The 341,921-nt window shown below is 46.5% G+C and carries 271 protein-coding genes, 4 tRNA genes, 1 other RNA gene, 3 pseudogenes and 1 riboswitch (1 of these 280 only partly in view); of the genes and pseudogenes, 159 read left to right on the top strand and 120 right to left on the bottom strand.

Translation table 11 applies throughout. The annotated features are described in order from the left end of the window. From A596_RS12415 to A596_RS12400, 4 genes are all read left to right on the top strand, one after another. Window positions 1–890 (top strand): hypothetical protein (locus tag A596_RS12415; protein WP_235425711.1); only part of this gene is annotated, 890 nt, incomplete at its 5' end. A gap of 225 nt (window positions 891–1,115) precedes the next feature. Beyond that, window positions 1,116–2,918, top strand: coding sequence for a monovalent cation:proton antiporter-2 (CPA2) family protein (locus tag A596_RS12410; protein WP_039915134.1), 1,803 nt, complete (start codon window positions 1,116–1,118; stop codon window positions 2,916–2,918). A 55-nt stretch (window positions 2,919–2,973) separates the two neighbouring features. Then, window positions 2,974–3,441, top strand: coding sequence for a GrpB family protein (locus tag A596_RS12405; RefSeq protein WP_039915133.1), 468 nt, complete (start codon window positions 2,974–2,976; stop codon window positions 3,439–3,441). A gap of 52 nt (window positions 3,442–3,493) precedes the next feature. Continuing rightward, complete coding sequence (locus tag A596_RS12400; protein WP_039915132.1) at window positions 3,494–3,874, top strand: hypothetical protein; 381 nt, start codon at window positions 3,494–3,496, stop codon at window positions 3,872–3,874. 53 nt (window positions 3,875–3,927) lie between these two features. Here the strand turns inward: A596_RS12400 and A596_RS12395 are convergent, their stop codons facing one another. Beyond that, a complete protein-coding gene (locus A596_RS12395) occupies window positions 3,928–5,481 on the bottom strand; it encodes a hypothetical protein (RefSeq protein ID WP_152600169.1) in 1,554 nt (517 codons plus the stop codon). 333 nt (window positions 5,482–5,814) lie between these two features. On the opposite strand from A596_RS12395, the gene A596_RS12390 reads away from it, so the two are divergent. Continuing rightward, window positions 5,815–6,255, top strand: a complete 441-nt coding sequence (locus A596_RS12390; protein WP_039915129.1) for an acetyltransferase — start codon at window positions 5,815–5,817, stop codon at window positions 6,253–6,255. 248 nt (window positions 6,256–6,503) lie between these two features. Then, the gene (locus A596_RS12385) at window positions 6,504–6,851 is read left to right on the top strand and encodes a GFA family protein (protein ID WP_039915128.1); all 348 of its coding nucleotides are present in this window, start codon (window positions 6,504–6,506) and stop codon (window positions 6,849–6,851) included. Between the two features lie 128 nt (window positions 6,852–6,979). Here A596_RS12385 and A596_RS12380 read toward each other — a convergent pair whose 3' ends face one another. The 10 genes and pseudogenes from A596_RS12380 to A596_RS12345 all read right to left on the bottom strand — a co-directional run bounded on the left by A596_RS12380 (window position 6,980) and on the right by A596_RS12345 (window position 17,685). Continuing rightward, window positions 6,980–8,227 (bottom strand): RNA polymerase sigma factor, encoded by a 1,248-nt coding sequence (locus tag A596_RS12380; protein ID WP_039915127.1) that lies wholly within the window; start codon window positions 8,225–8,227, stop codon window positions 6,980–6,982. A 223-nt stretch (window positions 8,228–8,450) separates the two neighbouring features. Next, window positions 8,451–9,335, bottom strand: coding sequence for a hypothetical protein (locus A596_RS12375; RefSeq protein ID WP_152600168.1), 885 nt, complete (start codon window positions 9,333–9,335; stop codon window positions 8,451–8,453). Between the two features lie 223 nt (window positions 9,336–9,558). Then, window positions 9,559–9,819 (bottom strand): annotated as a pseudogene (locus A596_RS23545) (glutathione S-transferase family protein); the annotation flags it as partial. A 12-nt stretch (window positions 9,820–9,831) separates the two neighbouring features. Then, on the bottom strand, window positions 9,832–9,996 hold the full coding sequence (locus tag A596_RS23540) for a hypothetical protein (protein ID WP_235425710.1): 165 nt from the start codon (window positions 9,994–9,996) through the stop codon (window positions 9,832–9,834). Between the two features lie 289 nt (window positions 9,997–10,285). After that, window positions 10,286–11,242, bottom strand: coding sequence for a galactofuranose ABC transporter, permease protein YjfF (gene yjfF, locus A596_RS12370; protein WP_039915124.1), 957 nt, complete (start codon window positions 11,240–11,242; stop codon window positions 10,286–10,288). Then, window positions 11,235–12,281: an ABC transporter permease gene (locus tag A596_RS12365; protein WP_039915123.1), complete on the bottom strand. Its 1,047-nt coding sequence runs from the start codon at window positions 12,279–12,281 to the stop codon at window positions 11,235–11,237. Before A596_RS12365 ends, yjfF begins: the two co-directional genes overlap by 8 nt. A 17-nt stretch (window positions 12,282–12,298) precedes the next feature. After that, complete coding sequence (locus tag A596_RS12360) at window positions 12,299–13,795, bottom strand: sugar ABC transporter ATP-binding protein (protein WP_039915122.1); 1,497 nt, start codon at window positions 13,793–13,795, stop codon at window positions 12,299–12,301. Window positions 13,796–14,021: 226 nt separating this feature from the next. Continuing rightward, on the bottom strand, window positions 14,022–14,966 hold the full coding sequence (locus tag A596_RS12355; RefSeq protein ID WP_039915121.1) for an ABC transporter substrate-binding protein: 945 nt from the start codon (window positions 14,964–14,966) through the stop codon (window positions 14,022–14,024). Window positions 14,967–15,135: 169 nt separating this feature from the next. After that, a complete protein-coding gene (locus A596_RS12350; protein ID WP_039915120.1) occupies window positions 15,136–15,906 on the bottom strand; it encodes an SDR family NAD(P)-dependent oxidoreductase in 771 nt (256 codons plus the stop codon). Between the two features lie 12 nt (window positions 15,907–15,918). After that, the gene (locus tag A596_RS12345; protein WP_052417462.1) at window positions 15,919–17,685 is read right to left on the bottom strand and encodes an IlvD/Edd family dehydratase; all 1,767 of its coding nucleotides are present in this window, start codon (window positions 17,683–17,685) and stop codon (window positions 15,919–15,921) included. Between the two features lie 260 nt (window positions 17,686–17,945). On the opposite strand from A596_RS12345, the gene A596_RS12340 reads away from it, so the two are divergent. From A596_RS12340 to A596_RS12305, 8 genes are all read left to right on the top strand, one after another. After that, window positions 17,946–18,935 carry a glycoside hydrolase family 43 protein gene (locus A596_RS12340; protein ID WP_039915117.1) on the top strand — a complete coding sequence of 330 codons (990 nt, stop codon included), beginning with the start codon at window positions 17,946–17,948 and terminating at the stop codon, window positions 18,933–18,935. Between the two features lie 157 nt (window positions 18,936–19,092). Beyond that, window positions 19,093–20,769: a ribulokinase gene (locus A596_RS12335; protein ID WP_039915114.1), complete on the top strand. Its 1,677-nt coding sequence runs from the start codon at window positions 19,093–19,095 to the stop codon at window positions 20,767–20,769. A 4-nt stretch (window positions 20,770–20,773) separates the two neighbouring features. After that, window positions 20,774–21,481, top strand: a complete 708-nt coding sequence (locus tag A596_RS12330) for an L-ribulose-5-phosphate 4-epimerase (protein WP_039915113.1) — start codon at window positions 20,774–20,776, stop codon at window positions 21,479–21,481. A 131-nt stretch (window positions 21,482–21,612) separates the two neighbouring features. Further along, on the top strand, window positions 21,613–23,130 hold the full coding sequence (araA, locus tag A596_RS12325) for an L-arabinose isomerase (RefSeq protein ID WP_039915600.1): 1,518 nt from the start codon (window positions 21,613–21,615) through the stop codon (window positions 23,128–23,130). 167 nt (window positions 23,131–23,297) lie between these two features. Continuing rightward, window positions 23,298–24,875 (top strand): DUF6351 family protein, encoded by a 1,578-nt coding sequence (locus A596_RS12320; protein ID WP_052417461.1) that lies wholly within the window; start codon window positions 23,298–23,300, stop codon window positions 24,873–24,875. Between the two features lie 135 nt (window positions 24,876–25,010). Beyond that, complete coding sequence (locus A596_RS12315) at window positions 25,011–25,613, top strand: beta-phosphoglucomutase family hydrolase (protein ID WP_200882914.1); 603 nt, start codon at window positions 25,011–25,013, stop codon at window positions 25,611–25,613. A 195-nt stretch (window positions 25,614–25,808) separates the two neighbouring features. Next, window positions 25,809–27,176 carry an MFS transporter gene (locus A596_RS12310; protein ID WP_039915108.1) on the top strand — a complete coding sequence of 456 codons (1,368 nt, stop codon included), beginning with the start codon at window positions 25,809–25,811 and terminating at the stop codon, window positions 27,174–27,176. Window positions 27,177–27,301: 125 nt separating this feature from the next. After that, a complete protein-coding gene (locus A596_RS12305; protein WP_235425709.1) occupies window positions 27,302–28,330 on the top strand; it encodes a glycoside hydrolase family 43 protein in 1,029 nt (342 codons plus the stop codon). A 278-nt stretch (window positions 28,331–28,608) separates the two neighbouring features. Here the strand turns inward: A596_RS12305 and A596_RS23355 are convergent, their stop codons facing one another. Beyond that, complete coding sequence (locus tag A596_RS23355; protein WP_039915106.1) at window positions 28,609–28,830, bottom strand: hypothetical protein; 222 nt, start codon at window positions 28,828–28,830, stop codon at window positions 28,609–28,611. 195 nt (window positions 28,831–29,025) lie between these two features. Here A596_RS23355 and A596_RS12295 point away from each other — a divergent pair, with 195 nt between their 5' ends. From A596_RS12295 to A596_RS12265, 7 genes are all read left to right on the top strand, one after another. Further along, window positions 29,026–30,564, top strand: a complete 1,539-nt coding sequence (locus A596_RS12295; protein ID WP_039915104.1) for a methyl-accepting chemotaxis protein — start codon at window positions 29,026–29,028, stop codon at window positions 30,562–30,564. A 55-nt stretch (window positions 30,565–30,619) separates the two neighbouring features. Next, window positions 30,620–30,916 carry a hypothetical protein gene (locus A596_RS12290; protein ID WP_039915101.1) on the top strand — a complete coding sequence of 99 codons (297 nt, stop codon included), beginning with the start codon at window positions 30,620–30,622 and terminating at the stop codon, window positions 30,914–30,916. 402 nt (window positions 30,917–31,318) lie between these two features. Then, window positions 31,319–34,729, top strand: coding sequence for a LamG-like jellyroll fold domain-containing protein (locus tag A596_RS12285; RefSeq protein WP_039915098.1), 3,411 nt, complete (start codon window positions 31,319–31,321; stop codon window positions 34,727–34,729). A gap of 102 nt (window positions 34,730–34,831) precedes the next feature. After that, window positions 34,832–37,612, top strand: coding sequence for a TonB-dependent receptor (locus A596_RS12280; protein WP_039915096.1), 2,781 nt, complete (start codon window positions 34,832–34,834; stop codon window positions 37,610–37,612). Between the two features lie 785 nt (window positions 37,613–38,397). Then, the gene (locus A596_RS12275; RefSeq protein WP_039915095.1) at window positions 38,398–41,181 is read left to right on the top strand and encodes a TonB-dependent receptor; all 2,784 of its coding nucleotides are present in this window, start codon (window positions 38,398–38,400) and stop codon (window positions 41,179–41,181) included. Window positions 41,182–41,286: 105 nt separating this feature from the next. Then, window positions 41,287–43,671 (top strand): glycoside hydrolase family 127 protein, encoded by a 2,385-nt coding sequence (locus A596_RS12270; RefSeq protein ID WP_039915094.1) that lies wholly within the window; start codon window positions 41,287–41,289, stop codon window positions 43,669–43,671. Between the two features lie 279 nt (window positions 43,672–43,950). Beyond that, window positions 43,951–44,286: a DUF3325 domain-containing protein gene (locus tag A596_RS12265; RefSeq protein ID WP_039915093.1), complete on the top strand. Its 336-nt coding sequence runs from the start codon at window positions 43,951–43,953 to the stop codon at window positions 44,284–44,286. A 200-nt stretch (window positions 44,287–44,486) separates the two neighbouring features. On the opposite strand, the gene A596_RS12255 is transcribed toward A596_RS12265, so the two are convergent. Beyond that, a complete protein-coding gene (locus A596_RS12255; protein WP_039915088.1) occupies window positions 44,487–44,747 on the bottom strand; it encodes a hypothetical protein in 261 nt (86 codons plus the stop codon). Between the two features lie 198 nt (window positions 44,748–44,945). Further along, on the bottom strand, window positions 44,946–46,004 hold the full coding sequence (locus A596_RS12250) for an arabinan endo-1,5-alpha-L-arabinosidase (protein WP_052417460.1): 1,059 nt from the start codon (window positions 46,002–46,004) through the stop codon (window positions 44,946–44,948). Between the two features lie 126 nt (window positions 46,005–46,130). On the opposite strand from A596_RS12250, the gene A596_RS12245 reads away from it, so the two are divergent. The 3 genes from A596_RS12245 to A596_RS12235 all read left to right on the top strand — a co-directional run bounded on the left by A596_RS12245 (window position 46,131) and on the right by A596_RS12235 (window position 49,583). After that, window positions 46,131–47,192: a glycoside hydrolase family 43 protein gene (locus A596_RS12245; RefSeq protein ID WP_039915084.1), complete on the top strand. Its 1,062-nt coding sequence runs from the start codon at window positions 46,131–46,133 to the stop codon at window positions 47,190–47,192. Window positions 47,193–47,254: 62 nt separating this feature from the next. Then, on the top strand, window positions 47,255–48,313 hold the full coding sequence (locus tag A596_RS12240) for an aldose epimerase family protein (RefSeq protein ID WP_039915082.1): 1,059 nt from the start codon (window positions 47,255–47,257) through the stop codon (window positions 48,311–48,313). A 226-nt stretch (window positions 48,314–48,539) separates the two neighbouring features. After that, on the top strand, window positions 48,540–49,583 hold the full coding sequence (locus A596_RS12235; protein ID WP_039915080.1) for a hypothetical protein: 1,044 nt from the start codon (window positions 48,540–48,542) through the stop codon (window positions 49,581–49,583). 116 nt (window positions 49,584–49,699) lie between these two features. Here A596_RS12235 and A596_RS12230 read toward each other — a convergent pair whose 3' ends face one another. The 3 genes from A596_RS12230 to A596_RS12220 form a co-directional block, all read right to left on the bottom strand. Next, complete coding sequence (locus A596_RS12230; RefSeq protein ID WP_039915079.1) at window positions 49,700–49,891, bottom strand: Thivi_2564 family membrane protein; 192 nt, start codon at window positions 49,889–49,891, stop codon at window positions 49,700–49,702. A gap of 107 nt (window positions 49,892–49,998) precedes the next feature. After that, entirely contained in the window at window positions 49,999–50,196 is a 198-nt protein-coding gene (locus A596_RS12225) for a hypothetical protein (protein WP_039915077.1), read from the bottom strand. Between the two features lie 115 nt (window positions 50,197–50,311). Continuing rightward, window positions 50,312–50,788, bottom strand: coding sequence for a hypothetical protein (locus A596_RS12220; protein WP_152600167.1), 477 nt, complete (start codon window positions 50,786–50,788; stop codon window positions 50,312–50,314). A 302-nt stretch (window positions 50,789–51,090) separates the two neighbouring features. Between A596_RS12220 and A596_RS12215 the strand changes: the two genes are divergently transcribed. Then, window positions 51,091–51,167, top strand: a tRNA-Met gene (locus A596_RS12215). Window positions 51,168–51,434: 267 nt separating this feature from the next. Here the strand turns inward: A596_RS12215 and A596_RS12210 are convergent. Further along, window positions 51,435–52,202 carry a hypothetical protein gene (locus tag A596_RS12210; RefSeq protein WP_039915072.1) on the bottom strand — a complete coding sequence of 256 codons (768 nt, stop codon included), beginning with the start codon at window positions 52,200–52,202 and terminating at the stop codon, window positions 51,435–51,437. A 433-nt stretch (window positions 52,203–52,635) separates the two neighbouring features. Then, window positions 52,636–52,851, bottom strand: a complete 216-nt coding sequence (locus A596_RS12200) for a hypothetical protein (RefSeq protein WP_039915067.1) — start codon at window positions 52,849–52,851, stop codon at window positions 52,636–52,638. Window positions 52,852–53,552: 701 nt separating this feature from the next. Between A596_RS12200 and aroA the strand changes: the two genes are divergently transcribed. Further along, complete coding sequence (gene aroA, locus A596_RS12195; protein WP_039915065.1) at window positions 53,553–54,839, top strand: 3-phosphoshikimate 1-carboxyvinyltransferase; 1,287 nt, start codon at window positions 53,553–53,555, stop codon at window positions 54,837–54,839. A 49-nt stretch (window positions 54,840–54,888) separates the two neighbouring features. Here aroA and A596_RS12190 read toward each other — a convergent pair whose 3' ends face one another. The 4 genes from A596_RS12190 to A596_RS12175 are packed head-to-tail and all read right to left on the bottom strand — an operon-like array spanning window position 54,889 to window position 57,278. Then, window positions 54,889–55,359, bottom strand: a complete 471-nt coding sequence (locus A596_RS12190; RefSeq protein ID WP_039915062.1) for a nuclear transport factor 2 family protein — start codon at window positions 55,357–55,359, stop codon at window positions 54,889–54,891. Window positions 55,360–55,393: 34 nt separating this feature from the next. Next, window positions 55,394–56,005, bottom strand: a complete 612-nt coding sequence (locus A596_RS12185; protein WP_039915061.1) for a glutathione S-transferase family protein — start codon at window positions 56,003–56,005, stop codon at window positions 55,394–55,396. Window positions 56,006–56,058: 53 nt separating this feature from the next. Beyond that, complete coding sequence (locus A596_RS12180; protein ID WP_039915060.1) at window positions 56,059–56,682, bottom strand: pyridoxamine 5'-phosphate oxidase family protein; 624 nt, start codon at window positions 56,680–56,682, stop codon at window positions 56,059–56,061. Between the two features lie 56 nt (window positions 56,683–56,738). Then, a complete protein-coding gene (locus A596_RS12175; RefSeq protein ID WP_039915059.1) occupies window positions 56,739–57,278 on the bottom strand; it encodes a carboxymuconolactone decarboxylase family protein in 540 nt (179 codons plus the stop codon). Between the two features lie 179 nt (window positions 57,279–57,457). On the opposite strand from A596_RS12175, the gene A596_RS12170 reads away from it, so the two are divergent. The 3 genes from A596_RS12170 to yegD all read left to right on the top strand — a co-directional run bounded on the left by A596_RS12170 (window position 57,458) and on the right by yegD (window position 61,316). After that, window positions 57,458–58,357: a LysR family transcriptional regulator gene (locus A596_RS12170; protein WP_039915056.1), complete on the top strand. Its 900-nt coding sequence runs from the start codon at window positions 57,458–57,460 to the stop codon at window positions 58,355–58,357. A 37-nt stretch (window positions 58,358–58,394) separates the two neighbouring features. Further along, entirely contained in the window at window positions 58,395–59,885 is a 1,491-nt protein-coding gene (locus A596_RS12165) for a carboxypeptidase M32 (RefSeq protein WP_039915053.1), read from the top strand. A gap of 63 nt (window positions 59,886–59,948) precedes the next feature. Further along, complete coding sequence (gene yegD, locus A596_RS12160; RefSeq protein ID WP_039915051.1) at window positions 59,949–61,316, top strand: molecular chaperone; 1,368 nt, start codon at window positions 59,949–59,951, stop codon at window positions 61,314–61,316. Between the two features lie 51 nt (window positions 61,317–61,367). Here the strand turns inward: yegD and A596_RS12155 are convergent, their stop codons facing one another. The 4 genes from A596_RS12155 to A596_RS12140 all read right to left on the bottom strand — a co-directional run bounded on the left by A596_RS12155 (window position 61,368) and on the right by A596_RS12140 (window position 64,268). Further along, complete coding sequence (locus A596_RS12155; protein WP_039915050.1) at window positions 61,368–62,291, bottom strand: DUF6929 family protein; 924 nt, start codon at window positions 62,289–62,291, stop codon at window positions 61,368–61,370. 32 nt (window positions 62,292–62,323) lie between these two features. Next, complete coding sequence (locus A596_RS12150) at window positions 62,324–63,064, bottom strand: RES family NAD+ phosphorylase (protein ID WP_039915049.1); 741 nt, start codon at window positions 63,062–63,064, stop codon at window positions 62,324–62,326. Between the two features lie 45 nt (window positions 63,065–63,109). Beyond that, entirely contained in the window at window positions 63,110–63,475 is a 366-nt protein-coding gene (locus tag A596_RS12145; protein WP_039915048.1) for an antitoxin Xre/MbcA/ParS toxin-binding domain-containing protein, read from the bottom strand. A gap of 94 nt (window positions 63,476–63,569) precedes the next feature. Beyond that, a complete protein-coding gene (locus A596_RS12140) occupies window positions 63,570–64,268 on the bottom strand; it encodes a glutathione S-transferase N-terminal domain-containing protein (protein ID WP_039915046.1) in 699 nt (232 codons plus the stop codon). A 132-nt stretch (window positions 64,269–64,400) separates the two neighbouring features. Between A596_RS12140 and A596_RS23885 the strand changes: the two are divergent. From A596_RS23885 to A596_RS12110, 7 genes and pseudogenes are all read left to right on the top strand, one after another. Then, window positions 64,401–64,535, top strand: a pseudogene (locus tag A596_RS23885) (hypothetical protein); the annotation flags it as partial. 236 nt (window positions 64,536–64,771) lie between these two features. Next, complete coding sequence (locus tag A596_RS12135; protein ID WP_039915044.1) at window positions 64,772–72,562, top strand: choice-of-anchor A family protein; 7,791 nt, start codon at window positions 64,772–64,774, stop codon at window positions 72,560–72,562. Window positions 72,563–72,652: 90 nt separating this feature from the next. After that, complete coding sequence (locus A596_RS12130) at window positions 72,653–75,991, top strand: transglutaminase-like domain-containing protein (protein WP_084128277.1); 3,339 nt, start codon at window positions 72,653–72,655, stop codon at window positions 75,989–75,991. After that, complete coding sequence (locus A596_RS12125; protein WP_039915042.1) at window positions 75,942–76,445, top strand: hypothetical protein; 504 nt, start codon at window positions 75,942–75,944, stop codon at window positions 76,443–76,445. The genes A596_RS12130 and A596_RS12125 overlap by 50 nt, the downstream gene beginning before the upstream one ends. Further along, window positions 76,432–76,815, top strand: a complete 384-nt coding sequence (locus tag A596_RS12120; protein WP_160280133.1) for a hypothetical protein — start codon at window positions 76,432–76,434, stop codon at window positions 76,813–76,815. The genes A596_RS12125 and A596_RS12120 overlap by 14 nt, the downstream gene beginning before the upstream one ends. Window positions 76,816–77,100: 285 nt before the next feature. Beyond that, window positions 77,101–77,400: a transposase gene (locus A596_RS12115; protein WP_039915040.1), complete on the top strand. Its 300-nt coding sequence runs from the start codon at window positions 77,101–77,103 to the stop codon at window positions 77,398–77,400. 484 nt (window positions 77,401–77,884) lie between these two features. Further along, on the top strand, window positions 77,885–78,343 hold the full coding sequence (locus A596_RS12110; RefSeq protein ID WP_039915038.1) for a hypothetical protein: 459 nt from the start codon (window positions 77,885–77,887) through the stop codon (window positions 78,341–78,343). Window positions 78,344–78,549: 206 nt separating this feature from the next. Here the strand turns inward: A596_RS12110 and ychF are convergent, their stop codons facing one another. From ychF to A596_RS12055, 11 genes are all read right to left on the bottom strand, one after another. Then, entirely contained in the window at window positions 78,550–79,641 is a 1,092-nt protein-coding gene (ychF, locus tag A596_RS12105) for a redox-regulated ATPase YchF (RefSeq protein ID WP_039915037.1), read from the bottom strand. Window positions 79,642–79,768: 127 nt separating this feature from the next. Next, a complete protein-coding gene (locus tag A596_RS12100) occupies window positions 79,769–81,739 on the bottom strand; it encodes an NPCBM/NEW2 domain-containing protein (protein WP_039915035.1) in 1,971 nt (656 codons plus the stop codon). Further along, window positions 81,729–83,015, bottom strand: coding sequence for an acyltransferase family protein (locus A596_RS12095; RefSeq protein ID WP_039915033.1), 1,287 nt, complete (start codon window positions 83,013–83,015; stop codon window positions 81,729–81,731). Before A596_RS12095 ends, A596_RS12100 begins: the two co-directional genes overlap by 11 nt. Window positions 83,016–83,188: 173 nt before the next feature. Then, the gene (gene pth, locus A596_RS12090; protein ID WP_039915031.1) at window positions 83,189–83,779 is read right to left on the bottom strand and encodes an aminoacyl-tRNA hydrolase; all 591 of its coding nucleotides are present in this window, start codon (window positions 83,777–83,779) and stop codon (window positions 83,189–83,191) included. 96 nt (window positions 83,780–83,875) lie between these two features. Then, window positions 83,876–84,484 (bottom strand): 50S ribosomal protein L25/general stress protein Ctc, encoded by a 609-nt coding sequence (locus A596_RS12085; RefSeq protein ID WP_039915030.1) that lies wholly within the window; start codon window positions 84,482–84,484, stop codon window positions 83,876–83,878. Between the two features lie 102 nt (window positions 84,485–84,586). After that, entirely contained in the window at window positions 84,587–85,516 is a 930-nt protein-coding gene (locus tag A596_RS12080) for a ribose-phosphate pyrophosphokinase (RefSeq protein WP_039915029.1), read from the bottom strand. 160 nt (window positions 85,517–85,676) lie between these two features. Next, window positions 85,677–85,751 (bottom strand) — tRNA-Gln (locus A596_RS12075). 13 nt (window positions 85,752–85,764) lie between these two features. After that, a complete protein-coding gene (ispE, locus tag A596_RS12070) occupies window positions 85,765–86,610 on the bottom strand; it encodes a 4-(cytidine 5'-diphospho)-2-C-methyl-D-erythritol kinase (protein ID WP_039915028.1) in 846 nt (281 codons plus the stop codon). A gap of 4 nt (window positions 86,611–86,614) precedes the next feature. Beyond that, the gene (gene lolB, locus A596_RS12065; RefSeq protein ID WP_052417459.1) at window positions 86,615–87,241 is read right to left on the bottom strand and encodes a lipoprotein insertase outer membrane protein LolB; all 627 of its coding nucleotides are present in this window, start codon (window positions 87,239–87,241) and stop codon (window positions 86,615–86,617) included. Then, on the bottom strand, window positions 87,238–88,977 hold the full coding sequence (locus A596_RS12060; RefSeq protein ID WP_039915026.1) for a tetratricopeptide repeat protein: 1,740 nt from the start codon (window positions 88,975–88,977) through the stop codon (window positions 87,238–87,240). The genes lolB and A596_RS12060 overlap by 4 nt, the downstream gene beginning before the upstream one ends. 56 nt (window positions 88,978–89,033) lie before the next feature. After that, the gene (locus A596_RS12055) at window positions 89,034–89,567 is read right to left on the bottom strand and encodes a 3'-5' exonuclease family protein (protein ID WP_039915025.1); all 534 of its coding nucleotides are present in this window, start codon (window positions 89,565–89,567) and stop codon (window positions 89,034–89,036) included. A 183-nt stretch (window positions 89,568–89,750) separates the two neighbouring features. On the opposite strand from A596_RS12055, the gene hemA reads away from it, so the two are divergent. The 8 genes from hemA (at window position 89,751) to A596_RS12015 (ending at window position 98,004) form a co-directional block, all read left to right on the top strand. Continuing rightward, on the top strand, window positions 89,751–91,079 hold the full coding sequence (hemA, locus tag A596_RS12050; RefSeq protein WP_039915023.1) for a glutamyl-tRNA reductase: 1,329 nt from the start codon (window positions 89,751–89,753) through the stop codon (window positions 91,077–91,079). Further along, window positions 91,076–92,158 (top strand): peptide chain release factor 1, encoded by a 1,083-nt coding sequence (gene prfA / locus A596_RS12045; protein WP_039915021.1) that lies wholly within the window; start codon window positions 91,076–91,078, stop codon window positions 92,156–92,158. The genes hemA and prfA overlap by 4 nt, the downstream gene beginning before the upstream one ends. 101 nt (window positions 92,159–92,259) lie before the next feature. Next, the gene (gene prmC / locus A596_RS12040; RefSeq protein WP_039915020.1) at window positions 92,260–93,123 is read left to right on the top strand and encodes a peptide chain release factor N(5)-glutamine methyltransferase; all 864 of its coding nucleotides are present in this window, start codon (window positions 92,260–92,262) and stop codon (window positions 93,121–93,123) included. Beyond that, complete coding sequence (locus tag A596_RS12035; RefSeq protein WP_039915019.1) at window positions 93,120–93,863, top strand: HesA/MoeB/ThiF family protein; 744 nt, start codon at window positions 93,120–93,122, stop codon at window positions 93,861–93,863. Before prmC ends, A596_RS12035 begins: the two co-directional genes overlap by 4 nt. Window positions 93,864–93,954: 91 nt before the next feature. Next, on the top strand, window positions 93,955–94,518 hold the full coding sequence (locus tag A596_RS12030; protein WP_039915018.1) for a TIGR00645 family protein: 564 nt from the start codon (window positions 93,955–93,957) through the stop codon (window positions 94,516–94,518). Between the two features lie 54 nt (window positions 94,519–94,572). Then, complete coding sequence (locus A596_RS12025) at window positions 94,573–96,051, top strand: winged helix-turn-helix domain-containing protein (protein WP_039915017.1); 1,479 nt, start codon at window positions 94,573–94,575, stop codon at window positions 96,049–96,051. Window positions 96,052–96,160: 109 nt separating this feature from the next. Further along, window positions 96,161–97,288 carry a DUF4405 domain-containing protein gene (locus A596_RS12020; protein ID WP_039915016.1) on the top strand — a complete coding sequence of 376 codons (1,128 nt, stop codon included), beginning with the start codon at window positions 96,161–96,163 and terminating at the stop codon, window positions 97,286–97,288. A 17-nt stretch (window positions 97,289–97,305) separates the two neighbouring features. Next, entirely contained in the window at window positions 97,306–98,004 is a 699-nt protein-coding gene (locus A596_RS12015; RefSeq protein WP_039915015.1) for a DUF1294 domain-containing protein, read from the top strand. 119 nt (window positions 98,005–98,123) lie between these two features. Here A596_RS12015 and A596_RS12010 read toward each other — a convergent pair whose 3' ends face one another. The 3 genes from A596_RS12010 to A596_RS12000 form a co-directional block, all read right to left on the bottom strand. Then, the gene (locus tag A596_RS12010; protein ID WP_039915013.1) at window positions 98,124–100,292 is read right to left on the bottom strand and encodes a TonB-dependent siderophore receptor; all 2,169 of its coding nucleotides are present in this window, start codon (window positions 100,290–100,292) and stop codon (window positions 98,124–98,126) included. Between the two features lie 249 nt (window positions 100,293–100,541). Then, on the bottom strand, window positions 100,542–100,940 hold the full coding sequence (locus A596_RS12005) for a VOC family protein (protein ID WP_039915012.1): 399 nt from the start codon (window positions 100,938–100,940) through the stop codon (window positions 100,542–100,544). A gap of 59 nt (window positions 100,941–100,999) precedes the next feature. Beyond that, window positions 101,000–102,001, bottom strand: a complete 1,002-nt coding sequence (locus A596_RS12000) for an adenosine kinase (RefSeq protein ID WP_039915593.1) — start codon at window positions 101,999–102,001, stop codon at window positions 101,000–101,002. A 286-nt stretch (window positions 102,002–102,287) separates the two neighbouring features. Between A596_RS12000 and mrcB the strand changes: the two genes are divergently transcribed. The 9 genes from mrcB (at window position 102,288) to A596_RS11955 (ending at window position 112,921) form a co-directional block, all read left to right on the top strand. Next, entirely contained in the window at window positions 102,288–104,642 is a 2,355-nt protein-coding gene (mrcB, locus tag A596_RS11995; RefSeq protein WP_039915010.1) for a penicillin-binding protein 1B, read from the top strand. A 137-nt stretch (window positions 104,643–104,779) separates the two neighbouring features. After that, complete coding sequence (locus A596_RS11990; RefSeq protein ID WP_039915009.1) at window positions 104,780–105,616, top strand: DUF6249 domain-containing protein; 837 nt, start codon at window positions 104,780–104,782, stop codon at window positions 105,614–105,616. A 5-nt stretch (window positions 105,617–105,621) separates the two neighbouring features. Next, window positions 105,622–106,170 (top strand): RNA polymerase sigma factor, encoded by a 549-nt coding sequence (locus A596_RS11985; RefSeq protein WP_039915008.1) that lies wholly within the window; start codon window positions 105,622–105,624, stop codon window positions 106,168–106,170. Window positions 106,171–106,230: 60 nt separating this feature from the next. Then, the gene (locus A596_RS11980) at window positions 106,231–106,566 is read left to right on the top strand and encodes a hypothetical protein (RefSeq protein ID WP_052417458.1); all 336 of its coding nucleotides are present in this window, start codon (window positions 106,231–106,233) and stop codon (window positions 106,564–106,566) included. A 291-nt stretch (window positions 106,567–106,857) separates the two neighbouring features. Continuing rightward, window positions 106,858–108,438 carry a methyl-accepting chemotaxis protein gene (locus A596_RS11975; RefSeq protein ID WP_235425706.1) on the top strand — a complete coding sequence of 527 codons (1,581 nt, stop codon included), beginning with the start codon at window positions 106,858–106,860 and terminating at the stop codon, window positions 108,436–108,438. A gap of 115 nt (window positions 108,439–108,553) precedes the next feature. Then, a complete protein-coding gene (locus A596_RS11970; RefSeq protein ID WP_039915004.1) occupies window positions 108,554–109,777 on the top strand; it encodes a porin in 1,224 nt (407 codons plus the stop codon). Window positions 109,778–109,792: 15 nt separating this feature from the next. Continuing rightward, the gene (locus A596_RS11965; RefSeq protein ID WP_039915002.1) at window positions 109,793–110,218 is read left to right on the top strand and encodes a type 2 periplasmic-binding domain-containing protein; all 426 of its coding nucleotides are present in this window, start codon (window positions 109,793–109,795) and stop codon (window positions 110,216–110,218) included. Between the two features lie 234 nt (window positions 110,219–110,452). Continuing rightward, window positions 110,453–112,042 (top strand): ABC-F family ATPase, encoded by a 1,590-nt coding sequence (locus A596_RS11960; protein WP_039914999.1) that lies wholly within the window; start codon window positions 110,453–110,455, stop codon window positions 112,040–112,042. Window positions 112,043–112,339: 297 nt separating this feature from the next. Continuing rightward, on the top strand, window positions 112,340–112,921 hold the full coding sequence (locus tag A596_RS11955) for a porin family protein (RefSeq protein WP_039914996.1): 582 nt from the start codon (window positions 112,340–112,342) through the stop codon (window positions 112,919–112,921). Window positions 112,922–113,260: 339 nt separating this feature from the next. Here A596_RS11955 and A596_RS11950 read toward each other — a convergent pair whose 3' ends face one another. Continuing rightward, on the bottom strand, window positions 113,261–114,163 hold the full coding sequence (locus A596_RS11950) for a glucose 1-dehydrogenase (protein ID WP_039914994.1): 903 nt from the start codon (window positions 114,161–114,163) through the stop codon (window positions 113,261–113,263). Between the two features lie 233 nt (window positions 114,164–114,396). On the opposite strand from A596_RS11950, the gene A596_RS11945 reads away from it, so the two are divergent. From A596_RS11945 to A596_RS11935, 3 genes are all read left to right on the top strand, one after another. Beyond that, window positions 114,397–114,858 (top strand): hypothetical protein, encoded by a 462-nt coding sequence (locus tag A596_RS11945; protein ID WP_039914991.1) that lies wholly within the window; start codon window positions 114,397–114,399, stop codon window positions 114,856–114,858. 24 nt (window positions 114,859–114,882) lie between these two features. Beyond that, the gene (locus A596_RS11940; protein WP_039914988.1) at window positions 114,883–115,392 is read left to right on the top strand and encodes a CinA family protein; all 510 of its coding nucleotides are present in this window, start codon (window positions 114,883–114,885) and stop codon (window positions 115,390–115,392) included. Between the two features lie 226 nt (window positions 115,393–115,618). After that, a complete protein-coding gene (locus A596_RS11935) occupies window positions 115,619–116,113 on the top strand; it encodes a hemerythrin domain-containing protein (protein ID WP_039914986.1) in 495 nt (164 codons plus the stop codon). 23 nt (window positions 116,114–116,136) lie between these two features. Here the strand turns inward: A596_RS11935 and A596_RS11930 are convergent, their stop codons facing one another. The 8 genes from A596_RS11930 to rpsU all read right to left on the bottom strand — a co-directional run bounded on the left by A596_RS11930 (window position 116,137) and on the right by rpsU (window position 125,864). Then, window positions 116,137–118,173, bottom strand: coding sequence for an amylo-alpha-1,6-glucosidase (locus A596_RS11930; protein WP_039914984.1), 2,037 nt, complete (start codon window positions 118,171–118,173; stop codon window positions 116,137–116,139). Between the two features lie 68 nt (window positions 118,174–118,241). Next, window positions 118,242–120,107: a malto-oligosyltrehalose trehalohydrolase gene (treZ, locus tag A596_RS11925; RefSeq protein ID WP_200882912.1), complete on the bottom strand. Its 1,866-nt coding sequence runs from the start codon at window positions 120,105–120,107 to the stop codon at window positions 118,242–118,244. Window positions 120,108–120,306: 199 nt separating this feature from the next. Continuing rightward, entirely contained in the window at window positions 120,307–120,492 is a 186-nt protein-coding gene (locus A596_RS11920; RefSeq protein WP_039914979.1) for a hypothetical protein, read from the bottom strand. Window positions 120,493–120,703: 211 nt separating this feature from the next. Continuing rightward, window positions 120,704–120,780, bottom strand: a tRNA-Ile gene (locus A596_RS11915). A 129-nt stretch (window positions 120,781–120,909) separates the two neighbouring features. After that, complete coding sequence (gene rpoD, locus A596_RS11910) at window positions 120,910–122,772, bottom strand: RNA polymerase sigma factor RpoD (protein ID WP_039914977.1); 1,863 nt, start codon at window positions 122,770–122,772, stop codon at window positions 120,910–120,912. A 149-nt stretch (window positions 122,773–122,921) separates the two neighbouring features. Beyond that, the gene (dnaG, locus tag A596_RS11905; RefSeq protein WP_039914974.1) at window positions 122,922–124,985 is read right to left on the bottom strand and encodes a DNA primase; all 2,064 of its coding nucleotides are present in this window, start codon (window positions 124,983–124,985) and stop codon (window positions 122,922–122,924) included. Between the two features lie 59 nt (window positions 124,986–125,044). Beyond that, window positions 125,045–125,500 carry a GatB/YqeY domain-containing protein gene (locus A596_RS11900; protein WP_039914964.1) on the bottom strand — a complete coding sequence of 152 codons (456 nt, stop codon included), beginning with the start codon at window positions 125,498–125,500 and terminating at the stop codon, window positions 125,045–125,047. A 148-nt stretch (window positions 125,501–125,648) separates the two neighbouring features. Continuing rightward, window positions 125,649–125,864, bottom strand: coding sequence for a 30S ribosomal protein S21 (gene rpsU, locus A596_RS11895; RefSeq protein WP_007644759.1), 216 nt, complete (start codon window positions 125,862–125,864; stop codon window positions 125,649–125,651). A 232-nt stretch (window positions 125,865–126,096) separates the two neighbouring features. Between rpsU and tsaD the strand changes: the two genes are divergently transcribed. Genes tsaD through folK form a run of 3 tightly spaced genes read left to right on the top strand, consistent with a single transcriptional unit; the run spans window position 126,097 to window position 128,040 of the window. Further along, window positions 126,097–127,125 carry a tRNA (adenosine(37)-N6)-threonylcarbamoyltransferase complex transferase subunit TsaD gene (tsaD, locus tag A596_RS11890; protein ID WP_039914958.1) on the top strand — a complete coding sequence of 343 codons (1,029 nt, stop codon included), beginning with the start codon at window positions 126,097–126,099 and terminating at the stop codon, window positions 127,123–127,125. A gap of 31 nt (window positions 127,126–127,156) precedes the next feature. Next, window positions 127,157–127,528: a dihydroneopterin aldolase gene (folB, locus tag A596_RS11885; RefSeq protein ID WP_039914956.1), complete on the top strand. Its 372-nt coding sequence runs from the start codon at window positions 127,157–127,159 to the stop codon at window positions 127,526–127,528. After that, complete coding sequence (gene folK / locus A596_RS11880; protein WP_039914955.1) at window positions 127,525–128,040, top strand: 2-amino-4-hydroxy-6-hydroxymethyldihydropteridine diphosphokinase; 516 nt, start codon at window positions 127,525–127,527, stop codon at window positions 128,038–128,040. The genes folB and folK overlap by 4 nt, the downstream gene beginning before the upstream one ends. Here folK and A596_RS11875 read toward each other — a convergent pair. From A596_RS11875 to A596_RS11860, 4 genes are all read right to left on the bottom strand, one after another. After that, window positions 128,021–128,737 carry a hypothetical protein gene (locus A596_RS11875; protein ID WP_039914953.1) on the bottom strand — a complete coding sequence of 239 codons (717 nt, stop codon included), beginning with the start codon at window positions 128,735–128,737 and terminating at the stop codon, window positions 128,021–128,023. The genes folK and A596_RS11875 overlap by 20 nt on opposite strands. Before the next feature lie 192 nt (window positions 128,738–128,929). Next, window positions 128,930–129,895, bottom strand: a complete 966-nt coding sequence (locus tag A596_RS11870; protein ID WP_039914952.1) for a magnesium transporter CorA family protein — start codon at window positions 129,893–129,895, stop codon at window positions 128,930–128,932. A gap of 24 nt (window positions 129,896–129,919) precedes the next feature. Then, window positions 129,920–130,696, bottom strand: a complete 777-nt coding sequence (locus A596_RS11865; RefSeq protein ID WP_235425705.1) for a pteridine reductase — start codon at window positions 130,694–130,696, stop codon at window positions 129,920–129,922. Between the two features lie 25 nt (window positions 130,697–130,721). Further along, a complete protein-coding gene (locus tag A596_RS11860; protein WP_039914950.1) occupies window positions 130,722–131,957 on the bottom strand; it encodes a multifunctional CCA addition/repair protein in 1,236 nt (411 codons plus the stop codon). 373 nt (window positions 131,958–132,330) lie between these two features. On the opposite strand from A596_RS11860, the gene A596_RS11855 reads away from it, so the two are divergent. The 4 genes from A596_RS11855 to A596_RS22135 all read left to right on the top strand — a co-directional run bounded on the left by A596_RS11855 (window position 132,331) and on the right by A596_RS22135 (window position 139,222). Continuing rightward, window positions 132,331–133,326, top strand: a complete 996-nt coding sequence (locus tag A596_RS11855; protein WP_039914949.1) for a DMT family transporter — start codon at window positions 132,331–132,333, stop codon at window positions 133,324–133,326. 229 nt (window positions 133,327–133,555) lie between these two features. Further along, window positions 133,556–134,284, top strand: coding sequence for a TorF family putative porin (locus A596_RS11850; protein WP_039914947.1), 729 nt, complete (start codon window positions 133,556–133,558; stop codon window positions 134,282–134,284). Window positions 134,285–134,467: 183 nt separating this feature from the next. Continuing rightward, complete coding sequence (gene galE, locus A596_RS11845) at window positions 134,468–135,496, top strand: UDP-glucose 4-epimerase GalE (protein WP_039914946.1); 1,029 nt, start codon at window positions 134,468–134,470, stop codon at window positions 135,494–135,496. Window positions 135,497–136,015: 519 nt separating this feature from the next. After that, window positions 136,016–139,222, top strand: a complete 3,207-nt coding sequence (locus tag A596_RS22135) for a di-heme oxidoredictase family protein (RefSeq protein WP_052417457.1) — start codon at window positions 136,016–136,018, stop codon at window positions 139,220–139,222. A gap of 220 nt (window positions 139,223–139,442) precedes the next feature. Here the strand turns inward: A596_RS22135 and A596_RS11835 are convergent, their stop codons facing one another. The 5 genes from A596_RS11835 to A596_RS11815 all read right to left on the bottom strand — a co-directional run bounded on the left by A596_RS11835 (window position 139,443) and on the right by A596_RS11815 (window position 143,778). Further along, window positions 139,443–140,390 (bottom strand): DegV family protein, encoded by a 948-nt coding sequence (locus A596_RS11835; protein WP_039914944.1) that lies wholly within the window; start codon window positions 140,388–140,390, stop codon window positions 139,443–139,445. 244 nt (window positions 140,391–140,634) lie between these two features. Continuing rightward, window positions 140,635–142,017 (bottom strand): ATP-binding protein, encoded by a 1,383-nt coding sequence (locus A596_RS11830; RefSeq protein WP_039914943.1) that lies wholly within the window; start codon window positions 142,015–142,017, stop codon window positions 140,635–140,637. Between the two features lie 2 nt (window positions 142,018–142,019). Then, window positions 142,020–142,697: a response regulator transcription factor gene (locus A596_RS11825; protein ID WP_039914941.1), complete on the bottom strand. Its 678-nt coding sequence runs from the start codon at window positions 142,695–142,697 to the stop codon at window positions 142,020–142,022. Window positions 142,698–142,733: 36 nt separating this feature from the next. Next, the gene (locus tag A596_RS11820; protein WP_039914939.1) at window positions 142,734–143,099 is read right to left on the bottom strand and encodes a PepSY domain-containing protein; all 366 of its coding nucleotides are present in this window, start codon (window positions 143,097–143,099) and stop codon (window positions 142,734–142,736) included. Window positions 143,100–143,217: 118 nt separating this feature from the next. After that, entirely contained in the window at window positions 143,218–143,778 is a 561-nt protein-coding gene (locus A596_RS11815; RefSeq protein ID WP_039914938.1) for a glycine zipper 2TM domain-containing protein, read from the bottom strand. A 286-nt stretch (window positions 143,779–144,064) separates the two neighbouring features. Between A596_RS11815 and A596_RS11810 the strand changes: the two genes are divergently transcribed. The 12 genes from A596_RS11810 (at window position 144,065) to A596_RS11750 (ending at window position 163,003) form a co-directional block, all read left to right on the top strand. Further along, entirely contained in the window at window positions 144,065–145,318 is a 1,254-nt protein-coding gene (locus A596_RS11810) for a glutamate-5-semialdehyde dehydrogenase (protein ID WP_039915588.1), read from the top strand. A 111-nt stretch (window positions 145,319–145,429) separates the two neighbouring features. Then, window positions 145,430–146,065 (top strand): nicotinate-nucleotide adenylyltransferase, encoded by a 636-nt coding sequence (gene nadD / locus A596_RS11805; RefSeq protein WP_039914936.1) that lies wholly within the window; start codon window positions 145,430–145,432, stop codon window positions 146,063–146,065. A 63-nt stretch (window positions 146,066–146,128) separates the two neighbouring features. Beyond that, window positions 146,129–146,461: a ribosome silencing factor gene (gene rsfS / locus A596_RS11800; protein ID WP_039914934.1), complete on the top strand. Its 333-nt coding sequence runs from the start codon at window positions 146,129–146,131 to the stop codon at window positions 146,459–146,461. A 14-nt stretch (window positions 146,462–146,475) separates the two neighbouring features. Next, window positions 146,476–146,952, top strand: a complete 477-nt coding sequence (gene rlmH / locus A596_RS11795; protein ID WP_084128270.1) for a 23S rRNA (pseudouridine(1915)-N(3))-methyltransferase RlmH — start codon at window positions 146,476–146,478, stop codon at window positions 146,950–146,952. Between the two features lie 73 nt (window positions 146,953–147,025). Then, a complete protein-coding gene (mrdA, locus tag A596_RS11790) occupies window positions 147,026–149,068 on the top strand; it encodes a penicillin-binding protein 2 (RefSeq protein WP_084128268.1) in 2,043 nt (680 codons plus the stop codon). Further along, entirely contained in the window at window positions 149,061–150,215 is a 1,155-nt protein-coding gene (gene rodA / locus A596_RS11785; protein WP_039914931.1) for a rod shape-determining protein RodA, read from the top strand. The genes mrdA and rodA overlap by 8 nt, the downstream gene beginning before the upstream one ends. A gap of 58 nt (window positions 150,216–150,273) precedes the next feature. After that, on the top strand, window positions 150,274–151,287 hold the full coding sequence (gene mltB, locus A596_RS11780) for a lytic murein transglycosylase B (protein ID WP_052417455.1): 1,014 nt from the start codon (window positions 150,274–150,276) through the stop codon (window positions 151,285–151,287). Window positions 151,288–151,311: 24 nt separating this feature from the next. After that, the gene (locus tag A596_RS11775; RefSeq protein WP_052417454.1) at window positions 151,312–152,211 is read left to right on the top strand and encodes a septal ring lytic transglycosylase RlpA family protein; all 900 of its coding nucleotides are present in this window, start codon (window positions 151,312–151,314) and stop codon (window positions 152,209–152,211) included. 98 nt (window positions 152,212–152,309) lie between these two features. After that, the gene (locus A596_RS11770) at window positions 152,310–153,587 is read left to right on the top strand and encodes a D-alanyl-D-alanine carboxypeptidase family protein (protein ID WP_084128321.1); all 1,278 of its coding nucleotides are present in this window, start codon (window positions 152,310–152,312) and stop codon (window positions 153,585–153,587) included. A 291-nt stretch (window positions 153,588–153,878) separates the two neighbouring features. Next, on the top strand, window positions 153,879–154,619 hold the full coding sequence (locus A596_RS22130) for a DUF805 domain-containing protein (RefSeq protein WP_052417453.1): 741 nt from the start codon (window positions 153,879–153,881) through the stop codon (window positions 154,617–154,619). 455 nt (window positions 154,620–155,074) lie between these two features. After that, window positions 155,075–161,656 carry a starch-binding protein gene (locus A596_RS11755; RefSeq protein WP_052417452.1) on the top strand — a complete coding sequence of 2,194 codons (6,582 nt, stop codon included), beginning with the start codon at window positions 155,075–155,077 and terminating at the stop codon, window positions 161,654–161,656. An 18-nt stretch (window positions 161,657–161,674) separates the two neighbouring features. Beyond that, window positions 161,675–163,003, top strand: coding sequence for a DUF1552 domain-containing protein (locus tag A596_RS11750; RefSeq protein ID WP_039914928.1), 1,329 nt, complete (start codon window positions 161,675–161,677; stop codon window positions 163,001–163,003). 177 nt (window positions 163,004–163,180) lie between these two features. Here A596_RS11750 and A596_RS11745 read toward each other — a convergent pair whose 3' ends face one another. The 6 genes from A596_RS11745 to A596_RS11720 all read right to left on the bottom strand — a co-directional run bounded on the left by A596_RS11745 (window position 163,181) and on the right by A596_RS11720 (window position 170,524). Then, window positions 163,181–164,536, bottom strand: a complete 1,356-nt coding sequence (locus tag A596_RS11745; RefSeq protein ID WP_039914926.1) for a DUF58 domain-containing protein — start codon at window positions 164,534–164,536, stop codon at window positions 163,181–163,183. A 152-nt stretch (window positions 164,537–164,688) separates the two neighbouring features. Beyond that, on the bottom strand, window positions 164,689–165,711 hold the full coding sequence (locus tag A596_RS11740; protein ID WP_039914925.1) for an AAA family ATPase: 1,023 nt from the start codon (window positions 165,709–165,711) through the stop codon (window positions 164,689–164,691). Further along, window positions 165,708–167,183, bottom strand: a complete 1,476-nt coding sequence (locus tag A596_RS11735; protein ID WP_039914924.1) for a DUF4350 domain-containing protein — start codon at window positions 167,181–167,183, stop codon at window positions 165,708–165,710. Before A596_RS11735 ends, A596_RS11740 begins: the two co-directional genes overlap by 4 nt. Next, window positions 167,180–168,829, bottom strand: a complete 1,650-nt coding sequence (locus A596_RS11730) for a DUF4129 domain-containing protein (RefSeq protein WP_039914923.1) — start codon at window positions 168,827–168,829, stop codon at window positions 167,180–167,182. Before A596_RS11730 ends, A596_RS11735 begins: the two co-directional genes overlap by 4 nt. Continuing rightward, the gene (locus A596_RS11725; protein ID WP_039914922.1) at window positions 168,826–169,830 is read right to left on the bottom strand and encodes a stage II sporulation protein M; all 1,005 of its coding nucleotides are present in this window, start codon (window positions 169,828–169,830) and stop codon (window positions 168,826–168,828) included. The genes A596_RS11730 and A596_RS11725 overlap by 4 nt, the downstream gene beginning before the upstream one ends. Window positions 169,831–169,846: 16 nt before the next feature. Beyond that, window positions 169,847–170,524 (bottom strand): RDD family protein, encoded by a 678-nt coding sequence (locus tag A596_RS11720; protein ID WP_039914921.1) that lies wholly within the window; start codon window positions 170,522–170,524, stop codon window positions 169,847–169,849. Window positions 170,525–170,746: 222 nt separating this feature from the next. Here A596_RS11720 and A596_RS11715 point away from each other — a divergent pair, with 222 nt between their 5' ends. The 7 genes from A596_RS11715 (at window position 170,747) to A596_RS11685 (ending at window position 177,615) form a co-directional block, all read left to right on the top strand. Next, window positions 170,747–171,019 (top strand): YbeD family protein, encoded by a 273-nt coding sequence (locus A596_RS11715; RefSeq protein ID WP_039914920.1) that lies wholly within the window; start codon window positions 170,747–170,749, stop codon window positions 171,017–171,019. 67 nt (window positions 171,020–171,086) lie between these two features. Further along, window positions 171,087–171,668: a lipoyl(octanoyl) transferase LipB gene (lipB, locus tag A596_RS11710; RefSeq protein ID WP_412130250.1), complete on the top strand. Its 582-nt coding sequence runs from the start codon at window positions 171,087–171,089 to the stop codon at window positions 171,666–171,668. A 15-nt stretch (window positions 171,669–171,683) separates the two neighbouring features. Continuing rightward, window positions 171,684–172,718, top strand: coding sequence for a lipoyl synthase (gene lipA / locus A596_RS11705; RefSeq protein WP_052417451.1), 1,035 nt, complete (start codon window positions 171,684–171,686; stop codon window positions 172,716–172,718). 129 nt (window positions 172,719–172,847) lie between these two features. Beyond that, window positions 172,848–173,360 carry a GNAT family N-acetyltransferase gene (locus tag A596_RS11700; protein WP_039914912.1) on the top strand — a complete coding sequence of 171 codons (513 nt, stop codon included), beginning with the start codon at window positions 172,848–172,850 and terminating at the stop codon, window positions 173,358–173,360. 461 nt (window positions 173,361–173,821) lie between these two features. Beyond that, the gene (locus A596_RS11695; protein ID WP_039914911.1) at window positions 173,822–175,279 is read left to right on the top strand and encodes an amino acid permease; all 1,458 of its coding nucleotides are present in this window, start codon (window positions 173,822–173,824) and stop codon (window positions 175,277–175,279) included. A gap of 52 nt (window positions 175,280–175,331) precedes the next feature. Then, window positions 175,332–177,389 carry a carbon starvation CstA family protein gene (locus A596_RS11690; RefSeq protein ID WP_039914909.1) on the top strand — a complete coding sequence of 686 codons (2,058 nt, stop codon included), beginning with the start codon at window positions 175,332–175,334 and terminating at the stop codon, window positions 177,387–177,389. A 1-nt stretch (window position 177,390) separates the two neighbouring features. Next, the gene (locus A596_RS11685) at window positions 177,391–177,615 is read left to right on the top strand and encodes a YbdD/YjiX family protein (protein ID WP_039914908.1); all 225 of its coding nucleotides are present in this window, start codon (window positions 177,391–177,393) and stop codon (window positions 177,613–177,615) included. Between the two features lie 20 nt (window positions 177,616–177,635). Here A596_RS11685 and A596_RS11680 read toward each other — a convergent pair whose 3' ends face one another. The 7 genes from A596_RS11680 to A596_RS11645 form a co-directional block, all read right to left on the bottom strand. Further along, window positions 177,636–178,514, bottom strand: a complete 879-nt coding sequence (locus tag A596_RS11680) for a DnaJ domain-containing protein (protein ID WP_039914906.1) — start codon at window positions 178,512–178,514, stop codon at window positions 177,636–177,638. 199 nt (window positions 178,515–178,713) lie between these two features. Further along, window positions 178,714–179,472: a co-chaperone DjlA gene (gene djlA, locus A596_RS11675; RefSeq protein WP_039914903.1), complete on the bottom strand. Its 759-nt coding sequence runs from the start codon at window positions 179,470–179,472 to the stop codon at window positions 178,714–178,716. Between the two features lie 442 nt (window positions 179,473–179,914). Beyond that, window positions 179,915–180,748 carry a siderophore-interacting protein gene (locus A596_RS11665; RefSeq protein WP_039914898.1) on the bottom strand — a complete coding sequence of 278 codons (834 nt, stop codon included), beginning with the start codon at window positions 180,746–180,748 and terminating at the stop codon, window positions 179,915–179,917. A gap of 229 nt (window positions 180,749–180,977) precedes the next feature. Beyond that, a complete protein-coding gene (locus tag A596_RS11660) occupies window positions 180,978–182,384 on the bottom strand; it encodes an MFS transporter (RefSeq protein ID WP_039914896.1) in 1,407 nt (468 codons plus the stop codon). A 31-nt stretch (window positions 182,385–182,415) separates the two neighbouring features. Next, the gene (locus tag A596_RS11655; protein ID WP_039914895.1) at window positions 182,416–183,462 is read right to left on the bottom strand and encodes an acyltransferase family protein; all 1,047 of its coding nucleotides are present in this window, start codon (window positions 183,460–183,462) and stop codon (window positions 182,416–182,418) included. A gap of 493 nt (window positions 183,463–183,955) precedes the next feature. Next, window positions 183,956–184,348 carry a response regulator gene (locus A596_RS11650; RefSeq protein ID WP_052417450.1) on the bottom strand — a complete coding sequence of 131 codons (393 nt, stop codon included), beginning with the start codon at window positions 184,346–184,348 and terminating at the stop codon, window positions 183,956–183,958. After that, window positions 184,345–185,832: an ATPase domain-containing protein gene (locus A596_RS11645; protein WP_052417493.1), complete on the bottom strand. Its 1,488-nt coding sequence runs from the start codon at window positions 185,830–185,832 to the stop codon at window positions 184,345–184,347. The genes A596_RS11650 and A596_RS11645 overlap by 4 nt, the downstream gene beginning before the upstream one ends. 102 nt (window positions 185,833–185,934) lie before the next feature. On the opposite strand from A596_RS11645, the gene A596_RS22125 reads away from it, so the two are divergent. Next, window positions 185,935–187,923 carry a hybrid sensor histidine kinase/response regulator gene (locus A596_RS22125; protein WP_160280132.1) on the top strand — a complete coding sequence of 663 codons (1,989 nt, stop codon included), beginning with the start codon at window positions 185,935–185,937 and terminating at the stop codon, window positions 187,921–187,923. 86 nt (window positions 187,924–188,009) lie between these two features. Here A596_RS22125 and A596_RS23145 read toward each other — a convergent pair whose 3' ends face one another. Next, window positions 188,010–188,150 carry a hypothetical protein gene (locus tag A596_RS23145; RefSeq protein WP_160280130.1) on the bottom strand — a complete coding sequence of 47 codons (141 nt, stop codon included), beginning with the start codon at window positions 188,148–188,150 and terminating at the stop codon, window positions 188,010–188,012. A 318-nt stretch (window positions 188,151–188,468) separates the two neighbouring features. Here A596_RS23145 and A596_RS11635 point away from each other — a divergent pair, with 318 nt between their 5' ends. Together A596_RS11635 and A596_RS11630 are read left to right on the top strand one after the other, a co-directional pair. Continuing rightward, window positions 188,469–190,178 (top strand): cellulose binding domain-containing protein, encoded by a 1,710-nt coding sequence (locus A596_RS11635; RefSeq protein ID WP_084128260.1) that lies wholly within the window; start codon window positions 188,469–188,471, stop codon window positions 190,176–190,178. A gap of 255 nt (window positions 190,179–190,433) precedes the next feature. Then, a complete protein-coding gene (locus A596_RS11630; protein ID WP_039914893.1) occupies window positions 190,434–191,615 on the top strand; it encodes a helix-turn-helix domain-containing protein in 1,182 nt (393 codons plus the stop codon). Between the two features lie 85 nt (window positions 191,616–191,700). Here A596_RS11630 and A596_RS23745 read toward each other — a convergent pair whose 3' ends face one another. After that, the gene (locus A596_RS23745; RefSeq protein WP_268745687.1) at window positions 191,701–191,832 is read right to left on the bottom strand and encodes a hypothetical protein; all 132 of its coding nucleotides are present in this window, start codon (window positions 191,830–191,832) and stop codon (window positions 191,701–191,703) included. Window positions 191,833–191,924: 92 nt separating this feature from the next. On the opposite strand from A596_RS23745, the gene A596_RS11625 reads away from it, so the two are divergent. Continuing rightward, entirely contained in the window at window positions 191,925–192,191 is a 267-nt protein-coding gene (locus tag A596_RS11625) for a helix-turn-helix domain-containing protein (RefSeq protein WP_039914892.1), read from the top strand. Further along, window positions 192,188–193,495 (top strand): HipA domain-containing protein, encoded by a 1,308-nt coding sequence (locus A596_RS11620; protein WP_039914891.1) that lies wholly within the window; start codon window positions 192,188–192,190, stop codon window positions 193,493–193,495. The genes A596_RS11625 and A596_RS11620 overlap by 4 nt, the downstream gene beginning before the upstream one ends. A gap of 56 nt (window positions 193,496–193,551) precedes the next feature. Here the strand turns inward: A596_RS11620 and A596_RS11615 are convergent, their stop codons facing one another. Then, window positions 193,552–193,869, bottom strand: a complete 318-nt coding sequence (locus A596_RS11615) for a hypothetical protein (RefSeq protein ID WP_039914890.1) — start codon at window positions 193,867–193,869, stop codon at window positions 193,552–193,554. A 469-nt stretch (window positions 193,870–194,338) separates the two neighbouring features. On the opposite strand from A596_RS11615, the gene A596_RS11610 reads away from it, so the two are divergent. The 4 genes from A596_RS11610 to A596_RS11595 all read left to right on the top strand — a co-directional run bounded on the left by A596_RS11610 (window position 194,339) and on the right by A596_RS11595 (window position 197,151). After that, window positions 194,339–194,704 (top strand): hypothetical protein, encoded by a 366-nt coding sequence (locus A596_RS11610; protein ID WP_039914889.1) that lies wholly within the window; start codon window positions 194,339–194,341, stop codon window positions 194,702–194,704. Window positions 194,705–194,827: 123 nt separating this feature from the next. After that, window positions 194,828–195,412 (top strand): hypothetical protein, encoded by a 585-nt coding sequence (locus A596_RS11605; RefSeq protein ID WP_039914888.1) that lies wholly within the window; start codon window positions 194,828–194,830, stop codon window positions 195,410–195,412. Then, window positions 195,412–196,482: a DUF262 domain-containing protein gene (locus A596_RS11600; RefSeq protein WP_039914886.1), complete on the top strand. Its 1,071-nt coding sequence runs from the start codon at window positions 195,412–195,414 to the stop codon at window positions 196,480–196,482. The genes A596_RS11605 and A596_RS11600 overlap by 1 nt, the downstream gene beginning before the upstream one ends. A 300-nt stretch (window positions 196,483–196,782) precedes the next feature. Then, the gene (locus A596_RS11595) at window positions 196,783–197,151 is read left to right on the top strand and encodes an ATP-dependent Clp protease adaptor ClpS (RefSeq protein WP_039914884.1); all 369 of its coding nucleotides are present in this window, start codon (window positions 196,783–196,785) and stop codon (window positions 197,149–197,151) included. A gap of 120 nt (window positions 197,152–197,271) precedes the next feature. Here A596_RS11595 and A596_RS11590 read toward each other — a convergent pair. Next, window positions 197,272–197,357: transfer RNA gene (locus A596_RS11590), tRNA-Leu, on the bottom strand. Window positions 197,358–197,518: 161 nt separating this feature from the next. Here A596_RS11590 and rnr point away from each other — a divergent pair. From rnr to A596_RS11565, 5 genes and pseudogenes are all read left to right on the top strand, one after another. Beyond that, a pseudogene (gene rnr / locus A596_RS11585) lies at window positions 197,519–200,086 on the top strand (ribonuclease R); the annotation flags it as partial. 850 nt (window positions 200,087–200,936) lie between these two features. After that, on the top strand, window positions 200,937–201,680 hold the full coding sequence (gene rlmB, locus A596_RS11580; RefSeq protein WP_039914882.1) for a 23S rRNA (guanosine(2251)-2'-O)-methyltransferase RlmB: 744 nt from the start codon (window positions 200,937–200,939) through the stop codon (window positions 201,678–201,680). A gap of 530 nt (window positions 201,681–202,210) precedes the next feature. After that, window positions 202,211–203,830, top strand: coding sequence for a chitinase (locus A596_RS11575; protein ID WP_039915554.1), 1,620 nt, complete (start codon window positions 202,211–202,213; stop codon window positions 203,828–203,830). A 301-nt stretch (window positions 203,831–204,131) separates the two neighbouring features. Further along, complete coding sequence (locus A596_RS11570; RefSeq protein ID WP_039914881.1) at window positions 204,132–204,311, top strand: DUF3012 domain-containing protein; 180 nt, start codon at window positions 204,132–204,134, stop codon at window positions 204,309–204,311. A 116-nt stretch (window positions 204,312–204,427) separates the two neighbouring features. After that, complete coding sequence (locus A596_RS11565) at window positions 204,428–205,564, top strand: helix-turn-helix domain-containing protein (protein WP_039914879.1); 1,137 nt, start codon at window positions 204,428–204,430, stop codon at window positions 205,562–205,564. Window positions 205,565–205,665: 101 nt separating this feature from the next. On the opposite strand, the gene A596_RS22120 is transcribed toward A596_RS11565, so the two are convergent. Together A596_RS22120 and A596_RS11555 are read right to left on the bottom strand one after the other, a co-directional pair. After that, window positions 205,666–206,232, bottom strand: coding sequence for an META domain-containing protein (locus tag A596_RS22120; RefSeq protein ID WP_052417448.1), 567 nt, complete (start codon window positions 206,230–206,232; stop codon window positions 205,666–205,668). 38 nt (window positions 206,233–206,270) lie between these two features. Next, the gene (locus tag A596_RS11555; protein ID WP_052417447.1) at window positions 206,271–206,756 is read right to left on the bottom strand and encodes a GNAT family N-acetyltransferase; all 486 of its coding nucleotides are present in this window, start codon (window positions 206,754–206,756) and stop codon (window positions 206,271–206,273) included. A gap of 300 nt (window positions 206,757–207,056) precedes the next feature. Between A596_RS11555 and A596_RS11550 the strand changes: the two genes are divergently transcribed. Next, window positions 207,057–208,079: a DUF6748 domain-containing protein gene (locus tag A596_RS11550; RefSeq protein ID WP_039914878.1), complete on the top strand. Its 1,023-nt coding sequence runs from the start codon at window positions 207,057–207,059 to the stop codon at window positions 208,077–208,079. Window positions 208,080–208,135: 56 nt separating this feature from the next. Here the strand turns inward: A596_RS11550 and A596_RS11545 are convergent, their stop codons facing one another. Then, window positions 208,136–211,117 carry a DUF748 domain-containing protein gene (locus A596_RS11545; RefSeq protein WP_084128258.1) on the bottom strand — a complete coding sequence of 994 codons (2,982 nt, stop codon included), beginning with the start codon at window positions 211,115–211,117 and terminating at the stop codon, window positions 208,136–208,138. A 451-nt stretch (window positions 211,118–211,568) separates the two neighbouring features. Between A596_RS11545 and azu the strand changes: the two genes are divergently transcribed. Then, complete coding sequence (gene azu / locus A596_RS11540) at window positions 211,569–212,021, top strand: azurin (RefSeq protein WP_039914876.1); 453 nt, start codon at window positions 211,569–211,571, stop codon at window positions 212,019–212,021. Between the two features lie 204 nt (window positions 212,022–212,225). Here azu and A596_RS11535 read toward each other — a convergent pair whose 3' ends face one another. From A596_RS11535 to A596_RS11520, 4 genes are all read right to left on the bottom strand, one after another. Beyond that, entirely contained in the window at window positions 212,226–212,981 is a 756-nt protein-coding gene (locus tag A596_RS11535) for a phytanoyl-CoA dioxygenase family protein (RefSeq protein WP_039915548.1), read from the bottom strand. Window positions 212,982–213,166: 185 nt separating this feature from the next. Then, on the bottom strand, window positions 213,167–213,634 hold the full coding sequence (locus A596_RS11530) for a heme-degrading domain-containing protein (protein WP_039914874.1): 468 nt from the start codon (window positions 213,632–213,634) through the stop codon (window positions 213,167–213,169). Window positions 213,635–213,700: 66 nt separating this feature from the next. After that, the gene (locus A596_RS11525; RefSeq protein WP_052417446.1) at window positions 213,701–214,630 is read right to left on the bottom strand and encodes a DMT family transporter; all 930 of its coding nucleotides are present in this window, start codon (window positions 214,628–214,630) and stop codon (window positions 213,701–213,703) included. A gap of 759 nt (window positions 214,631–215,389) precedes the next feature. Beyond that, the gene (locus tag A596_RS11520; RefSeq protein ID WP_039914872.1) at window positions 215,390–217,828 is read right to left on the bottom strand and encodes a TonB-dependent receptor; all 2,439 of its coding nucleotides are present in this window, start codon (window positions 217,826–217,828) and stop codon (window positions 215,390–215,392) included. Window positions 217,829–218,065: 237 nt separating this feature from the next. Between A596_RS11520 and rnpB the strand changes: the two genes are divergently transcribed. From rnpB to A596_RS11420, 21 genes are all read left to right on the top strand, one after another. Next, an RNA gene (rnpB, locus tag A596_RS22155) (RNase P RNA component class A) lies at window positions 218,066–218,459 on the top strand. Between the two features lie 356 nt (window positions 218,460–218,815). Then, on the top strand, window positions 218,816–219,256 hold the full coding sequence (gene mraZ / locus A596_RS11515) for a division/cell wall cluster transcriptional repressor MraZ (protein ID WP_039914870.1): 441 nt from the start codon (window positions 218,816–218,818) through the stop codon (window positions 219,254–219,256). A gap of 8 nt (window positions 219,257–219,264) precedes the next feature. Further along, entirely contained in the window at window positions 219,265–220,194 is a 930-nt protein-coding gene (gene rsmH / locus A596_RS11510; protein WP_039914869.1) for a 16S rRNA (cytosine(1402)-N(4))-methyltransferase RsmH, read from the top strand. A gap of 71 nt (window positions 220,195–220,265) precedes the next feature. Further along, a complete protein-coding gene (gene ftsL, locus A596_RS11505) occupies window positions 220,266–220,625 on the top strand; it encodes a cell division protein FtsL (RefSeq protein WP_039914867.1) in 360 nt (119 codons plus the stop codon). Then, window positions 220,622–222,505: a peptidoglycan D,D-transpeptidase FtsI family protein gene (locus tag A596_RS11500; RefSeq protein WP_084128256.1), complete on the top strand. Its 1,884-nt coding sequence runs from the start codon at window positions 220,622–220,624 to the stop codon at window positions 222,503–222,505. Before ftsL ends, A596_RS11500 begins: the two co-directional genes overlap by 4 nt. Next, window positions 222,505–224,079, top strand: coding sequence for a UDP-N-acetylmuramoyl-L-alanyl-D-glutamate--2,6-diaminopimelate ligase (locus tag A596_RS11495; RefSeq protein ID WP_052417445.1), 1,575 nt, complete (start codon window positions 222,505–222,507; stop codon window positions 224,077–224,079). The genes A596_RS11500 and A596_RS11495 overlap by 1 nt, the downstream gene beginning before the upstream one ends. Then, window positions 224,076–225,464, top strand: a complete 1,389-nt coding sequence (locus A596_RS11490) for a UDP-N-acetylmuramoyl-tripeptide--D-alanyl-D-alanine ligase (RefSeq protein WP_039914866.1) — start codon at window positions 224,076–224,078, stop codon at window positions 225,462–225,464. Before A596_RS11495 ends, A596_RS11490 begins: the two co-directional genes overlap by 4 nt. Beyond that, the gene (mraY, locus tag A596_RS11485; protein ID WP_039914865.1) at window positions 225,464–226,546 is read left to right on the top strand and encodes a phospho-N-acetylmuramoyl-pentapeptide-transferase; all 1,083 of its coding nucleotides are present in this window, start codon (window positions 225,464–225,466) and stop codon (window positions 226,544–226,546) included. The genes A596_RS11490 and mraY overlap by 1 nt, the downstream gene beginning before the upstream one ends. A 67-nt stretch (window positions 226,547–226,613) precedes the next feature. Next, window positions 226,614–227,954 (top strand): UDP-N-acetylmuramoyl-L-alanine--D-glutamate ligase, encoded by a 1,341-nt coding sequence (murD, locus tag A596_RS11480; RefSeq protein ID WP_039914862.1) that lies wholly within the window; start codon window positions 226,614–226,616, stop codon window positions 227,952–227,954. After that, complete coding sequence (gene ftsW, locus A596_RS11475) at window positions 227,951–229,150, top strand: putative lipid II flippase FtsW (protein ID WP_039914861.1); 1,200 nt, start codon at window positions 227,951–227,953, stop codon at window positions 229,148–229,150. Before murD ends, ftsW begins: the two co-directional genes overlap by 4 nt. Continuing rightward, window positions 229,147–230,247 (top strand): undecaprenyldiphospho-muramoylpentapeptide beta-N-acetylglucosaminyltransferase, encoded by a 1,101-nt coding sequence (gene murG / locus A596_RS11470; RefSeq protein ID WP_039914859.1) that lies wholly within the window; start codon window positions 229,147–229,149, stop codon window positions 230,245–230,247. The genes ftsW and murG overlap by 4 nt, the downstream gene beginning before the upstream one ends. A 40-nt stretch (window positions 230,248–230,287) precedes the next feature. Next, a complete protein-coding gene (gene murC, locus A596_RS11465; protein WP_052417490.1) occupies window positions 230,288–231,676 on the top strand; it encodes a UDP-N-acetylmuramate--L-alanine ligase in 1,389 nt (462 codons plus the stop codon). A 29-nt stretch (window positions 231,677–231,705) separates the two neighbouring features. After that, entirely contained in the window at window positions 231,706–232,677 is a 972-nt protein-coding gene (locus A596_RS11460) for a D-alanine--D-alanine ligase (RefSeq protein ID WP_039914855.1), read from the top strand. A gap of 6 nt (window positions 232,678–232,683) precedes the next feature. Next, on the top strand, window positions 232,684–233,817 hold the full coding sequence (locus tag A596_RS11455; protein WP_039914852.1) for a cell division protein FtsQ/DivIB: 1,134 nt from the start codon (window positions 232,684–232,686) through the stop codon (window positions 233,815–233,817). A 59-nt stretch (window positions 233,818–233,876) separates the two neighbouring features. Continuing rightward, entirely contained in the window at window positions 233,877–235,124 is a 1,248-nt protein-coding gene (gene ftsA / locus A596_RS11450) for a cell division protein FtsA (protein WP_039914850.1), read from the top strand. A gap of 106 nt (window positions 235,125–235,230) precedes the next feature. Beyond that, on the top strand, window positions 235,231–236,400 hold the full coding sequence (ftsZ, locus tag A596_RS11445; protein WP_039914847.1) for a cell division protein FtsZ: 1,170 nt from the start codon (window positions 235,231–235,233) through the stop codon (window positions 236,398–236,400). Window positions 236,401–236,588: 188 nt separating this feature from the next. Then, window positions 236,589–237,500, top strand: a complete 912-nt coding sequence (lpxC, locus tag A596_RS11440) for a UDP-3-O-acyl-N-acetylglucosamine deacetylase (protein WP_039914845.1) — start codon at window positions 236,589–236,591, stop codon at window positions 237,498–237,500. Window positions 237,501–237,810: 310 nt separating this feature from the next. Beyond that, window positions 237,811–238,737: a M23 family metallopeptidase gene (locus A596_RS11435; RefSeq protein ID WP_039914843.1), complete on the top strand. Its 927-nt coding sequence runs from the start codon at window positions 237,811–237,813 to the stop codon at window positions 238,735–238,737. Between the two features lie 156 nt (window positions 238,738–238,893). Continuing rightward, window positions 238,894–241,632 carry a preprotein translocase subunit SecA gene (gene secA, locus A596_RS11430; protein ID WP_039914841.1) on the top strand — a complete coding sequence of 913 codons (2,739 nt, stop codon included), beginning with the start codon at window positions 238,894–238,896 and terminating at the stop codon, window positions 241,630–241,632. 57 nt (window positions 241,633–241,689) lie between these two features. Continuing rightward, window positions 241,690–242,910 carry a bifunctional glutamate N-acetyltransferase/amino-acid acetyltransferase ArgJ gene (gene argJ, locus A596_RS11425; protein WP_039914839.1) on the top strand — a complete coding sequence of 407 codons (1,221 nt, stop codon included), beginning with the start codon at window positions 241,690–241,692 and terminating at the stop codon, window positions 242,908–242,910. Window positions 242,911–242,923: 13 nt separating this feature from the next. Further along, entirely contained in the window at window positions 242,924–243,877 is a 954-nt protein-coding gene (locus tag A596_RS11420) for a Nudix family hydrolase (protein WP_039914836.1), read from the top strand. Between the two features lie 144 nt (window positions 243,878–244,021). On the opposite strand, the gene yacG is transcribed toward A596_RS11420, so the two are convergent. The 5 genes from yacG to pilB are packed head-to-tail and all read right to left on the bottom strand — an operon-like array spanning window position 244,022 to window position 248,787. Continuing rightward, entirely contained in the window at window positions 244,022–244,222 is a 201-nt protein-coding gene (gene yacG, locus A596_RS11415) for a DNA gyrase inhibitor YacG (RefSeq protein WP_039914834.1), read from the bottom strand. 21 nt (window positions 244,223–244,243) lie between these two features. Further along, window positions 244,244–244,867: a dephospho-CoA kinase gene (gene coaE, locus A596_RS11410; protein ID WP_039914831.1), complete on the bottom strand. Its 624-nt coding sequence runs from the start codon at window positions 244,865–244,867 to the stop codon at window positions 244,244–244,246. Between the two features lie 2 nt (window positions 244,868–244,869). Beyond that, window positions 244,870–245,766 (bottom strand): prepilin peptidase, encoded by an 897-nt coding sequence (locus tag A596_RS11405; RefSeq protein ID WP_052417444.1) that lies wholly within the window; start codon window positions 245,764–245,766, stop codon window positions 244,870–244,872. Between the two features lie 2 nt (window positions 245,767–245,768). Then, window positions 245,769–247,052, bottom strand: coding sequence for a type II secretion system F family protein (locus A596_RS11400; RefSeq protein ID WP_039914825.1), 1,284 nt, complete (start codon window positions 247,050–247,052; stop codon window positions 245,769–245,771). 4 nt (window positions 247,053–247,056) lie between these two features. Next, window positions 247,057–248,787 (bottom strand): type IV-A pilus assembly ATPase PilB, encoded by a 1,731-nt coding sequence (gene pilB / locus A596_RS11395; RefSeq protein WP_039914824.1) that lies wholly within the window; start codon window positions 248,785–248,787, stop codon window positions 247,057–247,059. Window positions 248,788–249,045: 258 nt separating this feature from the next. Here pilB and A596_RS11390 point away from each other — a divergent pair, with 258 nt between their 5' ends. The 3 genes from A596_RS11390 to tfpZ all read left to right on the top strand — a co-directional run bounded on the left by A596_RS11390 (window position 249,046) and on the right by tfpZ (window position 253,482). After that, window positions 249,046–249,543 carry a pilin gene (locus A596_RS11390; RefSeq protein WP_039914823.1) on the top strand — a complete coding sequence of 166 codons (498 nt, stop codon included), beginning with the start codon at window positions 249,046–249,048 and terminating at the stop codon, window positions 249,541–249,543. A 146-nt stretch (window positions 249,544–249,689) separates the two neighbouring features. Further along, window positions 249,690–252,719: a fused MFS/spermidine synthase gene (locus tag A596_RS11385; protein ID WP_235425704.1), complete on the top strand. Its 3,030-nt coding sequence runs from the start codon at window positions 249,690–249,692 to the stop codon at window positions 252,717–252,719. Between the two features lie 31 nt (window positions 252,720–252,750). After that, entirely contained in the window at window positions 252,751–253,482 is a 732-nt protein-coding gene (gene tfpZ / locus A596_RS11380; RefSeq protein ID WP_039914822.1) for a TfpX/TfpZ family type IV pilin accessory protein, read from the top strand. Window positions 253,483–253,494: 12 nt separating this feature from the next. Here the strand turns inward: tfpZ and nadC are convergent, their stop codons facing one another. After that, window positions 253,495–254,349 (bottom strand): carboxylating nicotinate-nucleotide diphosphorylase, encoded by an 855-nt coding sequence (nadC, locus tag A596_RS11375; RefSeq protein ID WP_052417443.1) that lies wholly within the window; start codon window positions 254,347–254,349, stop codon window positions 253,495–253,497. A 218-nt stretch (window positions 254,350–254,567) separates the two neighbouring features. Here nadC and A596_RS11370 point away from each other — a divergent pair, with 218 nt between their 5' ends. Next, window positions 254,568–257,186 carry a DUF1631 domain-containing protein gene (locus tag A596_RS11370; protein ID WP_039914821.1) on the top strand — a complete coding sequence of 873 codons (2,619 nt, stop codon included), beginning with the start codon at window positions 254,568–254,570 and terminating at the stop codon, window positions 257,184–257,186. Window positions 257,187–257,246: 60 nt separating this feature from the next. Here the strand turns inward: A596_RS11370 and uca are convergent, their stop codons facing one another. The 6 genes from uca to A596_RS11340 all read right to left on the bottom strand — a co-directional run bounded on the left by uca (window position 257,247) and on the right by A596_RS11340 (window position 265,288). Next, entirely contained in the window at window positions 257,247–260,846 is a 3,600-nt protein-coding gene (uca, locus tag A596_RS11365; protein ID WP_039914820.1) for an urea carboxylase, read from the bottom strand. Window positions 260,847–260,978: 132 nt separating this feature from the next. Continuing rightward, complete coding sequence (locus tag A596_RS11360) at window positions 260,979–261,620, bottom strand: urea amidolyase associated protein UAAP2 (RefSeq protein ID WP_039914819.1); 642 nt, start codon at window positions 261,618–261,620, stop codon at window positions 260,979–260,981. A gap of 65 nt (window positions 261,621–261,685) precedes the next feature. After that, on the bottom strand, window positions 261,686–262,438 hold the full coding sequence (locus A596_RS11355) for an urea amidolyase associated protein UAAP1 (protein ID WP_039914818.1): 753 nt from the start codon (window positions 262,436–262,438) through the stop codon (window positions 261,686–261,688). Window positions 262,439–262,474: 36 nt separating this feature from the next. Continuing rightward, window positions 262,475–263,263 (bottom strand): ABC transporter ATP-binding protein, encoded by a 789-nt coding sequence (locus A596_RS11350; RefSeq protein WP_039915529.1) that lies wholly within the window; start codon window positions 263,261–263,263, stop codon window positions 262,475–262,477. An 81-nt stretch (window positions 263,264–263,344) separates the two neighbouring features. Further along, window positions 263,345–264,163, bottom strand: coding sequence for an ABC transporter permease (locus tag A596_RS11345; RefSeq protein WP_039914817.1), 819 nt, complete (start codon window positions 264,161–264,163; stop codon window positions 263,345–263,347). 63 nt (window positions 264,164–264,226) lie between these two features. After that, entirely contained in the window at window positions 264,227–265,288 is a 1,062-nt protein-coding gene (locus tag A596_RS11340; protein ID WP_039914816.1) for a putative urea ABC transporter substrate-binding protein, read from the bottom strand. Between the two features lie 65 nt (window positions 265,289–265,353). After that, a riboswitch (guanidine-I (ykkC/yxkD leader) is annotated at window positions 265,354–265,488 on the bottom strand. Between the two features lie 492 nt (window positions 265,489–265,980). On the opposite strand from A596_RS11340, the gene A596_RS11335 reads away from it, so the two are divergent. Next, window positions 265,981–268,362 carry a DUF1631 family protein gene (locus tag A596_RS11335; protein ID WP_235425700.1) on the top strand — a complete coding sequence of 794 codons (2,382 nt, stop codon included), beginning with the start codon at window positions 265,981–265,983 and terminating at the stop codon, window positions 268,360–268,362. Continuing rightward, a complete protein-coding gene (locus tag A596_RS11330) occupies window positions 268,359–268,721 on the top strand; it encodes a PilZ domain-containing protein (protein ID WP_039914815.1) in 363 nt (120 codons plus the stop codon). The genes A596_RS11335 and A596_RS11330 overlap by 4 nt, the downstream gene beginning before the upstream one ends. A 7-nt stretch (window positions 268,722–268,728) precedes the next feature. On the opposite strand, the gene A596_RS11325 is transcribed toward A596_RS11330, so the two are convergent. Together A596_RS11325 and A596_RS11320 are read right to left on the bottom strand one after the other, a co-directional pair. Next, window positions 268,729–269,817: a phospholipase A gene (locus tag A596_RS11325; RefSeq protein ID WP_039914814.1), complete on the bottom strand. Its 1,089-nt coding sequence runs from the start codon at window positions 269,815–269,817 to the stop codon at window positions 268,729–268,731. Window positions 269,818–269,925: 108 nt separating this feature from the next. Beyond that, a complete protein-coding gene (locus tag A596_RS11320; RefSeq protein WP_039914812.1) occupies window positions 269,926–270,894 on the bottom strand; it encodes a hypothetical protein in 969 nt (322 codons plus the stop codon). A 207-nt stretch (window positions 270,895–271,101) separates the two neighbouring features. Between A596_RS11320 and A596_RS11315 the strand changes: the two genes are divergently transcribed. The 6 genes from A596_RS11315 to A596_RS11295 all read left to right on the top strand — a co-directional run bounded on the left by A596_RS11315 (window position 271,102) and on the right by A596_RS11295 (window position 283,231). After that, window positions 271,102–272,589, top strand: coding sequence for a tryptophan halogenase family protein (locus A596_RS11315; protein ID WP_039914811.1), 1,488 nt, complete (start codon window positions 271,102–271,104; stop codon window positions 272,587–272,589). 238 nt (window positions 272,590–272,827) lie between these two features. After that, window positions 272,828–275,200, top strand: a complete 2,373-nt coding sequence (locus A596_RS11310; protein WP_235425699.1) for a glycoside hydrolase family 95 protein — start codon at window positions 272,828–272,830, stop codon at window positions 275,198–275,200. Window positions 275,201–275,241: 41 nt separating this feature from the next. Then, on the top strand, window positions 275,242–278,187 hold the full coding sequence (locus A596_RS11305; protein WP_052417442.1) for a TonB-dependent receptor: 2,946 nt from the start codon (window positions 275,242–275,244) through the stop codon (window positions 278,185–278,187). Between the two features lie 62 nt (window positions 278,188–278,249). Next, window positions 278,250–278,399 carry a hypothetical protein gene (locus A596_RS23140; RefSeq protein ID WP_160280129.1) on the top strand — a complete coding sequence of 50 codons (150 nt, stop codon included), beginning with the start codon at window positions 278,250–278,252 and terminating at the stop codon, window positions 278,397–278,399. An 86-nt stretch (window positions 278,400–278,485) separates the two neighbouring features. Continuing rightward, window positions 278,486–280,129 carry a DUF5597 domain-containing protein gene (locus A596_RS11300; RefSeq protein ID WP_235425697.1) on the top strand — a complete coding sequence of 548 codons (1,644 nt, stop codon included), beginning with the start codon at window positions 278,486–278,488 and terminating at the stop codon, window positions 280,127–280,129. A gap of 117 nt (window positions 280,130–280,246) precedes the next feature. Beyond that, the gene (locus tag A596_RS11295; protein ID WP_152600165.1) at window positions 280,247–283,231 is read left to right on the top strand and encodes a TIM-barrel domain-containing protein; all 2,985 of its coding nucleotides are present in this window, start codon (window positions 280,247–280,249) and stop codon (window positions 283,229–283,231) included. Window positions 283,232–283,448: 217 nt separating this feature from the next. On the opposite strand, the gene A596_RS11290 is transcribed toward A596_RS11295, so the two are convergent. From A596_RS11290 to A596_RS11280, 3 genes are read right to left on the bottom strand one after another with little or no spacing between them, the layout of a single operon-like run. Continuing rightward, window positions 283,449–283,850 (bottom strand): SRPBCC family protein, encoded by a 402-nt coding sequence (locus tag A596_RS11290; RefSeq protein WP_039914809.1) that lies wholly within the window; start codon window positions 283,848–283,850, stop codon window positions 283,449–283,451. Between the two features lie 55 nt (window positions 283,851–283,905). Beyond that, window positions 283,906–284,157: a Rho-binding antiterminator gene (locus tag A596_RS11285; RefSeq protein ID WP_039914808.1), complete on the bottom strand. Its 252-nt coding sequence runs from the start codon at window positions 284,155–284,157 to the stop codon at window positions 283,906–283,908. 33 nt (window positions 284,158–284,190) lie between these two features. Continuing rightward, window positions 284,191–285,504 carry a lytic murein transglycosylase gene (locus tag A596_RS11280; RefSeq protein WP_039914807.1) on the bottom strand — a complete coding sequence of 438 codons (1,314 nt, stop codon included), beginning with the start codon at window positions 285,502–285,504 and terminating at the stop codon, window positions 284,191–284,193. A 382-nt stretch (window positions 285,505–285,886) separates the two neighbouring features. Between A596_RS11280 and A596_RS11275 the strand changes: the two genes are divergently transcribed. Continuing rightward, a complete protein-coding gene (locus A596_RS11275; protein ID WP_039914806.1) occupies window positions 285,887–286,783 on the top strand; it encodes an ABC transporter substrate-binding protein in 897 nt (298 codons plus the stop codon). Window positions 286,784–286,860: 77 nt separating this feature from the next. On the opposite strand, the gene A596_RS11270 is transcribed toward A596_RS11275, so the two are convergent. The 3 genes from A596_RS11270 to A596_RS22925 all read right to left on the bottom strand — a co-directional run bounded on the left by A596_RS11270 (window position 286,861) and on the right by A596_RS22925 (window position 289,873). Next, complete coding sequence (locus A596_RS11270; protein ID WP_152600164.1) at window positions 286,861–288,252, bottom strand: glycoside hydrolase family 5 protein; 1,392 nt, start codon at window positions 288,250–288,252, stop codon at window positions 286,861–286,863. A gap of 244 nt (window positions 288,253–288,496) precedes the next feature. Further along, window positions 288,497–289,666 (bottom strand): helix-turn-helix domain-containing protein, encoded by a 1,170-nt coding sequence (locus tag A596_RS11260; protein WP_039914803.1) that lies wholly within the window; start codon window positions 289,664–289,666, stop codon window positions 288,497–288,499. 27 nt (window positions 289,667–289,693) lie between these two features. After that, window positions 289,694–289,873, bottom strand: a complete 180-nt coding sequence (locus A596_RS22925) for a hypothetical protein (protein WP_152600163.1) — start codon at window positions 289,871–289,873, stop codon at window positions 289,694–289,696. Window positions 289,874–290,079: 206 nt separating this feature from the next. Between A596_RS22925 and fucP the strand changes: the two genes are divergently transcribed. The 10 genes from fucP to A596_RS11210 all read left to right on the top strand — a co-directional run bounded on the left by fucP (window position 290,080) and on the right by A596_RS11210 (window position 302,959). After that, window positions 290,080–291,336, top strand: a complete 1,257-nt coding sequence (fucP, locus tag A596_RS11255; protein WP_039914801.1) for an L-fucose:H+ symporter permease — start codon at window positions 290,080–290,082, stop codon at window positions 291,334–291,336. Window positions 291,337–291,367: 31 nt separating this feature from the next. After that, window positions 291,368–292,213: an amidohydrolase family protein gene (locus tag A596_RS11250; RefSeq protein WP_039914799.1), complete on the top strand. Its 846-nt coding sequence runs from the start codon at window positions 291,368–291,370 to the stop codon at window positions 292,211–292,213. A gap of 110 nt (window positions 292,214–292,323) precedes the next feature. Continuing rightward, entirely contained in the window at window positions 292,324–293,160 is an 837-nt protein-coding gene (locus A596_RS11245) for an IclR family transcriptional regulator (protein WP_235425696.1), read from the top strand. A 233-nt stretch (window positions 293,161–293,393) separates the two neighbouring features. Continuing rightward, a complete protein-coding gene (locus A596_RS11240; RefSeq protein WP_235425695.1) occupies window positions 293,394–294,443 on the top strand; it encodes an aldo/keto reductase in 1,050 nt (349 codons plus the stop codon). A 64-nt stretch (window positions 294,444–294,507) separates the two neighbouring features. After that, complete coding sequence (locus tag A596_RS11235) at window positions 294,508–294,828, top strand: UxaA family hydrolase (RefSeq protein ID WP_039914793.1); 321 nt, start codon at window positions 294,508–294,510, stop codon at window positions 294,826–294,828. After that, window positions 294,825–296,042, top strand: coding sequence for a UxaA family hydrolase (locus A596_RS11230; protein ID WP_039914792.1), 1,218 nt, complete (start codon window positions 294,825–294,827; stop codon window positions 296,040–296,042). The genes A596_RS11235 and A596_RS11230 overlap by 4 nt, the downstream gene beginning before the upstream one ends. 39 nt (window positions 296,043–296,081) lie before the next feature. Further along, a complete protein-coding gene (locus A596_RS11225; RefSeq protein ID WP_039914791.1) occupies window positions 296,082–296,810 on the top strand; it encodes an SDR family oxidoreductase in 729 nt (242 codons plus the stop codon). A 22-nt stretch (window positions 296,811–296,832) separates the two neighbouring features. Next, window positions 296,833–297,678, top strand: a complete 846-nt coding sequence (locus A596_RS11220) for a fumarylacetoacetate hydrolase family protein (RefSeq protein WP_039914789.1) — start codon at window positions 296,833–296,835, stop codon at window positions 297,676–297,678. Window positions 297,679–297,851: 173 nt separating this feature from the next. Beyond that, complete coding sequence (locus A596_RS11215; protein WP_084128252.1) at window positions 297,852–301,061, top strand: glycoside hydrolase family 3 N-terminal domain-containing protein; 3,210 nt, start codon at window positions 297,852–297,854, stop codon at window positions 301,059–301,061. Window positions 301,062–301,228: 167 nt separating this feature from the next. Next, complete coding sequence (locus A596_RS11210; protein ID WP_039914788.1) at window positions 301,229–302,959, top strand: phosphate ABC transporter substrate-binding/OmpA family protein; 1,731 nt, start codon at window positions 301,229–301,231, stop codon at window positions 302,957–302,959. 65 nt (window positions 302,960–303,024) lie between these two features. Here the strand turns inward: A596_RS11210 and A596_RS11205 are convergent, their stop codons facing one another. From A596_RS11205 to purE, 5 genes are all read right to left on the bottom strand, one after another. Next, the gene (locus A596_RS11205; RefSeq protein WP_039915514.1) at window positions 303,025–304,530 is read right to left on the bottom strand and encodes a methyl-accepting chemotaxis protein; all 1,506 of its coding nucleotides are present in this window, start codon (window positions 304,528–304,530) and stop codon (window positions 303,025–303,027) included. Window positions 304,531–304,738: 208 nt separating this feature from the next. Then, window positions 304,739–305,143, bottom strand: coding sequence for a hypothetical protein (locus A596_RS11200; protein WP_052417440.1), 405 nt, complete (start codon window positions 305,141–305,143; stop codon window positions 304,739–304,741). Further along, entirely contained in the window at window positions 305,143–305,832 is a 690-nt protein-coding gene (locus A596_RS11195; protein WP_039914787.1) for a glutathione S-transferase family protein, read from the bottom strand. Before A596_RS11195 ends, A596_RS11200 begins: the two co-directional genes overlap by 1 nt. Window positions 305,833–305,973: 141 nt before the next feature. Next, entirely contained in the window at window positions 305,974–307,050 is a 1,077-nt protein-coding gene (purK, locus tag A596_RS11190; protein ID WP_039914785.1) for a 5-(carboxyamino)imidazole ribonucleotide synthase, read from the bottom strand. A 47-nt stretch (window positions 307,051–307,097) separates the two neighbouring features. Continuing rightward, window positions 307,098–307,589, bottom strand: coding sequence for a 5-(carboxyamino)imidazole ribonucleotide mutase (purE, locus tag A596_RS11185; RefSeq protein ID WP_039914783.1), 492 nt, complete (start codon window positions 307,587–307,589; stop codon window positions 307,098–307,100). 140 nt (window positions 307,590–307,729) lie between these two features. Here purE and A596_RS11180 point away from each other — a divergent pair, with 140 nt between their 5' ends. Both A596_RS11180 and A596_RS11175 read left to right on the top strand, forming a co-directional pair. Continuing rightward, a complete protein-coding gene (locus A596_RS11180) occupies window positions 307,730–307,921 on the top strand; it encodes a hypothetical protein (protein ID WP_039914782.1) in 192 nt (63 codons plus the stop codon). A gap of 159 nt (window positions 307,922–308,080) precedes the next feature. Then, window positions 308,081–310,318, top strand: a complete 2,238-nt coding sequence (locus A596_RS11175) for an Ig-like domain-containing protein (RefSeq protein WP_039914781.1) — start codon at window positions 308,081–308,083, stop codon at window positions 310,316–310,318. Between the two features lie 108 nt (window positions 310,319–310,426). Here A596_RS11175 and A596_RS11170 read toward each other — a convergent pair whose 3' ends face one another. Beyond that, window positions 310,427–311,365 (bottom strand): sodium-dependent bicarbonate transport family permease, encoded by a 939-nt coding sequence (locus A596_RS11170; protein ID WP_039914780.1) that lies wholly within the window; start codon window positions 311,363–311,365, stop codon window positions 310,427–310,429. Between the two features lie 133 nt (window positions 311,366–311,498). Between A596_RS11170 and A596_RS11165 the strand changes: the two genes are divergently transcribed. Continuing rightward, window positions 311,499–312,449 carry a LysR family transcriptional regulator gene (locus A596_RS11165; protein WP_039914779.1) on the top strand — a complete coding sequence of 317 codons (951 nt, stop codon included), beginning with the start codon at window positions 311,499–311,501 and terminating at the stop codon, window positions 312,447–312,449. On the opposite strand, the gene A596_RS11160 is transcribed toward A596_RS11165, so the two are convergent. From A596_RS11160 to A596_RS11150, 3 genes are read right to left on the bottom strand one after another with little or no spacing between them, the layout of a single operon-like run. Beyond that, a complete protein-coding gene (locus A596_RS11160) occupies window positions 312,426–313,277 on the bottom strand; it encodes an endonuclease/exonuclease/phosphatase family protein (protein WP_039914778.1) in 852 nt (283 codons plus the stop codon). The genes A596_RS11165 and A596_RS11160 overlap by 24 nt on opposite strands. Continuing rightward, on the bottom strand, window positions 313,274–313,591 hold the full coding sequence (locus A596_RS11155) for a putative signal transducing protein (protein ID WP_039914777.1): 318 nt from the start codon (window positions 313,589–313,591) through the stop codon (window positions 313,274–313,276). Before A596_RS11155 ends, A596_RS11160 begins: the two co-directional genes overlap by 4 nt. Window positions 313,592–313,621: 30 nt before the next feature. Then, the gene (locus A596_RS11150) at window positions 313,622–314,671 is read right to left on the bottom strand and encodes an FAD:protein FMN transferase (protein ID WP_039914776.1); all 1,050 of its coding nucleotides are present in this window, start codon (window positions 314,669–314,671) and stop codon (window positions 313,622–313,624) included. Window positions 314,672–315,400: 729 nt separating this feature from the next. On the opposite strand from A596_RS11150, the gene A596_RS11145 reads away from it, so the two are divergent. Further along, window positions 315,401–315,886, top strand: a complete 486-nt coding sequence (locus A596_RS11145; RefSeq protein ID WP_039914775.1) for a hypothetical protein — start codon at window positions 315,401–315,403, stop codon at window positions 315,884–315,886. A gap of 58 nt (window positions 315,887–315,944) precedes the next feature. Here A596_RS11145 and rdgC read toward each other — a convergent pair whose 3' ends face one another. From rdgC to A596_RS11130, 3 genes are all read right to left on the bottom strand, one after another. Further along, window positions 315,945–316,856: a recombination-associated protein RdgC gene (gene rdgC / locus A596_RS11140; protein ID WP_039914774.1), complete on the bottom strand. Its 912-nt coding sequence runs from the start codon at window positions 316,854–316,856 to the stop codon at window positions 315,945–315,947. A gap of 188 nt (window positions 316,857–317,044) precedes the next feature. Beyond that, the gene (locus A596_RS11135; protein ID WP_039914772.1) at window positions 317,045–317,665 is read right to left on the bottom strand and encodes a BamJ family beta-barrel-assembly machinery protein; all 621 of its coding nucleotides are present in this window, start codon (window positions 317,663–317,665) and stop codon (window positions 317,045–317,047) included. 86 nt (window positions 317,666–317,751) lie between these two features. Continuing rightward, window positions 317,752–318,849, bottom strand: coding sequence for an AI-2E family transporter (locus A596_RS11130; RefSeq protein WP_039914770.1), 1,098 nt, complete (start codon window positions 318,847–318,849; stop codon window positions 317,752–317,754). 123 nt (window positions 318,850–318,972) lie between these two features. On the opposite strand from A596_RS11130, the gene A596_RS11125 reads away from it, so the two are divergent. Then, entirely contained in the window at window positions 318,973–319,959 is a 987-nt protein-coding gene (locus A596_RS11125) for a type 2 periplasmic-binding domain-containing protein (RefSeq protein WP_052417439.1), read from the top strand. A 27-nt stretch (window positions 319,960–319,986) separates the two neighbouring features. On the opposite strand, the gene A596_RS11120 is transcribed toward A596_RS11125, so the two are convergent. The 4 genes from A596_RS11120 to A596_RS11105 all read right to left on the bottom strand — a co-directional run bounded on the left by A596_RS11120 (window position 319,987) and on the right by A596_RS11105 (window position 324,916). Then, the gene (locus A596_RS11120; protein ID WP_039914768.1) at window positions 319,987–320,169 is read right to left on the bottom strand and encodes a FeoB-associated Cys-rich membrane protein; all 183 of its coding nucleotides are present in this window, start codon (window positions 320,167–320,169) and stop codon (window positions 319,987–319,989) included. Window positions 320,170–320,194: 25 nt separating this feature from the next. Then, entirely contained in the window at window positions 320,195–322,054 is a 1,860-nt protein-coding gene (gene feoB, locus A596_RS11115; protein ID WP_039914767.1) for a ferrous iron transporter B, read from the bottom strand. Between the two features lie 78 nt (window positions 322,055–322,132). Further along, window positions 322,133–322,426 carry a FeoA family protein gene (locus A596_RS11110; protein WP_052417438.1) on the bottom strand — a complete coding sequence of 98 codons (294 nt, stop codon included), beginning with the start codon at window positions 322,424–322,426 and terminating at the stop codon, window positions 322,133–322,135. Window positions 322,427–322,522: 96 nt separating this feature from the next. Beyond that, the gene (locus tag A596_RS11105; RefSeq protein WP_052417437.1) at window positions 322,523–324,916 is read right to left on the bottom strand and encodes a fatty acid cis/trans isomerase; all 2,394 of its coding nucleotides are present in this window, start codon (window positions 324,914–324,916) and stop codon (window positions 322,523–322,525) included. Window positions 324,917–325,118: 202 nt separating this feature from the next. Between A596_RS11105 and A596_RS11100 the strand changes: the two genes are divergently transcribed. The 10 genes from A596_RS11100 to nagB all read left to right on the top strand — a co-directional run bounded on the left by A596_RS11100 (window position 325,119) and on the right by nagB (window position 338,821). Then, the gene (locus tag A596_RS11100) at window positions 325,119–325,967 is read left to right on the top strand and encodes a DUF3014 domain-containing protein (RefSeq protein ID WP_039914765.1); all 849 of its coding nucleotides are present in this window, start codon (window positions 325,119–325,121) and stop codon (window positions 325,965–325,967) included. Between the two features lie 364 nt (window positions 325,968–326,331). Further along, a complete protein-coding gene (locus A596_RS11095; protein ID WP_039914764.1) occupies window positions 326,332–329,004 on the top strand; it encodes a TonB-dependent receptor in 2,673 nt (890 codons plus the stop codon). 3 nt (window positions 329,005–329,007) lie between these two features. Then, window positions 329,008–330,594, top strand: coding sequence for a tryptophan halogenase family protein (locus tag A596_RS11090; RefSeq protein WP_200882911.1), 1,587 nt, complete (start codon window positions 329,008–329,010; stop codon window positions 330,592–330,594). Window positions 330,595–330,596: 2 nt separating this feature from the next. Continuing rightward, window positions 330,597–332,087, top strand: a complete 1,491-nt coding sequence (locus A596_RS11085) for a tryptophan halogenase family protein (RefSeq protein ID WP_039914762.1) — start codon at window positions 330,597–330,599, stop codon at window positions 332,085–332,087. Window positions 332,088–332,196: 109 nt separating this feature from the next. Further along, the gene (locus tag A596_RS11080; RefSeq protein WP_152600162.1) at window positions 332,197–332,919 is read left to right on the top strand and encodes a DUF6445 family protein; all 723 of its coding nucleotides are present in this window, start codon (window positions 332,197–332,199) and stop codon (window positions 332,917–332,919) included. Window positions 332,920–333,376: 457 nt separating this feature from the next. Then, window positions 333,377–334,303, top strand: coding sequence for an N-acetylglucosamine kinase (gene nagK / locus A596_RS11075; RefSeq protein WP_039914761.1), 927 nt, complete (start codon window positions 333,377–333,379; stop codon window positions 334,301–334,303). Between the two features lie 18 nt (window positions 334,304–334,321). Beyond that, entirely contained in the window at window positions 334,322–335,626 is a 1,305-nt protein-coding gene (gene nagP, locus A596_RS11070; RefSeq protein WP_235425694.1) for an N-acetylglucosamine MFS transporter NagP, read from the top strand. A gap of 52 nt (window positions 335,627–335,678) precedes the next feature. After that, on the top strand, window positions 335,679–336,767 hold the full coding sequence (locus A596_RS11065; protein WP_039914760.1) for an acyltransferase family protein: 1,089 nt from the start codon (window positions 335,679–335,681) through the stop codon (window positions 336,765–336,767). A 54-nt stretch (window positions 336,768–336,821) separates the two neighbouring features. Further along, entirely contained in the window at window positions 336,822–337,979 is a 1,158-nt protein-coding gene (gene nagA / locus A596_RS11060; protein ID WP_039914759.1) for an N-acetylglucosamine-6-phosphate deacetylase, read from the top strand. Between the two features lie 47 nt (window positions 337,980–338,026). Beyond that, on the top strand, window positions 338,027–338,821 hold the full coding sequence (gene nagB / locus A596_RS11055) for a glucosamine-6-phosphate deaminase (protein WP_039914758.1): 795 nt from the start codon (window positions 338,027–338,029) through the stop codon (window positions 338,819–338,821). 59 nt (window positions 338,822–338,880) lie between these two features. On the opposite strand, the gene A596_RS11050 is transcribed toward nagB, so the two are convergent. After that, a complete protein-coding gene (locus tag A596_RS11050; RefSeq protein WP_039915496.1) occupies window positions 338,881–339,933 on the bottom strand; it encodes a LacI family DNA-binding transcriptional regulator in 1,053 nt (350 codons plus the stop codon). Between the two features lie 331 nt (window positions 339,934–340,264). Between A596_RS11050 and A596_RS11045 the strand changes: the two genes are divergently transcribed. Both A596_RS11045 and A596_RS11040 read left to right on the top strand, forming a co-directional pair. After that, window positions 340,265–341,098: an SMP-30/gluconolactonase/LRE family protein gene (locus A596_RS11045; RefSeq protein WP_039914757.1), complete on the top strand. Its 834-nt coding sequence runs from the start codon at window positions 340,265–340,267 to the stop codon at window positions 341,096–341,098. A 164-nt stretch (window positions 341,099–341,262) separates the two neighbouring features. Next, window positions 341,263–341,921: the beginning of a two-component regulator propeller domain-containing protein gene (locus A596_RS11040; protein WP_084128248.1), read on the top strand. Its footprint extends 4,033 nt past the window's final position; the window shows 659 of its 4,692 coding nt (coding positions 1–659); its start codon is at window positions 341,263–341,265; the stop codon falls past the right edge of the window.

Below are 341,921 nucleotides of genomic sequence, written 5' to 3'. Positions count from 1 at the left end.
TATTAAGTATGATTTTTAAAAAGATGTTTTCGTTTTTGGGCGTTGTGGCAGGGTTAACCTTCGCGGGTTATACAGTTGCACAAAATGACGGGACTTTGCCTCTGCGCATAGAACCGGCGAGCGCTGATTTGCTGGAATCACAAGCGATAGATATTGCAGTGTATCTACCGCCCGCTATCCAATTATCGCTTAATCGTCCGGAGTTTGAGCCGGTATATCCATCCCCTTATCCATCACCGGCGTTAGCGCCGCAACGTGGTCCGGCAGCATTAAAAATACATGCATCGGTTAATGGGAAGGATGCAACGGCATGGTTTCATGAATGCATACACCAATATGCACAAGTGATCGCGACTGAGCGTGTGTTGCTATGTAAAAATCTGGATTACTCTCCATTTGTGGAAGGTGTTAATGAATTAAAAATTTCTATCCAGCAATTCAATGATCAACCTTATCTTGGCGTAGCGTATTATCGTATTGCTAAAACCCAGCGCAAATTCTATGACCTGTTGGGTTTGTACGAGCCGAAACGATTTGTGGTCAGGGGAACAAGTTTTAATACCGCATCCCACGTAAATGTTGCTGCTGGCCAGCGTGTGATAATTAAAGCTGCCGGACGCGTGAACGTATGGCCGGCGAATGTGGGTTATCCGCTTTCAACACCAAAAGGAACAGAGGGTTGCGGCCAACTTTGTTTGTTGCCGGGTGCATATCTGGGGGCATTGCTGGTTAAAATTGGTCCTTATGGTCGTTGGGTGTCTGTCGGTGATAATTTCCTGTTAACAGCGGATCGCCCCGGTGAATTGTTCTTTGCTGTTAATGACAAAACAACTCCCGCCGACATTAACGATAACCTCGGTAGCTATGAAGTGAGCGTCGCTCGCTATTAATCCTGCTGTGCATTGAAGCTCCGGTGTTTGTTACCGGGGCTTTTCTATTTATTCGTTGCGCTTGCATATTTCATTCGTCTCGTTCTTACTGCGCAAATGATTCACCAGAATAATAAAAAGTTATTCATACAATTCGTATATCAAGGCTACAAGTATTCGATTGATATCGTCCGGACGTGTAAAATATTTTCGATTCCTGTATCACGCCACATCAGAGTTAAGTTTATGGAACACCACGAAACACTATTACACGCTATTTATTATTTATTGGCTGCGACTATCGCAGTACCTCTATTTCGCCGCCTTGGCCTGGGTGCAATTTTGGGATATCTGGTTGCCGGTGCGATTATTGGCCCTTATGAACTGGGTTTGATTTACCAGCCCGAAGCCACCTTTCAATTTTCCGAATTGGGCGTAGTGCTGTTGTTATTTGTTATTGGCCTTGAATTAAATCCGCAACAATTGTGGAAAATGCGGCTGGATATTGGCCTGCTCGGCGGCGCCCAGATGTTGCTCACCGCGTTTGCAATAACTGCATTAATTGCCGTGTTCCTGGATTTGAGTTGGCAGCAGGGATTTATGATCGGCCTGGCGCTCGCTCTGTCATCAACGGCGTTCGCAATTCCGTTAATGGAAGAGCATAAAATTATGGGTTTGCCTGTTGGGCGAAAAGGTTTTTCGATTTTGTTATTGCAAGATCTCGCTGTTATTCCCATCTTATTATTGCTCGCCACCTGGTCACCGGCTGCTGCGGAAGACACTCACGTACCCTGGTGGATAGGATTATGTACAGTGACATTTTTGCTATTAGCGGGAGCGAGAATTTTTAATCCACTCCTGCAAGTGGTTGCAAAATACGGCAGCCGCGAAATTCTTACTGCCGCAGGTTTATTAATTGTGTTGAGTGTTGCTTACTTGATGCAGTTAGTGGGTTTCTCCATGAGCATGGGCGCATTTCTTGCGGGCATTTTGTTGGCTCAATCCAGTTTTCGCCATCAATTGGCGGCTGATATTGAACCTTTTAAAGGACTTTTACTGGGATTATTTTTTATCGCGGTGGGCATGTCATTAAATTTACGTCTGCTCTTCGCAGAGCCCCTGTTAATTTTAGCGCTCGCGTTGACATTAATGCTGGTCAAAATTCTTGTAGTTGCGGTGGTATTGCGCATTCGCCAGTTTCCAATAAAAGATGGCTTACTGGTAGGCGTCATGCTCGCGCAAGGTGGAGAGTTTGCTTTTGTGGTGATGTCCACGGCGGAGCAATCCAGATTCCTGCCGGAAAATATTTCCAATTATGTGGTGTTGGTCGTTGGCATTTCCATGGCGCTAACCAGCCCTTTAGTCATGCTGCATGAATTCTTTACCCGCAAACGCACCATGCAGGAAAAGGCCAGCGAAGAGGCTACACACGCAGCCAATTCGCTAAAAGCACTGGAAGAACCCGATGCACACAAAGCAGAAGTTATCATTGCCGGTTTTGGCCGTTTTGGCCAAATCATCGGCCGCATCCTTACTGCCAGTAATATTCCATTCAATGCATTGGATAAAAATCCCGAACATATCGAATTTTTAAAAAATTACGGTGTGCAAAGTTATTACGGCGATGCAACACGCATTGAATTACTTGAAGCCGCCGGAATTCGCGATGCAAAAGTGCTAGTGGTTGCACTGGTAAATATAGAAGCATCATTGGAAGTGGTGCGTTTGGTAAAAACACACTTTCCACACATCACACTTATTGTCCGTGCCCGCGACCGCGCCCACGCTTATCAGTTGGCGGAGTTGGGGGTGGAAAATCCCATCCGTGAAATTTACGAATCCAGCCTCAGTGCTGCCATGCGTACCCTAACGGAAGTCGGCTATACCGAAGGGCAATCCCAACACGCAATCGATATATTCCGCGAGCACGACCATAGCTTGCTGCATCAGGCAATTGCGATTAGTAAAGATCCAAAGGAATTAGCATTATTGGTGAAGCAAAGCCGTAAAGAGTTGAAGGATTTGTTTAGTAAGGATGTGACGTTGTAAAAAATTTATGAATCGTCGCGAGTGGTGCGCACTATGAAAACATATGGTAACCGTTATGAAATTCTACAAGGAAAGCGAATATAGGGCTGCCTGTGAAGCGCTGTTTCAAAAGTACAAGGTCTCTATTTTGAATTTGATTCCACATGCGCGGGTGGAGCATGTGGGATCTTCATCCATTCCCGGTGCTATATCAAAAGGTGATCTCGATGTTTTTGTCGGCGTCAGCCCCGAAAAATTTAATGAATCGATAATGTTGCTAAAAAAACTGGGTTTCAGGGAGAAACTGGAGACGTTAAGGGCGCCAGCGCTGTGCATGCTTGAATCCGGTATAGAAGACGTTGCTCTCCAGGTCGTTGCGAATGGTTCGACGTTTGAGTTTTTTATCGAGTTCCGTGAAAAATTGAAAGCATCTGCTGCGCTTCTCGATCAATATAATCAACTTAAATTAACGTGTATTGACCTTTCGGATGAGCAATATCGTGAGTTGAAAAGTGAGTTTATTGAACGCGTGTTGCGAAAGTAAGTATTCTTTTTTACAGGACACAATTATTAGTAGGTGTGAAGGACGTTTTGATATGGCCATATTTCTTTATTTCGCCGCGTTTCTCACTGTTGCACTGGGTATTGCCCATTCTTACCTCGGTGAAAAATATATTCTGATTCGGTTATTTCGCCGTGAAAATTTACCCAAAATTTTTGGCAGCCAGGAATTTACCAAACGTACGTTGCGCTTTGCATGGCATATTACCACAGTGGCATGGATAGGTTTTGCTGCGCTGCTGGTACATGCGGGGCGGGGTGATTTAACTGTGGCGGGTACACTGCGAATTATCGGTGCTACTGCTATCGTTTCGGGGGTATTACCAATTTTATTTACCCGGGGAAGACATTTATCCTGGGTGGTTTTATTCGCTATTGGCGGTATTGCTTTTTGGTGTTCGGGAGTTGTTAGCTGAGCTGACAAAAACCTCTGAAATAATTCAGAGGTTTTTGTGTTTAGTCGTAACGATTACAGTTCAGATAGATTTACCTGGAAAACTCCACCACTTAATGGGTAGAGGCTGCTGTTATCGCCTTTAATTCCTCTCCACCCGATGACAACATTTCCGTTTGAAACTTGCAGTGGATCTATTGCCCTGAAAGGGGTAGTTTCAAAATAAGGTTTTGCCCCGTCAAGCTGGGATTGATAAATAGAATCATGTGTTGCCCATGAACCTAAATTGAAAGGTACGGTTTGAGTGGTATCGCCATAAAATATCTGCGCAATTGTATTTGGCTCGTAAGGAACGTAAGTAGAGTTAAGAACTTTGCCTACTTCAAATAGTTGTACCGCTAAAACATCACTGTTATCAATGGATAATTGGATAGGTGTGGAAGTAAACTCACCATAACCACGATATTGCCACGCGGTTTGGCCTGGCGTTGCGAGCGGGTCAATTTTGTATTGATGCACTTTGCCCTGTGGCAATGGTGAATTTGCCAAATGTGGGTATAGCGTGATGAACTCTGAAGGGTACTCAAATCCACCGCTGCTGACCAACAGGGCATTTTGATTAACTGCTACACGATATCCAAAACCCAGGTCGCTGGTGAAAACACCCGCTTGCGTTAACGATGTCGAATTGACCTTGAAAGCGTGTACCTTACCGGATCCTGCATATACAAAATCACCCGCTTCAATAACTCCGTTGTCATCAACATATGAAATAAAAGGCTGGGATGGTACTTCGCCAATTACGAGGTTCTGGCCGTCCAGTGAAACATCGGAAATATATTTACCGCTTTCTGGTAAAAAGGTATGGATAAGTTCCCACTCACCCGATGATGAATTGCGATGATACGCCACCAATCGATCAGGTGCTGCTACGACAAATGCATCACCCGAAATTTTTACTTTAACATTGCGGCCCAATTTTCCAATAAATTCTGATGGCAACGGAACAATTATAATGGTGTTATTAGGATTGGTACCGGAAACGGGTTTGCAGTTCAGGGCATTTCCCCAGTATCTTAATGTTGGTGTGTCTCCGGGAATGCCTGTTGTGTAAGCTGATGTTGGACAAGTAGCAAACTGGCCATTTGTTTTTGGAATGATTACCACGGCGGGTTGGCTTGTCGATGTCGAAGGCGAATAATGATAAGGTAACGTCGCTATGATCCAATTATCGGTAATGTCTACTTGTGCTCCAAAATTTAACGGATTTGCCAGGTAAGTTGCATGATCTAGTGTGGGTGCTATCGCAGGCTCTTTTAAAAACTGGTATTTCTTTATAGATTCAGAATTGTCATCCGTTAATAGATAGATTGCACCTCCGTCAATATTTCTATTTGCAGTCCAGTGGCCAATATATGCAAATTGGTCGCTTCTACCAAACTCGGTATGCCTATCGGACCCAACAACGATGTATTTTCCGTGTTTGGCTAATGTATGGCCAAACTCACCGGAATCTACAGGGAAGTCGGGTTTCGCCTGGTAGGTCACTGAAAATGCGTTCTGTGCAACAATGCTTGCTGTTAATGCAACAGGTATCGTAAACATACGACTTAATCTAGATGTAAACATATTTTCCCTTCATGATAAAAGTTAAAGAATCCAAAGATTTTGCCTTGGACCAAGGCAGGCACGATCTTAATTAGCGTTGTATGTTTAGAGAAATGACATTCGTCAAAAAAATTGATAATTAATGAAGGTAGAATTTTTTTTTGGCATTTATTTCATTGTGAAATTCCACGCATAAAATGTTTGCACTTTTTAACATTATTTATGAAATTCACAGCGCGTGTGTAATTAAAGTGCAATGGGGCAATTGAATAAAATCCGCTTGTTTTGTGAGCGGTTAACCAGGCTGGCAAATTCCGTAATGGATAAAAAATAAATTTATTACATGGGTTATTTATGAATATAGAGTCTGTTGAAAAAATTGATCACCATTATTTGATTAACGTGTGGGAGGCCTCTGTAAGGGCCACTCATGATTTTTTAAAAGAAGAAGATCTGCTTGCGTTAAGGCCGTTGATTTTTGAACAATATTTCAATGCAGTTCACCTAACTTGTGTGCGGAACTCCACAGGTGAAATTCTGGGATTTTGTGGTGTTCTTGATGGCAATATTGAAATGTTGTTTGTTTCTCCTGCTGCGCGGGGAAAAGGCGTTGGTGCTGCATTAACCCGGCATGCGATTGCTACGCAAGGTGTTACTAACGTAGATGTTAATGAACAAAATACGCAAGCATTGGGGTTTTACCAACGGATGGGTTTCGCCGTTACTGGCCGCTCGCCTTTGGATGGCCAGGGCAAGCCTTACCCGTTATTGCATATGCAGTTAATACATCGCTAACTGGTTACGCGTAAGAAAAATTTTATGGGCCGACAGTTTACCGGGGGCAAACGTGCTTATCACGATAAAGGGCAATTGTGCATTTATTGTTGCGATAATGTTCCTGGCTTTTCCTATCCGGATATGTGGGATTTTCCCGGTTTTAATACGTAAAAATTCTTAATAAAAAATTGGGTCGGTTGTCGAAACAAAGCAAAACTATTCGATTACTTATTTGCGGGTCATTAACTGGATATGAGGAGATACGCATGAAAAATATCGGCAGTTGCCATTGCGGCAATATTCGTTTTGAAGTGGAAGGTACTATTGATTCGGCATTGTCTTGCAATTGCTCTATCTGCCAGCGCAAGGGAAACCTGTTATGGTTTGTGCCAGCCAGTGCATTCAAGCTGCTTACCCCGGGCGACAATGTTGGAACCTATACTTTTAACAAACATGTAATTGAACACAAATTTTGCCAGGTGTGTGGTATTGGTCCTTATGCAGAGGGCACTGATCCAAAGGGTAATAAAATGGCGGCGATTAATATTCGTTGTATTGAAGGGATTGATTTGGATAAGGTCTCGATTGTTAATCATAACGGCAGGGATTCGTGATGAAACTAAATCAACACTGGTGCGCACTTGCAGGTTCCAAATTAGCTTTGCCGCTACCTGTTTATTTTTTACGGGTGCTGTGGTTCGGTTTTAGCGAAGGGTTTGCGACAGGGGAGTATTTTTAATCACTAACGCACGCCTGCCAATGATTGCAACTTGCCACGCAGGAAACGGATCTCGGGTTCTTGCGTGGTCAGTGCAATTGCTTTTTCATATGCTGTTTTTGCAGCGTCCAGCTGATTCAATTGGGATAAAAATTCGGCGCGCGCAGCGTGCAGCAAATGATAATCCTTCAGTAAATTGTGTGTAACCAGATCATCCAGCAGCGCTAATCCCTGTGTTGGTCCATCGCGATGGGCGATGGCAACGGCGCGGTTGAGTTCAATAATGGGCGACGGATTGCGCGTTAATAATAAGTCGTAGAAGCCACATATTTCTTCCCAATCAGTTTCGGCAAAACTCGGTGCTTCAGCATGGAGCGCGGCTATCGCCGCTTGTAAACAGTAGATATCAGCCTGGCCGCTGCCGAGTGCGCGTTGAATTAACTGTGAACCTTCCGCAATTTGCTGTTGGTTCCACAGACTGCGGTCCTGGTCCTCAAGGCGAATTAAATCACCATTGTTATCGACGCGCGCATGGCGGCGTGAATCCTGGATTAACATCAACGCTAATAATCCGAAGACTTCTGCCTCCGGTAATAAATGCGCGAGCAAGCGTCCCAAACGAATAGCTTCCTGCGCTAACTCCTGGCGAATCAATTCGGCGCCGGATGATGCGGAATAACCTTCATTAAATACCAGATAGATTACATGCAGCACGGCATCCAGACGTTCCGGTAATTCGTTGCGCGCGGGAATTTCGTAAGGAATTTTTGCATCACGGATTTTATTTTTTGCGCGCACAATGCGTTGTGCGAGGGTGCTGGGCGTAGTGAGAAACGCGCTGGCAATGGCTTCGGTGGTGAGGCCGCAGACTTCGCGCAGTGTCAGTGCCATTTGTGCTTCCGGTGCGAGGCCGGGGTGACAGCACGTGAAGATCAGGCGCAGCTGGTCATCTTCAATATGGGTATCGACGTGATCGTCATCACTGAATAATTCTTCGCCGAGTTTTTCTGCAATATCTTCCCATGACGTATTCATGCGTGCGCGCTTGCGAATTTGATCGATGGCTTTAAAACGCCCGGTGGATACCAGCCACGCGCGCGGATTCTGCGGTACTCCTTCTATTGGCCATTGGTGCAATGCTGCGGTAAATGCATCTTGCAAGGCTTCTTCAGCAATATCGAAATCTTTTAACAGACGAATCAAGGTCGCGAGGACACGGCGCGATTCGCTGCGATAAATGCTGTTAATTAGCGCTTCAATACTGGCCGGCATAGGGAACCCTTAATGTTGTTCGCTGTGTTTTCTAGTAAGTGGAAACAAGTATCTGCGGTATGACAATTAAAAAATTATAAATGCCGGTTGCACACATTATTTTTATCTTCAATTTCATGCCGCTTCATTTTTTATGCTTTTCCTGGGTGATTTTTTTCAAAGCATCATGGCCCTGCATCTGTTTTTGATATTGCGCAGATGGAGTTATTATTGTCGTATTGATTTAATTTTTTACGGGCGAGGGCTTTTGTTTTGCCGGTGGATTCAAGAGTTTCCAGTTCTTCACACCTTCATGAAAAAAGCCACACTCTTCGTAAGCGCGCTGGATGATATTTTTTTGTTCCAGCAGCGCAATCCCTTTTTCCAACGCAGTAAATATTTCCCGCCCTTGCGGATGTTTTTTGCTGACTGGCCAATGACGGCTGCCGGGTAATGCGACTTTTACACCGGGGATCGGCACCAGTTCCAGATCTTCTACTTGCACTTTCATGCCGGGATTACTTTGAAATGGTGCGAGTGTTATATCCGCGCGACGTGCAACCACCATACGCACTATTTGTACCCAATAAGTAGAATAGTGGATGCGATTGATACCCAGTGACCGCAACGCTTCAATATCCGGCTTCCAATGATCGTTGGATGCGGCGCTCAGTTCGCTGACTTTTTCACGGGTATTGGCATTGAGTGCGCGATTATTATCCTGGCGGGTATAAAGGCCTGCAATAAATTCGCCTTCTTTCACCAGCGCCGCAGTTTTGAATAGATGTTCGGAATAGGGCTTGATATCTTCCCGCCACATCAGCGCGCCAGAGATAGGAATTTGGCCGTCAGTTAACAATTTTAAAATGCGCAGGTAACTATTTTCCGGACGGAAAACCACTTTGCCATTGAATCCACCCAGGTGCAGTGCTTGTTGCAATAATACAATCTCAATAACATCGCGGCGCGCACCGGGGCCGCCGAAATGCTCGATAGTAACTGGATCGCGATCGCCAATAAATAATTGGTAATCCGCAATGATGTCTTCATCTACCGCAGCAGTAATGGTGTTACCAGCGTGACAAAGGTAGGTTATTAACAAGCCGCAAATAACACTAATGACTCTCACAAAAAGCCTCAACAAAATTCTCCCGGTGAGATAAGGTCCTTGCTCCATATAACTACTTCCTGTCGATATTACTATAGTGAGTGGTTATATAAATTGTTGTTTTAAGCCTATTCAGGATGAAGGATACCCTGTTGGCATAAATTATTTAACTGCTTTAAGTGACATATTGTACAGCCTTGAGTTGCGAAGGCCAGAAGTCCTAGTTTAGCTGATGGATTTGCAATCATTGGGATGTAAAAATAAGGCGGGGAATTTGGCAAAACCGACAGTGCCAAAGGAGGTTATAGGTTAATCCCTTCATTAGTTCGGGTTGCAACGAAGCGTTTAAATAAAATAACCATTGATAAAACTTCGCACGATCAAATGTTCCCATTGCAGGCATTAAATTTTTTTCAGGATGTCGCTCGCATAAAAACAAGCAGATAGCAGCACTTTCGTAAATGGGTTCACCATCAACAATAAGCGTAGGAATTCTACCAGTGGGGTTTAGCTTTAACTATTCCGGATGCTTTTGTGCTTCGGTTTTTCGGTCAACCAGAATCAAGTCTAAAAGGTTGGCAAATTTTTCCTGGGATACTCCAAGTCGATCCAGAATTGCTTTTACTTCAGGGTTGGGAAAATTAAAACTACGCGATGCATTTTTTTCCTTGAATAATTTCATCCATTTCCTGGACGCTTTCCAGAAGTTCATCAAACATTTCTTTTTTCATCATTGCCACCCTTCAATAATTGTTTTGAGTTGTGCAATTTGCTCTTTGGTCAGATTTGCCTGCACGCTTTTTGGATAGGCAAAGAGCATGCGAATATGATGGTTGGTGTTACATCATTTTTGCTGCACTTTTGCGCAGTAGCTCTGATTGTAACTGTATTTTATCTGTATAAATAGACAGCAATAAAAAAGCCCATGGCTCGCACCTTGGGCTTCTCAATTGATACGTGTTAGTTCAAATTTACCGAGGTTTTACCCTCACCAACACCTGCTGCAATGCAATAAAACAAAACAGTAACCCACCAATCACAATTTTGGTCCACCAGCTGCTGAGTGTTCCGTCAAATGAAATATAGGTTTGCACTACGCCCATGATTAATACTCCCATCAGCGTGCCGAACATATAACCGTAGCCGCCGGTTAATAATGTTCCGCCGATAACTACGGCGGCAATTGCGTCCAGTTCTACGCCGACAGCGGCGAGTGAGTACCCGGAAAAGGTGTAGAAGGAGTAGACGATGCCGGCGAGTGTGGCGAGGAATGAGCTGATAGCGTAAATACGAATGGTGGTTGCAGCGAGTGGAATGCCCATTAGCGCCGCTGAATTTGCATCGCCCCCGATTGCATAAACGCGGCCACCGAAACGGGTGTAGTGTGCAGCGATAATCGCAACGACTAAAACCATTAAACAAATAATCGTCGAGCTACCGATCCAGGCATCGCCAAAAATTTCAAAACCAAATGCTGAAACATCGTTGTAAAATTCATGTTCGATAGGAATTGATTCTTCGCTGATCACACTTGCCAAACCGCGTGCGAAAAACATACCGGCCAGGGTGACAATAAACGGCTGCATTTTATAGTAATGGATAATCGCACCCATAATTGCACCGAATGCTGTGCCGCCGATTAACACTACCGGAAATACAATGAGCGGATGCCATTGGTATTTGCTGATCAAGATACTGCATACCACGCCGGTCAGTGCGATAACGGCGCCGACGGATAAGTCGATACCACCGGATAAAATCACAAAGGTCATACCGACGGCAGCGATGATTAAAAAGGCATTATCACTAAGCAAATTAAAAAATACGCGTGGCGTACCGAAACCTTCGAACTGGATTGAGCCAACACCAAACAATAGAAAGAACAGGCAGCACGTAACAGCGAGCGGAATAAATTTACGATTAAGCATTGTTTACCTCCTTGTTGGGGGCGGAGGTGTTGTTAGTAAAAGGCTTACGGAATTTTAATTGTGCCAGCTGTTTCTGGAACAGCGGCGATTGCAGCAGCAGTACTAAAATAATCGCGCTGGCCTTAATTAATAAATTAAATTTGGGTGGAATGCCACTGAGAATAATAGTGACGGTCAGCGTCTGGATAATCAGTGCGCCGATAATCGCGAGGAAAATTGAAAAGCGTCCTCCCATTAACGAAGCACCGCCAATCACCACTGCAAGAATTGCATCCAGTTCCAACCAAAGGCCCGCATTGTTGGCGTCGGAGCCGCGAATATCGGCCGCTGCAATCATGCCTGCAAGCGCTGCACAGAGTGCGGCAACGCAATACACACTCATCTTGATTGCTTTTGCATTCAGACCCATGTAATGGCTGGCTGATGGATTTGCGCCTACCGCTTCAATATACAAACCCAATGCCGTGCGACGTGTTAATAATTGCACGATGACAAATGTGAGAATCACCAGCACCACCGGAAAAGGCAAGCCAAGGAAACTACCGGTGCCTAAAAATGCAAAACCGCTGTGATCAAAGGTAACAATTTGGCCTTCATTAATTAATTGCGCAATACCACGACCAGCGACCATTAAAATTAATGTAGCAACAATGGGTTGGATGCTCATATAGCCAACGAGAAATCCATTTACTATGCCTGCAATTAATCCGGCGATTAAACCTGCACCAATAATTAGCGCGAGGTTATCAACCCCTTTGGTAATGTAATAGGCACTTACTGCACCGGCGATGGCCATGATCGAACCCACCGATAAATCCACCCCGGCGGTGGCGATCACCAGTGACATGCCGATTGCTAACAACGCAACGGGGGCGGCGCGATTGAGCACGTCAATTAAACTGCCATAGAAGCGGCCATCTTTAAATTCAATGCTAAAAAATTCCGGTGCGATTATCGCGTTGATAACCAATAGCACCAGCAAACCGGCGCAGGGCCACAAATAGCGGCGCAGGTTTTGGTTTTTGCTCAAGGTATTCATGATGCATTACTCTTTCATTAATTGGAGGCAATCGCCTGCATAATTCGTTGCGGGTTAATCGCGTCATCTTCCAGCTCGGCAACTTTCTGGCGGTCACGCAATACAATAATTTTGCTACTGAAGGCAACGAGCTCTTCGAGTTCTGACGATGCAACAATTAATGCCAGCCCCTGGTCGCACAGTTTGCGAATCAGGCGAATAATTTCCGCGTGCGCGCCAATGTCGATTCCGCGTGTCGGTTCATCAAGAATTAACAGTGAAGGATTTGCCGCAAGCCAGCGCGCAAGGATAACTTTTTGTTGGTTGCCACCGCTTAATTGTTCAATCGGTTTTTCAATATCCGAGGTGGCGATGCTCAATTCTTTTACGTAGTGATTGGCGATTTCTTCCTGCTCTTTACGCGAAATAAATTTCCACCATCCTTGTTTGATCTGGCGCGCAAGGATCATATTTTCGCGAATGGATAGTTGGCCGAGGATGCCGTCGTGCTTGCGGTCTTCCGGGCATAAACCCATGCCTGCACTAATGGCATCGCGCGGTGAATTAAAGTTAACGGTGTTACCATTAAAAGTTACTGTACCGTTATGCTTCTTATCGACCCCGAAGATCAAACGGCACAATTCCGTGCGACCTGAACCGAGTAACCCCGCAAGGCCGACTACTTCGCCTTTGCACACTTGAATATCGGTAGGTGAGAGTGTTGCGTTGCGGCCAATGCCTTGGGCATTTAATAGCGCATCACCGCCTCCGGAATGGGTTTGCGGTTTATGTTCTCCCAGTGCGGCCAATTCTTTACCGAGCATATGGCCGATTAGCTCGGTGCGCGACAGAGTTGCAGTTTCAAATTCGCCGACTAATTGCGCACTGCGCAATACAGTAATGCGATCACACACGGCGTAAACCTGATCGAGAAAATGTGTAACAAACACAATGCCGATTCCACGTGCTTTTAAATCGCGCATGATGCGAAACAGCGACTGCACTTCGTCCGCATCCAGGCTCGCCGTGGGCTCATCGAGAATTAATACTTTCGCGGACATATCCACACCGCGCGCAATGGCAATCAGTTGTTGCACGGCGATGGAATAACTTGACAGCGGCAGTGTTACATCAATATCGAGGTCGTAACCTTTGAGCAATGCCTGCGCATCGCGATTTACTTTGCCCCAGTTAATTAAACCGAACCGGCGCGGCTCGCGGCCGAGATAAATATTTTGCGCAACAGTCAGGTTTGGTAATAAATTTACTTCCTGGTACATAGTGCTCACTCCCAGCGCCTGGGCATCGCCGGTGTTGTTGGGAAATATGGGTTGGCCATCCAATAAAATATCGCCACCATCGCGTTGGTAAACGCCGGTCATCACTTTAATGAGCGTGGATTTACCGGCGCCATTTTCGCCGAGCAGCGCATGGATTTCTCCCGCGCGCAGAGTGAAGTTCACACCTTTCAAGGCGTGAACGCTGGGGAATATTTTATGAATTCCCTTGAGTTGTAATACGGGTGTTGAGTTCATTATGAAACCGCTTTTGATTTTTTGGTGTGGCGCAAAGTCTCGGGATGCTGGCGAATAGGGTTGGGAGACCATCGCGACTTGGGTGAAGCCAGCGATTGCAAAGCATGCTTTGCGTGCAGCTGAACGCTTGTGATCGACGACGAATGTACAATAACGCCTAATAAGCTTTCAATTGAAAGCCAGCCTGTCTCCCAACCCTATTCCTCAGCTTCTACACGTCGATCAATTATTTAACACCACGCTTGGTCAATTCAGCCGCCGCGTTATCAGCGGTGTAAACTGCACCGCCCATACGAATCCATTTATCGAATTCTTTTTTGCCGCCGCGATATTCATTAATCACATCAAACGCGGGGCCGCCGAGGTGTGGGCTTAATTCAACGGATACATTAATTTCACCGGCAACAATCGCTTTCAGTGCATCATCAACCGCATCAACCGACACGATTAAAATATCTTTGCCGGGTTTCAATCCTGCTTCTTTTATCGCCTGGATTGCACCTAATGCCATTTCATCGTTGTGTGCCCAGATTGCACAAATATTTTTACCACCGCCTTCTGCTTTCAGCATGGTTTCCAATACTTCCTTCCCTTTTGCGCGTGTGAACTCAGCCGTTTGGCTGCGCACAATTTTTGTTTCAGGAAACTTTGCAATAGTTTCATTAAAACCTTTCATGCGGCCTAATGCTGCGCTCGAACCTACAGTGCCTTGCAATTCGAGGATGTTGCATTTGCCCTGGGTTTTCTCAGTGAGCCAGCTTGCGGCGCGCTGGCCTTCTACTTCAAAGTCCGGCGCAATTCGCGTGAGATAAAGGGAGTGATCGGTTACGGAAACGTTGCGATCCAGAATCACCACCGGAATACGCGCGCGTTTGGCTTCCATTAATACCGGTTGCCAACCGGTTTCAACGACGGGTGCAATTAAAATGGCATCCACGCGTTGCGCAATAAAGCTGCGCACCGCTTTAATCTGGTTTTCCTGTTTTTGCTGCGCATCGGAAAATTTCAAAGTGATGCCGCGTTTTTCCGCTTCCGCTTTGACTGATTCGGAAAAGCTGGTGCGCCAACCGGATTCGGAACCTACTTGTGCAAAGCCAACGGTAATGGCGTTTGCAGTAGCGCTGATGCCGATGGCGGCAGCGAGCGTGAGGGTTTTAAATAGACCTTTCATAGTGGATCCTCATGTAATCAGAATATATTTATATAAATTTTTTATTCGCAACGCCTAACTCCCCGCAATCCGCATAAAAGGACACGGGCTTTTTTATCTTCGTCATTTTCTATGGCCAGATAGAAAATGCATGACACAGTAAATTAAATGCCGGCAATTTCACGCCGGGTCAAATCCAGCCACCATCCACAATAAAGTGCTGGGCGGTACATAAACGGCTATCGTCCGATGCCAGGAATAATGCCATTGCGCTAATGTCTTCCGGCATCACCGATTTTTTTAAGCATTGGTTTTCCAAAATATTTTTCGCCGATTTTTCTTTCGTTAGCATCGCCACCTGGCGATCAGTCATTACCCAGCCGGGCACTAATGTATTTACGCGGATATTGTCACCGCCCATATCGCGCGCCAGGCCGCGTGTCATGCCTTCAATCGCCGCTTTGGAGCTGGTGTAGCCGGGCATTCCGCCCTGGGTTGCGTACCAGCTCATCGATCCCAAATTAATAATTGAACCACCGCCGAGTTCAAGCATATGTTCGTACACCGCTTGCGCCGCAAAAAAATGGTGGCGCAAATTCACGGCGAGGCGTTCATTCCAATAATCCACCGTGACCTGGCGAAAATCATGGCGGGTATCATTCGCGGCATTGTTGACCAATACATTGATTGGCCCCATTTCATTGTAAATCTGTTTGATTGTCGCTTGCAGTTTGGGAATGTTTAACAAGTTGCAACGGTAATAACGTGGTGGTGTAACATCGGATCGATGACTTAATTGTTCTACCAGTTTTTGGGCATCGTCATCGCGGATATCGATGAAACAAACCTGCGCACCTTGCTGGCAAAAACTTTCCACCAAACTCGCGCCGATACCGGATGCACCGCCAGTAATTAGCACAATTTTGTATTTCAAGCTTGGATATTGATTGGTGAGAGTCATCGGCTTTCACCACTAATGCGAGTGGCCGGGAACTGCCGCACCGCGACAGCCGACGAGAAAATCAAAATCGCAGCCTTCATCCGCTTGCATCACATGCTCAATATACAATTGCAAGTAGCCGCCAGTTTTTTTCTGGATTTTTTGTGCACGCAATTGATTAAGGCGTGCGGTAATTTCGTCGGCACTGACTTCCAATTCGAGTGAACCGGCATCAGTATCCAATACAATCCAGTCACCATCCTGCACGGCGGCGAGCGGGCCAAATTCCTGTGCCTCCGGAGCAACGTGTAATACAACGGTGCCGAACGCGGTACCGCTCATGCGCGCATCGGAAATGCGTACCATATCGGTAACGCCTTGTTTTAACAATTTTGGCGGTAATCCCATGTTGCCGACTTCCGGCATACCGGGATAACCCTTGGGACCGCAATTTTTTAATACCAGAACGCTGCTGGCATCCACATCCAGTGAATCGTCCATGATGCGCTCTTTATAGTGATCAAAATTTTCAAACACAATGGCGCGACCGCGATGTTTCATTAAATGGGCCGATGCGGCACTGGGTTTTAATACTGCGCCACGCGGTGCGAGGTTGCCGCGTAAAATACAAATGCCGCCACTGGCGCAAAGTGGATTATCCAGTGCACGAATAACATCATCGTTATAGCAGGGCGCTTGTGAATTGTTTTCCCACAAGGTTTTTCCGTTTGCGGTCAAGCAATCTTTATTTAATAAATTGGCATCCCCCAGGCGTTTTAATACTGCGGGCAAGCCACCGGCGTAATAAAAATCTTCCATTAAAAATTCGCCGGAAGGCTGCAGGTTGACCAGCGTGGGAATTTGTTGGCCGTAGGTTTGCCAGTCTTCAAGCGTTAACGGAATATCCAAACGCGCGGCGATTGCTTTTAAATGAATCACGGCATTGGTGGAGCCACCGATGGCGGCGGTGGTGCGAATAGCGTTGATTAAACTGTCGCGTGTGAGTAATCGGGAAATGCGCAAATCTTCATTCACCATATTCACGATGCGCATGCCGGACACATGCGCGAGGGTTTTGCGACGCGCATCGACCGCTGGAATCGCCGCGTTTTGCGGCAGTGATAAACCAAGTGATTCCACCATGCACGCCATGGTCGATGCCGTGCCCATCGTATTGCAGGTACCAGTGGAGCGGGACATATCGGCTTCCGCATCCATAAATTCCTGCAGTGAAATTTTCCCGGCTTTGTAATCCTCGCTCATGCGCCACACGAGAGTGCCCGAGCCAACATCTTTGCCTTTGTGTTTGCCATTCAGCATCGGGCCGCCGGTGACAACAATGGTGGGAAGATCGCAACTCGCCGCACCCATGACTAGTGCGGGTGTGGTTTTATCGCAGCCAACCAATAGCACTACACCATCGATAGGATTGCCGCGAATCGACTCTTCCACATCCATCGCCGCCAGATTGCGCGTGAGCATGGCGGTGGGGCGCAAGTTGGATTCGCCATTGGAAAATACCGGAAACTCCACGGGTACACCGCCGGCTTCCAAGACGCCGCGCCTGACACTGTCGGCGAGCTCACGAAAATGGCTGTTGCACGGCGTCAGTTCTGACCAGGTATTGCAGATGCCGATAATCGGTTTACCCTGGAAGTGGTGTTCGGGAATACCCTGGTTCTTCATCCAGCTGCGATACATAAAGCCGTTCTTGTCCTGGCTACCAAACCATTGGGCGCTACGCAGGGGCTTGGCTGGCAAGGTATCGGCTGGAGGCTTTGTCTTATTATCGCGGCTCATACTGGGTTACATCGGCGTGGCCGTTATTATTAAAGTCATACAATATAAGTTTGTTATTGATTGCGGGCAATGAGTAAAACCGTTTGTTTACGTATATTTGCCTGATGTGTGCCAATTATCGGTTAAACTTTTGCGCTCTTTACTTGATTTAATTGTATTATAATATCAATATAAATCAACCCCCGGCTTATCCTGAAAATGGCTGGGCAAGACATGATCTGCGGATGATCGCGGACTGATAAACAATAAGAGAGGTATAGATGCGCCCCCTGATCAACTCCCTGGCTTTAATTAAACCATTGATAATCGCATTAGCCACTACGGCGACAGCGGCTCACGCGGCGAACCCGATTTTTACCGATGTCTTCACTGCCGATCCGGCCGCGCTGGTGCATAACGGTAAAGTTTATCTCTATGCCGGCCACGATGAAGCCAAAGACAACACCCGATTTTTTGAGATGCATGACTGGCTGGTCTGGTCATCCGCTGACATGGTGAATTGGGAGGCCCACGGCCCGCGTTTGCATGTGAAGGATTTTAAATGGGCCAAAGGCGATGCCTGGGCCAGTCAGGTGATTGAGAAGGATGGCAAATTTTATTGGTATATCACCGCGCGCCACAATGACACCAAACCTGGTTTTGCCATCGGTGTAGCGGTGGGTGACAGCCCGCTCGGCCCCTTCAAGGATGCGCGCGGCAAAGCACTAATCACTAACGATATGACTACCGATACCGCGAATGATTGGGATGATATCGATCCTTCCGTATTTATCGATGATGACGGCCAGGCCTACCTGTTCTGGGGCAACACCAAGGCTTACTACGCCAGGCTCAAGCCGAATATGATCGAGTTGGATGGCCCCATCGTAAATATCAAAACCTTGCCGGAATTTACCGAAGCAATCTGGGTGCATAAATATAAGGACAATTATTACTTGTCCTATGCGATGGGCTTCCCGGAGAAGATTGGTTATGCCATGAGCAAGAGCATTAACGGTCCGTGGGAATACAAGGGAATCCTGAATGAAGTCGCGGGCAATACACCGACTAACCACCAGGCGATTATCGAGTTCAATAACAAGCATTACTTTATTTATCACACCGGCGCAGGACGCCCTGATGGCGGGCAATACCGCCGCTCGGTCAGCATTGATGAGTTGTTCTACAATCCGGATGGCACTATCAAGCGAATCATCATGACCAGCGAAGGTGTGACCGCGAACAAGGCGGCTGCCAACACGGGTAAATAAAGCGGGAACAATAAAGAAAAGCTATCCCCTGATAGCGCTAAAACCGATTGACAGGGGATAGTCTTGCTGAGAATATATTGTCATACAATATTAATATCCTCTGATGAGTCAATATTAATAACCATAAAGCGAATTCTGAAAGAAGCAGGTGAGTTTGATGACCTCTTATGCCTTGGGGCTGGATTACGGCTCCGATTCCGTTAGAGCCTTATTAGTAGATGCCCTTACCGGCCAGGAAGTGGCGAGCAATGTGGTCTATTACCCGCGTTGGAAAAAAGGCCTGTTTTGTGTGCCGGCCAAAGACCAGTTCCGCCAGCACCCGCTGGATTACCTGGAAAGCCTGGAACAGGTTGTCCAGGGATTATGGAAATTGGCTCCCGCAGGCGCGGCGCAAAAAGTTGCAGGTATCAGTTTTGATACCACCGGCTCTACGCCAATTGCTGTCGATAGCGAAGGTGTTGCACTTGCGTTGAAACCGGAATTTGCCGAAAACCCCAATGCGATGTTTGTGCTCTGGAAAGATCACACTGCCATTAAAGAAGCGCAGGAAATTACCGCAGCAGCCAATAACGCAGCAGAAAACTATTTGAAATACGAAGGTGGAATTTATTCCTCTGAATGGTTCTGGGCAAAAGCGTTGCATGTATTGCGTGAAGATCCTTCTGTCGCGAAAGCCGCTTACTTGTGGGTGGAACATTGTGACTGGATGTCGGCCGTTCTTACCGACACTACCCACCCGGGCAAATTGCGCATGGGCCGTTGCGCGACGGGTCACAAATTAATGTGGCACGAAAGCTGGGGCGGTTATCCGCCCAATGATTTTTTTGTGGGCATTGATCCATTACTCAATGGTTTGCGTGATCGCTTGCCCGCAGAAACCTTCACATCCGATCAAGTGTGCGGCGGGCTGAGTGCCAAATGGGCTGACAAGCTTGGTGTTCCCGAAAATACACCCGTCGGTTTCAGTGCATTTGATTGCCATATGGGTGCCGTTGCGGCACAAGTTAAACCGGGTGTGCTCACCAAAATTATGGGTACATCGACTTGCGATATTACCGTGGCGAGTTATGCCGATGTTGGCAACAAATCCATTCGCGGTATTTGCGGTCAAGTCGATGGTTCAGTATTGCCCGGCTTTGTCGGTTTGGAGGCGGGGCAATCAGCATTCGGCGATTTGTATGCATGGTTCCGCGATCTGGTGAATTGGCCAGTGCAAAACCTGCTTGCAAATTCATCGTTGTTGGATGACGAAACCAGACAAAAACTCGTCGAAGAAATTGAAAACAATACGCTGGTTGCATTAAGTACCGCAGCGAGTGCGCTACCAATCGCCGATGCAAATATCACTGCGCTTGATTGGGTTAACGGCCGTCGCACACCCGATGCCGACCAAACCGTATCCATGGCCATCGCCGGCTTAAAAATGGGCAGCGAAGCGCCGCATATTTTCCGTGCGCTGGTTGAAGCAACCGCATTCGGTGCGCGTGCGATTATCGAACGGTTTAAAGATGAAGGTATCGCAGTTAACTCAGTCGTAGCGATTGGCGGCATTTCCAAAAAATCCGATTTCGTCATGCAAACCTGTGCTGATGCCTGGAATTGCCCGATTGAAGTTTTGGACAGCGAACAAAGTTGCGCATTAGGTGCAGCAATTTTTGCAGCCGTGTGCGGTGGTGTTTATCCAACCGTCGCCGCTGCACAAAAAGTAATGGCATCGCGCACCTGCAAAACCTACACGCCCAATGCACACGCTGCGGCAATTTACGACCAGCGTTATCAACAATATCGCGCGCTAGGTAATTTCGTATCTTCATCAAAACGAGTGGAGGTGTAAGCGAATGAGTTACACCGAATTAAAACGCGAAGTTTTCGAAGCCAATATGGAATTGAATCGCCGCAACCTGGTGGTTTATACCTGGGGTAATGTATCGCAAATTGATCGCAGCAAAGGGGTTATCGCGATTAAACCCAGCGGCGTTGCTTATGAAGTAATGACGCCGGACGATATTGTGATTGTGGATTTGGAAAACAACATAGTGGAGGACTCTCCTAATAAAAAAAGTATGCGTCCTTCCTCTGATACCAAAACGCACACGCACTTATATCGCCATTTCGACATTATCGGTGGTGTGACTCACACACATTCAACTTACGCCACTGCCTGGGCGCAAACCCAGCAAGCCATTCCCTGTTACGGCACCACTCATGCGGATTACGCTTACGGCGAAATTCCGTGCACGGCGGTGATGACGGATGAACAAATCGAACGCGACTATGAAGAAGAAACCGGTGTGCAAATTACCGATTGCTTTAAAGATCGCAGCCCGAAAGAAGTGCCCATGGTGATCGTTGCCGGTCATGCGCCTTTTACCTGGGGTAAGAACGCTGCGGATGCGGTTTATCACGCGGTTATTCTGGAAGAAATCGCGCGCATGGCTTATTTGACCAAAACATTGCAACAAAACACAGCGCCGTTAAAACAAGGCATTGTGGATAAACACTATTTACGCAAGCACGGAAAAAATGCCTATTACGGGCAAAAGTAATTTATCGATATCGTTGATGGGCATGGCTGCTTACGCAGCCCGACCCATCCTACGAACGCACATGTAGGTTGGGTCGGGCCGCGCAGGCAGCCATGCCCAACAAAAAATTGAAAAATTCTGAGGAACACATAATGAAAATCTACGGCGATAAAGAAGTCTGGTTAGTCACCGGTTCACAACATCTGTATGGTCCAGGCGTATTAAAACAAGTCGCCGAGAACAGCCAGAAAATTGCAGCCGGTTTAACCGAATCAAGCAATATTTCGATCAAAATCGTTGCGCAGGAAACCGTTAAATCGCCAGCCGAAATCCTTGCTGTTGCGCAAGCGGCAAACAGCAATCCCAATTGCGTGGGTTTGATTCTGTGGATGCACACATTCTCTCCTGCAAAAATGTGGATCGCCGGTTTGAGCGCTTTGAGCAAGCCATATATGCATTTGCACACGCAATTTAATGCGGAGCTGCCATTTGCTGACATCAACATGCACTTTATGAACCTCAACCAATCCGCCCACGGTGACCGCGAATTTGGTCATGTAAGCACGCGTTTGCGCCAGGAGCGCAAAGTGGTTGTTGGGCACTGGGCCACTGAATCAGTGCAAAAACAAATTGATAGCTGGTGTCGCGTTGCTATGGGCTGGCATGCGAGCCAGAATTTAAAAGTGGCGCGCTTTGGTGACAACATGCGTCAGGTTGCGGTAACGGATGGCGATAAAGTATCTGCGCAAATTAAATTCGGTTACGAAGTTCACGCCTACGGTCTGGGTGATTTGCAAAAAGTAGTTGATGCTGTTACCGACGCAGAAGTGGCTGCGCAAATCGAGGTGTACAAAAAAGAATACGATGTTAATCCGGCAATCTTTGATGATGAACATCAATTCCAAATGCTGAAAAACGAAGCGCGTTTGGAACTGGGAATGTTGAAATTCCTCACCGAAGGTGAGTTCGGTGCATTCACCAACTGTTTTGAAAACCTGACCGGTTTAACCAATTTGCCAGGCCTCGCAACCCAACGTTTAATGGCGGCCGGTTTTGGTTACGGTGGCGAAGGCGATTGGAAAACCGCGGCAATGGTGCATATTTGTAAAGTGATCTCCAAAGGCCGCGCAGGCGGTTCATCCTTTATGGAAGATTACACTTACCACTTCGGTAGCGTTCATTCAGGTGGAGTGGATCAGGTATTGGGCGCGCACATGCTGGAGGTGTGTCCTTCCATCGCGGCGGCAAAACCAAAACTGGAAGTGCATTTGCACACTATTGGTTGCCGCAATGATATCGCGCGCTTGATTTTCACCGGTAAAGCAGGCCCTGCATTGTGTATTTCCCTGATCGATATCGGCACGCGCTTCCGTGTAATCATCAACGAAGTTGATACCGTAAATCCACCGCAAGAATTGCCGAAATTGCCTGTGGCAAAAGCATTGTGGGTGCCGCGTCCAAACCTGGAAGTTTCTGCGGCAGCGTGGATTCAAGCGGGTGGCGCACATCACAGCGCCTACACCCAGGGTGTAACGGCGGATGAGATTGTTGACTACGCAGAAATCGCGGGTGTTGAAGTTGTCGTCATCGGTGCGGATACCACCGTGCGTAATTTCAAAACTGAATTGCGCCACAACGCAGCTTACTATCATTTGAAGGATGGTGTATAAGCATTTGAACGATGGTGTGTAAGCGCTATAGCAAAACGATTTTTAAATAAATCATCATCACAGGGATAGTGATGAAATATTATAAAAATTTTTATTATTGTTAGCATGTAAGCTTTCAATAATGGGTTCGGCAAACTGACTACGGATCAGGCTGAAGGGGAAATTAAATGCACAGCATAAAAAATCTGGTCGGATTACTGTTTTTCATTTTGGCGTTGTCCTCCTGTTCCGTAACCGAAAAAAAATCATCAAACAACAGTGAAGATGCTTGCAGTAAGTTGTTGGCTTTTAAAACCAATGAAAACAATGTAGCGATAAAAACTGCTGTAAATATTGCAGCAGGACCGGTACCAACAGTGATGTATCAACGTCCCTATGCGGGAACTCTGGCAAGCTACTGCCGTGTTGACGGCGTGATTGACGAGCGCGTTGGCGCAAGTGGAAAAACTTATGCGATTGGTTTTGCAATCGCCTTGCCAGAAAAATGGAATGGCCGTTTTATGATGCAAGGTGGCGGTGGCCTGAATGGTTCGGTTGCAACACCCCTGGGCAGCAGCGCAGCAGGCGATATGACAGCATTACAGCGCGGATTTGCCGTTGTCACTACTGATACCGGGCATCAAGGCGCCCACGGATTTGATGCGAGTTTTTTTAGTGACCAGGAAGCAACGCTGAATTTTTTGTACCAGGCAATTGGAAAAGTTGCTGTTACCTCCAAACAAATCGTAGCGCAATATTACGGCAAGGCGATTGATCATTCCTACTACATGGGATGTTCAACAGGTGGCCGCGAAGCCATGATTATGTCGCAACGCTATCCGCGTTTATTTGATGGCATTGTTGCCGGTGCGCCAGCGATGCGCACCAGTTTTTCCAACCTGGCGGACAAGTGGGTAATGGTTTCACTCGCCAGGGTTGCACCAAAAGACAAAGAAGGTCATCCAAACGTTGCTGAAGCGTTAACTGCACAGGATAAAGCCATCGTGATGGATGGTTTGCTAAAACAATGCGATGCGCTTGATGGTGTCGCTGACAAAATGATTTCCAATACTGTCGGCTGCAATTTTGATCCAATGTCAGTCGCCTGTAGCGCAACAAAAAAAGCATCGTGTATCAGCCTCGCAAAAGCCAAAGCAATTAAATCGGGATTTGCAGGGCCAAAAAATTCGCTCGGCGTGCAGGTGTACCCCGGTTTCTGGTTTGATACCGGCATTACCGAGACCCAGGGAATTCCGGGTTTATTAAATCCGGGTAATCATCCCATCGTTGGAAAAATTACCAGCACAGAGATGAATGTGGACCAGGAATCTATGGCGGCAGCAACACCGGCGGCATTTGTGGGCGATTCTGCGTATTGGACCTTGCTTAATACCTTTTCTGACAATGGTGGCAAACTGATTTTTTATCATGGCGTAAGCGACCCATGGTTTTCGGCGCAAGAGACTACTCGCTATTACCAACAGTTGGTTAATGATAATGGCGGTGAAGAAAAAGTATCGCAATGGAGTCGCCTGTTCCTGGTCCCTGGTATGGGGCATTGTGGTGGTGGCGCGGCTGCACTTGATCATTTCGATATGATCGATCCGATTGTCGATTGGGTTGAAAAAAATAAAGCGCCTGAGCAGGTGACTGTGACCGGTAATGCTTTCCCCAATCGTAGCCGACCACTCTGTTCTTATCCTGCTCATGCACATTACAAGGGCACCGGGGATTCCGAAAAAGCAGAAAACTTTGAATGTAGATAACTTTGAATGTAGATAACTTTGAATGTAGATAACTTTGTATGCACATAACAGAGTAAACATCGGATTCGAACTTATCGCAGGTTTGTGCTCTAATTTAACCTTAACGGTAATTTTATTTGGCAAACCTGAGAGTAAATGATGTACGACCATTACGATGCACTGATTTTTGACATGGATGGCACCCTGGTTGATAGCGGCCAGTTACATGAGTTTGCATGGAGTACCATGCTAAACAAATATGGCATTCCCATTGATCGCTTGTTTATGCGTTCATTGGCTGGTGTTCCGACCAAGGGCACTATCGAAATTTTATTGGAAAAATTTAATATCAAGGTCGCTGCAACCCTTGATGAAATGAATGAATTTAAAGAGCAAGTTGTGCATGACAATATGCACAAATATGTGAAGCCAACTGCGTTGCTGGAAGTGGCACAACGTTATCACGGTACCAAGCCGATGGCGATTGGAACGGGTGCCTACACACAGGAAGCAGAAAGTATTTTAAAGATTTGTGGTTTGGATAAATACATCGATGTTGTGGTTGGTGCTGATCAAGTAAAAAATCCAAAACCGGCGCCGGATACTTTTTTACGTTGCGCGGAATTATTAGGTGTAGATCCAACTAAATGCGTAGTATTTGAAGATTCAAAACTCGGTCTGCAAGCCGCAGCGAGTGCAGGTATGGCCGGCATTGATGTTCTGCTCGTACATGCGATAGAAAATGATTACTTTTTGTAATTCGAAAATCGTTTAAACAACAAGGCAATGTGTTCGACGCCTTGTAGTTAAAAAATACAAATCGAAAATATAAACCGTACAAACGGTGAGAGATAAAGGAAGCGGCAATTACTATTAAAGTGATGCCGCTTTTTTTTTAATCCCTGATTTTAACGATAGGGTTTTCAGTCACAACCACTGAGGTCAAAATAATAAATGCAAGCGCTAGACAAGCACGCACCCGATAAATTATCGGTTACCGAAAAAATAGGGTTTGGCGCCGGTGACATGGCGTTGAACGTAGTGATCTCATCCATGATGCTGATCATTACTTTTTACTACACGGATATTTTCGGCCTGTCGCCCATTGATATGGGTATTCTGTTTTTTACCGTGAAAGTTGTTGGCGCTATTTCCGATTTGGTGATGGGGCAAATTACCGATCGTTTTACATTTTTACAGGGCCGCTACCGCCCATGGTTGTTGTGGTTAGCCATTCCTTATGCGGTCAGTGTATTTTTTGTATTCACTACGCCCGATTGGGACTACGACGCAAAATTAATCTGGGCTTATTCCACTTACATCATGATGACCTTGATTACCTCTGGTGTCGGTATTCCTTATATTTCCTTGCCCAGTGCATTGACCAGTGATCCCAAAGAAAAACTCTCGGCCAATGGTTATCGTTTATTCCTGGCAAAAATCGGTGCCTTTATGGTAGCGATTGTGGTGCCGGTTGTTGCAGGCATGTGGGAAGACAAAGCCTTGGGTTATCAAATTGCCATGGCAATTATGTCGGCGGTCGGTGCCGTGATGTTTTTATTCTGTTATTTCAAAACCACTGAACGGGTTGAACATGTTGTTGAACACCAACCGCTATTGAGCCAATTCCTGCAATTATTAAAAAATGACCAGTGGTTAATTCTGGTTGCTGTTTGCGTGACCGGTACTATCGGGTACGTCATTCGTGGTTCAGTGGCAATTTATTACGCGAAATATTATCTGGGTGGCGATGAGGCATTGGTCTCGGCGTTTTTATCCACCGGTGTTGCGGCCGCTATTCTGGCCATGGTGGCATCGACCTGGATCACCAAGGTTTACTGCAAAATTAATTTATTCCGCTACACACAATTGCTGGTTGCGGTGCTGAGTGTGGCAATTTATTTATTTGTTGGCCGCGAAGATGTGGCGCTCGCCTTTGTATTGTATTTCCTGCTGTCGTTTGTTGTTGATCTGCATGCACCGGTTTTCTGGTCAATTATTTCTGAAACGATTGATTATGGCCAGGTAAAAAATGGCAAGCGGGTATCCGGCTTTGCCTACGGTGGTATTTCCGTTGGCCAGAAAGCGGGAATGGGTATTGCCGGTTTGATGGTGGGCTGGTTGTTAACTTATTTCCAATACGTTCCCAATCAGGCGCAATCAGATTTTTCATTAATGGGAATAGCCTTGATGCTGTCAATTATTCCGGGATTCTTCCATGCGTTAATGGGCGCGTTGATGTTTTGGTATCGCATTAACGACAACTATTACGCCGGCCTTAAAAATGAAATGCGTGCGAAAGGTTATATTGCAGAGCATTGATTTGGACGTAGGTTGTGGCGGGGCGCGTAGCCTGAGGAACGAACCGCAACATGACCATCCTGAAGCTACTGCCGTAAGCTCGAATATTTATTTAATCGGGTTTTGGGTTGTACGGTTAAATGGTCATGTTGCGGTTCGCAGGCTCACCAGCAACCTACGCAGATTTAAAAAAATTGGAGAAAAAAGTGAGCAAATTATTAAAACCCTTAATCCCACAGCGTGCAGATCCATTCGTGTACAAACACACCGATGGTTATTACTACTTCACTGCATCTGTACCAAAATATGACCGCATTGAATTGCGCCGTGCAAAAACAATTGCTGAATTAGCAAATGCACCAACCGTAGATGCATGGCACAAACCGGATACTGGCCCCTACAGTGAATTGGTGTGGGCGCCGGAAATTCATTTCAACAAAGATCCGCAATCCGGTGAATATGCCTGGTACGTTTATTTTGCTGCAGCGCCAAGCCGCGACATTAAATTTAACTTGTTCCAGCATCGTATGTATGCAATTCGCAATAAAAATTCGAATCCCCTGGACGGCGAGTGGGAATTTATGGGCCAGGTAGATTCCGGGATTGATACTTTCTGTCTTGATGCCACAACCTTTACCCACAATGGCGTTCTCTACTATGTGTGGGCACAAAAAGATGTAAATATTCAGGGCAACTCCAATATTTATATCGCGCCGATGAAAACCCCATGGCAATTGGCGAGCGAACCGGTGATGCTCACCAAGCCGGAATTTGACTGGGAAATTCGCGGTTTTTGGGTTAACGAAGGGCCATCCATTGTTAAGCGCAACGGCAAAATTTTCCTTAGCTATTCTGCCAGTGCCACCGATGAAAACTATGCGATGGGATTGTTGTGGGTTGATGAAAATGCAGATTTGTTAAATCCTGCCAGCTGGACCAAATCCAGAGAACCCGTGCTCTGTTCTGATATTCCCAATAAAATTTTCGGCCCGGGCCACAACAGTTTTACCCACGCCGAAGACGGCGATACTGTGATGCTGGTTTACCATGCGCGCACCTATACCGAAATTGAAGGTGATCCGCTGTGGAACCCGGATCGCCATACCTTTGTTAAACCACTACGTTGGGACAATAAGGGAATGCCGGTATTTGGCAAGCCTTCGATGATTGATTAACTATTTCTCGATTGAACAAAAAGCCTGCTGGAAACAGCGGGCTTTTTTTATTGGATATTTCTTATAAATTTAATGCGTGCTGCTATCGCCGACCATTTCATCCGTAAGCGGGGCATTATTTATTTTATTGAGAGCTTATGTAAATTTTTGTTAGTAAAAAAAATCAGGAAAAAACTGCGGTATCTGCTAAACCTATAAATTACAACCATTAAAAATAATTGTGCGTTGATAGCATCGTTAATCCCAATCGCTTTTAACAGTCACAACAACTAGAAAAATTACCGCAGTGAGAGAGCTTCACATGAAATCAACCCGCGTTTCCTTTCATTCTGGCGATTGCCAGCCGCTTTTTCCATCGGCTCATTTGTTATTGGGTGGATGAGTTTTACCTGAGGGTAAATGTGTTTTTTAGCGGACGTTAGTTTCCTATCAAGGATGCCTGCTTTGTGTGCGGCGGAATTTTGTCGGTCTGCAAGGTTTTTCGCTTCCTGTTTTTTCATTCGTCAATAAGTCTATCTTTTTCTGGCTTTATATAACTGCAATGAAAAAAAATTAAAAAATCCGGCATTAATATTCTATGAATTGGTATAAAAAATAATGCAATAAAAAAAATGTCTGATAGCCTTACGCGCAAATTGTGATCAGTGTCACATATGCGTTTTTGTTAAATCTTTGTTCATGTATTTGAGGTGCGAGTGAAAAATTTATCGCTGAAATGGAAGATTTTGCTGAGCGTTACCCTGACCTGTATTGCGGCTGTTGTTGTAACTACCCTCGTTACTGTACGCGCGGGTATCGATAGAACTGAAACAGCAATTGTTGAAGATATTCGCACGCTTGCCCAGGTATTGGGTGAAGCCAGCGTCGGTGCAATGACCTTTGATGATTCGGCAACCGTGAGTGCATCGCTTGCCGGTTTGCGGGTTAGCCCGCGTGTGTTGGTTGCGGTTGTGTATAACGGCAATAAACCTTTTGCCTGGTACGAAAAAAATTCTGCTGCCAAAGCTGCACCTGCTGAATTTTCAGGAAACCCACGCGCGGTTGGTATTGAAGCCAAAGGGCGTTTTTTGACAATTACCGAAGAAATAAAATCTGAAGGCGCACGTATCGGCGTTATCAGTGTGCGCGTGGATATGAGTGAGATTGATGAAATTGTTGGCGCTGCAGCGATGAATGCGCTGCTGCTGATTGTGGTTATTAGTTTAGTGGCTGCGTCACTGGCTTATGCGGTGCAGTTGAGCATTGTGCGGCCGGTAAATGAAGTGGTAATTGCATTGCGCGACATTGCCCAGGGCGAAGGCGATTTGACTCGCCGTTTGCCGGAAGCTGGCAATGATGAAGTGACTGAACTGTCGCGCCGCTTCAATCAATTTGTTGAACGACTGCAATCGATTATTGCCAATGTGGCGCACACCGCGCGCGAAGTTAGCAGCAGTGCTTCCACGTTGTCGCAATTGTCGCGCGACAATGAAAATGAAATTCGCACGCAACAAACAGAAATCCAGCACATCGTTGGTGCGGTAAAAGAAATGGCGAGTGTTGTGCAGGATGTAACAGTCAGTGTTTCTGATACTGCCGATAAATCCTTGCAAGCCGATGGTGCTGCTTCTGCTGGTAAAACCCTGGTGGTGAATACCATGGGGCAAATTACCGAGCTGTCGACCGATATTAAAACCGCCGCTGATGTGATTGACCGTTTGCGCAATGAAACCGTCAGTATTGGCTCGGTGCTGGATGTCATTCGCGGCATTGCTGATCAAACCAATTTACTTGCACTTAACGCAGCGATTGAAGCAGCGCGTGCGGGTGAGCAGGGGCGGGGTTTTGCGGTAGTTGCGGATGAGGTGCGCACGCTGGCATCGAAGACGCAAAGTTCTACTACTGAAATTCGCGAAATGATTGAGCGTTTGCAATCGGGTGCGCAGCAAGCGGTAGAGATGATGACTGCGGGTACTAATCAAGCGAATACTGCAGTTGTGCAAGCGAGTGATGCGAGTAGTGCACTGGAGCATATCACTGAGATTGTCAGTGTGATTCGCGATAGGACCAACCAGATTGCAGCGGCTTCCGAACAACAAAGTGCAGCGACTCGCCAGATTGAAATTAACATCGACCGTATTTCATCGGTGGCAAGCCACACAGCGAATAGTTCAAGTCGCATTACCGGTAGCACCGATAACCTTGCTGATGTTGCTGCGCGTATGGCTGAGCTGGTAGGGCGCTTCCGCGTATAAATTATTTTTGTTTAATTCAAGTTTGTTTATTGCCGTTCATTGAAGAGGAAAATCTATGAAGCCGTTTGTTTTTGCGTTAACTGTGACTGTGTCTTCTTTGGTATCTACCATGGCTGTGGCTTGTGAAAAGCCTGCTGCCCAACCTGAGATTCCCGATGCAGCAACTGTCGTTACCGCCCAGATGGTAAAAGCAAATAATGATGTTAAGGCTTATGTAAAAGCAGTGCAGGATTATGTGGGTTGCGCTGGTTTGTCGCGCGCTGATGAAAAGAAAGAGTTGGATGCCCTGCAAAAATTTGCGGAGGATTTTAACGTGGTAGTGCGTGCATATAAGGCGCGTTCTGCGGGTTAATTAGTCGCTACCGCCTGGTGTAAAGCAATCCAAAAACCCGCTACGGCGGGTTTTTTTATGGATATTAACTGATGGGTTAAAGCCTCCCTGTCCTGATGGGATGCTACCGGCGATGCAGTGTTATAACTGAAGATATTATTTGATCAGCTTGTTATTGTCTTACTGAATAAAAAATTTACCGTATTTAAAAATAATTCTACTGGTAATGAATCATCCCCTCCTGGTGACTTTACTCCGGGTATATTATGTGACAATATCAATGATAGTAATATTGTAATACATAATGATTAAAGCAGTATTAAAACCCCGGAGTCGCGCCGGCATAGCCCGGTAATGACAGTATTCATGGACGAATGGTGCGGGGGCTAATAACTAATAACTACACGAGAGAAGGTGAACTATATGAAGCTTACAAGCCTGGCGCTTGTCATGGGCGGCCTGCTGCTATTGGGCGGCTGCGGTGGCGGTGGCAATGACAAATCCTATTCAACGACTCCTGCGTCCGAGCAGCCTGTCTACAGTAAACCAACCTTATCAAACACTGTTCCGCGCGCGGCCGACGGCTCCATTAATTGGCTGGATATCGGTGTGCACGATCCATCGGTCGTGAAAGATGGTAGCTCCTATTACATTTTCGGTTCACACCTTGCTGCAGCCAAGTCGACTGATTTAGTGAACTGGGAATATATTTCTGTGCTTTCCGCGAACGACAAAGTCGATGAAAGCAAATTATTTAACACTTACTCCACCCAGATTGCTGACGGTATTACCTGGACCGATGGCTACGAAGGCAACTGGGCTGCTGATGTTATTAAATCGGCGAGCGGCAAATACTGGTTCTATTACAACCATTGCGCACAAACTGAGGCTCAGGACGCGCAGGGCGTTGGTGGTGGTTGCTGGAACCGTTCATATCTCGGTCTGGCTGAGGCAGATTCAATTGAAGGCCCGTACGTTAATAAAGGTGTGTTCTTGCGCAGCGGCTATCGCAATGCAAGTGAGTTTATCTCTTTCCCGTTAGACAACGGCCAAACGACCTGGAATGGCGCGGTTGATCCAAATGCGATCGACCCTGCGGCGTTTAATGATAAGGATGGTAATTTGTGGCTGGTTTACGGTTCTTATTCTGGCGGTATTTTTGTTCTGGAAATGGACAAAACCACAGGCAAGCCAAAAGCCGGCCAAGGTTATGGCAAGCGTTTGCTAGGCGGCGACTTCCGCGCAATTGAAGGCGCATTTGTTATCTATAGCCCGGTCGCTGATTACTATTACTTGTTCTATTCTGTTGCCGGTTTTGCGGCGAATGACGGTTACAACATTCGTATTGCACGCTCCAAAACACCAAAAGGCCCTTACCTTGATCCGGCTGGCAACGACATTGCCAACGCTGGCGGCCTTGAGATTGGTGGCAAATTATTAGGCGGTTTTGAATTTACCAAAGCATTGGGGGATGTAGGTCCATCCTGGGGTTATCAATCACCGGGCCATAATTCTGCGTTTTACGATGAAGCGACAAAACGCCACATCCTGGTAACGCACACTCGCTTCCCTGCATCAGCAACTGCGTATCCGAATAATATTGAAGCGCACGCGGTGCGTACGCACGAAATGTTTGTGAACAAAGAAGGCTGGCTGGTGGTATCACCGCAGCGTTATGTTCCACTCACCGGTAATAACCTGGTAGATCTTGCACAAGTTCCAGGGCACTACAAATTTGTAAATCAAGGCAAGGCGGTTAACAAGGCCGCGATTAAATCCGGCTTCATTACCCTGAATGAAAATCGCACCGTGAGCGGCAGCGAGAAAGGTACCTGGTTATCACAAGGTGATGACACAATTAAATTGGTGTTGGATTCAGGCACTTATTTTGGTGTTATTAAATGGCAGTGGGATAACGACGTAAAAGATTTGGTTCCGGTTTTCTCGGCAATGGCAACTGATGGCTCCAGCGTGTTTGGTAGCCGTACTGATGCAATTGCAAATACCGCTACCGCACTTAATGCTGTTGCTGATGCGCTTAATATCAAAACTGAATTGACGCTTGCCGATGAAGGTTATTCGCTGCCGACTATTGGTAAAAGCGGCACTGCGATTAACTGGGTAAGCAGCAATGAATATTATATCGATTCAAAAGGTAACGTATTTATTCCTACGCCTGACCTCGGCGACCAAACAGTTACTTTGACTGCAAATCTGTCATTGGGTGGCCAAACCGTTACCAAAACGTTCAATGTAAAAATTAAAGCGCGCCCTGCATTTAAAAATGCGGTTGCGCATTATCGCTTTGAAAATACATTAAACGATTCATTGGGAAATTATGCTGTAGCGAGAACCACTGACAATAACCTGGCGAATGTCGATGCCACTGCACCAACATTTGCCGCCGGTTATCACAATGGCCAGGCCTACGATTTTAACGGCGCTAATGGTGTTCGGTTACCGGATAATATTATTAGATCCAGTGAGTACACCGTTTCTTTCTGGATGAAAGCGGAAACACTGGCTACTCACACACCGGCGTTTTTCGGTGCGACCGATGTTGATCACTGGTATAGCTTTATTCCCGGCAATGCCTGGTTTACTACCGGCTCATTGATCTGGAGTAATTACCTTGGCAATTGGAATCAGGTTGTTCACTCGGCAACAGCGCCAATCAACCAATGGGAACATGTAGCGATTACCTATGCCAACAGCACTATGAGTTTGTATATCAACGGTGCTCTGGTTGGTTCAATGCCGCGCGATGATATTTTCAAAAATGGTGGCTTGTATGCGCTGGGTGTTAATTTTGGTTGGGATGCGCCCTTCGTAGGTCAAATTGATGATTTGATTGTATACGACTACGCATTAAGCACTTTGGATATCAACGGTGCTGCAATTAACAACCTGACTGACCCTGCGCAATTCGCCGGTTTTGTAAAAGACGCGTTGGCGTTGGGTGATATGTCTGCCGTGCGTGAAAACTTTGATTTACTTCGCGTTGGTCCATTCGTATCAGGTATTCGCTGGACATCCAGTGATGAAAAATATTTGAAACCGACCAATGGTGTTGCAGTAGTTAACCAACCTACTGCCGATGAAGGTGATAAGACGGTTACCTTGACGGCGCACATTACCTATCAAGGTTTTACCGATACGAAAAACTTTTCGGTGACGATTAAATCACTCGCGCCAGCAGAATACAGTTTTGAAAATAACCTGGCGGCACTGAACGGTGTTGCTGCTGAAGGTAAAGTGACTGGTAACTTTATTAATAACACCGGCGGTGCAGTGAGTTATGTTGAAGGTGTAAAAGGCCAGGCAGTAAAACTGGATGGCACAACCGGTATTCGCTTGCCCGACAATCTGATCACCACTAACAGCTACACCATTTCACTGTGGTTAAAACCAGCCGCATTTACCGATTACACCACAGCATTTTTTGGTGGTGCAAATGCAAATTACTGGTTAAGCCTGGTTCCATCAATGTCAGGTACTGCTAAAACACGCGTATGGGCGAACGGTCCTTCGTTCTATGACAATGCAGAATTAAGCAACCGTATTCCTGCGGGCCAATGGACACACATCGTCATCATGGTTGATGGTGAAAACAACAACACTATCAAGCTGTTTGTGAATGGTGCACAACAACTCGAAGCAGCCGATTTCCGTCGCGTGATGACAGTCGCGGGTGAAACCAATGAATTTGCGCTGGGCGTGAATTACTGGGATACCCCGTTCAACGGTGCCATCGATGAGTTGAAGGTATATACCGGCACCATCAGTACAGAAAAAATTAACTCACTATTTAAAGAAGGTTCGCCTGCCAATTGATTCGCAGCGGCGAGGGACGCGGCCCCTCGCTAACCATTCTTTGAAATTGGGTTAATCAATACAGGATTAACTCAAATTTAATAAAAAATTTGGAGTTGAAAAATGTATAAGAAAACAGCATTAGCCACTGCGATGCTCGCTGCAATGTTGGCGCAACTGAGTAGTGCGCAAGAACAAGAGCAAGTTGAAGAAGTTATCGTACAAGGTATTCGCGGCAGCCTGAGTAAAGCATTGGATATTAAACGCGAGAATACGCAAATTGTAGATGCCATAGTCGCAGAAGATATTGGTAAATTCCCGGACAACAACGTAGTGGAAGCGCTGCAACGCGTAACGGGTGTGCAAACTACCGGCCGTGGCGGCGGTGAAGTTGACGGTATTTCTATCCGTGGTTTGACCGACGTGCACACCTCCGTTAATGGTCGCGATGTATTTACCGGCGCTGGCCGCGACGTCGCTATTTGGGATATTCCTGCCAGCTTGTTGAGCAGTGTCGATGTATACAAAACCCGTTCTGCTGATCGCACCGAGCGCGGTATCGCCGGTTCTATCGATGTAAAAACCAATCGCCCATTTATGTTTGACGGTGAAAAAGTGGTGTTGGCTGCACGCGGCATTTATACCGATCAACCCGACAAGATTGATCCCAATATCAGTGCGCTCTACAGCAATCGCTGGGAACTGGAAAGTGGTGGCGAATTCGGGGCATTGATCAACGTCGGTTACGCTGAAACCCATTATCGCGATGACACTATGACTGCCGGTGCGGTATACCCATTCTTTTCTGCATCCCCGGCATCGGCGTATTCGCCGTATCAAATGATCCCCAATAAATCCAGCGGCAGTGATGTTTGGCAGGCGGGTTTGGAGACTGGTATACCTTATACGGCAGGCTCAACGCTGAATGTTGATGGTCAAACTGTCGATTATCTGATGATGCGTGACGCGGTGTTTGGTACGTCTTTCTCCGGTTTCCGCAAACGCCCGGCTGCCAGCTTTTCCTTGCAGTGGGCACCAAATGACGATTGGGAATTCCTGGCTGAAGGTTTCTACACCGGCTATCGCAATACCCAGCAAAACGCCATGTGGTTTACCAACGTGCTGGAGCATCAAAACGGCAACATCGATATTCCTATCGTTTACGAAGGCACCAATGTGGTTAAAGAGCACCAGGGGCGCGATAACGGCGGCTTCCAAAGTGGAGATTATTCCGATGGTAAAACGGACAGCTACCTGTATGCGTTGGGTGCCAAGTGGGCACCATCAGATAAGTTGACCGTAAATTCCGAACTGGTTTTACAAGAGAGTAAATACACCACCAATTTCTTTGCCATGCGCTTTGATCGTACCGCCTATGGTTTGGACGTGGATTACAACGATCGCGACGGTATTCCGTCGGTGGTCTTCCGGGATAACCCTGCCACTGCGCTTGATGAATCCGATATGGCGGCAGTTGCCAATTGGAGGGCGGGGACTGTTTACGATAATGGCTCCAGCAATGAAGGTGATTCGGTGGCGTATACGCTGGACGCCGACTGGCAATTGGATGGCAATTTTATCGATAGCATCAAAGTGGGTGGCCGCTACCAGGTGCGTAGCGCGGAAGTGCTTACGCGGGACGATAATGCAGGTATCGCCAACACCAGTGTCAGTCAATTGATGCAATTGTTAACCGCCGCCGGTGCATCGGGTGACGGCTCCGGTTTGATCTTTACGGTTGATAACTACTTCGATGGCCGCGCCACTATTTTCGATAGCTTTATCACTGCAGATGGCTCCTATTTGTTGAGAAATCAGGATGCGGTACGCGCTGTCTACAGCGACCTTGATGCACCGATTCTGACAAAAAGTTTCAATGTTGATGAAGACGCTGCCGCGCTGTATGTCACTAGCAAATTCCATCTGAGTGATAGCCTCAATGGTGAGCTGGGGTTGCGCGCAGTGGATTACCAGCAGGATCTGGAGTTCTGGAAGGATGGCGTTATGACACTGGGCGATTCTTCTGCTACTGAGGTGTTGCCGAGCCTGGTGCTGAACTGGAATATCACCGATGAAATAGTCGGGCGCGCCGCGTACACGGAAACCCTGCGTATGCCTGAATATAACGCCTTGAACCCAAATCAGGACTTCCAGGACCCATTGACCAGTACACCATACGGTACGGGCACTGGCGGTAACCCGGGGCTTAAGCCAACCTACTCCAAAAACTATGACCTGTCGCTGGAATGGTATTTTGCCGAAGGTAGCTCGCTGTATGGTGCAGTGTTTAAGCGTGAGATCGATGGTCTTGTTATCAATGGTAAGAAAACTATTGTGCGTGAGGGCGATGATGGAAAAACCCGTCCTTATGTATTGAACGCGCCGGTTAACGCAGCTGACGGTGAGTTGAGTGGCTTGGAAATTGGCCTGGTTTACTTCCCTGATAATCTGCCAGCAGCGCTGGATGGTTTGGGGGTGCAAGCCAGCTATACCATGCTGGATTCCGAGCAGTTGAACCCCGAGTTTGCGGAAGATGGCAGTGTCAGCGGTTACAACAAATCCAAAATGAGTGGGGTGTCTGATTCGTCTTACAGTGTGGTATTAGCCTATGAAAAAGAGAGCTTTGGTGCGCGTTTATCTTATGTATGGCGTGAGAAGTTCTTCCAGGGTAACGAAGCGTCTATTTTTGCTAACCCCATCCAGTTCTGGAGTCGACCTGAGCAGGACCTGTCATTCCAGTTGAACTACGATGTGACCGACGAACTGGCCATCACTTTCGACGGTACCAACTTGTTGGATGATGTTTATCAAAATTACTACGGTGAGGGTAATCAAAACCTGTTTAACTTTGGCAACGCCATTTATTCCAAAACCTATGCCATAGGTGTGCGTTACGCCTTCTAAGGTGTTGCGAAAAAGCCCTGCCCCCTGAAGCAGGGCTTTTTTTATGGCGTTGATTTATGCGCGATCCACATGAAGCATGGCTGTATATGGAGCAACAATAAAAATGTTTAAAAAATAATTGTCAAAATACTGGACAATAAGTTTTATTAATATATTATATTACAAATTGAGTGTTAAGTTGTTTTGTCAGGTTAATCTCTTTGGCTCATTCGAGCCTATGTCTTGTCAGGACTTATCCGTTTGTCGTTGGATGGTGTGACGCTGTTTGTTTGCACCAATTTTTCAGCCGTTGCAGATTTTCTGTAACGGCTTTTTTATTTTTTCCTGTTTTTTTAAAAGACTTGTTATCAATGATCGAACGTGGAAAGTAGATTTTTGCAATAAAACTACTGTTTTTAAGCGGTTTTTTTATTTTTCATGACCCCATCAATAATCGTTAACGATAATTTTTTTTAATCATTATTTTCAATTCAGTTAATTAACGATTGGATTAATTTTTCATCAATACTGTTACCAACTTTCCCATCTATTAATAAATTCCCGCCTTTACACGAAAAAGCACTTTTTTCATTGACTGGATAAGATGCCAAAGTTAGGATTTATTTGTCTTACAATATGCACATTTGATAAGCATGTAATTGACTGCTACTGCGCATAAATATCAGCCGGCCGGGAGTTTTTCCTTTGGGGCTGGCTTTTTTATAAGACAAAACACGAGCGTTCAGATAATAACGATAGGTGCCTGTCGAATTGCCACAAGGTGCCATCGCATATGGGAGATACACATGTTCCAGAAAAAAACACTCAGCATCGCTGTTGCCATGGCGGCAGCATTAGGTACTTCCTTTACGGTTGCGCAGGAAGACCAGGTTGAGGAGATTGTTATCAGTGGTATTCGCGGCAGTTTGACAAAAGCCCTGGATGTTAAAAAAGATAAAGTGCAAATTGTTGATGCCATCGTGGCTGAAGACATCGGTAAGTTTCCAGATAACAACGTTGTTGAGGCATTGCAGCGTGTCACTGGCGTGCAGGTAACCAATCGCGGCTCCGGTGAAGTATCGGGTATTTCTATTCGCGGTTTAACGGACGTCACTACCACGGTAAATGGCCGCAATATTTTTACTGCTTCAGGTCTTTCTGTTGCATTACAAGATATTCCTGCGAGTTTATTGCGCCAGGTTGATGTTTATAAAACCCGCTCTGCGAGTCAAATCGAAAGTGGCATTGCGGGGGTGATTGATATTAAAACCCAGCGCCCATTTGATTTTGAAGGTAGCAAAATTGTTGTTGCTGGCCGTGGCATTTATCAGGAGCAACCCGACAAAACTGACCCACAAATTAGCGGTTTGGCGAGCAATCGCTGGGACACGGGGTCAGGTGAGTTTGGTGCATTGGTAAACCTGTCTTATGCAGAAACCAGTTATCGCGATCAAAGCATTACCGCTGGTGCAATGGTGCCTTTTGCTACGAATAATCCTGTTGCACCTTATACAAGTTACGAGCGTATTTTTCCGACCAGAGACAATGTTGCTGAAAATCCGATTTGGCAAGGTGGCTTATTAAACGGGTTACCTAATACTCCGGGTTCAACCCTGGATGTAAATGGTCAACCTATGGAATACATCCTCGGTCGAGATGCTATTTTTTCCAGTGACTTTACCGGCAAACGTGAACGTTCTGCAGCGAATATATCTTTACAATTTGCTCCAAATGACACGTCTGAATACATATTTGAAGCGTTCTATAACGGTTATCGCAATGATTCCTTTAACTCATTGTTATTTTCTTTTGCCGATTGGTGGGGCTCTTACGCAAATAGCCCGACTGCAGTAAATGATGCAAATATTAAATTGTTCGAAGGGACCAACATTGTTAAATCCCGTAGTGTGAAAGACAACTGGTCTTTTACCAGCGGTGATTTGACTATCGGTAAGACTGATAGTTTTGTTTATGCATTTGGTGGTAACTGGGACATTACTGATGACTTCAATGTGAAATCTGAATTGGTTTTACAAGAAAGTGAATTCTCAACCGATTTTATTGCCATGCGTTATGAAGGCGCTCGTTATGGTTTGAATGTTGATTTCAATAATAGCGGTGGCATCCCTGCCTTCGAATTTATTGATAATCCGGCAACAGCGCTAAACGAAGCAAATGTAGCGGATGTCGCCAACTGGAAAACAGCCCAGTTGTATGACAATGCCAACAAAAATAAAGGTGATGCGGTTACTTTCACCACGGATGCAGCCTATAACACTGATCTTGGAATTTTTAACAAAATTAATTTTGGTGTGCGTATAGATAAGCGCACTGCATCAGAAGCATTTAGTCGCCAGGAAGGATTTAATTCTGCACTTCCTATTACTGCACAGATGACTTACATCAATGATGGTTTCTTTGATGGTGAAGCCAATGTTCCAACTACATGGGCTGTTGCGAACGGATATTACTTGCGGTCGCATGCTGATGAAATGCGCGCTACTTACAATCTGAAAAAACTGGCATTGGATGAAAGCTTCAATATTGAAGAGCTAACGACCTCTGCATATGTAACAACGCAATATGAAACTGAAGTTGCGGGCAGAACGCTGGACGGTGAAATTGGTTTGCGTTATACCGGTTCTGAAACGGACATGGAATTTACCGATACCGTGTCACCCACTAAAGATATTTACGCCGATTCTGCGGACACCTCGAAAGTGTTGCCTAGTCTTTCATTGCGTTATGCGTTGACTGATGATTTATTCGCACGTTTTGCTTATACCGAAACATTGCGTCGCCCCAACTTTTCAGCGTTAAATTCCCAGATTATTTATAATGAAAGTGTAACGGGTAGCAAACTTGGTAGCGCATCGGGCGGTAATCCGGATCTGAAACCAACAGAATCCAAAAACTATGACATTTCGTTGGAATGGTATTTTGCTGATGCCAGTTCGTTATACGGAACATTGTTCAAGCGTGAAGTTGACGGTTTTGTCATTGATTTCCGTCGCCAGGTTGAGCGTACAAAACCTGATGGTACATTGGGTACGTACGTTCTGAGCCAGCCATACAATGCGTCGAATGGTGAATTGAGTGGTTTGGAATTGGGCGCTGTTTGGTTCCCTGAAAACCTGCCGGGAATTCTTGATGGTTTTGGTGTGCAGGCAAGCTATACCGCGTTGGAGTCTTCGCAAGTAACACCAATCACCAATTCCGATGGTGAAGTGGTAGGATCAAAGAAAACTGATCTTTTCGGCGTTTCTGATGAATCATACAGCGTGGTTCTTGCGTATGAAAAAGATAAATTGGGAATGCGTTTATCCTATGCATGGCGCAGTGAATTCCTGAATAATTACGAAGCTGCTGTATTCGCTAATCCACTTGAAGTATGGAGAAAACCTGAAAAGAGTATGGATCTGCAAATCAGTTATAAACTAACCGACGGGCTTGAGTTAACGCTGGATGGCACTAACCTGACAGAAGAAATTTATCAAAGCTATTACGGCGAAAACGGTGCAACGACCAGCAACTTTGGTTCAGCACTTTATAGCCGGACTATTGCAGTGGGTGCACGTTTAACGTTCTAGGTTGCAGAGCGTAATGCAAGGTTAAGTTATGCAAGAAAGGCAGCTCGCACGAGCTGCCTTTTTTATTATAGGGCGCTGAATGCCATTGTCGAAAAGGTAAAAATAATGAAGCAATCACTCACTCGTTTAGTTTTTATATTAGGCATAGGTTTTGGGTTTAATGTAAATGCATTTGAACTTGCACCAATACGCGATGTGCAATTGCTCGATAGTCCTTTCCTTCATGCACAAAATATCAATAAAGAATATTTGCTGTCATTGGATACAGAAAAACTACTCGCACCCTTTCGCCGTGAAGCCGGATTGCCTTTTAAGGAAACCTACGGTAACTGGGAATCCACCGGTTTGGATGGTCACATGGGCGGTCATTACGTATCGGCATTGGCCTTGATGTACACCTCGTCGCGTGATAAGCAAGTATTGCAACGCTTGAATTATGTTATTGCCGAATTAAAAAAGTGCCAGGATAAATTGGGAACCGGTTATATCGGTGGCATTCCTGATAGTAAAAAAATGTGGGATGAAATTGCCGCAGGAAATATCCGTGCGGATAACTTTTCAACCAACGAGCGCTGGGTGCCCTGGTATAACATCCATAAAATTTACGCAGGTCTGCGCGATGCTTATCGCTACGCAGATAATAAAGACGCAAAAAAAATGTTGGTGAAACTATCTGACTGGACGTTGACGCTCACTAAAAATCTTAACGCCGATCAAATGCAAACTATGCTGCGTACCGAGCACGGCGGTATGAATGAAATATTTGTAGATGTGGCAGAGATTACCGGCGACAAAAAATACCTGAGGCTCGCCGAAGCGTTTTCCCATCAAGCCATTTTGCAGCCATTGGAAAAGCAACAAGACCAGTTAAACGGTTTGCATGCGAATACGCAAATTCCCAAAGTGATCGGCTTCAAACGTTATGCAGACGTAACCCATAATGCCGAATGGAACAAAGCCGCTGAGTTCTTCTGGCAAACCGTTGTCGATAAACGTTCAGTAGCGATTGGCGGTAACAGCGTTAAAGAGCATTTCCACGGCCAGCAGGATTTTTCGTCGATGGTTAATGAAGTGGAAGGGCCGGAAACCTGTAACACTTACAATATGCTCAAATTAACAGAGCTGTTATATCTCTCGTCGGCTGCGCAAACGTCGCCAATGAAATATGTAGATTATTACGAACGCGCGCTTTACAACCACATCTTATCCTCACAAAACCCTACTACCGGTGGCTTCGTTTATTTCACGCCTATGCGCCCCAATCACTACCGTGTTTATTCGCAAGTGGACAAGGGAATGTGGTGCTGCGTTGGCTCGGGCCTGGAAAGCCAATCGAAATACGCTGAATTTATTTATGCGCGCGATGTTATCAAAGGAAAAACGCCAGCAATATATGTGAATTTATTTATTCCTTCACGCCTGGAATGGAAAGCGAAAGGTATTTTCCTTACTCAACATACACAATTTCCCGATCAGGAAATTACAACTATTCACATCGATAAAACGGCACGTTTCAGTTTAAATTTGCGCTACCCACTCTGGGCGCTGGATAAAACGGTCAAGGTTTCGATTAACGGTGAGCCAATCACTGTAACCGCGATGCCAGGTCAATACATTAATCTGGAACGTCGTTGGAAAAAAGGTGACAAAATTGAGTTAACGGTGCCAATGCAAACGACGCTGGAACAAATGCCTGGTGGCGAAAATTATTATGCAGTATTGCATGGCCCTATTGTACTTGCGGCAAAGACCCGGCCCTTTGCAAATGAGCAATTGAATTATTTTGCGGATGATTCACGGATGGGGCATATCGCACAAGGGGCCATGTGTCCATTGGAAGCGGCGCCATTTTTATTGGGCAACAGCAATGATTTTATTAAAAAATTAAAACCGGTCGCGGGTAAACCACTTACTTTTGATGTGTCAGGATTAATCAATGGTAAAGATATTGCGCATCTGGAATTAGTTCCTTTCTTTCGTGTACATGAATCGCGCTATACCATTTATTGGCCATACACTACTGCGGCGGATGTAGAAAAAGCCCGCGCCAAAACCGCAGCCGCTGAAAAGGCGCGTCTGGAATTGCAAGTAAAAACCATTGATCAGGTTGCTCCGGGCGAGCAACAGCCGGAGTCAGATCACTTTTATCAGGGTGAACAAAGTGAAACGGGTATTTATAATGGTCGTCATTGGCGTCATACCCGAGCCTGGTTCAGTTATGATTTGAATGATAAAAAACAAGAAGCCAGATTTTTACAAATCACCTACGCCGGGATTGATGCGGGCAGAAGCTTTGCGATTTACTTAAATGATCAATTGCTTGCGCATGTAAAATCCAGGGGCAATGCGGAAGAATTTTTCACTGAGTCCTACGCAATTCCGACGGAATTGGTCAAACAATCTAACGGTAAATTGCGAGTGAAATTTGTTGCGACACCCGGTTCTGTGGCGGGAGGAATTTATGGTGTCAGATTACTCAGGAAAAATTAATAATCCGGATTTGATTTTTTTGTAATGCCACGCCTGGCTGGAACAATTATCAATTAGCGCTATATTATTTTTATCACCCCGGTTTTTGATCGCACTAACCGGGGAGCGGGGAGTCGTATTTATCACCAGCAATGGGTAATCGTCAGTGCCGATTCGGCTTGTGTTGAGGGATTAGTGGCCTTTTTTCTATTTATAAGTTGCAACATGCACCCATCGCTAGTTTGAATGCCAAAAAAGTTATCAATAATAAAACTGGTTCAAATGGAGGGTAAACATAATATGTGGGTATTATTATTGTGGACACTTAATGTATTGAGCGTAAGTTGTTTGGCTGCTGCGATGGGAAAGCACCAGCGCGATTTATTTGGTCACACATTGGTAGAACAACAAACACTTGTCCTGCAATTAGTTGGTTCCGTGCTGGTTTTTATTTCCATGATTTTGGGGATTTTAGTCTGGGGCGGATCTATAGGTGTGCCAGTACTGATTGGTGTGCTCGCGTTTGCTGCACTTCTGGTGATGTTAATGATCACCTATAAGCCTAAAGGTTTTATAGCCCTGAACGTAGGAGCATTTATTCTTTCGGTGCTAACTGTTGGGGCGATAGTATTTTAATTCGTGATCGTTTCATCGTTCGCCAATGCATTTCGTGAATTTTTTGCGCCCAAAGAATTTGGCGCTTCGCTTATTGCAACCCCTGTTAAATATCTGGTTCCTGGCGTTGTGCGTCGCAAATTGCCAACACATCAACTCTACAGAGAAACCAGGATAATGATTAACAGCTTCACCGGCGAAACTAATCAGGATGTATTTCTTTACAAAATGTTTTGACGTCTTGCCATTAAATCTGTTACGGGATCAGCGGAATTTAATTTTGCATCAATCAAATCAGCTTGTGCGCGGGTTTGGTGAAGTAGTGAAATTAACATGCGCACATCATCATACATATCGCCGTGGGTTTCATTGCACAAGCGACGTCCCATTTCTTGCGCTAATCGCAATAACTCGGCCAATTCACGGGCGGTCTCGGCTTGTTCAGCTTTTAATTGTTGTCGAAGAATTTCTTCATGGGTCATAAGTTTACCTCCGTTAAAACACCTTTCCTTTCAGTGTTGGTTAATCAATATTGAAAAAGACAAGCAACGATGGAGAAAACTAGCAGTGCTGTGTACAGACTAGCCTTTTTGGTGGCGGTAAACAAAGATAAAATGCTAATAACCCGCAAAGCCTATGATTAAAAAGTTATTAGCATTTATGACTTAAATCGCGTTGGATTATTTCAGTTTAGTGGACTGCCGTTTGCTTTGATAGGAGTCCAATTCTTTTTCGTCAACCAATGGCCACCCCTCATTATCCCAGTGAATATGCAGGATTTTTAATTTCTGTAAATATTTATCGGCAGTTTCATAGGCGTGCAACACTAAATAATCTTTTCCATCCCAGGTATAAGCGCTGTTATGGCCGAGACCTACCCATTTTTTATTGCCTTTGATCAGTAAGCTGCCACCGCCATCGTTCATATCTTTTCCTGCGCGATCAAAATACGGGCCAGTAATATTTTTGGAGCGACCAACAACAAGGTGGTAAGTGGAATCAGCGCCTTTGCAACATAATCCCCAGGACGCAAACAAATAATAATAGTTACCCTTTTTTAAAATAAATGGCGCTTCAATTTCTCCCGGCCCTGCATTACTGCTGATTTCTGCCGGAACCTGGTCACGTTTGGCAATGCTGTGCCACTCCTGCGGTTCTGCGGGGCGTGTCCAGTCATCATTCAGTTTGAAAATTTTTAAACCGCTCCAGAACGAACCGAAGCTCATCCATGCCGAACCTTGTTCATCGACAATCACCGCCGGGTCAATCGCATTCCACATATCGCGGTTGGGTACGGACTGAATCACTATGCCTTTGTCTTCCCAGCGATAATCCGGCGATGCGGGATTGAGGGTTTTATTGATCGTGACGCCGATCGCGGAAGTATTTTTGCCAAAGGCAGAGACGGAGTAATACAAATAAAACTGATTATTGTGGTGGATGACATCGGGCGCCCAGAGATGGCCGTTAAAGCCAGGCGCAACGCTTTTAGCCCAGGTTGGCTCGGTGGCGAAAGCGCGATCCGAAAAAGTCCAGTTTATGCGATCTTTGGAGCTGTAAATGGTAATGCCGGGACCAGTACTAAACAGATACCAGGTATCGCCTTCATGTGCCATAACCGGGTCATGGACATCCACCTGCTTAGCCTGGCTGAACGCGGCTACACAAAGCAGGGTAGCGAAGCCCAGCACTTTTACAATATCGGCGAAAGCGGCGCGAGTGGGGTTGATTAACAGCATTTTCTTCTCTCTTGGTCTAATTCTTTGAATATGTAATATAATATGAAACTTTCAATAATAACAGTTAACTCCTGTTAAGCATTGCTTTCGAGTGAGAGATATGTAGAGCCGGGTTGAGAGGTAAATATGAAATATGTGTTAGTTTCAGGTGCAATGTTAGTCGGGATTCTATTGTCAGCTTGCGAAGACAGGGTAGAAAAGCAAGCAGTTGATGTTGATAAAGGCGCTGCAGTAACGCCAGTTTCGTCAGCTGCCAGCGACATCGCGCAACCATTTATTCCGCAGCGTGCCGATCCTTTTATCCATCGCACACCGACGGGCCATTATTATTTTATTGCGACTGCCCCGGAGTTTGATCGCATTGAATTGCGCAGTGCAAACTCATTGCAAGGATTAGCAAGCGCTCAAGCAAAAGTGGTGTGGCATAAACGTGCGAGCGGCGCTATGGGCGCCAATATCTGGGCACCGGAACTGCATTATTTTGATAACACCTGGTACATCTATTTTGCGGCGGGTGATGCAGAAAAACCCTGGTTGATCCGTATGTATGTGCTTGCAAATCGCAGCGCTGATCCACTAAATGGTGATTGGGAGGAATTGGGCAAAGTAAATACCGCGCGCGATTCTTTTGCCTTGGATGCGACCACGTTTGAACACAAAGGCCAACGCTATCTGGTTTGGGCGCAAAAAGATCCGGAAGAGAAATCAAATTCTGCGTTGTATCTCGCCACATTAATTTCTCCCACTCAAGTAGGTGATGTGGAAGTGGAAATTTCCCGCCCGGAACTGGAATGGGAAGTCCAGGGTTACAAAGTGAATGAGGGCGCAGCGGTGTTGATTCGCAATAACAAGATTTTTATTGCTTACTCCGCCAGTGCCACCGATCATCGTTACGCGATGGGGTTGTTATGGGCGGATGCCGATGCAGATTTATTAAATCCCGCGTCCTGGCACAAGGTACCGCAGCCCGCATTCAGTACCAATGAACGCCTGCATCGATACGGCCCGGGCCATAATAGTTTCACGCTGACTGATGATGGTCAAAATGACATTATGGTATATCATGCGCGCGACTATTTAGAATTGCAGGGCACTCCGCTTACCGATCCCAATCGCCATACTTATATCCGCCACTTTGAATGGAGCAATGAAGGATTTCCTGATTTCGGGCAAAACAAACCGGATTAAATTCAATCAGCTACAAGACCACCGTCAACAAAATTATTACCAACAGTGAGAGCAAACCACGAATGACTACGGCAATTACGCAACGAGTATTCGGCACCACACCTGCCGGCGAAACAGTGACTGAATTTACCTTGACCAACCAGCGCGGCAGTATTGCCAAAATTATTAACTTCGGCGGCATCATTACCGAACTCCATGTGCGCGATAAAAATGGCAATTTGGGGGATGTCGTGTTGGGCTTTGAAACGCTTGAACCCTATCTGGAAAAATCGCCATTTTTTGGTGCCCTGATTGGTCGGGTTGGTAATCGAATTGCCGATGCCAGGTTTGTGCTGGATGGTGTGACTTATAATCTCGCTGCCAATAATGGCCCAAATAGTTTGCACGGCGGTGTACAAGGGTTTGATAAAAAAATATGGAGTGCCGAACCTTTTGAAAATGCCAAAGGCCAGGGCCTGGTATTGAGTTTGTTAAGTGAAGATGGCGATCAGGGTTTTCCGGGCAATTTGCACGTGAAAGTTACATACCAATTTACTCATGACGATGAAATTGTGGTGGATTATTTTGCCACTACTGATAAAGCTACTCCGGTTAATTTAACCCAACATACTTATTTCAATCTGGCTGGCAATGGCGATATTCTTAATCACACACTGCAAATTTTTGCCGACCATATCAACGCAGTGAATGCAGTACAAATTCCGGTAGGATCACCACTGCCGGTTGCGGGCACTCCCTTTGATTTTCGTGAGCCGCAATTAATTGGCGAACGTATTAACGCCAACCACGAGCAAATTGACAATGGTTTGGGCTACGACCATAACTTTTTAATCAACCAAATCCGCTACAAATCATTAACGTTAGCGGCGCGCGCAGAAGAAGACACATCTGGACGCGTATTGGAAGTATTTACCGAAGAGCCCGGCGTGCAATTTTATTCCGGTAATTTCCTGGATGGCTCATTAACGGGTAAAGGCGTCAACTACAAACATCGCACTGGATTTTGCCTGGAGCCGCAACATGCTCCGGATTCAATCAACCAATCGCAATTTCCATCAATTGTCTTGCGTCCCGGTGAAGAATATAAAACGCGCACAATTTTTAAATTATCGGTTAAGTAGTATTTTAAAAATAAAAAGGCCCGCTATCTTTAAAGGTAGCGGGCCTTTTTATTGAATAATAAATTTAAAAAGCTGTTGTGCTAATTTGCTAAGCGCTATCCAAAAATACCCTTCCTGATAGCAAAGGTCTGAATACATTTGACACTAAACGACCCCGTGATAGTCTGCCTTCTGCAGTCCGTTTATGCAGAAATACCTCATAAAAACTATCAACAGGGATTTTAATATGACAATTCGGCAAAAAAATCTTTTCATCAATAGCGCAGCCGTGTTAGTTGTCGGCGCATTGACGGCGTGTGGCGGTGATGGTGGCAATAAAAATACTATTTCATCTAAAGCCAATCAGTTATCCAGTTCATCCTCAATTGTTGCCGTAACGTCCAGCAGCTCTTTAGCCGTTCGACGGGAAATACCGATCAGCAAAGACATCTTTTATAAAGAACCAGGTTTATGGTTGGCGTTCACTCATCTTGAGGCCACCCAACGGTTCCCGCAAAATGATGTGCAAAAGCCTTTTATGGAAGAGCGATTGCGAGAAACATCAATCAATACTTATGTATTTGCTTCTGAGTCAGAAAGTGTTGCGCCAGGTGTTTGTGTCCTCACTCCAGCAGCGTTTGATGAGACCGGTTTACTGCCGCTATTCATTAGTAGTGAGTTGTATTGTACTACCAGCAATCGTTTCTTTCATGAATCGGATAATTCATACACGATGGAATATCGTTGTGAAAATGAATTGGTGATGACAACCAGGATTGTAAAGTTGTCAGATCAAAACCGGTTTCAGGATTTGGGGTTAACATTGAACGATACACAAGTCCAGCAACCAGCTTGTGCAAGTTGGAATATTTCAACGTTTGAAACCTGGTTTTTAGATAAAGATGGAAAGGAAATTGAGCGCGCAGGGAGAGCTGCAATGCTTAATAAAATTTTTATTCGAGTGGGAGTGGATAATAATTCCAGGGTTATTGCATTTACCCGCTACGAAGATCCGTTCAGTGTCGGTATATTCAATATTACACCTGCTGGCGCTTCCCAATTATTACTTCGGAATGTAGAAGCCCAGGTTTCTTCGCCTAACTCATCGATACCTTTTATTCCGGGTGTCCATTTTGCCGCGCAGAAAGGTGAATTGCGAATCGATACTTTTACGCCTTTGTCGCTCAGCGGAAGCTTCAATATGGAAGATACCCTTGGTGGCGGATCTCTGGGAGGCAATTTTTCGTTCGACTTCCGCCACTATTTTAAAGAAGTGCCAACGCCTGAATAATTTTCTTCTATTGCTCGTTAAAATTATTCATTTCGATAAATGGATTACGATAAAAAAAGCCCGCTCTTCGTGCGAAGAGCGGGCTTTTTATTGTGGTGAAACTATATTGAACGTCGCTATAACGAAAGTCGAGGCAGGAAGCTTGCTGGAAGGACGCCAAATGCCGCCAGTATTATTACAATCAGCAATATAATAAATAAAACACGTACAATCTGTGCGACAGGTGTGGGAAGCGGAAGTAGTGATACTAACCACCAGATAAGCCCAAATACCACCAGATAAATAATAAGATTAACAATGAGATCCATGGCATTCTCCTTTTTAAAAATGGATAAACACTGAATCTCTGACATTCAATTTTAAATTAAATTTCCCTGGTATCGTAAATATTGTGCTATTGGCAACGATCACTTGTTCAGGATTTTAAAAACACATTAAAAAACAAGTTTTCCTTTTCAAACTTGCTTCTCACCGTCTCAAAGTACTCGTCTGATTCGGTGGTAATGCGGATTATTTCATCGTTTGTGGCAAGTGTTGGTGGGGGTAAAACACCAATCGGGTCAGGGATTTGTCTTCCATCTTGCTTTCGAACATCAAAAACGTACAAGGTCATTTGGCTTTCCCAAGGTAATATCAAGTTGTTAAATTTTGGCAATTCTTGCGATGCAGGTCAAATAATTGGTGTCGTTGAACCCGAACCAAATAGCTAAGATTGCTGCCTTCGGCTGTTATTGTGTGGTTACAATCCAGGTAGGTTCTTTTGAACCCTGCATACAAAGTTTCACATCCCTATCAATAACATTGTTTGGTTTAACGCATTCTTTCAATGAGCGTATTGGTTTGAATTGCTCTTCCTGTTTTCCTTCACTAGCGCGCAGTGCCATATTGTCTGCATTGCGACATGCAGTATTTTTCATGGCTTGCGTATCATCGTTAGGATTTTGGTTGTATTGCTGAATCCAGAAATTACAAGTTTTGATTACTTGTTGTAGTTGGGGATTGTCGGTTTTGACGGGGCGTAATGGCTCGCGAGCGTAACTGGTTTTTTTCTCGCGTTTACCGCTAATGGATTGCACCCATTTGTGCGTTCCATTTCTTTTGTTGCATTGTTCCAGGCTCCTGGCGTAGTAGTCTCGTTCCTGCTCCCACCGTTTAACCTGGCTTTGGTTTCCGCCTTTATTGATTTTGTTATTGGCTGAGTTCATTTTTGTCTGCCACCAACTGCAGTCATCGGCGATTGCACTTGTGGGTAATGATATTGCGATCAGTGCAGCTAAAGTAGTTATCCTCATCATAGCTTCGTCCTTAATGTGTTTTGTTTAGTCCCTTTTCAGGCGGCCAGGCCTTTCTATCGGCAAGCTGCCAGTCCGGCCAGTAATTAACCATTCTTATCACCCTGCGTCAATGCTGCAGTTTTACTGCACAGGGCTGCTGTTTTGCTGCCCAGCGCCTAATTTGGGGTTGACAGCACGCGTCGCTATCGCCAAAATGCGCGCCTCACAAATATGGCTAGATAGCTCAGCCGGTTAGAGCACAGCACTCATAATGCTGGGGTCGGCGGTTCAAGTCCGCCTCTAGCTACCATATTCTGAAAGGGTTAGCAGGTTAATACTTGCTAACCTTTTTTATTTCCCTATCCATAAAAAATCCATGCTGTATAAAGTGTAGTCAAGCCGGTAATATTTAAGATCTTAAGGGCGGGCTGGTAAACGCAGGATTTGAGTGGAGTGATTCGAGATGGGGCGGGGAATCTGAGAGTTGCGATTGAAAAGGGCTTCCTTTAGATTTTATGGGGGCTATTCCTAACCCCCGGCCACTAATCAAGATAGCGGCAGTTGCTAATTTGTTTAGCTATTCACCAAAAAAATCTTTTACTTCTTTTGGAACTTCATTATCAAAGTCACCTAGACCGAGTTTATTGCGTTCAGCTTGGTAATTGTCATAGAGCTCTTTTCCTCGATTTTCTATCCATGCTTTATCTTCATCTGTAAAAGCTTTCTCAAGCTGGTAATGCTTTTTATAAGCGTCAACCATGGTGTCATTAAATAATTTCGCAGTATATTGATCACCACGCATTGCATAGAGTTTATAGTAAGCAGAGGACTCCATTAGCTGTTTTTTAATTTCATCAGGTGATGAATCGCTATACAAATTTGGAGATGTGTAATTTGCCATTGTGGTGATACCCCTCAGGCTTCCGTAAACAATCTCTTTTTGTGCAAAAGGAACAGCTGCGCTTATTCCTTCTGATTCCAATTTTCTAATCCCTAAAACATGCATCGCATTGAAATCCCCTTGAGCTACAAGGTCAGCCAATTGTTGATCTGAGTAATGCTCGTAGGCTTCAAGGTCTGGTGTAGATTGGCCAGACTTTCTCATCCATTCACTTTTGATGGCTATTTCAGTGGCAGTAAGCTGGCGATCAGCAGGTTTGACCGCGTGTGGTGGTAAGCTGGTTTGGTTAGATGAAGTTGATTTTATTGTCTCTGTTTCAGGTAAACGAATGTTATCAATTTCAAGCGATACTGGTTGTTCAGTTGTGCTTTGGTTGAAAAAATACTGATATCCAATTACACCTGCAGCAAGAAATAAAAAAAGTAAAAAAAAGAATTTTTTCATAAAAGCATCGCGATTAGGCAATTTTCCTTAGAGAGAAATCCCCCATGGATTGCGAGAATTTCTCAAATAATAATTATCGAATTTGTGAGCAAAAATCAGTTACAATTTTGGCCTGATAATTAATGCAGGCCTGGGTGTTATATTGATAGTTTTGGTTCGCATCATCCCGACAACCATAGTTACCTTCTTGTTGAACTAATGCTCCACCTCCACCCCCTACAGCGCCTAGACCAGCAAATGCGATACCCCAGCCAATTGGGCCGCCGGCTAAAACAACTACGGTCCCACCCGCTGCGACAATCCCTCCTCCTGCCATTCCATAAGTACCGTTGGTACCCAATGTATTACAATATTCAATATGTTCCCTAAAAATCTGTTCCTTTTTGTCGTCACAAAGTTTCTTTTGCTTGCTTGAGAGATCATTTATACAGCTTTATCTAGCTTGAGCAATGGCTGCATCTTTATATCCGCCAGAAAAACCAAAATTAGAGCCGTAATCATTAGAGCTGGATCCGCTGGTTGATGGATTGTAGGTTGTAGACGATGAAGGGGGAGGTGTACCAGTAACCACAACTGTTGGTGTTGCACTTGCACTTGCACTTGCAGTAACAAAACTTAGAAGGCCAAAAATAAAAACATTTTTTATCATTATGAATAATCCTTAATAATTGAATTAACAAAATCTGCCTATATGCGAAAACTAATGCAAAAAGACAAACGGTCCATTGAAAAAAGCGATGATTGAGGTGTGTGATTGCGGCACCAAAATCCATAGCTATTATTTTCAATATGGGGGTATTAATGTGATAAGAAAGATAAATCTACAGTGAAGCCGATTTTATTGATGCCGATGTTTTTTGTTTGTATTAAAAGAATAATTCGAATGCATAATGCCCCGCGTAGAAAAAAGGCGAAAGATTATCGTGACCGGAAACATTGAGTTGCCTTGTTGACCACACTATCTGCACTTACGCGCCCTTACGTCCGATCCGGACGCCCATATCAGCAAATATGGTAGATAGGCTATAGATCGTGAACTCTTGCCATGTAATCGGGAGCGAGGTGTGCATATAACATTAAAAAGGCAGGTGGAAGCAAATCGCCAATTCAAAATCCACAAATCTGCTATTCCTAACGGTTCGCTGAGTTTTAATGAGGTTATAACCAATTGATTTTATTGAGCTTTAGGTTTTGTGAGCGCAGTTATCAACTCTAATAATGCTGGGGGCGGCGGTTCAAGTCCGCCTCTAGCTACCTTATGCTTCGGCGGGGGAAACGGGTATGATGCGTGCCTTGTTTTCGGCTGATGGCCGGCTCTTTGTATAACCTTTATCGAAAAACAGGTTCACGATGGAATTTCTTGATCTCGCTCCCGTTACCCGTGCCCAGGGCACAGTGCATTTGCCTGGTTCTAAAAGTATTTCTAACCGTACGTTGTTGCTAGCGGCGCTGGCTTCTGGTGAGACGCAAATTCGCGATTTGCTGAAGTCGGACGATACTGACCGGATGCTGGAGGCATTGGCGTCGTTGGGTGTGAGTGTGACCAGGACGGGTGAGAACGATTACCGTGTGGTGGGTACTGGCGGTAGCTTTCCTAATAAGGAAGCGGATTTGTTCCTGGGAAATGCCGGTACGGCGTTTCGCCCGCTGACGGCGGCGCTGGCGCTGAGTGGCGGTACTTACAAATTGCACGGCGTGCCGCGTATGCATGAGCGCCCGATTGGCGATTTGGTGGACGCGTTGCGTCAGATCGGCGCGGATATTACCTACCTCGGTGAAGAAGGTTTTCCGCCGTTGTTGATTAAGCCAGCGCAAATCGCGGCAAATGGCAGCATTAAAATCCGTGGCGATGTTTCCAGCCAATTCCTGACGGCACTATTGATGGCATTGCCGATGACTGGCAAAGAAACACAAATCGAATTGGTAAGCGAGCTTATTTCCAAGCCTTACATTGACATCACACTCAAGTTGATGGCGCAATTCGGCGTTGATGTTGAGCGTGATGGTTGGGAGCGTTTTACCGTTCCTGCTGCGACCGGTTATAACAGCCCGGCGACAGTGTTTGTTGAAGGTGATGCGTCTTCTGCTTCTTATTTCCTTGCCGCCGGTGCATTGGGCGGTGGTCCATTGCGCGTGCAAGGTGTGGGGGCAAACAGTATCCAGGGCGATGTGGCATTTGCCGATGCGCTCGCAGAAATTGGTGTGACTATCACCAAAGGTGAAAACTGGATTGAAGCCTCTGCGCCTTCATTACCGTTGAAAGCATTTGATCGCGATTTCAACCATATTCCTGATGCCGCAATGACTCTCGCCGTTGTTGCACTTTTCTGTGATGGCCCTTCACGTTTAACCAATATCGCCAGTTGGCGTGTGAAAGAAACAGATCGTATTTCTGCAATGGCAACCGAGTTGCGCAAGCTGGGAGCGATTGTAGAGGAGGGCGAGGATTGGTTGCGTGTTACACCGGTGAAAAATTTAATTCCCAATGCTGCTATCGATACGTACGATGATCATCGCATGGCGATGTGTTTTTCGCTGGCGACCTTCGGCGGTGTACCCGTGCGTATTAATGATCCGAAATGCACCGCAAAAACCTTTCCGACGTATTTCGATGTTTTTGGTTCTGTGGTTAAGTAAAAGAAAAAATGCCGCACGTGTTGCGGCATTTTTTTGAGTTATGGAAAACTTAAAGTCCTAAATCGCTTAGGCCAGGATGGTCATCAGGTCTACGCCCTTGCGGCCACAGAAATTTGCGTTCATTTTCCGCAATAGGCAAATCGTTAATGCTGGCATAACGTTTTTGCATCAAACCATTTTCATCGAACTCCCAATTTTCATTGCCGTACGAGCGAAACCACTGGCCCGTATCATCAAGCCACTCATAGGCAAAACGTACCGCGATGCGGTTTCCTTCATAAGCCCATAACTCCTTAATCAAACGATATTCTTTTTCTTTCGCCCATTTGCGCGTTAAAAATTCTACAACTTGTTCGCGTCCTTTAGGGAATTCGCTGCGATTACGCCATTGGCTATCCATAGTGTAAGCCAGTGATACTTTATACGGATCGCGATTATTCCAGCCATCTTCGGCAACACGTACTTTTCGAAGGGCAGTTTCCTGCGTAAACGGTGGAAATGGCGGTCTTGATTCACTCATAGCAATACTCCAAAAAAATTAAAATGCGGCGACGTTATGCGTTAAATTGCTGGATGCCTGGCATGGTGATGTAACCCGTTAAATGTTCAATGCGGCCCATCCAGTTCTGCACATGCAAATAAGGCTCAAGATTGAATTTACCTTCATTAACCAGTGCGATGTAGGGGTAAATCGCAATATCGGCAATTGTTAATGTGTTGTTGGCTAGCCAGTGCCGGGATTGCAAATGCGTATCCAATATTGATAAAACGTGAACAGTAATTTGCGTGGCTTCTTCAATATTAATTGCGCGGCCAAATTTATGGTGCAAGCGCAACGCATTGGGTCCGCGCGCTACTTCGTTAGCCGCAACGGCTAACCAGCTTACTACTTCAGCCATTTTAGCCGGATCATGGGGGAACCATTCGTCAGCGCCATACGTGCGCGCAAGGTACACCAGGATAGCTTGGCTATCGCGTACCAGCGTATCGCCATCGGTTAATACCGGAACTTGCCCAAATGGATTTAACTGTAGAAATTGTTCTGTTTTATGTTCACGTTCTGCATTGTTCAGCAATGTACTTTGATATTGCAAACCTAATAGTGATAACAATAAGCGAACTTTATGGCAGTTGCCCGATAAACCAAATTCATAGAGTGTCAGCATCAATAATATTTCCTTCGTTAATTTACTATTAAGCGATGAATGGATGTTGCGTGTTAGCGCGTCGGCTGATTTTTTAACAGCATTTGCAGTTGGGCTTTTAAATTTTCATTTTCGATCAAGATGGGTTCAATTTGCGCCCTGATTTCCGCCTCTGTAAAACGCGGTGTAATATGTTGCGGGCAGTTCCAATCAAACGCTTCAATATGAATCACGATGGCGCGTTCAATGTGGGTGCGATAATCCGGATCTTCCAGCGCTGCAATAATTTCCGGTTGCTCATGCTCGTGAACAATGCGCGCGCGGCCCCACAGCTTTAAACGGCGACGTCGTGGATAGTCCATCAAAAACATACTAATGCGATCATCGGCATTAATATTGCCCACGCTTAGGTACTGGCGGTTGCCGCGATAATCCGCGAAACCGATAGTGTGCGTATCCAAAACTTTTAAAAAACCGATGGGACCACCGCGATGTTGCACATAAGGCCAACCATTTTCACCCACGGTCGCTTGATAAAAACTATCGCGCGCCTGGATAAAATGTATTTCTGCTTCGGTTAATTCATTGCGTGGGTCTTCTGCCAATTCAAAATTACGATTCCCTTCACGGCTTCCATAGCGCTCCTGGGTTTCTTTAACACTGGGGGTGAAAGCAATATCAGAAAATGCGCGCGACATGATTAAATCCTCCGCGAAATGTGGCAAATACGGTTCTGCGTTTGATCGCTGTTAAGTTAGTTATTAATCGCCACTTTTGGAAAATCAATTTCTACTCGGCTGGCTTTGCCCAAAATATTGGTTAGTAGATTCATTCCGGCATGCGTAATTATTTCTACGATCTCGGCATCGGAATAACCCGCATTGCGCGCTTCCATTAATTCCGCAGTAGTGATATCACCATTGTGCTCAACCAGTGAACGTGCCAGCTGTACTGCGACAGCAGCTTTTGCATCCTGGCTGGTACCGTTGCGATTCGCATCTATCTCGGCCCCGTTTAATCCAGCATTTTTGCCAAGTGCTGTGTGCGCGGATAAACAATATTCGCATGCGTTTTGTTGCGCTAATGCAAGCGCGATTCGCTCGCGGGTTTGCGCACTCAGGCTGCCTTCATTGGCAATACCATAGAGACCAAGAAACGCGCGCAATGCGGCGGGCGAATTGGCAAATACACGCAGAAAATTAGGTACTATCCCGAGTTGTTGTTGAATTGCACTAAACAATGCGGCTTGTTCAGTAGATGCGCTCTGGTTAGTAACGGTATTGATCCTGCTCATGGTGTTGACCTCACAATGAATAAAAAATGGCTGGATGGTTTGTCGAACGTTTTGCCTGAAGTCATATTGCCAATTGCAACTAACGTGAAGAATACTCACAATTGCTAATTCATTATTTCCAAAACTGAAATAATCTCTGGCTGTTGCCTCAACTGACGTGCCTTCAATTGGAAGTGCTTATGGATCGCCTGACTGAAATGCAGATTTATGTAGCGGTAGCCGAATGCGAAGGTTTTGCTGCTGCCGCACGACGGCTGAATATTTCACCTCCAGTCGCAACGCGCGCAGTGGCGGATCTGGAGGCGCGGTTGGGGGTGAAATTACTGAATCGCACCACGCGTTATGTGCGTGTGACAGATGCCGGATTACGTTATCTGGATGATGCGCGCCGCGTGATTGCCGCTGCCGATGAAGCCGATGAGGCGGCGATTGGCGTTAACGGCGAGCCGCGCGGGCATCTCACCGTCACTGCGCCGGTATTATTCGGGCGCATGTATGTCATGCCGGGCATTGTGGATTATTTGCAGCGTTTCCCAGCGACGGAAGTGTCGGCAATGTTTGTTGATCGCGTAGTGAATCTATTAGAAGAGGGAATTGATGTGGCGTTGCGTATTGGCGAGTTGGGCGATTCCAGTTTTCACGCCATGCGAGTTGGCAGTGTACGCCGCGTGTTGTGCGCATCACCGGAGTATATTGCGCAGTATGGTTTGCCCGCGCATCCAGATGCATTGCTTAACCATCAACTTATTGTAGCGACCAATTTGGGGATGAATGTGGAGTGGCGATTTTTGGACCAGGAAAAGCCAGTCATTGTTCGTATCAGGTCGCGCTTGAGTGTAACCAGCAATGATTCAGCGATTGATGCGGCAGTGCGCGGTTTGGGAATTACTCGCGTGATGTCTTATCAGGTTGCGCAAGAATTGGAGCGGGGAACGTTAAAAATCCTGCTGAGTGAATTTGAACCGGGCATTGTACCTGTGCATATATTGCATCGCGAGGGGCGCTATTCTTCAGCGAAAATTCGCAGCTTTATTGATTTGTTGGCAGCGCATTTGCGAGCCAATAAATCCTTGAATTAAATCGAAATCCATTTTTATAAAAGCGAGTGTGTTTCTTATGTCTTATCAACAATTGCAACAACACTTTTTAAAAATTTCGCACCTGCAACACCTCGCGGCCATTTGTTCCTGGGACCAGGCAGCAATGATGCCGGAAGGTGGTAATGATGCGCGCAGTGCGGCTATGGCGGAATTGTCAGTGCTGGTCCACCAGCAAACTACGGCGTCGCATCTGGGGGAATGGCTGATTGCCGCCGGGCAGGAGAATTTATCAGCGGATGAGCGTGCGAGCCTCGATGCAATTAAGCGTCGCTGGAAGCAAGCCACGCAATTGCCTGGCGATCTGGTGCAAGCACAATCGCTGGCGAACTCTGCATGCGAACATGCATGGCGTGAGCAACGCAAAAATAATGATTGGGAAAGTTTTAAACCCAACCTTGCAAAAGTAATTGAACTGGTGCGTGAAGAGGCGCGTATTCGCGCAGCAGATGCCGGCTTGCGCCCCTACGACGCAATGCTGGAGTTATATGAACCGGGTATGACCAGTGCCAAATTGGATGTGTTATTTGCCGATGTAAAAACCTGGTTACCGGAATTCATTATGCGCGCCGACGAATTGCAAGCGAACAACAACGTGATTGCTCCTGTCGGGCCGTTTGTGATTGAACAACAAAAGGAACTTGGCCTTGCAGCGATGAAATTGCTCGGCTTTGATTTTACCCATGGGCGGCTTGATGTGAGTACGCATCCATTCTGCGGCGGTGTACCAACGGATGTCCGTATTACCACTCGTTACGATGAAGGCGATTTTATGAAAGCCCTATTCGGTGTTATCCACGAAACCGGGCATGCACGTTACGAGCAAAATTTACCGAAAGCCTGGAGTGGCTTGCCGGTAGGTGAGGCGCGTTCTACCGGCATTCATGAATCGCAAAGTTTATTTTTTGAAATGCAGTTGGCTCGGTCTGCGGAATTCACTCAATTATTAGCACCGCTTGCGCGCAATATTTTGCAGCGTGAACAAGATGTTGCATTTACAACCGAAAACCTGTACGCCTTCAACACCCGGATGAAGCGCGGCTATATCCGTGTCGATGCCGATGAATTAACGTATCCTGCCCACGTTATTTTGCGCTATGAAATTGAACGCGCGCTGGTAGACGGGGATATTGAGGTGGACGATATTCCAGCGTTGTGGAATGAAAAAATGCAAGCTTATCTGGGATTGTCAACAGAAGGGAATTATCGAGATGGCTGCATGCAGGATATTCACTGGCCATGCGGAGCGTTTGGTTATTTTCCATCATATACATTGGGTGCAATGTACGCTGCACAGGAATTTTCAGCGGCACAACGCAGTATTCCGCAGCTTGCACAGAAAATCGCGCAGGGCGATTTGGCTCCATTATTTAATTGGCTGCAAAAAAATATTTGGAGCCAGGGCAGTTTGTTATCGACAGATGAATTAATTATTGCCGCAACGGGTGAGCCGTTAAATGCGCATTTTTTCAAAACACATTTGCAGCGCCGTTATCTGGGTGAAGCATAATAAACCCGGTTGGATGTAAAGTTCGGTTGAATTGATTGTTGATTTGGAAGGTTGTTAGACGTTATGCGAGTAGGTTTTGATTACGGCACATCGAATTGTGCTATGTCTTATATTGATCAAGGCAAGGCCGCGCTTGTACCGTTGTATGGTGATGATGCGTTTGTACCTTCCACTCTTTATGCGATAGAGCGCGGATTTATCGCGGAGCAAATTGCGCAACAGCTACAAGATCCGGTTGAGCGACAAGCCTATGCGCAAGCGCGGTCCGGTGCACTGGCGCAATCGCGCGCAGGAAAATTGGAGCATGATATTGCGCAGGTTAGCGACGGATTATTTTACGGTGCTGATGCTATCGCCCATTACATCGCTGCACCCGGCGAAGGTTATTTTATTAAATCCCCTAAATCATTTTTGGGCGCAAGTGGTTTGCGCCCGCAAATGGTAGGTTTTTTTGAAGATCTGGTTGCGGTGATGATGCTCAATGTGAAGCAGCGCGCAGAACATTATTTGCAACGAGAAGCTTCGCAAGTTGTAATTGGTCGCCCGGTGAATTTCCAGGGTATTAACGCGCATGAATCCAATCAGCAGGCGCAAGCTATTTTATCGGCGGCGGCAAAACGAATTGGTTTTCGCGATATAGAATTTTTATTTGAACCCCTCGCTGCCGGCTTTGATTTTGAAACGCGCTTGAATGAAAACAAAATCGTGTTGGTGGTGGACGTGGGCGGCGGTACTACCGATTGCTCTATGGTGTTAATGGGCCCTGCCCACCGAAACCAGCTGCAACGTGAACAGGATTTTCTAGGCCATACCGGTGAGCGTATCGGCGGTAATGATTTTGATATATTGCTTGCACAAAAAGCGTTAATGCCATCGTTCGGGATGTTGTCACCCTTAAAGACCGGTTTACCAATGCCACTGATGCCATTCGTGAATGCAATGGCGATTAACGATATCGGTGCGCAAACCGATTTTTACGACGCAAAAACCGGCTTCCTGCTGGAAAAGCTACAACGCGAAACGCTGGAGCCGGAATTATTAAACCGTTTTATAACAATGCGTGAAGATAAGCATAACTTCGCTGTGGTGCGCGAAGCAGAACTAGGGAAGATTGCATTATCTTCTGCTAATACGTACCGCTTTCCATTGGGCTTTATCGAAGCAGATTTAACACCGGAAACCAGCGCGCAAGACTATGCAGGTATAGTGAATGTGCTCTTGCAAAAAATCGCGAATCTGATTAATGAGGCAACCACACAAGCTGGCCATAAACCTGATATTGTTTACATTACCGGCGGCAGCGCTAAATCACCGTTAATCCGCAAGCTGGTGTGCGAATTATTGGGCGAGCACATTGAGATTATCGATGGTGATCACTTTGGTAGTGTAGCTGCAGGATTGGGTGTGTGGGCGGAACGGGTTTTTGCTTAACCGTGTCACGATAGTTGCGTCAAATATCATGACACGGTTAAGTGTCTAAAATTAACCTGGATATCTCACACTCGCCGAATAAAGCTGTGCAGGATGCGCAGCGTTATCGGCGTCGGTCACTAATAAAAGCTCGATGTTATTGCTCGCTTCGTCTGCCTCAATACCTTCCAGTTTTACGGTTTTATTAACTGATTCCAGTAAAACCAAATTACCCATGCGATTAATTATTCCAATTGCGGACCCCATGCATTGTCCATCCAAATAAGAATCCGACGTATTTTCTGCACTGGCGGTAAATACAATATCGCCATTGCGGAGTGTAGCTGCATCGGTAAAGCAAAGAGGAACATCATCGATATAGCCTAAATCGTACGGTGTGATATGAATGTGTGGTTGATAATTTTTTTCCGGCGTTAACAATGTTTTATAAAGATCATCGAGAGAAAGGCGAATGCTCGCATTCAATTTATTTTTCTTGTTGCCGCGCTGGAATAAAAAGAATTGGTCTTTAACAACCGCGGCACCTTCGATATTTAATTTTCCGACTTCCTGCTTAAGAAAATCATAAAAATTGGAAAGATCAATAATTGTTGCTCCACCGGAAATGTTGCCTGTATGGTCCAGTGATACCAGTGCACCGCGTCGGCGTTTTTTCTTTGATCCGGAACCCAGTGCCAGCAATGCATTTTGTTTTGGATTATTGATGTGTGGAATTAATGTAAGTACTTCTATATCCGGTTTTTCTGCTTTGCGCTCTTCATATTCAAATGGTAATTCGCCGGCAAAAAAGCGATGCAATTTTCCATGTTCATTTCCTTCCAGTAAAAATTGCCCCAAATGTAATTCATCATCCGCCACCACATACAACCATGGTCCAACCTGTACCAGTCCGCTGGCTGCACTTAAATGTGGATGACGATCAGCGTGTGTGCCTTGTGCTAGTAGGAGGGTTTTTAGTTCAGTGAGTTGAATCATGATCTACTCCATGAATGGTGGTATTCAAAATGTCAGGCCATCAATGCCGGGTGAGGAATTTTTCCATCTACTGAAAAACTGTTTTTGTGAAATTCAAATGATTCGCTATTACCTGCGCGCACAAATACACAGTTTTCTGTTGTAAAACGCACATGCCAGAGTTGCTGTTGTGCTGGTTCTTTGTCGACAAACGCAAGCGGTGAAAATACGGCAATATTTTTTCCGCCATTAAAGCGCGAAGACGCATAAAGAACAAACTCTGTTCCGGCTTCACGCAACTGTTTACCTAGCCGCTGGGTGTAGTCCCATGATTCGCGTTGGCGAATTTTATCTTGCTGTGCTGCAAATTCTTCTGTTTGCAAATCAATCGCTTTTTGGCTGGAGAGCTTTACGGAAAATGCTGTGCGTTGGTCGCGGATATTTTCCAGGGGACCAAGTGTGGCGAGGCCTTGTTGAAATAACCAGAAATATACGGCTGTTTCTGCAAATGCCGTTTGCAGCTCGCACGATCCGTAAAAAATACCGCGTTCCCATGTGCTGCCAAAGCGCGAACCGTAACGTAGTGGCGGGTAGCGAAAGGGGGTCATTAATAAATAAGAAAGTCCAGCGCAATCGGCGGGAATTTTTGACTTGGATAAATCCAGCAGTTCCTCCAAGCGGCTTTGTTCTGCTGCGGAGCGGGTAATTGCCATGGTAGCAGCTGTTTCTTGCGTCTCCACCACGCGCCAGCAATTACCAATAATGTGAGGGCGCAACAGATCGGCAAGGTTCATCTCGTATCCTTAATGAGGGGAGTAAAAAGGAGAGGGAATAAAACGTTAAATTCGCCCGCGCATCGCATCCAAATACCACAGTACTCGCGTCAATCCATCCGCCCTGCGGATCAGCTCACCGGGAATCTCATCATTTAAATGGTGATTTGGTGTGACCATCCAGTGCCGCATCGCCTCGTTATTTCCCCCCAAAATGGAAAACAACGAGCGATAAACCCGTATTACCAGCAGCGATAGTTCAAATGCTTTCCCCTGTGACGGCGTCCCGCGTTTCATCCGGTCCACTGTAGAAATGGATACGCCTATCGCATCTGCAAGCTGTTCTCGCGCCAAACCAAGGGCATCGGCAGCATTGATCACACTATTACTCACAAGCTCCAGGTCAGAAACACTGGCGGTTTGAGGGTTCATTGGGGGCTCCTATGGCATCAGGTGACACTTTTTATTCTATAGAGTGTCATTTGAAATGCAAGGTTTAAGTTTTTAGTCGGGTTAAAAACTTGACCTACGCAGGAATCTTCATGCCCCGTTGTACAGCCGGGCGTGCCAAAAATGCGTTTAGCACCCGCGTAACCTCGGGAAATTGCTCAATGCCCACCAAGCCGCCCGCCTCATAAAACCCAAGCAAGTTGCTGACCCACGGAAAAATCGCAATATCGGCAATCGTAAACTCAGCCCCAATGACCCAGTTTTTCTCACGTAAATGCTTGTCCAATACCCCAAGCAGACGCGCTGCCTCTTTCACATAACGTTCCTTGGGGCGTGGGTCGGTAATATCCTTGCCGGCAAACTTATGGAAAAATCCCACCTGCCCAAACATTGGTCCAATGCCGCCCATCTGGAACATCAACCACTGAATCGCTTGATAGCGCTCAATCGCATTGCGCCCCGCAAACTTCCCGCTCTTCTCTGCCAGATATAACAAAATTGCCCCGGATTCAAACAGCGCCTGCAGTTCACCATTCAATCCTTGCGGATCAATCATTGCCGGAATTTTATTATTAGGGCTTACGGCCAAAAACGCCGGATGAAACTGCTCATCTTTCGTAATATCCACCTTATGTACATCGTATTCCCATCCCAGTTCCTCCAGCATAATTGATGCTTTCTGCCCATTTGGTGTTGCCATCGAATAAAGCTGGATACGCGCGGGATTTTTGGGTGGGAAATGTTGTTGGATGAGTTGCAGTGTGTCGGTATTCATTTAGTTACCCCCGTAAAATACCACATCAATTATCTTTGCCTTCGGGAAACGTCTTGCAGCTGCAACGAGTTTTCGGAGGTGATCTATGCAAATCTTACACTGTAGGCTGTATGCCAAAAACCCGTATCGCTAGCGCGCCGCGGCGCACGCTCCGGTTTTAGTTTAACGCTTCACTACGATGAAGCTCGCTTCAACCCAACTTTGATTGAAATGTTGCGCCAGGTTTTCATCTCGATCCATAAAAGTAGCGATTGGAGCTGTGCATGATACTTTTATGATTAATAATGTTTTTGAGGTTGGATGGGATATTGGATAACTTGGGCGTTGTTTTTTACATACATAAAATATTTCGATTCTAATAAAACACAGTGATTGTAAATAGGACGAATATTTGAACTGGTTATCGCTTAAACTTGTTTAATGTTTGTTCTGTCTTTGATATTTTGCCGCCACATTTTCTACGTCCAAAATTTAGACTCCAGATTATTCGAAAGGGATACAACATGGGATCGTTATTCGGCTTGCGCAAGCTCACTGGGCTTGTCGTTTTTGCTTGTGCATTTCTTTTTACTGTTCAAGTCCATGCATCGGCCTACCATGATTGGCTGGTTTCCCAGCAAGGCGAAGATGGCGCAATCCTAACTGAATCCAGCCTGTCCATCCCCATTCAAAGCACACATGAAACGTTAAAAGCGTTATCGCTTGATCAAATCAGCAAGCCAACCCAAGTTGCTTTAGCACAAAATTTTCTCGCTTCTTCCGACCTTACAAATACCGAGATATTAGCCCGTGTCATTAGCGCACAATCGTTAGCGGGAAGCGTTGACGGTGCATTACTATCTGAGTTGTCGATTCGCCAAAATAGTGATGGTGGTTTCGGTAGTTATAAAAACTACGAAAGCGATCCGTTGAGCACTGCGTATGCGCTACAAGCGCTCGCTACTCGCCCTACTACATCGGCTCAGATCGCAAAAACGGTTGGTTATTTACTCTCTAAACGCCAGTCCGATGGTGGATGGAAATTGGATGGCACCTCCAGCGTAGCATTGACTTCCGAAGTAATTCTTGCGCTTGCTAACCAAACCAAATTCTCTGGTGTGTCTGCCGCATTGGCGGGGGCACGCGCTTATCTCATTAATAAAAAGAAAAATGATAATACCTGGGGTCAAACATTTGAATCGGCACTAGCCTTATCCGCCCTTGCAACAGGAGCTAATACATCAGCGGAATTATCGACAAGTGTCGAGGCAATTTCGAATCGCGCCAGTGCTAATAATTGGCATAGTGATGTCTACACCACTGCGTTGGTATTGCAGGCGATTAAACGTGTTAATTCAATCGGCAATACAACATCAGGCAAAGGATCAATAAAAGGGCAAGTATTAGTTGTTGGATCTACTCAGCCTGTAATAGGTGCAACGGTTTCTGTTGCAAATACCAATTTACAAGTGACTACCGATGCCCAGGGCCAATTTAATTTGGTTAATGTGCCGGAAGGCAGCCAAACATTATTAATCAGCAAAACCGGTTTCTCCTCAACCAGTGCAGTAGCCGTTGTCAAAAATGCAGTGGTGACGGATGTGGGTCAGCTTGTTCTCGGCCAAACATCATCAGGTAGTATCGTTGCCGGTAAGGTTTTCAACAGTGGCTCTTTGGTTGCAATCTCCGGTGCCAGTATTGAGTTGAAAGGAGCCAAGCAAGTAACTATTACCTCAAGCTCCAGTGGCGTATTTGAAATTGCTGGGTTGCCTAACGGAAATTACAACTTTGTTATCGATGCGGTTGGCTACCACAAAATATCAGGCAGCTTTTCATTAACGTCTGGCACAAATGTGCAAATCAATCAGGGCCTGGTAAGTGTTGATACTCCGTTAGTCAGTGAACCTGCCGCGTTGTTTGGAAAAATAATTGATGGTTCAACCGGTTTGCCAGTTGCCAATGCACAACTCGTGATTAATGGTTCCAGCATCACAGCAAATAATTCCGGTGAGTTTACTTCTCAGCCTTTAAATCGCGGTGCCCATGTTATTCAGGTTAATGCTGCGGATTACATCAGTGCAAGTTACAACATTAATTTTCCGGCGGGTGCAGCAGGTAATCTGGGAAGCCTGGCAATTTATAAAGCCACTGCCACTGAGCTGCCGACAGCAGTAGAGTTGTTAGCAACAACGATTAATAGCGTCAGCGGTGTTCCAATTTCCGGTGCGACTATTACATTGCTGGGTAAAGGCGTTATCGTAACAACGGGTGTTGCTGGCAGTGCAAGCCTGACGGGCATTGATAGCTTGTCATTCACACTCGAGATTGCTGCTGCGGGTTATGTTACCCAGCAAGTGGTTGTAACAGCCTCTTCATTTGGTGCCGTTGCCGGTACATTCAAACTAGTCCCTGCTACTCCGGAAGAAAGTGACTGGTCGCTGTCAGGCGTTGTGCGCGATGAAATTTCAAAAGCACCCATCGCTGGAGCTTCTCTCAGTATGAATGCGGGAGCCTTTTCTGCAATCACTGATGCTGATGGTCGTTATCAGTTTACAAACTTGTCAAATGCAAACGTGACTCTGGATGTTTCGGCGGACAATTACTTGCCTTCAAAACAGGCAATTACTTTGGGCGCTGTGAAAGGTGCCTATGTTGTTGATCTGAATTTGTCGGCACTTGATTCCAGTTCCAGTCTCAGCGTTATCTCAGTATCGGCCCCTCCGTCTGTACAACCGGATTCAACTGTGATTTTGAATGTTGAAGTTGAAAATACTGGTTCTGTATCTGAAAGTGCACTCGTATTGGTGAAGCTGGTTAATCAAAGTGGTGAAGAGGTTGATTCTCTAATGCCGTATTTTCCAGGCACTACCACGCTAACGCCACATATTGATTTCGGACCTGGCGAACGAATTGCGTTGGAAGTTCCGTGGCAAGTCAAACAAACCGCCGCTGGTGATTACACAGTGCGCGCTGAAATTATTGAAGCTGGAACCATGACCAGGGATTTGCCGCGTGGCAAGGTGATGGCGGTTTCATTTGACGAAACGACAGTTGAGGGCATTGCAGTGTTTGGCGGTGCACTTGATATAAATCCTCCTCTCACCCAGGCCGGTGCATCTACACCCATCAAGTTGGACGCGCTGTTACGCAATAATGGCAATCAGCGTCTCGATGCTGGCCAATATGAATTGAAAATCACCCAAAAAGAAAATGGCAGCCTTTTGCATAGTGCAATAGCGAATGCAAATGCGCTTGAGCAAAATGAAGTTGCGGATCTGAGCTTTGGTAATTGGATCCCGGCAGTGACCCAGCTTGGTGAAATGAATGTCATCATCACGCGAATTGATGGTATTGCCGGGAAAATTTCCGGATCAATTTATGTTGGTGATGTAGCAAAAGCAGAATTTTCTATCGATAAATCTGTTCTTCCAGAAGGCGATTCTGCAATTAAAGGAAAAATCCGGTTAACCGGTGTTGATACCAAATTGGGCTCCAGCGTTGACCCACTATTTGTCCTCGTTAAAAATGCCGTGGAAAAAGGCGCTGGATTTACTGGCCCTGGTGCAATCACTTGGGATAAAACCAACAAATGTTTGGGATGTCACATCCAGGCGCAAAGTTTGGCGAGTTTGGGGGCTGCTCTAAACAAAGCGACGGTTGATCCAATTGCAGCAAAATATTTGCTCAATACTCTAACAACAGGTCAAAAGTCCAACGGAAGTCTTGAAACTGACCATCCTGAATACACGAAAACTTCAACACTGTTTGGTGCTTGGGCATTGTCTGAGTGGCCTGATCAGCAGCAAGTACACCGTACGCAAATTAAAGCGCTTGAGCGGTTATGGAGCACTCGTTCAACGGGATCAGGGACTATCTATTGGGCGTATGACCACAGTACAGGTTGGTTGAATAACAATTTAACGGCAACGGCAATCGCTGCGTTAACGGCGGCGCGTACAATTGATGTTGATAATTCCTTACCTTCGATACCAAATGATTTCCAGTGGGGTGGCGGGATTCCATACGCTGCGGGAGCTGTTGGTGATCATGTACTTAAATCTACAGCGGATGCTGTATACGTTGGCAAGTCTGGTGGACGAATTGAGAAAATTGATGTTGCAACAGGGACCACTCAAATTATCGTCGGATCTGTTGCTGGTGTTAGCAGTCGTCTTAACGGTTTGGATATTGATCCAGACGGCAGCTTCTGGTTATCTGAAGATAATGGGCGATTGTTGAAGGTTAGTCCGCAAGGGGCAATACTTAAAAATTGGCTTGTTTGCTCGTCAAGAACGGGCGGGGTTTTGCTGAATTCTGCTGCGGACCAAATTTATATGGTTTGTCATTCCCAGAATCAGCTTAAGCGCGTGAATATTGCTAGTGGCGCTATTGAAACTCTTGCCTCCGGAGGGGTGTTGAATAATCCCTATGGAATCTCGTGGGCAGTTGACGGCTCACTTTTGATAGCGAATTACGCAGCAGCAAATATCGTAAAGTATGATCCAACTACATCCAGCTTGTCAGTATTTGCAGATGGCCTGAAGGGTTACCCAATTCATATTGCTACCGGCGCTGACGGAGATGCATTTGTTACTACCAATGCAATGGGCGGATCAGTTATTGGTGTTCACCGTGTGAGGCCAGATGCAACGTCAGAGCGCATCCTCTGGGGTAATGCGGCTTGGGGCGCTACCAACTTCAATGGAAAGATTTATATCGGTAGCACATCGGGTAATAAATTGATTGCTGTTGATGAAGTGCCGCTCAATAGAAATGTCATTCAGGATTTCAAAACGGCGATGCCGCTCATCGCTCAGTACTTATTAAACAATTTCAATATTGCTACTACGGACAATAATCTCCAGGCAACAGCATTGATTGGATTTGCTGAAGCTAAAAGGCTTTTACCTGAAGGAGCCTTAAAGGATCAGCTTAATGCAAAAATTTTGGCAATCGCAGATGTATTAAAAGCGCGGCAAGCACCTAATGGTGGCTGGGGGCGGACAGGTGTAGCGACTGATGCTACTCGCGATCCGTTGATGACAGCGTTAGTGGGGATTGGACTTGAGTACACATCCCCATCTTCTCAAGATCCGATGGTTAGAAACTCCATTACTTATCTGCTTAATACTCAAAAAGCGAATGGATCATGGCATAGCAATACAGGGCTGTTTACAACAGATCTGGGCACAACCAGTTTGGTTATGGTGTACATGCCCAAGGCATTGGATCGCATCGGTGGCCTGGATGTGAAACTCACACTGGATCAACCAGCCAATGTACTTTTGTCCAACCCATCAATCGCACCCGATGTAACCACTGCATCAGCAACTGGCGGTACTCAGTATATCTGGGATTTAAAAGGTATAACGGGTAATGGCCGTGATTTGATTTTTGATTTAACGGTGAAAGATCTTGGATTAAAAGAAATTCGCCCGGTTGGCAGTGCAGCGCAATTTGCGTTTGCCAATTCATTTACCGATGAAACTATCACTAAGGCAATTGAGGTTCCATCGGTAACCGCTGCAACAGAACAAACTCTGGATTTGCAAACAGACAAATCGGTATACGCTGCCAATGAAGCGGTGCAGATTTCCAATCTGGTTAAAAATCTGGGGCCAGCGTTCAACGGCGGTAAAGTGAAGCTTGCTATTCATGCGGCGGATAACAATGGGCTGGTTAGCGAATTGTCACCATTAACCGTAAATGCGTTGGCGGTGCAAGAAAGTCAATCAGTAGCTACGCAATGGAATACCGGCACCACGACATCGGGTGTTTATAAAATTCATGCGCAACTGATTGATTCCCGTGACCGAGTTGTAGCAGAAGACTCTACTGTGATCACCATTACCGCTACGCCTATTGATAGTACCAGTTTGGTTGGTGCAACACTTTCTTCCGATAAACAACAATACCGCTTAACGGAAACTGTGAAGCTGGATACCACAGCGCTTAACCTTGCACAGAATGCCATTCAGTCTGCCTCACTCGGTAAACTGCGTGTTGTAAATGCTCAGGCACAGGTAGTTTTTGAACGCGATATAGCTGTCCCGCAATTGGCAATCAATGGTCAATTTGCATTGCAATCAGCTTTCGCATTACTCAATGTTGATGCCGGTAATTATCAGGCATCCTGGCAAATCTATAACGCAGCAGGAACAACCTTACTTGCCTCTGCCAATGCAGCGTTCGTTGTAGTAGAAGATCCGCTTCAAGCCTTATTGGGAACTGTCACTGTTCAACATCCCGAAGTGGATCGTGGTGCGATGCAGCAGTGTGATTTCGCAGTTACCAATCGCGGTAATAAAATGCTGGATGTAATTGCGTTGAAAAAATCTGTTGTAGCAGTAGATATTGAGTTAGTGAAGGACGAAAACCTTAGCCAGCTTTCACTCATTGCATCCGGTTCTGAATCCTATCAGCAAGTGTTTGGTACCACGGCGTTTGAAAAAGGTGATTATGCGTGCGTACTGGAAGCAACTGTAAATGGTCAGTCTGCGGTATTGGCTACAGCACTATTCAGTGTAAAAGAATCGCCGATTAAATTAAGTGGCGACTTGCGTCTGGGTGAGAAAGCTCGCTTATTGATATTAATTGATGCCTCTTCCTCTGAGCGTACATATTTGGAAAGTTTGCTCACCAATGCCGGTTGGTTCTACACCATTGTTGATAGCGCGGCAGCATTTGTCACAGAAATGAATCAGGGCGGTTATGGTGTGTATGCCTTGCTCAGTGAAAAAATTACCCTGGATCAATCCACGCAAACTTCATTAAATGCAAAAGTTGCGGCAGGTGATGGATTAATTGTCGCGGGTGCAATGGATCGCCGCCATCAAACACTTGAGCAAGCACTGGGTATCAAGGCGCGTGCTAATGAAGTTTATGCAAAAGGTGTTGTAATCAAAGACAGTGCATTGGGTTTGGGGTGGCAGCGTGCATTTACTAAATCATCACAAGTGCTTAACTTCACGGCGAATGGCGCAACCATTATTGGCGAATACAAAAATGACTTGCTAGGCGCAGATACACAAACGGTTCTCGGCGCATTAGGTGCGGCAGGTCGTTACGGTAATTTTGTGTGGGAAAACTTCACTTCATTATCATCGACAGTTGAAGGTCGTCTGGCAGTGGGTGGCAATCTGAGTCTACAAAACTTCAGCGTGGGCGATAAGCTCGATCCGAACAAACTGCATGACGTAGTGACTGTGGGTGGTAATGTGACTTTCCCATCAGGTCGTATTTACTACGGCAACTTAATTGCTGGTGGTAGTGTCGCAGGTGTTGGCGATGCAGTGCGTTTTGGAATGGCAACGGGTGCAGTGATTAAAGGTAATACACCAATGCCAATTAATTTCGCTGGCGAGCGTGAATACCTGCAAGAACTCTCCACTAACCTTGCCACTTTGCCTGCAAATGGCACGGTGAAAATGCAATGGGGTGGCTTGGAATTAAAAGGCGATTGCACCAGCAGTTCGCAAGTCTTCAATGTGAACGGTGCAGACCTCGGCGTAGCGCATACTTTTGCGGTGAGTTGTATTCCGGCGAATGCTACCGTGGTGTTTAACGTGTCTGGTCAAAGTGTTGCGATCAAGAGCATGGGTATGCAATCACTCACCACAATTCGCGATAAAGTGCTGTTCAACTTCCCGCAAGCGACTTCGCTGTCTATGACCTCAGTAGGCATTGAAGGCAGCATACTGGCTCCATTTGCCCAGGTGAATCAGCCTGCCGGTCGTGTGGATGGGCAGGTAATCGTAAAAACCTGGTACTCAACCACCAACGGCTACATGTCTATTCACAATCGCTTCTTCGGTGGTGATTTGTCGGGTGCGATGGGACCTGCAAATAAAAATGCCTTATCAATTTATCAATACCAACAAGGTAAATCGGTATTTGCTGGCTTTGATCTGCTGGCACAAGCGACCCTCCTGGGGGCTAGCAATGAAAATCCATTTGCCAGCTTGTTGCTCGCTGCATTGGAGCAAGTGAACCCTGCTCCAATTACGGCAAGGGCAGGCAAAACTCTGCCAATTCTTGTTTCTTATGAAAACACCGGCGCACAAACGGCATCCGGTCAGGTGAAGCTGGTAATACCGGCGAATTTCAGTGTCATCAGTGCAGCTAACTTTACGAAGGTCACTAACAGCAATGATTGGACTGCTCCGCTTGCGTTGGAAGCCGGTGCTACGCGCACGCAGTTACTCTATGTGAAATTACCGCAAACCGGTGGAGGGTTGCTCCAGTTGCAACTGCAAACGGGTACCAGTCCGGATTGGGAAACTCGCGCCGAAAAATCCCTGAATTTACAACCCTGATGGTTGCGACCAACCGGCTCTGTCACAGAGCCGGTTATCACTCCTTTTTCAATTTAAATTTGTATTGAGTAAGACCAAAGGTAAAACATTATGAAACAAGGACATCCCATAAACTCGGGAACCAACAGCATCACCATGGACAGCTTTCGTGGCGGTTTATTTGCACGGGCAATCGCTGCATTAACATTATTCTTTTTTACCTTTGTGTTTTACGCCAACCCGGCAGCGGCGGCAGTTGCCAACGAAATCAATAAGGAAGACCAACGCGAAGCTGCGTTGGAAGCGGCGATAGAAACCACGCCGGAGAAAAAACTCAGTAATCGCCTGGCAAAACTGCGCGATAAAATCGTACTGGAATTACCGCAAGCGATTGAACAGCGCGAAGCAGATCAAAACTGGTTCCAAAGTGCCTTCGCCAGTGTATTTGGCGATGGGCCAATCACCAGTGAAGAACTGGCTGAATTACAAACCCTGAGCACCAGTATTGATACTGCTTATCAAGAAGCGATTACTGCATTTGAAACGGAAGCAACACAATTCGAGCAAGAGGCCGCAGCAGTTGGCAATGCGCTCAGTGACGATGTAAAAAAATTAATTAAAGAACGTCATACGCAAGCGCTGGATCACATCAAAAGCCGTTATGCGCAAACCAGGCAACAACTTGCTGCATTGGTGACGGCTCAATCGGCCAGTGCGCAAGAACAAGCGCTAGAGCAATTAAACGAAACACTTGAACAGGAACAATTTAAACCCACGCATACTCCTGCCACACCGGAAAGCCTGCCATGGAAAGCGCCAGATGAAACGGTACGTGAACCCGTGGATAACCCGCAGGATTTACAAGCAACGCTGGGTTTAAATCCTTACGCTAAATACGCACAACTCGCACAAGCGGGTGATACCGATCCGACCCTGGTCGCACAGGCCATGGCAAATGCCGCTAACGCAGAACTGCAAGCCGCATTAACTGAAAATATTGAAATCCAGTTAACACCAGAAATTAAAACATTAGCGGCACAATTGCATAACAGCAGCATCGAAATTTATACCTGGGTTCACAACAATATCCGTTTTATTCCCAGCTACGGATCGATTCAAGGGGCACAACACACGCTGGAAACTAAACAAGGTAACGCCATTGATACCGCGAGTTTATTAATTGCCTTACTCCGTGCAGCTGAAATTCCAGCGCGTTACGCTTACGGTACGGTAGAGATTCCTGCCACTAAAGTCATGAACTGGGTTGGCGATGCGAAAACCCCGGAAGCGGCCCAAGCTATCCTCGGTATGGGAGGTGTTCCAACGATTGGCCGTGTGGAAGGCGGAAAGATCACCACTTTCAAACTGGAGCACGTTTGGGTTGAAGCCTATGTGGATTATTTCCCCAGTCGCGGTATGAAAGAGCTGGCGGGTGATAGCTGGATTCCAATGGATGCCAGCTTTAAACAATACGATTTCACCGACGGCATGAATCTGAAAGATCAGGTGCCGTTTGATGCAGAAGCACTGGCTAATACCATTCAAACCAAATCGATTGTGAATGATGCAGAAGGTTGGGTTCAAAATGTGCCACAGGCAGATATCGAAGCGCAGTTAACGCAATTTCAAAATCAATTAAAAACTTACATTGAAAACCAGAATCCTAATTCTACGGTGAGTGATGTTTTAGGTTTGCAGCAAATTAAAGTTTTGCCTGCGCGTCCGCTAGCAGCAGGTTTGCCCTACAACCGTATAATTACCAGTCAAACTTTTAACGAAGTACCTAATAATCTTCGCCATAAATTTAAATACACATTAGCTACGGAAAGTTATGGTTACCCTGGTGATGAATTTATTTCTATTGAAGAACCTACTGCAAAACTTGCGGGTAAAACTATCGCGCTGAGTTTTAAGCCAGCAACAAAAGCAGATGAGGATATCATTGCCAGCCGTTTACCTGCACCTGAAGCCGATGGCTCAACTGATCCTGCTAAGCTTTCTAAAACATTACCCGGTTATCTAATTAATCTAACGGCAGAATTCACTATCAACGGTGAAACCATCAAATTCGGTGCTGCCGGAAAAATGGGGGGGGAGTTATATGAAGAAATGGGTTTATGGAGTCCGAAGGAAGGTTGGGAAACAAGTATCAATCATCCGACTGCTGGTAGTTACAGAGCTATTGGCTTAAATCTACAGGGTATAAATCCTGAACAAGCTGCACGTCTAAGACAACAGCTTGAAGTTACCAAACTTAAATTAGACAGTGCTGATAGTGTGCAATTAGGTTTACTCACCAAACATAACTTGGTGGGGGATTTGCTCTATGGAACAGTACTCAATTATTTTGTGTTAAACGATTTGCAAGACCAGATTGCTGCGCAGAGTTCAAATATCATTAGTTATCGTTTACCTAGCTACGGTACATTTAGTACAAATATGCAAACTCAGTATTGGTTTGGTCTACCACGCAATGTGAGCTTCAGTGGTCTGAGTATGGATATTGATCACATGAAACAGCACCGCATTAGCAAAACAAATGATAAGAATGAGTCTATCGCGTTCAGTCAAAACGCAGGGTCTAGAATGAGTGCAATGGAGCACCATGTGCCTGAACAGATGTTTTCATCTACAACCGAAAAGGCGCAAGGCATCTCCGCCGTAAAAGCATTAACAATCGCGTCACAACAAGGCCAGAAAATCTGGACAATAAACAATGCAAACCTAAATCTTGCATTGAGTCGAATTAATTTAGGTGTTGAAGCAGAAAACGATATTCGCAATGCGGTGAATGAAGGAAAGATCGCTACCACACATGAGAATCGCATCAACTTTAATGGCTGGATTGGTGAAGGATACACGCTGATTGACCCGAATACTGGTGCAGGCGCTTATATGATTTCAGGTGGAGGAAATGGTAGCGAGACAATTGAAAGCGATATTTCAAAGAGACTTGGGTGGTCGCAATATCAAAATGTCGGATCATCTGTCGCAGTTAATATGGTCATGGTTGGTATGTCGGTAACGCTATCGCTCATATCCAATGTCATTCAGTGTTATCAAGAGGAAATCAAGGAAATTGCTTTATTTGCACTCGTTGTTATTGCAGCGGTTGCTCTGGGAGTTTTGTTGACTGGCGGTGCCGGTGCTGTAGCTATTCCTATGGTGCTTCGTTATTTAATCGCAGCGATACTCGGTTCGGCTTCAGCTAGTGCTAGTGCGGCCTCAAGAAGCAAATGGGTTTGTGATCTTAAATGCCAGGTTTATAAAACTACTGATCCGTTAAAGGGGATTATTGGGCTATCTTACGGATCTGCTTGTGGTTCAGATAAGCACCAAACATACCTGAATGCTAAGAATAAAGCAGGACAGTATGTAAATGATGTGTATGGCCCTGGCCATGGTTATCGCCACTGCACGCCGGAACCGTTTGCGTGTAAACCAAATTAAAGTTGAAGCAATCCAGGTGATTTTTAAAGGTCGACATATGAAACCCCATTTTATAAATGTAGATTTCGAATTGAGTTCTTTAAAAGATTTTTCCTCTCTAATAAATGAACTAGCTGAAAAAATCGAAGTTTTGTTCAATGAAAAGGTAGAAAATCATCATCATTTGAATTTTGAGTACTCTATTTCAGATTCGGATGCAGAACCTCATAAAATTATCAATATATTTTTTGATGACTTGGAGCGTTTATCAAATGATAGTAAAAAAATTATTGAAGAGTGCAACAAAAAAGTTATTGATATTGGTTACAACAGCGGAACTGAAGGATGGCAATATAATATGTTGCCAAGTATAGTCTTAAAAAAAATATCCGATAACGGATTCCAATTAAACATCTCAATTTATGGGATTGAACCACATGCCGGAAAAAGTGATTCTGGTTGTGAAAAAGACTGACAAATGGTTTTTGAATTACAAAATTAACTCCATTTCAGGCGTTACTTTTGATGCTGATATAACAATTAGGGAACAGAATAACTCACCGAATCCTGTGAGTGTAAAAATTGTCGAAGAATACATTAAAGCCTTTCCTGGTCACTGGAATGAGGTTTACTCAAAATTAATTGAATTTAATTCTGAGTATTCATGGGAAGAAGTAAAAAAATCAATTGGCACAAAAATTTTTATATATGCTCCTGCTTTAGTGGGAGCAACATATTATGACTTGATGCTTCTGTTGAAATTAAAGTCAGATATAATTCAACATCAAAATTGTACCTTTTTTTATTGTGATAATAAGCTAGTGTTGAGCGATCAGCACATGTAAATGGTAATAAAATATCTAATTTTACCTTGTTGCTGCCTGCAAGTTTTTGGACGCGACTTTGATATAAAAAATTTCCATAAAAAGCTGTTTTTCTAAAGAAAACCCGACATTCATAAATGTAGATTTACTTATCCGCAATCATGTTGTTTTCGCTCACGACTAGTTGTTGTTGCTCCGGCGGCGACAGCATTTATGTTTGCGCGCTACATTCGAGCTGCTGAAGTGGTCTAATTAGACCGAACATTAAGTTAAGCGGATAATACCGTAAAACTTAAAAGGTGTTCTATGACAAAGCAAACCCGAAAAAGCTATACACCGGAATACAAATTGGAAGCGATAGCCCTGGTTCGGAAACAGGGCTTCAGCATCAGCCAAGCCGCCGCGCATCTTGATCTCAATCACAATATATTACGCCGGTGGCTGAAGGAGCACGACGCCCAACCTTTCAACGATTACCAAGGTAAAGCCGGAATGACGCCCGAGCAAAAGCAGCTCCGTGATCTTGAAAAACGGATACGCGAGCTGGAAGTGGAGAATGACATTTTAAAAAAAGCCAACAGCTACTTTGCGAAACACATGAAGTAAGGTTTGCTTTTGTTCGCAAGCACTCTTCACGTTACTCGGTAAAGTTACTGTGCCGGTTATTAAAAGTGGGCCATACCCAATACTATGAATGGCTTGCCAATCCGCCAGTGACAAATACCAGGAAAGCATGTATTGAGTTGCGAATGATTGCGCTTTTTGCAGAATCCAAAAGCAGCATGGATAGCCGGAAAATGGCAATACAGTATTTTTGTGGCTATTTCTCAACCCTTAATCAGGTTTCACTGAGAAAGATGAAGATAAATTTCCCTCGATCCCTAAAAAGGTCGATGGCCATGAAATTGAACAGGTTGTGATAAGTAAGATGTTGCGCATCCTAATTTTATACCTATCGTGCTCTGAATTAGTGCGTTGGTGCTGTGAACCGGTAAGCTGTTTATTTCGCCGCTGGTTGCATTTTTCAGAGTTAAACAATGTGGTCAAATGAACGCACTATGGGAAGTGACAACTGAAAGGTGGAAATAAAATGCCTAACTTGGTTTGTTGCTATTTGCAGGTTTTCGGTAGCAACTTTGATGTAGAAAAATTTTCATCTCAAGTTGGATTGCCAGAGGGAGATGTATTTTTTCCTAAATCGAAAGATCCTAAACCACGTTCTCCCATTAAAGCAATTCAACAAGGAAATGTTGCTTATTGGCAAACAAAGAAAAAATTTTTCTCAAAAGATTCGATCATAAATTACGAAATATTTCATGAGGTAAATTATGAGAATGAATTTTTAATTCAATATGTCAGAGATAATGGTTGCCTGAACAAATTTCTTGTTGATTTCGTGAGTAATTCACTCGAAATGTGGTTGATCGTAATATACGAAGCCAGATCTGATACAAGTCCTACAGGCTCCTTTATTTGTAGCGATTTAATTAAAGAGCTTTCTATACTGGATTGCTCAATTTCAACCGATTATTTATTCGATAGAAAATAGTACAGTAGGGTGAATTTTATTAAAACTTGACTGGAAACGAGCTGTAACTAGCTACCCCAAAACTGGATATAGTTACGAGTAGCACTAGCGATTACGCCTCATCGGGAGAGTGGACACAAGTAATTAAGCCACTAAATCAGTGGCTTAATTAATTTTTTGAGCAGTTTTTGAAATCTTGGGAAATCTAGCGAAATGCTATATATGGATTAGACGTTAAACAGAAAGTGCATTACATCGCCATCTTGTACAACGTATTCCTTGCCTTCCTTACGTGATTTTCCCGCATTCTTCGCGCCTTGCTCACCTTTGTATTGGACGAAGTCGTCGTAGGCGATGGTTTCGGCGCGAATAAAACCTTTTTCGAAATCGGTGTGGATTACACCGGCAGCTTGTGGCGCTGTTGCGCCTACGGGTATAGTCCAGGCGCGAACTTCTTTTACACCGGCGGTGAAATAGGTTTGCAAACCCAGCAATTGGTAGCCAGCGCGAATTACACGATTGAGGCCTGGTTCTTCCATGCCCATTTCATCGAGGAATTCTTTTTTGTCGTCGCCTTCAAGTTCAGCAATGTCGGCTTCGAGTTTGTTGCAAATTGGCACTACGATGGATTTTTCTTCGGCTGCGATTTTGCGCACGACATCCAGGTGTGGATTATTTTCAAAACCATCTTCAGCCACGTTGGCGATGTACATGGTGGGTTTGAGGGTGAGCAAATTAATTTCTTTGAGCAGTGCAATTTCGTCTTTATCCAGTGGGAACGAGCGCAGTGGTTTTGCTTCGTTCAAGTGCGGCTGGATTTTTTCCAGTAGCGCTTTGATCGCGATGGCGTGTTTATCGCCGCCTTTGGCGGATTTGGTGTAGCGGTTGATCGCTTTGTCTACCGCTTCGAGATCGGCAAGTGCGAGTTCGGTGTTGATAACTTCAATATCGGCGGCCGGGTTAACACCGTTGGCGACGTGGATAACGTTGTCGTCATCGAAGCAGCGTACAACGTGGGCGATGGCGTCGGTCTCGCGGATGTTGGCGAGGAATTTATTGCCGAGGCCTTCACCTTTGGAGGCACCGGCGACGATTCCGGCGATGTCGATAAATTCCATGGTAGTGGCGATGACGCGCTCGGGTTTTACGATTTCGGCGAGTTTGTCCTGGCGCGGATCGGGAACGGTCACAATACCGGCGTTGGGTTCAATAGTGCAGAAAGGGAAGTTTTCCGCGCTGATACCGGCGTTGGTCAATGCATTGAACAGTGTTGATTTGCCGACGTTGGGCAGGCCGACGATGCCGCAGTTAAAACCCATGGTGGTGTCTCTTTGAGTGATTGGTGCCGAGGACAAAAACGGGGGCGGCGCGAGGCTGCCCGAAAAAGGGCGGCATTATAGCCGGTTTGGTTGCGGACGGGGCGATCCTTGCCCCGCGATTCTGCATTTAGGGGGCGCAGCGTTTAATGCTGGGCGCCAACCAGAGGCCATGATCGCAACGGTTGTTGTAGCCTGCTTCTGTGGCGAGGGTTAGTTTAGCGGCGCCGTTAAGCGGGACTTTGGTGAACTGTAGATCGCCCGGGCGCATGCGGCCCGAGTTAAATACCGGTTTGCCATCCAGCAGGATTTTGAATTTCATCCCGTCAGAACAGTTGGAGCTGGAGGAGAGCCCCATACCAATTTCAAGGATTTCATCGGCGGGGCTCATGTCCATAGTCCATTGGCTGTCGCCGTGAACGCCTAATCCAGAATAGAAGTTTTGATCCGCAATCGGCAAGCCGCCTTGGTAAGCGCCGACTTCATTGTTGATGCTGAGCACGCCGTGATCCTGCTTGCCGGTAAAGCGGAACAATTCCAGCGGACGGTAGCAAGCTTGTACGTCTTGTGGTTTGCGGGTAATAGCGGCGTAGAAACCGAACGTCTGGATATCAAAACCTAATGGCGAGAACTGATGCAGTTCGGATTTATGGGCGACCCAGTAATTGCGGTTGATGATGCGGTCTGCGTTGATCCCGAAGGTGATGCGACCAAAGCTGTCAACGTTGGCGAACGGTGATGTCGGGTCGGGAATTACTGCGGTTTTCACATATTCATGGGGGTCAGGTTGGGCGTAGAACAGCGCATTGGTGTAGACGCTGTGGCTGGTCACGATGAGCGGTTCGTTCGCTGGGGCTTTTGCAATAATCGCTTGCAAGGACTCGCCAAAGCCGGGGAAGAAATTCTCAGTGATTTTCTCGTGCCATGAAGTGAAATAGTGCAGCACAAAAAAACATCCCAACAGCAGCATTCCGGTTTGGGCGATGCGATTCCAGAGTTGATAGCTGCTGAACAACCAGAAGCCGCGCGCGGCGAGCCAGAGTGATGGAATCCAGATCAGATTGATGCGGTTGATATTGGCGGAGGTACAAATAGCGGTGAGCAGGGCGCACAGCAGCCAGGCCAGCATCAGGCGATCAGTAAGGCTTTTTTCGCGCAGGGCAAAGCCAATCCCCAACAACAGGAAAGGGGTGAGAATCCACATCTGCGGTCCCCAGGTCGGGGTTGCATTCCAGGGGAGTCCATCGTCCTGGCTGGCAAGCAGCATGCGCATCACTTCACGCGCATTTTTGGGAATCTCGCTCCAGCCGTTATCGGCCAGCGGCAGGAACATTCCGCTGTAGCGGGCCTCGCTTGGGTATTTGGGAATACTTAATGGGCCGAATTCGATATGGCCGGTACCCATGCTGTTATTAAGGATAAATACCATTATCGGCAGGGCGACGATAAATGCCGTCAGCGCACTGAGCGACAACCATTTCAGCGGAATTTTGTGCTCGCTAAAAATCAAACTCCATGCGCACAACATAAAAAGCGGTGCAAAAAAGTAAGCGGTGCCGTAGGCGTAAACCGCGCTGGCGAGCATGCCGGAGCCCAGTACCAGCCAGCGAATATCGTCTTTTGCGCGCACAAAGCAATAAACCGCAATCAGTACCATCGGTGGGGCTGCGTTGGATTCGAGCGCCCAGCGCGACGCCATAAAATGCCAGGGGCTGGTGGCTATAATCAGCAGCGCCCAGATTTCCATCTGGCGATCATGGCATTTGCCGAGGCGCCAGAAAATCCACAATCCAATGATTCCCAAAACAGCAGCTGCCATTCGCAAAGAGGTTACATTCAATCCCCCAATAGCGATAAACGGCATCGCAAGGTAAGCGTAGAGCGCGTTTTGACCGCTGCCCCAGGCGATGAAATGTACCGGCCAGCTGACACCATGGCGATCAATCCCGCCGGTCAGTAATGCCCAGGCATCGTAACCGGAGGAGGCTTCATCCTGGTTGAGGCCGCCGGGGAAATCGCTCAGCCATAAAACCCGTAAAAGTGCGGCAACGATAAAGAGAAGCCAAAGTACAGGGGCTGTGCGGAGGTGATTAATGATCATGGCGGCCTCCTGCGCGATGTTGTTGCTGTTGCGATGGTGTGTGCTCTACCGGATCCAGCAACACAGTAAGCGGGACCGGCGGTGGTGTTTGCGGCTTGCGCGGGTTGTAGATTTGGTTGAGCCAGTTCGCAATGCGCGGCGTGGCGCGAATTGCCGGCCACTCAATCCAATGCCAGGCAGCGCTGGATAGGGCGACGATGACGGGAGTGAGCGCGAACATCAACAAAACATGCTGGGGTTCGGTTAACGCAAAAGCCGTATCCTTGCCCAGTACAAAGGTGAACGTGCAGTAGAGCACCAGGCCATGCAGCAGATAAATACCATAACTGATGGCGCTGAGTGCGCGGGCAGGGCGGCAATCGAGCAAGCCAAATAAGTTGGCACCACAAGCCACGCAGGTAAAGCAAAAGCCGAGCAACATCAAGCGTGTGTAATAGTAGCCGTCATCGAAACAGCTGTAGGCAATCACAAACCCGGCGGCTACAACCCAATTGATATTCTTGCCGGAAAAATGTGCGCGTAGTGGCGAGCGAACCAGGCCGGCAGCTGCACCACCGACGACAAAACCCCACAATAATTTGGTATCCAATCCCCACCAGAAATAGGTGATCACAAAGACTGTGCCGATTGCCAGCCAGATACCGCTATGGGCTTTGCTTTTACTGCCTAACACGGCCGCGAGTAATGGCAAGCAACCATAAAAATACCATTCGTAGGGAAGCGTCCAGATGGCGCCGGCAGAAATCTGCAATGTGCCGGGCATGGCGTTGATTTCCGGATCGCCCGGGATACTGAATAAAACCCAGCTGGAAATATTGGCCAGTAATTGCCAGGTATCTTCGTACTGGGTGAAGTTGGAGCGGATTGCAATGATGACCAGCATTGCGACGATCAATAACAAGTACACCGGCGTAAGGCGCATCACCCGCCCGCAAAACAAGCGTGGCCAATCGATTTCTTTATGGCGTGCTTCCAATAATTTGTAGGTGAATAAAAAACCGCTCAGCATAAAAAACAGGGCGATGCTGGCGCGGCCAAAGCTGTCATAAAGTGTTGATGGGTTGCCGTGCCAGCCCTGGTTGTGGCTGTAATTAAACCAAAATACGCTGTGATGGATAAACACCATCAGTGCGAGGAAGCCGCGCATACCGTCCAGGCTGACAAACTCGTGCTTGTCATTCGCAGAGGTATCGCGAACCAGAAAATATGCCGATGCCAAAGCAATCACCGCAATAAGCAGCGGCGGCAAAATACCGTTAAGTGTAAGTAAAGACATGGTGGGCCGTCCTGGGCAAGGCAGCATTTCCTGCGGTCGATTTTATTATTGTAAGGGGGAGTGCCTTGCGATTCGTTATTGTTGGTTGGAATAGTGGTAAGCAGCTACGCATGCTAACAAATTGGCGGATGAAGTTTCGACTGTTGTTTGCATATTTAATGATTTATGCGCCGTTATTTTTTAGGATCTGTGTGCAGGTTTTTCATCGCTGAATTCCAATCGCCTTTAATCGCTTCGGGAACGAACTTAACGGCCCGGCTAATGGCATCATCAATTAATTCCTGTTCGGCAGCGGGTGCGCGCTTTAGCACAAAATTCGCAACCAGCGGCGCTGCGCCTGGATGCCCGATTCCCAAGCGCAAACGCGGGAAGTTCTGGTTATTGCCGAGGGCGGCGATAATATCGCGCAAACCGTTATGCCCACCGTGTCCGCCGCCCTGTTTAAAGCGGGCAACTCCGGGGGCTAAATCCAGTTCGTCGTGAGCGACCAGAATAGCGGCGGGTGGAATCTTGAAAAAATTGGCCATGGTGCCAACGGATTGGCCGCTGCGATTCATGTAAGTCGTCGGGATTAGCAAGCGCAAATCCTGCCCTTGAAAATTGGCGCGAGCGGTGAGGCCGAAGTATTTGTTATCGGGTATCAGTGATACCCCGAGTGTGCGGGCAAGTTCTTCGACAAAGTCCTGCCCGGCATTGTGGCGGGTGCGGTCATATTCACTGCCTGGGTTGCCAAGGCCAACGATCAATTGGATTGCATTGCTCATCTGTAAATTTCCGGTCTCATTTTCAACGGTGCGCAGTATAAATAAAAAAGGGCGGGGTCCGAAGACGCCGCCCTTTTTTTGGCATTCCAGCGAGAATTAAGCTTCTTCGCCTTCAGCGCCGCCTTTCGGCTTAACGATAGTGGCAACAGCCAGGTTGTGGTCTGCGCCTTTTTGCAGGTCAGCAGAAACAACGCCGGTTGGCAGTTTCAGGTCGCTGATGTGCAGGATGGTGCCAACTTCGGCGCTCGCCAGATCAACTTCGATGAACTCAGGCAATTGATGCGGGAAGCAGATGATGTCCAGTTGGGTCAGGTTGTGAACCACTTTGCCGCCCTGGATTTTCACGCCTTTTGAGGTTGCTTCGTTGATGAAGTGCAGTGGTACGTGAGTGTGTACCTTGGTTGACTTATCAATGCGCAGGAAGTCCAGGTGCAGAACAACTGGCTTGGATGGGTGGCGTTGAACATCTTTCAGGATCACGTCTTCAGCAGCGCCATCTACATTCAGGCTGATGATGTGTGAGTAAAACGCTTCGTGTTCCAGGTGCTTGATCAGCTCTTTGTGAGAAACGCTTACGCTTGCTGGCTCTTTCTTGCCGCCGTAAATAACAGCGGGAACTTGATCAGCCAAACGACGCAGGCGGCGGCTCGCACCTTTCCCCAAATCGTTACGGGCAGTTGCATCTAATTTAAAGTCTTCAGACATTTTTCCGTCCTCAATTTTCCGTTCAGATCCGCGACCAGAACCTGACGGGTTTCAGTGACCGGAGGGCGACATGCACTCCGGCGTTTATCCGAGGCAACATTCCTAGCGGAACATTGCACTCAGTGATTCTTCATTGCTCAGGCGACGCATAGCTTCGGCGAGCATTTTTGATAAGGTCAAACTGCGAATGCGCGGGCAGTTTTTCGCCGCTTCGCTGAGCGGGATGGAATCGGCTACTACCAGTTCATCCAGCTCGGAATTATTGATGTTATCGATTGCCTTTCCTGATAGCACCGGATGGGTGCAGTAGGCGACTACACGTTTGGCACCGTGTTGTTTCAGTGCTTTTGAGGCGCTGCACAAGGTACCGGCGGTATCGATAATGTCGTCAACCAGCAAACAGGTTCTGCCTTCAATTTCACCGATTATGTGCATCACTTCGGCCACATTGGCGCGCGGACGACGTTTATCGATGATTGCCAGGTCGATGCCCAGCTGCTTGGCAACCGCGCGGGCGCGTACCACACCGCCGATGTCGGGGGATACAACGATCAGATCTTCAAATTTTTGTTGCTCGATATCTTCCAGCAATACTGGTGATGCATAGACGTTATCGACAGGGACATCAAAAAAACCCTGGATTTGTTCAGCATGCAGGTCAACAGTGAGGACACGGTCAACGCCTACACCGACCATCATGTCTGCAACAACTTTGGCGGTGATGGGTACACGGGCGGAACGTACGCGGCGATCCTGGCGTGCGTAACCGAAGTAAGGAACTACGGCGGTGATGCGGCCGGCGGAGGCGCGGCGTAGTGCATCTACCATTACAATCAGTTCCATCAGGTTGTCGTTGGTGGGGGCGCATGTGGGCTGCACCACAAATACATCGCGACCACGCACGTTTTCATTCAACTCGACAGCAATTTCGCCATCGGAGAATTGTGACACTGAAACATCACCCAGCGGGCGGCCCAAATGGCCAACGATTTTCTTGGCGAGTTCGGGGTTTGCGTTGCCGGTAAAGACCATTAAGTCAGTCACGTCAGATACCTTTTGCTGATTGCCGGTAAATAAAAAGCCAGAGCTGAATGAGCTTGTTTGCCGAAGCAGGTTTTTTTACCCTTGGGATTTTAGCGGAATACGCGCTAAATACCGGGAATTTATTAACGAGGGAATCTGAAGATAAAAATGGCAGGGGCGGAAGGACTCGAACCTACGAATGGCGGGATCAAAACCCGCTGCCTTACCACTTGGCGACGCCCCTGTTGTGACTTGATTTAGAAGCCTGGAAGCAGTTTGTAGAGTGGTGATTGATTAACACCTTGTGCTACAAAACCGGGCAAATGTTTAGGCAATTGTGCCTGCACCTGTTGTGCTTTTTCTGCCGACTCAAAGCTTGCAAAAACGCAGGCTCCGGTTCCAGTCATCTTTGCGTTGCGATCAAATTTCTGTAGCCAGGTAACTGCTTCATTCACTGCTGGATAAAGCGTTTTTACCAAGGCTTCGCAGTCATTTTTACCGCCCCGCTCAAGGAAGGCCGCCACTTTAATGGCCGAAGTATCTCTTGTCAAATCTTTGTGACAAAAAATTTCTGCAGTGGACACATGGCAATCAGGTTGCACAACGAGAAACCATTTTGCTGGAGTTTTGACAGGCAAAAGTTGCTCGCCCACACCTTCGGCCCATGCGGTTTGCGCATTAATGAAGACGGGAACATCGGCGCCGAGTTTTAAGCCTATCGCTTGCAGTTGCTCTTTACCTAAATTGCAGCCCCATAAATGGTTCAGTGCAACTAGCGTGGTCGCTGCATTGCTACTGCCCCCGCCAATACCGCCGCCCATGGGTAGGCGTTTTTCCAATTGGATATCTACGCCGGCATTGGCGGGTTTGAATGGCGCAAGCGCGCGCACGGCTTTGACAATCAGGTTTTGCTCAAAGGTAACGCCGGGGATTTCCGGTTGCAGGCTGATCCGGTTATCAGTGTTGGGGGTGAAACCGAGCGTGTCACCGTAATCGAGCAATTGAAAAAGGGTCTGCAAATTGTGGTAACCATCAGCGCGACGGCCGGTGATATGCAAGAACAAATTCAGTTTTGCCGGTGATAGCAGGGTCAATGTTGTCATAGCTTTATTGCTTTGGTATGCCGAGTTGCCATTGGCGGATAACCAGAATCAGCCGCACATCCTGATATTCAGCCGTGATCTTCCCGGGCAAGGGAAGGGTTTTGCCTTCAAGCTGTTGATCGCTGTAATTGTCGTAGGTCACCAGCCAATCGCCTTGTTGTAATTGGGCAATAAGCCCAATACTGTTTTGCTCCAGGCGATTGATGCGTCCCTTGGGTGCGGGAACGCCGCGCACCCAGTACGCGAGTTGGGTAACCGGCAGCGTCCAGCCAAGTTGTTGCTTGATCAGTGCTTCGGGCGATTTTGCCTCTTGCGCCGGTTCGCCGGTTTGCTCCAGGCGCACTTTGTCGGCTGTGCCGGTAATCAGCATGCGCTTTTGCCCCAGTGGGCCGCTCAGGTTGATTTGGTAGTTTGCTGCTTCCTGGTTCCACTTCAAGCTGGCACTGCCGCTGTCGTCGGCAGTGCGGATACCCAGTTTGCCGTTGACTTGCCAGTGGCCAATCGCCTGCACCTGGCGTTGGTGTTCCAGCACATTTTCCGGCGGGGTAAGGCCGGGGCGATGGGCACAGGCGGCGGTGAGGAGTATGAGTAGCAGCAGTGTTCCCTGCCGGATAAAACGAGGACACATCATAAGTCAGCCTTGAGCCGTTGTAAGGTTTTCTGGATAACAGGGTCGTTGGGTGAAAGCTTGATGCCTTCTTGCCAGATACGGCGCGCTTCAGTTTTGTCGCCTACCATCCAGAGTATTTCGCCCAGGTGCGCAGCAATTTCTGCATTCGGGCTCAAATCAAAAGCGCTGCGCAATTGGCCTAGCGCCTCCGGGTATTTGCCCAGGCGATAGTAGAGCCAGCCCATGGAGTCCATGATTGCAGGGTCATCCGGTTTCAGTCGCAGTGCCTTTTCCAATAGCCGGGTGGCTTCTTCGTAACGCTGGGTGCGGTCAGCCAGGATGTAACCCAGGGAATTCAGAGCTGACACATTGTCGGCATCCAGCCTGAGGATCTGGCGCAAATCGCGCTCTGTGGCAGCGAAATTATTGCGCTGGTTGTTAAGCATGGCGCGCGCAAATAACAGGCGTGTGCTGTTGGGAAAGCTCGCCAGCCCCTCGCTCATCACCTTGTCAGCTTCATCCGGATAGTTGTATTTAACCAGCGTCTGGCTATGCAGCACGTAAAGCGCTTCGCTCTGGTCAGGAAAGCGTAACCGGATGCGATTCATATGTTGCTGGGCACTGAGGAAATCTTCTTGCCGGACAAAAATCCCGAGCAAGCTCAGGGTCGCCGACAGGAAGTCGTTGCCACTATCAACTTGCAGGTAATTGATGATGGCTTCCGGCCAGTCCTCCCGCGCCTCGGCAATCCGGCCCAGATAATAATGGGCGGTGGAAAGGTGCTGGTCTTTATCCAGCAGCTCTTCAAAGGCTTGCTTCGCGGTCGCGGAGTCTTTGCGCTCCAGTGCAATAATTCCCAGTGAGAGCAGCATATCGCCATCGCCGGGGCGCTGTTTCACCAGTATCTGGAATTGCTCTTGCGCCAGTTCCAGGTTGTGGCGGGTGAGGATGCGTGCATATTGCTGGCGCAGGCTGGTGTTATCCGGATACAGGTCCAGCAACGCATCCATTTTGGCGATAGCTTCCTGGTCGCGCTTGAGTTGGTGGAGCAGATTGGCTTCCAGGATTGCGGCCGGAATGCTGCTCGGATGAAGCTTGAGTGCCTGGCGATTAATATTCATCGCCTCTTCATAGTTGCCCTGTTGTTGCAGCAAGATCCCGGCACCGACCAGCAATTGTTCATCCCGGGGATGTTGCTGTAACAGGGCGGTAAAGTCATTCAGGAGGCGAGCGCGATTATCCTCGTCCAAAGTGGTTGCCGTAGCGGCGATATTTTGGAAAAGTGGGTCGCCACCTTCTTCCAGCAAGCGCCGGGAGTAGGTAAATGCATCGCGCAATTGGCCTGTTTGCATATAGGCCATGGAGGTATTCGCCAATGCATCTTTATTATGGGGTGCTGCATCAACCCAGATGCGTGCCATCTCCAGCGCGAGGGTGTTATTGCTCATATAGCGTGCAATGAGGGTGGCGCGCTCGGCAATTTGCGGATCCCGGGTTTCGCGCGCTTGCTGGGCATAATTGCTGAGCGCGAGATCATATTGGGCGCGGCTCCCTGCAATTTCAGCTGCGAGTAGCGAATAGAGCGTTTCTGTTGGAAAGGCGCGGGCAGGCTGCTCGATACGCACTTCAAGCGGTGGTTTGGGAAGTGGAGTATCGCTTTCCGGGGATGCCTGGCTGCGTGCAGATTGCAGGCTGCAGCCGCTCAGGACCCAAAAAAGTGTCATGCTGGAAAGGATAAGGGGGCGATGTTTGACCATGCTCAACCGGTGCGAGATTAGCTTCGTGCTGAACGGCAGCACGGCCAGCCATCATATTAAAGTCCGGTGCGCCTCGCCAGTGCAGGATAGGTATCTATTAGATTGCGGGTATAAAGATAGGTCTGCTGGATCAAATAAGCATCGCCGCTGGCGCGATGGCGTTTGATATCCAATTGTTTTGTCAGGCGTTTTTTAGCATCGTCCCATGCCAGAAGCTGGGCTTCGCTCGCGATCATTTCGATCGGGCTGAGGTGGAAGCTGGGATGGATTCGCGCCGCGAAAAACAGGCGGTTGAGCCAGGGGCTATCGTGGATCCAGGCATCGCTGTAAGCGGTAATTTCCCCGAGAAACTGGTTAAGTTCGGTGCAAATTTCTTTAGGGCAGCGGCCGCGCGCTTCGATGAGATGCCGCGATATGCCGTGTACGGTCTGGGCGTTATCACACCAATGCTCCCAGTCGGGTTGGGGGCGAATCAGGGCGCAATAGCGTTCGCCGCTGCTTTTAACCACGCCAATCTCAATAGGGTAACTGCGCGAGCCAAAACCTGAGGCTTCTATATCAATGATGGTTGGGCAGCCGTGTCTACGCATAATGCATCTTTGCTCCGATATTGCGTTTGAGTATAGGCGGGTAAGCAAAAAGCCGCGCCAACTTAACGCGATAATAAAAAGTGCTTTAATAAACCGGCTTTATGACAGGAATATGAGCTTGCCTCTTGTCACACCGCGCCCTTGACCGGACAATACCGGCCTTCATAACAATCAGCGCCATCCATGACCCTGTTAGCTTTCGGTATCAACCACACAACTGCTCCTCTTGCCCTGCGCGAGCGAGTCGCGTTTGCGCCGGAAAACCTGCACTCTGCCATGCAGGAAGCCTGCGCCCACGCGGGTTTGGCGGAAGTGGCGATTCTGTCCACTTGCAATCGCACTGAAATCTACGCCAATAGTGAAAATGATGCGGCAACCATCCAGGCATGGTTGGTTAGCCATACGGCGATTGAAGCCGATGACCTTGCTAAAAGTTATTACTGCTACCAGGACCAGGAAGCCGTGCGCCATATGATGAAAGTGGCTGGCGGCCTGGATTCGCTGGTACTGGGCGAGCCGCAAATTCTGGGCCAAATGAAATCCGCATTCGCCTCGGCAAAAGAGGCGGGGACATTGGGTGCAGAGTTGCACGCCACTTTCCAGCAGGTTTTCAATATCGCCAAGCGCGTACGCACTGAAACGGCGATTGGCGAAAACCCGGTCTCTGTTGCCTATGCCGCTGTCAGCCTGGCACAACAAATTTTTTCCAATCTTAAACAGGATACGGCGCTGCTTATTGGTGCAGGTGAGACGATTGAATTGGTCGCGCGCCATTTAGCCGAGCAAGGCATCAAACACATTATTGTGGCTAACCGCACACTGGACCGCGCCCAACGGTTGGCCAATGAATTTAACGGCGAAGCGATTTTGCTGGCGGATATTCCCGAGCAATTACATCGCGCTGATATCGTTATTTCCTCCACTGCAAGCCAATTACCGTTATTGGGAAAAGGCGCAGTGGAATCTGCGCTGAAAAAGCGCAAGCACAAACCCATGTTTATGCTTGATATCGCCGTTCCGCGCGATATTGAAGAGCAAGTGGGCGAGCTGGATGACGTGTACTTGTATACCGTGGATGATTTGCACGCGGTGATCGATGAAAATAAAAAATCCCGTGTTGCCGCGGCGGACCAGGCCGAAGAAATTATCAACGAAGGTGTCGAACAATTTTTGCGGCACCAGCGCGCGCTCAACGCGGTAGAAACAGTAAAAGCCTATCGCCAGAAAGCAGAACAAATGCGCGATGCCGAATTGCAAAAAGCGTTGCGTACGTTGCAATCCGGTGCAAATCCCGAACAGGTTTTGCAGCAGCTCGCGCGCAACCTGACTAACAAATTAATTCATTCGCCGACGGCGGTATTAAAAGAAGCGAGTGCCGGTTCGCGCCATCATGTGCTGCAGGTCGCGCAAGAATTATTTGATTTGTCGCTGGCTACTGACTTGCCGCCTAACCCCAAAGAATCTGTTAACTCCGTTGCTGGCAACAGCAGCGATGCAAGTGAGCCCCAATGAAAGCATCGATTTTAGAAAAGCTGGATCGCCTTAAGGAGCGCTACGAAGAAGTGAGTGCGCTTCTGTCTGAATCCGAAGTAATCAACAACCAAAACAAATTTCGCGATTTATCCAAAGAGTACGCTGAACTTGAGCCGGTAGTGCAAGGCTACAACGCCTATTTGCAATTGCTTGCTGATATCGAAGAAGCCAAACACTTGTTAGTGGATGGCGATGACGATATGAAGGAAATGGCTGCGGAAGAATTAAAAGATTGCGAAGCACGGCTCGAGCCGATGCAGCTGGATTTGCAAAAATTATTGCTGCCGAAAGATCCCAATGACGAAAAAAACTGTTACCTCGAAATCCGCGCCGGTACCGGCGGTGATGAAGCGGCGATTTTCTCGGGCGATTTATTCCGCATGTATTCCCGTTACGCGGAAACGCAAGGCTGGCGAGTGGAAGTGTTGAGCCAGAACGAAGGCGAACACGGCGGCTTTAAAGAAATTATTACGCTGGTAAGCGGGCAGGGCGTGTATTCAAAATTAAAATTTGAATCCGGCGCGCACCGTGTGCAACGCGTCCCTGAAACTGAATCGCAAGGTCGCATCCATACATCGGCGTGCACCGTGGCGGTAATGCCGGAAGCGGATGAACTGGAAGAGGTGAATATCAACAAAGCCGATTTGCGTATCGATACGTTCCGCGCATCCGGCGCTGGCGGCCAGCACGTTAACAAAACCGATTCCGCGATTCGCATTGTGCATTTGCCAACCGGTTTGGTGGTGGAATGCCAGGACGAGCGTTCGCAACACAAAAACCGCGCGCGCGCGATGAGTTTGCTGGCAACCAAATTAAAAACCATGCAGGAAGATGCCGCGCATAAATCCATGGCTGATGAGCGCCGCAACCTGGTGGGTTCCGGTGACCGTTCAGAACGTATTCGCACGTACAATTATCCGCAGGGCCGTGTGACTGATCACCGCATCAACCTCACCTTGTATTCGCTGGATGCAATTATGCAGGGCGATTTGAATCCGGTTGTTGAACCGCTTGCGCATGAATATCAAGCGGACCAATTAGCGGCCATCGCGGATTAATTTTTATTCTTATATCAATTGTAGGTTGGGCAGCAATGCCCAACATAACTCTCCGAACGAAATGGTTGTTGGGCATTGCTGCCCAACCTACGTGAATCCTTATGAGCAACATCACCGTTGCACAATGTTTGCAATTAGCGCCGGAGCTGGAAAGCATTAGCGATTCAGCCCGGCTCGATATTGAACTCATCCTCTGTCATATTTTGCAAAAAAATCGCACCTGGCTTTTTACCTGGCCGGACAAAAAGCTGGATGAAGCGCAACAGAAAATGTTTAACGATTTTTTTCGGCGCCGTAAAAATGGTGAGCCTATCGCCCATATTATTGGCCAGCGCGAATTTTGGTCGTTGCCACTCGCCGTCAATAATTCTACGTTGATTCCGCGCCCGGATACTGAACTGCTCGTTGAAGTAACCCTGGAATTATTTGCGCAGGACAAACCGGATCAAGTCCGGAATTGCCTGGATTTGGGAACTGGCACGGGTGCAATTGTATTGGCGCTCGCCAGCGAAAAACCGCACTGGCAATTATTGGGAGTGGATAAATCCATTGACGCCGTTGCGCTTGCGGAAAAAAATCGTACGCAATTGGATTTCAATCACGTAAAAATCCAGCAAAGCGATTGGTTTGCGCAAATTGAATGGTGTGAATTTGATGTGATTGTTAGCAACCCTCCTTACATTGACCCACAAGATCCACATCTCAATCAAGGCGATGTGCGCTTTGAACCGCGCTCGGCATTAATCGCAGACAACCATGGTTTGGCGGATATTGAATTCATTATTCGCGAGGGCTCGAACTATTTGCACTGCGATGGATGGTTGTTGCTGGAGCATGGTTATGATCAAGGTGAAGCGGTGCGAGGGTTATTGCGCGCAAATGGATTTGTTGCAGTAGAAACCCGTCGTGATCTGGGTGGAAATGAACGTGTTTCATTAGGAAAAAAATCACAGGAGCCAACGTGAACGACGAACAACTTCTGCGTTACTCGCGCCAGATAATGCTGCCCGATGTCGATATCGATGGACAGGAAAAATTATTAGCGGCGCGCGTATTAATTATCGGGCTCGGTGGTTTGGGATCGCCGGTGGCGATGTATCTCGCCGCTGCCGGTATCGGGCATTTGGTCCTGGCTGATTTTGATACAGTGGATTTAACCAATTTGCAACGCCAAATTGCGCATACCAGCGCGCGTATCGGCGTAAACAAAGCAGTGTCTGCTGCGCGGAGCTTGCGCGAATTAAATCCGGACATTGTTCTTGATTGTATCGAAACAATTCTTGATGCTGAAAACCTTGCGGAGCAAATTAACCATGCAGACGTAGTAGTCGATTGTACGGATAATTTTGCTACACGTTTTGCAATTAATGCGGTTTGTGTCGCGGCAAAAGTTCCGTTGGTATCGGGCGCAGCAATTCGTTTGGAAGGGCAGGTTGCCGTGTTTGATGCGCGCACTGAATCCAGCCCCTGCTATCGCTGTTTATATGAAGAAGATAGTGACGATGCAACTTGTGCAGCCAATGGTGTGCTTGCACCCCTGGTCGGAATTATCGGATCTATGCAAGCGCTGGAAGCCATCAAGCTCATTTGTGGTTTTGGTACCGGTTTGACCGGGCGCTTGTTGTTATTGGATGCGCGCCATATGCAATGGCGGGAAATGAAATTACCCAAAGATCAACAGTGCCCCGTATGCGGAACACCTTAACCAATCTTGCCAGATAAATCCCTTGTGTTTTGGTGGGGCGGCTAATTAGTATTGGCGCAATTTATTTAAGTTAACTTAAACAGGTGTAGTAATGAGCGATAAACACGTTGGTTATGCAAATAACTTTTTCCCAAAACTGATTTTTAGCTCGCGCTGGTTGCAATTGCCATTGTATTTAGGATTGATTGTTGCTCAATGCGCGTATGTTTTCCTCTTTTTAAAAGAACTTGTGCATTTGATTACCGGGGTGACATCACTCGGTGAGCAGCAAATCATGTTGATTGTGCTGGGTTTAATTGATGTGGTTATGATCTCTAACCTATTGGTAATGGTAATCGTGGGTGGGTATGAAACCTTTGTTTCCCGCTTGCGCCTGGATGGTCATCCGGATCAACCGGAGTGGCTAAGCCATGTTAATGCAACTGTATTGAAGGTAAAACTGGCAATGGCAATTATCGGTATATCTTCAATCCATTTGTTAAAAACCTTTATCGAAGCTGGAAACATCGGAACACCGGGCGCCAAATTTACGGAAGAGGGCGTAATGTGGCAAACCATTATTCATATGGCTTTTATCGCCTCTGCAATTGGTATTGCTTACACTGATTTTTTAATGCAAAAAGTCAGTGCCAGCGCGAAAGCTGCACACCACTAATCTTGCCAGGGAGCGGTACTAACCGCTCCTTTTTATTTGCGTCGGGTAAAGGATGTGACAATCGAACATAATATTGTGTATCGCCTGGAAGGTTTCACCGTTAACGTCACCCAGCGACAAATTATTACCCCGCAACAAACCCTCAATGTTCGACCCAAAACGTTTTCGCTACTGCTGCAATTCCTTGAAAACCCGTTACAGGTTTTAGCAAAAGAATTCCTGCTGGATAAAGTCTGGGATGATGTCACAGTGGAAGAGCAAGTACTGGTTCAGTCAATTCGCGAATTGCGCCAATTATTTGCGCCACTGGAGGTGATCCAAACGCATCCGCGCAAAGGTTACGCGTGGGTGGTTGCTGTTAAAAAAGAACATCAACATCCGGAATTTATTCCCAATACAAAACTTGCACAAGCGCGGTTAAAAATTCCTAAGGTATTTATAGCGTTGGGGGTTGTGGCGTTATGCGCATTAGGTGTTTTTGCGTTAAAACATTATGTGGCGAACGAACCTGCGCAAAAAAATATTATTGCTGTTCTGCCCGTGGATAATCGCACTGAAGGTTCAAACTTATCGTGGGTAAGGTTAGGGATAATGGACCAGCTGATTCAATCGTTGCAACTCACGCCCGATGTCCAGGTGTTTGATGTGCCCTATGTCCTGCATTTGTTGGAAGTGTCCGGTGTGGATATTAATAATCGAGTACAACTTGCAAACCGGATCTTTGAAATTTCAGGGTCGAGCTTGGTGGTGGATCTGGAATTATCGGGTTCAGTGAATGACTATCGCTTGCGCTATCGGTTGTTCACGCCCGCGAACCAATCGTCAGGTGTGATTATGGAAAACCGGTTAGACAAAGTGGTTGAAAACCTGGCAAATATTATCGCAACGAAAACGGATGCACGTCTGGACCTTTCCCATTTGAATGCAGAATTTAATTCCAGCCTGGTCGGCGAGGCTTGGGAAAAGCAGAAACAGAGGCAATCTGATGCTGCGATTGCGCTGCTAAATACCGCAGTCACTATCGAGCCGGATAACTTCCTGGCTCACCAATTGTTGATTGAATCTACCCAAGGCCAAAATGATTGGGCGCAGTCGATAATAAACGCCCGCAACGCAATTGGTGTTGCAGAGCAACACCAATATGCAAGAACCTACGTGTTTTATTATCTGCTAGCCAGGGCGGAGTTAATGCAAGGTGACATTGAACAGGCACGCCATTATTTATTTATTGCGCAAGAATTAACGGCGGAAGCATTCGATAGTTTGTATCAAGCGTATATCGCGACCTTGTGGGGAGATATCGCATTAAAGACTGGAGATCAGCATACGGCGGAGATTTCTTATCTGCGTGCTATGAAGCATCATCAGGCGATTGCCTGCCCTATCGGTGTCAGTTTGGTCCATTTGAAATTGATCGAGTTTTACGCTCTCCAGAAGAAAAACGATTTACTGATTGCTCATCGGAACCAGCTCAAGGAATTAATCGAACAGCATAAACTGCCGATTGAATTACCCGTGCTGACTGGAAAATAAACAATTTGCTATGAAAAGCAGTGCTTTTCATAAATTTTTATAAAATTTAACTGGTTTGCCCTCCGCTTTGCTGGCGAAGTAACCCGATATTATTTAACGGGTGAACACTATGACTTCCAATCAAATTCGCTGGCGCAGTTTTATTAGCCTTTCTATTTTTCTCGGCTTCACGATTCTTTTCATTACCTCATTGCTGATGTTCCTGAAGCCTCATCGGGAATTGGTGGCATTGCTACATACCATCTTCGGTTTTTGGTTGCTGCTGTTATTGTTATGGCATATCAAAAATAATCTTAAACCGCTAAAAAATTATCTTCGAAATACGGGTACAGCAAAAATCAATATTGCGCCTTTGGGTAGTGCCGGTGTGTTTGTGGTTTTGCTGATTCTGGTTTATTACCAGACGGTTCCTTTCATGCAGTTCTATCGTTGGGGGCAAACGCTACGTGCAGCAACGGCAAATGGTGTGGATGAGCAGCAAACTTACCAGATCCGGCGAGTTCAACCGGCTATCGCAACGGGAGAAACATTTACGATTGAATTCCGCAAAGGGCCGTTTTTTATGTGGCCACAATATGCGATATGGTTGGAAACCTTGGATGGGAAGTTTATCCAGCCGTTATATGTGACCGGAAAATTAGCCCATAATAATTTTGCTAATAAAGTCACCCGAAAAAAACCACAGCAAGTATTTATCGATAATCCTCTGGCTGCTGATATGGATGCGGGAGAAATCTTTGAGTACCAATGGGACACCGCCAGTAAAAACGAACGCAAGCGCCCTGAATCTTTACCCGTCTTTTTGCATGCGCTAGGTTTAAAATCTGCCGATGGCGCGATGGTGCCGGAAGTATCTACACCCATATTGGATGCTTATTCCGGTGCAACCATGCGTGAGAATTTCCAGTTAACAACAAAATCCCTTACGGCGCTGCCGGAAAAATTCCGGATTCGTTTTGAAATTAACCAATCATTTGATTTCAATACCTACTATTCCAGTGATCGCTTTCCGGATGATGAAGTGTATTCCGGCGATGGTTATTCGGCGCAACCATCGGTTATTTACGAAGCGGTGGTGGATCGCAACGATAAGCAACCGATTTATTTATTGAAGCTTGCAGGGCAAGGGCATCACTCGGGGAAAGATGGCGAGATCAATCCGGATACCAGCAATCTCACAACCGCCACGCAATTGGTGGATAGAATCCTTGTGGAGTTTTATGATGCGCAAAAATAGTAAACCAGAGGCAAGTAATGTCAGAACAATCCGGCGTTATCGACAGTTGGGATGATCAAAAAGGGTTTGGATTTATTTCTATTTCACCCGGTAAAAAAGTGTTTTTCCATATCTCGGCAGTACGGGGATTGCATCGACCAATACAGGGTGACTCTGTATTTTTTCAATTGGGTACTGACAAACAGGGGCGAACAATTGCCACCCATGTGCGCAGCACTAATCTTACGCTTGATAACCCGCGTATTAGAGTCAAGCCTCGTGTTGGCAATAAAGAGGAACATAATCACGCAATCAAAAAGCGGGCGTCAGGCAAAAATTATCGACTTTTTGAGCATGAGATCCCGTGGGTGAAATTGGTCATGTTATTGGTTTTGCCATTCGCGGGTGCGCTCAACGTGACCATCCAATATGGCTCCTTATGGATTTTTCCCATTTATTTGATCACCAGTTTGCTCGCGTATTATTTTTATTGGGATGACAAGCGCCGTGCTAAACGCAATGAATGGCGCATCACTGAAGCCAATTTACAATTTTGGTCATTGATTGGTGGTTGGCCGGGCGCATTTATCGCGCAACAACAGTTTCGCCATAAAACCAAAAAATTATCTTTTCAGATGGTGTTTTGGTTAATCGTTATTGCCCATCAGTTGTTGTGGTTTGATTGGTTATTTTTGGACGGTCGCTGGCTGATGGCATCGTTGTCTTTTGGTAATTGATGATACGTGTTATGAACATCTAACCCATTTTGCAATGCAATAGGTGAATAGAAATTTTGTGAAATTTTAGATTGGGCGAACACCCGCAGGCCATTTGCAATGGCCTGCGGTGTATGAGATTAGAACTTGTAGTTCAAACTGAGGGTATAGTTGCGCGGTGTGCCATAGCGGTATGAACTGAAATATCCCACTTGTGAGTAGTATTTTTCATCCGTTATGTTAGCGGCGTTGAATTGAGCGCTCAATTCATCGGTGAAGGAGTAGCGAGCCATCAGGCTAACCAATGCGTAAGCATCCTGAGTGAGTCTGCCGGGCTGGTTTGCGGGGGTAATACCTTTGGAGTAGGTCTCGTTTTGCCAGTTCACACCACCGCCCAGCAGCAACTTTTCAAGCGCGCCACCAAATTGGTAAGAGGTAAACAGCTTGAGTGATTTTGTTGCGTTATCGGTGTTAAGGTCGTTGCCTTGTGCATCTTCGATGGTGAATTGTGCGTAACCGGCACTGATGTTCCAGCCGTCGATTGGTTGACCAACCACTTCAATTTCAAAACCTTTACTCTGCGCACCTTCAGCACCAATGTAGGCATACATTTGCTCAGGTGTACCTACATAAGTGGTGTCGCGTTGTGCCAGGTTGTCTTGCTGGATGTCAAAGTAAGCAATAGTGGTTTGCAGTCGGTCATCCAGGAAGCGACTCTTTAAACCGATTTCTGCACTTTCACCTATCAGTGGATCAATGAAATCACCGTTGGCATCACGATAGTTTTGCGGCTTGAAGATTTCGGTGTAGCTGGCGTAGATGCGGTGGGCATCAGTCAGGTCATAGAGTGCGCCCGCATAAGGGATAAATTCATTATCATTCCCGTAATTTACGATACCGCTCCAATCAAAACCGGTGCGCTCCCAAGTTGCAATACGTCCACCCAGGATAAACTTGAGTTTGTCGGTGGCAGAAAGACGGGTTGCCGCGTAATAACCGCGCTGTTCAGTTTCAATATCTTGCGATTGGGTGCGCACATCTGACCATTCTGGTTCATCCAAATCGAGGTTGTCCCAGTCATAGAAGTTATCCACGGAAACACGGTCGTAATCGCCGCTCATATCGCCGCCCAATGGCAATTGGGTAAAGGTTTCGGCGGACTGATCAGCGCGCAGGGCACCTGCCACAAATTCGTGGGTTTGGTTAAACAGGTTGAAATCCCCTTTCAGCTGGATATCAAAACTGTCTTGTTTGGATTCGCCGTCACTGCGGTAACGTTGTGCATTCAGGCCGGCACCGGTTGTTTTATTCAGTGAGCCATACACGTACAGCAACCGTGCTTCTGTTTCGTAGTGCAATTTGTTGTAGTTAGCGAGCAATTCCCAACCATTGCCAAACGTGTGGTTGATGCTGGCGAAGAAATTGGTGTTGGTTGATTCCCAACGGTTCCAATCTCTGGAGGTGGTTTTGGATACATCCCAATCAGGTCGGGTGCCATCGGAGAAGAAGCCCGGTAAAACACCCCACACAGTCGCTTTCGGGTCATTATTTTGGTAGCTGGCGCCCACACGTACCAGAGTGGCATCGGTCAAGTCAGCTTCGAGTACGCCGTAGAATGTGCTTTTGTCGTCTTCGTAATAATCAACGAACGATTCGCCTTGTAAAACGCGGCCAACAACACGGCCGCGAACACTACCGCTTTCATTCAAGCCAGTACCCACATCGGCGGCCACGGCCTTTTTCTGCCAGCTGCCAACAGAGAGATCTACGAAACCGGTCAAATCCTTGCTGTTCGCGTGCTTGCGCACCAGGTTGATAGATGCAGAAGGATCACCTACAGCGGTCATTAAACCAGTTGCACCGCGCACAAATTCAATACGGTCATAGATTACGGTATCCGCAACGGTTTCACCTGAGTCCCCTCCCAGGCTCCAGGAAGTCGGTACACCATCGATTTGATAGCTGTCGATGGCAAAGCCGCGCGAATAAAAGCCGTTACGCACATTGTCTGTTTCTTCGGAAGTCACACCTACAGCGCTGTTCACAGCATCCAGAATGCTGGTGATGTTCTGATCCTGCATACGCTCAAAGGTCAGTACAGATACTGATTGCGGGGTTTCTGCAATGGTCAGCCCAAGGCCGGTTGCAGTGTCGATAGTTTTGGTCTGTTCAACGGCGTACTTGCCGGTAACCACAACTTCTTCAACTTTTGGGCTCTTCCTGGCATCAGCATCGCTCTGGGCCAACACCAGTTGTGGATTGATACTCAGCAGTATTGCAGTAGAAATGGGTAAGAGTTTGAACTTCACGGGGCACTCCAAATGGTGGGCAAGACTAAAAGATGACGCACTTTACCGCAAACAGAACTGATTATCATTAGCAAGAGGTGTGTATTCTTAAATAATATAAGTTGATATTTGTTGTTGGTTATGCTCGAAAGTAATGGAGGCTCAACACTTGCGCCGTTCTTTTAAAGTCCTATATTCCAGATCCTTTGCAGTTGTTCTGATTCATTGTTCGCATACTGATGATACGCAGTGGCCGGATAATTATTGAACTTACAATGGCCAATTCCGGCATTGCAGAACCACGCGGTATCCATCCGGATCTTCAAAGGTGTTTCCTTCGATATCCCAATACGCGTTATAAGATTTCACCGGAGTAAAACCGGCGGCAGTCATTTGTGCGCAAGATTTTTCCCACGCATTTTTATCGGTAATATAAAACACCAATAAATTATCTTGCGTAGGCGCTTTGCCAACAGTGGTTCCGCGGTGATGGGTAAATTCCAAGTGATAACTTTGTTGGGGATGGCCGATGATTACACCATCGAATCCCTGGTGATCGTTAAAAGCCGCCAACTCCTGGAAGCCAAGCCCATCAATATACATGCGTGCAATTTTTTCGAGGTTATCGGTGGGGCGAGCGATACGGATAATCGTATTGAGTGGAATCATGATTCTTTTAATCCGCAGCAGATGGGAGAATCCCATCCGCTGACTAACGTACATTGAAATTAGTTGAAAAAACCTTGTTTCAATTCTTCATGCTGTTCCGCTTTTAAACGCGGGCCAAATTGCGCAACCACTTTTGCGGCAGCTTTGTTGGCGAACTCAGCAGCAGTTTTAAAATTTTTGCCGTGATTGATGGCATGTAAAAATGCTCCGGCGAACATATCGCCCGCACCGTTGGTATCAACCGCTTTTGTTGGTGTGCCTGCAACCTGGATTAATTCTTTACCATCAAATACCAGTGCGCCGTCACCACCGCAGGTGATCGCAAATTGTTTGCAATATTTTTTCAGTGCTTCACTGGCTTCTTCGATGTTTTGGGTTTGGGTAAAACCAATGGCTTCATCTTTGTTACAGAAAATCAGATCCACTCCGTTGCCAATCATTTCTATTAAACCATCGCGAAAAAATTGCACCATGGCCGGGTCAGATAAGCTAAGGGCTGTGCGTGTGTTGTTGGCTTCAGCTTGCTTGCGCAATTCAATGGCGGCGGCGCGGCCAGTTGGTGAGGTCACCAGGTAGCCTTCAATATAAACGTAATGGGATTGTGCTATTGCGTTGATATCCAGTTCGCTGACTGAAAGTGTTTCGCTGATTCCCAAAAAAGTATTCATGGTGCGTTCAGCGTCGGGGGTGATCATGACCAGGCATTTGCCGGTGATTCCTGCGGGTGGAACTAGATGCGACGGTGTGGTTACGCCGGCTGCTTTAATATCATCCAGATAAAATTGGCCGTTTTCGTCGTTGGCTACTTTGCAAGAATAGAAATTGCGGGAACCAAAATAACTGGCGGCGATGATGCTGTTAGCCGCTGAACCACCGCTGGCTTTATGAGATGCAACTAAATGATTTTTCAAATAGTCAATGAGCTGGTGCTGGCGTGCTTCGTCCACCAGTGTCATTACCCCTTTGGCCACTGCCATGGTGGTGAGGTCGGCGTCGGTGAGGGTGATTTCAGTATCGACCAGTGCGGCGCCTATGCCGTAAATATGGTAGTGCTTGCTCATGAATGGGCTGCCTTTGATGGGAAGAAAAAAATGTGACTGTGATTTGCGCGGCATTATGCAAAATTCACCGGAGTGGTTAAAGCTTTAGTACAGATTGATGCTCGCAATCGCACATTCTCATCAGTAAACTGGCGCGCTAATTTAGCCGGATGAAATGAAGGATCCTTTGTTGCTTCAGAGCTCGCTGTGATGTTGTCGCGTATCCAGGTCCTGACAGTTTTGAAACTACACACGATGCACTACTTTCATTGCAATTATTGTTTATCGAAATGGAACTGATGTACCCATGACCAAACGCCGTTCTACTACCCGCCGCGCTAAACCTTCAAGCCCTTCTTCAGCAGTACCTCGTCGCGGTTGGGCGTTAGCGCGTATCTGGATTCTCTATGGGATGTTATTGATCATTACCTTGCTGGGAATCTGGACGCTCTACCTGAACTCGGTCGTGCGCGAAAAATTTGAGGGTAAAAAATGGGCATTGCCGGCGCGAGTATATGCGCGGCCATTAGAGTTGTACCAAGGCTTGTCGTTAACCCCGGCACTATTTGAACAAGAGTTGCGCGCGCTGGGCTATCGCTTTGAGGGGGATACCAAATCTCCCGGTCATGTCGTGAAAAAAGTAAGTGGTACATCCAGCGAAGTGACTTATCACATTCACAGTCGCGGTTTTGCCTTTTGGGATAAAACCGAACCGGCACGTACATTTATGCTGCGTGTTTCCAATGGCTCGGTGCAAGGGTTGATTGATTTGGCCGGCGCCGATTTACCGTTAGTGCGTCTTGAGCCGGAAGAAATCGGTGGGTTTTATCCCGCCGATAAAGAAGATCGCCTGCTGGTGCGCCTGGCAGATTTGCCCCCGCTGTTAGGCGAAACCTTACTGGCGGTGGAAGATAAACATTTTCTGGAGCACCACGGAGTATCACCACTCGCCATTATTCGCGCGGCCTGGGTGAACGTGACCCACGGCGATGTAGTGCAGGGCGGCAGCACGATTACCCAACAGCTGGTGAAAAATTTTTATCTCACCAATGAGCAAAGTTTGCTGCGTCGCAAAATTCCCGAAGCGATTATGGCGGTGCTGCTGGAAGTGCATTACAGCAAAGCGGAAATCCTGGAAACCTACATCAATGAAATTTTCCTCGGCCAAAGTGGGCCGCGTGCAATCCACGGTTTTGCCCTGGCATCGCAGCATTATTTCCGTCAACCGCTGCAAGAACTAAAGCCTCACGATCTCGCCTTGTTAATTGGTCTGGTGAAGGGCGCATCTTATTACAATCCCTGGAAAAATCCCGAGCGTGCAAAGGAACGCAGGAATGTAGTACTGGGGGTGATGCATCAGGAAGGTTTGATCAGCGATCAACAATTAAAAATCAGCCAGGCGGCACCGCTGGGGGTTGTTGCGCCGAGTGAGGCAAGCTCGACAACCTATCCCGCATTTATGGATTTGATAAAACGCCAGCTCAAACAGGATTACAAAGAAGACGATTTACGCAGTGAAGGTTTGCGCATTTTTACCACGCTATCGCCGATGGTGCAGCGGCAAGCCGAAAGCTCGCTGAAATTGCGCACGATGCAATTGGAGAAGCAATATAAAACCAAAGATGTGCAAGGCGGGATGGTGGTTACCTCTGTGGGCGGTGGTGAAATCCTCGCTCTGGTTGGCGACACCAATCCGCGCTTTGCCGGTTTGAATCGTGCACTGGATGCAAAGCGCCAGATCGGTTCCTTGATGAAACCGTTCGTGTATTTAACGGCGTTGGAAAGTCCGCAGAAATATAATCTCGGCACCATCATTAGCGATGCTCCGGTGAGTTATAAATCCGGAGGCAAATGGTGGGCGCCGCAAAATGCTGATAAAAAAGACCATGGCGATATTCCCTTCTACAAAGGCCTTGCCTATTCCTACAACCAATCTACCGCGCGCCTGGGCATGACTATTGGTTTGGATGCCGTTGCCAAAACGGTAAAACGTGCGGGCTTTAAAGGCGATGTGCCGCAATTGCCGGCGATGCTATTGGGTTCGGTGGAGATGTCGCCGTTGGAAGTGGCCGGAATTTACCACACGCTCGCGGCTGAAGGTGTCTATACCCCCTTGCATGGCATCCGCGAAGTACTCACTGCCGACGGCAAGCCGCTTAAGCGTTATCCATTGGAATTGGAGCAGCGTTTCGCTCCCGAAACGACATTTCAATTGCAATATGCGATGCAACGTACCTTGCGTGAAGGGACGGGGCACAGTGCCTACAACCAGATTTCGTCCACTATTGACCTCGCCGGAAAAACCGGGACTACCAATGATCAACGCGATAGCTGGTTCGCAGGTTTTAGTGGCGAACACCTGGCCGTTGTGTGGTTGGGGCGCGATGATAATAGCCAGACGCCGCTGAGCGGTGCCGGCGGTGCCTTGCAGGTCTGGGCCGATTTTATGAAACAACTGCCTACTCGCAGCCTGGAGCAAGAACCGCCGCCGGGAGTGAGTTTCGATTGGATTGATAGCGCAACGGGCAAGTTGGGTGCTGAAACCTGTGAAGGTTCTATCTGGCTGCCGCTGCGCGATGATGCCCGCCCGCAAGAAAGTGCTGACTGTAATATCTCCGGTAACAATCCCATCAAAAACTTCTGGCAAAAGCTGGTCAATTGACCGGCGTTTGCCACTGCTAAAAATAATCCTCTCATCTGAATCCGGGGCTCGCTAGACTGTGTCCTAGTTTGCGAGTTGGGGCAATTTCGATTGAAACCTTTGCAATCCTGCCCGGATTTTTCTGAGAGGCTTATCCCATGACTTTATTTTCAACCCTGTCGCACCGCGTGTGTTTGGCCGTTGGGCTAACGCTTGCCAGTGCGATCTATTTTCCCGCGACGGCGGCTGAATTGGAGGGCACTGCGGTTCAGGTTGATGTTTCTTCTCCAGTCGATGTGCAACTCAACGTAGAAGTACCGGTTGCCCCATTGCCGCCTGATGCAGTTGCCCCGGAAACAGCGCCACCTCCGCCCCATAGCGATGAACACGAACAATGGATACACAACAACGAAGCGCAAGTGCGCGAAGCGGAAGCGCGGGCACGCGACGTTGAGCGGCGGGTACAGGATCACCAGCAGAACTGGCAGCGCGACCTGGAAAAGAACCTGAACCAGGCGTTTGGTGGTAACAATAAGGAACACAACGATGATGAAGAGGAAATTACCGGCATGATCGCACTCATCTCAATTTTTGGCATGTTCACCGGGATTATGATCCTGTGTTCCCCCTTGATACTGATCGGCTTCTACCTGACCTTGCGTTACAAAGCGAGGGCGCGCCGCCAGCAGGAATTGAACAATAACATCGACAAACTCCTGGCCGCCGGACGCGATATTCCCGTGGAAATACTGCGTGGCGACGAGCCTAAAGTGGCGGATGACCATGGCAACCTTGCCAAGGGAATTCGCAATGTTTGCCTGGGGACGGGATGGCTTGTGTTCCTCACTATTGCTGTGGGCATAGAGATAGGTGCAATCGGTTTTATCTGGATTGGCCTTGGCATTTCGCAGGTGTTGATTTGGTATCTCAATAAACCCAGGGCGAATCCGATCGCTGAATCGCACACTGAACTACAGGCCGGGCAACGGGACTAATACGCATGTCAGTTCCCGATCAGGAATTGATTGCGCGGGTGGTTAACCGTAAAGACCAGCATGCCTTCGCGCAGCTGGTTTTGCGCTACCAGTCGCAACTGCGCACATGGGCGCGGCGACTGTGCAACGGCGATACCCACCTCGCGGACGATCTGGCGCAGGAGACCTTCATGAAGGCCTATGCGGCGCTGGGCGCGTTCCGCGCAGAATCCAAGTTTTCTACCTGGTTGTATCGCATTGCATTCAACATTGCCGCCAATCGCTGGCGTGCAAAAAAAATTGAATGGTGTGAGCTGGATGAGAACGAGGAGGTGGAAGCAGACCAATGTGCTTTGCAACAATTCCATGCCCGCAAAGATGTCGAGGCGGCCATGCAAACCCTGAGTGCCGGGCAGCAGCTCGCTATCCGGCTATGCTTTGAGGATGGCTTTTCTCATGAAGAAGCGGCGACTATTATGGGGATTCCGCTGGGAACCGTAAAAACCCATATCAATCGCGGTAAACAGAAACTACAAACCTTGCTTTCATCCTGGCAGGACGCGCTTCCGGAGTAATCTAATGATGCGAACCCGGATCTTGGTAACAAGTGCTGTAGAAATGTTCAGAGGTGTTCTATGAGCGGTAAATCGTTTGATGATTTCCTCGCGCAGCAATTGCAGCGCAATAGCAGCTATATCGAAGATGGTGATTTTACGGCGGGAGTGATGGCAAGCCTGCCTGCCAGGCAGCGCTTGAATCCCTGGTTAGAGCGTTTAATCATGGCGGTGCCGGTAACCCTCATTGCCTTGCTGGTCGCTAGCCAATTGCCCTGGCGCGACCTGGTTCGCCCTGCTTACGGTTGGTGGTTAACCTCTTCTGGTACCAGCGTGATGGCGGTGTTGCTAGGGCTAATGTTGCTTGCAGTCACCTTGCCCCTGTTATGGGTTTTGCGTCGTTCTTCCGCTCTCTAATTCGCTGACTTTTTGACGCGCTGGCAATAAATCGCGTAATCACATTTAGTGATTATGCGATTTTTTTTTATCACTTCTATCGTTATATAAATCGTTCATTTAGCCCACGGCTGCGTAAAACACCTATGGTGTTTGCGCATTTTATAGTCGGCTGCTATACCCAAATGAATATTAACGAGATCCCCCGATTATTTTACGACCCTGATAATTTTTATCGCCCGACTGACGTAAAAAATAATCGCGTTCATTTGAGGCCTGGTAATGCTCCGCTTGACGATTGCAAAGAAACTCATGTTGCTGGTGACAATCGCATTACTGGGTTTTGTCATCAGCCAGGGTTATTCACAGTGGATTGAACACAAAAATAGTGGCCGTCTGGCTCAGGTTGAACGCCAGCTTTACCCGACCCTTGAATTAACCACCGTAAACCTTGGTTCTTTATTATTAATGGAGCAACAAATTAATGGATCGGTTACTACGGGTGATGAGTCTGCGTTGGAACACGCGGATAAACACTACCAGGAAATTCGTGGAAATTTGCAAAAACTCTCCAGTTTAAATGCCGACCTTGCTGATGAGGTCCAAAAAATCGATGAGCTATTACAGGATTGGTACAGCACTGCATCGCGCATTGCCAAAAATTTTATTGGCGGTAATGTCGATTATGAAAAAGTGAGTGTAGAAGCAGCTGCGAATGCTGAAAAATTGAAAGCGTTGCGCAAATCGTTGTCCACGATGAAAGAAACAACCACCCGCGAATTTACCAGTTCCATTAGTGAAACTGTTGATTCTTCAAAAAGTGCCGGACGTATTGCGCTGGCAATTGCGGTGTGTGCAGTAATCGCGTTATTGATCGTCAGTTCAATCATCAGTCGTTCAATTACATCCAGTATTAATGAAGTCACGTCGTCACTTAAGGAAATGTCATCCGGTGCCGGTGATTTAACCAAACGCATTAATTATCGCGGGCACGATGAAATTCTTTACCTTGTTAAATATTTCAATGCATTCGTAGAAAAACTGCATGGCTCTTTTGCCACTGTCAGCCAGGATGTAAGTGGTTTAACGCGGGTAGCTTCGCGCCTCACCAATTCCAGTACCCAGAATCTCGGGCGAATTAACGAACAGGCGCGTGCTATTTCGGCGATGCGCGCATCAATTGAAGAATTGATGAAAACGGTAAATGAAATTGCAGAGTTTGCCGGCCATGCATCATCGCAGGCACAAGATGCCAGCTCCGCCGCTGCGCAGGGAAAAGATACTCTCGCTGCCAATGTTGCCACCATTAGTACGCTCGCGGAGGAAGTGCGTAGCGCGGCCAATGTTGTGAACCGTTTTGAAGAGTTTTCTTCCGATGTAGGGCAGTTACTTAACACGATTCAAAACGTTGCCGAGCAAACCAATTTGCTGGCATTGAATGCCGCGATTGAAGCGGCGCGCGCCGGCGAACACGGGCGAGGCTTTGCAGTAGTGGCAGATGAAGTGCGCGGACTTGCGGTGCGCACGCGTCAGGCAACCGAAGAAATTCATAAAGTGATTAGCGAATTGCGCTCTGTATCGGCCAGTGCTGTGACAGCAATGCAAGGCAGTGTGGAGCGCGCCAATCGCGGTGTGGAAGCCACGGCAGCTTCCGGCGAAGTACTCAACTCCATTTTGAATAACGTGGAAACCATCAGCAGTATTAATGAAAAAATTGCGGCAGCAACCCAGGAACAAACGGTGACATTTGCGCATGTCTCTGAACATGTAAATGGCATTTATCACAATACCCAGTTAGTCACCAGCACTACTAATGAGCTGGACGAAATCAGCCACGATATTGGCCATATCAGCGAAGCATTACGCAAAATTGCGGGGCAATTTCGCGTGTAGTTTCACATCAGCCAGCGTACAAGATTTTTATCTTGCCCACACAACGCGTGGACAAGAAGGATTTTTCAAGGAGTTCATGCACAGGCGCGTGCGCAACAAGAGGAGTGGCAACGCAATGAAAAAAATCAGCTCAAATCGTAAAAAAAACCACCTGGCCTGGACAATTGCGCTCGTAATGGCTGCGCCTTTTGCCTGTGCCAGCGATGTTAATTTCTCCGGTTTTTTATCAGTCGGTGGCGGCATGCTCGACGATGAAGATGCGGTAGCGTACGGCGGATATGACGAGGAGGATTTAACATTCGATCGCAATTTGCTGGGGTTGCAAGTGTCCGGGCAAATCAACGAAAAAGTGACCGCAACTGCACAATTGATTGCGCGCAGCAACAATGATTATGAAGTCGATGCGGAATGGGCGTACCTCAGTTGGCAAGCAAATGATTTTGTAAAAGTGCGCGCCGGCCGTTTGCGCACTCCGTTCTATATGTATTCCGATTTTCTTGATGTGGGCTATTCCTATGCGTGGATTACACCACCGCAGGAAGTGTATTACTTGCCATTCAATAACGTGGATGGTGTTGATGTTTATCTCACCGGTACACTCGGAATTTTTGATACGAGTTTGCAAGCTTATTTTGGCAGTTTCACGGATGACCTTGTTTTAAGCGGCGCCCCTGCGGATGCAGAAACGCGTAACCAGATTGGCTTGTCCGGTACGCTTGGCAAAGATTGGTGGACATTGCGCGCAGCATATCACCAGGCAGATTTAACAATTGATGTCACCGGTATTCCTATCAGCCAAACAGCGACATTGGGTAGTTTTGTAAATACGTTGCGTACTTTTGGCTTCAATAGTAATGCGGATCGTGTATTGGTTGAGGAAGATGACGTTACGTTTGCGGAAGTCGGCATCAATATCGATACCGGGCGATTTGTGGCTGCGGCTGAACACGTGGAGTTTGATCCGGGCGATGCAATCCTTTCAAAAAATATTCGCGAATATGTGATGGTGGGGGTGCGTGCCGGTGATTGGTTAATTCATCTCACGGCCGCGAAAGCGAAAGATGAAGCAACCCATCCGGAAACGGGAATTCCTGTCGGCCAACCCTTACCTGTCGTTGGCAGCACCAATTTCCTGATTGGCACCTTGCAAGCCATTGCGAACTCCCAAGCCATTGAACGGGATGTACTCACGCTCGGTACCCGTTGGGATGTCACAACGGGTACTGCGATCAAATTCCAGATTGATGATATCGATAGCCCGGATAGCGTGCTTGTCGATGGCACTGTTGTCAGCGGGCAACAAAAAGTATTTTCTGTCGCAGTTCAAACTGTGTTTTAAGAGGGAGGTGACATCATGAAAAAACTGCTCAATTCTCTCGCGATGATTTTTGTACTGGCTACGGCCAATGTAGCGTTGGCTGAAATTGCGGTGATTGTACATCCAACCCTGAGCGTATCGTCGCTCACTGAAGACGATGTATCACGGCTGTTTCTGGGCAAAGCCAAAAGCTTTCCCGGCGGTACCCAGGCTGTGCCCATCAACCAGAATGAAGGTTCTGCCGCGCGCGATAAATTCAATGAGTCCGTGTGTAAAAAAAATGCCAGCCAATATAAAGCCTATTGGTCACAACTCGTCTTTACCGGCAAGGGAACTCCCCCCAAAGACGGTGGAGATGACGCCGCAGTAAAGGCGTTAATCGCGGCAAACCCGAACATGATTGGTTATATCGATAGTAGTGCAGTCGATGCTTCGGTAAAGGTTGTGTTTAAAGTCCCTTAGGTTGTTACATCGATGCAGGGCCCGTGTTGGTGATGCCGATTCCAGCGCTGTGGACGCTGGTATTCAATCACCTTAATGTGCCCATCGTCCTGTCGGAAAAAGCCTGCACGATGCGGGCTTTTTTATAGCCAATAAAAATCCCTGCCTGGCTCCCAACTAGGCTAAAATGCGCGCCTTTCAAATCCGTTAATCGTGTTTTCCCTTTATTAGTCGTAGCTTCCAGAGAATATATCCGTGATTTCCACCGCCAATATCACCATGCAATTTGGTGCAAAGCCCCTTTTTGAAAATGTCTCCGTCAAATTCAATAACGGCAACCGCTATGGCCTGATCGGCGCCAACGGTTGCGGTAAATCCACCTTTATGAAAATTCTGGGGGGCGATCTTGACCCCTCGGCAGGCCAGGTGATGCTGGAGCCCAACACCCGTTTGGGTAAGTTGAAGCAGGATCAATTCGCCTACGAAGATTACTCGGTGGTGGATACCGTCATCATGGGGCACACCGAACTCTGGGCGGTAAAAGCCGAGCGTGACCGTATTTATGCATTGCCGGACATGAGTGAAGAGGACGGTATGCGCGTGGCGGAGCTGGAAGTCGCGTTTGCAGAAATGGACGGGTATACCGCTGAATCCCGCGCGGGTGAATTATTACTGGGCCTGGATATTCCTATCGACCAGCATTTCGGCCCAATGAGCGCTGTAGCGCCGGGCTGGAAGTTGCGTGTGCTGCTGGCGCAGGCGCTGTTTTCTGATCCGGAAGTATTGCTGTTGGACGAACCGACCAACAACCTGGATATCAACACCATCCGCTGGCTGGAAAACATCCTGGTGGAGCGCAACAGCACCATCATTATCATTTCGCATGACCGCCACTTCCTGAACTCCGTTTGCACCCATATGGCAGACCTGGATTACGGCGAACTGCGCGTTTACCCCGGTAATTACGACGACTACATGATGGCGTCCACACAAGCACGCGAAAAGCTACTTAATGAAAACGCCAAGAAAAAAGCGCAAATTGCCGAGCTGCAAACCTTCGTAAGCCGCTTCTCGGCGAACGCTTCCAAGGCCAAGCAGGCTACCTCGCGCGCGCGCCAAATTGAAAAAATCCAGTTGGACGACATCAAACCATCAAGCCGTGTCAGCCCTTACATTAAATTTGTGCAGAACAAAAAATTACATCGCCAGGCCGTTACCCTTGAACAAGTGAGCAAAGGCTATGACCGCCCGCTGTTTACCGATTTAAGTTTGCAAGTGGAAGCGGGTGAGCGCATCGCTATTATCGGTCCTAACGGCGCGGGTAAAACCACACTGCTGCGTTGTTTATATGGCGATTTGCAGCCGGATAGCGGCACTGTGAAATGGGCCGAGCAAGCCGAGATCGGTTATTTCGCACAGGATCACGCGGCGGATTTCGCCGATGACAGCAACCTGTTCGACTGGATGAAACAATGGACCAAAGGTGACGAGCAGTTGGTGCGCGGTGCATTAGGCCGCATGCTGTTTTCAAATGATGAGGTAAAGAAAAACGTTAAAGTGTTATCGGGGGGCGAGAAGGGCCGGATGCTTTTTGGCAAGCTCAGCCTGGTAAATCCTAACGTATTGTTAATGGATGAGCCGACCAACCATTTGGATATGGAATCTATTGAAGCGTTAAACCTGGCGTTGGAAAACTATCCCGGTACCTTGATTTTTGTAAGCCATGACCGCGAATTTGTATCTTCGTTGGCAACACGCATTATTGATATGCAGCCAACCGGTCTTATTGATTTCCACGGCAACTACGAAGATTACCTGCGTAGCCAGGGAATCTTTACCCTTTAAATATTGCACTTGCTGATATTAAATGCCTTGCCATGGACGGTGAGGGGTTGAGTGACAGGCAAAAACTGTAGTTAACGATCATAAGTTTATATTCCGGCCAGGCCTCTTTGATTTGTAATAATTACCGGAATTCCCTGCATATTTCTCCTTTCTGTATTTTTTCCTTGTAATAAATTGCGCTATTTGGGTGAAAAACCTGCCGTTTTAGCAGGTAAATCGTCATTTTCACTTTCTGTTTGTGATTGGTACAGCATTTGCGTTGTAGATCATGTCGTACATTAAAAATGGAGAAAAATCATGATCAAAAAAACAATGTTAGTTTTATGCGCAGGTTTATTTTCTTCTGCAGTAGCAGCCCAATCAGATGATAACTGGAGATTAAATCCGGAATTCTCAATTGGTGCCGGTTACGGAGTAACAAAACTAAAAGATGAAGACTTTGATGAAGATGAAGCCGCAAAAAAAATATTTGCTGTGGTGAAATTTAATGAGTACATCGGTCTGGAAGCGCAATACATTGATTTCGATGATGCGAATAACGGTGCATTAAATTTTGATGCAAAAGGAAAAGCGCTGGACCTGATTCTTGAGTTGCCAGTTACTGAAGGTTTTTCAGTGTATGCCAAAGGCGGTCAATTGTGGTGGGATGCTGACGCTAACATCGATACCCAGGCATTTGTGCTGAGCGATGATTATGATGGTGACGAGACCTTCTGGGGCGTTGGTGCCAAATTCCGTTTGGCAGAGCATCTGGATTTAAGACTGGAATATGAGCGTTTTAATTTTGAAATTTCACGCGATGAAATTGACGTATTACAAACCAGCTCAATTGATATGGATGTTGACTACGCTAACGTAAATATCCAGTTTACCTTTTAAACGCACATAAGGTTAAAAGTAATTGGGTTAGCAAATGGCTTGAAATGATTAATTTAAAATGAATCCAGGTTACTCATACAGCCAGGCGTTAGCGTTAAAGGATGGTAAATAAATTCAGGATGATCAGCTAATTATATTCGTGTACAGAACTATTATGCCAGCCAATCTCTTGGGAGTATTGGCTGGCATAATATTTTTGTGTTTGGTTAACATCTCACATCCCACATCGTCGTAATTTAATATTCATATTTCTGGCTGAGGTAAAGCTCCAAAAAAACATAAGAAGAAAAGCATTGAAGTAAATAACTTTAATTCAATGCTAGTTAAATCGTCATATCTTTACGGTGTATGTTGTCCGCCGGTCACTCCAATTACTTCGGCGGTGATGTAACTGGATTCCTGTGAAGCGAGGAACACAAACGCAGGTGCAACCTCGGCGGGTTGTCCGGGGCGACCCATTGGTGTTTTCTCACCGAAGCTTTTCAATTTTTCCGGTGGCTGGCCACCACTTTGTTGCAACGGTGTCCATACTGGTCCAGGGGCAACTGCATTTACGCGAATGCCTTTTTCAATCAGTGTTTTTGCAAGGCTTTTAGTGAAGGCGGTGATTGCACCTTTGGTGGATGAGTAGGCGAGAAGGCCTGCCGACGGCTGATACGATTGAATCGACGTATTGTTAATAATACTGGAGCCTGGTGGCATATGGGGGACTGCCGCTTTGGTAATCCAGAATGTAGCAAAGACATTGGTCGAATAAATTTTCGTAAATTCCGCAGTGGTAATATCTTCCACGTTTTCTACAAATTGTTGCTTGGCGGCGTTATTGACGAGGATGTCGATGGAGCCAAGTGCACCCACGGTTTTTTCTACCAGTTTTTTACAAAAATTTTCGTCGGTAATATCGCCGGGAAATGCAAATGCTTTATTGCCGGATTCGCTAATTAATCGCAATGTATCCTGTGCATCTGCTTCTTCGCTTGGAAGATAATTAATCACTACATCTGCACCTTCTCGTGCAAATGCTAATGCTACAGCACGGCCAATGCCGGAATCACCGCCGGTAATTAATGCTTTGCGCCCGGCAAGCCTTCCAGAACCGCGATATGTATTTTCACCGTGGTCAGCCTGGGGTTTTAATATTTTATCAAGGCCGGGTTCTGGCTGCATTTTGTCGTCAAATCCTTTAATCAACGGATATTGGGTGCGAGGGTCCTGCATCGTATATTGGTCAATTTTGCTCATGGTTCATTACCTCCTGAAATAAAAAATGTCATCTTTTCTTTGCAGGATTTCTTATTTTGATGAATAAGATGACTGCTGAACTTTTGGGATAAGATGACGGTCAACAAATTAGATACACATCTGGTAATGTAAAAAATGTTGTCTCTTTAGTGACAGCAGTGCACTTTGAAAAGTTGCAGCCTGGTGTTTTCACTTTTATTTACTGAATGTAGGATTATTGCGGCGGAGTAGTGATGATCGTAGATAGTTTTGAAATAGATGGTGAAGAAGTCGATATTCACATTGCTGATGATGAATCAAATAATTGTTTTTCCATTTTTTCGAAAAATAAAAATAACGAACTATTCAACGGCTTCGAATTTAGAGTGAAAAAAATAGGCTCATTACCCGTAGACTCTTTTTGCCAAAGTGCGCCAGCATTTGCGATTGTGAGTTTTATGCGCCGCCAAATTGAAGAGAAACACTGGTCAGCATATAAAGAAGATGAGGCAGGGCCTGTTTCGCCTCAAACAGTCAACGATAACTCTGCTCGCGCGGCAGGGCGTCGCGCTTTTTTAAATAAACAACATTATCGAGAAAATCCTTATTCAGGCCTGGATATATTTACTCACGATGAGTGGGATCAGGGATGGGCGGAAGAAGCGCAGAAAAATCCTGATTGGTTTGATTTTATTACAGACAGTTTTAGAAATTAAGCTCTTCAGTGTCAGGGGTATGGTATGGCGCTCGCTGAAAATGTGATTCGTTTCTTGCAAGAAAATAAGGTAACAGTATCCACCGCCGAATCCTGCACAGCGGGGTTATTAGCCTCAACATTTGCAAGTGTTTCGGGATGTGGTTCAGTGCTGGAGGGAGGGTATGTTGTTTATAGCAAGCTGGCTAAATATAATTATTTAGGAGTCAGTTTAAAAACAATGGAAATATTTGGATTAACCAGCGAAGAGGTTGCACGCGAGATGGTGAATGGCTTGGCCCGGCGTAGCCATACAAATTTCTTCATTGCAATTACCGGAACAGCGGAATCCAGTGATTCATTAAATGGTGTTGTATGTTTTGCTTATGGTATGAAATGCGGTGGGAATTTAGTAGTAACTAGTGAAACCAGAAAATTTAATGGCGATAGGAACAAAGTGATAGCTTCTGCCGTAAACCATGTTTTGTATTTCATTCCAAAAGTCTATTGGATGTTGAGTGAGCATTTTTCTCGACAAGCGAATACTTCTACTTAATAGGAAAATTTAATTTATAAAAATATTCAATCATTATTCGATATTAATATTGAACCTATCCGATTGTGATGAACCTATAAAAGATAAGGTGGGACTGTTCGCCCTGCTACTTAATATCGTTTTTTTCCTAAAGGCAATTTAATGAAATATTTTTTCAATCGCAACGGATTGATGAAAAAATGTATATCACAGTATTGATCTGTCAATAACCCGTGAGGATATGAATATGACTAGCACAGCCAAAAAAACCAGCCACCAATCTGAATCCACAAGGCCACAGGAAGCTACCAAGCTCCTGCGTGCTGACCACAAATTAGTAAATACCTTATTTTTGCAATATGAATCTTCCCGTTCCAAGGAAAAGAAAAAAGCGCTTATAGAACAAATATGCCAGGAGCTGATCGTCCATGCGCAAATTGAAGAAGAGATTTTTTACCCCAAAGTTCAAACCGCGCTCAATGACACTGAGCTAGTGCCAGAGGCAAGGGTAGAACATGAAACCTTAAAGCATCTTATTGCACAACTAGAGGACGGTGAGCCGGGTGATGAGGAATTTGAAGCAAAAGTGAAAGTGCTTTCCGAGTATGTAAAGCACCATGTTCGTGAAGAGCAAAAAGAAATTTTCCCGAAAGTACAAAATAGCAAACTCGATTTAGAAGAACTTGGCGCTGAACTGGCACAGCGCAAAGAAGAATTAAAAGATGGATCGGGAAATATTTAGTGAAAAACTGATGAATTAAAAAATTATGAATAAGTCGCCAGGCAACGCAGCACCTCCGCCACACTCCACGCTTGCGCAATACAGCCGCGTGGAGTAAAGGGCGGCTCCGCGTCAAATATTTCACTGATGCTACCAACTCCAGCATCATTCATATGCATTTCAAAGCCGCTCAATAATTTGCTCACATTAACACGCTCTTCAGGATAAGTTTTCACCCACGCATCAATATAAGGGCCGATGAGCCACGCCCACACAGTTCCCTGATGGTAGGCTGCATCGCGTGTAAAAAGATCACCATCATAATTTGGTTTGTAATCGCGATGTTGCGGCGATAAAGAGCGCAATCCTACCGGTGTTAGCAAATGTTTTTTTACTTGTTCAACGACAGCTTTCCAATGTTGCGGGTCAAGCACGGGATGATCCAGCGCGATTGAAAAAATCTGGTTTGGCCTGCATGAATCATCCAGTTTTTCCGGCCCATCAATGACATCATAAAGATAACCATTAATTGGATTCCAGAATCGCTCATTAAATGAATGTTGCGCGCGCTGTGCATGCTGGCCAATGGTATAGGCGCGGTCATCCCGCTCTTCAATCAACCAATTCTCTAATAAACGCAGAGCGTTAAACCATAACGCATTTAACTCGACTGCTTTACCGCGACGCGGCGTTACGACCCAATCATTTACCTTGGCATCCATCCAGGTTAATTGATAGCCCTCTTCACCTTGTTGCAACAAACCATCATTGGGGTCGACAGCAATATTAAAACGTGTTCCCGCAAGATGATGCTCAACGATGGAAATGAGTTTGGGCAAAATTACGCGCAATGTAGCGCGATCTTGTGTTGTTTTCACATAACGATTCAATGCGTGGAAAAACCACAAGCTGGCATCGGCAGTGTGGTACAGGCCGGTCTTATCATGTTCGGGAAACATATTGGGAATTAATCCATCGCGAACATAATTTGCAAAGGTGCGTAAAATATAGCGCGCCTCTGTATGTCGCCCGGTCGTTAATGTGAGACCTTCAAGGCTGATCATGGTGTCGCGCCCCCAGTCGGTAAACCAGTGATAACCCGCGATAATAGTTTTTACCTCCTCGCCGGCAGCGCGCGCTCGCTCGGTTTCTTCAACCCTGCCGCCCGGCGTAATAATAAATTGATCTGCGGCAAGAATTAATTCGGCAATAAGTTGTTCGTTGCCTTTTTTTGCAATAGGTGCGAGTGCCAATAATTTTTTGCGGCGATCTATTTCATGAGTGTAAGCATCTGCAAAGTTAACGGGTAAATCATCTGCGGTTTCGGTGGAGGCGATAATGGTTGTGCTTTGGCCAGCACATAAAATAGTTTTAAAAAATCCGGGGCTCCAATGCTTTCCGACTGCCGCATAGCCACGTTCGTATTCCAGGCGAAAATAAATATTATCGTTGCGGCGATTATCAATATTAAACGTTGATTCGCTATCAATGATTTTTAATAGCAGTGGGGGAAAATGCCCGCCATGAATTTGATAGATATTGTCTTTGGCAACGACGGAATACTCTGAATCCTCGACGGTAGTATTATTCACGGAAGCTTCAAGCGGGCGAAAATGTACAGCGGGACGGAGGTCTATTTCTACTGTGCCTGTTGCTTTTACCAAATGATAATTAACCAGGACCGTATTTTTATTGCGCAGCATTAAAATACGCTTTTCCAATTTGAAATTATCAGTTTGATAAGTCCATACAGGCAAACCGGTATCCAGATGAAAGGACTCAATGCATTGGCACATGGTGCCATCGGTTTGATTGTCCCCAAGATCCTGTGTATTTAATAAAATAATATTATCGTTGCCAGGTTTAATGCTCTCCTGTACCCGGCTCAGCATGACAGTCCGACCAAGCGGAGCTGGTAAAGCCGCGACCAGTAAACCATGATAGCGCCGTGTAACACCTCCGGCCAGAGTACCGGAAGAGAATCCTCCCAAACCATTAGCTTGCAACCATTCACGGCGCAATATTGAATCGTTATTGCCGGACACATCGAAAGAAATCAGGCGGGAGAGGGCATTTTTCATGGTCGGCTCCTGAAGCAATTGAAACAGGCATCGTTAATGGTTTTACAATTTTCTCAATATGGATGGAATCATTTTGTCTCTGGCACCAGTACGGCTGCGCTAAGCCCGGGAAGCTCCCAACGCTCCAGCGAAAATGGTGCAGCACTACCATGCCCACCATAATGAGGTGATTCACTCGACCAAAGAAGTTTCCATGTGTGGCGCATATGTGGCGCGAGCAAAGGTTCCGGAGCGGGTGAAAGTTCAAAATCAGAATCGAAATTAACAATCAGCAAGCGGTCATCATTTTTTTTAAGTGAAAAGAAACGTAGGACAATAATTGTGCCTGCCAGGATTGCTCCATCGATATGGCTGTAATCCTTTCCGCAAAAAACGTTGTCGGCCTGGCGTAGCTTTAATAAGTCCTTATGCAGTTGGTATGTCTCATAATTTTTTTCACGTTCGGAGAAGTTGAGTTTGCATTGTGTAAATGTCGCAGGGCTATCAGGTTTGGCTAAATAAGATTGCATTTCCGGCAGGGCAAGATTGGGAAATTGTTGTAAAAATTCGTTTCTGCCTTTTGCAACTTGCTGCGCAAGCTTTTTTGGATTATCCGCAAAATACAGAAAGGGCGAGCTTGCCGCGAACTCTTGTCCTTGAAAAAGTAGTGGGCTTTGTGGGCCTAGCAATAGAACGGCTGTGAGCGCTCGCATCAATGCCGGGTTGGTTAACTGGTGAAGCCGTTTGCCCCTGCCAGTGTTTGCAATCTGGTCATGATTTTGAAGGTAGTGGATGAATGCTTGTGCAGGAATTCCAAAGGTCGGGGTGCCACGTTGTTTTTTTTGCCATTGATAGAATTGCCCCTGGTATAAGAAACTGTATTTCAAATTGGAAATAAATTCCTGCGGCTCACCATTGTAATCGGAAAAATAAGCAGCGCATCGACCTGTGGCTGCCACAATGGCGCTGTGATGAAAATCATCGTTCCACAATGCATCGAAACCGGAGCCGGAATTGTTCAGGGGGGCAATTAATTGAATGTTCTGAGGCTCATTTTCCCCTGTGATATAAAGTTGGCGGGTTCCGGCAATTTCCCTGATGTTCCTTACAATGGCTGCAAGGATATAATCTTCCGATGAATCAAAAATTTGCTGGGTTGCATCAAAACGAAAACCATCAAAGTGAAATTCATCAATCCAGTAAAGGGCATTGCTGATAAAAAATTCGCGTACTGGGGCAGAATTTTTTCCATCAAAGTTAAATGTTTCCCCCCATTCCGACTTATAAAGTGCAGAAAAATAATCCGGGGAAAATTTTTGCAGGTAACAACCACTGCTACCCGCATGGTTATAAACAACATCCAGGATAACGCCTATTCGCAATGAATGTGCTTTATCAATAAATAATCGAAGATCATCTGGTGTGCCGTAAATGTGGTAGGGGGCATAAAGATCAACACCGTCGTAGCCCCAACCGAACTCGCCTTCAAATTCATTAACAGGCATTAATTCAATTACCGTAATTCCTAATTTGGCAAGCTCATTCAATTCTTTTGTAGCGGCGATAAAAGTTCCTTCTTTGGTGAAGGTGCCAATGTGCATTTCGTAAATTACATTTGATTGCTGTTGTATTCCTTTCCAATGTTTATCAGACCATTGGAAACGGTCTGGGTCGACAATCATTGATGGACCATGCGGGCCTTCAGGTTGGGCGCGAGATGCAGGGTCTGGATAAAAATACGCATCGTCGTCCAATTTGAATTGGTATAAATCGCCAGCTTTTAATGAGGGAATAAATATTGATTGATAGCCGTTAGTTTCCGCGGACATTTCAATATATTTATCATTATTATTAATAACAACTCCTACTCGTTTGGCAGCGGGAGCCCATACCCTGAAGTGAACTCCATTGTTTATGAGTTCGGCCCCGACAGGATAGCGTCGTTGGTTTGGCATATTGATTCCTATCGCAAAATAAAAGTGTCTCCATTACAAAGTGACAGGGGATAATGTGAATAATTCCGTCGCGGAATTTAAAGGAGAGGAAAATTTCAAGATAAAATAATTGGGCAAAAATTATGATTTGAAAATTACAAGTGACTATAGATTTTTAAAAATAAAAAATCCGCTTTAAAATAGATTTGTGCAGGCTGGGTTAATCCAGTTTTTTTGTGTTTTTCTTTGGACGTATAGAAACATTGGTTGCGATGCTATCTTTTTCAGACTTACCAACACTGTCTTTTTTGGCCGCATTATTTCTAATCAGGATAGCTGCAATACACAGTGCCAGGAAAATAAAAAATACTGCGCCACCCCACGCAGCTTCAGCTGATAATGGCATGGTTTTCTCCATATCGTTAAGTGAGATACATTGGGCTTCTTAATAGTCGACTCATCATCGTCTGGATAGTTCCCGCAGGCATTTCTAAAATAAACGCACCGGAATTCTGATAAGCAGCAGGGATATTTTTTAAAAAATGAAAAGACTTTTTGAATGGTTGTATAAGAGAATTTGTTTGTAATAGTTTTTTGATTGCAGGAAGGCTTTTAAATGGTGGGCCCAGCTGGACTTGAACCAGCGACCTGCCGATTATGAGTCGGATGCTCTAACCAACTGAGCTATAGGCCCCAAGGGAGGCTGCGGAATCGCAGTGGGGGGCATTATAGTGAGTTGTTTTGGATGTGGCTAGAGATTAACGGAAATTGCTGCCTGAAAAAATAAAACCCGCATTATGCGGGTTTTATTTCTGGTGATGAATTAATCATCAAGGAAGCTGCGCAGGTGATCTGAGCGTGATGGATGGCGCAGTTTGCGCAATGCTTTCGCTTCGATCTGACGGATACGCTCGCGCGTTACATCGAATTGTTTGCCCACTTCTTCCAGTGTATGGTCTGTGTGCATATCGATACCGAAACGCATGCGCAACACTTTGGCTTCGCGCGCAGTGAGGCCTGCAAGTACTTCGCGGGTTGCTTCCATCAAGCCTTCCATTGTTGCTGACTCCACCGGAGAAATAATTGTGGTGTCTTCGATAAAATCGCCAAGATGTGAGTCTTCATCATCACCAATCGGGGTTTCCATGGAGATGGGTTCTTTGGCGATTTTCAGCACTTTACGCACTTTATCTTCCGGCATATCCATGCGCTCGCCCAACTCTTCCGGTGTTGGTTCGCGCCCCATTTCCTGCAGCATTTGACGCGATACACGATTGAGCTTGTTGATAGTTTCAATCATGTGCACAGGAATACGGATGGTGCGCGCCTGGTCGGCGATGGAGCGGGTGATCGCCTGACGGATCCACCAGGTAGCATAGGTAGAAAATTTGTAACCGCGGCGGTATTCAAATTTATCTACTGCTTTCATCAAACCGATATTGCCTTCCTGAATCAAATCGAGGAATTGCAAACCGCGGTTGGTATATTTTTTCGCGATAGAAATTACCAGGCGCAGGTTGGCTTCCACCATTTCTTTTTTTGCACGACGCGCACGCGCTTCACCAATCGACATACGACGGTTTATGTCTTTAATCGCAGCGAGGCTTAAACCGCTTTCAGTTTCGATGTGAGCGAGTTGTTGTTGTGCGGTTTTTACATCGGGCAAAACGCGTTCAAGTTTCTCGGGGCTTTCCACTTTGCCTTTGAGTATTTCGGGTAGCCATTCCTCGTTGGTTTCATTACCCGGAAATGCTTTGATAAATGTTTTGCGTTGCATTTGGGCTTTGCGCGTACATAAATCCATAATGTGGCGCTCTTGCTTGCGAATGTGATCCAGTGTTTCGCGCGCTTTGCTGTAAATTGGATCGAATTGGCGCGCAGGCAATTTGAAGAATTTGAACAGATCGCCAAGTGTAGAGAGCTCTTTTTCGGCTGCCTTGCTGCCATAGCCACTTTTGGCAAGTGCTTTTACCGTTTTGTCGTATTGTTTTTGCAGCTCTTCAAAACGCACGCGTGCTTCTTCCGGATCTACACCGGTAACCGCTTCTTCTTCGTCATCGCTGCCGCCTTCTTCATCCTCTTCATCATCAGATGCAGCTTTGGCGCCCGGAGCCGCAGCGACAGGGATTTCTTCTACTTCGGCGAGTGCAGAAGGAATGTCTTCAATAGGGTCAAGCCAGCCGATGATGACATCTGCGAGGCGACGCTCTTCTTTGGCGACCAGCGCATATTCGTCCAGTACTTGTTGTACTGCGCCAGGCCAGTAGGCGAGGGCGTGCATCAGTTCACGTACACCTTCCTCAATACGCTTGGCGATAACGATTTCGCCTTCACGGGTCAGCAGTTCTACAGTACCCATTTCGCGCATGTACATACGCACCGGGTCAGTGGTGCGGCCGGTTTCAGTTTCTACTGCAACCAGTGCAGCGGCAGCTTCTGCGGCGGCAATTTCATCGGCAGCAGAGTCACCATCGGTCATTAACAGGGTGTCGGCATCGGGTGCGGTTTCATACACGCGAATACCCATGTCGTTGATCATCTGGATGATGTCTTCGACCTGATCCGGATCGGAAATATCTTCCGGCAGGTGATCGTTTACCTCGGCATAGGTTAAATAACCCTGTTCTTTACCGCGGGCGATCAGTTCTTTGATACGAGACTGTTGTTGTTGGACGTCTTCAGACATTCGAGACCCTATTAAAAACCTGGTGAGTGAAATGCAAAGCCCGAAATTATACTCCACTTGCTTGAGTGGATTCTAGGCAATCGGGTGGCGACGCTGAAATCTCCCCGCGAATTGTGTGGGTTTGTTCAGCTTTTGACCGGTTTGGTCGTTTAAGGTTGCAGTTTGGTTGCCAGAGCCGCGCGTACCAGCTGCTCGCGCTCTTCTTTGGATAGTTGAGTTAAGTCGGCATTTTTGAGTTTTGCCAAGGATTCGGCACTTTTTTTCTGGTTTTGCTGAATGCGCAATTTTTCCATTGCGCTCGCAAATGCAGCCTGGGTGTCGTAATCCGCTTTGGCGGGTTTGTCCGGGCGCGGTTGGGTTAGCGCATTAGCCGCTTGCAGCAAGTCATGTCCGGCAACGGCGGCCAACCTTTCCGTATCTTCTGGTCCATAAATTCCACGCCAATAACCAATGAGATGCGATAAGTTGTAGTGTGGTCGTTCGTGCAGTACTTTCAGCAGCCGGCCAAGCATCTGGCAATCCAGGTCGTCGGTTATGGCAATCCAATCATCGTGATTGGGCTCAAGGCTGGCCAATGAGGTGTGTGTCAGTAGTAATGCCAGCGCTTTTCGGGCTGGTGGCATCAAGTATTTTCCTGCTGTGCGTGGCTGTAGTTCTGGTTGGTATCGGCTCTGTGCCCGTCTTCGCGTGGCAGGTTCGTCGTAGTATTCACGATAATCCGGTGGTGGTAGCTCGGCCGGGAAGTCCCCATAATCGGCCGGATGCATCCCGGTGTCGTACGGGTTTTGGGGCGCGCTTTGCGCCTGATCCCACCAGTTATCAGCTTGCCTTGGCATTGTCACCTGCGGAATCTTTTCTTCTTCCGGCGTTTGGGGTTGCGTTGGTTGGGCTGGGGGTTCTTTGGTTTGCTGCTCTAAAACCAACTCCTGCAGGACAGTGCGATTCAGGCCGGTTCGTGTCGCCAGGCTCTCGAACATTAGCTCGCGAAATACACCTTTGGGCAGGCGGTCCAGGAGTGGTGCTGCACGTTTGCTAAAAGTGGCGCGGCCTTCCATGGTGCGGATGTTCAGGCCATCAGCAACTGCGTCAAATAGATAATCTTCAAAAGGTACAGCCAGTTCGATCATCCGTTCGAACTTCTCCGGTCCAATTTGGCGCACCAGTGTATCCGGGTCCTCATTTTCCGGCAGGAACAGGAATTTCACTGTGCGGCCATCGGTCATGCATTCAATGGAAGCTTCCAGTGCGCGATGGGCCGCGCTGCGACCAGCTTTATCTCCATCAAAACAAAAGACAACTTCGTTCGTGTATTTGAAGGCGCGATCCAGGTGATCCGGTCCGCAGGCGGTGCCTAGCGTTGCGACGCCGTAGCAAATGCCAAATTGCGCCAGGCTAACTACATCCATATAGCCTTCCACTACCAATAGGCGCGGTAGTTCGCGGTAGGCAAGGCGGGCCTCATAAAGTCCGTAGAGTTCCTGCCCTTTGTGGAAAACCGGTGTTTCCGGTGAGTTGAGGTATTTAGGCTTGTCATCCCCCAGCACGCGACCGCCAAATCCGATTACGCGCCCGCGCGTATCGCGAATGGGAAACATAATACGATGGCGGAAGCGATCATAGAGCTTCTTTTCCTGCTCCTGATGGATGAGCATGCCGCCTTCGATTAGCAGGTGTTTGTCGTCATCATTTTGTGCGAGGGATTTGAGTAAATTGTCCCAGCCGGGTGGCGCAAAGCCGACGCCGTAAGCTTTGGCGGTTTTGCCGTCGAGCCCGCGGTTTTTCAGGTAGTTCACCGCAAGGTGCTTGCTGGTGTGATGGCGCAATTGTTGTTGATAAAACTGATCTGCTTTTTCCAGCAAAGTGTAAATGCTGCGTTTTTCTTCTTCCCGTTTTTGTTGGGCTTCGGTTTGTACTTCACGCGGCACTTCCAGGCCGGCTAAACGGGCAAGTGACTCGGTGGCTTCGGGGAAGCTGAGCCGCTCATAATCCATGATAAAACCCAGTGCGTTCCCGCTCGCACCACAGCCGAAACAATAGAAAAATTGCTTCTCCGGGCTAACGGTGAAGGAGGGGGTTTTTTCGTCGTGGAAAGGGCAGCAGGCGCTGTAGTTTTTGCCGGTTTTTTTGAGTTTTACACGGCTGTCGACCACATCGACTATGTCGAGGCGGTCAAGCAGGTCGTCAATAAAACTCTGGGGGATTAATCCGGCCATGAAATAGTCGCTTGAAAGTGATTGCCAGGAGCTAGCACCAAGCTATTAATAATAGGCGACTAATTGCTCAATTTGGCTTTAAGCAGCTTACTCACATCGCTCATATCGGCGCGGCCTTGCACTTGTGGCTTGATCAAACCCATGGCTTTGCCCATATCGCGCGCTTCGGTAACGCCTGCATCGGCAATCGCTTTAACGACAATTGCATCAAGCTCGGCAGCGGTCAGGGCCGCAGGCAAATAAGCCTGGATTTCGCGGATTTCATAAGCTTCCTGCTCGGCAAGCTCAGGGCGATTGGCGTTGCGGTATTGAGTCTCCGAGTCGCGGCGCTGCTTGACCATTTTGTCGAGCACAGCAAGTACACGGGCGTCATCCAATTCGATGCGCTCATCAACTTCGATTTTCTTGAATTCAGACATCACAAGACGCAAAACCGCGACGCGCTCTTTTTCTTTAGCGCGCATCGCGGTTTTCAAGGCATCATTTATGCGGTCTTTTAGCGTTGCTTCACTCATGATCCACCGTTATGCAGTAAACAATATTCAGTAATCAGTGATCTAAAAACGCACGGCTTGTTAATGTAAAGATGCAAACACAACTAACAAGCAGAACCGGTAAGCACTGGCTGGCTGCAACTATCCCCGCAGGGTTTGCAGCTGGCAATTAGTACAGACGGGTAAATTTTTTGGATTCGCGTTGTACCTTTTTAGCATGACGCTTAACTGCAGCAGCAGCATCACGCTTACGAATGGTGGTTGGCTTCTCATAGCATTCGCGGGCGCGAACGTCAGCCAAAATACCGGCTTTTTCACAGGCGCGCTTGAAGCGACGCAAAGCTACATCAAATGGTTCGTTTTCTTTAATTTTTACTGAAGGCATGCTGTTACCTTTTAAATAGAGTGCTTGGAAATGATGTCTTGTGGATAGCCGCCGGCATAAAACGCGGTCAGGTATCCGAGGGGTGCGGATTCTATACGCTTATTCCCCCCATCGCAACCTTGGGCCTTCTTATATGAAGGGAGTTTTGCTGGGTTTTCAGTGATCATCGGATTATCATAGCCGCCTTTTTGGGCGTCTTTGTGCGCTAGTCAATGATTGCTTGGGGTTGGTTATGCGAGTGTTGGGGCTGGAAACATCCTGTGATGAAACCGGTGTGGCCGTCTATGATAGCGAGCGCGGCCTGTTGGCTCATGTGCTTTATACCCAAATCGCACTGCATGCCGAGTACGGTGGTGTGGTGCCTGAACTGGCCTCGCGTGACCACGTGCGTAAGCTGCTTCCACTTATTAATGAGGTGATGGAAAAAAGCGATACCGGCCCTGCCGATATCGATGCAATCGCATACACCTCCGGGCCCGGTTTGGTGGGGGCTCTTATGGTTGGCGCTTCATTTGGTCGCTCTCTCGCCTATGCCTGGAAAGTTCCGGCTATTGGTGTTCATCACATGGAGGGACATTTACTCGCCCCCATGCTGGAAGCAAATCCCCCTGAGTTTCCCTTTGTAGCGCTTTTGGTTTCCGGTGGGCATACCCAGCTTGTTAAGGTTAATTCATTAGGTGATTACGAGTTGCTGGGGGAGTCAATTGATGATGCTGCCGGCGAAGCTTTCGATAAGGCCGCCAAAATGCTCGACCTGGATTACCCGGGCGGCCCGCAAGTAGCCAGGCTCGCCGAACGCGGTGTAGATGGGCGGTTCAAATTTCCGCGGCCAATGGTAGATCGTCCCGGCCTGGATTTCAGTTTTAGCGGGCTAAAAACTGCAACGCTCACTGCCGTAAACGCAAATAAACAAGCGAATGGTTTGCCTGATGACCAAACCTGTGCCGACATTGCGAATGCGTTTCAGGCAGCAGTGGTTGATACTCTGGTGATTAAATGCAAGCGCGCGCTTGAGCAAACAGGCATGAAAACACTGGTCATTGCCGGTGGCGTTTCTGCCAACAAAAAATTGCGTGCAGATCTCGACAGCGAGCTCGCCAAAATCGGTGCAAAAGTATTTTACGCGCGCCATGAATTTTGTACTGACAACGGTGCAATGATTGCTTATGCCGGTTGCCAGCGGTTACTTGCCGGGCAGCACGAAACACTGGCGATTAATATCAAGGCCCGTTGGCCACTGGATTCGCTTTCATCCCTTTAATTACGATTTTATTTTTTAGCAGACGCTGATTATGGATATTGTTTACATCCGCGATTTACGCATTGATACCATCATCGGTATTTACGATTGGGAGCGCGAAGTGCGCCAGACGGTGAGCATTGATCTGGAAATGGCCAGTGATATTCGCAGGGCCGCCGAGACCGATGACATTCAGTATGCGCTGAATTACAAAGCCGTTTCCAAGCGTTTAATTGCGTATGTGGAAAATCGCAACGCACTTTTAGTGGAAACATTAGCAGAAGAGATTGCGCAGGTTATTCGTGCGGAATTTAATGTGCCCTGGTTGCGTTTGCGATTGAGTAAACCTGGTGCAATACGTGGTGCACGCGATGTCGGGTTGATTATTGAACGCGGCGCACGGCCAGAAGGCCTGCCGTTATGACAAGGATCTATTTAAGCCTTGGGAGTAATGTTGATCGCCACAAGCATATTCTTGCTGCATTGGATGCACTGCATGAATTGTTGGGTGTATTGAATATTTCCTCTGTTTATGAAAGCAAATCAGTTGGATTTGACGGCAGCAATTTTTTTAATCTGGTAGTTGGTGCGGAGACAGATTTATCCATTACAGAATTGTCGGAAAACTTGAAACGTATTGAAGATAATAATGGACGTAAGCGCAATGGACCGAAATTCAGCCCGCGCACATTGGATATTGATATTCTGACTTACGGTGATTTTGTTGGTATTGAAAATGGTATTGAACTGCCGCGCGCTGAAATCACCAAAAACGCATTTGTACTTTTACCTCTTGCTGAAATAGCCCCGTCTATTCCGCATCCGCAATTACAAAAAACCTATCGACAATTATGGGCTGATTATGATCAGGCTTCACAGAAGTTGTGGGCGATTGATTTTAAATGGCAAGAAAATATTATTTCTGTGGCGAGTTAGTTTTTTGTGTGAGCCAATACGTCTCTATCATGCTATAGCCCTTGGGGTCATATTTCGCTAAACCTTGTTTATCAAAGGGATGGTAGGTTCCTCCAACAAAAAATATAGCTGAAAGATCTGCAAAATATTCATATTCGTTAGTGGTTGCGTAGGCAGGATTAAGGTTTCTTCCTGCGTAGTCCTTTACTGACTGGTAAAGTCCGTTATTTCGTGAATTTAACCAAGTGTCTATGATGGGCTGGTACTGGTATGTCCATTCCAAAAAGTGCCAGGCATGCGCTAATTCGTGCACAATAAGGTGATTGGTTACAATTTCATTGTGATATAAAAAACTGTCTGCGCTGTAAATGACCACGGCATTATTCCAGTGATTGTCATGTAATGAGTATTGTTCTATTTTGTGATGGATATAGCGCGCTCCGCCACCTTCACCACCTAATCGATGTTTTGGGCCGCGCATAATATAGAAACTTACGGTTTTTAGTTTTGCGTGTGTTGCATAGGGAAACCTGGTGAAAACCAGGTCCAGGATTTTGGCCAGGCGCGCAACTGCTTTATCGTAAACTTTTATATCTTGCTGGTTTTCCGGGCGCTCAATAAAGATCGGCCAATGACTGCTGCTGCGGTCATAAAGTCTTTCCGGGTAGCGATAGTTAACACGGGTTTGCCTGGGGATATTTAAGGGTACTTCCGTCACTTGCTGTTTGCTGCATTTGCGTGGGTCATCGGTAAAGATGGTTTTCCCATCCGCAGCTTTGCAACTGAGAACGGCAGCGAAGATGGAATGGCAAAAAAAGAGGAAGAAACATCCTGGTAGGTAGATCGATATCCTTGGCATAGAAGTTCTTTGTGTATGTTGGTGATCAAGTCGGTAAGGAGTGGATTTTAGCTAAAGCCATTTTTTATAAGCAACAATTCCAAACCCTGCTGCAATTACGAGCATTGCACCCAACGTATAAAAATAACCGTAGGTCGCATGCAGTTCGGGCATGTTATCAAAATTCATCCCGTAAATACCGGCAATAAACGTGAGCGGGACGAAAATTGCGGTGATTACTGTCAGCACTTTCATGGTGTTGTTTAACTGGTGTGAGGTGATGGAAAGGTAACCGTTAATCAAATCGCCGCAGATTTCATAATACATTGCCGTCAAGCCGTGCAGGCGTTCGCAGCGCTCGAATAAATCCTGCAGTGCATGTTCAATATCGCCGTCTTCGTCAATCAAACGCTGGGGGATGTCTTTTAATAAATTGGTAACGAGTTTTTCGTGATAACTGAATATTCGCCGTAATTTTCGCAGGCGTGATTGATAGGCGATAAGTTCTCGCATCACTTCATCATTGGGTTTTTCTTGCATGGAATCTTCAAGTTCATTTAGTGATGGTTCAAATGCAAGAATCGCTTCGAGGTAACGGCCAATTGAAAAGCGCATGATGCGCGAAGCAAGCAGGCCGGGGCTTACCAATAAGTTTTCTTTGTAAGCATTTTCCCAGTAATAACTGATGCCCATGGAGTTGCGTGGATGGCAACTGATCAGGCAGCGATCACCGGAGAACAATGCAATCGTCATCTGCTGGATGGTGAGATCTTTATTAAACTCGGTAATACCGCGATACAAAATTAATGTGTAATCGTCAAACGTTTCTGTTTTAGGTGGATGGCGAAAACGCTGCACATCCTCAACAGCTAATGGATGGCAGCCCATTGAGAGTAAAAATTGTTTTTCTATTGCGGGTTCTTCACCCAATAAATCGATCCAGATGTAACCACTACCTTCATTACGCCAACGTTCAATTAATTCTGTGCTGCCGTGTATGTGTTCGCCATGGGCAGTGAGAAGCTGGGTTCTAATCATTGTTATTTCACAAATCCTGATTAATTAAATAGTGAGAGTGCGGCCGCCATCCACGACAATAATTTGTCCGGTAATGTACGGAGCATCTTTCGCTAAAAATAAAATAGTACGTGCTATGTCCTGTACTTGTCCACGTTGCAGTAATGGAATTTGTGCAAGCATTTTTTCTTTATTTTCGTCGGAAAGTTGTTCTTCGGTTTTTTTATAATAATCTTCCGGCCAGAGAATAGCGCCTGGCGCTATACCATTGACTCGCACGCGCGGGGCAAGTTCCTGGGCGAGGGTTTTGGTCAGCATTTCATTGCCGGCTTTTGCAATTGAATAAATGCTGTGTTTTTTTAACGGGCGTTGCGCATAAATATCGGCGATATTAATAATGCACCCATGGCTTTGTATGAGTGCTGGTGCCAGCGCCTGCGTTAAAAAGAACGGTGCTTTCAGGTTGGAATTAATCAGGTTGTCCCAGTCAGAATTTGTTGCTTCACCTATAGGTGTAGGATAAAAGCTGGATGCGTTATTAACCAGCACATCCATCCGTTGCCATTGTGTTGTGCTCTGCTGCGCAAGATTTATTATTTGAGTGTGATCATTAAGGTCTGCAGGTAATCCGACGGCAGAATTTTCGCGTTCGCCATTGAGTTCTTCAACCAGTTCTTGTGCCGCCGCCGCGGACTGGTTGTAATGAATAATTACATTGAAGCCAACAGTATGAAGTTGCCGTGCAATCTCGGCGCCTATGCGTTTAGCTGCGCCGGTAACCAATGCGACTTTGGTTTGGTTATTCATGGTGGTCTCGGGCATGGCTTACTCCTGCAAAAAGTGATTGCTATTCCTGCGCGTAAAATTCCTGCTTTAATTGCGTAACTTTGTCTAATCGTAGCCGGGCAATTGCATCGCCGAATGCTTGTCCGGTTAAACCTTGCGCGCGCAATGGGGCTAAATCAATTTGCTGGGCGGCACTCAGGGCGCGACGAAAAAAATCGGCTTGCGGGTAATCGCGATCTTCAAAGCCGGTGCGACCACGGGCATCGGCCTCACAGCAAACCAGAAATTGATGAAAGCGTTCCGGGCGACGAAATGCATCGTTAGATTGTAGAACTTTTAACACCGTTGAAGGTTTTAATTCCATGGCCCTATGGCAATGGGTATGCCATTGCGCCACCATCAGTGCCAGTTCTTTGTAATCGCGTGGTGCAGCGATGCGCTCACACAATTGTTTTACCAGGGGCAGGCTGCGTTCTTCATGGGCAATATGGCGCGGCCATTCCTCTTTCGGTGTGGTGCCTTTGCCCAAATCATGCACCAGAGTTGCAAAGCGAATACAGGTATTGATTGTTAATTTGACTGCTTGTTGCAGGCTCATCAAGGTATGGATACCGGTATCAACTTCCGGATGATGAAGCGCTGTTTGCGGTACACCGAAAAGCGCATTAATTTCCGGAAAAATTTTTTCCAGAGCATGGCAGTCGCGCAATACCTGAATGAAAATTTCGGGATTGGGCTCTGCCAAAGCGCGCTCGGTTTCTTTCCATATACGCTCTGCGACCAAGTGGTCGACTTCATCGTTACTTACCATGGTTTGCATAAGCGCAATTGTTTCACCGGCAACGCGAAAACCGTAATGATGGTAGCGCGCGGCAAAACGGGCAATACGCAATATGCGTACTGGATCTTCTGCAAATGCGGGCGATACATGGCGAAGTATTTTTTGTTGTAAGTCGGCCTGTCCTTTATACGGATCGATAATATTGCCATGTTCATCTTCGGCCATGGCATTAATCGTCAGGTCGCGGCGAATCAGGTCCTCTTCCAATGTTACTTCTGTACCGCAATAAAAACTGAACCCTGCATAGCCATGGCCCGTTTTGCGTTCAGTGCGGGCCAACGCATATTCTTCTTTGGTTTGCGGGTGTAGAAACACCGGGAAATCCTTGCCCACAGGGGTAAAACCTTGCACTTGCAATTGTTCTGGCGTCGCCCCTACGACAACCCAATCCTGTTCCGTGACCGGGCGACCTAATAATTTATCGCGGACAGCGCCGCCTACCAGATAAGTTTTCATAACGCATGCTTAATAGAAAAGTTGCCGCGGAGTATAGGTGAATCGCACTGATAAAAAAATCCACAAAATGACTTGTGGCTGAATGGAAATTAAATTACTCTCGTTCAACTTAATAAATTCATCTAACGATAGACACAAAATATTATGTATTCCATGAGTTCCCTAAAACATCGCGTAGCACTACGACCAATTTTTTGGCTTGTGGTCATTGCGCGTGTTTTGGCGGAATTTGTTGATTGATGTTTTAATCGTTTTAAACAAAGGCCGCAGCATAAAAACTGCGGCCTTTGTGTTTTCGGGTTTCAGTTTTTTCTAATCGAATAGTGCTGCGGTAATTTCCATTTCCTCCTCAGGGAATATAAGGAGTTTTGCCGTGGCTGTATTGCTTGCCTATTTTTCCGTGGTGCTGATTTGGGCCACTACCCCCCTCGCTATTCAATGGAGTAGCGATAGCTTGAGTTTTATGGCTGCTGCAGTTACACGTATGTTAATTGCATTGGCAATAGCGTTGTCTTTTTTTGCCATTGTGCGGCAATCGTTCGCGGTTTTTTGGCAGCATCGATTAATTTATTTTGCAGCGTCAATTGGTATTTTTCCGAATATGCCCGTGGTCTATTGGGCTGCGCAATTTATTCCTTCAGGCCTGGTTGCAGTAATTTTTGCATTATTGCCTTTTGTAACCGGCGTGATGACCTTGTTGCTGTTAAAGAAAAATCCATTTTCACTTAAAAAAGTGTTGGCATTGCTGCTGGCATTAACAGGATTAGTCATAATTTTTTTCCATCAATTGCATTTTGATTTTCGCTCGGTATATGGGATCTCCGGCATTTTGTTATCGTGTGTGCTGTTTAGTTTTAGCAGTGTGTGGGTTAAAAAATTGACTGAGCAGCACGCGTTGAGCGTGGATGCGTTTCACCAGGCAACCGGCTCTCTTTTGTTTGCGTTGCCGGGGTTATTACTGAGTTGGTGGGTAATGGATGGTGAAATTCCACAAGCCATATCAATAAAATCTGCTGGTTCAGTTGTGTATTTGGCGATAGTTGGATCACTGATTGGCTCCGCATTATTTTTTTATATTTTGCAGCGCCTTTCCGCCAGCGCAGTATCGTTGATTACCTTGATGACGCCGGTGCTGGCAATTTTGATAGGGAAAAACCTCGCGGATGAAGAACTGTCTTCTCACACACTTTTTGGTGTGGCATTGGTGTTGGTTGCATTGCTGTTTTACTCCTCCTGGTCTTTTGCTGGTATTGCGAGTTGGTGCTCACAAAAGTTGCTTTCTGGTTTGCAATCGCACGCCATTGATGATGATAAAAACGCTGAATCAGCGATTCAGGAAGCACGAGACGACATGATTCGTTACAAATGAATTGTTTTGGTGCGCGCCAGACTGGCGCGCATGGTTTTCATGCACCAAGCTTGTGCCTGAGCTAGTTTTGTTTAGGGTATGCAATCTTGTATTCAATGTGCAACATCATGATTTTCATCATAAAAATAAAATTGGCTTAGTCCCTGCAATAGTCCGCTCAAGCTAGTGTGAATTATCAATAGCTGCCTCAAAACAAATTAGCAAAGACCATTAATAGAGGACAAAACTCATGAAGATGAAACAAAAATTTATCGCTGGTGCTATCGCTCTTTCGGCATTTGCAGGTTTTGCAGTTCCTGCAGCACATGCTGAAGTAGCAGCATCAGTTGCTGTCGCTAACATGTACTACTGGAGAGGTTTGGATCTCGGTAATGGTGACCCTGCGTTGATTGCGGATGTTGCGGTTAAGTCCAATGGTTTCTACGGTGGCCTGTGGGCATCTTCCGGTGATGCCGGCCTTGGAACTGAATATGACTTCTACGCTGGTTACGGTTTCTCGGCGGGCCCATTGTCGGTTGACCTGAACTACACCACTTATATGTATCCATCTGCTACTTCAACTACCTACGGTGTTGGTGATGACGGCGAAGTCGTTAAAAGTGTAGAGAGAGCTCCGCTGGGTTTTGACGATGTATCTGACGTAGCCATTACTCTGGGCCTGAAGCCTTCTGACGATGTAACTTTGACCTTGATGCACCGTGTAGGTGTGGGTGATGTGTTGGCGGATGATGATTACACCTACACCACTTTCTCGGCAGCGTTTGGCAAGTTCAGCGCACTGGTGGGTACTCACAGTGATGACAGCGGTGCATACGATGGTTTGACTCACCTTGATTTGAGTTACGCCTACACCAGCAATCTGACTTTCACACTGGGTAAAGTAATTGATCAAGGCGAAGCTGACCACAATGACGAATTGAAGTTTATTGTTAAGTTGTCTTTGCCATTGGGCGAATAAGTTTTAGTAGAGAGTCCAGGGATGGTTCTGATAAGAGCGGGCAATGCCCGCTTTTATTTTACTCATAATTTTAAAAATATTAATTATATGATTTAATAAAAGATTCTTTCCAAGCCCTTATGCTCGCGCCCGAACTCTGGTTCAATGCGCGCGAAATGGCTTCACTCTTTATAAGGAATCTTCATGTCCCGCTCACCTATCCTTGTGACTGGCGGTGCCGGTTTTATCGGCAGCCATGTCTGTATCGAATTGATTAATAGCGGTTATTTGCCGGTAGTGGTGGATAACCTCATTAACAGCAAGCCTGAATCCCTCAAGCGTGTGGCCCGGATTACCGGTGTGGAACCGGTCTTTTATGAGGCGGATATCAACGATAAAGAAGCCCTGCGCCAGGTTTTTAAAGCCTACAACATCGAGGCGGTAATGCATTTTGCCGGCCTGAAAGCGGTAGGGGAGTCCAACCAGATTCCGATGAAATACTACCGTTACAACGTGGCAGGAACTTTGTCGCTCACGGAAGTGATGGAGGAATTTAAGGTGTGGAAGCTGATTTTCAGTTCATCCGCGACGGTTTATGGGGATCCGGTTGCGGTGCCTATTGACGAAACCTTTGCTACTTCTGCGACTAATCCTTATGGTCGTAGCAAGCTTATCGTGGAAGAAATCCTGCGCGATATCGCCAAAGCGCCGGGCAGCCAGTGGAATTTCTCGTTATTGCGCTACTTCAACCCGGTGGGTGCGCATGAAAGCGGGCTGATTGGTGAAGATCCTGCCGGTATCCCGAACAACTTGCTGCCCTACGTCTCACAAGTTGCGATTGGTAAATTGAAAGAGCTGGGCGTGTTTGGTGATGATTACGACACCATTGACGGCACTGGTGTGCGTGATTACATCCATGTTGTGGATCTGGCCAAGGGGCATGTGGCGGCATTGCGCGGCCTGGAAAAATCCGGCATTGGGTGCCGTGCATACAATCTGGGCACTGGCTCAGGGTTGTCGGTGTTGCAAATCATTAAGGCTTTTGAAGCGGCGAGTGGCCGTCGGGTACCTTATAAAATTTTGCCGCGCCGCCCTGGTGATATCGCCGCGTGTTATGCCGATGCGACCAAAGCGAAAAACGAGTTGGGCTGGACTGCGGAATTAGGGCTTGAACGCATGATGCAGGATGCATGGCGTTGGCAGTCGCAAAATCCCAATGGTTACGATGCCTGATAACGATTGGCCTTTTGGTATTCCCTCGGAAAACAGCCGCCGTGAGCAATCCGGCGGCTGTTTTCATTTATGGGCTGTTAAAAAAGAATCGCTGTAACGAGTTTCATCGAGCGGCAGGAAAATGATGTAACAGATTTGTTCCGCACATGATTTGTGATGCTTATGGCAAAAAAGCTTCTCACTTTTTACCGATTCAAGTGAGATGCCCCAGCTTTACGCAGTTTTTCAAAAGTGAGAAGAGAAAAATCCGCACCTGATGGAAGCTTACTCGTGTGTTAGTTCGCAAACACAAAATAACCCTAATAACTGTAAGAAAAGTAAGTAAGTCTAACGTGCCCTTTTTGTAACTGAATATTGATAACTCAGTAGAAGGCGGCGCTCAACCATCAGCCAAGAGTTCTCTTCATCGTTACACGCGATTTCATAACCATAACAAGCTGGCCATATGCATGAGTTTTCTGTGCGCAACATCGGCGGCGATTACGTGTATCCGAAGGGAAATTTAGTGGAGACAACACTATGCAATCCATCAACCCGTTGCCCAGGTTCTGGGGCCGGATTTTGTTCCTGCTCGGCAGTTTTTTGTTTAGTCACAACCTTTTTGCACAAACCAACCTTGCGTTAAATAAAACGGCCACTGTCAGCACTGCAATTACCCCGGCTGCCAATGCAGTAGATGGTAATGTTGGCACGCGCTGGGAATCTGCCCATGGCAATGGGCCCTCATGGCTCAGCGTGGATTTGGGCGCGAGCTATAGCCTCTCGTCAGTTGTTATTGATTGGGAAGCGGCCAACGCCGCGAATTACGATGTCCAGGGCTCAACGAATGGCACTACCTGGGTAAATCTCGCCGCGCGCACCGGGGGTGCTTTCGGGACGCGCACCGATACCGTCCCGGTGGCCGGAACTTATCGCTACGTACGCATCAATGCGACCCAGCGCAGCGCGGGTAACAATTGGGGTTATTCCATTTGGGAGCTGAAGGTTTACGGCGCCGTCGCTGCCAGTAGTGCTTCCAGTACGGCGACTAATACCAACCTTGCACAAGGCGCGGTGGCGGTCGCCAGTAGCCAGTTACAACCCGCTGGCCTGGCAATTGATAGCAATGCCGGTACGCGCTGGGAGTCTACCCACGCCGTGGACCCGGCGTGGATTAGCCTGGATTTCGGTTCGGCAAAAAATCTGGGCTCAGTGGTGATCGATTGGGAAGCGGCAAACGCGGCTAACTATGAGGTGCAGGGCTCCAATAACAACAGCACCTGGACAACCCTGGCGACACGTACTGGCGGTACCTTTGGCGCGCGCACGGATACCGTTGCTGTGAGCGGTTCTTATCGTTACCTGCGTGTTTATGGCACAGCGCGCAGTGCTGGCAATCAATGGGGCTATTCAATTATCGAATTGAAAGTATTTGGTTCCGGCGGCGTGGCGAGCAGCAGTGTAGTCAGCAGCTCAGCGATTAGCAGCAGTGTGGTATCCAGCAGTGCACCGGCTGTGCCTTCATCAAGCCGTTCGTCTTCGTCGGTTACCGGTACTAATAGCAGCGTCAGTATTCCGGTGAATGTGACTTACCAACCCTTGTATCCAAACCAGTCCACGCCGGAAATTTCACGCAACTGGCGTATTGAAGCCGATGGCACCATCGTGACCTTTGGTAGCGGCCGCGCCCGTGCACGCCATGAAGCGGAAGATATTTTTTACACATTCCCATCGTTCTACCACGAACATCGCACGTTCAAATTTGAAGTGCACGATCACACACCCAAAGGCGAGTCGCGCGTGGAAATATTCTATGAGCCTGAATACGCCAACTTTAACGATATCGGTTGCCGCAAAAGTTTGTTTAACCCCTACCGTTCCTACTTTGGCGATAACGGTGGCTTTACCCGTATCCGCAACGCGGATCCGGCAACCGGTAAAGGCGAATTGTGGCGCTGTATCGGTACGCGTTTTGTGCCGGGTGAGCGCGAGGGCCAAACCACTTTACGCACGGGCGAATTCTACGATTTTGAATTCCAGCAATGGCTCGGTTTTACCGATACCGATCCACGTGTGAGTGCGCAACGCGTGTATTACACCGATACCTTCCGCATCAAATTGGGAACGCCCGGTTTGTATATCGTGAACAACGATGAATTGAATGCGAAGCTCGCGTCTGGTGGTACAGCAACGGCAGCGCCCGTGCGTGCGTTTAAAGGTGTTGCACAAGCGGATGTCATTAGCACGTCGGGGGTATTGGCAGATTCCGGTGCACCCGGTTATCAATCGATCCGTTCACCGCAAGCGATTGCCAAGGGTTATCAAAAACCGTCGTACTTGTTGGCTAACTCGGGCAATAACGCCACAGTGACATATCGCGAAGGCAACCAGACATTTACCGATCCAGTGATTGAATATGCACCGACGGCAGCGAGTCCATTTATTGTTGATCGCCACACGCATTTGTGGACGGCATTTTTCCGCGAGGCATTAAATATTCGTTGGGAAACCCACAATCAATTTTTAAATGGACGCCGCATTTTCCACACCGATTTTGTAACCGGAAAACACTTTGAAGCGGGCAACCCTGACTTCACTGAATTGGCAAATTTGTCTACTGGTTTAACGATCAATAGTTCGTGCGTGGGTTGCCACGTGAATAATGGCCGCGGCCAGGCGCCGGTTGCCGGTCAATTGCCGAATAGCATGGCAGTGAAAGTCAGTTCGGGCGCAACCGATGCCAATGGCAATGCATTGCCACACAATTATTTCGGCAAAGTGTTGCATCCGCAATCGCGCAATGGCGGTGTGCCGGCAGAAGCAATTACCAATTTAACTTACACGACGGTCGCGGGAACCTTTAACGATGGCACGGCCTATCAATTACAAGCACCGAATTATTCTGTGCAAGTGCTCGATAATGCCGGTGGTGCCGTCAATAATTTCTCGCCGCGCATGGCGCAAACCATTGTTGGCCTCGGTTTACTGGAAGCGGTTCCTGAATCTGTCCTGCTGCAACGTCATGATCCAAATGATAGCAACGGCGACGGAATTTCCGGCCGTGCAAATCAGGTAACGGATTTGAAAACCGGTGAACAACGTATTGGCCGTTTCGGTTGGAAAGCGAGCATCGCAACACTCGAACAATTCACCGCCGATGCATTGCATGAAGACATTGGGGTAAGCACCAGCATTCTGCAAGGCCCGGCATGTGGTGCGAACCAAACTGCATGCCGCAATGCGGGACCAAACGGCATTGAGTTAAGTGATGCGCGCGTGAATTTGTTAACCGTTTATATGCAAGCACTCGGTGCACCGGCGCGTCGCCCTGAAACGGTTAATAATGCGGATGTCATTCGCGGTGAGCAAGTGTTTGGCAATTTGGGGTGTGCCGGTTGTCATACGCCAACACTGACTACCGATTATGGTCATCCACTTGCAGAGTTGCGTGGACAAACCATCAAGCCATACACCGATTTGTTGCTGCACGATCTGGGTGAAGGTTTGGCGGATCGCTTGACCAATAACGCAACATTGAATCGTGAATGGCGTACACCGGCATTGTGGGGCTTGGGATTGGAACCCGCAGTGAATGGTCACAGCCGTTTATTACACGATGGTCGCGCACGCAATATCAATGAAGCGATTTTGTGGCACGGCGGTGAAGCAGCGGCAAGCCAATCGGCTTATCGCGCAGCGACTGCAGCACAGCGTAATGATTTAATTAAGTTCCTTGAATCGCTGTAAGTTTTCGGCGTTGTAGTTGGTAAAAACAAAAACTCCCATCAGGTGCCTGATGGGAGTTTTTTATTGTCTTAACGCATAACTTTCAAGATGGATTCCGGTGTTTCCTCCGTGACCGTATGCAGCATGGATGCTGCATCCGAGCCTACATGGATGTATTTACGGCGTGTCACGGAGGGAACACCGGAATTCATCTGTGGCACTGAATCGCAGTGCAAAAAAATCAAACCAAATCCTTCTCCGTAGCAAACGACAACGCAAACGATTTTGGTCCCACATTAATCGCGCCGGTCATGCTCATCATCGACAGCATGGTTTTGATGTTGTGTTGTTTGCAGAATTCACGGAATTCCACCAGTACCGGTTCATCCTTGATTTCTTCCAGCAAACCGCCGTAGCTCATGGCGATCACATCGCTGCTCAAACCTTGTTTGATTTGTTTTTTAACGTGGGAAAATAATTTTTCCAACGCACCAAGGAACCCTTTCCCGGTATCAATCTTATCTGTCGCACCGCGATGTAATTGCACAATTGGGCGTAAATTTAACGCGCTGGCCAGCTTGAAATTAATCCACGAAATATTGTTGTCACCTTTACGCAAATGGCGGCGCTCGCGCATGTAAGACAGATCGTTAGGAATTAAATAACCGTAAACCTGGTCGCGCATATTATCGATTTCGCGAATGGATTTATTTAGCGGCATTTTGTCCACATTTACGCGTTTGACCAGTTCATAAACCAATAACGCGTGGCCGGTAAACATGGACATGGAATCGTACAGGCGAATACGGAACGGCGCGCGGCCTTCATTTTTTTCCATCTCGCGGAATTTGGGTTCGTTCACCAACGCCGCTTCGGACACGCGTTTGAATACATCACTTTTTTTACTGTTGATAGTAACGACTTGCACCAAATCGTATTTTGGCAATAAACGTTCTTTCAGAATGTTGGTCATGTCACTTACTGACAGCGGATCTGATTGCGCTAAACCATACACATCGCGTGAATGATTTTTGTAAAAGTTGAGCATGGTTTGCGGATCGCGGTAATCCAGCTCTTGTCCCTTGGCGTGATTGATATAAATGGGCAGCACTTCGATATTGTGTTGCTGGATAAATTTAGCGGGTAAATCACAGGTGGAATCTACGGCAATACACGTCCTGGATGACATTTTCTTTCTCCCCTGGTAAGGCATAGTTAGTTTAAAACCGCTATGCCATCCCTGGCGTATTGTCCTGGCCCTGTTGAACGGTGCTATTTGATGAAACCAGTATCCGGTTTTGTGTGGTAAAGCAGAAGTCGCATAAATCGCTGCGTTTTGTGAGGCGATGTAAGTTTCGTTGTGAGATATTGCTTACATGAATGCAGATTTTGGCGATAAATAGTTATAAGGCTTCGGGTAATTTGGTATGGGTTTAATCGGCATCCGGTGTCATTGGAAGGAAAATGCTGAAGCGCGCACCGCCAAGGTCCGAGGTAAGAATACGAATATCGCCTTCATAACTGCGCACAATTTCTGCGGCAACTGAAAGTCCGATGCCCTGGCCGGGTATGCTGGTGTCGAGTCGTTGGCCGCGTTCCAGAATGCGTTCCCGTTGATCTTCCGGCACACCGGGGCCATCGTCTTCAATATCAATACGCAAGCGATTATCTTCAACGGCGCTCGTCATCCGCACTTGTTGTTTGCCGTATTTAAACGCGTTCTCCAGCAGGTTACCGACCAGCTCCATCACATCCTGTTCATCGCCGGCAACGAGCGAATTGGGTGCAAGTTCCAGTTCCTGTTGCATGTGTTTATCGGCATACACTTTTTGCAGCGTCGCAAATAAACGTTGGGCGATTGGCTCAATACGCGTGCGGCGAAAGGTGCCTTTTTGCTGGCTGGACACTGCGCGCTGCAATTGATAAGTCACCACCTGGCTCATGCGCGCAACTTGCTCGCTAAGTTCGTTGTCCGGATTGGCGGACTGATTGATTTTACTTTGCAATACCGCCAACGGTGTTTTCAGGCTGTGGGCTAAATCTGCGAGGCTGTTGCGATAGCGCTGGCGCAGCGCTTGTTCGCGATCCAATACCTGGTTGAGGTTGTTAACAATGCGCTGCAATTCCTTGGGGTGTTCGCCTTCAATACCACTGGTATCACCGCTTTGCATCGCCTTGAGCGCGACAGCCAGTTTTCCCAATGGACGTAAACCCCAGCGCAGGATCAGGGTTTGGGCTATCAGGAGGAATATTCCGGCTGCGCCAAGCCAGCGCCACAGTTCGTTGCGATAGGCGCTGAGTTCAGCGTTATATTCATCGGCACTGTGGATGACGACAAAGTGAAACGGGGTAGGGTTGCCGTTGGTGTCCTCCCAATTTACGGTATAGCGCGCGATAAAGTGGGGTTTGTTGTCCAGCGTTTTTTCACTGAACAACATTCTGCCCGGGGTATCACTTTTTGCGAGGCTTTTGTAATTGGGCGGTGTGTTCAATGCGGCTGAATTGGAGTGCCAGACCGCCTTTGCATCGCCATTAAAAATGTAGCCGTAAAGGCCGGAATTGGGATGTTCAAAATCGGCTTCACTAAGGGTAACCGAGGTGACGCGCAAGCCGGTGATGCGATCATTTTTAGTTTCCGGTTCGGCCACGCTCATCAGCAAATTTAAGTGGCCGCGCAAGCGCGCACGTTCGGCCACTTCCAAACTGTTTTCAAACGCGCGATCAAGGAAAAAACCGGTCAATCCCAAAAACAATGGCAACAATAACGCTGATGCCAGGAGCAGCCGCGCCGCGATGGAGCCTAAACGCGATCCCACGCTTACTGCTTGTCCAGGTTAAAGCGGTAACCCAATCCGCGCTGGGTGGTAATCAGGTTAAGGGTGCCTTCCGGATCCAATTTTTTACGCAAACGTCCGACAAATACTTCAATCACGTTGCTATCGCGGTCGTAATCCTGCGCATACAGGTGTTCGGTCAATTCACTTTTGGAAATGTTTTTGCCCGCATGCATCGCGAGATAGGTGAGGGTGTTGTACTCAAAACTGGTGAGTTCAACTTCTGCTTCATCGCGGAAAACGCGCTTGGCGCTAGTGTCGATAGAAATCGGGCCGTAGCGCAACACAGATGATGCATGGCCGCTCGCTCGACGCAATAGTGCGTGGATTCGCGCGCGCAATTCTTCCGGGTGGAACGGTTTGGTCAGGTAGTCGTCGGCACCAGCTTCCAGGCCTTCCACTTTATCCTGCCAATTGCCGCGGGCGGTCAAAATCAGGATTGGATAATTGCGCGATTTTGCACGCAGTTGTTTGATCAGGCTGGAGCCATCCAATAGCGGTAAACCCAAATCGATAATGGCCAGATCATAATCGTATTCGGTGCCCAGGAATAAACCTTCGCGACCATCGGCCGCTGCGTCGCAGGCGTATTTTTCAGTAGCCATCAGGCTTTGGATTTGCTCGCGCAGCGGCTTTTCATCTTCAACAATCAGGATACGCATAGTCGGGGTCTGTCCGTGCAGGGTGAATAAAAACAACTAGTTATTGAGAATTTGACCGGTCTGGCCATCCACGCGCACAACGCGCATACGGCCTGAATTCAAAACCTTGACACCATAGATCACGCCAGTTTCAGTTTGTTGGCTATTAATGCTCATCACCTGGCCACCGGTAGCGCGGCGCACCAGGTCTGCGGCTTGTGCCGGTGTAATTTTAGGCGGTGCGGGTTCGCTGTTGATGTTGCCGCTGTCAATCATGCCATTGCCGGGGCTGCTCGACTGAAGGCCCATATCGCCATCCAGCAAATCCGGTTCGGCAATGGCGGGCAGGGTGGCCATCAATGCTAAAGCCAGCAAAGTGCTGGCTAACGGAGGAATGAATCGTGTGATAGGTGTGAACTTCATACTACTGGGTCCGGCAATACTTGTTACAACAAGATTTATGCCTTCACTATCGCCGCTGTTGTCCCAAAGGTCAATTTGACCTTCGGGTTTTTGGTTGCAGATGGGAATCTGTGGGCCACTATCTATGACGGATATGATCGCCAGGATGATGACGGGTTTCGGTGTGATAAACCCGCCCTCCGTACAAATAACTCACCTCATAGCCTACCAACTGGCGTTCATATTGGGTGCGATATTGGGTAGAGCAAACTTCTCGATCTTCGTAGCGGGTCACGGTGCGTCCGCCACCGGCAACATCGTTACCAATCGCCGCGCCGATCAAACCGCCCGCTGCGGTTGCATGGCCACTATGGCCGATCTCTTTGCCAATCGCCGCCCCAATCAAGCCGCCAACTACGGTGCCCTGGAATGAGTCGCCGCCCCGTTGACGTTCACGATAAGCCACGGTCTCTACCCGGCACGAATCGCGCGGCACATCTACGGCAACCTCACGGTAAATTGGGCGGGCTGATGTCACGGGTGCATAATAATCGCGCTCATAAACCACCACCCTTTCAGTATGGTGATGATGGTGGTGGTGACGTTTTTGGTGGCGATGATGATCGCGATCCGCGAACGCGTTGTTAGCCAGCAGCAGGCTGATGCTGGCCAAAGTGCTGATGAGTAACAGGCGTTTCATGATGGTTTCTCCCGTTTAAAACGGCATTTGCCGCATTGGTTAACGTGTCTCCAGACTAGCCCTCGCAAACTGAATTCAAACTGAAAGTGCCGGGTGTTTTATTGTGCGTCAGATCGCAATTGCGTTATTTGGCCCGAAATTGGATATACAGATGCAACCGCACTGAAATAAAGCCAGTAAATGCGCCAATTTGTAGTGCAACTCGGGTTATAATCGCGGCCATTTTTCCAAACTGCATTTTGGGCTTTCCCGCACAGGTCGTTTCATGTCTGCATCCAAATCCGAATTGAACGTTAAAGAATACATGGCTGGTCTCGGCCACAGAGCGCGCGTTGCATCCCGTATTATCGCCGCTGCGCCGACAGCACTGAAAAACAAAGCGTTGCTGGCGATTGCCGATGAGCTGGATAAATCGCGCATCACCCTCGTTGCTGAAAACCAGAAAGACCTGGCTGCCGGCAAAGCCAATGGCCTGGATGCAGCGATGCTCGATCGCCTGGCAGTCAAGCCAACCACTATCGACGGCATGATCGAAGGACTGCGCCAGGTCGCAGCATTGTCTGATCCGTGCGGCGAAATTACTGGTATGAGCTATCGTCCCAGCGGCATCCAGGTGGGCAAAATGCGTGTGCCTTTGGGGGTGGTGGGAATTATTTATGAGTCGCGCCCCAATGTGACTATCGATGCGGCCAGCTTGTGTTTGAAATCTGGCAACGCAGCAATTCTGCGCGGCGGCAGCGAAGCGATTCACTCCAACCGCGCGATCGCCAATTGTTTACAAGCGGGATTGAAAGCCGCCGGTTTGCCTGCAGATGTGGTGCAAGTGGTGGAAACGACTGATCGCGCTGCGGTAGGCGAGTTGATCACCATGCCGCAATTTGTGGATGTGATTGTTCCCCGTGGCGGCAAAGGGTTGATCGAGCGCATCAGCAACGATGCCAAAGTTCCCGTAATCAAACACCTCGATGGTATTTGCCACGTTTACATCGACGATAAAGCCGATCTGGATAAAGCGTTCACCATTTCCATGAACGCCAAAACCCATCGCTACGGTGTGTGTAATGCCATGGAAACGTTGCTGGTGCACGAACAAATTGCCGCACAAATCCTGCCGCGCCTTGCCGCTGCTTACATTGAAAAAGGTGTGGAGTTACGCGGTGATGAACAAACCCGCACAATTATTTCTGCGAATGTTGCAACAGAAGAAGATTGGTCGACTGAATACCTCGCACCGATTTTGTCGATCAAACTGGTGAGTGGTTTGGACGAGGCAATCGCTCATATCAACCAATACAGTTCACAGCATACCGATGCCATCGTAAGCGAAGACTATACGCGCGCGCGCCGCTTTATTACCGAAGTGGATTCTGCATCGGTAATGGTGAATGCATCGACGCGTTTTGCCGACGGTTTTGAATATGGTTTGGGTGCGGAAATTGGTATTTCTACCGACAAAATCCATGCGCGCGGCCCGGTTGGGCTGGAAGGTTTGACTTCGCAAAAATGGGTTGTGTTTGGCGATGGGCACGTTCGTGCGTAGTCCCCTCCCGGCCTCCCCTTTTTCAACGGGGAGGATGTGCCGCACTTTACCGGGTTGTAGCAGTGTGATCGGTTTTTACCGCTTAAGCGAAAAATCAAATGGAGGTTGCTCTTGCGCAAATGCATAGGATTTTTCGGAGGTACTTTTGATCCGATTCATCTCGGGCATTTGCGTCTTGCGCTGGAATTAAAACAGCAGCTCGCACTGGATGAAATGCGCTTGTTGCCGTGTTACATCCCGCCGCATCGCGCGTCACCCAGTGTGGATGCGCAACAGCGCTTAACCATGTTGCAACTGGCGTTAAATGATTGTGCTGAATTGCGTTGGGATGCGCGGGAATTGCAACGCGAAAAACCCTCCTACACTTATGACACCCTGTCTGAATTGCGTGCGGAATTTGGCGAGGATGCCAGCCTGAGCTGGTGTATGGGAATGGATAGTTTTGTCACTCTGGATAGCTGGCATCGCTGGCAGGAGTTAGCCGGGCTCGCGCATTTGGTTGTTGTAGCCCGTCCCGGCTGGGAAATACCGGTGGTTGGTCCGGTTGCACAATTGATTGCACAACATCGTGCAGATGTTAGTGAGATTCATGCAAAACCTGCGGGCAAACTGGTAATACTCGAGCAGCGCCTGTTACCCATTTCTGCCACGGAAATTCGCGTGCAAATCCAGGCGGGGGAATCGCCACAGTTTTTAATACCTGACGCGGTATGGAAGTACATTCGCGTTCAAGGTTTATATCGCTAGCTACATTGTTAGCGAGTTATGAAATTTACTTTTAGTTTTATTTTTTAGCCAATAGGTAACTGAATGTCTGATTTAAACAAAGCGATCATCGATGCCCTTGAAAATCTCAAAGGCAAAAATATTGTCACGCTCGATGTACGCGAACTTACCGATGTGATGGACACATTGATTATCGCCAGTGGTACCTCCAGCCGCCACTCGCGCTCACTGGCAGAAAACCTGGTAGAAGAGACCAAAAAAGCCGGTTTCCGCGCACTGGGTGTTGAAGGCATTGAAACCGGTGACTGGGTGCTGGTCGACTTCGGCGATACCGTTGTGCACGTGATGCAGCAGGAAACACGCGATTACTACGAGTTGGAAAAACTCTGGTCGATGAAGCCGGCAAACAGAACCTAATCGTTTATTGCTGAATGCGCATAAGAATTATCGCCATAGGCACAAAAATGCCCGACTGGGTTGAAGCGGGTTACGCGGAATATGCCAAGCGTATGCCGCGCGATCTCACCGTGGAAATGGTGGAACTGCCGCTCGCCCAGCGCAGCAAAAACAGTGACATCGCCAAAGCCATGGAAAAGGAAGGTGAGTCCATGCTCGCGGCGATAGAAAAAGGCGGCAAAGACGAACAAGTGATTGCATTGGATGTCAAAGGCAAACCCTGGAGCACCGAACAGCTCGCGGAAAATCTCGCGGGTTGGAAAATGAGTGGCAATAATTATTCGCTGCTAATTGGTGGACCGGATGGATTAGCACCTGCGTGCCTGCAAAAAGCTTCGGTAAAGTGGTCGCTTTCACCACTCACGCTGCCTCATCCACTTGTGCGAATTTTAGTGATCGAACAGTTATACCGGGCCAGTAGCATCTTGCAAAATCATCCATACCATAAATAATTTGCACGCGATTATTGTCAACAACTATTAATCCACATTTCCATTTAACCCAGAGTTCCATTTCGGCCCGAGCATGCAAGAAGCCCAACACTTTAAAGACCACCAGCGCGAAGCCAAACTTTTTCGTAATCGCGTGCTGGTGATGGCGACTTTTATGTTGGCGTTAGTCAGCACGCTCATCTATCGCTATTACGATTTACAAATCGTCAATTACGAAGAATACGCCACGCAATCCGAGCGTAACCGCGTCCACGTCCAGCCGGTTCCACCGACGCGCGGATTAATCTTTGACCGCAACAACGAGTTGCTCGCGGACAATAAAGCCAGCTTTACGTTATCCGTGGTCAGCGGCGATGCAGAAGAATTAAATAACACCATCGAATTACTCAAAACCCTGATTGAAATTACGCCGTCCGATCTGGGCAAATTCTATAAGGCGCAAAAGCAACGCCGCCATAAACTCGACCCGGTGCCGTTGCGCTATCGCCTCACTGAAGATGAAATCGCGCGCCTCGCCGTTAACCAGCATTTGCTCGAAGGGGTCGAGGTCAATGCTGAACTGGTTCGCAATTATCCCCACGCGGATATGTTTGCCCATGTGATTGGTTATACCGGTCGCATCAGCGAAAAAGATATGGATTCATTTACACCTGAGCAACTGCAACGTTATTCAGGCACCCATGCCATTGGTAAAAGCGGTATTGAAAGCAGCTACGAAGATATTTTGCTCGGCGAAGTTGGCAGCCAAAACGTAGAGACTAATGCCCGCGGGCGTGTAATGCGTGTTTTGGATCGTATTGATCCAAAACAAGGCAGTGACTTGCATCTCCATCTTGATACACGTTTGCAAGAAACTGCTGTAGCCGCGATGCAAGGCCGTCGCGGCGCAGTAGTGGCAATTGATGTTAAAACCGGCGGCGTTCTGGCCGCAGTGAGTAACCCGGGTTTTGATCCCAACCTCTTTGTGACCGGTATTAGTTACCGCGATTACAAAAACCTTAATGACGATATCGATACCCCTTTATTCAATCGCTTCCTGCAAGCCCAATACCCGCCGGGTTCCACCATCAAACCGGTGATTGGCCTGGCAGGCTTGCACTACGGGTTTACCGATGTTGACCGCGCTATTTCCGACCCGGGTTTTTTTACCTTGCCGGGTAGCTCGCGTATCTACCGCGATTGGAGTCTGGCGAAAACCGGTGGCGGTCATGGCCGGGTAAACCTGAAAGTGGGTATTTCCCAATCCTGCGATACCTATTTCTGGGATTTGGGAACCCGTATGGGGATCGACAAAATGAGTGAATTCGGGGCTCATTTTGGTTTGGGGCAATTGACCGGGATTGATGTACCCAGTGAGCGCAAAGGTATCTGGCCTTCGCGCGAATGGAAGCGTGCAGCAAAAGGTCAGGCCTGGTATCCGGGCGATACGGTTAACATGTCTATCGGCCAGGGCTTTGTGTTGGCGACCCCGCTGCAATTAGCCGTTGTGGCCAGCACCATTGCCAATCGCGGTGTTCGTTATAAGCCGCAATTTGTGCAACGTATTGGCGACAAAATCCATGAGCCCATCATTGAGGAAACCATGGAGATGAAGCCTGAATACTGGGATGCGATTTTTGATGGCATGGCAGAGGTGGTTCACGGCCCGCGTGGTACGGCCAGGGCTTATATGAGCCCTGGCGCGGAATACCGTATGGCCGGTAAGTCGGGGACTGCGCAGGTAGTGGCTATCGCCCAGAATGCCAAATACAACTCTGCGATGTTACAAGAGCGCCATCGCGACCATGCGTTGTTTATTGCTTTTGCACCCCTGGAAGACCCGAAAATTGCCGTCGCAGTGATGGTTGAGAACGCCGAGGGGGGGTCCAGTAAAGCGGCACCCGTTGCCCGTTGGATGATGGATGCCTACCTGTTGGGCTATTCCCTTGATGCCGATGAGTTTGTACCGCCACTCGGCTTCCACCACGCCGCTATTATCAAACGCCTTAATAACTACATTGCCGCGCGCAATGCTGCCCGCGAGGGTAAACCTGCAGTTGAGCCGGTAAAAAATACCGAGCCTGTGCCGCCAGCCAGTGCGGGTATTGATGCCGAGGAAGGAGTGACTGATGAGTAGGCAGGATTTCCTGCGCCGTATGCCGGAGGCCGCGCGCGCATTTAGTCGCCCGACCCGTTTGGCGGAGCGTTTCCATATCGATTTTTTCCTGCTGTTACTGCTGCTAGCCCTTACCACTATCGGCCTGACAGTGCTTTACAGTGCTAGTGGACATAATTTGCCCAGCGTGGAGAAGCAAGCCAGTTTCTTTATGATCGCTTACGCGACCATGTTTGTGGTGGCGCAAATCCCGGTGGATTTTATGCGGCGCATGGCGCCGTTCGCCTACGTTGGGGGTGTGTTGTTGTTGTTGGCGGTCACTATCTTTGGCGATATCTCGATGGGGGCACAGCGCTGGTTACAGATTGGCAGTTTCCGCTTCCAGCCCTCGGAAATCATGAAGCTCGCGATGCCCATCACCATTGCGGCTTTCCTGAGTGCCGGTCATCTGCCACCGCGTTTTAGCCGGGTATTGGCAGTGTTGGTGCTGATCGGTATTCCCACTGCGCTCATTATCGAGCAACCTGATTTGGGAACCTCCATTCTCGTGGCTACCTCGGGCATTATGGTGTTGTTCTTTTCCGGCTTGCTGTGGCGTTACATCGCTGCCGCTGTTGCTGTATTCGGGGCGAGCTTATGGCCGATCTGGCATTACATGCTCCATGACTACCAGCGTCAGCGCGTCCTCACCATGCTTGACCCAACCCAGGACCCGCTCGGTACCGGCTGGAATATTATCCAATCCAAAACCGCCATCGGCTCGGGCGGGTTGTCGGGTAAAGGCTGGATGGAGGGCACTCAATCCCGCCTTGATTTCCTGCCGGAAGGCCATACGGATTTTATTATTGCGGTGATGTCGGAAGAGTTTGGCTTGCTCGGCGTAATCTTCCTGTTAACGGTGTATGCACTGGTGATTATTCGCGGGCTCACTATTGCGGTTAAGTCACAAAACACTTTTGGCCGTTTGTTGGCAGCCAGTGTCAGTTCCACCTTTTTTGTGTATGTGTTTGTAAATATGGGTATGGTATCGGGCATGTTGCCCGTAGTCGGGGTACCCTTACCACTGATCAGCCAGGGCGGTACTGCTATTGTGGCGCTATTCGCCGGCTTTGGTATTTTGATGGCGATATCCACAGAGCAAAAACGAGTGATGACTCCCCAGCCTTGATAATCAGCTCCTGATTACTGGATACGCAGGGTCCAGTGTTGAATGTAAGAGAAAAGTTATGCAGTTTGCAAAGATTAAAGCCTTGTTAGCGTTAGTGGCATTGGGCGCGAGTGCCACAACCAGTGCCGATTACACCCGACATCCGCTAGCGGCAGAGTTTGTTAATGAGATGGTGCAGCAACACGGCTTCACTGCTGATGAAATCAATCAATGGTTAAGCAAGGCGGAAAAACGCCAGCCGATCCTTGACTCCATTGCGCGTCCGGCGGAAAAATCCAAAACCTGGAAAGAATATCGCCCGATTTTTATTGTGCCCATGCGCATCACCAACGGTGTTAATTTCTGGAATGAAAATCGCGAAGCATTGGCGCGTGCAGAAAAAGAATACGGCGTACCGGCAGAAATTATTGTTGCAATTATTGGTGTAGAAACCAATTACGGCAAAAATACCGGCAACTGGTATGTGATCGATGCCTTGACTACACTCGCCTTTGATTATCCTCCGCGCGCACCGTTTTTTCGCTCGGAACTGGTGAATTATTTTATTCTCACGCGCGAGCAAAAACACGATCCACTCGAATTTAAAGGATCATACGCGGGCGCGATGGGCTATGGCCAATTTATGCCATCAAGCTATCGCAATTTCGCGGTGGATTTCAGTGGCGATGGATTTACCGATATCTGGAAAAATCCAACAGATGCCATCGGCAGTATCGCCAACTATTTTAAAAAGCACGGTTGGCAACAAGGCAAGCCCGTGGTGGTTCCGGCAAAACTGGTGCGCGCGCGCGAACAGGTAGTCGTGCACGAATCGTTTAATAAAGTGGAAGTGCCCGCCGTTACCGTTGCCGATTGGAAAAAAGTGGGTGTGGTGCCCAAGGCAAGAATTGCTGCGCGCACACCGGTAATCAGTATTGAGTTCGATGGTGTAAATGGCCTGGAGTATTGGATGGGCTTGCAAAACTTCTACACCATCACCCGTTACAATCGCAGCCCGATGTATGCAATGGCAGTTTATGATTTAAGCCTGGACATTAAAGCGGCGATGAAAAAAAGCGGCGCAAAAAAATAACCGGTAGCGGAGATAATAGCGACAATGCATCAGCAATCTTCAACGCGCTTAACAAACAACAATCAGTTATGGATGTGTTGCTTGCTGGCGCTGCTCTGTGTGTTGCTAACAGCGTGTTCCGGCCCAAAGCCCAAATCCCCGAAAGCGAACGTTCCCTATAATCCCAACGATGGCCGCTACAAACACGATAAGGATTTTGGGCCCAGTGAAGATGTTGATCTGTCCCATATTCCCGATGCGGTGCCACGCCTTGAAGTGCGCACTCGTGCCGGTAATAAAAACCCCTACACTGTGCTGGGTAAAACCTATCACCTGATTAAAGATGAAACCTCGTATAAAGAACGTGGGTACGCATCCTGGTACGGCAATAAATTTAACGGCTATCACACCTCAAATGGTGAGCTTTACGATATGTACGCGATGACCGGCGCGCACAAAACATTGCCAATTCCTTCCTATGTTCGTGTAACCAATCTGGATAACGGCAAAAGTGTGGTAGTGCGTATTAATGATCGCGGTCCGTTTCACCAGGGTCGGATTGTTGATTTGAGTTATGCCGCCGCCCAACGTATTGGCATTCACAAAACCGGCACCGGGCGAGTAGAAGTGGAAATTGCATTGCCCGGTGATGCGCCACCCATTCCCCGTCGCGCAGATAACACCATTGCCAAACCGGTTGAGTCCGCATTACCACCGGGAACTTTCTTGCAGCTTGGTGCATTTGGCAATAAAAAATCGGCACAAGATTTTGCGGCAACACTGGGAACGAAATTAACTTTTCCGGTAATAATCAGCTCTGCTGCATCACCCAAAGAAATTCATCGCGTGCGCCTTGGCCCGTTTAAAGATGCAAAAAATTTACAAATGGCGCGCGACCAATTGGCGCGTCTCAATATTTTTGAGGCCCATGTGGTCTATCAATAAATTCATGGCACTGACCGGTGGGCACGCTATTCAGTTTGAGTTCACCGCGCAACGTTAGTGTTGCCAACTTATTTTTTGTTTGGAGAGTGTTAATCGACATGATTAAAAAATCTATTGCTTGCGGACTATTATTTTCATCGACGTTGCTATTTTCATCGATAGCGACATTCGCCCAGCAACCTGCTTCTCAACAACCCGCGAATCAATTGCCTGCAGCACAATTACCCGGTGCGCAATTGCCATCATCCACACTGCCGACACCAACGCCAGGGCAAGTTGTTGAGCAAAAACCGCAAGTTATTCCCGGCCCGCCACAATTGGCTGCTACCGGATTTATTCTGGTGGATGCAACGACCGGTAGCATTGTGGCTGAATACAATGCGGACCAGCGTTTACCTCCAGCCAGCTTGACCAAAATGATGTCCAGCTATTTGGTGGTCGACGAAATTGAAAAAGGCAAAGTTGCCGAAGATGCGATGGTGAACATCAGTGTTAAAGCCTGGAAGATGGGCGGCTCACGCATGTATGTAAAAGAGGGAACGCAGGTTCCTGTTATCGATTTGTTGCGCGGTGTCATTATCCAGTCGGGCAATGATTCAACGGTCGCACTTGCTGAATATGTATCTGGCAATGAAGATGCATTCGTTGATGTAATGAATCAAAAAGCTGCGCAGTTGGGAATGACCAATACCCATTTTGAAAATTCTACTGGCTGGCCGGCAGAAGGCCATTTAACTACAGCCAAGGATCTCGCCATCCTCGCGCGCGCCATTATTAATGATCATCCCAAACACTATCCTCTTTACGCGGAAAAATATTTTTTCTACAACAACATTCGCCAGCCAAACCGCAATTTATTATTGTTCCGCGATGAAACTGTTGATGGTTTGAAAACTGGCCACACCGAAGAAGCCGGTTATTGCCTGGTCGCTTCATCAAAGCGTGAGAGCACCCGCTTTATTGCGGTAGTCATGGGTACTGCCAGTGAAAATGCGCGTGCTGCCGAAACGGAAAAACTGTTGGCCTATGGTTTCCGTTATTTCCAGACAACACCGCTGTATCAGGCTGGCCAACAAGTGAGCACTTCGCGCGTTTGGGCGGGTAAAGCCCAGGAAGTTACCCTGGGTATTCCCAATAATATTGTGCTGACCTTGCCGAAGGGACGCGAACAAGCCCTGCAAGCCAAAATGCATATCAATGAAATTATCAAAGCGCCTATCGCAGTAGGACAAGAATTGGGCAACCTGACTGTAGAGCTGGATGGGCAGTTAATTGTGAATACGCCGATCGTTGCGTTACAAGCAGTAGAAGAAGCCGGATTTTTTGCCCGCCTGATCGACAATTTGAAATTATTCTTTCGCAATTTATTCAGTTGATCGCTAGAATCATTCCGCTGGTGACGGTTTTGCGTAGGATGTGCAGGAGCAAACCGTTACCCGGAAATTCTGAGCGTCTTTTTTCCGTTTTTTTAACTTTTTAGTTATAAAACACACGGCATCAGCAATTCCGGCCAGGGCAGGTTTTGCTGGTGTTTGTGCAAATGCTCTGGTTGTTATTGTTGATGGGACTGTTGTTACGCTAACGCAATTCGTTCATGCGTACAGTAGATAAAAGTACAGAAGAATTCCCAATCAAACTATTCACTTATAACAACCAAGGAGCTATTCGTGTCTACCAATCCTTACCAAACCCCCGAAGGCCAATTAACTACCGATGATTTGGCTTATGGTGAAATCAGGTTTTTTTCTCCTTCATCCCGCATAAACCGCCTGCGTTATTGGGCGCATTCAATGCTGTTTACTCTGGCAGTCATTGGTTTGTTTATTGTTGTTGGGCTCATTGCTGCATTCGCATCCCAGACATTAGCAATAGGTCTGGGGATTATTATTTATATCGCCATGATCGTGTTCAGCTTTATTTTGGTAATCCAGCGTTTGCACGATTTAAATAAAACCGGTTGGATGTCATTGTTGCTCATTATTCCTCTGGCCAACATTTATTTACTGGTGTTGTTAATATTTTTTAAAGGAACCGAAGGCCGAAATAATTACGGCTTGCAAACGCCACCGAATAAAACCTGGCATTGGATCCTGGCGTTTTCATATCCGTTGCTGGTGATTATTGGTATTGTTGCGGCGGTTTCCTCGCCTGCTTACCAGGATTATGTATCCCGCGTCCAAGGTCTGGAATCACAACTTGAACAGCAATCTGACTACCCGACAGATGATGCTGTTGATGAAAATTCAGTTGATGAAAGTGCGACCGACGAATCTGCATACCCCGCAGAAGAAGTTGACAGCGCTGAAGAGTCGCTTGATGAAACTGCCACCGATGAAGTTCCTGCTCAGGAAGAGGTGATTGAGGAAGGTGAAGTTGAAACATCCGAAGAGATTGACACCCCGCAATAATCTGCCGGGAATCTTTCGAGAAAATAAGGCAGCTCCGGCTGCCTTATTTTTTTGTTATTGCTTTATCGGTGAGTTGAATCATTTGTGCATACGTATTCATCTTGCCGGTTGTAAACCATAAAACTATTCTGTTTCGGCGGTCTTCTATAAAAATCGTGTTAACGACAGAAAAATAGCTTTTGCATAATAACTATGAATTCGACCCTGATCACCCTGCGTTGGTTAAACGCCTTTTAAATACTCTTACATAGAAAATTGGTTCAGTAGCAATGGCGGCAATTTTTTGCAGCCAGGGATCTGCGCAATTTTTTGCTCGATTGGAAAGCAAATGCAAAATTTTTCAGGTGCACTATGCCTCTGCGGCTTTGCTTTGCCTCACATAATTCAAAAGACATAACAATAATATTCCAGGTATCAGCATTCCCGGCTGCCTGGTTGCCTATAGGAAAAAAGCTATGCAAACCTTATCAGCCGCTATTGTCAGAGATAAAGCGTTTTGGAATGGAAGGGGATGTAATGGGCAGGTCTCGAATGAACGCGACTGGAACAAGCGCGACTGGAATAAACGTGCTTTGAATAAAAGCAACTTGAATAAGAGCACCTCGAATAAAAGCACTTTGAATAAAAAAAACCGAAAATGGCAGCAGTTTATTGTTTATAGTTTTTTCCTGCTCTGTGTTTTTGCCTATGCACAGGCTGGCCAGGCGCAAAGCTGGAGCAATAGTTATTTTCGCGGTACGCCTAACAACTGGGCTGCAACGCCGCTAATTAAAAATACCTCGTCCGGTTTATGGGAAATACAACAGGCGTTTTCCGGTGCAAACCCGCGTTTTAAAATTAGTCGCTATACCGATAACTGGAATGAAGCCTATCCCGCGCAGGATTATTTAATCACCGGGGGTGATGGCGATTATAAAATTACTTTCAATGACGCTACAAAAGCGATTGCAATAGCAAAGCTGCCAATTGCGCTTGCCGCCAACACTATTTGTTTCAGCAATCCCAATAATTTTGCGGCACCTTATATTTATTTTTGGAATCCACTGCCTGCGGGGGCAGTGACCCCTTTGCCCGCCTGGCCCGGTAAGAGTATGACCAGGCGTGGCACTTTTTATTGTTATGATTTCACTGCATCGATTCCTGCCGGCATGCAACTGCCCACATCGCTGGATGTTATTTTTAGCAATAACGGTGCAAACCAAACGGCGAACCTGAAATTTACGGGTGCCGCTTGTTATGAAAATAATATATGGAAAACATTGTCGCAATGTGGATTTAGCGTTGCGACCAATTCATCTACAGCGAGTATTTCTTCTATCGCGCTTTCATCATCTCCATCGTTATCCTCACAGGCATTATCATCCAGTAAGTCTAGCGCATCAGTTGTTTTATCAAGTTTGAATGCAACATCTTCCAGCCAGTCATCTGGTGCAGTGAATGTTTCCAGCAGTGCAGTCGCTGCTACAAAAACGAAAATTTATTTTAAAAACACGGCTAATTGGGCATCGGTCAATATCCACTATTTTAATGTGCTGCCTGCACTAACGGCATCTACCTGGCCGGGTGTAGCGATGGTTAAAAATACCAGTGCACCTGCTTTATTCAGTTACGAATTTCCAGGTGCCGTTAATTCAGCGGGAATTGTTTTTAATACCAATAGCAATCCCAAAACCGCAGATTTAAATTTTGTTGCCCCCAATAATTGTTACGATTTTGGTGCCGCCAGCTGGAAAACTGCGAGTGCCTGCGGTGTACCTGTAGAATTGGTGGCTAATGCCGGTGTAGATCGCAAAGCCAATATCAACACGCGCCAGGCATTATCGGCGGCAGCGTCAATTGGCAATTATGTCACTGCAAGTTGGACAAGTGCTGCATGGCCGGGTGCGCTGACTGGCAAGCAAGTGGTAACGCCGCTACTCACAACCCTCGGCAATATCACTGTCACGCTTACATTGACTGCCGCTGATGGCAGCACCGCAACCGATACGATGGCGATTAACGTTGTCGCCGCCACACAAGCGTTGCCCGAGCGGCCACAACTGGCTGCACCTTTGGGGTTCCCCATTACCGGTACTGTGAGTGCAGGAAAATATCGCTTTATTAATGCCTACCCGAATTTGAATGAATTTTTCTTTTCACCGGTGATGGTGACTAATGACGGCATTAATGACCTTGTATATGTTGTCGATAAAGAGGGTGCGATTTACGTATTCCCGAATAAAGAAAATGTGATCGCAACCGAAGTGCGCAAATTGCTGGATATAAAATCCACCGTACTTAACAATAACGAAAGCGGTATGTTAAGCATGGCGTTCGATCCTTATTACGCCAGTAATGGTTTTATTTATGTGTATTACATTTTCGGTGAGACCGATAATTTTTACCCGCGCACCGATGGCATAGTCGGTGGTAAAACCGGCGATGCGATTATTGAACGCTGGACCGTTGATAACCCTGCAAATCCAACCTCGGCCGGCGCCAAAGTTGAATTACTGCGCATCCCGCAACTGGGTGAAGACCATAAAGGCGGCATGATGCAATTTCATCCCACTGAAAAATATTTGTATGTAGGCATAGGCGAAGGTGGTTACGGCCACAGCGCATTCCCGCAAAATCCTTTACCAGGTGATCCTTACAATCGCCGTACCAATAACAGCGCGCAAGATCCAACTACCTTGCGCGGAAAATTTATTCGCATTGAACCATTAGCACAGGCCGTGGATGGAAAATATTATCGTGTGCCGGAGGACAATCCGTTTGTTGGTCGCGCTGGATATTTACCGGAAATCTGGTCAATGGGCCATCGCAATCCCTGGCGTTGGGCGTTTGATACCGATGCACCTTACACATTATGGGAAACCGAAATAGGGCAGGACACGGATCTCGCTTACGAAGAAGTTAACATTATCACCAAAGGCCAGAATTACGGTTGGCCGGTATGTGAAGGCACTCGTAACCGCGGAGCGCTTGGTGGTGATGCCGCAAAAAATTGTTTAACGGATTTTGTTGCGCCGCGTGAAGGTTATGGCCGCACCTCCGGTGTTTCCATTATCGGTGGCTTTGTTTATCGCGGTACGGATTTGCCCAACCTCAATGGCAGTTTTATTTTTGGTGACTATGTCAGTAAACGCCTTTGGTCCGTTGCAAATGATGGGCAAGCCAAAAAATTAATTAGCGAAGCGTTCCCGTATTACATTTCATCAATCGGTAAAGACCTTAACAGGAATTTGCTGATTTCCAGTCACGGGCGCGAACTCGGTGGGCCGTCCAGTATTTTTAAAGTGGTAGATGATGATCTGGCATCGGCACAAATTCCACCAACACTATTGGCTACCGGTTTGTTTGCAGACCTTGCCAATGTAATTCCGGCGCAGGGTGTTATTGAGTACACAGTCAATACCCAGGGTTGGTTTGATGGTGGCAAAGTGCGGCATTTTGTAGCGATTCCGAATGCGAGCAAAATGACCTTTGATGCAACTGCAATCTGGAATTTACCGGTTGGTTCCGTGGTAGTGAAACATCTTTCGGTGGCGACAGCGGCGAATGCTACCAAACCATTTACCACTTCAGTATTGTTCCGCCAGGAAACCGGTTGGCAAGCGGCGAATTATCGCTGGAATGCCGCAGGCACGGATGCCAGTCTGGTGACGGAATCTTCCGTTGAACCCGATGGTGGTTTGGTCAACGTAGTGCGTAAAGTTGAAACGGGCAGTACCTGTGCCGCTTGCCATAAAGACGGGGAGGGAAAGTTAACGCCACTGGCGGTAAGCACGTATCAATTAAATGGAAATTTTAATTATCAAGGCGTAACTAAAAACCAGTTGGACGTTTTCAATACGATTGGTTTATTTACCACCAGCATCAATAACGGCAGCCGTTACGAAAAATTTTCTGCACCAACAGATAACAGCGTTGATTTGACGGCGCGCGCAAAATCTTATTTGCATACCAACTGCGCCCATTGCCATTCGGGAATTTCCGGTGGAATGGATATGCGTTTCAGCACTGCATTGGACGCTATGAAACTGGTTAATGACCACAACCGCGTTGTGCCTGGTATTCCTGCAAACAGCAATGTTTACAAATACCAAACCGGTGCAGGCATGCGTATGCCCTATGGTTCAGTGGCGACAAATGCGGAAGCAGAAAATTTATTCCGCACCTGGATTAACGAATTGGGTATTGATGTTAGCCAAACCGGAGTTGAACTCACTGCAACCCGATTAGCGCCGGAAGTGAATGGCGTTGTTGGTTTAAATCTGGACGCGGTTTATAGCAATGGTACACGTTTGCCAGCATCGGGTTCCATTACCTGGACATCCAGTAATCCTGCTGTGATTTCCACGCAAGGGAAAACCGGTGCAGCAATTAATGTCACCGCATTATCGACCGGCACTGTGACTATTACAGCGAATGCCGATGGTTATAGCGATAGCATTACGCTGGATATTATTCCTGCATCAAACCCTGTCACTGCATTAGCAATTGCAGGTACTGCAAATCTGCGAATTAAAGCGGGCGAGACACAACAACTGGTTGCGGTAGGTACAACGAGTGATGGTTTGTTGGGTATGACTTCGCAAGTGATTTGGGCGAGCAGTAATACCGCGATTGCCAGCGTATCTGCATCAGGATTAATCACGGCGGGTACCACTGCAGGTAGTGCAACGATTACGGCAACCTATGGAATGCTTTCTACCAGCTATACCGTTACCGGTTTAGGTGCGGGCCAATATATTTATGTGAAAAAACCGGCGGCATGGACAAGTGTTAATACCCATATCTGGACCAATCAAAATGGCACTTTGACTGTGCGTAGCGGCAATTGGCCGGGCCCTGCAATTACCGAAACTGCACCCAAATACGGTGCGGGTTGGTTGCGTGTATTTATTCCGGCAGCATGGGCAAATACGGCGGGCAATACCAATATTATTTTCAGCAACAATACGGCAAACCAAACTGCTGATTTAACCGTGAGCCAAACGAATCCCGGTTGGTATGACGCTGCCTGGTTAACGGCTGAGCCTGCCTTGGCGGTAGTGGAAGCCGGTACGCAAATCCAGGTCGGTAATGGCACTGCGACAATCGCGAGCAGTGCAAACCTCAGTGGAAAATTATTTGTGCCCGGCACGCTGGTGGATATCAAAGCGAACGCCGCAGGTCCCGGAATGAAATTTGTTCATTGGGAAGGAACAGGCGCTGCGTATTTATTGGATGCAAATAGCGCGACTACAAAAATGGTCGTGGGCAATGCCGTTTCGCTCACCTTGCTTGCCGTATTCGATAGCATTACTGATCAACATCAAGTGGCGCGCAGCCATTATCAAAGCCAGGGTTGTATCGGTTGCCACGGTAGCGATGGTAATGGCACTCCGTCATTACTCGATCTGCAAACGCGGTACACGCAAACCAGCCTTGCCAATTACATCGCCGCGAATATGCCGAAAGGCAATGTTGGTAGTTGCACCGGAACTTGTGCAACCAGTATTGCCGCGATGATTTTTGCCGAAGCATTTATTCCACCAGCGGGAGTGTGCAGTGCAGATAGCCTTGATGATTTAATTCCACAAGATCGCAGCTTCCGTTTGTTATCTACACTCGAATACAACAATTCGGTGCGCGATTTATTGGGGCTCACCAATAATATCGATGTCACCAGTGGTCGTATTCCGTCAGATCTTCCAGTGAATGGATTTAAAACCAACGCCAATGCAATTTTCACCAACGATTACGCTAAAGGTTATGTATTGGCAGCGGAAGCTGCTGCGGCGCTGGTGAGTAATATCTATAGCCTTACTCCCGGTTGCAGCAATGCGACTTGTTTTGTACAGAACTTTGGCAAGCGCGCGTATCGTCGTCCGCTGAGTACGGCAGAAGTGACGAAATTAGTTGCGCTGCAATCGTCGCAAGGCAATCTCGCATTGTTAACAGCAATTCTCTCATCGCCTTCAATGTTATATCGCTCGGAAGTGGGTGAATTAAAAGGTACCTACTACGAACTCACCGATTACGAAGTTGCGGCTATGTTGTCCTACACCTATTGGGCAACTACGCCGGATGCCTCATTAATGGCTGCCGCCGATGCCGGGCAATTAAGTACGCCCGCGCAAATTTCTGCCAAGGTCGCGCAGATGTTGCAAGATCCTAAAGCGCAAATTGCATTCGAGCGTTTCATCACTGGTTGGCTGGATCTTGATAAGGAAATCAAAACCACGGCAATCAGTGCGAGCCTCAAAGCGGATATGAAAACCGAAACCATTGAGTTGGTAAAACGGACTGTATTTGGTGGTGGAAGTTACAACGAATTACTCAACGCTAATTACAGTTACATGACCCAACAACTCGCAACCCATTATGGCTTGACCTGGCCGGGCGGTAGCGGTTTGCAGCGCGTGGATTACAACGCGGCTAACGCTGAACGCCGCGGCATATTGGGGCATGCCGGTATTCTGGCGATCCAGTCGGCATCGGAAAAAACCCATCCGGTAAAACGCGGTTTGTTTGTGCGTCGCAATCTGCTTTGCCAGGATTTTCCACCACCACCGGTGGGTGCAGAATTAAAACCACAAGAAGACCCGAGCCTCACGGTGCGTGAACGGTTTGAACACGCGCATTTGCAAGAAGGGTGCGCAGCTTGCCATCAATATATCGACGGCATCGGTTTCGGTTTGGAAAATTACAACGCGCTCGGTTTGTATGTCACCGCCGAAAAAACGGATAACGGTTTGATTAAAGCGATTAACTCGCTTGGTTACATCGGCAGTTTAAATTCGGCGGAAACGTATTTGTCGGAATCAGAACCTGTAGTGAATTATCACGGTATGGATGAATTGGCGAGCTTGATTGCGGGTAGCTCCAATGCCAAAGCCTGTTACGTGCGGCAATGGTATCGCTATTCGCGCGGCCAATTGGAAGATGTTGCTGACAGTTGCACGTTGCAAGTGTTCGGTAAAACTTTTAAAGAATCATCAAATGCCAGCATGCTGGATTTAATGATCCAGTTTACCCAAACCAAAAATTACATCCTGCGCAAATAAACTGAGGAGGGCATTAAGATGAATGTATTAAAAAATAAAATGCAGCGTCGCGATTTCCTGCGCAGTATTGCCAGGTTGGGTTTGACCACTGCATTCACCAGCCAATTTATGTTATCCGTGAATGTGTTTGCGCAAACGGCAGGCGCCAAACGTTTTGTTATGGTGTATTACCCGAACGGTTGCGTGCGCGATAAATGGCATTCTTACAATGCAGGTGCATTGGGCAGCAATAGTTTTGCCACGAGCCCGCTACAACATTTAAATGCGCATCTCACCAGGCTTGTGCCGATAAAAAACCTCACCTACAACGGCCACGGTGGCAGCTCGGGTCACCCGGAAGCGTGCCGCGCGGTATTTTCTGGCGGGCAGGAATATGCCACCACATTTGATGTTGCCATAGGCGAGGCGCTCGGTGGGCGCTTGACTAAAAATATGCACGTGGGTGTTTGGTCGAGTAAAGCAAAGGGCACCGAGTACATGCCTTTTACCGACAAGAATCGCAACAAAATCCAGGTATCGGATAACCCGCAACAGGTGTACGACGCGCTGCTTGCCGATGTGGTTGGCAGCAGTAGTGGCACACCTGATCCCGACGCGGCGCGGCGCAAAAAAGTCCTGGAAACCCTGCATGAAAATCTGGATTTATTGCAAGCCAATACCCTCAGCGTTAAACAACAGGGAAAATTATTAACCCACGAAGAAGCGCTGAATTATTATCAAAATACGTTAGCTGGCACACTGGATATTGGTGGGTCAAATTTTTCCCGCCCGACTATCGGCATGACTGGAATTGACGCTGACGCCGATGCAATTGCAAAAGCACAAATGCGCAACATCGCCATGGCCTTCCAGGCAAATATCACGCGCACGGCTAGCTTCCAATTTATGGGCGCGCAAGATGAATCGTTGAAAATTAATTTCCCCGCCATTCGCCCCTACATGGGTGAATATGGTTCCGGTGCAAAACTGGATTACAACGAAACCCGCAGCCACGTCAGCTCACACAACGAATCATCATTATTCGATGCACAAACCCGTTGGTACAACATTATGGTCGCGTATCTAATGGACGAACTCGCCGGACGCCCTGATCTGACCTACGGCGGCACGCTCTTGGATAACACATTAATTTTAGTAATGTCCGAAGTCGGCGGTGGCAATCATCAACAGGAAAATCCGGGCATTTATGTTGCAGGCGGTGCAGGCAATGCAGTTCGTGTTGGTAATGCGATTGATGCGAATAATGCGGGGATGTCGAATTTGTATCTGGATATCTCTAAAGCATTTGGGTTGAATTGGGGTAGGTATGGAAATAGTTCGGGAGGAATTGCGGGGTTTTTACGTTAAATAGAAAATGTTGGTAAGTTCGCTTCATGTAGGTTGGCGGTGAGGAACGAACCCCAACATGCCTATATATTTAAAGTCCCAACGGTAAAAATGCATGTGCTTTTTTCGGTTTTTTTGCGCACAAAGCTGGTGTTATATTGGAATTACCAATGTTGGGGTTCGTTCCTCACCGCCAACCTACAAAACCCCCGCACTCTTAATCTCTAAATATGCATTCGCAACGCGCACGGCTAATTGATTCGCCGTGCAATCCACCGCATAAATTCCGGCGGCAGTTAATTTTTTATGGGATTCGCTGCGCTCGTGTAAAAAGCGGCGGACGCCGGCGTAATTTAATGCATCGTCGAAAGTGCTTACAGGTAATTCATTGAGGTCATCCAGGATTTGTTCGCGGATATTGGCGATCATTACCAGATGGCGTTTCTTTAATAGTTTGGCGGCGAGTAATAATTCGCTGTTGTCTTCATCGCGTGAGTTGGTGACTAAAATAATGAGTGAGCGTTTGGGTTGTAATACGGCTAATTTTTCGGCGGCGGTTATGTAATCCGCGGTTGCCTGGCTTGCTTGTAAATCGTAGATACCGTTAAGCAAAACCTTTACGCGCTCAGTGCCTTTTTGTGGGGGAATCCAGCGATGTTTGCTGTTGTTATTACTACCGTCATTACCGAAACTCATCAAGCTGACATTATCGCCCTGACGCAAGGCGATGTAACTCACCAATAACATTGCATTGAGTGCGTGATCAAAATGGCTGAGCTCATCATCTTTCGCACGCATGCGGCGGCCGCTGTCGATCATCAGGACAATTTGCTGGTCACGCTCATCCTGGTAATCGCGTGCAATTAATTTCTGGCGGCGCGATGTCGCTTTCCAATCGAGCTGGCGCAGACTATCGCCCTGGCGAAATTCACGCAGTTGATGAAATTCCATGCCTTCGCCACGCCGTTGTTTTTTGCGGATGCCCATTTGGCTGGTGTGGTTTTCAGTGGCGAGAATGGCGTAGTTGGCGATGGCTACAAAATCCGGATAAACTCTGGATGCCGATGGGGTGCCAGCCCAATAACGAATATTCCATAAGCCCAACGGGCTACTGAATTCAATATGGCTTTTATTGATAAGCAGCGAGCCGCGTTCCAGTGGGCGTAGCTGGTATTCACTTTTGCTGATTTGGTTAGGTTTTAATTCCAGCGTAAGTGGCAAGTGTTGGTAATCACTGCTGGCGGGCACGCCGTCAAAAACACGCACCTGTGTGGCATGGGTGAAGTGATGGCGAATGTGTAATTTAACCTGCGTCCATTTATCCACCGCAAGGTTGCCTGGTAAGTCACGCGTAATTTCAACAGGGGGTAATCGGCGCGAGAGCAAAAAATCCAGTAGTACAACGATCAACGCGCCGGCAAAAAGCGCTTCCAGCAAAAATTCCGGAATGCTCACAGTAAAATAATGAGCGCTAAATTTATTGACCAATATAGCGACACCCAGCAACGCAAAAAATATTGCACAACGAGTGGCCGGTATCCATTGTCTACGCATAAAACTTTCCAGGCGATTTTCGGGGCTTGCGCTCAGAGGATGTGTCGGAAGTCGCTACGCTCACCTGCGCGGCCCGTTCTAACCTACAGGCAATGGTTCTTGGCGTTGTAGGTTGGAAAAGCCGAAGGCGCCTTCCGACACGGAGTCAAATATCAATGTCTTGGTGCTTCCACTTGCAGCAAAATATTATTCAAAATGCGTTCTGCTGCCACACCTTCAATCGCCAATTCCGGTGATAGCAAAATGCGATGGCGCAATGCCGGGATAAACATTTTTTTCACATCATCCGGTGTAACAAATGAATTGTTATTGATTAATGCGTAGGCGCGCGCTGCTGCCAGCAAGGCGATAGAGGCACGTGGGCCGGCGCCGCGCGAAATGCCCGACCAACTGCGCGTAGCGCGCACCAGTTTTATAACGTAGTGGAGGATTTGTTCATCAACGGTAATTTGCTCGGCAATTTTTTGCAGGCTTAATACATGTGCCGGTTTTAGTAAGGTGCGGATATGTTCCAAACCAAATCCGCCTTGTGTTTGCGAGCTTACCTGGCGCAACATAATTTGTTCATCGTTTTCACTTGGGTAATCAATAATGACTTTCAGCATAAAACGATCAAGCTCCGCTTCCGGTAGCGGATAAGTTCCTTCCTGTTCAATCGGGTTTTGTGTTGCCAGCACCATAAAAGGTTCGCCGGTTTTGAAGGACTCCCCTTCAATAGTAATTTGCCCTTCCTGCATTACTTCCAATAATGCAGCCTGGGTTTTGGCGGGCGCGCGGTTAATTTCGTCGGCGAGTAATAAATTGGTAAATGCGGGGCCGCGACGAATTTCAAATTCCTGCTTGGCCATATTAAACATCGCGTGGCCGGTCACATCGCTGGGCATTAAATCGGGCGTGAATTGCACGCGCGAAAATTGTCCGCCAAAACATTTGGCGAGGCTGCGGACCAATAATGTTTTACCGAGACCTGGAACACCTTCTATCAATACGTGGCCGCGCGCAATTAATGCAATCAGTACTTGCTCGATAATCGCATCCTGACCAATAAGGATTTTCCTGATTTCATTGAGCAGGTTATTGGCGACGGTACTCGCTTGTTGCAAGCGGCTTTGCAAACTTTCTTCCAGGTTTTTGCCTGCGTCAGTCGTATTCTGGTTGTTTACGGAGTCATTCATAAATATTTCCTGATAATTTGCAAATGCGCGATGGCCCGGGTGAATTCTTGCGGATGGGCGAGATTGTTTGTAAATAGCGCGTGTTGGATCTCGGCCTGTGTTAAACCGGTGAGGGATGTTAAAAATTCAATTTGCTGTTGTATGTGGTCTGGCGGCAGCATTTGTTGTGCAAGTCGCTCCTGAATTTCTGCGCGCAACAAGGTGAGCAATTGCGGGTGCTGCTGTTTGCGCCAGAGCAACATGGCACTGGCATAAATATGTTCAGCAAGGCTGCGGCGACCTTGTTGCGGTGCAACAAATATTGGCCCGAAACGAACGCTGCTCGCCCATAGCCAACATACTACAGCGAGCACGCCGGCAAGCACTGCATATTTTGCGTGCTCCCAAATAATTGCAGCGAGTGATGGTGCATCCTGGTTCACTAAAAACCAGACGCGACCATCGGGGTTCACAATGCTCCAGAGCGCGTAGGCGTGATCGTGGCAATCAATACGGCGGTTAGACCAGATAAAGTTATCGCTAGTGATGGTGATTGAGCCATCGCCGATTTCAAAAAAGAGCAGGTGCTCCTTCTGGCCATTGGTGGATATTTTGTTCGCTGTTTCGATGTCTTTATCATTTTCGCTGTTATGCTCGTCGGCGTTTTCTTCAATGACTTCGTCATCAGTATCGTCTTCATTAACACTATCATTGTCGCGATAGGTAAATGCTTCTTCATGGCTAAAATCAAAACGTAGGGGTTTGGCTTCATCGGCAAAATCAATTTCTGTCGGATGCTCGTCCATGCTACAGCGATAATAATTTTCCGGCTTATCGGTTTTTTTCTTTTTAGTGATGCTGCTGGTGTCTTTATCATCTAATGGCTCTGACGATACCCCTTGTGTTTCTTTTTCATTGGCAGTTTTATCGGGAGCTGATGCGTTATCATCCTGTGCTTCATCGTCTTCGAGCCCGTCTGCGATGGTGTCCAGTAAATCTTTAACGCGTTTGGTTTCATCGTCTGCCGGTGTGATACCGAAGTCGCGCAGTAATAAATCCTCTTCGTTGGTGTGCGTGCCGATAAAAGGATTTTGTGTGGAGGTAATTAAGGTTCCTCCGTTCTCAACCCATTCGTACAAAGTGTCGTAGCGGGTTTCGTCGAGGGTTTTGTTAGCATTAATTAATACGATGGTATCGTTGCGGCCCAACTCAATATTACGCCAGCGGTGGTTGTCCAGCAGACTGAGATTTTTTACCGTAGTGGCTTGTATGCCGTGTTTACGCAGGAAAATTTCGGCCGCAAGAAAATTATTTTGCAAGGCTTCTTTGGAATAGCCCAGATCAATTTCCTTTTCTTCCCATACCAGGGTGGTGTACCACCAATAGCCGAGCCCGCCAATAATGGCGAGTAGCAATGCAACAATGAATGCAATTTTTCTATTGCTTGACTCGTTGCCGTTAGATCCTGCTTTTTTGTCCGGTGATACGGTCATTGTGCACCACCTTGAGCGTTAGCAGTTTTGTTTAACCAGCACAGGTTCCACTGTTTGCAAAGTTGCTCTGCTACTTGCGTGTCCGGATTCTGGTGGCCGTAGGCCAATTGCTGCCAAATGCGAGTAAGTAACGCAAAGTAGTCTATGCGGGCGTCCGCATTGTGCGGAGTTTTGTGGGTATTTCCGGATGGGGAAAAGTGTTCGCGCATTAACTGCACGCATTCGCCTTCGGTATGGCCATCCTGAATTTCTACACCGCTGTGAATCAGCTGGAATAAACTGGCGCGATACAATAATGCGAGTGCTGCACGGCTGTCACCCGCGCGCATTAAATCCATCGCACTCTGGCTAATATCGTGCGGCAGTGATTCGCGGGTGATATCCATGCCAAAGAGCGTGACCGGTTTCTCGCGTAATACCTGAGTTGGTTTTATGCGTACAAATTGCGCGGCTAACCAGTGGCGATAGCGATAGAATACAAACGCTACCAGTGCGATAACAATCAACCACAACAATATTTCCAATACACTGGCTGCGGCGATAAACCCCTCGAAGTTACGCAGGAAATCAAAGAATTTTTTCCAAAATACGGAGGGTTCTTTTTTCTCTTCTGTATCCCATTTGATCGCGCTGATTTTTTCCTTGCGGCTGAATTCACTTTGCTGCATGACGTCTTTAATAGCACGCTGTGCTGTGTCGCGATTCAGTTCGATATAATCACCGAGCGGTTTGTCTACGATTATTGCGCCGCTGTCGCTATCAGAATCTGTTTCCATTCCAGGTAAATGTTCTGACGTTGGCGCTGTGGTTTGTGTCGCATCCGCGTAAGCAGTATCGGCGGTGCTGGTAATCAGTAATCCAAGCAACATGCTGAATATAATTGCCAGGGCATTGGATGACGGCGCAGTGTTGCGTTTATTAACGATGCGGCGGAATGCGATATCAATATCCCATGCTTCCAGTTTTACGCGACGATTCAAATAAAGTGAAAAACCGCATGCGACATAAAACGGTGCAGTCAAAACGAGCGCGCAGTACCAAAGGATAATTTGCAGCTCAATTAATTGTGTGGATTCATTGCTAAAAAATAATCCCGCCCATTCGATATTGAGTTCGCGCGGAATAAATGACCAGATTAATGAGATCATGCCAATCCACAAAAAAAACTCCATCATTAATCCAAAAAAACTAATCCAGCCGGCAGGCGATGAATCTTCGCGGTGTAATACCCCTAAACGGTCTTGCCGGCGCGCGCCGCTTAATCCTTCCAGTTGCAATACCGCTAAATCCATGCTGCGCGTCGGGCTCAGGCGCCGCCAGGTGAGGCTTAACAATAATTGTTTGAATGCAAATGATGGAAATGCTTTTAATGTGCTGCGGGTATCTGGCAAATCATTAAATACGGCATGACTCAGGATGTGCAGCAGCGGGCGTTCATAGAGGGGTTTTAACCACCAGATTAGCAATGCACTAATCCACCATTTATCGGTGGGAATCACCAGTGCGATTATTAATAGTGGCAAACTGGCGATCAACCAGACTTTGGTCATTGGCAGCCACCAGCGGCGTGCCATCAATAAACCTAAATCAACTGCTTCCCAGGCACTGCGCGGGCGAATTTCTAACGTGACTTGATCCAGATTCATACTGGACCTCGTTCGACGCTAGCTGTTTCGCCACGTAATTGCCGCCCGCTAAATACCAGATAGCCAATGACCAGCGCCCATAAAAAACCGCCCACCAAATATTTTTGCCAGGGCATCAGAATATTATTGGAAGACCAGAATGCTTCGATAAATGCGGCGATGACCAGCATAATGATCACGCCGTACACCAGCTTGATCGCTATCGCACTGGCGCGCTTGAGTGATTCAACGCGCGTGACATTTCCGGGCGCAAGCAACGCATAACCGAGTTTCAAGCCTGCCGCGCCGGAAATGCAAATCGCCGTTAATTCAAAACTGCCGTGGCCTACAACAAATGAAAAAAATGTTTCGGTAAATTGCGCGTTGGTTAAGTGGCCGGCAACGGCACCCATCAATAAGCCGTTAAACACTAAAAAGAAAATCGAACCAACACCAAATAAAATACCGGATGCAAAGGTGCGAAAACTTACTCCAATATTGTTACTGATGTAGTAACCAAACATTTGCACATTGGTATCGGACTCCCGCGCTGCCCCCAGGGTGCGATTGGCGGGGTCATACATTTCTTCAAAGCTGCTTACCTGGTCGGGCGAGGTGACGGTGTAAACCAGATCCGGTTGCCACAAAATGGTGACATAAATTAATAATCCCGGCACGTACAATAATGCGGTTGCCCACCAGATGTAAGCGTGTTGTTCGCGCACCAAACGTGGAAATCCCGCCACAATAAAACTGATGAATTGCTGAAAAAATGGCTGCTTGCGGCGATAAAGTTGCTGATGGCCACGCACGACCAAATCACCGAGTTTATCGACCAGATGGCTCGAATAATGGCGATCACGCGCAAGTGCGTGGAAATGGCACAGGCGGCGATAGCGGCTGGCAAAACTTGCCAGTTCATCACCGGTTAATTGGCCCCCGGATTTTTCCAGCTCGACAATTTGCATTTCCAGCACTTGCCACAGCGGTTGGTAGAGTTGTTCGAATTGTCCTTGTTTCATTGTTTTTATTTGGCTCTTACTGCTTGCCAACCATAGTGTTGGCCATTTGCTTAATCGCGATCACCGGATCTTTGGCGTGGATCACGGGTTGGAGAATGGTCGCCAGTTCACTTTGGCGCTCGGCGGATAAATAGTTACTGCGCTCGGCAAATGCGAGTAATGCGCGCTGCTCATCGGTAGAAAAACCCGCGGGCACTGGCAATTGGCCGCGCACTGCAAAGCTCGGCTCGGCCAGGGGCGGAGCGTCGTAAATCACCATGCTGCCCGCCGCTAAATCGCCCAGGCGTTTGAACTGGCGATTGCACAGGCTGGCAACTATACCGGTGAGGTAGGCCATGGGTAGAAAGTCAACCACGCGCAATAAATTGCGCAATAGTGATGGGCCGAAGGTTATAGGTGTGCCATCGTCATTGACTACCCGAATCCCCATCCATTTTTTACCGGGGGTGCGGCCATTGCGGGCGATTTCAAAAAACACCGGATAAAACCATTCGAGCAGGAATGTGAGGATTAGTGCGAGCCCGATACCCATGCGACCAAGCAGGGACAAGACAATAAAGATAACCGTGGTAATGCCGAAGCGAATGAGGATATCCAGTATCTGCGCCAGTGCGCGCACGCCGAAGCCCGCCGGAGTTAGCGGAAGCAGGGCACCTTCGGGAGTTTCCAATGATTGACGGGTATCGAGTAACAAAACCTTTTCCTTGCCTGGAGTGGGGCTATCGCTACCAAAGCAGCGCTCTCGCCGTGGGATTAATGTCGTGTAAATTATTGTTGGTGTTCCCAAATGAAGGGGCGAGAATAGCGGATATGGCATTTGCTGAATAGCCAGGCGCCAGGCTTTTTGCCTTGTGCATGGCGATTTTGCCCCCATCTAGGCGTTATAATTCGTCCCCTCGCATTCAGGTTTATCGATATGGCCCAGCAAGAACCCCCCAAAATTGAATTCCCCTGTGAAAACTACCCTATCAAGATACTCGGCGATGCCGGCCCTGAGCTGCATAGCTATGTGGTGGAGATTATGGAGCGCCATGCACCGGGGTTTGACCAAACCCGGATTACGGTTAAGGAAAGTAGCAAGGGCAGCTTTAACTCGGTGACGGTCTGGATTACGGCGACCGGTGTCGAGCAGCTCACGGCTATCCATAATGATCTGCGCCTCAATCGCAGCATCAAGATGGTGATGTGATTTGAGCGGTCTGACCCTGGAGGTTATCAACCTCGGCCAGCGCGATTACGCCAGTATCTGGCAGGCGATGAGCGATTTCACCAGCCAACGCACGCCCGATACCATCGACCAGCTCTGGCTGGTGGAGCATCCCCCGGTATTTACCCAGGGGCAAGCCGGCAAGGCGGAGCATCTGCTGTTCCCCGGTGATATTCCGGTAGTACAGACTGATCGCGGCGGCCAGGTGACTTACCATGGCCCCGGCCAACTGGTGGCTTATCCATTGCTGGATTTGCGCCGCTTGAAAATCGGTGTGCGCGATCTGGTTACCGCGCTGGAGCAAACGATTGTAGCCACATTGGCCCATTACGGGATCGAGTCTGCCGCCAGGCCTGATGCGCCCGGTGTTTACGTCAATGGCAACAAGATCGCCTCGCTCGGCCTGCGTGTTCGCCGCGGATGCAGTTTCCACGGGCTGGCCTTGAATGTGGACATGGATCTGGCGCCCTTCCTGCGCATCAATCCCTGTGGTTATCAGGGCCTGGCGATGACCCGGATGCGCGACCTTATTCCCGAATGTCCCGCGTTGGTGCAGGTGCAACAGCAACTTGTTACCGAATTGGCGGGGAAATTGGGTTACGAAACCTGTACAATGCGCGCCGTAGATTAACGTCACGAGATTCTTATGTCAGATCTTCCTCCCGTAGCCACCTTCGTCCCTGAACTTCAACCGGTCAAACGCACCGAACGCCATAAACAGGGCGAGAAATTGCGCGATGCCGATAAGGTTGAGCGTATTCCGGTAAAAGTGATTGCCAGTGACCGTGAGGATATCCCGCGTAAACCCGACTGGATTCGCGTCCGAATTCCCGCTTCTCCGGAAGTCGAGCGCATCAAAACCATCCTGCGCAAAAACAAGCTTTCATCCGTGTGTGAAGAAGCCAATTGCCCGAATCTGGGGGAATGTTTTAGTGGCGGTACCGCAACTTTTATGATCATGGGCGATATCTGTACCCGTCGCTGCCCCTTCTGCGATGTGGGCCATGGCAAGCCCAATCCGCTGGATGTGAACGAGCCGCGCCAGCTCGCCGAAGCCATCGCGGAAATGCGCTTGAAATATGTGGTGATTACCTCGGTTGACCGCGATGACCTGCGCGATGGCGGAGCCCAGCATTTTGCCGATTGCATCCGCGAAGCCCGCGCCCACAGCCCGAACTTGCAAGTAGAAGTATTGGTGCCGGACTTCCGTGGCCGTATGGAAATTGCGTTGGATATCCTCGAAAAAGAAGCGCCTGATGTGTTCAACCACAATATGGAAACCGTTTCGCGTTTATATCGCCAGGCGCGCCCCGGCGCGAACTACAACTGGTCGCTCGAATTGCTCAAGCAATATAAGGCGCGTCGTCCGGATGTATTGACCAAATCCGGTTTGATGGTTGGCCTTGGCGAAACCAAAGAAGAAATTATCGAAGTGATGAAGCATATGCGTGAGCACGATATCGACATGCTCACCATTGGCCAATATTTGCAGCCGTCCAAAGATCACATCCCGGTTGCACGCTATGTTCATCCCGATGAGTTTGCGGAATACACAAAACTTGCTGAAGAAATGGGATTTAAACACGCTGCGTGCGGTCCATTGGTAAGGTCGTCGTACCACGCCGATAAGCAAGCCCATGGCGAAGATGTAAAGTGGTTCGGCGAAGCCAAAAAAGCCTGACCTTTTTCGTTGTAGCGGTACCAAAAAACTCCCGCTGGCCGGGAGTTTTTACATTCTGGTGATGAAAACCGGTTCAGGATTCTGGGCTAGAGTAAAGCCAATCCCTCTTTTACAAATTAAGTTGCTAATGTGAAATCACCTGCGGTAAGAAAGTCCCCCGAATTACAAATCGCCCTGTTGGAAAATCGCCCCGATTTTTTTGCGCAAGTTGCCTATTGGCATCATAAAGAATGTGAGCGCCAGGGGCTTAAATCGACTCTCGCATTGCGCCAGCAGCGGTTGGTCCTGCATGTTAAAGAACAGCTGCTACCAAAAACCCTGATTATCTTGCAGCGCGATGAATTGGTCGGTTGCGTCAGCCTTGTTAATTACACCTACCGCAGCAGCGAGCGCATGCCCAAAGTGTCCACTGAAACACCGGTGTGGTTGAGCAACTTATATGTACCTGAACAATATCGCCGGCAAGGTATTGGCTCGGCATTAATCGATGCAGCAAAACACTATGTCCGTGATTTGGGATTAACCGAACTCTGGTTATCCGCTACTGATTACACGGATTACTATCAAAAACGCGGCTGGGAAATTATTCGCCGCACACGCCTTGGCGGTCGCCAGGTGAACGTCATGCGGGTAGATCTGTAACTTTTCCAACAGTTGCTATTCGAAAAATACACTCTTCTTTCACGACTTCCTGCCGCAATGACTCGCCTTGTTGTTGTGGTTTTGAAGCTTGCTTATAATCCTCGCCGATCTACATCCCGCGTGTCGCATCAATAATCCGATATACATTCGGTAATAAATAGCGCAGCGGGCGATTCGTTTGGAAGCTGATTAGTTGTAGCTTGAGCAATAAAAATAAGTACTTTTTGAATAACAGTGGGAATTCATTTTTGCACTTAACCAGTGCAGTTATCCGTTTGCTGATCCGTTATACGCTGTTCCGTTATAAAAAGTTCGACGCATTTTTGCCAGTGCATGAATGATGTTGCGCCCGTAGGTACACGCTAAAAACACCAGCAAGCTTTTTGCATGACAACAACGGATGTGAATTCTTTCTGTTTCTATCAATGAAAAGTATCAACGACACCTTGTCGAGGCAATCTATGAATAAAATGTGGGCGTGCAAATCGGTAGAGCTGTTACGAGCTGAAGTTGATGGGAATGAACGTGGCTTGAAGCGCAGCCTCGGCGTCTGGAACCTGATTGCCCTGGGCATAGGTTGTATTATCGGTGCGGGTATTTTTGTGTTGAGTGGCCATGCCGCCGCAAATAATGCGGGACCAGCAGTGGTTTTATCCTTTATCGCCGGCGCGATTGTGTGTGTGTTCGCCGGTTTGTGTTATGCCGAATTGGCGTCTTCTGTTCCTGTTGCCGGCTCGGCTTACACTTACGCGTATGCATCACTCGGCCAATTTATCGCGTGGATTATCGGTTGGGACTTGATCCTGGAATATGCGTTAGGGGCCACAACAGTGGCGATTGGCTGGTCCGGTTATGTTGTTTCCTTCCTTAAAAACCTTGGTATTTATATTCCTGCTGTATTAACCCAGGGGCCCTGGTCATTTAATGCCGCGACGGGCGAATGGATCTCAACTGGCAATATCGTGAATTTACCCGCAGTGTTGATTGTGTTGGTCACTTCCTGGCTGTTGGCAATAGGTACGCGCGAGTCGGCGCAGGTAAATGCTGTTATCGTTGCCGTGAAATTGGCTGTGGTTTTATTGTTTATCGCATTAGGCTGGAGTGCCGTCGATCACGCCAACTGGATAACCGCCGCCAACCCTGAAGGCAGTTTTGTTCCACCGGAAGACAGCTTCGGAAATTTCGGTTGGGGCGGTGTACTGACCGGTGCCGGTGTAGTGTTTTTTGCCTACATTGGTTTTGATGCTGTGTCTTGCGCGGCGCAAGAGGCTAAAAATCCACAGCGCGATATGCCGCGCGGGATTATCGGTTCGCTGCTGATTTGTTCAGTGCTTTACGCGTTGGTTGCCTACGTTCTTACCGGTTTGGTTCCCTACGACAAACTCAATGTTCCCGATCCCATTGCCATCGCTATTGATACGCTCGGCATGAACTGGTTAGCGCCACTCGTCAAGCTCGGCGCGATTGCCGGTTTAACAACGGTTGTGTTGGTGTTGCTATTAGCCCAGGCGCGAATTTTTTATTCGATGTCGCGCGACGGCATGTTGCCCACAATGTTTTCCGATGTGCATCAACGTTTTCGCACACCGTTTAAAACCACTTTGATTACCGGTGTTTTAGTGGCGTTGCTTGCCGGTTTAATGCCAATGGGATTGGTAGGTGAATTAGTGAGTATCGGCACTCTGTTTGCGTTTGTGATTGTATGCCTCGGTGTGTTGGCATTGCGCAAAACCCGTCCCGATATGCATCGCCCTTTCCGTACACCACTGATCTGGTTTATTGCACCTGCGGGTGCGTTGTCCGCATTCGGTTTGATGTTGGGGTTGCCATTGGATACCTGGATTCGCCTCGGGGTGTGGATGGCGATAGGTATTGTGGTGTATTTCGTTTACAGTGCGCGCCGCCCCACACCGCTTTAATCCTGTGATGTCATCATCGTTCGCTCTTTAACTGTTACAAGTACGATAAAAAATGAAAAAACTGGTTCGTGATTTTTTACTCTGGGGCAGTGTCACTATTGCCGGTGTTAGTGCGTTTGCAGTGTTGGCATTACAGCGCGGTGAATCGGTGAATGCGCTTTGGTTGGTGGTTGCATCGCTTTCGGTTTACGTCATTGCTTATCGTTTTTACGCGCGCTATATCGGTGTGCGGGTGATGGAGTTGAGCGATAGCCGCCCGACTCCCGCACAGCAGCGCAATGATGGCCTGGATTATGTGCCCACACACAAATGGGTTTTATTTGGCCATCACTTCGCCGCTATTGCCGGTGCCGGTCCATTGGTGGGGCCAATTCTCGCTGCGCAGATGGGTTACTTGCCGGGCACCTTGTGGATTTTATTCGGTGTTATTTTTGCCGGCGCTGTTCAGGATGCGATGATTTTATTTGCATCCACCCGGCGCGACGGCCGTTCGCTCGGCGAAATGATGCGCATGGAAATGGGCAATTTTGCCGGCTTTGTCGGGATGGTCGGCATACTGGCAATTATTGTAATTCTGCTCGCCGTATTGGGCATGGTTGTGGTGAAAGCATTAGTCGCCAGCCCCTGGGGCGTGTTCACATTATTAGCGACGGTTCCCATCGCGATATTTATGGGAATTTATTCGCGCTGGTTTCGCCCTGGCCGCGTGCTGGAAATTTCACTGATCGGTTTTGTGCTGCTGATGGCCGCATTAGCCTACGGTAGCGAAGTTGCGCAACATCCGTACTGGGGCAAAGTATTTTCGCTTGATGCTGAAACCCTTGCACTGGGATTAATTATTTACGGTTTTATCGCGGCGGCTTTGCCGGTGTGGTTGTTGTTAGCGCCGCGCGATTATCTTTCCACCTTTTTAAAAATCGGCACCATCGTGTTATTGGCGATTGGTATTTTAATTGTCGCCCCGCCATTAAAAATGCCAGCGATTACTCCCTTTATTGATGGCACTGGCCCGGTGTTTGCCGGCTCACTTTTTCCGTTTTTATTTATCACTATTGCCTGCGGTGCAGTGAGTGGTTTTCACGCATTGGTTGCGTCGGGCACCACACCAAAAATGATCGCGCAGGAATCGCATATTATTCCGATTGGTTACGGCGCTATGTTGATGGAGTCCTTTGTCGCCATCATGGCGTTGGTTGCGGCGGCGGTGCTTGATCCGGGAATTTATTTTGCACTCAACAGCTCTGCTGCTGTCATTGGCACCACGGTAGAACAAGCGGCACATACTATTTCCACGTGGGGATTTGTAGTAACACCGGAAGCTCTCACACAAATGGCGAATGATGTTGGTGAGGCCTCTATTTTATCGCGCACCGGCGGTGCTCCAACATTTGCCGTGGGTATGGCGAAAATCCTTTCCGATTTTATCGGCGGTTCCGCATTCATGGCATTCTGGTATCACTTCGCAATTTTGTTCGAAGCATTATTTATTTTAACCACGCTTGATGCGGGTACCCGTGTATGCCGTTTCCTGATCCAGGATTTGCTCGGCAATATTTCTCCGGCATTGGGTAACACTGAATCCTGGGCTGCAAATATCGTTGCCACCGGCATTGCCGCGGCAGGCTGGGGCTGGTTTTTATACGCGGGTGTGACAGATCCATTTGGCGGCATCAATAGCTTGTGGGCGCTGTTCGGTATTGCCAACCAAATGCTCGCGGGCATGGCGTTGATGTTGGCGACTGTGATTTTATTTCGCATGCAGAAAAAACAATTTGCATGGATCACTATTATTCCAGCAGTGTGGATTTTAATCGTAACCTTAACGGCGGGATGGCAAAAATTATTTTCACCTGATCCTGCTATCGGGTTCTTGTCCCACGCACAAAAATTTTCCGATGCAATTGCACAAGGCAAAATACTGGCGCCGACCAAAACCATGGAACAAATGGAAAAAGTGGTATTTAACGATTATGTAGATGCGGTAATGGCGGGCATTTTTATTTCTGTGGTATTGGTAATTCTGGGTTTTGCAATTCGCGCAATTATTCAGGCAAGCAAAATTCAAAACCCGGCTTCACCACAAGCAGATGCAGCGAGTGCGGTAAATTAATATGAAAAAAATATCCCAGTCGTTACGGCGCTTGCCCGTGATTTTCCAGCGCACCGCACAAACAGCGCGCATGATGGTGGGGGTAGGAGATTACTCAGCGTATAAGGCACATATGGAAAGCCATCATCCAGAGCTTGTGCCGATGACTGAGCAGGAATATTTCCGCTACTGCCAGAATGCGCGTTATCCTGCCAAAAGTGGAAAAATATCGCGTTGCCCTTGTTGATTATCAACATGTAACAAAAATTACGCTGCACTGTAAATAGAACGATACTTTTTCAAAAATTCATAAGCCGCCTGGATTTTTTTGAAACGCTCCGTTGCCGCGTTGATGAAATCAGGCGGCATTCCTTGCCCCGTTAGTTTATCCGGATGAAACTGGCTAACCAACTTTTGATAAGCCCTGCGTATCTCCTGCTCCGTCATGGAAGAGTTAACCCCCAAGGCTTGATAGGCATCTTCCAGCGCAGGGTTGCGATATTTTGCCTGGCTATAAAAATTATTTTTGTGGGTATTGTTACTGCTTTTAGCCTGTTCATTTTTGGAGCCATCTTTTGCTGCTCCACTACCTGATGCATCGCTTCCGGGTTTTCCATTCCCGGAAGTTTCATGTTTGGGGGCTTCATAGTTTCTATAAGCACTTGCTTTCGATTGATAGGATGCCGATTGGGTGAATTCAGATTGCTGGTTTGCGCGTTTTTGCGCCGCTGACGCAAACTCATCTTGTGCAGAAATCATTTTCAACAAATGATCAAAAACGATGCTGGTGTAGCCCAATTCTTTTGCAACTTTATGAACGACCTGCATTTCCTTATCCACCAACACACCATCTGTTCTTGCCATGGTGATTAGATAGACCAGTAATATCTGTGTAAGATTCGGTGTGGTTTTTTTACTAAACTCTTTCAGTACTGCGGAAATATTAAAAGCAGGGCTGGTGCCTTCTTTGAATAGATGCTGTGCCTCGCGTTTGCATTTTTCCGATAAATCCATTTTTTCCATATACACTTCAATTCGTTTTATTTCATTGCGATTAATATAACCATCGCAATTGGCGATATGCCCCAATAAACTGAAGACTGTATTGAAAAAAGATTCGCGCAGGGTCTGAATCTGGTTTGACATAAAATTCATCTTCCTTTTTCATGCTGCAAACTAACAATATTCTATGTTGAGAACGCCAATGCCCTGAAACGGCGCATTGATCAACAAACATCTATGGTGGTCTAACTTTGAAAGCAGGGACGCTGACTAGTTCGGTGGGGATAACAAAACTTTAACCCGGCATTGTTGCCAGGCGGCCTGTAGTAAGCGTGAATGATATTCAATTGGCTGCGTAGATGGAGCGGTATTTTCTGATAAATGCATAAGCAATCTGGATTCTTTTAAACCGTTCTGTTGCAGTATTTATTACCTCGGGTGTAAGTCCCTGGCTGGTGAGTTTATCGGGGTGGAGTTGGCTGGCCAGTTTTTTATAGGCCCTGCGAATTTCGTCTTCAGTCATATCAGCAGCCACACCAAGAACCTCATAGGCCTGGTGCAAATCCGGATTTTCATAGTTAGCCTGACTATGCGCCTGATCTTTTGGCTGCTCACTTTTCTGTTGTGTTTTTTTGGGATGTTCATAAGTATCGGGCTGGATTGGATACTCTGGCTGGCGAGCGCGCTGGGTCATTTCATCCTGAACCGAAATCATGCGCAACAGGTGATTAAACACAATGCTCCGGTAATTTAATCCACGTGCAATTTGTTGTATCACCTCCATTTCCGTTTTAACCAGATATCCATCTGCCCTCGCCATGGTAATCAGATGCACCAACAGAATATGAATTAATTTCGGTGTGGTTGTTTGATTAAAGGCTGCCAACACTTCATCAACATTAAAAGTGGGTAAGGTTCCCGCTTTGAATAACTGTAATGCCCGATGTTTTGACTCCTCGGTCAAATTCATTTTTTTTATGTAAACCTGTAACCGCAATACTTCGTTGCGCGTTACTTGACCGTCGCATTTGGCAACGTAGCCCAGCAAGCTGAATAACGTATTGGAAAAAGATTCGCGGATGGTCTGGTTCTTATCGGCCATGGAATTGATGATGTTCCTATTGATAACGGCGCTGACAGCTGATTAGATGACTAGCATCCACGCCAGTTCTAAAGAGCATAGAACCTGGCGCCTGTTTTTTCCATTGCGTATTAGCTATGAATCACGAATTATTCTTTAAATTATTTTTATTGTTGCCCCTTTATCCGCTCGTTCTGCCGTGGGGGAAAATATTTGCGTGGGGATCAACGCTTGGATGGTTTGGATTATGGGGTGGAATGTTTTACGTATTGGAAATTAATACAAACAATTTTTCCAGTAGTTTGATGGGGCTTGAGTGGTTGATTGCTGTATCAATAATGGTTTTTTCACTGTCTGTTGTTGCCAGATGGGTGATTCGCATAATTTATATAAAAGTAAAATCCGCGTGATAAAATTTTTCAAATGATGAAGCGAAGAAAAACCTTGCTTCATCATTTAAACATTAATCATCAGCACCTTCATCGGCAATGGCTGCTCCAAGTTGCCAATAGCCTGCTGCTTTAACGCCTTTTGCATTCAAGTTACGCTCTTTCACCAGGTAAGAGCGAATTGCACGTGCAGCTTTGGTTTCACAGGCAATCCATGCATAGCCATCTCCGCTTGGTAACGCCAATGTTTCCAGTGCGTCTTTAATGGCGGTAGTGGTACCAGCAGCAGCTCCTTTGCGATAACACCAGATAATTTCAAGTTGTGCAGCCGATGTTAATGGAATTTCATCACCCACATTATCAACTTCGATTAGCGCGATGGCCCGTGTGGTTGCGGGTAATTCTTCAAGGCGGCGAGCAATGGCTGGCACTGCAGTTTCATCGCCAGCAAGCAAATGAAAATCGTAGTCGGTGGGCACCAGGAACGAACCTTTAGGGCCGCCGATACCTAGCCAATCACCGGCTTTGGCGTTGATAGCCCATGCTGTTGCAGGGCCAGCTTCATGAAGGGCGAAATCAATAACCAGGGTTTTTGCAGTGCCATCAAAAAAACGCGGGGTGTAATCGCGCATTACCGGTTTTGGACCTTCGGGCCATACCGGACCTGTTGGCCCTAACTCAGGAACACGAAGTTCGCCGGTGGTTACATCGGGAAAAATTAATTTTACGTGATCGTCAAAACCCGGGCTTTCAAATCCTTCAAGGTCAGTTCCACCCAATGTGATGCGGATAAAACTTGTTGCGAATTTCTCGGTAGCTGTGACCTGTACTTTGCGAAAGCGCAATGGCAAGCGTATGCGCTGTGGTGCGCGGGGGGATGTGGGGTCAGTCACTTCGTTTGAACTCATGTGTCGTTCCTCATGCGTCTTGCTTCACGATACCAACTGTGTCCTGTTGGCCAGAATAATTTGATGGCGCTACTTATTTTCATGCGGCCACCGGTTTTGATGATGGTAAGTATATTGGGATTATGCCCTGAATAAAATTCGTAATTGGATGTTTGTTGAAGTCCGATACCACTAAATATAGCTGTTGTAATTTTTAACAATTTTTTTTAAACAATTATTCATCGTGTTTCTAATCCTGATCCAGGCCCCGGCTCACATTGTCACCATCATTTTTGCGCAATGACCAGAAGGACAGCGATGACAGGATTGTCAGGCCACCCAGTGTGAGAAATGCGTAATGCAATGCACTGGTCACCGCTAATTGGTTTGATTGTGATACGGCGCCGAGGTACCAGGCGGCAATAATTGATGCAAACGCTAATCCAAAGCTGATTGACAATTGTTGCAGTGAGCTGGCGATGGTGCTGGCCATGCTTGCTTCTTCAGTGGAAACATCGGCATAGGCCATGGAATTCATGCTGGAGTATTGCAATGAGTTGAAAAAACCTTGTGCGAGGCTTATTGCAATTATCCATTGAGTAGCCGTTGAGCTATCGACAATTGCAAATAACATAATGGTGAAGCCGATGAGTAAGGTATTGGCAATCAAAACAGTACGATAACCAAACTGCTTGAGCACGCGGATTGAAATTACTTTCATAAACATTGCAGCGGCAGCGGCGGGCATCATTAACAAACCGGATTTCCATGCGGGAAATCCCAAACCAACCTGATAAAACAACGGCAATAAAAACGGCATACCACCCAGCCCGAGTCGGGTGACAAAACCACCTGCTACTGCAACGCGAAACGTTCTGGTTTTGAAAAGCGAAAGCTGCAAAAGCGGGTGGGGATTGTGGCGAGCATGCCAACCGTAGCAGGCCAATAAACTCAGCGATAAACCCAACAAAATGCCGGTTGATGTTGCATCCAGGTAATGTTCGCCAAAAATTTCGAGCACCCAGGACAGCAACGCAATGCCGCAACCAAACAGCACAAAACCAATAATATCCAATGGTGGTGATGTGCTGGAGCGATAATCCGGCATGTGGCGACGAATCAACCACAACGCTGCCAGGCCTACGGGAACATTGACGAAAAAAATAGCCTGCCATGGCAACCAATGCACAATGATTCCACCAATAGTTGGCCCCAGTAATGGTCCAATCAATGCTGGAATAATAACGAAGTTCATTGCCGCTAATAATTCGGATTTTGGAAAGGTGCGCACGATAGCGAGTCGCCCCACGGGTAGCATCATCGCGGCACCAATGCCCTGAAATATCCGCGCCGCAACGAGCATGGGAACGTTTAACGCCAGCCCGCAAAAAATGGATGAAAGTGTAAATATACCAACGGCAGCAGCAAACACGCGCCGGGTGCCAAAACGATCTGCCATCCAGCCACTAATGGGAATAAAAACAGCGAGGCTCAATACATAACTGCTGACTACTGCTTTTAAACTTAAGGGGGTGACCTCCAGGCTCGCCGCGATGGCAGGTATTGCGGTATTCAGGATGGTTGCATTTAAATGCTCCATGAATAATGCAATGGCCACTAACCACGGCAGATAACGTTTTACTCTCGAAGTTTCCATAGGCGGCTATCCATTAACGTCTATCCGTTAACTACGATCTATTGGTGTGCATCAAAATACGTTTTAAAAATCCTTGCAGGGGCTTTTCGAACCACCGATGTATGAGCCACGCGGCAATCAACATAAATATTACAACGCTGCCGATTAACACCGGTCCAGGTATCAGGCTATGCCAGGCATTGAACATCATAAAACCAATATTCTCATGCAGTAAATAAAGCGGATAAGTTAATACCCCCAAATAATAAAAACGTGGGTCGCGGAGTAATCCGTTTTTACGCAAGGCAACTATCGACAATATTGCAAAAAATAGTAACGTCGAACTTACACTCACCCAGGTTTGGAAATCCTCGTTGTACCAACCGATCATCAGTTGAGTAAACACCTGGTTTTGGCGCACACAGAAAATCACACTTAATAACAGAAGCACACCATAACCCCAATTAAATCCGCGCGATTTCACCAGATACAATACGCAACCACAAGCAAAATACCCGGCCCAATGTGGAAAACCGGCAACAAAATGCTCAACGTTAACTGCGAGCGGTGTGCCTAGTGCGATAATTGATGCAATCAACACTGCACCACAAAACCATGGCAAAAAACGCAACAAGCGCAACCAAATCATCACTAACACCAGCGCATAAAATTTGAGTTCTATCCAGAGTGTCCAATAAACGCCATCTACCAGAGGTACACCAAAACCGCTTTGCAGCATTGTCAGGTTAATGAGGAAATGCGACCAGCTCACCTGAAATGCCGGTTGGTTAAATAGCACTGCAGCAGCAGCTGTCAGAACTACACATAACCAATACGCAGGATAAAGGCGGATAAAACGGGAAATAATAAATTGACGCGGCTTGCCATCCTCAGCGCTAAGTAAAATTACAAATCCACTGATAATAAAAAAGAAGTTAATGCCCAAATACATATAGCGTCCGTACTCGCCAAATGCATCGGTGCGTGGTTGCGGTGCAAAATCCAGAGCCGAGCCTACAAAGGTGTAGTGAAACAACACTACTAAAACTGCAGAGATAAGGCGCAGCAAATCTATTTCATAAAACCGGTTGTTATTCATCAATTATTTTCCACGACCACAAAAAAGGTCACAGTGTAATTAGCACCATTCATAAGCTCCAGTTAATATCTGTTAACCCTCTATCAAGCAATGTTAGTCATTTGCTTAATAAAATTGGAAATCTTTAATTACGGTTTTAAGGAAATTTTTCATGCGTTGAATTTTTAATTGCTCCTGGTTGGTTGATGTTAATGATTGCAATGTTATGGATTACATATCTTATTGCACTACAAGTGAGTTCAATCATCATATTTTTCGAACATTAATCACATTTGTAGGAGGAATGCATGTTGCAGCCACTGATGCTCACGTTGCAAAAATAAAGTCTATGCTGGATTGGGTTGCACCATTCTTTTAAAAGAGAACGGTTCACGTATTTATATGGATATCAATGTGTTGGATTTGCGAGTTGCTGGATAAAACGATGGTTATTTATATGTGTTGACGTGGAGGGATAACGAGGAATAAATAATTGCGGGAATATCAATAAAATCTAGTTTTTATTAAGCAATCGAAGCACTTCCTTAAGGAGTTCGTCAAATATAACAGGCTTCTGCATCAGGGAATCATAGGGCACCTCCCTGTCATTTATATGAGCAGCCGCGCTCGACAATATAAATGGCGTATTTTTCCAACGCGGATTTGTTTTCAGGGTTCTACATAGCTCTGCCCCATTCATCAGAGGCATCATGTAGTCCGATAAAATAATATCAGGGCTCACTGTATCAATCATTTGCAATGCGCTTTCGCCATCGCAGGCAGTGCTAACGCGAAAACCATGATATCCAAACAACATTGCATACGTGGTTGTAATGTCAGGTTCGTCGTCGACAATCAATATGACGGGCAGGTCATCCATGGCTTTTGGGATAACGTCTTCTTTCATTGTGGCTCGTTATTCAGTGCGTTATTTTTAATGATTTCCTGCGCTAGTTTTTCTGTCGATACCGCACGTCCAATGGATACTCCATTGTTTGAGATCAGCATGATATGGTTGGCAGCGTCGTAACCGTTCTGGCGCAATTTTAAAACGGCAATCTGGCGGTGATTGATTCCGCTAATTTCTACGTACTGCAATAGCATGATATTTTCGTACAAAATGGATGAAGGGCCGGAATCAGCATTTTCCGGTAGCTTGTTGCCGAAATAGGGAAGTTCCCTGGTAAAGAAACTGGTTACTTCACGCACGCGCAATTCATTGACCAATGCAGTGAGAAACGAGCGCGCGCGCCCAACATGCATAACGATATCAAGCAAACCATCCATGCCATCAACAAACAAGCGCAACACTTTACGGTCACTAACGTTTTCCAGAATCTTGCGAGCAAGTGCGTCTACAGAGATTTCCAGCGGCGGGTTCCAGATGATTTGTAATTGTCCACTATCAACATAGTTGGATAATTCAATATTTACACTGCGGGCTTTGGCAATTAAACGTAAGGGGGATTCGTAAAAACCAACAATCAGGCATTGCTCGCCCCGTTGCAATCCTTCATAAATAAAATGCAATCCCATAAGCGTTTTGCCAACGCCAGGATTACCAAGTAATTCGGTCGTTGAACCCCTGTTGACCCCGCCTTTGGTAATAGTATTCCAGCCGGGAATACCAAAGCCGACCAGTGAATTGGAAGCCGAATCGGCAATCGGATTTAATGTACTAATCGCTTCAAGGCGCGGGTAAACAACTATGCCATCTTCACCTACTTCAAATACATGGCGCCCCAGCAAATGCTTGCCGCCGCGAATTTTAAAGACTTTAATTTCGCGGATAAGTTGCATGCCTTTTTCGTGTTGGCTTAATTCAATCAAGCCATCGACTAATGTATTTTCTGAATCAGCAACATTGCCTTCGGTGGGGGATAGCAAGAAAGTTGTACATTCCATGGATGCAACCAGCGAGCTCAGCGATAACATAAACTCCGACAAGCCAATAGTGGTGGGGCTTGAATCGCGCACTGATCGAAAACCGTCAATAATCAAAATATCCGCATTGTGTTTTGCAAGCATTTCGGTGATTAGTTGCAGCAGCCCATCAAGGCCGCCTTTGACTAACTCGTTATACCCGCCAAACATTAAAATATTTTGTCCGATCAACCGTTCATCAAAAAAAGAAAAATTGCTTAAATGATTAAGCATCTTGCCATGCGTTTCAGCGATTAATGTGAGAATTAAAACTTTCTCACCTTTGGCGGCATGATCAAAACCAATCTGACACGCAAGCGTCGTTTTGCCACTGCCGGCTAAACCCTGTATAAGATAAAGGCTGTGACGAGGAAAGCCGCCACCGAGTACTTCATCAAAACCGGCAACTCCGCTTTTTAACAGCGATAACCGATGTTTTGTTTGAGGATTATTTTGTAAATTTTTCATTTTTCGTTGTGAGATTACAAAGTTGTTTGGCTGGAAAATGCGCATTTTTTTTGACGTAGAATGCAGTCTAACGTATTCATTCGCTATTATCGAGATTACCGTATGCCCACTCCGTTAACCATTATTACCTCGCGTAGTCTCCGCAGACTGTCATTGGGGCTAGGGATATTCACGCTTATTGCGAGTGTAGTGTCATTTAGTGGCTGGGTATTTGATATTCCGCGTTTGACCAGTTGGCTTAACAATGAAATGTCGATTCAGCCAAATACCGCTGTGTTGATCATTCTTGCCAGTATTGCGATGCTGCTTATGCAATTTGGATACCCTAAATTGACACTATCGTTGGGCGGATTTATTGCACTCGGCGGTGCACTTAATCTGCTGCAATATATGATCGATGCGGATTTTGGTTTTAACCATCAACTGTTATTTGGTCGCGAATGGGGTTATGCAGCAACAATGGCGCCTGGACGTTTCGGGCCGCCGGCCTCCATTACATTTGTTCTCATTGGTATATCGCTTGTGTTGGTCGGGCTTGGGCGCAACGCTATTCGCTATGTGCCGGCACTGGCCCTTGTGGTTGTGCTGCTGACGATGTTTTCCCTGCTGGGCTATCTGTTTGGTGCGCGGAATTTCTACGCAATTCCCTGGCTCTCTGCGATCTCAATGCCAAGTGCTGTTATGTTGATGACGCTGGCAATAAATTTGATTATTAGCATTCCTCAACATCATCCCATGCTTTTGTTGAGTGAACGTTCCAGCGCGGGAGGCATGGCGCGGACTGTGTTGCCAATGCTGGTTGTCCTGATTCCATTATTCATCTGGTTGCGCACGAAAGGACATGAACGCGGATTGTTTGACCTCGGCACCAGTCACGCGTTGAGCGCCGCCCTGCTTATAATTGCTGTTGTAACGTTGATGTGGATTGCACTCATGGCGTTGCGTCGCCGCGAGCAGCGCGAACGGGAAGCGGATCGGCGAAAAGATGAATTTATCGCAACACTGGCGCATGAGTTGCGCAATCCCCTCGCGCCTGTCAGCAACGCTATATCAATATTAAAACTCGCGCAGGGCAATACCGACACATCCATTCGTGCGATTGAAATCATCGAGCGACAAACAGCGCAATTGGTCAGGCTCGTTGATGACTTGCTTGACCTGAGTCGCATCAGTCGCGGCAAAATGGAGCTGCGTCGCAAGCGGATTGAATTGGCGTCGGTGATTCACCTGGCAGTAGAAACCTGTGCGCCTGTGGCTGAGTCAGCGCGTCAGAACATTATCGTCAAACTGCCGGAGCAGTCCATTTATCTGGATGCCGATCCGGTGCGCTTGGCGCAAGTCGTTAGTAATCTGTTAAACAATGCCTGTAAGTTTGCGGGGCAAGGTGGCGATATAAACGTGCTTGTCGAGCGACATGGTAGGGAGGTGGTGATAAGCGTAAAAGATGATGGTATTGGTATTCCTCCCAATCTCCTCAACCTTATTTTCGAAATGTTTGCCCAGGTTGATCAATCACTGGAACGTTCACAAAGTGGTTTGGGGATCGGGCTTACGCTCGCGAAGCAATTGGTTGAACTTCACGATGGCAGCATAGAGGCGCGCAGTGAAGGGCTCGGTAAGGGAAGTGAATTTATTATTCGTTTGCCCGTTACCGTTGACCAGGCCGCACCAGTTGTCGAATTGCAAAATTACAATAGTGAACGCGTGGCGAACCGCATTCTTATTGTTGATGATAATACCGATAGTGCGAACAGTTTGTCCGATGTATTACTGTTGATGGGAAATGAAACATTTATCAGTCATGATGGCGAGGAAGCTGTCGCGGCAGCTGAAAGGTTGCGCCCCGATGTGATATTGCTGGACATTGGTTTACCTAAATTAAATGGCTTCGACGCTTGCCGACATATTCGTAAAAATTCATGGGCAAAAAATATTTTGATTGTTGCATTAACTGGTTGGGGGCAGGAAGAGGATCGCCGTAAATCTTTTAGTGCAGGGTTTGATATTCACCTGGTCAAGCCGGTCGATATTGCCGAGCTATTAAAAATAATAGCGAGTAAAAATAATAACGAGCCGCCCATTGCAAAATAATGGGGAATGAAATGCTGCGTAATATCCCTCGCTGGTAGCAATCCTGTTTGCCAGTCCGGTATTTGCATTTTGTGTCAATACCACAACTACCTGTTCACGGTGGCAGCATTCAAGGACATTCCGCCCCATCTGTAAATTCCGATAATACCGATACGCTCGCGATCAACAGCGAGCAACACGCCGAGGAAATCCATAGTTGCCTTGAGTCGTCGATGCCATGTTTTCAAAGATTTTTCTTTAAAGAATTTCATTAATGAAATGTCGTTGCGGGAGCTTTATTAAAGACCCGCTATATACGTGTTTCGCTCCGCAAAAAAGCTAATTCACTTGAGTGATATGAGTCACATTATCATCTTTATCTGGAAAAATTTTTTATAAAAAATTGCAAGAAACCTACAACTTTTTACAGCCTGCAAGAAAATTACTGAAATCTGCAAGTTCACAACGGCCAGTTTTGCTATTTTCGCACCAGCTTCAACACACCCCGAGAATTCCGAAGCTACAACAATAAATCTAATCCTGACGATTAACTCAAGGAGTTAACCATGTATAACAATAAAAGTAGCATCTACAAGGCTTTGCTTTTATCGATTGCCGGAGCCTGTTTTGCGTGCTCACAGGCAATCGCCCAATCGGTAAACATTAATGCATCTACTGAATACCAAACCATTACCGGTTTTGGTGGGATGAACGGCGCCGGTTGGATTGGTGATTTAACTGCATCTCAAATTGAAACTGCTTTTGGTAGTGGTGAAGGGCAGTTGGGATTAAGCATCATGCGTATGCGTATTGATCCGAATTCGGCCAACTGGAATATCCAGGTTCAATCAGCGGTGCGTGCGCGCCAGTTAGGGGCGAAGCTGCTGGCAACGCCCTGGTCACCACCGGCCTATATGAAGACTAATAATAGTTTGATTAACGGTGGCAAATTAAAACCGGAGTATTACGACGAGTATGCAACCCATTTGTTGAACTTCGTCGATTTTATGTCTCGCAACGGCGCGCCGCTTTATACCGTTTCTGTACAAAACGAACCGGACTGGCACCCTGATTATGAATCCTGTGATTGGTCTGGCGATGATTTTGTAAGTTTCCTGAATTCGCAGGGATCACGTTTTGGTTCGAATATCAAAGTGACAGTAGGGGAGGCTGTCGGCTTTACCAAACGATTTACTGACCCGGTGCTGAATAGTGCAACCGCTGTTCAACACGCCGATATTATTGCCGGCCATTTGTATGGTGCCGTTCCACAAGACTACCCATTGGCTCGCGCCAAAGGTAAAGAAGTCTGGATGACCGAGCATTACACTGATAGTAAAAATGATGCGGATGTGTGGCCACTTGCGCTGGATGTAGGTACCGAATTGCATCGCAGTATGGTTGCGAATTTTAATGCGTATATCTGGTGGTATATTCGTCGCTCTTACAGCTTTATTAAAGAGAACGGTCAAGTCAGTAAGCGCGGCCACATCATGGCGCAATACGCGCGTTATGTTCGCCCTGATTACAAACGTATCGGTGCAACGGAAAAACCTTATTCCGATGTTGCGGTTACGGCGTACAAAGGCCCTAATAATAAAATTGTGATGGTAGTGGTTAACACCGGCACATCGTCGCGTAACCTGAATCTCACTTTGCAAAACGCAAGCATAGGTAATCTGGTCAAGTACAGCACATCAGCAACGCTTAATGTGGGTTATGGTGGTACAACGAAAGTTAATAACGGTACCGCGACCGTTATTGTTGAGCCACAAAGTGTTACCACCTTCGTTAGTGAAGGTGTTGCTACATCATCAAGTATTTCTTCAAGTCCATCGTCAAAAAGTTCTGTAGCTCCGGGTTCTTCGTCAAGAAGCTCTGTCGCATCCAGTGTGATTCGCTCAAGTTCTTCCAGTATTGCATCTTCAGTTCCTCGTTCGTCCAGTAGCAGCTCTTCTGTAGCAAATAACAATAACGCGAATTGCAGTTATGTGGTGACCAATGATTGGGGCAGCGGTTATACCGCCGCGATTCGTATTAAAAATAATGGAACTAATGCGATCAATAGTTGGAGTGTGAATTGGAATTACAGTGATGCTACGCGAATTACCAATAGCTGGAATGCAAACCTCAGTGGCAGCAACCCATACGGTGCAACGGGTTTGAGTTGGAACTCTTCAATCCAGCCCGGGCAAACCGTGGAGTTTGGTTTCCAGGGTACAAAAAATAATGGTGCTGCGCAGGTTCCTGCGGTAACGGGCAGTGTTTGCAATTAATGACTGACGGTACATAACAATAAAAAATTATCGTAGTTGCATTTACCGAAAATTCTACAAACCCCGAATGGTATACCTTCGCTGCAACTGCTAACTATCTCCCTGGATGCCCGTTGTGATGACGGGCTTTTTTTCCGGGAATCTGCTATAACGCTGGCAATGGTTTTCATTATTAAAATTTACATATACGCCAGCGCCGCACTCTGATTACTATATCCCTGTACGTATATGCACTCCTAAAAGAAGTGAAATTTCATGCTCGGATTTTATAAGAGAACAGCGTTAGCTTTGTTAATAATATTGTTGCTCAGTAGTTTTATCGCGTTCGAATGCTTCTATCAGAGCAAACACCAAACCCCGTTATTACCGGCAGAACAAAGTGATATTCCCTGGCGTGCCGTGATTAGTTCGGATCAGGATGATGGCGGGCGCTCGACTTACTCGGTAAAAGAATCTTCCTACAATATCGATTATGATTTCTGGTTGCATGATGGCCTTCAGTATCCATACGTTTCATTTGCGACACGCTTTACCCAGCCTGGAGTAGATGCCGCTTCACCTGTAGATCATCATGTAGATTTGTCCTCTTATACTGAGGTTAAATTCAAGATTAAATGTAACCCCGCCAATATTATGATGTTTACTGCCTTCTCATTTGATGAAAAGGTTAGTACTTTCGATAATTTATTAACCTACCGCATCCCTTCGGTTTATTTTGCCTGTGATCGCAATTGGACAGAGATTGAAATCGATTTAAATAAGCTGGAGACTCCGGAATGGTGGCTCAGAAAGCATGCGAACCTGGCGAGCCGTGATTATTCCTTAAAACAAACAGCATCATTTACCTTTGGAAACTCAATCCAGAGTCCACTGCTTACCAAATCAAATGTGGCTATTGATGATTTGGTATTAGAAAGCCAGAGCTGGGCAAAAATAACCTTGGGCACTTTTTTGCTATTTATTATATGGGGTTCATTTGTTTTTTGGGTGTTTAAGCATTATGCACAGGCATTAACCGCCGATGTGAAAGCAAGGCTGCAGAAAGATATTCCTCTGATTGCATACCAACAATTATCTATTGAATCGCATAAAGACAAGGAGCGCAGCGCATTATTAAAATATATGGTAACTGAATACCAGAATCCTCATCTGGATCTGGAAACGGTTAGTCAGCAGGTGGGAATAAATAAAACAAAAGTGAATGATATATTAAAAGAAGAAATCGGCCTCACGTTTAACGCTTATCTCAATAAATTGAGGCTAACAGAAGCCGCGCGTTTGCTCTCTGAAAATAATGATATGAATGTTGCGGAGGTTGCATTTTCGGTAGGCTACAACAATGCATCTTATTTTAATCGCTTATTTAAAATCGAATACGGGTGTGCGCCTAAAGCGTTTAAATCTTTAAAGCTCAATCAAGAATCAGAAGCTAAGTAATGTTATTTTTTTAAATTGAGGCGGAAAAAATCCGCCACAATCTACATCGACAATTGCTTTTTCAAATGCCCATCAGTCCTGTCAATTACACGTGCAATACTATCGATTGCACGGTGCGGTAATTTTCCTCCTTCATTGATTTGGTCACTTCCAACAAACATAACTGGTGCCACAACTGGAAGTTATCCTCATGAGCGTAAGGATTTTCAGTATTCATGACCTAATTCCATACAAATCCTCATGAATGTGAGGATTGTATGGAAAAATGTCTTGAATCGAGTAGAATCCTTACAAACATGAGGATTATCTATGCGTATACCTATTACTAATGCGGGCGTCCTTGGCAAAGTGGTACGCGCCAGTCGCAAGGCCCAAAAATTACGTCAGGACGACGCGGCTGGCAGTATCGGTGTTAGTGAAAACTTTCTCGGTAAAGTGGAAAAGGGAAGTGAGTCCGTCCAATGGGGCAAGCTTTTTCAAGTCCTTGAGGGGCTTGGTATTCGCGTCATGGTAGATGTACCTGAAGAAGTTGCTGCCTGGATAAAGGAATCTGAAAACGCCAAGGATAGGGTATGAGCGAGCGCTACTTGATTGCATCCATCAACCAACTTGAAGTAGGGCGCTTGCAAGAAGTATCTGGTTTGTGGAGCTTTCAATATTCAAAAGCATGGTTGAAAAACTCAGCAAGCTTCGCGTTAAGTCCTCACCTGCCCCTTACTCCTGATGCACAGATGGATGGCGCAAGTTTGCGGCCGGTGCAGTGGTATTTCGACAATTTATTACCGGAGGAAGGTCAGCGAATCCTGTTGGCAAAAGATGCCAAAATCGATGCAGCAGATGCTTTCGGTTTATTGGCGTGGTATGGGGCTGAATCAGCTGGCTCCCTTGTTTTACTCCCGCCGGATGCGCCGTTTCAATCTGATGAAGGCTTGCGCACTCTGCCGGATGAAACTTTAGAAAAGCGCATACAGGAACTCCCCAAAGCACCGCTTACCCATGCCGCGATAAAACGAATGTCATTGGCTGGCGCCCAACACAAGCTTGCTGTTGTATTGCGCGATGGAGAAATGTTTGAGCCGGCAGGCTCCACTCCTTCAACACACATTCTCAAACCCGATCATCCGGATGAAGACTATGCGCATTCTGTTGTTAATGAATGGTTTGTGATGACGCTTGCCAAACGCATGGGGTTAGATGTTCCTGATGTGCACCGTCGTTATGTTCCATCGCCGGTGTATCTGATTGACAGGTTTGATCGATTTGTTGGAGAGCAAGGTTGGCAGCGTCGTCATGTGATAGATGCTTGCCAGTTGCTCGGGTTGGATAAAAGTTTCAAATACACGCAAGGTAGTATGGATCGCTTGGGAGAAATTGCGGCTGCTTGCCGTAGTCCGGCGGTAGCGCGAACGAATTTATTTCGGTGGTTGGTATTTAATGTTCTTGTTGGAAATAGTGATGCGCATTTGAAAAATTTGAGTTTCACTGTTTCTTATGAAGGCATTCAGCTCGCGCCTTTTTATGATCTACTTAGCGTAGCTGTCTACGACACACCAGCCTTCGATAAAAAAAGCTGGCCCCAAAAAACTGAACTGGCCTGGCCTATTTTGAACGTAAATCACTTTGCTAATATCAATCGTCAATTATTAATTGACGCGGCAGCAGTGCTAAACATCTCCAAAAGCACCGCTGTTCGCTTGATCGATAATCTGTGTAATCGAATCGAGAGCGAATCTTTATTGCTCTACACAGAAATCCAAAACGATAACAAAAATATTATCCAGGCTCGCCCGGAAATTTCCGCCACAATTGCAGGTGAATCCCGTTGCCTCAGAACTATTTTGCATCTGGTGATTAAAGAGATGGTGCAGAGGCTGCGGTGAATTGGTAAATTGCATCTCAACGTGATGCAAAAGGCGGCAATTGCCACCTTTGTTTTTTACATCGACAATTGCGTCTTCAAGTGCCCATCAATCCTGTCAATCACATGCGCAATGCTGTTGATTGCTCGTTGCGGCAATTTTGTTCTTTCATTAATTTGATCAAACAACACTTCCAATAAACAAGCCTGGCACCACAACTGATAAACCGCATCTTGCTCTGTTTCTGCCGGTAATGGCTTGCACAGTACGGTGAGAATTTTGCCGGTGGGCGAATGAATTTCAAGGCGGGATTTTTTGTAAAACGCGTATTGAAGTTGATCGAGTTTAATAATGCAGGTATTGGGAAACGGGGGAGGGGGAATTGTATTATCCATAATAAAAATCTCGGTTAAGTTCGTTGCTACTCGCCCACCATAAAGTCGTAATTTATGGGGGCGGACTGAACAGGGTTACGACCACCGGACTTAACCACGCCGGCCCACCCGAAGGTGGCCCCGTCCAGCCGCCATAACAAAACAACAGGCATAGCTGTACGAGGACACTAAAGCTCACGCTCTAGCGCCGGTTAAGTCCGGGGGTCGTAATCCCGACTGCGGGATTTACCGCAGCGCGGGCAGGTTAGGGGATGAGGGTGGGGTTGTCAACGCAGAGGGCTGGAAAATGAAATGTGGCGTTATTTTAAACTCTGCTAATATGACTTATGCTTTGCGATATGAATACAATAAGTATTGTAAAACGTTATGAGGCTTGATTGCGTTCGATCATCCCTGAGCCTTTATTAATTTAATATTGCGGCTTCTGCATTTACATGAATGCCAAAAAAATAAAATTGAGGAGCCACAGATGGCCAAGCTTGGATGGAACGATTTTATAAGTAAACATACAACAAGACTTGCATTTGCAGCTGCTTGTTCTGCCAATTTACCAAAAGGAATTTTGTTGGATAGAAATGGAAAAAAACTTCCAACTCCTTATGGATTGTTTTCTGAGTGGTGTAAAGCGTATTTGTCTGGTGAATGGGCAATATTAAAAGTCAATGGTGGTTTTTTATTGTGTGTCGTAACAGCAGCAGACGAAGAAATAATCAAAAAAGAGTTTGGTGTGGCTGGTCTGGCTAAGCGTACGCCAGCAGGAAAAAATACTCTTCCTTTGGGATATAGAGACTCGCAATATGCCGGACTTGCTGGTGATCTTGGTTACGTGCTATGAGTACGTCTAGGTAATGACTATTAAATCGAGATTTAACTATTGCCACTGAATTTATACCAGAGGCTTAATGATAGTTTATTGCGAGCCTGAATAGCTGTGTAGCTTTCAAAAAGATGGAAAAATATGAATCACATTGAGTCAATTGAGGTTGGATTGAGAGATAAAAAGCCTTACAACGAGATTGTGAGGAAGGTATATCTAGCATATCCAACAAAGGCTTTGATCGGCGATGAGGAAAGGCAATATCAAATACTTAATGATATAAGTTGTTTTTTCAACGTTCCCATTATGTCAATTCAAGTGGCGGGGTCTGCAAAAATCGGACGCAGTGTCCATAAGCAAAGAGACTTCGAGCCAGGAAATTCCGATTTAGATATTGCAATAATTGATCTCGGTCTTTATCAAAAGTACATGGAAAAAATATTTAATGTAACTAAAGGGTATTCAGATCAAACCGGTTTTCAAATTAGAGATGGGAGATCTACAGCCGAAGAGTATCTTTCGTATCTTACAAGAGGTATATTTCGAGCAGATTTGATGCCAGTATGCGAGGAAAGAAAATCATGGAACCAATTCTTTGGTCAGCTATCTTTAAGGCATGGTGATTTATTTAAGTCTATCAATGCCGGTATTTATATGTCTCAGTCATTTTTTGAAAGTAAACAACGCTCAGTTATAAGAAATTATATTGATACGAAGGCCATATAATGATTGATTATCGCGTAAGGTCGGTGTCCCTATTAAATCTCGTTAATGACATTCGAAATAAAAGGCTAATTCCGGATGCGTACTTTCAACGAAATTTGGTGTGGCGAGAAGTACATAAAATAGATTTCATTAAAACAATTTTATTGGGGCTTCCTTTTCCACAAATATTCATATCGAAAGGAAAGATTAATGTTGAAACTATGTCAACAGTGTCTTGCATTGTCGATGGACAGCAAAGGACCAATGCAATTATAGAGTTTATCGATGATGCTTTTCCAGTTGATGAAAAATTCTATAGTGATTTGGATGGAAATAAAAAGTCTGAATTTTTAAAGTATGAGGTTGCCGTTATTGAGCTCGACCTTGAAAATGATGATCCAAAAGTTCAAGAGATTTTCCAAAGAATTAATAGGACATCCAATTCTTTAACGTCAATAGAAAAGATGGCATCAGAGTTTTCAACTTCATACTTCATGCTTGTAGCCAAACTCTTATCAGATCAAATAGATATAGAAAAGACTAATCTGGATGACTTTAGAGAGGATCCAAGTATTCCAGAAGAATTTTATAGCTGGGCAAAAAAGAAAAAAATTTCAAAGTTTGTTCAACTTATTACTCGAAAAGATATATTTACACCTAGAGAGATCGCAAAAAAAGTCCATCTCATGCATGTTCTCAATATTATGTCGAGCATTTTAGTCGGTTTTTACAATAGAAATGAAAAAGCTATTGAAAATCTCAATGACTATTCGGAGGTTTTTAATGAAAAGGATGATGTTATTGCTGCATTAGAAAAAACGGCAGACATCATATTGAAGTTGAAATTGAAGTCAAAATCATACTTTTTAAACAAAGCTAATATTTATAGTCTGATCGTTTCAGTGGCACAGTATATTCGTGAAGGAAATGATATTGATATTGATGTATTAAGGCTAGAACTTGAAAGTTTTGAACGTGAAATTCCCGACGACTACAAGCTTGCTGCAGCTGAAGCCGTAAACTCAACTAGAGCTCGTCAACTGAGAAATAACTATATTTTTTCGATAGTGCAACGTGCGAGAGTTGTATAATAAATAGTTCGTAGTTCGTAGTTCGTAGTTCGTAGTTCGTAGTTCGTAGGTTGGGCAGTTATGCCCAACAATACCATTCAATTTCTAAAATGTTGGGCATTGCTGCCCAACCTACAAAGCATTGATCTTCATTTTTGGTTGAAAGTTTATCTACACGCGCTGTATTTTTTATTGTATATAGATAATATTTAATCATGCTCGGAAACAACTTCATGTTGGGGTTCGTTCCTCACCGCCAACCTACGGTGTTGCCATGAAGGTGCGAAGCAGTCTGATGGGCGAGAGATTTAAAATTTATTTATGAAAAACATATCAACCTGGCTTCACGATAAATTTCTCAGCGCTACCGATTACGGCATTGCACGTTTTCCAACTGCTTTGGAATTTAAAATTCAACATGGCGCGCAAGAAGCTGAATATGCTTTGTATTTTCTCGATAACGATTTAACTCCTATGCATTATGTTGTCGAGCTTTTGTGTATTAAATTCCATATGAGAAGAGATCAAGCTGCTGTCCTTATGATGGAGATTCATGAAAATGGTAGCGCTGAAGTAATGCGAAATTCTTTGGATGTGTTAGAAGAGGTTGCTGAACATCTCAGGCAAGAAGCAATTCGTTTGGATTATATGTTGGAGTGCGAAATATCCAAGTTATGGATCGACGTTTGATTTTAATTTTATTTTAACGGCGGAAACTTTTTGTTGGGCATTGCTGCCCAACCTACATAAGTGCGGAGATAACCCGGAAAACAAAAAGCCCCGTTACTTTCGTAACGGGGCTTTCATGTTTGGTGCCCAGGAAAGGACTTGAACCTTCACGGCCGGGGGCCACTAACACCTGAAGCTAGCGTGTCTACCAATTTCACCACCTGGGCATTCTCAGCAAGCTGAGGCCGCGCACTATAAATACCGGCCTTGTGACTGTCAACAGGGTTTTCGGTTTTATTTGTAGGTTTGTCATGATCGCTGCCCTATAATCCCTTCATATACCTCGGGATAGTTTGAAAACTACCACTATTGCTCACAGGATGCCCAATTGACTAAACGTAAGAACTCCAGCCATGACCCTTTTGCTGCCCGCGAGGCGGAAAAGTACGAAAACCCCATCCCCAGCCGCGAATATATCCTCGATTTACTCGATAGCGCCGAACAGCCAGTTACCCATGAACAAATGTGCGTGATGCTGAAACTGACCGATGAGGATCAGGTTGAGGCTCTGCGCCGGCGGTTGATTGCGATGGCGCGCGATGGCCAGTTGATCAGCAACCGCCGTGACGCCTATGTGCGCTCGGACAAGATTGATGTGGTGCGTGGCCGCGTGCAGGGGCATCGCGATGGTTACGGGTTTGTGCTGCGTGCGGATGGCGGGGAGGACATCTACCTCCATAATCGCCAGATGCGGAAGGTGTTTGACGGCGATGAGGTATTGGTGCGGCTGTCCGGTGAGCAGTATCGCGGGAAGGAAGAGGGCGCGATTATTGAGGTGCTGGTACGCAATACCACGCAATTGGCGGGGCGCTTCTTCAATGAAGAAGGCGTGCAGTTTGTACGCCCGGAGAACCCGCGCATCACCCACGACATTATGATTCCGTTCGGTGCCTACGGCGGCGCCAAACACGGGCAAATCGTGGTGACGGAAATTACTTCCCAGCCCGATAAAAACCGTTTGCCCACCGGCCGCGTGATCCAGGTATTGGGCGACCATATGGCGCCGGGGATGGAGATCGAACTGGCCATCCAGGCGCATGGTATCCCCAGTATTTGGCCGGCAGATGTGTTGGCCGAGGCGGCGTTGATATCGCCGGTGGTGGAAGAAAAAGATAAACAGCATCGCGTGGATGTTCGTCATTTACCGTTTGTGACTATCGACGGTGAAGACGCGCGCGATTTTGACGATGCGGTGTTGTGCGAGCGGCGCAAAGGCGGTTGGCGTTTGTATGTGGCGATTGCGGATGTATCGCACTATGTGCAAGTGGAATCGCCGCTGGATGTGGAAGCGCGCGCGCGCGGTAACTCGGTGTACTTCCCCGATTATGTAGTGCCGATGTTGCCTGAAGCTTTATCCAACGGTTTGTGTTCGCTGAACCCGAATGTCGATCGCTTGTGCATGGTGTGCGAAATGAATATCAGTGATGCGGGCCGCATTACCGGTTATCAATTTTACGAAGCAGTAATGCACTCGCACGCGCGCCTCACTTACACCAAAGTGGGCGAAATACTTACCGGCGAAGGTGAAGCGCGGGAGGCATTGCGTAAAGAATATAAAGCGGTGGTTCCGCAACTGGAATTGCTGCACAAACTGTATGAATGTTTGCGCGTGGCGCGCGATGAACGCGGCGCGATTGATTTTGAAACCGTGGAAACACGCATCGTATTTAATGAAGAGCGCAAAATCGAACGCATTGTTCCGATCAAACGCAACGACGCGCACAAATTAATTGAAGAGTGCATGTTGTGTGCAAATGTGTGTGCGGCGAAATTTATTGAGAAACACGATTTAATCGGTTTGTTCCGTGTGCATGAAGGCCCGACGGAAGCGAAGCTCACGAATTTACGCGCGTATCTTTCTGAATTGGGTTTAGGCCTTGCTGGCGGTGATCGCCCGACACCGGGTGACTACCAACAATTATTGCAAATGATCCAGGGTCGTAGCGATGGCCATTTGATTCAAACAGTAATGCTGCGCAGTTTGCGCCAGGCGATGTATCAAGTGGAAAACCACGGCCACTTTGGTTTGGGTTACGAGGCTTATACGCATTTCACATCGCCGATTCGCCGCTATCCGGATTTGTTAGTGCACCGCGCCATTCGCTCGGTGATTCGCAGTGAATTGCCATCTACGCATGTGCGCCGTATTGAAACTGCAAAACCTATCCCCAAGCGCAAGATTTATCCCTATTCACCCAGCGACATGCTGGTATTCGGCGAACAATGTTCGCGCACGGAACGCCGCGCCGATGAAGCCACGCGCGATGTGGTGAGTTGGTTGAAGTGTGAATACCTGCGCGATCAAGTCGGTGCGGTTTACGATGGCCACGTGAGCGCGGTAACAGGTTTTGGTTTATTTGTTGAATTGAATGAGTTGTATATCGAAGGGTTAATCCACATTACGTCCTTGCCACACGATTACTATCGCTTTGATGCCGCGCAACAACGCCTGGTTGGCGAGCGCACGCGTAAAGTGTTTGGATTGGGGGATGAGCTGGTGGTGCGCGTTGTGCGCGTGGATCTGGATAATCGCAAAATCGATTTTGAACTGGAATCCGCAAATGCGATTCGCCGTCCCAAATCGGCGATTAAGCCCAAGGTCGCCAAACGCGATGCATCCAAAGCGAAAAAAGTTGCCGATTCATTGTTGGAAAAATCATTGAGTGCGGTTGAGCAGCTTGCAGCTTCGGCGAAGAAAGCTGTTGTTGAAACGGTAGAAAAATTTGCGGGGAAATCGGCTAAGCCATCCGCTAAAAGATCCTCTAAAATATCCGGTAAACAAACCAACGCCAAACCAGTTGCGACTAAAAAAGCTTCCGGCAAAACGGTTGCTGATAAAGCCAGCCCTGGTTCTGTTAGTAAAAAATCTGTTGATAAAAAACCGGTTGGTAAGAGGATTGTTGATAGTAAAGCACCAAATCAAAACCTTACTAATCCAGATGTTACTCCATCAAGCATCGCCAAACCAAAAGCGGTCAGTAAAAAAGCTTCCGGTAAAAAATCCAATGCAAAATCGTCTGCGGGTAATTTTGCGCTGGATGATTTTGTTGAAAGCACGAGCGTGAGCAAGTCAAGCGCTACGCAACCTGCTGCTAAACAATCCAAAGTAAAAACGCCGGTTGCAAAACCATCTGCTAAAACATCCGCCAAAGCCAAAGCTGCTGCGGAAGATGTTGTCGTAGAAAAAGCAACAGCTGTGAAACAATCAACGCTTAAAGTGAAGCGCGTTGCCGATACCAAGGCAACCGCGGCAAAAAATGCAGCGGATAAAAAGACAGCTGCAAAAGCCACCACTGAAAAAAATACGGCAGTAAAAAATGAGCCTGCCAAAAGCGCAGCGCCAAAAAATATCGCCACTAAAAAAACCACTACCAAAGCAACCGCGGCAAAAACTGCAGCAGTGAAAGCTGCTAACAAGCAATCTACATCTACCAGTGAGGTGGGGCATGGCCGTAAGAATGCGAAGGTTCCAGGCGCAGCAGCGCCAGCAACAACTAAATCGACAGCGCCAAAGGCAGCAAAGAGCAGCCCTGTCGCTAAACCTGCGGCGCCAGCTGCTAAAAGATCGGTGGCTAAGGCTAAGAAGAAGGATTAATCGCTGGTTACAAGGCGAGAGCTTTGTGCTGGATGAAGACCTTGAACATGAAATTTTTATAGTGAAAGACAGGGAGCTGCGCGAACGTGAAACGCGCATCTCCGAGCGCTAGATTTTTTAGAATATTGTTCAGATTTTTTAGGAAAGTGTTTTGAAACGCGAAATTATTTATGGTTTGCACGCAGTGCAAGCATTACTGAAAAGTGCTCCCCAGCGGGTAATTGAAATTTATCTGCTGCAAGGCCGCAACGACCAGCGCTTACAAAAAATTGTGAATGCTGCGGAAATCAATGGAATCCATTGCCAGCAAGTAGGTCGCAATAAACTCGATGATCTGGTGAGCGATGAGAATCACCAGGGCGTTATCGCGATTTGTACACCCGGTGAAACTTATGATGAAACCTGGTTGTTCCAGTTCCTGGAAAGTTTACGCGAGCCGGCATTTTTATTAATCCTCGATGGCGTGACTGATCCGCATAACCTCGGTGCTTGCATGCGTTCGGCAGAAGCAGCGGGAGTGCATGCTGTGATTGCACCCAAAGATAAATCCACAGGTTTAACGCCTGTTGCACGCAAGGTCGCTTGTGGTGCGGCGGAAGTTTTACCGTTTGTACCTGTGACTAACCTCGCGCGTACACTAAAAAAATTACAGGATCAGGGGATCTGGTTATTTGGCGCGGCGGGTGAAGCTGAGCAATCCATTTATCAATCCAACCTGACTGGTCCCGTGGGAATTTTGATGGGTGCTGAGGGCGATGGTTTGCGGCGCCTTACGCAAGATACATGCGATCACCTGATGAACATTCCTATGGCGGGTACAGTTAGCAGCTTGAATGTTTCCGTTGCTACCGGCATTTGTTTATTTGAAGCGGTGCGTCAGCGTAGTGCGAAATAATTGATCCTTCCTGGCCTCCCGTGGTTGCTCGCACTCTCAAGACTTATGTGGGCAATCGTAACCACTACTGCGTAACTCTTTATTTCTCAATCATCTATTCAATGCCTGCTTTTACTTCGCCAGATGAATTTTTCTTCTAATGAAAAGAAAAATTCATCTGGTTGCCATGCTTTTTTCATTTCGTGATTGCCATAGCCATTTCCCGGTGTTATATATGGCAACGTTGTCATAAAGACTTTTATACCTAAAATAATAATCAGGCTGGGAAAAGCTTGTGAAAAACTGACCAGAGGGAGCTCGTAACGAGTGACCAGGACAGGTGTGTTTCCCCAAGTACGGCCATCTATTTAGTACATTAACAAACGCAAGAAATAGATTAGTACTGCTCCACGGGACACCCAAAAAAATCTCAAATAGAAACGATGAATCAAAAGAAATTTTTTAAATTTCTTTACGGCATCCTTTTGTCTAAAAAATACAACGAGAGTGAGGGGACTATGAAAATTAACATGGTGAGAAATGTTTATTTGATGAAAACAAAAATAGCGTTAGCCGCGTTATGTTTAAGCGGCTTATCAACTAGCGCAATGGCAGTCGATTGCTCAGGTATTCCTGCATGGAATGCGACTGCATCTTACGGTGGCGGTAGCCAGGTAAAAGAACAGAACAACGCGTACAAAGCGAATTGGTGGTCGCAGGGACACAATCCGGTAAATTATTCCGGCCAGTGGCAAGAGTGGACGCTACTTGGTGCATGTGATGGTGTTGTATCTTCGTCATCAAAAAGTTCTGTTGCTTCATCGGTAATTGTTAGCAGTAGCTCCAGATCTTCCAGCCTGGTTATTTCTTCCAGTTCATCATCTTCGTCGGTAGTTGTTGGTAATTGTGCATCGCCGCAATATGTAGCGGGAACCAGTTATGCGGCAGGTGCGCTCACGCAAAATGCAGGCAGTGAATATCGTTGTACGGTTGCGGGTTGGTGTGGCTCTACCGCGAGCTGGGCGTACGCGCCTGGTACTGGCGCCCATTGGCAACAGGCGTGGGAATTGGTACGTTCGTGTGGCGCAGTGTCGAGTAGCGTCGCCAGTTCAGCAGTGACTACTTCAAAATCGTCCAGCAGTTCATCAACAATAGTTGTGAGCAGCAGTAGATCATCATCCAGTACCGGTGGTAATGGTCGTGTTCCCGGTGATGCAGCGGCATTACCAAAACATGCATTGGTTGGTTATTGGCACAACTTTGATAACGGTAGCGGTGTGATTCGCCTTGCAGATGTCGATGCGTCCTGGGATGTAATTGTTATTGCGTTCGTGGATGATGCGGGTAATGGCAATGTGGAATTCCGTTTGGACCCTGCATTGAATAAAGCGCAATTTATCCAGGATGTTGCGGCGAAACGTGCGCAGGGTAAAAACATTGTGCTTTCTTACGGCGGTGAAAAAGGTACGGTGACATTGAATAATTCCACCAACCTTGCCAACTTCGTAAACAGCACGGCGGCCATTATTAATGAATATGGTTTTGATGGTGTGGATATCGATTTGGAAAGTGGTGCCGGTGTATTACATGGTGCGCCGGTAATTTCCAATATGGTTTCGGCGATCAAACAACTCCATGCCATGTTCCCGGATTTGTATGTGTCCATGGCCCCTGAACATCCTTATGTGCAAGGTGGTTATGTGGCTTACTCCGGTATTTGGGGAGCGTATCTGCCGATGATCGATCAACTGCGTAATGAACTGGATTTATTACATGTGCAGTTGTACAACAACGGCGGCCTGGCAACACCTTACTCACCGCAAGCGTATCAAGCGGGTACTGTGGATATGATGGTTGCGTCTGCGCGTATGATGATCGAAGGTTTCCCATTGGCGAATGGTACTGCGGGCTTCTTTAATGGTTTGCGTCCGGATCAGGTTGCTCTTGGTTTGCCATCAGGTCCTCGCGCTGCCGGTTCTGGCCAGGCAACGACTGCTGATATCAACAGGGCGGTAAGTTGTTTGGCATTACGCACCAATTGCGCAAGTAATGTGCCTCTCGCTGCCTACAGTGATTTCCGCGGTGTAATGACCTGGTCTATCAACTGGGATGTAAAAGATGGCCGCATCTTCTCGGTTCCTGTTGGTAATCACCTTAAAACCTTGCCGTAATACAGTGCAATCGACGAATTAATTTCGTCGCGAACAAAAAAAGCCCGCAGTATGCTGTGGGCTTTTTTTTGCGTAAAAATTTCCAAGCCTGACCCTAAAAATTCACCAGGTTCCCGAAGCAATACAGCATGCCCCGAAACGGCTGGCATGCAGGTCATTCTGGAAAAACTGCCGTGCACCCTCGCTGGCGTTTTTTATTGATGATTCCCTCTGCTATCCTTGTCGCAGATCTTTGCTTGATCACTAGCATGCAGATGCCTGACCATTTGTATTACATAATAGTTATAACCGGGAACCCGATATGTTTGCCAATTTACGAATCCTTACTTCTTTGCTGGTCATTGCCAGTGCTTTAATGCTTTCCGCATGTGCGCCGGAGGTTGGCAGCCCTGAATGGTGTAAATCGGTAGAAGAAAAGCCTAAAGGTGACCTTACCCTTAATGAAGCAAAAGATTACGCCAAGCACTGCGTATTTAAATAAAAACGAAACCCAACCAAGCGAAAAAACTCCATACGCTTCTCTGCTTCCACCGTTTGCTGTGGTGATACCAGATGGCGTTGCTATTATGAAGTGGTATTGCTACAGAGAAAGGTCTAATGAAAACCAACTTTCTAAACATCCATGACCTGGTGTTAGTGCTCACCGCAGTGGAGTGCGGTGTGCTGGCGGTCTTGTTGAATTTGTTGCCGGCAAAACATATTCAGCCGCGCAGGATTTTGTCCGGTTTTTTTGTGCTTATCGCGCTGGTACTTACCACCACGTTAATTGTCTGGAATGGCGATTTAAAAACAGCAGCGATTAACCAGGCTCCTTTTATTGTCAGTATCCTTGCTGCCTGTTTGTTGTTGCAGGGGCCCGTACTTTATTTTTATTTGCGTTCGCTCTCACAAGAAATAAAATTGTTGCGTTGGCGTAATTTGATTCATGTGTTGCCCGCTGCCTTCGCCGCTATTTTATTAATCGCATTTGATATCAATAGCCTGGAATGGCAACCGACAACTGAATTAACCGATGCGGAAAAAGCCGTAGTGGCATTTCTTTGGGCGCTGGTAAAATTATCGCCGCTGGGTTACATAATAGCCTGCGTAATTGCGGAATATAAATTGCGTGAAAACCTGCGCGAACTTTATTCTGATATTTCCATGTCGGAATTGAAACTGGCTGATGCAGTATTGGCTGGCTTTTGCATCCACTGGTTGTGGTCTTTACTGGCTTATATGCTTGAGGGATTGGTCAGTGCGTCCGTGAGTGATAGCCTTGGGATTATTGATAATTATCTCACAGTGATTCTGGTTAATGGTCTGTTTGTTTTTGGTTTGATCAATACTCGCCAGTTACTGAATGTGCAGGCAATCCCTGTGGCTAAACCTGTACAACCCAGTAAAATGGATCATAAGGTAACGGTAATTGAAAAGGCGATCCATGAAAATAAATTGTATCTGGAAAGCAATATCAACCTCGAGCGTTTTTCGGAGCAAATAGGGTTAAAACCGCGCGATGTTTCTGCGATTTTAAAGATGCATTATCAAAGTAATTTCTTTGAGTTTATCAATCGCTATCGCGTGGAGGAGGCTAAACGTTTGCTACTTGCCCCGGAATTTAAAGATGAAACCATCCTGGAAATTATTTATAAATCCGGATTTAACAGCCCTTCGGCGTTCCACCGGTTTTTCAAGCGCATGGTGGGGATTACCCCCACAGAATTTCGACAGGGCGGCAATAATATTCATTAAATGAAATTGACAATTCAGGTACTATTGATTTCACATGCTCTCGATTCCAAAAAAAAAGCCCCGTCAGTTTATTTAGCCTGACGGGGCTTTTTTGGGAGAGTTTAAGGTAAGGCTACTGCTTTAAATCGCGCTAACACCAAACCTTTTTCATTGCGCAATTCCAGTTGATCCGCATGGACGCTAAAGGTAGCGACTTCTTCCAGTGATTTCTTGAAATCGTGGGCGTGTTCACCACCCTCCGCACAGGCCATCATCGTAGAGGCAACCTGGCCAAGCGTCAGCTTTTCTCCTTCCAGTTTGTAATTGCCCATGATGCTGTTGCAACCATCTGAACCACTAACGCGATTGTCGGCGTTAAAAATAATGTGTGGTTCACGCTCTTTTTCGCCCACTTTGATTTCATTTTCTTTCAGTGCAATGAGTTTCCAATATGTGTTCAAAAACTCGCTTGTAGCAAGTGATGTACTGTCCTGTGTGGCCGCAACTTTGTCTTCTTGCTCTGCCATGGTGCTTTCGATCACCTCAGCAGCCGTAGCGGCCGAACTTATTGTCGCTACGCTAGTTGCAGCGCTGGTATTGGTGTAGGAGGGCGGTGTATTTTCCTCTTTGGAGCAGGCTGTATTTAGAGCAGCAAGGGTAATTAAAACGCCGATAAATTTTGTATTCATGATTGAACTCTCTAATGCATAGTGAACCAAAAAATCTGTTAAAGGGTTTTCTGCCAATAACCCACATCCACCCAATGGCCAAATTTGAAGCCTACCTCGCGGAAGTGCGCTACCTGTCGAAAGCCGAACTGCGTATGAATTTTTTCACTGGCGAGATTCGGAATCGTAATACAGGCTAATAATATATGGATGCCATTTTTTGCCAATTGTTCAATTAACTCCTTATATAGCGCACTGCCAATTCCCTTGCCGCAGTGTTCGGGATGCAAATATACCGTAACTTCAGCAGTATATTTGTAAGCACTGCGGTCTTTCCATGTGCTGGCATAGGCATAACCGATCACTTTTTCATTCTCTTCATACACTAGCCAGGGAAATAATTGAGTATTTTTTTCTATTCGTTTTTGCATGTCAGCCACACTCACCGGTGTTTCTTCAAAGGTGATTAGAGTATTAGCAATATAGTGGTTATAGATGTCACATATGGCCGGGATATGGTGAGTAGCACAAGGTCGGATTGACATTATTTTTCCTTATAAAATTAATGATGATGTGGCAGTCGACATGTAAATATGATTTTTCTCTCTCTTAATTTTTTTAACATTGCCAATATAAAAATGAGAACATTCTTTAACAAAATTAATCAAAAACGAGTGATACACTTTTTCGTGGCATGTAGTTTGGTAAAAATAATAATATTGGTGCCATTTTATTATCAATAATTTTTGCATCCAATTTTTTATCGTTACGCTGCAGCCATTTCAATTTGTTATCAGGAATGTATAACAATAACCCCAACTAACGTAATTACCAGGAGTCGTAATATGAAAATGGTTAAATATCTCGTATTTAAATGTATTGTGTTAATGGCGATTTTTGCTAACCAGGGTTTTGCACAAGCGCCAAGCAATAACGCATTTGCTATTGTCGAAGGTACGGTGGTGGTCACGCCTGCCTGGTGCAGGGTTAACCCTTGTTTGCCGACAGCTGCTACGGTAACAGGCAGTTTTGTCGCACAAATTTCTGCTACCGGCAATCATATCCTGTTTCCTTCTTCCTCTCTGGTAACAACACCGGATGTTTACTTCCAATTACCGGAAGATCCCTATGACGACAGTTACGGCGTAGTGCGTGATATTACCTTTACCTTTGATGGTAATGCTATTAAAGCTAAAGGTGTAGTAGATTCCCGGGCCTTTGATGGGCCTTTGGTCGAATACCAGTTTGTTGCCAGAACGGCGCGTTCGGAAGTGTTTACTGCACGCCCGGATTATCGTAAATGCGCAGCACCGTTGTGCGGTGGTTATTTTGTAAAATTGGTGAATAAAAAGTTAACCCGGTGTGCAGACGGTAGTTTAAAAGAAGAATGCTACGTTGCCTCGGTTGTTTATGGTGATGGTCCGATCAATGCTGGTGTGCATTCATTTACCAATAAAACACCTTTGCTGTTAATCGGTGCGATAGTGCCAAAAGCTGATACTACGGCAGGTGTTCTCGGCGTGTTCCACGCAAAAGATGCTTATCGTTCGGCTACGCAAAATACGGCAACGGGTAATTTTTACGGAGTTACCAATAATGGCATCATGTGCATCACAACGCCGTGCTTTAGTTACGACGAACAATTGCTGAATACTGACAATCGCATTACTAAATTGTCGGATGTGAACCTGGAAATGTCGGGTGCATCACCTGATGATATTAATTGGGCCCAACAGTTGCTTGCCAATGGTTCGCCGCTGTATGCAACTGGCAAAAATCAAAAATACCAGGGTTTTGCCGGCATAGGTGTGCGCCTGGTTGCACAACAATTCTATCTGCCTATTAAGCCAACAGCTGTTAAAAAATAGCACATTGGTTAGCGATTAAATAAAGAGGCACCCTGATTCATAGGGTGCCTTTTTATTTAAGGGGTTGGTGCTTTCGCAGCCTCTTTTACTTTAGTTTTCGTTTTAGTTTTTTTCTTCAGGTTTGCACCCAATTCCAATTTCAGTTTGTTATCTTTGTTAATACCGCCTTCGCGCGCAGCGGCCATTTTTATTTGGGCGGTATTAATGCCGGGTACCAGAACGACGTTATCGTAAACAATTTGCGCACGCTTATCGGCAAGCCGGATCAGATCTTCCTGTGTCACCACTTCGGTGGCAATCAATTTTTCTTTAATCGTTTTTACGTAGGTTAAGCGGTCCAGGTTTTCGTTTTCATCATCGCTGGTTTGGCTTTGTGCGCTCTTCTTCAGTTCGGTGAGACTGGGGGATAAACCGCTTTCTTCATAAAATTTTTCCAGAGTGGAAACATATTTACGGGAGCCGATATTGGCATCGGTTAAACCTTTAGATAGTTGTTCGCGCAATTTTGCATCAAATTTTTCTTCCTGCAATGCGGCAGTATCAAAGGCCGCAGAGTAAACACCAGGAATCGTAATTTGCAAATCCGGGCGCTTGATTAATGCTTCGCCAAGCTGTTTCACTTTCTCGCTCTGTGCGGGAGATAAATCGGTACGGCCTGCAAAAAAACTGATATAACCAAGGTCTTTGTTTTGCCCGACGCCCACAAGCCCTGCCAGGAAACGGAAAGGTGCAGCGGCTACATTGGTAATGAGTTTCCTGATGGCCGAGCGAACAGTTTTGCCGTAATCGAATTTGGGATCATCCACATTGCCTTCTACTGGCAGGTCGGTGCGAATGACACCGTCTTTATCTTTTAACAATGCAACGGCAAGGTCGAGTGGTAAATCTACCGCGCCCGGCTGCTCTACCTTTTTACCTAAAGCAAAATCGTGCAATACAATATTGTTTTTTCCACGCATCCGGCTTTCATTAATGTCATATTCCAAATCGAGGTCCATTTTTCCTTTGGCAATTTCACGGCCAGCGAATTTAATGGAGTAGGGTGAAAACTCGGAGATATCGATATTATTAAAGCTGATATTCATGCGCGTTTTCTGCGTGGGTTCCAACGGGAAAATTGCACCGGTCATTACCATTTCACCGTATTCACTAACCTGTCCTTCCAGCTTCACACTGGCGGGTGAGTGGCTGGTAGAATCCAGTGTGGAAATGCTGCCATTAATTTTTGCTACATCAGCAGAAAATGGTAGTGGTAACGACGCATCGGTAAATTTTCCGCTCGCGTTTTCAAAATCAATGCGGCCAATCAGATAGCTGAAACCATCAGATGATTTTGTTGCATCGGCGGCCGCTGCTTCTGGTGTCGCTGGCTCTGGTGTTTTAATAATTCGTGTTAATGTGTGTGTGCCATCGGCAAAAATATTAAAATCGGCAAAGGCCTGGTCGAAACGCATGCGACCAATATTTATTTTCTTCTCTTTCACATCCGCAATGATACGGCTGAGTTTTAATTGCGACCAGGTGAGAATGGTGTGACCAGAGGACTTTTCCTGTGCGCGGAAATTATCAATTTGTGCCGCCCCTTGAATTTTTATTACGTCGTCCTTTGACGTAATGCTACCCTCTGCGGCTAATTCGCCTTCGACAATTTCGATCGATGCATAAGGTTCAATAAACGTTTGCGCTGCCTTGGCCGGCAACTTTGCAATTTTGTAAGTGCCCTCGACATTTGCCAGTGGATTCAATTGCAATGTTGCGCTGGATTCAAATTGTCCCCCTTGTAAAGTAAAGCTTCCATTCGCTTCAATCGGCTGCTGTGCTTTGGTACTGAAATTTTTAATATCCAGCGCAATTTTCTCAACTTCAATTTGCGAGGGCGTGGTGGTGGATTCATCAATATAATGCAGGTTCACTCCCTTTACCGATAACAGGTTATTAACAACTTGCCAGGGTGAACCCTCGTTACTATTGTTGCTGTTTTCTGCAATTAACCGGGTGAAATTTAATTGACCCTGCGGCGATATTTTAGCCCAGACATCGCCATCGCTGAGCTGGATTTTTTGCAAATGAAAACTGGCTTCTGGCCATTTGAGTTCGCCACCGCTGAAGATGACTTGCTTTAATGCCGCTAAAGGTATTTTTTCCGGATGTTGATTCACTTTTAAATTCTGTACATTTGCTTCAATACCGGACAATACTATTTTCAGGCCAGATGTTTCAGGCTTATTAAGCGCGTAATGAAATTTTGCTTGCAGATTGGAGGTGGCAATTGCCACTTTAAAATCGTCTTTTAAATAATCGGCTAATGTTGTTAAGGCGGGGCCGACCAGTTTTACATCGCCCTGGCTCGCAAAGGGTGAGAGGCTGATATTACCTTGCCAGCTTAATTCAACCTGCGTGTTAGTTTTGAGCAACAGGGATTGTTTACCGGTAGCATTGGGCAGTGTGCTGAATTGGTTGATCTGGAATTCAATAGGCCCTAGCTGTGTTTCAAACCGGCTTTTAGGAACCTGGTCAATTATCTTTAATCGGCTGATTTGTAAACGGATATCTTCTATTTGTAAGCGTGGCAGGGCCGTGGGGGCAGCGGAACTTTCTGTAGTTTGGGCCGCTTTTTCACTGGCGATCCAATGGTTAATTGTTGCCGTAAAGTTATTTGATTTGGTATTAATACGTTTGAATTCACCATAAACACCCGTCAGGTGCGCTTCCTTAATGGTCCAGATTCCACCTAGGGAATCCCACAGCTGGACATTGATAAACAAGTTGTTAAATCCCAGGGGTTGCCCCAAATCCTTGCCGGAGATTTTTAAATTATTAATGGTCAGGGTCAGTGCATAAGGATTGATAGATATTCCATCCACATCCAGATTGAGCTTTAAGCGTTTGACCACCAGCTCGTCCAACTGGTTTTTGATAAGCATCGGCGCTACGACGGCTAACGCCAGGTTATAGATCAGGAAAAGCCCGAGTAACCATACCCAAGGTCTACGCCAGGATAACCAGGAGAGATATTTAATCGCTGTTTCTTTCATCATGAATAAAACCGAATCTGTTTTGGGACAGCCTTACAGCCGATACCGGAGTTCATCGGTGAACAGTATCAGACATTGCATCAGTGAGTCGTAAAAACACGTGCAGGTTCCCAGTCTAGCCGGATTAATGTCATTTAACTGTTAAGTCCGGCTTTTTTGCCGATAATTTACGGTGTAGCCATTGGAGGATTCTTGCGGTTCTGTACCGGATCAGGCAATGCTGCGCGCCGGATTCTGTATCGGAGGTTAATGCGTATAAATTTTATCAGGAGGGGCGCAGGCGATGAACTATAGCGGTTTGTCATCGCCTAAACAGAACGATGGTAAAGATACGTCTGTAAGGATTAACGAATCTAAGCATTTATAACCGTGATTGGTTTGGCTGCTTTTGAGTAAAGTAATGGTTTATTCTATTAATCAGATTAACAACTGCCCAGGATAATGAGGAACAATTATGAAAAAATATGCATTTGCACTGTCTGCGCTTTTATTGGCAGGTGCCCAATTTGCTCAGGCGGACGAATGTACTTTTGCTCTTGCCAGCACCGACGCGATGCAATTTGATCAAAAGTCCATTACCGTGAATAAAACCTGTAAGACCTTCACCTTGAATCTGACCCACACTGGCAAGTTGCCTAAAAATGTAATGGGCCATAATTGGGTACTGACCAAAGCAGCTGATGCCAAACCGGTTGCTGCTGATGGTCTTTCGGCGGGTATCGAAAACGAATACCTTAAAAAAGGCGATGAGCGTGTAATTGCCTTTACCAAAATCATCGGTGGCGGTGAAACAGCATCAGTGACTTTTCCGGTAAGCAAACTGAAAGCTGGGGAAGCCTATACTTTTTTCTGCTCATTCCCCGGTCACGTCGCCATTATGCAAGGCACCCTCAGCCTCGCACCGTAATTCATCTCTCGTCGCCCGCATGGAGTCTAACGAAATGCGGGTTTGCCCTGGTTTTTTTATCCGTTTCTTTATTAATCATTTCCGAAAAAATCATTCCATTGATAAATCGCGTTTATTGTTTTTTCGGCCTGCGAAGCAAATGCATCCGGATTTAAAATAATAAAATGATTTTGCGCCGGTTAATGCGCAATAAATACCACTGAATCAGTTCAATTTAATATCGGGCAACACGCTGGAACGAGTTCCGGGTTTGGGAAGGTTCAATGCATCACGATAAGTAAACACCATGGAAAATTTGGTGATATTGGTGGTGTTTCTCCCGGCTGCGTGAAATAAATTGCTATGGAATAGCAGCAAGTCCCCTTGCTTTAACGGAACCGGAATTGCTTGTTCTAATAACGTTTTATTGAGTTCAAGATCGGTGCGCAGAAATTGCAATTTATCCAATTGTTCACTATCAATTTCCAATTCTTGCGAGCCGGGAATTACCCATAAACAACCGTTTTCCTCCAGCTCATTACCTAGTGCTAACCATGCCGAAATTAGTTGCGGGCGCGCGAAATTCCAATAGCGGCTATCGCGATGCCAACCGGTACGGCTGGAATAAGCGGGTTGTTTGGTCATGATGCAGTTATGGTGGCATTGGGATAAAAACACATCGCTTCCCAATAGTTGTTGCAACGGCGCGCGTAATTTTTCAGCGGTTGCCCACTGCGCTAATAATGGATCGCGGGCATAGGCACTCAATAAGCGGCGCGCTGTTTTCCCTCCCTCTGCATCGCGTGAGTGAGGTGCTCCGGGGTATTGTGTATCGGCTTCGTATTCGATTGGTGCCGCATGCTTTTGTAATTCACCCTTGGCCAATTCAATAACCGCTTCGCAAAACCCAACTGATTCAAATTGCGGCAGAATCAGGAAGCCCTGGTTTTTGAAGTGCAGAATTTGTTCGGGGGAAAGCATCAGCAGCGGTCCTTGAAAACATTGAGCCAGGCAGGTTAGGCAGGTGATGCCTTTCAGTATAACACCATCCCCAAAAACCATGGCAGAAGGATTTGGCACCCTGTTGTGCCGCTCGGTGTAAAGCAACACCACCTGTATTAACTTTTACATTCCCGTGCGTGGTTTTGACGGGATCTGAAATTAAATTAATTGTTTTTTATAAGTTCACGCAGTGCATCTATCGCGAGTTGGTGATCAATTTCCTGTGCTAAACCGGAAACGGTTACTGTACCGATGATGCCGCTATTTTTTATCCGTATCGGAAATGATCCACCGTGCGCACAATATTCTTTGGGATCAATATGGGGTTGTGCTTCAAAATCGCGATTTTTGGCAGCGTTGTATTGCCCTTGATAATACGAGCTGTGACCAAAGCGCATCACTGATTGGCGTTTGCGTTTTATCCATTCGTGATTGTCTTTATTGGTGCCTGGCATGAAATAACTAAACAACACATGCTCAAATGCATAGACTTCAATCGCGATAGAGGCCGATAGTTTATCCGCGGCAAGCTTCAGTAAATTTCCCAGTTCCCACGCCGTCTGGTTATTGAAATGTGAGAATTGGATTTCATCTTCTTGCGCCAGTAATTCTTTTAATATGTCGTTGTTCATTATTGATACTTCGCGTGGGGTTTGTCGGGAGCATTAGTGCAGGGTTGTTGGCTATCGTTTTGGATATCAGAGTTGGTCGGTTTCTGATTTTACGGGAGGCGCTTTGCTGAATTTTGATTTAACTGCAATCAATAATCCCGACGCCGCAATAATGACCATCCCCACAACTCCCCAGCCATCGGGAGTGCTATCAAAAATAATCCACCCTAATAAACCGGCCCATAGTAACTGCAGGTAGGTCATGGGAGCGAGTACTGACGCAGGTGCGTAACGGTAAGCGAGAGTAAACAGGTAATGGCCGAGACCGCCGAACGTACCCATGCTGATAAACAGGATAATTTCTGTGGTACCGGGAGTTATGCCTTCCCAAAACCAGGGGAGTGCCAGGCCGAACACAATGGTGCCGATGAGGGCGGTGTAAAACAGCAGGGTGATGGCGCGCTCGGTGCTGGCAAGCAGGCGCGATAACACCTGGTACGCAGCATTGGCAACAGCGGCACCAAGGGCAAACACAATGCCCAATGCATCCAGCCCGCTACCGGGACGGGCTATTAACAATACGCCAATAAAACCGGTGACGACTGCTGCCCAGCCTAGCGTTCCTATATGTTCACCCAGCAAAGATCCGGCGAATAGTGCAATCAGCGTGGGAGCGAGAAAGTTAATCGCCGTGGTTTCTGCCAATGGCATGCGTTGCAGTGCCAGCCCGATACACAATGATGCCATCGTTAATACCGCTGCGCGCAAAATAACAAGGCCGGTGCGTTGGGTTGTAATCAGTTTGCTGGAGTGACGGGGGGCCAATATCACCAGCATCAACGCGCAATGCACTATGTAACGCATTGCCACCACGGTGGGGACGTTGTAGTGGGTGGTGAGGTATTTGGTTGTGCTATCCATGCAGGCAAATAACAGCAACCCTACCGCAGCGAGTAAAAAACCTTTGAGGACATTAGTGTGAAGCGGTATTAGGTGGGAGGTGGCCGGGTCATTCATTGAGCTAATCCAATCATTTCGCCAAAAAAACTTAGGCGACAGGTCTACAGCATAGATTAACCATAGCCGCTTGTGCGACCTTTCGATGTGAATAATATGACAAATTGCGCAAGGAGGATTAGGGCAGCTATGGACGTCGCTACCGTTTACAGAACTGTTTTGCCATACAAAACTACTTAAAGAGTTAAGTGACGACATCAGTGAGGGGTAATCTATATCCTCATAAAGTGCATTTTTTATTATCAAGAATGTAAGGTTAGGTTGCCAATTTTTGTCTGATAAATTGATTTGTTGGTGGCATTTTTGTAGTTTTCGGTGCTATTAATTTTATGTATACGTTTGCATTTAGAGATATTATTAATTTGTAAATGGTTTCATTTTTTTTCAATTTAAAAATTTAATGAAAATAAGTGTTTATTTGATGGGGATTAAAATCCTAAAAATATTGAATTTTTGGGATGTATTATTTTGTAGTTTGAAGTGGAGTTGGAATATTCGATGCGCACCCGGAAACGGGTTTTTGTAATCGGTTGCATGTGTTTTAGCGCGGGTTTTTCGCTATTGTCAGCTGTTTTTCAGGGGGATACATTGAGCCCGGTATTGACCGAATACCATTGCCGATTTTGAGGCGCTCCTTCACAGGGGCGCTTTTTTTTGCATGTAATATCGTTATTTTCGAGTGGCATACTGTTATTGACACATAGATAACGGCAATAAAAAAGGGGCCAATCAGCCCCTTTTTTGGTATTGCGTAAGAATCTAAAACTTGATGGTTCCCTGGACCGCAACACTTCTTGGGCGCTCGTAAAAGGCGTAGTAGCCTGAACTGGTACCGCTGGTTAATGTGGTTGCTACGGGCAAGCCATTGGCATATGACACGATTGATTCATCGGTCAGGTTTTTGCCGATTAACGCTAGTTCCCATTTGTCACCATTGCCACTAAGTGCAATACGTGCGTTGAGTTTTGTGTATGCCTCTTGTTCAAACTTGGGGTCCAGTGACGGGGTTGTCAGGTAATCATCGCTGTAAATGATGTCGAGCGTGCTAACCAGTTTTAAACCATTGTCGAAGCTAATTGTGTAATCAGCGCCCACATTGCCTTGTAACTCTGGGGTAAATTCGCGGCGTTTTCCGGTGGCGTCACAGATCGCATCACCTTCAGGGTCCGGCTGGCCAAAATAGCACTGTGAGTTTTTGAAGTCTGTGTATTCAAAATCGATGTAGGCAAATCCGCCACGGACCAGAACACTTTCTGTCGCGGCCCAGCGGCCATCCACTTCCAAACCTTGTACTACGGCTTCACCAGCGTTGGTGACGTTAAAGCTGAGGCTGCCGTCGAATTGGCTGGTTTGCATGTTCTCAAATTCCGAGCGGAAAATTGCTACGTTAAGTTCAGCGCCGCCATCAGCAAATAAAAACTTTCCGCCGATTTCAAAGTTCCTGACCTTTTCTTCTTCAAATTCCCAGGTGCCTTTAATGTCGGGTACCTTTCCATCCCGGTAGAAGGCATTGGGAGGAATAGTCTGGCCTTGATAAATACCACCTAATTCATCGGGTGCCGCGTTTGCCCGCACATCAAAACCGCCAGATTTGAAGCCGGTTGTGAAGCTGGCATAGAGCATATCTGTGCTGTTGATATCCTGCTGGAAAGTAATTGACGGGGTAAGGGCAGATTCATCGCGGTCGCCATTGATCGAATGTGGATCAATTTTGAACTGGCTCCAGATAAAGTTATAAAGATCGGTCGGTGCCCCCTGTGGCAGCGTAACGCCGGTATTGCTGATGTGATATTGGGTGCGACTGCCTTCTTTTTGTTCCGCTGTGTAACGGGCACCAAGGATAAGGCGCGAGACATCAGTAATATTCCAGGTCGCCTGGGCGAAAATCGCGGCAAGGTCGGTGTCCTGTTTAAAATTCCGCTCGGTGGAGGCGTTGCGCAATAAATTGGCTAACGAAGCTCCCAGCAATGGTGTAAAGGCTTGGGCGACAAAGCTATCGCCCGGAACGCGGATAGAGTCATGGAAATCCAGTGAGCTACTTTGGAAGAATAAACCGCCCAGATAGCTCACAGTTCGGTCTTCATCTGAGGCCAAACGCAATTCCTGGCTGACCTGGCTGTAATCCTCATCGGAAAGGATGTTAAAACCCGGCGCGCCAGTAAAGTCGCAATCACACAGTTCCTCGTAGTTATAGGCGTTGTAACCCGTCACTGATGTGAGGGTGTGCTCACCAAAGTCTCGCTCGATGGTCAGGGTGACGTTTTCAGTATCGTTATAACTGTAATCCCCGTTGGATTGGCGTTTCCAGTCGTGGGTGGTATCCAATAGATAATTTGCTTTGGTCAAGGCTGACAGTACATTCCTGTAGGCAACTGGCGTTACTAATTTACCGGTGGTTTTGTCATAAACAGGATTGGGGTTGTAAACCGCATTCACCACTTCGATATTGCGCCCATTGCTGTCAAATGAACCGTCTTCCGCTTTCAGGGTGATATCCCATGCATCATTGGGTTTCCATTGCAATGTGGCGCGAACGACGCGATTTTTATCGCCGGATTCATCGCGCTGGAGTGTCGTGTTCTCCATAAAGCCATCGATGCTACTCTCCAGAATTGCCAGGCGACCACCGAGGGTATCGGTGATAGGGCCGGAAAGAACCAAGCGTACATCTTGCTCGCCGTGCTCGGGCTCATACAAAGCTGTGAGTTTTGCTTCGAGCTCATCGCCCGGTTTTGCAGTGGTGATGCTGATTGCGCCTGCAGTAGAGTTTTTACCGAAGAGAATGCTTTGCGGGCCGCGCAATATTTCAACGCGCTCAAGATCCAGGAATGGTGCGCGTGATAGCTGCGCGCGGCCATAGTGGATACCATCCACAAATTGGGCGGCTGATTGCTCAAATCCCTGGTTAACACCGGAGCTGATGCCGCGAATCGCTATATTGGTACCGATACCGGTTTGGGTCATATTGAAGCTGGGGATGTAATCAGCAACACGTTCAATGCTGGTGATGCCCGAGCTTTCCAGTTTGTCGCTCGAAAGCGCATTAACAGAAACCGGCACATCGCGCAGGTTTTGCACACGTTTTTGCGCGGTAACCAGAATTTCTTCCAGTGCCGGTGAATTGTCTTGTGCAAATGCAGGGAGCGATGGAGCCAGGGCAATCGCCATTGCCAGAAGTTTATGTGTGCGTACTTTCACGGGTGGATCTCCTGAAATTTTATTGTGAATGTTGGGCGTGAAGTCTATTTTCCTTATAGAGGCAATAAATATTCACTAATTAATAGCTTAACGTGCAAAAAATACCAGTTCATGGCGGGATTTGCTGTAGCTATGGAATAAGGCTGGTACTTTTGGTGACGCAATTCTCAAAAAGTGGCTGTTTTGTCGTTTATTTACTCTTGCGCTGGCTTGTGGCGACGAGTATGGTGCCGCTTCGGAGTCGGCCCGACAGTCGCTCTGATGTTAACTGGATGCTTCTCTTGAGTGGTTTTCGGTGCATCGGGGAGGAAAGTCCGGGCTCCATAGGGTAGAGCGCCAGGTAACGCCTGGGGGGTGCGAGCCCACGGAAAGTGCAACAGAGAGTAGACCGCCTAAATTCCAGGTGCTTCGGCAAACCGGAGTCGGTAAGGGTGAAAGGGTGCGGTAAGAGCGCACCGCGCAACTGGCAACAGGCTGCGGCTAGGTAAACCCCGCTCGGAGCAAGACCAAATAGGCCCTCAATGATGCGACCCGTATCGAGGGCGGGTAGGTCGCTTGAGGCTGATGGTGACATCAGTCCCAGATGAATGATTGTCCACGACAGAACCCGGCTTACAGGCTGACTCCGATTTAATTCTGTGGTGTGTTTTGCGTTGTATGTGGTTTCCGCGTTGTATCAAGGTCGATATAGACCGAATCCTTCTATAAATCCTGAATTTTCACTGCAAAATAATTTGAAACTTAATGTTTTACATTAAGTTTGATTTCTATTGCTTTGATTTTGTTGTTTAAGTTGATTTTTGAGTTGTGTGAATCCTGTTATTTCCCGTCCTGTTTGCCGATATTTCCCGATTTTTCCCGTGAAATCGTGCGTATTTTCGCGCCGTGTTGCTTGACTTTGCGCACCCCCGACTTATAGTGAGCGTCGTGGGAAAAAGTGGGTAATTGTGGATTTTTGTGGAAATTAATCCTCTCAAGTGGTGAAAAGTGTTTACAGGTAGTCATTCCATCAGCATGGACCCAAAGGGTCGCATGGCGATACCGGCGCGCATTCGCGATTCGCTGGTGGCGTCCAGTGCTGGCCGGATTTGGGTGACTGCCCATATGTATGAACGCTGTTTACTCGTCTATTCCGAGCCTGAATGGGAGCCGGTTCTGGCCAAAGTTCAGGCATTACCTGCGGGCAATGAGCAGGTTCGCAAAATCCAGCGCCGGTTTATGGGCCAGGCGGTAAATTTGGAATTGGATGCGAACGGCCGTGTTCTTGTGCCACCCACACTGCGCGAGTTCGCGCATCTGGATAAAAAGCTGATGCTGGTTGGTTTGGGCAACAAATTAGAGCTGTGGAATGAAGATAGCTGGAATGCCCTGATGGACCAATCCGCCGACGGCGAAATGCCAGCCGAATTACAAAATCTTTCTTTCTAGGTAGCCGCGTGTCCGACTCACAACATATCACCGTACTCCTGAACGAGGCGGTAGCGGCACTGGTTACTGACACCTCCGGTTTTTATGTGGATGGCACCTTCGGGCGCGGTGGTCACAGTGGTTTGATTCTGCAATCCCTGTCAAATGACGGGCATTTGTTGGGAATCGATAAAGACCTGGCTGCGATAGCAACGGCCAATAGCCGTTTCGGGGCTGACAACCGCTTTGCAATTGCACACGGTTCATTTGCAGAGCTGGCCAGCCTTGTGGCGACTCGCGGGCTTAGTGGGAAAGTAAATGGTGTTTTATTGGATTTGGGGGTGTCTTCCCCGCAACTGGACGAAGCCGAACGCGGATTCAGTTTTATGCAAGATGGCCCGCTGGATATGCGTATGGATCAAACCCGCGGCCAAAGTGCCGCCGATTGGGTGAATACCGCCAGCGAAGAAGATATTACCTGGGTCCTGAAAGAATACGGCGAAGAGCGTTTTGCCAAACGTATGGCGAGAGCAATCGTAACCGAGCGCCAAAAAATGCCGTTTACGCGCACCAGGCATTTGGCCGAGGTGATTAAAGAAGCCAATCCGGCGTGGGAAAAAGGCAAGCACCCGGCAACGCGCGCGTTTCAGGCCATTCGCATCCAGGTGAATAACGAATTGGTTGATCTGGATTCCGTGTTGGAGCAGGCGCTGGAAGTATTGGCGCCCGGTGGGCGTTTGGTGGTGATCAGTTTTCACTCGCTGGAGGATCGTGTCGTTAAACGCTTTATTCGTCGCCAGGAGCAAGGTGATCCAATACCTAAAGGCCTGCCGGTGCGTGATGATCAATTAAATAAACGTATGCGTTCGCTAGGCAAGGCAATCAAGGCGAGCGATGACGAGGTAAATGCAAATGTACGTTCGCGCAGCGCGGTCATGCGTGTTGCAGAAAAGTTGTAAATCCCGGTTCTGTTAGGCCTTAGAAAGAACACAAAAAATCATCCGATAAACTGATAAGCCCCAGGGATTCCATGAACAGAAGTCATCCATCACAACAAAAGCCGCTATCACCCGGAGTGATCGCGGTGATTGCGTTGTTGTGGGTGGCCACGATCGCCTCCGCATTAGCTGTTGTCGCAACGACGCAAGTTGTTCGTCGCGATGTAAACAGCCTTGAAACCTTGCGTCGTGAAGCTGCCCAGCTGCAAGTGCAGTGGGGGCAATATTTACTCGAGCAAAGTACCTGGGCGGCTTATAGTCGCGTGGAAAATGCGGCAATTTCCGAACTGAATATGATGGCTCCGACCCCGGAAGATATGGTGATGATTTCCGGTAATAAAATCGTCGGTGAAAAAGGTAAGGCGATTATACCCGCGGCAGGTGGCCAATGAAGCGCACATCTGATCAATCACCGCGCAGCGATATCATTCGTCCGCAACGTAATTCAGCATTTGAGCCGCGCACGGCTCGCCCTGCAGTACAACCAAACCGCAAACCATTAAAAGTGGCGCGTTGGCGTTTTTATAGTGTTGGCGTAGTGCTGGCGATTCTGGTGGCCGTCCTTATTGTTCACGTTGCCAGCCTCCAGGTATTGCCTAACGCCGATAAAGGTTATGAATTCCTGCAAGACCAGGGTGAGTCGCGCACACTGCGCACGGAAACTATTCCCGCCTATCGCGGGGTAATTACAGATCGCAATGGCGATCCACTCGCGGTGAGCACACCGGTCTCTACCCTCTGGGCGAATCCAAAAATTTTATTGCAAGCTCCGCATCGCTGGGCGGACCTGGCGCGTGCACTCAATACTAATAAAGCAGAATTGGAAGCTCGCCTTGCGCGTTACGGCACTAAAGAATTTATGTATCTGCAACGCCAAATGTCTCCGGATGCTGCGCAAGCCGTTCTTGCATTGGATATTCCCGGTGTTTACGAACAAGTTGAATACCATCGCTACTATCCTGCGGGTGAAGTGGCTGCACATTTGGTGGGAATGACAGATGTAGATGATCGTGGCCAGGAAGGAATGGAGCTAGCTTACGATGCTTGGTTAACCGGTGAAAATGGTGCAAAAGAAGTATTAAAAGATTTGCGCGGGCGCACGGTTAAAGAATTGCGCCTGGTGAAAGCGGCGCGACCGGGGCAAAACCTGACGCTGAGTATCGATCTGCGTTTGCAATATCTCGCGCATCGCGAGTTAAAAAAAGCTGTTGAAGAAAGTGGAGCCGTTGCCGGCTCCATCGCCATTTTGGATGTGCTCACCGGTGAGGTGTTGGCGATTTCCAATTTGCCATCCTACAACCCGAATGATCGCGCACGTGCACGTGGGACAGGTTTGCGTAATCGTGTGATTACCGATTTGTACGAACCGGGCTCTACCGTAAAGCCCTGGGTAATTCTCGCCGCGCTGGAGAGCGGAAAATTCAAACCGGAAGATGTAATTGATACCAACCCCGGTTATTTCATGGTGGGTAGCAAACCTATTAAAGATCACCGCAATTACGGCGCGATGGATCTTTCCATGGCGATTGCCAAATCATCCAACATCGCGATGACTAAAATTTCTTTTGCGCTGGAAACCAATACGGTGCGCGATATGTTCGCGCGCCTCGGCGGTGGCCAACCCGTTGGAACAGGTTTTCCGGGTGAAGGAACTGGCAATATTCCCGTTTTAAAACCGCTACAAAAAATTGAGCGCGCTAATATTTCCTACGGTTACGCAATGACAATGACACCGCTACAAGTGGTACAAGCCTATGGTGTTATTGCATCGGGTGGCATCAAGCGCCCGGTATCCTTGTTGCGTGTAGATACGCCGCCCGAAGGCCAACGCATCGTCGAAAAACGGTACACCGAACAAGTAAAGGAAATGCTGAAGCGCGTGGTTGCCGCCGAAGGTACCGGTTCGCGTGCAAAAGCAATTTCTTATTCGGTTGCGGGTAAAACCGGTACTGCATTCAAGGCGGTAAATGGCCGTTATTCAAATTTACAAATTGCATCATTTATTGGGATGGCGCCGGTCGATAATCCACGCATTGTTGCGATGGTGATTATCGACGAACCCAAAGGTGCCGGTGTTACGGCGAATGGTGGTTATGTTGCTGCGCCAGCATTTTCCAAAGTGGCAGAAGATGCGCTACGTATGCTGCAGGTAACGCCGGATAATATTGGCAAGCCGGAAGAAACTACGCCACTGGTTGCCGAGCCTGCGAATAATGCTTCGAAAAAGCCGGCGGTCACGCAAACGGCGAGTAATGGGAGGTCAGACACATAATGACTATCTCCCATCATTTTGTTGCGCTCAAGGATTTATTGCCAGAACTTGATTTGGGCAACGCGGCCAATATTGCTGTGCGTAATTTGTGCCTGGACTCGCGCCAATTAAAAACGGGCGATGCATTTATTGCGATAGTAGGAATTAAAGTTGATGGCCGCGATTTTATCGCTAAAGCGATTGAATCAGGCGTTGCTGCAATTTTTGTAGAAGCTGATAAAAATTGGCAAGGTATTGATTGGCTGGGCAATGTGCCAGTGATCGCTGTAGAGAATTTACCTGAACAAGTCAGCGGTATTGCCGGACGTTTTTTTGCTGAGCCAAGTAAAAAAGTTCCGTTGATTGGCGTTACCGGCACTAATGGTAAAACAACATGCAGTTTGCTTGCCGCACAATTAATGGCAGGACTGCAACACAAATCCGGTGTGGTGGGCACTATTGGCTATGGCCTGGTGGACTCAACGTCTATTGCACCCGTGTCACAACAACTGGGCTTGCTGGCTTCCACTGGTTTAACCACGCCTGATCCAATTGCATTGCAGCGCATTCTTGCGGAGCTGGTAAATGCTGGTGCAAGTTCAATTGCGATTGAGGTCTCGTCCCACAGTTTGCAACAACAACGTGTTGCCGGTTTGCAATTTTCCCACGCAATTTTTACCAATCTCACTCAGGATCATCTCGATTATCACGGCGACCTGGTGAGCTATGGCAACGCCAAAGCAAAACTTTTACTGGTATCCGGATTGAAAACGGCAATTATCAATCTTGATGATGACTGGGCCAAAGCGCTACCAGCCAAAGCTCCTGAAAATGTAAAAATAATTAGCTATTCCACACGCGGTAATGCGGATGTTTACGCAAAAAACATTGAGCTGCACGCGACAGGTACTCGCGCACAGGTTGTTACTCCGTGGGGTGAGGCAGAAATTAATTCGCCATTACTGGGCGAATTCAATATTGGTAATTTATTGGCAGTGATTGCCTGTGTGGGCGATCAAGGTTACACCCTTGCACAAATGCTGCCGCTCATTGAAAAGCTTGAGCCGGCGCCTGGTCGTATGCAGTCGATTTCTGTTGATCCGGTAGTGCAGGAAATTCAAGTAATTGTGGATTACGCCCACACACCTGATGCATTGGAAAATACATTAAATGCAATTCACCAGCACAAACCGGGTCGTATCTGGACTGTATTTGGTTGTGGTGGTGATCGCGATAAAACCAAGCGCCCGCAAATGGGAAAAATTGCGGAGCGTTTGAGTGATTATGTCATTGTTACCAATGACAATCCTCGCTCTGAAGAGCCTGCCAGTATTGCTGCCGATATTTTACGCGGTATGAAAAGCCCCAGTGGTTGTCTCGTTATTGCTGACCGCGCGCAAGCCATCGATTTTGCAGTTCAGCAAGCCAGGGCTGGCGATATTGTTTTAATTGCGGGCAAAGGCCACGAGGATTATCAAATCTTTGCCACACAAACATTGCCGTTTAGTGACAGCAAGCATGCACGTATTTCCTTGCAGCGCCGCATCGCTAAGCGTGAAAGTCAAATTGAAGATACAAAAGGGGCGCAATCATGATCAAGCCTCTTTCATTAAAACGGATTGAAGAATTTATCAAGGCACAGTCATTGCAGCGTCCGGTGAGTGTGCAATGTTATGGTGATGCTGAATTTACTGCGGTTAATTCCGATACTCGCAACTTAAATGCAGGTGAATTGTTTGTCGCTATTCGGGGCGAGTTTTTTGATCCGCACCAATTTATCGAACAAGCTGTTGCTAAAAAACCGTGCGCATTGGTAGTAGAAAAATATTTTCCGGACATCGCTTTGCCCCAATTGGTCGTCAGCGATTCTATTCTGGCGTTGGGTCAAATTGCTGCGCTCAACCGTAGTTTGTTTACGGGCAAATTAATCGGTATTACCGGAAGCAGTGGCAAAACCACCGTGAAAACTATGGTGGCCAGCATTCTGGCTGAGTGTGGTGATACCCATGCGACCAAAGGCAACCTTAATAATCATATCGGTGTGCCTTTTACCTTATTGCAATTAACAGCAGCCAATGAATTTGCGGTAATTGAAATGGGGGCGAGCGGCCCGGGTGAAATTGGTTATTTGTGTTCACTTGCTAAACCGCAAGTCACCATGATCAATAACGTAATGCCCGCGCACATTGAAGGTTTTGGTTCCATCGAAGGTGTTGCTAAAGCCAAAGGCGAAATTTATGAATCGCTTGTTGCGGGAGCAACAGCGGTTGTAAATCTGGATGATCAATTTTCATCTTCATGGTTGGCGCAGTTGCGGAACCGCACAGTAATTTCCGTGAGCCTGCATAATAGCGATGCAAATTTTCATGCGCGAGCAATTGAGCTGAGCGATGCAGAAGTCAGCTTTGAGTTAGTTGCAGATACCAAAGCAACATCTATCACGCTGAACGCCCAGGGTGAGCACAGCGTACGCAATGCATTGATGGCAGCAGCTTGTGCTTTCGCAGCGGGCGCCAGCTTGCAACAGATCCAAACCGGGCTTGCGAATTTCGCACCGGTATCTGGCCGTATGAGCAAGCATGTTGGCGTTAATCAAGTACACATTATTGATGACAGCTATAACGCTAACCCCGGTTCGGTACGTGCTGCCATTGATGTGCTGGCGCAAAAAACTCGCGGTGTTTTAGTGCTGGGCGACCTGGCTGAATTGGGGTCAGACTCGGCACAGCTCCACGGTGAACTGGGTGATTACGCGCGCAGCAAAAAACTTCCCCATATTTTTACACTTGGCAACCTCAGCCAAAACGCTAGCCAGCATTTCGGTGAAGGCGCACAGCATTTTACTGATCGCGCCAGTTTGGTTGCACATTTGAAAACAATTGCCAGGGCCGATATGACTTTATTAATTAAAGGTTCGCGCAGTTCCAAAATGGATCTGGTGGTGCGTGAACTTTGCGACTCTGCAGGAGATACCCACTAATGCTGTACTGGTTGTCAGAATATTTACAAGAATACCTGCGCAGCTTTGCAGTGTTTCAATATTTAACGGTGCGTGCCATTTTTGGCGTACTGACGGCGCTCGGTTTTTCATTGTTGTTAGGTCCATGGTTTATTCGTCGCCTCACCGAGTTGCGCATTGGGCAAGCAGTGCGTACTGATGGCCCGCAAACCCATTTGGTTAAATCCGGTACTCCTACGATGGGTGGTGCATTAATTTTGTCGGCAATTTTTGTCAGTACTTTATTATGGGCCAACTTATCCAATCGTTATGTATGGGTGGTATTAATCGTTACGGGAATTTTTGGTGCTGTAGGCTGGGTGGATGATTATCGCAAAGTGGCCAAGCGTGATCCAAAAGGTTTGCCTGCGCGCTGGAAATATTTTTGGCAATCCGTTGCCGGTTTGGGTGCCGCCATTTTTTTATACATGACAGCGCAAAACCCTGCAGAAACACAATTGTTTATCCCTTTCTTTAAAAATGTTGCGCTTGATATGGGGATTTTTTACATCGTCTTTACTTATTTTGTGATTGTGGGAACCAGCAACGCCGTGAATTTAACGGATGGTTTGGATGGTCTGGCCATTATGCCCAGTGTCATGGTGGCGGGTGCGCTGGCGTTAATCGCATACCTTGCAGGGCATTCTCAATTTTCTGATTATTTAAATATTGCTTACATTCCCGGTGCCGGTGAGCTGGTTGTGTTTTGTTGTGCTTTGGTCGGGGCCGGTTTGGGCTTTTTGTGGTTTAACACATATCCCGCACAAGTATTCATGGGAGATGTTGGTGCGCTCGCCTTAGGTGCAGCGCTGGGATTAATTGCCGTAATTGTTCGCCATGAATTTGTACTGTTCATTATGGGCGGTATTTTCGTATTGGAAACAGTGTCGGTCATTTTGCAGGTTGCCTCGTTCAAGTTAACCGGTCGTCGTATTTTTCGTATGGCTCCTATTCATCACCACTTTGAATTAAAGGGCTGGCCAGAACCACGTGTCATTGTGCGTTTCTGGATTATTACGTTGATATTGGTTCTGATCGGATTGGCGACATTAAAGCTGCGCTAATCGTTTACATGTTTGCCCAGGTCAATAAAGCCTAACTGATTTAAAAGAGAGTTTATTTGTGTCACAGATGATCGCTACCAGTAAAGTAAAAGCAGTAATCGGCACCGGTATCACCGGCTTGTCGGTTGCGCGCTTTTTGGTAGCAAAAAAACAAGCATTTATGTTACTGGATACCCGCACTAATCCCCCGAATCTTGAAAGAGTACAGCAGGAGTTTCCAGGTGTTACTGTTGAGTGTGGTGAGTTAGATTTCCAAACGTTATTGGCATGTGATGAAATTATCGTAAGCCCCGGTGTCGCGGTTGCAACACCAGCTATCGAACAAGCAAAAAATGCCGGTATTCCGGTGGTAGGTGATATCGAATTATTTGTTCGTTATGCCAAAGCACCCATTGTTGCAATTACTGGTTCCAATGCCAAAAGTACTGTCACTACATTAGTTGGTGAAATGGCAAAAGCGGCGGGTATTAAGGTTGCTGTCGGTGGCAATCTCGGAACTCCTGCTTTGGAATTGCTGGATGATTCCATTGAACTGTATGTGATGGAACTTTCCAGTTTCCAGTTAGAAACCGTTACCAAACTCAATGCCAAAGTGGCGACAATTTTAAATATCAGTGCGGATCATCTGGATCGTTACGAGAATATGCGTGCTTATATTCTTGCCAAACTGCGTGTGTATTTTGGTGCGGAGCATATTGTCGTTAATCGTAAAGACGTGCTGACTCATCCACCATTAGCGGCAGGGGTAAAACCAATTTATTTTGGTGGCAATGCGGATTTCGGCAGTTTCGGATTAATGGAAGAGAATGGTGAAGAGTATCTTGCAAAAAATCTGACACCTTTAATGCCGTCGCGTGAATTAAAAATTTGCGGCCGTCATAATGTAGATAATGCACTGGCCGCGTTGGCTCTTGGCGATGCAGCCGGTATCCCTATGGAACCGATGTTAACGGCGCTAAAGAGTTTTAAAGGTTTGAAACATCGCTGTGAATTTGTTGCGACCAAAAATGGTGTGGAATTTTATAACGATTCCAAAGGAACCAATATTGGTTCCACGCTGGCAGCGATTCAAGGGCTGGCGCGCGACCCGCAACAACTCATTGTAATTCTTGGTGGTGAAGGTAAAGGCCAGGATTTCACCGAGCTCGCGCCAGCATTAAATGCAATTAATAGCCAGGTAATTTTGATTGGCCGCGATGCACCTGTTATTGAACAGGCTGTTACCGGCGCAACCAAAATTAACCATGCCAGCAGTATGCAAGATGCGGTAAATAAATCGCTAGAGTTGGCAAATCCTGGTGATGCGGTATTGCTTTCACCTGCCTGCGCCAGTTTCGATATGTTTAAAAATTACGAAGATCGTGGTGAGAAATTCCGTGCGGCAGTACAGGAGCTAAATGCATCATGATCAAAGCGGCCACTCCATTTAATCAATTGCCATTAAGTGCGCGCATCGACTGGCCTTTGTTGTGCCTGTGGTTTGCACTTATGTCGATTGGTTTAATTATGGTGGCCTCAGCGTCAGTGTCTTTTGCTGCGCTTACCTATGACGATGCCTGGTTTTTTGCCAAGCGCCACGCAGTATATATGTTGATGGGATTGGTGCTCGCTGTTTTTGTTGTCTCTGTGCCTATGAGTGTGTGGCAGCGTTACTCCGGGCACTTTTTGTTGATCACCTTATTTTTATTGGTAGTGGTGTTAATTCCGGGGATCGGTAAAAAAGTAAATGGGAGCCAGCGTTGGTTCAGCTTGGGTGTGATATCAATCCAGGTGTCTGAAATTGCAAAATTCTGTGCAGTTGTTTTTTTCGCCAGTTTTTTTGCCCGTCGTTATCAAGAATTGCATTTTGGATGGCAAGGATTTTTAAAACCGTTACTGGTCGTTGGTGTATTTGTGGGGCTGTTATTGCTTGAGCCCGATTTCGGCAGTTCGGTTGTGTTGAGTGCAACCGTATTTTCCATGATGTTTATTGCCGGCGTGCGCATGATGCACTTCCTGCTTCTGATTGTTATCGGTGTGGGTGGTTTGGCTTCGGTGGCAATTTTATCGCCTTACCGTATGCAACGACTGATAACTTTTCTGGACCCTTGGGCAGATCAATTTAATACTGGCTACCAGCTCACCCAATCGCTGATTGGTTTTGGGCGCGGTGAATGGTTTGGTTTAGGGTTAGGAAATAGTTTGCAAAAGTTATTCTTTTTACCGGAGGCCCATACCGACTTTATTTTCGCCATTATTGCGGAAGAGTTTGGATTACTGGGCGCTGTGTTGTTGTTGGGATTATTCACGGCATTAATTTTGCGTATTTTCAAACTGGCTAAACAAAACCTGGCTGCCGGAAAAATGTTTGCTGCATTAGCGACCTTTGGTATCGCCATACTTTTTTCATTCCAGGTTTTTATTAACATGGGTGTTTCTTCCGGTTTATTGCCCACCAAAGGATTGACCTTGCCATTTATCAGTTATGGCGGTAGCAGCTTATTAATGTGCTGTGTGCTGATGGCATTTGTTATGCGTGTGCAATGGGAATTAGCGGTTTATGTTCCGGAAGTTCCCGAAGCAACCAAAGTTACCCGTACCCGTTTGGTGGAGGCAACAACATGAATAAGCCTCTGACTGTTTTGATAATGGCTGGTGGTACCGGTGGGCATGTGTTTCCCGCATTAGCGGTTGCGGATGAATTGCGTAAGCGTGGTCACAATATCCATTGGTTGGGGACAGCGCGTGGTATTGAAATGCGTTTGGTGCCCGCTGCAAATATTCCGTTGCATCTCATTAAAGTGGAAGGCGTACGTGGGCGCGGTGTAACAGGTTTATTTAAAGCCCCGTTTTTAATTAGCTATGCATTAGGTCAGGCATTGCAATTAATTCGCAAAGTGAATCCGGATGTTGTGGTTGGCTTTGGTGGATTTGCATCTGGCCCGGGCGGCATAGCTGCAAGGATTTTAGGCAAACCATTAATAATCCACGAGCAGAATGCTGTTGCTGGAACTACCAATCGTTTGTTGGCGAAAGTGGCTACTAAAGTGTTGGCCGCATTTCCGGATGCATTTAATTCGGTGCCGGAAAAATCAGTGCAAGTGGTTGGCAACCCGGTGCGTACTACGATTAATGATTTGGCAGATGCAAAAACACGCTACGGTGATCGCATCGAAAAAAATATTCCGCTGCGGTTGCTGGTATTGGGCGGTAGCTTGGGGGCAAAAGCAATTAATGAGTTAGTGCCTGCAGCACTTGCGCAATTGCCAGGCATGTTGCGTCCACAAGTTTGGCACCAGTCTGGCAAAAATCATGCAGATGCTACTACGGCTTTATATATGCAACATCAAGTGAACGCCAAGGTTGATGCATTTGTTGAGGATATGTCTGCCGCGTATGCATGGGCCGATTTGGTAATTTGTCGCGCTGGTGCGCTCACTGTCTCTGAACTAACGGCAACGGGTGTTGCCTCTATTCTGATTCCATTGCCGAGTGCAATTGATGATCACCAGACTTACAACGCGAAATATTTAAGTGATGTCGGTGCAGGCGTTTCGCTGGTGCAAAAAGAATTAACGGCTGCGAAATTGGCAGCCTTGTTATCAACTGAGTTAGCTGATCGCCAACATTTATTATCAATGGCGGAAAAAGCCCAGCAACTTGCACTGCCGAAAGCAGCCATGCAAGTTGCAGAAATTTGTGAGGAGGTTGTCCGTGGATAATTCTACGCAGAAATCCAACGGTCAGTTTTGTGTACCGGAAATGCGCCGTATTCGCCGTATTCATTTTATTGGTATTGGCGGTGCTGGTATGAGTGGCATCGCCGAGGTGCTATTAAATCAGGGATATGAAATTTCAGGCTCGGATATTAAAGCATCCAGTGTTACCGAGCGTTTGAAAAATAAAGGTGCGCGTATTTTTATCGGCCATGTTGCCGAAAATGTGTATGGCGCAGATGTTGTTGTAAATTCCAGTGCAGTAAATGCGCAAAATCCGGAAATGTTGGGCGCACGTGAAATGCGTATCCCGATTGTACGTCGCGCAGAAATGTTGGGTGAGTTAATGCGCTATCGCCACGGTATTGCGGTGGCAGGAACGCATGGTAAAACCACGACTACCAGTTTACTTGCATCGATTCTTGCTGCTGCAAACCTTGATCCTACTTTTATTATCGGCGGTTTGGTGAACAGTACCGGCACCAATGCACAGTTAGGCGCAAGCCGTTATCTCGTTGCTGAAGCTGATGAGAGCGATGCTTCGTTTTTGCATTTGCAGCCGATGGTTGCGATTGTTACCAATATCGATGCAGACCATATGGAAACCTATGGCGGTGATTTTTCCAAACTGAAGAAAACCTTTATCGAATTTCTGCACAATTTGCCATTTTACGGTTTGGCAGTGTTGTGTGGCGAAGATCCGGTAATCCGCGATGTTATTCCTGATGTTGCGCGCCCGATTTTGACCTACGGTTTTGGTGACCATTGCGATTTCCGTGCGATCAATGTCAAACAAAACAAGATGCATTCCGAATTTGATGTGATTCGTCCCGGTTTCGAAAAGCCATTGCATATCCGCATTAATATTCCCGGAATTCACAACGTGCTAAATGCAACCGCAGTGATTGCAGTTGCAACTGATGAAGGCATCAGTGACGAAGCAATCCAGCAAGGCCTGGAAAATTTCCAGGGCGTTGGTCGCCGTTTTCAAGTGTATGGAAATTTCCCGATTGGCGAGGGCGATGCCATGTTGGTGGATGACTACGGTCATCATCCGCGTGAAGTAGCAGCAGTTATTAAAGCAGTGCGTGATGGTTGGCCGGAGCGTCGTTTGGTCATGATTTATCAACCACATCGCTTCACTCGCACACGTGATCTTTATGAAGATTTTGTTGAGGTGCTTTCCACTGTAGATGCGTTAGTGGTGTTAGAAGTTTACAGCGCTGGTGAAGATCACATCCCCGGTGCAGATAGTCGCCATTTGTGTCGCAGTATTCGCGCACGCGGTGCAATCGAACCCATTTTTGTAGAAACCGTAGATGGTGTTCCCACGATTATTAAAGATTTGGTGCGCGCGGGTGACATCGTAATTACCCAGGGCGCAGGAAATGTCGGTGTGCTTTCACCGGAATTGGCAAAGCGACAATTGCGTTAATGATTGGCTGGTGCCATAGAGGTAAATAAATGCAAGCAGTAAAACTACCGGTTGATCCGGCATTAAAACAACAAATTGGCCGGGTCGGCGTACTTTATGGCGGACTTTCTGCCGAGCGTGAGGTTTCCTTGCAAAGTGGTGCGGCGGTTATCGCTGCATTGCAGGAAGCGGGCATTGATCATATTGCAATTGATGTAAGTGAAAATGTTATTGCCGATATCCAGGCGGCAAAGATTGATCGTGCCTTTTTGATATTGCACGGTCCTGGCGGGGAAGATGGCCGCATTCAAGCATTGTTGGAGTTTTTGCATATTCCGTATACGGGAAGTGATGTTCAGTCATCGGCATTGGCGATGGATAAAGTCCGCACTAAATATTTGTGGACCGGGTTGAGTGCGAATAGCGCCATTAAATTACCAACACCCGAATTTGCAGTGCTTACCCATGGGTCAGATTTTGCAGAAGTGCTCACCAAATTGAACGGTGAGGCCATGGTTAAACCTGCCAATGAAGGCTCCAGTATAGGAATGTCGCGCGTAAAAACCGCGGAAGAATTGGAAGCTGCATTTAATACTGCTACGCAATTTCAGGGTAGTGTGTTGGTTGAGCGTTTAATTGTGGGAGCTGAATACACGGTAGCGATTTTGGATGGCGAGGCATTGCCACCGATTAAACTCGAAACGCATCACAGTTTTTATGATTACGACGCGAAATATATTGCGGAAGATACGCGTTATTTATGTCCCTGTGGTCTATCTGTCGAGAAAGAGCAAGCGTTAAAAAAACTTGCTCTTGATGCATTTAATGCTTTGGGGTGTCGTGGATGGGGACGCGTGGATGTGATGGCGGATGCGCAACAAAATTTTTATCTGCTTGAAGTAAATACTGCACCGGGCATGACCAGCCATAGTCTGGTGCCGATGGCGGCAAAAGCGGTAGGGCTTTCGTTTGCAGAATTGGTGCTGACTGTGTTGCGCGCCAGCCTCACGGTGAAAGTGTAATTTTCCATGCGCGATTTCAAGCCGGATCGGGAGCGTATTGAACCAAGGATTGGTGCAGATCCGCTAATGGATGAAAATCCGAAACCACGGCGGCGTGCGGTAGTGACGGAAAGCGTAAGTCGCAGAGCCAATGATTCGCGCAATGAAAAAAAAATGCAGTCGGAAATTCGCGAGGAACGCGATGTATTAATGGAGAATCCGACGCCCCGTTACAGTGCGGGAGATATGCCGGTCGCGCGACCTGAACCCGCGGCGAGAAGGGAGCGGGGCTATACAAAAGCATCGCCACAAGGAAGAAAAAGTCGTGCAGAAGAACCAAATACTTATCGCGCGGGGAAAAGGTTGGGTATTACCTGGAACTTTTCCTGGTTGAATCGCCGTTTTGCAGTCGGATGTTTGGTGATCGGATTGGGAGTTGCTATTTATTGGGCAAGCGGGCCGATTGCAAAAGTGTTTGAGCGCCCGATTAAAAGTGTCGTTGTGGAAGGTGAGTTTCATCTTATTTCCAAGCAGCGTGCGACTGAGTTAATTGGCGATGAAATCAATGGCGATTTTTTGCAACTGGATTTAATGGAGCTGAAAGCGGCGCTATTGAGTGATCCCTGGGTGGAAAAAGTTACACTCAATCGTCGTTGGCCGGACACATTAGTGGTAAAAATTATTGAACAAAAACCGATTGCCCGTTGGGGAGATGGATTTTTAAATCAGCGCGGTGAAATTGTTCGTGTGGAAAATGCGGGACCACTTTCCGGTTTGCCATGGCTTCAAGGAAGTGAAGCTGATGCGATTGAAATTTTGCAGCAATATCAGGATTTGTCCCAGATTTTGCGCTCGCGTGGATTGGATGTTCTCGCATTAAAGTGCGATAACAAAAAATCCTGGCGATTAACGGTAAAAAATCACGTAGAAATCGCTATTGGACGCGATCAAGTTATGGAAAAAATACGTAGATTTGTTACTGTATACGATACACATTTGAGCAGTGTTTGGTCGGATGTAAAAGCAATCGATGTCAGGTATACAAATGGCATCGCTGTACGTTGGGTAGCGGACTCGGCGATGGCAAAAAAATACATAAAAAGTCCGTTGCAAGTTGGTGTTCCTGCTCCTGCAGCAACGGTTAATCCACAAGTTCATTAAGTTAAAAAAATGCCAGTTGCACGGAAATTGGCTCACAACTGGTAAACGAGGTTTTTTGAATGGCAAACGCTAGTGACAACAAAATGATTGTAGGCCTGGATATAGGCACATCCAAGGTTGTGGCTATCGTTGGCGCTATTACACCTGAAGGCCAATTGGAGATTGTTGGTATTGGCTCTCACCGTTCAAACGGTTTGAAAAAAGGTGTGGTGGTAAATATTGAGTCGACCGTTTTATCGATTCAACGCGCAATTGAAGAAGCGGAGTTGATGGCGGGTTGCCAGATTCACTCTGTCTATGCCGGTATTGCTGGCAGCCACATTCGTAGTTTGAACTCCCACGGTATTGTGGCGATTCGCGATCGCGAAGTTTTTTCGCAGGATCTGGAACGGGTAATTGATGCTGCACAAGCAGTGGCAATTCCGGCGGACCAAAAAATACTGCACATTCTGCCGCAAGAATTTTTAATTGATGACCAGGATGGTGTGAAAGAACCATTAGGTATGTCCGGCGTGCGTCTTGAAGCCAAAGTGCATTTGGTAACTTGCGCGGTAAATGCAGCACAAAATATCGAAAAATGTATTCGTCGTTGTGGCCTGGAAGTAGAAGACATCATTCTGGAGCAGCTTGCATCGAGCTATTCCGTATTAACTGAAGATGAAAAAGAATTAGGTGTATGTGTGGTGGATATCGGTGGTGGTACTACGGATATCGCTATTTTTAAAGACGGTGCAATTCGCCATACCGGTGTAATTCCAATTGCAGGTGACCAGGTCACTAATGATATTGCAATGGCATTGCGTACCCCAACGCCGAATGCGGAAGAAATTAAAATTAAATATGCCTGTGCGTTGGCGAAACTGACCAGCCCGGATGAAACCATCAAAGTACCAAGTGTTGGCGATCGTCAGCCGCGCGATTTATCCCGTCAGGCATTGGCTGAAGTTGTCGAGCCGCGTTACGACGAATTATTTACCCTGGTACAAGCTGAATTGCGCCGTAGCGGTTATGAAGATTTGATTGCCGCCGGCATAGTGCTGACTGGCGGTACTTCCAAGATGGAAGGTGTTATTGAATTGGCAGAAGAAATTTTCCATATGCCGGTGCGCTTGGGAGCCCCGCAAAACATTCGCGGTTTGTCCGACATAGTGAATAACCCGATTTACTCGACAGGTGTTGGTTTGTTGATTTATGCCATGAAGCAACACCAGGGGGGGAGCGGTGGTGGTCGTGCAGCTAACAGCACCAAAGAATCGCAGGGTTCTATTTTTAGCAAAATCAAAAAAATGTTTCAGAGCAACTTCTAAGTGATGCGAGTGCATCCTTGGAAAAATAAATTTTCGCAAATTGTGTCTTATCGGAACAATTTGTCACGATCACAGATTGAATCAAAGGAAACAAAGGGGTGTGGCCATGTTTGAACTCGTTGATAGCATTCATCAAAATGCAGTAATTAAAGTTATCGGTGTGGGCGGCGGCGGCGGTAATGCGGTCAAACACATGATCGCCAGCAAAATCGAAGGCGTTGAATTTATTTGCGCCAACACCGATTCGCAGGCATTGAAAGATATTGATGCCCGCACAGTATTGCAGCTGGGTAATTCCATGACTAAAGGCCTGGGTGCCGGTGCAAATCCGGAAATTGGTCGCCAGGCGGCAATGGAAGATCGTGAGCGCATCGCAGAAGTATTGCGTGGTGCTGATATGGTTTTTATCGCTGCAGGTATGGGTGGTGGTACCGGAACTGGTGCTGCACCGGTAGTCGCTGAAGTCGCACGCGATTTGGGAATCCTCACCGTTGCTGTGGTAACCAAACCGTTCCCCTTTGAAGGCCGCAAGCGTATGACTATCGCTGATGCTGGCATCAAAGAGTTGGGTGAGCGCGTTGATTCGTTGATTACCATTCCGAACGAAAAATTGCTGTCGGTGTTGGGGAAATCTACGAGTTTGCTGGATGCATTTAAAGCGGCTAACAACGTATTGCTTGGCGCGGTGCAGGGTATTGCTGACCTGATTATCCGTCCGGGTATGATTAACGTGGATTTTGCAGACGTACGCACAGTAATGTCTGAAATGGGTATGGCAATGATGGGAACTGGTAAATCTACCGGTGAAAATCGTGCGCGCGAAGCTGCTGAAGCTGCAATTCGCAGTCCATTGCTGGAAGATGTAAATCTGCAAGGTGCGCGTGGCATCCTGGTGAACATCACGGCGGGTATCGATTTGTCCCTGGGTGAATACTCCGAAGTAGGTAGCATCATTGAAGAGTTCGCATCAGGTGATGCAACAGTGGTTGTTGGTACTGTAATCGATCCTGAACTGACCAATGAACTGCGAGTCACAGTAGTTGCTACCGGTTTGGGTGTAGCTGCCAAAGCAGCAACTCCGGTTAAAGAGACTAAGCCTGCACCAACTAAAGTTATCGACAATACCCGTCGCGCTGCAGAATATGTGGTTGAGCGTCCGTCACAACTCCGTGCTAACGCTCATTCAGCAGGTTCTGCCGCATTGGCTGCACCACTGGGTGAGAAAGAACTGGAATATCTGGACATCCCGGCATTCCTGCGTCGTCAGGCGGATTAATTAGTTGGTTTTAAACAAATGGCTATGACAGGTATTGCCGGTTTTAACTGGCTGATCCCTGTCACCATTGGTAACATGCCCGGGTAAATTTAGGATTGATAGCACTCCTAATCCTTATTCAGCATTAGTTAATGGCTTGTTTCTAAACTGCTTTTATCGATGCGGATAAAACCACTGCGGGTGAAGAAATGATTAAACAGCGAACCTTAAAAAACTCGATACGTACGACAGGTGTTGGCCTGCATACTGGCGATAAAATCCAGTTAACCCTTAAGCCTGCTCCGATTGATAGCGGTATCGTGTTCCGCAGGGTGGATTTAAATCCTCCGGTGGAGATTAAGGCTACTGCGAAAAATGTAGGGGAAACCACACTTTCTACCTGCCTGATTAAAGATGATGTCAGGGTTTCTACTGTTGAGCATTTGATGTCAGCTTTAGCCGGGTTGGGGATAGATAATGCGATTGTCGAACTGAATGCACCTGAAATTCCTATCATGGATGGCAGCGCCGGACCCTTTGTGTTCCTGATTCAATCTGCCGGCGTACAGGAACAAAATGCGCCTAAAAAGTTTGTTCGCATTAAGAAAGAGGTGACGTTGAAAGATGGCGATAAAGTTGCCACTTTCCTTCCTTTCAATGGTTTCAAGGTGTCTTTCTCTATCGAGTTTGACCACCCGGTATTTAAGGATCGTCGGCCGCAGACCGAGCTGGATTTTTCCAGTTCTTCATTTGTGACTGATATCAGCCGTGCGCGGACTTTCGGCTTTATGCACGAGATTGAATACCTGCGTTCCAAGGGGTTGGCCCGTGGCGGCAGTATGGACAATGCTATTGTGGTAGACCAATACAAAATCCTGAACGAAGATGGTTTGCGTTTTGAGGATGAATTTGTAAAGCACAAGGTATTGGACGCTATTGGTGATTTGTACATGTTGGGCAACAGTTTATTGTGCGAATACCGGGCGCATAAATCGGGCCATTCACTGAATAATCGTGCATTGCGTCTTTTGCTTGAGCAGCCAGACGCATGGGAAATCGTTACTTTTGAGGAAAATCAATCATCCCCGATTACCTATATTGAACCTATAGCCGCCGCCTGATGAAATTTATTGCCCTGTTTAAACTGTGAACAGGGCGATAAATTTCTACTTGTTAAATCCTTCCTATCTGTGCGATATTTCTGGCTCGCGCACTTATGTGCCCTTTGCAAGGAATCTCTGCACAGCCTTATTTCCCTTGTGAAATTTGTGTAACTGCTTGTTTTGAAACGTTTTAAATCGTCTTTAAATAATTTGAGAGCGTTTCAACCGGATTGACTGTTACCTGAGAGTCGAACTTTTTAACGGAAACTTCACGCAGCATCCAAATGTTGTATGGATTATTTTGATTAATAAAAAAGTAGATTTCTGAATGAAGATTATTATCGTCAACAAAGACCATGCGCAGGCTCGCAGTTTCACCTTGGGTGGGTGGACACGTGCGCTGTTGTCTGTGTGTTTGTTGGGGATACCCACCTTTGTTGGAGCTTGGGGTTACAGTTGGTTGGTTTCGGATGAGCGCGGTGGTTTTTTTAACACCGACGAGGCATGGATAGATATCCTATCTGCCCGCGAAACCGAAATTGAGCAAGAACGCGAGACTTCCGAAGCCCAACTGGCTGCGTTAACCAGTAAACTGGGTGAGCTCCAGGCGCGTTTAATGCGTCTTGATGCTTTAGGGGAAAAGTTGACCTCCGCAGCCAATCTGGAGCAAGGCGAGTTTGATTTTAGCCAAGTGCCTGCATTTGGTGGCCCCTCTCAGGCAGCGCCAGATACCACTTATACGACACCCGATTTTTTTGCTGCTGTCGATCAGTTATCCCAACAAATCGATAGCAGGGAGCAACAGCTTAATACTATCGATGCATTGTTAGCCAAGCGCAGTCTTACAGAAGAGACTGCTGTTTCCGGTTCACCAGTCACTAATTCTTTCATCTCATCCCGTTTTGGTTATCGTACTGATCCTTTTACAGGAAAAAAAGAATTCCATGCGGGACTGGATTTTACGGCTCGCCAGGGCAGTGAAGTTAGCAGCGTGGCTGCAGGGATTGTTAACTGGTCTGGTCGCCATCCTGAATATGGCAACATGGTAGAAATTAAACATAGCGATGGTTTGGTTACACGCTATGCGCACAATAAATCCAATCTTGTTAAAGCCGGTGATGTTGTAAAAAAGGGCCAATTGATTGCCCTTTCTGGATCTACCGGTCGATCAACAGCTCCCCATGTTCATTTTGAAGTTTATAAAAATGGACGAGTTGTAGATCCTGCTGCCTATATTCGTCGCACTAATCGTTAACTTCCTTTCTTCTCGCTAATGGCTTGATTTCATCTTGCTTTAGTTAGCTCCTTCCTATTTACTTGCCAGCCATTTATAACGGCTCATTCGCATTATTTTGATTCGTATGTGCTGCGCAAATTGTGTTCAGTTTTGGAATTATTACGGTATTAAAAAATGATCGGTAAGTTAATCAAGGCAGTTTTTGGTTCAAAAAATGAGCGCGAATTAAAGCGCATGAATAAAGTTGTTGTGCGTATTAATGCGCTTGAACCTGAAATGCAAAAACTCAGCGACGAGCAACTCAAAGCCAAAACTGCGGAATTCCGCGAGCGTTACCAAAAAGGCGAGACTCTGGACCAGCTTTTGCCGGAGGCGTTTGCCACGGTTCGTGAAGCTGGCCATCGTGTTCTTGGTATGCGCCACTTTGATGTGCAATTGATTGGTGGTATGACCCTCCATGAAGGACGTATAGCAGAAATGCGAACTGGTGAGGGTAAAACGCTTGTATCTACATTGCCCAGTTATCTGCATGCGTTGGCTGGGAAAGGGGTTCACGTTGTAACTGTGAATGACTACCTGGCTAGCCGCGACGCTAACTGGATGAAACCGCTGTATGAATTTTTAGGGATGAGTGTTGGTGTTATTCAATCAATGCAACCGTCCAGCGTAAAGCGCGAAGCCTATGCCGCTGATGTGACTTATGGCACTAACAATGAATACGGCTTTGATTACCTGCGCGATAATATGGCATTAAGCAAACGCGATAAGGTACAGCGTCCACTGAACTTCGCAGTAGTCGACGAAGTAGACTCAATTTTAATTGATGAAGCACGTACTCCGCTTATTATTTCCGGTGCTACCGAAAATAGCTCGGAGACTTATAAACGTATGAATCAATTGGTGTTAAAGCTAAAACGCCAAATTGATAATGGTGAAGATGGCGACCGCCGCGTTATTACCGAGCCTGGTGATTTCACAGTAGATGAAAAATCCCGGCAGGTTGAACTGACCGAAAATGGCCACCAAAAAGTTGAAGATTTGCTGATCCAATCCGGAATGCTGCCGCCAGATCAAAATTTGTATGCAGCGAATAACCTTACCTTATTGCATCACGTTAATTCTGCTTTGCGTGCGCATGCATTATTTCACCTGAACGTTGAATATATCGTGCAGGAAGGCCAGGTAGTATTAATTGATGAGCACACAGGCCGTACTATGCCTGGCCGTCGTTTGTCTGAAGGATTGCATCAAGCGATTGAAGCAAAAGAAGGCGTGGCAATCCAGAGTGAAAGCCAAACGCTTGCTTCTACTACTTTCCAAAATTATTTCCGTTTATATCCAACGCTCGCTGGTATGACGGGTACTGCAGATACAGAAGCTTATGAATTCCGTGAAATCTATGGCCTGGATGTGGTGGTAATTCCTACAAATAGAACTATCCAGCGTATCGATATGAATGACAAAGTGTTTTTGTCATTGGAAGAAAAATATCTGGCGATTGTGGAAGATGTAAAAACATTCCAGGCAAAAAATGCCCCGATTTTGGTTGGTACCGCTTCAATTGAAACATCAGAAGAAATGTCTCGTCGCCTGACCAAAGCCGGAATTAAACATCAGGTATTGAACGCAAAGTTTCACGCACAGGAAGCTGAAATTATTGCACAGGCAGGCCGCCCGGCTGCAGTGACTATCGCAACCAATATGGCTGGTCGTGGAACAGATATTGTGCTGGGTGGGCGTTGGGAATCTGATATTGAAAAATTGGAAAACCCAACTCAGGCACAAATTGATGCAATCAAAAGCGAATGGAAGCAGCGTCATGAAATTGTATTGGCAGCAGGAGGCCTGCATATTATTGGTACCGAGCGCCACGAGTCGCGCCGCATCGATAACCAGTTACGTGGTCGCGCCGGTCGCCAGGGTGACCCGGGTCTAACTCGTTTCTATTTATCACTCGAAGATAACTTGATGCGTATTTTTGCATCTGAGCGTGTGCGTAACTTTATGCAAGCGCTTGGTATGGAAAAAGGCGAAGCGATTGAGCATCGCATGGTGAACAATGCAATTGAAAAAGCCCAGCGCAAAGTAGAGGGGCGTAACTTCGATATTCGTAAACAATTGCTTGAGTTTGATGATGTTGCTAATGAACAGCGGCAAATTATTTATCATCAGCGCAATGAGCTGTTGGATGCAGAAACCATTCGCGACACTATCACGGCGATTCGCGCTGAAGCTGTCGAAGATATGATTAACAATTTCATTCCACCGCAATCGATTGAAGATCAATGGGATGTTCCCGGCCTTGAAAAACAAATTGAAAGTGATTTTGGTCTAAGCATTCCAATTGCCAAATGGCTGCAAGAAGATACCCGTTTGCACGAAGAACCTTTACGCGAAAAAATTCTTGCTGAAATCCAGGGCGCTTACGATGCCAAGTGTGAGCGTGTAGGTGACATTCTTTTGGAGATTGAAAAGCAAGTCATGTTGCAGGTGCTCGATAACGCCTGGAAAGAACATTTGGCTACTATGGATCATTTGCGCCAGGGAATTAATTTACGCTCGTATGCGCAACGCAACCCAAAACAGGAATACAAGCGTGAAGCATTTGAGTTGTTCCAGAATCTGTTGCGAACAGTGAAAAGTGAAACTATTCATTTGATGGCTCGTGTTGAGCCAATCTCACGTGAACAAATGGAAGCGATGGAAAACCAGCGCCGTGAAGAATTGGCACGTCAAAAAATGCAATTGCGCCACGATGAGTTGTCTGCACTCGGTGAGCCGGAAGATGAAACGCCTTCTGCACCGCGTCCGCAAACACCTGTTGTGCGTGAAGGCCGCAAGGTTGGCCGCAATGATCCATGCCCTTGTGGTTCAGGAAAAAAATACAAAAGTTGTCACGGTCAGTTGGAATAAAATTCCCATTTGCTTTGATTGAACGGTGAAATTAGTAAAATTTTTGAGAATACAGATATGGCAGTTGGCGAGTATCCCTTTCCGCAAATGCATCCCGTAAAAGGGGTTAAATGTACAGCCGTCAGTGCAGGCATAAAAAAAGTTGGTCGCCGCGATGTGGTTTTATTTGAGCTTGCTGAAGGCTCCAATGTTGCAGGTGTATTTACTAAAAATGCATTCTGTGCAGCCCCGGTTACAGTGTGTAAAGAGCATTTGAAGCAGGCACCAATTCGTTTTTTGGTGATTAATTCCGGTAATGCCAATGCTTGTACTGGTGAACAGGGACTGTTGGACGCAAAAGCAACTTGCGCGGCAATTGCACAATTGTCCGGCGTGAAACCTGAGCAAGTATTACCTTTTTCTACCGGGGTAATTGGTGAGCCATTACCTGTACAGAAAATTACGGCTGTTATCCCTGAAGCTCTGCAAAAAGCCCATGAAGATGGTTGGGATGATGCGGGTGCAGGTATTATGACCACAGATACGCGCGCCAAAGGTTTTAGCCAGCAATTTGAATATCAGGGAAAAATCATTACCGTAAACGGTATTTCCAAAGGGGCTGGAATGATCAAACCTAACATGGCAACTATGTTGGGTTATATTGCTACTGATGCAAAAATTTCCCGGGATCTTTTGCAAAATTTAGCGCGTGAGGCTGCTGATAAATCTTTCAATCGCATCACTATTGATGGTGATACCTCGACTAACGATTCCTGTATTTTAATTGCAACAGGTCAGGTTGATCTGCCAGAAATTACCGAAACCACGAGTGAGTTATATGCTAGGTTGCGGGAAGTAATTATTGCTGCTCATGTACATCTTGCCAAAGCAATTGTCAGTGATGGTGAGGGGGCAACCAAATTTGTCACTGTTGCTGTTAGTGGTGGCGGGAATCGTGATGAATGTTTGGATGTCGCTTACGCTGTTGCCCATTCGCCCCTGATTAAAACCGCGCTATTTGCTTCTGATCCCAATTGGGGGCGCATTGTTGCTGCGATAGGTTATGCCGGTGTACCAAATCTGGATGCTACAAAAGTACGTGTACATCTGAATGAAACGTTGATTGTGGAAAATGGTGGGCGAGCGAAAACCTATACGGAAGAGCAAGGCCAGGCAGTCATGAACCAGGCCGAGATTGCCATCAATATTTATTTGGGGCGCGGTGATTTTTCCGAAACAGTATGGACAACAGATTTATCTTACGAGTATGTCCGTATTAATGCAGATTATCGTTCCTGATTAATATTTTCCTGTGACTAAACTAATCCATGTTGCTGTCGGTGTTATTGTTGGCGCCGACGAAAAAATTTTAATCGCCAAGCGCCCACAAGCTGCCCATCAGGGCGGATTGTGGGAATTCCCCGGTGGTAAGGTTGATGCAGGTGAAAATGTTCATCAAGCTCTAACACGAGAGCTTCAGGAAGAGCTTGCTATCAAGGTCATAGCAAGCGAACCGCTCATTCAAATTCGCCATCATTATCCTGATAAATCTGTGCTGCTGGATGTCCATAAGGTTACCTTATTTAGTGGCGAGCCTTGCGGTGCAGAAGGGCAGCCAATATGTTGGGTTGCTCCTGGGGAGTTAAAAAAATTTGAATTTCCTGCTGCAAATAAACCCATTATCAAAGCGATAACCCTTCCTGATAAATATTTGATCACAGGCGAGTTTATCGATGAAGACGACTTTTGCAGTCGTTTGTCTCGTGCACTTGATCAAGGGGTTGGGCTTGTGCAGTTGCGTATCAGTGATTTGAACTTTTCTGTGCATAAGCCTTTGCTGGCAAATGCGATAAAACTATCCGAAAAATTTTCTGCAAACTTGATAATTAATTCGTCCGTAGACGTATTTCAACAAATTGCCTCATCATATCCTAATACAAACGTTGGTTTGCATTTGAATCGCCATGAGGCTGCTGCGATGTCCTCGCGACCAATCGCTACTGATTATTTGTTGGGAATATCATGCCATGATGAAAATGAAATCATTCGCGCCCAACAAATAGGCGCCGATTATCTATTGTTATCGCCAGTAAAGTATACACAGTCACACCCTGATGCGGAGCCGATGGGGTGGAACACTTTTGCATCTTTGGTGGAGTTGGCTAATGTGCCGGTTTATGCATTGGGTGGATTAACGGCCGATGATATATCTCAGGCCAAGTTATCAGGTGCGCAAGGTGTTGCAGGTATAAGTGCTTGGTGGTGAAAGGACTAAAGTTAACGATTAAATTTATACAAAATCTATATTTAAGGATTTAATGTATTCAGCTTTATAGTAGTTAGCTGGGAGATTTGTTAATCACCTAACAATGACCGCAGCCATAAATGATTAAAGTTAACTTGATTTTGTTTAACGCTGAGATTCGTCTTCTGAATTGATATCCAAATTATCCCCCGCAATACGGTGATTTTCACTCGCCCATTCTCCCAAATCGATCAATCGGCAGCGGTCACTGCAAAAGGGGCGAAAAGGAAATTGATCATTCCAGAAAACCATTTTCTGACAAGTTGGGCAATTTAGTTTAATTTCTTGCGTGTTATCTTCTGACATATGACAAATATTTCTGCGTAGCTAATTGTTTTGGGCTAGTTCCATATACAGCTTATGTAAGCTACCTACCTGCTCATCTAATTCAATCAATGAACCATGGTTTTGGATAATATCATTTGCTCTTGCGCAGCGCTCCTGGCGCGATAACTGAGTCTGCATAATAGCTTTGATCTGGGCTTCATTACTAAAATCCCGCTGGCTTGCTCGCTCAATTTGCAATTGTTCGCTTGCATCTATTACCAGGATGCGATCCACCAAAAGATATTGCCGGGTTTCTAATAGTAAAGGTGATGCCAAAATCACGTAAGGGCCGGCGGCATTTTTTAATTGTTCGCGGATTCGCTGATTGATAATGGGATGCAGCGTTCTTTCCAGCCAGTCCTTTTCGCTGGGGTTAGAAAATATAATCTCGCGTAACCTTGCACGATTTAATTCACGCCTCTGGTTCTCGGTGGTTAGCAGTATGTTTTCACCAAAGTGTCCGCTGATTAGTTCCAGTGCGGGGGTTCCAGGTTCAACGACTTCGCGGGCAACTATATCGGCATCAACTACAGTAATACCTTTTGCAATAAAGCGACGGCACACTTCGGACTTACCGCTACCGATACCCCCGGTAAGCCCTACAATCAATTTTTTGTTAGCCATAATTAATAGCTTACAAAGAGTTTTAAATAGGTTTGGTTAATTGTATCGCCCCATACAAATGCAATCCAACCAGCGATTGCCAGATAAGGCCCAAACGGAATGGGGATGTTTTTATCCCTTCCGCGAATGACGATCAGGCTGATACCAATTACCGCACCGACAAGGGATGATAATAGAATAATTTGCGGCAACATTTGCCAACCCATCCATGCGCCTAATGCTGCCAGCAATTTAAAATCGCCATAGCCCATGCCCTCCTTGCCGGTCAATAACTTAAATACTTTATAAACAGACCAAAGTGATAAATAACCGGCAATCGCTCCCCATAATGCGCTGGATAAATCAGTAAAGCCGCCCAGGCTGTTAACAATCAATCCAAGCCACAGTAGTGGTAAGGTTATGTCATCCGGTAGCAGGTAGGTATCGAAATCGATCATGGTCAATGCAATTAGCGACCATGTGAACGCTAGCGCTGCTAATCCATTCCAATTAAATCCCACATAAAAAACGACGGCTGCGGAGAGTAGGCCAGTAACAATTTCAATAATTGGATAACGCGCAGAAATTTTTGCTTTGCAGCCAGAACATTTGCCACCAAGTATTAAATAGCTAATGACCGGGATATTCTCCCATGCGCTAATCTGATGGCCACAATGAGGGCAGCGAGAGCGCGGAACCATTAAATTAAATGGTTCCTGTTCTGCGCTTTCAGTGGATATAACGGCAATATCGTTATTGTTAGAAGCAAACTCTTTACACTGCTCTTGCCAGTCGCGCTCCATCATTTTGGGGAGGCGGTAAATGACAACATTCAGGAAACTGCCAACAAGTAAACCTAAAATGAGCGCGCTAAATAAACCAAGAGCAGGATAAACCTGCAGTGCTTCAAAAAATGTCACGCTTATACAACCTGACCAAGTTGGAAAATGGGGAGGTACATGGCAATCATCAACCCGCCAACTAAAATTCCCAATACAGACATAATCATTGGTTCAAGTAAAGATGTTAAGCTGTCAACCATATTATCTACAGCCTCTTCATAATACACGGCAACCTTATCTAACATCGCGTCCAATGCACCCGATTCCTCTCCAATTGCTGACATTTGTACAAGTAAGGTTGGGAAAATAGCCTTTGCTTTTAATGCTGTATTGAGTTGAATACCTGTAGATACATCATCGCGAACTTTAATAATTGCATTCGCATATATTCTATTGCCAGCAGCGCCTGCTACAGAGGTAAGGGCATCAATTAGGGGGACACCTGCAGCAAATGTTGTTGCTAGTGTTCTTGCAAAGCGCGCCATTATTGAAAGATAAATAATTTGGCCAATAATAGGTAATTTAAGTATGTATTTATCGACAAGGTATGCAAAAGCTTGGGAGCGGCGAACTGCTTCACGAAAACAGAATCCGGTAGCTACCATACCTATTAAAATATAGAGCCAATATGCTTGTGCAAGCTCAGAAAGGTGCAATACGAATAGCGTAAATGCAGGTAACTCAGCACCAAATGAACCGAATGTTTCTGCAAACTGCGGTACCACTTTTACTAGCAAGATACCTGTGACTATGATGGCAACTATAACTACAGCTATTGGGTAGGTAAGCGCTTTTTTAATTTTTGCTTTTAAAGCTTCAGTTTTTTCTTTATATGTAGCAATACGGTCAAGCATGGTTTCGAGGGCACCGGATTGCTCACCGGCATCTACGAGGTTGCAAAACAAATCATCGAAATATTTAGGGTGTTCTCTGAGTGAATTTGCAAAACCACCGCCGGCAGCCACACTATCGCGAATTTGTAGAATCAGTTTTTTTAAGTTCGGGTTTTCCAGTCCGTCAGCAACGATATCAAATGCCTGCACCAGCGGTACCCCGGCTTTCATCATGGTGGCCATTTGGCGAGAAAAGATAGCGATATCTGCGGGCTTGATTGATTTGCCGCTTGAGCCAAACAACGGCTTGGCTTTTTTAGATACGGAGCGAACACTAATGCCCTGTTTTGCCAAAAGTGTTTTGACAATCGTCGGGCTGCCGCCATTAATTTCGCCCTGGATTTTGTTTCCTCTTTTATCAACACCTTTATAGGTATAAGTGTTGGTGGTTGGGACTTGCTTGGCTTTGACAGCGGCTGTTTTGGCTTTGGCTGCTGCACTGATTGATTTTGTCGTAGATGCTAATGCCATGGAATTAATCCTTGGTGACTCGGTTAGCCTCTTCAAGGCTTGTTAATCCGATTGCGACTTTGCGCAACGCGGAAATTCTTAAGTTATTAAAGCCTGCTTCTTTTGCTGTTCGTGCAATTTGCAGCGAGTTTCCGCCTTCCATTATAAGATTCGCAATAAGCGGGGTGATGCGAACTACTTCATATACACCTACCCTGCCTTTGTAACCACCGTTGCATTTCTCACAACCTACGGGATGATAGAGTTGGAATTCTGCTCGCGCTATACCTATTTCGTCAAATCCCTCCTCTTTTAATATATCTTCGGGAATATCGCTGGCGGGTTTGCGGCATGCAGTACAAAGCCGGCGAGCAAGGCGCTGGGCAATAATAAGGCTAACGGAGGTTGCAACGTTAAAAGCTGGCACACCCATATTAAGTAAACGGGTCAGTGTTTCCGGTGCTGAATTGGTGTGGAGTGTAGAAAGCACCAAGTGACCCGTTTGCGAAGCTTTAATTGCAATCTCTGCGGTTTCCAAATCGCGGATTTCTCCCACCATGATGATATCGGGGTCTTGGCGGAGGAAAGAGCGAAGTGCTTCCGCGAAAGTCAGGCCCACTTTAGTGTTCATTTGAACCTGGTTAACTCCTTCTAGGTTTATTTCAACAGGGTCTTCCGCCGTTGAAATATTTACTTCGGAGGTATTGAGTATATTCAAGCCGGTATAGAGCGAAACTGTTTTACCGCTACCGGTGGGGCCTGTTACCAGAATCATCCCTTGTGATTGCGCAAGGGCATCAAGATATAGTCTCTTCTGGTCATCTTCATAACCCAACGCATCGATTCCCAATTTTGCAGAACTTGGGTCAAGGATACGCAGTACAATTTTTTCTCCAAACAGGGTTGGCAATGTGTTGACACGGAAGTCAATCGCGCGGCTTTTTGATACTTTTAACTTGATGCGTCCGTCCTGCGGTAACCGACGTTCTGAAATATCCATCTGAGACATTACTTTTAAGCGGGCTGCCATTCGTGTTGCGAGGTTTACCGGTGGACGGGAAACTTCATGCAATATACCGTCGGTACGGAAGCGAATCCGATAGGATTTTTCATAGGGCTCAAAGTGAATATCTGATGAGCCGCCTTTAATGGCATCAAGCAAGACTTTGTTAATGTATTTAACTATTGGAGCTTCATCTGCTTCACTGCTAGTTACATCATCAGCTTTATTATTTTCATCCACGGCTTCTATATCAAAATCGTCAAGCTCGCCGTCCAATCCCCCTAATGCATCTCCAATACTTTCCTCTTGGGAATTCAAATATTTGTCTATTGCAATGCGGAGCTTATCTGCCTCTACCAATACGGCTTCAGTATTAATACCGGTATTGAACTTTATTTCATCAAGGGCGTGCAGATCTGTAGGGTCGGTGACAGCGAGGAACAATCTGTTACCTCGCCTGGCAATTGGCAATGTATGGTGTTTACGTATTAATTTGTCATCAACCAGTTTTTGGGGAATGGTATCTTTGCTTAGTGCGTCCAAGTCGAAGACGGGTGAGCCAAATTCCTCTGATGCAACCCGCGCAATAGTGCGGCTATCAATAATATCGTGACTAACTAAATGTTGAACAAAAGGGATACGTTCCTTTTTGGACTGCGCCATAGATTTGCTGGCTAATTCAGCGTCTATAAGATTGTCTGCAACCAATCGTCTTGCGAGGCCATTTAATATTGCTGGTGTAGGATTGTTCATTGATGCAACCCGTGAATGTTAGGTTCTGTTATATCGAATAACTCTAGCAGTTTCCGCGTACTAGTAGGAGGTGTTCAGGATGAAATAATACAAAGTGACAAAAAATGTCACTGATTGTCCTGTTTTGCCATAAAATAAGTTATATATTTAGCAGTCATTTATAGTAAAGCTCTGCATTACAGAAGCTTTTGCCTGTTTGGCACAGCGGTTGCTGAATATTAATTGTTGTTAAACACTAATATTTTACCGGAGTAAAAAATGAAAAAATCTATTTATAAAGGTTTTACGTTGATCGAATTGATGATCGTTGTGGCGATCATTGGTATTTTGGCTGCTGTGGCACTGCCAGCTTATCAGGACTACACTGCTCGCTCTAAAATTTCGGAAGTTAACCTTCAAATAGGTGCATGCAAAAACGTAGTATCTGAGTTTATGCAGTCGAATCAAAAGTTTCCTGCTAATGCCGGTGAAGCTGGATGTGATGCCACCATTGCAACTAAATATATGACCGCAGGTATAACGGTTACTGGTGCTGGTATTGTTACTTCTGGTGTAATTCGTGGTACTGGTACTGGTGCTGACGGTAAAACCTTGAGTTTACAGCCTACATCTGACACTGATAGAAAAACCGCAATTAAAATCACCGCCGGAGTTATGGATCCAATTCAAGGTTGGTCTTGTGGTACTACAGCTACTGCTGAAAACTTAAGATTTTTCCCAGCAAGCTGCCGTCAAGCATTGTTGGGCGGCCTGTAATTCCGTATAGATTATACGCTCGGTAAGAACGCCCGCTCAGCGGGCGTTTTTTATTGTGCTGATATGATAGATTTGTAGATTGATATAAGTGGTTTGTTAGTCATGATATATGTTGTATTGGCTTTGGTAGCGGAAGGAGTAATTGTTTGAATAGTTTATTTTTGTCTCGTTGGTTCCCAAGTCAAACCTATTTATTGATGATTATTTTTGTATTTTCTGGCTTTTCCGGCCTCATCTATCAGTCTATCTGGTCGCATTATCTTGGGTTGTTTCTCGGACATGCTGCATATGCACAAGCATTAGTATTGGCAATATTTATGGGAGGGATGGCTCTTGGATCTGCATTAATAGTGCGATCAGGAGAACGATGGAAAAATTTAATTCGTATATATGCTTTGATCGAGTTAATTATTGGTCTGTGTGCGTTGGTTTTTCATGAGGTGTTTTTATGGATGCTCGATATAAGCTATCAGCATCTAATACCGGTACTTGGTGGTATGTCTGTGGTGTACGGTTACAAATGGGGGCTGGCTGCATTATTGATTCTTCCGCAAAGTATATTGTTAGGTATGACTTTTCCTCTTATGAGCTCTGGGTTAATCAGGCATGACCCAGAAAAAAAAGGTAGGTTGCTTGGTGGGCTTTATTTCACTAATAGTATTGGCGCGGCAATTGGCGTTTTATGTTGTACCTTTTTAATTATGCCTAACGTTGGCTTACATGGCGCACTTTGGGTTGCCGGGATAATGAACTTGTGCGTTGCACTTGCTGCGTTTATCGTGGGTGGGCGCACAATGAACTTGCTAGAAGAAAATAAAAACAAAATTTCTCTTTCAACTATTTCACCTGAAAAACGCCGACTATTGCTATTGGTTTTAGGAGGAGCACTCCTTTCTGGTGCAGCTTCATTTGTTTATGAAATTGTTTGGATTCGCATGCTTAGCCTTGCAGTTGGGAGCACGTTGCATGCTTTTGAATTGATGCTAGCCACTTTTATTGCTGGTATCGCTTTTGGGGGGCTGTGGATTCGTCGTCGGGCAGACAGTAATGCAAATCCTCTTAGGTTATTGGGTTGGATGCAGATATTTATGGGAGGATTGGTGGCTCTTTCCTTGCTAATTTATGTTTCCAGTTTTGACTGGTCTAGTTTTTTAATTAAGTTGTTGAATAAGACTGAGGCTGGATACTCTTTATATAATATAGGTACAGCAGTTGTTGCTGTGGCGATCATGTTTCCTGCCGCTTTTTTTGCGGGTACTACCTTGCCATTATTTACCATCATTTTGTTGCGTAATGGCATCGGTGAGTCTGCAATTGGCCGTGTTTATGCATGGAATACTCTCGGTGCGATTTTCGGTGTGTTTGCGGCGATTCATTTATTGATTCCATTGATGGGGCTTAAACTGACAGCTTTAGTGGCTGCATTAATTGATATTACGATAGGTATGGCCTTTATACGGATGTCAATTGTTGATGACAAAGAGTTTGCTCGTTACGGTATTTTGGGGTTGGGGGTTCTCTGTTTGTTATCAATTGTTTCATTAAAAGCATCATTTGACCCTGCAGTGTTAAGTTCCGGGGTGTATAGGCATGGAATTGCCCATCATAATAATGATCGAAAAATGCTTTTTTATCGCGATGGTAAAACATCTAGTGTTTCGGTATTTGTCAGTAAGAATTCTGTTGCTATAGCCACAAACGGGAAGCCTGATGCGTCAATAGGGTTGACAGGTTATCCACCTACAGAGGATGAATATACAATGACTCTACTTGGTGCTCTGCCTTTTGCTTATGCTAACAAACCTGAGCGTGTAGGTATAATAGGGTTTGGATCAGGTATGACAACTCATGTAGTTTTAGGTAATGAGAAAGTTAAGAAGGTTGATACGGTTGAGATTGAGAAAGTTATGGTACAAGGAGCAAGGTTCTTCGAAAAGGCCGTTTGGCGAGCCTACAATGATCCTCGCTCTAATATTATTTTTGATGATGCCAAAAGTTATTTTTCCGGCCAGCAAAAATACGATGTCGTTATATCTGAGCCGTCTAATCCTTGGATTAGTGGAATAGGTAATTTATTTTCTACAGAGTTCTATTCGCTTGTACCAAGTTATCTGAATGACGACGGTGTTTTCGTTCAATGGTTACAATTATATGAAATCAATGATCAGCTCGTATCTGCCGTGCTCAAAGCGTTAACGGTAAACTTTGCTGATTACAATGCTTATTTATCCAACAATGTTGATTTAATTATTGTGGCGAGCCCCAAGAAAATGCTTAATGAAGAGAAGCTGGAACGCTTGCTGGAGGGAGATATGGGAAAAGATTTTTCTCGTTTAGGTATTGCTAACGCGCAACAGCTGCACTTATTTAAAGTTGCTGATGCAGATGTGCTACGAGCATATGCGAATATGTATGACGGGCAGGCGAATAGTGATTATTTCCCATTGTTAACTATGAAGGCGCCTATAACTAGATTTACAGGTGCTCAAGCAAGTTTAATGATGAACCTGGCAAAAACAGATTTCCCTGTTCTTGAGTCTATGGGAGTTAAAACAATTTATGGACATGAAACTGTATTGAGTTTTACTAACACAATGCCTGAGCAATTCAAGAAAATTAATCAAGCTTATGATGTCCGGTCTAGTTTTGTTCAACCTGATAGCCTCAATACAATAAGTAGTGGGACCATTTTAGGTCGACAGATGCAAAGAATGTTAACGTCCTGTTCTGAAAAAGAATTTGATAAGTTAAGCGAGGCTATTTGGATTGATAGCCTGATGCAATTATCTAGACTGACAATTCCTTATTTGAATGCGAAGCAACAAAAAGATGTATTAATTGGCTCATCTTGGTCTGAATGTGAGGCTCTTTCTTCTGATGCTAAAAAGCTACTTCATCTTATATCTTCTGCCGCAGCTAAGGATTTTTCGCAGTTAAAAATAGCATCCGTAAATTGGCTAAAAACAACTGATCAAAGGCCAGAGTTTTATAAAGAGGTTAATAAGTTTGTTTATGTGTACTTACAACTGGCATACATAGCCACAGGAGATTACAAGGAAGCGAAAGCAGTTGATGAAGAGTTTGGAGCCTTAATTGGAAGTATGGGGGAGTATGACCAAATTAGAGCATTTATATTGTCTTGGTTGGATGTAAAAGCCAGACGTTCAAATCTTTAGAGCTTCTCATTTGCAGTGGTTAAGGTGGATAATGAGTTTTAGGCTGCGTTGCTTTTTATTACATCTGTTGATTTCTTTAGGGCTTGCATTTGTATCCGTTTCAATTGTATTCGGTTTTTGGTATCCGCCGCCAATTCATAAGGCTGTCGGTGCCACGGCAATATTCCTGTTATTACTTGCTGTTGATGTTGTTTTAGGGCCTTTGCTTACTTTTATATTAGCTGTACAGGGAAAAAAATATCTTAGTTTTGATTTTTCGGTCGTAGCATTGTTACAAATTTCGGCATTTTTGTATGGTCTTTACGTTGTGGCAGAAGGGCGCGCTGTTTGGTTAGTTTTTAATGTTGATAGGTTTGATTTGGTACAGGCTTATCAGGTGAATGAAAAATACCGACAAGATGCCATACCGAAATATCAGTCGTTAAGTTGGACTGGTCCGAAATTGGTATCTGCGCAGCAACCTAAGGAGCCCGATGCACATAGTAGGCTCGTGTTTGAATCTGTAAAAAATGGAATTGATTTGCCTCAGAGACCAGATTTATATACGGCATATGAAGATGAAAAAGCTAATATCGTAAGTTCTGCGCTTGAGTTAACAGAATTAAATCGTTTTAACTCTAAAGAAAGAGTTATCGAAATATTAAAGAAATGGCCTGAAGCAGATGCTTACTTACCTATGATGTCCCGAACTAATCCTATGGTTGTTTTGATAAACAGGCATACGATAAAAGTGATTGCAACAGTCGAGTTATCTCCTTGGTAATTCGTCTTTAAATCACATGATTCTCATCGACAAATCCACCGCCCGACAATGCTTGGTCAGCCCCCCAATCGAAATAAAATCCACCCCCGTTTCCGCAGTGGGAACCAGGGTGGTTTCATTGATATTCCCTGATGCCTCCAGCTTCGCGCGTTTTGCGGTAATGGCGACGGCTTTTTTCATGTCTTCAATAGAGAAATTATCGAGCATAATAATATCTGCCTTTGCGGATAACGCTTGCTCCAATTCTTCAAAATTCTCAACTTCCACCTCTACCGGTTTTCCCGGTGCAATTTGATGAGCGCGGGTTACTGCATTGGTTATGCCACCGCTTGCGGCGATATGGTTTTCTTTAATCAGAAATGCATCATAAAGGCCGATACGGTGATTGTGGCATCCGCCGCAAGCAACTGCATATTTTTGGGCGGTGCGCAGGCCGGGAATCGTTTTGCGCGTGTCCAGCAGTTTCACTGGGGTGTGGGCGACTTTTTGGGCATAGTGGTTGCTGATAGTTGCCGTTCCGGAAAGCGTTTGCACAAAATTAAGTGCGGCGCGTTCACCTGTTAGTAAGCTTCGGGCATTACCTTTTAATGTGAATAACAGGCTATTTGCAACTGCTTTCTGCCCATCCTCTATGTGCCATTGAATCTCGACTTGTGAGTCAAGTTGTCTGAATATTTCTTCTACCCAGGCTTTACCGCAAAAAATACAATCTTCACGAGTGATAATCCGTGCTTCTGCTTGCTCATCGGCGGCAATTAATTGGGCGGTAATATCGCCCGAACCAATATCTTCCTGGAGCGCTATTTCGACACTTTTGGTTATGTCATCAGTCAAGGTTGGCAAGTTTTTGGAATATAAAAAATTCATAGAAAGTGTCGGATAATTAAACAGGTTGATCGATAAAAAAGGCTAATTTGGCGCAAAAATAAACCTTTAATTACTAAATATACTTAAAAATAGCAAAACAGGCCTAGTGGTTATAACTGTTTGTGATATGGCTCTCGATCCTATCATTTGTCTATTTGGTGTGTCTTGCCCTTGGTTATACTTCACTTACGCAAGTTTTTACTAATGGTAAATCCACCATGTCAGAGCATCTGAAAGCTGACCCCAAAAAGGTCGTTCAATTAAATGTCGAGCGGAATTCTACCGCGAATTCGCAAATTGCACTCGCACGTTTGCCGGCAGCTATGCACACCCTGCGCGATAAAGCCCGGCAACAATTGCAATTATTTTTGCGCGAGCTGTTCGACAAAGTGGATGATGCTATGTTTGAGTTGGCTGATAAGGCCAATAACAACCACGACCAGAATATCTTTTTTGATTCTATGCGCGAAGTACGCATTCGCCGTCGTGCTATGGAAACTTCGTTCTTCCGCAGTATTGATATCAGTTTTGCGCGCTTGTTAGATCCTCATGCCTATCGCGATGAAAAACAGGTGGATGAACACTCTGTTTCGCTTGATGATCTCTCCCTGGTAAAAAATGATGAACTGGAAGAGATGGTCGCTATCGACGCGATGGTCAATAAGGCCAATGAACAGTTCAGTGAACCTATCCAGCATTTAACGTTGCGTATCGACCATTTAGTACCGATCAAGGTCTATCAAAAAAATAACCCATTAGGTGTGGATGTTATTTGTGGTGCGTTTACCGATGCAACCAAAACACTCAATGTCGATGTAAAAGCCAAGTTGGTATTGTTTAAGCTGTTTGACAATATCGTTATGTCGAAGCTCGGCAAATTTTTTGAAGTGCTCAACCTGACGCTTATTGATGCCAATATTTTGCCATCATTAAAACAGGCGTCGCGTGTTCCAAAAAAACCAACGTCCAATGTGGCGGACAGTTTTGGTAAGGGGCTGAGTGCTGAAGTTGACATGGGCTTGCAATCCGCGCCGATTACTGGCGGGTTGACGCCAAATTACGATGATCAAACCAATCAGGTTTTGAGTCAGTTGCGCAACCTGTTAGGCACCAGCCGTAACGCGCCGCGTACACAATCACCAGGTGAGGAGATCACTACTCAGGATCTGATAAAAATTCTGTCCCTGGCGCAACAGCAAAATATGTTCAGTGCAGCGATGACGCACAGTGCCCCCGTGAATTTGCGCAGTATGCTGAATGAGTTATTGCGTCAGGAAACTCTTGCCGCTGCCGCTATCAATCAAGTTGATGATGATGTTATTAATCTCGTCAGCATGATGTTTGAGTTTATTCTGGATGATCGTAATCTTGCTGCGCCAATGAAAGCCCTGATTGGGCGTTTGCAAATTCCGATGGTGAAAGTTGCTATTGCTGACAAAACTTTCTTCAGCAAAGGCGGCCATCCGGCCCGTCGTTTATTAAATGAAATGGCGATGGCTTGTTTGGGTTGGCAAGAATCCAGCGAAGACAGTCAGCGCAAGGACGGTCTCTATAGCAAGATGGAAGAAACTGTTCGCGCTGTGTTAACCGAATTCGATACTGATATGAGCGTATTCGAGCGTTTGCTTGTAGATTTCCGTTCCTATCTGGATAAAGAAAAGCGCCGCGCCCAAATTCTGGAGCAGCGCACCATTGATGCGGAAGATGGCAAAGCCAAGTCCGAACGCGCGCGCGCGCAAGTTGATGCTGAGTTGAATCGTATCTGCACCGGTAAGGATTTACCGTTAGCCGTCACCAAATTATTGCGTGAGGCTTGGGCGAACGTGATGTTCATTACCAGTCTAAAGCAGGGTGTGGAAAGTGATGAATGGCGCATTTGCTCTGCTACTGCCCAGCAGTTGGTATGGAGCGTAACAGCAACTATGGATAAGGATAATCGCCAGCGCCTATTAAAACTGGTACCCGAATTATTGCAAAAATTGCGTACTGGATTGGAAAGCATTTCGTTCAGTCCATTTGAAACAACAAATTTATTTAAACAATTGGAAGTGGTGCATCTCGCGCGTTTGCGTGGTGAGCCAAAGCCGGTCGCCGAAGACGTTGAACCTGTTGCCTCTGCTGCGGAATTAGCTATTAAAGCGCAAGAGCTGGCGGCAAAAAATGCCAGTGTGAAAGCCGCTATGATCGAAGCGCAGCAAAAAGCACAATTGGCTGCTAATGCACAAATGGCTGGTAATAGTCAGGTAGCTGCGAACGCAGAAGCTACACAAACCAAGCGTGCAAATGAAGCGGTTGTGAACGAGCCTTCAACGGCAATCGCGCAAGAAGTTGTTGTTGAAATACCTCAAGAAATTATTCCCGACGTTAGCGAAGTTGCTCCTGTTGCCGCAGAGCAACCTGTTATTGAACAGCCTGAAAATGCTGGATCTCCAGTGGTTGCGACTGAAACTGTTGCCAATACGGTGGAAGAGGTTGCGACACAACAGCAATCGCTTGTTGAAGAAGCCGGTGTTGTTATTGATGAATCCGTGACTCAAAGTATCCAGGTCGATCCGCAACATTTGGCACTGGTAAATAATATTACCCAAGGCACATGGTTTGAAATGCAAGGTGAGGCGGGTGAGAAGTATCGTTGCCGTTTGGCGGCAATTATTCGCTCGGTCGGAAAATATATTTTTGTTAATCGTGCCGGTATGAAAGTGGCGGAAGAAAGCCGTGAGAGTCTGGCTATTGCACTGCAAACCAAACGTTTGACGATCCTGGATGACGGTATGTTATTTGATCGCGCACTGGAAGCAGTAATTGGTAACTTGCGTGAAAAACGTATGATGAATTGATTTTGTTGTATGTTCTCCCTGGATGTTAACCCGGCTTGCGCCGGGTTTTTTATTTTTAATTTACACTTCTTCCAGTACTACCAGTGTTTGTCCTGCCTGAACCCGTGCACCATCATTTTTTAATAGATGCGTTACTTTGCCTGCACAAGGGGCGTTAATGTTGATTTCCATTTTCATGGATTCAAGAATTAATAAAATATCACCGGCGCTAACTTCCTGTCCGATTTTTACCTGGGTTTGCCACACGCTGCCGGAAACCGAACTGTCTACGCAAATAGCGCTATCAGGGAATTGAGTCTCGGTCTCGCTTTCAATAATTTCTTCCTGCTCATAATTAAATTGGCCATTTGCATGCCAGCGTGCCAGTTCTTCCTCAAATGCTTTTTCACGCTGCGTAGTAAATTTATCGATGCCGGATTTATTTGCAGCAATAAAATTTTCATACTCGCCCAAACTGAAATGGCTTTCTTCAATTTTTATGTCGTATCTGCCTAAAGGGAAGTCGCGGCGGATTTTTTGTAGTTCTTCAGCGCTGACTTCATAAAAGCGAATCTGGTCGAAGAAGTTTAACAGCCAGGGGTGTTTAAACGCTTTGGTCTGGCGATAACGATTCCACATTTGCAACGTGCGGCCTACGAACTGATAACCTCCAGGTCCTTCCATGCCATACACACATAAATAAGAGCCACCAATGCCCACCGAGTTTTCAGCGGTCCAGGTGCGCGCAGGATTATATTTTGTAGTTACCAAACGATGGCGCGGATCAACCGGTGTTGCTACCGGCGCACCTAAATAAACATCACCAAGGCCCATGACTAAATAAGATGCAGAAAATAAAATCTCTTTAACATCGGCAATAGAATTCAGGCCGTTAATCCGGCGAATAAATTCCAGGTTGCTCGGGCACCAGGGCGCGTTAGAGCGCACAGACTGCATATATTTCTGGATGGCGAGCTGGCAGGCTTCATCATCCCAACTTAGAGGAATATGCACTATACGAGAAGGGACACTCAGTTGTGCTAGTTGCTGTGTTAAGGTTTTTTCTGCAAGTTCCAGATGCCCGAGTAATTGGGTGAGTGATACTTGCTGGCTATCATAATGAATTTGCAGCGAGCGAATTCCAGGTGTTAATTCGCGTAATCCGGCAATACTATTTTTTTGCAGCCATTGCATTAATGCATGGGCGCGAAAGCGCAATTTAATGTCCAACTCAAGTGCGCCGTACTCCACCAATAAAAAATGGTCGCCTGCAACCCGGTAAACAATATCTTCACCAAATTCCTGTGCGAATAACTTTTTAACAATGGGTGATGAAATATTCGCTTCGGAATAGGAGTGCGTAACAACATGCAGTTTCTGCAACGATTGGTGTTGTGATTTTTCAATCGCAACAGCATCATCAATGCTAACGGGAATAAAACGGATTTTATCGCCGGCACGTACTTGTCCGAGCTTCCATAAATCAGCGCTGATTACTGTGGCTGGGCAAACAAAACCACCGAGTGAAGGGCCATCCGGGCCGAGAATCACCGGCATATCGCCAGTAAAATCCACTGTGCCGAATGCGTAAGCATTATCGTGGATATTGGATGGATGCATACCGGCTTCACCGCCGGAGGTGCGCGCCCATTCCGGTTTGGGGCCGATCAGGCGCACACCGGTGCGGCTGGAGTTGTAATGTACTTCCCAGTCTGTTGCAAAGAAAACAGCGATATCTTTTTCGGTGAAAAAATCCGGTGAGCCATGCGGGCCATAGATAACGCGCAGTTGCCAGGTGTTGGTAATTACAGGGATTAATGCTTGTGGTGCAAATGCTGCGTCAATTTCGCGATTGCAATTTTGTGCGAGTGCAAGTACATCCCCGGCGCGTAATGCGCGACCATTATGGCCGCCGAATTGACCGAGGGTAAAAGTGGATTTTGCGCCAAGATAATCCGGGCATTGAATTCCACCCGCTACACACAAGTAAGCGCGTGCACCAACAGTGATGCGCCCCAATACCAATTGCTGGCCCGCATTGATAGTTATAATTTCATTGGAGCGAATTAAATTCCCATCAAGTTTTGCATCAATGCTTGCGCCGGTAATAATAATTTTTGTCGTGCAGCCAAATTTCAATGTGGGGCCTTGTAATGTAATTTCCAAACCTGCTGCTGTGTCATCATTGCCTAGCATGCGATTGCCAAGGCGAAATGAATAACTATCGAAAGGGCCGGACGTTGGAACTCCAACATGCCAATAACCCTGGCGACCTGGAAAATCCTGGATGGTTGTTTGGGTTCCACCTTGGATAACATCAATACGATTGGGTTTAAATACAAAACTGTTTAAATAGCGCGTAGTCATGGTGCCTTGCAAGAGTTTTTCATCCTGCAACAGCGCGCGTAAATAACCCAGGTTGGTTTCTATTCCATAAAGCTGTGTGTTTCCTAACGCATTTTTTAAATTGAATAATGCTGCATTGCGATCAGCGCCTTTCACAATAATCTTGGCGAGCATGGGGTCAAAAAATGCCGGCACTTCAATTCCACTTTCGATCCAATGATCAATACGAAGATTTTCAGTCAATGTTGGAAACTCTACTTTGCTGAGCAAACCAGCACTGGGCTGAAAATTTAATGCGGGGTCTTCTGCATAAACACGTACTTGAATGGCGTGACCTTTAGGTGAGAGTTGGTTGCGCAGGTTGCGAATATCCCCTAATTCGCCAGCGGCTTGTTTGAGCATCCATTCAACCAGGTCTACGCCATAAACCTCTTCTGTTACACCGTGTTCAACTTGCAGGCGAGTATTAACTTCCAGGAAATAAAATGTGTTATCCAATGAATCATAAATAAATTCTACTGTTCCGGCGTTGCGATAATTTACAGAAGCAAGTAGTTGCTCTGCGACTTTTTGCATAGCAATGCGTTGATGCTCTGGCAAATTGGGAGCAGGGCATTCTTCCACCACCTTTTGATTGCGCCTCTGGCTGGAGCAGTCGCGTTCCCCAATGGCAACCGCCGTGCCTTTGCCATCACCAAAAACTTGTACTTCGATGTGGCGAGCAGCAGCGATAAATTTTTCCAAAAATACGCCGTCATCTGCAAAATTATTTTTTCCGAGGCGTTTGACGGAATCAAATGCAGACAATAAATCCTGCTCGCTATTGCACAACTGCATGCCGATGCCACCACCGCCGGCAGTGCTTTTCAACATAACGGGATAACCGATTCGCGCCGCCGCTTGCTGTGCATCATCAATGTTTTTTAACAAATCCGTGCCTGGACATAAAGGTACATCCGCTGCCTGGGCGAGCTCGCGCGCTTTGTGTTTTAAACCAAAGGTCAGCATTTGATCCGCGGTAGGTCCAATAAAAATTATTCCTGCGGCTTCACACTCAGCAACAAAACTGGCGTTCTCACTTAAAAATCCATAGCCGGGATGAATAGCGTGTGCCCCGGTTTGTTGTGCAATAGTAATTATTTTTTTGCGGTCCAGATAGGTTTGTGCCGCTGCACCTTCGCCTAATGAAAAGGCTTCATCGGCAAGCCTTACATGCAGAGAATCCACATCGGATTCTGCGTAGACAGCGACGGATTTGATATTGAGTTTTTTGAGCGTGCGAATAATTCGAGTGGCGATGGCACCACGGTTTGCGATCAGGACTTTGGTAAACATGTTGTGCTCCGGCGGGTCGTCCCGCTGGTGTTAAATACGACAATGGTCGTCCACTGAAGAATTATCATGTTGCGGTTCGCAAGCTCAGCCTACGCGGCCCGCAGCAACCTACGTTATTTCAAAGAATATAATTTAATTCCACACAATCACTTCAATCGGTGTCGGGTTGTAACCATTGCATGGATTATTTAACTGGGGGCAATTCGAAATCAGCATCACAATATCCATTTTGGCTTTGAGCTCAACGTATTTTCCCGGCGCAGAAATCCCGTCCTCAAAAGTAAGCCCACCTTGTGCGGTAACGGGAACATTCATAAAAAAATTGATGTTATGAGTGATGTCGCGTTTGCGAATATTGAATTCAGGGTGTTCAGCAATGGCAAGCATCCAGCTATCGCGACATGCATGCATGCAACGTTTTTCCAGGCTGTAACGCACAGTGTTGCTTTCCGTTGCACAAGCGCCGCCGAGCGTGTCGTGGCGGCCGCAAGTATCGGCAACAATTTCCAGCAGCTCGTTGCTGGCATTGGATATTAATTTGGTGCCTGCGCTTAAATATAAATTGCCTTGCGTACGGATCGTGTCCATAGCGCTGTAACGTTCGCTGGGATCTTTGGCGTTATAAAATAAAACGTCTGCAGCCTGGTTGCCTTCCAGATCGACGATACGAAAGGTTTGGCCCTGTTTTATTTCGCCAAGGAAATAATCGCCTGCTTTTACGTTGTGGCGAGCGGTGGCGGTTTCCGGATGCAAGTTGCTTTGAACGAGTGACATTATCAGTACCTCAATCTTTGATCATATGCATTTTCGAGTGATTCATGAAAATGCTGGAGTTCATATCAAGTGTGTGAAAACTGGTTTTTTGTTGCTAGATAATAGAGTTCATTGTTTTTAAAGCCGCGTTGGTTTTCCTCGCGGAAGTTTTTGCAATAATCGTCATCACTAACAGGATCGGCTTCACCCAATTCAATTTGCACGGATTTAAATGGATACTGTTCAGAAATATTTAATGGGTGTGGGCAGGCGTGCAGCACTACCAATGTGTCCATTTCAAAACGAAGGGTTACGCTATTGCCCGCGCTCTGATTTTTATAATCGAGTTTTATATTGCCGGCATCATCGGCGATGACTTTGCTAAACCAATTAATGTTGGAGGCCATGTCGGCGCGACCCAGCCCGTATTTGGCCAGTTCTACCAAAAATGCGTCGTAACCGTTTTGTAGCCATTGATTGCGATCTTTTTGGTAGTCGCGTTTTCCCCAGTGTTCTTCAACTGTTTTTGTTGTGCTATTCCCGCAGACAGTATCGTGCCAGTTGCCTTCGCCGTTGACGGAGTGATCCTCAACGATAGATGCAAAAATGCGCCCCATGTCGGAATACAAACAATTACCGCGTTGTAATTTGAATGTGTGTTGGCATTTCAGTGTATCGGGGGCGTTGTAACGTTCCAGCAAATTACGCGGGTTATAAAACAGCATGCCGATATTGGCTCCCCCTTCCAGGTCTGTCATTTTTAATAAACTGCCGCGTCGTAATTCCAGCGACCAATGGCCGTTGCCAGGAATGGTTGTGGTGTAAAAAATCTTGCTCATGACTGGATTGTTCCTGAATATTTAGGATCTCGACAATTAAAGATCCTGAGTTTCTTTCGTGAGTGCCCGCAATCCGCTGGATAGCTCGGCGGGCAATTCCTGTTTGCGGCGAGTAACCGGCAAGTCATAGGTAATACTTGCGCCGTAAGCGTTAGGGGCTTGGTTGTCGCGACGTAGTTTGTCGAATACCCACAGCCGGGTGCCTAAATAAAATCCCTCGCTTAAATCATGCGTAACCATAAACACCGTTAGCTGGTGCTCGCGCCAGAGTTGCAAAATAAGTTGATGCATGTCTGCGCGAATGCCCGGGTCGAGCGCACCGAAAGGTTCATCCAATAATAAAATTCTCGGTTGGCGAATCAATGCTTGCGCGATCGCAAGGCGCTGTTTCATGCCGCCGGATAATTCATGCGGATAGCGATTTAATGCATGGGTTAAACCCACAGATTCAAGCAGCGCTTTTGCTTCTTCCATTACCTTGCGTTTGGCGCTGCCAAATAATTTTCCTAACAGCGGTGAATGTTCAAATTCGCGCGCAATGATGACGTTTTGTAATACGGTTAAATGCGGAAAAACAGAATATTGCTGGAACACTATGCCGCGCGATTGATCCGGCTCATCGGGAATGGGTTTTCCTTCGAGTAATAATTCACCGGAGCTGGGTGATTCCATACCGAGCAACATTTTCAGGAACGTGCTTTTTCCACAGCCGGACGTACCAACCATGGTAATAAATTCACCGGCATTGACGCTGACATTCATGCGTTCCAGTACGACGTTATCGCCGTATTTTTTCCACAGGTTTTTGGCCTTGATCAAGGGCATGGCTTTAGCTCTTTTTTCTTCGAGAATTTTTTTATCGAATGGCAAAATGGTCATGATTTTTTCCCCACCTATTTATGTGGCTTATTTATTGTTGGGATAGTGCCAGGGAAAGCATATGCGACTGGTTTTGGCCAGTAGCCAATCGACTAGAAACGCGAGCAATGTAATCCAGGCGACGTAAGGCAATATCACATCCATCGACATGTAACGGCGCACAAGGAAAATGCGGTAACCCAAACCATCTGTTGATGCAATGGCTTCAGCGGCAATTAAAAACAACCAGCCGGCACCGAGAGACAAACGCACGGCATTAATTAACCTTGGCAGTAATTGCGGAATTAATACGCGCAGCAAAATTTGCCAGGTAGATGCGCCGAGCGTTTGCGCTTTTACTAATTGTTCATGTGGGATTTCTTGCGCACAGCGTTGGATATCGCGCGCGATAAACGGCGCAACACCGATAACAATTAATGCTACTTTGGATAGTTCGCCTAAACCAAACATAATAAATAACACTGGTAGCAAAGCCATTGGTGGTACTAACGAAATGATTGTCAGCAACGGTGCAATGGGTGAATTAATCACAGGGATTGCGCCGGTTAACAAGCCGATGGTGAAACCAATAATGGCGGCAATAAAAATACCCAAAGCCAATCGATACAAACTGCTGAGGGTATCTTGCCAAAATAAATATTCGCCGCTGCGTTTGCTTGCTTCAAATGCGAGGGAATGAATTGCATCGCCCATTTGCGCGAAACTGGGTAGCAATTTATCCGTGGCATTTTGGGCGAGGCGCGCATCGGAAGCGACTAAATAAATAAACACAATGATTAAAAATGGCAGCAACCCCAATAACAGCCGGGTAGGTTTGGATGGCGTTAAATTAATTAATCGTTTCATGAGTCTCGGTAGCTTTGTGGTAGGTAGGCTTCGCTAACGGAAGCCCTATTGTTGTTATGTGAATTACAGTTTTTTATCAGCGGCGAGTTGCATATAAGTAGTATCAAAACGCAGCTTCACGTTTTTCTTATCGCCGTAAACGCCTTTGGGGCCTTCAACACCAATAAATTTTGCATCGGGTGCACCTTCACCCAACAAGCCGTGATCAAAGGAAAACTCAGCCACTTTTTGCATGGTTTTTAACAGCTCGCCACTGTTAACCAATTCAAGAGCCGAGGCGGGGGTATAAAACATTTTGGTGCTGGCGAGTTGTGAATCGAAACCGGCGAGGTCTGTGCCTGATGCAGTTGCCATTGCTGTTTTTGCGGCGATGGCGGTTTTGTCATTCGCGCTCATTACGCCCATGATTTCATACCAGGCGCCGACTAATGCTTTACCAAGCGCGGGATTTTTTTTCAGGGTTGCGGTATTCACCACCATCAAATCCATAATTTCGCCCGGGATTTTTGAGGAATCGAATACTTTGCTGCTGTTGGGTTGGGTGAGGATTTCGCTCAGCAATGGATTCCAGGTGGTCACCGCTGTGACATCTTTGGTTCCGTACACTGCAACCATATCGGCGTCGGAAGTATTAACTACTTTTACATCGGCTTCTTTCAATCCAACGGTTTCCAGGCCGCGTGCTAATAAATAATGGGAAACGCTTAGTTCAACCAGATTAACGTTTTGGCCTTTGATGTCTTTGAGGGATTTGTTTGCACCTTTCAACACAATGCCGTCATTACCGTTGGAGAAATCCCCCACGATAAGCGCAGTTGAATCAACGCCACCGGCAGCAGGAATGGTTAGTGCGTCCATGTTAGTCATGACGCAACCATCGAATTGACCAGCGGTGTATTGATTAATGGATTCGATGTAATCGTTGATTTGTACAACGTCGATTTCGATACCGTACTTCTTTGCCCATTTGTCGATAATTTTTTGCTCGGCGCCGTAGCCCCAGGGCATCCAGCCAACATAAATGGACCAGCAAACTTTGAATGGCCCGGCAGCGGAGGCAGTTGCTGCAGAAAATAATAATGTAAGTGTGAGTAATGTTTTGGTGAGGCGGGCGTGGTGCAACATGAACAACCTCCAACGGGTGACATCGGCGTTTTTTAATAGGGAGCACTCTGGCGGTTAGGCCAATCATCTCCCGGGCTTTTATCCCGCCGTGTAACCTCACTGCTGAATCCTTTTCGAAGGTATCAGGAGAGGTCGAAAGCTCTCGGACCAGTCATCGCACGTATATTTAAGGTGCAATCGGAACCCTAGCTCTCTATTAACAAATTGTGTGGAACAGTTTGTCGAATAGCTAAAACCACCCAGAGTGCGGATCAGTTATTACGGAGATTGCTATCGCAATATGGGTGCCAATTCGGTAATTCGCTGATTTTTAAAGGGATTCAGATTGGGCGCGACTTTTTGTTTTAAATTTTATGCACTCTCATAGGGCTTTGCGGTGGTGCGTGTGGCTCTGTTTTGGTGCGAGTGTTTTGCGGCTCTATGTGACAGCTGCAATTGTTCAGGTATGTAATTTTTATCGACACATCAGGCAGTTACAGCGATATCGTGCTATTTTTAATCAAGTGTGCCGGTTGCGTTTGTGTGTGGAACTATTTTCCCAAGCTGATAAGATTGGCGCTCAGGACAACCTAATTAGACTTACTCACTCTGTCTCCAGGTTTCGAAGGCTCTATTTCCGGATGTGGCAATTGATTGGCTATCTGGTTTGGGGGCTAGGGAATATGACCATCATGGAAAAATACGGAATAACTATGCGCAACTCAGGCTTACCAGGCTCTGATACCCAGAAACCTTCTACGTATTCTGCGGTAGCTATGACAGAGCAATTGGTCATCCAACATTTGAAACATTGCCGCGACCTTACGCGCGGCTTTGCATACCGGGTTTTCCCCAATTTTTGGCGGCAATGGTGCAAACAAATTCTGGAAATTGCCGAGCAGGCGAAATCCAATAAAGAGCAAGTTGCCCTTTATGAAATGCAAAACCTGATTGTTGCCGTCCAACAGGCTGCAGAGCAGGAGTTTTGCCAGCATCTCGCCAATGGTTTTGTGAAATTTAAAAATAAATCCCTCAATACCTTAACCGGCGAAGAGCGTTTTAGCGGCGATATCCTGTCGCTGGTTGAACATTCCGATCTCGAAGAAACTATCGCAATTACCTCCATCACCCATCGGGCAGACAATTTTTTTGCGGAATATCTGTGGGCATTCCAACAACGCCTGGCATTGTTGAACGATGGCGAGAAAGTAGATGAACGCAGCAATCCCGTCAGCCCTGTGCAATTTTGCGAATCATTGCGCAAGTTGCTGGGAAATCTGGAAGTGGACGTAAAAAGCAAAATTATCGCCTACAAATTATTTGACCAGGATGTGGTGGGGATGTTGGATGAGCTTTATAAAGAGCTCAACGATTATCTTATTCGCCAGAATTTATTGCCCAACCTGCGTTTTGTTCCCGCCAACAATGAAAAACCGGCTGCGCCTAAAGCAGAAGATGTTGTTCAGGATGATCCGTTTGAACGAGAGGCGGCCACTCCGGTGAGTGAGCAGCAAACGGAAGAGGAAGAGCAGCAGCACCAACGGCGCGCCAGCGATAAATTATTGAGCGGCGCACTCAACCCTAACGATATCCAATACCAAAACAGCTTACTAAACGCGATACGTCTGCTGCAGGCGCATGTCACGCAGCAGTTGCCTGCTGTCCATGCGGCGCAAGCATTACAGGCACAAAGCGGTGCTCCGGTTGCAACTCCACCTGTACCCGCGAGTTGGCAAGTGTACTCCCAGCCGCAACTCGTTGGGGTATTGGAACATATGCAAAACCAGGCGTTGAGTTATACCCGGCACGCGCTGGCCAATCACGACACTGGCCCGGTCGCTATTGAAATCCAAAGTGCGGCGGAAGTTGGCCGCAAGATGATGGAGACTATCGCCAGCGAAAATGAAAATGCTGCTGTAGAAGCGGGCGATATGCAAACCATCGATTTGGTGGGCATGTTGTTTGAATACATGTTATCGGATGACCATTTGCCGGATTCGGTGAAAGCGCTGCTAAGTTATTTGCATACACCGTTCCTGAAAATTGCTTTTATCGATAAAGGATTTTTTGAGCAGCCGGAACATCCTGCGCGCGTTTTACTTAACAGCCTTGCTGAAGCCGGCGTTCGTTGGGTGAGCAATGATGGCAGCGAGCAGTACGATATTTTTACCAAAATCAAAACCACCGTATTCCGACTGTTGCAGGAATTTAAAAATGATGTGCGCCTGTTTGCGGAGTTGTTAATTGAATTTAACGCTTACACGCACAACGTTGCCCGTCGCCAGGAATTAATGGAGCGCCGCGCGCTGGAAAAAGCCCAGGGCGAAGAAAAATTGCGTGAAGCAAAAATCCAGGTGAATACCGAAGTGCGCAGCCGCACGGATAATCGCGAAATGCCGTCAGCAATTTTATTGTTGTTATTGCAACCCTGGTCAGATTATTTATCGTTTGTATTGCTACGCTATGGCGATAAATCCGATAGCTGGAAACGCGCTTTACAAGTGATTGACGATTTACTCTGGTCGTTGGAACCCAAAACCCAACAGCCGGATAAAGTAAAGCAAATGGCAATTCAGGACGAACTGCTTGGTGCATTGGAGCGCGGTTTTGAAACCATTGGTTATGAGCAGGCAAAAGGGCGCAAATTATTGGATGCGGTGACGTCTTTACAGCGGATGGCTCTCTTGAGCCGTAAAGCCGAACCTGCGCCGGCGCCCATGCGTACCAAACTCGAAAGTCTCGCGGCTGAAAAAGCGGGGCATGTATCCGAACAATTACAACCGGTGTCACCTGAAGAAGAAAAAATTGTCGATAGCTTGAAAATGGTGGAATTTGGTACTTGGTTTGAATTTGAAGGCGGCAAGCGTTTAAAAGTGGCCTGGTACAACAAAAAAACCCAGCATTACATGTTGGTAGATCAACAGGGACGCAAAGTGTCCCTGGCCGCAGGTTTGCAACTGGCGCGCGATATGCTCGCGGGGCGCGCAAAAATTATTGCGGGCAGCACCAAACCTTTCTTCGAGCGCGCCCTGGAAAACATTTACCATACCCTGAACGAGCGTGCGGATACCCTTAAAACCGGGAGCGGATCATGACCCATAATTGTTCGCATGAACACGACAGGGAGTTAGAGCGCCATACAATTAATGGCGATGTGGATGTGTACGATAATCTGCGCGATTTATATGTTGGGCGCCTGGTAAATATCCATGCACAAGGGTTGATGGTGGTCGGCGATATTCCGCTGGAGGAAGATCGTATTTACACACTCGACTTGCATGTACCGGAACCCGTCAATGGGCAAATGGTTATTCAATTGGGCGTTGATTGCTTGTGGACTCGCGATGCTGATTTATCCGGTAAACACTGGACCGGATTTTCAATTATCGACGTATCGCCCCAATCGTCAGAGTCGATCAGGACGCTAGTCGATTTGTTAGGTGAAGCGTTTTAATTGCGCATTAAAATAAATCAGTAAATACAATACCGAGCGCAAATATTTCCATGTCGGTATTGTAATCAATCAAACTGTGACCATAGCCTTTAAAATATTTAAATTGCCCGCGTAAATTTGAACTGAGCGGGAAACTCCAGCCCAACTCCACTGCTCCTTTGTTGTCACTCTCCAGATTGTTGCGCCACATCGCGTTAAAAATATTTTCCTTGTGTTGATACGCCGTGTTCAATTCGAAATTGCCCATGTAATGTTCGATATCAGGGTTATCGTCACCGTGCGGATCGCCGGGAAAGCGTTGTTCTTTTTCGGGAATTCGATACCAGGGATTTAACGCAAAGGCAAAATTTCCGCGTTCAAAAACGGTATTAAACATAATGCGATTCCAGCTGCGTGAAAGCTGGCCGCCTAAACCGTTGGATTGGTGTGTTAACGAAAATTCATTGAGCCGGTTTTGAAAACCCAGAATTTCCCAATCGTTGGTAAAACTCAAAATAAATTCGGGTTGATGATCGGTTTCGCGAAACGGTGCGGAATCCGTATCGTTATACACTTGCCAGAGTGAGTGATTGGTATAACCCAGATAAAGGTGGCCGTTATCGCCAAACAAATCTTCATGAATCAGGATTTTAATGCTTAACTGAAATTCCGCTTCTGTTTTACTTAACGTGCTTAGCGATTCGGAATTGTTGTTGCGATAGGGCACTGTATTCGGGTGGCGGGTGTAACTTACCGGAAAAAAATAATTGCGTTTATGTGGTGTGAGCATAAAGCGGTTGGAGCGATTCAGGGCTTCCATTGTCATGCGTTTTTTAAGTAATGGTGTTTCACGCGCTTGCGCGACTTCAGGTGGGGCATCCTTGATTTTCGCCTGTTGTTCTTCACTTTTTTGCTGGTCATGAAGCATTTGGCACGCTTCTTTTAACTGGCGAATTGTCATGGTTTCGGCAGCGCTGACTACCGACGCTTGCAAGCAAGTATTCATTGCTTCTGCAGTTAAGGTGGGTTCGGATGTAAATTCTTTGGTAGCTTCAGGTGCTTGGGCGTGCGTGGTCGCGGCGAGGAAAACCAGACTGAATGGCCAGATATGACGCATGGAAATTATCCCTTGAGTGGCTTTTGGTTATTGTAGGGATTACCCCCGGCGAGGCAAGTGCAGCGTTACTCAATCAAAAAGACTCGCTGTTAAAAAGTGTAGTCACCATCAGTACGATTGCACCCAGACTTCAATATCCTGCTCGTGCCATTGAGTGAGGAGCTGCACGCCTTCGTCTACAACTTTCAAATAGACATCGATGATATCTGTCGCCAGGCTGAAAAGCCGGTTACTGTCGGCGTTCATCTGGTGTGAATTGACAACATCGGCTTCCACCATAGACAGCAGGAATTCCAATTTGATTTCGTAACTTTTTAATTGATTGAGCAAAGTGAGATCGGTATCAAGCAAGCCTTCCAGTCGCTTGGTTTGGTGGCGGAGCTTTTCATTGTTTACCCGTGTGCATTGGATGACGTAACGCAGCTTGCCAGCGAAATCTTTATCGCAATAACCCAGTGCTGCCGCGTAAGTGGCGAGTGCGCGAATCCGGCCGATTTGTTCGGCCACAGCAGGCATCAAGCGTGTGGCGAAATGCAGTACTTCCAGGTATTTGAAGCGGTTGGGGTAGAGGGCGTCATCAACATGAATGACTCTGGGCTCCACCGTATCAGGCATCGACTGCGATGTCGGTAATTCCAGTTGTTTACCCAGGGCTGCCACCATACTGAGCAATTGCTCAATTAGATGGCAGTGAAGTTCATAATTGTCGATAACTGAATCTTCCTGCCAATTGCGGCTGATGGTGAGCCAGGCATTGTTGAGATTGTCCTGGTCCCGCGGGCTGAGCAAGTTGATCGAGTGTGCGGAAAATGCCTGTAACAACTCCAGGCGGCGCTCTAACTGGACCTGCAAGCTATTCAAGTCTTCGCGAAATTGCTGGTTGCCTCCTAATGTGCCCATGGTCATACCGCGGTGGCGCTGCACCGCTTTAATCATATGGATAAGTTGTTTGGTAAGCGTTAGTGCATCCAGGCGTTGATGGTACAGGTCGCAGAAGTGTGCAAATTGCCCGGCATTATTGCTGCGAGATGGTGCAACAGGCTTAACGCCCTGAGAGTTAATGGTGCTTGCTGCCATTTTTGCTGTACTCCAGTTATCCGGAACCCTTATACCGTCAAGGCTTACACGTGGATGAAGGGCATGCTAATTCATCGTGATAGCTGTACAGCAACTGCTATGCCAGATTATCCGCATAAAAATATAGGCACAACGGCATCTCTCAATATATGATTAATGAGATTTAAAAGTCAGTCCATAACAATAAAGTGACTATGTGGAGCAGGTATGGCCTCCAGGCCCATCAAAAAAATTCTTATTGTTGGCGGTGGAACGGCAGGCTGGATGACGGCTGCTTATTTGGCGCGTTGGCTGGAAAATACTGATATCCAGATCACGCTTGTCGAATCCGAGCAGATAGGCACCATTGGTGTCGGTGAAGCGACCGTGCCCGGTATTCATCAATTCATCAAAGACCTGGATATTAAAGAACCCGAATTTATCAGGGCCACCAATGCCACCTTTAAATTGGGTATCGAGTTTGCGGATTGGGCAGGGCAGGGCACGCACTTTTTCCACCCTTTTGCCGGTTACGGTGTGCCTATCGAAGCCCGGCCTTTTCATAAAACCTGGTGGTCGGCAAGAAAGCTTGGTTTCCCGCGAGGGCTGGAGCAATTTTGCCTATGTACGCAGCTTGCGCGGTCCGGCAAGTTTGCCCAGCCCGACTTTGATCCAGAAAGCCGCCTGGCCTGGTACAACTACGCATACCATTTCGATGCATCCCTGTTTGCAAAATTCCTGCGTGGTTATGCCGAACAGCGCAAGGTTATCCGCATAGAAGGCAAGGTAAATCATATCCAGTTGGATGCCACCAGCGGTTTCATCCAATCCATATCCATGGAATCAGGATTGGTTATCGGGAGTGATTTATTCGTTGATTGCACCGGTATCCCCGCACTGCTAATCAATAAAACCCTGGGTGTTGGCTATGAAGATTGGAGCAAGTGGCTGCTTTGCGACAGCGCCCTTGCCGTACAAACAAAAAGTATTGCCGAGCCAGATCCATTTACCCGCTCATCTACCCGGACGGCGGGGTGGCAATGGCATATTCCATTGCAACACCGTGTGGGAAATGGCTACGTCTACGCCAGCCAATTTATTGCTCCCGAGCAAGCACATCAGGAGCTTCTGGCGAATTTGCGCGGAGAGCTCACCACAGAGCCGAAATTAATCCGTTTTACCACCGGAATGCGACGCGACTTTTGGTACAAGAATTGTGTTGCGATTGGATTATCAAGCGGTTTTCTCGAACCCCTGGAGTCAACCAGTATTTCACTCATCCAAACCGGCATCGCCAAAATGGCCGGGTTTCTGATTGATTTTGAAATTAATGACAAGCATGTGGCGAAAGCCAATCGCCTGAATCGCCTGGAATATGAGCGAATCCGCGACTTTATTATCCTGCATTACAAATTAAACGGCCGCTCCGATCCCTTCTGGCGGCATGTTCGCGAGATGGAAATCCCTGCGTCTCTGGCGGAAAAAATAGCCATGTTCAATGCGTCCGGCGATATAAAACTGCAGGAAAACGAGTCCTTTAAAGAAGATAGCTGGATCAGCATGTTTTATGGCTTTGGAATAGAACCGCGCAGTCTTGAGCCTTTAACTGATGCCGAAAAGGCCTGCATCATCATGGATAAAATGCAGGCAGCAATACAAAAGGGATGTGATTACGCGAATTCACATGCGGAGTTTCTTAAAACGATTAGTGCTTGAATCCCATTAAATGTGACGTCTAAGTCCTGCCATGTTTCTTTTGGTATCAATGGTCAGGAGATTTTTTTGTCATAGGTGGTTTGTATTGCACGTATAAAAACATTGGCTTAGTATTGGCTCAAATAGTCATATATACCATATTATAACTGTGACACGTTGAATGGCTTGCTCCTTATTACGCACAACCTTGAGATCAGCCTTGATCGGCAGCTTCGGCTTTTGCTTGTCAGGGATTGCTGTGCCCGTTTTTGCCTCAGGGGCAATATCTTTTGAGTCCAGCATCCGTTTTGACCGCCCCGCCAGTGATTGGGAAAGCGAAGGGCTTCCTATCGGCAATGGCGCATTGGGTGCGGTGATTAGTGGCGGCATCCAGCGAGAGATTATCCAGTTCAATGAAAAGTCACTCTGGACAGGCGGGCCGGGCGCGAAAGGTTACGATTTTGGATGGCCAGACAAACCACAAACTGCTGCCTTAAACGAAGTGCGCAAAACAATTGCAAAAGAAGGCTCAGTAACTCCGGAGTTTGCGGCGGAGCGATTGGGACGAAAAACTACTGCGTATGGCGATTATCAAACGTTCGGCGACCTGGTTTTAGACTTTTCCCAAAATGACAGCGATGTCATTGGTTATGGTCGTAAATTATCGCTCGATAATGCCCAGGTAAATGTGAGCTATATAAAGGATGGTGTTACCTATACTCGTGAATATCTGGCGAGTTATCCCGATGGGGTTATTGCAGTAAAATTTTCCGCGAATAAGCCTGGAAAAATTTCGTTTAATGCGAGCGTGAAAGTTCCGGATAATCGTACGCTTGCAACCCGTATTGAAAATGGCCGCATTATTGCCACGGGAAAATTGCACAGTAATGGTTTGCAATTTGAAACCCAAATCCAGTTTTTACCGCAAGGTGGAAAACTCGATGCCGTTAAAAATCAGAAAATTACTATTACCAACGCCGATAGCGTGGTAATTCTGCTCAACGCCAGCACAGATTACGCACAAAAATACCCGCACTATCGCGGTGTTCATCCCCATGCAAAATTGCAGCAGCAAATGGATGCAGCGAGTGTAAAAACATTTGCGCAATTGCAAACTACTCATCGGCAGGATTATCACGCGCTATTTAAGCGTGTAAGCCTCGATATTGGCCAATACCAATTACCCACAAAAGTGTCCGGACAACCCACGAGTGTTTTGCTCGCGAACTATAAAAAAGGCGATGCTGTTGCAGACCGGGCATTGGAAGCCACGTATTTTCAATTCGGACGTTATTTGTTAATCGCATCGTCGCGCGCCGGTTCCTTGCCTGCCAATTTGCAAGGTGTCTGGAACAACTCCACTACACCACCGTGGAATGACGACTACCACGTTAACATCAATCTGCAAATGAATTACTGGTTGGCAGAAACCACCAACTTGCCGGAATTGATGGCACCATATTTTGATTTTGTCGACAGCCTCGTCGAGCCGGGAAAAATTTCCGCCAAACGTGTTGCTGGTGTCAATAACGGCTGGACTGTATTTTTGAATACCAACATCTGGGGCTTTACCGGTGTCATCCAATGGCCCACCGCATTTTGGCAGCCGGAAGCGAGTGCCTGGCTTGCACAACATTATTACGAGCATTTTTTATTTTCGGGCGATAAAAATTTTTTGCGTCATCATGCATATCCATTGATGAAAAGCACCGCTGAATTTTGGCTGGAATTTTTAATAAAAGATCCGCGCGATGGCAAATGGATTGTATCGCCCGGTTTTTCTCCCGAACATGGGCCATTCACCAATGGCGCTGCCATGTCGCAACAAATCGTATTTGATTTATTACGCAATACCCGTGACGCAGCCCTGTTGCTGGACGATAAATCCTTTCAAAAAAAGCTGGATAAAAAACTGGGCAACTTTGATGACGGATTGCGCATTGGTTCGTGGGGACAATTGCAGGAATGGAAAGAAGATATTGATGATCCCGAAAATGAACATCGTCATATCTCCCATTTATTTGCGCTTCATCCCGGCCGACAAATCAACGTCAATCAATCGCCCGCATTATTGCGTGCGGTGCGCACCACACTTAATGCGCGTGGCGATGGGGGCACTGGTTGGTCGCAAGCCTGGAAAGTCAATATGTGGGCGCGTGCACTGGATGGCAATCGTGCCCACAAGGTCCTGGGTGAGCAATTACAGCGCAGCACGTTAAGCAATTTATGGGACAACCATCCACCGTTCCAAATTGATGGCAACTTTGGGGCGACTGCGGGTATTGCTGAAATGCTAGTGCAAAGTCACAACAACGAATTGCATTTATTGCCTGCATTGCCGGACGCATGGCCCTCCGGTTCAGTGACCGGTTTGCGCGCGCGCGGTGGTATTACATTGGATCTGCAATGGCATGAGCGCCAATTAACGGAAGCAAAAATTTATGTAAATGCTGACCCCGGCAATTCGAAAAGCACAACCGCAATACAGCTGAGAACTACACATCCTTTAATGAAATATTCATTGAAAGATGTACAAAGAGAAAAAAACCTTGCGTTAACTCTCAAGGAAAATACGGGAACTTTCATCGCACAAGGAGGAAGCACATATCTCTTAACCAACAGCGAGAGATAGCTTTACGGGGTAGTCAAAAATAATGCTAACTGGAGAAAATCATGACCACAAAAAATAAACAGTTTTTGAAAAAGAAATTACCAGCCTATATCAAAATGGCATCAAGTTTGTCACTGGTAGTAGGTGCAATGGGTATTGCAGTACCCGGTATTGCGCAAACAACTTCTGCTGAGAAAGTTGAAGAGATTGTTGTTAGTGGCCAGCGTGCGAGTATTCAATCGGCGCAGGATGTTAAAAAGAATTCAACCGTTGTTGTGGATTCAATCGTCGCAGAAGATATTGGTAAATTACCGGATCGCAGTGTAACCGAAGCATTGCAGCGTGTTCCCGGTGTGACCATTGGTCGCTATACCAATAACGATGCCGAACATCCGGCAGCAGAGGGTAGCGGTGTTGCTGTTCGTGGTTTAACGCAAGTACGCGCAGAATTAAATGGTCGCGATGTTTTCTCTGCGGCAAGTGGGCGTGGATTAAGTTTTGAAGATGTTCCTGCAGAATTGATGTATGCAGTGGATACTTATAAAAGTCCATCTGCCGATATGATTGAAGGTGGTTTGGGCGGTACTGTTAATCTTCGTACGCGTATGCCTTTTGATTCAGATGGCCAGTTGGCTAGCTTATCTATCAAAGGCAACTATGGTGACCAAATTAAAGAAACCAATGGCGAATATTCCGGTTTGTATAGTAATCGCTGGGAAACAGGTATTGGTGACTTTGGTATCCTTGTCAATGCATCGACTTCTGAATTATCAAGTCGCTCGGATCAAGTGTATACCCGCCCTTATCTGCCGCGCACCATCAATGGCGACGATGTTTGGGTATCAAAAGGTGTGGACTGGCGTCGTAACGATCACGATAGTAAGCGTGAAGGTGGCTACCTGGCATTGCAGTGGGCACCCAATGATTCCACCGAAGTTTATTTCACTGTTTTCCAAAGTGAACGTGAATCTGTTTATGATGAAAATGCGTTCTTCCTGGAAGGTGCAAATGGTGACCAGGCATTAGTGCCTACTGCTGATAATGATTGGCAGTACAGTGCAGATGGAGCATTGGAATCGGGAACCGTTACTGTCGCGAATCCCGCGCAGTGGGGACTGGATTTTGGTACGAGTACGCGTTGGGCGCAAAATATTTCAAAAACAACTGATTATTCCAGTGGTGTTAAATGGTCTCCGGATGATCATTGGAAATTTTCTGCTGACTTCCAATTCGTTAAAGCAGAAGCGACTGTTGATGATTACACTCTCGGTTTAAAAGTTATTCCTACTGAAGCTTACATGGCCGGTATGGGTACAAAAACGCCGACTATTGTGCTTGATCCAGCATACATGGCTGATTTTTCCAATTACAGCCTCGGCCAGGAAATGACTCATTTCGAACGCAATAATGCGGAAGCGAAAACAGCGCGCTTCGATGCTGAGTACAGTTTTGACGATTCTATTATTAAATCGGTTAAAGCCGGTTTCAGATACTCTGAAAAAACTGCTGACAATATTAATACCGATTACGATTGGAATACCCGCTACGCAACCTGGTTCGGCTTTGATAAAAATTCATTGCCGAAAGTTACTGCCAGCCAGGCTGAACAATTTTTAACGCCGTATTCATTTAATGATTTCCAGCGTGGTGATGTTACCGTGCCGGGCACTGGTTATTTGTATTCTGCTGAAGCCACCAGGAATTTCAGGGCAACAACGGATGCGGTAAACGCAAATTGCCCAAGTGAACCTACTTCATGGGCTTGTGATGGTTCTGTATATCCGGATTGGACACGTTTGGAAAATCCTGAATACCGTAATACGCAAGATGAAGAAACAGTCGCTGCGTATGTACAATTTAATTATGGATTTGATGACCTTGCTACACCCATCGACGGTAATGTTGGTGTGCGTGTTGTACAAACCGACATGGTTGCTGATGGTTTCCTGATTGTAGAACGATGGGAAAATCAGGGCGTTGAAATTGCACCGAGATCGTCCGAGGCATTTGTGGCAAAAAATAATCAGGACTTTGTATTGCCCAGCTTTAACTTGAGATTGCAGGCAACTGATGATTTATTTATTCGCTTCGCCGCCTCCAAAGCCATCTGGGCACCAAGCTTCTCTGAGACCCAGGGTAAGATAACAATTACTCACTCGGTAAGATCGGGAGTTACCGGAACACCCACGCTCAATGATTTCAACCACAATGTGAATGTTGATACGAACCCTTACCTCAATGTCATGAAAGCAAACCAGTTTGATTTGTCTGCCGAGTGGTATTTTGATGATAACGGTGGCATGGCTCACTTTGCATTATTCCGCAAAGAAGTTGATGACTTTTTTAGAAAAAATTCTCTGCCTTACACAATTGACTCAATTACTAACGGTGCTTACACCGGCTCGTTAAACTACTCTGGAACCGCTTCTTATCTGGAGAACATCGGCTCCGGTACGATCAATGGTGCGGAGATCGGAGTTAATAAATTCTTTGATAGTTTGCCTGCTCCATTTGACGGTTTAGGATTACAAGCGAACTATACTTACATTGATAGTAGTGCAGATATTCCTTTGCCAACTACTGCCGGTGTAGCGGGTGCTGCCCCTATTGATACCGATAAAACCCGCTACGGGCAATTGCCAATTGACCAGCTTTCTAAAAATGCATTCAACATTGTGGGAATGTATGAGAAGGGTGGTGTGTCTGCACGTTTGGCATATTCATGGCGTAGCAAGTACCTGATTGCCTGGGGACGCAATGGTTTTGATCCTGATTTTACTGATTGGTCAGGTAAGGCTTCGATTCCTGTGTATAACGATGACTACGGTCAGTTAGATGCATCAATCAGTTACACCTTCCTGGAGAACTACACAATCACTGCTGAAGCATCAAATCTGCTGAAAGAGAAAACAGTCGGTATCATTGATCAAAACGCAGCGGGCGATCATGTTGCCTATTCCTATGCACAAGATGCGCGTTTTGCACTTGGTCTGCGTGCCAGGTTTTAATTGACGTATAAAAAACCTTGCTCCGAAAGGGGCAAGGTTTTTCTTTTTTAAATGTAAAAAAAATGGATAAAAAATATTTTGTAAACAAGGGTAAAACCAACATTAATGACGAATTGTGCAAAGCAATACCTTATGGTTTATATGATAATAATGGCGCTTTAAAATTGCCCGGTCAGCGTGGCTTAGGCAGAAATTCACCTATAAAAATATAAGAAATACCAACACAGGTTTATGTATGGCAAACACATCGCGTTTTAAATCATGCTTCTGCTGGCTCAGCCTATTATCGGGCTTAAGCGTGTTGTCTATTTTGGCTCAAGCGGCAGAGCTTCCCCAACTCGTTACAAAAAATGGCAAGCATGCATTGTTAGTGGACGGCGCACCCTTTGTGATGTTGGGTTCACAAACCAATAACTCTTCCAATTATCCCAAAGCATTGCAATATGTTTGGCCTTCGGTAAAAAAAATGGGTGCCAATACTCTGAGCATTCCTGTTGCCTGGGAACAAATTGAACCGGAAGAAGGAAAATTCGATTTCTCTTATCTGGATGTATTGCTGAAAGAAGCGCGCGAGCATCAGGTAAAAGTCGTGTTGCTGTGGTTTGCTACCTGGAAAAATAATGCACCCCATTACGCGCCTGCTTGGGTGAAACTGGACAACAAACGCTTTCCTCGAGTAGTAAAACAGGATGGCGATACGCTGAACTCTTTAACGCCGTTAGGTGAACAAACACTCGCCGCCGATACCAAGGCATTTGTGGAGCTAATGAAATATTTGGCTAAACGCGATAAAGAACACACAGTGATTATGGTTCAGGTGCAAAATGAAGTAGGGACCTACGGTAGTGCGCGCGACTTTTCTGCAAAAGCACAGGCTGTTTTCAATGCTCCGGTACCTGACGATTTAATTAATAAATTGCAACTTAAACCGGGAACCTGGCCGCAAGTGTTCGGTAAAGATGCAGATGAATTCTTTCACGCCTATTACATTGCTCGTTTTTGCGATCAGGTTGCCGTAGCGGGTAAAGCCATTAAAAATTTGCCAATGTATGTCAATGTCGCATTGCGTAATCCGTTCAATCCCGGCTTGCCCGGACAATACTCAAGCGGTGGTGGAACCGATAACGTATTACACATCTGGAAAGCTGCTGCGCCCAATATTGATTTGATTGCACCGGATATTTATTTTCGCGATTACAAAACGGCAACGAAAGTATTAGAGCTTTATGCGCGCCCTGACAATGCATTATTTGTTGCAGAGATCGGTAGTGCACAACCTTTCGCACGTTATTTTTTCCCGACCCTCGGACACGGTGGCATCGGTTTTTCACCATTCGGTATGGATGACACGCCCTACACGAATTATCCGCTGGGTGCGCAAGATTATAATGATGAAACCATCGAAAATTTTGCACAGGCATATCGCATGGTATCTCCCATGATGCGTGAATGGGCCAAGCTAAGTTATGAGAGCAATGTATGGGGTGTGGCTGAACCATTGGATACTACTGCAGAACCACAAAAAATCTGGAATGCAGAAACCACTCCCGAAGAAAAAGAAAAACACATTAAAGATCGCGCGGCTGCACTCACCCAACATCTGGATTTGGGGCGTTGGGATGCCGAAGTTACCTATGGCCGCCCAATGTTCTGGATCGAACCACCAAAAGGTAATACTCCATCGTCAGGCGGAGCATTGATCGCACAATTAAGTGAAGACGAATATCTTGTCACGGCGTACAAGGCGCGAGTGGAATTAAAACCCTCCAAAGAAATTGCAGATAAAAAATACATGATCGTGCGCGTGGAAGAAGGTCACTATGAAAAGGGTAAATGGATAATGCATCGCGTGTGGAATGGTGATCAAACCGATTGGGGCCTCAACTTCCCGAATCGCCCGATTTTATTGCGCATAAAAATGGCGACTTACGAAACTAATTAATCCTTCTGCCCCTTGGCTATGTACTCTATTTCAGAAGCGATGCTGGCTTCTTTTAGCACAAGGGGCGGGGAGGAATGTGTCGATATTAAAATTAAAACGCAGAACGAGGACTCAAACATGCTATCTGCACTAAGAGGGCTTTCAAAAAAAGCCTTGATCACGCATTGCGTCATCGGGATGGCTTCGGTCGCCCTGTTGCAAGCGTGCTCAAAACAATCCGGTAACGAAACTACATCCAGCTCCAATGCTGCAACAGAGCAAACCAAAGCGCTGGCGCAAGTGGAGAGAACCACTGATGGTGTAGTGTTAACACTCACCGAAGGTGCGGTTAAAAAAGTACGCTTGCAAGTTATCAGTGAAAAAATTATTCGCGTAACGGCGTTGCCGGGAACCGATTTCGGTGTAATTCCCGAATCGATTCAAGTCGTTGCCAAGCCTGCCACCAATGTGCAATTTACCTCAGAACAAGCGGGCAACAAATTGGTGTTAAAGACAGCACAAGTGACCGCTGAAGTGTCACTGGTTGATGGCACGGTGAGTTTCCGCGATGCAAAAGGCAATGTGTTGTTGCAGGAAGAAAACCGTGGCACTTTTAGTGCGGTGACGGCAGATCCAATCAAACCCGATGCGGACTCTTTTGCGATTCGCCAGGAATTTAACCGTAATAGCGATGAGGGATTCTTCGGTTTGGGCCAGCATCAAAATGGCCAGGTTAACTACGCGGGCGAAAATGTTGAACTCACAACATATAATCTCGTCATTTCCATTCCCTATGTTGTGTCCAGCCGCAATTACGGCGTGCTGTGGGATAACAATTCAGTAACGCGTTTTGGCGACCCACGGGAAACCCAGCCATTAAATGCATCATTAAAATTATTTGATGTCGATGATAAAGAGGGTGGTTTGACCGCACGTTATTACGACGGCGACAAATTATTATTAACTCGCGTTGAAGCAGATTTGAATTATCAATTCTTCAGCAACAACAGTGTGCGCGAAGTGCCATTTCCCGATGAAGTCAAAGATGCGAAAAACCTGCGCATTGAATGGGAAGGTTCAATCCTGAGTGATGAAACCGGCACGCACCATTTCAAAATGTACAACTCCGGTTATGCAAAATTATATGTGGATAACCAGCTTGCACTAGATCGTTGGCGTTTGAATTGGAACCCCTGGTACCACACCTATAAAACTGATATGAAAGCCGGTGAGAAAAAATCCATCAAACTGGATTGGACTGTTAGCGGCGGCTTCTTTCGTCTGACGCACCTTGATCCGCTGCCGGTGGAAGAACAAAAACAATTATCGTTGGCGTCCGATACAGGCAAAGCAATTGACTATTACTTTGTCGCCGGTAATAACAAAGATGAAGTAGTTGCCGGTTATCGCGAATTGACTGGCAAAGCAGTGATGTTGCCAAAATGGGCGTATGGTTTCTGGCAAAGTCGTGAGCGTTATAAATCACAAGATGAAATCATAAACACCTTTAAATATTATCGCGATAAAAAAATTCCAATCGACAACATTGTCCTGGATTGGTCCTACTGGCCGGAAAATGCCTGGGGTAGCCACGATTTCGATAAGAAATTCTTTCCCGATCCAAAAGCCATGAACGATAAAATTCATGCGATGAACGGAAATATTATGATTTCTGTTTGGCCAAAATTTTATCCGACCACTGATAACTACAAAGAATTGAATGCGAAAGGTTATATGTTCAACAAAAATCTGGAAGAGAATAATCTCGACTGGATTGGTAAAGGATATTTGAATGCGTTTTACGATCCATATCCGAAAGAATCCCGGGAAATTTTCTGGAAACAAATTAATGAAAAACTCAACAGCAAAGGTTTTGATGCATGGTGGCTGGATGCGGCGGAACCGGATATCCATTCCAATTTGACGTTCACCAAGCGCAAAGAATTAATGAGCCGCGAAGGTGGGATTGGTTCAGGTGCGGAATATTTCAATTCTTACGCAATTCCCAATGCAACTGCTGTGTATGAGGGCGAGCGTAAAACTGATCCGGAAAAACGTTCATTTATTTTAACGCGTTCCGGTTTCGGTGGCATTCAGCGTACCGGTGCAGCGATTTGGAGTGGTGACACTTCATCCGATTGGGACAACCTGCGCGAACAAGTTGCCGCCGGTGTGAGCACGGGTATTGCCGGTATGCCCAATTGGAGTTTTGACATTGGTGGTTTTACGCCGGAAGATAAATATCGCTGGGGCAGCAAGAATGGTGGCCCTGCGTTAAATATCCACGATTTAAAACCGGAACTCGTTGCTGATTGGCAGGAATTGAACGTACGCTGGTTCCAATTTGGCGCCTTCGTTCCGCTGTTCCGTTCTCACGGTCAATTTCCGTATCGCGAAATTTTCAGCCTCGCCGATGAAGGAACCGAGGTGTATAACACACTCGAAAGTTACATCAAATTGCGTTATCGCTTGATGCCTTACATCTACACATTAGCGGGTGACACTTTCCACAAAGACGGCACCATCATGCGTCCGTTGGTAATGGATTTTCCGAACGATAAAGCGGGTTGGAATATCAATACGCAATATATGTTTGGCCCTGCGTTTTTGGTAAACCCGGTGTATGAAAACAAAGCGCGCTCACGCGATGTGTATTTGCCAGCGGGTGCTGACTGGTACAACTTCTACACTGGTGAAAAATTGACAGGCGGACAAACTGTTAAAGCAGATGCACCTTTCTCGCAAATGCCATTGTTTGTAAAAGCCGGTTCCATCGTTCCAACCGGTCCGTTGATTCAACACACGGATGAAGGCTTGAATGCACCAATTACACTGAATATTTACGCCGGTGCTAACGGTACCTTCGATATTTACGAAGACGATGGTCGCTCGGTGAAATATGAACAAGGTGAATGGTCACGTATTCCTGTTGCGTACGATGATGCAACTGGCATTGTGACTATTGGTGATCGTATCGGCAAATTCACCGGCATGGCGGAAAAACGCAAAATCAGTGTGCGCGTAATTTCCGGTCCATCGAAAGATGCGGCGAATTTTGATGCGAAACCTGCCCAGGCGATTGATTATGACGGTAAAGCAGTTGAAGTGAAATTGGCGAGATAATTTCATAATAACTGCTAAAAGAAAAAACCATCTGTTGTGAAACGGGTGGTTTTTTTTGCGGTTAATTAGGTGAGTGTTTTGGTTTTGGTGATTGGTGATGTATGGTCATGTTGGGGTTCGTTCCTCACCGCCAACCTACGAAGCACCTTGTAGGTTGCTGCTGGCCGGGTAGGTTGCGAACCCCAAATATAGAGACGTGTATCCAAAACTCAACGGATTATTTTTCTGTATAGCGTTTAAAATTATCCAGAATCGCTTGCCAGCCTTGCTGTTGCTGCTCAATAGAATGCGTTTCTTCACTTTCAAATTCCACAGTCACCTTGGTTCCATCTGTAACCTTTGCGAAGTGGACTTGTGCAGTGCGATCACCAAATGCATATGCGATTAATTCGTTTTCAATGATCCTGGTGTAAGTGCCAGCAAAATCAAAACCGAAGCTGCCATCTTTTGCTTCCATGCGTGAGGAAAAGTTACCGCCAACGCGTAAGTCAACTGTTGATGAGGTAGTGTGCCAATCATCAGAGGCTGCATTCCATTTTACGATGTGTTCCGGGGTGTTATAGATATGCCACACTTTTTCGATAGGCGCTGATACAGTTGTTTCTACAACAATTTTCATAAGTGAACTCTTTTCCTGTTGTTGATGTGTTTTGACGGCAGAGGTGTGCCATCTATTATTGTTGACTAAAAACAACTTCACGTAGATGCGGATTGTCTTCAGTAACCTCCAGCTTTTTAATCTGATCCAAAACGATTAGCTGCGAACTTCCTTTGCTTTCAATTTTTATACACTCATCGCGATTGTCATTTTGTTGTGTATCCAACGCAATACCTTGAATAATTTCGCCGGATTTCAAGGTGAGTTTGAGTGGATAGCGATAGGTACATACAATTTCGATATAGTCGTGTTGGTCGCAGCTAATCATGTTAATTACCTCATAGGTTACTGTTTCTCTAGGTTAGTGTTTATCTACATTGATGCCGAGTAATGCGAGTACTTCTTTGCCGGGAAAACCATCGGCGATCATGCCTTGTTGATGCTGGAATTCACCGATAGCGCGACGGGTTCCCGGGCCAAGGATGCCGTCGGGCGTCCCGGTGTTGAAACCTTTTTGATTCAGTTGTTCTTGCAATGTAATAACCTGGTCGCGATGTAAGCGCGGTGCATCTTCCGGTGGTGATTGCACTAATTTTCCGGCACCGGCAATTTGATCGGCGAGTTGGCCGACGGCGATGGCGTAAAATTCTGAACGGTTCCAGCGCATGATTACGTTGAAATTATCGTACGCCAAAAATGCCGGGCCTTGATGGCCGGAAGGCACTAATAGCGATGCATTGATATTGGCTTGTGGCAGTGGAGAATTATCCGCGCGTTTTACACCGAGTTTCACCCATTCTGAAATGGGTTTATTATTTTTTAAACCGGCCTCAAGAAATGGAAAGCTGTTCGGTAGTTTAACTTCACGACCCCAACGTTCTTCCGGCTGCCAACCCAGGCTTTGTAAAAATTTTGCGGCCGATGCCAACGCATCCGGTGTGCTGTTCCATAAATCGCGTTTGTGGTCGCCATCAAAATCGACAGCATTTTGCAAAAAGGAGGTCGGCATAAATTGTACATGGCCCATGGCGCCGGCCCAGGAACCAATCATTTTGTCCGGTGCGATATCACCGGCATCCAGAATACGTAATGCGTTAATTAATTCGATGGTGAAAAAATTACTGCGGCGCGCATCGCATGCAAGTGTTGCGAGTGAATCGACCACCGGAATATTGCCAAAGAAGCTGCCATAATTGGTTTCCAATCCCCAGAACGCAAGTAAGTAAGGTGCCGGAACGCCGTATTGTTGTTCGATACGTTTTAGTAAGTCGGCATGTTTGTTTAATAAGGCACGGCCCTGGTTCACACGTTGGTCGGTTACGCGGCGATTAAAATAATCAGCAAAGCTGGTAGTAAATTCCGGTTGCTTGCGATCCAGTTCGATAACTTTGGTGTTTAATTTTGCGTTACGCAAACTGCGATTAATGGTGGTACTGGAAATTCCTGCCGATTTTGCCTTTGCAGAAAAATTATCAATACACGTTGAAAATTCTGCTTCGCTAATAATATGGGATAAGGGTTTTATCGTTGCCGCTGAGCTGGATGTTTCAGTGCGGGACTCGGATTTTATTACTGTTGCAGATTCACTGTGGAGGCTTGCAGAGTCCGGTGCTTGGGCGCAGGAAATTAAACTCATACAACATACGAAAGGCAAAAGATTCCGTAGGGATTTCATAACAACTCCGGATAAAAGGGCAACCTGGCCCCGTTATTAACAATGTTTTCTAGGTCTTCGCGCATGATACCGCTAAATGGCAGATACGGGGCTAATGGAATTATGAGGGTGGAATCCGGGAAAAGGTCCCGCAGTACACTTCATTCCTTGCGGGCGACATCGTTATGTAATCTTATGGTTAAAATAACCAAAAGGATGGGTTGCTGGCGATTTTTTGAGATCGAGCTATAACAAATAGACATGTGCAAAAAAGTGTTTAGGCGTCAAGGTGAGTGTAATTTAGTCTGTGGCACATTTTTCTACATGCTAAACTCAATAGCGATGGACATGAAAGCACGGCAGCTTGCATATATCGGCGCACGCAACCTACTGCAGGTCATCTATGAAACTTACCCACGTATTGGCTTTAGTGGCCAGTAGCTTTTTTACCTTTTCCGCCAACGCGCAAACTGTAATCAAAATCAACGAAGCCACCGATGGCAATGGTCGTTATGCTATGGCGATGGTGAACCTCGCCCTGAGTAAAGTCAGTCATAAATATAAATTGCAGATTGATAGCAGCGTGGTTACCCAGGCGCGCAATATTGATGATGTGGCGACGGGCAGGGCAGATTTATTGTGGGCAGCCACCAATCAGGAAATGGAAGACAAACTGCTGCCTATTCGTATTTGTTTGTACAAGGGTTTACTAGGGCACCGCATTTTTATTATCAACCCCGCATCGCAACCCAGGTTTGAACAGGTAAAAACATTTGACGATTTAAAGAAATTTACGTTTGGGCAGGGGACAACCTGGGCCGACAGCGGAATTCTGGAAAGCAATGGTTTGACTGTGGTGAAAGCCAATAAGTACCAGAGTTTATTTTATATGGTGGATGGTGGGCGCTTTGATGCATTTCCGCGTGGAGTACAGGAACCCTGGCAAGAATTGGAAACCAATGCCAAGCTGCCGTTAACAGTAGAAAAACACATAATGTTGGTATATCGCATGCCATTTTATTTATTTACCGGCAAACAAAATAAGCAATTGGCTGCTGACCTTGAGTTGGGATTAAACCGTGCGATTGCCGATGGCAGTTTCGATAATATTTTTTACAAAGACCCGATGGTGCAAGCGGTATTAGAGAAAGCGAATCTGGAGGGCCGCCTGGTATTTAATTTAAAAAACCCGACCTTGCCCAAGGAAACTCCGTTGGATCGTCCGGAGCTTTGGCTTGATATTAAAAATTTGCGCCAACCCACTGCTGCGGCAGAGGTAGAGCCCCTGCCACAGCAATAACAAAACCGCCGTGGATTGCTTCAACGCGTGGACCGGCTTCCGCAAGAATAGTGGTGAATATCCTGCAGGACAGTCGATTATTTTTTACCAGCGCCTTCCAGCAGGGCATTTAGCGCTTGTTGGTCGAACACGGTATTGTCTTTGCGATTAAAAATTCCCGAGCCAAAATTATCCAGTCCACCGGCGTCCCAATAAAATGGATTGAGGCCATTGGCCAAGGCTTGTTGCGTAACGTATTTGAGGTAGTAAGCGCGCGATGCCAAATGCAACGCGAGTGAATCACCGGTGAGGTTAGTGCGTCGCATTGCCGCGTATTCCCCAAGGATGACCGGAATTCCATTATCGACAAATTGTTTTTTCATCATCCCAAATAATTGGTCAACCGTTGCTTCTTCGCCCCAGGTCGGGTTGCGATCAGTATCAGTGGTGGAATGGAAGCCGGTACCCCAGTAATAAAATTGTTTACCCCAGCTTTCATCTTTTTGCATCAGCGCAAAATTGTACGGCGTGTAGAAATGCACTTCAGCCATTAATTTATTGGCGATGGTATCAGTAGGCATCCTGGTCCAAAGTGTGTTGGTGCGTTCAATGTCTGTACCAGGGCCTTGTACGATCAATACACGGTGTGCATTTTTACCGCCAGTAGCGCGCACTGCCTCCACAAAGGTTTGATGATATTGATTGAGCAGTGCCATTTGTTCCGCCGTTTCAACATTGGGTTCGTTGGCGCTGGCGAATAATAAATGTTCGTCAAAATCGCGCAGGTGCGTGGCGATTTGTTGCCAGAACGCTTTTTGTTTGGCGATGTTTGTACTTTGTTTTGCCGGGGTGACATTGTTCTCTAACCATCCGCCATCCCAATGGATATTCAGCACCACATAAAGATTATTTTGCATGCAATAGGTGATGACTTGCTTAACGCGATCCAGCCAAAGCGAATCTATTTTGGCGGTTTGTTGGTTCGCATATTGGTCCCAGGCGGCGGGGATACGCACTGCATCGAAACCATTGGCCTTAATGGTTTGGATCAATTCATTCGTCACCAGCGGATTCCCCCAACTGGTTTCACCGCCGATGGCTTCCAGGGTGTTGCCAATATTCCACCCCAGTTTTATATGGCTGGCAATTTGTGTGGCAGTGCTGGTCATACCGGTATTATCGGCAGGTAACGGATTGATGTTGTAATCCGGATAAAGGCTGGCGTTACTTGCAGAACTGGATGAAGGAACAATAGATGAAGAAACAATGGATGAAGAAACAATGGATGAAGAGACAACGGATGAAGAGACAACGGATGAAGGCTGCGAGCTCGACGATAGCGCTACACTGCTAACTCCTGCATTACTACTGACAGGTGCACTGCCAACTGTGGAGGTATTGGTTGCCGGTTTGGAATTGCCACCACCGCCGCCGCAGCCTGATAAAAATAAAATAGAAAGTGATAGCGATAAAACAGGAATTATTTTCATGTGAAATCCCGCACTGTTTTTATAGTTTGAAAATAGCTGCACCCGGGGTAGAGGCAGGTGCAGCTCACTCCTGACGAGGAGTAAAGGTCACGCGGGGTAGAGAATAGGGATTTGTGGCCTTGGGCGGTAATGCTTTTCCGAAAATTGCTATCAGGATGCGAAAAGTTGAATTAATTGTTGGGAAATTGTTAGTTTTTTAAAGCACTGAATCGGAGAACACATACCCGAGCGTAAGGTTGAACCTTTATGTTTGCTGTGGCTGGTCTTTATTGCAAAGGCTCTTGAATGTTTTCGGTGTGCAGCCGTATTCCTCTTTGAATAGTTTATTGAAATAAGACACGTTTTTATAACCCACGGAATACGCAATCTCCGCTACGTTTGCTTCTTCTTTTTCCGCCAGCAAACGCGCCGCTTCAGTGAGGCGCAGTTTGTTCAGGTAGGTGATAAAGGTGTAGCCCATTTCCGCTTTGAGTACTTCGTTGATCCTGGTTCGGCTGACATTAATTGCAGTAACCATCGTGTCCAGGTCAAGTTCCGCGTTGGCGTATTCGGTAGCCATAAAACGCAGGATCGCACTTTTTTCTTTATCGCGATGCGGTTCAACAGACAATTGCTGGTAGGCGACCAGCGGGCGATCGCGCTGGATTTTATCGCGCAGGTCTTTGGTCAATGCGCGTGTGTATTGCCGGAATAACCACAACGCAAAACTGCCCCAGGTGATAAATAAAAATCCGCCCAATAAATACATGTAGCGCCAGTCGCGCCCGTGCAGGGTTAATTCGTTGATTTGCACTGTTGCGATTGAGTTGACTGGACTTTGGAAGGTGCTGCTGAAAGTAATGCGCGACACTTTATCGAGTGTATAAGCCTGGCGGGAAAGATCGAGCTTGAACATATCAAACCACCATTGCGGGGTTTCGAGGCGCGTTAAATCCAGCTCGATGCGCGCCCGGTTTTCGGTGCAGGAAAAAAATGCGCCGGGTGCGCGGTAGGTTAATAAATTGTCGGGCACTGAAATGGCTTCATCAAAAGTTGCTATTGCCAATGACAGCGTATTGTTGGGCGAGCATTTGGTGCTGAAGGAAAGTTTGTCGTATTGCGTGAGGTTTACCAATGTTTTTTCATTGGCCGCATCTGTAAATACCAGGGCGAAGGAGGCAAACGGGTGTTCAATTTTTTTTTCGATTTTAAACTCAAAATGCAAAATGAATTTATCGTCGTTTATTTTAATGGTGGATAAGCCGCCCTGTATTTCATCGGCGGCGGCTTCGCCATGCCAGGGTAATTGGCTGTTATCCGCAGGAACGAGCGGCAGATGCAAATACGTGCGATCCACACAGGTGTAGCCGATTAAAAAACTGGCGCCGACAATACAGAGCAGGCTAACCAGTGCTTTGTTATAAAATTCCTGCATGCGTTTCAGTAAGTGATATCAAGCATATTAATGTTGATGTCCTGCACGCGTGAACAACCGCAAAGGTGCCATGGCAATGCGCATTTCCCGGGCAAATATTTCCCGTATTTCTTTCACGCCGCGTTTTTGTCGTGTCGCTAGCGCATAAACCCTGGGCAAGTGTTTTTGTGCAAGGGTGCGGTAGTCGTTAATGCTGGCGAGAATCATGAGCGTGCAGACCTGAAAAAAATTGTTATAGTTTGTTTGACTCTATGATAGCATCTTTTATGGATAAACCATCGTTCATTCGTAAAGATATGGCAGCCCCGTTCGAGTAAGAATGGCATAAGCCGCAGGGCAAAATAGCCCGTAATGTTCAGACTAATAACAATAATGCAAGGGCATCCATAACACGGGCGCTCGCTGGAGAACCGATGAACAATAACGATAGATCCTTGCCGGTGTTATTGCCGTTGATCCTGGTCTTTAGTTTGTTTTTCCTATGGGGAATGGCGAATAGCCTTAACGATATCCTCATTACCCAGTTTAAAAAAGTTTTCACGCTGTCGGACTTTAAAGCCGGTTTGGTGCAGTCCGCGTTTTATACGGGATACTTTGTATTTTCGATCCCCGCCGCGCTGTGGATGAAACGCTACGGCTATAAAGCTGCGGTGGTATTTGGCCTGCTGCTTTATACCCTTGGGGCATTCCTGTTTTATCCCGCGGCGGCGGCACGTGAATATACGTTATTCCTTGGCGCGCTCTTTGTGATTGCCAGTGGTTTGGCTTTTCTGGAAACCTCGGCCAACCCCTTGATTGTTGCTATGGGTGATCCCGCCACCGCTGAGCGCCGCTTGAACTTTGCGCAGTCATTTAATCCCTTTGGTTGTATTGCGGGGATTTTGATCGGGCGTGAATTTATTTTGTCGGGCCACGAGCCGACAACGGAAGAGCTGGCGCTGATGAGTGCAGGGCAATTGGAGTTGTTTTACCAAACTGAATCCCACGCGGTGCAGGGGCCTTACCTGGTCCTGGGATTCATTGTATTGGCCTGGGCATTACTGGTGCTGCGAGTGAAGTTTCCGGCGATTGCAACACAGTATGCCGGCGATGAAACCACGGGTTCCTGGAGCGACTACAAACAATTAATCACCAATGGTCCGTTTATGTTTGGTGTTGCGGCCCAGTTTTTTTACGTGGGTGCGCAAGTTTGTATCTGGAGTTTTTTAATCCGTTACGGGCAGGAAGCGGTGCCTGGTACTGGTGAGAAAACCCTGGCGAATTATCTGTTGGCTTCGCTGGTGATTTTTATGGTGGGCCGTTTTGTAGCGACTGCACTAATGAGCCGCGCGCGCGCCGCCTGGTTAATGTGGGTTTATGCTTCCATCAATGTAATGCTCTGCGCATTTGCGATATTGCAACCAGGGCACACGGGTTTACTGGCGCTCACGGCGACCAGCTTTTTTATGTCGTTGATGTTCCCCACCATTTTCGCGTTGAGTTTGAAAGAGCTTGGCCCGCTGACCAAGCCGGCAGCATCCTTCCTGGTTATGGCTATTATCGGCGGGGCGATTCTGACCGCAGTAATGGGGTTGGTGTCCGACCTGACTTCTATCCATACGGCAGTGATAGTACCGCTCAGTTGTTTTGTGGTAATTGCGATTTACGCCCGTTTTCGCGACCGGATGTGAGATAGATCCCTATGGACAGAGGTATAAAACCATGATCGATGCCCATCAACATTTCTGGCAAATCGGCCGTAATGATTGTGAGTGGCCGACGGCGGACATCAAATCTCTTTATCGCGATTTTGGCGAGAAAGACTTGCTGCCTGTCGCCAATGCTTGCGGTGTGACCGGATCGGTGTTGGTGCAATCCCAAACCAATGACGCGGATACGGATTATTTGTTGCGGCTGGCAAGCGAATCTGACTTTATCAAGGCGGTGGTCGGGTGGGTGGATCTGGCGTCGCCGGCGGCACCTGAGCGTATTGCGCACCTGGCGCAGCACCCTAAATTCAAAGGTATCCGGCCCATGCTACAAGGGTTGCCGGACGATAACTGGATTTTGCGCCCGGAACTGGAACCGGCAATCGCTGCAATGAAAAAGCATCAACTCAGTTTTGATGCCTTGGTTTACACCCGCCACTTGTCCCATTTGTACCAGTTTGCCCGCCGCCATCCGGAGTTACCGATTGTTATTAATCACGCTGCCAAGCCGGCCATCATCGCCAACGATTTACCGGCCGATGAATGGTGCGATGCTTTGCGCGCATTGGCTGCATTGCCCCAGGTCCACTGCAAAATTTCCGGCCTGGTAACCGAGGCAGCGGGTTGGCAGGGAGAGGAGGTATACCTGGCCTATATCAAATATCTGGTATCGCTGTTTGGTGCCGGGCGATTAATGTGGGGAAGTGACTGGCCTGTCATCGGCTTGGCGCCAAATCGCCAGCTCTCCATCTATAAAAACTGGCTGGCGCTTGTGGATCATGCACTTACTGAATGCAAAACAACCAATTCTGAAAGTGTTTTCATAGGTACAAGTTTGCGTTTTTATCGAATTACGTAAATTAGAACGCTTTACCTTTGGGGCTGTGCGTAAAATCTTCGGACAGCGAGGATAAACCTGAACCCGGTGGCATGAGTTAATCATCCACGGGAAATCATTGGGAAGGATTCATGAATCATACTAATAACGAGAAAAGCACTATGACAGTTACTATGAATAAAGAACTCGATGACGCCGTTCTTGAGGCGCAAGAGGAAACCGAACGTAAGTACCGCGCCCCGGCTTTGGAAAAAGGCCTGGATATCCTGGAGTTGTTGGCGCGAAACTCATCTCCTATGACCACTTCACAGATGGCGGCTGCACTGGGGCGTTCCGTCAGTGAATTGTTCCGTATGGTGCTGGCGTTGGAGTATCGCGGCTACATTGCCCAGATGCCCGATGGCCGGGATGGTTACATGCTGACCAATAAATTGTTCACTCTGGGGATCTCCCAAGGCACCGCTAAAACCTTGCTCGAAGTTTCCCTGCCGGTGATGAAAGAGCTGAGCCGCGAGCTAGGTCAATCCTGCCACCTGGTCGTGCCTTCAGGCGATCAAATCGTCGTGGTTGCCCGCCAGGAAAGCCCGATGGACCTGGGGTTTTCGGTGCGTGTGGGCTATCGCCGCCGCTTGATCGATACTAACTCCGGCGCATTACTCTACGGTTTTGCGACACCGGATGTGCAAGCGGGTTGGTTGCCAATCCTGTCGGCCACGGTGGACCTGGAGCGTATCGAACGTTTCCTGGCGCGTGCACGCAAAGGTATGGACCTGGGTTACATCCAACTGGCGAGCGATTTTGTGGATGGGGTGACGGATTACTGCGTACCCATTATCGGCGTACACGGTGCCGTTGCGGTGCTTATCATTCCATTTATCCATATCAAGGCGCAGTCCATCACCGCGGAGCGTTTGATTGAGCGTCTGTTGCAGGCGGCCGATAAAATTTCCCAGGGGTTGATCGATTGATCAATCCGCCGCTGGTGTAAAAGGCCGATCCATGGATCGGCTTTTTTATTACTGGAACATCGTTTTTATTGATCATAAAAAAGTTCAAGTTTCGTAGTTGTAGAAGTTTGTACCGGCGTGAGACATAAAATTTTTCAAAAAGTCTAAATAACTATATGTGAATTGCAGAAGCGTTCGGCTAGAATAATTTTTATTGGCGATTCTGATTTTAATTATAAAAAAACAGAGGTTGTGTGGTTCCGTCTAAGTCCATGTCATTCCGTGCCTTGGGGGCAAGTGGGATAAACCTTTCTCTGTTGGGGTTTGGCGCTGCACCTATTGGCAACCTTTATCAACCGTTAAACGATGAACAAGCCCGAACGGCAGTATTGTCGGCCATCCGCTCGGGAGTCCGGTATTTCGATACCGCGCCCCATTACGGCTTTGGCTTGAGTGAAACGCGCCTTGGGGAGGCGCTCAAAGTGTCGGGCGAAGCGGTGGTGATCTCGTCCAAGGTTGGTCGGGTGTTAGTGCCAACCAATTCCACCGCCAGCGTCCGCCACGGTTTTGCCGATGCGCCACCGCTGGAGCCGGTGTTTGACTACACCTATGACGGAGTGATGCGTTCCTTCGAGGCAAGCCTGAAGCGGCTGCAAGTAGAACAGATCGATATTTTATTGGCCCATGATTTAGGCCCATTGACCCACGGTGCGGACCATCCCGAAAAATTCCGCGAATTTATGGATGGCGGTTTCATCGCCATGAGCAAGCTCAAATCTGACGGCCTGGTGAAAGCTATCGGCCTGGGTGCCAACGAATGGCAAATATGTGATGCCGCATTAAAGCACGGTGATTTCGACGGGTTTTTATTGGCGGGACGTTACACCTTGCTCGAACAAACTGCCTGTGAAAGCTTTTTACCTTTGTGTGCGCGCCGCAATGCATCAGTGATCCTTGGCGGGCCATTTAATTCCGGCATTTTGGCCACCGGTGTGAAGGCTATGTTGAGTGGTGCGGGCAACGCGCCACTGTATTACAACTATGAGCCCGCGCCGCAATCGATAGTGGAACGAGTGGCCCAGCTGGAAGCTGTGTGCGAACAATTTGCTATTCCCCTCGCGGCGGCGGCGCTGCAATTTCCTGCGGCGCATCCGCAAATTTGTTCGGTGCTGGCGGGACTTGCAAATCGTGACCAGGTCGAGCGTGCAGTGCAGCTAATGGAGAGTGAAATTCCGGCCGCGTTTTGGGATGTGTTGCGCGAACGCAATTTATTGCACCCGGCGGCGCCTACACCAGGCAGGTGATGTTTCTGCAAGGGCTATTACAGCAATAACTATTACAGTCAGGAAAGCCACTACATAAAAAACTATGACAGAGAAATCACTAGCACCATTAATTTTGTTGCACCCCGATGACAACATTCTAGTGTGCGTAAAACAAATTCGCGCGGGCGATGAAATCAGCATCGAACAAGAAATAATTGTGAGCCCCATCGATATTGGTGTGGGCCATAAGGTTGCGCGCTTTGCACTGGCGGCAGGCGATAAGGTGTATCGCTACGGCGCACCTATCGGCTCCATGGTTGAAGCCGTTGCGAAGGGACATCATGTGCATATGCACAATATGAAAAGTGATTACATTCCCAGCCACACGCGCACGCGCCAAATCCAATACCGGAGCGAAGAATGAATTCTGCAATTAATTTTTCCGCATGGTTGCGCGCAGACGGGCGCAAGGGAATTCGCAATGTGATTGTGGTGGCATATCTGGTTGAGTGTGCACATCATGTATCGCGCATGATTGTGAATCGCGCGGATGACATTGATGTCCATCTAATCGGCTTCCCCGGTTGTTATCCCAACCAATACGCTTATGAAATGATGCGCGCCGTGTGCACGCATCCGAATGTCGGTGGTGCATTATTAATTTCGCTCGGCTGCGAAAGTATGAATCGCGAAAAACTATTAAGCGATATTCGCGCTAGTGGCCGGCCTGCAGAATTATTAGTTATCCAGGAAGCCGGCGGAACCAGATCTACCATTAAATCCGGTGTGGAAGCTGTTGCGCGTTTGCAAGCGCAAGCCGCGCAAGTTGAACGCGTGCCCATGTATTTGCATGAATTAATTGTCGGGACTATTTGTGGCGGCTCCGATGGCACCAGTGGTATTACCGCCAACCCGGCGGTAGGGCGTTGTTTCGACGCATTGGTTGCTGCCGATGCAATTTGCATTTTTGAAGAAACCGGTGAATTGATCGGTTGTGAAACGATTATGGCGGATCGCGCAATTACGCCTGAATTGGGGGTGGAAATTGAAGCCTGTGTGGCCAAGGCAGAACATTATTATCGCGTAATGGGCTTTGGCAGTTTTGCACCGGGAAATGCTGATGGCGGTTTGACGACATTGGAAGAAAAATCCATGGGGGCCTATTCAAAATCCGGGTCATCACCTATTAGCGGTTTAATTAAGCCCGGCGATATTCCTCCCGCTGGCGGTTTGTATTTATTGGACGTAGTTCCCGATGGCGAACCGCGTTTTGGTTTCCCGAATATTTCTGATAACGCCGAAATTATTGAATTAATTGCGTGTGGTTCCCAGGTTATTTTATTTACGACGGGGCGCGGCTCTGTGGTGGGTTCGGCAATTTCCCCGGTCATTAAAATCTGTGCGAATCCGGAAACCTATCGCCGCCTGGCGGAAGATATGGATGTAAATGCGGGCTGTATCCTGGAGGGTGAAGCAACACTTGATGAAGTAGGTGAAGAAATTTTGCAAAACGTTATTGACGTAGCATCGGGTAAACGCAGCATTTCTGAAGAGTTGGGGCACCAGGAATTTATCCTGACCTACAAAGCATTTGAACCTATCGGCCCGGGTTGTTTACCCGTTCGACAAATTGCGTGATTCATTTAAAAAATAAAAACCACAACGATAAAAACCACTATGAAAAGACTGGAAGGAAAAACTGCATTGATTACCGCTGCTGCCCAGGGCATTGGTCGCGCCAGCGCAGAATTATTTGCAGCAGAAGGTGCGCGGGTGATTGCAACCGATATTAACCTCAAAGGTTTAAAAGACCTGCAAGGTTGCGAAGTCTACGGCCTCGACGTATTGAAAACTGACGAAATAAACTTGCTGTCCGGGCAAATCGGTCCGGTAGATATTTTATTTAACTGCGCCGGTTATGTGCACAGCGGCACTATCCTCGATTGCGATGAAAACGATTGGAATTTTTCATTTGATTTAAATGTGACTTCCATGTATCGCATGATTCGCGCGGTGTTGCCGGGCATGATTAGCAAAGGCGGCGGCTCAATTATTAATATGTCATCCGTGGCCAGCTCCATCAAAGGTGCGCCCAATCGTTTTGCATACGGCATGACTAAAGCCGCTGTAATTGGTTTAACCAAAGGCGTGGCCGCTGACTTTGTAACCCAGGGCGTACGTTGCAATGCAATTTGCCCCGGCACCGTACAAACCCCTTCGCTTGAACAACGCATGCAAGCCACTGGTGATTACGACACTGCGTATAAAAATTTCGTTGCACGCCAACCTATGGGCCGTTTGGGTACAGCGCGTGAAATGGCTGAGCTTGCGCTTTATCTAGCGAGCGATGCCTCATCATTTACCACTGGCACCATCAATATTATTGATGGCGGATGGAGCAATTAATTTTTTCAAAAGAGAATGGGTTATGAAATTACTTCGTTACGGAATTGCAGGGCAGGAACGCCCGGGTATTTTGGATACACAGGGTAACGTGCGCGACTTGTGTTCAGTGGTGTCTGATATCAATGGCAAAACCCTGAGCGAGGAATCGTTGAAAAAAATTGCCAGCATCAATATTGAATCCTTGCCTATTGTGGACGTACCGGGTCGTTTTGGTCCTTGTACAAATGGTGTCGGTAAATTTATTTGCATCGGTTTGAATTACGCGGATCACGCCGCCGAATCCGGCCTTGATGTTCCCGCAGAGCCGGTAGTATTTATGAAAGCCACCAGCGCGATCACTGGCCCTAACGACAATATTATTAAACCGCGCAATTCCACCAAGCTCGATTGGGAAGTGGAGCTGGGATTTGTCATCGGTAAACACGCGAGTTATGTCGAACTTGAAAACGCAATGGATTATATCGCTGGCTATTGCGTTATTAACGATGTGTCCGAACGCAATTTCCAATTGGAACGCGGTGGCCAATGGGACAAGGGTAAAGGTTGTGATAGCTTCGGCCCGATTGGCCCGTACCTTGTCACTAAAGATGAAGTTGCTGATCCGCTGAAATTAAATTTGTGGTTAAAAGTAAACGATAAAATTTTTCAAAACGGTTCTACCGATCAAATGGTATTTGGTCCCGCCTTTTTAGTGCATTACCTTTCTCAATTTATGAGTTTGCAACCGGGTGATATTGTCAGCACCGGAACCCCGCCCGGTGTTGGCCTCGGCCAAAAACCACCGTTGTATTTGAATGAAGGCGATGTAGTGGAGTTGGGCATTGAAGGAATGGGTGTGCAGAAACAGGTTGTTGTTAACGCAAAATAAATTTTATTTGTAGGTTGCTGGTGAGGAACGAACCGCAACATGACCATATTGGAGTTCGCGCTGAAACCAGCTTGAGGCTCAACGTTAAATTGGGTTGGCGGTGCGAGATGGGCATGTTGCGGTTCGTTCCTCATTAGCAACCTACACAGCTCAAAAATAAGAGAACATTTTCCATGAAAAAAATCCACCAGCTCGCCAGCATCGGCTTGATTGCTGCTGCAATTTTTACCGCAAATTATTCCGCTCACGCCGAGCAAAAAAATAATATCAAGTTTTGGCCCAAAGCCGAATCGCCCATTAAAGATTCCGCTGCATTCAATGCAAAAATAGAAGCGATTTTGCAGAAGATGACGCTGGAAGAAAAAGTCGGGCAGATCATGCAAGCAGAAATCCAGACCGTAACGCCGGATGATATTAAAAAATACCATTTAGGTTCTGTGTTGAATGGCGGCGGCTCCATGCCCAATCGCATTGAAAATGCGAAAGCCAACGATTGGGTAGATTTCCTTGATGGCCTTTACGATGCGTCTATGGATACCAGCGATGGTAAACAAGCGATCCCTATTTTTTGGGGAACCGATGCGGTGCATGGCCACAACAATTTAACCGGGGCGACATTGTTTCCGCATAATATTGGATTGGGCGCGGCGCACAATCCCGAATTAATTAAAAAAATCGGCGCAGCAACCGCGAAAGAAGTTCGTGCGACCGGTACAGAATGGGTATTTGCGCCCACACTCGCGGTTGCACAAAATGATCGCTGGGGGCGCACCTACGAAAGTTATTCCGAAGATCCAAAACGGGTTGCCGAATATGCCACCGCAATGGTTGAAGGTTTGCAAGGCAAAGTAAACACTAACGAATTCCTCGATGAGAATCATGTGATCGCCACGGCAAAACATTTCCTTGCTGACGGCGGTACTGATGGTGGTGATGACCAGGGCAACGCGCGCATTAGTGAAAAAGAATTAATTAAAATTCATAACGCCGGTTATGTGCCTGCATTGAACGCGGGTGCGCAAACAGTGATGGCCAGTTTCTCGGAATGGAACGGCGAAAAAATGCATGGCAATAAATATTTATTGACCGATGTATTAAAAGAGCGCATGGGTTTTGATGGTTTGGTCGTCGGTGATTGGAATGGTCACGGGCAAGTGCCTGGTTGTACCAATGATTCTTGCCCGCAAGCAATTAACGCCGGTATTGATTTGCTCATGGTGACCTATGACTGGAAAACCATGATTGAAAATACCCTCAAGCAAGTGAAAGCCGGCGAAATTTCACAAGCACGCCTGGATGACGCGGTGCGCAGGATTTTGCGTGTGAAAATGCGCGCAGGGTTGTGGGATAAAAAACCATCGCAACGCGCTAATGCAGCAGATCAGTCTGTTGTTGGCAGCGCAGAGCATCGCGCGATTGCACGCCAGGCTGTGCGTGAAAGCGTGGTGTTATTGAAAAATACCAACAAAGTTCTGCCAATCAAACCGCAGCAAACTATTTTGGTCGCGGGTGATGCTGCGGACAACATCGGTAAACAATCCGGTGGTTGGAGTGTGTGGTGGCAAGGTATTAATGATGCCAGCGAAAATCACCGTTTTCCCGGTGCTACTTCAATTTACAGCGGAATTAAATCTGTTGTCGATGCTGCCGGTGGTAAAACGGTGTTATCCGTTGATGGTTCTTTTACGCAAAAACCGGATGTGGCAATTGTAGTCTTTGGTGAGAATCCTTACGCGGAAGGCAGCGGTGACCGCGATACATTGGAATTTGAACCTGCTAAAAAGAAAAGCCTTGCATTGCTGAAAACATTAAAAGCGCATGGCATTCCTGTGGTTTCGGTATTTTTATCGGGCCGACCAATGTGGATTAATCCTGAATTAAATGCGTCGGATGCTTTTGTTGCAGCATGGTTACCGGGTTCTGAAGGTGCTGGTGTAGCGGATGTGCTTATCGCGAAAGCCGATGGTAAACCTAATTTTGATTTCAGCGGAACACTGTCATTCTCCTGGCCAAAACTGCCGTTACAGGATGTGCTGAATCCGCATCACAAAAATTATGATCCATTATTTAAATTAGGTTATGGCCTTACGTATAAATCCGGAAAAACCGGTCCTCTAAATTTACCGGAGGATGTCAAAGGTGTTGCCAGTGGTGAACCGCAAGATATCAAACTCTATGTACGGCGTCCGCTGGAACCCTGGCATATCTTTATTGAAAACTATGAGCGCCAGCAAATTTTAAGTGGTGCATTTGCGGCATTGCCGAAAGGTGATGTGAAAGTTCAAACCACTGATAAAGACGTGCAAGAAGATGCTCTCACGTTTAATTGGAAAGATACCTGGCGTGCGGGAATGACACTTGAATCCGGTGAAGCCCTGGATTTAACCGCGCATATGAAAACCGGTGTGTTGGCATTGGATATTAAAATCAATGAGCTCAACAAAGGCGGTGTGTCTTTCAAAATGGAATGCAAAAAAGAAGGTTGTGACCGCCTGGTTCCATTTACGCTAAAAGCGCGCGAACTCGTTGGTAAAGGTTGGCAAAAAGTGTATGTGCCACTCAATTGTTTCAAACGCGACCAGGATAATTTCAGTGCGGTGACAATGCCGTTTGCATTGGAAACCGGTGGTGCAGGTGAGGTTGCTGTCGCCAATGTTGAATTGCTGATCAATACACCAAAAGATGTTGCGTTACATACTTGTGCTGACTATCGCACCCAATCGGTTACACCCGATATGTTAAATGAGTGGTGGTCTATTGATTGGTGGTTGCCGCGCCATCAACAAAAAATTGCCGATGCCAAAGCAACCCTCGCTAACGGTGGAAAAATTGATGTGTTGTTGATTGGCGATTCCATTACCCAGGGCTGGGAGAAGGAAGGTTTGGCAGCGTGGAATAAATATCTTGCACCATTGAATGCATTTGGAATTGGTTTTGGTGGTGATCGCACTGAAAACGTGCTCTGGCGTTTGCAGCATGATGCGGTAACCGGATTGAATCCTAAAGTAGCCGTATTGATGATTGGCACTAACAATGCTGGCCATCGCCGTGAAAATCCGCAAACCACGGCTGCAGGAATAAAGAAAATCCTGGAAGACTTGCAGCAGCGCTTGCCCAACACCAAAATTTTATTGCTCGCTGTATTTCCGCGCGATGCAAAACCGGATGGCGAGTTGCGTTTAATTAATGAGCAGGTTAATGGCATTATCAAAAATTATGCGGATAACAAACACGTGTATTTCGCCAATATCAATTCCGTGTTTTTAACTGCTGATGGAACATTAACCGAAAAAGTGATGCCGGATTTATTACATCCCCATGAATACGGTTATGAACTTTATGCTAAAGCGTTAGTACCGGAAATCAAAAAATTACTGAAATAAATAATCAAATAGTTCTATTGCTGGTTATCTTTTTTATATAGCCAGCTTTTTCCATCATGTAATTCTGCTGTAACAATCCTGTCATAGAGTGCTCGCCGTTATCGCACGGCGAGTGTTTTCCTGCTGATCGATAATTCCCCTTTCCTGATCATCAGCAGAGACTCCTTATGTCCCCCAAACACCACAAGCATATGCATTACAACGTGGCCCTGGTTGATAAATTATGGAATTTAAAGCGGTTGTGCGAAGCGCAATTAAAAATGCATATTCCGTTAAATATGGTACTTAAGGACGAAGAATATCGGGCTGAATTATTGGAAAAAGCGTTGCAAACGAATAACGCAGAATTAACCCGGCTGGTGTGGGACATTCGCCAGATGGAAGATTCAATTGTTACCGCCACGCATTCCGGTGATGAATTCAAAGCGCGCAAGAAAACGCGTCGCAGTATAAAGCTGGGCTATGTGGCTGCGTTTGCGTGTTCACTGCTATTAATAATGAGCGGTTATTTGCTGCGTTCATTTTTACCGTTGAACGCAGGCGAAGTATTTGTGCTGGAGGCAGTGGCAAATACCCAGGTTAAATCCGCTGTCAATAAACGCGAGCAAATGACCTATGTTCCTGCGGGGCAATTAGTGCGTGCCACTAAACCCTTATTTCGCGTGCATGGTTCCAACACTGTTGGTGAGCGTTTAGCACCGCGTTTGGTTGAAGCGTATTTCATGGCTCGTGGTGCTACCAATATTAAAACCCGACAAGGTAATACGCCGGTGGAAAAAGCGGTGAGTGGCGAATTAAATGGCCGTATTGAATTTATTGAAATCCATGCGCACGGCTCCAGTACAGCATTCACTGATTTATTGCAGGATTCTGCTGAGCTGGGTATGTCTTCACGCAAGATTAAAGACCAGGAGCGTGAACTGCTGCTGGCAAAAAGCGGTGATTTGGGTGAGCCGGGAGCAGAACATATTATTGGCCTGGATGGATTGGCCATTATTACCGATACCACTAATCCGGCTACCAAACTTTCTATTCCTGAACTGGTAAAGATATTTTCCGGTGAAGTCACTAATTGGTCCGAAATTGGTGGCCCCAACCTGCCTATCAAAGTGTATGCGCGCGATGAAAACTCCGGTACATGGGATTCTTTCAAGAGTATGGTGCTGGACCCTGCAAAAGCAACCTTGGTCATGACGGCAAAACGCATTGAGTCCAGTACTGAATTATCGGACGCGGTAGCAAAGGAGCCAGGTGCAATTGGTTTTATTGGCTTGCCTTATGTACGCCGTGCGAAGCTGGTGCCTATCTCGGCAACGAAAACGTCCAAACCGATTTTGCCTGCGCACTTTACTGTGAGCACGGAAGACTATCCGCTGGCGCGCCGCCTGTATTTTTATTTGCCGCAAAAGAATATTAATGCGGATGCTGAGGAGTTTGTAAAATTCAGCGCGACCGAGCGTGGCCAAAGTATTGTGGAAGATATTGGTTTGGTGTCACAAAATATTAAAACCGGCCAGGCATTTAATAGTGATTTTTATCCGCAGGTGATGCGTGATTTGACCACGCGCTCACAGCGTTTATCGTTGAATTTCCGCTTTAAGGATGGCAGCGATGAGTTGGATACCAAGGGCATTAATGATCTGGAACGATTGGTGAAATACGTCGAAGTAAATGCCCCGAAACGTGTGCAACTATTTGGTTTTTCGGATAGTGAAGGTGATAAAGCACAGAACGAAGAATTGTCGTTGCGTCGCGCCAAGGTAGTTGAACAACATCTGATTGAGCGCGGTATTTTTCCATTGGTTGCACGCGGTATGGGAGAGGAGGCACCTTTAGCGAGCAGTAAAACGGAGGAGGGACGAAGAATGAATCGACGTGTGGAAGTGTGGATTTTATAGGTGTTACTCGCTGGTAAAAACCCCCGCTGCTGGCGGGGGGTATATTTTAAAATTGCAAATATTAATTATTTAAGTTTAAAAAACTCCATCATTTGTTGCAGTTGTAATGCCTGGCTAGTTAATTCTTCCGAGGTTGAATAAAGTTCTTCCGCAGAAGAAGAATTTTGTTGCGTGGCAATACTGATTTGTGAAATAGCAATGGTGATTTGATTGGCGCCCATAGTTTGCTCGTCACTCGCTGCAGAAATTTCCTGCACCAGGTCCGCCGTTTTCTTGATGGCGGGAACAATATCATCCAATAATTTTCCAGCACTTTCTGCCAGTTTTACCGAGCCTCCTGCGAGCTCACCAATTTCTTTGGCAGCGCTTTGGCTGCGCCCCGCCAGTTTACGTACTTCGCTGGCTACAACAGCAAAACCGCGCCCGTGTTCGCCAGCGCGCCCCGCTTCAATGGCGGCATTGAGTGCGAGTAAATTGGTTTGGTAGGCTATGTCATCAATTACACTGATTTTCTCGGCAATTTTGCGCATTGCATCCACCGTATTTTTAACCGCCGAACCACCTTCATTTGCATCGCGCGCACTTTTGCTGGCAATACTATCGGTTACTTTGGCGTTGTCATTATTTTGGCCAATTGATGCGGTAATTTCTTCCATGGAAGCACTGGTTTCTTCGATGCTTGCCGCTTGTTGGGTCGCTGCCTGGCTGAGCGATTGTGCGGTTGAACTGAGTTCTTCCGATGCAGAGGAAAGTGAATCGGCTGTGGAGCGGACATCGCCAATAATTTCGGAAAGTTTGGTGACCATTTGCCGGATCGCAAACAGGATACTGCTTTGGTCCCGCGGTTTTATATTAACGTTAACTGAGAGATCGCCTTCAGCGATACGATAAATGACGTCGGCAGTGTAATTGGGCTCTCCGCCCAATTGGCGAATGAGGCTGCGTGCAATCAGATAGCTAAGCAGGATAGCGACCAGGATACTCACGCCAATAATGCTGGTGTTTGCTAACAATGTATTTTCATAGCGTTGGGTGGAGCGTTCATATTCTTCTTTTGCTACGCGCACCTGCAATTTATTCAGTGCGGTAAAGACTTCATTGAGCGGATCAAAAACCGGGTAAATGCCGGTTTGGGTAAATGTATTTATTTTTGCCGTATTATTTTCCGCGTACCAGGTTTGCAAGTCGGCGAGTTGCTGTTGGGTTTTTTCAATCAGCGGCGCGGCTTGTTTAATCAATTGTTTTTCTTCATCGATTAAATAAGTAAGCAAATATTCTTCCCAAATTTTATTGGTAGCTGGCAAGGTGTCGCGGGTGATTTTCAAGGCTTCTTGCGGACTAATAATTCCTTTCACAGTTTTTTGCGGAACATCAACCAGGATAAGCGCGAAATTATCGATTACTTCTTTCAGGTCGCGCATGGGTTCAACGCGATCCACATATACCGTATGCATTCCCTGATTGGCATCGTGCATTCCTTTAATCCCGATGACTCCGATCAGGATCATTAACACAACCAGCGTTCCTGCCAGCAGTCCTAAGCGCACAGCAACTTTCATATTTTGAAACATGGGATGCTCCCCGAGAGCCAAAAAAATAACTGCCAGCGCTTTTCCTGCGATAGAAGTCGTTATCAGTGATGGAATAATAAGGCGCAGCAAGGGTGGCGCCTTCGTTATCAACCTTAGTAAGGGGGAGGTTTTTTGTCAAAACGCAGGTGGCCAGTCAGAGTACTTATACTCCGGGTGACGCACGAGGTGAGGTGGGAGCGGGAAGATTTTACTGCGAGGACTTTTCCGGGCCCTGTCCCAAAAGCCATTGTTTGGCACTTTCCAGGTCTTTAAACAGCCGTCCATTGCCAACCAGGCGATTGGCGAGGATGTTGCGGCAAAATTCGGTCATTTCACGGGTGCGTGGATTTTTATCAACCCAGGCAATCCGATGCTTTTTGGTAATGCCAACTTTTTTGAACAATTCTGGATAATTCAGCGCTTCATGAGTGCTGAGGTTACGAAAAAGGTATTGTTCACCCAAAACGTTAAAGCATTGATGCTGTTCACAGGCATCGACAACCTGTTGCCAAAGATCAACGGCGCCCTCGTAACTACCAATACCCTGCGCGTTGACATGCACATAGTTGCCTTTATGGGTGATGGTAATTTCGTAATCCAATTGCGCTTCCATTAATGTCCTCCACTGCGTAAATCCGCAATCAATTTTCCTGCCGCGAGAATTTCAGTTTCATGATCCGGCTCGCGCCAGTTTTCTTTCAGGCCTGCTGCATACCATTCCAGCATCGCCGGAACCGCGAGTAGCCGTTGCAGGTAATCAGCGGCCGCGCCAGTTGCTTTAAGCCCGTAGGTTTGAAACCGGAATGCAACCGGTGCAAAGAAGGCATCGACGGCAGTAAAGCTTTTTCCTGCTAAAAACGGCCCACCAAACAAAGACAATCCCTGGTTCCAAAGTTCATTAATGCGATCTATATCTTTTTGTAAGGCGGGACTTATCGCGTGCATCTGGATGCGGTGGCCACAGCTCATGCCGCATTGGTTGCGCAATTGCTGGAAGCCTGAATGCATTTCAGCACTCGCTGAACGAGCCCATGCGCGCGCCTGTTTATCAGTGGGCCAGATACGGGGAAAATCTTCTGCAAGGTATTCGACAATCGCCAGGGAATCCCACACGGTTTGCGCTCCATCCTGCAAACAAGGTACACGACCATTGGGTGAAAAGTTGCGATAGGTTGCCCAGCTTGTACCCACTTCCAGGGGGTGGATTTGCTCGGTAAACGGGATATTCAGGGCGCGCATCAATACCCAGGGGCGCAATGACCAGGAGGAGTAGTTTTTGTTGGCGATATGTAATATGTACATCAATAACTCCTTGTGGATGTATGCAGGGGCGGGAAAACTACCATAAATTACCCGCCTGATGATGCAAACATTAACCAAATCTAACAAAAAGAATCATTGGCTTAACGTTCATCCATTGCCAGTATCGGTGTAGTTGGCAGGTTATAAAGATTCAAGCGCGCAAAGGCTCCACTCAATGGCTTTGGCATAACAATGGTCAGGAAGCACATCACCCAGCAGTACCAGGGTTTCACGCACTTCGGTGATGTTGTTGCTGACTATATTGATGTGGCCGACTTTGCGGCCCGGGCGAACTTCTTTGCCGTACCAGTAGGTGCGGGCGCAGGAAAGGTTGCGCCATGCGGGATTATAGTCGGTGCCAATCAGGTTGATCATCACGTTCTGGCCAATGATTTGCGGTTGTGGTGTCGCCATATTGGCAACTGCACGAAGGTGGTATTCAAACTGGCTAATGCTCGCACCAGCCTGGGTCCAGTGGCCGGAGTTGTGGACGCGCGGCGCTAATTCATTGATCAATAACTTATCGCCAACACGGAAGGTTTCCATCGCCATAACACCCACATATTCCAGGGCATTCAGGATTTTTCCGAGCATTTCTTCCGCTTGTGTTTGCAACGCTTGCAAGCGAGCCAGGGGCGCGACCGATGCGTAGAGAATGCCATTTAGATGAAGGTTGAGGGTCAGCGGGTAAAACACACATTCACCGGCAGCATTGCGTACACCAACCAATGAAACTTCCTCATCGAAGTTAATTGCTTGTTCGGCGATGGCTTCACCTTGCCAATCATCCGGTACCTGATCGTCGTCAGTGCGTAGCCAATGCTGGCCTTTGCCATCGTAACCGCCTGTGCGACGCTTCAGCAAAACGCGTTCGCCCAATTGATCACGCAACTCATTGGCGGTGATATCGCCCGCAACATTGCGCCATGGTGCGGTGGCGATGCCGAGTGAGTCAATCAACTCTTTCTGGGTTTTGCGGTCGGCGAGGCGGCCAAAGATATTCTGGTTAATGAAGCGCGGATGTTGGGCCAACGCATGGGTGACCAGGGTATCCGGCCATTGTTCGCGCTCGGCGGTAACCAGGTCATCGGCACTCAGTGCGGGTGCTGTTGCTTCATTTATATCTACCGGACAAACATCCAGATCCAGAGGCATCCCCGCATGTTTCAGCATTGCACCCAATTGGCCTGCGCCCAAAACCCAAATACGTTGGCTCATAAACATTGACTCATTAATAACGGCGATAGCAACCTGGCATTTACCAGCTATTGATCTCTGGGATCAGGATTATCCAATACTGATTGGGTTTGGTCGTGACGGAATTGGTCGATTTTGCCGGCTAATGCAGGATCAGTGACTGCCAGGATCTGGCATGCCAGCAAACCGGCATTAAAGGCGCCGGCCACGCCAATCGCCAGAGTCCCAACGGCAACACCCTTTGGCATTTGTACAATGGAATACAGGCTATCAACCCCGCTCAATGCCTTGCTTTGCACGGGTACGCCGAGCACCGGTAAACGGGTGTGGGCAGCCACCATTCCCGGTAAATGTGCGGCGCCACCAGCACCGGCGATGATCACGGCATAACCGTTATCTACCGCTGATTCTGCAAATTCAGTCAGTTTTTGCGGAGTGCGATGGGCAGAAACCACCTCGGTGTGATACTCAACACCCATTTGCTCCAGTATCTCCACCGCTGCCTGCATGGTGGCCCAATCACTTTTGGAGCCCATAATCACTGCGACTTTTCTTGCCATATCTCGTGCCTGATTGCGTGAAACTGTAAGTGTAGGCCCGAAAAATGGACCGGAAACGAAAAAAAGGCGCGCATATTACCACGTTAGTCAAGGTCTGCCGACTTGATTTTAAGTACCCAACGCCAGGATCCGGTGCCTGGATGCCTGATAGTGTGACGTTAGTAAATTCGCGCTGCACTCATTCAGCAATCCGTAACACCTCGGGTAGCTACAAATTCCTCAATACTACCATTTCGCTTTATCCTCTATTCATTGGCTGGCGAATGCACCAGGCAATCGATACAGGCGAGGAATTCCAGCAATTAATTGTGCTGGTTTATCGGGCATGTTGATGACCCTGACGGTTGCATTATTAATAGGACAACGAGCTTGAGTTTGCGTAATGCAATGGCCAGTTAAATTGTCTGGCTGCAATTCTTTGTGTAAAGAATGATAATATTCGGAGCGATAATATTACTTAATAAAATGATCAACTAATGGAATATGTTTGTATGAAAAATAAAAGTGCCCGGCAAATTTTAATTGTTGCGAGTTTAGTAGGAATTACTGCGTGCGGTGGATCGGGAGGCGGTTCAGGAAATGGGGGACGGGATTCCTCATCCAAGACGACGACAACATCCTCTTCAATCATCAGTACATCCAGCTCCGATATATCCAGTCAATCTGCTATCAGTTCATCACTGGCTATTGCCAATGAAAACCCCACCGTAAGTATTTTATTTCCCCGTCAGAATGCACGGGTTAATACATCCAATATTACTGTTCAGGGTATTGCTACGGATGATAAGGGAATTAATAAAATCAGAGTAAACGGAGTTGATGCAAGTTTTCACTCGACAACTGCCATAAATGCCGCAATGAAATCTGTCCGTGGCAACGAAGTGGAAAATGCAATCACCGGGTTTGCTAAACCCTATTCAGGAAAACAGGTCACTGTAGCCTGGACGGCCAATATTCATCTTCCTTTTGGTCAAACAGATATCAATGTAGAGGTTATCGATAACGATGGCGGCACAACAAAAAACAGCGACAAGCCTGTTTCCCTTAGTAATTATCGAGTGCCCTTGGCGCTTATTAAGGATACAACCAATAATCGCTTTATCAGTTTTGAGCAATATCCTAATATTTTTTCGGTTGATATGACTTCCCTGCTTATGACAACGTTGCCAGATTCCCGGTATGAGCAGGGTTGGTCATTGTCCGCAGATTCTTCAAAAGTTTTTTCTGTTGCCAATGAAGGGGGAGTTCTAAAAGTATATTCAAGTAAAATTGCCACTGGTCTTATTAGTCTGGAGGCGATATATGATTTGCAGTTTGATGCAAGCCAACACAATTGGATTTCTGTAAGTGGAACATTATCGGCGGATTCAAAATTTTATTTTGCTCTCGCTTATTATGTATCGCATGACAATAAAACCACCTCAAAAATTTTAAAAGTTGACCTTGAAAGTAACCAGGTTTCTGTGCTTTCCGAGCGCGCAGCTGGAGACGATAACTACAAGCACATCACCTCAATTGTCTATGTAGATAATTATCTTATTGGCACTTTATGGCGTAATGACTTACGCACGGAGTTAATAAAAATCGATGCGATTACTGGTGTGCAGCAGAGTTTTATCGACCCTATTGCATTTAATCATCTCTCGGTCAGTGATGATCGAAAATACCTCTATCTGCTCGGTAACGATAATTTTGCAAAAGTAAAAATAGCTGACAAGTCAATTGAGTACACTCACTTCCATGAGCAACAAGACATGTTAGAGTTTGCGCAACAATCCGGTTTTGTTATTGATGAAAAACATAACCGCTTGGTGGTGAGTGATCCTGGTTTGGGGCAGTTGGTGGCAGTCGATTTAACCTCGGCAGAATTGAGCTTTCTGACGGAGAATGGTATTGGCGCTGGTCCCAAATTGGTATGGCCAGACCAATTGGCTATCACATCGGACAATAAATTTGCGTATGTGTTGGATGATCGCCTGGATGCAAAAGAGATGCTATTTAAGATTGACCTCGCTACTGGAAATCGCAAAGTTATATCGGATTTGAGTATTTATGATGGGGAGAGGACGGCGGCATTAGCTATTGATGAAGAACATAATCGTGCTTTTGTTGCTTTCGGCCTGACGATTGGAGTTATTGATCTTACTACCGGTAAACATGAAATTATTGCTAATCAATCTATTGGTATAGGTCCGATTATTTTTGGTGTTGCCGATATGGTTTACGACAATGTCAATGATCGATTGTTGGTAGCAAGCTCAGCTCAAGAACTTGTTGTCTCTATTGATTTAAAAACAAATAAAAGAAGTATTTTATTTGATGGAACTACCGGATCTGGTCCAGCACTTATGCCTATGGCAAGCCTTGCATTGGATAAGCAAAACAACCAACTTTACGCATCCATTACCAAATTTGGCGAGTTAACTAAAGTTATCGCTATCGATATGGCAACTGGCGACCGGGCAATGGTGTTAGAAAGTTGCAATGGACATACCCTGGATTACAAGTACGATGCCAATCTGGAATTGGACCCTGCCAGGCAGACATTGACGATGCTCGCAAATAACGAGCTGTTTAAATACGATCTGGCGAAAAAAATGTGCAGTGTTTTACCTGTTTCCGCACTCGATATTGCGTTCCTGTCTGACTCCACGTTGCTGGGTGTCTCCGGGCACGGGCTTTACCAAATCAACCCGGAAAATGGTGAGCGGGTAACTATTTCTCAATAGTCCTCATTACACTTAAAAAGATAAATTACTATTTTTGGAGCTGGCCCGATTTTATATCGGGCTTTTGTTTTTTTGGTTAAGGTTAGCGAAAGAGCGATCTGCAATTTTCTAAACACGATTTATCATTTCTATAACCTGGTAATAAATCGGAATGCCAATTAGTACGTTTAGCGGGAAAGTCACACCGAGCGCGGCGAAAATGGCGAGGCCAACATCGGCTTCTTTTATTGCTGCTTTAATAGCAGCTGGTGCAGCAATGTAAGAAGCGCTAGCTGTTAATGCGGCGAGTATTAATATACTCCCGAGTGGTAGATGCAGTGCAAATCCGGCGGCAGTGCCGATTAGCGCTAATACGAAAGGCGCGAGTAATGCAAAGCCGATTAATTTCCAATGTTGTGTCGGGAATGGATTTAAATGTTGCGATGCACAAACACCCATCTCTAATAAGAACAGTGCAAGCAAGGCTTTAAACGCGCCGAGAAAAAGTGGCGCTACATCTTTGCTGGCGTCGGGGCCGTAGAGGTAGCCGATAATCACGCCTCCTGTTAGCAGTACTACGCCCCGGCTCGTCAACGCTTCATGCCAAATGCCCTTCATATTGTTGCCATTGCCGGTGGCTTTTTTGAATAACAGTATGCCCACTACAATCGCTGGCAATTCAAGAAGGACTAAATACAGGGTGGTTTGCGGAGCAATGGCGAGGTGATTTGTCTCGGCGAATGCGATTGCAACGGCGAAAGTACCGGCGCTGGCTGAGCCATAGTGAGCGGCGATGCTCGCCCCGTTGGCGGCGCTCAGTTTTATTAATTTGGTCAGCACGGGGTAAAGCAGCAAGGGGATAGTGATACCGAGCAATATTACTGTGATTACCTCCGGCAGTAAGTGCCAGTTAACATTACCATGCAGGGCAAGACCACCTTTCAGGCCGAGCGTGAGCATCAACAATATGCTCAGGGTATCGTACGCTGCTTTGGGTACTTTTAAATCCGATTTTGCCACCCCGGCCAGAACGCCGAGCAGAAAGAACATAATTACGATATCGGGCATGGCTATAACCTCAATTTGCGGGAAATTCTATTTACAGGGGTTATTTTGGCGCCTCTTTTTGATAGATGATAATTAATGTTTATACTCGTAAATATTGATAATTATCTATGGCTTACGCCGGGGATGCGTTGTTATGAATATCCGTCACCTGACTTTTCGTTTGTTACAGGTGTATATCGCCGTGATTCGCACTGGTTCCATTTCCCAGGCTGCAAGCCAGCTGCACCTGACCCAGCCGACGGTATCCCAGCAAATAAAACGACTTACCGAGGCGGTTGGTGAAGAGCTATTGGAAATTCGCGAAGGACAATACCAGCCCACCTATGTAGGGCGCGAGCTTTATCATGCGGCGCTGGATGCATTGGGGCGTTTCGATGATTTCAACAGTTTTTTAAGCGAGGCGGCGCAAGGTAATAAAGGCCATTTCAGTTTGGGTGTTGTGACGACGGCGCAATATGTATTGCCGTTATTGCTGAGTCCTTACACGCAGCAGTATCCCGGTGTGGATGTCACTTTTAATATTGGTAATCGCAGCAGTGTTTTGCAGCGCTTTCAAAACCAGTTGGATGATTTGTATTTGTTTAGCCATCCACCGACAGGTGACCATGTTGTTAGCGGACGGTTTCTGCGTAATCCATTGGTATTGATTGCACCGTTAAAGCATTGGGCAGCAAAAAGGAAATCGTTAAAATTTTCCGAATTAATTAACGAACGTTTTTTAATGCGCGAGCCGGGTAGTGCTACGCGGATGATGTTCGAAAATTGGCTTCGCGATCAAAACTATCAACTCCATAATACTTTGCAGATTGAAAGTAACGAAGTTATCAGGATGAGTGTAGAAACGGGGTTGGGGTTGGCGGTACTTTCTGAACATACGCTGGCACAAGCCAATGCCAAAGTTGCATTGTTGCCGGTAAAAGATTTTCCGTTAATCAGCCACTGGTATCTGGTGCGTCATAGCGACCGGCGTTTGCCGGTCGCTGCCCATAATTTTATCCAGTATATGAACGCACATTTAAGTGAATGGGTGGATGAAAAATATATTCGCAATGAGCTGGATTTATTGTTGGGCGGGCGCGGATAAATCCAGTTTTGTAATCACCGGGAAATGATCTGACGGATACAATCCATTGTAAACAGTGGTATCCACTTCATGATTCAGCACTTTGGTATCTTTTTTGACAAAAATAAAATCTATTTTGTTGTCGATATCTTTGTTGGCTCCAAAGTCATTAAAAGTTTTATTGCCGCCGATTGCTGGTGTTGTTGATATTTTTTCGGCATCAGCCAGTGTCCGGGTGATGATTTCGTAGCCTTTTGAATTGGTTTTAAAGTTAAAATCACCAGTGACAACAAAGTTCTCGTGTGTACCAAGTTTGGCAATTTCAGCAAGCAGGAGTTTAGCGCTTTCCTGTCTTGCTAATTCACCTTCATTATCAAAATGGGTGTTAAAGACCAGCAAGGTTTTTTTATTAACCGCATCGGTTAATTTAGCAATGCTAAGTATGCGGCGAAAGGCCGCGTCCCATCCGCGTGATACCTGATGCGGTGTTTGTGATAGCCATAATGTTTGCTGGCCTTGTAAGGCGAAACGGCCATGGCGAAATAGAATGGCAGTAGTCTCCCCTTTTTCTTTTCCGTCTTCGCGGCCCACACCAATCCACGAATAATCGTCGAGCATTTCAACCAAGTCTTCCACCTGATTAATTTCGGCTTCTTGTAAACCGATAATATCGGGGTTATGGTTTTTGATTACGTGCGCAACCAGGTATTTACGTTTTTTCCAGTTGTTGGGGTTATCGGCAGCCTCACAGGAGCCGCAGCGAATGTTGTAGGTCATTACATCCAATGCCTGTGCATTGGTAAAGCTCGAGCAACAAATTAACAAGACACTCAACAACAACAATTTCATAATGCAGACTCCGGTTTTTCTAATTGGCAATTCCAGCAAAATTCAAATGCTGGTTCATTGATTTCCTTGCATTGGGAGCAAACCCATTCTGGTGAATTATTTGTTGCAAATGCAGTGCGAATAATTCCTATGGCTGCTTCGTAATCTGTATCTTCCAATACCCAGAGTTCTGGCCAGGCGCTGATTGGTGCCACTTCGCCAATAGCGCTGGAGGTGAATTCATTTTTCCAGATGGCGTGAATACCGGCCTGCTCCAAAAGATTATGGGCATTTGCAACAAACAATCGATTTTCGTGAGTGTAAACCAGTTTCATAATTGCCAATCCGGGAAATTTTTAAAGGCTTTAAGGTTGCAGCAAACTGACATCCTTAAGTGTTTTCATTGCATTGGTTTCATATTCAATTAATTCGTCACCTTGTTGGTCAATAAACAACACGGCAAGTTTGTTGTCATCGGCTACCTTGATTCCATCTTTACTGCCCAGGCACAACAATGCAGTACCCCAGGCACCGGCAATAGTGGGATTTTCATGGAAGATGGTGACAGAAACTGTGTTGTGTTCGACAGGTTTGCCGCTGCGCGCATCAAGGATATGGCTGTAGCGCTTTCCGTTACTATCGAAAAAATGGCGATAGGTGCCAGAGGTGATGAGTGCTAACGGCATGCCGGAATCAAAGCTGGCAATTTTTTGCAACTTGCGTTCATTTGGCAAGGGCTTTTCAACAGCAATGCGCCAGGAATCGCCATTGGGTTTTTTGCCTTTCGCGAATAGCTCGCCACCAATTTCCACCAGATAGTTTTGTATTCCATAGTTTTCCAAAACCCTCGCGATGCGATCAACACTATAGCTTTGGCCGATGGAGGAAATATCGATACGCAATTGTGGGATCTGTTTGCGCAGATGGGAGGCATCAATGGTTTCCAGTTTGCTCATACCGATTGTGGCAAGCGTTTGGCTTAATGCTTCATCCGTGGGTGGGCTGAATTCGTCTTTTTTAAAACCCCATAGATCAAATAGCGGTTTTATCGTCAAATCGTAGCAACCGTTACTGGCAACATAAACCTTGCGCGCCTCTTCTACCAGCGTGACCAGTTCTGCATCTGCAGGTAATACTTCAGTTGATTGTTGGGTATTGAATTGTTCGATAGCGGAATCGTCACGATAATTTGATAACGCTTTATCAATGCGTGCCAACTCGTCGGCCACTGCTTTTTCGATATCGCTTAGCGAGGTTTTATTAGTTGCCGGCAATTCAAAGCTGAGATTATAGGTAGTGCCCTGGGCAAAACCATGAACCTGGGATAATTCCGGGGTTTTGCTGCAACTTGTTAGTAACAGCAAAAACACAATATTAAGGCAACACGATAGGGAAGGAAGAAACTGCCGTGGCATCGATAAAACTCCGCAAAACACAGTTAAAGTGATTGCCGCATTATAGCGGGTAACGCTTGCTGGTTGTGGCCTCTATAAAATTATCCAATTTAAATTTTAAGGATAATATTAATTTTGTATTGTAGTTACACCCCACTGATAAAGGTGGGTTTTTACAACACCATAACCTGGCAAGACGATTAAATTGATCTTTTCTTTATTAAGATAAAAATATGTTGATACCTTTGGTAATGTGCGGGCGAAATTTTTATTGTTGCATGTAATTAAATAAATTTACTGGCACAAAAATTATCCGTATTGTTGACAGCGCTGTCGGTATCACATAGTTTTCGCATCTGATTGGCCGTAAGGGCAGCCTGTGGTTTTTGTTTTTATAATTTTTCCAGGGTTTTTTATTTGCACGATAAAATTTTAAAAAATTTATTGCCAGTAAAATTAATTTTCAAAAAAATCCATTATTGATGATGGCTGTTTTGTATGTGAGAGCGTAATTGTTAAAGCAGCAAGAGAGTGTCGCTATAAATAATGCCCCTAAAATAATTGAGCGCTGGTTGTGCCAGTTATAATATTTGATTGTGTTTTTTTGGCGGGAGATAACGCATTAAAAAATAATTAAAAGGAGTGTTTAGCTAGAGTGCAATCTGACCAGTTGCAATCCATTAGCAGTATGAAAATAGCTCAGGGATTTTGTGGTTTACCATTACTACATAAAAGACAACAGGAGTTTTTATGAAATTAAAAATTATTGGGATGTTAGTGGCTGCATTGGGTTTTTCGGCACCATCCTATGCGGATTATGATGTACAGGTTCCCGTTAACCAGTGTTCCTGGGTGACCACTGCATCGGGTATTACCGGGGCGGCCGGTGTTGGATCAGTTTATTGGTACAACGCGAGCTTGAATTGCCCAATTGGTTCCGGTGTCGCCACCAAATCCTGGTGGACATCAAGCAGCGGCCAATCCGGTTGTTCTATCAGTCCGGTGAGCCCTTATAAATTGAGTGGTGATTGTAATAGTTTTTCTCTTTATTACACTGTTATTGATACAACAATTCCTGCTGGTGCAGCGTGTACCTGGACAACCTATTTGACTGGTGGAAATGGTATGGGAAATGTCAGGGTTGAATTTTATTCGCCTATTGGTCCATGCAAGGATAAACAGAAAGTCATTGAGTACAGAAATAATATTTATTACTCAACGTATTACACGCGTTAATTGTTGAATGCACAGTCTTCAGTTGTTATCTGAAGACTGTTGCGTATAATCGCCGCACTTAAATTGCTGGTTCGCTTTCGCCACCAAACGCCGCAAGCAATGCCTCGATAAAATTTTTCAGCTCCATTGCCATAATGGCAAAGTCTGCATCAAATTGTTCAGCTTTGCTTTCCGGGTTTCGCTCATTTGCTTTATCGCTAATGACATCTTCAAATTTCAAGCGCTTGATGCCCAATTGATCGTCGATAATACAACTAATGGATTCTTTCCAGATCAATGCAATCTTGGTGACATGCATCCCGCTTTCAAGGTGATTGCGAATTTCTGCCGCCGTGAGATCCAGTTTTTTACAGCGTACTACACGACCATCTTTGGCCGCTTGCAGCTCAACTTCTTCGCCCAATTCAAATTGGTGCGGTGCCTGGCTTTCGCGCAGCCAATGCGTCATCACCTGCGTGGGAATATTTTTTGGCGCAATAGGCAAGCAGCGCAGACTTCCCAACGCTTCCCGCAACTTGCTGAGAAGGTCTTCCGCACGTTTGGCTGATGATGAATTCACTACAATTAATTTTTCTTGCGGTGCTATGTAGGCGTAATCCAGTGTGGAACGGGTAAATGCTTTTGGTAGCAGCGAAAAAATAATTTCATCTTTTAATGCATCACGCTCTTTGCGGCTAACCGAGCGTGATTCAGCTTCACTGATCGCTTGAACCTTTTCTTCCAGCGCTTCTTTAATAACACCACCCGGCAGGATTTTTTCCTGCTTTTTTGCACAAATCATGATGTAGCCGTTAGTGACGTGCACAAACTCGCTGCCGTGGCGACCCAGCGGAAATTCAAATCCATAGCGCAATGGATCGAGGTTGCCGCAGGGGTTAAAACAGAATTCGGCGAGCTTTTCATTTAATTCTTCGGTGGAAATCGTCCACTCTTCGGTCAAGCGATACAAACGTAAATTTTTAAACCACATGGAAAATCCGGAATTCAATTACTGAGTGAAAATGGGAGACTATCGAAGCTGCAGAAGCAGGGGATTCGGTGTGATCTTTACGACCGTACGCTCACAGGATGTGAGCGTCGAGCCCCAGGGATGGGTTCACGGCGCGTCGTAAAGATCACACCGGAGCCCATGCTGGTGGTGAATTAAAATGGAATAGATCAGCCAACAATATCAAGCAACTCAACATCAAAAATCAGCGCTGCATAAGGCTTGATGCTCGCACCGGCACCACGCTCACCGTAGGCAAGGTTGTGCGGAATGTACAAACGGTATTTGGAACCAACGGGCATCAATTGCAGGGCTTCAGTCCAACCGGCGATAACACCGTTTACCGGGAAATCGATGGGTTGGCCGCGGTTCACAGAGCTGTCAAACACAGTGCCATCAATCAATGTGCCGTGGTAATGAGTTTTTACTTTGGAGGTTTTGCTTGGGATTGCGCCAGTACCCTGGGTGATCACTTCATATTGCAGGCCGGATTCGGTCACAGTGATACCCGGTTTTTTGGCATTCTCAGCCAGAAATGCTTCGCCAGCTGCCGCCAGGGTTTTACTTTGTTCGGCTTCTTTTGCTTGCATGCGGTTATTGATTTCCTGAAATGCATCTTGCATTTGCTCGTTGCTGTACGGCATTTCAACGCTGTTCAATGCATCCAGTAAGCCTTGGGCAACAGCGGCAGGTGATACGCCTTCAAAGGGATTATCGGCCAATTGCTGGCCCATCTGGCGACCAATCCCGTAACTTACAAGCTCTTCCACACTGCTGAATTTGTTGGACATACATGTTCTCTCTATAAAACTGTAGCGATAAATAAAAAGCCCTGCATGGAGCAGGGCTGCTTCAAAGGGTGGGGCAGTCTAGCAGATCACTCGATAGAATCCCCGCGGTTTTGCACATTTGGATTGGGTGTGTGGTGACTGCCTTCGGGCACATTTACTTCGCGAATAAAGATGCCCCAGAAGGCGATAAACAGTGCGGCTACCAATGGCCCGATTACAAAACCATTCACACCAAATACCCCTAACCCGCCGAGGGTGGATAACAGCACAATGTAATCCGGTAATTTGGTATCGCGACCGACCAGGATGGGCCGCAACAGGTTATCGATCAGGCCAATGACGCCCGCGCCAAAACCCGCCAAAACAAGCGCTTTCACACTATCGCCGGTGGCGAAAAGGTAGATTGCTACTGGAACCCAGATAATCGCTGGCCCAATCGCCGGGATCAGCGAAAATAGGGCCATCACTACCCCCCACAGGAGTGCACCGGGGATGCCGAGTATCCAGAAGATCAAGCCGCCGAGGCTACCCTGGATAATCGCTATCACCAGATTGCCTTTAATAGTCGCGCGGGTGACTTCACTGAATTTTGCAAACAGCAGGCGCTCGCGGTCATCACCCAGGGGTAAGGCGCGGATTAATAAGGCCAGTAAATATTCGCCGTCACGTAGCAGGAAAAATATCAGATACAACATCAAACAAATATTGAGTAGCAATTTGAAGGTATTTTGGCCAAGGCTGAGCGCGTTCTGTGCGAGCCATTTGCCCGATGCCATCGTTGCACTAAGGGCGCTCTCTTTAGCTTTTTCCATGTCTACACCGAAGCGCTCCAGTGTTTGTTGTGCTCCCGGGAATGCGGTACGTATTTGCTCGATATATTGACCGGGGTTTATTTCACCGGATTCCAGTTTGTTATACAGCCCGGCACCTTCCGATACCGCAGAACTGATCAAAATGATCATCGGTAAAACTACAATAAGAATGCATGCCGTGAGTGTAGTCAGCGCGGTCAGGTTAGGGCGATTATTGAATTTCGCCATGAGTTTGAGGTGCATGGGATAAAAAATGATCGTTATCGCACAAGCCCAAAAAATCGTACCGAAAAAAGGCTTGAGTACAATAAAAAAAGCCACTGAAACCAGGAACAAAAATAACAAAAAAGAGCGTGTTTCCAATTGGCGCATAACGCATATCCTTCGGAAAAGCTGAATAAGTAACTGCTGACTATACGGGAGCAGATAACCAGTGTCACGTGTCCCATGGGTAGATGGATATGACATAAGCTGCAAGGCAGGATGTTATCTTCTATGCTTCCTGAAGACATTAATCTGTGGGACCAGTTCATGCGTATGCCAGCACAACAGAGATCATCTTATGTACCCGGCCATCGGTTGTGGTGCAATTTGTTCTTTTTATGTGCGGCATTCTTAGCGTGTGCTATCGCAAAAGCACAGCAATCAGTTGATGGGAAAATCCACATTCCGGTGATTGTGCAAGCCACCAAATTAGAAGAGCCTGCCGATTATTTCACGACACTTTTGCTGATGGCATTAAATGCGAGCAAAGCTGACAATGAAGTAATCGATATTGTTTTTTCTGAACGCGAATACTCGCAAGCACGCTGGCTTTATCTGGCACAAAATGAAAAGCGCAATTTTGTGATCTGGACTATGACGGATAAAGAGCGCGAACAGCAGCTGCGACCGATACGAATTCCTTTGTGCAAAGGCTTGTTTGGTTATCGGGTATTGTTAATTCGTGCGAATGACCAGCCCCGTTTTGATCATATCCGTAATTTGCAGGAGTTATCGACATTGCTTGCCGGGCAGGGAACACATTGGCCGGATACACCGATTATGCAACACAATGGTTTGCGCGTGACCACCGCAGAAACAACGGAGTCTTTATTCCGTATGATTAATGCCAGGCGATTTGATTATTTTCCGCGCGGCATTTCCGAGGCCTGGTTTGAATTAACCCAACGCTCAGAAAAAAATCTGGTGGTTGAAAAAAATATAATGTTGTATTACCCGGCTGCACTGTATTTTTTTGTTAACAAAAATCATGAAGCATTGGCGGTTCGTATTGAAAAAGGATTGGAAAAGTTAATTGATAGCGGAGAGTTCGATGAATTTTTTTTCAATCACCCGCGCATTAATTTTGGTTTGGAGAATTTAACCCGTCGACATATTATTACTTTGGAAAATCCGTTGTTGCCGGCGGAAACTCCGGTGAATAACCCGCGTTACTGGATCGATTTATCTGCTTTGAGCCCAATAAAAAGGGCGCGATAAATCGCGCCCTTACCGAATAATTCCGCGTTACAACTTGCTGTTATTTGCGGGTGTGCTGCAACCGGAGTCTGTTGTTTTGGCGCAACCGCTACAGCCACCGCAACCCGCTGCTTTCTTGCCGGGGAAGATCCAGCGTCGCAGCAGGAATATGGCCGCGCCGAGCACACAAACGCCGACGACTATTTCTTGCCACGGGATGTTTTGCCACATAACTGCCTCCAGTGTTGATGAGCGGTTAATTCACAATGGCGCTGGCGATTTGGTAAGTCGCCCATGCTGCAAAATACGCCAACGCAAACAAATAAATGGTAAAGAAGGTTGTTGCTTTTGCGGAGTTGGTCTCCCGTTTGACCACTGCAATGGTCGAAATACACTGTGGTGCATATACAAACCAGGCGAGATAAGCGTAGGCAACGGGCAATGACCAACTGGCTGCAAGGGTTGCACCCAAGGCTGCATCAATAGATTCTTCTCCTACGGCGTAAACAGTTGCCAGCGCACTGACTGCAACTTCGCGCGCACCCATCGCCGGGATCAATGCAATACACATTTGCCAGTTGAATCCGAGTGGAGCGAATAATGGCTGCATAAAATGGCCGAGCTGGCCGGCAAAGCTGTAATCAATAGCCGGTTGGGTTGCGCCTTCCGGTGCGCCGGGGAAGGTCGCGAGGAACCACAGCACAATCGATAAGGCAAGGATGATGGTGCCCACGCGGCGCAAAAAAATCCAGGCGCGCTCGCGCAATCCAATTAACAAGTGATAAGCCATTGGCCAGCGGTAGCTGGGCAGTTCCAGTAATAACGGGAATTCCTCGCGCGCGGCGCGGCGGCGCATAAACCACGCAATCAATGCCGCGCTGAGCACGCCGGCAAAATAGAGTACAAACAACGTCAGGCCTTGCAGGTTGAAAATGCCCCAAACTGTTTGCTCCGGGATAAACGCGGCGATAATCAAGGCGTAAACCGGCAAGCGTGCGGAACAGGTCATCAGCGGTGCCACCATGATGGTAATGAAGCGTTCACGTGGATCGGCGATGGTCCGGGTTGCCATGATGCCGGGAACGGCACAGGCAAAGCTGGATAACAGCGGGATAAAAGAGCGGCCGGACAAACCTAGCCCGCGCATTGGGCGATCCAACAGGAAAGCGGCACGGGTCAGGTAGCCGGTATCTTCAAGCACGAGGATAAAGAAGAACAAAATCAGGATTTGTGGCAGGAATACCAATACACCACCGACGCCAGCAATGAGGCCATCGACAATAAAGTCTTTCAATATTCCGTCAGGCAGGGTTGTTGCAACACCTTCACCCAAAGCCACAAAGGCGCCGTCGATTAAATCTACTACGGGGGTTGCCCAGGCAAATACGGCCTGGAAAATTACCAGCAATGTGGTGAAGAGAACTACCAGGCCCAGTACGGGATGCATCACTAATGCGTCCAGCCGATCCTGCCAGCGCGGCATGGCCTCGGGCTGGATCACGTGTTGTTTTATCAGGCTTTCGATCTGGTCATAAAGCGCTTCTACGGATTCCTGGCGATCGCTCAGAGTAATGACTTGCTCACCTGCAGGAACGGGGGGCTGCCGGGTGTAACCATCCAGCGCGTCACGCAGGTCGGCAACGCCCTGCCTATTAACCGCGACAGTTTCAATAATCGGAATACCAATTGCCTGGGAGAGTGCGGCGGTATTGATGCTAATACCGCGACGACGGGCTTCATCCATTTGATTGAGTGCGAGAATCATCGGGCGATTCAGGCTGCGCAGCTCTAACACCAGACGCAGGCCCAGGCGCAGGTTACAGGCATCAACAACAGCAACCAGCAAATCCGGGCGGCGCTCACCGGCGAGCTTGCCGAGGATGACATCGCGCGCGACTTGTTCATCGGGTGAGGTGACAAACAGGCTGTAAGTGCCAGGCAAATCCACTAATTCGGCGGGGCTTTCCATCGCAGTAACCACACCTGAGCGGCGTTCCACCGTCACACCAGGATAGTTTGCAACCTTGGCGCGGGCACCGGTTAATCGATTAAACAGGGAGGTTTTGCCGCAGTTGGGGTTGCCAACCAGCGCCAGACGAATAGGGACAGCAGACATGCGGGATTCCTAACGGTCAGTAGCAATAAATTTATACAACTGGATTCAATACGGTTATCAGTTTTACCCGGTGGAGATTTATACGGTCATCAGTTCTACACAAATTTTGGCCGCTTCTGCGCGACGCAATGCGAATTTAGTCCCATTTACCTGCACAGCGAGTGGATCTGCACCCAATAAACCAAAGCCGATTACCTTCAATGGAGCCCCGGGTAAAAAACCCAACTCTTTCAACCGCAAACTCACGTGCTCATCCTGTGCGCCAAACAATGGCTGATCGATCAGATTAACTACGCGTACTCGCGCACCTTTAGCACATTGATCGAGGCGTAGGGCAGGTGCAGAAGTTGCAGGGGATATTACAGTATTCATAGGTAAATACGTCTTTGGTGTAAATGAGATTGATTATTAGAAAGAATACTGTATTTACCTTTATGTCGCAATTTCCTGACACTCCTTTACTCCGTGTTAGCGGTTTTCCAGCCGGTTGTAATCCAGAATCGCGGCCTCTTTCGGTTGGTTACGGAAATAAAGCTCATGCACATGGTCGCTGAACGCCCAGAAATCCGGGTTGCTGCGCCGGATGCCATAGTTATCAAGTAAAGCGCGATAATCTGCCTCTGAAGCCATGGCTTGGAATTGGGTTACAAATGCATCCAGCGACCGGTTTTCAACGCGCAAAAAGCTGTTCGGATAATTCCCGATGACACCGCGTGCAATTGTCAAATTATCTTCTGCCGGAATGTGCCGTTTATCTTCGCCAAATAAAGACGAAAGATTGCTGTAGGCATTATTGTGGATCAGCGTAAACAAACCTTTGCCGGGAATTTCGATCACTGTCGTTTGCGGCAAGAAGCTGATCGCTGTTCCACGGGTGCTCTGCAATTTTTCATAAAGTGCCAATTGTTCGTTATTCAACGCTGTTGCGCGGATGTTATGTGGAGATTTGCTGGCATTACCCAAGTGTTGTTGCAATTTTTGGTAGAGCTCCAGTTTGGGATTATCGCTTTGGAAATTGATATTGTTCTTTTCTTTTAATTGATTGATATAAAGATCCACATACGTTTGCACTGCCGATTCGGCATCGCGATACCAAAATGCCATTTCCTGGTGTTGCGCTTTTTGGGGCAGCAGCGTGACAAAATTCATCTCGCCTTCAATACGCAAAAAATCCATATATAAGCGGCTGAGTAATTGGTGCGAAACATTGCCATACACATCAAAGCCTGCCACTAGCAAATAATGAATTCGTTCCAGCAAAGGATAACCAATCACCCATGCAGTTTTGGGGGGTTGGCCGATCAAACCCTGATGCACACTCGCGCTGTCGCTGTGGCGGAAAATCGTCAGTGCTGCGTTGGGATTGGTGCCCTTATCGCCATTCCAGATCACATTCAAACCCAACCCGCGCTCTTCATCGACAACTTGATTGACAAAGTGCGCTTTGGAATTGAGATATTCTTTTTGTAATTCAGAGTATTTTAACCAGTTGCTCAGCGGTAAAAAGGTATTACCCGCGCTGGCCGGTAATTGCAGGTGCTTGCTGTTATCGGCCAGGAATTTTTCCATGCCTTTGGTATCCTGTGTTTCCGGTGCAAGGAAAAATACCCAGAAATGATCCTGGATAACATTCAGTGCAACCTGGCCGCGACATACCGGACCTTTAATAAAATTCATGATGGTAAATTGCGCTTCGTTCAGCATAAAACGATAACGTGCGTTGGTTGGTAACTCCGCAAAGGTCACAAAAGGATTGGCGGCAGTTTCAGGCATATAAGAAGGTAATTGTGTGACTACATAATCACCGCTATAAAAAAGCGCTTTCCAATCGTCCATACGCTTCTTTCCCAATGCGTAAGGCATGTGGGTTTTGGCAACTACACTGGACGGATCTTGCCATAAACGATAATAAACACGCGGTACATTAGGATCATCAAAGGGGCGCGATGTGCTGATGCGTTGAATCGGTTGGCCCGGGGGCGTGGCCGAGCGAATTAGTCGGAAATAACTTCGCGGTGCTTCAGCAAAATACAATTGCGCTAAAAAAAGATGCTCATAAATGTAGCGATTGACCAGTTGTTCCTTAAGTGAATCGCCATTCAAAAACGTTTCCCAGAGTGCAACTTGATTTTGAACTTTGGCGGGTATCGACGTTGGTTGCCCCATCGGTGCGCCTTGCGCCAGCCAATCCATCGTCATTTTATATTCTTTGGCATTCAGCCCTGGCAAACCATAAGGCATTCCCCAAAGCGGTGCTCTTTGGACAAATCCATTGAAATTTTCGATATTGGAACAGGATTGGTTGTGGTTTAGATTGAAATCAAAACTATCGGGCAATACAGCGTCTTGCGGCAAGGGATGCTCCTGCTTTAATTTCAGGATTTGTGCCATTACACCGGCATCAATATTGGCTTGTTTGGTGTTTTCTCGTTCGTTAATAACGGGATGGAATTTTTTGGCACGCCATTCGGCAGTCGTTTGCGCATCCTCAAATAGCCGGGTCAGGTTAGCCCCCAGGAGCCGCGTACCATCATAGACTTTTTCCGGATTTGCGCCGCGCAGCAAGCCCTCGTAGGCTTCGAGTTTGAGTTGGCAGGGAGCATCATAGCAAGCATGGCAGACGACACAGCGCTGCTCCAGGATGGGGCGGGTATGTTGGTAATAGGTCAGCTTTGCCGCCGCCAGTTTGGCCGTCGACAGGGCAGGTGGTACTTCCCTGGGGTTGGCTGGTCCGTAGAGTTTGTCCCACTCGGAGCTGGAGATACTTGCACAACTGGCGATCATCAACGCGATAATCCCAAGGCTGGCGGGCCTTAATTGGCTGGTGAGTTTATTCAACTTTACCCATACCGTGGTTTTCATAATGTTCCTTACCGGGCAACCGTAATAATTAATCATGATTGCAGTCTAACTGACTTATGCAAAATAGCGTCGTGAGCGCTTTTGGGAAATTGATAAAAGTGGAACTGGTTAGGCTTGGGGCTGTCACCTGCGGGGCGATTAAGCCATAATTCCGCTCGATTATTTTCTATGTAAAAAACGCCAATTAAAAAGGGTATTGAGTATGCGTGACGATTACCAACCGCGACAAAGTTCTTCCGGCCCTCTCATCGGTATTATAGTGCTGGTGGCCATCGTGGCGGCTGCTGCATTTTATTTCTTGCGGGACGACGCACCTGCACCATCCCACACTGTAACCTCCCCTGTGGCGGTCGCGCCCCAGGCTGTTGCCACCAGTAGTATTGCCGCTTCTACGGCAGCGATTGTGGAATACACGCCTCCCCAGCCTGTTGCAGCGGAGGTAGAACCGTTGCCACATTTGAATGATAGTGACACCAGTGTACTTGCGGCCCTGCAACAACTCCGTGGCGAGGGATTATTGCAATTACTGGTTCCTCAAGAAGTGCTCCGCAAATTTGTGTTGGCAGTGAACAATATTGCAGAAGGTAAGGTCATTCATGAATATCGCCCGGTCGTTTCACCCGCACCGCCATTCATTACCGAAACTTTCTCGGTAATGGTGGAGGGGACCGCCGCCGATCAGGAGCGTGTTTCCCCCAAAAACTACCAGCGCTATGAACCTTATGTGACTACCTTGTCATTAATTGACAGTGATGCTGCGGTGGCTGTATATCGTCGTTTTTATCCTTTATTGAAAGAAGCATTTAGCGAACTCGGATTGAAAAAGCCGAATTTCCATAGTGTATTGATCGCTGCAATCGATAACCTGTTGGCCGCTCCGGATGCCAATGGCGACTTGTTGTTAGTCAGGCCAAAAGTGTTTTACCAATATGCAGATCCCGCACTTGAGCAATTACCACAAACCCACAAATTAATGCTGCGTATGGGCCCCGAGAATGCGCGCAGTGTAAAAGCCAGTTTGCGCCAATTGCGAGCACGACTTATTAATTAGTGATACGAAAATGGGCATTCGTTTGTAATGCAAAATCGTAAAAAAGCCGCGATATCGCGGCTTTTTTTTTGGCAGATAAAATAGTGTGTATTTTGGTAATCCTTTGGGTAATACATCCAAAAAATATTTTTTGCACAGTTTTGGCGTCCAAATTATCTAATTCCTTGATTTCTAAATAATTTCTACAACAGTTATAAAGCTTTTTGTGATTAACCTTGGTTAACCTTGCTTTACAAACATATTGACAACGTTGTCCTGTGGGCCTAGTGTTGGCTCATCGACAACGTTGTCTAAACATCAGCCCGTTGTTGAAGAGTTAGTAATTATGAAAACACACAAAATGCCAAGTCACGGGAGAATAACCATGCGTAATAAGTTAAGTGATGCGATCAAACTGGCCAACAAGAGTGCATTGATGCTCGGCTCAGTTGCTGCGGTCGCAATGATGGGGTTTGCTCATACTGCCAACGCGCAGGGTGATGCAGCGGAGCCGGAAGAAGTGGTTATTACCGGTATTCGCGGTGCATTAAAAAATGCAATTGATATAAAGCGTGATTCACCAGCAGTTGTTGATGCTGTTTCGGCTGAAGATGTAGGTAAATTGCCGGATTCTGACGTGGGTGAGACCTTGGGGCGTATTCCTGGTGTATCAGTAGGTCGCCAGTTCGGCCAAGGCCAACAAATTTCTATTCGCGGTGCATCGTCACAATATACAAGCACCCAGTTGAATGGTCACAGTGTTGCTACTTCCGGTTGGTTCGATCAGCAATCAATTGACCGTTCATTTTATTACGGAATGATGCCATCAGAAATGGTTGGCGGAATTAAGGTGTACAAATCATCTCAAGCCGATTTGACTGAAGGTGGTATCGGCGGCACTGTTATTGTAGAAAGCCGTAAACCTCTTGATTTGGATGCTAATACTGTATTTGCTGGCGTAAAAGCTGGTTATGGCAGCATATCTGAAGAATTTGATCCGGAAGTTTCCGGGTTATACAGCTACAAAAATGATGATGAAACTTTCGGTGTGTTAGTTTCTGGCGCTATTAAGAAAGCTGACTATGTTCGTGCAGGTACAGAAGTATTATTAGGTTGGGGTGGTAGTGTGGCTCCTTCTGCGTTCCATCAGGATCGTGAAAATACTGCTGTCAATGCATCGGTACAATTCAAACCAACAGAAGAGTGGACATTTGGTTTGGACCATATGTACCTGGAATCAGAAGCAAACAACGATAACACCTCGTTGTTCCTGTTCCCAAGCGGGGATTGCAAGTCTACTAATGCTGCCGGTACATGTACCTATTGGGAAAGAAAAGGCGGAACTGGTTGGAATGATGTAAACGCCTGGGCCCAGACCTGGGTTCGTGAATCAAGTATGGATTCCAAAACCACTACTGCCGACTTCAAGTTTGCAAACGATGACGTAACAGTTGATGGTTTGATTGGTACTACCGAGTCTGATGGTGGAACAACATTAACAGCTAACTACGGTTGGTCAATGGTTAATAAAACCGGTGGTTATGACGGTATTTTTGATGCTACTGGCGATACCTACAAAGTAAACACTGCCAAGAAGTCGTTTACCGTTGCTGATTGGACCCTTCTTGATATCAGTACAAAAGATCAGGCTGATCGTGGCCCTGCAGGTAAAGGATGGGGTCCGGAAGGTTGGTCATTAAAAGGTGGTCCACGTTCAGATCAGGAAGATTTTATCCGCTTGAACGCTGAATTCCATTTGGAATTGGGTGCGGTAGAGTCGATAAAAGTAGGAGTATCTTCTGCTGATCACGAAGTTAATTCTACGCAGTTTATTTATGCAAATAACGCGAAGTATGATGGCTTGCCAACAGATTTCTGGACTAATGATCAATTGCCGGCAGGTAATGGCTTTAAATTGCCCAAGCCAAATGTATCAGCCATGATGGGTAAGGCAAAATCAGTGCTGACTACACACACTGTCGACAATTCGGCAGAAGTGAATCTTGAAGAGCAAAATGATGCTGCTTATGTAATGTTGAATTTCGGTACCGATTCCATCAAAGGTAACCTCGGTGTTCGCTATGTAAGTACTGATATTTCCTCTGATTACCATGCATGGGATGTCACCAAGAAAGGCACAACCGGTTATGACGCAAATGGCTATGCCAATGCAATGTCTAGCAAAAGCGATTCTTACCGCGACGTACTGCCAAGCCTGAACGTAAGTTTTGATTTAACTGATGATCTGAAATTGCGTACCTCTTTATCCCAGGCATTGTCTCGCCCGAATTACGAAAACCTGTTTGCTAACACCACTCAAATCGGTGTGAATGATGGTACGTTGGGGAATGAAGCATTATTTACCGGTAATGTATCACTGAAACCCGTAAAAGCGTCGCAAGCTGACTTCGGCGTTGAATGGTACTACGGTGATTCAAATATGTTGTCTGCTACATACTTCATCAAAGATTTCAGTAACGTCACTGTTATTAATTTGAAACAAAACCAAAAAGTCGGTTTACTCAATGACTCGAAAGTGGATGACTGGGCTATTGCTTCTGCCGCTGATGGTTCAGGCGCTGAGATTGAAGGTATTGAATTGCAGGCGCTTCATGCGTGGGATAATGGATTTGGTGTAGCTGCAAACTATACTTATGCGGATGGTTCATCTCCAACATCAGCTTTCCCGGATAATTTGCCATTGTTCTCTGATTCATCCAAGCATACAGTGAATGCTGTAACTTACTGGGAAAATGATGAGTTCTCTGCTCGTTTGGCATATAACTGGCGTTCAGAGTTCCTGATTCGTGAAGGCCAGAAGTTTTATGGCAACCGTATGCATGAGTCGTATGGCAGCCTGGATTTGAGTTTAGGTTGGAACATTACCGACTCCATTCGCCTGTCATTGGAAGGTGTTAACTTAACTGAAGAAGACAGTATTCAGAAAGGTACGGCACCGGCTAGTTCTGATGTGAAAGTGGATTTGAAAGAAGGCTTCCCTGCCTGGAGTTTCGAGGGCGAAGCTCGCTATATGTTGGGCGTAAGCTTCAAGATGTAATTGATGCTCAAAAAAGCCCAGCTTCGGCTGGGTTTTTTTTTGTTTGAAATTTGTGAGAACAGCATGCAGATAAAGCGAATAGCTATTATTGGTGGTGGTACGGCAGGTTGGTTGGCTGCCAATCATTTGGGGGTGGAGTTATCCGCGCAATTTGGATATGAAATCACCTTAATAGAATCCCCCAATGTTCCCATTATTGGTGTTGGTGAGGGAACTGTTCCTCACATACGTGCCACTTTGGCTCGCTTCGAAATTTCTGAGGCTGAGTTTATTGATTGTTGCGATGTTACATTCAAGCAGGGCATAAAATTTGTAAATTGGCTCGACTCAAAAAAACATGGTGATGAAAATTATTATTACCATCCATTTGACCCCACCTATAACGATAATGAAAATTGGGCTCCACTTTGGCTAAATAGTGGAATGCAGAAAAGCTATGCTGACTTTGTCGGCATACAGGAAAAAGCATGCAATGATTTTCTTTCTCCCAAGTTGATCTCCTCTTTGCCTTATCAGGGCCCACTTAATTATGCATATCATTTAAATGCAGTAAAGTTTGCGAAACTCCTTGCTAAAAATGCGCAAGAAAGGTTTGGTGTAATTCATAAACTTGCAAATATTGAATGTGCAACAAAAGGCGCAGAAGGCGAAATATTATCTTTATTGACGAGTGATGGGGAAACGCTGGCTTTCGATTTTTACGTTGATTGCAGTGGTTTTCATTCGATCTTGATTGACAAGGAACTGGCTGTTCCTTTAGTCGATAAATCATCGCAAATTATTACTAACGCGGCTCTGGCAATTCAAATTCCTAGTGAGAATCAACCGATTCCGCCGTTCACTATTGCAACTGCACATAAGGCTGGTTGGATTTGGGATATTGCCTTGCTCAACCGGCGAGGTGTAGGTTTTGTTTACTCTGATACGCATATGAGTGAATCTGAGGCTATTTCATCCTTCTCTTCATATCTTGGTGTTGAATTGGAGGATATGAATCCCAGGCGAGTACCTATGCGCATTGGATACAGGAAAAAACTATGGGAAAAAAATTGCGTTGCATTAGGTTTGGCCCAGGGGTTTGTTGAACCGTTAGAAGCAACGTCAATTTTAGTGACCGATTATGCTGCTGAATATCTGGCTAAAGGATTTCCAAAAACAGAGGATCAGATAGAAAATTTTTCTCGCAGGTTTAATACAACTTTCACCTATGTATGGGAAAGGGTTATTGATTTTGTGCAATTGCATTACTTTTTATCGGATAGGCGTGATTCACAATTCTGGCTGGACAACACCGAAGGTGCGCAATTATCTGATGAGCTTAAACAGCGCTTGGATATTTGGAAAACCCAGGTTCCTGAACGGCAAGATTTTTTTAGCAAATTTGAAGTGTTTGACGTGGATAATTATCTTTATATCTTATACGGCATGAAATATCCGACCAGGCACCCGGTAACGGCGAGTGACACTGATGTGTATATAAATCAATGTATAAACCATAAAAATCAGCAATTTAATACGTTGAAGGACAAGTTGCCAGATCATCGCGTATACCTTGAAAAATTAAAGCAACATATGGCCCGGTTGGTCTAAACATGATGAATTCCCAAAAACCTAAAAAAATTCTTATTGTTGGCGGTGGGACTGCGGGCTGGATGGCTGCAAATTTAATTGCAGCGCGCTGGACCGATATGGAAATCTGTTTACTGGAGTCCCCTGAAATAGGGATTATTGGTGTGGGTGAGGGGTCTACACCTCAGTTAAAGGTTTTTTTTGATGCTATTGGTGTTGCAGAGACAGAGTGGATGCCCTTTTGCAATGCGACATATAAAAATGGAATTTCGTTTTTAAATTGGTCGTTCATTCCTGGTTTTGAGCAATATTTTCATCCTTTCCCGTCTCAGACCGATAGCTTTACTACCCCGGTTTTTTTTAACAGTATCAGGGCGCGCATACAGGGTAATAATGCCAATGTGCATCCTGATAATTATTTTTTAGCAACTTATTTGGCTAAAAAAAACCTGGGCCCTATTCCGGCGGAATCCTTTCCGTTTGATGTGGCTTATGGCTATCATTTTGATTCTACGTTATTAGGGCAATTTCTTGCTGAAAAGGCATTCCATAAGAATGTAAAAAGAGTCCAGGGTACTCTAACAGAAGTCATCCTGGGTGCTAACGGTGAGTTATCTTCAGTCCGGTTGGATGATGATAGTTTTTTGGATGCAGATTTTTTTATTGATTGTTCTGGTTTTAAATCTTTGCTTTTGCAGGGCGCACTAAAGGTAAATTTTCAAAGTTTTAAGGAAAATCTATTTAACACTGCCGCAGTAGTCATGCCGAGTCCTATTACAGAAATCCTTCCTCCTGAAACAACAGCAACTGCTTTGTCAAATGGCTGGGCATGGAAAATTCCCCTAACTAATCGTTTTGGAAATGGTTATGTATACAGTGCTGATTATCTTTCATCTGATCAGGCGGAAACTGAATTAAGGCAGCACCTGGGGGCGTTGGATAGTGAAGTCCACGCGAGGCACCTTAATATGAAAATCGGGCGAGTTGACAGGCACTGGGAAAAAAATTGTGTGGCTGTTGGTTTGTCTCAAGGATTCATTGAACCTTTGGAAGCCACCGCATTACATTTGGTTTTTGAAACCATCACCCGATTCATGAATTATTATGAGAAAGGATCATTTACCAACCAGTTCGTTGGTAATTTTAATAATGAAATTAATACGAAGTTTGATGGGGTCAGGGACTATATCGTTTGTCATTATAAAGTGAATCAACGAAAAGATACGGACTATTGGCGTGATAATGCTGCCAACCAGGTTCTTCCTGAAAAATTGAGAAAAATTTTAGCCTTATGGAAAGAGGGAGAAAATTTTGTTAAGGATATGCACACCTATGGTTTGGAGGGAAGTTATCAGGCGGAATCATGGGCTTGTTTGTTGGCTGGCTATGGGGTTTTTCCTGCGCTGGCTGAACACCCGGAAACACAATATAAATCCCGGCATGACATGGCAAAGTTGTCCGATTTTATTCGGCGTTGTGCATTAAATTTTAAACAGCACAATGAATTAATATAATTGGTGTGGGCGTAAGGAAGATGCCATGGGAAAAATAGCCGGGATAATGATGATTGATTTATGTCGATATCGTTTTTAAAAATTAAATTCCAAAAGTAGTGGCAAAACAATGTCAATCAACAACGCTTCTATATTTAATGAAAACCTATCTATTGATACAGTTCAGATTGGCGAAGAAAAACAGAAAATTTTAATTATTGATGATTTGTTAAAAAAGCCATCGGATCTGGTTGAATTTGCCAGGCAGAATCCATTTGAGCCGTATCCTATTCCCAAGCCGGGGACTGGATATCCCGGTTTAAGGTTGACTCCGCCATCGACATATTCACATGCGTTAATGGATTTGATTGAGCCAATTATAAGGAAAGAATATGGCATTCCTGCCGACCTGCCGTTGCGTAAGGCGGTTTGCAGCATGTCATTAACAACTATAAAACCGGAAAATCTTGGGAAAATACAGCTGACGCCACACTTTGATACCAGTGCATACAACCAATTTGCAGTGCTTTTATATTTGTGCGATGAGCATCATGGCGGTACTGCGTTTTACCGCCACAATGCTACAAATTTTGAGATCGTTACTGCGGAGAGAAGTAATGATTATATTGGTGTGTATTTTTCCGAACTGGAAGCGCGGGAGTTAAAGCCAGCCTATTTTACGGAATCAGATAAGTACTTTACAAAAATTTCAGTGGTAAATGCCAAATACAATCGGATGGTTGTTTACCGTAGCTGCCTGATACATTCCCCATATATTACCGACCCGGAACGGAGTGTTGATGACAACCCGGTTACAGGGCGATTAACGGTAAATTCATTTGTAGCTTTTTAAACACAGGCTTTTGCCTTCCAGGAAAGGGCTGGGTTTTCTTTGTGATTGTGCTATCAATTTTCCGTGTTTATATCCCGGATATCTCTCTATCGACCCGGTGTATTTCGAGCTTTTTTTGATGAAGTGTGTGTTTCCGTAACGTCGCTTAATAAATCTTAAAGTAACTTGCTAATAATGTTTGACAACGTTGTCCGCTGTGCGTAACCTAAGCTTGTCCGATGATGACAAGCTGGAGCTGATAGTTCTCCTTATTGGTTTCAGTATCATGGGGCATGAGTTCTCTAGAGCTGTAGTAGTGGTCTTGTGGTTAGTGTCCTGTGGGGCACTAACCTTTTTTCACAGTCTGCTATGATCGCCATTAACACGGGACGCTTTACACCAAAACAACGAATTTTAAGTATCTGGTTCTGGTGTTTTAGAACCCAGGTATAGCTCTAAGAAACTTAAGAGGTAGATCATGGCGAAGTTGCCATCCGGCGTGCAAACCTTGTTTATCGGAATTGATGGCGGAGGCACCAAGTGTCGCGCCAGTATAATGACCGAAGATTTGCAAGTACTGGGTACTGGTGTCGGTGGTCCAGCCAATCCTTTCCAGGGCGTTCAACAAGCCAAAGATTCCATACGCACTGCCGCTGAATTAGCGCTGATTGATGCAGGTTTACCTCCGTCAGCCATTAGTGGATTAATTGCCGGTGCCGGCCTTGCAGGCGTAAATGTTCCCAGCCTCTATGATGTTATGTCGGCTTGGGATCATCCTTTCAAAGAAATGCATCTCACTACTGATCTCCATATCGCTTGCCTGGGTGCGCACAATCGTGATGAAGGCGCAGTAATGATTTGCGGTACAGGTTCTTGTGGCTATTCATTTGTAAATAATGAATCCCTATTTATTGGCGGCCATGGTTTTCCCATCGGTGACAAAGGCAGTGGTGCCTGGATGGGGCTGGAAGCTATTCAAGCGGTTTTGTTGGCATCAGATGATTTAGGTCCGCGAACCAGTCTAAGTCAGTCTATTGGCGAATTTTTGCAGGCCGAAGGCATGATGATTGTGGATCGTATGTTTGGTGCGCGGCAGGGTGATTACGCCAAATTCGCTATTTTTGTGGTGGATGCCGCTGATGCTGGCGACGCAGTTGCCATCAATATTGTTAAGGAGGGAGCTGCCTACATGAGTGGAGTAGCTCGCAAGCTGTGGGCTACCACCCCCGGACGCATGTCTATCATTGGTGGTTTGGCCCCGCGTCTGATTCCCTGGATGGACAAAGACATGGCGGATAATCTCTCCCCAGTACTTTACCAACCGGAATTCGGAGCGGTTTATTTTGCAAAGCAAGCTCTGAGGACGGCAAAAAATAACAATGATCAATTAAGTGCTACCCTTTAACCAGAGTCGACCAATAATATGAATAGTGAAACTATGACCGCTACCAATATTCAGGAAAAGTATTCGAACTCGTTCATTCCGCTGGCAATGATTGCCGGGCTTTTCTTTATTTTCGGATTTGTGACCTGGTTGAATGGGTCGTTGATGCCGTACCTGGAATTAATTTTGAAGTTGAATCCAATTCAGGCGTACCTGATTGTGTCCAGCTTTTATTTTTCTGTTTGTATTTTCTCAATACCTTCTTCCTGGCTTATCAACAGCATTGGTTATAAAAATGGCATGGCCGTAGGTTTAGGTGTTATGTCAGTGGCTGCGCTATTTTACATTCCTGCAGCAAAAGCCCAATCCTTTGCATTGTTCCTGCTCGCCCAATTTATTATGGGTGCGGGCCAGACCCTGGTACAAACTGCGGTAAACCCCTATGTTGTAAAAATGGGGCCGGAAGAATCTGCGGCGCGCCGTATTAGTATTATGGGGATTTTAAATAAATCTGCCGGTATTGTTGCACCAATTGTTTTCACTGCATTGATTCTTGGCGGAATGAATGCTCACACCAGTACTACACCGACACCAGAGGAAATTGATCAGTTAGCAAATAACCTGATCATGCCATATATCTACATGGCAATTATTATTGGTGTTGTTGCGATATTGGTGAGGTTTTCATCACTTCCCGATTTGGAATCAGAAGAAAGTAAAGAAGATAAATTGCCGCTACGCGAAGTCTTTCAATTCCCTAATCTGGTTCTTGGTGTTATTGCATTATTTGTTTATGTTGGTGTTGAAGTAATCGCTGGCGATACTATTGGTTCTTATGGGCGCAGTATCGGTTTTAGTAATTTCGGTATTCTGACCTCAATCACTATGTCGTGTATGGTGGTGGGTTATATCCTCGGGATTTTGTTGATCCCGCGAATTATTTCTCAACAAAATATGCTGTTAGTGTCTGCGGTTCTCGGCGTGATAATAAGTTTGAGCATTGTATTTGGTAACCACGAATCAACGTCTATTTCTTCATTATTTGCATTTGCCGGCGCACCTGCCATCCCCAATACTATTTTGTGTATTGCACTGTTAGGCCTTGCTAATGCCATCGTATGGCCAGCGATTTGGCCTCTGGCGTTGAGTGGTTTGGGTAAATATACCGCTACCGGTTCTGCGCTCTTGATTATGGCTATCGCCGGCGGTGCAGTATTCCCGTTAATTCTCGGCGGTGTTTCTCACCTGGTGGATCGTCAAACGGCCTACATCGTGATGACCCCCTGTTATTTGTTCATTCTTTATTACGCAGCAAAAGGATACAAACTGCGCAGCTGGAAATAATCTTTTTTCAGGGTTATTTGCTGATTTATTTTTATCGCCTGCGAGGTATCCGATGGTCAAGCAACGTTTTTTAGCTTTGGATGTAATGCGTGGTTTGACCCTCGCGCTCATGATTCTGGTAAATACACCAGGATCATGGGAATTTGTATACGGCCCGTTATTGCATGCTGATTGGCATGGTGCAACTCCCACAGATTTTGTATTTCCCTTCTTTATGTTTATTGTCGGCTCGGCAATGTACTTTGCAGTGCGTGGGTTGAGCCAATTAAATGCCGCAGCGCAAACGAAGAAAATAGCGCGCCGTGTTGCGTTGCTATTTTTAATCGGCGTTCTGCTGGCAGCTTATCCATTCAATGAAAGCCTTGATCAATGGCGCATCATGGGTGTGTTGCAGCGTATTGCAATTGCTTACGGTTTTGCTGCATTTATTATTTTGTATTTTGGTTTTACTGCTCGTGTTGTGATCAGTGCGATTTTACTGGTTGGCTATTGGGGTTTACTTAATCTTGTGGCTGATCCATACAGCCTTGAGCACAGTATTGTTCGCCAGGTAGATTTGTCAGTGTTGGGCGCAAGTCATCTCTGGCAGGGTAAGGGTATGCCATTTGACCCCGAAGGTATTTTAAGTACTTTTCCTTCTATCGTGAATGTGCTGATTGGCTTCGAAGCGACTCGCGTATTATTAACGAGTGAAAATAAAGAAAAAGCATTGAGTAAATTATTTGTGTCGGCATTGCTGCTAATAGCATTAGCGCTAGCCTGGAGTACTGTATTCCCGATTAATAAATCATTATGGACCAGTCCATTTGTATTGCTGACTTGTGGTGTGGCGATTTTGGTATTGCTATTGTTAGTGAAAATCGAGCAATCAGCGGCAATTAATATCGCGCGTCCTGTGTACCACTTTTTTGAAATTATCGGTAAGAACCCGCTCTTTATTTATGTGCTTTCCGGTTTGTTAGCGACTACCTTGTATTTAATCCCTGTTGGTAGCGAAAACGCATATAGCGCACTTTATGGTTTGTTCCGTAATTTTGCGGATCCTTATTTTGCATCTTTCCTGTTTGCTATTCTGATGGTTGCCATTTTGTGGTTTGTTGCCTGGGTATTACACAAGCGTAATATCATTATCAGTTTATAAAAACTGGTTGTAGTCTTTTGCAGCTGGTAAGCAGTGGTTTGTATAGGTATAGCTATGAAACAAGCGTTAGTCGGGGCACGAATTTTTACCGGCGAAGAATTTCTGGATAATCGGGCATTAATCATTAATGGCGAAGTAATTGAGGCGCTGGTTTCTGCAGAAAATCTGCCGGACGGTATTGCGCGTATTCAATTAAATGGTGGTGTACTGGCGCCCGGTTTTATTGACCTGCAAGTTAATGGTGGTGGCGGTGCATTTTTTACTAACGACACTAGTGTTTCCGCCATCAGGACAATGTTGGATGGCCATCGTCCTACCGGTACTACTTCATTATTACCCACGTTAATTAGTGATACCCGTGAAGTTCATCAAGCGGGTGTGCGCGCTATTGCTGATGCCGTTGCAGCAGGATTGAAAGGTGTATTGGGTGTGCACGTGGAAGGGCCATTTTTTGATATGGCACGACGTGGCGCGCACAATGAACGTTACATTCGCAAAATGGAGCAAGCTGATATTGATTGGCTGGTTGCTTCGGTAAAAGCACAACACAAATTTAAAGTGATGCTGACACTTGCGCCTGAGCATGCAGACGTTGGCCAAATTAAACAATTGACCTCTGCGGGCGTTGTAGTTTGCGCTGGTCATACGGATGGTCACTACGAAGATGTAGTGGCAGCATTGAAAGAAGGCCTTTCCGGTTTTACGCATTTGTATAATGCAATGCGCCCAACAACTGGTCGCGAACCAGGTGTGGTTGGTGCAGCATTGGAAGATGCAAATAGTTGGTGCGGAATTATTATTGATACTTATCATGTGCATGCTGCTTCTGCGCGCATTGCCTATGCGGCAAAACCCAAAGGCAAAATGTATTTGGTAACTGATGCCATGTCGACGGTGGGGTCGTCGGAAAAATCATTCCAGATTTATGGCGAAACGATTTATGAAAAAGATGGTTGCCTGGTGAATGCGGAAGGGCGTTTGGCGGGCAGTGCAATCGGCATGATTGATGCGGTGCGCCTGAACACTAATTGGGTTGGTGTTGAGCTCGCTGAGAGCCTGCGGATGGCATCACTGTATCCTGCAGAATATATGCAAGTAGATAATCACCTGGGCCGTATTCGCGAAAACTATCGCGCTGATTTGGTTCACTTTACCGATGACTTTAAGGTTACCCATACGTGGGTGGCTGGCGATATTGGCCAACATAATTAGATCGGTTTCAACCTGTTCCTCTGTTCCAACACTCACCGGAGTGCTTAATGAAAGTTGTTATCCTGAAAGATGCTGCCGAAGTTGCCAAATACGGCGCTGATATTTTTATCAAACAAATTAATCGCAAACCTGATTCAGTATTGGGTTTGGCAACAGGTTCTACACCGGTTGCGCTGTACAAAGAATTAATTACTGCTTATCAACGTGGACATGTTTCTTTTAAACAAGCCAGCAGTTTTAATCTGGATGAATATTTAGGTTTGCCTGGAACTCATCCACAAAGTTATCGCTATTTTATGAACCAACAATTGTTTGACCATATTGATATCGATAAAGCAAAAACTGCGGTACCTCCGGGTGATGCAGAGGATCCATTTTCAGCATGCGAGCTTTACGAAAAAAATATCAAACAGAATGGCGGGATTGATATTCAATTATTGGGTATTGGCCGCAATGGCCATATTGGTTTCAATGAGCCATCATCATCATTGAAATCACGTACGCGTGTAAAAACATTGACGCGTGCAACGATTGATGACAATGCGCGTTTCTTTGGTCCCGATGAATACCAGCCACATTTGTCCATTACTATGGGTATTGGAACTATCCTTGAATCCAAAAAAGTGGTTCTGTTGGCGACTGGTGAAAATAAAGCAGAAGCGATTAAAGCAACTGTCGAAGGTCCGTTAACAGCCGCATGCCCGGCGTCTGCATTGCAGTTGCATGAACAAGTTGTATTGGTGATTGATGAAGCTGCTGCATCGCAATTGGCGGATGTGGATTTCTACAAGCATATCGAAGTGGAAAACCAAAAGTTGTTAGAGCGATTGGGGCGTAATTGATTTTTCGTTGTAAAAATAAAAGGCCAGCAAATGCTGGCCTTTTATTTTTACAGTTCTTTTTAGCGCTTTGATGGCGCAGGACAGGTTGAGTCTCGCACAATTAATTGTGGGTAAAACCCTTCGCTTTCTACATTGCGTTGCGCGCGAACCGTTTCGATTAATAGATTGGTAGCGCGTTCTGCAATGGTGGTGTTGGGTTGTTGCGCCGTTGTTAAATTGGGCCAGGCTTGGCGAGAGAACGGGCTGTCCTCAAAGCCGACAATCGATAATTGTTGCGGCACATCTACACCCTGGATCCGCGCCGCAAATAAAGTACCTGCTGCAATCTCGTCGTTACAAGCAAACACAGCCGTGGGTTTTAAATTGGATGCAAGTAATTGTCGTGTACGTTTTACGCCGGATTCAAATGAATATTCACCCGGCAAAATTAATTTTTTATCCAATACAATTTTGTTGGCTTTGAGCGCCGCTTTGTATCCTTCCAGGCGTTCACCACTGGATTTATGTGCTTCTTCACCACCCAGGAAGGCGATAGCCTTGTGGCCCAAATCGATCAGGTACTGGGTAATCTTGTAAGCCGCAGTACGGTCATCGATAAAAATGCACGGGCCTTTTTTATCGGGCGGCTGTGCACCTGAGAGAATTCGAACAAAAGGGATTTTGCGTTTACCAAGTGCCGATAATACATCCGGCATTTCTGACATGGGGGGCGTTAATACCAAGCCGCCTACCTGGCTGCGATCCACCATGTTAAGCACTTCATCAATAATATCTTCAGATTTTGAATCACATGGGTGAATTACCAGTTCATAGCCCTGGCGACGGCATTCGCCCAGAATTCCTTTCTGCATATCAATTACATAGTTGCTGTTAGGGTTGTCATAAATAAACCCGATGGACGACGCTGCTCCCCGCAACAAGCGGGCAGAAAGGTTGGGCTGGTAGTTCAGGGTTTTTACGGCTTGCATGACTTTGTCCTGCAACTCCTGGCCTACGGTCCCTTCCTTATTAATTACACGGGATACGGTTTTAAAAGAAACCCCTGCGAGCTTGGCTACATCCTTAATGGTGGCTTTGGTCTTTGGAGCATGTTTATCGGCACTGGCTTTCATCATTAGTGGTCAACTTTTTGGGTGTCGATGGATTTTTATAGCATAAGGCAATACGCCCGCCGTGGATTGACTAGACTTGAAACGTATTGGTCAAATGGGCGTCTGCCGCCTTGGCGTCTAGGGTAGAGCTTAGCCTGTTCCAGTGCAATCGTTTCGCAGCGAAACACCGGCGCATAGGTGGCGCAAGGTTTTGTAAAATCTTTTGCTGTTATAAAAAGGGCAATGGCACTATAAATTCAGGTTAAGAAGCAACCATGCTTCATATGGGCTTTAACCTGATCCGCATTCAGCATTGCGTGTTATTACTAAAACAATAAAGAAGAGGTATCACATGAGAACACTATTGGCTCTGGTAACAGTTATAGCAAGCTGCGCGGTGTTCCCGGCACAAGCCCAGCATAAACTTACGCCTGCCTGGATAGCTTCCGATTTACCAACGCCGGAATCTGTTTTATTTGTTGCCGATAAAAAATCGCCCTATCTATTCGTATCACTCATTGATGGTGATGGCGCTGCGGCCGATGGTAAAGGTGGCATCGCCCGGCTGGCTCCTGATGGTGAAGTCCTCGAAAAAGACTGGATTACCGGCCTTAATGCACCCAAGGGGATGGGAATTGCACACAATAATTTGTATGTCGCTGATCTAACCGAGGTCGTGGTCATTGATATTAAAAAACAACAGATCATCAAAAAAATTCCGATTGCCGGTGCCATTTTTCTGAATGATGTTACGGTGAACTCATCGGGTATCGTGTTTGTGTCGGATACCCGCACCAATAAAATCCATCGCATTGAAAAGGATGAACCCAGCCTCTATTTGGAAAATGTCAGCAATGCCAATGGGTTGAAAGCTATTGGCTCCAGTTTGGTCGTTGGGGCAGGGCAGGAGTTAATATTGTTTGGCCCCGATAAAAAACCACTGACCCTCGCGAAAGGTTTTGCCCAGGGGATTGACGGGATTGAGATGATCCAGCGCGGTGAATTTATTGTGTCGTGCTGGCCCGGGTTAATTTATTACGTGTATGCCGACGGAAAAATACAACTGCTGGTTGATTCGCAGGCCGGTAAAATCAATACGGCGGATATAGGTTTTGATCCTGCAACCCAAACCTTGTTTGTACCTAACTTTTTCAAAAATACGGTGACCGCGTATCAATTGGAATAGCCTGCCTGCGTTGGGCTTTCGGTGTATAACGTGTTACAACGAAGCGCATTCGTAATAAACCGGCGCGCTTTTTCATCTATTAAAGTGGTGTTTTTTTTCATCGGCTTTAGCCGTCGTAACGACCTTTGGGCTATGCTAAGGCGCAAACAAAAAATGAAACCTCCATGTTGTTGGTGTTTCTTGCCGATGATCTTACCGCTAGACAGGAATATCGCGTGGTTTTTTGCAGTATTTGGACGAATGTCTGTTACTTGCTTGAACGTATGCAACATCATATGCAGCCGCGGAAGCAAGTAAGGATTTCCGGTTTACCTTCGTTGTGGTGCTGCATCGCCAGGTCCCGTTGCTTTGCTACCATCGCTTGTCTGTGCATATCAGTCGCCAATTCCCATGCCCAGGTTCCGGTAACAGAACGAAACCCCGCTCCGGCAACACACTTCTCCTTTAGCCATGTTCTGCCTGATCAGGTAGCTGCTATTGGCTATATCACCGCCATCGCCCAGGATCGGGAAGGCTTCATGTGGTTTGGTGGTGCTAATGGCCTTGCCCGCTTTGACGGGTACAGTTTGCGTATTTATCGCAAGGACGATAATGATCCCCATAGCCTCAGCCACAATTATGTGAACGATATTCGCCTGGATGCCGCTGGAAATTTATGGGTAGCTACGCGTAAAGGGATTAATCGTTTTAATGCGCAATCCGATAATTTTGTTCGCTATGTCACAGCGCAGGATTCCCCCGACGCCCATAGCGTTGACGATGTTATGGCGATTGAAGAGAGCAACGACGGTCGCCTCTGGCTCGCTACACGTGGCGGCTTTTA

Origin of the sequence: Cellvibrio mixtus subsp. mixtus J3-8 (assembly GCF_000766945.1) — a bacterium.
GTDB lineage: Bacteria > Pseudomonadota > Gammaproteobacteria > Pseudomonadales > Cellvibrionaceae > Cellvibrio > Cellvibrio mixtus_A.
The sequence above is the reverse complement of the archived record's forward strand: the minus strand, read 5'-3'. Positions and strand labels throughout refer to the sequence as shown.

Bases quoted from the DNA above. Each gene is read 5' to 3' on its own strand.
- A596_RS11285 (WP_039914808.1), bottom strand. From the start codon at position 284,157: ATGATTAGCTGCGACCAACACGACTATATCGAAATTGTATGTACCTAT.
- A596_RS11545 (WP_084128258.1), bottom strand. From the start codon at position 211,117: ATGATGAAAGAAACAGCGATTAAATATCTCTCCTGGTTATCCTGGCGT.
- A596_RS11490 (WP_039914866.1), top strand. From the start codon at position 224,076: ATGATCAAGCCTCTTTCATTAAAACGGATTGAAGAATTTATCAAGGCA.
- A596_RS11370 (WP_039914821.1), top strand. From the start codon at position 254,568: ATGTCAGAGCATCTGAAAGCTGACCCCAAAAAGGTCGTTCAATTAAAT.
- A596_RS12270 (WP_039915094.1), top strand. From the start codon at position 41,287: ATGAAGCAATCACTCACTCGTTTAGTTTTTATATTAGGCATAGGTTTT.
- A596_RS11870 (WP_039914952.1), bottom strand. From the start codon at position 129,895: ATGATTAGAACCCAGCTTCTCACTGCCCATGGCGAACACATACACGGC.
- A596_RS12235 (WP_039915080.1), top strand. From the start codon at position 48,540: ATGACAATTCGGCAAAAAAATCTTTTCATCAATAGCGCAGCCGTGTTA.
- galE (WP_039914946.1), top strand. From the start codon at position 134,468: ATGTCCCGCTCACCTATCCTTGTGACTGGCGGTGCCGGTTTTATCGGC.
- A596_RS12000 (WP_039915593.1), bottom strand. From the start codon at position 102,001: ATGAGCAAGCACTACCATATTTACGGCATAGGCGCCGCACTGGTCGAT.
- A596_RS12115 (WP_039915040.1), top strand. From the start codon at position 77,101: ATGACAAAGCAAACCCGAAAAAGCTATACACCGGAATACAAATTGGAA.
- A596_RS11295 (WP_152600165.1), top strand. From the start codon at position 280,247: ATGCTATCTGCACTAAGAGGGCTTTCAAAAAAAGCCTTGATCACGCAT.
- A596_RS12080 (WP_039915029.1), bottom strand. From the start codon at position 85,516: ATGGTCTTTACCGGCAACGCAAACCCCGAACTCGCCAAGAAAATCGTT.
- A596_RS11865 (WP_235425705.1), bottom strand. From the start codon at position 130,696: ATGCCCGAGACCACCATGAATAACCAAACCAAAGTCGCATTGGTTACC.
- A596_RS12245 (WP_039915084.1), top strand. From the start codon at position 46,131: ATGAAATATGTGTTAGTTTCAGGTGCAATGTTAGTCGGGATTCTATTG.
- A596_RS11110 (WP_052417438.1), bottom strand. From the start codon at position 322,426: ATGAATACTGTAATATCCCCTGCAACTTCTGCACCTGCCCTACGCCTC.
- tsaD (WP_039914958.1), top strand. From the start codon at position 126,097: ATGCGAGTGTTGGGGCTGGAAACATCCTGTGATGAAACCGGTGTGGCC.
- A596_RS12190 (WP_039915062.1), bottom strand. From the start codon at position 55,359: ATGAGTGAATCAAGACCGCCATTTCCACCGTTTACGCAGGAAACTGCC.
- A596_RS11825 (WP_039914941.1), bottom strand. From the start codon at position 142,697: ATGCGTATCCTGATTGTTGAAGATGAAAAGCCGCTGCGCGAGCAAATC.
- A596_RS11315 (WP_039914811.1), top strand. From the start codon at position 271,102: ATGGCCTCCAGGCCCATCAAAAAAATTCTTATTGTTGGCGGTGGAACG.
- A596_RS11770 (WP_084128321.1), top strand. From the start codon at position 152,310: ATGATTAAAAAATCTATTGCTTGCGGACTATTATTTTCATCGACGTTG.
- A596_RS11390 (WP_039914823.1), top strand. From the start codon at position 249,046: ATGAAAAAATCTATTTATAAAGGTTTTACGTTGATCGAATTGATGATC.
- ispE (WP_039915028.1), bottom strand. From the start codon at position 86,610: ATGACAACATTGACCCTGCTATCACCGGCAAAACTGAATTTGTTCTTG.
- A596_RS22125 (WP_160280132.1), top strand. From the start codon at position 185,935: ATGCCCACTCCGTTAACCATTATTACCTCGCGTAGTCTCCGCAGACTG.
- A596_RS11680 (WP_039914906.1), bottom strand. From the start codon at position 178,514: ATGTCAAACCAGATTCAGACCCTGCGCGAATCTTTTTTCAATACAGTC.
- A596_RS11725 (WP_039914922.1), bottom strand. From the start codon at position 169,830: ATGAAACAAGGACAATTCGAACAACTCTACCAACCGCTGTGGCAAGTG.
- A596_RS11200 (WP_052417440.1), bottom strand. From the start codon at position 305,143: ATGGAAGCGCAATTGGATTACGAAATTACCATCACCCATAAAGGCAAC.
- mrcB (WP_039915010.1), top strand. From the start codon at position 102,288: ATGACCAAACGCCGTTCTACTACCCGCCGCGCTAAACCTTCAAGCCCT.
- A596_RS11695 (WP_039914911.1), top strand. From the start codon at position 173,822: ATGAATAAAATGTGGGCGTGCAAATCGGTAGAGCTGTTACGAGCTGAA.
- A596_RS12140 (WP_039915046.1), bottom strand. From the start codon at position 64,268: ATGAATACCGACACACTGCAACTCATCCAACAACATTTCCCACCCAAA.
- A596_RS11455 (WP_039914852.1), top strand. From the start codon at position 232,684: ATGCGCGATTTCAAGCCGGATCGGGAGCGTATTGAACCAAGGATTGGT.
- A596_RS12320 (WP_052417461.1), top strand. From the start codon at position 23,298: ATGCACAGCATAAAAAATCTGGTCGGATTACTGTTTTTCATTTTGGCG.
- A596_RS11625 (WP_039914892.1), top strand. From the start codon at position 191,925: ATGCGTATACCTATTACTAATGCGGGCGTCCTTGGCAAAGTGGTACGC.
- A596_RS11975 (WP_235425706.1), top strand. From the start codon at position 106,858: ATGTTGCTGGTGACAATCGCATTACTGGGTTTTGTCATCAGCCAGGGT.
- A596_RS11220 (WP_039914789.1), top strand. From the start codon at position 296,833: ATGAAATTACTTCGTTACGGAATTGCAGGGCAGGAACGCCCGGGTATT.
- prfA (WP_039915021.1), top strand. From the start codon at position 91,076: ATGAAAGCATCGATTTTAGAAAAGCTGGATCGCCTTAAGGAGCGCTAC.
- A596_RS12130 (WP_084128277.1), top strand. From the start codon at position 72,653: ATGAAACAAGGACATCCCATAAACTCGGGAACCAACAGCATCACCATG.
- A596_RS11735 (WP_039914924.1), bottom strand. From the start codon at position 167,183: ATGACCGTATCACCGGACAAAAAAGCAGGATCTAACGGCAACGAGTCA.
- A596_RS11495 (WP_052417445.1), top strand. From the start codon at position 222,505: ATGACTATCTCCCATCATTTTGTTGCGCTCAAGGATTTATTGCCAGAA.
- A596_RS23540 (WP_235425710.1), bottom strand. From the start codon at position 9,996: ATGAAATTATTCAAGGAAAAAAATGCATCGCGTAGTTTTAATTTTCCC.
- A596_RS11225 (WP_039914791.1), top strand. From the start codon at position 296,082: ATGAAAAGACTGGAAGGAAAAACTGCATTGATTACCGCTGCTGCCCAG.
- A596_RS11145 (WP_039914775.1), top strand. From the start codon at position 315,401: ATGAAATTAAAAATTATTGGGATGTTAGTGGCTGCATTGGGTTTTTCG.
- djlA (WP_039914903.1), bottom strand. From the start codon at position 179,472: ATGGCCGATAAGAACCAGACCATCCGCGAATCTTTTTCCAATACGTTA.
- A596_RS11635 (WP_084128260.1), top strand. From the start codon at position 188,469: ATGTATAACAATAAAAGTAGCATCTACAAGGCTTTGCTTTTATCGATT.
- A596_RS11135 (WP_039914772.1), bottom strand. From the start codon at position 317,665: ATGTCCAACAAATTCAGCAGTGTGGAAGAGCTTGTAAGTTACGGGATT.
- mrdA (WP_084128268.1), top strand. From the start codon at position 147,026: ATGCAAGAAGCCCAACACTTTAAAGACCACCAGCGCGAAGCCAAACTT.
- rsfS (WP_039914934.1), top strand. From the start codon at position 146,129: ATGTCTGATTTAAACAAAGCGATCATCGATGCCCTTGAAAATCTCAAA.
- A596_RS11435 (WP_039914843.1), top strand. From the start codon at position 237,811: ATGAAGATTATTATCGTCAACAAAGACCATGCGCAGGCTCGCAGTTTC.
- A596_RS12155 (WP_039915050.1), bottom strand. From the start codon at position 62,291: ATGATTCAACTCACTGAACTAAAAACCCTCCTACTAGCACAAGGCACA.
- A596_RS12095 (WP_039915033.1), bottom strand. From the start codon at position 83,015: ATGTCTTTACTTACACTTAACGGTATTTTGCCGCCGCTGCTTATTGCG.
- A596_RS11090 (WP_200882911.1), top strand. From the start codon at position 329,008: ATGCTCAAAAAAGCCCAGCTTCGGCTGGGTTTTTTTTTGTTTGAAATT.
- rlmH (WP_084128270.1), top strand. From the start codon at position 146,476: ATGCGCATAAGAATTATCGCCATAGGCACAAAAATGCCCGACTGGGTT.
- A596_RS11095 (WP_039914764.1), top strand. From the start codon at position 326,332: ATGCGTAATAAGTTAAGTGATGCGATCAAACTGGCCAACAAGAGTGCA.
- purE (WP_039914783.1), bottom strand. From the start codon at position 307,589: ATGGCAAGAAAAGTCGCAGTGATTATGGGCTCCAAAAGTGATTGGGCC.
- A596_RS11900 (WP_039914964.1), bottom strand. From the start codon at position 125,500: ATGAGTGAAGCAACGCTAAAAGACCGCATAAATGATGCCTTGAAAACC.
- A596_RS11460 (WP_039914855.1), top strand. From the start codon at position 231,706: ATGCAAGCAGTAAAACTACCGGTTGATCCGGCATTAAAACAACAAATT.
- A596_RS11985 (WP_039915008.1), top strand. From the start codon at position 105,622: ATGTCAGTTCCCGATCAGGAATTGATTGCGCGGGTGGTTAACCGTAAA.
- A596_RS11980 (WP_052417458.1), top strand. From the start codon at position 106,231: ATGAGCGGTAAATCGTTTGATGATTTCCTCGCGCAGCAATTGCAGCGC.
- A596_RS11180 (WP_039914782.1), top strand. From the start codon at position 307,730: ATGCCTGATAGTGTGACGTTAGTAAATTCGCGCTGCACTCATTCAGCA.
- A596_RS11280 (WP_039914807.1), bottom strand. From the start codon at position 285,504: ATGAAATCCCTACGGAATCTTTTGCCTTTCGTATGTTGTATGAGTTTA.
- A596_RS12290 (WP_039915101.1), top strand. From the start codon at position 30,620: ATGAAGCCGTTTGTTTTTGCGTTAACTGTGACTGTGTCTTCTTTGGTA.
- A596_RS11715 (WP_039914920.1), top strand. From the start codon at position 170,747: ATGGCCCAGCAAGAACCCCCCAAAATTGAATTCCCCTGTGAAAACTAC.
- A596_RS12405 (WP_039915133.1), top strand. From the start codon at position 2,974: ATGAAATTCTACAAGGAAAGCGAATATAGGGCTGCCTGTGAAGCGCTG.
- A596_RS11750 (WP_039914928.1), top strand. From the start codon at position 161,675: ATGAATGTATTAAAAAATAAAATGCAGCGTCGCGATTTCCTGCGCAGT.
- secA (WP_039914841.1), top strand. From the start codon at position 238,894: ATGATCGGTAAGTTAATCAAGGCAGTTTTTGGTTCAAAAAATGAGCGC.
- rdgC (WP_039914774.1), bottom strand. From the start codon at position 316,856: ATGTGGTTTAAAAATTTACGTTTGTATCGCTTGACCGAAGAGTGGACG.
- A596_RS11085 (WP_039914762.1), top strand. From the start codon at position 330,597: ATGATGAATTCCCAAAAACCTAAAAAAATTCTTATTGTTGGCGGTGGG.
- A596_RS12185 (WP_039915061.1), bottom strand. From the start codon at position 56,005: ATGCTGACACTCTATGAATTTGGTTTATCGGGCAACTGCCATAAAGTT.
- A596_RS11330 (WP_039914815.1), top strand. From the start codon at position 268,359: ATGACCCATAATTGTTCGCATGAACACGACAGGGAGTTAGAGCGCCAT.
- A596_RS11610 (WP_039914889.1), top strand. From the start codon at position 194,339: ATGGCCAAGCTTGGATGGAACGATTTTATAAGTAAACATACAACAAGA.
- A596_RS11620 (WP_039914891.1), top strand. From the start codon at position 192,188: ATGAGCGAGCGCTACTTGATTGCATCCATCAACCAACTTGAAGTAGGG.
- A596_RS11935 (WP_039914986.1), top strand. From the start codon at position 115,619: ATGACTAGCACAGCCAAAAAAACCAGCCACCAATCTGAATCCACAAGG.
- A596_RS12100 (WP_039915035.1), bottom strand. From the start codon at position 81,739: ATGATCATTAATCACCTCCGCACAGCCCCTGTACTTTGGCTTCTCTTT.
- fucP (WP_039914801.1), top strand. From the start codon at position 290,080: ATGAACAATAACGATAGATCCTTGCCGGTGTTATTGCCGTTGATCCTG.
- mraY (WP_039914865.1), top strand. From the start codon at position 225,464: ATGCTGTACTGGTTGTCAGAATATTTACAAGAATACCTGCGCAGCTTT.
- A596_RS11235 (WP_039914793.1), top strand. From the start codon at position 294,508: ATGACAGAGAAATCACTAGCACCATTAATTTTGTTGCACCCCGATGAC.
- dnaG (WP_039914974.1), bottom strand. From the start codon at position 124,985: ATGGCCGGATTAATCCCCCAGAGTTTTATTGACGACCTGCTTGACCGC.
- A596_RS11150 (WP_039914776.1), bottom strand. From the start codon at position 314,671: ATGCCACGGCAGTTTCTTCCTTCCCTATCGTGTTGCCTTAATATTGTG.
- A596_RS22120 (WP_052417448.1), bottom strand. From the start codon at position 206,232: ATGAATACAAAATTTATCGGCGTTTTAATTACCCTTGCTGCTCTAAAT.
- A596_RS11555 (WP_052417447.1), bottom strand. From the start codon at position 206,756: ATGTCAATCCGACCTTGTGCTACTCACCATATCCCGGCCATATGTGAC.
- A596_RS12400 (WP_039915132.1), top strand. From the start codon at position 3,494: ATGGCCATATTTCTTTATTTCGCCGCGTTTCTCACTGTTGCACTGGGT.
- A596_RS12395 (WP_152600169.1), bottom strand. From the start codon at position 5,481: ATGTTTACATCTAGATTAAGTCGTATGTTTACGATACCTGTTGCATTA.
- nagK (WP_039914761.1), top strand. From the start codon at position 333,377: ATGGCGAAGTTGCCATCCGGCGTGCAAACCTTGTTTATCGGAATTGAT.
- A596_RS23355 (WP_039915106.1), bottom strand. From the start codon at position 28,830: ATGAAAAAACAGGAAGCGAAAAACCTTGCAGACCGACAAAATTCCGCC.
- A596_RS12170 (WP_039915056.1), top strand. From the start codon at position 57,458: ATGGATCGCCTGACTGAAATGCAGATTTATGTAGCGGTAGCCGAATGC.
- A596_RS11305 (WP_052417442.1), top strand. From the start codon at position 275,242: ATGACCACAAAAAATAAACAGTTTTTGAAAAAGAAATTACCAGCCTAT.
- A596_RS11920 (WP_039914979.1), bottom strand. From the start codon at position 120,492: ATGCCATTATCAGCTGAAGCTGCGTGGGGTGGCGCAGTATTTTTTATT.
- A596_RS12200 (WP_039915067.1), bottom strand. From the start codon at position 52,851: ATGATAAAAAATGTTTTTATTTTTGGCCTTCTAAGTTTTGTTACTGCA.
- lolB (WP_052417459.1), bottom strand. From the start codon at position 87,241: ATGATGTGTCCTCGTTTTATCCGGCAGGGAACACTGCTGCTACTCATA.
- A596_RS11950 (WP_039914994.1), bottom strand. From the start codon at position 114,163: ATGAGCAAAATTGACCAATATACGATGCAGGACCCTCGCACCCAATAT.
- yegD (WP_039915051.1), top strand. From the start codon at position 59,949: ATGCGAGTAGGTTTTGATTACGGCACATCGAATTGTGCTATGTCTTAT.
- A596_RS11245 (WP_235425696.1), top strand. From the start codon at position 292,324: ATGAATCATACTAATAACGAGAAAAGCACTATGACAGTTACTATGAAT.
- A596_RS11335 (WP_235425700.1), top strand. From the start codon at position 265,981: ATGCGCAACTCAGGCTTACCAGGCTCTGATACCCAGAAACCTTCTACG.
- argJ (WP_039914839.1), top strand. From the start codon at position 241,690: ATGGCAGTTGGCGAGTATCCCTTTCCGCAAATGCATCCCGTAAAAGGG.
- aroA (WP_039915065.1), top strand. From the start codon at position 53,553: ATGGAATTTCTTGATCTCGCTCCCGTTACCCGTGCCCAGGGCACAGTG.
- yacG (WP_039914834.1), bottom strand. From the start codon at position 244,222: ATGTCAGAAGATAACACGCAAGAAATTAAACTAAATTGCCCAACTTGT.
- A596_RS23140 (WP_160280129.1), top strand. From the start codon at position 278,250: ATGGATAAAAAATATTTTGTAAACAAGGGTAAAACCAACATTAATGAC.
- A596_RS11660 (WP_039914896.1), bottom strand. From the start codon at position 182,384: ATGGAAACTTCGAGAGTAAAACGTTATCTGCCGTGGTTAGTGGCCATT.
- rpoD (WP_039914977.1), bottom strand. From the start codon at position 122,772: ATGTCTGAAGACGTCCAACAACAACAGTCTCGTATCAAAGAACTGATC.
- A596_RS11615 (WP_039914890.1), bottom strand. From the start codon at position 193,869: ATGGATAATACAATTCCCCCTCCCCCGTTTCCCAATACCTGCATTATT.
- lipB (WP_412130250.1), top strand. From the start codon at position 171,087: ATGAGCGATTTCACCAGCCAACGCACGCCCGATACCATCGACCAGCTC.
- A596_RS11345 (WP_039914817.1), bottom strand. From the start codon at position 264,163: ATGAAACGATTAATTAATTTAACGCCATCCAAACCTACCCGGCTGTTA.
- pilB (WP_039914824.1), bottom strand. From the start codon at position 248,787: ATGAACAATCCTACACCAGCAATATTAAATGGCCTCGCAAGACGATTG.
- nagB (WP_039914758.1), top strand. From the start codon at position 338,027: ATGAAAGTTGTTATCCTGAAAGATGCTGCCGAAGTTGCCAAATACGGC.
- A596_RS11355 (WP_039914818.1), bottom strand. From the start codon at position 262,438: ATGAGCAAGATTTTTTACACCACAACCATTCCTGGCAACGGCCATTGG.
- A596_RS11550 (WP_039914878.1), top strand. From the start codon at position 207,057: ATGAAAATGGTTAAATATCTCGTATTTAAATGTATTGTGTTAATGGCG.
- A596_RS12230 (WP_039915079.1), bottom strand. From the start codon at position 49,891: ATGGATCTCATTGTTAATCTTATTATTTATCTGGTGGTATTTGGGCTT.
- prmC (WP_039915020.1), top strand. From the start codon at position 92,260: ATGAGCAACATCACCGTTGCACAATGTTTGCAATTAGCGCCGGAGCTG.
- feoB (WP_039914767.1), bottom strand. From the start codon at position 322,054: ATGTCTGCTGTCCCTATTCGTCTGGCGCTGGTTGGCAACCCCAACTGC.
- A596_RS12385 (WP_039915128.1), top strand. From the start codon at position 6,504: ATGAAAAATATCGGCAGTTGCCATTGCGGCAATATTCGTTTTGAAGTG.
- A596_RS12220 (WP_152600167.1), bottom strand. From the start codon at position 50,788: ATGAACTCAGCCAATAACAAAATCAATAAAGGCGGAAACCAAAGCCAG.
- hemA (WP_039915023.1), top strand. From the start codon at position 89,751: ATGACCCTGTTAGCTTTCGGTATCAACCACACAACTGCTCCTCTTGCC.
- A596_RS11730 (WP_039914923.1), bottom strand. From the start codon at position 168,829: ATGAATCTGGATCAAGTCACGTTAGAAATTCGCCCGCGCAGTGCCTGG.
- A596_RS12055 (WP_039915025.1), bottom strand. From the start codon at position 89,567: ATGCGTAGACACGGCTGCCCAACCATCATTGATATAGAAGCCTCAGGT.
- A596_RS11215 (WP_084128252.1), top strand. From the start codon at position 297,852: ATGAAAAAAATCCACCAGCTCGCCAGCATCGGCTTGATTGCTGCTGCA.
- murD (WP_039914862.1), top strand. From the start codon at position 226,614: ATGATCGCTACCAGTAAAGTAAAAGCAGTAATCGGCACCGGTATCACC.
- A596_RS11755 (WP_052417452.1), top strand. From the start codon at position 155,075: ATGCAAACCTTATCAGCCGCTATTGTCAGAGATAAAGCGTTTTGGAAT.
- A596_RS12210 (WP_039915072.1), bottom strand. From the start codon at position 52,202: ATGAAAAAATTCTTTTTTTTACTTTTTTTATTTCTTGCTGCAGGTGTA.
- lipA (WP_052417451.1), top strand. From the start codon at position 171,684: ATGTCAGATCTTCCTCCCGTAGCCACCTTCGTCCCTGAACTTCAACCG.
- A596_RS11945 (WP_039914991.1), top strand. From the start codon at position 114,397: ATGATCGTAGATAGTTTTGAAATAGATGGTGAAGAAGTCGATATTCAC.
- A596_RS11120 (WP_039914768.1), bottom strand. From the start codon at position 320,169: ATGTGGCAAAACATCCCGTGGCAAGAAATAGTCGTCGGCGTTTGTGTG.
- A596_RS11775 (WP_052417454.1), top strand. From the start codon at position 151,312: ATGCATCAGCAATCTTCAACGCGCTTAACAAACAACAATCAGTTATGG.
- A596_RS12005 (WP_039915012.1), bottom strand. From the start codon at position 100,940: ATGATTCCACTCAATACGATTATCCGTATCGCTCGCCCCACCGATAAC.
- A596_RS11320 (WP_039914812.1), bottom strand. From the start codon at position 270,894: ATGGCAGCAAGCACCATTAACTCTCAGGGCGTTAAGCCTGTTGCACCA.
- A596_RS22925 (WP_152600163.1), bottom strand. From the start codon at position 289,873: ATGATTCTCGCCAGCATTAACGACTACCGCACCCTTGCACAAAAACAC.
- ftsW (WP_039914861.1), top strand. From the start codon at position 227,951: ATGATCAAAGCGGCCACTCCATTTAATCAATTGCCATTAAGTGCGCGC.
- A596_RS12305 (WP_235425709.1), top strand. From the start codon at position 27,302: ATGTTGCGGTTCGCAGGCTCACCAGCAACCTACGCAGATTTAAAAAAA.
- A596_RS11360 (WP_039914819.1), bottom strand. From the start codon at position 261,620: ATGTCACTCGTTCAAAGCAACTTGCATCCGGAAACCGCCACCGCTCGC.
- A596_RS12315 (WP_200882914.1), top strand. From the start codon at position 25,011: ATGATGTACGACCATTACGATGCACTGATTTTTGACATGGATGGCACC.
- A596_RS11835 (WP_039914944.1), bottom strand. From the start codon at position 140,390: ATGTCATCCAGGACGTGTATTGCCGTAGATTCCACCTGTGATTTACCC.
- A596_RS22135 (WP_052417457.1), top strand. From the start codon at position 136,016: ATGCAATCCATCAACCCGTTGCCCAGGTTCTGGGGCCGGATTTTGTTC.
- A596_RS11350 (WP_039915529.1), bottom strand. From the start codon at position 263,263: ATGCCCTTGATCAAGGCCAAAAACCTGTGGAAAAAATACGGCGATAAC.
- A596_RS11815 (WP_039914938.1), bottom strand. From the start codon at position 143,778: ATGAAACGCCTGTTACTCATCAGCACTTTGGCCAGCATCAGCCTGCTG.
- A596_RS12020 (WP_039915016.1), top strand. From the start codon at position 96,161: ATGACTTCCAATCAAATTCGCTGGCGCAGTTTTATTAGCCTTTCTATT.
- treZ (WP_200882912.1), bottom strand. From the start codon at position 120,107: ATGCCAAACCAACGACGCTATCCTGTCGGGGCCGAACTCATAAACAAT.
- A596_RS11230 (WP_039914792.1), top strand. From the start codon at position 294,825: ATGAATTCTGCAATTAATTTTTCCGCATGGTTGCGCGCAGACGGGCGC.
- nagP (WP_235425694.1), top strand. From the start codon at position 334,322: ATGAATAGTGAAACTATGACCGCTACCAATATTCAGGAAAAGTATTCG.
- A596_RS11990 (WP_039915009.1), top strand. From the start codon at position 104,780: ATGACTTTATTTTCAACCCTGTCGCACCGCGTGTGTTTGGCCGTTGGG.
- tfpZ (WP_039914822.1), top strand. From the start codon at position 252,751: ATGAGTTTTAGGCTGCGTTGCTTTTTATTACATCTGTTGATTTCTTTA.
- pth (WP_039915031.1), bottom strand. From the start codon at position 83,779: ATGAGCAATGCAATCCAATTGATCGTTGGCCTTGGCAACCCAGGCAGT.
- A596_RS12225 (WP_039915077.1), bottom strand. From the start codon at position 50,196: ATGACCTTGTACGTTTTTGATGTTCGAAAGCAAGATGGAAGACAAATC.
- azu (WP_039914876.1), top strand. From the start codon at position 211,569: ATGAAAAAATATGCATTTGCACTGTCTGCGCTTTTATTGGCAGGTGCC.
- A596_RS12015 (WP_039915015.1), top strand. From the start codon at position 97,306: ATGTCAGAACAATCCGGCGTTATCGACAGTTGGGATGATCAAAAAGGG.
- A596_RS11205 (WP_039915514.1), bottom strand. From the start codon at position 304,530: ATGTTTCAAAATATGAAAGTTGCTGTGCGCTTAGGACTGCTGGCAGGA.
- A596_RS11745 (WP_039914926.1), bottom strand. From the start codon at position 164,536: ATGCGTAGACAATGGATACCGGCCACTCGTTGTGCAATATTTTTTGCG.
- murG (WP_039914859.1), top strand. From the start codon at position 229,147: ATGAATAAGCCTCTGACTGTTTTGATAATGGCTGGTGGTACCGGTGGG.
- A596_RS12110 (WP_039915038.1), top strand. From the start codon at position 77,885: ATGCCTAACTTGGTTTGTTGCTATTTGCAGGTTTTCGGTAGCAACTTT.
- A596_RS12240 (WP_039915082.1), top strand. From the start codon at position 47,255: ATGACTACGGCAATTACGCAACGAGTATTCGGCACCACACCTGCCGGC.
- A596_RS12275 (WP_039915095.1), top strand. From the start codon at position 38,398: ATGTTCCAGAAAAAAACACTCAGCATCGCTGTTGCCATGGCGGCAGCA.
- A596_RS11340 (WP_039914816.1), bottom strand. From the start codon at position 265,288: ATGTTGCACCACGCCCGCCTCACCAAAACATTACTCACACTTACATTA.
- A596_RS12165 (WP_039915053.1), top strand. From the start codon at position 58,395: ATGTCTTATCAACAATTGCAACAACACTTTTTAAAAATTTCGCACCTG.
- A596_RS11290 (WP_039914809.1), bottom strand. From the start codon at position 283,850: ATGAAAATTGTTGTAGAAACAACTGTATCAGCGCCTATCGAAAAAGTG.
- A596_RS12125 (WP_039915042.1), top strand. From the start codon at position 75,942: ATGGTTATCGCCACTGCACGCCGGAACCGTTTGCGTGTAAACCAAATT.
- A596_RS11250 (WP_039914799.1), top strand. From the start codon at position 291,368: ATGATCGATGCCCATCAACATTTCTGGCAAATCGGCCGTAATGATTGT.
- A596_RS11820 (WP_039914939.1), bottom strand. From the start codon at position 143,099: ATGAAGTTCACACCTATCACACGATTCATTCCTCCGTTAGCCAGCACT.
- A596_RS12310 (WP_039915108.1), top strand. From the start codon at position 25,809: ATGCAAGCGCTAGACAAGCACGCACCCGATAAATTATCGGTTACCGAA.
- A596_RS12135 (WP_039915044.1), top strand. From the start codon at position 64,772: ATGGGATCGTTATTCGGCTTGCGCAAGCTCACTGGGCTTGTCGTTTTT.
- folK (WP_039914955.1), top strand. From the start codon at position 127,525: ATGACAAGGATCTATTTAAGCCTTGGGAGTAATGTTGATCGCCACAAG.
- A596_RS11080 (WP_152600162.1), top strand. From the start codon at position 332,197: ATGTCAATCAACAACGCTTCTATATTTAATGAAAACCTATCTATTGAT.
- A596_RS12350 (WP_039915120.1), bottom strand. From the start codon at position 15,906: ATGACTCTCACCAATCAATATCCAAGCTTGAAATACAAAATTGTGCTA.
- A596_RS11930 (WP_039914984.1), bottom strand. From the start codon at position 118,173: ATGAAAAATGCCCTCTCCCGCCTGATTTCTTTCGATGTGTCCGGCAAT.
- A596_RS11210 (WP_039914788.1), top strand. From the start codon at position 301,229: ATGTCCCCCAAACACCACAAGCATATGCATTACAACGTGGCCCTGGTT.
- lpxC (WP_039914845.1), top strand. From the start codon at position 236,589: ATGATTAAACAGCGAACCTTAAAAAACTCGATACGTACGACAGGTGTT.
- A596_RS11155 (WP_039914777.1), bottom strand. From the start codon at position 313,591: ATGAAACTGGTTTACACTCACGAAAATCGATTGTTTGTTGCAAATGCC.
- A596_RS11195 (WP_039914787.1), bottom strand. From the start codon at position 305,832: ATGTACATATTACATATCGCCAACAAAAACTACTCCTCCTGGTCATTG.
- A596_RS11050 (WP_039915496.1), bottom strand. From the start codon at position 339,933: ATGAAAGCCAGTGCCGATAAACATGCTCCAAAGACCAAAGCCACCATT.
- A596_RS11325 (WP_039914814.1), bottom strand. From the start codon at position 269,817: ATGCGTCATATCTGGCCATTCAGTCTGGTTTTCCTCGCCGCGACCACG.
- A596_RS12085 (WP_039915030.1), bottom strand. From the start codon at position 84,484: ATGTCTGAAGACTTTAAATTAGATGCAACTGCCCGTAACGATTTGGGG.
- A596_RS11275 (WP_039914806.1), top strand. From the start codon at position 285,887: ATGAAACTTACCCACGTATTGGCTTTAGTGGCCAGTAGCTTTTTTACC.
- A596_RS11065 (WP_039914760.1), top strand. From the start codon at position 335,679: ATGGTCAAGCAACGTTTTTTAGCTTTGGATGTAATGCGTGGTTTGACC.
- rodA (WP_039914931.1), top strand. From the start codon at position 149,061: ATGAGTAGGCAGGATTTCCTGCGCCGTATGCCGGAGGCCGCGCGCGCA.
- ftsL (WP_039914867.1), top strand. From the start codon at position 220,266: ATGAACAGAAGTCATCCATCACAACAAAAGCCGCTATCACCCGGAGTG.
- A596_RS11570 (WP_039914881.1), top strand. From the start codon at position 204,132: ATGTTTGCCAATTTACGAATCCTTACTTCTTTGCTGGTCATTGCCAGT.
- murC (WP_052417490.1), top strand. From the start codon at position 230,288: ATGCGCCGTATTCGCCGTATTCATTTTATTGGTATTGGCGGTGCTGGT.
- A596_RS11600 (WP_039914886.1), top strand. From the start codon at position 195,412: ATGATTGATTATCGCGTAAGGTCGGTGTCCCTATTAAATCTCGTTAAT.
- A596_RS12265 (WP_039915093.1), top strand. From the start codon at position 43,951: ATGTGGGTATTATTATTGTGGACACTTAATGTATTGAGCGTAAGTTGT.
- coaE (WP_039914831.1), bottom strand. From the start codon at position 244,867: ATGGCTAACAAAAAATTGATTGTAGGGCTTACCGGGGGTATCGGTAGC.
- A596_RS12250 (WP_052417460.1), bottom strand. From the start codon at position 46,004: ATGCTGTTAATCAACCCCACTCGCGCCGCTTTCGCCGATATTGTAAAA.
- A596_RS11260 (WP_039914803.1), bottom strand. From the start codon at position 289,666: ATGCAGGAATTTTATAACAAAGCACTGGTTAGCCTGCTCTGTATTGTC.
- A596_RS11165 (WP_039914779.1), top strand. From the start codon at position 311,499: ATGAATATCCGTCACCTGACTTTTCGTTTGTTACAGGTGTATATCGCC.
- A596_RS12360 (WP_039915122.1), bottom strand. From the start codon at position 13,795: ATGAACTCAACACCCGTATTACAACTCAAGGGAATTCATAAAATATTC.
- nagA (WP_039914759.1), top strand. From the start codon at position 336,822: ATGAAACAAGCGTTAGTCGGGGCACGAATTTTTACCGGCGAAGAATTT.
- A596_RS12345 (WP_052417462.1), bottom strand. From the start codon at position 17,685: ATGAGCCGCGATAATAAGACAAAGCCTCCAGCCGATACCTTGCCAGCC.
- A596_RS12355 (WP_039915121.1), bottom strand. From the start codon at position 14,966: ATGAAAGGTCTATTTAAAACCCTCACGCTCGCTGCCGCCATCGGCATC.
- A596_RS23745 (WP_268745687.1), bottom strand. From the start codon at position 191,832: ATGAATACTGAAAATCCTTACGCTCATGAGGATAACTTCCAGTTGTGG.
- A596_RS12335 (WP_039915114.1), top strand. From the start codon at position 19,093: ATGACCTCTTATGCCTTGGGGCTGGATTACGGCTCCGATTCCGTTAGA.
- A596_RS11630 (WP_039914893.1), top strand. From the start codon at position 190,434: ATGCTCGGATTTTATAAGAGAACAGCGTTAGCTTTGTTAATAATATTG.
- ychF (WP_039915037.1), bottom strand. From the start codon at position 79,641: ATGGGTTTTAACTGCGGCATCGTCGGCCTGCCCAACGTCGGCAAATCA.
- A596_RS11690 (WP_039914909.1), top strand. From the start codon at position 175,332: ATGAAAAAACTGGTTCGTGATTTTTTACTCTGGGGCAGTGTCACTATT.
- A596_RS11160 (WP_039914778.1), bottom strand. From the start codon at position 313,277: ATGAAATTGTTGTTGTTGAGTGTCTTGTTAATTTGTTGCTCGAGCTTT.
- A596_RS12280 (WP_039915096.1), top strand. From the start codon at position 34,832: ATGTATAAGAAAACAGCATTAGCCACTGCGATGCTCGCTGCAATGTTG.
- ftsZ (WP_039914847.1), top strand. From the start codon at position 235,231: ATGTTTGAACTCGTTGATAGCATTCATCAAAATGCAGTAATTAAAGTT.
- A596_RS12175 (WP_039915059.1), bottom strand. From the start codon at position 57,278: ATGAGCAGGATCAATACCGTTACTAACCAGAGCGCATCTACTGAACAA.
- A596_RS11500 (WP_084128256.1), top strand. From the start codon at position 220,622: ATGAAGCGCACATCTGATCAATCACCGCGCAGCGATATCATTCGTCCG.
- A596_RS12365 (WP_039915123.1), bottom strand. From the start codon at position 12,281: ATGAATACCTTGAGCAAAAACCAAAACCTGCGCCGCTATTTGTGGCCC.
- A596_RS12150 (WP_039915049.1), bottom strand. From the start codon at position 63,064: ATGAACCTTGCCGATCTGTTGCGCCCTCACATTATTGGTAATTGCTGG.
- A596_RS11665 (WP_039914898.1), bottom strand. From the start codon at position 180,748: ATGAGTTCAAACGAAGTGACTGACCCCACATCCCCCCGCGCACCACAG.
- A596_RS12255 (WP_039915088.1), bottom strand. From the start codon at position 44,747: ATGACCCATGAAGAAATTCTTCGACAACAATTAAAAGCTGAACAAGCC.
- A596_RS12380 (WP_039915127.1), bottom strand. From the start codon at position 8,227: ATGCCGGCCAGTATTGAAGCGCTAATTAACAGCATTTATCGCAGCGAA.
- A596_RS12030 (WP_039915018.1), top strand. From the start codon at position 93,955: ATGAGCGATAAACACGTTGGTTATGCAAATAACTTTTTCCCAAAACTG.
- A596_RS11525 (WP_052417446.1), bottom strand. From the start codon at position 214,630: ATGAATGACCCGGCCACCTCCCACCTAATACCGCTTCACACTAATGTC.
- purK (WP_039914785.1), bottom strand. From the start codon at position 307,050: ATGAGCCAACGTATTTGGGTTTTGGGCGCAGGCCAATTGGGTGCAATG.
- araA (WP_039915600.1), top strand. From the start codon at position 21,613: ATGAAAATCTACGGCGATAAAGAAGTCTGGTTAGTCACCGGTTCACAA.
- A596_RS11175 (WP_039914781.1), top strand. From the start codon at position 308,081: ATGAAAAATAAAAGTGCCCGGCAAATTTTAATTGTTGCGAGTTTAGTA.
- A596_RS11650 (WP_052417450.1), bottom strand. From the start codon at position 184,348: ATGAAAGAAGACGTTATCCCAAAAGCCATGGATGACCTGCCCGTCATA.
- A596_RS12180 (WP_039915060.1), bottom strand. From the start codon at position 56,682: ATGTCGCGCGCATTTTCTGATATTGCTTTCACCCCCAGTGTTAAAGAA.
- ftsA (WP_039914850.1), top strand. From the start codon at position 233,877: ATGGCAAACGCTAGTGACAACAAAATGATTGTAGGCCTGGATATAGGC.
- yjfF (WP_039915124.1), bottom strand. From the start codon at position 11,242: ATGCTTAATCGTAAATTTATTCCGCTCGCTGTTACGTGCTGCCTGTTC.
- A596_RS11400 (WP_039914825.1), bottom strand. From the start codon at position 247,052: ATGGCATTAGCATCTACGACAAAATCAATCAGTGCAGCAGCCAAAGCC.
- A596_RS12145 (WP_039915048.1), bottom strand. From the start codon at position 63,475: ATGAACCCTCAAACCGCCAGTGTTTCTGACCTGGAGCTTGTGAGTAAT.
- mltB (WP_052417455.1), top strand. From the start codon at position 150,274: ATGCAGTTTGCAAAGATTAAAGCCTTGTTAGCGTTAGTGGCATTGGGC.
- A596_RS11170 (WP_039914780.1), bottom strand. From the start codon at position 311,365: ATGCCCGATATCGTAATTATGTTCTTTCTGCTCGGCGTTCTGGCCGGG.
- A596_RS11565 (WP_039914879.1), top strand. From the start codon at position 204,428: ATGAAAACCAACTTTCTAAACATCCATGACCTGGTGTTAGTGCTCACC.
- A596_RS11645 (WP_052417493.1), bottom strand. From the start codon at position 185,832: ATGAAAAATTTACAAAATAATCCTCAAACAAAACATCGGTTATCGCTG.
- folB (WP_039914956.1), top strand. From the start codon at position 127,157: ATGGATATTGTTTACATCCGCGATTTACGCATTGATACCATCATCGGT.
- A596_RS11535 (WP_039915548.1), bottom strand. From the start codon at position 212,981: ATGCTTTCCCCCGAACAAATTCTGCACTTCAAAAACCAGGGCTTCCTG.
- A596_RS11125 (WP_052417439.1), top strand. From the start codon at position 318,973: ATGCTTCCTGAAGACATTAATCTGTGGGACCAGTTCATGCGTATGCCA.
- A596_RS11955 (WP_039914996.1), top strand. From the start codon at position 112,340: ATGATCAAAAAAACAATGTTAGTTTTATGCGCAGGTTTATTTTCTTCT.
- A596_RS11105 (WP_052417437.1), bottom strand. From the start codon at position 324,916: ATGAAAACCACGGTATGGGTAAAGTTGAATAAACTCACCAGCCAATTA.
- A596_RS11685 (WP_039914908.1), top strand. From the start codon at position 177,391: ATGAAAAAAATATCCCAGTCGTTACGGCGCTTGCCCGTGATTTTCCAG.
- A596_RS11270 (WP_152600164.1), bottom strand. From the start codon at position 288,252: ATGAAAATAATTCCTGTTTTATCGCTATCACTTTCTATTTTATTTTTA.
- A596_RS11575 (WP_039915554.1), top strand. From the start codon at position 202,211: ATGAAAACAAAAATAGCGTTAGCCGCGTTATGTTTAAGCGGCTTATCA.
- A596_RS11850 (WP_039914947.1), top strand. From the start codon at position 133,556: ATGAAGATGAAACAAAAATTTATCGCTGGTGCTATCGCTCTTTCGGCA.
- A596_RS11045 (WP_039914757.1), top strand. From the start codon at position 340,265: ATGAGAACACTATTGGCTCTGGTAACAGTTATAGCAAGCTGCGCGGTG.
- A596_RS11605 (WP_039914888.1), top strand. From the start codon at position 194,828: ATGAATCACATTGAGTCAATTGAGGTTGGATTGAGAGATAAAAAGCCT.
- A596_RS12410 (WP_039915134.1), top strand. From the start codon at position 1,116: ATGGAACACCACGAAACACTATTACACGCTATTTATTATTTATTGGCT.
- A596_RS11860 (WP_039914950.1), bottom strand. From the start codon at position 131,957: ATGAAAACTTATCTGGTAGGCGGCGCTGTCCGCGATAAATTATTAGGT.
- A596_RS11130 (WP_039914770.1), bottom strand. From the start codon at position 318,849: ATGCGCCAATTGGAAACACGCTCTTTTTTGTTATTTTTGTTCCTGGTT.
- A596_RS12390 (WP_039915129.1), top strand. From the start codon at position 5,815: ATGAATATAGAGTCTGTTGAAAAAATTGATCACCATTATTTGATTAAC.
- A596_RS12060 (WP_039915026.1), bottom strand. From the start codon at position 88,977: ATGGTCAAACATCGCCCCCTTATCCTTTCCAGCATGACACTTTTTTGG.
- A596_RS12330 (WP_039915113.1), top strand. From the start codon at position 20,774: ATGAGTTACACCGAATTAAAACGCGAAGTTTTCGAAGCCAATATGGAA.
- A596_RS11740 (WP_039914925.1), bottom strand. From the start codon at position 165,711: ATGAATGACTCCGTAAACAACCAGAATACGACTGACGCAGGCAAAAAC.
- A596_RS11530 (WP_039914874.1), bottom strand. From the start codon at position 213,634: ATGAACAACGACATATTAAAAGAATTACTGGCGCAAGAAGATGAAATC.
- A596_RS11965 (WP_039915002.1), top strand. From the start codon at position 109,793: ATGAAAAAACTGCTCAATTCTCTCGCGATGATTTTTGTACTGGCTACG.
- A596_RS11595 (WP_039914884.1), top strand. From the start codon at position 196,783: ATGAAAAACATATCAACCTGGCTTCACGATAAATTTCTCAGCGCTACC.
- nadC (WP_052417443.1), bottom strand. From the start codon at position 254,349: ATGAATTTTTTATATTCCAAAAACTTGCCAACCTTGACTGATGACATA.
- A596_RS11100 (WP_039914765.1), top strand. From the start codon at position 325,119: ATGCGTGACGATTACCAACCGCGACAAAGTTCTTCCGGCCCTCTCATC.
- A596_RS11940 (WP_039914988.1), top strand. From the start codon at position 114,883: ATGGCGCTCGCTGAAAATGTGATTCGTTTCTTGCAAGAAAATAAGGTA.
- rpsU (WP_007644759.1), bottom strand. From the start codon at position 125,864: ATGCCTTCAGTAAAAATTAAAGAAAACGAACCATTTGATGTAGCTTTG.
- A596_RS11655 (WP_039914895.1), bottom strand. From the start codon at position 183,462: ATGAATAACAACCGGTTTTATGAAATAGATTTGCTGCGCCTTATCTCT.
- A596_RS12285 (WP_039915098.1), top strand. From the start codon at position 31,319: ATGAAGCTTACAAGCCTGGCGCTTGTCATGGGCGGCCTGCTGCTATTG.
- uca (WP_039914820.1), bottom strand. From the start codon at position 260,846: ATGTTTACCAAAGTCCTGATCGCAAACCGTGGTGCCATCGCCACTCGA.
- A596_RS12340 (WP_039915117.1), top strand. From the start codon at position 17,946: ATGCGCCCCCTGATCAACTCCCTGGCTTTAATTAAACCATTGATAATC.
- A596_RS11970 (WP_039915004.1), top strand. From the start codon at position 108,554: ATGAAAAAAATCAGCTCAAATCGTAAAAAAAACCACCTGGCCTGGACA.